Here is a 451,750-nt window from a genome sequence, read left to right on the forward strand (position 1 = left end):
CGGCGCGCCCAGTTCGCGCTCCAGCGCCCGGACCGTGCTGGAGACCGCGGACTGCACCACATGCAGCCGCCGGGTCGCCGCGCTGAACCCGCCCTCCTCGGCCACCGCGACGACGACCTCCATCTGACGCAGGTCCATGGCGTCCTCCTCGGCTGTCCCGTCCCGGCCATCTCGTACGCAGATGACCACCAGCTTGAACCATCTGCACCGGAAGCGAACCCGCCACGCCCACCGCTGTGTGCGTGCAACGCCAGGGTCCGCGTGGCACAGTCCTGACCGTTGTCCGGCGCGACACTTAACTTGCACGATTCGTTTTCTTGAATCATTAGTGTTTGTGCCGGTAGGTTGGCGTCATGACCGCATCCCAGCCTCCGACCACCGCAGACGAGCTGCGCGGTGCCGGCCTGCGGGTGACGGCCGCTCGCGTCGCGCTGCTCGAGACCGTCCGGGGCGGTGATCACCTCGGGGTCGAGGCGATCGCGTCCGGGGTGCGCGAGCGCGTGGGCCACATTTCCGTACAAGCCGTGTACGACGCACTTCACGCGCTCACCTCGGCGGGACTCATACGCCGTATCGAACCCGCCGGCAGCCCGGCCCGGTTCGAGGGGCGCGTGGGAGACAACCACCACCACCTTCTGTGCCGGTCGTGCGGCGCCGTCGCCGATGTCGACTGTGCCGTCGGCGACGCCCCCTGCCTGACCGCGTCCGACGACCACGGCTTCTCGATCGACGAGGCCGAGGTCATCTACTGGGGTCTGTGCCCCGCCTGTATCAACGCCCCCAGCTCCTGAGCAACGCGATTCACCCAGTTCGGAAGGATTCCCATGTCTGAGAACCACGACGCAATCGTCACGGACGCGAAGTCGGAGGACGCCGGGGGCTGCCCCGTCGCGCACGGGCGCGCCCCGCACCCGACCCAGGGCGGCGGTAACCGTCAGTGGTGGCCGGAGCGCCTCAACCTGAAGATCCTCGCCAAGGACCCGGTGGTCGCCAACCCGCTCGGTGCGGACTTCGACTACGCCGAGGCGTTCGCCGGCCTCGACCTCGCGGCCGTCAAACAGGACATCGCCGAGGTGCTGACCACCTCGCAGGACTGGTGGCCGGCGGACTTCGGCAACTACGGCCCGCTGATGATCCGGATGGCCTGGCACAGCGCCGGCACCTACCGCATCAGCGACGGCCGCGGCGGTGGCGGCCGCGGCCAGCAGCGCTTCGCGCCGCTGAACAGCTGGCCGGACAACGGCAACCTCGACAAGGCCCGCCGTCTGCTGTGGCCGGTCAAGAAGAAGTACGGCCAGTCCATCTCCTGGGCCGACCTGCTGATCCTCACGGGCAACGTGGCGCTGGAGACGATGGGCTTCGAGACCTTCGGCTTCGGCGGCGGCCGCGCCGACGTCTGGGAGGCCGACGAGGACGTGTACTGGGGTCCCGAGACCACCTGGCTCGACGACCAGCGCTACACCGGCGACCGCGAGCTGGAGAACCCGCTCGGCGCCGTCCAGATGGGCCTCATCTACGTCAACCCCGAGGGCCCCAACGGCAACCCGGACCCGCTGGCCGCGGCCCGCGACATCCGTGAGACCTTCCGCCGCATGGCGATGAACGACGAGGAGACCGTCGCCCTCATCGCCGGTGGCCACACCTTCGGCAAGACCCACGGCGCCGGTCCGGCCGACGCGGTCGGCGACGACCCCGAGGCCGCGTCCATCGAGCAGCAGGGCCTGGGCTGGAAGTCCTCCTACGGCACCGGCAAGGGCGGCGACGCGATCACCTCCGGCCTCGAGGTCACCTGGACCACCAAGCCCACCCAGTGGAGCAACGACTTCTTCGACATCCTCTTCGGCTACGAGTGGGAGCTGACCCAGAGCCCCGCCGGCGCCAACCAGTGGGTGGCCAAGGACGCGCAGCCGATCATCCCGGACGCCCACAGCGACGCCAAGAAGCTGCCCACGATGCTCACCACCGACCTCGCGCTGCGTTTCGACCCGATCTACGGTGAGATCTCGAAGCGTTTCCACGAGAACCCGGCCGAGTTCGCGGACGCCTTCGCCCGCGCCTGGTACAAGCTGACCCACCGTGACCTGGGCCCGAAGTCCCTGTACCTCGGCCCGGAGGTCCCCGCCGAGACCATGCTGTGGCAGGACCCGCTGCCGCAGGCCGAGGGTGAGGCGATCGACGCCGCCGACGTCACGGCCCTGAAGGCGAAGATCCTCGCCTCCGGCCTGACCGTCCCGCAGCTCGTGTCCGTCGCCTGGGCGTCCGCCTCGACCTTCCGCGGCAGCGACAAGCGTGGCGGCGCCAACGGTGCCCGCATCCGTCTGGAGCCGCAGCGCGGCTGGGAGGCCAACGACCCCGACCAGCTCGCTCAGGTGCTGCGGGTCCTCGAAGGCATCCAGCAGGAGTTCAACTCCGGTGCCAAGAAGGTCTCCCTGGCCGACCTGATCGTCCTCGGCGGTGCCGCCGCGGTCGAGAAGGCCGCCAAGGACGGCGGCGTCGACGTGGAGGTCCCCTTCACGCCGGGCCGTGTCGACGCGACCGAGGAGCACACGGACGTCGAGTCGTTCGCCGCGCTGGAGCCCACCTCCGACGGCTTCCGCAACTACCTCGGCAAGGGCAACCGCCTCCCCGCCGAGTACCTGCTGCTGGACCGGGCGAACCTGCTCACGCTGACCGCCCCGGAGCTGACCGTCCTTGTCGGCGGCCTGCGCGTCCTGGGCGCCAACCAGGGTCAGTCCACGCACGGTGTCCTCACCGACAGGGTCGGCACGCTGACGAACGACTTCTTCGTCAACCTGCTCGACCTGGGCACCACGTGGTCGTCGACCTCCTCGGACCAGCAGACCTTCGAGGGCCGCGACGCCTCCGGTGCCGTCAAGTGGACCGGCACCCGTGCCGACCTGGTCTTCGGCTCGAACTCCGAGCTGCGCGCGCTCGCCGAGGTCTACGCGAGCGACGACGCGAAGGAGAAGTTCGTGAAGGACTTCGTCGCCGCCTGGACCAAGGTCTCCGACCTGGACCGGTTCGACCTCGTCTGAGACCCCGTCCGACCGCTGCGGCGGTCATGACAGCCTGATGTCCGGGCCGGCCCACGGGGGCCGGCCCGGACGTTCGCGTTGCGGCGGTTGCGAGGGGGGTGCGGGGGGCCTACGGAGAGATTCCTGCGCCGTCAGCGGTCCAGGACCGACTTCAGTGCCCGCGTCAACTCCGCGCCCGCGTCGGCCGCGTCCGCCGGCGGGGACGTACGCCGCCACGCGATGTACCCGTCAGGGCGCACCAGCAGAGCGCCGTCCTCCTCCATCTCGCTGAGCCGGTACCAGTCGCCGTACGCGTCCCTGGCGCCCTCGGCGCCGATGCGGACCAGGCGCAGGGGCACGCCCAGTTCGGCCACGGCCTTTCGTACGGCGTCCGCCCAGATTCCGCCGGACACTCCGGTGACAAGAGAGAAGGCGCCCTTGCCGATGAGGTCGAGGGTGGAGACGCGGTGGCCGGAGGAGTCGATCAGCCAGCTGTGCGGGATCTTCGCCCCGGGGCGGGTGGTGGGCCGGTGGTACAACTCCCGGTCGTCCGGCCAGACTTCGTCCGGTCCCCCGTCGTCCAGGACGGCGGAGGAGGAGTAGCGCTGATTGAGCTCGACGCCGTGCGCGTTGAACTCGTAGTTCTTGAGCTCCACCGCCCGCTCCAGTTCGCGCCGGCGTTTGGCGCCCGCCGCGTCCTGGGTGCGGCAGGCCTCCAGCGCGCGCTCGATGCCGTCGGCGTCGCTGCCGCCGCCGATGCCCAGCGCCTCGAAGATCGGCCCGAACTGGTCGCGGCTGAGGTTGGCGCGGTCCACGATCTGCTTGCCGATCGGGGCCCGTTCCGCGCTGTAGGTGGCCAGCAGGCCGGGTCCTGCCTCGCCGCGGATCACCATGGCGAGCTTCCAGGCCAGGTTGAAGGAGTCCTGGATCGAGGTGTTGGAGCCGAGGCCGTTGGACGGCGGGTGGCGGTGCACGGCGTCGCCCGCGCAGAAGACGCGGCCGGCCGAATAGGCGGTGGCGTAGCTGTGGTTGACCGTCCACAGGGAGGTCGAGGTGATCTCCACGTCCAGTGCGGGGTCGCCCACGAGGTCGCGCACGATCCGGCGGGCCTCGGCCTCGTCGACCTCCGGCGGCGGCCGTTCGATGTCGTACCCCCACACCAGCAGCCACTCGTCCCAGGGGCGGACCATGCGCACCAGGCCCATGCCGATGCCGCCGGTCTCGGCGCCGGGCTGCATCACCCAGTACAGGACGCTGGGGCGGTGTGCCACATGGGCGGACAGATCGGCCCGGAACACGATGTTCATGCTGCCGGCCTTGCCCTCCTGACCGGCGATCGGCAGCCCGATCTGCTCGGCGACCAGGCTGCGGCCGCCGTCCGCGCCGATCAGATAGCGGGCCCGCAGGGTGAACTCGTCGCCGCGCACCCGGTCGCGCAGATACGCGGTGACGCCGTCCTCGTCCTGCTCCAGGCGCAGGAACTCGGTGTCGAAGCGGGCCTTGGCGCCGCGCGCCGCCGCGTTCGAGACCAGGAGCGGCTCCATGTAGGTCTGGGGCAGGTCGATCATGGGGGACGGGCTGGCGGCCGTGTACTCGCTGAGCCGGTCGTCGCCGGTGCCCCAGGTACGGATCCGGGCGATCTCCTCGCCCGCGATCGACGTGCAGAAGACCGTGTCGCCCATGAGGTGCTGAGGAGTTCCGGCGGCGAGCGCCTCCTCCTCGACGCCCAGGTCGCGCAGGACTTCCAGGGTGCGCTGGTTGGTGATGTGGGCGCGGGGGGTGTTGGCCACCCACCCGTACTTGTTGATCATCGTGACCCGTATGCCGTAACTGGCGAGCAGCAGCGCGGCCGTCCCGCCGGCCGGGCCGCTGCCGACGACCAGGACGTCGGTGTCGTAGGTGGTTGCGCGGCTCATGGTGTCTGTCGTCTCCTGCGAGGTCGAGTCCTGCGGGGTCGATACGGAGGCTTACGCGCCCGGGGCCAGGCGGAAGGTGTAGGTGAGGCGGTGCCAGGGGCCGTCGACGGCACGGCCGTCGGGGGTCGGGCCCTTCTGCTCGGGGTAGTCCACGACGAGCGCGTCCTTCACGCCGAAGACCGTGTCGTCGTCGATGTACTGACCGCCCGCGACGAAGAGTTGGGTGATCAGGGTCTTGCGGCCGGGTGCGCCGATCATGAAGTGGACGTGCGGTGCGCGGAAGGGGTGCCGGGCGGTGGCGTCCAGGAGCCGACCCACCGGACCGTCGGCCGGGATGGGGTACGGAACCGGTACGAGCGACCAGAAGACGAGCCCGCCGTCGGCGTCGGTGTGGAACCGCGCGCGCAGCACCGGCCCGTCCTGGTCCGGGAGTTGGACGTCGTAGAAGCCGTCGGCGTTGGCCTGCCAGACGTCCACCACCGCGTCGGCGATCGGCGCGCCCTCGATGTCCGTGACCCGCACGTCCACGTACAGCGGCGCTCCGTCGAGGCCGGCGGCGATGTCGTCCCCGTGCGCCCGCGGTGGCGGGCCCTCGACGTAGAAGGGGCCGAGCACGGCGGACGGAGTGGCTTCGGCGGTACGGGAGTTGGTGAGCACGTCCACCGCGCTGGACACGCCGAGGGTGTCGGAGAGGAGGATGAACTCCTGCCGGGTGGGGCCGCTCAAGTGGCCGGTGCGGGTGAGGAATTCGATCGCCAGGTTCCACTCGGCCTGGGTCAGGTCGTTGTCGGCGGCGAAGCCGTGCAGATGGCGGACCAGGTCGGTGAGCAGCTGCCGGGTGCGCGGGTCGGGCGCGCGGTCGAAGCTGGACGTGACCTCGCCGAGCAGGGTGTGCAGTTGGGCGGCGAGGGGGTCGCCGGGCGGCGGCCGGTGACCGGACCAGGCGTCCTGGAGCAGGGCGGCGATCCCGTCCGCCGTCACCGGGCGTGGGTTGGGGTACGGGGTGGCGGTGGCGAGTTCGACCGCGCGGGGGAGGTCCTCGGCCGTCATGCCGAGGTCGCGCAGGGAGCGGGGGCCGTCCAGCGCGGTGATCAGGTCGTACACGGCGGTGGGCGCGTCCGGGGCGGGTCCTGAGCCCGGCCCGGACAGTGCGCGGGCGATCCTGCGCATCGCGTCCTCGGCGGCGGGCGCGTTGTAGGCCATCGCGTGCGGCAGCACCACGGTGTGCGTGTCGGCGTGCGGCAGGCCGAAGGAGCCGCCGAGGGTGTGGCACAGCTTGTGGTGTAGGCCCATGCCGACGGTGCCCAGGCAGGTGCCGGCCAGCCAGGCCGCCTCCAGCGCGTCGGCGCGCGCCTCGCCGTCGCCGGGATCGGCGGCGATTCGGGGCAGCGCCGAGGCGAGCAGCCGGATCGCGCGCAGCGCCAGCTCGTCCGTGATCGGGTCCGGCTGCGGGGCGTACAGCGCCTCCACGGCGTGCGCCATGGCGTTGACGCCGCTGGTGACCGAGGTGCGGACGGGCAGATTGAGGGTGAGGGAGACGTCGTAGAGGATCGTTCGGGGGCGGATCTCGGGGGCGGAGCGGGTGGTCTTCACGCCGTCGCGTGTCTCGCCGAGGACGGGAGTGGCCTCCGAGCCCGCGTACGTGGTCGGTACGACCACCTGGGGGAGTCCCGTGCGCACGGCGAGGGCCTTGGAGAGGCCGACGGCCGAGCCGCCGCCGAGGGCGACCAGGCAGTCGGCGCCCGTCTCCCGTACGGCCTCAAGGGCGCGCTCGGTGACGTCCACCGGCGTGTGCATCCTGGCCCCGGTGAACTCTCCGGCGGTCAGCGCTCCGAGGGCTTCCCTCGCCTGCTCGACCAGGGCCGTCCGTGTCGGTGTGGTCAGGATCAAGGCGCGGGTGCGGCCCAGGGCCTCGGCCTCCTCGCGCAGACGTCCCAGGGTCCCCGTCCCGAAGACGGTCCTCACCAAATGACCGGAGTGGACGAACTCCCGCATGCGGCTCTCCGATGTGCGTGACTCCGGGGTACGGCGCTGCACCCCTGTCGAGGAGTATCGCCACCCTCGGCCGGGCGCGCCTGCACGAAACGTGCCGGGCGCTGCACGAAAGACGCGCCGGACGGGCAGTCGTCGCGGCGCGGGGTCGGCCGGTCAGCCTTCCCGGCGCAGGGCCGCCGGAGTCGTGCCCAGCTGTGCGCGCAGCACCCGGGTGAGGTGCTCCTGGTGGGAGAAGCCGCAGACGGCCGCGATCTCGGCGATGGGCTGGGTCCCGGTGCGCAGCAGCCGGGCGGCCCGCTCGACGCGCAGCCGCATCAGATAGCGGTGCGGCGGGCGTCCCGCCCGGTCCTTGAAGGCACGCGCGAACCGGCTGACGCCGAGACCCGCCGCCGCGGCGAGCTCCGTGAGCGGCAGCGGCTCCGCGAGCCGCGCCTCCATCAGGTCGCGTACAGCCATGAACTGACGATCCGTCAATCCAGTTGCCCTCGGCCGCTGTTCGCCGTTGACACGGCCTACGTTGCTGTGCCGCCACGCCAGTTGACCGGCGAGTGTGAGCACCAGTTGGTCCGCGTACGTGCGGCCGGCCGGGGCGCCCTCGCGGACCACGCCGTCCAGGGCCAGGACCAGTTGCTCCAACAGCGGGTCGGTGACGCCGAGTTCCTCGTTGAGGCGCACCGGCCCGTGGTCCTCGCCGACCGCCGCGCGCAGGATGTCGTCGGCGACGTACACGTGCACGGTCTTGAGCGGGCCGCCGAGTTCGACGTCCAGAGTCGTCTCGGCGGGGTGGAGGAACAGGCCGCCCGGTGGGACGCGGCTGACCTCGGTGAGGCCGCGGCGCCCGCGGCGGACTGTGACGGGGCCGTCCAGGTGCAGGATCAGCAGATGGCTGGGCGCCCCGTCGAAGGCCTTGCGGTACGGGAGCTCGTCCTGGGTGGAGAGATACAGCCCCTGCCAGCCGAGCCCCGCGCTGGTCCGCCGCGGACGCACCCACGGCAGTCCGAGGATGCCCAGGGTGTCGTCCACGCCCAGTTCGCGCATCGGCATCGAGCCCGCTCCCACCTGCCCCTCGGATCCGCCGCCTGGAGCGGACCGGTACGTCAATGGTCGCGCAGGTGGGCGGCCGGAGAAAGCGCGAGGAGGGAGGCGATCACTTCAGGCCGACGAGGACGGCCGTTGTGTGGGCGTCGTACCGCTGCGGCACCCGCAGGGACCCCGTGCGGCCGCCGCAGGGGAGGGGACGGTCCCGGCGCTGTAGCCGTCAGGGCTCGCGGTGTTCGTGCGCGGACCGCTCCAGTTCCGCGGCCTCCGCCTCGGCCAGCCGGGTCTCGGCGTCCACGTCGATCGACCGGGTCAGGAACCAGTAGAGGATCGCGGAGACGGGCAGTCCGACGAACAGGGAGATGTCGGCGCCGTCGAGCGCGTCGGCGATCGGCCCGGTGTAGAGCGTGCCCACGGAGAAGAACGGGATCATGACCACGAAGCCCACCAGGTACGAGATGATCCCGTGCCAGCCCCAACGCCCGTAGATTCCATGGGGGTTGAAGATCTCGGCGATGGCGTAGTGGCCGCGGCGCACGATGTAGTAGTCCATGAGGTTCACCGCGGTCCAGGGGATGAAGAGGTAGAGGACCAGCAGCAGGAAGTTGTTGAAGTTCGTGAGGAAGTCGGAGGTCGCGGCCATCGCGCCGGCCAGCGAGAGGGCCGCGGTGAGGCCGATGGTGAGCAGGCGGACGCCGACCGTCGGGCGCACCTTCTTGAAGGAGTCGATGGCGCTGATCAGGGTCAGCGAACCGCCGTACATGTTGAGGGCGGTGACGGAGATCAGGCCGAGCGCCGCGAACAGCAGCACGATCGCGCCGAAGCCGCTGAACACCTTGTCGCCGGCCGCGTTGATCGAGGCGACCGTGTCGAAGTCCTTGCCCGCCCAGGCCGCGAGCAGCGTGCCCAGGACCATCAGCCAGATGCCGCCGAGGGCCGAGCCGAAGTAGGTCCAGTAGAAGGTCTTGCGGACCGTCACGCCCGGCGGGAGGTAGCGCGAGTAGTCGGAGACGTAGATCGCCCAGCTGATCTGGTAGCCGGCGACCACACCGAACTGGGCCAGGAACGGCGTCCACTTGAAGGCGCCGAGGTCGAAGGAGCCCGCCGGGTAGTGCAGGGTGACCAGGACGCCGACGGTGAAGATGCCGAAGACGACCAGGAAGGTGTATGTCAGGAACTGCTCGGCCTTGTGGATGACGTCGTAGCCGACCAGCGCGATGACGAGGGCGACCACGGTCACCGCGGCCACCCACGGCTTCACGCCGCCGTGCACCGTGGTGTGCAGGGCCTCGCCCGCCAGGATGGTGTTGAAGACGTTGAAGCCCGCGTACTGGACGTACGCGAAGAGCCACACCAGCAGGGCGCCGACATAGCCGAACTGGGGTCGCGACTGGATCATCTGCGGCAGGCCCAGCTGGGGGCCCTGGGCCGAGTGGAAGGCCATGAAGAAGGTGCCGATGACGGTGCCCGCGACGATCGCGATGAGCGACCAGATGAGGTTGCCGCCCTCGGTGATGCTGATCAGGCCGACGGCGAGGGTGGCGATCTGCGCGTTCGACATGAACCACAGGGGGCCCAGGTGCCACAGCTTGCCGTGGCGTTCGTCGAGCGGGACGTAGTCGATGGAGCGGGTCTCAAGACCCGACACCCTGGGCTCTGCTGATGTGGTCATGACGCCTCCAGAGTGTGGATCCGCCTCTGAGGCCACATTCATGCCCCGCGCATGTCCGGTCAAGCGGTCATTACCGACCCTTGACCGGACGGGTGCGAGGTCAGACGCCGAGGTCAGACCGCCGGGCTCGGGAACGTCGGGTACTCGACGCCGGAGACGTGCTGGACCACCCGGACGACCTGGCAGGAGTAACCGAACTCGTTGTCGTACCAGAGGTAGAGGATCGCGTTGTCGCCCTCGACCTTGGTGGCGCCCGCGTCGACGATCGAGGCGTGGCGCGAGCCGATGAAGTCGCTGGAGACCGCGTCGGGGGCCGTGGTGAAGTCGATCTGGCGCTTGAGCGGGCTGGTCAGCGAGACCTCGCGGAGGTGGTCGAGGACCTCCTCGCGGGACGTCTCGCGGGAGAGCTGAAGGTTGAGGATCGCGATCGAGACGTCCGGCACCGGGACCCGGATCGAGCTGCCCGTGATCCGCGCCTTGAGGTCGGGCAGCGCCTTGCTGACGGCGGAGGCGGCGCCGGTCTCGGTGATGACCATGTTGAGCGGCGCGGAGCGGCCCCGGCGGTCGGCCTTGTGGTAGTTGTCCAGCAGGTTCTGGTCGTTGGTGAAGGAGTGCACGGTCTCCACATGGCCGCGCTCCACCCCGAACTCCTCGTCCATCGCCTTCAGCGGCGGCACGATCGCGTTGGTGGTGCAGGACGCGCAGGACAGGATCCGCTCGTCCGGCTTGACGGTGTCGTGGTTGACGCCGTGCACGACGTTCGGGACGTCGCCCTTGCCCGGCGCGGTCAGCACGACCTTGTCGATGCCGGGGCGCAGATGCTGCGCAAGGCCTTCGCGGTCACGCCACTTGCCGGTGTTGTCGATGAGGATGGCGTCCTTGATGCCGTACGCCGTGTAGTCGACCTCGGACGGGTCGTCGGCGTGGATCACCTTGATCGCGTTGCCGTTGGCGAAGATCGTGCCGCTCGCCTCGTCGACCGTGATCGTGCCCTGGAACTGGCCGTGGATCGAGTCCCGGCGCAGCAGCGAGGCCCGCTTGACGAGATCCTCGGAGGCGCGTCCGCCACTGCCGCGCACCACGATGGCGCGCAGCCGCAGACCGTTGCCCGAGCCGGCCTTCTCGATCAGCAGCCGGGCGACCAGGCGCCCGATGCGGCCGAAGCCGTAGAGGACGACGTCACGCCCCTCGCCGCGCTCGATCTTGTTGGCGCCCGTGGCACCCGCGACGGCCTCGGCGGTGAACTCCTCGACGGTCAGGCCGCGTTCGTCACCGCGGTAGGTCGCGGCGAGCATGCCGATGTCGATCTGCGAGGGACCGAGGTCGAGCGTGGTCAGGGCGCGCAGGAAGGGCAGCGTCTCGGTGACCGAGAGTTCCGCGCCGGCGATCTGCCGGGCGAAGCGGTGGGTCTTGAGGATGCTCACCACCGACTTGTTCACCAGGGAACGGCTGTGCAGCAGCACGGTGACGTCCCGCTCGCGGTGCAGCTTCCCGATGATCGGGATCATCGACTCCGCGGTCTCCTCGCGGGTCTTCCAGTTGGTGAACGAGTCGTCGTTGACAGTCACAGGATTCTCTTTCGAGCTAGGTGGCGCTCATATGCTAAACCCCTGCTCGTCCGGTCCTTCAGGCGGGGGTTCCGGTCGGAATCGAGACGATCCGGCCGCCGCTGCGTACCTGCGGGGGACGGGGCCCCCGCCCCGAGACCGTCACCGGACCGATCCAAGGGACAGAGCATGAACGCAAGCGCAGCCATCGGCGTGACCGGCCTCGGTGTGATGGGCCGCAATCTGGCCCGGAACTTCGCCCGCAACGGCTACACCGTCGCCGTCCACAACCGCTCCGCGGGCCGCACGCACGCGCTCATGGAGGAGTTCGGTCACGAGGGCGCGTTCGTCCCCGCCGAGACGGCCGCGGAGTTCGTGGCCGCGCTGGAGCGCCCCCGGCGGCTGATGGTCATGGTGCAGGCGGGATCCGCGACCGACGCGGTCATCGACGAGTTCGCCCCGCTGCTGGAGTCCGGCGACATGATCATCGACGCCGGCAACGCCCACTACGCCGACACCCGCCGCCGCGAGGCCGCCCTGCGCGACCGGGGCCTGCACTTCGTCGGCACCGGCGTCTCCGGCGGCGAGGAGGGCGCGCTGCACGGACCGTCGATCATGGTCGGCGGCTCGGCGGAGTCGTACGCCGTCCTCGGGCCGATGTTCGAGAAGATCAGCGCGTACGTCGACGGCGAGCCGTGTGCCGCCTACATCGGCAGCGATGGCGCCGGGCACTTCGTGAAGATGGTCCACAACGGCATCGAGTACGCCGACATGCAGCTCATCGCCGAGGCCTACGATCTACTGCGCCAGGTCGCCGGGTACGCCCCGGCCGAGATCGCGGACATCTTCCGGCGCTGGAACGAGGGCCGGCTCGGCTCGTACCTGGTCGAGATCACCGCCGAAGTGCTCGCGCACGTGGACGCGGAGACCGGCGCCCCCTTCGTCGACGTGGTCGCCGACGCCGCCGGGCAGAAGGGCACCGGCCGCTGGACCGTGCAGACCGCCCTCGACCTGGCCTCACCGGTCACCGCCATCGCCCAGGCCACCTTCGCGCGCGCCGCCTCCGGGCAGAGCGAACTGCGCGCCGCCTACGCGGGCCTGCCGGGCGGCACCCGGCCCAAGCTCAGCCGCACCGAGGCCGAGCGCTTCGCCTCCCAGGTCGAGCACGCCCTGTACGCGTCGAAGGTCATCGCCTACGACCAGGGCTGGAAGATGATCCAGGACGCCGCCGCCGAGTACGGCTGGAAGATCGATCTCGGCACGGTCGCCCGGATCTGGCGCGGCGGCTGCATCATCCGCGCCTCCTTCCTCGACCGCATCCGCGCCGCCTACGCGGCCGACCGGGACCTGGTCAGCCTGCTCGGCGAGATGGAGTTCGCGATGGAGATCACCGACGCGCAGGTGCCCTGGCGGGAGACCGTCGCCTCGGCCGCCCGGCGCGGCGTCCCGGTCCCGGCCTTCTCCGCCGCGCTCGCCCACTACGACACCCTGCGCGCCGACCGCCTGCCCGCCGCCCTGCTTCAGGGCCAGCGCGACTACTTCGGGGCCCACACGTACGGCCGTACCGACCGTCCCGGCGCCTTCCACACCCAGTGGGCCGTGCCGGGCCGCCCCGAGACCACGGCCTGAGCGACCGGACCCGACCGATCCGACCTGACTCCATCTGATCCGACCTGCCCGTCGTCCCGGTTCCGGGCGTGACCATCGCCCGGAACCGGTCGTTCTCGCTTGCATGATCCACTTCAAGCGCGGACTCGTCACCGCCGCCCTCGCGCTCGCCGGCCTCGCGGTCCTGACCGCCCCCGCCGCCCACGCCACCGACAACGTCCCCTGTCACAGCCCCACCAAGCGCAACCTCACCGACCCCGGTACCGGCCGCAGTTGGCCGAACACCGAGGTCCGCTACTGCAACCTCACCCGGGGCCACGTGCCCGTCTACGCGACGCGCTCGCCGGGCGCACCCGTCGTCGGCTACCTCGAACAGGGCGGCGCGGCCAACTGGTTCGTCACCGAGATGAAGGGCCAGACCTTCCGGGACGGGTCCGCCGAGAACTACTGGTGGGGCAGCACCATGGCGGACAACGGCCGTTGGGGCTGGGTCCCCGAGGTCTACTTCGCGGGCGGCGACAACAACGAGGACGACGCCGGGCTGCTCATGCCCGGCTCCTACACCTGCGCCAACGTGTGCCCGCCGCTGCCCTTCTGGGCGCGCTGAGGTCCTGCGGCGACCGTTCCTGTCTTGACGCCCCCATCCGCCCGACCTAGCCTCGACTCAACACGTCTAGACAGGTAGGTCGACGATGGCCGATTCGCTGGACTCCACCGACAACAGATCCTCCGGCCGACAGCTCCAGGTGGAAACCCACGGGCTCGACGTGATCGGGGACGACGAGCGCAAAGGCACCCCGAAGACGCTGTTCTGGCCCTGGTTCGGTGCCAACGTCTCCATTCTGGGCCTGAGTTACGGCGCCTTCGCGCTCGGCTTCGGGATCTCCTTCTGGCAGGCGCTGATCGCCGGCGTCATCGGCATCGTCTTCTCCTTCCTGCTCTGCGGATTCATCGCCGTCGCGGGCAAGCGCGGCTCGGCGCCGACCATGGTGCTCAGCCGCGCCGCCTACGGCGTGCGGGGCAACCGGCTGCCGTCGGCGCTCTCCTGGGTGCTCACCGTCGGCTGGGAGACCGTCCTGTGCTCGCTGGCCACCATGGCCACCGCCACCGTCTTCGGACGGCTCGGCTGGGGCGGCGGCACCGAGACCAAGGTCGTCGCCCTGATCGTGGTCGGCGCGCTCACCGTCATCGGCGGTGTGATGGGCTTCGACCTCATCATGCGGCTGCAGACCGTGATCACCGTCGTCACGGGGGTGCTCACCGTCGTCTACATCGCGCTGGTCGCCGACCACATCCACTGGCACACCGTGAGCGCCCTCCCGGCGGGCTCCGCCCAGGAGTTCATCGGCGCGCTCGTCTTCATGATGACCGGCTTCGGGCTCGGCTGGGTCAACGCCGCCGCCGACTACTCCCGCTATCTGCCGAGGAGTTCGTCGAGCCGGGGCGTCATCGGCTGGACCACCTTCGGCGCCTCGGTGGCCCCCCTGTTCCTGCTGGTCTTCGGCCTGCTGCTGGCCGGCTCCTCGACCAAGCTCAACGCGGCCGTCGCCGCCGACCCGATCGGCGCCCTCACCACCATCCTGCCCACCTGGTTCCTGGTCCCCTTCGCCGTGGTCGCCGTGCTGGGCCTGGTCGGCGGCGCCGTCCTCGACATCTACTCCTCCGGTCTCGCCCTGCTCTCCGCGGGCCTGCGCATTCCCCGCTACCTGGCCGCGCTGGTCGACGGCGTCCTGATGATCGCGGGCTCGATCTACATCGTCTTCGTCGCCGACGACTTCCTCGGCCAGTTCATGGGCTTCCTGACCACGCTGGGCGTCCCCATCGCCGCCTGGTGCGGCATCATGCTCGCCGACCTGCTCCTGCGCCGCCGGGACTACGACGAGGGCGACCTCTACCGCCCGGCCGGCCGCTACGGCGACGTGTCCCTCACCCCGCTGCTCCTCACCCTGGTCGCCACGGCGCTGGGCTGGGGCCTGGTCACCAACGCCGCCGCGAGCTGGCTGGACTGGCAGGGCTACCTGCTCGACCCGTTCGGCCTCGGCGGCAAGTCCGGCGCCTGGGCGTACGCCAACCTCGGCGTCCTCGTCGCCCTCGCCGTCGGCTTCCTCGGCACCCTGGCCCTGGGCCGCGCCCGCGTCCACGCACAGGAGGCGCTGGCACCGAGCCCGGCGGCCGGGGAGGGGGTGCCGATCGCATGACCGATCGCCCTGTCGGCCGAGTTGCCGCGGACACCGGCCTGCTCACCGTCATCGACATGCAGCGCGTCTTCGGCGAACCCGACAGCCCGTGGGCGACCCCGCGGTACGCCGAGGCCGCGGCGGGCGTACGACGTCTGCTGCCGGCGTTCGGCGACCGGGTGGCCTTCACCCGCTTCGTCGCCCCCACGAAACCCGAGGGCGCCTGGCGCGCGTACTACGAGCAGTGGCCCTTCGCGCTCCGACCGCCGGACGATCCCCTGTGGGATCTGACCGACGACTTCGCCGGTCACCCGGGCCACGTCGTCACCGCCACGACCTTCGGCAAGTGGGGCCCCGAACTCGCCCGGCACGCACAACGGGACGGCCGGCTGGTCCTGGCCGGCGTCAGCACCGACTGCTGCGTCCTGTCCACGGCCCTCGCCGCCGCCGACGCCGGCATCGAGGTACTGGTCGCCGCCGACGCCTGCGCGGGTGTGGACGACGACTCGCACGCCAAGGCCCTGCACGTGATGGACCTCTACCGCCCCCTGATCCGGGTGACGACCGTCGCCGAACTGCTTGAGGCGGCGGCCCGATGAGCGAAGTCCGCCTCAAGCACCAGCGGATCACCGAGGTCCTGGCCAAGGAGATCCGCAGCGGTCGCCGCCCGCCGGGAGAACAACTTCCCGGCGAACACGCCCTGGCCCAGCGGTTCGGAGTCAGTCGTACGACGGTCCGCGCGGCCCTCGCCGAACTCAGCGAGGCCGGACTGATCGCCACCCGTACCGGCAAGGGCTCCTACGTCCTCTTCGACGGCCGCCCGCTGGACGACCGACTCGGTTGGGCGCGCGCCCTCGCCACCCAGGGCATCGACACGCGGGTGCGCACGGTGGCGGTGCGGGGCGTGCGCGAGGAGCCGCTCGCCGCCGAACTCGGCCTGCCCGAGCCGGAGTTCGTGTGCGTGGAACGGACCCGTGAGCTGGTCGCCGACGACGTGGTGGTGTCGTACGAACGCAGCTTTCTGCCGCCCGTGCCGGGGATCAGGGAGTTGCCGGAGCGCGGTCTGGAGGCGGATTCGCTCACCGACGTGATGGGGAGGGCCGGGCTGCGTCCCGACCACGGCGAACAGCGGCTGGGCGGGCGGCGGATAGACGCGCGCGAGGCTGAGCTGCTGCGGCGGTCGCCGGGGGACTGGTTCCTCGACGCGCGCCGCACCAGCCGGGCGGCGGACGACTCCTTCGTGGAACATGTGGTCAGCCTGCTGGATCCCGAACACTTCAGGCTGACCGTCGAGTTCGGCTGAGCACCGCACGGTGGTGCCCGGCATCTCTTCCGCTCAGGAGGCGCTTCCGTGGCGACCGTTGTCCCGCACCGCATCGCCCTGCTCGGCGGGGGCTTCACGCTCGACGAGGACGGACTGCTGGACGACTGGCTGCTCGGGCATGCCCGCGCTCCGCACCCCAAAGTGTGCTTCCTGCCCACCGCGAGCGGAGACTCCCCCGGCTACTCGGAGCGCTTCCTCCACGTCTTCCGGACCCGCCACGACTGCGAACCGTCGGTACTGCCTTTGTTCGCGAGGAAGTTGGACGACGAGGCGCTGCGCACCTTCGTGCTCTCCCAGGACGTCGTGTACGTGGGCGGTGGCAACACGGCGAACATGCTCGCGGTGTGGCGTGTGCACGGCGTGGACCGGCTGCTGCGCGAGGCCTACGACCGAGGCACCCTGCTGTGCGGAATGAGTGCCGGTGCCAACTGCTGGGCCGAGGCCTCCCACACCGACTCCTTCGGTCCCCTCGCCCCGCTGACGGACGGGCTCGGCCTGCTCCAGGGCTCGCTCTGCCCCCACTACGACAGCGAACCGGGCCGTCGCCCCTCGTACCGAGCGGCCGTCGCCGACCAGGTGCTGCCCGCCGGGTGGGCCCTCGATGACGGGACGGGCGCCCTGTTCACGGACGGTCGTCCCACGGAGACGGTGACCCGGGTGGGAAGCGCGCGTCTGTATCGGGTGGAGCCGGACGGGCGGGGAGGCGTGCGGGAGGGCGCGTTGGAGTGTCGTCCGCTCGACCGAGGGGCCTGGGGGGATTGAGCCGGTTGCGGTCGGGTACGCGTCCAGGACCGTGCCCCGGGCGATCTTGTCCCGGGCAGGCCGTTCGAACGCCCGCTATCAGGGGATCTGCCATGGAGACACCCGCACACGACCACGCCGAGACACCCGCCCGCAGGGCGCTGGACGCGCTGTCCGTCAACACCGAGGACACGGCGGCGCTGGCCGCGCTCGCGAGCAGTGAGGTGCTCGTGCCGGTGCCCGACGACGCGCAGCAGGAGGAGGCCGCCGATCCGGCGGCCGTGGCGCTGCCCGTGCTGGAGCAGCCCGACGGAGCTCCGGTGGTGCCGGTGTTCACCTCGGAAGGGGAGCTGGCCGAGCTGCTGCCGTTCGTCTCGCGCTACCGACTGGTACCGCTGGCCGCACTCGCCTCGCAGTGGCCCGCCGAGGAACTCGCGCTCAGCATCGACGCCGGCTCCGCGCACCCGCTGACGCTCACCTCCGAGGGCGTACGGACCCTGCTGGCCCGGCCCTAGGGACTGCCGTTCGGGCCCGGCCACCGATTCGGAGGGGGAGCGGCCGGGCCCTTGGGACGGACGCGGGCAGTCTCCCGCCCCCGCGCCCCGGCTCTCGCGCACAGCGGGGATGAACCGCGCCGACACCGTTCATCCAGCCTCCGCCACGGTCGCCGTACGGACAATATGCGGCCGCTGCGGCGCGGTCGCTCCGGAAAACGCGGGGCTTGTCCGTCCTGCGCGGGTTTCGTGTCCTCGTACGCGCAGGACAGCCTCAGACGGTCCACGGCGGGCGCGGGGCGGCCGCCCTCACATGGTCCGCAGGGTCTGCGACGGCGGTTCCCCGAAGCGGCGCCGGTAGCGCTGGGCGAAGCGGCCCAGGTGGGTGAACCCCCACCGATAGGCGACCTCCGCGACGGTGGCCGTACCCGGCGCGGAGACCCGTAACTGGTCGTGCACGCGCTGCAGGCGCACCTCCGTGACGTAGGCCATGGGGGACATGCCCACGTGTTTGCGGAAGGCGTCCTGGAGGGTCCGCAGGCCGACCTGGGCGATCGCCGCGAGCCCGGCCGCGTCGTAGGGCTCGGCGGGCAGTTCCTGTACGACGTCCATCACCCGTCTGACCGACGCGGGCCGCATCGGCGGCGGGTACGCGAGGTGATCGCGGTGGTCGTGGTCCGCGGCCAGCAACAGGCCTTCCAGCAGCGTCTGTTCGAAGCGGCCCCGGATCAGCGGGTTGGACAACAGGCCCTGGGCGACGTCCGCTTCGAGCAGGGTCCATCGGGCTAGCGCTGCCCAACTGCGGGCGGGCCCCCGCGTGACGTCGAGGGCGGGCGCGAACTTCGGCGGGCGCCGCAGCGAAGTGCCCAGCAGGGTCTCCAGAGTGCTGTGCAGGGCGAGTTTGTCGACCTTCACGGTGAGCGCGTCGCAGTCGTTCGACCAGGTGTCCATCCGTATGTGGTGCTCCGGGTCGAAGAAGAGGGCGCGTCGGGATGTGGCGTACCCGAAGTCCTCGCTGCCCTGCCGCACGCTGCACACGCCTTCCAGCGGCACGATCACGTGGTAGCAGCCCGGTTCGCCGAAGCCGAACCGCATCTCCGTGCCGAAGGTGATCCGGCCTACGGTGAGCGCGCCGAGGTCGGCCACCTCGAAGCGGTTGGAGAAATCGGCGCGTTCGCCCATCACCACGAGCCGCGCGTCGTAGTAGTGGGTCGCGATGGAGTCGTGCGTCTCCTCCACGGAGCGCGTCTCGTACCTGCTGAACTCCGCCGCCCGGTGCGCTGTCTCGGTCAACCTGCACTCTCCCCGGTGCCCTCCGACACGTCTCCGATGAGCATGGCACCAAGGGCGGCCGGATATGCCTCACAGGCTCTTGCCGGGGTTGAGGATCCCGCGCGGATCGAACACCTCCTTCAGCCGTCGCTGCAACGCGTGGGCGGCGGGCCCGAGTTCGTCGGCGACCCACTGCCGCTTCAGTACGCCCACCCCGTGCTCGCCGGTGAGCGTGCCGCCGAGTCGCAGGGCCAGCGCGAAGATCTCGCCCGCCGCCTCCCAGGCGGCGTCGGGCAGCCGGTCGAGAGACGGGTCGACCACGATGATCGGGTGCAGGTTGCCGTCCGCCGCGTGCGCGATGGTGAAGACGGGCACGCCGTGCCGGGCGGAGATGTCCCGGATCTCCCGGGCCGCCTCGGCGAGCCGGGACCGTGGCACCGCGATGTCCTCGATCAGCGGCCGGCCCAGCCGCTCAAGCGCGGGCAGCGCGAGCCGCCGGGCGGCCAGCAGCCGCTCGGCCTCGACCGGATCCTCCGTCGCCTCGACCGTCGAGGCCAGCGGTGCCAGGACCCGCTCGACGACCGCCGCCTCGATGGCTGCCCCGGCCCCGTCGCACTGCACCAGCAGAAGTGCCGCGCCCCGCGCCCGCAACGCCGGGTCGATCGCCTCCAGGACCGGCCCGTCGACCAGTTCGGCCAGCGCGGGCACCACCCCGGCCCGCGCGATCGCGTACGAGGCCTCGGCCGCCGCCTCGAAGGAGTCGAACCAGGCGGCGAGCGTCGCCGTCGCCACCGGCACCGGACGCAGCCGCAGGGTCGCCGAGGTGATCACGGCGAGGGTGCCCTCCGAGCCGGTGAGCAGCGCGGTGAGGTCGTAGCCGGTGACGCCCTTGACCGTACGGCGGCCGGTCGTGATCACCGTGCCGTCGGCGAGGACCGCCTCCAGACCCAGCACGCTGTCCCGGGTCACCCCGTACTTCGCGCAGCGCAGCCCGCCCGCGTTGGTGGCGATGTTCCCGCCGATCGTGGAGATCGCCGCGCTCGCCGGGTCCGGCGCGTACCGCAGCCCGTGCGTGCCCGCCGCCCGGTCCAACTCGGCCGTGATCACGCCCGGTTCGACGACGGCGAGCTGGTCGTCGGCCGACAGCTCGCGGATCCGGTTCATCCGGGACAGGTCCAGGACGAGCGCGCCCTCGCCGGCCGTCGCGCCGCCCGACAGCCCTGTACCCGCGCCGCGCGGCACCACCGGAACGCCGAGCGCGTGCGCGTGCCGCAGGGTGACGGTGACGTCCTCGGTCCGCTCCGCGTGCACCACGGCGAGCGGTTCGCCGTGCGGCCGGGTGCCGGAGCGGTCGGTGGCGTGCGCGGCCAGCACGACCGGGTCGGTGGTCAGCCGGTCGGGCGGCAGATCGCGGGCGAGCAGGCCCAGGAACTGCGCGGACACGGTCGTTTCCGGTGCTGCTGTCACGGGTTGAGTGCCTTCGTTCCGATCGCGAGCAGGGAGATGTCCTCCTGGGGCGCGTGCACGGGCGCGCACTGGATGTCACGGAAGTGCCGCTCCAGGGGGTTGCCGCGGGCAAGGCCCGGATTGCCGAGCAGCCGCACGGCCAGTTCCACGGCCCGCACTCCGTGCCGGTCGGCCAACACGCGTGCGCCGAGTGCCTGTTCAGGGGTGTACGAGGTGTCCTCGGCGTCGAGCCTCGCGGCCCCGCCGAACACCAACTGCTCGGCGCCGGCCAGCAGCACCTCGATCTCACCGGCGGTCCGGCGGAAGCGTTCCGTACGGGCCACCGGATGACCGAGGTTGGCGGGCACGCGCTCGTGGGCGAAGGTGTGGAAGAACGCCTGCGCGGCCCGGGCGACGCCCAAGTAGAGCGCCGCGAGCGGGAGATGGAGAGCCGCGCCCGCGCGGTTGTCCTGCTCGGCGGCCGGTCCGTGCGGGCCGATCCCGATCACGTGCTCGTAGGGGACCCGCACCTCCCGGAACGTCACGTCATGGCTGCCGCTGGCCCGCAACCCCAACTGGTCCCAGCGGCCGGTGACCTCGATGCCGGGAGAGCCGCCGGGCACCAGGAAGGTGCCCACGCGCGGCTCCGACTCGTCGGTGGTCGCCCACACCAGGAACCAGTCCAGACCCTCGGCGCCGGTCACGAAGCGTTTCGTCCCGCTCAGCGACCAGCCGTCGGGGGTGCGCCGAGCAAGGGTCGCGGGGAGTCCGCCGCGCGCGGGGGAGCCCAACTCGGGCTCCACGCGTGCGTGATTGATGAGGACGGGCCGCTCGAAGGACTCCTTGACCAGGCGCGCGTACACCTCGTCCGGCCAGTGCGGCTGCACGGCCTGCCGGGCATGCGTGTTGAGGGTCATCGCCGCGATCAGGGCGACGGACGGGTCGCCCCGGCCGAGCGTGTGCAGGATGCGCGCGCTCTCCTCGACCCGGGCGCCCTTCCCGCCGTACCGCTCCCCTATGGTCGCGGTCAGCAGCCCCGCCTCGTGGGCGATCCGGAGCGACTGGGCGGGGAACGCGCCCGACCGGTCGTGTCCGGCGGCCAGTTCGGCGATGCGGTCGATCGTGGTCCGGTCGCTCACAGGGCCTTCTTCAGGTCGGTGTTGAGCTGCGTGGTCCAGAACGACTTCACGTCCAGGTGCTCCTTGAGCGCGCCGAGTTCGGTGAAGGCGTCGGCCACCTTCTGCTGGGAGGCGATCGTGTCGTCGCCGACCGTCCGGGCCTGGGTCGGACGCTGCCTCTGCGCGGCGAGCAGATCCGACTTGGCCTGGGTCAGGGGCTGGTGGGTGGCCTCGGCGGTGACCTTCGCGAAGCCGTCCTCGTGGCCGTCGCGGACGTAGGCGTACGCCTTGGTGACCCGGGCGATGAGATCGGCCGCGGCGGCCCGCTGTGCCGGGCTCTTCAGGACGTTGTCGCGGGCCGACCAGAGGAAGTTGCCGGACAGGATGTCCGCGCCGGAACCGATCGTGCGGGCGCCCTGCTGGTGGGCCGTGATGATCGACGTGCCGTACGAGGCGAAGGCGTCGATGCTGCCGCCGTTCAGGGCCGCGAGGCCGTCGTTGGGGAGCAGCGGCTTGGCGTCGATGTCGGACCACTTCAGGCCGGCCTGCTTGAGCAGCTCGTACAGGAAGTAGTGGGCGGTGGTGTTCTGGACGTAGCCGACCTTCTTGCCCTTCAGGCCGGCGATGTCGGTCACCTTCGAGCCCTTGGGGACGACGACCTCCTGGTTGAGGGTGGCACCGCGCTGGACGGCGACGACCTTGAAGTTGGGCCTGCCGTCGGCGGCCGAGAAGATCGGCGGGATCTCGCTGGAGGAGGCGAGGTCCAGGGCTCCGGCGCGCATCGCCTGGAGCTGCTGGTCGCCGCCCTGGAACAGGCTCCACTTGACCTTGTACGGGGTGTCGTCGAGATGGGCGTACTTGAGGATCGCCTCGTCGACCTTCCAGCCGGTGTCGCCGACCTTGAGGGTGACGGAGGAGATGTCGGACGAGGACTTGGCCTCGGCGGCGCCGCCGCAGGCGGCCGCGAAGGGCACCAGCAGGGCGAGCGCGGCGGCGGACGTGCGCAGGGAACGGCGGAACAACACGGAGTCTCCATGAGGGTGTCCTGGAACGGGAGTTGGGGTGGGTGGTTCAGGCGGCCCGGGACGCGGCGGCGCGGTGGGCGAGCTCCTGCCGGACCAGCGGCAGGACGTGCCGGCCGTAGTCGATCGCGTCGTTGAGCGGGTCGTAGCCGCGGATCGACAGCAGGTCGCAGCCGATGTCGACGTAGTCGAGCAGCGCCTGGGCGACGGTCTCGGGGGTGCCGACCAGCGCGGTCGAGGCGCCGGCGGCGTTGGTGGCGACCGCCGGGGCGGTCCACAGGCAGCGGTCGTGCACTTCGCCGCGCTCGGCGATGTCGAGCAGCCGCTGGGAGCCGACGTTGGCCGGGCGGCCGGTCGTGCGGTAGTGACGCAGCAACTCGGTGTTCCTCGCCTGGTCCTTGAGCACACCGAGCGTGCGGTGCGCCTTCTCCCAGGCCAGTTCCTCGGTGGGCGCGATGATCGGCCGGAACGACACCCAGATGCGGGGGTGCGGGCGCCCGGCGGCCTCCGCGACCGCGTTGACGGAGGCGATCTGCTCCGCCGTCTCCTTGAGCGGCTCGCCCCACAGCCCGAAGATGTCGCCCTGCTGACCGCCCACCCGGTAGGCGTCCTGGGAGGAGCCGCCGACCGAGATCGGGACCAGCCCGTTCACCGGCTTCACGTCCGAGTAGTAGCCCTCGAACTTGAAGTACCTGCCCTCGTGCGAGACGGGTCCCTCGGCCTGCCACACCTTCCGCAGGATCTGGATGTACTCGTCCGAACGCTCGTACCGCTCCGCCTTGTTGAGATAGTCGCCCTCCCGGTGCTGCTCCTCGTCGCTGCCGCCGGAGATGATGTGCAGCGTCAGCCGGCCGTCGCTGATCTGGTCCAGCGTGGCCAAAGCGCGGGCCGCGTGCGTCGGGAAGATCACGCCGGGGCGGTGGGCGAGAATCGGGCGGACGCGCTCGGTGTGAGTGGCGACGTACTGGGCGACCTGGAAGGCGTCCGGCGAGGCCGAGTGGTAGGCGACAAGAGTGTGGTCGAAGCCGCCGTCGTCCAGGGCGCGGGCGTACTTGCGCAGGTGGTCGCGGTCGAAGCCGGTCCGGCTGGAGGCCGCCGGGCCCGAGGCTCCGGAGTCGGTGTGGACGGCGCTGATGAACTCGACAGGCATGAACGAACTCCTAACGCGTGAAGGTCACTTGAGCAGGGAGGTGTCGGCCGACTTCGCCACGTCGACGTTCGGGTCCAGGACGCCGATGCCGTTCATGAGGTCGGCCACGCCCTGCACGGTCGTGTCGATGTCCGGGGTGATCGGCAGGACCTGGCTGTACGCGGCCGAGGCGAGGGTCTTCGCCACGGAGGCGTCGGCGCCGTTGCGTTCCTCGATGGCCTTGGCGTAGGCGTCCTGGTGGGTGCTGGTCCACTTCAGGGCCGTGCCGAGCCGCCCCAGGAAGTCGCCGAGTGCGGCCTTCTTCTTCGCGTCGCCGAGGGCCTTCTCGGAGGCGTTGATGAAGCCGATGCCGCTGACCCTGCCGTCCGCGCCGTCGATGAGCAGCTTGCCGCCCTGCTCCAGACCGACGGCCTGGTAGACGCCGAAGGTCGCCCAGATCTTGACCTTCCCGGAGGCGAACGCGGCCTGCGCGTCGGTCGGCAGCAGGTACTGCACCTTGACGTCCTTGTAGCTCAGGCCGTTCTGCTTGAGCACGTTGGCCAGCAGATACTCGGAGATGCTGCCCTTGGCCGAGGACACCACGACCTTCTGGCCCTTGAGGTCCTTGACGCTGTCGATGCCGGAGTCCTTGCGGACGACGATGCCGACGTGCGTGCCGTCGTTCTTGAGGGCGGCGACGTTCTTGACCTTCACCCCGCCGCTCAGCGCCTGGAGCGCCGGCAGGTCCGCGGAGTACCCGGTGTCGGCGGCGCCCGCCTGCACGGCCTGGTAGAGCGGGGCCGCGCCCTCGAACTCGGCCCACTTCACCTTGTATCCGGCGCCCTTGAGGGCGTCCGAGGCGGCGACGATCGTCTGCAGGGTCTTGGCCTGGTCGCCGATGGTCAGGGTGACCTGCTTGGAGGAGGCGTCCGCCGAGGAGTCCGCGCCGCAGGCGGTCAGCGCCAGCAGGGCGGTGAAGCTCGTCGCGGCGATGGCGAGTCTGCGTGTCACGAGGGGGTTCCTTCCAGGGTGTGGGTCACGCCGAGCCAGTTCAGGAGGCGGGCGCGCAGGGTCACGAACTCGGGGGCGGTCAGATCGCGCGGGCGGGGCAGATCGACGGTCACCTCGTGGGCGATCCGGCCCTCGTCCATCACCAGCACGCGGTCGGCGAGCAGCAGCGCCTCCTCCACGTCATGGGTGACCAGGAGGATCGCGCAGCCGTGCAACCGCCACAGCTCGGCGACCAGTTGCTGCACCTTGCCGCGCGTCAGGGCGTCCAGGGCACCGAACGGCTCGTCCAGGAGCAGCAGTTCCGGCTCGCGCACCAAGGCCCGGGCGAGCGAGACTCGCTGCGCCTGACCGCCGGAGAGGGTCTTGGGCCACACGGTGGCGCGCTCCGCGATGCCGACCTCGTCGAGGGCCTTGAGCGCGAGGTCCCGGTCGGGCCGCCCCGGCAGCCCGAGGACGACGTTGCGCCACACCTTCAACCAGGGCAGCAGGCGCGGCGACTGGAAGGCGGCGCTGCGGCGGGCCGGCACGGTCACCTCGCCGCCGATCTCGTCGTCGAGCCCGGCGAGGATCCGCAGCAGCGTCGACTTGCCGCAGCCGCTGTGCCCGAGCAGGGCCACGAACTCGCCCTCACGGATGTCCAGATCGAGCTCGTGCAGGACGGTGTTGCCGTCGAAGGCTCGCGAAAGCCCACGTATTTCGACGGAGTTGGCCATGTCTACGCCTCACCCTCGAAGTTGGCCCGCCAGGTCAGCAGACGCCGCGACAGGATCCGGACGGCGAAGTCGCACGCGAGGCCGAGCAGCGCGTACACGACCAGGCACAGCACGATGACGTCCGTGCGGAAGTACTGCTGGGCGTTGCTCATCAGATAGCCGAGTCCCGCGTCCGCGTTGATCTGCTCGGCGAAGACCAGCGCCAGCCAGGCGGTGGACAGGGCGTACCGCAGGCCCACCAGGGCACCGGGCAGCGCGCTCGGCAGGATGACGTACTTGATCAGTCCGAGCCGGCCCAGGCCCATCATCCGTGCCGCCTCGACGAGTTGGGAGTCGGTGGAGCGGATGCCGCCGTAGATGTTGAAGTACAGCGGGTACGTCACACCGAGGGCGACCAGCGCGATCTTCGGCGTCTCCTCGATGCCGAACCAGACGATGAACAGCGGGATCAGACCCACCCAGGGGATCGCCCGGAACATGCCCATCGATGAGTCGATGACGTCCTCGCCGAGCCGGAACAGCCCGGCCAGCAGGGACAGGCCGAGCGCCACGGTCGCGCCGATCAGGAAGCCGATGGCGGCCCGGCGGCCCGACGCGGCGATGGCGCTGGGCAGTTCGCCGTTCTTCGTCAGCTCGACGGCCTGGCGTACGACGTCGACGGGTGAGGCCAGGACGGACTCGGGGAGCACTCCGGTGGCCGAGGTCAGGAACCACAGGAGGATCAGGCCCACGGGTCCCGCGGCCCGGCGCACCGAGCGGGGAACGCTGAAGCGGCGGCTGGTCTTGGTGGTGCCTCGGATGGTGACGCGGGTGGCGGGCGAGGGGGCTTCCGGGCGGTCCTGGTCGGGCAGGACTCCCACGTCCAGCGGTTTCGTCGTCATGGCGGGGTTTCTCCTCAGTCCGGCAGCGGGCCGGTGGCGGCCGGGCGGGCGGGATCGGTGGACCAGGCTGACCAGGAGCCGGGGAAGAGGACCGCCTCGAAGCCGGCGATCTCCAGTGCGGCGATCTGATGGGCGGCGGTCACGCCGGAGCCGCAGTAGACGCCGATCCGGTCGGCCGTCCCGGCACCCCGCTTCTCGAACCGCTCGCGCAGTGCCTCGGCCGGCAGGAAGGTCCCGTCGGCCGCCAGGTTCTCGCCCGTGGGAGCCGAGACGGCGCCCGGGATGTGGCCCGCGCGCGGATCCACCGGCTCCACCTCGCCGCGGTACCGCTCGGCGGCCCGCGCGTCCAACAGCAGCCCGGTCGCGGCGAGTTCGGCGGCACCGTCGGCGTCGGTGGTCGGCAGGCCGCCCGCCCGCAGGACGACGTTCCCGGGTGCCGGATCGGTGGGGATCCCCGACTCCAGCGGCAGCCCGGCAGAGCGCCAGGCGCCCAATGCCCCGTCAAGAAGTGTGACGTCCCCGACGCCCGCGTACCGCAGCAGCCACCAGGCGCGCGCCGCGGCCGTGTTGCCCAGGTCGTCGTGCACGACGACGGATTGCCCCTGCCGCAGACCCCAACGCCGGGCCGCCGCCTGCAGCTCCGCGAGGTCCGGCAACGGATGCCGACCGCCCTCCGGGGTGGCAGGCGCGGCCAGTTCGCGGTCGAGGTCGACGTAGACCGCGCCCGGGATGTGGGCGTCGGCGTAGTGGTCGCGGCCGTGCGGATCGCCCAGCGCCCAGCGGACGTCGAGCACGACCGGCGGAGTGTCGGAGGCCAGCAGGTCGCGGAGTTCGGTGACGGTGGTCGTGACGCTCATGCCTGGTCCTCCGCGATCGCGGGCAGTTCGGGGGAGAGCCGCAGTCGCTCAAGGAAGAGCACGACGGTGGCGGCCGAGGTGCGGTGCAGGGCGTCGTTGAGGACGTCGTGCCGACCGTTGTTGAAGGTCACCGCGTGGATGCCGGGGTGACCCGCGTACGCGTTCAGCGCCTCCTCGACCGGGCTCACCTCGTCGTCCTTGCCGTGCAGGGCGAGGACCGGGACCCGCACGAGGTCCAGCCGGAGCTCGGGCAGGTCCGGGGTCACGGCCAGGGCTCCGCGCCGGAAGTCCGGGTCGTTGGTGAGTCGGCCCTGATGCGTGGGGCAGGCGGTCCGGGCGGCCACCTCCTCCTCCCAACTCCCCTTATTCCAGGGCGTGGTGGGCAGGCCGACCAGGATCAGCGCGTCCAGGCCCGGGACGCGCTCGGCGGCGAGGTGGGCCGCGTGGCGGGCGCCGGTGTCCGAACCGACGAGCACCTTGGGGCCCGGCAGCGACTCGTCGGCCAGCAGCTTCGCGGCCTCGTCGAGCACGGACGGATCGTCGGTCGGGTCGCCGAGGGCGCGTACCCGGTAGGCGTCGAAGGCGAGCCGACGCCCGAACCGCTCGCACACACCGCCGTGTTCACCCCGACCCGCGAGCACGATCAACGTGCCGCGCGCGGCGAGGCCTTCGGGTTCGTCCCAGGAGAAGGATGCGGACATGAGGGGGCAACTCCCGTTGCATTCGGGGGCAGAGGGGCGTGGGCGGAGCAGCGGGCCGGCGGACAGGGAGTGAAGAGGGCACGCGGAAGCGGCTGTCACGTGTCAGCGAGGGCGGACGCCCGTGTACGCGGAAGTGATCAGCTCGAACGGTGGCGGGCCACCGAAGGGAAGGTCAGCGACAGAGCGCGCTGCACGCCACGCCGAAGTCAATGACTCGGCGCTGCGTCAGAAGGGCAGCGGAAGCGGTCGCGGTCAACATGTGCTCATCATGACCGGACATGACCGATCGCGTCCAACGATGATTCCGCATCGAAACCGATCAGGAATCGCGATCGATCACCGAGAGCGGTTACTGTCGCGGCATGTCCCCACCTGTCCTCGACATCGTGGCCCTGCGCAGCCTGACCGCGATCGCCGACTGCGGCGGCTTCCACCGGGCCGCCCGGACGCTCGCCCTCAGCCAGTCCGCGGTCAGTCAGCACGTGCGCAGACTGGAGAAGGCGCTGGGCAGCCCGGTCGTCGAGCGCGACGGCCGCGGCACCCGGTTCACGCCCGAGGGGCGACGGCTGCTGGAACAGGCCCGGCGGATCCTCGCGGTGCACGACGAAGCCGTACGCACCCTGCTCGGTTCGGAGGGGGACACGGTCACCGTCGGAACCACCGAGCACGCGGCCGACCAGTTCCTGCCCCGGCTGACCGCCGCCGTCCAGGAGGTGCGGCCCGGCTGCCGGGTGCGGTTCCGCATCGACCGGTCCGCCCGGCTGGTGGAGGCCGTGGAGCGGGGGAGCGTGGATGTCGCGGTGTACGTCACCGAGGCCGCCGCGACCGAGGGCACCCGGGTCGGCGGGCTGCCGCTCGGCTGGCACGCCGTCCCCGGCTGGGCGCCGCCGCCGACGCCCGCGCCCGTGCCGCTGGTCGCCATCGAGGACCCGTGCGCGATCCGCCGCCGGGCCATCGCCACCCTCGCCGCACACGGTGTGCCCGCTACGGTCGTCGGCGACGCGGGATATCTCGCGGGCGTCCTCGACATCGCCCGCACTGGTGAGGGCGTGGCGCTGCTGGCCGCCGTGGGGCCCGCCCCCGACGGACTCACCCTGTACGAGGGCCTCCCGGCCGTCACACCCATTCCGATGAGCGCCCTGGCCCGCCCCGGTGCGGACCCGGCGACGACGGAGGCGGCCTTCGCGGCCGTACGGGATCTGCTGCGTCCGGAGTGACGTCCGCGGTGACCGGGATCTGCTGAACCGCCCGTTCACGGAGGAGGATCGTCCTCGGGACCCTGCACATCATGCGAAGGGGAGACCGATGACGGACCGTACGTATCTCAAGCCGCCCTGGATGCAGCGGCACGTGGGCAACCGGCTGGCGCCGCTGTTCGGGCGCTCGATGGTGTCCAAGCTGTCGGTGCGCGGGCGCAGGAGCGGGCGCCGGCTGACGGTGCCGGTCGCCGTGCTGGAGCACGAGGGGGAGCGCTACCTCGTGTCGTACCGGGGCCTCAGCGACTGGGCACTGAATCTGCGGGCCGCGCCCGAGTGCCGGGTGACCTCCCGGGGTCGTACCGAGGAGTTTGTCGCCGAGGAGGTGCCGGAGGCGGAGCGGCCGCCGCTGCTGGTGGCCTACCGGGAGACGTACGGCAGCATGCCGACCGTCTCCCAGGTCCTCACGGCGCTGCCCGACCCGGCGGACCATCCGGTGTTCCGGCTGCGGGCGCGGACCTGACCGCCGTCACGCGGTGGCGGCCGCGGCGGGCTGGGGGAACGTGACGCCGGTCAGTTCCTCGGAGGCCGTCCACAGGCGTCGGGCCGAGGCCGGGTCGCTGGCCGCGGAGGAGCGGCCGACCAGGGTCGGGGCGCCGCGCATCTCGGCGAGACCGTCGGGGCCCAGGTAGCTCGCGCCGGGCAGGTCCTGCGTGGCGGCGTACAGGGTCGGCAGCGCGCCGGCCTTGTTGTCCTGCGCCACGAAACGGTTTCCGAGCCGCATGAAGGCGCGGCGCAGGGCGCTGCCGTCATGGCTCTGCAGATTGGTGGCGGCCCAGCCGGGGTGCGCGGCCAGGGCGCGCACAGGTGAGCCCGACTCGCTGAGGCGGCGCTGGAGTTCGAGGGTGAACAGCAGGTTGGCCAGCTTGGACTGGCTGTATGCCGTCATCGGGGCGTACTCGCCGGTGAGGTCGAGGTTGTCGAAGTGGATGTACGGGCTGCCCGGCATCTTGTGCGCGCCGGACGCCACCGTCACCACACGGTCGGTGATGTGCGGCAGCAGCAGGTTTGTCAGAGCGAAGTGGCCCAGGTGATTGGTGCCGAACTGCGTCTCGAAGCCGTCCTTGGTGCGGGACTCCGGGATGTTCATGACGCCGGCGTTGTTGATGAGCAGGTCCAGGTCGCCCTGCCAGTCGGCGGCGAACTCGCGCACGGAGGAGAGGTCGGCCAGGTCCAGCCGGCGCACCTCCACGCTGCCGTGCACGCCCGCGGCGGCGGCCTCGCCGCGCTTCGGGTCCCGTACCGCGAGCACCACGTGGGCGCCCGCGGCGGCCAGCGCTGCGACGGTGGCGATGCCGAGACCGCTGTTGGCGCCGGTGACGACGGCCGTGCGGCCGGTCTGGTCGGGGATGTCGGTGGCGTTCCACTTGCTGGGGGAAGTAGTCATGTCAGCCAATGTAGGCGCCGACAACAATGCTGTCAACGACAACAATGGTGACGTCGCCAACAATGATGGCACCGGCAACAATGTAGGCAGTGCGTACGTGGTCGATACACTGGCGCGTATGCAGACCAGTCCTCGTCCTTACCATCACGGAGACCTGCGCGCCGCTTTGCTGGCGCGCGCCGAAGAGACCCTCCGGGAGAAGGGGGCCGCCGCGCTGTCGCTGCGCGAGCTGGCCCGGGATGTGGGTGTCAGCCATGCCGCGCCGAGCCGTCATTTCAAGGACAAGCAGGCGCTCCTGGACGCGCTCGCGCTGGTCGGCTTCGAGCGGATGACCTCGGCGATCGAGGAGTCACAGGCCGACGCCGGGGAGACCTTCCCGAAGCGGCTGGACGCGGTGGTCCGCACATACGTGGGCTTCTGCCTGGAGAACGCCGTGCTGCTGGACCTGATGTATTCGATCAAGCACGACCCGGCGGCGTCCGCCGCCCTGCGGGAGGCCACCCGGAAATGGTCCGAGATCATCGAGCGGCTGGTGGTCGACGGGCAGCGCGAGGGTGAGGTGCGGGAGGGTTCCGTCGAGCGCGTCGGCATCCCGATCTTCGCGACGCTGCACGGCTACGCCGACCTGGCGGCGAACGGCATGCTCGCCCCGGAGATCACGGAGCACGGGTTGGACGAGGTGATCGCGTTCATGCTGCGGGGCGGCGCACCGGACGGGCGCGCTTGAACGGACGTCGCCCGTGAGGGGATTCAGTCCCGCGCCGCGGATCACTCGTCCAACATGCGGGCCAGCGCGGCCCGTTGGATCGGCAGCACCTGTGCGTGCAGATCGCGGCCCTTGCCGGTCAGGGTGACGAACACCCCGCGCCGGTCCTCCGCGCAGACGGAACGCTCCAGCAGGCCGTCCTTCTCCAGCCGGCCGATGAGCCGTGACAACGCGCTCTGGCTGAGATGGACGCGGCCGACGAGGCTCTGCACCCGGCACTGGTCGCCCTCGCGGGGCGCCTGGGACGCGAGGACGTCGAGCACCTCGAAGTCGCTCGCGCCCAGGCCGTGCGGGTGCAGGACCCGGTCGATCTCGCACATCGTGCGGGCGTGCACGGACAGGATGTCCCGCCATCTCTCTTCGAGCCGGGCGTCGACGGTGTTCGCTGCCATACCCGCACGGTAACACCGAATCGGCCATTCGTTGAGTGTGCAACTAGTGCGGGTGCATGCAGTGCGGGCCCGGCCTCGGAGTTCAGGCGACCGGGTCCTGGAGCAGTCCGACGAGATTGCCGTCCGTGTCCTTGACGAAGGCGATCAGCCGGCCGTTGCCCACGTCCTGGGCGTCCTGCAGTACTTCCGCGCCCGCCTCCACGAGCGCCGCGAGCCGCCCCCGGATGTCGTCGACGTGCCAGTACGGCACCGGCCCGGTCATGCCCTTGGCGTGCCCGTTGGGGTCGAGCCCGATGTCCTGCCCCGCTGCCTTGAAGCCGACGTAGTAAGGCTCGTCGGCGTAGGGCTCCACTTCGAGCAGGGCGCTGAACAGGGCCTTCGCCCGGGCGATGTCCTTGACGGGGTAGATGATCGTCTGCACACCGGCAGTCATGGCGAACTCCTCCGCGTGGATGGTCCGACGGTTTTCGTCGGTGGTTTCACGCTAGGGCGGGGGAGGGGCCGCCGGCTTCTCGGAAACTGACCGGTTGCCGCGGGGCGCCGACGCGCTGCTGCCCGTATGACCACGTCCTGCACCCTGTACGACCACGTCCTGTCCCCCCGCAGGACCACGACCGCGGTGCGTCCGTCAGGTCGACTCGCGCCGGATCAGCTCCGTCGGCAGGATCACCGCCGCCGGGTCCTCGCCGCCGATCTGGGCGAGGAGCACCCGGACCATCTCGGCGCTGATGCGGTCCCAGGGCTGGCGGATGGTGGTGAGTTCGGGCCGGGCGGACACCGCGGCGGGGGAGTCGTCGAAGCCGCCGACCGCGACGTCCTGCGGGACCCGCCGCCCGGCGCGCTCCAGCGCCGTGAGGACACCCTGGGCCATGAGGTCCGAGGCGACGAAGACCGCGTCCAGGTCCGGCACTTGGGCGAGCAGCCGCTCGGCACCGGCCTCGCCGCTGGCGCGGCTGTAGTCACCGGACACGACGAGCCGTTCGTCGATCTCGATGCCCGCCTCGGCGAGCACCTCCTTGTAGCCGGCGAGGCGCTCCACACCGCCGGGTGTGTCGAGCGGACCGGTGACCACGCCCACCCGGCGCCGGCCCAGGGAGAGCAGGTGGCGGACCATGTCCCGCGCGCCGTCCCGGTCGTCGGCGGCCACGTAACTCACCTTCGAACCGCCCCCGATCGGCTTCCCGCAGGCGACCAGCGGCACGCCCGCCTCGCGCAGCTCCTCGGCGACCGGGTCCCCGAAGTGGCTGGAGACCAGCAGCACCCCGTCGACGTGGCCCGCCGTGATGTACCGCGTGATGCGCCGCCGCTCGTCCTCGGTGCCCGCGAGCATCAGCAGCAGCGGGATGTCGTGCGCGGCCAGCGCCTGGGTGCAGCCGCGCAGCAGGACGTTGAAGTTCGGGTCCTCGAAGAACCGCTCCTGAGGCTCCGTCAGCAGAAAGCCCACCGAGTCCGAACGGCCGGTGATCAGCGAACGCGCGTGCCGGTTCACGACGTACCCGGTCCTGCGGATCGCGGCGTTGACCGCCTCCTGGGCGGCCGGGCTGACGTAGTGCCCGCCGTTGAGCACCCGTGAAACGGTCCCGCGCGAGACTCCCGCCTCACGGGCCACGTCATGGATCGTCGGCGGTCTGCGTCGGCCCCCCGTGTTGCTCATGGTCATGACTTTACGGCCCCGGAGGGCGGATCGAGATGCCGGAACCGCTGGATCGGGTGAGGGTCTGTCCTGGGGCTGGGAACGTGCACAGTATGCAACGGATATGAACCCTTGTCAGTGGCCGAGGTGGTGCGGTTATTGTGTGGACGCACCGCTACCCCTCTGTGTGTACGTTCCCAAATTCTTGACCCATCGGGAGAGCCCCATGCCGGAGACCACCCCCAAGGGCCTCGCCAGATTGGCCTTCGGCGGGGACTACAACCCCGAGCAGTGGCCGGAGCGCCTCTGGCCCGAGGACGTCCGGCTGATGCGGGAGGCCGGCGTGACGATGGTGAGCGTCGGGATCTTCTCGTGGGCGCTCCTCGAACCCGCGCCGGGGGGGGGTACGACTTCGGCTGGCTGGACCGCCTGCTCGACCTGCTGCACGACAACGGCATACGCGTCGACCTCGGCACCCCGACCGTCGCCCCGCCCGCCTGGTTCTACCGCGTCCACCCCGAAGCGCTGCCGGTCACCCCCGAGGGCGTGCGCCTGGAGTTCGGCTCGCGCGGGGCCATCTGCCACAGCAACGCCGACTACCGCGCCGCCGCCGCGACCATCACCACCCGCCTCGCCGAGCGCTACGCCGCCCACCCGGCCCTCGCGCTGTGGCACGTCCACAACGAGTACGGCGTCCCTGTCTCGGCCTGCTACTGCGACTCCTGCGCGGCCCACTTCCGCCGCCGGCTGAGGACGACGTACGGAACCGTCGAGGCCCTCAACGAGGCCTGGGGCACGGCCTTCTGGGGCCAGTGCTACGCCGGCTTCGAGCAGATCAACCCGCCCCGCGCCACTCCGACCGTCGGCAACCCCGGCCAGGCCCTGGACTACAAGCGCTTCGCCGACGCCACCATGCGCGAGAACTTCGTCATGGAGCGGGACATCCTGCACCGCCTCGCGCCGGGCATCCCGGTGACGACCAACTTCATGGCCGCCCTCAGCCAGTGCGACTCCGTCGACTACTGGGCCTGGGGCCGCGAGGTCGACCTCGTCACCAACGACCACTACCTGATCACCGACGGCCGCCGCACCCACGTGAACCTCGCGATGGCGGCCGACCTCACCCGCTCGGTCGCCGGCGGCGCTCCCTGGCTCCTGCTGGAACACTCCACCTCGGGCGTGAACTGGCAGCCGCGCAACCCCGCCAAGGCCCCGGGTCAGATGGCCCGCAACTCCCTCGCCCACGTGGCCCGCGGCTCCGACGGCGCCATGTTCTTCCAGTGGCGCCAGTCCCGGCGCGGCGCCGAGAAGTTCCACTCGGCGATGCTCCCGCACGGCGGCACCGAGACCCGCGTCTGGCGCGAGGTCGTCGAACTCGGCGCCGCCATCGACTCGTTGACCCCGGTCCGCGGCACCCGCACCGAGGCGGACGTGGCCGTCCTGTGGGACTGGCACTCCTGGTGGGCGCAGAAACTCCAGTGGCGGCCGAGCGAGGACCACGACGCACGCGAGCGTGCCGACGCCTTCTACGCGGCCCTCTACGACCGGCACCTGACCGTCGACTTCGCCCACCCGGAAGCCGACTTGTCGAGGTATCCCCTTATCGTCGTGCCCGCGCTCTACCTGATGACGGAAGTGGCCGGGAACAACCTCAAGGAGTACGTCGAGAACGGCGGCACCCTGGTCGTCTCGTACTTCTCCGGCATCGTCGACGAGCACGACGCCGTCCACGAGGGCCCGGTCCCCGGCGCACTGAGGGACGTACTCGGCCTCACGGTCGAGGAGTTCGCGCCCCTGCTGGAGGGCGAGACGACGCGGATCACCGGCCCTGACGGCTCCGAACTCAGCGGTGACGTGTGGACCGAGTTCGTCGTCCCGGGCGGAGCCGAGACCGTGTGGACCTACGCCGACGGCCCGGCCGCGGACCACCCGGCCGTCACCCGCCACCGGCTCGGCGAGGGCGCCGCGTGGTACGTCTCCACCCGGCTCGGCGCCGAGGGTCTGGACGCGCTGCTCGGCTGGGCGAGCGAGGACGCGCGCCTCGCCCCGCGCGCCGACCTGCCCCCGGACGTCGAAGTGGTGCGCCGCACGGGCGAGTCGGGCCGCTTCCTGTTCGCGATCAACCACACCGCGTCGGACGTCAAGGTGCCGTTGGACGCGCCCGGCACCGAGTTGCTGACCGGTGAACGCGCCGCGGGTCGCCTCGCGGTCCCCGCGGGAGCCGTCCGGGTCCTGCGACTCGACGGCTGAGCCGACTCCCTCCGCCCGCGCGAGCCGAGTGCCGCGGGCGGAGGGGACCCCGTACACCGGCTCCTCCCCGAACCCGGGCCGGGCGTGCGGGCACCCCCATCCCCATGCATGTCGAAGGGACGACGGACGACGATGTTCCATCCCAGACGCACCCTCAGGGTCCTGCTGCTGCCGCTCGTGGCCGGGCTCGCCCTCACCGCCCTGCCCGCCCAGACCGCGACGGCGGCGAGCACTCTGACCAACGGCGGGTTCGAGTCCGACGGAGCGGCCACCGCCGTGCCAACCGGCTGGTCCGAGTACGGCGACACGGGCGCCTCCTACACCGAGTCCGGTGGCCACGGCGGGAGTTACCGCCTGTCCCAGTACTCGGCCGCTGCCTACAAGGTGGAGACCTACCAATACCTCTCGGGCCTGACCAACGGCACCTACACGCTCACCGCCTGGGTCCGCTCCGGCGGCGGGCAGAACTCCGCCTACATCGCCCTGAAGAACTGCGGGAGTTCGGACCAGCGCACCGATCTGCCGGTCTCCACCAGCAGTTGGGTCCGCATTGTCACGTCGATCAACGTGACCAACAACCAGTGCACCATCAGCGTCAACAGTGACGCGAACGCAGGCAACTGGATCAACATTGACGACCTGACCTTCACGTCCGGTTCGACCGGACTGTCGATCAAGGGTTCCGACATCTCCTCCCTCGCCAAGAGCGAGGCCAAGGGCGGTGTCTACAGGACCAGCTCCGGCACCACCGGCGACGCGGTCACCCTCCTCAAGAACGCCGGCATGAACTACGCGCGCCTCAAGGTGTGGGTGAACCCGGCCGACGGCTACAACGACAAGGCGCACGTGCTCGCCGTCGCCAAGCGCGTCAAGGCGGCCGGCATGAAACTGCTGGTCGACTTCCACTACTCGGACACCTGGGCCGACCCGGGCAAGCAGACCAAACCGGCCGCCTGGGCCACGCACTCGTACAGCCAGCTGAAGACGGACGTCTACAACCACACCTACGACGTGCTCAACGCCCTCAAGGCGCAGGGCACCACGGCCGACATGGCGCAGGTCGGCAACGAGATCAACGGCGGCATGCTGTGGTCCGACGGGTCCACCAGCAACTGGTCGCAGCTCGCCGGGCTGATCAACTCCGGTTACAGCGCGGTCAAGGCGGTCTCGTCGAGCACGCAGGTGGCACTGCATCTCGCCAACGCCGGCGACGACGCCACCGTGCGCTGGTGGTTCGACAACGCCAGGACGTACGGCATCACCTACGACGTGATCGGGCTGTCGTACTACGGGTACTGGCACGGCTCGCTCGCCGCCGCGCAGACCACCCTCGACGACGTGGCCGCCCGCTACGCCAAGCCCGTGTTCATCGCCGAGACGGCCTACCCCTTCCGGCTCGACAGCGAGGACTCCCTCGCCAACCAGATCGACACCACCGGCGAACTGGTCACCGGCTACCCGGCCACCACGGCAGGGCAGTTGGCGTGGATGAACGCGGTGGCCGACATCGTGGAGGCGGTCCCGAACGGCCGTGGCCTCGGCGTCTTCTACTGGGAGGCGACCTGGACCGCGGTCACCGGCAACGGCTGGGACCCGGCCGACTCCACCTCAGGCAACGGCTGGGAGAACCAGGCCCTGTTCGGCTACGACGACAGGGCGCTCCCGGCGATGGCGTGGTTCAGCCACCGCTGAACCACGAGGAGGGGGTCCGGTCGCAGGGGAGCGGCCGGGCCCCCGCCCGTATGTCCGGCACCGGGAGCCCCCGGCCGCGGGCGGTCCGGGCCGCCCGGTCCCGGACAAGGCTCGCCGAGTCCCGGACACGGCGGCCTCGACTGCGGGAGAGTGGGAAGACGCGCGATATGCGGCGGTCCGTCCGGGAGGAGGACGAGATGTTGAGGACTCCGGTCAGTGAGCTGCGTCTGGGCATCCTGGAGTGGCTGAAGGACCCGGTCGCGAACTTCCCGCCGCAACCGCACGGCGACCGCGCCGAGGACGGCGTCACCGCACAGGCCGTCGCGGCGAAACTCGGTGTGCCCCGCAAGGTCGCCGACACCCACCTCGGCCTGCTCGCGGCGCTCGGTCTGGTGCGCACCCGCAGGATCCGCCGGCGCACCTACTACCGGCGCGACGAGATGCGGATCGCCGAGGTCGCGCGCATGTTTGAGAAGGGCTGGTAGCGGCGGGTTGACGAAGGCCGTTGGCGAGCCCGCCGGTGAACTCTCCGAAGGGCAGGCGCACATGAACCGTCCCACGCCACTCGTCCCGCTCCGCTATCTCGACATCGGCGGCCGGGGCCCCGAGGACGTGGTCGCCGACTCCCGCGGCCGTGTCATCACGGGCGTCGAGGACGGCCGCATCCTGCGCGTCGACGGCCTGGCGGACTCCGCCGAGGCGCGCGTCGAGGTCCTCGCCGAGACCGGCGGCCGGCCGCTCGGCCTCGAACTCCTGCCGGACGGCGCGCTGTTGGTATGCGATGCCGAACTCGGCCTGCTGCGCGTCGACCTGACGGACGGGGTCGTGCGCATCCTCGCCGACTCGGTGCTGGGGGAGCCCCTGCGGTTCTGCAGCAACGTCGTCGCGCTGGCCGACGGGAGCGTCTGCTTCACCGTCTCCAGCCGCCGCTACGGCTTGGACCAGTGGATCGGCGATCTCGTCGAACACACCGGCACGGGCCGACTGTTGCGCCTCGCGCCGGGCACGGAGAGACCCGAAGTGCTGCTGGAGGGGCTGCAGTTCGCCAACGGCCTCGCACCGAGCGCCGACGAGTCCTTCCTGGTCGTCGCCGAGACCGGCGCCTGCCGCCTGACCCGCTACTGGCTCACCGGCGCGAAGGCGGGTCACGCCGAACCGTTCGCCGAGAACCTCCCGGGCATGCCCGACAACCTCTGGCGCGGCGGCCCTGACGACCCGATCTGGGTGTCCCTGGCCGGCCCCCGCATCCCGCCCCTCGACCTGCTGCACCGCGCGGCCCCCGCCGTCCGCGCCAGAGCCGCCCGCATCGCCGTCCGGGCCCCCTTCCGCCCCACCGGCACCATCGGCGCCCTCGCGATCGACGACTCCGGCACCACCGTCCATCACCTGGCCCGCCGCCACTCGGGGTTCCGCATGGTCACCAGCGTCTGCGAGGCCGCGGGACACCTGGTGCTGGGCAGCATCTGGGAGCGCGGCATCGCGGTGTGCGAGCCGCCGGTCCCGAAATGACCCCGGTCCCGAAATGACCCCGGTCCCGAAATGACCCCGGTCCCGCCCGGGCGCTAACCTGATGCCCGGTCGCGGGCACGTCCCGCGGCGCGGCGGTGGGGCCCGCCGTACCCGAACCGCGGCAGCGTTGCCGCCAACGGTCCCTACTTGCGAACGAGCGGTGCCCGTATGCCCGGGCCCAGGCGAGTAGGAGACGCACGACCATGACAGCCCCGGAAGCCGAGAGCCTCCGCACCCGCCCCGAGACCCGCCGCCGGGCCGACTGGCGGGGCCAGGCCCCGATCGTCGCGATGGTCGCCCTCGGCGGCGCGATCGGTGCCACGGGCCGCTACGCACTGGCCCTGTGGTGGCCCGCCCAGCCCGGCGGATTCCCCTGGGCGACCTTCTGGACGAACGTCGTCGGCTGCGCCGTCATAGGTGTCTTCATGGTGCTCGTCACCGAGGTGTGGACCACCCGGCGCCTGCTCCGCCCGTTCCTCGGGACCGGCGTGCTCGGCGGCTTCACCACCTTCTCGACCTACGCCGTCGACATCCAGAAACTCGTCGACGCCGGCCACCCCCGCACGGGTCTGGCCTACCTCGCCGCGACCCTGCTCGCGGCGCTCACGGCGGTGTGGCTGGCCGCGACGGTGGCCCGCCGCGCCCTGAAGTGGCGGCGCAAGCCCACCACATCGGACACGAAGGGTAAGAAGTCGTTGTGAACTGGCTGCTCGTCGTCCTGGGAGCCGTGGTCGGCGCGCCGCTGCGCTACCTCACCGACCGCGCGGTGCAGTCCCGGCACGACTCGCTCTTCCCCTGGGGCACCTTCGCGGTGAACGTGTGCGGCTGCCTGATCCTCGGCACGCTCACCGGCGCCGTGACCGCCGGGGCCGCGGGCTCTAATCTGCAACTGCTCCTGGGCACAGGCCTGTGCGGGGCCCTGACGACGTACTCGACCTTCTCGTACGAGACCCTGAGGCTCACCGAGACCGGCGCGGGGCTCTACGCTGCCGCCAACGTCGTAGGCAGTGTGATGGCAGGGCTCGGCGCGGCATTTGTCGGGGTTTCGGTCGCCCAGGCTCTCTGGGGTTAGGTCAGCGACCCCACTCGGGCGTAGTAAGACTGTCTACAGCACTGTCGACCAACTCCTCAGAACTGGATTCCATGAGCGTCATCAATGTCGGTCAGGCCGTCGTCCTCGGAGTGGTCGAGGGGGTGACCGAGTTCCTCCCCGTCTCCTCGACCGGGCATCTGAAGATCACCGAGGGGCTGATGAACATCCCCGTGGACGACGACGCCGTCGTCGGCTTCTCGGCCGTCATCCAGGTCGGCGCGATCGCCGCCGTGCTCGTGTACTTCTTCAAGGACATCGTGCGGATCATGTCCGCGTGGGGGCGTGGGCTGGTCAACAAGGAGGAGCGGTATCACCACGACTACAAGTTCGCGTGGTGGGTGATCGCCGCGACGATCCCGATCGTGATCGTGGGCCTCGCCGCGAAGCCGCTGATCGAGGGGCCGCTCGCCTCCCTGTGGGTGGTCGCGGGCTCGCTGATCGTCGGCAGTGGCGTGATGTGGGCGGCGGACCAGATGGGTCGGCACAAGCGCGGTGAGGACGACACCACGTTCAAGGACGCGATGCTGGTGGGCGGTTCGCAGATCCTCGCCCTGCTCTTCCCCGGCTTCTCCCGCTCCGGCGCCACCATGTCCACGGCCCTGATCCTCGACCTGGACCGCGTCGCCGCCACCCGGCTGTCCTTCTTCCTCGGCATCCCCGCCCTGACCGGCGCCGGCATCTACGAGCTCAAGGACGCCCTGGGCACGGGGGTGGGCGCCGCGCCGCTGATCGTCGGCACGGTCGTCTCCTTCGTCGTCGCCTACGGGTCCATCGCCTGGCTGCTGAAGTTCGTCGCCAAGCACTCCTTCAACGCCTTCGTGATCTACCGGATCATCGTCGGCGTACTGCTGCTGGGGCTGTTGAGCGCGGGCGCGATCAACAGTTGACCGCCACCGGGGCGTGGCGCCGTTCTCCGGCGTCGCGCCCCGCGCATGTCACCGCTCGCTTCCCTTGACAGCTCCCACCCGCCACCCGCAGGATCACTCCCGTGAACCTGTCAGACAGCCAGACAGCCAGTCAGGGCGGCCCCCGGCGCATCAGCGCCATGGAGGCGGTGCTCGGACACCTGCGTGCCGCCATCGAGCGCGGCGAGTACGGGGTGGGGGACAAGCTGCCCTCCGAGGCGGAGCTGTGCCGCACCCTGGAGGTCAGCCGGCCCGTGCTGCGCGAGGCCCTGCGGGCCCTGCAGACGATGGGCCTGACCGTCTCCAAGACGGGCAAGGGCACCTTCGTCGTCGCCACCACGGTCGAGGACCCCACCTTCGGCGACTACGCGGCCAGCGACCTGCTGGAGGTGCGCCGGCACGTCGAGATCCCGGTCGCGGGCTACGCGGCCAGGCGCCGCACCCACGAGGATCTCGACCATCTCACGCACCTGCTGGACCGGATGGAGCGGGAGACCGACACCACCTCGTGGGTCGCCCTCGACACGCTCTTCCACCTCGCCGTCGCCCAGGCCGCCCAGAACCCGGTCTTCCGCCGGGTGATCGAGGAGATCCGGGACGCTCTGGCCCGTCAGTCGGCCTTCCTGAACGAACTGGGCGGGCGCCGCGAGCAGTCCAACCGTGAGCACCGGGCCATCGTCGAGGCGCTGGTCGACGGTTCCGAACCCGACGCCGTGGAGGCCATGGCCCACCACCTCGACCGCGTCGAGACGACCCTCACCGACATCGTGCGCGCCACGCGCGCGGACACCCCCACGGAAGGCGGACCCGAGGCGTGAGCGAGCAGTCCTTGAGCGAGCAGTCCCTGTACGACGGCGTGCAGAAACGTTCCGGCCATGTCGACGCCGGAGACGAGGGCTACAGCAAGACCCTCAAGTCCCGGCACATCAACATGATCGCCATCGGCGGCGCGATCGGCACCGGCCTCTTCCTCGGCGCCGGCGGACGCCTCGCCGACGCGGGCCCCTCCCTGTTCGTCGCCTACGCGGTCTGCGGCCTCTTCGCCTTCCTGGTCGTACGCGCGCTGGGCGAACTCGTCCTGTACCGCCCCTCGTCCGGCGCCTTCGTGTCGTACGCCCGCGAGTTCCTCGGTGAGAAGGGCGCCTACGTCGCCGGCTGGATGTACTTCCTGAACTGGGCCACCACCGGCATCGCCGACATCACCGCGGTCGCCGTCTACACCCACTACTGGGGCATGTTCTCCGACATCCCGCAGTGGGTGATCGCCCTGATCGCGCTCGCCGTCGTCCTCACCGTGAACCTCGTCTCGGTGCGCATGTTCGGCGAGATGGAGTTCTGGTTCGCCATCGTCAAGGTGGGCGCGCTCGTGGCGTTCATGTTGATCGGCATCTTCCTGCTGGTCACCCAGCACCAGGTCGACGGCCACAACCCGGGCCCGGCGCTGATCGCCGACAACGGCGGTATCTTCCCGAGCGGCGTCCTGCCGATGCTCCTGGTCATCCAGGGCGTCGTCTTCGCCTACGCCTCCGTGGAACTGGTCGGCGTCGCCGCGGGCGAGACCGAGAACCCCGAGCAGATCATGCCGAAGGCGATCAACTCGATCATGTGGCGCGTAGGCCTCTTCTACGTCGGCTCGGTCGTCCTGCTCTCGATGCTGCTGCCCTGGAACAAGTACAGCGCCGGCCAGAGCCCCTTCGTGACCGTGCTGTCCAACATCGGCGTCCCCGCGGCCGGCGGTGTGATGAACCTCGTCGTCCTCACCGCGGCCATGTCCTCGCTCAACTCCGGCCTGTACTCCACGGGCCGCATCCTGCGCTCCATGGCGGTCAACGGCTCCGCGCCGAAGTTCACCGCCCGCATGAGCCGAACGCAGGTCCCGTACGGCGGGATTCTCCTGACCAGCGGTATGTGTGTCCTCGGCGTGGCCCTCAACTTCGTCGTCCCCGCTGACGCGTTCGAGATCGTGCTCAACTTCGCCGCGATCGGCATCCTCTCCACCTGGGGCATGATCATGCTCTGTCACCTGCTCTTCTGGCAGAAGACCCAGAAGGGCGAACTGTCCCGCCCCGACTACCGACTTCCGGGCTCCCCCTGGACCGAACTGGTGACGCTGGCCTTCCTCGCCTCCGTCCTGGTCCTCATGTACGCCGACGGAGGCGTGGGCCGCACCACCGTGCTGTGCCTGCCGTTGATCGTCGGAGCGCTGGTCGGCGGATGGTTCGGCATCCGCGGCCGGATCGCGGGCGCGGCCTCCACCGGGGCCGACGCGTGACCCTCGCCCCCCTTCCCTCAGACAAGCAGGCAGTGATGCACAGCAGTTCCGTCGCGGACCCACCCCTGATCCGCGAGCCCCTCCACGCCCCCGTCGCCCACCTCATACGTGGCGGGATCGTGGAGGGCATCCACTACGGTTCCGTCCTCGTCCTCGGCACCGACGGCAAGGTGCAGTTCCAACTCGGCGACATCGAGGCCGCGTTCTACCCCCGCTCGGCGCTCAAGCCCGTCCAGGCGGTCGCCCTGGTCCGGGTCGGGCTCCCCCTCGACGGCGATCTCCTCTCGCTCACCGCGGCGAGCCACTCGGGTGAGGAACGGCACCTCGACGGTGCCCGGCGGATCCTCGAACTCGCCGGGCTCACCGAGCACGATCTGCGCAACGTGCCCGACCTGCCCTACGACCCGGCGGTCCGGGACGAGTGGGTGCGCGCGGGGCGGCCGGCCTCCCGGCTCGCCCAGAACTGCTCCGGCAAGCACGCGGCCATGCTCTACGCCTGCCGGCTCAACGGCTGGTCCCTGGACGACTGTCTCGATCCCGGGCATCCGCTGCAGCAGGCGATCGCGGAGATCGTCGAGGATCTCAGCGGGCAGCGGATCGCTCGGGTGACGGTGGACGGGTGCGGGGCGCCGCTGTTCTCCGTCTCGCTGTACGGGCTTGCTCGCGCGGTGGCTCGTATCGCCACGGCGGTGCCGGGTACGCCCGAGGCGCGGGTCGCCGACGCGATGCGCCTGCATCCCGAGATGGTGTCCGGTGCGGGGCGGGACGTGGCGCGGTTGATGCGGGCCGTGCCGGGGCTTCTCGCCAAGGACGGGTTCGAGGGTGTTCAGGTCGCTGCCTTGCCTGATGGGCGGGCCGTTGCCGTGAAGATTGCCGATGGGGCGAATCGGGCGCGGGTTCCGGTTGCGGCGGCGGCGCTTGCCCGTGCCGGGGTTGATCCGGGGCTGCTCACGGAGTTTGCGGGGGAGGCGTTGCTCGGGGGCGGCGAACCGGTGGGTTGTGTGCGGGTCGCGCGTTCGTTGGACCCGGTGTCGCCGTTGTCCGCGTGTGCCTAGATCGGCTGGGGGGATCTGCGGGTCCGATGTGGCTGGTCGCGCGGTTCCCCGCGCCCCTGACGGGGCGCTGCACTTGACCCCCTTTGAAAGAGGACCAATACCCTCATGAACCTCGTCAGCCGTCGCGAACACGATCTGCTCGGAGACCGGGACGTTCCCGTCGATGCCTACTGGGGTGTTCACACCCTGCGGGCGACGGAGAACTTCCCCATCACCGGTACGCCGATCTCCGCCTACCCCCATCTGATCGACGCCCTCGCCGCCGTCAAGGAGGCCGCCGCTCTCGCCAATGAGGAGCTCGGGTTGCTGGCGCCCGAGAAGGCCGCCGCGATCGTCGCCGCCAGTCGGGAGATTCGGGACGGCGAGCTGCATGAGCAGTTCGTCGTGGATGTCGTGCAGGGCGGGGCGGGGACCTCGACCAACATGAACGCCAACGAGGTTGTCGCCAACCGGGCGCTGGAGTTTCTGGGGTACGCCAAGGGCGAGTATCAGCACCTGCACCCCAATGAGGACGTCAACCTCGGTCAGTCGACCAATGACGTGTATCCGACCGCGGTCAAGATAGCGACGGTCTTCGCTGTGCATGGACTGCTCGAGTCGATGTCCGTACTGCAGGACTCGTTCGCCCGGAAGGCCGTCGAGTTCCGTGATGTGCTCAAGATGGGCCGTACACAGTTGCAGGACGCGGTGCCCATGACGCTCGGTCAAGAGTTCTCGGCGTATGCCGTCATGATTGACGAGGATCGTCAACGTCTTGATGAGGCCGTCCAGTTGATCCATGAGATCAACCTGGGTGCCACGGCCATCGGGACAGGGCTCAACGCTCCCGCCGGATATGCCGAGGCCGCGCGTCGGCATCTGGCCGAGATCACCGGGCTGCCGCTCGTCACCGCGGCCAACCTGGTCGAGGCCACGCAGGACTGCGGTGCGTTCGTGCAGATGTCGGGTGTGCTCAAGCGGGTCGCCGTGAAGCTGTCCAAGAGCTGCAACGACCTGCGGCTGCTGTCGTCGGGGCCGCGCGCCGGGCTCGGGGAGATCAACCTGCCGCCTGTTCAGGCCGGTTCGAGCATCATGCCCGGCAAGGTCAATCCGGTGATCCCCGAGGTCGTCAACCAGGTCGCCTTCGAGGTGATCGGCAACGACGTCACCATCACCATGGCCGCCGAGGCCGGACAGCTTCAGCTCAACGCCTTCGAGCCGATCATCCTGCACTCCCTGTCGGAGAGCATCACGCATCTACGGGCCGCCTGTCTGACACTGGCCGAGCGGTGCGTGGACGGGATCACGGCGAACACCGAGGCGCTGCGGGCGAGTGTGGAGAACTCGATCGGGCTGGTGACCGCTCTCAACCCGTACATCGGGTACACGGCCGCCACCGACATCGCCAAGGAGGCCCTGGTCACCGGCCGGGGAGTCGCCGAACTGGTCCTGGAGAAGGGCCTGTTGCCCGCCCAGACCCTCGCCGACCTGCTGCGGCCCGAGGTCGTCGCGGGCAGCGGCAGCGGTTCCTCTCCTGCCTGACCTGCGGATGCGCGCCCCGACCGGCACGAAGGCACAATAGTGATCATGACGTCGTCGCTGACCTTCGCGCCGGTCCTGGAGCGCATCGCCGAGGAGATGGAGCGGACACCCGGCCGCGGCCGGCCCGCCGACTACATCCCGGCGCTCGCGGCCTGCGACCCGCGCCGCTTCGGCATGGCGGTCGCGGAGCTGGACGGCACGGTGTACGGCGTGGGGGACTGGCGCGAGCCGTTCTCCACGCAGTCCATCACCAAGGTTTTCACTCTCGCCCTCGACCTGGCCCGCGAGGGCGACGAACTCTGGGAGCACGTGGGCCGCGAGCCCTCCGGCAACCCCTTCAACTCCCTGGTCCAGCTGGAGTACGAGAACGGCATCCCGCGCAACCCGTTCATCAACGCGGGCGCGCTCGTCGTCACCGACCGCCTCCAGACCCGTACCGGAGACGCGTCGGGCGAACTGCTCACCTTTCTGCGCACCGAGAGCGGGAACCCGAACCTCGACTTCGACCTGGAAGTCGCCGCCTCCGAGTCGGCGAACGGGGACCGCAATGCCGCACTCGCCCACTTCATGGCCTCGTACGGCAACATCGACAACCCGGTGCCGGTCCTGCTGGAGGAGTACTTCCGGCAGTGCTCGGTGCGGGCCTCCTGCGCCGACCTCGCCCTCGCCGCCGGCTTCCTGGCCCGGCACGGCAGCCGCGCCGACGGCACCCGGCTGCTCACCCTCACGCAGGCCAAGCAGGTGAACGCGGTGATGCTGACCTGCGGGACGTACGACGCGGCGGGCGAGTTCGCCTACCGGGTCGGGCTGCCCGGCAAGAGCGGTGTCGGCGGCGGCATCATCGCGATCGTGCCCGGCCGGTGCACGTTGTGCGTGTGGAGCCCGGGGCTCGACGAACGCGGCAACTCCGTGGCGGGCGTGGCGGCCCTGGACCGCTTCACGACGTTGACCGGGGTCTCGGTGTTCTGACGGTTCGGGGCCGCCGCTGAGGGCCGCCTTCGTTCTACTCGGCGTCCGCGTCCAGGAACGCGCCCAGCATCGGCAGCAGCAGGGTCGCCTGGCGCATCAGGCTCATGTGCGTGGTGGCGGGGAGGACGGCCAGTTCCGCCCGCGGGATGAGCCGCTGCATCTCCGCCGCGTGCTCGACGCGCACGAAGTCGGTGTCGCCGATGACGAGCAGCGTCGGCGCGGCCACTGTGCGCAGATCGTCGGCGGTCCAGGGCAGCGGAGCGTGCGCCGCGGTCGAGGTCTTGGCGATGAAGTCCTGGAAGTGCTCGGGGTGCGGCGCGACAGCGGCGTACGCGTCGGCCATCTCCTGGAAGTCCGCCTCGCTGGGCAGCCGCGGTGAGCTGTAGTCGGGGATGCGGACGTCCTCGTAGTAGCCGTCCTGCGCGAAGTGGGTGGCGGCCAGGACGAGCCGTCCGACGCGCTCGGGGTGGTCGAGTGCGAGTTGCAGCGCGGTCAGGCCGCCGAGGCTGAAGCCCACGAAGTCCGCCTGCCCGATGCCGAGTTCGTCGAGAAGGGCCACGACGTCGGAGGCCAGGTTCGGCAGCGTGATCGGCCGGTCGGTGTCCGCCGTGTGGCCGTGTCCCTGGAGTTCGGGGGCCACGATCCGGCGCCCCTGAGCGAGTGTGGGCAGCAGCGCCCCGAAGGACAGGTCGACGGTGAGGACGCCGCCGTGCAGCAGCACCAGCGGGCGGCGCGTGCCGTCGTCCTCGCCGTGGGTCTCGTAGTACATCTCCAGGCCGTTGACCTTGGCGTAAGCGGAACTGCTGGGCATCGTCATCACGTCCGTTCTGCAGGTGTCGGATACAAGGAGGACCGGTCGGGTCCAGGAAAGTCATCGGTTCGACGGTGGCATCACACGCCGGTCACACACAGGCCCCCGCCAGGAGAGCGGCATGTCGCCTTCCGGCCATGCGGCGTTGACACGCTTTCCGAGTGTTGGCCATGGCTTTCCCCGTCGATCTCCGCCGCTGTCAGGTCCTCGGCCTGGCCGGGACCGCCTTCCTCGCGTTGGGAGGCGAGACGGCCGGTGCTCTGCCGGTCCAGGATCTGCTCACCCCCGCCAACGTCCGCGTCGCCGTGGGCCTGGTCGGCGTCTACTTCGGCGTCGTCCTGCTGATAGCCGCCTGGGTGCTGCTGGGGCGGCTGGTCCGCGGTACCGAACCGCCCTCCCCACGCGCCCTGTTGCTCGTCCTCGCGGTCTGGGCGGCCCCGCTGCTGCTCGCGCCGCCGCTGTTCAGCCGGGACGTGTACAGCTACCTCGCCCAGGGCGCCATGGTCGACGCCCACATGGACGTGTACGCGCACGGACCCGCCCAGCTCGGCGGTCCGCTCGCCGACGAGGTCGCCCCGCTGTGGCAGCAGACCGGTGCCCCCTACGGTCCGGTCTTCCTCGGCCTCGCCTCCGTGCTGTCCGGACTCACCCGCGGCGAGATACCCGCCGGCCTCTTCGGGATGCGGCTCGTGGCCCTGCTCGGCGTGGCCCTGATGGCCGCCGCGCTGCCCCGCCTCGCCCGGCACAGCGGCGCCGACCCGTCCGCCGCCCTCTGGCTCGGCTGCCTCAACCCGCTCGTGCTGCTGCACCTGATCGCGGGCGCCCACAACGACGCCATCATGCTCGGCCTCCTCGGCATCGGTCTGGTCGCCGCGCTCGGCCGCCGGCCGGTGCTGGGCGCCGTGTTCGTGACGCTCGCCGCGCTGGTGAAGGCGCCCGCCGCGCTCGGGCTCGCCGCGGTCGTCCTGCTCCAGATACGGGCCGGACACAGCCCCGCGAAAGCCACTCTGACGACGGTCCTGGCCGCCGGAGCCACCACTGTCGCCATGACGGCCGCGGCCGGCACCGGATACGGCTGGATAGGCGCCCTCGACACACCGGTCTCCTCGCACAACTGGGCCCTCACCAGCCTTCTGGGCCGCGCCACCCGCGTCCTCCTGGAACACGCCGGCAGCGACCTGGCGCCGCTCGCCGTGCCCGCCTGGCATCTGCTCGGCCTCGCGATCACCGGGGTCCTGATCGCGGCCATATGGTGGCGACTGCGCCCGCGCCCGGTGTACGCGCTCGGCCTCAGCCTCGCCACGGTCGCGGCCTTCGGCCCCGCGATACGCCCCTGGTATGCGCTCTGGGGCCTCTTCCTGATAGCCGCCGCCGCGCCCCCCACCTCCGTACGGCAGCGGGTGGCCGCCGGCACGGGCGTGCTCGCGCTCGCCACCCTGCCGAGTGGAAGCGCCGCCGACACCGGACAGCTGGTCCTCGCGGTCTCCGGCGGTGTGCTGGCCGTCGTCGTCCTGTGGCAGGCCCATCAGGCGGCACAGGCCCCGACCCTGGGACGTACGGCATGAGACAGCCGCGCACCGACCGCGGCAGGGTGCTGCTGGTCCTCGTCCTCGCCGCCGCCGTCGCGGTCTTCACCGCGACCGTCCCGCTGCTGCGCGACTGGTTCGACCTGCGCGTCTACTACGGCGCCGTCAACGGCTGGGTCCACCACGGCGGACGCATCTATGACTACCGCGTGCCCGGCACGGACTACGGCTTCACCTACCCGCCGTTCGCCGCCGTCGGCATGCTTCCCATGGCCCTCGTCGGCCTGCGCACCGCGATCGTGCTGTCGTTCCTGCTCAACCTGGCGGCCCTGGCACTGGTCGTGCACATCGTGACCGAGGGCGCGTGGCGACGCTACGGGTGGTACGGCTGTGCCCTGGGCGCCTGTCTGCTGGCGCTGTTCGAGCCGATCCGGGACACCTTCAGCTTCGGGCAGGTCAACCTGTTGCTCCTGGGGCTCGTCCTCTGGGACGCGTGGCTGCTGCGCACCGGGCGGGGCAACCGGGCCGGCGTCGGCATCGGCCTCGCCGCCGCGATCAAGCTGACGCCCGGGCTCTTCATCGGCCTGCTCCTGCTCGCCCGCCGCCGGCGCGCCGCCGCAATCGCCACGGCGGCCGCGGCCGCGGCCACCGCGCTCGCCGCCTGGGTGGATCCGGGCGCCTCCCGGTTCTACTGGACCGTGGCGCTGTGGGACACCAGCCGGGTGGGCCGCCTCGACTACGTCTCCAACCAGTCGCTGCAGGGCATCCTCGCCCGTCTCGGCATCGAGGGCCGTCCGGTCTGGGGGCTGGCGGTCCTGCTGGTCCTGGGCGTCTGGGCGGTGCGCACCCGGCGGGCGGTCGCCGCCGGCGACTGGACGGCCGCGTTCGCGCTGACCGGGCTGGCCGCGTGCCTGGTCAGCCCGATCACCTGGGTGCACCACCTGGTGTGGCTGCTGCCGGCCTTCGCCGTGCTCATCCGTACAGGGCACCCGCGGATCGCGGGTGCCCTGTACGCGGTGCTGTGCACGAGTGTGGTGTGGCTGTGGTTCCACGACGCGTCCGGCATCGACGGATTCCTCGGCAGCAACACCTACACCTGGATCACGCTCGGCCTGCTCCTGTGGCTGCCGGCCGGTCAGCTCCGCCCCGACCGGACGCCTTTGACGCGACCGCCCCTGAACTGGCCGCCCCTCGCGCGCAGCACCAGCGCCACACCGACCGCGCCCACGGCGGCGGCCCCGGCGACGGCCCAGGTCTCGGCCCAGCCAGGACCGTCGTCCGGCGCGACCGCGACCGCCACCGGCTGGACCTCGGGCCCCGGCCTCGGCCTGACGCGCAGCGCGTCCAGTGAACCCACCGGATCGACCCGCCCGGCCGCGGCGAACCCCCAGTCGAGCAGCTCGCGGGCCTCTTCGTAGACCGCGAATCCACCGCCCGACTGGGGGTTCATCACCGTGGCGACCAGCGTGCGCTCGCGGTGCCTGGCCGCCGCGACGAGCGTGTTGCCCGCGTTGCTGGTGTAGCCGTTCTTGACGCCGATCAGCCCGGGATACGCCTCCACTCCGTCCGCGCCGGTCAGCAGCCGGTTGGTGTTCTGGATCCCGTACGACCAGCCGCCCCCGCCAGGGAAGCGCGCCTCGGCCGTGCCGCAGTACCGCGCGAAGTCCGCGTTGCGCAGTCCTGCCCGCCCGAAGACGGCCAGGTCGTACGCCGACGACACCTGTCCGGGGGTGTCGTAGCCGTCGGGCGAGCGGACGTGGGTGTCGCGGGCGCCGAGAGCGCGGGCCTTGGCCTGCATGCGCACGGCCGTCGTACGCCAGCCGCCGTTGAGGGAGGCGAGGACGTGCACGGCGTCGTTGCCGGAGTTGAGGAAGACCCCGCGCCACAGGTCGGCGATCCGGTACGTGCGGCCCTCGGCGACGCCTACCAGACTGCTGCCCGCGCCGATGCCCGCCAGCTCCTCCTCCTTGACCTTGTGCCGGATGCCGCCGGGCAGGGCGGGCAGCACGGTGAGGGCGAAGAGGGTCTTGAGGGTGCTGGCGGGCGGCAGCCTGCGGTGCGCGTCGTGCGCGGCGAGCACCTCGCCGGTGCGGGCGTCGGCCACCAGCCAGGAGAGCGCGGAGAGGTCCGGGGGGCCGGGGGTTCCACGGTGGGGCCGGGCCTGGGTGCCGGAGCGGTAGAGCAGGGAGGGCTGTACGGCCGCTGCCCCGGGGCCGCCGGGTGGCGCGGGTTCCGCGGTGACGGCTGACGCGAGGGGCGCGAACGCCAGGACGCCCGCCACACAGAGCGCGCAGGTCGTGACCCCGGCCCGGGAAGAGAATCCGATAGTCATACCGGACACCGTAGGAACGCACCTTCTGTCCACCGTGGTGCCTCGGCCGATGGCCACCTGGGAGCAACCCGGATGCCGCATGTCATGGTTTGTGACGCCGAGCTGATCCGGTCGACAGCCGGGGTCAGCCGGTGGGCAGCGTCGGCTGGATGCGACGCAGGAAGGTCGCGTTGTCGGGCGTGTCCCGCATCCGCTCCAGCAGGGTCTCCAGGCCGCCCTGGCCGTCTCGTGTCTGCAGCGCGCGGCGCAGTCCGTGCATGGTGTTCAACTCGGCCGGGGACAGCAGGAGTTCCTCGCGGCGGGTGCCGGACGGGGTGATGTCGACGGCCGGGAAGACGCGCCGGGAGGCGAGCTCGCGGCTCAGCCGCAGCTCCATGTTGCCGGTGCTCTTGAGCTCCTCGAAGAAGTAGTCGTCGGCGCGGGAGCCGGTCTCCACCAGTGCGGTGGCGAGGATCGTGAGCGAACCGCCCTCCTCGGCGAGCCGGGCGGCACCGAAGAACCGCTTGGGGCCGAGCAGCGCGGTCGCGTCGACACCGCCGCTGAGGGTACGGCCACCGGAGGCGGCCGCGTTGTTGTGCGCCCGGCACAGCCGGGTCAGGGAGTCGAGCAGGATGACGACGTCCTCACCGGCCTCGACCAGGCGCTTGGCCCGCTCGATCACCAGCTCGGCGAGTGCGATGTGCTGCTTGGCGGGCCGGTCGAAGGTCGAGGCGTACACCTCGCCGCGCACCGAGCGGCGCATGTCGGTGACCTCCTCGGGACGCTCGTCGAGCAGCACCACCATCAGCCGGGCCTCGGGGTGGTTGCCGGCGACGGCGGCCGCGATCTGCTGGAGCAGCACGGTCTTGCCCGTCTTGGGCGGGGCCACGATCAGCCCGCGCTGGCCCTTGCCGACGGGGGCGATCAGATCGGCGACGCGGCCGGTGAGACCGGACGCGGGGTGTTCGAGCCGCAGCCGCTCCTGCGGGTGCAGCGGGGTGAGATCACGGAAGCTCCGGCGACCGCGCAGTTCGGTGGGTGTGTGCCCGTCGATCCGTACGACCTCGGTCAGGGCGCGTCGGTTGTCGCGCAGGCCTTCGACGAGGTCGCCCTTGCGCAGGCCGTGACGGCGGATCAGGGCGGGGGAGACCGTGGGGTCGGACGGGGAGGGCTGCAGGCTCTCGGCGCGCAGGTGCCCCTTCCCGTTCGTGTCGATGTCCAGGACGCCGAGGGCGACCTGGGTCGTGGGTTCTTGTTTGACCGGGGGGTGTTCGAGTGTGGTGGTCATGATGGTGTGTCCTTTCGAGGACGGCTGGCATGTGGCATGCGAAGGAAGGGGATGCCGCGAAAGGGAAGGCGGACGTGCGCCTTCGGCGGCGAGAGAAACAGCACCTCGGGTACGGCACAGAAATGCCGCTCACGAAGTGGTGCTGGAAAGCCGGTGCGCCGGCCTGGAAACGGCGGGCGGTTCGGCGAACTGAAGGGGAACTGGCACCGGCGCCCGGAAAGGGGCGTACACAAGTGCTAGGAGGACCGTAGCACACGGTCCTCGCGATGTGAGCTGTCAGCGGGTGGCAAGGAGGCCGTACAGGAGCGGAATCCTGGGCTCCGGCAGGCGCCACCAGCCGGAGGCGGTGCGGACCATGTGGGGCCAGCGCGGCCACGGCAGCTCGTCGCTCTCCGTAAGGCGCTGGATCTTCAGTCCTGCCCCCGTCAACGCGTTGATGACCTCGCTTATTCCGTGCATCCACTCATAGCTGTCGGTGGCCCCTTCGAGGGCCGGTCCGTCGGTGTACGTGTGCGTGCCGTCGCGGTGCACGGCGCCGGCGCCGCCGAGGTAGTCGTGGCGCAGCAGCAGCTCGGGGCCCTCGCCCGGGCCCGGCTTCGGGCCGAGCGAGTTGAGCAGCGGGTGGAACTCGCAGATGTACAACCGCCCGCCTGGGCGCAGGAGTTGAGCCATCACATCGGCCCAACGTGTCAGGTCGGGCAAGTAGCACAGCGCGCCCTTGCCGGTGTACACGACGTCGAACTGCCGCCCGTCCAGGGCCTCCACGGCGTCGTACACGTTCGCCCGCACGTATTCGACGTCCAGCCCGGCCTTCGCCGCGATGTCGCGGGCGGCGGCCACCGACGCGGCCGAGAAGTCGAGCCCGGTCGCGCGGGCGCCGCGCTGGGCGAAGGCGATCGTCTCCGTGCCGAGGTGGCACTGGAGATGGAGCACGTCCTGTCCGGCGAGCTCGCCGAGGTCCGCCCACTCGAAGTCGCCGAACCACCGGGCCGGGTCGAGGTCCTGGTCGAGGCCGTAGAAGCGGCTGGCGAGGTGGACGGGTGTACGGGCGTCCCAGTTCGCCTGGTTGGCCCGCATGAACCGGGCCTGCTCGTCGGTGGTCATGACGACCATCCAACCGCAGGTGTCCGGCGGCGCGCCGCATACCAGCCATACGGACCGTGCGATGCCTCTACGCCGCGGAGGGACCGGGGTATTCAACCCCGGCCCCTCCGCATGCCCTTCCGAGGCACGCCTGCCTCAGCTCACGGCTGCCTCACGCGTACGCGTCGAACGGGATCCCTGACGGCTTCGCGTAGTTGAGGTTGTACTGGAAGTCGCCGTCGTCGATCTTGAGCGTCGCAGAGCCGAAGTCGGCGCTCATGAGCTTGTCGCGGAACCCGGCCGGGTAGCCGTTCCAGCCGACCAGGCGCGGGTAGAACCAGTTGCCCGTGGCGTTCTCCGCCGGCTCGTCGTTGCTGTTCGCGAAGCGGAAGCAGTGCGTCGAGACGCCGTCCTTGTGGTACACGATCTTCGGGTGGGTCCCGTCGAACCGGATCGAGGAGGCGGCGGCCGTCGCGTAGCTGCTGTGCTGCGACGCCGACACGTACTTGACCTGGTTGTCGTTGATCCACACGATGACGTGTTCCCAGTCGTGCGTGTGCCCGATCGCGGCCGGACCGAGGGTGGCCTGGTCCTTCTCGAAGTAACTGGCGTACATGACCGCGCACCAGTCGTTGTTGCACTTCTCGCGCGAGTACGTGTTGGCGTTGGCCAGTTGGGCGTAGTCGTGGCAGTGCCCGTTGACGTCGCCGCCGAGCTTCAGGCCGGGGTTGAGCGTGCCGTCGGCGCCGATGGCCGCGGTGGCGTAGCAGCCGTCACCGTCGTAGTCGTAGGCAGGGGAGTAGGTCTGCTCCAGGCCGTCGGCGTTCTGGGGGAGCAGGGTCAGGACGCTTGCGTGGGCACTGGCCGGGATCGCCACGACGAGTGTCATGGCGCCGACCGTGCCGAGGAGGACCTTGGCGAGAGATCTCAACGTGTTCATCTTGCTTCCTTGTCGCGCGTGCGAACGTCAGCAGTAGAGGTTGCTGCCGGGGGTGACTCCGAGGATGGAGGTGATGCGGTTGTAGGCGTCGACGCGGCTTTGGACCTGGGCGGGGTTGCGGCCGTCGCATTCGAGGGAGCCGTTGATGGAGCGGATGGTCTGGCCGAAGCCGGCGCCGTTGATCATGGCGTTGTGGGGGGTCATGGTGCCGGGGCCGGTCTGGGTGTTCCAGTACCACAGGCCGGTCTTCCAGGCGACGGCGGAGTCGTTCTGGACCAGCCAGGGGTTGTTGAGGAGGTCGATGCCCAGGGCGTCGCCGGCGGCTTTGTAGTTGAAGTTCCAGGAGAGCTGGATGGGGCCGCGGCCGTAGTAGGCGGCTTGTCCGGCGGGGCAGCCGTAGGGCTGGCCGGCGTCGCAGTAGTGGGGGTAGTTGGCGGTGTTCTGCTCGACGACGTAGACGAGGCCGCCGGTTTCGTGGCTGACGTTGGCGAGGAAGGCGGCGGCTTCTTGCTTCTTGGTGGTGTCGGAGCCGGTGTTGGCGAAGCCGGGGTAGGCGGAGAGGGCGGCGGTGAGGCCGCTGTAGCTGTAGAAGGAGTTGCGGCTGGGGAAGATCTGGTTGAACTGTGCTTCGCTCACCACGAAGCCGGAGGGGTTGGTGCCGCCGCCTCCGCCGGCGGGGGCGGTCCATTTCTGGTTCGCGGCGCCGGTGCAGGTCCAGATCTGCAGGCGGGTGGTGTTGGCGCTGTTGTTGCCGGTGACGTCGAGGCACTTGTTGGCTTGGGGGTTGACGATGTCGTTGGCGGAGCTGATGGCCCATTGCTGGGCGGCGGTGCCGTTGCAGTCGTAGAGCTGGACGGTGGTGCCGTCCGCGGTGCCGGCGGCGGTGACGTCGAGGCATTTGCCGAGGGCGCGGAGGGTGCCGTCGCCGGGGTTGGACCAGGTTTGTGCGGTGGTGCCGTTGCAGTCGTAGAGCTGGATGGCGGTGCCGTTGGCGGTGTTGGCGCCGGCGACGTCGACGCACTTGCCGGCCAGGCCGGTGATCCGGCCGTCCGCGGCATGGGCCGGCGTGACGCTGAACAACGTTGTCATCGCGGCGACCAGCAGGGCGACGAGAGCGACGACGAGCGCGAGACGGTCGAGGGCGACACGTCTGAAGCGGAACAGGCCGAGGCCGGAGGTGGGCATCACGGATGTCGCTCCTTGGCGGTGAGGGGGGTGGGGGAGAGTCCAAAGGGCACCACTGATGCAACTGGTCCAGACCTTGGCAGGTCCATTCAAGTGCGTCAACACTTAAGGAAAGAAGTGAAGTTGACGAATGGATATCTTGACGGAATGCGTCGAACATCCTGGCGAGGAGGCCGACCGGCATGAAATGGACGGGCGCGCGCTACACCGACAAACCCACCGTCGAGGTGCGAACGTGGATCGACGCCCCGCCCGAACGGGTGTGGGCGCTGGTGTCGGACGTCGGGCTGATGCCGGACCTGAGCGACGAACTCCAGTCGGTGGAATGGCTCGACGGCGCCACCGGAGCGGTGCTCGGTGGGCGGTTCCTCGGCCGCAGCAGGCATGAGGCGCTCGGCGAATGGGCCACCACCTCGTACGTCATCGAGTACGAACCGGGCCGCGTCTTCGCCTGGGCGGTGGAGGATCCCGAGGACCCGTCCGCCGTCTGGCGCTTCCGCCTCCACGCGGGTGACGGCGGCACCGAGCTGTCGGAATGGGTGCAGATGGGTCCCGGCCGTTCCGGACTGTCCGTGGCCATCGCCCGGATGCCGGAGAAGGAGGAGAAGATCGTGTTCGTACGGCTGCGGGAATTCGAGCGGAACATGACGGCCACCCTGGAGCGGATCAAGCGGCTGGCGGAGGCCGGCTGATGCGCGCCGCGACCACCGTCGAGGCCTCCGGCGGCCATGACTGGTCCGAGCCGACCGACTTCGTCGTGGAGGCCGAGAAACTCGGACTCGACGTCTGCTGGGTGGCCGAGGCCTGGGGCTCCGACGCACCCTCCGCCCTCGGCTACTACGCGGCCCGCACCGACCGGATGCTGCTGGGCTCCGGCGTCATCCAGATCGGCACCCGTACCCCGGTGGCCGTCGCGCAGACCGCGATCACGCTGTCCAACCTGTCCGGCGGACGCTTCCTGTTGGGGCTCGGGGCCTCCGGCCCACAGGTCATCGAGGGACTGCACGGCGTCCCGTTCGCCCGGCCGCTGGCCCGGATGCGGGAGACCGTGGAGATCGTGCGTCGCGTCCTCGACGGCGGCAAACTCTCCTACGCCGGCACGGAGTTCCGTATCCCGCTGCCCGACGGCGACGCCGTCCCGATGCGCCTGTCGACACGGGCCGAGCACGCCGTCCCCGTCTACCTCGCGGCTCTGTCACCGGCCATGCTCCGGCTGACCGGTGAGGTCGCCGACGGCTGGCTCGGCACCAGCTTCGTGCCCGAGGGCGCCGCGGACGCCTACTTCGCCCCGCTCGACGAGGGGCTCGCCCGCGGCGGGCGCGAGCGGGCCGACCTGGACGTCTGCCAGGGCGCCGAGGTCGCCTTCGCCCCCGACGAGGACGCCCTCGGCGCGATGGTCACCGGCCGCAAGAAGGAACTCGCGTTCAGTCTCGGCGGTATGGGCTCGGCCTCCACCAACTTCTACAACCGGGCCTACAGCCGCCAGGGTTGGGCCGAGGTGGCCGCCGAGGTGCGCGAGCGCTGGCAGTCCGGCGACCGGGACGGCGCGGCGGCTCTCGTCACCGACGAGATGGTCCTGGGGACCACGCTGATCGGCACCGAGGCGATGGTGCGAGCTCGGCTGCGGGTGTGGCGGGACGCCGGGGTGGACACCGTTCGGTTGTATCCGGCCGGGGAGACCTTGGACGCACGGCTCGCCACGCTGGGGCGGGCGATCGAGTTGGTGCGGGAGGTCGGCGACGGGGCGTGATCCGGCCGGCGTGCCGACCGGAGTGTCCAGGGGGTCACTTCCCGATCGAGTCCGGCCTCCCCATCGCGCCGGGTTTCCCGATCACCTACCGATCGCGTCCAACTCCGCGATCGCGTCCGCCGGGAGCGTCAGTTCGGCCGCCGCAACGTTCTCGCGCAGGTGGGCGACCGAGGACGTACCCGGAATGAGGACGATGGTGGGCGAGTGCTGCAACAGCCAGGCCAGCGCGACCTGTTGGGGCGAGGCGTCGAGGCGGGCGGCGACCGTGGTGAGGGCGTCGTGTTGCAGCGGGGAGAAACCGCCGAGGGGGAAGAAGGGGGCGTAGGCGATGTTCTCGGCCGCGCAGCGGTCGACGAGATCGTCGTCCTTCCGGTTGGCCAGGTTGTAGAGGTTCTGCACGGTCACGACCGGGGCGATGGTCCGGGCCTCGGTGAGCTGGGCGGCGGAGACACCGCTCAGGCCCAAGTGCCGGATGAGCCCGTCCTGTTGGAGCTCCGCGAGAGCGCCGAACCTCTCGGCGATCGACTCGTCCCCGGAGCCTTCCACCGAGCCGAGCCGCAGATTGACGGCGTCGAGGGCGTCGACGCCCAGCCGCCGCAGGTTCTCGTGCACCTGCGCCTTGAGCTGGTGTGGTTCCTGGGCCGGCAGCCACGCGCCCGTGCCGTCGCGGCGCGCGCCCACCTTGGTGACGATCCGCAGGTCCGCCGGGTACGGGTGCAGCGCCTCCTTGATCAGCTCGTTGACGACGTAGGGGCCGTAGAAGTCGCTGGTGTCGATGTGCGTGATGCCCAGCTCGACCGCCTCCCGCAGCACCGCCAGCGCCTGGTCGCGGTCCTTGGGCGGACCGAACACACCCGGGCCCGCCAGCTGCATGGCTCCGTACCCCATACGGCTGAGGATGAGGTCCGGAGCGAGGGTGATCGTTCCGCCGGGAGCTGAGGTGGCCATGGTGGCGCCCTTCGTGTGGTCGTCCGATGCGATCACCACTCTTCTACTCTCGCGGCCGGGCAGGCAGTACCTCCCACTTCCTGGGACCGGCGGTACCAGGAAGCGGTGGCAGGAGGCGGTGGCAGGAACCGGCACCGGTACCGGGGACGCGGCCGCGGAAATTTCTTCAGGATTTTCTTCCGGCACGGTGTCGATTCGCGCCAGTGCCGTTCGTCGGCGGGGTGTAGGAAGCAAGAGATGACCGGGAGGACCCCATGAAGTACATGCTGCTCGTCTGTGGCGACGACACCGCCGACACCTCGGCAGTGGCGCCCGTCGAACCCTGGGTGGAGGAGCTCGGCGACAGCCGCGTACGGCTGCACGGCCACCGCCTCGCGAAGCCCTCCGAGGCCGTCACCGTGCGCGTCCGCGGTGGTGAAGTGCTGCGCACCGACGGGCCGTTCGCGGAGACCAAGGAGTACGTCGCCGGATTCGACGTGCTGGAGTGCGACAGCCTGGAGGAGGCGGTGCGGGCGGCCGCCCGGCACCCCGTGGCGAGCATCGGGGCGATGGAGGTACGTCCCTTCTGGCCGATGGAGGGCGAGGAGGACGGCGAGACGCAGATCCGTCGCCTCGACGCCGAGCTGACCGAGGCGGCCCGTGAACGGGACGTCGAGCGGATGCTGGCCTGCTACGCACCGGACGTCACCGCCTTCCACCTCGCCGACGGCCGGGAACTGCAGGGCCTGGACAGCTTCCGCAAGGTCGTGGAGGACTTCTTCGCGAGCGTGACCGGTCCGGTGACCCGCGAGGTGCTGGACCTGCGCGTCCACGGGGACGAGAGCGTCGCCTTCGCCCACTCCCTCGTACGGATCCGGGCCACGCGCACGGACGGCGAGCCCCAGGACGACGTCCTCCGCGTGACCACCGGCTACCGTGACACCGGCCTGCGCTGGCTGATCACGCACGAGCACGTGTCGCTCCAGGCCGGGTGACGACCGTGAAGTACGTCCTGTTCGTCTGCGCACCGGCGGACGACGAGGAGCCCGTCCGGACGCCGCTCACCGCCCTCCTGCGCCCGCCCTCCGACGCCACGACCGTGCGTGCCCGGGGTGACGAAGTCCTGCTGGACGACGGGCCGTTCGCCCGCACCGAGCAGTACGTCGCGGGTGTCGACCTGATCGAGGCGGCCGACCTCGACGAGGCGATCGCGCTCGCCGCGAAGCACTCCGCGGCCGGCGGGGGCGGGCCGGTCGAGGTGCGGCCGATGCGGGGGTGAGGGACGGTGTCCGACGAGGAGGTGCCTGAAGTGGGGGCGCCCGATGCGGGGGTGCCTGACGTGAAGGCGCCCGACACGCAGGCGACCGACATCGAGGAGGCCGTCGCCGTCGCCTTTCGCGCCGAGTGGGGCCAGGTCGTCGCCACCCTGATCCGGGTGACCGGCGACTGGGACCTCGCCGAGGAGTGCGCGCAGGACGCCTTCGCCCAGGCCCTCGACCGGTGGCGGCGCGACGGAGTGCCGCGCCGCCCCGGCGCCTGGCTGACCACGACCGCCCGCAACCGCGCTCTCGACGTACTGCGGCGGGAGGCGGTCGGGGCGACCAAACTGCGGGAGGTGGCGGTGCTGGCCGGCGACGAACCGTACGACGACAGAACCGGATCGCCGTACGAGGACGACGAGGTGAGCGGTGTCCAGGACGACCGGCTGCGGCTGATCTTCACCTGCTGTCACCCCGCGCTGCCCATCGAGGCGCGGGTCGCCCTGACCCTGCGCACCCTCGCGGGCCTGACCACCCACGAGATCGCCCGCGCCTTCCTCGTGCCGGAGGCGACCATGGCGCAGCGCCTGGTTCGGGCCAAACGCAAGATCCGCAACGCCGGCATCCCCTACCGTGTACCGCCCGCGCATCTGCTGCCCGAGCGCACGGCCGGCGTCCTCGGTGTGCTGTACCTCCTCTTCAACGAGGGCTACACGGCCTCGTCCGGCGCGGAGCTGGTCCGGCGGAACCTGTGCGCCGAGGCCATCCGGCTCGCCCGGGTCCTGGCCCGGCTCATGCCGGACGAGCCGGAGGTGCTCGGCCTGCTCGCGCTCCTGCTGCTGCACGATTCCCGTCGGCACGCGCGCGTGGACGGCGCGGGTGAGCTGATGACCCTGGAGGACCAGGACCGCGGTGCCTGGGACCGTGCCGAGATCGACGAGGGCGCCGCCTTGGTGGAGAGGGCACTGCGCCGGGGCAGTCCTGGGCCGTACCAGATCCAGGCCGCCATCGCCGCCTGCCACACCACCGCCGGTACGGCCGAGGAGACCGACTGGGCCGATATCGCCGCGCTCTACGGCGAGTTGGCCCGCTTCGTGCCCTCCGCCGTGGTCCGCCTCAACCGCGCGGTGGCCGTCGGCATGGCCGAGGGCCCGGAGGCGGGCCTCACCCTGGTCGCGGAACTTGAGCAGGAGGGCGAACTGGCCGACTACCACCTGCTCCCCGCCACCCGCGCCGATCTGCTGCGCCGCGACGGGCGTGTGAAGGAGGCGGCCGAGGCGTACCGGCAGGCGCTGGAGCTGGTGGAGAACGAGGCCGAGCGGCGGTTTCTGGAGAGGCGGCTCGTGGAGTGCGGGGCGTAGGAGGGGTTCGCGGCTCGTAAGGCCTGATCGGTCAGGAACCGTCGAGCGTGTGCGTGATCGGCTGCACCCTGCCGTCAGACGGACCGTGCCTCCGCCTCCTTGGCGATCTCCTCGAACTGGGCACCCATGGCGGCGGCGAGGGCCTGCGCGCCCGACAACGGCCGCACCATGACGGTGAGTTCGTCGATCAGGCCGTTCTCGTCGACGTGGATGAAGTCGCAGCCGGTCAGCTCCCGGTCGCCGACCCGGGCCGCGAAGACCAGGGCGTGGTCGCGGCCGTCGGCCCCGGCGAGCTCGCTCTCGTAGCGGAAGTCCTCGAAGACGCGGCTGACCGCGCGCAGGATCGCCGCGGTGATCGCCCTGCCCGGGTACGGCTTGAAGACGACCGGGCTGGTGAAGACGACGTCCTCGGCCAGCAGCGCCTCGACGGCGTCGAGGTCGCCCGCCTCGACTGCCTCGCGGAACGCGCGCATCGGATCACCCCATAGTCAATTTGTTGAGTAGATGTGGATGAGAGTAGTGAGCCGCCGTCGCGGTGTCCACCGGCACGGTGTGTTCACCTACGCTGATCGGCATGTTCAGCCCTGAGGGACCCAGCCTCCGCGAACTCGCCGTCCAGGCACTGTCCTCCGTCGAACGCGGATACGACCTGCTCGCCCCGAAGTTCGACCACACGCCGTTCCGGACGCCGGACTCCGTGCTGGACGCGGTGGCGGCGGCGCTGAAGCGGACCGGCCCCTACGACACCGGGCTCGATCTGTGTTGCGGCACGGGGGCGGGGATGGAGGTGCTGGCGTCGGTGTGCCGGCAGGGCATCACCGGGGTCGACTTCAGCGGCGGGATGCTGGACGTGGCGCGGCGGGACCTGCGCGGTATCGACGTCCCGGAGGTGAACTGGGTGCGCGCGGACGCCCGTGCGCTGCCCTTCCGGCCCGGCTCCTTCGGTGTGGTGGTGAGCTTCGGGGCGTTCGGGCACTTCCTGCCCTCGGAACTGCCGGGTCTGTTCGTGCAGGTCCACTCCGTGCTGCGGCCGGGCGGCTGCTTCGCGTTCCCGGTCCTGGCCCCGCCCCGGCCCACCTCCCCGGTGTTCTGGATGCTGCTCGGGTTCGACGGGGTGATGCGGGTGCGCAACGCCGTCTGGCGCCCGCCGTTCGTCATGTACTACCGCGCCTTCCGGCTCGGCGAGGTGCGGCGGGAGTTGGAGCACGCCGGATTCACCGTGGACCTGCACGCGCTCCCGGAGTTCGGCGAGCGGAGCGACGGCAGCCCGCGCGTACGGATGGTGGAGGCGCGGAAGCTGCCGTAGGGCGGTCAGCTCGCCGGAGTCCGGGCGGAGCGCAGGTCCGGGGCGCGGGGCTGCATAGGGTCTCGCTCGCCGGAGTCCAGGCGGAGCGCCGGTCGGAGGTCAGGTCCGAGGCTGGTCAGTGCCCCGATCCGTGACCGCTAGCGGATCTAGTTCGACCGGTACCCCGCCCAACGCCGGCGCGACCCTCGCCTCCGGCGTCAACTCCCCGCCCCGCCGCACCGCGGGCTCCGGTGGCGGTCCTACTTCCGCCACCGGAGCCCGGTCAGCCCGCTGCCGGAAGGGTGAACTCGTAGACCAGGGCGTCCTGTTGGGCGTCCACGAGCAGGTCGGTGATCTCCAGCGGCCGGGCGTACTGGTCGTGCACGCGCCGGGTGACGTGCACCGAGGGCGTGTCCGCGAGCCGGGTGATGCAGTCCCGGTGGTGCAGGGTCAGGCCCGCCTTGCGCATCCAGTCGTAGGTGCGCCGGAGTTGGGCCGCCGCGGTGCCGTCGGCGCGGTCGCGGTAGCGGCCCAGCTCCTCGACCTCCGAGAGCGCGACGGCGGAGAACGAGGTCACCGCCGTACGCCGGCCGCGACCGTCCGCGTCCGCGGACTCGTAGCGGTGCACCAGGGTGGGCCGGTGCGGGTCGAGCCCCAACGCCTCGGCGTGCGCGGGCGGGGGAGTCTCCCAGGTGACCGAGGTCCGGTCGGCGCCCGGCTCCGCGGCCCGGGCGCCCACCGGGAACGTCAGCGCGGCCGGCGTCTCCACCGGCAGCCCCGGCAGCGTGGTGTGGCTGCCGCGCCGGTCGGTGGCGACCAGCCCGTCCCTGCGCAGTACTTCGAGCGCCTGCCGCACGGTCTCTCTGCTGACGCCGAAGCGCTCGGCCAACCGCCGTTCGCTGGGCAGCCGCCCGCCGGGTGGTCCGTTGCGCAGCTCGTCGAGGAGTTCCGTCGCGACGCGCCAGTACAGCGGCTGTGTTTCGGAGACCGGGTGATCGGTGCGGGCCATGCCGCGCCTCCTGTTGGTGACGTTCCGTAGCCGTGCGGGCTCATTGCGCCACAAGGTCTAGCATTGGTCTAAACCAGCAGGGAAGGGCGGTCGGTCGGTTCGGCCGAAACAAGCCCGCGCCGATCACCGTTCAGAGGGCGCTGTACAGGGCGTCCACCAGTGCCGTCTTCCGCGGGTCATCGGCGATATGAGGCCCCATGCGGTTCATGACGTAGCCGAGGGACACCCCGGCGTCGGGGTCGGCAAGTCCGCAGGAGCCACCGAAGCCGTCGTGTCCGAAAGCGCGCGGGTTGGGTCCGTAGGAGCCGTTCGGGCCGCTCAGCCACAGCCCGAGCGCGACCTCCGTCTCGTGCTCGAACCCCGCGCCCAGCACGAGATCACGGCAACTGCCCTGCCCCTCCCGGACCCGCTCGGCCGCCTCGGCGGACAGCACCCGGTGGCCGCCGTACGACCCCCGGCCCGCGAAGATCCCGTAGAGCGCGGCGACGGCCCGGGCCGTGCCGTGTCCGTTGGCGGCCGGGATCTCGGCGGCCCGCCACTCGGCCGTGTTGGCCTCGGTCGCACCCGCCAGAGGGTTGGTCAGCGCCGCGATCGCCACGGGCGCCAACTGGCTGAAGATCGCGGCCTGTTCGCTCGCCGATGCGGCCGGCGGATGCACCAGCTCGGCGGCCCTCCCGGCCTCCTTCTCCGCCAGTCCGATCGTGAAGTCGACACCGAGCGGGCCGGTCACCTCCCGCTCCAGGAAGGCTCCCGGCAGCAGCCCGGAGACCCGGCGCACCACTTCACCGACCAGGAAGCCGTACGTCAGCGCGTGGTACCCGGACACCGTGCCCGGCTCCCACCAGGGCTCCGTCGCCGCGAGCCGCCGCGTGGTGAACTCCCAGTCGTAGAGCTGCTCCAGGGAGTGCGGCTCACGCAGCCCGGAAAGTCCGGCGCGGTGGGACAGCAGATGACGTACGAGCACGTTCTCCTTGTCCGCCGCGGCGAACTCGGGCCAGTACGCGGCCACCGGGGCGTCGAGGTCGAGCAGGCCCCGGTCGGCGAGGATGTGCGCGCACAGGGCGACCGGGCCCTTCGACGTCGACCACACGTTGACGAGGGTGTCCCGCTCCCAGGGCCGCGTGCGCGCCCCGTCGGCCCAGCCGCCCCACAGGTCCACCACGACCTCGCCGGCGACGGTGACCGTGACGGCGGCGCCGAGTTCGTCCCGGTCGCGGAAGTTCTCCTCGAAGGCCGTCCGCACCGCCGCGAACCGCTCCTCGCAGTCGCCGTGCACCGTGGGTTCGCGCTCCGCCATGAGGACCTCCGTCGTCCGCGCAGGCCCGGGCCGCGACGCTGCGACCCGGGCGAATCCGAACGTACCGACTGGTCGGACTGGACGGAAGAGCGGCGCGACGACAACCTCTCGGCGTGGAGAAGGCCGCCGCTCAGCCGAACGACCGCAGCCAGCGCAGCTTCGTCGCCTCCTGGTAGGGACCGCCGCCCTCGTGGTCGTTGAAGTCGTACACCTCGATCGCCTTGTCCTCGTGCGCCCAGGCGTTGAAGGCCGCGAACACGGTGGAGGGCGGGCAGGTCTGGTCCTCGAGGGCGGTCGAGAACAGGGCCGGCGCGCTGCCGCGGGTGGCGAAGTGGACTCCGTCGAAGTAGGCGAGCGTGCGCAGGGCTTCCTCGCCCCGGCCGCGGTGGGTCTTGAGGAACAGGCCGATCTCGCGGTAGGGGTGACGGTCCGTCAGCGTCGCGGCGCGCGGGTAGTCGCACAGGAACGGCACGTCCGGTGCGATCGCGACCAGGTCCGGGACGAGGCCGCCGATGGCGAGGGTGATCCCGCCGCCCTGGCTCGCGCCGAGGACCGTGGTGCGGGAGGCGTCGGTCAGCGGGTGCGAGCGGGCGGCCTCCACGGCACGCACGGCGTCGGTGAACACCCGGCGGTAATAGTAGTTCTCGGGCGCGTCGATGCCCCGGGTCATGAAGCCGGGGTACGCGGGCGCGCCGCCCACCGGGTCCGGGGTACCGCCCCCGCCGCCCCAGGAGCTGCCCTGGCCGCGGGTGTCCATCACGAAGTGCGCCCGGCCCGTCGACGCCCACAGCAGGTTCTCGTGCGGCAGCCCGCGCCCGCCTCCGTACCCGATGAACTCCACGATCAGCGGCAGCGGTTCGGTCGCCCCGGCGGGCAGTCGCAGCCAGCCCTTCACCGGGTGCCCGCCGAAGCCGGCGAACGTCACGTCGTACACCTGCACCGTGGACAGTCCGGTGTCGATCGGCTCGAACCGGGCATCCAGATCGTGCTCCCGGGCCTCCTGCAAGGTCGTGGACCAGAATGCGTCGAAGTCGTCGGGCTCGGTGGACGCGCTGCGGTACTCGCGGAGCTCGTCGAGGGGGAGGTCGAACAGGGCCATGTAGGAACGCCTTTGTGAAGGGGCAGCGTGGATGATCACACCGTACGTGTGACGTCGGAGGACTCGCCAGGCCCGCGCCGTACCCCCCATCTACGATGGCGCCATGACGTCAGCCGTGGAACTGCTGGTCAAGGACGCCGGACTGCTGGTCGTGGACGGGGAGCGGGAGATCCCCGGCGGCTGGGTCGCCGTCACGGGAGGTCGGGTCACCGCCGTGGGCGCCGCGGGCAGCGAACCCGAGGCGCGTACGACCGTCTCCGCCGCCGGCCGGTTGGTCACGCCGGGGCTGGTCAACACCCATCACCACATCTACCAGAACCTCACCCGCTCCTACGCCCCCGCCGTGAACGGCACCCTCTTCGACTGGCTGACCACCCTCTACCCCCTGTGGGCGGCCCTCGACGAGGAGGCCGCCTACGTGTCCGCGTACGTCGGCATGGCCGAACTGCTGATGGGCGGCTGCACCACGTCCTCCGACCACCTGTACGTGCATCCGCGCCCCCACCTCGTCGACGCCGAGATCCGCGCCGCCCGGGACATCGGCTTCCGCTTCCACGCCACGCGCGGTTCGATGACCCGCTCCGTCGAGGACGGGGGACTGCCGCCGAGGAGCGTCACGCAGACCACCGACGAGGTGCTCGCCGACAGCGAGCGGCTGATCAAGGCCCATCACGACCCGGAACCGGGTGCGTTGATCCGGGTCGCCCTCGCGCCCTGCTCGCCGTTCTCGGTGACCAAGGAGGTGATGACGGCGACCGCCGAACTCGCCGAGCGGTACGACGTACGCCTGCACACGCACCTCGCCGAGGACCGCGACGAGGACACCTACTGCCAGGAGACCTACGGCTGTCGTCCCGTCGAGTACTTCGAGGACACCGGCTGGATGAGCGACCGCACCTGGGTCGCGCACTGCATCTACCCGAACGACGACGAGCTGCGCCGGCTCGGCGCCGCGGGCGTCGGTGTGGCGCACTGCCCGAGCTCCAACATGCTGATCGGCGGCGGCACCGCGCGGGTGAAGGAGATGCGGGAACTCGGCCTGCCGGTCGGCATCGGCTGCGACGGCTCCGCCTCCACCGACCATGCCTCGCTCTGGATGGAGACCCGCAACGCCCTGCTCCTGGGCCGCTATCGGGGCGGTCCCGGCGCCATGGCCGCGCGGGACGCCCTCGACATCGCGACCCGCGGCTCGGCTCAATGCCTGGGCCGCGCGGACGAGTTGGGGCATCTGCGGCCGGGCGCCTGTGCCGACCTGGTCGTCTGGGACCTGCACGAGGTCGCCCTGGCAGGTGCGTTGAGCGATCCCGTCGAGGCCTGGCTGCGCTGCGGACCCGCACGCGCGTGGACGACGATGGTCGGCGGCCGGGTCCTCGTCGACCGGGGCGAACCGGTGCTGCCGGGGCTGGCGGACGCCCTGCGGGACCACGGGCGGATCGCGCGGCGGATGCAGGGAGTTGGACCGGCCCTCGGCTGACGGCGTGGCTCGGGCGCCAGGAGCGTCTACACCCCGCGCCGCGTCCACTCCGGCTCGGTGCGTGCCCACTCGCGTTCCCACTCCAGCAGGCGGTTGCGCTGGGCCGTATGGCGTACCAAGGTGCCGCCGAGCAGCGCCAGGGCCAGCGTGCCGCCCGCCGCGCAGATGCCGAGGCTCACGGTGTGCTGCCAGATCTCGCTCACGCCCGGCGGCGGGGCGACGGCCCGGCCCTCGGAGTCGAACCAGACATCGACCGTGTCCCCGTGCCGGGTACCCGACGGGACCCGGGCCGTGTCCGTGTGGACTCCGGTGAGCGGATCGCTCCAGCGCACCTCGACGCGGTACGGGTGCTCCCGACCGTTCTGTGCCGTGGGCAGTGTGGCCGGCGTCTTCCCCACGACCTCGGCCCGCACCTGTGTGCGCTCGGCGCGCTGCGCCGCCGCGACCGACCGTGCCTCGTCATGCGCCCACCAGCCCACGAGCGCTCCGGCGAGCGGGGCGCCCACGAACAGCAGGACCGCGACCGCCAGCGCCGTCCACGCCTCCACGACGTCCGACCGGCGGCGCAGCGAATTGCGCCGCCACCGCCAGCCGCGCACCCGGGTTCGCATGCCGACCTCCTCGACGTGACCAGAGCCGGAGGAGCCGTACCGTGTCCGGTCCGTATTGTCCCTCGGCAGCGCCTGTGCGTACGCGTGCGTACACGCATGCTGTTACCCCGAAGTCGGCACAAAGTTCAGTGCCGGACCGGCCGGAAATCGCCAAGTAGATGCTGGCTGAAGGGAAATCGGCCGAGAAGTGTCAGCCGAAGCGTTCGATACGGATCCGGTCCACCGGCTGCCCGGCCTCGACCAGCAGCCGCGAGGCATGCTCGGCGAACGCGTTCGAGCCGCACACGTAGGCCTCCCAGCCGCCAGGCGGCAACTCGGCCAGCAGCGGCGCCACATGGGCGGCGGACAGCCGTCCCACCGGCACACCGCGCGGCGCGCCCCGCGTGAACACGGGCGTCGTCTCGGCGCCGAACTCCCGCGCGTAGACGAGCTGTTCGGGATCGCGCGCCGACACCAGCAGTCGCAACGGTACCGACAGGTCCCGCGCCCGGTGGTGCCGGACCATCGACATCAGCGGTACGACCCCGGAGCCGGCGCCGATCAGCAGTGCGGGCCGGTCGCCGGGCCAGGCGAAGAAGCCGCTGACCGGGCCGCGCACCTCGACCCGGTCGCCCATCCTGGCCTCGGTGTGGAACCAGCCCGAGACCTCGCCGCCCTCGACGTGGTCCAGGGTCAGCTCGATGTGCCCGGAGTCGTCGGGAGCGGACGCGATCGAGTAGTGGCGCTGGGCCGTGTAACCGTCCTCGGCCGTCAGCCGCAGCATGAGGTGCTGGCCGGGCAGATGACCCGTCCAGCCGGGCACCGCGAACCGGAAAGTGGCGGCCCGCGGAGTCTCGCGGCGAATCGCGGTCAGCGTGGCGGTCCGCCAGTCGGCGGCGGCCTGCTCGCTCACCGCGATCCGGCCGGGTACGGCGAACCGCGTCGCGGGCGTGAAGGTCGTACGAAGCGTCGAAGGCGCGGAGGTCTCAGTCACCGGAGTACCGCTGCTCCGCCCAGGGGTTGCCGCGCGCGTGGTAGCCGTTCCGTTCCCAGAACCCCGGCTCGTCGTGGTCGAGGAGCCGGATGCCGGCGATCCACTTGGCGCTCTTCCAGAAGTACAGGTGCGGTACCAACAGCCGTGCAGGGCCGCCGTGTTCGGGGGCGAGCGGCTCACCCTCGTACGCGAAGGCGATCCAGGCCCGCCCGCCGGTCAGGTCCGCGAGCGGGAGGTTGGCGGTGTAGCCGGTGTGCGAGTAGGCGACGGCGTGGGTGGCGGAGGCGTGCGGGCGGACCGCGTCGAGGAAGGCGTCCAGGGACACGCCCCCGAACCGCACCCCGAACTTCGACCAGCTCGTCACGCAGTGGATGTCACCCGCGTACGCCGACGCGGGCAGCGCGTGCGCCTGCTCCCAGTCCCAGGTGTGCGGCCGCTCGACCAGACCGTCGACGCGGAACGTCCAGTCGGCGGGCGCCAGCTCGGGCGTGACCTCGGCGGACAGGACGGGCCAGTCGTCGCCCGCGTCGTACTGGCCCGGTGGCAGGCCCGGATTGTGGACGCGGGGGCGCCCGGTGAAGCCTCGGGTGACGTTCATGCGGATCCAGCGGTACGGGTGCGGAGTGCTTGCGTGTTCAACCGTACGTCCCTCTCAGGTGTGGCCCGAACCCGGGCGTCCCGCGATCATTAAGGCTGTGTGAAGTGTCCCGGCCTCCGGGAATAGCCGTCCGGCGATCTTCCTTGGACGAGACGTGCCGGTTCCGGTGGCCCGGACGACCGCCGGTCCGGCAACCGCGAAGGGAGAGTGGGAGCAATGCCCAAGGCGTACGTGTACACGCGCCACGGCGGCCCGGAGACCGAGGCGCTCGTCGACGTCGAGCGGCCCCGCCCGGCAGCCGGCCAGATCCTGGTGGCGGTGCGCGCCGCCGGAGTGAACCCCGTCGACTGGAAGCTGCGCGGGGGCTACCGCCGCCCCGGCGAGAGCGAGAAGACGGCCTTCCCCGTCGTGCTCGGCGGCGAGGTCTCCGGCGTCGTCGAGGAGACCGGTGAGGGCGTGACCGGCTTCGCCGTCGGCGACGAGGTCTTCGGCAACACCGTGGCCGGCGGATACGCCGAGTACGCCCTGTTGCCCGCCGCGGTCACCGCGCACAAGCCGGCCGACCTGACCTTCACCGACGCGGCCACGCTGCCGATCGCCGCGGCCACCGCGTACGACGGCGTCCGCCAGCTCGACCTGCCCGCGGGCGCGACCCTCCTGGTCACCGGCGCGGGCGGCGGCGTGGGTGCAGCCGCCCTGCAGATCGCCCGGGCCTTCGGCCTGCGCACCGTGGGGGTGGCGAGCGACGGCAAGAAGGACTTCGTCGAGTCGCTCGGCGCTGTTCATGTGCCCTCCGGTCCCGGCTTCGCCGAGCGGGTGCGCGCCGCCGCACCGGACGGCGTGGACGGCGTGTACGACCTCGTCGGCGACCCGGTGCTGACCGAGGCGGCCACCCTGCTCACCGACCGGTCCAAGCTGATCACCGCCGGCGCCCCACCCCAGACCGTGGCGGACCTGGGCGGCGCCCGCGTCGAACGCGCCCGCACCGCCGCCGTCCTGGACGACATCGCGCGGCTCGTCCTGGCCGGGGAGCTGGACCCGCACGTCACCCAGACCTTTCCGCTGGAGCGGGCCGGCGAGGCGCTGCGCACCGTCGAGGACGGCCACGCCCGGGGCAAGATCGTGATCGAGGTCGCCGGATGAGCGACGCGAACGGTGCGGACGTGAGCGGCCCGATCGGTCAGGCCCTCGGTGCCCCGAGGACCGCGGCAGACGCCTCCCTCGTCCTCGACAACCCCGCGCTCGGCGCCCTGACCGGCCCGCACGCGCACTTCGCCGAGCGGCAGGGGCGGGTGCTGCGCTACCCGGTCGACGTGTCGCCGTGGCTGGCGCTGCCCGACCGTCCCGACGCCGAGGACTGGGCGGACGTGGCGGCACTCGCGGGTCCCGGCACCGAGATCGCGCTGCCGGGCTTCGGGGGCGAGATCCCGGACGGCTGGGAGGTGACCTTCCGGATCGACGGTGTGCAGTTCGTCGACGACGGCCTGGCCGCGGCGCCGGAACCGGAGGCCGTCCTTCTCGGCCCCGCCGATGTGCCCGAGATGCTCGATCTGGTCGAACGGACCAGACCCGGCCCCTTCCTGCCCCGGACCGTGGAGATGGGCACCTACCTCGGCATCCGCCGTGACGGCGCGCTGATCGCCATGGCGGGGGAGCGGCTGCACCCGCCCGGCTGGACCGAGATCAGCGCCGTCTGCACCGACCCCGCCTTCCGCGGCGAGGGCCTGGCGACCCGGCTGATCCTGGCCGTCGCCCATGGCATCAGGGAGCGCGGCGAGACGCCCTTCCTGCACACCGGCGCACAGAACACCACCGCCATCCGGCTGTACGAGGCCCTCGGTTTCCGACTGCGCCGCAGGATCACCTTCCTCGGGGTCCGGGTGCCGCAGACGCTGGGTCAGTCCGCGGCGGTACCCGCGTTGTAGCGCTCCAGATAGGCGGCGAACCGCGTCAGGTCCTCCTCCGGCCAGCCCGCCAGCCGCTCCCGGAAGGCGGCCCGGCGGCTGCGGGTGACCTGGGCGAGGATCTCCCGACCCGCGTCGGTGAGGTGCAGCGTCTGGACCCGGTGGTCGTCCGGGTCCGGGTGCCGCCCGATCAGCCCGGCCCGCTCCAGCGCGGACACCTGGCGGCTGACCGTGGACTTGTCCAGCGCGTAGTGCGCGGCCAGGTCGGTGGCCCGGCAGCCGCCGCTCTCCTCCAGATGCCCGAGCAGCGTGTACGAGACGAGGGACAGCTCGGGGTGCATCCGGCCGGCGGAGGCCCGGGCCCGGCGGGCGAACGCCGTCATCTCGTGCTGGATGACCTCCACGGCCTCGGCAGCGTCCACGGGACCTCCCTCACTCAGCTGGTTGCACAGTACAACTCGGCGTGTGGCCGGCGCCTGTCGGGCGGCGGTGCCTGGGGTAGGGTGTGCGGGTCCGGCCGGGGTCCGTCCCAGCCGCCCGTTCCTTGGAGGTGAGACCCATTACCGCTGTTCAGGTCGGGTGCTCTCGCCTCGTAGCGACGACACGGATCACCGCTCGCCGGTGACCGCGGGAGCGCCCTTCGGCTCACCGAAAGGCTCTCGGCTTCCATGCCCCCTCACGCTTCTCCCGCTCTGCTGTCCACAGTCGTCACCGCCCTGCGCTCCGCCGGCTGTGTCTTCGCCGAGGACGAGGCGGAGCTGATACTCGCCGGCGCCCGCACCCCGGACGAGGTCACCGCCCTGACGGACCGCCGGGTCGCCGGGGAACCCCTCGAACAGGTCCTCGGCTGGGCCGGCTTCCACGGACTGCGCGTCACCGTCGAACCAGGCGTCTTCGTGCCCCGCCGCCGCACCGAGTTCCTCGTCGACCAGGCCCTGGCCCAGCACCCCCACGCCGCCGTGGTCGTCGACCTGTGCTGCGGTTCCGGCGCGGTCGGCGCCGCCCTGGCCGCCGCGCTCGGCGCCGTGGAACTGCACGCCGCCGACATCGACCCGGCGGCCGTGCGCTGCGCCCGCCGCAACATCGCCGCGTACGGCGGCCACGTGCACACCGGCGATCTCTACGAGGCCCTGCCCGCCGCCCTGCGCGGACGGGTCGACATCCTCGCCGCCAACGTGCCCTACGTACCCACCGCCGAGATCGCCCTGCTGCCCGCCGAGGCCCGCGACCACGAACCGCGCACCGCGCTGGACGGCGGCTGCGACGGACTCGACCTGCTGCGCCGGGTCGCCGCCGGGGCGTCCGAGTGGCTCGCCCCCGGCGGCTGCCTGCTGGTCGAGACCGGCGAGCACCAGGCCGACGCGGCACTCGCCGCCTTCGGCGAGGCGGGCCTGACCTCCCGCCTCGCCACGGACGACGAGCTGTACGCCAACGTCGTGGTCGGCGTCAGGGGCTGACGGGGCGGGTCACGTCGTAGCGCCGCTGTCGGACGGGGAAGGCGGCGCGGAGGGGGAGGGCGGCTGCCAGTTGTGGGGGCCGCCGCGGTCCGGGCCCCCGTGCCAGTCGCCGCCCGGACCCTTGCCTTCCCAGGTGCCCATGAGGGCGTTGGTCGCGGTCCTGGTGCCGTCGTCGGCGCGCGTGCCGGCCAGGAAGGCGGTCTCGCCCTTCTTGAGGTCGTCCGCGCCGGAGCCCTTGGTGCCGTCGTGGAAGACCGTGGCGTCCGAGGGCACCGTCCAGACCCACTCCGCGCCGTCGCCGCTCTTCACGGTGACCTGGTCGCCGTCGACCTTCTCGACCGTGCCGCGCTGCCAGACCCGTACGACCCACTTGCCGGTGTCCTGGTCCTTGACGGTCGCCTCGCCGTGCGCGCCCATGCCGCCGAGCCCGAACCACCGGCCGCCGCCGTGCCGTTCGCCGGGCCCGTCCGGCGACGGGGGCGCGGAAGCCGACGCCGCCGACGGCGAGGCGCTCTCGCCCGAGCCGCCGGACGTGGCCCCGAAGGCGACCGTGCCGCCGACGGCCAGGACCGCGACCGTCGTCGCCGCGATCACCGCCCGCGCCCGGCCGGACCGGTGCCGCCAGACCCGGTCCCAGGCGGGACCCGGTGAGCGCTCTCCGCCGCCCGGGCCCGTCATCACTTCCCAGTCGGATGTCTCACCGAAGGGCCGCTCGGGCGGCTCGCCCCCGGCGGTGGGCTGCTGGTCCGGTTCGTGCGTCACGGCAAGCTCCCATCGGCCCGGCACCCCTGTGCCAGGCCCAGCTGTGATTGTGGAATGCGCCCGATAAGGAGCAGGTAATCAATCGCTGTGAAAACGGCTCGTCCGTCACTCGCATCCGTCCTGTTTCTGCACGCGCGCGATGAGCAGTGCCACGTCGTCGGAGTTGTCGGGCTGGTGGAGCGTGCGCAGCAGGAGGTCGCAGACCTCCTCCAACGGGCGGTCGGGGCCCTCCAGCAGGGCAAGCAGCGCGTCCAGGCGCTCGTCGAGGGGATGTTGGCGGGTCTCCACGAGTCCGTCGGTGTAGAACACGAGCCGGTCGCCGGGTTCGAGGTCGATCTCGGTGGTGGAGAAGGCGACCCCGCCCACGCCGAGCGGCGCGCCGGTGGGCAGGTCGAGCAGTTCAGGCGGCCGTCCCTCGCGCAGCCGGACCGGTGGCAGATGCCCGGCGTTGGCGATCCGGCACTGCCTCAGCTCGGGGTCGTGGACGGCGTAGACGCAGGTCGCGATGGAGTGGTCCAGGTCCTGCGTGATGCGGTCGAGGTGCTCCAGGAGCCGGGCCGGATCCAGGTCGAGGGAGGCCAGCGTGGTCGTCGCGGTGCGCAGCCGGCCCATGGTCGCGGCGGCGTTGATGCCGCTGCCCATCACGTCGCCCACCACCAGCGCGGTCTTGCGGCCCTCCAGCGGGATCACGTCGAACCAGTCGCCGCCGACCTCGGTGGTGGCTCCCGCGGGCTGGTAGCGGGAGGCGACCTCCAGGCCGCCGATCACCGGCGGGTGGCTGGGCAGCAGGCTGCGCTGGAGCGTGAGGGCGGTGTCGCGGGCGTTCTGGTACCAGCGGGCGTTGTCGATCTGCACCGCCGCCCGCGCCGCCAGCTCCCGCGCGAGCAGCAGGTCGTCGTCGCTGAACGGCAGCGGATTGCGGGTGCGCTTGAGGTCGAGGGCGCCGAGCACCTCGCCCCGCGCGATCAGTGGCACGGCCAGATAGGAGTGCACGCCCGCCCGGGACAGCAGCTCGGCGGCCTCGGGCGAGCGGGCGATGCGCGGCAGGTCGTCCGCCCCGACCTGCGCCACCAGTACCGGGGCGCCGGTCCGTACGCACTCGGTGACCAGGCGGTCGGCGCCGTACCGGGCCACCTGCCCCGGCGGGTCGGCCGCCCGCAGCGCCTCGGGCGCGTCCTGCGCCCGCACGGCCAGCGCCCGGATCACCGCGGGCTCGGCGGGACCCAGGCTGCTGCGCCGGCCGTCGACCACGGCTTCCAGCAGGTCGACGGCCGCGATGTCGGCGAGTTCGGGCACGGCCACGTCGGCGAGTTCGCGGGCGGTGCGGTCCAGTTCGAGGGTGGTGCCGATGCGGGCGGAGGCGTCCGCGATGAGGGCCAGCCGGCGCCGGGCGGCCTCCGTCTCGACGCTCGCCCGGTGCTGCTCGGTGACGTCCACGACCGACCCGGCGACGCCGAGGACCGTGCCGACCGCGTCCTCCAGGCGGTAGAGCGAGATCGTCCATACGTGCTCGTCGTCCGGATCCGCCGGTGTACGGCCGACGGTCCGCTGGTCGACGAGCGGGCAGCCGGTCTCCAGCACCCGCCGGGCCGCCGACTCGATCGCCTCGACATCGAAATGCGGCAGGACCTCACGGAAGGTGCGTCCGATGTGCTCCGCGGCCGGAATGCCGTTGATCCGCTCAAGGGCGGGGTTGACCGAGACGTACCGCAGATCGGTGTCCAGGACGGCGAGCCCGACCGGCGACTGCGCGACCAGCCGGGTGGACAGTGCCACGTCCCGCTCCAGCCGCCGTACGGTCGACTGGTCGGCGCACAGGCCCAGCGCGTAGATGTCGCCCTGGTCGTCCAGGAGCCGCATGTTGCGGAACTCCACGAGCCTGGTGCTGCCGTCCTTGCGTCGGATGGGGAAGGCGCCGGCCCAGCTCTGCCCGGTGAGCATCACATCGGCGAACAGCTTGACGACCAGGTCGAGATGCTGCTCGTCGACCATGATCCGGGCCGCGTACCGCCCGAGCGCCTCCTCGGCGGAGTAGCCGAACAGCTCCTCCGCCTGGGGGCTCCACAGCACGATGTGGCCCTTGGTGTCCAGCACGACCGAGGCCACGCCCAGGACGTCGAGCAGCCCCGTCGGCCCGACCGACCCGTCACCCTTGGCCGGTGGAATCCCAGGTGCTCTCATTCCACGCACCGTCTCAGCCCCTTCGACGCGGCACGCCGTCCCCCGTGCCGACTCCCCTGTTCTACCGCGCTCAGCCGTCTCTGTGACGCTTTGCCCGCTCTCCTCCACCATCTCTCAACACGGCCACGGGCGTCCGGTGAAGCCGTGACGACAGTACCCGCGAGGGGTGGTCGCCGACTGGACGGCCTCCGTTCTCCTATTGGTCTGTACATGCCTACGTCGGCCCGACAGACTGTCCGGCGATCTATTCCACCCCCCCCACGGAGGAGCACTCCCTATGCCCCTGCGCGCCCGGAGACGTTGCCACGCGACGCTCACCGCTCTGCTCGCCCTGGCCACCGCGGCCGTCCTGTCGGCCGCGCCGCCCGCGTCGGCCGCCGACACCTGGACCGAGGTGGGCTCCGACCGGGCCGACCCGCTGACCGAGAGCCAGGGCCTGACCTCCGTGGAGGTCCCGGCGAACAGCGCCAACCGCTACACGGGCATCGGCACCATCCCGGTCGGCGTCAGCGTCCGCGGCTGGAACCACGTCGGCGACCCCGACGCCTCCTACAACGGCTACTACGTCGAGCCGTACCAGGCCGACTCGGGCACCGCGAAGATGTACCGCGTGCAGGCGCCTGGTGGCGCCTGGTCGGAGTACGTGCACACGCTCAGCCCGGGCGAGGCGCTGAACAACTCCTGGGTCGCGATCTCGCCCGACGGCCAGTGGATGCTGTCCGGCGAGTACGGCACCATGAGCCGCTTCCTGGTCTTCCCGACGCCCGGCGTCAACGCGAGCACCTCGCCCTCGGCGAACCTCCCGCAGGTCTCAGTCGTCAACCTCGACCACCCCGTGCGGGACGTGCAGGGCTGCGACTTCTCCGGCGCGACCACGCTCCTGTGCTCCTCCGACGACCCGGCGGGCACGCTGTTCGGCATCACCAAGCCGCTGCTCCAGGTCGACCTCTCCGCCCAGCCGGGCGGCAGCGGTGACGTCTTCGGCCACGTCACGGCCCTGCGCCAGCTCCCGCTGCGCAGCGGCTGCTCGGGCACCTTCGAGGCCGAGGGCATCGACTACGACCGCCGCACGGGCACCCTGCGTGTGATCGTCGTGTCGCCGGGCTTCTGCGTGCTGACGGACAGCAAGACGTACCGCTTCACCAGGAGCTGAGCGGCTGGCTCTCGACGAGAGCGAGCCGCTCGCTGGTCCGGTCCGGACGGGAGTGCTTGTCTTGTGGTGTGGCGCGGTTCGCTGGGAACCCGGCGGTACCGCGCCACATTCACGAGAGGAGCGATCACATGGACCGGGAGCGACAGCACGAGGAACCCGTCTCCCTCGAGATCAGCGGCTGCAGCAAGGAGGACGCCCGGATCGTGTTCGACACGCTCGCCACGTGCTTCGAGTCCGACCGTGGCGCCGACGAGGCCCCGCAGCAGCTCCACGAGACCCGGCCGATGGTGTGGCTCGGCACGTTCGAGGTCACCGACAAGCACACCTGCCCACCGCCCGCCCGGCTCTCGTCCTCCGTCGAGGCGGACGCCCAGGGCGGCTACTGGGCGATCGAACGCCTGCGCTCCACCCTCGACTCCCTCTTCACGGTCCGCGACCTCGCCTCGGCCTCCGGGGACCAGGAGCGCGAACTGCACGTACGGCTGGAGAGCCGCTGACCAGGCGGGGATCCGCTATCCCTTGAGCAGATCGAGCACTGCACGCCGGTAGACGGCATGCACGACGGGCAGGTCCGCGAGGCGGGCCCGCTCGTCGACGCCGTGCAGCCCCTCGTACCGCACCCCGAAACCGGCCGTCGCCGGGATGCCCTCGCTCGCCAGCAGATTGCCGATGTTCGAAGGCCCGGCCGTCCTGGCCCGGACCGCGAGCCCTTCCCGCGCCGCCGCGTCGAGCAGCGCGGCGGCGGGCTGCTCGTCCGCGCCCAGCCGGTACGAGGGCCAGGCGGCCACCGGCGTGATCGCGGTCGGCCGCGGCGCCGGCACCGACGCGTCCAACTCGGCCACCGCGCGCCGGACCAGCGCCTCGGCCGCGCCGGCGTCGAACCCCGGCGTGGTGCGCACGTCGACGCCCAGCTCGCACGAGCCCGGCACCACCGAGAAGCCCTCGCCCCCGTGGCAGAAGGTCACCGTCAGCTTCGGCGGAAGCGGGAACCCGCCCTCGGCGCCCGGCAGTTCGGCCTCCTCCAGCAGCCGCACCAACCGCGCCGCCCGGGAGACGGCACCCGGCGTCGTACGCCTCGACCCGGAGTGCCCGGTGTCCGCGTGCACCGCGATCGTGGCCCGCCACAGCCCCCGCCCGCCGACCACCACCTCCTCCGGTCCCGGATAGCCGATCAGCACCCCGGCCGGGCGCTGTGCCGCCGGATCCGCGAGGTAGGCGCGGGCGCCGCCGAAGCGGCCGGTGTGCTCGTCGGCGTCGAGCAGGACGGCGAGCCCGCCACGCAGGCCGTCGGCTCGTTCGCGTACTTCGGCGGCGATACGGCAGAACAAGGCGGCCGCGAGTTTGGAGTCCGCCGCGCCCCGGCCCCGTAGCCAGCCGTCCACCACGTCCCCGCGGTCCGGCGGGAAGGACCAGGCGCTCTCGTCGCCGTAGGGGGCGGTGTCCACGCAGGCGTCCAACGTCCACCAGGGCCCCGGTCGGCCGCCGGCGACCTCCACCAGCACGGCGACCGGCCGCCCGTCGTCGTGCAGTCGGCGGAACGGCAGGTCGTGGGCGCGGAGCCAGTCCTCCAGGACCCCGAGGACAGGGCCGTAGTCGTCGATGCCGCCCCGGCTCGGGCGGCGGATCAGCTCCTGGGCGAGGTCGACCACCTCGGCGTCCGCGGTCCTCATGAGGCCACTGTGCCCCCGGGTGTCCCGTGTCACCCGCCCTCGTTTATGCAACTAGTTGCAAAACAGGCGGCGGGCCTCTACAAAAGAAGGCACCACACCCCGCACGGAGGGCCCGACGATGAGCCGCTACCCGCACCTGCTGAGCCCGCTCGACCTGGGCTTCACCACGCTGCCCAACCGCGTCCTGATGGGCTCGATGCATGTCGGCCTGGAGGAGGCCGAGCGCGGCTTCGAGCGCATGGCGGAGTTCTACGCCGAGCGGGCGCGCGGGGGAGTCGGGCTCATCGTCACCGGCGGCATCGCGCCCAACGACGCGGGACGGCCCTACGAGGGCGGCGCGAAGCTCACCACCGACGCCGAGGCCGAGCAGCACATGGTGGTCACCGAGGCCGTGCACCGCGCGGGCGGCCGGATCGCGCTGCAGATCCTGCACTTCGGGCGGTACGCCTACCACCGGGACCTGGTCGCGCCGAGCCCGCTCCAGGCGCCCATCAGCCCTTTCCCGCCGCGTGAGTTGACCGACGCGGAGGTCGAGGAGACGATCGACGACTACGTCCGCACCGCCCGCCTCGCCCGCCGGGCCGGGTACGACGGCGTCGAGATCATGGGCTCCGAGGGCTACCTCATCAACGAGTTCATCGCGGCGCAGACCAACCACCGCACCGACCGCTGGGGCGGCTCCTACGAGAATCGCATGCGCTTCCCGGTCGAGATCGTGCGCCGGGTGCGTGAGGCCGTCGGCGACGACTTCATCCTCGTCTACCGCCTGTCCATGCTGGACCTGGTCCCCGGCGGCTCCACGCTCGACGAGGTGATCACCCTCGCCAAGGCCGTCGAGGCGGCCGGGGCGACGATCATCAACACCGGCATCGGCTGGCACGAGGCCCGCATCCCCACCATCGCCACCTCGGTCCCGCGCGGCGCCTACACCTGGGTCACCAAGCGGCTGATGGGCGAGGTGTCGGTCCCGCTCGTCACCACCAACCGCATCAACACCCCTGAACTGGCAGAGGAGTTGCTCGCCGACGGCTGCGCGGACATGGTCTCGATGGCCCGCCCGATGCTCGCCGATCCCGCCTTCGTCAACAAGGCGGCGGCGGGTACGCCCGAGGCGATCAACACCTGCATCGGCTGCAACCAGGCCTGCCTCGACCACACCTTCAGCGGGAAGATCACGTCCTGTCTGGTCAACCCGCGCGCCTGCCACGAGACCGAACTGGTCCTCGCCCCGACGCGGTTGCGCAAACGTGTCGCCGTCGTCGGCGCGGGTCCGGCCGGACTCGCGTGCGCGGTCAGCGCGGCCGAACGCGGCCACCAGGTCACATTGTTCGACGCGGCGAGCGAGATCGGCGGACAGCTCAACGTCGCCCGACAGGTCCCGGGCAAGCAGGAGTTCGACGAGACACTGCGCTACTTCCGCACCCGGCTCGCCGAGCACGACGTGGACGTACGCCTCGACACACCGGTCGAGGCGGGGGACTTGAACGACTTCGACGAGGTGGTCGTCGCCACCGGCGTCACCCCGCGCACCCCCGACATCCCCGGCGTCGACCACCCGAGCGTCGTCGGCTACCTCGACGTCCTGCGCGGCAAGGCCACCGTCGGCGACCGCGTCGCGATCCTCGGCGCCGGCGGCATCGGCTTCGACGTCGCCGAGTACCTCACCGACGGCGGCGACAAGGCGAGCGAGGACCCGGCGACGTACTTCCGGCAGTGGGGCGTGGACATGGACTACCGCGCGCCCGGCGGCCTGGCCGCCCCCGAGCGGACCGCCCCGCCCCGCACGGTCCACCTGCTCCAGCGCAAGACCACCAAGGTCGGCGCGGGCCTGGGCAAGACCACCGGCTGGATCCACCGCGCGGAACTCAAGCACCGGGGCGTCACCATGGTCCCGGGCGTCCGCTACGACCGCATCGACGACGCCGGACTGCACGTCACCGTCGGCGAGGAGAGCACGGTCCTGCCCGTCGACACGATCGTGCTGTGCACCGGGCAGGAACCGCGCCGGGGCCTGTACGAGGAACTGGTCGCCGCGGGCCGCGCCGCGCACCTGATCGGCGGCGCCGACGTGGCGGCCGAACTGGACGCCAAGCGGGCGATCAAACAGGGCACCGAGGTCGCGGCGGCGCTCTAGCCGCTGTGCTCCGGTGCCGTCCCTAGGATGACCGCATGTCACTCCCGCACGCGATCCTCACCGCCCTGCTGGAAAAGCCGTCCTCGGGGCTGGAGCTGACCCGCAGGTTCGACCGGTCGATCGGCTACTTCTGGTCGGCCACGCACCAGCAGATCTATCGCGAGCTGGGAAAACTGGAGGCCGAGGGGCAGATCAGGGAGCTGCCCGCCGAGCAGCCGGCCCGCGGTCAGAAGAAGAGCTACGAGGTGCTGCCCGCCGGCCGCGCCGAACTGGCCCGCTGGACGTCCGCCGCCCACGACCCCAAGCCGCTGCGGGACACGATGCTGCTGAGGCTGCGCGCTGCGGCCGTGGTCGGCACGGCGGGCGTGGAGGCCGATCTGCGGCGCCATCTTGACCTGCACCAGCGGCAGTTGGCGGAGTACGAGGAGATCGAGCGGCGCGACTTCCCGCCCGGCAAGGACGGTCCCCAGGACCGGCTGCGCCACCTCGTGCTGCGGGCGGGCATCGACCTGGAGACCTTCTGGACGCAGTGGCTCGCGCATGCCGTGGCGGAGTTCGCCGAGCTGCCCGAGGTCGAACCGGCCGGTGCACAACCGCCGTCGGTCGACGTACCGGGTGCCGGGCGGGCCTGAGCCCGCCCGGTCTCAGAGCCGGTAGGGCTTGGCGCGGCGGCGCAGCACCCAGGCCGTGGCGATGACACCCGCCCCCACCAGGGCGCTGCCCGCGGTCAGGGTGAGCGGCCCGTAGTCCTTGACCGCGCCGCCGATCCCGCCCATGACACCGCGCGAGGGCGAAGCGGAGGCCGTGGCGGAGATGGTGGGCGTGGAGGCGGCCGACACGATCACGGACTGGGTGCCCGCGGTGCTCCTGGCGCCGCTCGCGCAGATGACCACGACGGTGTACGTGCCGGGGTTCACGGTCTGCCAGGCGGCCGACTGGAGGCCGGTGGTCCCCGAGAGGGCCACCTGCCGGCCCTGGGCGAAGTTCGCCTGGCTGCTGTTGAGCAGCGAGGCCGTGCCCCAGCTGCCGCTGGCGTTGGTCCGTGAGCAGGTGGTGGTCGTCACCGACACCGTGGACCCGCTCGTGCTCACGGAGATCCCCGAGCCCGCGGCCGCGGCCGGAGTGGCGGCCAGGGCCAGGGGGAGCGCGACGGCGGCCGCCGCGGTGCGGAGGGGTGGACGAGTCATGCGCATGGGAGCCTCCGACGGCACGGTTGGCGGGACATCCCTAGCGCCGCCGAGGGTTGGGGAACGCCCGTGCTGCCTCAGGGGCAGCCAATGTGCTCCCGGCCCGTCCCGCATGCGGAGCGCCACCGGGCAGGTGACGGATTCCTTCGTCCGGCCCATGCGCGCTCTGCTGTCAGGGGGCCGTCGTGCAGGTGAGCTCCGGTGAGTAGCCGCCCCAGGTGCCGTCGGGCAGCTTGGCCCGGATCCGCACCCGATGACTGACGCCGGCGTCCCTGCCGACGTAGAAGGAGTAGCTCGCCTTGTCGCGCGGTGGGTTCCCGCCGTACACGAGCGAGGTGGCGGTCTGCCCGTCGAGCCGGATCTCGTATTCGGTGATCACGCCGTCCGTGCGGGGCGGGACCCAGGCGAGGTCGATGTAGTACGCCCCGTCCGCGCGGTGGGTGCTCGCGCGGAAGGCGGTGGGCGCGGTGTTCCTGCCGTCGTCGGAGCCCGGCGTGGTGAGGCGGACGGTGGCGCCGGGCGGAGAGAGGTTGTCGGCCGCGTCCCGGGCGCGGACGCTGAAGGCGTACCGTGTGCCCGGCCGCAGTCCCGTCACCACGGTCGCCGTCTGGTTGCCGCCGACGCTGTGGATCTTCGTGGCGCCCTGGTAGACGTCGTACGACAGCACCGCCCGGTCGTCCTTCGACGCGGACCAGGAGAGCTGGACGGCTCTGCTGCCGACCGTCCTGCCCTGGGTGGCGCCCGGGCGGGTGGGGGGCTTGGCGTCCGCCGCCACGGCCGCGGGGGTCGTGGCCCGCGCCTCCCTGCTGCGCGGGCCGAGCAGGTCCTCGCCGCTGCGGGCCCGTACGGAGAAGACGTACGCGGTGGCCGGCTCGAGCCGGATGACGTCCACCATGCGTTCGGACGCCGGTACCTCCTGGACCTTGGTGGTGCCCCGGTACACCTCGTAGGAGGTGACGGGCGGGTCCGCGGTGACCGCGTTCCACATCACGTGCACGCTGGTGGCGCTGCCCGCCGCCGCGGTGACGCCGACCGGCGCCCCCGGCAGCCGGCCGCCGTCCTCGGTGTCCGAGCCGCCCCAGGCGCAGGACGCGAGCACGGTCACGGCCGCGCAGGTCGTGACGGCGGTGCGCAGGAGCAGGACGACGCGACGCACGAATCTGCCTCCCCGGTCGGCGCGACGGCAATGGTCCGGACCAATATGACCCCGCTGACGTGGTCGCATCAAGAGGGCGTGCGGTGGGTGGACCGCGGGCGGGCGCTGCGCCGGCGCCGGGTGGACCTGTTGGTGAGCGCCCGCGAAGGTTACGTATGCTGAGGCCCTGACGGCCGAACCCCCTTTGAGAACTGGGGAGTTCGGGCCGGCGGCGCGGGCCGCTGTCGTCGCTGATCCCGCGCCTGGCGTGGGCGGCCGGGCGGCCGGAGCCGATACGGGCTCAGGCGCCCGGCCCCTGCCGGAAGTTCGGGGACGGGGGCCCGCCGACCGGGTCGTGCACCGTACGGCCCCCCAACGGTGGCCGCGTGATCACATCGGCACCAGGGTGGGCTGAGTGTCCGTCAGTGTCCCCCAGGAGAGGCTCCCTTATCGTGCGTGTCCAGTCGCTGACACTGGCCGCGGCAAGCGCCGCCCTGCTCACCCCCACGACCCTCCCCGCCGCCGCGCACCACATCGAGCAGGAGCCGGTGGTGTGGCGCGAGGGCGCCGTGACCGCCGCGGACCTGCTGGCCAGGGCGCGTGACTGCACCCAGGTCTCCCGCGGCCGCTACCGCAGTGACGACGGCAAACCGGCCGACATCCCGGTCTGCGGCACCCGGGACGCCGTCTTCTGGAAGGCCGACATGGACATCGACTGCGACGGGCGTCCCACCGCCCGCTGCAACCGCCGTACCGACCCGCTCTTCTCCGAGATGACCGCCTACCAGCAGGCCGACGGCCGCCACCTGAGCGCCGAGCAGCTGCCGTACATCGTGGTGCCCATGGCGAGCCGGATCTGGAACCACCGCGACCACGGGGTGCGCGGGGGTTCGGTCGCGGCCGTGGTCTACCGGGACCGCGTGCAGTACGCCGTGGTCGGGGACGTGGGCCCGCACGACATCATCGGCGAGGCGTCCTACGCCACCGCCCGCGGCCTCGGCATCGAGCCGGACCCGCGCGGCGGCGGGACGGCCTCCGGCGTCACCTACATCGTCTTCAAGGACTCCCAGGTCAAGCCGATCGAGGACCATGCGGCGGCGGTCGCCACGGGGGAGCGGCTGGCGAAGATGTTCGTGAAGGGCAAGTGAGCCGAGGCCTCTCGCGCTGAGATGGTGTGAGCCGAGGTCTTCCGAGCCGAGGTCCTTGCCGAGGGCGCCGGCGGCCTCCTCAGAGTCCGCCGGCGCCGCCCGTTCACGCCTTGCGGTAGGTGTACGCCTCCCCGGCCGCCGCCTCCACCGCGGCCAGGTCGGCGCCCGCCGACGCCGTGACGACCGCGGCCACCGCGCCCTCGACGAACGGGGCGTCCACCAGGTGGGTGTCGGGCGGGAGTTCGTCGCCCTCGGCGAGCAGGGCCTTCACCGTGAGGACCGCGCTGCCGAGGTCGGTGAGGATCGCGACCCCGGCCCCCCGGTCCACGGACGCGGCAGCGGCGGCGATCAGCTCCGAGCTGGTGCCGAGTCCGCCGCCCACGGTGCCTCCCGCCGCGGCGACCGGCACGTCGGTGCCACCGCCCGCCAGGCCCTTCGCCAGCTCGGCCACCGACGCGGCGACCTCCGCGCTGTGCGACACCAGCACGATCCCGACCAGCTTGCCGTCACTCACCGTCCGCCTCCACCAGGGCCGCGATCAGCAGGGACGCCGAGGTGGCGCCGGGATCCTGGTGACCGATGCTGCGCTCGCCGAGATAGCTCGCCCGGCCCTTGTGCGCCTGCAAGGGCGTGGTCGCCAGCGCGCCCTCCTCGGCGGCCGACCGGGCCGCGCCGAAACCGTCCGGGAGCGCGTCCACGGCCGGCACCAGGGCGTCGATCATCGTCTTGTCGCCCGGCGCGGCACCGCCCAGGGCGGCGACCGCGTCCACCCCGGCCCGCAGCGCCTGCGCGAAGTCCGCCTCGCTGACCTCGGTGGCGTCCCCGAGCGCCTTGCCCGTGCGGCGCAGCAGTGTCCCGTACAGGGGTCCCGAAGCGCCGCCGACCGTCGAGATCAGCGTCCGGCCGGCGAGGGTGAGGGCCGCCCCGGGCGTGTCAGGCGCCTCCTTCTCCAGCGTCGCGGCCACGGCCCGGAAACCGCGCTGCAGATTGCTGCCGTGGTCCGCGTCCCCGATGGGGGAGTCCAGGGCGGTGAGCCGTTCCGCCTCGCGGTCGACGGAAGCGGCGGTCGCCGTCATCCAACGGCGGAAGAAGTCGGCGTCGAGCACGGGATCTCCTTGCGTGGTAGGTGAGTTGCGGTCGCCGGTCCCCCTGTCACACGCCCCAGCGCAGCCCCGGCGTCTTCACCGGCGCGTCCCACAGCCGCAGCGTCTCCTCGTCGATCTGGCACAGGGTGACCGACGCGCCGGCCATGTCCAGCGAGGTGACGTAGTTGCCGACGAGTGTGCGGGCGACGGCGACACCACGGGCCGCGAGCACCCGCTGCACCTCGGCGTTGAAGCCGTACAGCTCAAGGAGCGGGGTCGCGCCCATGCCGTTGACCAGGACGAGGACCGGGTTGCGCGGGGGCAGGTCCTCCAGGATCGCGTTGACCGCGAAGTCGGCGATCTCCCCCGAGGTCATCATCGGCCGCCGCTCCCGGCCGGGCTCGCCGTGGATGCCGACCCCCAACTCCAGCTCGCCGGCGGGGAGATCGAAGGTGGGCGTGCCCTTGGCCGGTGTGGTGCCGGCGGTGAGCGCGACGCCGAAGCTGCGGGAGTTCTCGTTGACCTGCCGGGCGATGGACGCCACCCGCTCCAGCGGCTGCCCCTCGTCGGCGGCGGCGCCCGCGATCTTCTCCACGAACAGCGTCGCGCCGGTACCGCGCCGGCCGGCCGTGTACAGGCTGTCGGTCACGGCCACGTCGTCGTTGACCAGCACCTTGGCGACCTGGATGCCCTCGTCCTCGGCCAGCTCCGCCGCCATGTCGAAGTTGAGCACGTCACCCGTGTAGTTCTTCACGATGAACAGCACGCCGGCCCCACTGTCCACGGCCGCCGCGGCACGCACCATCTGGTCCGGCACCGGCGAGGTGAATACCTCGCCCGGACAGGCCGCCGAGAGCATGCCGGGACCCACGAATCCGCCGTGCAGCGGTTCGTGCCCCGAGCCGCCGCCGGATATCAGGGCGACCTTTCCGGCCACGGGGGCGTCCCGCCGTACGATCACGCGGTTCTCCACGTCGACGGTGAGCTCGGGGTGGGCTGCCGCCATGCCCCGCAACGCGTCCGCCACCACGGTTTCCGGGACGTTGATCAACATCTTCATCGGTACCTCCTGGTGTGCACGGCAGACGGGTGTCCGGCCTGTTCCTCACTGGTCAGAGTAGGCGAGATCGGGTGTCGGGCCAGGGGGCGGGCAGCGGTCGGAAGTAGGTCACCTGGCCGATGCACGATCATGCCCGGGCGGCAGAGGGTTGATCGGGCACCCGGGGGCGCCCCTGACCGTCGCGCGTCAACAGGTGAGCGGAGAGTCCTCACGATGATCAACCGTCGCAACGTTCTCACGTCGTCCGGCGCCCTGGCGGCCGGCGGCTTCGTGCCCGTGGCCGCGCGGGCCAAGCCCCGTCCGGGTGACGGATCCGGTCTCCGGCCAGGTGAGCGGTACGTCGAGGTCCCCGGCGGCCGGGTCTGGGTGAACGTCGTCGGCACTGGCCGGCGGCCGGCGTTGCTGGTGCTGCACGGCGGACCGGGCGCGGGCCACGACTACCTGGAGTCCCTCGGGGACCTCGCCGCGGACCGGCCGGTCGTCTTCTACGACCAGCTCGGCTGCGGTCGCTCCGACAAGCCCGACAACCCCGCGCTGTGGCGGATCGACCGGTTCGTCACCGAACTGGAGGCGGTCAGGCGCGCGTTGGGCCTGCGCCACTTCCACCTGTACGGGCACTCGTGGGGCGGCTGGCTCGCCATCGAGTACCTGCTCCGCCGGCCCCGGGAGGTGGGCGCCGTCGTCCTGGCCAGCACCTCCTCCAGCGCGCCCCAGTTCGTCGCGGGCACCCGCCGGCTGCGCACGCTCCTGCCCGCCGACGTGCGGAGGATCCTCGACGAATACGAGGCGAGGGGCGACTACACCGCGCCCGAATACCTCGACGCGGTCAACGTCTTCTACGCCCATTTCTTCTGCCGCCTCGACCCGTATCCCGAGGCCCTGCTGCGCAGCGCCGCGAATGTCGACGGCAATCAGGTGTACGCCACCATGAACGGCCCGAACGAGTTCGTGATGACCGGAAACCTCTCCTCCTGGGACCGCACCTCCCAGCTGCGCCGGATCAGATATCCCGTCCTGCTCACGCGGGGGCGCTACGACGAGTTCGCGGTGGACTCCACGGACACGCTGGAACAGCGTCTCCCCGCCACCGAGAGGGTCGAGTTCCCGAACAGCGCCCACATGGCGATGTGGGAGGACCGGGAGGCGTACATGCGCACGCTTTCGTCATTCCTGTCGACATGGGACCGGGTCCGCTGATCCGCTGATCCGCGTGAAGCCCTGAGTGCGGGGCACACGGAAGAAGCCGGTCATCGAGACCGCATTTTCCGGAGGAGTTGTTGTCACGTGAATGAAAATGTTTGGGATTACCAGTCGACCGCCGACCGTCTGGCGAGCGTCGACCTCACTGGTTACAAGGTGGAGGCCACGGACGGCAGTATTGGCAAGGTCGACAAGCATTCCGACGAGGTCGGCGCCGCCTACCTGGTGGTGGACACCGGTGTCTGGATCTTCGGCAAGGAGGTCCTGCTCCCGGCGAGCACCGTCATCAGGATCGACTCGGACGAGGAGAAGGTCTTCGTCGACCGGACCAAGCAACAGATCAAGGACGCCCCCGAGTTCGACCGCGAGAAGCACCTCGGAGACCCGGGCTACCACGATGAGCTGGGCGCCTACTACGGCACGAACACCCCGCGCGGCGGCCCCGACCTGGGCGCCCCGGGCAGGCCCATGGCCTGATCCGTCGCACAGCAGGCCCCGGGACTTCCGAGAAGTCCTGGGGCTTCCGTGTGCCCGCGGCCCCGTGCGGGCTCAGGCGCCGCTCGGGGGCAGCCGTACGACCTGGACGAAGAAGTCGTCGATCTGGCGGACGGCGGCGATGAACTGGTCCAGGTCGACGGGCTTGGTGACATAGGCGTTGGCGTGCAGCTTGTAGCTGCGCAGGATGTCCTCCTCGGCCGCCGAGGTGGTGAGGACGACCACGGGGATGTGGGCGAGGTCGGGGTCCGACTTGATCTTCTCCAGGACCTGCCGGCCGTCGTACTTGGGCAGGTTGAGGTCGAGCAGAATGAGGCCGGGGCGCGGCGCGGTCGTGTGATCGCCGCGCTGGTAGAGAAAGTCGAGGGCCTCCTCGCCGTCCCGTACCACGTGCAGCGTGTTGCCGATCTTGTTGTCCTCGAACGCCTCACGGGTCATCAACTCGTCGCCGGGGTCGTCCTCCACGAGGAGGACGTCGATGGTGCTGGGCGAAGTGGTCATGTCAGGGCCTTCTTCTCGGTGCGGGGGTCGGCGGCGGTCGCCTCGACGGCGGCGAACGGGAGGGTGAAGCAGAAACGGGTGCCCTCGGTGCGGCCGGAGTCGAGCCAGATCGTGCCGCCGTGATACTCCACGATCTTCTTGCACAGGGCCAGCCCGATGCCGGTGCCGCCGTAGGCGTCGCGGCTGTGCAGTCGTTGGAAGATGACGAAGACCTTGTCGGCGAACTCCGCGGGGATGCCGATGCCGTTGTCCGTGACGTACACGAGCCAGGTGTCCGGCCGGTCGGGGTCCACGGCACAGGTGATGGTCACGTGCGGTGGACGGTCCGGATGACGGAACTTCAGGGCGTTGCCGACCAGGTTCTGCCACAGCATGGTCAGCAGGGTGGGGTCCCCGACGATCTCGGGCAGGGCGTCGGGGCGGTCGACACGGGCGCCGGACTCCTCGACGGACACCGTCAGGTTCGACAGCGCCTTGTCGAGGGTCTGGCCGAGTTCGACGGGCACCTGGGTGTCGTTGACGCGGCCGACCCGGGAGAAGGTGAGCAGGTCGTTGATGAGGACCTGCATGCGCTTGGCGCCGTCGACCGCGAAGTCGATGTACTGCGTGCCCCGTTCGTCCAGTTGGTCGCCGTACCGCTTCTCCAGCAGCTGGCAGAAAGAGGCGACCTTGCGCAGCGGTTCCTGGAGGTCGTGCGAGGCGACGTAGGCGAACTGCTCCAACTCGGCGTTGGAGCGGCGCAGTTCGACGGCCTGGGCGTCCAGGTCGTCAGCCTGCCGGGTCAGGACGTCCCGTTGGCTGCGGGAGGCCGCCAGTTCGGCGACGATCTGTTGGCGCATGCCCTCGACATCCGTGGCCAGCGCGGCCAGGTCCGCCGGTCCGCCGCCTCTGATGACATGGTCGAAGTCCCCGTCGGCGACCTGCCGGGAGGCCTCGCGCAGCGCCTCCAGCGGGCGGGTGACGAGCAGCCGGACGAGGAACGCGAGCGTGAGCCCGGTCAGTACGAAGATGATCACCATGCCGATGAGGACGGCGTTGCGCACAGTGCGCTCGTGCGCGAGCTTCTGCCGGCCGTCGTGGACCGCCTGCGCCAGGTCCCGGTCCTGTTTCGTCCACAGGGCGCGCAGATCGTCGAACTTCTCCTTGCCGCGGTCGGCGGTGCGCTGGTCGATGGTCCGCGGCCGGCCCGGGGTGACGGTGGAGGCGAGCGGTTCGGCATAGGTGTCACGCCAGTCCGCGGCGCCCCGCTGGACCGCGTCGAGGTCGGCGAGGAGCCGGGGCCGGTCGGCGATCAGGGAGCGCAGCCGGGCGGCCACCCGGGCCTCGTCCCGCTTGCCCTGGGTGTAGGGCTCCAGGAACTGCCGGTCGGCCGCGATCGCGTACCCCCGGATGCCGGTCTCCTGGTTCACCAGGGTCGCCTGCAGCCGGTACGCCTCCGTCTGGGCCGGCTGGACCTGCTCCAGCAACTGGTCGGTCACCCGCGCCGTCCGGTCCAGCAGACTCGCGCCCACCGCGGTGCCGATCACGACCACCAGCATCATGAGCGCCAGAACCAGGTAGAACCAGCTCTGCACGGTGAGCCGGCGTCCGATCCAGGCCCTGCTCGCCCCGTCCGTCGTGCTTCGGTCCCTCACTGCTCGCCCCACTCGCTCAGTTCCAGCACAGGTGCACCAGGGCCACGTCGTCGGCCAGGCCGCCCTGTGACTCCGCCAGGCCGCCGACCCGCTCGATCAGCCGGTCGGCGAACGGCTCCGGCGCCAGCGCGGCCTCCTCTTGGGCGAGCGCCAGCAGTCCGGCCTCGCCCAGCCGCTCGGTGCCACGGCCGATGTGCCCCTCGAACAGGCCGTCGGTGAACAGCACGACCCCCGCGCCCGACGGCACCTCCACCTCCGTCATCGGCCACGACGCACCTCCGGGTACCACACCCAGCGCCGGACCGCCGGGTGGCTCCACCCACTCCACACCATGATCGGTGCGCAGCAACAATCCGTGGTGGCCGGCCCGTACCATCCGGGCCCGCCCCTGGCCCGGTACGGCGGAGAGGCTGACGAGCGTGGCGAAGACCTCCTCCCGGGCGCGCTCAGCGAGCAGGATCTCCTCCAGCCGACCGATCTGCTCGGGTCCGGTGACCCCGCACAGCACCAGGGTGCGCCAGGCGATCCGCAGGGCGACACCCAGCGCCGCCTCGTCCGGCCCGTGCCCGGAGACGTCTCCGACCACCGCGTGCACCGTGCCGTCGGCGGTCTGCACTATGTCGTAGAAGTCGCCGCCGAGGAGCGCCTGGGCCCGCCCGGGGAGGTAGCGGGCCACGACGTCGACGTCGTCGCGGTGCAGCAACGGGCGGGGCAGCAATCCCCGTTCGAGACGGGCGTTCTCCTGTGCCTGCATCCGACTGGCCTGCAGCGCCGCCGCGGACTGCTCGGCCTGCTTGCGCTGGATCGCGTAGCGCACCGCCCGCCCGAACAGCTCGGGTTCGACGCGTCCCTTGACCAGGTAGTCCTGTGCGCCGCCGGCGACCGCGGCGAGGCCGGTCAGTTCCTCGGCGAGCCCGGTGAGCACCACGATGGCGACCTGGTCGGCGTACGCCTTGACGCGGGAGACCGCCTCCAGGCCCTGGGCGTCGGGCAGATGCAGATCCAGCAGTACGCAGTCGGGCACCCCGGCGGCCAGGACATCGGCGGCCTCCGCCATCGACCGCACCCACTGCAGCCGCATCTTCAGCGCGCTGTCGGCGACGAGTTCCTCCACCAGCAGGGCGTCGCCGGGGTCGTCCTCGATCAGCAGGACGGACGGCTCCGGCCATTCCCACTCCGCGGTGCCGCCCTCCCGTGCACGCGAAGGTGGTTCGGCGTCCCCAGCGGACGTCGACATCATGGTTGTGACCTTCCTGCCCTCACACGTCGCACATCTGCGTGCCGTCGCCGGACGACGACAGCCGAGAGAATAACCGCACCGAGCGGCCGACCCTTCCGGTTCCTTCACCGGATGTACAACTTCACGCCGATCCAAACCTGACCGGGCACTTTCCGCGCGACCACTCAGCTGAACAGGGCCGCGATCAAGGCGATGTCGTCGTCCTTGTTGTGGCCGAAACGTGCCAGGAGGAGATCGCACAACTCCTCCAGATCGGGCGGCCCCTCGGCCACCGCCTCGCGGAACTCGGCGAGCGTGGTGTCGAGGTGGGCGGTGCGCACCTCCACGAGGCCGTCGGTCACCATGAGCAGGCGGGTGCCGGGCGGGGCGTCCACAACGGTGGGCGGCGGATGCGTGAGGCCCAGGCCGAGAAGGGGGCCGTGCGCGTGGTGGAACCGTGGTCCGTGCCGCGGGTCGATCACCAGCGGGGGGATGTGGCCGGCGTTGGCGATGTGCAGTCGGCGGTCCTCCGGGGTGACGAGGACCAGGCAGAGGGTGACCGTGACGCCGGGCTGGGACTGGCCCAGCAGGGTTTCCAGGCGTTGCAGTACGTGGTGGGGAGGATGGCCCTCGATGGCGTACGCGCGCAGTGCGTGGCGCACCTCGCCCATCACGGTCGCGGCGGTCACCGAGTGCCCGACGACGTCTCCGATGGCCAGCAGCAGCCCGTTGACCGTCCGTACCGCCTCGTAGAAGTCCCCGCCGATCTCGGCGTGTTCGGAGGCGGGCACGTAGCGGAAGGCGAGGTCGACGCCGGGGACCGTGGGCAGTTCCTTGGGCAGGAAGGAGCGCTGCAGGGCGAGACCCAGGGCGTGCTCCTCGTTGTAGGTCCGCAGTGCCTCCAGCGCCAGAGCGCTCGCGTTGGCGACCTGCTGGAAGAGCTGCTCGTCGTCGGCGCCGGCCAGGGCGCTCGCGGGGACGGCGAGGCAGACGGGCGGGCGGCCCCGCTTGGTGCGGGCGACCGCGAGAGCGATCTCTCCCGTAAGGTGGTCGGCCGGCAGCAGGCCCCGCCACTGGCCGTGCGGGACCCGGACGACCTTGACCCCGGTGCCCTGGTTCAGCCCGAGCCCCGCCAACCGGGCCAGCAGGCCCGGCTGGGCGGGCTGGATACGGACGGGGGTGAGCGGGTCGTCGATCATGCTGTGCACGGCCTGGGCCTGCGGCGAGAGGAACACCGCGCTGGCCGGACTGTCCAGGACACCGGCCGCGCCACCGGTGGCCGCCGACGCGAAGGAGTGGAAGCCGACGGCGCTGTAGACGTCCAGCGTCGCCGTGTTGAGCGCGAAGAGGCGCTGTGCCAGCTGCTCGGCGCGCTGGCGGGCCCGGGCGTAGCGCAGGGTGGCGGTGACGGTGGCGAGCAGCTCGCCGGGGTCGACGGGCTGGTCGAGGTAGGCGTCGGCGCCCCTGCGCAGCCCCTCCGCGTGATCGTCCGGACTGACGGCCGCGGCGGAGATCTGGATGACCGGGAGATGGGCTGTGCGCGGGTTGTCCTTGAGGCGTTCGCTGACCTCGAAGCCGCTCATGTCGGGCAGCAGGACGTCGATGATCGCGATGTCCACCGGCGCGTCCTGGGCGGAGTCGAGATGCGCGAGTCCCTGCTCGCCGGTGGCGGCGCCGATCACGGTGTGCCCCGCGCGCCGCAGCCAGCTGGTGAGGACGTAGCGGTTCGTCTCGTTGTCGTCGATGACCAGGACGGTGGCGGGCGAAGGATCCTGGACTCTATCGGTCATGACCCGACCCTTCGGTTTCCGGTTCTTCGGCGAGTACGTGGCCGAGGTCCGGCAGGCGCAGCCGCGCCCGGGTGCCGACACCCACGGTGCTGGTGAGAGTGAGGGAGCCGCCGAGAAGTCTGGTGAGGGTGCGGGCGTAGGACAGGCCGAGTCCCGTGCCGGGCCGCCCGCGCTGGTGCGGGCCGGGGACCTGGTAGAACACCTCGAAGACCCGGTCGAGTTCGGCGGCGGGGATACCGACGCCGGTGTCCGTGACGGTGAACAGGACGGCGCGCGGCTCGGGTTCGGGGTCGACGGCGACGTCCAGGCGCACCTCGCCGCGCTCGGTGAACTTCAGGGCGTTGGACAGGAGGTTGCGCAGAATCCGGACCAGCAGCGTCTCATCGGTCACCAGGGGCGGCTGCTCGTCCAGGCCGGGGGTGACCAGGGCGACCCGGTCCTGGTCGTGACCGCTGCGCAGGAGGCCGGCGAGGTGGGCCAGGAGCAGCCGCAGATCCACCGGCTGCGGATGGATGTCGAGGTGACCTGCCTCGGCCTTGGCGACGTCCAGCAGGTCGTTGACGAGCGCCAGCAGCGTGTGGCCGCTGTCGGCGATGAGGTCGACCTGTTCCCGCTGTTCGTCCGTGAGGGGCGGTGAACTGGGCGCCCGCAGGAGGGTGGAGAGCGCGACCACCGAGTTGACGGGGGTACGGAGTTCATGGCTGATGTTGGTCCAGAAGCGGGTCTTGGCCTCGCTCGCCTCCAGCAACTGCTGCCGTTTGTCCTCCAGTTCCGAGTGCAGGGCCAGCACACCGCTGTTGGTGGTCTCCAGTTCCTCGGTCAACTCCGAGTACAGGGCCAGCACTCCGCGGTTGGTCTCCTCCAACTCCTCGTTCATCCGCCGGAGTTCCTCGCCCTGGGCGCGGGTCTCCTCCAGCGTGGCGACCAGATCGCGGGTCTGGGCGCGCAGATCTTCCGCCTCGGTGGACCGCCCGCCGCCCGTGAGCACCTTCGCCAGGCGTGTGTGCACTTCAGCCGCCGAAGTCCAGTCCGCCGGCAGCGGCTGGGTGATGAGGACACGGCTGAGGGCCGGGCCGGGCCGGTGGGCGACGCGGACGAGTTTTGCCACCAGGTCGAGCGTGTCCCGCGTCGGCGGCGGCCCACCGCTCCAGACGAAGGTGATGACCAGGGCCATCGGCTGCGCCGTCGTGTCCAGGCCGAAGTCGACCTCGAGACCGCGGCAGCCGAGGCGGTCGCGGCCCAGTTCGCTCAGCGCGGTGGCCAGCCGTACCTGGTCCTGGCGCTCCAACGCCACGGCCGCCGCGGCCTGTTGAGCGCTGCGCCGGAGTCCGAACACGTCCTGGGGCGTGGACAGGCCGAAGGACGCCACCCGCTCGACCGGCGCCGACGCCGACGAGCGGTCGTGGCGAGGCGCGCCGGCGGACGGGGCCGGGTCAAACGCGTCGGTCGGCACGTCCATCCCTGTCCTTTCCCGTCCCGTTCATCGCGTCGCTCACCAAGCGCCGTTGATCACGACGACCGAGGCGTCGTCCCGTCGCCCGCCCGCCTCGCGCAGCAGCTGTCCGGCCGTGACGAGCGGCGAGTGACCCAGCAGACCCGGCAGCGCCGCCGGGTCCCAGCGTTCGGTCAGCCCGTCGGAGTGCATGACCAGGGCACCGTGCTCGGGGAGCGGTTCCTCGAACGTCCGCAACCGGCGCATGTGCATGCCGACGATGCCGGGGAGCGACAACAGAGCGCGGCGCGCGCCGTCGGCGACGAGGAAGCCGCTGACGTTGCCGACGCCGCAGTACAGCAGCCGTCCCGCGGCCGGCTCGATGCGGGCCACCGCCACGGCCCCGCCGCGCAACCCCCGCAACGCGAGGTGCACGGCGTCGAGGGCGCCCGCCGGACTGAGATCGTGGGCGCCGTGGAAGGCCTTGACCGCCGCCTGACTCGCGCGCGCCGCGAGCGGGCCGTGGCCCAGTCCGTCGCACAGCATGATCAGGAGAGGCGGCGGAGCGCCGTCGCCCTCACCCGGCACCCTGCGGACGGCCCACGCGTCCCCGCACACGCTCTCCCCGCTGATGGGCCTGGTCACCCCGTCGGCCGGTGACTCGCCCGGGGTGACGACAGCGCGGCCGTCGGCGGTACGCGGCCAGAACCGGGCCGTCATGACCGTGCCGCGGCCGGGCAGGGAGTGCAGGTCGAAGTGGTCCGCGAGGCGGGAGACCGCGCCCAGTCCGATGCCCAGCGTGCCCGCGGTGGACGCTCCGTCGGCGAGGGCGGCGGCGACGTCCGTCATCCCGGGCCCGGAGTCGACGGTGAGGAACTCCACCCCCGCCTCGTCCCCGGAGCGCACCGTGCGCAGCAGGAGGGCACCGTCCACGGCATGCCGATGGACATTCGTGGCGGCCTCGGTGACGGCGAGGGCGACCTCGGCGACCCGGTGGGCGCTGAACCCGACGCGCCGGGCCAGCGTGGCGGCCGCGCCCCGAGCGGTCACCGACAGGGACGGTCCGTCCCGGAACCACGCCAGGTCCTCGCGTTCGAGGAAGGCCGCGGTGTTCATCTCGCCCACTTGATGATGGTCACGGTCGTACCCTCGCCGGGCGCGGTGTGCAGGCGGAAGTCGTCGACGAGCCGTCGGGCGCCGCTCAGGCCGAGACCCAGCCCCCCGCCCGAGGTCCAGCCGTCCGTCATCGCCTGCTCGACATCGGCGATGCCCGGACCCGAGTCCTCGAAGACGGCGGCCACACCGCGTCTGCCCTCCGCGCTGACCAGGCCGGCGCTGACGGTGCCGCCACCGCCGTAGGTGAGCGTGTTGCGGGCGAGTTCACTGGCCGCGGTGATCATCTTCGTCTGGTCGACCAGGGACAGACCGCACCGCTGGGCCAGCGCCCGGACGGCCTGGCGGACGTGGACGAGATCACTGCTGCGTGCGACGGGATGGACCAGCGGCTCCTCGTCGCGGGTCCAGGGCGCGATCACTGCAAGTCCGAACTGGTGGACTTGCTCAGCTTCGCCAGCCCCTTCTCCAGGTCCAGGGCGGTGCTGACGCCGCCGAGCGAAAGACCCAGCTCCACCAGGGTGATCGCCACCGCGGGTCGCATGCCTACGACCACGGTCCTGGCGTCGAGCACGCGCGACACGGCGGCCACCGTCGCCAGCATGCGCCCCACGAAGGAGTCGACGATCTCCAGCGCGCTGATGTCGATGATGACGCCCCGGGCCGACTTGGCCACGATCTGCTCGGCCAGATCCTCCTGGAGGTACAGGACCGTCTGGTCCTCCAGATCGAACTGGATGGACACCAGCAGGGTGTCCCCGATCCGCAGGATCGGAATGCGCTCGCTCATCGCTGTGCGCCGGTGTGCGCCACCAGGTCCACGCCGGACCGGCGCAGGGCGAGCTTGAGGGCGTCCGCCAGGCTGGCCTTCGTCACGATGCCGTCGAACTCGATGCCCAGCGCGACGATGGTCTGGGCGATCTGCGGACTGATGCCGGACACGGTGCACTCGGCGCCCATCAGCTTGGCGGCGACGATGGTCTTCAGCAGATGCTGGGCGACCTGGGTGTCCACCGCGGGAACGCCCGTGATGTCGATGATCGCCTGCTCGGAACCGGTGTCCACCAGGGCCTGCAGCAGCTTCTCCATCACCACCTGGGTCCGCGCCGAGTCCAGCGTGCCCACCAGCGGCACGGCGATGACCCCGTCCCACAGCCGCACGACCGGCGTGGACAGCTCAAGGAGCTGCTCCGCCTGGGCGGTGATGAGCTCGTCCCGCGTCTGGGTGTACGTCTCGATCGTGAACAGCCCCAGACCGTCCAGAATCCTGCCCAGCCGCAGGTAGGCGCCGATCTCCTCGGCGGAGCCGTTGTCCAGCACCGGTTCGAGGACCCGCTTCAGTGCGAAGAGACTGACGGCCGTCTCACTCGGCGAGAATCCCTGCCGCGCCCGGTTCCTCGACAGCTCGGTCAGAAGGGCGCGCACTTCGGACATCTGCTCCGAATGGACATCCGCGGCGCCCTGTCGCAACGCCTCCACCAGGGCGTCGTAGAGCTCTCGCAGCTCGCGCGTGAGCTCCGCCGTGCTCACGCGACCGCCCAGCGACCCCGAGACCTCTGCGACCCATGAGGCAGCCAGGTCCTGTCCCTCGACCGACAGGAGCCCCACCAGATCCACAGCGCTGTCTCGCTTCACCATTCAGGCGCTCCCTCGATATTCGAATGTGTGTGTCAAAGGTGACGGGTGCAGACTACGGCACCCGAGCGGAGGTCAGTCCTCCAGTGCCTCACGCACCGTGGGGTGGCACGGAATGAGGGTGTCGATGCCGACGAGCTGCATCACGCGCAGCACGGGTGCCTGCGTACCGGCCACGCGCAGCCAGCCGTCAGCCTCCACGGCCGCACGGTGGGCGGCGATCAGCAGGTTGATTCCGCTGGAGTCCATGAAGGTCAGGCCGGAGAGATCGGCGACCGTCCGCGGCGACGCGTCGCCGCCCGGCGGTTTCAGCGCCTCTCCGACACAGTCGTGCGTGCCCTGGTCCAGTTCGCCGTGCAGGGCGACGACCCGGACTCCGTCGACGGTGGAGTGGACGACCGTCAAATGACCAGGATGGATGGGGTGTTCGTCTGTCACGATGTCCGTCTCACCAACAGGATGGGATGCATGGTTGGGCCTCCGGCCCGCCGAGTCCCCACAAGGAACCGAACTAGGCCTACTTGCTCCAGGTCCGTGTGTCACGCGGCGGGAGGTAGGGCTCCTTCCCCTTCGGCAGTCCGCCGGTGAACACCACGATCAGCGCGCTGATCGTGGTCAGCATTAGCAGCACCACCGTGATGCCCACCCGGATCGGCAGTTCGGCGGCCGATCCGGCGCGCGGTCCTGCACATCGTCGTCCGGTCCCGTTGTCCGTGGCGTAGCACTGGGGTGTCCCCGTCCGTCCCGGCCATGCGTCGACGGGACGGAGTGCGTGACCAGACTTCCCGCCCGCGCCCATCCGGTGAGACCGTTTATATGTATCCGTCCTCATTGCGCCCGTGAGGGGGTGAGACCGATGGGGAAGGCCGGACACGTCAAGGTCGTGGCCTGGCGCTGGCGGAGGAATCCGCTGCGCAGGCGCAGCGACGTGGTGGAGGCGTGGATCCTGCTCGCCGCGTGCGTGGTCGCGACGGTCGGCGCCGTGCTGGCGGGAGTCGTCGGGACGCAGTTCGCGGAGCGGGCACTGGCCCGGGACCGGGCGGGGCGCACACCCGTCGCCGCCGTGCTGGTCAAGATCGTCCCGGGCGGCACGCGGGATGTGGTCACCGGTATCCGGCACGACCGTGCGGTGGGCTCGGTGCGCTGGACCGACACCGGAGGGACGGTCCGTACGGGACTGACGGCGGTGCGGCCCGACACCGAGCCCGGCAGCCCGGTCCCGGCCTGGACCGACGGACGCGGCCGCCTGGTTTCCGCACCCGTGAACGCCGCCGAGGCCTCGGCCCGCGCGGCCCTGTCAGGAGCCTGCGCCGCACTGGTCACCGGGTCCGCCGTCCTCGTCGGCGGCCATCTGATCCGGCTGCGGGTGCAGCGGCGTGCCACCGAGCGGTGGGGCGTGGAGTGGGAGCGGGTCGGACGGCATTGGGGGCACACGACGGGCTGACGTGCGGCGGCGATGGGGGCACACGACGGGCTGACATGCGGCGGTGCCCCCGCTCGCCGCCCACCCCCGGACCGTCGGCGGGATCCTGACCGCCGCCGACGGTCCGTGCGTCGGCCTAACTCCAGCGTCGCCGCTTCTGCGCCGGGTCGGTCGGAGTGGAGGAACCGGTCATCTCGTGCGGGGTCCGCCGGCGTCCGTCCTGGGGCACCTCGTCGGACTCTCGGTGTTCCCGCTCCTCGCGGACCGGGCCGCCCTGCGGCACCTGCGGCTGCTCTTCGGGGCGCGGCGGGGGCGGCTGCCGGCGCCGGGCACGGGAACCCATCCAGAAGGCGCCGAGCAGCACGGCCACGATGACCACTCCGACCGCGACCAGACCGATGCCGAGGGCCTTGCCCGCGGCGATGTCCATCCATGCGTTGTCCATGGCACGCGAGTACCCGTGGCCCCCGTCATGAACCCGATCAGGGTTTGACACGCTCGGTACCGGCAACTCGCGCTGTGTGACTACGACGACATCCCAGAGGGAGCTCATCCGGTTCCTGGAGGACCGCTTCTCGTGCGCGCTGGCATGCACCGAGTGCGCCAGGGCGTGTGCCCTGCGCGCGAGCATGGTGGATCCGGACGGGACCGAGGAGCAGGAACTCGTCCGGCGTAAAGGCGTCATGTGCGCGGAGGTGTGCGACGCCACGTGCCGGGTGCTGTCCGAGCAGAACCGTCTCGACGAGGCCGGCATCCGCGTCCAGGTCGAGTGGTGCCGCAGCGTGTGCCTGGAGACCGCGAACGTCTTCGACCGGTACCCGGGCGCCCAGGACTCCGCGAAGATGTGCCGGGAGTGCGCGGACGCGTGCACGGACTTCATGGCGCTGCTGGACTGACCTGTCCTTTTCCACGCTCTTGCGCCGCGCCGCCGTTCTTCTTTTCGCGGCGCCGCCATTCCCAATTTCTGGAACACGTTCTACCGTGTGCGCCGTCAGGACCGGTACCGGGAGCCTGGAGGCGCCGTGCATCTCGACCAAACCCCCGAGCAGCTGCGGCTGCGCACCGAACTGCGCGCCTACTTCGCGGAGTTGGTGCCGGACAACGCCTACGCCCGGTACGGCGACCCGGCCACCCAGAAGCGCTTCTACCGCGAGACCATCCGACGGCTCGGCACGGACGGCTGGCTGGGCGTGGGCTGGCCCAAGGAGTACGGCGGGCGCGGGCTCACGGCGATGGAGCAGTTCATCTTCTTCGACGAGGCCGCCCAGGCCGGCGTACCGCTGCCGCTGATGGCGCTCAACACGGTCGGACCGACCATCATGCAGTTCGGCACCGAGGAGCAGAAGGCGTACTTCCTGCCCAAGGTCCTGGCCGGTGAGATCGACTTCGCCATCGGCTACAGCGAGCCCGACGCGGGCACCGACCTCGCGGCCCTGAAGACCCGGGCTGTGCGCGAGGGCGACGAGTACGTCGTCAACGGTCAGAAGATCTGGACCACCAACGGCGACACCGCCGACTGGGTGTGGCTGGCCACCCGCACCGATCCCGAGGCCCCGCCGCACAAGGGCATCACCATGCTCCTGGTGCCGACCACCGACCCCGGCTACTCCTGCACCCTCATCACCACCCTCGCCTCGCACGACACCACGGCCAGTTACTACGAGAACGTCCGCGTCCCCGTCTCCCGCCGCGTCGGCGCCGAGAACCAGGGCTGGCGGCTGATCACCAACCAGCTCAACCACGAGCGCGTCACCCTCGCCGCCCACGGCACCATGGCCATCCGCGCCCTGCACGACGTGCAGCGCTGGGCGACCGAGACCAAGCTCGCCGACGGCCGCCGCGTCGTCGACCTGCCCTGGGTGCGCCGCCTGCTCGCCCGTACGCACATCAGGCTCGACGCGATGAAACTCCTCAACTGGCAGATGGTGAGCGCCGTCCAGCACGGCACACTCACCCCGCAGGACGCCTCCGCGGTCAAGGTCTACGGCTCCGAGGCCCGCCGGGACGCGTACGCCTGGTTGATGGAAATCGTGGGCGCGGCGGGGGAGTTGAAGGAGGGGTCGGCGGGTGCCGTGCTCCACGGCGAGCTGGAACGCGGCTACCGCTCGGCCGTCATCTTCACCTTCGGCGGCGGCAACAACGAGATCCAGCGCGAGATCATCTCGTGGATCGGGCTGGGGATGCCGCGAGTTCGGCGCTGACCGTCGGCACCCCCACGTACGCGGAGTGCTAGGGCACCGGTGCCCACGCCGCGACGAGTTCCGGGACGTAGACCGTCGCCCGCACCTCCTGGCAGGCGCGCGCCATGCGCTCCCGGAGGGTGTCGATGTTCACCTCCTCGGCCGTGGCGATGCCACCGCGCTCCATCACGGGCAGCAGGCTGCGTGCCGACTCGGCGATCAGCGTCACCGCCGCCGAGTCGGGTCCGCCGGCGGGCGCGGCGGCCGCCACACTCGGATCGGGGAGCCCCGACAGCCGCAGTACTTCGGCCAGTTGCTCACCCATCTCGGGGTTGCGGCCCCCTTCTCGCAGCGCCGCGCTGATCCACTCCACGGTCTCCGTCACGAGCGGCACGGCCGGGACAGCCCGAGTCCTCGAAATGTTGAAGTCCTGGAACGTGACGACCCCGCCACGACGAACGAACCGGGTCAGGTCCTTCACCGTCGACACCGGATCGTCGAGGTGGATCAGGATGAGCCGTCCCACGAGGGCGTCGAAGGATCCGCCGACTTCGAGATCGGGAAGCACGCCCTGTTCGAAGGTGACATTCGTGAACGAACCCGCGGCGGCATTCGCGCGCGCCCGCCGCAGAACCCCCGGGTCCATGTCCACGCCGAGAACCCGCCCACTCGAACCGACCACGCGCGCGGCGGCGAGTGACACCTCACCCGTACCGCAGCCGACGTCGAGGACACGCATGCCCTCCCGCAGACCGGCCGCCCTCAGGAGATGTTCGGTGTGCCCGTCGTACAGCGAAGCCTGTACACCGAGCCGGTCCGACTCCTCGGGAGAACTTCCCATCACGTAGGACGTCGTGTCCGTGTCTGCCATTTCTGATCCTCCGCTGCGCGTCGTCAGTCACGGAGTGTAGGAACCGGCGGGGTCGGCGGTCTTCGGCACGAACATGGAGTACGAGGACGGATTCCTGTGCTTTCCACAGTCGCCGTCAACCGGTGATACCGACGACCGAGCGGACCAGGCCGGTGAAGGTGCGCGGGTCGCTTCCGGTGAGCCTGTGCCACTGGCCGAGCCGGTAGGCCACCGTGTTGGGATGGATCATGAGCGCCTCGGCGGCGTGTGACAGGGACAGCCCGGCGTCCGCGAAGGCGAGGACGGTCTGTGCCAACTGGGGCTGCTCGCCCGCCGTTCGGCGGACAGCGGCGAACAGCGGCTCCAGCCGGTCCCTGCTGTCGATCAGGCTGGCCCGCAGCCAGACGTCCTCGAACGAGGTGGCGTGGCCGCCGCGTTCGGAGACGACGAGGGCGCGTTCGGCGTCGGCGATGCTCATCTCCGCACCGGCCAGCCCGGTGCGGTCGAGGCCGACGCCCACCCGCGCCTCGTCACCGGCCAGTCCGATCACGCGGGTGACCAGGTCGCCCGGGTCTACCCCCTGGGTCACGGCGACCATCAACTGCCCGCTCAGACCGCAGGAGACCCGGCCGGCGAGCCGGCGCGCCGCACGTTGGAGCAGGACGAGGTGTCCCTCGGCGGCCCACGGAGCGGCCGGCGTGCACAGCGCCCGGAAGTCGCCGTCCGGGTCGAATCCCAGCTCACGGGCGATCTCGGCGGTGTGCTCGCGGGGCGCGCCGCCGGTTCGGAGCAGTTCGAGGAAGCGCTGCCGCAGACCGGCCTCGCGCCCGTAGCGCGTTCCGGCCTCGTCCGCGTAGGCGTCCGCGACGACACCGCTCGCCGACTGGACCCACAGCCACAGGGGCGCGACCAGCTCGATCGCGGTGTCCTCGGCCGCCGTTCCCCGTGCCGTGGCCCGCAGTTCGTCCCACAGGCGGCGGGCGCCGACGTGAAAGGTCGCGAGCGCGTCCTGGACGGGCAGACCGTAGTACGCCCTCCTGAGCGACTCGGCCCGGATCTCCAGGAGTTGCTCGGCCGTCGGTTCCACATCGAGGGCGAGACCCCGCAGCAGGGCCCGGAGCCGGCTGCGTACGGTATCGAGCTGCTCGGCCAGTGGCATCGCCGCGTACGACGGGATCTCGCGCCTGATGTCGTCGGTGACCGTGACGCTGAGCTCCTCGAGCCGCGACAGCAGGGATTCGCACAGCTCGCGAAGGGGATGTCCGGCGGATCGGGCCGCAGAGGTTGTCACGCCCGCCACTGTCGAATCGACAATGAGCGAGTGTCAAGCGCGCTCACCCGGAGTGACAGGGGCGGGCCGGTGCAGGTCGGCAGCGCAGTGCCCCCGCGATCCCGCGCGTGCCCGCCCGTCCCTCCCGACCGACAACAATCTCCGCGTTGTGTCACGGCTGCGCCCTCGCTCCCGCACGGCGCCGTACAAACTCGGACGACACCTCGCCATACTGGACGAGCCAGGGGAGGGCGGGGCGAACCAGTTACGGGGGCGATCGCGGGAGATGGGGGACAGCAGGCTGATCCAGGGCCGGTACCGGCTGCTCGATCTGATCGGGCGCGGCGGCATGGGAGAGGTGTGGCGTGCCCGGGACGAGTCGCTGGGGCGGCAGGTCGCCGTGAAGTGCCTCAAGCCGCTCGGCCCGCACCACGACCAGGCGTTCACCAGGGTTCTGCGCGAGCGCTTCCGGCGTGAGGCCCGGGTGGCCGCGGCCCTGCAGCACCGCGGAGTGACCGTCGTGCACGACTTCGGCGAATCCGACGGCGTCCTGTATCTGGTCATGGAGCTGCTGGACGGCCGCAACCTCAGTCAGCTCCTGGAGGACAACAAGAACCATCCCCTGGCGGTCGGTGACGTCGTGGAGATCGCCGACCAGCTCTCCGCCGCCCTCGCGTACACCCACCAACAGGGCATCGTGCACCGCGACTTGAAGCCTGCGAACATCATGCGGCTGACCGACGGCACGGTGAAGATCTGCGACTTCGGCATCGCCCGCCTGGGTCACGACATCGGCTTCACCTCCCGGCTGACCGGCACCGGCATCGCGATGGGCACCCCGCACTACATGTCACCGGAGCAGATCAGCGGCTCCGAGGTCGACCAGCGCAGCGACCTGTACTCCCTGGGGTGCGTGCTGTACGAGATCACCACCGGGGCACCGCCGTTCGACCTGGACGACGCCTGGGCGATCCTCATCGGTCACCGCGACACCGCCCCCCAACCACCGCGCGGCCGGCGGGCCGAGCTGCCCGAGTACTTCGAGAAGATCATCCTGGACCTGCTGGCCAAGCGGCCCGAGCAACGCCCGCACGACGCGAGGGAGTTGGTCCGCAGGATCAGCGCGGGCCGGACCACACCGACGTACGTGCCGACCGTGGTGACCCCCCAACCGGTGTTCCCGTCGCCCGAGCAGGCCGGGTCCGGCGCGGTCCGCCTGGCGGAACCCTCCCGCGAGGCGCGGCTGCCGGAGGCGTCCCGCGAGGCGCGGCTGCCGTCCTGGACCCGGGGCATGACCACCGGGCACAAAGCGACCGGCGCCGGACTGCGGGCCACCCCGCCGGACGCCGGTGCGGGCCTGACCGGCGAGTGGATCCCGCGTCCGGCGGGCGGCCGGCCCGAGGAGCCCGTGCCGGACCGGCCGCGGGCCCCGTCCCAGGAGGCGATCACCGCGCTGGCCGGCAGGCACAACGCCGGGCTCAGCCTGGGCCGGCTCGGGCGCTGGACGGAGGCGGGCGAGGTGCACCGCGCGGTCGCCGCCGAGCGCGCGCACCTCCTGGGTCCCGAGCACCCCGACACCCTCGCCAGCCGCTACGAGGTCGCCTTCACCCTCAGCCGTACCGGCCGGGCCGCCGACGCGTTGCAGGAGTACAAGACCGTGACCGCCGCACGGACGCGGGCACTGGGTCCCGACCACCCCGACACGCTCGCGGCGCGGCAGGAAATGGCGTACGTGCTGGGCCAGTTGGGCCGTCACTTCGACGCGCACCAGGTGTACACGTCGGTACTCGCGGCCCGGGAGCGCGCGATGGGTCCCGACCACCCCGACACCCTGCGCTGTCGCCACAACCTCGCCTTCAACCTCAGCAGGCTGGGCCGTCTGGAGGACTCGTACCGGATGGCGGTCGAGGTGGCGGCGGCCCGGGCCCGTGTGCTGGGGCCGGACCATCCTGACACCCTCGTCACCCGCTACGAAGTCGCCTACGCGCTCGGGCAGTTGGGTCGCTGGCCGGAGGCCCTGCAGACCTACCACGAGGTCGCCGAGGCCCGCGCCCAGGCCCTTGGCCCGGATCACCCCGACACCCTCGCCGCCCGCTACGAGGTCGGCATCAGCCTGGGCCGGCTCGGCCGCAGCGCGGACGCCCTCACGCTCTACCGCGACCTGATCGACGACCGCACCCGCGTCCAGGGCCCCACCCACCCCGAGACCCTGCGCGCCCGCCACGGCCTCGGCGTCAACCTCGGGCGCCTGGGCCGCTGGGAGGAGGCCCTCGCCGAGTCGCGCGACGTCTGCGCGATCCGCGACCGCGTCCTGGGCCCCGAGCACCCCGACACCCTGGTCAGCCGCCGCGAAGTCGCCGTCAGCCTCGGCTGGTTGGGCCGCTGGACGGACGCGCTCACCGAATACCGCCGAGTCGCCACCGCCCGCGAACGCGTCCTGGGCCCCGACCACCCCGACACCCTCGCCAGCCGCAATGACGAGGCCCACTGCCTCGAACAACTCGGCCGGGGCGCGGAGGCGGTGGAGCTGTACCGAAGAGTGGCGGTGTTGCGGCAGCAGCGGGCGACGGGTGGACGCCGGCGGTAACTCGGCGGGCGGCTGCTGAGGGCGCCCTCAGCGGGCCGGCGGCCGGTCTGCCTCGTGCCGGCGGTCTGCTTCCGCCGGTCGGTCCTCGGACGGTCCGTCTTCGGCGGGTGGCGCATGGGGCGGTTGGCTTGTGACGGTGGCTCGTCGGCGATCCGCCTGAAGCGGCCGGTCGGAGGCTGTGCGACACCTACCCGTCCGCACCTGGTCGTGACGCCGCTGCCGGTCCCATGGGCGGCCGCCTGCCTGTTCCGGCCCGGCGCCCCGCCACGCGTCTCCTGCCGGGCCGACCGTCGGCCGCGCGTCTGCCACCGATCCGCACGCGCGTCGCCACCCCCACCCCTGCTCGCGCGAGCGTGTCCACCCGTCTGCCCCTCGGCGCGCCCGTCTCCCGCCGGTTCCGCTCTGGCAGGGCCGGATCATCGCGTGTTACGAAGAACCATGACCGCACTCGAGGGACACCGCACGTACGACGCCGTCATCGTCGGAGGAGGGCACAACGGGCTGGTCGCCGCCGCCTACCTGGCTCGGGCCGGGCGGTCGGTGCTGGTGTTGGAGCGGCTCGACCGCACGGGGGGCGCCGCCGTCTCGACGCGGCCGTTCGCCGGGGTCGACGCGCGGCTGTCGCGGTACTCGTATCTCGTCAGCCTGCTGCCGAAGAAGATCGTGCGTGATCTGGGCCTCGACTTCCGGGTCCGCACCCGCACCGTCTCCTCGTACACCCCCGTGGAGCGCGACGGTCGGCCCACCGGACTCCTCGTCGGCGGTGGCGAACGCCGCACCCGGGAGGCGTTCGCCCGGCTCACCGGATCCGCGGGGGAGTACGAGGCGTGGCAGCGGTTCTACGGGATGACCGGACGCGTCGCCGAGCGGGTCTTCCCGACCCTCACCGAACCCCTGCCCTCGCGGGACGAGCTGCGCCGACGCGTCGATGACGACGAGGCCTGGCAGGTGCTGTTCGAGGAGCCCATCGGCGTCGCCATCGAGGACCGCTTCCGGGACGACCTCGTGCGCGGCGTGGTCCTCACCGACGCCCTCATCGGTACCTTCGCCGACGCCCACGAACCCTCACTCGCTCAGAACCGCTGCTTCCTCTACCACGTCATCGGCGGCGGCACCGGCGCCTGGGACGTCCCCGTCGGCGGCATGGGCGCGCTGACCGACGCGCTGGCCGCGGCCGCGCGCCACGCGGGTGCCGTCGTCGCCACCGGCCACGAGGCGGTTCGCATCGACACGGACGGCCGAACCGCCGAGGTCGCGTACCGCACCCCCGACGGCGAGGGCACCGTCACCGCACGGCACGTGCTGGTCAACGCCTCGCCGCAGGCCCTGGCGGAGCTGACCGACGACGTCCCGCCCGCCCCCGCCGAGGGCGCCCAGCTCAAGGTGAACATGCTGCTCAAACGGCTGCCGAGGCTGAAGGACCGGTCCGTCGACCCGCGCGAGGCGTTCGCCGGCACCTTCCACATCGGCGAGGGGTACGCCGATCTCGCCACCGCCCACGCCCAGGCCGCCGCCGGTGAGCTGCCCAGTGCCCCGCCGTCCGAGATCTACTGCCACTCGCTCACCGACCCGACGATCCTCGGCCCCGACCTGGTCCAGCAGGGCTACCAGACCCTCACCCTGTTCGGCCTGCACACGCCCGCCCGGCTCTTCGACCGGGACAACGACGCCGTACGCGAGGAACTCCTCAAGTCGACCCTCGCCCAACTCGACACCCACCTCGCCGAACCGCTCGCCGACTGCCTCGCCACCGACGCCGACGGCCGCCCCTGCATCGAGGCGAAGACCCCCCTCGACCTGGAACGCGACCTGCGCCTGCCCGGCGGCAACATCTTCCACCGCGAACTGTCCTGGCCCTACACCCAGGAGGACACCGGCCGTTGGGGCGTCGAGACCCGACACCCGAACGTTCTGCTGTGCGGGGCGGGCGCCGTCCGCGGGGGAGGGGTGAGCGGCGTGCCGGGGCACAACGCGGCGATGGCGGTGCTGGAGGGTGAGGGCGCGTGAGCAGCAGTGGCTCGCAGGCGGAGAGCGGGGGCACGGGGTGCGCGCTCTGACGGCGGATCCGGTGAGCTAGTCGGCTGCCGCCAGTCGGTTGAGGACCTCCGCCGGGGTGAAGCTCCAGCCGACGAGACGCGGCCCGCTCCAGTTGATGCCGATCATGAGCCCTTCCCGGGCCAGATCGGGCAGTTCGCGGCTACGCCAGTCTTCGAGAGACATGGATGCGACCCGCAGCCCGTTCCCCCAGATCTTCGCCGCCCTCCGGGCGCGGGCCGAGGTCGACCAGAAGGGAAGGCTTCGCGTGCCGTCCGCGGAGAGAGAAGTCGGGCTTCCGGTGTCGTCCCGGACAAGCCAGACCACTCGGCTCTGGCGGAGGTCTCGGAAGAACGCCGCCGCTTGCGAACCACTTTGACTCATGGCCGTCGAGCCTAACCGCACCAGGTTGGCCCCGGTACGCCCCCGACGGACGCCCCCCTCACGCCCGCAACCCCCCATCCACCGCCAGAATCACCCCGGTCACGTACGACGCCCGGTCGCTCAGCAGCCAGGCCGCCGCCTGTGCGATCTCCTCCGGGGCGGCGGGGCGGCCCAGGGGGTTGAGGGTCGAGATGCGGTCGATGACGCCGGGGGCATTCCGCTCCCACTCGTCGACCATCTCGGTCAGGGTCAGCCCGGGGGCGATCGCGTTGACGCGGATGCCCTCGCGGCCGTACGTGGCGGCGGCCGACGCGGTGAGGCTGTTGACGGCGCGTTTGGCCGCGCCGTACACCGGCAGTTCGGGGTTGGCGGCGAGGCTGCCGACGCTGGAGTTGTTGACGATGGCGCCGCGTCCGGCGGTGGCGCGGATGGCGGCGATCTCGGCCTTCATGGCCAGCCACGGGCCCTTGAGGTTGACCGCGCTGACCCGGTCGAAGTCGGCTTCCGACAGCTCGTCCATCGGGCCGGGCAACTGGATGGTGGCGCCGTTGTTGAAGGCGATGTCCAGCCGGCCGTACAGCTCCACGGTCCGCTCGACGGCGGCCCGGACACTGTCCCCTTCGGCCAGGTCGCACAGCACGTACTCGGCCGTGCCGCCCGCCGCCCTGATCTCCTCGGTGACCGCCTTGAGCTGCGCCTCGGTACGCGCCGCGAGGACCACTCGGGCGCCCTCGCGGGCGAAGAGCCGGGCCGACGCGGCGCCGATACCGCGGCCGGCCCCGGTGATGAACGCGACCTTGTCGGTGAGCAGGCCGGCGGAGGTGCGGGGTGTCGTGTGAGGTGTGTTGTTCATGCCGTCGAGCCTGCGACCGGCCGCGATCCCCATCCAGGCACCGGCTGTACCTGGCTCGCCGCCTCGGCGCACGCGCACACTGGAGAGGTGAACCGACGAGGTCTGGCGGATTTCCTGCGCAGCAGGCGCGAGCGCATCACCCCCGCCGACGTGGGCCTGCCCAGCGGCCCGCGCCGCCGTACGCCGGGGCTGCGTCGCGAGGAGGTGGCGCAGCTGGCGTACATCTCGACGGAGTACTACGCGCGCCTCGAACAGGCCCGCGGTCCTCATCCGTCCCGTGAGGTACTGGCCCAGCTCGCCCGTGCCCTGCGGCTGTCGGACGCGGAGCGTGACCACCTGCACCACCTCGCCGGGGCACCGCCCGCGCCCGCACCCGGTCCCTCGCGCGAGGTCCGCCAGAGCATCCTCGACCTGCTGGACCGGCTGCCCCTCGCCGCCGCCTTCGTCACCTCGGCGACGCTGGAGATCATCGCCTGGAACGACCTCGCGGTGGCCCTGATGGAGGACTTCTCCGCCCTGCCGCGCCGCGACCGCAATCTGGTCCGCCGGGTCTTCCTGGGACCGCACCCGAACGGCCGCCGCCTGTACGGCGTTTCGGACTCCGACGCGTTCGCCCGCAGCTCGGTCCCGCAACTGCGCGCCGCCGCGGCCCGCTACCCGGACGACCCGGAGGTGACGGAACTCGTGGACGAACTCCTCGCCGGGAGCACGGAGTTCGCCCGGTTGTGGGCCGACCACGAGGTGGCCGCCGGCGGGCCGACCCTCCGCAAGTCCTTCGAACACCCCCTCGTCGGCCCGGTCACCGTCAACTGTGACGCCCTGGACATCGCCGACCGCGACCAGCGGGTCGTCATCTACACCGCCACCCCCGGCTCGCCGTCCGACGAGGCGCTGCGGCTCCTGTCGGTCATCGGCACCCAGAGCATGGGCGTATCCGGCTGACGCCACAGAGAGCCCTGTGGCAAGAAATCTGACGGAGCATCAGAAAAGGCCTTCCGTCGTCCGGAGGACTGCGGCATTCTGCGCCCATGCAGACCGAGTTGAGCAACAGACTGGGAATCGAGCACGCCGTCTTCGGCTTCACGCCCTTCCCCGCCGTTGCCGCGGCCATCAGCCGGGCGGGCGGATTCGGTGTGCTCGGAGCGGTCCGCTACACCGCTCCCGACGAGCTCAAGCGGGACCTCGACTGGATCGAGGCGCACGTCGACGGGATGCCGTACGGCCTGGATGTCGTCATGCCCGCCAAGAAGGTGGAGGGCGTCACGGAGGCCGACGTCGAGGCGATGATCCCGGAAGGGCACCGGCAGTTCGTCACCGACACCCTCGCCAAGTACGGCGTGCCCGAACTCGCCGAGGGCGAGGCGTCCGGCTGGCGCATCACCGGGTGGATGGAGCAGGTCGCCCGCAACCAGCTCGACGTCGCCTTCGACTACCCGATCCGCCTGCTCGCCAACGCCCTCGGCTCCCCGCCCGCCGACGTGGTCACCCGCGCCCACCAGCACGACGTGCTGGTCGCCGCACTCGCGGGCAGCGCCCGACACGCGGTCAAGCACAAGGACGCCGGCCTCGACATCGTCGTCGCGCAGGGCTACGAGGCCGGCGGTCACACCGGCGAGATCGCCTCGATGGTGCTCACGCCGGACGTCGTGGACGCCGTCGATCCACTGCCCGTGCTGGCCGCCGGCGGCATCGGCAGCGGCCGGCAGGTGGCCGCCGCGCTCGCCCTGGGCGCCCAGGGGGTGTGGCTGGGGTCCGTCTGGCTGACCGTCACCGAGGCCGAACTCCCCTCGCCCAAACTGATCGAGAAGCTCCTCGCCGCCGACGCGGGCGCCACCGTCCGCTCCCGCGCGCTGACCGGCAAACCCGCACGTCAGCTCCGTACCGAATGGACCGACGCCTGGGACGACCCGGCGGGACCCGGCACCCTGCCCATGCCCCTGCAAGGGCTGTTGGTCGCCGACGCCGTCTCGCGGATCCAGAAGTACGAGGTCGATCCGCTGCTCGGCACGCCCGTCGGCCAGATCGTCGGCCGGATGAACAGCGAATGCAGCGTCCAGGCCGTCTTCGACGACCTCACCCGCGGCTTCGAGCAGGCCGTGGACCGCATCAACCGCATCGCCGGAAGGAGCGGCCAGTGAGCACACCCCCCGCCGGTTTCTGGGCCCAGGCCACCGAGGCCCCCGACCGCACGGTCCTCGTCGCGCCCGACGGCGAGGAGTGGACCGCCGGACGGCTGCACGCCGCCGCCAACCGCCTCGTCCACGGCCTGCGCGCAGCGGGACTTGGGCGCGGGGACGCCTTCGCGGTCGTGCTGCCCAACGGCGTCGAGTTCTTCACCGCGTATCTGGCCGCCAGCCAGGCCGGGTTCTATCTCGTCCCGATCAACCATCACTTCGTCGGCCCGGAGATCGCCTGGATCGTCGCCGACTCCGGCGCCAAGGTGCTGATCGCCCACGAGCGGTTCGCCGAACCGGCCCGCCACGCGGCCGAGGAGGCCGGACTCCCGGCGAGCCACCGGTACGCCCTCGGCACGGTCGAGGGCTTCCGGCCGTACGCCGAACTCCTCGACGGACAGCCCGAGTCGGCGCCCGAGGACCGCGAACTGGGCTGGGTCATGAACTACACGTCGGGTACGACCGGACGCCCACGCGGCATCCGCCGCCCGCTGCCCGGCAAGCGCCCCGAGGAGGCCTACCTCGGCGGCTTCCTCGGCATCTTCGGCATCAAGCCGTTCGGCGACAACGTCCACCTCGTCTGCTCGCCGCTCTACCACACCGCGGTGCTCCAATTCGCGGGCGCGTCCCTGCACATCGGCCACCGGCTGGTGCTGATGGACAAGTGGACGCCCCAGGAGATGCTCCGCGTCATCGACGCCCACCGGTGCACGCACACCCACATGGTCCCGACCCAGTTCCACCGGCTGCTCGCGCTGCCGGAGGAGGTCCGGCGGACGTACGACGTCTCGTCGATGCGGCACGCCATCCACGGGGCCGCGCCCTGCCCCGACCATGTGAAACGGGCCATGATCGACTGGTGGGGCGACTGCGTGGAGGAGTACTACGCGGCCAGCGAGGGAGGAGGGGCGTTCGCCACGGCCGAGGACTGGCTGAAGAAGCCCGGGACCGTCGGCAAGGCCTGGCCCATCAGCGAACTCGCCGTCTTCGACGACGACGGCAACCGGCTTCCGCCCGGTGAACTCGGCACCGTCTACATGAAGATGAACACCGGTGGCTTCGCCTACCACAAGGACGAGGCCAAGACGAAGAAGAACCGCATCGGCGACTTCTTCACCGTCGGCGACCTCGGCTACCTCGACGAGGACGGCTATCTCTACCTCCGCGACCGCAAAATCGACATGATCATCTCGGGTGGCGTCAACATCTACCCGGCCGAGATCGAGTCCGCGCTGCTGGCCCACCCCGCCGTCGCCGACGCGGCCGTCTTCGGCATCCCGCACGACGACTGGGGCGAGGAGGTCAAGGCCGTCGTCGAACCCGCCCCGGGCCACGAACCGGGTCCCGCCCTCGCCGCCGCGATCCTCGACCACTGTGCCGAGCAACTCGCGGGCTACAAACGCCCCAAGACCGTCGACTTCATCGCGGAGATGCCCCGCGACCCCAACGGCAAGCTCTACAAGCGGCGGTTGCGGGACCCGTACTGGGAGGGGCGTACACGTCCCGTGTGAGGCGCGAGCGGCACGTGCGCGTCCCCTGTGGTCCCGCCCCCACCAGGGGACGGGACCACCTCCGTCAGCCTTCGCGCACGTGCACGGTCCGCAGCGCGGGCGAGGACCGGATGTCCTTCTCGCAGAAGCGGGCGGTCACCCACTTCTCCTGGGAGAACAGCCTGGTCTGGTCGCTGTGGTGCGGCGACTTCGGGTTCGAGGACTGGGAGTACGTCAGCAGTGTGCGCGCCACCGGGCAGCCGCTGTCGTTCCAGCCCACCGCCTGGATGTGGCTGGAACCGCTGGTCACCTCCGTGTACCCGCCGTGCTCCGGGTCCCACACCGGCTCGATCTTGTTCCACACCCCGAGATCCTCCGTGGCACCGGGGACGGGGATGCGTGTGCCGTTCCGCACGACGAACTGGTGCTCCCCGAGCGTCGAGTTCAGCGGGATGCCGGCCGCTCGCAGTTCGGTCACCGCGTCCGCGAGGGCCGTGGCGAAGCCGGGGGCGTCTGTGTCGAGCGTGTTCGGCGTGTGCACCGGGTCGGCCGCCGAGAACGGCACCTTCCACTGCTGGTCGTCCGGCAAGAGTTCCAGCAGCCGCTGCCAGAAACGGTCGAAGAGCAGGGCTCCCCGGCTGTCGGTGTTCGCGGTGCGGTCCCACGACTTGAGCACCGCGCAGGCCGCGGAGACGTCGACCTCCTTGCCGTCCTTGTCCTTGGCGACGCCGCCGGGCAGTGCGGCACACGCGCGTGCCGTGTCCCCGGCCGCGAGGTCGCCGATGGTGACCTGGTTCGCGAACTGCTGCCGCTGGAGGTCCCGCACGGTCAGATCACCGCGCGCGGCCATCGCCGACACGGCGTCGATCGCGCCCCGGGTGCGCGGCGAACGCGTGGTGCCGATGCTGCCGAAGATCCGCTCGTAGCCGGTGAGCGGCCGGTCGGCGTTGGTCAGCCAGGCGCTGTCGTTGGAGTTCTCCGCGTACGGCGCGTCCTTCAGCGTCGGCATGCGGGAGGGGCCGAAGATCCCCGCCTGCACGGCGTCGGCGTCGTCGCCGAGCACACAGTCACCGCGCGAGCCGTCCAGGACCGCGATGCCGGCCACCGGATAGACGGCCTTGCCGAGCGGTGTGGAGCACCGGGCCGCCAGTTCGTTCGTGATCCGGGGCAGCACCTGCGACTGGCTGAAGAGCGAGTGCCCCGAGGAGTCAGCGGCGATGGTGTTCACCCACGGCAGCCCCTGGTGCTCACCCAGCGACTTGAGGACGCCCGCCGTGTCGTGCGCCTTGCCGAAACCCAGCGAGGTGTCGGCGAACCGCAGGTTCGAGGCGTTGGGGTCGTTCATCGCGAACGCCGAGGTGGTGGTCCACGGCAGCGGGAGTTCGCCGTCGGGGGAGTTGACGACGGGACCGTAGCGGGTCCACCACTGGGTGCGGGTGACCGGCGTACCGCCCTTGACCGCGACGGTCACGGTCCGCTTCGTCATCCGCTCCGGCTTGCCGTCCACCAGGTACACGGTGGGGTCAGCCGGGTCGAGGGTCAGCTGTGTCAGGTTGAAGGGGACACCGGTGGAGACCGTGTGGCTCCACGCCACCTTGGAGTTGTAGCCGATGGCGACGGTCGGCAGGCCGAGCAGCGAGCCGCCGGCCACGTCCAGCTCGCCCGGAATGGTCTGCTGCACCTGCCAGAACCGACGTCCGCCGTGCCAGGGGTAGTGCGGGTTGCCCAGCAGCAGACCGCGGCCGTTCGCCGTGGTGTCCCCGTTGAAGGCGACCGCGTTCGAGCCCATGTCGGCGTTCGCGGTCCGCTCGCGTACGGCCCTGATCAGGGCCTGCGCGTCCGGAGCGGTCGGGGCGCCGCGGTCGGCTGCGGTGGGCGGCTGGGCGCCCGTGATGGCGTCCACGGCACTGCCCTGGCCGCCGAGTACGGAGAGCGCGTAGAAGCGCGTGGCCACGTCCTCGGTGGTGATGGGCCGCAGCCAGGCGGCACCCTCGCAGTTCGGGTCGGTGGTCCGGTTCTGCTTCAGCCAGGCGTTGTACCCGGCGGCGAAGCCTCGCATCAGGTCCTTGGCCTGACGGCTCGGGCCCAGCGGGGCCGGCTGCGTGAGGAGCCGCCGGACCGTGCCGGCCTGTCGGACGCCCCGGAAGTAGAGGTCGCTGGAGAGGTTGTTCCCGGCCGTGCCCAGCGATTGGTCGGTCGTCGCCTCCGCGCCGAAGAAGCGGGAGCGATCGCCGCGCACCGTCACGAAGCCGTCGGCGAGGGTGCAGACCTGGTCGGTGGCCTGTGCCCAGCCGGTGCCGAAGCCGAGGTCGGCGTAGTTCTCGGCGAGGATGTGCGGGATGCCGTACTCGGTGTAGCGGATTTCGGCGGACAGACCGCCGTTCGAGGGGCGTTCCTGGTGTGTGTGCCCCTCGGCCGCGGCCGCCGGCAGCGCGGTCGAGGCGGTGAGCAGAGCGACGGCCGCGACGGCGAGTCGTCTCGTGCGGGTGCGCACGTCGTGCCTCCCAACGTCTGTGGGGGAAGGAGTGGTTGAGCGAAAGGACGGGTGAATGGTCCGGGCCCCCTCGGTGCTTGACCTGCCTCGGCGACGGGCCGAGGATCATGAGTCATGACGCAGGGACAGGGCAGCACGGTTGACGGGGTGCTGCGACGCAGCGCCCGGCGCACCCCCGCGCGGGTCGCGATCGAGTACGGCGACCGCACATGGACGTACGAGGAACTCGACGACGCGGTCTCCCGCGCGGCGAGCGTCCTGCTCGGCGAGGGCCTGACGCCCGGCGACCGGGTCGGCGCGTACGGCCACAACTCGGACGCCTACGCGATCGCCTTCCTGGCCTGCGCCCGCGCGGGGCTCGTGCACGTGCCGGTCAACCAGAACCTGACCGGCGACGACCTCGCCTACCTCGTCGGGCAGTCCGGCAGCGCGCTCGTCCTCGCCGACCCCGACCTGGCGGGCCGGCTCCCCGACGACGTCCGCACGCTGCCCCTCCGAGACGCCGAGGACTCGCTGTTGGCGCGGCTGGCGAACGCCCCCGCCTACGACGGCCCCGAGCCGCGCACCGAGGACCTGGTGCAGCTGCTCTACACCTCGGGGACCACGGCCCTGCCCAAGGGCGCGATGATGACGCACCGCTCCCTGGTCCACGAGTACCTCAGCGCGATCACCGCCCTCGACCTCAGCGCCGGAGACCGCCCCGCGCACTCCCTGCCGCTCTATCACTCGGCGCAGATGCACGTCTTCCTGCTGCCCTACCTCGCGGTCGGCGCCACCAACGTCATCCTCGACGCCCCCGACGGCGACCGGCTCTTCGACCTGATCGAGGCCGGCCGCGTGGACAGCCTGTTCGCCCCGCCGACCGTCTGGATCGGGCTGGCCAACCGTCCGGACTTCGAGAGCCGGGACCTGTCGGGACTGCGCAAGGCCTACTACGGCGCGTCGATCATGCCGGTGCCGGTCCTGGAGCGGCTGCGCGAACGGCTCCCGAAGCTCGGCTTCTACAACTGCTTCGGCCAGAGCGAGATCGGCCCCCTGTCCATGGTCCTGGCGCCCGGCGAGCACAAGGGCCGCATGGACTCCTGCGGCCGGCCCGTCCTGTTCGTCGACGCGCGCGTGGTCGACGAGGACGGCAAGGACGTCCCCGACGGCACTTCCGGCGAGATCGTCTACCGCTCCCCGCAGCTGTGCGACGGCTACTGGGACAAGCCCGAGGAGACGGCCGCCGCCTTCCGCGACGGCTGGTTCCACTCCGGCGACCTCGCGGTGCGGGACGCGCACGGCTACTACACGATCGTCGACCGCGTGAAGGACGTGATCAACTCCGGTGGCGTGCTGGTCGCCTCACGCCAGGTCGAGGACGCCCTCTACACGCACGACTCCGTCGCCGAGGTCGCCGTGATCGGTCTGCCCGACGAACGGTGGATCGAGGCCGTCACGGCCGTCGTCGTCCCGCGCGGCGAGGTCTCCGAGGCCGAACTGATCGAGCACGCGCGCGTGAAGCTTCCGCACTTCAAGGCGCCGAAGCGGGTGGTGTTCGTGACCGAACTCCCACGCAACGCCAGCGGCAAGATCCTCAAGCGTGAGCTGCGGGACCGATTCACCGACCAGCCCTGATGCCACAAAGTGCCGTATGTCATACCTGGCATCGCCGCCCATACCACGGCGTTCGTTCACCGCATGCGGGCACACTGAGGTATGCGCTGCTGTCTCCCCGTCCCCCTCGCCGCTCTCCCCGGTCCCTGTGAAGTCTTCCGCTCCGGCTCCCTGATCGCCCCCGCCCTGCTCAAGGCGATCGCGGCAGCCGTGCACATCCCCCGCCCCCGCCGCTCGCACCACATCGCCGCGATCCACCTCGAACTCGTCACCCTGGCCGAGGACCACGCCGTCATCACCTGGCACACCGGTGTCCCCGACGGCCGTGGCCGGCTGCTCCCCGTCGCCACCGAGGGCGAGGTCGTCTACGGCACCCGCCCGGGCCGCCTGACCCGTGTCGCGGGCTCGGACCGGCCCACGGCCCACCACCACATCGAGCTGACCGGCCTGGAGCCGGGGCAGACGTACTACTACCAGGCCCGCTCCCGTGGCGTGACCGCCACACCCACCCCCCTGCACCTGGTCCGCGGCAACGCCGTCGGCACCTCGCTGCACGGCGTCGGCTCGCACGGCGGCCCGTACTCCTTCACCACCCCGCAGCCCCCGGCCGGCCGGCACGTGATGTCGATCGCCCTCTGCAACGACCTGCACGTCGGCGAGACCACCGCCGGCCTGGTCGCGGGGATGCCCCTGATCCGCGGGATCAGCCAGCCGCTCGGCAGCACGCCCTACCCGGAGGTCATGAGCCACGCCCTGGTCGACGAGGCCCGCGGACGCGGCGCCGATCTGCTGTTGGCCGCAGGTGACATCTCGGCCGGAGGCGCGGCGCACGACCTCGCGGCGGCCGGCCGGATCCTGGACCGCTTCGGCGAGCACGGCCGGGACTACTTCGTCGTACGGGGCAACCACGACCGCCACGGGCGCCTGGAAGCCGCCTTCCGGCGCGGGGCCGGCATGGAGGCGGGGCCCGGGTACTTCTCCCACGAGGTCGGCGGCCTGCGGATCGTCGGCCTCGACACCTACGAGAAGCAGGGCAACGGAGGCGATTCGGGCGGCCTCGGCGCCGAGCAACTCGCCTGGCTGCGGCGCCGGCTGCGGGAGAACGGGGACCAGCCCACGGTGGTCTTCGGCCACCACCCGCTGACCGTACGGGACTCCGTCTTCCCGGTGACCGGCGGCCAGCGCATGAACCGCCGGCAGGCCCGCGCGATCGTCGAGGCCTACGCCACCGCTCCCGGCGTCTTCCTCCACCACGCGGGCCACACCCACCGCAACAAGCGGACCGTGCTGACGTCCGCCCCGCACGTGACCCAGCAGGAGGTCAGCGCCGTCAAGGAGTACCCGGGCGGCTTCTGCCTGCTACGCATCCACACCGGCGGCTACGCCCTGAACTTCTACAAGGCACGCGCCGCCGAGGCCCTGGAATGGGGCGAGTTGAGCCGCCGTCTGGCCGGCGGACTGTGGCCGCACCACGCGCTGGGCCGCGCGGTCGCCGACCGCAACAGCGTGACCGCCCACGACCTCTCCGGTCTTCGCTCCCTCGTCCCCTGCTGACTCGACTAACTCGACGGCTGGTGGCGCAGATCCACGATCCGGCGGATCTTGCCCACCGACCGCTCCAGCGACTCCGGTTCGACGATCTCCACCGCGACCGACACCCCGATGCCGTCCTTCACGGCCGTCGTGATCGCGCGCACGGCCGCGTCCCGGATCTCGGGGCCCGCGCCGGGACGGGCCTCCGCGCGCACGGTGAGGGCGTCGAGCCGTCCCTCGCGGGTGAGTTGGAGCTGGAAGTGCGGTGCCACGCCAGGCGTTCGCAGCACGATCTCCTCGATCTGCGTGGGGAAGAGATTCACCCCGCGCAGAATCACCATGTCGTCGCTGCGCCCGGTGACCTTCTCCATCCGGCGGAACACCCGGGCCGTGCCCGGCAGCAGGCGCGTCAGATCCCGGGTCCGGTAACGGATCACCGGCATCGCCTCCTTGGTGAGCGAGGTGAAGACCAACTCGCCCTCCTCACCGTCCGGTTGGACCTCGCCGGTGATCGGATCGACGATCTCCGGATAGAAGTGGTCCTCCCACACGTGCAGCCCGTCCTTGGTCTCCACACACTCCTGCGCCACCCCCGGGCCGATCACCTCGGACAGCCCGTAGATGTCGACGGCGTCGATAGCGAACCGCTCCTCGATCTCCAGCCGCATCTGCTCGGTCCACGGCTCCGCGCCGAAGATGCCGACCCGCAGCGAGGTGCTCCGCGGATCGACGCCCTGCCGCTCGAACTCGTCGAGGAGCGTGAGCATGTACGACGGTGTCACCATGATGATCTGCGGCCGGAGGTCCTGGATCAGCTGGACCTGACGGGCCGTCATACCGCCGGACGCGGGGATGACCGTACAGCCGAGCCGTTCGGCTCCGTAGTGCGCGCCGAGCCCGCCGGTGAACAGGCCGTATCCGTACGCCACATGGACCTTGTCTCCCGGCCGTCCGCCCGCCGCGCGGATCGAGCGGGCCACGACGTCGGCCCACAGGGAGAGGTCGTTCTCGGTGTAACCGACCACCGTGGGATGGCCGGTGGTGCCGCTGGACGCGTGGATGCGGCGAATGCGGTCCTCGGGCACGGCGAACATCCCGTACGGGTAGTTGGCGCGCAGGTCCGCCTTGGCGGTGAACGGGAAGCGGGAGAGATCGGCGAGCGTACGGCAGTCGTCGGGGCGCACGCCCGCCTGGTCGAAGGATGTCCGATAGAAGGGCACGTTCTCGTAGGCGTGCCGCAGGGAGGCCCGCAGACGTTCCAGCTGTAGCGCGCGCAGGGCCTCCGGGTCGAGCCGTTCCCCCGCGTCCAGCAGCTCCGTCGCATCCGCCATGGGGCTTCTCCCTCGTCCGTCACACCGATGAATCACATCATCACGGACAACCGATCATTCGGTCGCGCTGTCGGGGATCAGTAACCCAGTACGGTCCGGCGCGGGCAAGAGGTCCGGCGGCAGAAATCCGTTGCCGTCCCCGGCGGGAGAAATCCATTGCGGTACGACGGCACCGGCCACCACGATCGGCGGCATGCCGACCTTCACCGCCCCCGACGGGACCGAGCTCGCCCACCACCTGCGCGGCGAGGGCGAGCCGCTGCTCGTCCTGCCCGGCGGTCCCATGCGCGCCTCCGCCTACCTCGGCGACCTGGGCGGGCTCGCAGCGCACCGCCGGCTCGTACTCCTTGACCTGCGCGGCACCGGCGACTCGGCGACGCCGGCCGACCCGACGACGTACCGCTGCGACCGGCTCGTGGCCGATGTGGAGGCGCTCCGCCGTCACCTGGGCCTGGAGCGGGTGGACCTGCTCGCGCACTCGGCGGGCGGCAGTCTGGCGATGCGGTACGCCGAGCGGTACCCGGAGCGGATCGCGCGACTGGTGCTGGTCACGGCGACGCCGTGGGCGCTGGGGATGCCGGCCACCGCCGAGCATCGGCTTGCCGCCGCGCAGCTGCGGAGGGGTGAGCCGTGGTTCACGGAGGCGTTCCCGGCGTTCCGGGCCTGGCTGGCGGGGACGGGCGACTTCGATCCCGCCTTCTCGGGCTTCTTCCACGGGCGCTGGGACGAGGCGGCTCAGCGCCACGAGGCAGGCGCCGACAAGGAGTTCAACGACGACGCAGGCGAGGTGTTCGGCGCCGAGGGAGCCTACGACCCGCCCGCGACCCGCGCCGCCCTCGCCCGGCTGGCCGCACCGGTCCTCGTGCTCGCCGGTGAACTGGACGGCGGCCCCACCCCCGAACTGGCGCGCAGGGCCGCCGATGTCTTCCCGAACGCGGAACTCGCCGTCCAGCCGGGCGCCGGCCACTACCCGTGGCTGGACGATCCCGAGTGGTTCACGCGCCGCGTGTGCGCGTTTCTGGCGCGGTGAGGGTCACTTCGTGGGGGTGCTGCCGAAGGCCGTCATGAAACGGTCGCGGAACTTGTCCATGCCCACCACCGGGCCGTTGTCGGCGGGCTTGAGTCCGTCCGCCCAGCCCCAACTGGCGATCTTGTCCAGCACCTTCGGGTCGTGGGCGACGATGGTGATCGGCACGTCCTTGTTGGCGGTGCCGCCGGTGACCGTCGGGACGGGCTGGTGGTCGCCGAGGAAGACGAGGACGGTGTTCTTGTTGCCGTAGCGCTGCATCCACTGGGTGAGGCTGTCCACGGAGTACTGGATGGCCTTGCGGTACTCGGTCCGCACGCGCTTGGCGCTCTTCCAGACCTGCGTCGGGTTCGTGCCTTCCTTCTTGATCTGGTTGAAGATCGAGCCGTCCCCGAGGTCTTCCCACGGGATGGTGTGGGCGATGGGGGACCAGGGATTGTGGCTGGAGGCCAGGATGATCTCCGCCATGATCGGGTCGCGGTTCTTCTTGCCGTACTCGAGCTTCTGGAAGGACTCCAGGCTGAACTGGTCCGGGACCGGCGTCCAGCTGAAGTACGGACCGTTGTAGCCGAGGTGCGTGGAGTCGTAGATGTTGTCGAGGCCGAAGTACTTGCCCTCGGGCCAGGCCTTGCGCACGCCGGGGACGATGCCGACCGTGCGCCAGTCGCCGGTCTTCTGGAAGTAGCTGGTGAGGGTCGCGCGGTCCCCGGTGGTCAGGGTCCGGTACCGCTGCTGGTTCTTGATCCACAGGCCGGACAGGAACGTCGAGTGGGCGAGCCAGCTGCCGGCGCCCGTCACGGGCGACCTGAGCCAGGCGCTGCGCGAGGCGAAGCCGGCCGACTTGAGCCTGGCGTCGCCCGCCTTCAGTGTCGCGTCCATCTCCGGCGCCATCGTCGGATCGGTGAGCGCCACCCGGCCGTAGCTCTCGATGAAGGTGAACAGCACGTCCTTGCCGCGCAGCCCGGTGAGCAGCTGGTCGGGCGGGGTCTTGGCGAAGGCGTCGACGGGGATCTGCTTCTTGAAGACGTCGGCGTCACCGAGGCCGTCGCGGACGTACTGCACCCGGTTTCCGAGGTACTGCGTGTAGCCCCTGGTGGCCATCACGACACCGCCGACCTGCACGCTGGTGGTGAAGCAGATGATCCACGCGACGCCGAGGACCAGCGTGCCGCGGACGGCCACGGTGCGGTGCCGGGCCAGTACGTCCGCCACGCGCGCCAGGGCGAGCGCGCTCACGGCCAGCACGGCGATGAACAGGACGATCACCCCGATCACCGCCAGCACCTCGCCCGAGCGGCCGAAGGAGTCCTTCACGAAGTCCGCCGCGTCGTTCAGCAGAATCCAGTCGAAGACCAGGTCGAAGGGCCGCGCCAGGGTCTGGTAGAAGCCCATGTCGAGGCACTTCAGGACGGTGGAGAGACCGAGGAACGCCCCCAGGACGACGGCCGTGATCCGCCGTGCCGTCGACGGCAGGACGAGCAGGACGGCCGCGACGATGATCAGCTCGACGGGGAGACGGAAGAACGCTTCAAGGGGCATCCGGTCCAAGCGGTTGGGCATCACGAGAGCTTCGAGCACCAGCGCGGCGGCCAGCACGCTGGTGCCCACACGTACGACCCGTGCGGTACGGGGGAAACGGCGGCGCCAGCCGAACCAGCCGGGGCGGACGGCGCCCTTCGCGTCGGGTTCGTCGGCGGCTGTGGAGGACGCGTCGCTGGGTGGGGCCTGGTGCGGGACCAGGGGCTCGGCAGCCGGCCTGCCCTTCTCCGCCGACTCCGCGTCCTCCACGCCGGTCGCCTCCTCGCCCGTGGGCCCCGCGTCCGTCGAGGCGCCCGGCCCGGTGTCGCCGGCCGCAGGTGTGGGCGATGCCTCCCCCGCCGGGTCGGTCGCCGACGCGTCCGCGTGCGGCAGTGGGCTGGGGGGCGTGAGGTGCGACACCCGAAGGTCCTTCCGTGCAAGGTGCGGTGAGGGCACGGCGACCGGAATCCGCAGACCAGGGCCGCCAACCTCGCGTACGGCCCTGGGTAACCCCGCGTTCACTCTCCCGAGTCAACCGCGCGCAAAAGAGTACGCCCGTCCGACCCGGCGCCGGTGCCTCGCCCGACCGCCGCCCTACGGAACCGCCGCCACCGCGACTTCCTTGGCCCACCGATAGTCCGCCTTGCCGCTCGGCGACCGCCGTATCGAGTCGGTGAGCACCAGCTGGCGAGGGATCTTGTAACCGGCGAGATGGGTGCGGCAGTACGCCTGGATGTCCTCCAGGGACGGCCGCGGCGCGCCCTCGCGCAACTGGACCACGGCCGCCACATGGTTGCCCCACCGCACGTCCGGCACCCCGGCCACCAGGGCGTCGTACACGTCGGGATGGGACTTGAGGGCCTGCTCGACCTCCTCCGGGTACACCTTCTCGCCCCCGGTGTTGATGCACTGCGAGCCGCGGCCGAGAACGGTGACCACGCCCTCCTCGTCGACGGTGGCCATGTCGCCGAGCAGCACCCAGCGCTCGCCGTCCTTCTCGAAGAAGGTCTGGGCGGTTTTCTCCGGGTCGTTGTAGTAGCCGAGCGGCACATGGCCACACTGCGCCACGCGGCCCACCTCGCCAGGGGCGGCCGGCTCGTAGGTGGCCGGATCGACCACCTGGGTCCGGGAGTTGACCTTGATGCGGAAGCTCTGTCCGGCGCCCGAGTCGGCCGTCGCTGTACCGTTGAATCCGGACTCGGAGGAGCCGTAGTTGTTCAACAGCATGGTGTTCGGCAGCAGTTCCTGGAACTGCCGGCGCACGGTCTCCGACATGATCGCGCCCGACGAGGAGACGCTGAACATGGCCGAGCAGTCGGTGCCCTTCATGGGCCCCGCCAGCGCGTCGATCAGAGGTCGCAGCATCGCGTCGCCCACCAGGGACATGCTGGTGACCTTCTCCTTCTCGATCGTCCGCAGCACCTCCTCGGGCACGAACTTGCGGTGGATCACGACCCGTTGGCCGAAGTTGAAGCCGATGAACGTGGTGAGGGTGGAGGTGCCGTGCATCAGCGGGGGAGCGGGGAAGAAGGTGATCCCCGAGCCGCCGACCGCGACCCGTTCGGCCAGCTCCTCCGGCGTCTTGACCGGCTCACCCGTCGGCGCGCCCCCGCCCAGCCCGGAGAAGAACAGGTCCTCCTGGCGCCACATCACGCCCTTGGGCATCCCGGTGGTGCCGCCGGTGTAGATGATGAACTGGTCGTCGCCCGACCGGGCCGGGAAGCCCCGCTCGGGCGACCCTTCCGCCTCGGCCTCGGCGAAGGAGGCCACCCCGGGCACCTCGTCGCCCTCGCTGCCCACCCGCACGAGATGCCGCAGCTTCGGGCACTGCGGCAGGGCGGTGGCCACCCGGTCGGTGAACTCCGCGTCGAAGACCAGCGCCACCAGGTCGGCGTCCCGGTAGAGGTACACCAACTCCTCTTCGACATAGCGGTAGTTGACATTGACGGGAACGATCCGTGCCTTGAGGCAGCCCAGCACGGTCTGCAGGTACTCGACTCCGTTGTAGAGATGCAGCCCGAGGTGCTCTCCGGGACGCAGCCCGCTGTCGATCAGATGGTGGCCGATCCGGTTCGCCGCCGCGTCCAACTCGGCGTACGTCAAACGGCGTTCGGCTCCTGTGCCCGGGTGGTCGATGTAGACGAGGGCCTCGCGGTCCGGCACCGCGTCGACGACCGACTCGAACAGGTCCGCAAGGTTGTACTCCACCGCTCCTCCTGACCACGGGCGTGCCCTGACAGCTGTCGGTTCGCCGGTCATCAGAGCAAAGGGCAGGGCAACTGTGAAGGGTTCGCGCGAAGAAATCTGACTGACTGTCAGAAAACCCTTGAAGTGCCTCCCTGCCTACTGCAACCTGTTCTCGTTCCTGGAGAGGGGAGACGGCAATGGGTGGGACGGAACACCTCACCGTGCGGCGCGAAGGCGCCACGCTGGTGCTCACGCTCAACAGGCCCGAAGCCAAGAACGCGCTCTCGCTGTCCATGCTCGTCGGGCTGTACGACGGCTGGCTGGAAGCCGACGCGGACGACTCGGTCCGTTCGATCGTGCTGACGGGCGCGGGCGGCGCGTTCTGTGCCGGCATGGACCTCAAGGCGCTGGCCGGCAAGGGGATGGCGGGTGAGGAGTATCGGGACCGCCTCAAAGCCGACCCGGACCTGCACTGGAAGGCGATGCTGCGGCATCACCGGCCGCGTAAGCCTGTGATCGCGGCGGTCGAGGGGTACTGCGTGGCGGGGGGTACCGAGATTCTTCAGGGCACCGACATCCGGGTCGCGGGGGAGTCGGCGACGTTCGGGCTCTTCGAGGTGAAGCGCGGGCTGTTTCCGATCGGTGGGTCGACTGTCCGTCTGCAGCGGCAGATTCCGCGGACGCATGCGTTGGAGATGCTGCTCACCGGGCGGGCATATTCCGCGCGGGAGGCTGCCGCCGTGGGGCTGGTGGGGCATGTCGTGGCCGACGGGGCTGCTCTTGAACGGGCGTTGGAGATCGCTGAACAGGTCAACTCGTGCGCGCCACTTGCCGTGGAAGCCGTGAAGGCGTCGGTGTACGCGACGGCTGAGATGACCGAGTCCGATGGGCTCGCCGATGAACTCAAGCGTGGGTGGCCTGTGTTCGACACCGCCGACGCGAAGGAAGGTGCCCGGGCTTTCGCGGAGAAGCGGGCGCCGGTCTACAAGCGTGAGTAGGAGATGCGCTGGGTCCAGCCGGTTGGAAGCTGCAGGCCGTCCGTGGCTGGTCGCGCAGTTCCCCGCACCCCTGGGTCCTGCACACTCACCGCCCGTTCCCAGTACGCCTACCTTCTGAGGAGGCACGCCCCCGATGCCCGAACTTCTCAAAGCTCCCCTCGCCGTCGAGTTTCCCTTCACCCGTTCCGTCGGGCCTGTCCAGAGCGCCTTCCTGACCGGTCTGCGCGAACGCGTCCTGCTCGGAGTGAAGACCGTCGACGGGCGCGTCCTCGTCCCGCCCGTCGAGTACGACCCCGTCACCGCCGACGAGATCCGGGACCTCGTCGAAGTGGGATCCACCGGCACGGTCACCACCTGGGCCTGGAATCACGAACCCCGGCGCGGGCAGCCCCTCGACACGCCGTTCGCGTGGGTCCTGGTCCGGCTCGACGGTGCCGACACCGCTCTGCTGCACGCCCTGGACGCCCCCGATGCCGACGCCGTGCACACCGGAATGCGGGTCCGGGTCCGCTGGGCCGAGGAACGCACCGGTGCCATCACCGACATCGCCTGCTTCGAGCCGTACGACGGAGAAGCGGAGCAACCGGCGGGCCACAGTGGTGAGTTCGAGGACGCGATCACCGGGATCATCGCCGCCGCTCGGCTCGACTACACCTACTCGCCCGGCCGCGCCCAGTCCGCGTACATCCACGCGCTGTCCGACCGGCGCATGGTCGGCGAGCGCTGCCCGTCCTGCCGGAAGGTGTACATCCCGCCGAGGGGCGCGTGCCCCACCTGCGGGGTCGCCACCTCGGAGCAGGTGGAAGTGGGGCCCCGCGGCACGGTCACCACCTTCTGCATCGTCAACATCAAGGCGAAGAACCTGGACATCGAAGTCCCTTACGTCTACGCCCACATCGCCCTCGACGGCGCCGACCTCGCGCTGCACGCCCGGATCGGTGGCATCGGGTACGACCAGGTGCGGATGGGGCTGCGCGTCGAGCCGGTGTGGACCGACGGCTCCCGTTTCCCCGACCACTACCGGCCCACCGGCGAGCCCGACGCGGAGTACGACACCTACAAGGAGCTGCTGTGACGCGTGACATCGCGGTCGTCGCCTTCGCCCAGACCGACCACCGGCGCACCAGCGACGAGGTCTCCGAGGTGGAGATGCTCATGCCGGTGCTGCACGCCGTACTCGACCAGACCCGCCTCAAGACCGCCGACATCGGCTTCACCTGCTCCGGCTCCAGCGACTACCTGGCCGGCCGCGCCTTCTCCTTCACCCTCGCCCTCGACGGCGTCGGCGCCTGGCCCCCGATCTCCGAGTCGCACGTCGAGATGGACGGCGCGTGGGCCCTGTACGAGGCCTGGACCAAGCTCCTCACCGGGGACGCCGACACCGCGCTCGTCTACTCCTACGGCAAGTCCTCGCCGGGATCGGTGCGCGATGTCCTGACCCGGCAGCTGGACCCGTACTACGTCGCCCCCTTGTGGCCCGACTCCGTGGCCCTCGCCGCCCTCCAGGCGCAGGCACTCATCGACGCGGGGGACACCGACGAACCCGCCCTCGCCGCCGTCGCCGCCCGCAGCCGCGCAGACGCGACCGCCAACTCCCATGCACAGCTGAAGGGTTCGGTCCCGCAGGGCGACTATCTCGTACGCCCGCTCCGTACCGGCGACTGCCCGCCCATCGGTGACGGAGCCGCCGCCGTGATCCTCGCGGCGGGGGAGCGGGCCAGGGAACTGTGCGAGCGGCCCGCCTGGATCCGCGGAATCGATCATCGCATCGAGGCGCACGGTCTCGGTGTGCGCGACCTGACCGACTCGCCCTCCACCCGGCTCGCGGCCGAACGGGCCGGTGTCTTCGAACGGCCCGTCGACACCGCTGAGTTGCACGCGCCGTTCACTTCGCAGGAGGTCGTCCTGCGCAAGGCGCTGCGGCTCGACGACGGCGTGCGGGTCAATCCGTCCGGCGGGGCGCTCGCCGCCAACCCGATCATGGCCGCCGGTCTGCTGCGGATCGGCGAGGCCGCGGCCGGCATCCACCGGGGTGAGTCCGACCGGGCGCTCGCCCACGCCACCTCCGGGCCCTGTCTGCAACAGAACCTGGTCGCCGTACTCGAAGGGGATCCCCGATGAGCAAGGAGCCCGTGGCCGTCGTAGGCGTCGGCCAGACCAAGCACGTGGCGGCCCGACGGGATGTGTCGATCGCCGGACTCGTCCGGGAGGCGGCCAAACGCGCCCTGGACGACGCCGAGTTGACCTGGGCCGACATCGACGCCGTCGTCATCGGCAAGGCGCCCGACTTCTTCGAGGGCGTCATGATGCCGGAGCTGTACCTCGCCGACGCGCTGGGAGCCGTGGGCAAGCCCATGCTGCGGGTGCACACCGCCGGATCGGTGGGCGGGTCGACGGCCCTGGTCGCCGCGAACCTCGTCGCGGCCCGCGTGCACGGCACGGTGCTCACGCTCGCCTTCGAGAAGCAGTCCGAGTCCAACGCCATGTGGGGCCTGTCCCTGCCCATCCCCTTCCAGCAGCCCCTGCTCGCCGGAGCCGGCGGCTTCTTCGCGCCGCACGTGCGCGCGTACATGCGACGCACCGGCGCGCCCGACACGGTCGGCTCGCTGGTGGCGTACAAGGACCGGCGCAACGCGCTGAAGAACCCGTACGCGCATCTCCACGAGCACGACATCACCCTGGAGAAGGTCCAGGCCTCGCCGATGCTGTGGGACCCGATCCGCTACTCCGAGACCTGCCCGTCCTCCGACGGCGCCTGTGCCATGGTCCTCACCGACCGGGCGGGGGCGGCTCGGGCGCCCAGGCCGGCCGCCTGGATGCTCGGCGGGGCCATGCGCAGCGAGCCCACCCTGTTCGCGGGCAAGGACGCCGTGTCGCCGCAGGCCGGCAAGGACTGTGCCGCGGACGTGTACCGGCAGGCCGGGATATCCGATCCGCGCCGGGACATCGACGCCGTGGAGATGTACGTGCCGTTCTCCTGGTACGAGCCGATGTGGCTGGAGAACCTCGGCTTCGCCGACGAGGGCGAGGGCTGGAAGCTGACCGAGGCAGGGGTGACCGAGCTTGACGGCGATCTGCCCGTCAACATGTCGGGCGGAGTCCTGTCGACCAATCCCATCGGCGCCTCCGGCATGATCCGCTTCGCGGAGGCGGCTCTCCAGGTGCGCGGCCTTGCCGGAGAACACCAGGTGGAGGGCGCCAGGCGGGCGCTGGGGCACGCATATGGCGGCGGATCGCAGTTCTTCGCGATGTGGCTCGTGGGCTCGCAGCCGCCCACCTCCTGAAGGCCTCCCAAAAGGTCCCCCTCACGTGGCCTGTCGGCAGTCGTGACCGATCGCTAGGCTGGCCGCGGACGACGCAATCGGGAGGAGCACGGACGTGGCCGAGAGCACCATCCAGCAGCACCCACTCGTGGGCTGGGACAAGCCGGAGCTGGACCTCAGTGAGGCCGATTGGCACTCGAGCAGCCGTGGCCTGGGGGATGTCCAGATCGCCTTTGTCGAGGGATTCATCGCGATGCGCAACAGCGGCCGCCCGGAGAGCCCTTCCTTGATCTTCACCCCCGCGGAATGGGGCGCCTTCGTGTCCGGCGCGAGGGAAGGTGAATTCGACCTCACCTGAGCCGGCGGATTCTCCCCGAGCGGGCAGGTCCGCACGCACGGACGACTCCGGTCCGGCCTCCACCCACAGGGGTGGCGGCCGGACCGCGGGTGATCATGCCCGGGCGAGCAGCGGGTCGTACAGGGTCGACCGCTGTCGGCCGGACATGAAGGACAGGAAGTCCTTGACGAACGCGCTGCGGGTGCAGGCGCCGCCGGTGCCGGTGGTGTCGCGGTGGAACGCGGTCCGGAACAGGGCCCGGTACTCGTCCGCGTCGATCCGCTGACTGCCGTCCTTGTCGGTGACGTCGAAGAGAACCTCCGCCACTCTGATCAGCGCGGGTCCGGCCGGGGACGGAGCGGTCGAGGCGTACTCCTGGGCGCTGATGCGGCGTCCGCCGCCTCCGGGTGGTCGCCGCCTGTGCCTGCGGGGGCGGAGGAGGAGTGAGGGGGCGGGGTGGCGAAGAGGTGGCTGCCATCTGCGCCAACTCGCTGACCGGCACACGTACTTGGCCCTCTCCGGTAGACCTGCGGGCGCACGTCCCGTCGCCACGAACGGCACCTGGGAACCAGCCGCAACGTCTTCCGTGAAGATCGGCCGCACACATCCCGCGAGGCGTACTCTGAGCTGCCTGTAGGTCACGGTGCGCGCTCGCTCCCCGCGTGGGTGTACCGCCGTGGCAGGGGGTGCGACCATGGCGCAGCGCAGCGCACGGAGCGGCAGGACTCTGTTCGAACGCGAGAGTGAACTCGCGGCGGTCGACGAGGCGTTGGGCACGCTCACCGGCCTGCGCACGGACGGGGCAGAGCCGGCCGACCGCCCGCGCGGCGCTCTTCTCGCCGTCGCCGGACGGGCCGGCATCGGCAAGACCACCCTGCTCGCCGAGGTCCGCCGCCGGGCCGCCGCCCGCGGCTGCACCGTCCTGTCCGCCCGCGGCGGCGACCAGGAGCAGCGCGTCGCCTTCCACGTCGCCCGCCAACTGCTGCAGCCCCAGTTCGCCGGCTCGGCGGAGGCCGATCTCCGCGCTTCGATGGGCAGTTGGTACGACATCGTCGGCCCCGCCCTCGGTCTGTGCGCGCCCGCCCACGGTGCCCCGCCCGACCCGCAGGGCCTGAGCGACGGCCTGGACTGGGTGCTCACCCACCTCGCCGTGCAGCGTGCCCCGATGGCCCTCGTCCTCGACGACGCCCACTGGGCCGACCCCGAATCGCTGCGCTGGCTCGCCTCGTTCGCGCCCCGGGCCGAGCAACTCCCGCTGCTGATCGTCGTCGCCTACCGGCCCGACGAACTCCCCGACCACGCCGAGTCGTTCAGGGGACTGCCCGGACGCGCGGGCGGACGCCCGCTCGACCTGGAGCCGCTCAGCGCCTCCGCCGTCGCCCGCCTGGTCCGCGAGGCACTCGGCACGGACGCCGACGACGCCTTCTGCCGCGAGTGCTGGGCCGTCACCGCGGGCAACCCCTTCGAGACCGTCGAACTCCTCGCCAAGGTCCGCGACCGCGACCTGACCCCCACCGGCACCGGCGCCCACCTGCTGCGCGACCTCGCCGACGCCGTCAAGGGCAGCGGCCTGATCGCCCGCGTCGAGCGCCTGGGCACCTCCACCGTCCGCTTCGCCTGGGCCTGCGCCGTCCTCGGCACCGAGATCCATCCCGCCCTCGCCGCGGCCGTCGCCGGGCTCGGCCACGAGGAGGCCGCCGACGCCGCCGACGCCCTGCGCGACGCCCGCGTCCTCGCCGGCACCGCCACCCTGGAGTTCGTCCACCCGCTGATCGCCACCGCCGTCTACCGGGCCATCCCGCCGGGAGTCCGCGTCGCCCTGCACGGCCAGGCCGCCTGGTGCGTGGTCAACGACGGCCTCGGCCCCTCGGCCGCGGCCCGCCACCTCCTGGAGACCCACCCCGACGGCGATACCTGGGTCGTGCACCAACTGCGCGCCGCCGCCGAGGAGACCCTCCGGGCCGGCGCCCCCGACGCGGCCCGCCGCTACCTGGCCCGCGCCCTGCGCGAACCCCCGCCCTTCGAGGACCGGGCCGCCGTCCTGTACGAACTGGGCTCCGCCTCCCTGCTCACCGAACCGGCCACCACGGTCAACCACCTGCGCGCCGCCCTGGAGGAGCCGATCGGCGACCCCGACCTGCGGCACAACATCGTCTACCGGCTCTCCCAGGTCCTCGCCCACAGCGACCGCCTCGCCGAGTCCTCCGACACCCTCGCCCGCGAGATCCGCGTCACCGGTGACGCCCGCGTACGGCTGCGCATGCTCGCCGAGCAGTTCATGTGGGACGCCTTCCGCGCCGACGAACCCGACCACCCCTCCCGCTCCCGCCGCCTGACCAAGCTCGCCGACCGGCTCAAGGGACAGGACCTCACCGAGCGGTACATCATCGGGCTGCGGACCTGGGACGCCATCCTGCGCGGCGAACCCGCCCACGTCGCCCTCCACCACGCCGAACGCGCCCTGGCCGGCGGACTGCGCTGGGCGGAACCGGACCGCGGCTTCGAGGTGCCCGTCCTGGTCGCCCTCGCCTTCATGTACGCCGACCGCCCCGGCCGCACCGAGGAACTCTTCGCCGCGGGCATCGCCGAGTACGAACAGCAGGGCTGGCGCGGCGCCCACCTCTCCTTCGCCTACACGCTCCTCGCCTACCTCCGCTACCGCCGCGGACGGCTCGCCGAGGCCGAGGACTTCGTCCGCGCCGGGCTCAGGATCGCCGAGCGCGTCGGCCCCGGCACCCCGGCCCACTGGTACGCCGTCGGCATCCTCATCGAGGTCCTCCTCGCCCGCGGCCAGGTCGCCGAGGCCACCAGCACCGCCGAGCACTACTCCTTCGGACCGCCCTTCCCGGCCGCCGTCGTCTTCCCCGACTCCCAGACCGTGTACGGCGAACTCCTGCTCGCCCGCGGCCTGCACAAGGACGCGGCAGCCGAACTGGCCGCCGCCGGGCGCCGCTTGGACCCCCGAGGCATCCGCAACCCCTCCTGGTGCCCCTGGCAGCTCCACCTCGCCCGCGCCGAGAGCCCGGACGCCCCCGAACGCGCCGTCGCCACCGCCCTCGAAGCGGTCCTGCGCGCCCGCCAGTTCGGCGCCCCGTCCGCCATCGGCCAGGCCCTGCGCGCCGCCGCCGAGGTCTGCTCAGGATCGGCCCGCGTGAAGCACCTGGAAGAGGCCGTCACCCACCTGGAGCGCTCCCCGGCCGCCTACGAACTCGCCTGCGCCCTGGTCGACCTCGGCACCGAACTGCGCCGCACCGGCCGCCCCACCGAGGCCGCGGAACACCTCTACCGAGGCCTCGACGCGGCCGTCCAGTGCGGCGCCGACGGCCTGGTCGACGCGGCCCGCGCCGAACTCGTCGCCGCCGGACTGCGCCCCCGCCGCCTGCACAGCACCGAGACCGACACCCTCACCGCCCGCGAACGAGCCGCGGCCCAGCTGGCCGCCCAGGGCCGCACCGACGCCGACATCGCGAAGGATCTGCGCGTGGACGAACCGACGGCGGTACGCCTGCTGTCCGCGGTCTACCGAAAGATGGGTACGGAAGGCACCGGTCTCGCGGCGGCGCTGAGGCCGACCTGAGCCGCGCGACCCCCTCCCGGCCCCTTACCATGGGCGCATGTCGTTCCTCCGCCGCCGCAGCGCCACTCCCGCCGGGCCCGAATTCGACGTACTCGCCATGGACCCGGGCGACTGGCCCGGCAATCTGGGCGCCGGTCTGCTGCCCGCGCCCGACGGCAGCTGCCAGGGCGTCTTCCTGCGCTACGACCTGTTCGGCGGCCGCGGCCCCGCGATGATCATCGGCAACCTGCCCGAGGGATCCCCGGCCCGTGACGTCGCCGAGGGCGAGGTCCCCTTCGAGGTGGCCCAGCTGCTGGTCGCGCTGGAGAACGAGGAGGAGGTCACCGTCACGGGAGCCGAGGACATGCCCGTGATGCAGGGCGACAACCTGCTGATCGTGCGCCGGCTCAAGCTCTCCGAGAGCCGGATCTCCTGTGTGCAGTTCGACCGCAGCGACAACGTCCTGGTGACCATCGCCGCCTGGGACCGTCCCATCACGGACGACCTGTACGCCCTGCTGAAACCGCTCCCGGCGGAGCTGTTCCAGCAGGGCTGAGCGGCTACTTCCGCACCGGCACCACGTTCACGTCGGCCGCCCGCACGAACTCGACCCGGTGGCCGTACTGGATCTCGTAGTAGAGGTCCTTTCCGACCACGACCTTGTGCGAGTCGGTCGTGAAGGTGACCGCGTAGTAGTACTCGCCCGGCAGCTTGTCGCCGACGACGTACTTCTGGCCCGCCGGGATCGTGTACGGGAGCGGCGAGACCGCCTGTGCGGGGACGCCCGTCGGGTAGGCGGAGGACTCGGGGTAGGCGCGGCCGTAGACCGGGATGCTCGCGAGGCCGGGCTTCGGGGTCACCACCAGACCGCGCGCGCCGACCGCGACCGGGTCCTTCTTCGGGTTCTTGAACCAGGCCTTCTGACCCAGGTACCAGATCGCCGTCCAGTCCCCGTCCCGGTCAGCGACCGCGTACTGCTGGCCGGTGGAGACCCGGGACGACAGGTCGTTCACGTCGATGGTGGGTGTCGTGCCCAGGCCGATGTCCTTGATCAACGGGTAGGTCTCGCCGGGACCCGAGTACAGGCGGACCTCACCCGATCCGTGGGAGGCGCAGGGCTGGCCCTTGGTGACGCACCCCGTGTACGCGGGCTGGTTGGTGGCGTAGTCGGGGCGGATGGTGACCAGACCGGCCTTCTTGCCCGCGGTGGCCTTGAACGGGTGGCCCAGCAGGTCGAAGTAGTGGCGCCAGTCCCAGTAGGGGCCGGGGTCCGTGTGCATGCCGGGGACGGTCGACGTGGTCGGGCCCGGCACGTTGTCGTGGCCGAGGATGTGCTGCCGGTCCAGCGGGACGCGGTACTTCGCGGAGAGGTACTTCACCAGGCGGGCCGAGGAGCGGTACATCGCCTCCGTGTACCAGGCGTCCGGCGCGGCCAGGAAGCCCTCGTGCTCCAGACCGATCGACTTGGCGTTGATGTACCAGTTGCCCGCGTGCCAGGCCACGTCCTTGGCCTTCACGTGCTGGGCGATCAGACCGTCCGTGGAGCGCAGCGTGTAGTTCCAGGAGACGTAGGTCGGGTCCTGGACCAGATTCAGTACGCCGTCCCAGGCGCCCTCGGTGTCGTGGATGACGATGTACTTGATGCTCTGCGACGCGGGGCGGTTGCCCAGGTCGTGGTTGCCGTAGTCGTTGTCCCCGAACTCCTCGTACGGCGCCGGGATCCACTCGCAGGACACCGACTTCGGGCACTCGGTGCCGGCCGCGGAGAGGGTGCGCAGGCCGGTCCGCCGCAACTGGGCGGTGTCGGGGGCGAGATCCGGCTGGGCGGCCAGCGCGATCTGCTGGCCCGCGTCGGTGGTGCGCTCCTCGCCGGTGCGGAGCACGTCGTAGACGTCGTTCGCGTACGCGGCTGCCGTGGCGGTGTCGTCCGCGCCGGAGAAGCGGGCCACCGCTCCGTACCAGTCGGCCGGGTCGGCGCTGAGGGGTTCGCCCAGCTTCCGCTGCGCGTCGGCCAGGAGCGCGGCGCCGCCTGCCACGTTGGCCGCGGGGTCCATGCGCAGCTCGGCCTGGCTCAGTCCGCTCAGGTCGGCGGCCTTGGTCAAGGTCTTGAGGCGGGCCGGGAGTTCGGAGTTCGCCGGCACCTTCGTCTCGGGGTGCAGGGCGGCGCGTGCGCTGTCGCCGCGGGCGTCCTCCGCGCCCTCGCTGTGGTGCGAGGCCGTGGCGAGCGCGGTGCGGGCGTCGGTGAGATGCATCGGGCCGTAGCCGCCGGAGACGCTCGGCGCCCCGGCGTGCGCGTCCCAACGGGACTGGAGATAGGAGACGCCGAGCAGCACGCTCTGCGGCACGTGGTACTCGGCGGCGGCCGAGGCGAACGCAAGCTGCAGCCGGTCCGCGGAGGACCCGGCGCCGGCCGCGGGGGCCGCGCCGATCAGGGGCAGCAGCAGGGCCGCCGAGGCGAGGGCGCCCGCGGTCCTGCGGGCGCGTCTGTTGCCGGGCGTGGACGTGGAGTCGGGGGCGGAACGCAAGGCAGCCTCCTGGGACGAACGAGCGTGGCGGGGCGTGCAGGGCCGGGCGGTGGCTCAGTGGTATCGGCTCTCAGACGATCCGTCAATCATGCCCAGGGCAACCAGATTTCCCACGTCAACACGAGGGCAAAGGAGTTTCTCGGTGGCGACTCGCGGGCCTGCGACGCGTCAGTGGCGTATACCAATGGGCGCGGGAGCGGAGAGGGCGAATCGCTCGGGGCATACGAAAATCCGCGGTGCGCCGCCGCTGTGGGCGCACCGCGGAGCTTCGTCCCCGTCAGCGAGTGCCGACCGCCGCGCGCACGGCCCGGCGGGCCAGCTGGCAGTCGTCGTGCAGCCGCCTCAGCAGCAGCCGCTGTTCCTCGCCGGACGGCGCAGCGCCCGGGTGGGCCGCTCCCGGTGCCGCCGGGGTCGAGTCGTGCATCGAACGCTGCACGGCCGTCTCGTAGGTCCGGATCTCACGGGTCAGGACGAGCATCAGGTTCACCAGGAACGCGTCCCGGGAGGCGGGGCCCGCCGACTGCGCGAGCTGACTGATCTGCCGGCGGGCCACCGGTGCGTCGCCGAGGACCGACCAGAGTGTCGCCAGGTCGTATCCGGGCAGGTACCAGCCCGCGTGCTCCCAGTCCACCAGCACTGGACCGGCCGGGGACAGGAGAATGTTCGACAGCAAAGCGTCGCCGTGGCAGAACTGGCCCATGCCCTGGCGGCCCGCCGAGTGCGCGATGCCGTGCAGCAGCTTCTGCAGATCGCCCATGTCCCGGTCGGTGAGCAGGCCCAGCTCGTGGTAGCGGGAGATACGGGCCGCGTAGTCCAGCGGGGCGTCGAACGTGCCGGCCGGTGGCCGCCAGGCGTTCAGCCGGCAGATCGCGCCGAAGGCCGCCCGGATGTCCGCGCGGGGCGGGGCCTCGGCGGGGTGGCGCTGGAGTGCCGCCACCCGTCCCGGCATCCGCTCGATCACCAGCGTGCAGTTGTCCGGGTCCGCCGCGATCAGACGGGGGACGCGCACGGGTGGGCGGTGCCGGACGAACGAGCGGTAGGCGGCTATTTCATGACGGATCCGCTCCGCCCAGGCGGGGGAGTGGTCCAGTAAACACTTGGCGACGGCCGTGCTGCGCCCGGTCGTGCCGACCAGGAGCACCGAGCGTCCGCTGCGGCGCAGCACCTGGACCGGAGCGAACTCCGGGCAGATCCGGTGCACCGACGCGAGCGCCGTGCGCAGCTGGGCGCCCTGGGGGCCGGACAAGTCGAGTCTCCCGCTGAGCGGTTGGGTGCCGAGCCCCGGAACACGCCGCGTCCGGCCCGCGCCGAGTGCGGGGGCCGCGGGACGCGCGGCGGGGTCGAGGTAGGGGCCACTGCCCGCCGGGCGGGGGTGCAGCGACCGGGGTGGGGCGGACACGGAGGACGATGCTGCGTACATGGGCGAAACAGATCCCTTCGTGTGCCTGCGACGACGATGCGCAGCCCGGCCCGGTCCCTCGGATGCACCCTGGGGAATGTCCCTCGGTGACCGGGTCGGGGTGGCGCGTTCCTACCTGACACCAGATGTGCAGTGGCACACCATCTGGCGCACCCTGGCGAACCCTGGCGAATAGTCGCCCGGCAACGTGCACCGGGCTATGTTCAAGTCAGCCGAGAACCTGGGGGCTTACGTGAGCGGACAACCCAACTCCCGCTTGTCGGACCTGTTCGGCCTGGCCGGCTGGTCCAAGGGTGAGCTCGCGAGACTGGTCAACCGGCAGGCGGCGGCCATGGGCCACCCCCAGCTGTCGACCGACACTTCGCGAGTGCGGCGGTGGATCGACACGGGCGAGATCCCGCGCGATCCGGTGCCGCGGGTGTTGGCGGCTCTGTTCACCGAGCGTCTCGGCCGTGTCGTGACCATCGAGGACCTCGGTCTGGTCCGGCACGGGCGTGCGGGGAGACGGCAGGACGGCGGGAGCGCTGAACATCCCGACGGTGTGCCGTGGGCGCCCGAGCGAACCGCCGCGGTCCTCACCGAATTCACGGGAATGGACCTCATGCTCAACCGACGCGGCTTGGTGGGCGCGGGTGCCGCGCTCGCCGCGGGATCCGCACTCACCAGTGCCATGTACGACTGGCTGCACTCCGATCCGGCCCTCGCGGCCGACGCCCCCCGTTTCGACGATCCCCTGCACGCCGACCCCGCTGGGTTCGACCGCTATGAGGCCGCCCCCATCGGGTCGCAGGAGATCGAGGAACTGGAGCGCTCGGTAGAGGTGTTCCGGGCCTGGGACGCGGCCCGCGGGGGCGGGCTGCAACGCAAGGCGGTGGTAGGCCAGCTCAACGAGGTGGGCGGCATGCTCGCCTACCGTCACCCCGACCATCTCCAGCGGCGCCTGTGGGGCGTCGCTGCCAATCTCGCCGTCCTCGCGGGCTGGATGTCGCACGACGTCGGCCTCGAACCCACGGCCCAGAGGTACTTCGTCATCGCCGCCCACGCGGCGCGCGAAGGCGGTGACCGGCCCCGCGCCGGCGAGGCGCTCTCCCGAGCGGCCCGCCAGATGGTGCACCTCGGCCGGCCCGACGACGCGCTGGACCTGATGAACCTCGCCAAGTCCGGCTCCGGGGAAGAAGTGCTGCCCCGCACCAGGGCGATGCTCTACACCATCGAGGCCTGGGCACAGGCCTCGATGGGCAAGGGCCAGGCGATGCGACGCACCCTCGGCCAGGCCGAGGACCTCTTCGTCTCCGACGGGGCGGACGTGCCGCCGCCCAGCTGGATGCAGATGTTCAAGGAGGAGGACCTGTACGGCATGCAGGCGCTGGCCTACCGCACCCTGGCCGAGCACGATCCGAGCGCCGCCGCGCATGCCCAGCACTACGCGGAGAAGGCCCTGGCCCTGCGGGTCGACGGGCGGCAGCGCTCGAAGATCTTCGACTTCCTGTCGATGGCCTCCGCCTGCTTCATCGCCGACGACCCGGAACAGGCCGACCGCTACGCACGCCTGGCCCTGATGTCGATGGGATCCAACTCCTCCCACCGCACCTGGGACCGGCTGCGCCAGATGTACCGGCTCACCGCCGAGTACTCGAGCTACCCGAAGATCAGCGAGCTGCGGGAGGAGATCAAACTGGCGCTGCCGAAGCGGGTGAGCGGAGGCAACAGCGCACGGGCATAGGGGGTTTGTGCGCTGAAGCTGAACAAGTGACCAAGCCGGCCATGCGCCTACGACGTCCGGTACGTCGCCTTGCCTACGACGTCACCTTGGCGACGAGCAGGCACGCGTCGTCCTCGCGCCCGGATCCGCCGAACTCCTCCACGACCATCCGCACGCAGTCCTGTGCGGTGTGCGCCGCGTCGAAGCGCGGGGCCAGGTCGAGGAGTTGTTCCGCGGTCTCCGTGCGGCTGCGTCCGGGCACCAGCCCGTCGGTGTGCAGCAGGAGCAGGTCACCGACGGCGAGGGTCTCTTCCGCCTGCGTGTAGTGGGCGCCGGAGGTCGCGCCGAGCAGGACGCCGTCCGCTGCGTGCAGTGTGCGCCCCGTCCCGTTGCGGAACAGCAGCGGGGCGGGGTGTCCTGCCCGGGCCCAGGTGAGGGTGCGGGTCTCCGGGCGGTAGCGGCAGCAGACCGCGCTGCCCAGGGCCGGCTGGACGGTGGCGTCGAGTAACTGGTTGAGCAGGGACAGCAGTTGGCCCGGTTCGGTGCCCGACATGGCCATGCCCCGTACGGCGCCCAGCAGCATCGCCATGCCCGAGGCGACGGCGACGCCGTGTCCGGTGAGGTCGCCGACGCTCAACAGCGTCTGTCCGTCCGACAGTTGGAGCGCGTCGTACCAGTCGCCGCCGATCAGCGCGCTCGTCGAGGACGGCAGCTGGTGCGCCGCCAGGTCGAGGGTCCCTGGGCCCTGCTGGACCAGGCGCGGGGAGCCGCGCCACGGCGGGAGCACGGCCTCCTGCAGTTCGACCGCGAGCCGTTGCTCGGTCCGGGCACGCCGTTCCTGGTCCGTGAGCGAGTCACGGGTCTCGCTCACCGCCCGCTGGCTGCGCCGCAGTTCGCTGACGTCCCGCAGGACGGCCCACATCGAGACCGTGCTGCCGTCGGCGTCGAGCACGGGCTCGCCCATCATGTGCACGGTCCGCACCTCGCCGTCCGGGTGGACGACACGGAACTCCCCGTCTATGGGTTTGGCGTCGACCAGACAGCTCGTGACCATCGCCGTCAGCCCGGCCCGATCCTCGTCGAGCACCACGGAGGGCAGTTCGTCGAGGGTCAGCGGCGGGGCCTCGGGGTCGCGGCCGAGGATCTGGTAGAGCTCGCCGGACCAACTCGCCTCGTCCGTCAGCAGGTTCCACTCGGCGCTGCCCACCCGGCTGAGGAGCGAGCCGCGCCGGGGAGCGGGCGGCACGGCCCGTATCTGGGAGCCCGCCTCGGCGGTGTGCGGTGCCTGCGGAAGGCCGTCCCGCAGTTGCGCCAAGTGCGCGTCGAGGTCGTTGAGTTGGTGCAACGCCAGGTCGTAGACCGCGCGCTCCCAGCGCTCCCTGGGCTCCGCTGCGTCGCCGCGCGCGTCCCGTCGTACGGCGTCCACCTCGCCCTTGAGCCGTCGCGTCTGCGATATCAGCGCGTCGACCGAACCGCTTTCCGGCGGCTGGGCGGCTGGGTGATCCGCAGAGAGAGGGGACGACATGACGCACTCCGATGCGGGGACGGTACGGCCGGGGCTGACGGAGGGACGGTTACGACTGTCGCACAGCCCGCGACGCGCTGTAAGGGATTTGGCAACACACGATGCGGTGGTGCTTCTGGCATATGCCAGCGTCTTCACGGATGGGTCGTGCCGCGCGGCTGCGGTACGCCGTTGGACGGTCAAGTCGTAGGCGGCGTACGCGACTTGAGGGGCCGCCGTGGATGTCGGGTGGACATTCAGGCGTGCGTTCGATGGTCTCTTGTTCTGGAGGATCTGACCAGAGGATCCGGTGCGCCTGAGTCCGTTTGGGTCGTGTGATGCAGGTCACAGAAATTAGGAAGCGCTTCGACGTAATGCAAACGGCACCTTCGGGGTCGTAACAGCATGGACATCACTCTTGAGCAGCCCGCCCGCGGTCGACTGATCACTGCTGAGGAACAGGAGCTGCCCGTTCCCGCCACCTTCCGCTACAGCTCCACGGACCCCCTCGCCGTACATGTCGAGTTCCCACCGGACGTCTCACTGGACGGCACCGGGGTCACCTGGACCTTCGGACGCTCCCTCCTGGAGGAGGGGCTGCGCGGTCCGGCAGGCGGTGGTGACGTGCACATCTGGCCCTGCGGCCGGGCCCGTACGGTCCTGGAGTTCCACTCGCCCTTCGGTCTCGCTCTGCTCCAGTTCGACACCGACGCACTGCGGCGCTTCCTGCTGCGGACGTACGCCGTGGTGGCGGCCGGCGAGGAGGACCTCGACGCGGCCGTGGACCGCGGGATCAGTGCCCTGTTCGGCAATGTCTGATCCGGTGGCGCCAGGCGCCGCCTGAGCCGCTTTGACTTTTGTTCATCTCCGGCTCATCGCGCGGGTCTGGACCCTGACGATCACCCCGTGCACCCTTGCGCGCGGTGTGCCGCAGGGGCATGCCGGTGACGAGGGCGGGGCGAATGACACCGATCAGCCGAAGAGGCTTCGTGGGGCTCGGCGCCACCGTGGCGGCGGGCATGGCAGTGGGCGCCACGACCCGTACGGCGACCGCGGCCCGGAGCGCGGCGACCGGCACGATCTCGGACGTCAAGCACGTGGTGATCCTCATGCAGGAGAACCGCAGCTTCGACCACTACTTCGGACGTCTCAAGGGTGTCCGCGGCTTCGCCGACCGCAGCGGCATCACGCTCGGCGGCGGGTACCCGGTCTTCGACCAGCCCAGCGGCGCCGGCCGCCAGTACCCCTGGAAGCTCAGCGCCACCCCGGCCGCGGGCGGCGCGGACGGCGAGACCCTCGCCCAGTGCAACGGCGATCTGCCGCACTCCTGGTCCTCGCAGCACTCCGCCTGGAACAAGGGCCGGCTCGACAACTGGGTCTCCGGAGTGGGGAACGTACGCTCCCTCGGCTACCTGGACCGCTCCGACATCCCCTTCCACTACGCGCTCGCCGACACCTACACGATCTGCGACGCCTACTTCTGCTCCACGCTCAGCGCGACCGGCCCCAACCGCACCTATCTGTGGAGCGGCAAGGTCGACTCCGCCAGCTACGACGGCGGCGACGAGTCCGGCCTCACCTGGCAGAACTACGCCGAGGCGCTGCAGAGCGCGGGGGTGAGCTGGAAGGTCTACCAGAACGCGCAGGACAACTACGGCGACAACGCCTGCGCCTACTTCAAGAAGTTCGCCTCCGCCAAGGCGGGTGACCCCCTCTACGACCGCGGCATGTCCTCCGTCCCCAAGGTGACGGGCTCGACCCCCGACGACATCGCCGCCGCGATCAAGGCGGACGTCGTCGCCGGCACCCTCCCGCAGGTCTCCTGGGTGGTCCCCAACCAGGCCTTCTCCGAGCACCCCTACGCCCCGCCCGGCGACGGCGCCCACTTCGTGAACCTCGTCTACCAGGCCCTCGCCGCCGACCAGGACGTCTTCGACTCCACCGTCCTGTTCCTCAACTACGACGAGAACGACGGCTACTTCGACCACGTCCCGCCCCCGGCCCCGCCCGCCGGCACCGCGGGGGAGTTCCTGGGCGGCGTGCCGTACGGATTCGGCTTCCGCGTCCCGATGATCGTCATCTCGCCCTGGACACGCGGCGGTTGGGTCTCCTCGGAGGTCTTCGAGCACACCTCGGTGCTGCGCTTCCTGGAGACCTGGACGACCGCGCTGGGCAATCCGGCTCCCTGCCCCAACATCAGCGCCTGGCGCCGCAAGGTGAGCGGCGACCTGACCGGAGTCTTCGACTTCGCCCACCCGGTGTACGGCTCCGTGGCGCTCCCCGCGACAAGCGTCATCGGCTACGCCACCTGCGGCCCGCTGCCCAACCCGGTGCCCACGACCAACGCCCTGCCCGCCCAGGAGTCCGGCACCCGGCCCGCCCGCGCCCTGCCGTACCAGCCCAACGGTTACCTGGACCGGCTGGAGTTCGGCACCGGCGGCAAGATCCTCGCCTGGTTCGCGATGGCCAACCAAGGAGGTGCGGCGAGGAGCGCCGCCCACCTCTCGATCCACCCCAACGCCTACCGCGACACCACGCCGTGGCAGTACACGGTCGACCCCGGCGGCACGGCCTCCGACTACTTCAACATCGGCTCGGGGTACGGCGACGGGAAGTACGACCTCACGATGGTCGGCCCCAACCGCTTCCTGCGCCGCTTCGAGGGCGACGCCACGAAGGCGGGCAAGTCGGTGGAGGTGGGCGCCCGTTACGCCGTCGAATCAGGCACCGGCAAGCTCGCCCTCTGGCTCCGGATGGCCAACTCGGGTACCGCGCCGGTGAAGTTCACGATCACGGCGAACCAGCACCGCACGGACGGGCCGTGGACGTACACCGTTCCCGCGGGCGGAGCGACGGAGGACTACTTCAACGCCGTCGCCCACCAGAACGGTTGGTACGACGTCACGGTCACCGTCGACTCCGACACCACCTGGTCGCGCCGGTTCACCGGACATCTGGAGTCGGGCGCGACGAGCGTCAGCGGCTGAACCCGGCGTAGAGATCCGGGCGTTGGGCCAGGTCGACGGCCGTGCGGTCGCCGGTCTCCAGCGCCCGGACCCCGGCCTCGGCGACCACGGAGGCCGCGTAGCCGTCCCACGCGCTCGGACCGGTGACCTGTCCGCGCCGGGTGGCGTCCACCCAGGACTGGACCTCGCGGTCGTAGGCGTCGGCGAAGCGCACGAGGTAGTCCTGGGGGACCTCCTCGCCGGCGGTCCCCCCGGCGGTGACCAGCATCGCGCGCTCCTCGCCGATCCGCGCGCTGCCCGCCTCGCAGACGGCCTCGCAGCGGACCTGGTAGCCGAAGCCGCAGTTGACGAACACCTCGACGTCGACCAGGGCGCCCCCCTCGGTCTCGAAGAGCACGAACTGCGGATCCAGCAGGCCCTCGGGCGCTCCGGCGGCGGAGCGGGGGCGCAGCACGGTCACGGCGGTGAGCTCCTGGCCGAGCAGCCAGCGGGCCGCGTCGATCTCGTGCGAGACGGAACTGTTGATCAGCATCGCCGAGGTGAAGCCCGGCGGGGAGGAGACGTTGCGGTGGGTGCAGTGCAGCATGAGCGGACGCCCCAACCTGCCGTCGTCCAGCAGGGACTTGAGGCGCCGGTACTCGGCGTCGTAGCGCCGCATGAACCCGATCTGGGCGAGCCGTCGGCCCAGGCGCGCCTCGGCCTCCACCACGCGCAGCGCACCGACGGAGTCCGGGACCATGGGCTTCTCGCACAGCACCGGCAACCCTCGGGCGAAGGCCGCGAGCAGCGCCTCCTCGTGCGCCGGGCCAGGGGAGGCGATCAGGACGGCCTCCACGCCGGGTGCGTCCAGCGCGGCCTCCGGGTCCGGGTGGACGGAGACACCTTCGAGGCCGGCCACCGCCGCCTTCGCGGACGTGAGGTCGGGATCGGCCACGGCGGCGACCCTGGCCCCGCTCACCACGCGGTCGAGGCGTCGGATGTGGTCGGCCCCCATGTGCCCAGCGCCCAGTACCGCGATGCCCAACAGGTCACCCACGTGCGCACTTCCTCTCCGTCGACGGTCCCGGCGTAGCGTACGCCGGGACCGTGGCGTTGTGAGAGGCGCTGTCAGTAGCGCAGGACGCCCGCGATCCCGTCCACCTCGCCCAGGGTGCCGTCCGGGACGAAGCGGACGTCCGCGCCGGTCTCCAGGCACTGCTCGACGATCTCGTCCACGATGTCCTCGCGGGAGTCGAGGTCGTCGCTCTCGGCCGGGACCAGATGGCCGTCGACGACGTCCCGGACCGTCACCCGGTAGTTCTCCTCGACGGCGAGCAGCCGTACCCGGCCCTCCTGGGCGCTCTGCCAGATCTCGTCGACGCCGGCCGCGAAGGCCTTGTGACCGCGGGCGGAGTCGAGTGCGCGGGTCACGGCGTCGGTGCCGCGGCGGGCCTCGTCGGCGACCAGGGGTCGCACCGCCTGCCACACGGCGTCGGGCGTGCCGTGCGCGAGCCCGCCGTGCGCCAGGTGCACGGCATCCCTGGTGACACCGCCGACCTCGTCGAGGAGCGAGAGCGCCGCCTGTTCGCCCGTCACGTACAGCGGGCGGGGCTGCCGGCGCAGGACCAGGCCCATGACACCGTCGGCCTCGCGCAGGAAGTGCCGGGTGTCCTCGTCGCGGAAGGTGCTCGGCATGTCGCCGATCCGCTGCTGGCGTTCGGCGTCGAAGTTCTCCGGGTTCCTGGTGAGCGGGAACCCGCCGGAGGTGTCCTCCGTGACGCGGTCGGTGCCGCCGCTCCAGAGGGTGACCCGGTCGGAGGAGACCGACAGCACCCAGAACGGGCGCTCCGCGGCTCGCGCGGAGACGAGGTTGCGGGTCAGGAAGGTGTCCGACAGCACCACGCGTTCCGGTACGGTCCGCGCGAGCGACCACACCTGGTGCTCACCCGGAGCGGCGAAGATCACCAGACCGTCCTCCGCGTGGGCCAGATCCACCTCCGCCAGGGCCTGGTCGAGCTGGTGGACCACATCGGTGCGCCGCTCCCGGGACACCGCGGGATCGGCCTCCAGCTGCTTCTTGGCCTCGGCCACCACATTGCGCAGCCGGACCGGATCCTGGGCGTTCTCGGGTTCCCGGCGATGGGTCGGTGTCAGCACGGACACGGCCGGATAGGGCCGCGGGCGCCGCAGCTCGGACAGGGCTGTGGGACTCAGGTCGTGCTCCATACGAGCACCATAGGACCGTTTCGCCGATAGGGCATTAGGGGCAGGCGCGACCGGCGAAAGAGACAAATCGCTGCTAGCATCCCGCGACCCCGCACCCCGCACCCCGCACCCCGGGCCCTTGCGCCGTCGGGCTCAGGCGTCGTCGTCCTCGGGGCCGCACGAACTGCCGGTCGGCGGCAGGGAACCGTACAGCAGGAAGCGGTCCACCTTGTTGTGCACGCACTTCGAGGAGGCGTAACCGGTGTGCCCCTCGCCCTTGTTGTCGAGCACGACCGCCGAGGAGCCGAGCCGCTTCGCCGTCTCCGTGGTCCAGCGGTACGGCGTCGCCGGGTCGCCGCGGGTGCCGACGAGGAGCATCTTCGGGCCGTGCACGTCGCGCACCTTGTCGCGGATGAAGTCGGTGCCCTTGGGGCGGCCGTAGCACATCAGCACCTCGGTGAGCCGGTAGCGGCCGAACACCGGGGAGGCCTGCTCGTACTGCTCGCGCAGCCGGCCGAGGTCCTTGGTGATCCGGTCGGCGCCGGGGCGATCGGGATCGTCCGCGCAGTTGATCGCCATCAGCGCCGCCGGGAGGTTGTCGAGCGGTACGTCGTCCGCGTCGACCAGGCCGTCGCCGGTGTTCGCCCGGTGGGGGAAGGCGACTCCGCCGGTCGCGAAGGCCATCACCCCGCGGGTGTCGCCGTCCTCGACCAGCGAGGCGAGGGCACGTTCCAGGGACGGCCACATGTCCTCGCTGTAGAGGGCCTGGCCGATGGCGCCCACGAGGTCCTGGCCGGTGAACCCGTCGCCGAAGTCGGTCGGCACGGGGTCCTGGTCCAGCGACTCGATGAGTTGGACGACCTGTTCGCGGGCGTCGCGCGCGTCCTGGCCGAAGGGGCAGGCGATGTCCTTGACGCACCAGTTGACGAAGTCCTCCAGAGCCGTCTGCTGGCCCTCGGCGCCCGCGATGCCCTGTTCGGCCATCGATTCGGTCAGTGTGTCGACCCCGTCGAGGACCAACCGGCCGACCTTCTTGGGGAATTGGGCCGCGTACACCGCGCCGAGCCGGGTTCCGTAGGAGAAACCCAGGTAGTTGAGCTTCTTGTCGCCGACCGCCTGGCGCATGACGTCCAGATCGCGCGAGGCGTCGACCGTGCCGATGTGGCGGAGGACGGGCCCCGAGTTCTCTGCGCACTGGGCGGCCGCGGTGCGCAACTGCCGGAGCAGGGCCTGCGGATCGCTCATCCCGTTGTCCTCGTCCTCGGTCTCCGCGGGCTCGTCGGAACCGTCGCCGCAGCTGACCGGCGAGGACCTGCCCACCCCGCGCGGGTCGAAGCTCACCACGTCGTAGCCGTTGGTCAGACTCATGAACTCATCGCCGCCGGCGGCGAGTTCGCTCACCCCCGCACCACCGGGACCGCCGAAGTTCAACAGCACCGAGCCCCGCTTCTTGCCCGTCGCCCGGTAGCGGGCCAGCGCGAGATCGATCGTGCCGGCGGCAGGCTCGGAGTAGTCGAGCGGGACGGTGACCTTGCCGCACTGCAGATCCTTGGGCGCGTCCATGTCGCACTTCTTCCACGCGACCTTCTGCCGGTAGAAGCGTGATAGGTCGGGCCGCGCGCCGTCGGCTGCCGCCGCGGGCAGGCCGGCGGCCAGCAGGGCCAGGCCGACGACTCCGGTGAACGCGCAGCGCCGGACCACGGGCCGCGTGGACAGCTTGGCCAGCATCGATGCCTCCTGGGACGCCCACTGCGGACCGGGTGGAACGGCGTCCTCGATCACGATAGGCGGCCACCACAGCCGCCGCCTCCGGGCGAGCGGGGCGGTGCGAACTGCCCTACCCTGTGCGGCCTCGACCCACATGAAACCGTTTTACGGCTAGTTCGATAACCGTGCCGCTCGATGGGGTGAAAGGCCGATTAGCCATAACTCTGATGGTTCGCCCGCGTTTTATCCGGTGCGGGCAGCCGCCCGCCTCTCCGGCGCGGGACAGGTGCCCGCGCCCTTGTCTGGAAGGCAGGGACCCTATGCGAAGGGTTACCCGAAACGGTGTGATCGCCGTCGCCGCCGCCTCCGGCGCGATGGTCGTGACGGTTCCGGCGCACGCCGACTCGGCGGCCGGCGGTGCCGCGACCGGCTCACCCGGGCCGATCTCCGGCAACACCATCCAGCTCCCGGTGCACGTCCCGGTGAACGTGTGCGGGAACACCGTGAACGTGATCGGACTCCTCGATCCGGCCGCGGGGAACACCTGCGCCAACGAGGGCGCGGGCAAGGCCGCGGCGGGACCTCGCTCCGGCGCGGACCGCTCCCGCGCGCACGGGCCCACCGCGCCCGTGTCCAGCGCCTCAGGCGGCAGCGCGGCGCGAGGAGGCGGAAAGGATTCACCAGGCCTCCTCTCCGGCAACGGCCTCCAGCTCCCGATCGACCTCCCGGTGAACGTCAGCGGCAACTCGGTGAGCGTGGTCGGCGCCGGGAACGGGTCCGTGGGCAACGAGTCCGTGAACACCTCCGGCGACCGTCCCCACCACCCGACGCGCCCCACGCCCGGGCCGTCCGCCCCGCCCAAGGCGCACCCGGGTCCGCAGGGCGCACGGCACACCCCGGAGCGGGCGGCGTCCACGCTCGCCCACACGGGTGCGGACCGGACCCTCCCCGCCGCCGCGGCGAGCGCCGCGCTGGTCGTCGGCGGTGCCGCCCTGTACCGCCGCTTCCGACCGAGCGCGACGCGCTGACCGCGCCGAGGCGGACGGCGGACGGAAGGCCCCACCGGCATCCTCCCCTTCCGGTGGGGCCTCCGTTCATGAGGTCGCCGGTCGCCTCGAACTCGGCACTCCTGTAAGGGAGTCGGTGTCCCGCATCACGAGCCGGACGGCAGCCGCCGCCGTACGGACGGAAAGGCGTATCCGCGACCCAGGACCACCGTCGTCAGGGCGGCCGCGACGAGCGGGAGGGACGTCCAGGGAAGCGCTCCGGGTCCCAAGGTGTCCAAGGCCAGGCCTCCGGTGAGGGACCCCGCCGCGATGCCCGCGTTGTAGACGGTCGCCTGCAGTGAGGTCGCCACGTCCGCGACCCGCGGACCGGAGGCGTCGACCAGTGCGGTCTGAATGAGCGTGGGCGCCCCGCCGAACGCGACGCCCCACAGTGCGACCGAGCCGAACAGCACCGCGTGCGTCCCGGCGAACAGACCGAGGCAGAGCATGGCGCCCGCGCACACCGCGAGTGCGGTCAGCAGGGCGGCGCGCAGGTGCCGGTCGACGACGAGGCCGGTGACCCAGATGCCGGCGACCGTGGCCGCGCCGAACACCAGCAGCACCGCATCCGGACGACCGAGACCGGCGTGCGCCGCGAACGGGGCGACGTAGGTGTACATCACCTGGTGCCCCAGCAGCAGGAACAGCGTCACCGACAGGACGGCCGGCAGTCCTGGCAGCACGGCCACGCGTGCGAGCGGTACGCGTGCCTCGGGCGGCTCGCCCGGGAAGCCGGGCACCCGCCACCGCACCCAGCCGATCAGCACCAGCGCGAGCAGGGCCAGCATTCCGAAGACCGTCCGCCAGCCCAGGGCTTCGGCCAGCGCGGCCCCGGCGGGCACCCCGAGGGACAGAGCCGACGTGATCCCGGCGAGCACGATCGCGATCGCCCGCCCGCGCCGCTCGGCCGGCACCATCCGGGCCGCGTACCCCACGAGCATCGCCCACAGCAGACCGCCCACCGCCCCGGCGAGCAGCCGGGACGCGAAGGTGAGGGCGTACGAGGACGACAGCGCGACCACCGCGTTGCTCACCGCGAATCCCGCCAGGGCGCCGACCAGTACGCGCCGGCGCGGCAGTCCGCGCAGCAGTGCCGTGAGCGGGATCGCGGCCGCGAAGGAGGCCGCCGCGTATCCGGTGACCAGGAATCCGACACGGGCCTCGGGGACACCGAGCGCGGGTGCCATCCGGGGGAGCAGTCCGGCGGGGAGCAGTTCGGTCATGACGGCGGTGAAGGCGGCCGTGGACAGGGCGAGCAGCCCCGGCCACGGCAGCGGGACGGGCACGGCGGTGCCGGTGCCCTTGGCCATGGATGCGGTGGACATGGGACCATGGTCGAACCCTCACATCAGTGTGAAGGCAAGGGCGACTTCTGGGAGGCGGCCATGAGGATCGGCGGACTGTGATGGGGGAGCGGTCGTGAAGATCGGCGAACTGTCCCGCCGCACCGGCGTCCCCACCCGGCTCCTGCGCTACTACGAGGAGCAGGACCTGCTCAGCCCGGACCGCACCGAGAACGGCTACCGCGACTACGGCGAGCCCGCGGTGCGGGATGTCCAGCAGATCCGCGGGCTGCTGGACTCGGGTCTGACCACGGAGATGATCCGGGCGATCCTGCCGTACCTGTCGGGACCGGACGAGATCCTCCTGCCCGCGGACCGGCTGACCCCCGAGACCGCGGCCCTGCTGCAGGACCACGTCGACCGCATCCAGGCCCGCATCGAGTGCCTGGCCCGCAACCGGGACCGGCTGCGGTCCTACCTCGCCGCGGTGCGGCCGGACCGGGACCAGAACTCCGTATCTGTGCAATCTTCGTAAAACTGTTGCCCCTTTTGCCGCCGGGTGTTGGAGTGAGCCCATGGATCATGTAGGTGTACTCGCCCTTTTCGACCGCAACATGCGCGAAGGCGCCCAGCCGGACGGGCCCGACGCACGGGTCGAGCGGGTCGGCCGGGTGGTACGGCAGGTCGCCTCGGCGCGCGGGTGGAACGGCGTGGTCTGGTCAGACCTGGACGAGACGACGGCGGACGAGGCGATCGCCGAGCAGGTCGCGTTCTTCACCGAGCTAGGGCACGAGTTCGAGTGGAAGCTGTACGGGCACGACCTGCCGGTGGACCTCGGACAGCGGCTCGCCGCCGCCGGGTTCACGGCCGAGCCCGAGGAGACGCTCATGATCGCCGAGGTCAACGACCTCGACCTCGACGCCGAACTGCCCGAGGGCATCCGCCTGCTTCCGGTCACCGACGCCGCGGGCGTCGAACTCGTCGGGGACGTGCACGAGAAGGCCTTCGGCACCGACGGCACCCGCATGCGCCGTCAGCTGCTCGCCCGGCTCACCTCCGAGCCGGACACGGTGACCGCCGTCGTCGCCCTCGCCGGGGACGAGCCGGTCAGCGCGGCGCGCATGGAGCTGGTGCCCGGCACCCGGTTCGCGGGCCTGTGGGGCGGCGGCACCGTCGAGGCCTGGCGCGGTCGCGGGGTCTACCGCGCCCTGGTCGCCCACCGCGCCCGCTCCGCCGTGGAGCGCGGTTACCGCTATCTCCAGGTCGACGCCTCCCACCAGAGCCGCCCGATCCTGGAGCGCCTCGGCTTCGAGCCGTTGACCACGACGACGCCGTACGTGTACACGCCGTAGGGATGTCACATCGGCGGTCGCTCGATCCGTCGTACGGTCATGACGACCGAACAGAAGAAGACGACCGACCGCAAGAACCAGAGCATCCTCCTCGCCGGCGCGAGCGGGGTGTTCGGCGGACATGTCACCCGGGCCCTCACCGAGGCCGGCCACAAGGTCACCGGCCTCGGCCGGGGGCAGGTGAACGGGGTCAGGGCCGACCTCATGGACCGGGAAGGGCTGCTGCGGGCCGTCGACGGGCAGCACTTCGACACCGTGATCCACGCGGCGACCGCCCTGCGCAAGGCGCCCATGCGCCACCGCGACATGTACGCCACCGACGCCCTGCGCGTCGAGGGCACCGCGCACCTCGTCGAGGCCGCGCGAGCCGTCGGCGCCACCCGCTTCGTCTCCGAGTCCATCGCCCTCGGCTACGGCTACGGGGACTTCGGCGACCACGTGCTCACCGAGGACGACGATCCGTTCGGCCCGAACGGCACCTCTCCGGAGCTGGAGAAGCACCTCAGGGGCATGCGAGTCAAGGAACAACTCACCTTCGAGACGCCGGGGTTGGCCGGCATCGCGCTGCGCTTCGGACTGTTCTACGGGCCCGGCGGCACCGACGCGCTCCTGCCGATGCTGCGTAAACGGCAGGTGCCCGCTCCCGCCGACCGCGGCCGCGTCCTGCCCTGGGTCGAACTCACCGACGCGGCACGGGCGGTGGTCGCCGCGGTGGAACGCGGGCGCGCGGGTCGGGCGTACAACGTCGCGGACCGCACACCGCTCGGGTTCCGTGCCCATCTCCTGTGCGTGGCCGAGGAGTTCGGCCTGCCGAAGCCGATGACCGTGCCGCTGTGGGTGACCGCGCCGATGTCGTACGCGCACACGATGTTCGAGGCGAGCATGCGCGTCTCCACGGCCAGGGCGGAGCGGGAACTGGGCTGGACCCCTGTGTACCCGGGGGCCCGCGAGGGGCTCGCCGCGCTCGCCGGCGCGAGGTGAGAGCGCATGCGAAACAGGCGGGGCGTTCGTTCGAACGCCCCGCCCGGGTCCGTACGGGTCCTGCGGGTCGGTGGCCGGTCGCTGCCGGCCAGGTGGGTCAGCGGCGCACCCGGGTCCGGTCCAGCGCGGCGATGCCGACCGCGGCGAGGCCGATCTGGATGAGCCACTCGATCCAGTCCACGCCCTTGGTGTCGGCCACGCCGAACGCCGAGGCGAGTGCCGCACCGATCAGCGCGGCCACGATGCCGACGACGATCGTCAGCAGGATGCCGATGCGCTGCCGGCCCGGTACCACCAGCCGCCCCAGCACACCGATGATGATGCCGATCACGATGGCACTGATGATGCCCGAAATCTCCATCTCCGCCCCTCTTCGTCAAGTACCTCTGCATGAAGCGGATGCCCGTTGGGGGGTGGGACAGTCCGTTCCGTTTCTCAATCGACGGTCAACGTCCGGTCAACGTCGGGCCGGGTGTGCCGGATGACGCCTGTTCACCCCCACTCCTGCCATGTACCGTTCAAGCGGCCGGTCGCGCAGGTGTCCTCCGGCCGCATTTCTACGCGCGCAGATGTGCTGTGTCTACGCGCGTAGTCACGGTCCCGCATCGCTCTCCCCCCATCACCCCCAACTCCGCACGGAGGTAAGCAGGATGCTCGGACTCCCCAGGCCACGCCAGAGACTCACCGCCGCTCTCGCGACGCTCGGTCTGCTCACCACGGGCGCCGCGATCCAGGCCACCGTCACCGCCGCCCCCGCTCACGCGGCGACCACGCACCGCATCCTCTTCGACGACGGCCATGCCGAAGAGGCCGGCAACGCCGACTGGATCATCTCCACCAGCAAGCCAGACCCGCTCTCCCAGGACTCCACCCCGTCCGCCGAGACGGACTGGACCGGCGCCCTGTCCTCGTGGGGTGTCGCCCTGCAGAAGACCGGCAGTTACAGCCTCAAGACCGCCACCGGCGCGCTGACGTACGGCGGTTCGTCGACGACCGACCTGTCGAACTTCGACACGCTGGTCCTGCCCGAGCCCAACACGCTGTTCACGACCGCCGAGAAGACGGCGATCATGAACTTCGTGAAGGCCGGCGGCGGGCTGTTCATGATCTCCGACCACACCGGCGCCGACCGCAACAACGACGGCGAGGACGCGGTCGAGATCTTCAACGACCTGATGACCAACAACAGCGTCGACTCGACCGACCCGTTCGGCTTCTCCGTCGACACCCTCGACGTCAGCTCCGGCTACCCGGCCGCCATCAGCGACAGCACGAATCCCGTGCTGCACGGTTCCTTCGGCACGGTCACCAAGAGCCTGATCGCCGACGGCACCACGGCCACGCTCAAGCCGGCCGACAACTCCTCGGTCAAGGGCCTGCTCTACCGCTCCGGTTACTCCGGCAACACCGGCGCCTTCTTCGCGACCAGCACCTTCGGCAGCGGTCGCGTCGCCTTCTGGGGCGACACCTCACCGGTCGACGACGGCACCGGCCAGTCCGGCAACACCCTCTACGACGGCTGGAACGACTCCGGCGCCACCAACGCGCCGCTCGCCCTCAACGCCACCGCCTGGCTCGCCGGTGAGGGCGACAGCGGTGGCGGCGACGACGGTGGCGGCGGCACCTGCACCGCGGCCCAGCTCCTGGGCAACCAGGGCTTCGAGTCCGGGGCCACCACCTGGACCGCCAGTAGCGGTGTCATCACCAATGACAGCGGCGAGGCCGCCCGTACCGGCTCCTACAAGGCCTGGCTCGACGGCTACGGATCGGCCCACACCGACACCCTGTCCCAGTCGGTGACCATCCCGTCCGGCTGCTCCGCCACCCTGAGCTTCTATCTGCACGTGGACACCGCGGAGACCACCACCAGTACCGCCTACGACAAGCTGACGGTCACCGCCGGATCCACCACCCTGGCCACGTACTCCAACCTCAACGCGGCCTCCGGATACGTCCTGAAGAGCTTCGACGTGTCCTCCCTGGCCGGCACCACCGCCACCATCAAGTTCAGCGGCGTCGAGGGATCCACCCTCCAGACGTCCTTCGTCGTCGACGACACCGCGCTCAACGTGAGCTGAGGCGACCGGACGGTTCCGGCGCGCCCGCCGGGACCGTCCGCTCCGCCGTGTTCCAGCCGGAGACCCGCACGGTCGGCGCCGATCCGCGCAGATCCGCCGTCCGGTAGGTGGCGGTCAACGTCGTCGACTCGCCCGGCCACAGGCTCACTTGGTCGTCGGACCACCGCACCGGCAGCACCGGCCTGCCCTGGGCGTCGACCAGATGGACGTCCGTGAGCAGCGAAGGCGTCCTCCCCGTGCCCGTGTTGCGGATCGTGACGGTCGTGGTCGACGTGCCGTCGGCCGACACCGTGGATCCCTGGGCCGACACAGGCGCCTGCGCCATCGAACTGAGCCCCTTGAGATCGGCGTAGCTCGTCGTCGGCGTGTAGTACCAGTCGGTGTTGGCCCAGTCGAGTGTGTCGGGCTTGGTGGAGAGCCAGTACACGTTCCGGCTCACCTCCTTGCCGGACGCGTCGGTCAGCGTCAGCCGCACCAGGTACGTCGTCGACAGTCCGCTCACCGAGGCGGGCAGGGTGAGCGGGGTGCTGTGCGCGCCGTCCCCGGCGACCGTCACCCCGGTCACGCTCTTGTCGTACTTCTGGGTGCCGTCGGTGTTGAACAGGGTGGCCCGTGCGGTGAGTTGGCCCGCCGAGGCGTGCCGGTTGTTCACCACGGTGACCGAGCGGTCGTCGTAGGAGTACTGGATGTGCAGCGGCTCGCCGGCCTTCTTCGCGCCGAAGTAGGCGCCGCCCTGGTCGAGGTAACGGTCCATCAACTGCCAGTGCAGGGAGGTCCAGCCGCTGTTGAACATCCAGTACACGACACCGGTCGAGGGCTTGGAGGCGTCGGTGGCGTTGCGGCCGTACGCCTCGAACTGGGCGCGGACGTTCTCGTACTGGGCGAGCTGGGCCTTGCGGACGTAGTCGGCCAGGCCGGTCGGGGCGCCGTAGCGGCCGGTGAGGGCGTTGTCGTAGAGCTTGAGGGTGGCGAAGGTCGAGGACGGTGAGCGGTGGTACTGCTTGGCGTCCGGGTTCTTCCAGAGGGTGTCGAGTTCGGCCGGGGTCATCATGCGGCGCAGGGTGTCCAGGGTGGGGATGTCGGGGCCCGCGCTGGTCTCGGAGTTGAAGCCGGTGGCGCCGCCCTCACGCTTGGCGTACCAGTAGTTCGGCGGGACCCAGTCGTAGGGGCCGGTCATCTTCATGCCCGAACTGCCGCTCACCGGCGAGGACTTGGCGGAGGCCGCGGCGACGACCGGAGTCTTCCAGTCGGCGGCCCTGAGTGCGTCGAGGTACGTCTTCTCGATGGTCGCGTCGGGGGCGAAGTCGCTGCCGATGAGGAACGAGATGACGCTCGGGTGGTCGCGTAGCCGGGCGGCCTCGGCGGCCATCGACGCCCCCGCGACCGGATAGTCGGCGGCGGTCCACTTCTCGCCCCGCTCGTCGCCGTTGACCTGCCCCTCCCACTTGTCGCAGCACTCCCAGCCGGGGAGGGTGAGGATGCCGTAGCGGTCCGCCATGTCGAAGAACTCGTCCGGTTCGATGTGCCCTTCGAGACGGATGGTGTTCAGGCCCAGGTCGAGGGCGTACTTGAGGCGGTCCTCGACATAGGTCCGGTCCCAGCGCAGGAACTCGTCCGGTGACCAACCGCCGCCCTTGATCAGCAGCTTGCGGCCGTTGATCCGGTACTGGCGGGCGCCGTCGGAGTCGAGCGGCGCCTGCACGTCACGGATGCCGAAGGTCTGGTGCGCGGTGTCGGAGGCGGTGCCGGCCACGGTGGCGGTGAGGTCGAGGTCGTAGAGCGGCTGGTCGCCCATGCCTGCGGGCCACCACACCTTCGGGGAGGTCAGATGGAGCCCCGGGATCTCGGAGGGCGTGAAGCTGACGGTCTTCGTCTCGTGCGCGGCCAGCGCCACGGGCTTCTCGAAGGAGGTGGTGCCGATGCTGCCCGAGACCTTCGCCGTGACGGGCCCGTCCGAGTCGTTGCGGGCCTGCACCTTGACCGTCAGGTCGGCGCCGGCCAGCGACGGGACGGCCAGGGTGGTCACCACGTGGGCGTCGCGCAGCGCGACCGGTCCGCCGCGGCGCACGACGACGTCGCGGACGATGCCCATGTTCTCGTCGGGCGGCGGCTGGAGCCAGTCGATCCAGCCCATGGTGAGGTTCTTGTTCGGGTCGTTGGGCTGGATGCGGAAGGCGACCGTGTTGGTGCCGGAGCGGACGAGCGAGGTCACGTCCAGCTCGTGCCGGGTGTAGGCGCCCGTGACGTCCTTCGTCGTGGCGACCTGCTTGCCGTTGACGTACACGTCGGCCGCCGAGATCACCCCGCTGAAATCGAGGTACGTGCGCTCCGAGGTGTCGGCGACGGTGAAGTCGGAGCGGTACCACCAGGGGACCTGGAAGTCGGCCTTCGGGATCTTCTGCTGGTTGGTCGAGTGGAAGGGGTCGGCGTACAGGCCGTCGGCCAGCAGGGCGGCGAGGACGGTGGAGCGCGGACCCGCGGCGTGCCAGCCGGTCGTGGGGTAGCCCGGGGAGGAGACTGCGGCCGCCGGGTCGCTCACCTTGGCGGTCGACTGGATCGCGTAGCCCGAGAGCGGGGTGGCGCCGCCGGCTCCGGCGGAGACGTGGGTGGGGCGGACGTGCGGGGCGCTCTCGTGCGGCTCGGTCCACGCACTCGTCGTGAGGGTGCCGAGCAGGGCGAGGGTGAGGGCGGTCGTGGCGAGCGGGCGGCGTCCGGCGGTGGGGCGACGGAACACAGGGGTCTCCAAGCCGTCATCGAGGTCTCGGGGGAGCGGGACCTCATCAGGTTCAGGGCCGTCATCAGGTTCAGGGTCGACCAGTGGCAGGTCGACCAGTGGCGAGGTCGACATCAAGTTAGGAAACTTTACTAACGCGGCTCAAGGTAGGGCGGCGCATGAGCCCTGTCAATCACCGGAGCCGTCGCAGGAGTTGGTCAGGACGCGGCCGACCGGCGCTCGAAGACGACGTCCCGAGCGGTCCCCAGAGCTGTCGCCACCGCACCCAGCAGCACCGCGTCCTCGCCCAGCCGACTGGGCGCCACCTTGGGCCGCAGCGGCGTGAGCGCCCGCAGCCGCTCGCGCACGGGGCGCAGCAGCAGGTCGACGCTGTGACCCACCCCGCCGCCCAGCACCACGAGATCCGGGTCGAGCACCGCGGCCGCCGCCGCGACCGTGTGCGCGATCCGCTCGCCCTCCAGCTGAACGGCCTGCACCGCGGCCGGGTTGCCGTGCCGGGCCGCGTCGAACACGGCCTTGGCCGTCAGCTGGCCGCTCATCCCGAAGGCGCGCGCCGCCTCGACGACGGCCACGCCCGACACCGCGTCCTCCAGTGTCTCGGGCTTCTGCTGACCAGGCCACGGCAGGAACCCGATCTCGCCGGCCAGCCCGTGCGCGCCGGTGAACAGCTTGCCCTCGGCCACGACGCCCATGCCGAGACCGGTGCCGATCAGGATGTACGCGAACAGCCGGCTGCCCGCGCCGACGCCGTAGGTGTACTCGCCGAGCGCGGCCAGGTTGGCGTCGTTGTGCACCTCCAGCGGGATGCCCAGCTCCTCGCCCATCCGGTCGATCAGGCCCGCGCGACCCCACCCCGGCAGATGCATCGCGTACCGCACCCGCCGCCGCTTCTCGTCGTACACGCCGGGCGTGCCCACCACCCCGTGCACCACCTCGACCGGGTCCACGCCGGAACTCGCGACGACCTCACGGGCCGCGCCGACCACGAGGTCGGCCATGGCGGCGGAGCCGCGGGCGCGGTTGCGGACATCCGCGCGGGCGACCACCGCGCCGTCCAGGTCGGCCACGGCCACGCGCAGCCAGCTGCGGCCGACGTCGACCCCGAGCGCGTATCCGGCGGCCGGGTCGGGGGCGTACAGCACGGCCGTACGACCCCGCTCGGGAGCGTGCGTGCCGACCTCGTGCACCAGGCCCGCCGCCGCCAGCGAGGCCAGCGCGCTGGAGACGGTCGGCTTGGACAGGCCCGTCTCGCGGGCGAGTTGGGCGCGGGACGCCGCTCCGGCGGAGCGCAGCCGGTCGAGGAGCAGTCGCTCGTTGGTGCTGCGCAGGCGCTGCCGGTTCCACGGCTGTCCCTGCTGCTCTACGACGTCACTGGCGGGCATCGCACCATTCTCACGCATAGGGGGCTACCTCTTGACGCATCAAGTAAGGCTCCTTAACTTTATCGCCCAGTCGGCCCCGCCGGGCGGCTCGCGCCCACCTCCAGGAGTCCCCATGTCCGGTAGCCCGCCACCTTCTGGTGGCTTCGTCCGGCGTGTCGGCCTGTTCCAGGCCACCGCCATCAACATGAGCCAGATGTGCGGCATCGGGCCGTTCGTGACGATCCCGCTGATGGTCGCCGCGTTCGGCGGCCCGCAGGCGGTGATCGGCTTCGTCGCCGGTGCCGTCCTCGCGCTCGCCGACGGCCTCGTCTGGGCCGAGCTGGGCGCCTCGATGCCCGGCTCGGGCGGCAGTTATGTCTATCTCCGCCAGGCCTTCCAGTACCGCACGGGCCGGCTGATGCCGTTCCTGTTCGTGTGGACGGCGATGCTCTTCATCCCGCTGATCATGTCCACGGGCGTGGTCGGCTTCGTCCAGTACCTCGGCTACCTCGCACCGGATCTGGGCCGGACCGGCGGCGACCTCATCGGCCTCGGCGTCATCGCCCTGGTCGTGCTCCTGCTGTGGCGCGGCATCGAGCACATCGCGCGGATCACGGCCGTGATGTGGGCGGTGATGATCGCGTCGGTGCTCCTTGTCATCGTCGCGGCGGCCTCGGACTTCAGCCCCGACCTCGCCTTCACCTACCCGGCGCACGCCTTCGACCTGATGAGCGACCACTTCTGGCTGGGCTTCGCCGCGGGTCTGACGATCGGCATCTACGACTACCTGGGCTACAACACGACTGCCTACATGGGCGCGGAGATCAAGGACCCCGGCCGCAACCTGCCCCGCTCGATCCTCTTCTCGATCGTCGGCATCATGGCGATCTACCTGCTCCTCCAGATCGGCACGCTGGGTGTCATCGACTGGCACCGCATGACGAACCCTGACGACATCGCGTCCACCTCCGTCGCCTCGGCCGTCCTTGAGGAGACCTGGGGCAAAGGCGCCGCCGACACCGTGACGGTACTGATCCTCATCACGGCGTTCGCCTCGGTCTTCGCCGGCCTGCTCGGCGGCTCGCGGGTGCCCTACGACGCGGCTCGCGACCGGGTCTTCTTCCGCCCCTACGCGAAACTGCACCCCAAGCACCGCTTCCCGATGCTGGGCCTGGCCACCATGGGCGTGATCACCGCGATCGGCTTCCTGATCGGCCGTCACACGGACCTCGCGACCCTGATCCAACTCCTCACCACGGTCATGGTGATCGTCCAGGCGCTGGCCCAGATCATCGCGCTCACGGTGCTCCGCCGACGCCAGCCGACCCTGCGGCGCCCCTACCGCATGTGGCTCTACCCGGTGCCGAGCATCGTCGCGTTCATCGGCTGGTGCGTGATCTACGGCTACGCCGACCGCAACTCCCCGGGCCGCCACCCCATCGAATGGTCCCTGGCCTGGCTCGCCCTCGGCTGCGCCGCGTTCTTCCTGTGGGCGCGGTACGAGAAGGTCTGGCCGTTCGGCCCGAAGGAGATCACCGAGGAGTACGTCACCGAGGCGACCCCGGACGCGGAACCCGCGGGTACCTGACGGCACCCGAAGGCCCCTGCCGGCACTGTCGGCACGCTAAAATCCCTGCCACCTCAGAAAGCCTCCCCGGCACCGTCCGCCGGGGAGGCTTTCTGCGTGCCCGCCGCCCGCCTCCTCGGCCACCACCCCTCTGCTGCAAGGGAGTTCCATGCCAGCCGTATCCGTGCGCGCCGCCACCTCCGACGACCGAGCCGTCATCGAACGCCTCTGGCTGATGTTCCGGCACGACCTGTCCGGGATGCGCGGCGTCCTGCCCAACCCCGACGGCACCTTCCGCGCCGAACGCCTCAACTCGGCGCTCACCGACCCGGGTTGGGCGCCCTACCTTCTCCTGCTCGACGACCGCCCCGTCGGCTTCGCGTTCGTGCGCGGCCTGGACAGCAGTACACGCGTACTGAACAGCTTCTTCGTGGTGCGCGGCGCACGCCGTTCGGGCATCGGACTGCGCGCCGTCCTGGAGATCGTCGCCCGGCATCCGGGCGCGTGGGAGATCGCCTTCCAGCACGACAACCCACCCGCGGCCCGCTTCTGGCGCCGGGTCGCCACGGAGGTCGCGGGCGACGCCTGGCACGAGGAGCCCCGTCCGGTACCGGACCGGCCGGACCTGCCGCCGGACCTGTGGATCTCGTTCCGCACGGAGGAAGAGACAGCCGGGGAAGAGGCGGTGCTCAGCGGTGGCGCTGTGAACCGGGTTGTCAGGGTCGGGGCCACGGTGCGCCGTACACCTTCCGACAGATCCGCCTACGTCCGTGACGTACTCGCCCTGTTTGAGCGGCATGGCTGGCAGGGCGCGCCCCGACACCTCGGTACGGACGCTCAGGGCCGGGAGATCCTCGACCACATCGAGGGACGGGCGGCGGTGACTCCGCGGGAGCGGGAGGACGCCCGCAGCGATGCCGGACTGGCCCGAGTCGCGCGACTCGTAAGGGAGTTCCACGACCTCACAGCCGGTACGGGGTCCGCGGCGGGCGGCGAGGTCGTGTGCCACAACGACCTCGCGCCCAAGAACACGGTCTACGCCGTGGACGGCGACCGATGGCGCCCGCTCGCCTTCATCGACTGGGACCTCGCGGCCCCCGGTGAACGCATCCACGACGTCGCCCACCTCTGCTGGCAGTACCTGGATCTCGGTCCGGCAGTGACGGACGTGCCCGAGGCGGCACGCCGGATCGGGCTGATCTGCGACGCGTACGGCCTCGCCGGCCGCGACCGGCTGCTCGACACCGTTCTGTGGTGGCAGGACCGTTGCCGGCGGGGGATCGAGGCCGGGGCCGACCGCGGGGAGCCGGCCATGGTGGGACTGCGCGCGCAAGGGGCCGTGGCGGAAGTGAAGCGTGCTCAGGAGTGGGTGGCGGCACATCGGCGGGAGCTGGCGGCGCTTGCGGACAAGGCGCGCTGACCTGCGTAGATCCCCTTCCGCATTGACATGCAGGTAATTGCCTGCATAACGTTGAGTGTGCGATCGGAGAATGACTCAGGGATGGACAAGGTCTTCAAGGCGCTGGCCGACGAGACGCGCCGCCGGCTGCTCGACCGGCTGCACGAGCAGAACGGTCAGACGCTGGGTGAGCTGTGCGAGCACATCGAGATGACACGTCAGTCGGTCACCCAGCACCTGGCAGTGCTGGAGGCCGCCAACCTGGTCAGCGTGGTGCGGCGGGGGCGGGAGAAGCTGCACTACCTCAATCCGGTCCCGCTCCACGAGATCCAGGAGCGCTGGATCGACAAGTTCGAGCGCCCGCGCCTGAGCGTGCTGAGCGCCGTGAAACGACGAGCCGAGGAAGCCATGACCGACAAGCCCACATTCGTGTACGTCACCTACATCAGCAGCACGCCCGAGAAGGTCTGGGACGCGCTCACCGACGCGGACCTGACCGCCGTCTACTGGGGTCACCGCAATGTCTCGGACTGGCGCCCGGGTTCACGCTGGGAGCATGTCCGTCTCGACGGCTCCGGCATCGCCGACGTGGTCGGCTCGGTCGTGGAGAGCGAGCGGCCGACCCGTCTGGTCACCACCTGGGGCGCGCCGGAGAACGAGGGGCGGGAGGACCTGTTCTCCCGGGTGACCTTCGACATTCAGCCGCACGAGGACATCGTCCGGCTCACCGTGACCCACGAGGACCTCAACGACCAGGGCGAACTCGCCGACGTGTCGGGCGGCTGGCCGGCGGTGCTGTCCAACCTCAAGTCGCTCCTGGAGACCGGCAGCCCGCTCTCGACGGAGCCGTGGATGGTCCCGAGGCACTGAGAGAGGCACTCGGGACAGGCGCGGGCGTGGGGGCGGCCGGCCCGCGATGACTGCGGACCGGCCACCTTCTCGTCCCGTCCTTTCGAACTACGCCTTGGGCGCGCTCCTCGCCGCCGCGACGGCGCACAGCAGGCCCAGGATCACGGCCAGCGCGCCGACGATGATGTTGTTCAGCACGACACCGGTGTCCGGGCTGTCGCCGACGATCCACGGCGAGACGATCATCCATACGCCCAGTGCGGACATGGCCCAGCTCAGGCCGTACATCCGCGCGGGGGCGGCGGTGAACCCGAGCCCCAGCAGGCCGATCGCGATGCCCACGATCAGGTTGTGGGTCACGAGGGCGGGCTGGCTCGTCGTGTAGTGGAGTATCCAGGGGGACACGGCGCAGTAGAGGCCGAGCAGGAACACCGGGCCGTCCATGAGCACCACATCGCGACCGCCGAGCATACGGGCGTACCGTGCCCGCATTTCGGAAACATCAGGGTGGCCGGTGATGTCACCTCTGGTGTGCGAGACGTTGGCCATGAGTCGTCTCCTTTGACTTGCAGGCCTGACCGCGTCTGATGCGGTCTGCGGACAAGTGCCGCGTACAGCCATTGTGCCCTTATTTAGCCTTTATGTGTAGTTATCGCCCGTGCGGGCTTCATGGCTCCGTTTCCTCAGTCGAGGCCGCGGGCCTGCTTGAAGCGGGCGAGGCCTTCCGAAAGCTCGACGACCGGGTCCGGGTAGTCGCCGATCGCGGCACGGTCGAACCCCTTCTGCTTCCACGGCTCGTGCACCGAGCCGCCTTCGAGCGCGGCGAGTTCGGGCACCCAGCGCCTGACGTACGCGCCGTCGGGGTCGTAGCGCTTCGCCTGGGTCACCGGATTGAGGACCCGGTTGGGGCGGGAGTCCGTGCCGGTGCCCGCCATCCACTGCCAGTTGAGCTGGTTGTTGGCCACATCGCCGTCCACCAGCAGATCGAGGAAGTGGCGGGCGCCGACCCGCCAGTCGACGTACAGCGTCTTGGTGAGGAAGCTTCCGGTCAGCAGCCGGCCGCGGTTGTGCATCCAGCCCTCGTGGCGCAGTTGGCGCATCGCCGCGTCGACCACCGGGTAGCCGGTACGGCCCTCTTTCCACGCCTCGACGTCCTCGCGGGCATCGTCCTCCGTACGCCACCGGTCCCGCTTGGTGCGGTAGTCGACGAGGGCGGCAGCCGGGCGGGCGGCCAGGACCTGGCGGTGGAAGTCCCGCCACGCGAGCTGCCGTACGAAGGCATCCGCTCCCGGTCCGCCGACCTGCCTGGCCCGGTGGAGGAGCTCCACGGGGGAGACCGTGCCGAAATGCAGATGCGGTGAGAGCCGGGAGGTGACGTCGCCCGCCAGGTCGTCGTGACCGTCCTCGTACGTCGTGATGCCCGCGCGCAGCCAGGCCGCGACCCGTTTGCGTCCCTCCACCTCCCCGCCCGCGGCGAGCGCGGGTGACAGGCCCGACAGACCGGCGCGGGAGGGCAGCGGCTCGGAGCCGACGCCGTCCGGGACGCGCACCTCGCGGAGCGCGGCGAGGGAAGCACGCGTCGGCTGTCCCGACCAGTGACGGAGGTACGGCGTGAACACCGCGAAGTGGTCCGAGCCGGCCGGGGTCACAGCGCCCGGCGCGACGACCGTCGTCACCGTGTCGTGCACGCGCAGCCGCCGTCCCACCGCCTCCAGGGCCCGCCGCAGCCGTCCCTCGCGCGCCTGTGCGTAGGCGCTGCCGTCGGCCGCCATGTGCACCTCGTCGGCGTCCGTCTCGGCGGCCACCTTGCACACCTCGTCGACGACGTCGCCGGAGCGGATCACCAGCCGGCCGCCGCGCTCCCGCAGACCGGCGTCGAGATCGCGCAGACAGTCGGCGAGGAACGCCAGCCGGTTCGGCGCGGCGAATCCGGCGGCGGTCACCGCCCGGTCGCGCACGAACAGGGGCACCACCTGACGGTCATCGCCCGCGGCCCGCAGGGGTGGGTGATCGTGCAGGCGCAGATCGGAGGTGAACAGGACGACCGAGACGTTCATGGTGCGGACTCCGGAGGAGGGGGACGGCGGGCGGTCTGTTGCTTCGGTCCGGGACAGGCGCGGGAAACAGCCGTCTACCCGCAACAGCCCGTTTCCCTCGGGAGGGCGATGGACGCGGGAGGACTCCGTGCACCGGCCCAACATGTTCGGACACATCGGGGGCAGGCGAACCCTACGACGGTGGTCGTGAGGATTCGAGGAACCGACGACGGAGGTGTCTTCCGCTATGAGCGCGAAGGTGTTGGAGCGGTTTTCCGCAGGGGGTCCGCGGGGGTCGTGGCCGGCGGAGGAGTACGCGGCCCAGCGCCGTGCCGCGGGGATACCCGCGACGGTCGTGATGGACCTCAAGTCGGACGCGTTCCTCGTGGTGGTTCCGGTCGGCGACGACGACTGACCGCACTGCCCGCGGGGACGGACCGGAGTCCGTCCCGCTCAGTCACCGCGCGCCGACGGCGTCCAGCGACTCTCCCGTGGCCAGCCGCGCCCGCACATCGACCCGGGGCTTGCCGGGCGCGGGCAGCGCGAGTGTCCGCCCCTCCTTCGAGGCCGACACCGCACCCGTCACGGTCAATCCGGTCACGGCACGACTGCCCGCCGCCACCACGAACCAGTGCCCGCGCGGCGACCGCCAGCCCGTGGCGGCCACGACATGCTGGCCGAACCGGCTGCAGGCCGCGGTGGAGCGGGCCCCGGCGACCCGACGGGCCGGTGCGGTCAGGGAGTCCCGGCTGGTGCGGAGCGTCACCGTCACATCGCCGGGTCCGCGCCAGGAGTCCGCGCGGGCGCAGGTCCACACGGCGTGACCGCCCCCGTCGGGCAACTCCTGCTCGGCGAAGTCCCAGACGTTGACGGCCCGGACGCCGGTACCGCGCAACGAGGCGAGCCCGCACGCCTGATGAGCCCACGCAAGCAGCGCCGCGGGACCGGTCGCCTCCCGGGGCTGCCGGGCGGGCGGAGTGCCGTGCCCGGGCAACGGGGTGTAGGTGAGGTGGACCGGCGACAGGTCGCCCACTCCGGCGAGCAGGAACGCGTGATGCTCGGCGACGCGGTCGGAGGACCGCAGTTGCAGCACCGGCCGACTCAGACAGCCATCCCCCGCGGGCACGGTCGGAACCGGGCCGGTGACCCCTTCCTTGCCCACGGCCAGCGGTCGGGCCAGGACGTCGGGCCGCAGCAGGTCACGGGTCTGCGCCTCGGCGACCCAGGGCGCCAGCAGATAGCGGACGGTGCCCTTGCCCTGCTTGCTCGGACCGAGGTCCACGGCCGCCGCCGTGGTGACGTCCGCGTCGTCGGCACGGGCGACGCTCAGCTCCGCGCCCTTTCCGGATGAACTCAACTCGTCGTATCGGGCTAGGCGTTGACCGTCGTACAGCAGGACGACTGCACGGTCGTCGACGTCCCCCGCGTACAGGAGCTGGGGCGTCGACGCGGGCGCGGTGGCCGTCGTGCCGGGGGCGAGGGTGACATGGGTCCGCCGTGCGGGACGGGTCCACGCGGACAGGGCGCGCCCGAGCAGGTCGTCGTCGTGCACGCGGCTTCCGCGCGCGGGCCAGGCGGTGAAGTCCATGCGCGAGGTGTTGTCCCACACCCCCGCCGGAGTGCGCACCAGGCCCGCCGGACCGAAGGCGCTGCCCGCGACGGAGGCCGGCGCCCCCGCCTCGGACGTCGTGCCCCCGGACGTGGTCGCCACCAGCGTCACCCCCGTCACCGCGAGGAGCGCCAGCGCGGCCAGACCCAGCCGGGTCCGGCGCCTGCGACGCAGCAGGTCGGTGGGGCTCGCCTGCAGGGCGCAGGCGTCGAACTCCAGCGAGGTCAGCAGCGCGGCGGCCCGCGGACCCACGCTCTCGTCCAGGGCGTCCGCGGTCCGCAGGGCGGCCTCCGGGTCCCGCGCGTCGGCGTCCGACAGCAGCTGGTGCACGGCCTCGTCGCCCATGCCGTGCACCGAGCGCAGCAGGAACGCGGCGCGCGCCGCCGCCGGGACGCCGGACAGCCGCTGCGCCAGGGCGAGTTCGTCCACGCCGCCCGACTGCGGGAACAACCGCAGGCCCACCACCAGCGGGAGCCCGGGCAGCAGTGTCCCCGGGGATGCGAACCGCGCGGGCCACAGCCGCGGACCCCGGCCGTACGACAGCGCGCCGCGCACCACCTCCACCAGCAACGAGCGCTCCACGGCGTCCCCTTCGCGCTTCTGCGCACGCTGGTGCGGAACGGTGGGCCCCGGCAGCGCGCGTACGCCCGGCAGTGCCCGCTGCACCAAGGAGTGCGCCACGAGCACCCGGCGGTGCCGGCCGAGCGTCGGGGGCAGGACGAGATGCGCCAGGCGGACCAGCTCCCCGTACTGCTCGACGAGGAGGGACTCGACCTCCAGGAACGGTGGCCTGGTGCCTGCCGAGGGGCGCCGGCGCGAGCGAAGGTGCATGGGCGGGACGCTTTCGGAGAGGGGACGCGATGCTGTACCGCGGGGACACGTTGCTGTTCCGCTCCGACAAACGAGTGAATCCGCGACCGGTCACCGGCAGGCCGTGTCCTCTCGCGTCCGGAACCGTTCCGTCCGCGCCCGAGCCCGTCAGACGCGGGCCTCGGCCAGCTCCCGCGACCGTCGTACGAACGCCTCGTGCAGATCCCCGGCCGCCTGCGGCACCGACTCCGCGCGGCGGCGGCGCAGCATCAGCAGGACCCGGGCCGTGGCGCCGGCGATGGGCCGGTAGGTGATCGTGCCGAGCCGCTCCAGCGGATCCCCCACCACGCTGAAGTCGGGCAGGACCGTCGCCCCCAGTCCCTCCGCGACCATGAGCTTGCCCATCTCGGCGCCGTCGGTCGAATACGCGAAGGCCGGGTCCCGTCCGCCGAGCAGCCGGTGGACGTAGCGGTGCATGACATAGCCGGACCGCATGCCGATCAGCGGTTCGGTGAGCAGCTCCTCCACCGTGACGCTCGACCGGGACGCCAACGGGCTGTCCGGACGCAGGCACACCACCGGCAGCCCGGACAGCAGCTCGGTGGACTCGAAGTCGGTGGGCATGTCGTCGCCGTCCAGGTGATTGACCAGACCGAGATCGAACCCGCCCTCCGACAGCGCCCGGTGGATGTCCGTCTGCTGCGCGCCGACCACCTCGACCTGGGTGAGCGGATGCGAGGCACGGAAGTCACGGACGACGGGCAGCAGCAGCGGCACGGTCGCCGCGTTGACCGTGCCCACCCGCACCATGCGGCTGATCCGGTGCTGCTCGCCGGCCGCCACCCGCAGCCGGTCCACGGCGTCCAGCACGTCGACGATCTTCGGCAGCAGCTCCCGGCCCTCCGCGCTCATCGTCGCCCCGGACCGCTTGCGCTCCAGGAGATCGACGCCGAGTTCGCGTTCGAGATTCCGTACCGTCTCGCTCAACGCGGGCTGCGACAGGCGCAGTTCCTCCGCGGCCCGGCGCAGTGAACCGAGCCGGGTCACGGCAGCTATGTATTCCAGTTGTTCGGTCCGCATGCCCGCAGAATGCGGCCGATTTCCCGGCGCATTCAAGGGTTTCCCTGTCACACGTTCGTGAAATTCAATGGTCCGCGATACGAGACCGGTCGGGTTTTCCTTGACGCCCGTCGCGGCCTGCTGCCACGATCGACGGCATGATGATGCGACTGGACCTCACGCGGCGACGCCATGTCGACCTCGCGCGCGTCTCCAGCGCCTCCTGTTGTACCGCGGCCTGATCCCCCTCACCCCCGTCCCGTGATCCGCCGCTCTTCTTTCGTTCGCGCCTGACATTCCCCGGAGTTCGCCCCGGCCGAATTCGGCGTGCCCGAAAACATTCCGCAACAGGAGTTCCGCATGCCCACCGCGCCCGTGAAATTCGCCTACTGGGTCCCCAACGTCAGTGGGGGACTGGTCACCAGCAAGATCGAACAGCGCACCGACTGGGGATACGAGTACAACCGCGAACTCGCCGTCCTCGCCGAGAACAACGGTTTCGAGTACGCGCTCAGCCAGGTCCGCTACATGGCCAGCTACGGCGCCGAGTTCCAGCACGAGTCGACCAGCTTCAGCCTCGCCCTGCTGCTCGCCACCCAGCGTCTGAAGGTCATCGCCGCCGTCCACCCCGGGCTGTGGCACCCCGGCGTCCTCGCCAAACTCGGCGCCACCGCCGACCACTTGTCCCATGGGCGCTTCGCCGTCAACGTCGTCTCCGGCTGGTTCAAGGGCGAGTTCACCGCCCTGGGCGAGCCCTGGCTGGAGCACGACGAGCGCTACCGCCGCGCCGAGGAGTTCATCACCGCGCTGCGCCGGATCTGGACCGAGGACCACACCGAACTCGCCGGGGACTTCTACCGGTTGCGCGACTTCTCCCTCAAGCCCAAGCCCCTCAACACCGCCGAACGTCCGCACCCCGAGATCTTCCAGGGTGGCAACTCCACCGCCGCCCGCGCGATGGCCGGCCGCGTCTCCGACTGGTACTTCTCCAACGGCAAGGACTTCGACGGGGTCAGCGAGCAGATCGCCGACGTGGCCGCCGCGGCGGCCCAAGCCGGGCGCACCGCACCGAAGTTCGGTCTCAACGGCTTCCTCATCGCCCGCGACACCGAGGCCGAGGCCCGTGACACGCTCCGCGAGATCATCGCCAAGGCCGACACCGAGGCCGTCGAGGGCTTCGGCGCGGCGGTCAAGCAGGCGGGACAGTCCACGGCCGACAAGAAGGGCATGTGGCAGGACTCCGCCTTCGAGGACCTGATCCAGTACAACGACGGCTTCCGTACGGGGCTCATCGGCACCCCCGAGCAGATCGCCGAACGGATCGTCGCCTACAAGAAGCTCGGCGTCGACCTGCTCCTCCTCGGCTTCCTCCACTACCACGAGGAGGTCGAGTACTTCGGCAAGCGAGTGCTGCCGCTCGTGCGCGAACTGGAGGCCCAACTCCCGGACACGGAGCCGCAGTCCGTCCCCGCGCACGCCTGACCGCATCCCTCCGGGCAGCCCGCAGACGCGCGAGCGCCCCGCCGCCCCGAAAGAGGACCCATGGCCACCGTCCTGTCCGTATCCGGCAGCCCCTCCGCCTCCTCCCGCACCAACCGGCTCCTGCGCCACCTCGACCAGCGCCTGATCGCCCAGGGCCACGAGGTGATCCCGCTCGACGTGCGCACCATCCCCGCCGAGGCCCTGCTCGGCGCTGACTTCCGGCACCCCGCCATCGTCGAGGCCACCGAGCTCTTCGCGCGCGCCGACGGCGTCGTCGTCGGTACCCCCGTGTACAAGGCTTCCTACTCCGGTGTCCTCAAGGCGCTCCTGGATCTGCTCCCGCAGTACGCGCTGGCCGGCAAGACCGTGCTGCCGCTGGCCACTGGCGGCTCCACCGCCCACGTCCTGGCCATCGACTACGCCCTGCGCCCGGTGCTCAGCTCCATGGGCGCGGCCCACATCGTGCAGGGCTGGTTCACCCTCGACAAGGACATCACCGTGCGCGAGGACGGCGCCCTGACCGTCGCGCCGACCGCCACCGAAGCCCTCGTCCAGGTCGTCGACCAGTTCTCGACGGCGCTGGGCCGCACCCCCCTCCTCGCGGCGGCGAGCTGAGCGCCATGTCCGCCCATGTCATCGCCGACGACGCGGAGGCCCTCGCCGTCGCGGGCGCACTCGCCGAGGAGTTCCGCGCCGGAGCCTGTGCACGGGACACCGAACGCAGGCTGCCACGCGCGGAGTTGGACCGGCTCTCCGCGTCCGGACTGCTCGCCGTCACCGTCCCCGCCGAGCACGGCGGGGCCGACGTCAGCGCCCTCACCCTCGCGGAGATCTTCCGCCTGCTCGGCGCGGCAGACGGCAGCCTCGCCCAGATCCCGCAGAGCCACTTCGCCTACGTCAATGTGATCCGCCGTCAGGGCACCCCGCAGCAGCAGAAGTTCTTCTTCGCGGAGCTGCTCGCGGGACGCCGCTTCGGCAACGCGCAGTCGGAGGCCGGCACCAAGCACGTCCAGGACATCCGGACCCGGCTCACCGCGCGACCGGACGGCTCGTACGTCCTGACCGGCGTCAAGCACTACTCGACCGGCGCCCTCTTCGCCGACTGGATCCCGGTACTGGCCCGCGCGGAGGCCGACCACCTGCATGTGGCCTACGTGCCCAGGGACGCCCCCGGCGTCACGGTCGTCGACGACTGGGACGGCATGGGCCAGCGCACGACCGCCAGCGGCACCGTCCGGCTGGCCGACGTCCCGGTGCCCGCCGACCGGGTCCTGCCCCACCACCTCACCTTCGAAGGGCCGCAACTCCATGGCGCGGTCGCCCAGTTGCTGCACGCCGCCATCGACGCGGGGATCGCCGGGGGAGCGCTGGCGGAGGCGGCGGAGTTCGTCCGCACGAAGAGCAGGCCGTGGTTCGAGAGCGGCCTGGACAGCGCCGCCGAGGACCCGCTGCTGATCCAGCGGTTCGGTGAACTCGCCCTCCAGGTGCGGTCGGCGGAGGCCCTGCTGCGCGAGGCCGCCCGAGCGGTCGACGCGGCGCGCGCCGACCTGACCGACGACACGGCGGCCGAGGCGTCCATCGCGGTCGCCGCGGCCAAGGTCCGGGCGGCGCAAGCGGCGGTCGAGGTCGCCGGCGCTCTCTTCGAAGTGGCGGGCACCCGCTCCGCGCTCAATTCCCTGAACCTGCACCGCCATTGGCGCGACGCCCGCACCCACACCCTGCACGACCCGACCCGCTGGAAGATCCAGCACATCGGCCGGTACGTGCTCAACGGCACGCGGCCACCCCGCCACGGCCTCCTCTAGGGCCCTTTGCAAGAGCCCTGGCCCGACCCACCGAACGGAGACCCCGTGTCCCTCACCTTCCACTGGTTCCTGCCCACCAACGGCGACAGCCGGCACGTCGTCGGCGGCGGCCACGGCACCCCGGCCACCGTCTCGGGCCGGGACCGGCCGCCGACGGTCGCCTACCTGAGCCAGATCGCCCGCGCCGCCGAGGACCTGGGCTTCGTGGGCGCGCTGACCCCGACCGGCGCCTGGTGCGAGGACGCGTGGCTGACCACCGCCATGGTCAGCCAGAACACCGAACGCCTGAAGTTCCTGGTCGCCTTCCGCCCCGGCTTCGTCTCACCGACGCTGGCGGCGCAGATGGCGTCCACCTTCCAGCGGCAGAGCGGCGGACGGCTGCTCCTGAACGTCGTCACCGGCGGCGAGAGCCACGAGCAGCGGGCCTACGGCGACTTCCTGGACAAGGACGCCCGTTACCGCCGTACCGGCGAATTCCTGGAGATCGTGCGGCAGTTGTGGGAAGGCAAGACCGTCGACCTGCGCGGCGAGCACCTCCAGGTCGAGGACGCCAAGTTGGCCCGCGTGCCCGACCCGGTGCCCGAGGTGTACTTCGGGGGATCGTCACCGATCGCCGGCGAGGTGGCCGCCAAGTACGTGGACGTCTACCTCACCTGGGGCGAGCCGCCCGCGCAGGTCGCCGAGAAGATCGCCTGGATCCGGGGGCTCGCCGCCAAGCAGGGGCGCACGCTGCGCTTCGGGATCCGGCTGCACGTCATCACCCGCGACACCTCCGAGGAGGCCTGGGCCGAGGCGGACCGGCTCCTCGCGGGCTTCGACCCCGAGACGGTGAAGTCCGTACAGGCCGGGCTCGCGCGCAGCGAGTCCGAGGGGCAGCAGCGGATGCTCGCCCTGCACGGCGGCGGCAACCGGGACGGGCTGGAGATCCACCCCAACCTGTGGGCGGGCATCGGGCTGGTCCGCGGCGGCGCCGGCACCGCCCTGGTCGGCAGCCACGACGAGGTCGCCGAGCGGATCAAGGAGTACCACGCCCTCGGCATCGACGAGTTCGTGCTCTCCGGCTATCCGCACCTGGAGGAGGCGTACTGGTTCGGCGAGGGCGTCCTGCCGCGCCTGGCCGAACAGGGGCTGTGGCAGCACCCGTTCGGCAAGCAGTCCACGCCGTCGGCGCAGGTGCCCTTCGCGAGCTGAGGCGCGGGCTAGATGTCCGCCAGCGCGTCGAGGTGCGCCCGTCGCACCTCGGCCGTCTGCCCCTGCACCAGCAGGAACATCCCTTCCCGGGCGAGCCGTTGGGCGGGTTCGCGCAGGTCCATCGCCCGGCCGCCGCGGGCCACGACCGCCGCCGTCGTGGCCGCGCGCATGAGGTCGTACGAGCGTGTCTTGAGCGCCAGCCGTTCCGCGACGCGCTCGTGCGGGACGGGGTGCTCGGCCAACTCGTGGACCTGGCGCCGCACTTCGTCGAGCCGCCCGCGCAGCGCACCCGCGGTCTCCTCCTCGCCGGCGCCGGCGAGCAGACCGAGCGCGGCGTACGCCACGCCGAAGACGGCGGGGGAGGCGTTGGTGTTGCGGGGCAGGTCGACCAGCGCGAACTTCTCCTGCGGGGTGCGCAGCACCACGGCATCGTCGGGCAGCCACAGCCCGTCCAGTTCCAGGGAGACCGTGACGGAGGCGGTGAGTGCGGCGAGGCGCATCGGGGCGGAGGGCGTGAGACCGGGCTGTCGGCGCGCCCCGGTGAAGGCGAACACCACTTCGTCCGTGTCCGTCACACCCGCGAGCAGCATCACGTCGTTCAGACCCCAGCCCGTGTACCAGGGCACCGTCCCGTCGAAGCGCCAGCCCCCGCGCTCCGGCGTGACCCGCACCGGGACCTTCGGGAAGGCGCGGACGTGCGCGAACGCGATGCCGGCAAGCAGTTCGCCGGTCGCCAGCGGGCGCAGCAGCCGTTCCCGGACCGGGAGGCCGGACTTCGCGAGCATCCGTACCGGCGTGTGGTGCTGGGTCTGCACGAACCAGGTGGAGCAGCACGCCCCGGACAGGATCTCCGCGACCTCCCGTGCCACGGTGTCCGGAGCGCCCGCACCGCCGTACTCCTTCGGCGCGCTCACCCCGAGCAGCCCCGACCGCCTGATGGCCTCGATGTGACTCGCGGGCACGGTCCCCTGGTCGACCTGTGCCGCGTGCGGGGCGAGGAGGTCGTCCGCGAGAGACCTGGCCACGGAGATGAGCGGATGGGATTCGACGGTCATGGAAAAGATTCTCCCGATCTCGTCGCGCGAGGTGTCGATCCGGTGCTGTGTCGTTCGTGTAGGAGGTGGGAGAAGGACCCGGCACCACGAAACGACACGCCACCACGGAGGACGTCATGCCGCACTACCTGCTCAGCGTGATCACACCGACCGAGGGAACGCCGCCCGGTCCCGAGGCCATGGCGGAGATCGTCCGCAACCTCGACACCTTCCACGCGGAACTGCGCGAGGCCGGCGCCTGGGTCTTCGCCGGTGGCCTGCACGGCCCCGAGACGGCCACCGTGCTGCGGCCCAAGGACGGCGACGTCCTGATCACCGACGGGCCGTACGCCGAGGGCAAGGAGTACCTGGGAGGCATCTGCCTGATCAAGGCGCCCGACCTGGACGCGGCCCTGGAATGGGGCCGCAAGGCGACGTGGGCCACCACCCTGCCCATCGAGGTCCGCCCGTTCATGCACCAGGCCGAGGACTGATGCCCCAGCCCGTCGACGTCGCGGCCGTCTTCCGTGCGGAGTACGGCCGTGCCGTCGCCGTCCTCGTCCGCTTCCTCGGCGACATCGACCTCGCCGAGGAGGCGGTCCAGGAGGCCTTCACGACGGCCGTCCAGCGCTGGCCGGAGACGGGCGTGCCGCCCAGCCCGGCGGGCTGGATCATCACCACCGCGCGCAACCGCGCTGTCGACCGGCTGCGCCGCGAGTCCTCCCGCGAGGCCCGCCACGCCGAGGCCGCACTGCTGAACGCCGCCGACGCACCGGCCGAGGAGGGCCCCGTGCGAGACGACCGGCTCCGCCTGATCTTCACCTGCTGCCACCCCGCGCTCGCCCCGCGGGCCCAGGTCGCCCTGACCCTCCGCCTGCTCGGCGGACTCACCACGCCTCAGATCGCCCGCGCCTTCCTGGTGCCCGAGCCGACCATGGCCCAGCGCCTGGTCCGCGCCAAGGCGAAGATCCGCGACGCCCGGATCCCGTACCGCGTGCCCCGCGACGCCGACCTCCCGGACCGGCTCAAGGGCGTCCTGGCCGTCGTCTACCTGATCTTCAACGAGGGGTACGCCGGCGACCCCGGACTGTGCGCGGAGGCCGTACGCCTCGGCCGTCTCCTCGCCGAACTCATGCCGGACGAGCCCGAGGTCACCGGCCTGCTCGCGCTGATGCTTCTGGTCGAGTCCCGCAGGAGCGAACGCCAGGGTGAGCACGGCGAACTCGTCCCCCTGCCCGAGCAGGACCGCGCCCGCTGGAACCACGAGCTGATCGACGAGGGGCAGTCCCTCGTCCGCCGTTGTCTGCGCCGCAACCAGCCCGGCCCGTACCAGATCCAGGCCGCCGTCCAGGCCGTCCACAGCGACGCGAAGACCGCCGAAGCCACCGACTGGGGTCAGATCCTGCGGCTGTACGACCAGCTCATGGCTCTCGCCCCCAGCCCGGTGGTGGCCCTCAACCGGGCGGTCGCCGTGGCCGAGACCGCGGGCCCGGCCCCGGCGCTCGACCTGGTCGACGCCCTCGACCTGACCGGCTACCACGTCTTCCACGCGGTCCGCGCCGACCTGCTGCGCCGCCTGGGCCGTACATGGGAGGCGGCACGGGCCTACGAGACGGCCGCCGAGCTGACCGGGAGCGCGGCGGAGCGGGCGCATCTGGAGGCCGTGCGACGGGAACTCGACGTCGGCTGAGAGACCACGGTCACGGACGTACGACGCCCAGCTGCGTGAGCACGTCGAAGTCCACCCCGTCCGCCCGCGCCAGATAGATCCGCTGCCGGACATGACTGCCGCGCAGGCGCAGTAAGCCGCGCGGTCCCTCGTAGGACACCGAGTCGGCCGTCGCGCCGATGGCCGTGACGTCCAGGGTCCTGGCCCGGGTGATGAGCGCGGCGAGCAACAGGACGCCCTCGTAGCACGATTCGCCCAGGCTGCCGGGGGCCGGAGCGTCGACGCCGAACCGGCCGGCGTACTGGCCGTGGAAGTCGAGGGTGTCCTGGTTGGCGAGCGAGGCGAAGAACCCGGCGGTGCTGTAGAGATCGGCGGTGGCCGTGGGACCGCTGGCCATCAGCATGTTCTCGTCCATGAGAGTGCTCAGCCGCAGACAGCGCGCGTCGAGCCCGGCCGCGGCGAACGCGCGGTTGAAGCGCACCGCGTCACTGCCGACCAGAAGCATCAGCACCGCGTCGGCCTCGGAGTGCTCGATGCGGCGCAGCACGTCGTCGAAGTCATGGGTGCCGAGCGGCAGATAGGCGCGCCCGCAGATCCGGCCGCCCGACTCGTGGGCGTAGCGCCGCGCGGCCTGCGCGGTACGGCGCGGCCAGACGTAGTCGTTGCCGACCACGAACCAACGGCGCACCTTGCGCTCCCGCGCCAACAATCGTATGGCGGGCCGGAGTTGGGCGTCTGGCGTCTCGCTGGTGAGGAAGACGCCGTTGGTGTGCTCCCCGCCCTCGTACAGCGCCGTGTACACATACGGCACCCGGTGCGCGATGCGCGGCGCGAGGGCCTGGCGCACCGAGGAGATGTGCCAGCCGGTGACGCCCTGGACGACCCCCAGGTCCACCAACGCCGCTACCCGGTCGGCGATTTCGGCGGGCTCGGCACCGCCGTCCACCGGCAGCAGCCGCAGTTCCCTGCCGAGGATCCCGCCCGCGTGGTTGATCTCCTCGGCGGCGAGGCGCGCACACAACTCGCAGGTGGGCCCGAAGATTCCCGCGGCACCCTGGAGGGGGAACACCAGGGCCACGCTGATCACGGTGTCGTCGACGGTGAACCAGTCGAGCGGGTGGGGGTCGAGCTGGAACATGCGGTCATGATTCCGGGTCCGCCCGGTGAACTCCACCCCGTCTCGGTGTGCGGTCGGCGCGGGGGCGGTATCTGTGGCCTGCGGGACGGCACTTGTACGATGGACGCACCCGGGACCGAGGAGAACGATGCCTGCCTCATCTGCGCGTCAACCCCAGGACCTGCTGCAGTTGTTGACGCGGGCGGAGCGCGTGGCCGCGCGGCGGCTGCGGTCCGTGCTCGACGAGGAAGGCTGCTCGCTGGACGAGTGGCGGGTGCTCACCCTGCTCTCCGACGGGAAGGGGCACTCCATGACGGCGGTCGCCGAAGCCGCCTTCCTGCCCGCGCCGACACTCACCAAGCTGGTCGACCACCTCGTCGACCAGAACCTGGTCTACCGCCGCGTCGACCCCCTGGACCGGCGCCGCATCCTCGCTCACCTCACCCCGCGCGGTCAGACGTACTGGCGCCGGCTCAGCCGTGAGGTCCGTTCGCAATGGCCGGTGCTCAACGAGGGCGACGACGAATTGCTGCGGGCGCTGCTGGGTCGGCTGGTGGAGACGCTCGACGAGACGCCGACGGTGGACTCGCCCTGACGTCACCTTGAGTGACCGAGTGATCGGGGAACGTGTTCTTCGGCGATGCGGAATGACTTCTGCACCTTAATGGTTGCTAAATACATCGAGTAGTACCGACCGCACCCGTCCCGGCCCGCGAAGGGCCCGCGCACCACCAGCGAGGCACCGTGAACCAGTCCGCACCCGAGCAGCCCGCCGACATCGTGGCCCGGCTGCGCGCCACCTTCCGCACCGGCCGCACCAAGCCCCTGGAGTGGCGCACCGCTCAGCTGCAGCGCCTGCGCGACCTGCTGACGGAGCACGGAGAGGACCTGGAAGCGGCTCTCCACGCCGACCTCGGCAAGAGCGCCGCCGAGGCCCAGCGCACCGAGATCGGGTTCACGGTCCGCGAGATCGACCACACCCTCGATCACCTGGCCGACTGGCTGCGCCCCGAGCCGGCCCCGGTCCCGGAGCGGCTCGGCGCCGACACCACGGCGTGGACGCAGTACGACCCGCTCGGCGTCGTCCTCGTGATCGCCCCCTGGAACTACCCGCTCCAGCTTCTGCTCACCCCGGTCGTCGGCGCGCTGGCCGCCGGCAACGCGGTGGTCGTCAAGCCCAGCGAACTGGCGCCCGCCACCTCCGCCGCGCTGGCCCGCCTGATGCCCGAGTACCTGGACACGGACGCGGTCGCCGTCGTCGAGGGCGCGATCCCCGAGACCACGGCCCTGCTGGCCGAGCGTTTCGACCACATCTTCTACACCGGCAACGGCGCGGTGGGCCGGGTCGTCATGCGCGCCGCCGCCGAGCACCTCACCCCGGTCACCCTCGAACTGGGCGGCAAGTCCCCGGCGTTCGTAGACCGCGACACCGATCTCGACGTCGTCGCCGACCGGTTGGTGCGCGGCAAGTTCCTCAACGCCGGCCAGACCTGCGTCGCCCCCGACTACGTCCTGACCGACCCGGAGACGGCCACTGCCCTGGAGTCGGCACTGGTCAAGGCCGTCGACGGATTCTTCGGCGGCGATCCGAAGGAATCCGGCGCGTACAGCCGGATCATCAACGAGCGCCACTTCGACCGGCTCTCCGGCCTGCTCGACTCGGGCCGCGTGGTGCTGGGCGGCGACAACGACCGCTCCGTGAAGTACATCGCGCCGACCGTGCTCGCCGACGTCGACCCCGACTCGCCGGTCATGCGGGAGGAGATCTTCGGCCCGATCCTGCCCATGGTCACGGTGTCCGGCCTGGACGAGGCGATCGACTTCATCAACGACCGCGACAAGCCTCTCGCCCTCTACGTGTTCTCCGAGTCCGACGAGACCAAGTCCCGGATCGCCGACGAGACGTCCTCCGGCGCCGTCGGCCACGGTCTGCCGCTGGCCCATCTCACCGTCTCCGACCTGCCGTTCGGCGGGGTGGGGGAGAGCGGCATGGGCAACTACCACGGCCGCTACTCCATCGAGACGTTCAGTCACCGCAAGGCGGTCCTGCAGAAGCCGCTGAGCTGACCGAGGCGTTCGACAGCATCCGAGTGGGGCCCTTCGGGGCCCCATTTTTCGTCTGCGCCAAGGCGGTTGACTGGTCTACACCCTTGACTGGTACAGACCAAAGGGGTTGAGTGTGGCACCACAACCCCCCACCGCGGCCGCACCCCTCGCCGGGTGCGGCCGTGCTCCGTAAAGGAGTTGATCCTTGTTCAGGCAACGCATCGCCGCGCTCCTGGCCGCACTCGCCCTCGGGAGCACCGCACTCGTCCTCCAGTCGGCCCCCACCGCTTCCGCCGCGAGCTTCGTGGTGACTGAGGCGCAGTTCAACCAGATCTTCCCCGGCCGGAACTCCTTCTACAGCTACAGCGGTCTGACCGCCGCGCTGTCGGCCTACCCCGGCTTCGCGAACACCGGCTCCACCACGGTCAAGAAGCAGGAGGCCGCGGCCTTCCTGGCCAACGTCAGCCATGAGACCGGCGGGCTGGTCTACGTCGTCGAGCAGAACACCGCCAACTACCCCCACTACTGCGACTGGAGCCAGTCGTACGGCTGTCCCGCCGGACAGGCCGCCTACTACGGCCGCGGTCCCATTCAGCTGTCCTGGAACTTCAACTACAAGGCAGCCGGGGACGCCCTGGGCATCAACCTGCTGAACAACCCCTGGCTGGTGCAGAACGACTCGGCCGTGGCCTGGAAGACCGGCCTGTGGTACTGGAACACCCAGCGCGGTCCCGGCACCATGACGCCCCACAACGCGATGGTCAACAGCGCGGGCTTCGGCCAGACCATCCGCTCCATCAACGGCTCCCTGGAGTGCGACGGCCGCAACCCCGCGCAGGTCCAGAGCCGCGTCAACGCGTACAACCGGATCACGTCCATCCTCGGCGTCAGCCCCGGCGCCAACCTCTACTGCTGACGGCGGTCCGCAGCGTCACGACCGCGGCGGGTGCCCTCGGGCGCCCGCCGCGGTACGACGGTTCGGCGTAACATCCGGGCAGGAGTCGGGGCCGGGCGTTGCCCGCGGCAATGGATGCAATGTATACGTTGTGCATGCCTTCTGCCGGTGACCGTTCCGAAGAACGTCCAGGGATGCACAACCAGGCCGAGATCGCCTATCGGCGGCTGCGCGAGCGGCTGCTGGACGGGCACTACGCCCCGGGCGACCGGCTCACCGAGCTGGGCATCTGCGACGACCTCGGCATGAGCCGGACCCCGGTCCGTGAGGCGTTGCGCCGACTGCAGAGCGACGGTCTCGTCAGCTCGACCGGCAGGGGAGTGGTCGTCAGCTCGCTCTCCCCCCAGGAGATGCTGCACGCCACGCAGTTGCACGGTGCGCTGGACGCGCTCGCCGCCAAACTCGCCGCCACGGCGCAGCGCGAGGGGCAGTTGTCCCCGGCGCAGCTCAGCGGGTTGAAGGAGGCGTCCCGCCGGGTGGAGGAGCAGGGCGAGGCCGGCGATCCGGCGGCCACCTGGCGCGCGAATCTCGACTTCCACATGACGCTGGCCCGCCTCTCGGGCAACCCGCTGCTGGTGGACACGCTCGACCGCATCTGGACGCGGTTCGCCATCGTGAGCCTGAGCAACATCAACCGGCGCAGAGACCTCACGCCCCGCCAGCACGACGCGATCGTGAGCGCCATCGTCGACGGCGACCCCGAGCGGGCGGAGGCCGCGGCGGCCGAGCACGTCAGGGAAGCGGCGGCGATGTACGAGGAAGGCCCCCGCTGACCGAGGGGTGAGCTCGTCCGGCCCGCAGCGCGAGTACGCCCTCTCGCGCCCGGGCGCAGGCGCTTCCGTCTCCCACCCTATGCCCCGGGGCGGCTCCCACCCCCTGCCCCGGGGGGGCTCCCGCCCCAGGGCCGGGCGCCTCCCGTCCCGGGCCTTGGCGCCTCCGGGCCGCCCCGTCGCGGGCGCCTCCCGCACCCCACCCGCAAGATCGGCGAAGCCTTTTGCGGCAACCCTTGTCCGAGCCCTTGTCGAGTCTTCGCGTGCAATGTATACATTGCACATCAGCGGCAAGGGCGCCCGCGGCGGCCCTGGTCGAAGAACTCATCACCGGGCGTGTCCGCACGTCCGGGGAGACGCTCAACGCGCACGGGACAAGCGCCAACGGTCGCCTCCGGAACCGAATCTGACGAGCCGTCACCGCTTCCGGTCGCCGCCTTCCGTCTCGCCATCACGATCACCAATTCGAGGTGAATGTCATGCCAGGATTCGGCCGAAGCGGACGACCCACCGCCCTGCTCAGCGCGACCGCGGCGGTGCTGCTGCTCGCCACGGCGTGCGGCTCGGGGACGGGATCGAGCAGCGGTGCCATCAAGATCGGCGCCTCGCTGCCGCTGTCGGGCCCGGTCGCCGACGCCTCCAAGCCGGCGTACGAGGGCTACAAGGTGTGGCTCGACCAACTCAACGAGAAGGGCGGCCTGTTGGGCCGCAAGGTCGAGCTGAAAGTGCTGGACGACGGCTTCGACCAGAACACCGTCGTCACCAACTACAACCGCCTCATCAGCCAGGAGCGCTCCGACCTGCTGCTTGGCACCTTCTCCTCCAAGCTCAACCTGCCGGCCTCGGCGGTGGCAGAGCGCAACAAGATGCTCTACGTCGAGCCCTCCGGTGGCGCCGAGGAGATCTTCACCCGCGGCTACGACTACCTGTTCTTCGCCCAGCCCAGCACCTCGCTGGACCTGCCGGACCAGTTCGTCCAGTACATCAAGTCGCTGCCGGCCGACCAGCGGCCCAAGACCGCCGCCTATCCGACCCAGGACGACCCCAACACCGACGTCACCATCGAGCAGTTCCGCAAGGAGCTGACCGCGCTCGGGGTGAAGACGGTCTACAGCGAGAAGTACGCGCCCGAGACCGTCAACTTCGACCCCATCGCGAGCGCCGTCGCCCGCAAGAAGCCCGACCTGATCATCCATGGCGCGGTCACGGCGGGCGACGGCGCGGGCCTGGTCAAGGCGCTGCAGAAGCAGCAGTTCAGCCCCAAGATGATGTTCCAGACCAACGCCCCGAGCCTCATCGGCTCCTACCCCAAGGCGATCGGCGAGAAGAACACCGAGGGCATCTTCACCTCCGCGGCCTGGAGCCCGAAGGCCGACTACAAGGGCAACGCCGAGTTCGTCGCCGCGTACACGAAGGCCTACGGCGCGGCCCCCGGCGACGACGCGGCGAATGCGTACACGGCGGGCCAGGTGCTGGAGGCCGCGGTCGAGGCCGTCGGCAGCCTCGACCAGGGCAAGCTCGCCGACTGGCTGCACTCGCACACCGTGCAGACCATCGTGGGTCCGCTGAAGTGGGACGAGCGCGGTGTGCCCGACGGCAACATGCTGCTGGCCCAGTGGCAGGGCGGGAAGTTCGAGTTCGTCGCCCCGGCCAGCCAGAAGACCGTCGACACGGTGGTCAACCCCAAGCCCGGGTGGTCCTCGTGAGCGAACTGCTCCAGACGCTGATCCTGGGACTCCTGATCGGGGGCGTGTACTCCCTCGCGGCCTCCGGCATGACCCTGATCTTCGGCGTGATGAAGGTCGTCAACCTCGCCCAGGGCGGCATGCTCATCCTCAGCGCGTACCTCACGTACACCCTGTGGGAGGCCACCGGCATCGACCCGCTGCTCCTGGTGTTCATCACGACGCCCTGTCTGCTGGTCGTCGGCTGGGTCACGTACTACGTCTTCATCGAGCGGTCGCGGACTACCGATCCCTCGATGGCCCTGGTCACCACCTTCGGTCTCACCCTCGTCATCAAGGGCGTCATCGCGCTGATCTGGGGAAACGAACCGAAGTCGGTCACCCCCGGCTACGCGAACCGGTCCTTCTCGGTGCTCGGGCTGCGGTTCCCGCAGGCCCAGGTGTACGCCTGTCTGGTCGCGGCCCTGGTGCTCACCGGGCTGTATCTGCTGCTGCGGCGCACCTGGCTCGGGCGGTCCATCCAGGCCACCGCGTCCAGCGCGGAGGGCGCCCGGCTGATCGGCATCGAGGTCCGTACCGTATGGGCCGCCGCCTACGCGCTGGGCGTGGCGGCGGCGGGGGCGGGCGGCACGCTGCTGAGCGTGCTGTACCCGTTCATGCCCAGCTCGGCCGACCACTGGATCGGCCTCGGGCTGTCGATCATCGTGCTCGGCGGCATGGGCAGTCTCGCCGGCAGCGTCCTCGGTGCGCTCGCCATCGCGCTCGCCGAGTCGCTGACCTCCACCTACATCGCCCCCGACTGGGCCGCGGGAGTCCCGTACCTGGCCATCATCGTGGTGCTCGTGGTCCGCCCGCAGGGCCTGCTGGGTGCCCGGCTGCGAGAGGACATGAGCCGCGCATGACCATCAACCGCCTGCGCATCTACGGAATCGGCCTGGCCGCCGTCGGCCTCGCCGTCCTCCCGCTCGTCAACGACAACGCCTATGTGCAGAACATGGCGATCATGGCGTTCCTGCTGGCCGTCATGGCGTCCGGCTGGAACATCATCTCCGGCTACGCCGGCTACATCTCGCTGGGTCAGAGCGCCTTCCTCGGCGTCGGCGCCTACACCACCGCCCTGCTGTCCATCCACACCGGCGTCTCCCCGCTGCTCGCGGCCCCCGTGGGCGGCGCCGTCGCGGCGGCCTCCGCGCTCGTGCTCGGCCTGGTCGGCCGACGCACCCGGGGCATCGCCTTCGTCATCATCAGCTTCGCCTTCCTGGAGTTCATGTCCCTCGTGGTCTCCAACTGGGGCTCGCTGACCAACGGCAACCACGGCCTCGCGCTGCCGCTGCCGAGTTGGGACCGCGCCTATCTCAACTGGCCCTTCTACTACTACCTGTTGGCCCTGCTCGCGCTGACCGTGTGGGGTTCGTGGGCGATCCGCCGCTCCAAGTTCGGCATCGGCCTGATGGCGCTGCGCGACGACGAGTCGAAGGCCGACGGCATCGGACTGCGCACCGACCGCTACAAGATGTTCGCTTTCGCCGCCAGCGCCTTCCCGATCGGCGTGGCCGGCGGGATCTACGGCTACTACATCGCCTTCCTCGAACCGGCGGCGATGTTCGACATCATCATCGCGATGCAGATCGTGCTCGCCGCGCACCTCGGCGGTGTCGGCACACTGTGGGGGCCGGTGCTCGGCGCCTTCATGCTGGAGCCGCTGAACCAGTTCACCAACCAGACCCTCAGCGGTCCTGACGCCGGTTCCTGGCGGCTGATCATCTACGGGGCCCTGCTCGCGGCCATCGTCCTGTTCTTCCCCAAGGGCGTCCTTACCGAGGGAGCCAACTGGCTGGCCCGCCGGCGCCGCACCGGACCGCAGGCGAAGGCCGGCACCCGGCTGACGCCCGTGCCCGCCCATCTGCCGGCCGCCGTCCTGGTGAGGGACCGCGCCCCCGCGCCGGCCGAAGTGCCGCTGCTGCGGGTGACGGACCTGAGCAAGTCCTTCGGTGGCGTACGAGCCGTCGACGGCTGCTCGTTCACCGTCGAGCGCGGCTCGATCACCGGCCTGATCGGGCCCAACGGGTCGGGAAAGACCACGGTGTTCAACCTCCTCGACGGCTCCCTCACCGCCGACCACGGCACCATCCACCTGGGCGAGCGGCGCATCGACCGGTTGCCGCGCTGGCAGCGGGCGCACGCGGGACTCGCCCGCACCTTCCAGGCGACCAGGGTCTTCCCGCAGCTCACCGCGCTGGAGAACCTTGCCGTGCCCAGCCGCTCCTTCTCCACGACCGGTCTCGCCGCCTCGGCGATCAGCGGCAAAGAGGCCGAACGGGCCCGCGAATGGCTCGACTTCGTCGGGATGGCGGCCTACGCCGAACACCGCGCGGGCGACCTGTCGTACGGGCAGCAGAAGCTCGTCGAACTCGCCCAATCGCTGATGCTGGAGCCGGAGTTGCTCCTGCTCGACGAACCGGCCGCGGGCATCAACCCGGCCCTCGTGGAACGGCTCGGCGACATCATCCGCAAACTCGACGAGGCCGGCACGACCGTGCTGATCGTCGAGCACAACATGCCGCTGGTGCTGTCGCTGTGCGACCACATCCACGTCCTGGCGCAGGGGCACGTCATCGCGAGCGGGCCGCCCGGACGGATCGAGCAGGACCCCGCCGTGCTGGACGCCTACCTCGGCGACCACTCGCCCGGACCGGGCACCAACCCGGCGACCTCGGGAGCCACCGCATGATCACCTTCAAGGACCTGGTGGTCGGCTACGGACGCGCCGGTGACATCCTGCGCGGCGTCGACTTCACCGCCGCCGAATCCGCCATCACCTGCATCGTCGGACCCAACGGCGCGGGCAAGTCCACCGTCCTCAAGGCGTGCAGCGGACTGCTGCGCCCGCGCGCGGGCCGGGTGCTGCTCGGCGACGAGGAGATCGGCGGCCGCCCACCCGCGGAGATCCTGCGCCGCGGAGTGGTCCAAGTGCCCCAGCACCACGGGCTGTTCCCGTCCCTGAGCGTGCGCGAGAACGTGATGCTCGGCGCGTACGTCAACCGCAAGGAGCGTGCGCGCAACCGGCAACGGTACGAGGAGATCGCCGAGTTGTACCCGCTCGTCGCCGAACGCGCGGACGACAAGGCCGCGTCCCTGTCCGGCGGCCAGCGCCGCACCGTCGAGTTCGCGCGCGCCCTCATGCTGCGCCCCAAGGTCGTCCTCCTCGACGAGCCGACCCTCGGCCTCGACCCCAAGGCGAGCAGACAACTCGCCGACTCCGTCACCACGTTGAACAAGGCGGGCGTCACCGTCCTGATGGTCGAGCAGAACGTGCGCTTCGGCCTCACCCTCGCCGACCACGCCGTCGTCATGGAGGGCGGCCGCGTCCTGCACACCGGCGCCGCCGACGCCCTGCTCGCCGACCCGCACATGGCCCAACTGTTCTTCGGAGCCCCACCCCGGCAGGAAGCGTCATGACCAGCACCCACCTGAACCTGATCCAGACCATCCCGGCCTCCGGCGCCCGCGCTGCCCAACCCTTCACCGTCGGAGGCCTGGAACTTCTCGCGATCCCCCAACTCGCCTACGACATCCCCGGCACCCCCGCCCACATGAACGGCGGCGACAGCGAGACCGAGACGCTCCTGCTGCGCCGGGACGGCGACCGGTTCGAACCCTGGGGCAGCCTCCCGGACCCCGGCGGCGAGGACGCCGAGTTCTTCACGATCGGGGACCGTTCCTTCCTCGCGGTGGCGAGCATCCGCAACGGCGCCGGGCCGTACGAGTACGCCATCAACTCCATGCTCCACGAATGGGACGGCATCCGGTTCGTGCCCTTCCAGGCCTTCGACGGGTTCGCCGCGAAACAGTGGAAGCACTTCACCGTCGGGGGCCGGCACTTCCTCGCCCTCGCGCAGGGAGTCGCGCTCCCGCACCTCGCCGAGCAGAACCGGCCCTCCGTCATCCACGAATGGGACGGCACCCGCTTCACCCACTTCCAGGACATCCCCTCACGCTGGGGCTACAACTGGCACGCGTTCACGGTCGGCGGCCACGTCATGCTCGCCCACGCCGACCATGTGGACCCCAGCGTCCTGTACCGCTGGGACGGTTCACGGTTCGTGCCGCACCAGACGCTCGCCGACGCGGCCGGCCGGGCCTTCGCCACCTTCGACGACCCCGGCGGCAACGGGACGTACCTCGTGGTGGCCCGTATCGACGACGGCTCGCAGGTCCTGCGCTGGGACCCCGCGGCAGACCGGTTCGTGGAGCACCAGAAACTCACCGGCGCGGGCGCCCGCGAACTCGCCCTGCTGCGCACCGACCGCGCGCTCTACCTGATCCGGGTCAACTTCATCCACGGCACACCGGCCGACCCCACCTCCGCGCTGATGTCACAGCTCTACCGCTGGGACGGTGACCGACTGGACGTCGTCGAGGAGTTCCCCACGACCGGCGGCACCGACATCGCCGTACTCCCGGGCGCGACGGGCCCGTTGATCGTGCAGACCAACGCGCTGACGGCCGATCTGCGCTTCGCCGCCGAGAGCCGTGTCTACCGCTTCGCCGACTGAAGCCGCCGCCCTGCTGGAAGCCCACCGCTTCGCCGACCCAAGCCGCCGCCCCGCCGACGGTCCACCGCCGCGCGGACCGAAGCGCCCGCCCCGCGAAGGAGAGATCGACTTGTCCGAACACGAGAGTCGCGAACTCATCGACCTGTTCACCGCGTACACCGCCGGCCCCCACTCCATCGGAGCGCACCTGCGCGCGGCGGCGGCCGAGGCGCACGCCCGCGATCCCCTGCTGGTGGTCACCGGCGCCGACATGGCCCTGTACCCGGGCGACGGACGGCCGCCGACGGTCCTGCCCTACCGGCTCAGCAACCGCGGCTTCAAGGAACTGGCCGCCGTCTCCCACCTGGGCACGGCCCTGGCCTCGCTCGTCGAACTGCACCGCCACGACCCCCGAGGCGTGTGGCGGGCCGACGCCGAGAACCTGCTTCATCAGGTACGACGCTCCCGCGCCGCCAACAGCACCGCACTGTGGCGTGACCGCATCGCGGCCGTCACCCACCGGGGCCGCGAGGAGTCCATCGCCACGATGGTCGACTACGCCTGCGCCGTGACCGAGCGATACCTCGTCCGCGCGCTGACCGACCCGTCCTGCCTCGACCACCGGACGCTGCGCGAGGAGTACCTGGAGGACGGGCACCCCGACCTCCCGGTGTCCTTCAACCGGATCATGGTCGCCACGTTCTTCCTGGTCGGGATGGACAACGCGCACCGGCTCATCGCCTGGTGCGACGACCAGGACATCGACTGGGCCCGCACCATGGTGGTCGTCGTCGGCCAGATCGGACGCCCCACCGCCGGTGTCACCTGGCGCACCAACGGCGTCGCCGGCACCGTCCTGGCCGCCTCCCGGCACACCCTCCCGCTGGACCGTCTCTACATCGCCCCGCACGCCCGCGGGTTCGCGACACCCACCGGGGGCGACCTCAGCGAAGTGCGGGCCCTGGAGCCGGTGTTGCGGCAACTGTGGGCCGGTACCAGGGTGACGGTCGAGCTGGGCGGGTCGATGTTCGAGGGCTACCCGGCGTTCTCGCCCGGCGACGACCGACCCGGACTCCTGGGCGAGCGGACGGTCTCACGGGCCGACGAGGTCATCACCGAACAGCCCCGCATCCGCTCGCCCAAGGACTGGTTCACCCTCGTCACCCGGCTCCGCCTGGTCATGGAGGACCCTCGCCAACTGCTGTCCGGCGCGGTCACCGACTACGCCGCCCAGCAGCTCATCGAGCACGGCAACGACCCGCGCGCGCTCACCGTCCCCGGCCTCGACGACGAGCCCTACCCCGCCTACGGCTCCGTCTCCGCGGCGGCCTGACCCGAAAGCGACCGAACCCATGCCTCAACTCCCTTCCTCCGAAGGGTTCCTGGAGCGCCTGCACGCCGGCGAACCCACCCTCATGCTCACCGTCCGCACCGGCCGGACCCTGGAGGTCGTCCACATCGCCCGCTCCAGCGGTCACCACAGCATCCTCGTCGACCTCGAACACTCCACCATGTCGACCGACACCGCCGCCCAGTTGTGCACGGCCGCCGACGGCCTCGGACTCACGGCGCTGGTCCGGGTCCCCGAGCGCGAGTACGGAATGATCGGCCGCCTTCTGGACGGCGGCGCCCACGGGATCGTCGCGCCACGCATCGAGACCGTCGACGAGGCACGTGACGTAGCCCGCGCCTGCCGCTTCGCACCCCGCGGTCAGCGCTCCCAGACGAACATGGTCCCCCAACTGGGCATGCGCCCCACACCCGCACGGGACCTCAACCCCGCGCTCGACGACACCACCATCGTGCAGATCCTCCTGGAGACACCGGCCGGCATCGCCAACGCGGACGAGATCGCCGCCCTCGACGGCGTCGACATGCTCGCCCTCGGCGCCAACGACTACACCGCCGAACTGGGCGTGCCGGGACAGTACGACGACCCGCGCGTCCGCGACGCCGTGGAGACGCTGGCGAACGCCTGCCTCAAGCACGGCAAGCTCATGGTGCTCGGCGGCATCGGCGACCCGGCGCTCCTCGGCAGCCTCGTCCCCCTGGGCGTGAGCCCGCTGCGCATCACCGGCACCGACAGCGCCTTCCTCTTCGAGGCCGCCCACGCGCACGCCCAGCGGGCGCTCTCCACCTTCCGTCCCCAGTAGCCCTCGCGCCTCCCCGGTTCCCCCGACAGTCAGGACCGACGATGACCGCAGACCTTCCCCAGCCGACCCCCATGCGCGCCGCGGAGAGCAACACCAAGCCCAAGTTCGAGGTGCCACCGAACAGTTGCGACACCCACTTCCACGTCTTCGAGCCCGGATTCCCCACGGTCCCCGACCCCCTGTACGGATTCCCCGACGGGACGCTCGAGCAGTACCTGCGGATGACCGAATGGCTCGGCATCGAGCGCATGGTCCTCGTACAGCCCACGTACTACGGCACCGACAACAGCCTGCTCGTCGACGTCCTGAAGAAGGTCGGTCCGCGCTGCCGCGGTGTCGTACGCATCGAAGAGGACGCCACCGACAGGGAGTTGGACGAGTACCACGAGCTGGGGGTGCGGGCGATCCGGCTCGACCTGTTCGCGCGGGCGTCCTGGCCGACCGATGATCTCATCGCCTACGTCCGCAGGATGGCCGACCGGGCGCGTCCGCGCGGCTGGCACCTGCAGTTCTACACACCGGGGACGGTCGTCCGGGATCTGCTGCCGTTCTTCGCCGATCTGGAGGACACCTTCGTCATCGACCACATGGGATACATGAAGGAGTCGGACGGGCTGACCCGGGCGGACTTCGACCGGCTGGTGCGGGTCCTGGACGGGGGCAGCTGCTACATCAAGCTCTCCGGGGCGTACCGCATCGCCAAGGACCAGCCGCTGTCCACCGTCGAGCCGCTGGGCCGGGCGCTGGTGGCGGCCCGACCCGACCGCCTCGTGTGGGGATCGGACTGGCCGCACCTGACCGACGGGCAGCGGGACACCGGCGAACTGTTCAACCTCCTCGCCGACTGGGCACCCGAGGAGGCCGACCGCCGGCAGATCCTGGTCGACTCTCCCGCCAGGCTGTTCTACGCCGACTGACCTGCCCTTCTCCCAGGCTGCCCCGCAGGTCGGACGACCCGCGGGGCATACACTTGTCGTGCGCGGCGTTTTACGTATAACCTCACCCGTCAATCGCCTGCGCCCGTACCTGTACCGAGAGGCCCCGATGAGACGCATCGCCCTGGTCACCCTCGTCGTCGACGACTACGACGAGGCGATCCGCTTCTACACCGAGGCCCTCGGATTCCGGCTGGCCGAGGACGAGGCGCGGCCGGACGGTTCCCGCTGGGTCGTCGTCGAGCCCGGGACGGACGGCACCGGCACGGGGCTTCTGCTGGCCCGCGCCAAGGACGAGGCGCAGGGCGCCAGGGTCGGGGACCAGACCGGCGGACGCGTCGGGTTCTTCCTGCACACCGACGACTTCGCCCGCGACCACGGCCGGATGCTCGCCGCCGGAGTGACCTTCCTGGAGGAACGCCGGCACGAGAGCTACGGCTCGGTCGCCGTCTTCCAGGACCTGTACGGAAACCGCTGGGACCTGCTCCAGCCTGCAGCCTGACCCGCCCCCGCTCACCGAACGACCGAGGAACCACCCCACATGTCTTCTACGCGCATAGACGCCGACGTCATCCGCCGCTTGCCCAAGGCCGTCCTGCACGACCACCTCGACGGCGGCCTGCGCCCCGCCACCGTGGTCGAACTCGCGGCGGAGATCGGTCACACCCTGCCCACCACCGACCCCGACGAGCTGGCCGCCTGGTACTTCGAGGCCGCGAACTCCGGTGACCTGGTGCGCTACATCGCCACCTTCGAGCACACCCTCGCCGTGATGCAGACCCGCGAGGGCCTGCTGCGCACGGCCGAGGAGTACGTCCTCGACCTGGCGGCGGACGGCGTGGTCTATGCCGAGGTGCGCTACGCCCCCGAGCTGAACACCAAGGGCGGGCTCACCCTCGCCGAGGTCGTCGAGACCGTCCAGGAGGGGCTCGCGGCGGGCATGGCCAAGGCGGCGGCCGCGGGCACGCCGGTGCGGGTCGGCACGCTGCTGTGCGGGATGCGGATGTTCGACCGGGTCGGTGAGGCGGCCGACCTGGCGGTGGCGTTCCGGGACGCGGGTGTCGTCGGCTTCGACATCGCCGGGGCCGAGGACGGCTTCCCGCCCGCCGACCACCTCGACGCCTTCGAGCGGCTGCGTCGCGAGAGCGTGCCCTTCACCATCCACGCCGGTGAGGCGCACGGACTGCCCAGCATCCACCAGGCGCTCCAGGTCTGCGGCGCCCAGCGCATCGGGCACGGCGTCCGGATCACCGAGGACATCGTCGACGGCAAGCTCGGCCGGCTCGCCGGCTGGGTGCGCGACCGCCGGATCGCCCTGGAGATGTGCCCGACGTCCAACCTCCAGACCGGCGCCGCGACCTCCATCGCCGAGCACCCGATCACCGCCCTGAAGGACCTCGGGTTCCGGGTCACCCTCAACACCGACAACCGGCTGGTGTCCGGTACGACGATGACCCGGGAGATGTCGCTGCTGGTCGATGAGGCCGGCTGGGCAGTCGAGGACCTGCGCACGGTCACGGTGAACGCGGTCAAGAGCGCGTTCATCCCGTTCGACGAGCGCAGGTCCCTGATCGAGGACGTTGTCCTGCCGGGTTACTCGGCCTCGCTCTGAAGCAGCCCCCGCAGATAGGCCGCCTGTCCGACGTGCTGGAGATCGTCGGACAGGACGCTGACCAGCCGTACGCCGAGGGTGACCGGCGGGTCCCAGCGTTCGTCCACGACGCGTTCGAGGTCCGTGGCGGCCAGATCCCGCAGCACGGTCAGGGTCTGCGCGTGGACGGCGTCGTAGTAGCCGGTCAGCAGTTCGCCGTCGTCGACCCGCACCTTGGCGACCTTCGCGGCGCTGTGGCCGTATCCGATGTCGTCGCGGGGCAGGTCGAGCGCGAACCGCTTCTCCCAGTCCTGGGTGAGCCAGACCTGGTCCAGCCCGAAGGCGTCGGCGACGTGGTCGTCCTGGACGCGGGCGAGATGCCAGATCAGCCAGGAGATGGAGTTGGCGTCGGGCGAGGGACGGGTGTTGAGGAGGTCGGGGGCCAGCCCTTCGACCGTGTTGTGGACTTCTTCCTGGATGCGGCCGTAGGAGTCGATGAGGATGTCCTTTGCATGCATGCCCCCACCCTCGCGCATCCCGATCGCTCACGCGTCCGGAATCCAGCTCCCGTGGAAACCCAGTGGCACCCGCCCCGGCAGATGGATCCGCGCCAACGGCTCGCCCGTGAAGTCCTGCGCCGCGAGGATCACCAGGTCGGCCGCCCCGCGGTCCGGATTGTGCGCGTACGCGATCGCGTAGCCGTCGTCCTCGGCCTTGGCGCCCCGGCGCGGCACGAACACGGCCTCGCCCGCCGCCGCGCCACGCGGCAACCGGTGGATCTGGGTCGATCCGCGCAACAGGTCGTGCTTGATCAGGGCGTTGCTGAAGGCGCTGTCCGGCGGCGGGTTGCCGTCGACGGCCAGGTAGGCCGCCGTCATCTCGGCGGACGCCGCCGTGTACGCGTACCGGTGCCGGCGCGACACCAACTCCTCGCGGACGCGCGGGAACTCCTGCGGCCGGTCGTCGATCGTGCGGGTCCGCACCCGGCCGCCCGGCACGTCGATCGTCCAGCGCTCCAGTGAGGCGGTGCCCGCGCCGTAGGGGCCGTCGGCGCCGCGTCCCGCGACGTGGAAGGGCGCCGGGTAGGTCGTCATGTCGACGACCACGGACGAGCCCTCGTCGTAGGCGTTGAGGGTGTGCGAGTAGTACACCGGATCCACTTCGAACCAGCGGACGGCGCCGCCCTTGCGCGGCAACAGGCCGACGCGCATGGGATGTTCGTCGTTCCAGATGTACGGCACGAGGTCGCCGCGCTCGGCCGCCGCCATGTCGAAGGTGATGGGCACGTCGAAGATCACGACGTACTTCTCGGTGAGCGCGAAGTCGTGCATCATCGGGGCGTCCGCCACCGGGATCCGGGTGGTGCGTACGACTCGTCCGGTGTGGTCGATGACCTGGTGCCGGACGTGGTCCCAGGTCGGGTAGTAGGCGATCGCGTGCAGCTCGCCGGCCACCGCGTCGAACTTGGTGTGCGCGGTGAAGGCGCCCTCCAGCGTGCCCCGGAAGTCGTACGTGCCCACGGTGTTGAGCTCGTGGTCCAGTTCGTACGGCAGCGGGCCGCTCTCCTGCAGCGCCAGGATCCGGCCCCGGTAGGGGATGACATGGGTGTTGGAGGGGAAGTCGTCCGGCGGCACCGGGCGCGGGTAGGGCTCACCCAGCTTCTTCGCGACCTGCGAGGAGCGCACCCACCGGTTGCGGTACCACTCGGCACGTCCGTCGCGCAGCCGCACGCCGTGCACCATGCCGTCGCCGAGCATCCAGTGGTGGGCCCGCGGATCCTCCAGGCCCAGCACGTTGGGGCCGTTGCGCAGGTAGCGGCCGTCGAGGTCGCGCGGGATGCGCCCGGTGACCGGCAGGTCGAAGGCGGTCAGCTCTTCGGTGACCGGCTTGAACGCGCCTTCCAGGAAAGGGAAGTGACGTGTCGTCATCTCCGGCTGCGGCTGCCGGGAAGCGGCCGACGCCTGGAGGCCTCCCGTGCCGATGAGCCCGCCGGCCGCCGTGATCGCCGCCGCGCCGCGCAACACGTTCCGTCGTGTGTGGTCGCTCATGTCCGGTACTCCTGATCGCAGTTGTCGTGAGGAACAGTCACGAGTCTGCGATCCGGAACGGGCCCGGTCAGGAGGGGTGAACACCCTCCGGGGGTGGTGCTAGGCCCCCTCTTCCGGTCCCCCTCTTCCCAGCCTGTCCGTCTCCAGCAGGGTCATCAGCGCCCTGGCCGCCGGACTGGTCGCCTGGGGCGGGGGCAGCAGGGCAACGGTCTCGTAGACCGTCTCGCCGGTGCCCTTCACGGGCAGCGCGGTGAGCCGGTCCCGCTTGTGCCGGAAGTGCCGGGGCACGACGGCCACACCGAGGTTCTCGTCCACCAGGTCCAGCAGGCTGTGCACGTCGTTCACCTCCAGCGCGACCGTGCGCCGGACGCCGGCGGCGGCGAAGGCGGTGTCGGTGGTGCGGCGCGGGCCCCAGTCCGGGTGGAAGTCGACGAACACCTCGCCGCCGAGGTCCTCCGGGGTGACGGCAGCGCCGTCCCGTGCCAGCCGGTGGCTCGGATGGCACAGCACCGTCATCGGCTCGGCGGTCAGCGCCACCGAGCGCAGCTGGTCGGTGTCGGCCTGCGTGCGGTAGGCGAAGGCGAGGTCAAGACGCCCGGCCGCGACCTCCTCGGCCAGCTCGCCCGAGCCCGCCTGCCGCAGCCTGATCTCGACGTCCGGGTGCCGGTGCCGGAACGCGGCGAGCAGCTCCGCCACATGCACGCCCGCGATGCACTGCTCGGTGCCCAGCGCGAGCGTGCCCCGCAGCACCCCCTGCACGGCGGCGACCGCCTCGTGCGCCGACCGCACCTGGGCGAGGATCCGCTCGGCCTCGCCCAGCAGGGCGCGCCCCGCCTCGGTCAGCGTCACCCGGCGGGTGGTCCGCACGAACAGAGGCGTCTGCAACTCCCGTTCCAGGGCCCGGATCGAGGCGGACAGTCCCGACTGGGACACCAGAAGGCGTTCGGCGGCCCGGGTGAAGTGCTGGTCCTCGGCGACCGCGACGAAATGCTGGAGATGGCGCAGTTCCATGATTGAGAAGCCTAGCCGCTGAGTTTCATCGGATTCTCCTGTTGGACCACTGCCCGCAGGTCGCGCGAGAGTGGGTACCCGGTTCCCTGGAACCGTCTTCTCGTGTGCCAACCCCTCTGGAGTCGCGTTGTACACCGCACACCCCGACCGTTACGCGGACATGCCCTACCGGCGCACCGGACGCAGCGGCCTGAAGCTCCCCGCGATCTCGCTCGGCCTGTGGCACAACTTCGGGCCCGACCGTCCCGTCGAGACCCAGCGGGCCATCCTGCGCCGCGCCTTCGACCTCGGCGTCACGCACTTCGACCTGGCCAACAACTACGGCCCGCCGCCCGGCGCCGCCGAGTCCGCGCTGGGCGAGGCGCTGAAGGCGGACTTCGGCGGTCTCCGGGACGAGCTGGTGATCTCCACCAAGGCGGGCTACCTGATGTGGCCAGGACCGTACGGCGAGTGGGGCTCCCGCAAGTACGTGCTGTCCTCGCTGGACCAGAGCCTGAGCCGCATGGGCCTGGACCACGTCGACATCTTCTACTCGCACCGCCCCGACCCGGAGACTCCCCTGGAGGAGACGATGGGCGCCCTGCACACGGCGGTCCAGCAGGGCAAGGCGCTGTACGTCGGCCTCTCCAACTACTCGGCGGAGCAGACTCGCGAGGCCGCCCGCATTCTCGGCGAGCTGGGCACCCCGCTGCTGATCCACCAGCCGCGCTACTCGATGCTCGACCGCCGCCCCGAGGACGAGGGCCTGCTCGACGCCCTCGACGAGCTGAAGGTCGGCTCGATCGTCTTCTCCCCGCTGGAGCAGGGCCTGCTCTCCTCCCGCTACCTCGACGGCATCCCGGAGGGCTCCCGGGCGGCGAGCGACAGCCCGTTCCTGAACTCGGACGCGGTCACCGAGGACCTGGTGGGCCGGCTGCGCGCGCTCAACGACATCGCCAAGGGACGCGGCCAGACCCTCGCACAGCTGGCCCTGGCCTGGGTGCTGCGCGGCGGCCGGGTGACCTCCGCGCTGGTCGGCGCTAGCAGCCCGCAGCAGATCGAGGACAGCGTCGCGACCACCCGCAACCTGGACTTCGACGCCGACGAACTGGCCCGCATCGACGCCGTCATCAAGCAGTAAGACGCTCGCTGACCTCCCAGAGGCGGGCCGCCGCCTCTGGGTCCACGGCATACCCGAGGACGCCGGGCGTCTCCGCACCGGCCCGCCAGGTGTCCTCGTCCGCCGCGGCCACCAGCGGGCTGATGTCACAGTTCTCGCAGTAGTCCCCGCCCCGCCCGTCGAGCCGGGGGCTGGTCGCGCACCACACGCTGGTGGCCGCGCCCTGCGGGACCGTCTTCAGCTGCCGGTCGGGATCGCGGACCGGACGGCCCTGCGCGTCCACGGCACCGGCCGCACGGATGACGTCGTCGGAGAGGTGCTTGGCGAGCCCGGTGTCGATGATCGTGCCCGGGTGCACGGAGAAGGCCCGTACGCGCTCGGCCCGCCCGCGCCGGTCCAGCTCCACGGCGAAGAGCGCGTTGGCCGTCTTCGACTGGCCGTAGGCCACGAACGGCTCGTAGGGCCGGTGCTCGAAGTTCAGGTCGTCGAAGTCGACGCCGGCGAAGCGGAAGCCCCGTGAGGAGACCGACACGACCCGTGCGCCATGGGCCGCCACAAGGGCGGGCCACAGCCGTTCCACGAGCTGGAAGTGCCCCAGGTGGTTCGTCGCGAACTGCACTTCGTACCCCCGCGCGTCCCGCGTCAGCGGGGTCGCCATGATCCCGGCGCTGTTCACCAGGATGTGCAGCGGCCGTCCGGACGCCAGGAACTTCTCCGCGAAGGCGTCGACCGACGCCGGATCCAGCAGGTCCAGGTGCTCGACCTCCACTCCGGGCACGTCCTTGAGCGCGGCGGCGGCCCGCTCCGGATCCCGGGCGGGTACGACGACCTCGGCGCCGGCGCCCCGCAGGACGCGGGCCGTCTCCAGGCCGATGCCGGAGTAGCCGCCGGTGACGATGGCGACCTTGCCGGTCAGGTCGATCCCCTCGATCACGTCCTCGGCGGTGGACGCGGCGCCGAAGCCGGAACCCACGGGCTGCTGTGCGGTGGTCATGTCTGATCTCTCCTCGATGTGAACCGTCCGGACCACCGTAGGACGCCGGATCCGCACGATGAATGCTTGAGGATCCGCATTACTTGCGTGATAGTTCGAGCATGTCCGCAGACCCGCTGTCCGACGCCCTCGCCGTCGCCGATGCCCGCAGCGTGCTCTCCGGCGGCTTCACGGCGGGCGGGGACTGGGCGATCAACCTGCGCGGCCGCGACCGCCTGAAGGTGAACGCCCTCGTGCGGGGCGAGTGCCTGCTGCTGCGCGAGGCGGGCGGCGAACCGGTGCGGCTGGCCGAGGGGGACATCGTGGTCTCCGACGGCGCGAAGCCGTACGTCCTGTGCAGCCGGCCCGGTATCCGGCCGCTGGACTCCGCCGACGTCACCGTCGACCCGGTCACCCGCATGGCCCGGCTCGGCGACGGCGAGGCGGACGTGGTCTGCGTCTCCGGGCACATCGACCTGAGCCGAGACCGCGGAGATCTGCTGCGCCGGGCCCTGCCGGAACTCGTCCATGTACGGGCGGACGCGGCCGAGGCCGGGGCGCTGCGCTGGCTCATCGGTCAGCTGACGGCGGAGATGACCACGCGCCGGGCCGGGGTCGAGTTCGCCTCGGACCACCTCTCGCAGCTGATGTTCGTCCAGGTGATGCGGGTCTGCCTGACCGACGCGGAAGGGCTGCCGCCGGGCTGGCTGCGGGCCCTCGCCGACGAACGGCTCGCCCCGGCGCTGCGTCTGATGCACGAACACCCGGCCCACCCCTGGCAGTTGGAGGAGCTGGCCCGGGCGGCGGCGATGTCCCGCACCACGTTCGCCGTACGGTTCAAGGAGGCGGCCGGGGTCCCGCCGTTGACGTACCTGCTCAACTGGCGCATGAGCCTGGCCGCCCGGTCGCTGAGGCAGGACACCGCCCCCGTGGCGGAACTCGCCCGCTCCGTCGGCTACACCTCCGAGAGTGCTTTCAGCAACGCCTTCAAGCGGACGGTCGGTGTGGCGCCGCGACGGTACCGGGAGGAGGCAACGGCTAGGAGATGAGCCGCTCTTCGAGGCGTACGGTCACCTGGTCGCCCTCCGCCTTGCCGATGGCCTTGCGCAGGTCGGCCTTCACGGGCAGTTTGTGCGTGCCGTCGCCCAGCGCCATGAACGAGCTGCGGAACGGGTGCCCGTCGATCGTGCCGCGGACCTTGACCAGCCCGCGGGTGCCGAAGAACTCCACCGACCTCGGCCAGACCAGATAGTTCCACCCACCCTCGTTCGGGCTCTTGCGCAGGACCGCCGTGAATTCCTCGGCCAGCTTCTCGGTCGTCGCCATGATCGTCTCCTCGCTCCCGGTGCGCATGTACTCAAGAGACCGCCGGGAGCGGGGAAACTCATCGCGGACGCCCGGCCCTCAGGCCCCGGCAGGCAGCCGGTCCAGGAAACCGAGCACGGAACGGATCCGCCCGTCCGCGTCCAGTGTGATCACGTCGAAGCCCGCCACCGGCGCCGAACCGTCGGCCTCGCTCACCAACTCCCAGGAGAACCGAGCGGTTTCATGGTGACCGTCCACCGCGCCGGCGAGCTTGAAGGAGAAGCCGGGGAACTGCTCGTGCGCCCCCGCGATCACGGCCGCGATCTGTTCGTGCCCGCTGACGTCGGCCAGAGGGTCGGTGTAGCCTCCGTCCGCGGCCCACGCGGCGGCGACCGCCGTGGCCAACTCCTCGGGCTCGCCCGCGTTCCAGGCCTCGAAGTAACGGGCGGCGGCAATCTCGTAACGGTCGGTGTTCGCGGACATGGCGATCAGCCTCCATCGAGGTGGTCGTTGCTGGTCAGGACCCGTGGCCGCGCTCTCGGCGACCCGGTACGACCACCCTGCCCGGCCGCGTGCCGGACGTCGATTACCTCTCGGGTAATGACGGGACCCATCACCTTTCAGCCAACTCGACCTGTGAATATGCCAGGAGAGTGGCCGGAAATCCATGGTGACAGTGTTTCGCAAGTGAACATACTCAACTGTAAGGAACTTCACATCGGGCGAAGAACCGATCACGCACAGCAGTTGGGTAAACCCAGAGCGACACCGCAGCACAGCACATGAGCCGCACCGAAAGCGAGGCCTGCCGACAGGCGTAGGAAGCGACGGGGGAGCGAACGTGCATGACGAGTTCTTATGCCACGTGACGGCGTACGGCACCTGCGCGGGCGAGCGCATCGGCGTACCCCTGGGCACCTACCGTGCCCCCACCCTGGCTCTCGCCCTGTGGTGGCTGCGGGACCGCGCGAACTGGATCGCCGACCGGCTGGACCCCCTGCCCGAGGCCGAGCACTTCCCGCCCAGCTCCCTCGTCCCCGTCGCCGCCACCGTGCTCGACGTGCCCGCCGTACTGCGCGCCTGGTGCGGTGATGTCACCCAACAGGAGCTGGTGGCCGACGAGTTGGCCGCCGGACGGCTGGTGCGGATCGCCCTCTACGACGACACCACCGAGTACGAGCTGATGGCCGAGTCGATCGACGCCCTGCGGATGCAGCGGATGAGCCCCGGCCTGTACGTGTCCGTCGGCTGACCGGCGGCCCACTCGCCGCGCCGGGCGCAGATGGGCACGAATCGGTAGAATTTCCCGCATGGCAGACCGGGTGATCGCGCCGAGCGCGCCCGAACTCGTCCTGGAGACCGACACGGGCTCCACGGTGATGAGTCCGAGCCACGACTACCACGTCGGTCGAGACCCGATGTGCGAGATCGTCATCGACGACGCCCGGGTCTCGTGGCACCACGCGGTGCTGCGACCCGAGGCCGACCACTGGACCCTCGCGGACGAGAACAGCACGAACGGCACCTACGCCGACGGCCGCCGCGTCCAGGAGTGGGGCGTCGGCGCCGGCAGCGTGATCCGTTTCGGCAACCCGTCCGACGGCCCCCGCGCCGTCCTGGTCGACCGCCCCGCACCGGCTCCCGAGCGCCCCTCGGCGGTCTCCATGCCGGGCCTCACCAGTACCTTCCGCCAGCCCACCACCGTACGGCCGCTGCCCACCCGCACCGTCCGCATCGGCCGCGGCCCCGACAACGACCTGATCGTCGACGACCTCGTCGCCTCCCGCCGGCACGCCGAACTGCGCGCGCTGCCCGACGGCACCTACGAGATCGTCGACCTGGGCAGCCACAACGGCACCTTCCTGAACGGCTCGCCCGTCACCCGCGCCCCGCTGGGCCCCGGCGACATCGTCGGCATCGGCCACTCCGCGTTCTGCCTCGTGGGCGACGAGCTCCAGCAGTACGTCGACACCGGCGAGGTCTCCCTGGATGTCCAGGACCTGACGGTCGCCGTCGACCGGGGCCGCAAGACCCTCCTCGACCACGTGGCGTTCCCGGTCGGGGAGAAGTGTCTGCTCGCGGTCGTCGGTCCGAGCGGTGCCGGCAAGTCCACACTCCTGGGCGCCCTCACCGGACAGCGCCCCGCCGACCACGGCACCGTCCTCTACGACGGCCGCGACCTCTACCGCGACTACGCCGAACTGCGTCAACGCATCGGCCTCGTCCCGCAGGACGACATCCTGCACGCCCAGCTCACCGTCCGCGGCGCCCTGTCCTACGCCGCCGAACTGCGCTTCCCGCAGGACACCGCGAAGGCCGAGCGGCGGGCGAGGGTCGACGAGGTGATCCGCGAACTGGGCCTTGAGGAGCGGGCCGGACAGCACGTGCACAGCCTCTCCGGCGGGCAGCGCAAGCGGGTCAGCGTGGCCCTGGAGCTGCTGACCAAGCCGTCCCTGCTCTTCCTGGACGAGCCGACCTCGGGCCTGGACCCCGGCATGGACCGCTCGGTGATGCACATGCTGCGCGGCCTCGCCGACGACGGCCGCACGGTCATCGTCGTCACCCACAGCGTCCTGAGCCTGGACGTCTGCGACCGGCTCCTCGTCCTCGCCCCGGGCGGCAAGGTCGCCTACTACGGGCCGCCCGAGGACGCCCTCGCCTTCTTCGGGTTCGAGCAGTGGCCGGAGGCCTTCGAGGCCTTCGAACGGGACCGCGACCGCGACTGGGCGGGCGACTTCCGCGTCTCGCCCTTCCACCGGCAGTACGTCGCCGACTCCTCCGCGCAGCCCCGCGTGGACCGGTCGGAGCCGGTCGTGTTCACCCCGCCGCCCCGCCCGCGCAGCCGGAGCGCACAGCTCGGCACCCTGATCCGCCGCTACACCGCCGCCCTCGCCGCCGACCGCACCTTCCTCGCCATCATGATCGCGCTGCCGTTCGTGATGGGCGCCATGGCCCGCGCCCTGGCCGGGAGCAAGCTGACCCAGGAGACCGCGATGAACGCGCTGCTCATCCTGTGCGTCGGCGGCGTCCTCACCGGCGCGGCCAACGCCGTGCGCGAGCTGGTCAAGGAACGCACCATCTACCAGCGCGAGCGAGCCGTGGGCCTGTCCAGATCGGCGTACCTGCTGTCGAAGGTCGTCGTCCTCGGCACGATCACCGTGCTCCAGGCCGTCGTGCTGACCCTGGTCGCGCTGCTCGGCGTCGACCTCAACGCGCCCGGCGGCGAGGGCGTGTTGATGCCGCCCCTTGTCGAGATCACCGTGGCGGTGGCCCTGTTGGCGTTCACCGCGATGATGCTCGGTCTGCTGGTCTCGGCCCTGGTGCGCAAGGAGGAGGTGACGATGCCGCTGCTCGTGCTGCTCGCCATCGTCCAAGTCGTCTTCTGCGGTGCCCTGTTGAAGCTGCACGGCGTGCCGGGCCTGGAACAGCTGTCCTGGCTGGTGCCCTCCCGCTGGGCGCTCGGCGCGATGGCCGGGACCGTCGGACTGTCCCGGATCGTGCCGGGCGAACTGACCGGCGACCCGCTGTTCCGGCACTCGGCCGGGGTCTGGCTGCTCAACATCGGCATGCTGGTCGTGCTGTCGGCGCTCTTCGGCTGGGCGGTCTCCCGGCTGCTGCGCCGGCACGAGCCCGCCGTGATGCGGAAGTAGGGGTGGCCGCCCGATGACGACCCCCGGCTTCCGGCCCACCCACGTCGTCCCCCAGCACGGCATGCCCGCCTGGGAGGCCCCCGACCCGGCCCGCCCCACCATGCCCCTCGATCCGCTGCTGCCGGTCCAGCTCGTCGAACGGCGCGGCGACTGGGGCCACGTGCAGTGCGCCAACGGGTGGTCGGCCTGGGTCGACGGCCGCCACCTGGTCGCCGTACCCCAGGACCCGCCCACCACCGGAGACCCCGAGGCCCGCACGGCCGATCCGCGCCCGCTCATCGCCCGCGCCGAACAGACGCTGGCCCACTACCGGGGCGCGGTGGAGGAGCTGGCCGGCGGCGCCCTCGACGGCGAGTCCTTCCGTGTCCGCACGCGGGGACTGCGCATCGGGATCGTCGTCGACGGAGAGTCGGTGTGGCTCTACGACACCGACCACGGCCGCTGGGTCTACGGCGACGGAACCCGCCTGAGCACCTACGCGACGGACGACGGACCCCGCACCGCGGCACCGGACCCCGGCCACGCCCCCACCCAGGTCGTGAGCCCCGATGGCCCGTGACACCGGCCTCTTCTCGGGCCGCCCCTCCGAGCTGATCGGCCGGCAGGTCGCCGGCTACCGCATCGAGCGCGAGATCGGCCGGGGCGGCATGGCCGTCGTCTACCGCGCTCACGACCTGCGCCTGGACCGCGCGGTCGCGCTCAAGCTGCTCGCTCCGGAGCTCGCCCGCAACGACACCTTCCGGCTCCGCTTCACCCACGAGTCCCGGGCCGCCGCGGCCATCGACCACCCGCACATCGTGCCCGTCTTCGAGGCGGGCGAGACGGACGGCGTCCTCTACATCGCCATGCGCTACGTCGAAGGCAGCGACCTGCGTCATCTCCTCGACCGCCAGGGCCCGTTGGCGCCCCCCGCCGCCCTGCGCATCGCCGCGCAGGTGGCCTCCGCGCTGGACGCGGCGCACGATCACGGCCTGGTCCACCGGGACGTGAAGCCCGGCAACATCCTGGTCGCCCGCGGCACCGACAGCGACCACCCCGAGCACGTCTACCTCACCGACTTCGGCCTGACCAAGAAGTCCCTGTCCCTGACCGGCTTCACCTCGGTCGGCCAGTTCGTCGGCACCCTCGACTACGTGGCCCCCGAGCAGATCTCCGGCCGCCCCGTCGACGGCCGCTGCGACGTCTACGGCCTGGCCTGCGTCGTCTACGAGTCCCTGGCGGGCCGCCCGCCCTTCCGCCGCGACGACGACATGGCCCTCCTCTGGGCCCACCAGTACGACGAACCACCGCCGTTGACCGACTCCCGCCCCGACCTCCCCACCCCGGTCGACGCGGTGTTCGCCAAGGCCCTCGCCAAGTCCCCCGACGACCGCCACGACTCCTGCCTCGCCTTCATCACCGCCCTGCGCTCCGCCACGAACGGTGGCCCGCCGGACACCCATCCGCCGACCGAGGTCGACCTCCGCGTGGTGGCCCCGGGGGAGGACCGCCCCGCACCACCGCCACGCTGGGCGGCGCCGGTATTCGGAGGCCGCCGCTAGCCTTCGCGGCGGCCGGCCTTCGGACCCCGCCGTCGTACGGGCCTCGCCAGCAACCCGCCCAGAAAACCCGTCACCAGCCCCCACGCGAGGGCGAAGCCCAGCGCCGTCCACACCTTGGGCTTCAGGAACAGGTCCCCGGACAGACCGCCGCCCAGGTCGCCGATGCCGAGGACCGAGAGCCCGTAGTGGGCGGAGATCCGGCCGAGCAGGCAGATCATCAGGACCGTCAGCGCCAGCGCGACGGCCATGTGCAGGGCGTGCTGCCAGACGCGGACCCGCGCCGGGGAACGGGCGGCCATCACGAACGCCGCGGCCAGGAGCAGGACCGCGTCGACGGCCACCAGCCACCACACATTGCCGTCGTGCTGGGCGAGAGTGCGCACGTTGAGCGTGGAGACGTCCGGCGTGCGCAGCACCTCGTCGAGGACGTGGGGCATGGGCAGGCCGAACGGGCCCTCCACCCGGCCGCTCCAGGTGACACCGAGGCCGAGCGTGAAGGCGAGCCAGACCAGGTTGGGCAGACCGAGCAGGAGCACGGCGAGCGTCTCGGAGGCATGGCCCTTCGTCGCCGCGGTGACCAGCGCGACGAGGGCACCCAGTGCCACGTAGGTGAGAAGCAGTACGACCATCGCGTACGCGGCCGGGCGTACCGACTCCTGGAAGCGCAGCAGGCGTCCCGGCAGCGGCGCCCCGCGCGAGACCAGCAGGGCCAGCACCAGCACGCCCGCCAGCCACAGCAGGCCGAAGAGCAGGGTCTGCGGCACGTCCGTCGTGAAGCCCACCTCGGGTGAGGCGTCCAAGAGGTCGTCCAGATCGCCCAGAGTGCTGTCGCCCAGGGAGAGAGCGAAGGTCTGGCGGGCGCCGAGGGCCAGGCCCAGCAGGGTGAGCAGCCACAGCACCGCGATCCTCACGGCCCAGCCGACCAGCTCCGGTGCCCCGGCGACCGCCCGGTGCCGCAGTGGCCGTAGAAAGCCCGCGGCGAGGACGAGAGCGCCGGCGAGGGTGACGGAGAGCGGGATGACCGTCAGGCCCGCCTTGGTGTCGGCGAGGTCGCCGGCGTTCCCGGAGAGCTCGATCGTGCCGCCGACCGCCGTGACCACCGTCGCCGCGACGACCCGCAGGAAGGCGCCGTCCGGGAGATCCGCCGCTCCGGCCGCCCACAGCCCCAGTGCCGCGACGACCCCCATCACAAGGATCGGGGCCAGTACCGCGGCCAGCGCCTGGAGCCAGCCGTGGCGGGCGAATGCCTGGTGGGAGGGGGTTCGGAGGCTCACTCTCGCCACGCTAGACAGCCTCCGCGCGGCCCGCCCGCCGGGAGGGCCGTCCGCGTCGGCTTGCGAGCGACACGGGACCGGAGCACACAATGGGCACAAGGCATGACATTGCGGCCAACTCGGGGCGAGCCGCAGGAACCGCGTCGGGAAGAAGACCTCGTGAGCGTCGAACCGCCGTCATCCGGCCGCCCCACGGGCCCGCCCTCAGGACCCCTGTCGGGCCCCTCCCAGCCGCCCTCGGGCCCACCCTCCCAGCCACCGGGCAGCAGCGGCGGCACGCCCTCGCCCGAACCGCACCGCCCCTGGTGGAGGTCCGCGCCCCGGGTCGCGATCATCGCCACCGTCGCGGTGGCCGCCGTGGTGCTGGGCCTGGTGTTCAGCCGCTCCGACGGCAGTTCGAACAGCGCCTCGGGCAGCGGGGGCGAGGTCTTCCTGCAGTCCGCGGCCAAGACGGGCCCCGATCCGTTCACGGAGTCGACGGCCAAGGAGAGCTCGGCCGCCCCCGTCTCCGCGAGCCCCGCGGCCGAATCGGCGCCCGCGAACGCGGTGCGCGGGGTCGACGGTGGCGCCGCCGGCCTCTACGGCGGCAGCCTCAACGTCTCCGCCTGCGACGTGGAGAAGCAGATCAAGTCCCTTCAGGCGAACCCGTCGAAGAACCGCGCCTTCGCCTCGGTCGAAGGCATCCCGCCGGACCAGGTCCCCACCTACCTGCGCTCCCTCACGCCCGTGCAACTGCGCATGGACACCCGCGTCACCAACCACGGCTACCGCAACGGCGCCGCCACGAGCTACCAGGCCGTCCTCCAGACCGGCACCGCCGTCCTCGTCGACGGCCACGGCGTGCCCCGGGTCCGCTGCGCCTGCGGCAACCCGCTCACCCCGCCCGTCGCCCAACGGACAGCGCCTAAGCCGACGGGCGACTCCTGGGCGTCGTACCGCTCCTCGAACGTCGTCGTGGTCACCCCCGCACCGCAGATCATCAACATCTTCGTGATCTACGACCCCCACCACGACCAGTGGATCGCCCGGCACCGCGGCGACACGGGCCACAAGGACGAGCACACCAAGCCGCCGGTGGACCACCCCTCCCCGTCGGTCAGCGTGTCCACGCCGACCACCCCTTCGTCGCCGTCGACCCCGTCGTCCCAGTCCCCGTCGCCGTCCCCGTGCGTCTCCGCGCCCACCGCGAGCCCCGGCACCCCGACCCCGTCGGGCAGCCCGTGCCCGCCCACGTCGACGGCTCCCTCCTCGAAGACGCCGTCCTCCGAGCCACCCACCAGTGAGCCGGAGTCGTCGGGTTCATCGGGATCCTCGGCCTCCGGGAATCCGTTCGCCCCGGACACGACGGACACGGCGACGGCAGCGAACTCCTCCGCGCCGGGGCGCTCGTCGACGTACAGTGCTCCGGGGTCGTCCGCCACCACACCGGCGTTCTGAGGCGAACGGGACACACCGGGACTGTGCGGCGCGGCTCGGGGTACGAGCACTGGTGCAAGAGCGTCCGGCCAGTCCGGCTTCGAGAGAGATACGCATGACCGAGCACGTGGGCGGGGCAGTGGTACCGACGGGGTTCGACGTGCCCGTGGAAGCGCTGCGGCGCGCCGCGCACTACACGGGTGAACCGGGATGCATCGCCGAGGCGCGCTCCTTCGCCGCGCTGTTCGTCGAGCAACTGCGGACCGAGTGGTGCGCCATGATCGACGACCGTGTCCGCGACGAGCTGCTGCTCGTCGTGAGCGAGCTGGTCACCAACGCCGACCGGCACAGCAACGGGCCGTACATTCTGGAGCTGGAGGGCACCGACACGGCGGTGACCGTGTGCGTCTGCGACAGCAGCGCCGCGCTCCCGCACCGGTTCCCGCGGGACCCGCAGCGCATCGGCCGGCACGGCCTGGAGATAGTCCATGCGCTGGCGGCGCGGATCAGCGTCGAGCGGGTGCCGGTCGGCAAGCGCGTGAGCGCGGTGCTGTCGTTGAACGGCGAGTGAGGGGCTGCCGCCCCCGCCGCCTCGCCCATCCGCCGTGCAGCCCCACCCAGAGAAGTGCGTGCAGCCTCACACAGAAAAGTGACCGTCCCCGTCGCCTGGTCGGCAACGGGGACGGTCACTTGTGCTGTGCGTGTGGTGTCCGTCAGGCGTAGTCGAGTTCGCCCAGCATGCCCTCGCGCAGTCGCGCGATGATCCGCTTGATCAGGCGGGACACATGCATCTGCGAGCAGCCGAGCCGTTCGCCGATCTCCGCCTGGGTGGCTTCCTCCACGAACCGCATGTGGATGATCTGCCGGTCGCGCTCGCCGAGTTCGGCCATCAGCGGAGCGAGCGACTGGCAGTCCTCGACAAGGCGCAGCCCGTCCTCCTCCACGCCGATGAAGTCGGCCAGGACGGACTCGCCGCCCTCCGCTCCGTCGCCGGTGAGCGCGGCGTCCAGGGACGAGGAGTTGTAGCCGTTCGAGGCGATCTGGCCCTCGATGACCTGACTCTCGGAGATGTTCATGAGCGTGGCCAGTTCGGCGACCGACGGCTCCCGGTCCAGTCGGCTGGCGAGTTCCTCGCGGGCCTTGGCCAGCTCGACGCGCAACTCCTGCAGCCGGCGCGGTACGTGCACCGCCCAGGTCGTGTCACGGAAGAAACGCTTGATCTCACCGACGATGTAGGGGAGCGCGAACGAGGTGAACTCGACCTCCCTGGACAGCTCGAACCGGTCGATCGCCTTGATCAGGCCGATCATCCCGGTCTGGACGATGTCCTCCATGTCGTCACCGCGCCCCCGGAACCGCCCGGCGGCGAATCGGACCAACGACATGTTCATCTCGATCAGCGTGTTGCGCGCGTACTGGAACTCCTGCGTGCCCTCTTCCAGTTCGCTGAGCCGCTGGAAGAACTGGCGGGACAGCTCGCGCGCGTCGCGCGGGGCGACGGCCCGCGGCTCGGCGATTCCCGGCAGCGGTGCGCCACTCGTGCTGGTCCCGGCGGTCCTCTCCCTGACCTGCGCCTTTGACCGGTTCACGGCGGTGTCCATTCCCTCTCCCACGAAAGTCTCGGCCCGGCGGCGGTCCGCCGGCCTCGGTTCCTTCGCCGAGCGGGTACCCCGGGTCCGGTGTTCCATGCCCAACAACCTTCGGGAAAAAGGAAAATGAGCGAAGTCGCGCCCGCGCTCGCCACCATGGCGGCCTCGACGGTCGGATTCTCCCAGAGCAGAACGCCACCCTCTTCCCCTGGAGTCGAAGATATTTAGGCTGAAGAGGGTGAGCAACCAAGCGCCGAACGAAGCCCGAATCATCCCCCTGCGCCCGGCGCGGCCGGCCGACTCCCCGGCACCGGCGCGGGCCCCCGAGGCGCCGGTGACTCCGGTCGCCCCCGTGCCGCGGGAGCCGCTGTGGCGGGACCTGGTCGGTGACGTCCTGCGGCGCGAGCGCCTGGCCCAGGAGCGCACACTCAAGGACGTGGCCGACGCGGCCCGGATCTCCATGCCCTACCTGTCCGAGGTGGAGCGCGGCCGCAAGGAGGCCTCCTCCGAGGTCCTCGCGGCCGCCGCGCGAGCCCTGGGCCTGGGCCTGGGCGACCTGTTGTCGCTGGCGCACGGCGAGCTCACACGGATCGAGAGCCGCCGGCAGCGCAGGAGCCGCGGCGCGGCCGGCTCGTCGTACGACGGGCTGTGCCTGGTCGCCTGAGACCGGCCCCGAGCCGGCGCCTCAGACCCGGGCCAGGCGCCGGCTGACCACCTCGTCCGCCAGCCCGTACGCCACCGCCTCCTGCGCGGTGAACACCTTGTCGCGGTCCATGTCCGCGCGCAGGGTCGCGATGTCGTGGTGGGTGTGCCGGGACAGCACCTCCTCGACCTGCGAGCGGATCCGTACCATCTCCTTGGCCTGCAGGGCCAGATCGGAGACCGTGCCCTGCCGGCCGCCGCTGGCGGGCTGCCCGAGCAGCACGCGCGCGTGCTCCAGCACGAACCGCCGCCCCGGGTCCCCGCCGGCCAGCAGGACGGCGGCCGTGGACGCGGCCTGCCCGACGCAGAACGTGGAGATCGGCACCTGTACGTAGGTCATCGTGTCGTAGATCGCCATCAGCGAAGTGAACGAGCCGCCGGGGGAGTTGAGGTAGATCGCGATCTCGTTGTCCGGGGCCGCCGACTCCAGATGGAGGAGCTGCGCGATCACGACGTTGGCGACGCCGTCGTCGATCTCGGTGCCGAGGAAGATGATCCGCTCGGACAGCAGCTTGCTGAACACGTCGTAGGACCGCTCGCCCTGCGGGGTCCGCTCGACGACGTTCGGAATCGTGTAGGTCCCCATGTCACAGCCCCATCCGTCGTCGTGCGGCGGCCGGGCGGATGTCGGCGAGCGACTCCAGGACCCGGTCCACCATGCCGTACTCCTTGGCCTCCTCGGCCGTGAACCAGCGGTCGCGGTCGCCGTCGCGGGAGATCGTCTCCGGGCTCTGGCCGGTGTGCTCCGCGGTGATCCGCTCGATGGTCCGCTTGGTGAAGTCCAGGTTGTCCGCCTGGATCTCGATGTCCGCGGTGGTGCCGCCGATGCCGGCCGACGGCTGGTGCATCATGATCCGCGCGTGCGGCAGGGAGTAGCGCTTGCCGGCCGTGCCGACGCTGAGCAGGAACTGGCCCATGCTCGCCGCGAATCCCATCGCGAGCGTGGACACGTCGTTCGGGATCAGCCGCATGGTGTCGTAGATGGCGAGCCCCGCGTGCACGGATCCGCCCGGGCTGTTGATGAACAGCCCGATGTCGGTCCGCGGGTCCTCCGCCGACAGCAGGAGCAGCTGCGCGCAGATCCGGTTGGCGGAGGTCTCGTTGACCTCGGTGCCGAGGAACACGATCCGCTGACCGAGGAGCTGGGAGGCGAGGTGGTCGTCGAAGCGGGTGGGCGGGGAGTCGCCCTCCTCGGCCCGGGGCGCGGTGAGTGGAGTCATCGGTTCTCCTGGGTTCTTCCGTCGAGGCGGTGTTGCCGTCGACTCCACTCTTGGCCCAGGTCCGCGCCTCGATGCGATTTCTCTGCCCGCGGCAGATTCGCCACGGGCAGAGCGCGTCCTCAGTCCTTCTCGCGCAGCTGCCGGAAGAACTCCCGCACATCCGTGACCAGCAGGTCGGGCTCCTCCATCGCCGGGAAGTGGCCGCCCCGGTCGAACTCCGTCCACCGGACCAGGTTCTCGGTCCGCTCCGCCTTGTGGCGCAGCGGGAGTTGGGGCTCGGCGGGGAAGACGGCGAGGGCGGTCGGGGCGGTGGACGGCTCGGTGGGGAGGGCGGCGCGGCCGGTGGCGTGGGCCCGCTCGTAGTAGATGCGGGCCGCCGAACCGGCCGTGCCGGTCAGCCAGTACAGCATCACGTTGGTGAGCATCCGGTCCCGGTCGACGGCCTCTTCGGGGAAGAGGTCGGAGTCCGTCCACTCCTGGAACTTCTCGACGATCCAGGCGAGTTGGCCGACCGGCGAGTCGGTGAGCGCGTACGCGAGGGTCTGCGGCCGGGTGGAGTGCAGGACGGCGTATCCGGTCCCTTCGCGCGACCACTCGCTCCACCTGCGCCACGACAGCAGCGCCCGCTCCTGCTCCTCCGAGTCGAGGGCGTCCAGCTCGTCGGTGGTCGGCTCGGTGGTCTGCTGTCCGCCAGGCAGCAGATTCAGGTGGACGCCGATCACGCGGTCGGAGTGGGCCCGGCCCAGTTCGCGGGAGATCGCGGCGCCCCAGTCGCCGCCCTGCGCCCCGAACCGCTCGTAGCCGAGGCGCCGCATCAGCTCGGCCCACGTGTCGGCGATCCGGCCCGCCTCCCAGCCGAGGTCGGCCGGGGGCCCGGACAGCCCGAAGCCGGGGATGCTCGGCACCACGACGTGGAAGGCGTCGGCCGGGTCGCCGCCGTGCGCGACCGGGTCGGTGAGCGGTCCGACGACGTCCAGGAACTCGACGATCGAGCCGGGCCAGCCGTGGGTGATGATCAGCGGGGTGGCGTCCGGCTCGGGCGAGCGGACGTGCGCGAAGTGGACGTTCGAGCCGTCGATCGTGGTCGTGAACTGCGGCCACTCGTTGAGCAGCGCCTCCGCCGCCCGCCAGTCGTAGGTGTGCCGCCAGTGCCGGGCGAGGTCGCGCAGGTAGTCCGCCGGCACGCCGTACACCCAGCCGGTGCCGGGCAGCTCGTCCGGCCAGCGGGTGCGGTCGAGACGGTCGTGGAGATCATCGAGGCCGCTCTGCGGGATGTCGATGCGGAAGGGACGGATGCTCTCGGCAGGCGAAGACGTCATGGTGAGGAGCCTAGTTCGGGGCGCTGGTGCGGCCGGCCGGATTAAATCCCGTTCGACCGATGAGTTCGAGGGCGCGGACCGGTCGATAGAGATGACTGCGTTCCCCACAGGTGACCGCGTTCCATCGACCTCGCTCCACTGCCCGGGAGGTACCCATGACCACCGACGGATTCACCACGTGTCTCTGGTTCGACGGCCAGGCCGAGGAGGCCGCGCACTACTACGTGTCGGTCTTCAAGAACTCCAGCGTCGGCAAGGTGGCCCGCTACACCGAGGGCGCCATGCAGCCGGCCGGCACGGTCCTGACCGTGGAGTTCACGGCCAACGGCCACACGTTCCTCGCGCTCAACGGCGGCCCCCAGTTCAAGTTCAACGAGTCCGTCTCCTTCATGATCGACTGCGCGGACCAGGAGGAGGTCGACTACTACTGGACCAAGCTCACCGAAGGCGGCGGCGAGCCCGGCCCCTGCGGCTGGCTCAAGGACCGCTACGGACTGTCCTGGCAGGTCGTGCCGGACCGCCTGGAAGAGATGATCAGCGACCCGGACACGACGAAGTCGTCCCGCGCGATGGCGGCGATGATGAAGATGGGCAAGCTCGACATCGCGGCCCTGGAGAAGGCGTACGCGGGCGAGTAGCCCTACCCCTCGGTGGCCTCCGGCGGCCGGCCCGACCCCTCCGTGTCCGCGGCGAGGGCGGCCCGGCCGCCGGCCGCCAGCAGCGCGAGCACGGCGAGGACCGCCAGCAGGACCAGGGCGAGGAGCATGACGGTCAGGACCGTCGGGTCGTTCCACAGAGCGAAGACCAGGGCCACCACGAGCAGCGCGCCCAGCGTGATCCAGCGGCGGTGCGCCTGGGCCAGGGTTCCGGCGCGTCCGGCATGGATCTGGTGACCGTACGCCCAGATCGCCGCCCTGTCCGCGGTGCGGTCGGACGTTCCGCGAACCGCGACCGGCAGCCGGCCGGGGCCGATCAGATAGGCGCCCAGCGCGATCACCACGCCCAGGACGACGGCCGTGCGCAGGCTGACCCGCAGGAAGCGGAGCAGGGTGTCGAAGATCGCTGCCGCCGCGGCCCGTGACTGGATCTGCGCCGGAAGATGGTCGAGGTAGTACCGGCGGGCCACGACGAGGGCGATCCCCACGAGCAGCGCCGCGAAGGCCGCGCCCAGCGCGGTACGGGCCAGCGCGCGCCGACGTCCGCGCGCGAGCAGCACCCCCGCCGCGCCGAGTACCACCAGCAGGACGGGCAGCCAGTTGCCGACCACGTCCAACAGCCGGGCGCCACCGCGGATGCGATCCAACTGGTCGGACCGCAGGAGCACCAACTCCTTCTCCACCTGCGGGATCCTGCCGGCCGGCGTCAGTCCCTCGGCCACCAGCTCCTTCTTCACCTGGTCGACGGCGGCTCCGACGTCCAGCGTGACCGTGTCCTGGTCGACGCCCACCGGGCCCCGGCCCTCGCCGGTCAGGGCGTGCACCACGGCGGCGTGGGCGGTCCGGTTGGCGGATGTCCACACCTTCGCGAAGGCGTCGCTGCGCACGACCCGGGTGACCACCTTCTTCACCGCCTCGTGCACGGCGTCGTCCACCTGGGGACCCAGCATCCGCACGGCGGCCGCGGCCCGGGGCGGCAGCCCCTGCGACTCCAGCCAGGTGGAGATGTCCCCGACGGCCTGAGTGCCGTCGATGCGCACGGCCACGGCGTCGGTGATCCGACGGACGGCCGCGTCCCGCACGCCGGGGCGGGTCGCCAGCGGGGACACGGTCGCCACGTATCGGTCGGTGTCGAGGGCGATGTCGTGCATCCAGGTGGCGAGCAGGGCGACCGGGACCAGGAGGCAGGTCAGCACCAGGAGGACCGCGGAGGCGGTGGCGCGGGCGATCCGACCGGGTCGGGCCGGACGGGATCCACGCGAACCGGGATCCTGCGGGACGCTCATGGGGCCTCCCGGTTCCGTCCGGCCGTCCGCTGCCCCCATTCCCGCCGGAGCTCAGAGCGTCGGCACGCCGGGAGGGGCTGTACGGGCGAAGCACCGCAGGCCGCCGCACCCCTCCGCCGGCACCTCGGCGATCACATGCCGGGAGTTCGGCGCTACGACACGTCCTCGCCGATCACCCGCGTGATCTCGCGGCCGATCCGCAGGATGCCGGGGGAGCGGACCGGGCACGGCTTCGGTGTGGACGTGGTCGGGGCCAGACAGAAGTGCAGGTAGTCCTTGCCGAGGTGCAGGGCCGTCCGGTCGTTGCCGGGATCGGTGCAGTAGGAGGGGTGTTCGTGCTCGTAGGCCGTGCACGGCAGGTTCTGGGACCAGGTGTAGCGGGCCCCGGCCGGACTCACCGCGGCGCCCGCGTCGGCGACGAGGTCGCCCGAGGCGCCGGCCTGCTTCTCGTAGAGGGCGTTCACCCGCCGGACGCGGTCCGGCGTGATGGGGTCGGGGCCCTGGAGCACCCAGACGATCTTCGGGCGCCGGGCCCCGCCCGCGTCGGCGATCTGCTGGGTGAGCCTGCGCATGTCGGCCTCGTAGCGCGCGAAGTACGTCTTCGGGGAGGCGTCGTAGGTGATCCCGTCCATGCACCAGGTGTAGGCCCACGCGTTGCCCCAGAACTGCAGCACCACGTAGTCCGGATGCCGCTCGCGGACCAGCGCCGCCGCCTTGGCGGAGTCGGGGACGAGCGACTTCTCGCCGGTGCCCTCCAGGTAGTCGCACGGTGTGGTGCCCGAGTACGGGGCGCTGGTGTACGTAGCTCCCAGATCCCGGCGGAGTTCCTGGCCGAGTACGTTCTGGGCCTCCATGGCGAGGGAGTCGCCGAGGTAGAGGACCCGGGGTGCCACGGCGGGACGGGCGCGTGGCGAGGCGGACGCGGGCGCCTGCTGGGGCCGGTGCGTGGTCGCGGCCTCCGTACCCGGGAGGGTCGGGGTCGGCGGCGCCTCCTCCGGTCCGGACGAGGGGTCCCCGCACGCGCCGAGCAGCAGCACTGCGGACAGCAGTGCTCCCACGATCCACGGCTTCCGCATGCAGCAACTCCCGCCCCGGAGCCCGAAAACGGCTCACCAGGCAAGCACAGCGGAGCACCAAGGGGAAGACGTACAGCGGGGGTTGAGGCCTTGCCGAGATCCTCGGGTCAGGTCTCGCCGAGGTGCTCCAGGAGGCCGAGCAGGTCCGTCAGGGGCAGCGGCTTGGTCAGGTGGGCGTCGAAGCCCGCCGCCCGTGACAGCGCGCGGTCGGTGCCCTGGCCGAAGCCGGACACCGCGATCAGACGGGGGCCGGCGCCGTCCGGCCGGGACCGCAGGGCGCGGGCGATCGCGTAACCGTCCGTGTCCGGCAGCCCCAGGTCGCACAGGACCACGTCGAAGTGACGTGACTCGGTGGCGGACAGGGCGTCGGCGCCCGTGTGCACCGCGGTGACCCGGTGGCCCTGGCGTTCCAGCAGGGTGCGGTAGGTGGCGGCCAGGTCGGTGTTGTCTTCGACGATCAGGATCGACAGGGCGCGCGCGGCGGTGCGCGGGGGCGCGGGGCGGGGCTGCTGCGGAGCCGTGGAGTCGATGGTCGGCAGGCTCGCGGTGAAGGTGGCGCCCTTGCCCGGTCCCTCGCTGTGCGCGGTGATCCCGCCGCCGTGCAGCTCCATCACCGTCCGCACGACCGCGAGCCCGAGTCCCAGGCCCTCCGGAGTGTCCGGACCGGCCGGGACCGCCCGCATGAACACCCCGAACAGCTCCTCCGCCTGGGCGGGTTCGAATCCGATGCCGTCGTCGTGCACGGTCAGGCGGGCCCGGCCGTCCCGGGCGGTCAGACCCACCTCCGTGTGACCGCCGGGGCGGGTGTACTTGAGCGCGTTCGCCAGCAGGTTCGTCAGGACCTGGGCCAGCCGCAGCCGATCGCCGTCCACGACCACCGGGCCGGGCGGCAGGACGATGCCGAGTGTGCGGCCCTCGTGCTCGAACAGGCCGTGGATGTCGGCGCACGCCCCGTCGACGACCGACCGCAGGTCGACCGGCTCGCGCACCAGCTCAAGGCGCCCGGTCACCGCCCGCGTGCCGTCCAGCAGGTCGTTGCTCATCCGGGCCAACGTGCCCAGCTGCCGTTCCAGGACGGACAGCGCCGGGTGGCCGTCCGGGAGGTCGAGGGCCAGCAGCTCGGTCGCTGCGGACGCGGCCGCCAGGGGGTTGCGCAGCTCGTGCGAGAGCGTGGCGATGAACCGATCCTTGGCCCGCTGCTCCTCCCTCAACCGCCGCCCCGCCGCGTCCAGTTCGGCATTGGCCCGGCTCAACTGCTCGTTCACCTCACGGATCTCCCGCGCCCGCACGAACAGGTCGATCTCCATGCCCTCCGCCCGCATCTGCGCGTCCGCGACCGCCCGCCGCTGCTCGCGCCCCACCTGGCGCAGATGCACGAACTCCGTGACGTCCTCGACCCGATGGATGATGAAGAGGACCCGCCCCTCGGCGTCGACGACCGGGGAATTGACGGGACTCCAGTACCGCTCGGCGAAGACTCCCTCCTCACTCGTCGGGATGTCGTAGCGCTGCAGTGCCATCGTGTCCGTACGTCCGCTCGCCCGGACCGTCTCCAGCGACCGCCGCAGATTGGCGACCCCGTCCGCCGACGGGTCCTCCGGGTTGTCGGGGAACACGTCGAAGATCAGCCTGCCGACGATGCTCCGCTCGGTCCGGGTGGCGCTCAGATAGGCACGGTTCACCTCGACGATGGTGAAGTCGGGGTCCAGGATGAGCAGCGGGGACAGGGTCGCGTCGAACAGGAGCCGGAAGTCCGGGACATCGGGCACGTCGGACCTCCGGGGGCCAGTGCGCGGACTCAAGGGTCGAGGCGGTAGCCGTAACCGCGGACGGTGGTGATGCGCGGGGCCGGCGGAGGCAGGTCCGCGAGCTTTCCGCGCAGCCGGTACACGTGCTCGACCACCGTCGCCGGCTGCTGCCAGGACGAACCCCAGATCCGCTCCAGCACCTGCGCGGCCGAGAACACCCGGCCGGGCGCCGCCGCCAGCATCTCCAGCAGCGCGTACTCCTTGGGGCGCAGGACCAGGTGCACCTCCCCGGCGGACGCCAGCCGGGCCGCGATGTCGACGCGCAGCGAGCCGACCTGGAGCACCGTCGCGGTGTCCGGCGGCTGCGAGCGGCGCAGCACGGCGTGGATACGGGCCACCAACTCCCGCTGGGAGAACGGCTTGACCAGGTAGTCGTCCGCGCCGATCTCCAGGCCCGCCACCCGGTCGGCCTCCGCCGCGCGCCCCGAGACGACGATGACCGGCAGCCGGCTCGTGGACCGCAGCGCGCGCAGCAGTTCGAGCCCGCTGCCGTCCGGCAGGCCCAGGTCGAGGACGGCCAGATCGACACCGCCCTCGTACAGCACGGACTTTCCGGCGCGGGCGTCCATGGCCCAGGTGACGATGAATCCGGCGCGTTCCAGATAGGAACGGCACATCAGTGCGAAGTCGGGCTCGTCCTCGATCAGGGCGAGGTGCGGACGCATTCCGCATCACCCGGCCCATCTGCCGCCCGCTCGTTGTGTCGCTGATGAGCGGCCGTTGATGCCCCGACCATGTGGCGAAGGTAGAACAGAAATCGCCCACGGTTCAAGGGGGAGCCGACCGGGGGGAGTCCCGGCGCGGGCCGGTGCGGGGCGGGGATGGAGCAACCCCCGCACCGGCCCGTGTCGGGGCACGCGGGATACGCAGGGAACGGGGACCGGGACACGTGCACGAGAACACTCCGGAACCCGTGAGCAGGGCCTGCCGGCCACCACCCGCCGACGAAGGCCCGCTGCCCACTGCCGGCGGACTGCTCCTCGCCGAACTGCACGGCGACATCGACCTCGCCGACACCATGGAGCCGCGCGGCCGGCTGGACTCCGTGGTGGCGCTGCGCGCAGCGGCGTACATCGTGGACCTGCGGCCCGTGACCTTCGTGGCTCACTGAAGCTGTTCGATCCGGCGACCACCTACCCGCAAGCGGTGTCCAGGGTCACCGGAACGAGTGGACGCCACGGAGACTGACCGGAGTTCAGACCCGGTCGGCCGCGATCAGCAGATACTGGAAGCTGCCGTTCTCGTACGCGCTCAGGAACGTGTCCTCGATGCCCGTGACCAGATGGCCGGCCTCCTTGCGCAACTCCCAATAGGGGATGGTGTCCGCGGTGAGGTCCTGCACATGGACCGGGACGAGACGGTTGCGGGCCATCGCCCGGAAGTACTCCGAGCGCGGGTGGATGTCGCAGATGTAGTGCGCGTTGATGAGGGACACCTCGCGCGAGGCCCGTCCGTAGGTGTCGTTGTAGCAGCCGGTGACGACGACGTACCGGCCACCGCGGCGCAGCAGCCGGGCGTGCTCGGCGAACAGCAGCTCCAACTCCACGTACATCGTCGACTCGTTGTTCCACGACGCCGCGTACGCGCCGGTCGGGAAGCCGGTGTCGAGCATGTTGCGGTGGTGGTAGCGGACCTTGTCGTCGATGTTCCGCCGCTGAGCCTGCTCGTTGGCGAACGCGGCCTGCTTCGCGGAGATCGTCACGCCGTCGGCGTGGCAGCCGTAGCGCAGGTTCGCCACGACGCTGCCGCCGCCGCGCCCGCAGCCGGCGTCGAAGACACGGTCCGAGGGGGTGAGCGGGCCCAGGTGGGAGGCGAGCAGTTCGGCCTGTGCGTGCTCGAGTCGGTGCAGTTCGGCGGTGATCCGCTCCCGCCGCAGCGCCTCGTCGGGCTCTTCGAGCACCGACCGGTCGGCGGGTCCGACGCCGTAGTGGTGGTGGTAGAGGTCGTCGATCCTGCCGAGTTCCAGGTTGACCGGGTTCTCCTCGGCGTTCCAGTAGTCCGCGACACGGGTCTGGTACGTGGACTGGGTCGGCACCGGAGCGTTCCGGGTACCGGCGGCGGCGATGGTCAACGGTGACTCCTCTTTGTCCTGCTGATGGTTCATCGGCGCTGCGCCTACCAGTAGTTGGGGAGGTGGTAGCGGTGGGTGTTGGTGGCGTGCCACTCGTGGTTGCCGGCCACCCAGTCGGACAGGCCCTGGGCGTAGCGCTCCACGAGCGGGGAGACGGCGGCCAGGACCGCGGACTCCTCCTCGAACGCGGCCATGATCTCGTTGTGGATCTCGACGGCCTTGAGATAGGCCGCCTTCAGCCCGCACCGCTCGTTGGCGGCGATGACCTGCGGGAGGTTGAGGTGGGTGGGATCGCCGGCCAGTTCCTTGGTGAAGGAGTACAGGTCGTTGACGATCGTCGTGGCGTTGCACGCGAGCGCCGTGATCCGCTGGATCTCGGGACGGGCGTGGACCGGCTCGGGCAGTTCGTAGCCGTCTACCGCGTCGATGATCGACAGACAGGGCCGGAAGTTGTTGAACTGCCGCATCACCAGGTACTCCCACACCTGGGGCACGAACCGGGTCTCCGCCCAGGCGGCCTCGGCGAGGTAGCCCAGGTGCAGGCGGGCGATGTCGTGGACGAAGCGGTCGGTCTGGCTGGGCGTGGCGAAGCCGGCGTAGTCCTTGACCGCCCAGTGGTACGAGCGCAGCGGTCCGTCGGCCTGCATGCCCTCGCGCCACTGGGCCTCCAGCGCGGGTGTGCCGTGGTACGGGTCGATCGCCGACTGGGCCAGGATCAGCGGCCCCCCGAGCCCGCGGCGCGAGGCTCCGCGGCCTTCGTCCTCCTCGCAGTAACAGCTGTCGACGAGGTTCTCGGCGAGCAGCAACTCCCCGGCCACGGTGAGCCGTTCGAGATCGAGCGCCCCCGGATGCTGAAGCACCACGGCCCGGCCGAACTGGAACCCCGAGAAGTCCCCCTTCCACGCGGCCGGGAACAGGTCGAGGCCGCGGGCCCAGGCCTCGAGCCGGCGGTCGACCTCGGCGACCTTCTCCGGATCGGCGGGGACGGCGGGCCGGTACCTGAGCCCCGGAACCGCCCCGGTGCGCCGGGAGTTGACGCTCCGGGCGAGATTCGGCGGGCCGGGCAGGGACGGTGCGGACGTGCGCGTGCTCATTGCGTACTCCACCGGGTCAGTCGGCCGTCCGGCCGATCTGGACGTTCTCCAGGATCCCGGCCGCGTCGGGCACGAGGATGGCCATCGAGTAGTAGGCGGTGACCAGGTAGCTGATGATCGCGGCGGTGTCGATGCCCATGAACCGCACGTTCAGGCCGGGTTGGAACTCCTCGGGAATGCCGGTCTGGTACAGCCCGACCACTCCCTGGTCGGCCTCGCCGGTGCGCAGCGCGATGATGCTGCTGGTGTGCTGCCGGCTGACCGGGATCTTGTTGCACGGGAAGATCGGCACACCGCGCCAGGCGGGGACCTCGTGCCCGTCGACGCTTGCCGTGCCCGGCACCAGACCGCGCCGGTTGCACTGCCGGAAGAAGGCCGAGATCGCCTTCGGATGCGCCAGGAACACCTTGGTCTTACGGCGCATGGCGAGCAGTTCGTCCATGTCGTCCGGCGTCGGCGGACCGGTGAAGGTGCTCACGCGCTGGCCGTAGTCGACGTTGTGCAGCAGCCCGAACTCCCGGTTGTTGACCAGCTCCCACTCCTGGCGCTCGCGGATCTCCTCCACGGTCAGGCGCAGTTGCTGCTCGGTCTGGTTCATCGGGTCGTTGTAGAGGTCGGCCACGCGCGTGTGGACCCGCAACACGGTCTGGGTGAGCGAGAGTTCGTACTCGCGCGGCGCGAGGTCGTAGTTGACGAAGCCGCCGGTGATCGTCGGCTCGCCCACATGGCCTGCCTGCACCGGCACATCGGCCTCGCCCTTGCGGTTCATCGGCAGCCGCTGCGACTCGGCGTACGCCTCCAGGTGCTCGGCGAGCGACGCCACGCGGTCGGTGAACTCCCGGACCACGTCCCAGGGGAGGACGAGCAGCACGCCCGAGGTCTCCGCCCGTACCGAACTCAGCCACAGCGGATCGGACTGCCCGATGGCCTCGTCGCCCATCTGGTCGCCGTCGGCGACCACCCCGAGGATCTCCTCCTCGCCGTACTTGCCCGCCGTGTAGCGGGTGAAGCGGCCGTGGACGATCAGATAGGTCTCCGTGACCGGCTGCCCGGCCTCGAACACGACCTGCCCGGCCCGCACTTCGCGCACCCGGAACCGGGTGGAGATCTCCCTGAGGACATCGATGTCCTGGTACCCGCGCAGCACGGGCAGTTCGGTGAGCGTCTCGGGGATGACCTTGATGTCGTCGGCGCCGTTCTGCTCGAAGTGCACCCGGCCGCGTCCGATCCGCAGCTGGCGGCGCCGGTTGACCCGGTAGGTGCCGCCCTTGATGTCCACCCACGGCAGGGACTTGAGCAGCCATCGCGAACTGATGGCCTGCATCTGCGGTTCGGACTTGGTGGTCGTGGCGAGCTGGCGCGCCGCCTGCGTGCTGAGACTGGTGGGTTCGGCCGCCGCGTCTGCGGGAGCGGGTTGGTCGGAGACGGGGTCGGTGACGCTTTCGGGGGCGGACACATTCCCTCCCTGAGGGTGTACAGGGGTGAGCGGAGTGGTCGGAGGTGAAGGCGACGAGACGGTGGCTGACAGGTACGCACCGCCTGTACAAGGCAACAGGGGCGGTGATGGGCCCGGTACAGCGCGAAGGGGGCGGCTTCGCGTCCCCGAGGCGCAAACTCCCGGATTGGGGCAGGCAGTTGGAGGCACCGCGCTCGCGCGCCGGTGCGTGCCACCCGTGGCGCTCAGAACAGGTCGTTCACCAGTACGGCGGCACCGTCGAAACGGCCCGCTTTGAGGTCGTTCAGCGCCTCGTCGGCCCGGGAGAGGGGATACGTGTGCGTGGTGGCGCGTACGCAGTGCCGGGCCGCGAACTCCAGGAACTCCCTCGCGTCCGCACGGGTGTTGGCGGTGACGCTGCGCACCTGCTTCTCGTAGAACAGCTCGGTCTCGTAGTGCAGCGGTGGTGTGTCGCTGAGGTGGATGCCGGCGACGGCCAGGATCCCGCCGCGGTCCAGGGCGCGCAGGGCGACCGGGACCAGGTCGCCGACCGGGGCGAACAGGATCGCGCTGTCCAGCGGCTCCGGCGGGCTCGCGTACGCGTCCTGCGCGGAGGCGGCGCCCAGGTCGAGCGCCAGTTGCCGGGCGGCCGTACCGCGGGTCATGACGTGCACGCGGGCGCCCTCGGCAAGTGCCACCTGCGCGCACAGGTGGGCGCTGCCGCCGAAGCCGTACAGGCCCAGGCGGCCGCCCGGCGGCAGGGCCGCCCGCCGCAGCGCGCGGTAGCCGATGATGCCGGCGCACAGGAGTGGGGCGAGGGCCACGTCGTCGACCCCGTCGGGGAGCCGGTGGGCGAAGGCGGCGGGCACGGTCGTGTACTGCGCGTAACCGCCGTCCGCATCCCAGCCGGTGTACCGCGACGCCGGGCACAGGTTCTCGGCCCCGTGCGCGCAGTACCCGCAGGTCCCGTCGGTGTGGCGCAGCCAGGCGACGCCCACCCTGTCGCCCACGGCGAAACCCTCGACCCCGGCCCCGGACCCGGCGACCACGCCGACCACCTCGTGCCCGGGTGTCACCCCCGGCCGGTGCACCGGCAGATCGCCCTCGGTGACGTGCAGATCGGTCCGGCACACCCCGCACGCGCGCACGTGCACCAGCAACTCGTCTGCACCGGGCACCGGGACCGCCTTCTCGACGAGCCGGAGCGCCCCTTCCCCGACCGGCCCCGGCTCGACCACCGACCACGCGCGCATCGTCCCGTCCGCCATTCCGCACCCCGTCCACCGCGTCGAAGGGCCTTGTGTCCAGTCTGGGACGGACCGCCCGGTTCGGCGCGCGCCCGGCCGGACGGATGACTAGCGTGAGGAAACGGACCAGCCACCGATTCGGGAGAGGGCCGCGATCATGGCCGTACAACCTGAGGGAACCCCCTGTTGGGCCGATGCGATGTTCGGTGACGTCGAGGGCGCCAAGAGCTTCTACGGCGATGTCCTCGGCTGGACCTTCGGCGAGTCCTCGTCGGAGTACGGCAACTACACGCAGGCCTACGCGAACGGAAAGGCCGTTGCCGCGGTCGTCCCGCCGATGCCCGGCCAGGAGGGCCAGTCGCAGTGGTGCCTCTACCTCGCCTCCCCGGACGCGTCCGCGACCGCCGGCCGGATCCGGGAGAACGGCGGCGAGGTCCTGATGGAGCCCATGCAGGTCGGTGAGTTCGGCAGCATGTGCCTGGCGCGCGACCCGAGCGGTGTCGTCTTCGGCATCTGGCAGGCCGGCATCCACGAGGGCTTCGAGGCGACGCCCGACCAGGCCGGGGCGTACTGCTGGGCCGAGGTCTTCACCCGCGAACCCGAGAAGTCCGACGCGTTCTTCCCCGCCGTCTTCGGTTACACCGCCAAGCAGGTGCAGGACGACAACGTCGACTTCCGCATGTACGACCTCGGTGAGACCACGGTCCTCGGCCGGATGCGGATGACCGACGAATTCCCGCCGGAGGTACCGCCGTACATCAACGTCTACTTCACCGTCGACAACTGCGACGACGCGGTCGCCAAGGCCACCAAGCAGGGCGGCGTTCTCCGATTCGGGCCGATGGACAGCCCGTTCGGCCGCTTCGCCTCGCTCAGCGACCCGCAGGGCGCGAACTTCTCGGTGATCGACATCACGACCACGGCGGGGGAGATGCCGCAGAGCGTGGACGTCTCGTAGGGGCTGTCGTTTGGATCAGGTCGGCTGTGAGGTGCGGTGTCTCTTGGCCGAGTCGAGCGGGGTCTGGTGCGTGCAGCTGCAAGGCGGAGGAGGGAGTCGACGCGATGGGGGTCCCCCCGGCCGAGCGAAGCCGAGGCTGGGGGAGTCGGCGACTGACGACAACGCGGCTGGGGGTCCCCCCACGCCTTTAAGGCAGTGGGGGAGTGCGTGCCAGGGCCCGCGACGCCGGGCTGATCCAAACGACAGCCCCTGGGCCCGGCCGGACGCGCGGCGCGGCCATGGCATGATCGGGCGCATGGGTGAACGTGTGGTGGCCGCGTGCGACGGCGCTTCGAAGGGAAATCCGGGTCCCGCGGCCTGGGCCTGGGTCGTCGCGGACGAGACGGAGACCGTGACCCGCTGGGAGGCGGGACCGCTCGGCAGGGCCACCAACAACGTCGCCGAACTCACCGCGCTGGAACGCCTGTTGACGTCGACCGACCCGGACGTGCCCCTTGAGGTGCGGATGGACTCGCAGTACGCCATGAAGGCGGTCACCACCTGGCTGCCCGGCTGGAAGCGCAACGGCTGGAAGACCTCGGGCGGCAAGCCCGTCGCCAACCAGGAACTGGTCGTCCGCATCGACGAACTGCTCGCCGGCCGCACGGTCGACTTCCGTTACGTCCCCGCCCACCAGGTCGACGGCGACCCGCTCAACGACTTCGCCGACCGCGCCGCCAGCCAGGCCGCCGTCATCCAGGAACCCGCGAGCAGCGACCTCGGCTCGCCCGTACCGCCGCCCTCCCCGGACACCCCCAAGTCGAAGGGCGCCCCGCGCCGCAAGACTGCCGCTGCCAAGCCACGCGGCGGCGCCGCGCGCACCATCAAGGCCAAGTTCCCCGGCCGCTGCGCCTGCGGCCGCGCCTACGCCGCAGGGGAGCCCATCAGCAAGAACGGACAGAGCTGGGGCCACCCGGAGTGCGCCACGGCCGAGGCCTGACGGGTCAACGTCCGAGCCGTATCACCCCGACGGGCTGACGCGTCCCCGAGCGGCCCTGACCCGTACCCGCCTCCTGCTACTCTGCGTTGCCAATTGACCGCATTGGGTAGCTCATAGGGGTGCGTGTGAAGGTCGCCTGCGTCGGCGGCGGGCCCGCCGGCCTGTATCTCTCGATCCTGCTGAAGAGGCAGGACCCGTCCCACGACATCACCGTGTACGAGCGCGATCCGGAGGGCTCGACCTACGGCTGGGGCGTGACCTACTGGCGCGGACTGTTCGACAAACTGCACGCGCTCGACCCCGAGTCGGCACGCGCCCTGTCCGAGCACTCCGTCACCTGGAACGAGGGCACCGCCCGCGTCCGCGACCTGACCACCCGGCAGCCCGGCGACGACGGCTTCGGCATCGGCCGGCACCGGCTCCTGGAGATCCTCGCCGCCCGGGCCCGATCGCTCGGCGTACGGCTCGAGTTCGAGCACGAGATCACCGAAGGGAACCTGCCCGACGCCGACCTGGTCGTCGCGGGCGACGGCGTGGGCAGCGCGCTGCGCACCCGGCACGCCGACCACTTCGGCACCGAGCTGAAGCCCGGCCGCAACCACTACATCTGGCTCGGCACCAGCAAGGTCTTCGACTCCTTCACCTTCGCCTTCGTGGAGACCGACCACGGCTGGATCTGGTGCTACGGCTATGCCTTCAGCCCCGAACGCAGCACGTGTGTCATCGAGTGCGCCCCCGAGACCTGGACCGGCCTCGGCCTGGACACCGCGAACGAGGCCGACGGCCTTGCCCTCCTGGAGAAACTCTTCGTCGACGTCCTGGACGGCCACGCCCTGATCGGCCGCTCCACCGGCGACGGCAGCGCCCAGTGGCTCAACTTCCGCACCCTCACCAACCGCACCTGGCACCGCGACAACCTCGTCCTCGTCGGCGACGCCGCCCACACCACGCACTACTCGATCGGAGCCGGCACCACGCTCGCCCTGGAGGACGCCATCGCACTGGCGGCCGCGCTGCGCGAGCACCCCGAACTGCCCGACGCCCTCGCCCACTACGAGCGGGAACGCAAGGCGGCCCTCCTGTCCATCCAGAGCGCGGCCCGCTACAGCGCCCAGTGGTACGAGAACCTGCCCCGCTACATGCATCTGCCGCCGGAGCGGATGTTCGCCCTGCTCGGCCAGCGCCACTCGCCGTTGCTGCCCTATGTCCCGCCCCAGCTCTACTACCGGATCGACCGGGCCGCCGGTCGGCTGGAGGCGCTGCGCAGGTTCAAGCGCTGGCTCGGACCGAAGGTCGCCCGCACGGTCCACGCGCGGGCTCTCGCCTCCCGAAAGTAGGCCGGGCGGCGGAAAATCTTTGGGTGAATGGCAATTCACCGGTTATGGTGAATTGCCATTCACCCTTTCTTGTGCCTGTGGAGTGCCGATGGACCAGCCCGGACCGATAGCCGAGCCCTCCGCCCGGAGGGCCCCGCGGGACCGGCTCGCGATCCCGGTGCTGGCGTTCGGCGGCATCCTCATGGCCGTCATGCAGACAGTGGTCGTCCCCCTGCTGCCCGACCTGCCCCGCCTGACCAACTCCTCGGCGGGCGCTGTCTCCTGGCTGGTCACGGCGACCCTGCTGTCCGGCGCCGTCCTCACCCCTGTCCTCGGCCGGGCCGGCGACATGTACGGCAAACGCCGGGTGCTGACCGGCGCCCTCGCCCTGATGACCGTCGGCTCGGTGATGTGCGCCCTGTCGTCCGACATCGTCGTGCTGATCGCGGCCCGCGCTCTGCAGGGTGCCGCCGCCTCCGTGGTCCCGCTGTCGATCAGCATCCTGCGCGACGAACTGCCGCCCGAGCGGCGAGGCTCCGCGGTGGCCCTGATGAGCTCGACCGTCGGCATCGGCGCCGCCCTCGGCCTGCCGCTGGCCGCGCTCGTCGTGCAGTACGCCGACTGGCACACCATGTTCTGGCTGACCAGTGCCCTGGGCGCGCTCGGTGTGGCGGGCGTGTGGTGGGCGGTCAAGGAGTCGCCCGTACGGCAACCGGGCCGCTTCGACACACTGGGCGCCCTCGGGCTCGCCGCCGGACTGGTGTGCCTCCTGCTCGGGGTGTCCCAGGGCGGCCAGTGGGGATGGGGGAGTCCTTCGGTGCTGGGCCTCTTCCTCGCCGCCGTGACCGTCCTCGGCCTGTGGTGGTGGCAGCAGCTGCGCACCGAACTCCCGCTGGTGGACCTGAGGTTGGTCTCCCGGCCGCGCGTGGGTCTGTCGCATGTGGCGGCCCTGCTCACCGGGTTCGCCTTCTACGCCAACTCCCTGGTGACCGCCCAGCTGGTGCAGGCGCCGAAGGCCACCGGATACGGGCTCGGGCTGTCGATCGTGGCCACCGGCCTGTGCCTGCTGCCCGGCGGCATCACCATGCTGCTGTTCTCGCCCGTCTCGGCCCGCATCTCCGCGTCCCGCGGTCCACGGATCACGCTCGCCCTCGGGGCCGCCGTCATCGCCTGCGGCTACGCGGTACGCATCGCCGACAGCCGTGACCTGTGGATGATCATCCTGGGCGCGACGGTCGTCGCCACCGGCACCACCCTCGCCTACTCGGCGCTGCCCACCCTGATCCTGCGCGCGGTCCCGGCCGAGCAGACCGCTTCCGCCAACGGCGTCAACGTCCTGATGCGCACCATCGGCCAGGCCGTCTCCAGCGCGGCCGTCGCCGCCGTACTGGTCCACCACACCAGCCTCGTCGGCGGCGCCCCCGTACCCACCCTGCACGGCTATCTGCTCGCCTTCGGAATGGCCGGCGCCATCGCGCTGGCCGCCAGTGCCGCGGCCCTGACCATCCCCGGTGACGACCCGGCGTCCGACGGGACGAAACAGACCCAGGACCGCACCCGGAGCAGCCGGGACGAGGCGTTGGAGGGAGCATGAGTGCCGTGAGCACTCCTCCCACCGCGTCCGCTCGCCGGGACGCCGAGGCGACCAAGGCGGCCATTCTCAAGGCCGCCCGGTATCTGCTGGCCCGGCACGCCCACGGCGACATCACGCTCAAGGCGGTCGCCGAGCGGGCCGGCGTCAGCGCGCCGCTGATCCTCAAGTACTTCGGCAACAAGGACGCCCTCTTCGCCCGCGTCATGTCCTTCGAGGCCGACGCGGACGTGCTGCTGGACGCCCCCCTCGACGAACTCGGCCGGCACATGGTCCGCCACGTGCTGTTCAGCCAGTCCCGGCAGGGCGCCGACCCTTTGCTGCGGATCGTGTTCGCGCCTCTGCACGGCGAACAGGGCGACATCCTGCGCGCCAACTTCCGCACCCAGGTGACCCAACGCCTCACCGCCCGCCTCGACGGCCCGGACGCCGGCCTACGCGCCGAACTGGCCGTCGCCGCCCTGCTCGGACTCGGAGTGATCTACGGCATCGCCCGCGGCACCGAACTGCGCCGGGCGACCCTGGAGGACGTCGTGGACCGCTACGCGCCCGCGGTGCAGACGCACCTCACGCCGGGCCCAGGAACCCGGCAGTCGTAGCCACGAACCGGTCGGGATCGTCGAGCCATGGGAAGTGACCGGCGCCCGCCTGCACCACGACCTCGGCCTTCGGCAAGAGCCCGGCGAGTTCCCGCACCACGGGCGGCGGCGAGTTGAGATCGACCTCGCCCGCGAGCAGCAGAACGGGCGCGTCGAGGCGGCCGAGCGCGGCCCTGGTGGCTTCCGGATCGAAGGCCCCCTCAGCGCCGTAGGCCGCCGCCGCCTCCTGGTTCCTCTGGTCCTCTCCGGCGGCCTGATGCGCCTGCGCGGCCGTGTCCCAACGCCCGTGGAAGAACGGCGATACGGCCGCCCAGTGCTCGGCCGCGGCCCGGCCCGCGCCGATCTCCCCCAGCGCCTCGAAGGCCGTCGCGAACCACGGCTCGTCCCGGCGCAGCAGGGCGGTCTCCCGCCGGAGCTCACCGGAGACCGGGATCCCGACGGCGTACACACTCGGCGTGATCAGCGTCAGACTGCGCACGCGCTCCGGACTGCGGGCGGCGTACAGCAGCGCCAGGTTCGTGCCGGCGGAGTGCCCGAACAGGTCGAGACGGTCGAGGCCGAGGTGCTCGCGCAGCGCCTCCACGTCGTCGACCTGACGGTCGCAGCGGTACGAGGACGCGTCGTCCGGCGTCGCGGACTCGCCGGTCCCGCGGAGGTCGAGCAGGACGAGCTGCCGGTGTGCCGACAGGCCGCCGAGGTCGCCCAGGTAGGCGGAGGCCTGCATGGGGCCGCCGGGGACGCAGACCAGGGGCGGGCCCTCGCCGGTCACGTGGTAGGCCAGGCGGGTTCCGTCGGGCGCGGAGAAGGCAGGCATGATCACGACCTTCTCAGCGCCCGCCGGACGACCGCAAATGCTTATCTCGGTGGCAACGGCCCGGCGCGACGGCCGATCAGCGCAGCAACCGGTCGAGAAACGCGTTCCCGAAGACGCCGTGCGGGTCCAGCCGGTCCAGCATCCCGGCCGCCTGCCCCCACGTGCTCTCGCCGAACGAGGCCGGCACCACCGTGCTCAGCACCTCGTCGTCGCTCCAGACCGCCTCGTCCGTATAGGCCCAGCCCTTCGACCACTCGACCCGGGTGAGCGCGTGCTGGCCGTCGTGGGCGGTGAGGAGGAACTGTTCCAACTCCCGCAGGAAAGCCTCCGCATGGGGTGTGCCGGGCAGCGTGAGGACGTCGAACCAGACGGCCGTGTCCCACTCGGGGTGCGCGTCACTCCGGCGGAGCGCCGAGAGCAACGGCGCCCGGGCGCCGTCCAGTTCGACGTCGTCCGGGTCGTCGAGGCCGGTCACGCGGATCTCCACCGAGCCGTTGACCGGGAAGCGCCCCTGAGCCGCGTACGCGGTGAGGCGCTCCCGGTAGAAGGACGTGAACTCCGCGACCACGCGCTGCACTTGGGCCCGGCTGGTGAGCACCGCGTATCCGTTCGCGGTGACCCTCAGGGTGGTCGGTCTGATGTAGAGCAGCGTGTTCTTCGACGGCCCCCAGATGTCGGCGGACAGCGTCGTCACCAGGCCGAGCGCGGCCACGTCGAACTGCGCGTTGCCGAGGACCGGCGCCAGATACCAGGCCGCGCCCGAGACCATCCGCCCGACCAGGTCCGCCACCAGGGTCGGGACGTTGTCGGAGAAGGGGTAGTTGTACGGCGAGGTCACGCGCCGTGAGGTCAGCGGCCGGGTGGGCGACACGCTCCACACCTTCAGCCAAGGGACTTCGGTGAAGGCGAACCAGATCGCCTCCACGCGCCCCGACTCGTCGAGGAAGCTCGCGAGGGTGCGCCCGCCGGAGCCCGGCGCGGCGAAGAGTTCGGCGGCCGGGATGTCCGTGCGGCTCACGCACCGCAGTTGCGCGTTCGCGCCGACGCGCAGCACGACCTCGGTCACCAGTGAGCGGCCGAGGTGGGTGAGCAGCGCGGCACAGTCCGCCTCGTCGCGGCGGTACGTCCGAAGCACGTACGCGCGCGTGTCCTCGTCCCACACCACGGCGGTCAGCGACAGCACGAGGTTGCTGAGCGAGCCGTAGGTGTGTCCTGGCGTCCGCCGCTCGCCCCGCGCCGGTACGGCGGTGCCGTGCGCGTCGATCGCCAGGGCGCCACCGAGGGTGAGGTCACCGGGGGCGGGCGCGGCGGTGACCCCGAGCCCGTGCCCCTCCAAGTAGGTGAGCAGGGCCTCCAGGGTGACGCCGGTGCCGGCGCGGACAGCGGTCCGCGAGTCGAGGGCGAGGCCGGTGAGGTGCGGTGAGGTGTCGACGAGGAGCACGGGCGCGCCCGACGGCGTGCCCTCGCTGATCGTCAGGGGCGACCAGCCGTGCGCGGCTCCACGCGCGCGTACCGTCCAGCCGTGCCGCCAGGCCCAGTTGACGACGTCGACCACCTGGTCGGGCTCCCTCGGGGCGCAGGCCCAGAGTCCGTCGGCGGTGATCTCGCCGGCCCAGTTGCGGTACGCCGAGCGGTACAGGTCGACGTCGGCGGGGAAGTCCGGCAGCTCCTGTGCCGCCGTCGCCGGATCCGCCGCGATCAGGACGGGCACGGTGGCCAGCGCGGCGGCACCGAGCAGGACGTCTCGGCGGCTCCAGGAGGGGTCTGCGGTCGGGGCACCGGACACAGCGCCGGACGGAGCACGGGACGGGTCGCCCGAAGGGGTGCCGGGCGCTAAGTTGCTCATTGAACGGTCAGTCACGGCCACACGCTAGGGCGCCGTTGACACGTGCCGTCCATTCGTCGAATCCCATCACCCGTGTGAGTGACAGATTCCTGGGCGTGACACCGGAGCGAGCGGATCCGCGCACCGGAGCAACCGGTTCCGCGGATGTCGGTGACGGATGACAGACTGACGCCATGGACGAGCGCACTTTCGGTAGGTCGGGTCAGCAGGCATCCGTCGTCGGTCTCGGCACGTGGCAGCTGGGTGCCGACTGGGGAGACGTCGACGACAAGGAAGCCCTCGCGGTGCTGGAGGCCGCGGCCGAGTCGGGGGTGACCTTCTTCGACACGGCCGACGTGTACGGCGACGGACGCAGCGAGGAGACCATCGCCGGCTTCCTGCGCGGCCGACCGGACCTGCACGTCCTGGTGGCCACCAAGATGGGCCGCCGGGTCGACCAGCTCCCGGAGAACTATGTTCTCGACAACTTCCGCGCGTGGAACGACCGTTCGCGGCGCAACCTCGGTGTGGACCGCATCGACCTGGTCCAGCTGCACTGCCCGCCGACCGCCGTCTACTCCTCGGACGAGGTGTTCGACGCCCTGGACACCCTGGTCGCGGAGGAGCGCATCGCCCAGTACGGCGTCAGTGTGGAGACCTGCGCCGAGGCGCTGACCGCGATCGCGAGGCCCGGCGTGGCCAGCGTGCAGATCATCCTGAACCCCTTCCGCATGAAGCCCCTGCGCGAGGTGCTCCCCGCGGCCCGCGAGTCCGGCGTCGGTATCGTCGCGCGCGTGCCGCTCGCCTCCGGGCTGCTGTCGGGCAAATACACCAAGGACACCGTCTTCGCGGAGAACGACCACCGCACCTACAACCGGCACGGCGAGTCCTTCGACGTCGGCGAGACCTTCTCCGGCGTCGACTACACGACCGGGGTCGAGGCCGCCGCCGAGTTCGCCGCCCTGGCCCCCGAGGGATACACGCCCGCCCAGCTCGCCCTGCGCTGGATCATCCAGCAGCCGGGCGTGACATCGGTGATCCCCGGCGCCCGCACCCCCGAGCAGGCCCGCGCCAACGCCTCCGCCGCCGGGCTCCCGGAGCTGACCGACGAGACGCTCGCGGCGATCGCCGACCTCTACGACCGGCGGATCAAGGAGCAGGTCGAGAGCCGCTGGTAGCCGGACCTGGGAAGGTCACCGTTCTCGGGGTACTCGGGTGAGGAGAAGAGCAGGCCGACGCCAACCGGGAGGACAAGTGACCGATCCGCAGGCCGACCACGAACGGGCCGATGGACGCGACGAGACCGAGGCGGAGCGCGCCGACCGGATGTGGGGCGAGCTGATCCAAGAGATCCGCGTCGCCCAGACCGGCGTGCAGATCCTCTTCGGCTTCCTGCTCACCGTCGTGTTCACGCCGCGCTTCGTGGACCTGAGCCAGGCGAACGAGACGATCTACATCGTGACCGTCGTCCTGGGCGCCTGCGCCACGGGCGCCCTGATAGGACCGGTCTCCCTGCACCGATTGGTCTCCGGTCGACGGGTCAAGACGCAGGCGGTGCGGTGGGCGTCCCGGCTGACGCTCGTCGGGCTGTCCCTGCTGTTCGCCACCATGATCGCCGCTCTTCTCCTGGTCCTGCGCGTGGCGACGCACGACCACTACGTGCCCTATCTGGTAGCGGGTGTGGCGGCCTGGTACGTGCTGTGCTGGCTGGTCCTGCCCCTGTGGACCCGGCACCGCTACACGGTCGAGTGACCGTCCGCCAGAGCCGGTCGACCGCCCGCTGCCCGCTACTGGACCTGCCGGCCGTCCCCGTCCAGGGCGGCCAGCTGCCGGTCGTGCACCCGGCTCAGCACCAGTACCGACACCGTGGCGCCGATCAGCGCGCAGAACATGTCCCACTGCGTGTCCCACACATCGCCCTGCGTGGCCAGGAAGGCGTCCGCCGCCTGCCCGCCCACCACGGCCGACAGCCACTCCAGCATCTCGAAGACGGCACTGAAGGCGAGGCACGCGCACACGGTCAGCGGAGCGAGCCAGCGGCTGCCCCGCAGCGGTGACGTGCGGCTGAGCAACTCCCGTACCAACACGGCCGGTACGAAGCCCTGCATGAGGTGCCCGAAGCGGTCGTACGGATTGCGGTCGAGGCCGAAGGTGTCCCGTACCCAGTCGCCCAGCGGCACTTCCGCGTACGTGTAGTGACCGCCCACGGCCAGGACGAGCGCGTGCGCGGCGAGCAGGCAGCACAGCAGGTTCGTCAGCGGGAAACGGCGCCGGGTGAGCACGACGATCGGCAGCCCCACCAGCACCCACACCGTCTCCAGGAACCACGTCGTGGGGTCCTTCGCGCCCCAGGCCGACACGGCGAGGCCCACGGCCACGACGCTGGCGAGCACGGCGGGCAGGTGCTGTCGGGGGACGGTGGGGTGCGCGAGCGTGGTCATGGGGGCTCCTCCTGGTGGGAGCCCCCATCGTGGCGGGACGGCCGGGCGGTGACATGAGTACGGCTACTCAGCCCCGCCCGGGTACCAGCACCTCAGTTCCGCGCCTCGCGCAGGGCGGTGATGGCCGTGGCGATGGCCTGCTGGAGTTCCTCCAGGCGCTGGACCATGTCGTCCTCGACGAACTCCTGCACATCGTCGAAGGTCAGCTCCTCGAAGACCTTCGTGGCCTTCTGCAGGCTGCTGTAGAACTTTGTCCGCCGCTCCTGGACGCGCAGTTCGGGATCGGTCTCCACAGCCTCGACGACGAGTGACTTCATGGTGTCGTAGGCCTCGGTGGCCCACTCGCCGGTGTCCTCGTCCTCCTCCAGCTCGTCGAGCAGGGACAGGTGGCGCTCTGCTTCCTGGCGCAGGTCGACGGGCGCGTCGACGGTCTGCCCCGCGGGCGTCTTGATCTGGCCCGACTCGGCGATCTGGCGCACGTATCCGATCCGGTCGGCCGACCGGGACTCGGTGGCGACGGCCTTCTTGAGGTCGTCGGTGCGCACCACGTCACGGGCCAGCTCCGCCTGGAGCTCCGGGTCCTCGCGCACACGGTCGAGCAGGGCCTGGCGGGCGGCGCGGGCCGTGGAGGGGTCGGCGAGGATCGCGGCGCGCAGTGCGGTCGGGTTCTCGGCGACCTCCAGCGCCTTCGTCGGGCGGATGCCCTCGGCCTCGGCGGCCTCGGTGATGGCGGTGCCCCGCTCGGAGGTGGCGCTGTTGCGGGAGGCGTAGTAGGTGAGCCACAGGTCGGCGTCGGGCAACTCGACGTCCTGGCCCGGCGCGAGGGCCTCGAACTGCGGGACGACACCGTCGTCGGCGGCCCGGTCCCAGGCCTTGTAGTAGCGCATGACGCGGTCGGCGGAGCAGCCGGCCAGCTCGGCGAACTCCTTCGCGGACACCTTCGGCGTCTCCTCCGCGCCCTGGCCGCCCGGCCGCACGCTGCGCGCCACCATCAGGCCGAAGGCCCAGCCGCCGGTCCTGGCGTAGACGCCGAACTCGCGCGCGTCCCGCGCCACGAGGTCGGACAGGGGCGCGGCGGACGTCTCGGTCGGGTCGATCGCTAGGGTCACGGATGACTCTCCTGTGCACGGCGGATGGGGAGGGAAGCTGCAGTCCGGAAGCCTAGCCGCACGCTCGGCGATGGCTCGGCAGGCCTGTGCCTCGGCGTGCTCCTCGGAGTGGGGCCGGGCCTGTGCCTCCGCGTGCTCCTCGGAGTGGGGTCGGGCCTGTGCCTCGGCGTGCTCCTCAGGGAGGATGCCGTCATGAGTGATCGCCCGCTGCCCACCGCCGCCCCCGCCGCCCAGGGCGTCGACGCCACCGGCGTCCACGCCTTCCTCGACGCCCTCGAAGCCGACCCCGCCATCGAGCCGCACAGCCTGATGATCATGCGGCACGACCGGCTGGTGGCGTCCGGTTGGTGGGCGCCGTACACGCCCCAACGCCCGCATCTCCTCTACTCGTTGAGCAAGAGCTTCACCTCGACGGCCGCCGGGCTGGCCGCCGGCGAAGGGCTGCTCGACTTCGACGATCCGGTGATCTCGTACTTCCCGGAGTTCGAGGCCGACATCACCGACCCGCGCAGCCGCGCGATGCTCGTGCGGCACGTGGCGTCCATGGCCAGCGGACACGAGGCCGAGACCCTGGACCGGGCGATCGCGAACGACCGCGACGAACTGGTGCGCGGCTTCCTGCTGGTGCCGCCCGAGCGTGAGCCGGGCAGCGTCTTCGCCTACAACCAGCCCGCCACGTACACGCTCGCCGCGATCGTCCAGCGCGTGACCGGCCAGTCGCTGACGGAGTACCTGCGCCCCCGGTTGCTCGACCCGATCGGCATCGGCGAGGTGGCGTGGCTGCGCGACCGGGCCGGCCGCGAACAGGGCTTCAGCGGACTGCACGCCACGACCGACGCGATCGCCCGGCTCGGCCAGTTGTACCTGCGGGACGGCGTTTGGGAAGGCGAGCGACTACTGCCCGAGGGGTGGGTCGCCGAGGCCACGCGCGTGCACGTCGACAACGGTTCCGGTACGCCCGAGGCGGCGCTGTCGGACTGGCAGCAGGGCTACGGCTACCAGTTCTGGAGGGCGCGGCACGGATACCGGGGTGATGGGGCGTACGGGCAGTTCTGTCTGGTGCTGCCCGAGCACGACGCGGTGATCGCGACGACCGCCGCCACCGAGGCCATGCAGCGGGTGCTCGACCTGGCCTGGGAGCACCTGCTGCCGGCCTTCGGCCCTGAGCCGCTGTCCGGCCGGGAGGAGGCGGACACGGCCCTGGGGGAGCGGCTGGCGCGGCTCGCGCTGCCGCCGGCCGCGGGCAAGTCGTCGCCGTCGGCGGGGGACCGGGACTGGTCCGGCGCCGAGTTCACGCCCGAGGGCGGTGTCTGCGTCGACCAGCCGAAGGTGACCGGGGTCGAGGTGACGGCCGACGCGGACGGCTGGACGCTGGGCCTCACGGAGGACGGGCACCGGCTGGATCTGCGCGTCGGGGACGCCGGTTGGGCCGTCACCGAGGAGACGCCGCCCACCGCCGTGAGCGGAGGATGGACCGACGCCGACACCCTCGCGGTCGACGTGCTGTTCCTGGAGACACCTCACCGGCTGGCGGTGACGTGCTCGCTGCCGGATCGGACGTTCACGGCGAAGTGGCGTACGACTCCGCTGCAGAGGCTTCCGCTGCGCGCGATGCGGGCGCCCCGGCCGTAAGCCCGAAGGGGGCGCCCCGGTGGTCAGTCCGACGTCACCCGGAAGGTCTTGAGGAAGGTGTCCAGGGACTGCCGGTTGGCGCCGTCGTCCCAATCGGCCGCCGGCGTCGTCCAGCGCAGCGAGAAGCCGCGGCCACCGCCGAGCAGGAAGCCGCGGCCGAAGGTCTGCACCTGTGTGCCGTCGACATCGGAGAGCCACTCCATGTCGGCGGCCTTGTGCCCCTGGTACGTCGTCGCCTCGATGTCGCCGATCCGCCGGAACCCGGCGGTCTGCTGCTTCAGCACCGGCTCCACGTCGTCCCGCCACACGGCGACGGGATCAGGACCGACCACTTCGCTGTAGGTCACGGCGAGCGTGCGCGGATCGTCGTCGGCGCCGAAGGTCACGCGGACCGAGTCGCCGCCGCCGTTCTGGGTCTCCAGCCGTTTCCAGCCGGCGGGGAGGGCGACGGAGAAGCCTTCCGGCGCGGTGTAGCGGCGGAAGCCGGCCGGCAGACCCGTGGCCGAGGCGGAGACCGTGGGGGAGGGAGAGGCCGAGGGTGATGCCGAGGGGGAGGCCGGCGGCGAGGTCTTCGGTGGTACGGACGCGGGTGGCGCCGAGGCTCTGCCGTCGGTGCGCTCACCGGCCGCGGAGACGTCGGCCGAGGCGGACGGCCGGGCCGCCGAACCGGCCTGAGAGTCGTTGATGCCGGGCAGTTGATGGGTCGCGGCGAGTACGGCGACGGCGACCGTGCCCACGGCCAGGGCGGTGCCGACGGCGATGGAGGGCCGGCGCCAACTCGGCACGGCGTGCACCGCGGCGACGTAGACATCCCGCAGTCCGTGTCCCGAGCCGCCGCGCACGGTCGCTTCCGGCTCCTCGGTGAGGACGCGGCTGAGGGCTTCGCGCACCACCGGCCGGGTCAGCCGTTCCCTGGAGTTCTTGCGGAGCAGTCCCTGCACGGTCTGGGTGAGGGGGCCCGCGCGCACGGGGGAGCGCAGCGGCAGCTTGTCCACGCCCTTGAGCGTGGCCTCGGGCCGGTCCCGGTCGCGGAACGGCGGGCGCCCCTCGATCATCGTGTAGAGCATCGCGCCGAGAGCCCACAGGTCGGCGGCAGGGCCGATCCGCTGGTCTCGGGCCTGCTCGGGCGAGGCGTACGAGGGTGCGGTGAGCCGGGGCGCGAGGGTGGCCCCCGCGAGGCCGAAGCCGGTGATCACGATCGGCCCCTGGTCCTGGACGTACACCTGGCCCGGGCTCAGCTCGCCGTGCGTGATGCCCTCGGCGTGCGCGACCTCCAGCACGTCGAGCAGCTCCAGCGCGATGCGCGCGGCCCGTACATAGTCGAACGGGCCCTGCTGTTCGAGGAGTTCGCCCAGCGGGGTGCCGTCGATCCATTCGCTGACGGTCCACAGGGCGCCGTTCTCCTCGACGGCGTCGACGACCGTGGCGACGCGGCCCGGGCACAGGTGTCCCATCGTCTCCGACATCCGGATGATGCGGGCGGCGCGGGGAACGGCCTCGGGGTCCGGATCGTCCGGGAGTCCGATCTGCGTGAGGAGATAGGGGCGTTGGGCCTCGACATCGTTGCCGTACCAGCAGAGGCGATTCGTCTCGCGCTGGACGACATCGACGAGCCGGTACCTTCCGGCGACCAGCTCGTGCGTGAAGACGTGCGCCTTGACCATGGTCATCCCTCGCTGAACCCGGGTGTTCCCCTTTCCCAGAAGTACGGCGAGTGGGCCTCGGTATGTTCAAACATTCCGCGACCAAAGGGCGGCGGCTGCCTTTTGTTCATGCGGAGTCAGGTATTTCCATAGAGCCGGATTGACCTGACGGATATTCAACCCGGCTTCAACTGGTCGATGGGTAAAGGGAATTCAGCGCAGCCCGAAGCGGTCCGCCCATGCCACCACGTCACCCGCCGTCGCGTTGCCCCCGCACACGACCAGTCCGATCCGCGCGTTGTCGCCGACCCGTTCGACGACCTGCCGGGCCGCCGGCAGCAGACATCCGGCGGCCGGTTCGGTCCACACCTTGGCGTGCTCGGCGAGATCCAGGACGCCCCGCACGGCCTCCCGGTCGGGCACCACGAACACCTCCTCGACCAGCGCGGAGACATGGTCGTACGTCAGTTGGGACACGGTCGGCGCGCAGAGCGTCGTCACGATCGAGGACGGGTCCACCGGCACCGGGCCGCCCGCCGCCAGCGCCCGCGACATGGCCTCCGCGCCCTCGGTCTCCACGCCCCAGACCCGCACACCCGGCCGTAGCGCCCGGAAAGCCGCCGCCACACCGGCGATCAGCCCGCCGCCCCCGATGCTGACGACGACGTCCGTGAGGTCACCTGCGTCGGCGGCGAACTCCAGCCCGACCGTGCCCTGCGCGGCGATGACGACGGCGTCGTCGAAGGGGTGCACCGGCGTGAGGCCCTCCGCCGGCAGCCGCGCCATGAGCGCGAACGCCTCGGCCATGCCCTCCGTCAGCCGCACCGACGCCCCGGCGGCCTCCGCGATCTCGATCGAACGCGCGGGAGCCGTGCGCGGCATGATCACGGTGGCCTTCACGTCGAGCGCCGCGGCCATCACCGCCAGGGCGATACCGTGGTTGCCGCCGCTGACCGCCACGACCCCGGCCGCCCGCTCCGCCTCGCTCAGCGAGAGCAGCTTCGCCGTGGCACCGCGCGCCTTGAAGGACCCCGTGCGCTGCAGCAGTTCGAGCTTGGCGGTGACCGGAACGCCGAGCAGGTCGGACAGGCCCGGGCTCGCCACCGTGGGCGTCCGTACGACATGCCCGGCGATCCGCTCGCCCGCGGCTTCGATGTCCGAGATCCCGATCACGACACTCACCCTCCCGGCACGGGGTGAAGGTCCGCGCCGCTTGCACCCTGACCCGACGAGCGGCCGCAGGTCAACACGGATTTTCCTACGGTGGGGAGGGCGGCCCGGCTGTGCTCGTACCGAATCTTGTGCCGAGGAGCCTCAAAGGTCGCGCCGCACCAGGAAGTCCAGCAGCGACCGCAGCTCTTGCCCGGCCCGATCCGTCAGCGGGAGCCCGGCCAGCACCCTCTCCACGGCGGCGATGTGCCGGCGCGCCTCCGTCAGCGCTGCCGACCGTCCGCCCCCGGCTTCGATCAGTGCGGCCGCCTCCTCGGGTGCGTCGCCGCGATCCAGCAGTGCGGCGAGCCGACGGGAACCGGCATCCGGAGAGTCGAGCGCGGCCAGTATCGGGAGCGTCTTCTTGCGTTCTCGGAGATCGCCGTGGACGGGCTTGCCGGTGACCGTGGGATCGCCCCAGATGCCCAGGACGTCGTCCACGATCTGGAAGGCGATGCCGAGATGGCGGCCGGCCCCGTCGAGGGCGGCGGCGACCGGAGGCGGTGCGCCGCCGAGCAGGGCGCCGAGCGCTGCCGCGCAGCCCAGCAGGGCGCCCGTCTTGTGCTCGGCCATCGTGCGGTACTCGTCGGGCCGCACCCGCCCAGGACCCGTCCACGGGCGGTCGGTGAACAGCAGGTCGTCCGCCTGCCCGCGCACCAGGTCGCCCAGCGCGGCGGACAGTAAGCGCAGTGCCCGCGGTCCGGCGGGAGCGGCGGCGAGCGTCTCGACGGCGAGCGCGAAGAGCGCGTCCCCTGCGAGGACCGCGGGACCGGTGCCGTACGCCTTCCACACGGTGGGGCGGCGGCGCCGGGACTGGTCGCCGTCCATGATGTCGTCGTGCAACAGGGAGAAGGCGTGCACCAGTTCCACCGCGACCGCCGCCGGCACCCCGTCCGCCCCGGGCGCGCCCGCGCCCTCGGCCGCCAGCACGGCGAGGGCCTGCCGCACCCCCTTGCCGCCGGAGGCGTCGGCCGGCGCTCCGCCCACCTCGCACCAGCCGAAGGAGTACGCGGCCATCTCACCCACCCAGGGATGCATGCGCCCGACGGCCTCCGCGAGGGCGGGTCGCACCAGGGTCCGGCAACGGTCGAGGACCTGACGGGCATCCGCCGGAGCCTCCAGCGTGGTCACCGCTGCCTCCAGTGTGGTCGGCGGCGCCTGCAGCATGGTCGTCGGACGACCCTGCGCGCTCATCGGACGGCCTCGGCCCGCAGACCGAGCTCCACCTCGGCCCGCGCCACCATCTCCCTGGCGTGTCGCAGCCCGATCCGGTCCAACTCGCCGGCGAGTTCCGTCAGTTCGGCCGCCGTCTCCGCGCCGTCGCGGCCCAGTCGGGCCAGCGACTTGGCGAGCCCGAGCCGCGCCAGCGCCGTACCGCGCGGCTCGCTCATCGCCCGGAACTCCGCGAGCGCGACCTCGTACAGGTCGCGGGCCTCGGCGTAACGCCCCGCCCGGTACAGGACGTTGCCGCGCATCTTGTGGTTGTAGGCGAGCGCGCTGGACAGTTTCATCGCCCGGCACGCCGTCTCCGCCTCCGACAGCAGCGCGAGCGCCCGCTCGGTGTCCCCGTCGCGCACGGAGACGATGTCGGCGAGCCCCCGCAGCGCCCATGCGTGCCCGCGCCGGTCCTCCGCCCCCGCGGCGATCTCGGCGGCCTCCTCGAACAGGGCGTACGCGGTGTCGTAGGAACCGGTGTTGCGGTGGATCTGTGCGATGCCCTCCAGGGCCCACACCGTGTGCCGTGCCTCGCCGCGCCGTCGGGCTTCGGCCAGGAGTTGCTCGTGCAACCGGGCGACCGCCTCGTAGTCGCCCTGGATGCGGCCGGTCTCGGCGAGCCCCGCGAGGGAGTAGCCGCGCACGACGACATCGCCGCCCGACTTGCCCATGTCGGCCGCGAGTTGCAGCAGTCGACGAGCCAGCGGGAAGGACCCACGCTGTCGGGCGAGGGTGCCGCCGCTCCACAGCGCCCAGGCCATCGCCGCCATGTCCCCGGCCGCCCGGGCCGCGCGGTAGCTGGCCTTCCATGCGCGGTCGGCGTCCCCGACCTGCCCCAGCCGGCGGTGCGCCTCGGCGACCGCGAGCCCGGAACGCGCGGCCTCCCCGTGCTGACCTGCTTTTTCCGCCTCTCTCAACTCCCGGGTGCCGGCGGCCAGTACGTCGGTGAGCGAGGAGTTCACGGACAGGGTGGTGAGGGCGCCTTGGTACTCCGGGGCGTGTGCCTTGCCGTACATGGATCCCTTTCGGTCCATATACACGATGTGTATACATCAAGCGTATACATGCCTGCTCTACGCCGTGTGTATACATAGTGTGTATAGTGCGTCGACATTGAGCCCTGGCCGGGAAGGCCAGGGCTTCACTTGTTGTCGATCAAGACGCCGCTTCCGCCGCCCGGGTTGCTTGTGCGACGCAGATCACTCGACGCGGATCACTTGACGCGGATCACTTGACGCACGCGAGACGCGCTCAGTGCTGCTGGGCCTTCTGCGGGGTGGCCTCGCTGGGCCGCACGACGACGTATCCCTCGCCCTGGAGCATCAGCTGCACGGCCTCGCCGGAGCCGCCGCGCAGCATCGAGCCGATGGACTGCGAGCGGTGCAGCGAGGTCCCGAGGCCCGCCGTCCAGCCGACGACCGCGTCCGTGTCGACGTACACCGGGTACTGCGGCGAGACCGGGATGACCAGCGGATTGCCCTCGCACACCAGGCCCAGCCTGCCCTGCCCGGTGAAGACGCTGTTGAACAGGCCGCCGCCGGCGATGCCCGCGCCCTTCACGGTGGCGATCCGGTACGACAACGAGGAGTCGAAACACAGGACGTTGCGGCCGTTGACCGTGAACTCGTCGCCCGGATCGATGTCGACGACGAAACAGTTCTGCGCCTCGTGCGCGAACCACGCCTCGCCCTGTCCGCGCACCGCCATCAGCGGCAGGCCCTCACCGGTGACCGCGCGCTTGAGCATGCCGCCCACGCCCTGGCCCTTGCGTTCGAACTGCAGATTGCCGCGGTAGGCGATCATCGCGCCCTGGCGGGCGTGCATCTCGCCGTTCACCGCGTACTTGATGCACTTGGCGTTCTCGACGGTCATTCCCGGCTCGACGGCCGGCTGGACCATGCGCTCACTGGAAAACAGGTCACCCTTCATGCGGGCATCCTGGCCCGGACGGATTGATTCCGCCAAGATCGTCGATGAGAACATGACAGAACCGGGACGCTTCCGGGTTCAGGCGCCGAAGAGCTGGGTCCAGTACGTGCCCGACGGGCCGCCGCCCGCGAAGCCGATCCCGATGTGCGTGAAGTCGGGCTTGAGGATGTTGGCGCGGTGGCCGGGACTGTTCATCCAGCCCTCCACGACCTCGGCGGCGGAGCGCTGCCCGCAGGCGATGTTCTCGCCGATCGTGCGGCGTCGGGAGCCCGCCCGGGCGGCCCGGTCCCATGGCTGGCCGCCCTCCGGGTCCGTGTGCGAGTAGAAGGCGCGGGCCACCATGTCCGCGCTGTGCGCCTGGGCGGCCCGCGTGAGCAGGGCGTCGACGGCCAGCGGGGGCAGACCCGCCCTGGCGCGCTCCCTGTTGGTGAGGTCGACGACCTCGGCGGCCGTCCGGTTCAGGTCGCCGGGGGTGAGGGGCCGCGCCCACAGGGCCGTCCAGAAGGTGTCGCCGGAGCGGCCGTCGGCGACGTACGCCAGTCCCGCGTGCGTGAAGGCCGGGTCGGACAGGGTGCGCCGGGTCTGCTCCCCGCGCAGGCAGTAGTCGACGAACTCCGCGGGCGTGCGCGGACCGGAGACCAGGTGCTCGCCGATCGTCAGATACGTGTATCCCGTGGCGGTCACGCGCTGGTACACGGAGACGCCGTCCCGGCCCTCCACACCGAGTTGCCCTGCTGCCGCCATCGCGGAGGCGTGGGCGCGTGCGGCGGACGTCAGGCGGGAGTCCAGGGTGACGGGTGGTGAACCGGCCCTGGCGCGGGCGGGGTTGACCAGGCGGAGGAAGCCGTCGGGGTCGGCGGCGGGGGAGGGGTGTCCGGAGGAGGCGGGGGGCGTGGATCGGCTTTCGGGTGCCGGTGGTGCGGAGCGGCCGTGGGAGACGGGCGAAGGGGACCGGCCACGGGAGAGGTTCGGCAGGGACCAGCGGCGACCCGTCGACGGCGCGGGGGCCGCCGGCTGCGCCGGGTCGTCGGTGACGTCCACGCCGAAGTCCCGGGCGATGCCCGCCAGTCCGTCGGCGTACCCCTGGCCCAGGGCACGCAGCTTCCAGGCGCCGCCCCGCCGGTAGATCTCGGCGAGCAGCAGCACGGTCTCCTGCTGCGGGCGCGGCGGGGCGAAGCGGGCGAGTCGGCGGCCACCGGAGGCGGTGAGGTGGAGGGCCGGGGCCGGCAGTCGTCCCAGGGGCGTACCGGCGTCGGCGGGGCTGACGACGACCGTGACCCGCGTCGCTCCCGGGCGCAGTTTCGGCGGGTCGACGGTCAGGGTGTCGCCGTCGAGGCGGGCGCCCGGGGCGGACGGCTGGTTGTAGAACACGAAGTCGCCGTCGCCCCGGACCTTGCCGCCGTCGTCCGTGATGAGCGCGGAGACGTCGAAGGGGCCCGGCACCCGGACGGTCACGGCGCCGGCCGGGAGGGGCATGTTGCCGCCGGGGACCAACTCGGTCATCGCACCGCCCAGATGTGTCGTCGTCCGTGCCCCGGGGGTGCCGGATCCCCGGTGGGCTTGCCCGATCAACGTCCGTCAGGGCGGGTGAGGTTCCCGCGGCGATCAGTTCCTGACCACTCCGGGCGCGACGTCCTCGTACCGCTCGACGGTCGTGACCGCGCGTGGCGACGTCGCCCGCTTCCCGCAGAACGCGGACTCCAGGGTGCCCAGCATCGTGTTGAGCACCTCGCCGTTGTTGGAGGTGGTGGCGAGCGCCGCGAGGCTGCGCCGGCCGTCCTTGGAGGCGAAGGCGTACGTGTAGTAGCCCTGGACGGCGCCGGTGTGACCGTAGACCGAGATTCCGCACGACAGATCGCGGCGGCGCAGGCCGAGCCCGTACGCCTGGGTGCTGTTGACCGGGATCATGCGCTCCATCTGCCGCAGCTTGGCGGCCGAGGTGAGCCGGCCGCCGAGCAGGGCGGACAGGAAGGTGTCGAGATCCCGGGTGCTGGAGATGATCGCGCCCGCGCTCTGCGCCCAGGAGACGGTCTGTTCGGTCGAGTCGACCAGCTTGGCGCCGGCCTGGTCGGGGGTGAGATAGCCCCTGGTGTGGCGGCCGGGGATCTTCGTGCCGGGGTGGAGGTAGAAGGTGTCACGCAGCTTGAGGGGCTTGAAAATGCGGTTCTCGTACGCCTTCTGCACCGAGTGACCGGTCAGCTTCTCGATGAGCAGGCCCGCGACGACGAAGTTGGTGTTGGAGTACGAGTAGGCGGCGCCGGGCTTGTCGGTGCGCGCGTGTCGCAGGGAGCGGTCCACCAACTGGCGATAGGTGAAGACCTTGGTGCGGACCGCCTCGAAGCCGGGGACCGTCTTCGCGAACATGTCGTTCGTGTAGTCGTACAGACCGCTGCGGTGGCCCAGCACGTGGCGGACCGTGATGTGCCGGTCCGGGAGCAGACCGGGCAGGTAGTGGTCGACGGAGGCGTCGAGGTCGAGCTTCTTCTCGTCGGCGAGTTGGAGCAGCACCACGGCCGAGAAGGTCTTCGTGACGCTGCCGATGCGGAACCGGTCGACGGTGGAGAGATCCCGGCCGGTCGTGCGGTCGGCGACGCCCACGGCCGCCGTGCGCACCTTGCCGTGGTCGGCGATGCGGGCCATGGCGCCGGGCGCGCCCTGCTGAACGGCCGTACGCAGGACGCCTCTGAGGGCGGTGACGTCGGGTTTGGGGAGGGAGTCCGCCGGTGCGGCTTGCGCCGGGACCGCGAGGAGGGACAGGGTGAGCGTCCCGAGGACCGCACCCTTGGCCAGGGGTGCGATATCTGTCACATTCACGCCGTGCAACCTTCTTCCGTCGAGTCACATCTCCACAGGGGACGCACAGTTGGTGACTCGCTGGTCACCGAGCGATGTGGATTTGCAAAGTATTGCCATGGATCACGCTGAAAGCGATGATTTGGGCTTTACATGTCCATGACTTGTCCATAAGGGTTTCGCCTCAGGGCCCGACCAGCCCTCGCGGCGCTCAACGGCGCCACGCCTCAGGGCGGTTGGGTTCCCGGCCGCTCTGCCAGGAAGGAAACCCTCACCAGTGCGTAGACCGCACATACGCAGCGTGGCGATCGCCGTCGCCGTGACGACGGCCGCCACGGGCCTCGCGGGTACCGCCTTCGCCGACCCCGCCGCGGGGGCGGGGTCCGTGAAGGCCGCCGCCGAAAGCTCGACCGCGTCCGTGGTGGCCGCCGCCCGCGCCGCCGCGTTCGCCCACTCCTCGGCGACCGGTGTCCTGACCGGCGACGAACTTCAGGCCACGGACGTCCTGATCGACCCGGAGGGCGCGCGGCACGTCCGCTTCGCCCGGGCCCACCAGGGCATGCAGGTCCTCGGGGGCGACCTCGTCGTCCACCTCACCCGGCAGCTGAAGTACGCGGGCGTGACCCGCGCCGCCGACCACACGGTCAAGCCGGCCACCACCGACGCCAAGCTCACCACCGCGCAGGCCGAGCAGAAGGCCGCGTCGGCGGCCAAGGGCGACGCCGGTCCGGCCGTGCTCGTGGTCGACGCCCGCGACGGCGCCTCCGCCCTCGCCTACCAGGTGCGGGTCAGCGACAGCGGCACCACCGAGAGCGGCGGTTCCAGCACCGTCGTCATCGACGCCGTGACCGGCAAGGTGCGCAGCAACACGCCGGACAGCGACGAGTTCCTCTCGCCGGAACTGCTCGAGACGCTGCGCGAGCGGGGCGAGAAGCTCGACCCGCAGACCGGCATCGGCTCGCAGGCCGCGGGCCTCACTGCCGCGTCGTCGGGCGCGGCCGCCGTGCACTACCCCCAGACGGTCACGGGCACCGGCAAGTCGCTCTTCGTCGGCAAGGTCTCGCTGACCGTCACCCGGACCGCCGCCAGGAAGTACCAGCTCAAGGACCCGAAGCGGTACAACACCGAGACGCGGGACGCCAAGGGCTCGTTCACGGAGAACTTCGCCCGCGGCAAGGCGATCGTCAACTCCACGTCCACCTTCGGCAACGGCGCCGTCTCCAGCCGCAACAGCGCGGCCGTCGACGCCCAGTACGGCATCACCAAGACCCTGGACTTCTACAAGAAGACCTTCGCCCGCAAGGGCATCGCCAACAACAGCAAGGCCGCCAAGGCGATGGTCCACTGGGGCACCGAGGTGGCCAACGCCTTCTGGGACCCCACCTGCGGCTGCATGCTCTACGGCGACGGTGACGGCGTCATGTTCAAGAAGCCGCTCGTCGTCCTCGACGTCAGCGGCCACGAGCTGACCCACGGCGTGGTCGACGCCACCGCCAAGTTGGAGCCCACCCGGGTCGACAGCGACGGCAACCAGTACGGCGAGCCGGGCTCACTGAACGAGTCCCTCGCGGACATCTTCGGCTCGAACGTCGAGTTCTTCACCAACAACGCGAAGGACAAGCCCGACTACCTCATCGGCGAGAAGCTCGGCCTCGACCAGAAGTTCCTGCGCCGCCTGGACAAGCCGTCCCTCGACGTGCTCGAAGGCGCGATCGACTACTGGTCGCCCGAGGTCTACGACACCGAGGTGCACGCCGGTTCCGGTGTCTCCTCGCACGCGTACTACCTGCTCGCCGAGGGCAGCGGCCGCAAGACGATCAACGGGGTCGCCTACGACTCGCCGACCTACGACGGCTCCACGGTCAAGGGCATCGGCCGCACCAAGGCCACGGCGATCTTCTACCGCGCCCTGACCCGCTACATGGTCTCCACGACCGACTTCCACGACGCCCGCTCGGCGACGCTGAAGGCGGCGAAGGACCTGTACGGCCTGAACAGCACCGAGTACAAGACGGTCGACAAGGCCTGGGCCGGGGTCAACGTCACCCTGGCCAACACGCCGGCGGGCAACCGCTGACGACGGAACGGGAACGGTGGGCCGGGCACTCCGATCGGTGGAGTGCCCGGCCCGACCTCTGTCTCTTCGGCAGCCGACAGTGGCGTGCCACCCGTCATTTGAAGGCCACTTGAGCCTCACAGTCAACCTTCAGGTGATTCCTGTTTCTTTTATTGACAGCGGAAATTAAGAGCCTTAGGTTCCGGCCATGCGCTCCGCTCCAGCGGCCGAAACGTTTCCGGCCCACACGCCGGCCGCGGCACAGATCTTCACCACGGTCCTGTCCCACGGCCCCCTGACCCGGCTCGACGCCGCGCGCCGGGCGGGACTGTCGGCGGCGGCCGTGACCAAGGCGGTCCGTCCGTTGCTGGAGGCCGGGTACCTGGTGGAGACCCCGGACCAGGAGGCGCGGGCGGCGCTCGGGCGGCCCGCGAGTCTGGTGCGGGTCGACGGCGGACGGGCCCTGTTCATCGGGGTCAAGGTCACCGCGGGTGAGCTGATCGGTGTGCTGACCGACCTGCGCTGCCGCATCCGTGTCGCCCGGCACGTCCCGGTCCCGGACCGGGCGACCGAGGCCGTACTCACCTCGCTGGCCGAACTGACGCGCGAACTGCAGGTCGAGGCCGAGGAGTTGGGCGCCCCCGTCCTCGGCCTCGGCGTCGCGATCTCCGGCGACGTGGACCGCGCCGAAGGTGTCGTGCGCTACTCGCCCTTCCTCGACTGGCGGGACGTCCACCTCGCCGAACTGGCCGCCCTCACCACCGGACTGCCGGTAACCGTGGACAACGATGTCCGTGCTTTGACCGTGGCCGAGCAGTGGTTCGGCGCGGGCGCCGGGCTGTCCGACTTCGCCCTCGTGACCGTGGGCGCGGGCATCGGCTGCGGGATCGTGGTGCACGGCCGGGTGATCTCCGGCGCGCACGGCGTGGCCGGCGAGATCGGCCATGTGACCGTCGACCCGGCCGGACCGCCCTGCCACTGCGGCAACCGCGGCTGCGTCGAGGCGATCGCGGGGGACGCCGCGATCGTCCGGCGGATCCGCGAGACCACCGGCCTCGAAGTCGCCGACTCCGCCGCGGCCGCGGCACTTGCCCACCAGGGCGACGAGGGGGCCCGCGAGGCGTTCGCCAGAGCGGGGGAGGCGATCGGCCGCGGCATCGCCACCGTGGCCAACCTGCTCGGCCCCGAACGCGTGATCATCTCCGGCGAGGGACTCGCCGCCTACGACCTGTTCGCCGCGCAGATCCGCGAGGCATTCACCGCCGCAGCGTTCGGCTCCGCCGCACAGTGCGACGTACAGACCCGCCCGCTCCCGTTCGAGGAGTGGGCACGAGGGGCAGCCGCCACCGCGATCCAGTCCTTCATCACCCCGCACGACCCACGACAGAGCCGCTGATCCACCATCACCCTGGAGGTACGACCCATGCGGTCATCCTCGTACTCCTTCCTGCCCGCACGCGTCCTGAGAGCCGCGGTGGTCCTGGCCGTGGCCGCAGGAGCCGTCTCCGCCGCGCCCTCGGTCAGTGCCGAGACCACCGCGCCCGCGGCTCCGGCCGCTGCCACCGCGACGTCACTCGCCGCCAAGCCCTACATGGGCTGGACGAGTTGGAGCATGCAGTCGTCGAAGTACCCGGGCCTCAACCCGGACGGCGACTACAGCTACCTCACCGAGGCGAACGTCACCAAGCAGACCGACGCCATGGCGAGCAAGCTGAAGAAGTTCGGCTACGAGTACGTCAACATCGACGCCGGCTGGTGGATGGACAAGACCTGGAAGTCCGGATACGACCAGTACGGACGCCAGAAGGCCGACCCCGTCCGCTTCCCCAGCGGCATGAAGGCCGTCGCCGACCGCATCCACTCCAAGGGCCTCAAGGCCGGCATCTACCTGCCCGCAGGCCTGGAGAAGGGGGCCTACGGCGACGGAAAGACGCCGATCTGGAACGCCGCCGACTGCACCACCGGCGACATCGTCTACAGCGACCTGCGCACCACCAACGGCTGGGACAGCGCGTACAAGATCGACTTCTCCAAGCCCTGTGCCCAGAAGTACATCGACTCCCAGGCGCAGTTGATCGCCGGCTGGGGCTACGACTTCCTCAAGCTCGACGGCGTCGGCCCCGGCTCCGGCAAGAGCGGTGACCAGTACAACAACGTCGCCGACGTGGCCGCCTGGAACAAGGCGATCGCCGACACCGGCCGTCCCATCCACCTCGAACTGTCCTGGTCCCTGGACATCGGGCACGCGGCCGACTGGAAGAAGAACTCCCAGGGCTGGCGCATCGACACGGACGTCGAGTGCTACTGCAACACCCTCGTCACCTGGGAGAACTCAGTCGACGACCGCTGGGACGACGCTCCCGGCTGGACCGACAAGGCGGGCCCCGGCGGCTGGAACGACCTCGACTCCCTGGACGTCGGCAACGGCGAGATGGACGGCCTGACCAAGGCCGAGCGACAGAGCTACGCCACCCTGTGGACCATCGCCAAGTCCCCGATCTACACCGGCGACGACCTCACCAAGCTCGACTCCTACGGTCTGTCCCTGCTGACCAACAAGGAAGTCATCGCCCTCAACCAGGGCAGCACCCCGCCGGCCCGCCCGATCACCCCGTCCGACCCGCAGCAGGTGTGGGCCGCGAAGAACGCCGACGGCAGCTACACCGTCGCGCTGTTCAACCTCGCCGACAAGCCCGCGTCCGTCTCCGCGAACTGGGCCTCCCTCGGCTTCACCGGCAAGGCCGCCGTGCGTGACCTGTGGAACCACGAGAACCTCGGCACCTACAAGGACAAGGTCACCCAGGCCCTGCCCGCCCACGGCTCCCGCCTGTTCACCGTCACCCCGCACGGCAGCACGCTCGCCTTCACCGGCTACGAGGCCGAGGCCGCAGCGAACACCCTGTCCGGCAACGCCGGCCTCGCCGACTGCTCCGCCTGCTCCGGCGGCAAGAAGGTCGGCAACCTCTACCTGGGCGGCAAGCTCTCGGTCAACAACGTCGTCGTCGCCAAGGCCGGCACCTACCAGGTGAAGGTCGCCTACGTCAGCGGCGACGCCCGCTCCGTCAAGGTCTCCGCCAACGCCGGCGGCGCCGTCAGCCACAAGTTCCCCTCGACCGGGGACTGGGGAACCGTCGGGACGGTCAGCGTGCCGGTGACCCTCAAGGCCGGCTCCAACACGATCATCTTCGACAGCGGCGACAGCTACGCGCCGGACATCGACCGCATCGACGTCCCCAAGTCGTCCTGACCGAGCCACCAGGAGCCGCACATGAACCCCGAACCGTCCCACCCACTGCCCAGACGCAACCTGCTCGCCATCGCCGCCGCGACCGGCGCCCTGGCCGCCCTCCCCACCTTCACCGCCTCGGCCGCCCCGCAGCGGCCCGAGGCCTCGGCCGACGACAACTCGGCCCACGGCGCGAGCGGTTCGCTCAACACGCTGTGGTGGCAGGCCCCCGCCGGCGACACCTCGATGATCGAGCAGGGTCTGCCGGTCGGCAACGGCCGCCTCGGCGCCCTCGCGAGCAACGACCCGGGCCGTGAACTCCTCCTCGTCACCGACGCCACGATGTGGACCGGCGGCCTGAACGACACCCTCGACTCCGACGGTCAGTTCCCCTACGGCCGTGCGGACTTCGGGTCCCTGACCCTGCTCGCCCGGCTCACCGTCGACATCCCCGACCACGACCTGGGCGCCGTCTCCGGCTATCGCCGCACCCTCGACCTCGACCGGGGCGTGGTGGCCGCCTCCTACGTCCGCTCGGGCGTGACGTACAAGCGGGAGATCTTCTCCAGCCGTCCCGACGACGCGATCGTCCTCCACTTCAGCCAGAACGGCGGCGGGCGCTACACCGGCACGATCACGCTGGAGGGGACGCACGGCGAGGCCGCGGCGACCTCCTTCGGCGGCAAGTTCGCCAACGGCCTCAAGTACGGCGCCGCCGTCACCGCCCACGGCAGCGGCGGCCGGGTCTCCGTGACCGGGTCGCACATCGAGTTCTCCGGGTGCAAGGACCTGACCGTCGTGGTCAGCGGTGGCAGCAACTACGCGCCGGACTCCGCGCACGGGTACCGCGACCCCAAGGTCGACCCGCAGAAGCTCGCCCGCACCAAGGTCAACGCCGCCGCCAAGCACTCGGCCGACACCCTGCTGCGCACCCATGTCGCCGACTACCGCGCGGTGTTCGGGAAGTTCGCCATCTCGCTGGGCACCTCGACCGCCGACCAGCGCGCGCTCGACACCTGGGAGCGGATCCAGCGGCGCTTCACGAGCGACGAGCCCGACCCCGAACTCGAAGCCGCCTACGTGCAGTTCGGCCGCTACCTGATGGTGGCCGGTTCGCGCGACAGTCTGCCGATGGGCCTGCAGGGCCTGTGGCTGGACGGCAACGACCCGGACTGGATGGGCGACTACCACACCGACATCAACATCCAGATGAACTACTGGATGGCCGACCGGGTGGGCCTGTCCTCGTGCTTCGACGCGTTCACCGACTACTGCGTCGCCCAGCTGCCCGACTGGACCGACCTGACCCGCCGGCTCTTCAACGACCCGCGCAACCGCTACCGCAACTCCTCCGGCAAGAACGCCGGCTGGACCGTGGCCATCTCCACCAACCCCTACGGCGGCGGTGGTTGGTGGTGGCACCCGGCGGGCAACGCCTGGCTGTGCAACTCCCTCTTCGAGCACTACGAGTTCACCGGCTCGCGCTCCCACCTGGAGAAGATCTACCCCCTGCTCAAGGGCGCCGTCGAGTTCTGGGAGGCGCGGCTGCTGACCACGACCCTGCCGGGCAGCTCGAAGGAGGTGCTGATCGCAGACAGCGACTGGTCCCCCGAGCAGGGTCCGCTCGACGCCAAGGGGATCACCTACGCCCAGGAACTGGTGTGGGCACTGTTCGGCAACTACGCCGCCGCGTCGGCGGAGTTGAAGCGGGACAGCGGCTACGCGGGTAAGATCTCGGGCCTGCGCAGGAAGCTGTACCTGCCCGTGGTGAGCCCGAAGACGGGCTGGCTGGAGGAGTGGATGTCCCCGGACAACCTCGGTGAGACCACCCACCGCCACCTCTCCCCGCTCGTCGGCCTCTTCCCCGGCGACCGCATCCGCCCCGACGGCTCCACCCCGAAGGACATCGTCGACGGCGCCACCGCCCTGCTCACCGCACGCGGCATGAACAGCTTCGGCTGGGCCAACGCCTGGCGCAGCCTGTGCTGGGCGCGCCTGAAGAACGCCGACAAGGCCTACCAGTTGGTTGTCAACAACCTCCGCCCGTCGGAGAACGGCACCAACGGCACCGCGTTCAACCTCTTCGACATCTACGAGGTGGAGCAGGGCCGCGGCATCTTCCAGATCGAGGCCAACTTCGGCACCCCGTCGGCCGTGACCGAGATGCTCCTGTACTCGCGGCCGGGCCATCTGGAACTGCTGCCGGCCCTGCCGGACGCGTGGGCCGAGTCCGGTTCGATCACCGGAGCCGGTGCCCGCGGCGGCTTCGTCGTCGACCTGCGGTGGAAGAACGGCAAGCCCACCGAGGCGAAGATCCGCAGCGTGGGCGGCCGCACGACGACCGTCGCCTACGGCGGCAAGACCCGTACGGTGACCGTCAAGCCGGGAGGATCCGTGACACTGAAGGACTTCGCGCGGTGATCGCCCGCACCGCGAGAGCCGGCCGGCTCGCCGCACTCCTGCTGCTGGCCGGCGCCGTCCAGGCGGTCCCGGTCCAGCAGGCGTCGGCCGATCAGCCCACGTACTCCGCCGTGGGCGCGCCGGCCGACCGGCGGGACGTCGTCACCTGGGGTGCGAGCGCGGACCGGCTGGGCGACGGCGTCGCCGACCGGGCCTACCGGCTCATCGTGCACACCAGCGTCGGCGGCACCGGCCTGCGGATCCGGCTCTCCAACGCCTTCGGGGACCGGCCGATCACCTTCGACAACGTCTACGCCGGCACCCAGAAGAGCGGCGCCGAACTGGTCGCCGGCAGCAACAGGCCGGTGACCTTCCAGGGCGCCCGCTCGGTGACGGTCCCGGCCGGGGCCGTCGTCCTCAGCGACCCGCTGTCCGGCCGTCTGCCCGCCGCGACGAACCTCGTCGTCAGCATCCACAGCCCGGACGCGGCGGGACCCGCGACCGGACACGGGATGGCCATGCAGAACTCCTACGTCACCACCGGCGACCACACGGCGGAGGCGGGCGCCGCCAACTGGACCGTGACGACCGGGTCCTGGTACTACCTCGACTCCGTCTCCGTACGACCGTCCAAGGGCACGTCGGCCGTCGTCACGCTCGGCGACTCCATCACCGACGGCTGGCAGTCCACCACCGACCTCAACCGCCGGTGGCCGGACTACCTGGCCCGGCGCCTGCAGAAGGCGGGCTCCGGGATCCAGGGTGTCGCCAACGAGGGCATCTCCGGCAACAAGGTGCTCGCGGACGGCGCCGGGCAGAGCGCCCTGAACCGGCTGGAGCGCGATGTCCTGTCCCAGCCGGGAGTCCGTACGGTGTTCCTCTTCGAGGGCGTCAACGACATCAAGGCCCATTCGGGCGTCACCGCCAAGGACATGATCGCCGGTTACCAGGAGATCGCGCGGCGGGCGCACGCCGCCGGGAAGTGCGTCATCGGCGCGACGGTCGCCCCCTTCAAGGGCTGGCCGGAATGGGACACGGCGGCGGAGGAGGTCCGTCAGGAGGTCAACGCCTACATCCGCGACAACTCCGACTTCGACGGCTACACCGACTTCGACCGCATCCTGCGCAGCCCCTACGACCAGGAACGGATGCTGCCGTTCCTCGACGGCGGGGACCACATCCACCCCAACGACAAGGGGATGGCGGCGATGGCCGACGCCGTCGATCTCAAGAAGCTGGGCTGCTGATGAGCCCTTCGCGATAGGCGATCGCCACCGCCTCCGTGCGGCTCGCGGCGCTCAGTTTGGCGAGGATGTTGGACACGTGGACGCTGGCGGTCTTGCCGGTGATGAACAACTCCTCGCCGATCTGGCGGTTGCTGCGGCCGCGGGCGAGGAGCCGCAGGACGTCCTGCTCGCGGGCGGTCAGCGGTGAGGTGCGGCCGCGGTCGGCCGGGGAGTCCCCGAGCCGGCCGCGCCGGACCAGGGCGTCGATCCGCTCCAGCAGGGGCCGCGCGCCCAGCCGTTGCGCCACCTCTCGCGCCTCGCGGGCCTGGACGGCGGCCTCGTCCCGCCGGTCGGCCACGAGCAGGGCCTCGGCGAACCGCGCCTGACAGCGCGCCCGTTCGTACACGTCGCCGAAGTCGAACGCGGTGACCGCCTTCTCCCACGCGGCCGCGTCGGGCCCGGACACCGCCCGCGTCCACTCCGCCTCGGCACGGGCCAGCCACGCCAGCCCCTCGGGGCCCTGCGGGGAACCGTCCTCACTGCGCAGGGCCATCGTGCGGGCCAGCTCGACGAGTTCGTCCGCGGTCTCCTTCCACCGGTGCGAGGCACCCCCCGACGACCGCAGCTCCACCGCCGCGTCGGCGACGGCGGTCAGCGCGAGGGTGGCGAGCCGGACCGTGGCGTCGGGCCGGTTGCCCGCGTCGTCGCTGAGCGCGGCGACCGTCCCCCGCATCCGCTCCACCGCCGCCTCCGGATCACCGCGCAGCACGGCGTCCTCGATCAGCGCGACGCCCGCCACCAGCGTGGCCATCCAGTCGAAGTGCCCCTCCAACAACGCCCGGGCACGGTCGGCGGCGCTCAGGTCGCCCCGGGCCAGCGCCACGTACAGCGCGGGTCCGCCCGCGTACCCGCCCGCCGCAGGCAGTACCTCCGCGTCGGCCTTCGCGGCCCGGATGCACTCGTCCCAGTGCCCCAGTGTGTACAGCACGAGCAGATGCAGGTAGCGCATCTCCAGCGGGTACGGCGACGACAGGAGGCCGGCGCGGCGGGCCCGGTCCAATCCCTCGGTCACCCAGGGCAGCGAGCCCTCCAGGTCACCGGACTCGAAGGAGCCCACGGCGAGATTGAACAGGGCGCGCATCTCCACCGGCATGTTCCCCGCGCGCCTCGCCAGCTCCCGGGCCTCCTTGAGCCGCTCCCGGCCCTCCGGGGTGCGGCGGCCACCGCCCTCCAGGGCGGCCAGCGAGACGAGGAGGTCGGCCTGCGCGTCGGTCACCTGCAACTGCTCGGCCACGCCCAGGGCCTGGCGGGCCACCTTCAGCGCCGTCTCGTTCTCCCCGACCTGCCGGGCCGCCATCACATGCGTGGCCGCCGCCCAGACCCAGGTCCGGGTCGGCGGGTCGGCGGGGATCAGGGCGAGCGCCTCGCTGCTGTAGCCGAACGCGGCGGTCAGGCTGTCGACGCCCAGCAGGTTGCCGGCCAGCGTGTACCGCACCCGGGCGGCGAGTTCGGCTTCCGCGTCCTGGCCGATGCCCGCGAGCGCGGACCGGGTGAGGGACACCGCGCGGTGCGCCTGCCCGGCGTGCGCGGCCGCCGCCGAGGCACGCAGCGTGAGCGTGACCCGGTCGACGCCGTCGCCCGCGGGCCGGGCCGTGGGATCCACCACCGCCCACAGGTCGAGGGCGGTTTCGAGGTGCCGCAGCACCTCCGCGGGCGCGCCGATCCGCTGGGCGTGGTCGGCGGCCTCCAGCGAGGCGGCCAGTGCCTCCGCCAGATCGTGGCTCTCGCGGTAGTGGTGGGCGCGTTCCGCCGCGCTCTCGGCGGGGTGGCCCCGGCCGGCGAGCAGCCGGGCGAACGCGCCGTGCAGTCGTGACCGTTCGCCCGGCAGCAGGTCGGCGTAGACCGCCTCCCGGGCGAGCGCGTGCCGGAAGGCATACGTGTCCTCGGCGCCGGACACCAGGAGTTGACGGCTGATCGCCTCGCGCAGCGCGGACTCCAGCTCGTCCTCCGGGAGGCCGACCGCGTCGCGCAGCAGGTCGTGCTCGACGCGCCGTCCGGCGACGGCGGCGGTGCGCAGGACCTGTTGGGCGGTGTCGGAGAGCTGCTCGAAGCGGATGAGGAGGACGTCGGCCAGGCCGCTGGGCACCCCGTCGGCCTCCGTGTCGGTGGCCGCGACCAGCTCCTCCGCGTAGAAGGCGTTGCCCTCGGCGCGCTCGACGATCCCGCGGACCGTGGCCTCCGGCAGCGGACGGTCCTCCAGGGCGTGCACCAGGCGCGCCACCTCGGCGTCGGCCATGGGCCGCAGTTCGAGGCGCTCGACCGCGGGCAGCCGCACGAGCTCGGCCAGGAGCGGGCGCAGGGGGTGGCGGCGGTGCAGGTCGTCCGCGCGGTACGACGCGAACACGGCGAGCCGGTGGGTCGGTGTGCCGCCCGCCGGGCGCTGCAGGATTCCGCGGCTGAGCAGGAATCGCAGCAGGTCCCGGGAGGACTGGTCGGCCCAGTGCAGGTCCTCCAGGACCAGCAGCAGGGGAGCGACCTCCGACAGGTCGGCGAGGAGCCCCGCCAGGCCCTCGAAGAGTTGGAGCCGGCTTCCCCCACTGCTCGAACGGGTGGGGGGACCCCCATCGTCCCGTGCCGCGTCCGTCCCCGCGCCCAGCAGCCGGTCGACCACCGGATGCGCGGTCAGGACGCCCGCGAACCGCTCGTCGGCCGCGAGCACCCCGAGCACCTCGGTGAACGGCAGGTAGGGCAGACCGACGTCACCGAGGTCGACGCAGTGACCTGTCAGCACCGTCATCCCGGCCTCGGCGGCCCGTACGGCGAGCTCGTCCAGCACGCGGGTCTTGCCCACGCCCGCGTCCCCGGCGAGCAGCACGGCCTGGGCCTGGCCGCCGCGGGCTCGCTCGAGTACGCCGGCGAGTCGGGCGACCTCGTCGTCCCGGCCGATCAGCGGTGTGGTGAATACGGTCTGCGGCACGGGTCCATCCTGGCACGCGCCAGTGACAACGCGGCCGGTGAGCAGGGACGTAGGGCTCTCGCGACAGGGACGAAGAAGCCTCGCGACCGGACGAGGGGACCTCGTACCCCGACGCTCAACGGAGCGTCTGCGCCCAGTTCTCCGGCACCCGGCCCGCCGGACCCGGCGTCGGCTGGTCGATCGGATGGCTGACCGGGGGAGCCAGTTCGGGCCCGGACTCGTACAGCTGCGAGGACTCGAAGTCCCAGAACCAGGACTCGCCCGGCTCGAAGCTGCGGATCACCGGATGGCCGGTCTCCCGGTAGTGCGCGGTGGCGTGCTTGGCGGGGGAGTCGTCGCAACAGCCGATGTGGCCGCACTGCGCGCAGCGCCGCAGATGGAACCACCAGCCGCCGGCCGCGTCGCACTCGACGCAGCCGTTGCCGCTCGGCGCGACGCTGGGATCGATTCGGTTGTCGCTGCTCATGCGGGCTCCTCGGGCGTCTCGTCGTCCGCCGCGGTGAGCGGCAGGAGGACCTGGAAGCGGGTGTCGCCTGGTTCGGACTCGACCTGCAGGGTGCCGTGGTGCTTGTTCACGACGATCCGCCAGGAGATGTCCAGGCCGAGCCCCGTGCCCTCGCCCACCGGCTTGGTGGTGAAGAACGGGTCGAAGATACGGCCCTTGATCTCCTGCGGCACACCGGGCCCCGTGTCGCGGAACTCCACCAGCACCCGGTCGTTCACCAGCGCCGTGCGCACCGTCAGTGTGCCTTCCCCGCCCGCGCCGTTGATGGCCTGGACCGCGTTGTCGATCAGGTTGGTCCACACCTGGTTGAGCTCCGCCGGGTACGACGGGATCTTCGGCAGCGAACGGTCGTAGTCCTTGACGACCTTGATCTGCGGGCCGATCTTGCCGGACAGCATCAGCAGCGTGCTGTCCAGGAGTTCGTGCACGTCCGCGTCCTGGTAGGGGGCGCGGTCGAGTTGCGAGTACTGCTTGGCCGCGTTCACCAGGTTGGAGACGCGGGTCGTGGAGTCCTCGATCTCGTCCATCAACAGCTCGGTCTCGACCGTGTAGTTGAGCCACCCGATCGCCGCGGGCAGGATCTGCTCGTCCACCTCGGAGGCGACCTGGTCCAGCCAGTCGACGTCCAGGCCGGCCTGCACGAAGGTCGGCGCGAGCCGCCAGCCGTCCGGGATGCCGTGGTCGTCGAGCCAGTCGCTGACGGTGTCCTCGCGGTCCGAGGCCTCCAGCGGGCTGAGCGTGGGTGCCTTGGCGACCAACTCGGCGGTGCGCTCCTGGACTTCGATGAGCCCGGCCAGGTCCTCGCGCGGATACGGGCCCGACGAGATGACGCCGAGCTTGTGCCGCATCTTGGCGACCCGCTCCCGCAGGGTCGCGGTGGCGCGGACGGCCGCCGCGGCGGGGTTGTTCAGCTCGTGCGTGAGCCCCGCCGACAACGAGCCCAGCGCCAGCAGCCGTTCGCGCTGCCCGATGGCGCGCTGCGCGCTCTTCGAACCGAAGAACAGCCCCTCCAGCAGATGCACCGCCATCGGGAACCATTCCTGCATGATGTTCGAGAACGTCTCCGCGGGCAGCACGAAGAACCGGGTCGGTTCCGTGACATGCATCGAGTTCTGGTAGACGTGCTGCACCCGGTCGCCGAGGTAGGCCTGCATCGCGCCGGCATAGACCCCGCGCTGCGACGTGCGGCTGACCTCCACGTCGTCGCCGCCGACCCGGCTGTAGAGCACCACCGTGCCCTCGACCATCACGTAGAAGCAGGTGGCCGGGTCGCCCTGGGTGTACACGGGCCCCGGCTCGAACAGCTCCACCTGCCCCTCGCTGCACAGCCGTCCGAGCTGTTCCGGGCTGAGCTTCTCGAACAGGAACAGGGTCCCTATCTCCTGCGGGCTGCAAGGCAGCAGTTTGCCGCTCACGACTGCTCCAGATACCGGTGGACGAGCATGACTGCCATGGCTCCCTCTCCGACGGCGGACGCGACCCGCTTCGCCGACTCCGCGCGGGCGTCGCCCGCCACGAACACGCCGGGAATGTTGGTCTCCAGGTGGTACGGCGGCCGGTCCAGCTCCCACTCCGCGGGCGGCCTGCCGTCGGCGGTGAGATCAGGCCCGGCCAGGATGAAGCCGTGTTCGTCGCGCAGCACCGTGCCGTCCAGCCAGTCGGTCAGCGGGGCCGCGCCGATGAACACGAACATCCACTGCGCGTCGACGAGTTCGGTCTGTCCCGTGTCCACGTCGCGCAGCGTGAGCTGCTCCAGGTGGTCGGTGCCGTGCGCCGACTCGACGACGGTACGCGCGCGTACCGAGATGTTCGGTGCCTCGTTGATCTGCTGGATCAGGTAGTACGACATCGACGCGGACAGGTCCTGCCCGCGCACCAGCAGGGTGACCGACTTGGCGCCCTTGGCCAGGTACATCGCCGCCTGCCCGGCCGAGTTGGCGCCGCCGACGATGTACACGTCGTGGCCCTGGCAGGAGGACGCCTCGGTCAGTGCCGAGCCATAGAACACCCCGCACCCGGTCAGGTCGTTGCAGCCCGGCGCCTCCAACTGCCGGTACGACACGCCGGTCGCCAGGATCACGCTGTGCGCGGCGACCGCCGAGCCGTCCGAGAACCGCACGGTCCGTGCCGCGCCGTTGGCCTCCAGGCCCGAGACCTCGCGCGCGGTGAGGATCTCCGCGCCGAACTTCCCCGCCTGCCGACGGGCCCGGTCGGTGAGCTGCGCCCCCGACACGCCGTCCGGGAAGCCCAGATAGTTCTCGATCCGGGAGCTCTGCCCGGCCTGTCCGCCGGTCGCCGACCGCTCCACGAGGACGGTCCGCAGCCCTTCCGAGGCCCCGTACACGGCCGCGCCGAGCCCGGCGGGCCCGCCGCCGATGACGACGAGGTCGTAGAAGTCCGCCGCCGGAGTCGTCGCCAGACCCACCTGCGCGGCCAGCTCGGGCGCCTCCGGCTCGATCAGGGGCGTCCCGTCCGGGGTGATCACCAGCGGCAGCCGCTGCCCGTCCTGCCCGGCCGCCTTGAGCAGCCGCTGGCCCTCGGGCTCGTCGGCGGAGTACCAGCGGTAGGGCACCTGGTTGCGGGCCAGGAACTCCCGCACGTCCGAGGAGCGCGCCGACCAGCGGTGGCCGACCACCTTGGTGCTGGGCACCGGACGGAAGTCGCTGCACCGCCAGGACTCCAGCAGGTCGTCCAGGACCGGATAGAGCTTCTCCTCGGGCGGGTCCCAGGGCTTGAGGAGGTAGTGGTCCAGGTCGACGACGTTGATCGCGTCGATCGCCGCGTTCGTGTCCGCGTACGCGGTCAGCAGTACCCGGCGCGCTCCCGGGTACACGTCCAGGGCCTGTTCCAGGAACTCGATGCCGTTCATCTGCGGCATGCGGTAGTCGGCCAGGATCACGGCCACGAGATCCCCGCGCAGCTTCAGCTCACGCAGGGCCTCCAGCGCGGACTCGCCGGACTCCGCGCGCACGATCCGGTACGACTCGCCGTAGCGCCGCCGCAGATCCCTGGCGACGGCCCGGGAGACCCCGGGGTCGTCGTCCACGGTCATGATGACGGTCCGCGCTGCGTCGGACGCCTGTGCCATACGTCTCCACCCCGAGTGGTCGGATCTGCGGCACGGCGAGCCCCGTCGTAGGAACAGTCACCGCACCGGCTCCCGCCCATCGTAAGTTCGATCGTCCCGCTTCGCTCCGGTATACCGACAGGCGGGACGTACTCAGCCCTTCCGCGAGGAGAGCACGCAGAACTCGTTTCCCTCCGGATCCGCCAGCACCACCCACGACTCCTCGCCGCTCTGGCCCACGTCCGCGTGCCGTGCGCCGAGCGCCAGGAGACGGGCCACCTCAGCCTCCTGGTCGTCGGGGCGGAAGTCCAGGTGGAGCCGGTTCTTGATCGTCTTGCTTTCGGGCACGGTGCCGAAGAGCAGCCCGGGCAGCCGGTCCTTCTCGGGCCGGATCTCGTACTCGCCGGGCTCCTCGCCCACCACGACCCAGCCCAGCGCCTCGGCCCACCAGCGGCCCAGGGCCACGGGGTCGACCGAGTCCACGATCACTTGTTCCCATTCCAGAGCCATGTGGCCAGCGTAGTGAAGACTGGCTCCGACCGACTTGGCCACGACACAGGAGGCACCCCCATGACGCGCCCGATCACCGCAGGCGTCGACGGAACCGAGGAGAGCCTCGCGGCGCTGGCCTGGGCGGCCCGGGAGGCGGTCCGCCGGGGGCTGCCGCTGCGGGTGGTGCAGGCCTGGCGGTTCGAGCCGTACGAGGCAATCGACGCGGCCGACCGGGACACACAGGCCGGGTGGGTGCGGGACGGGCTGGCCGAGGCCACGCGGACCGTCACCTCGCGGCACACCGATCTTGAGGTGAGCACCGACGTCCTGGAGGGGGACCCCGTCGACACGCTGGTCGCCGCGGCGGCGGAGGCCGAGCTGCTCGTGCTGGGCTCACGCGGACACGGCCCTGTCGTCGGCTTCCTGCTCGGCTCGGTCGGCCAGCAGGTGATCGCCGAGACCACCCGGCCTGTCGTCCTGGTGCGGGCCGGGGACGAGGCGGCCGTCGAAGCCGCGGGGCGCGAGATCGTCGTCGGCCAGCAGGGCGACCCGGAGGACAGCGCCGCGACCCTGGAGTTCGCGTTCGAGACCGCTGCCGCGCGCGGGGCCGCGGTACGCGCCGTACGGGCCTGGACGCTGCCGCCGGTGTTCGCCTACAGCCCCGGCTCGATGAAGCTCCTCGACGAGGCCGGCGGCCTGGAGCCGTACGAGAAGAAGGCCCTGGCGGCGGCGCTGCAGCCCTGGCGGGAGCGGTTCCCGGACGTGCCCGTCGTCGAGCACATCGAGATGGGCAGCGCCGGGCAGGTGCTGCTGTCGGTGGCGGCGCGGGCCCAGCTGATGGTGGTGGGCCGCCGAGCCCGCCGTACGGCCGTCGGCGCGCGCATCGGCTCGGTCGCGCACGGCGTCCTGCACCACGCGGACTGCCCCGTGGCCGTCGTCCCGCACGTCTGAGTCACTCCGGGGTGACCGGCACCAGGGTCTCGCGGGCCTTGGGCAGCACGTTCTTGATGTAGTCCTCGACCGCCGTGTCCAGCCCTATGTCGTGCTGCGCCCGTTCGGACAGGTACCAGCGGTGTTCGAGCAGCTCGTGGTAGATCTCCGCCGCGTCCATGGAGCCGCGCAGCTCCGGCGGCACCTCCCGCACGGTGGGCCGGAACACGTCCCGGACCCACCGGTGGGCGAGGACCTCGGGGCGGGCGGCGAGGGGGTCGCCCGGGTCGAAGTCGTCCTGGGTGGCCATCCAGCTCTCCAGGTCGTTCAGCAGCCGGCGGGCCTGGTTCTCCTCGGTGTCCAGGCCGGTCAGCCGCAGCAGCTGCCGCTGGTGGTGGCCGGCGTCGACGACCTTGGGCACGAAGGTGACGGTGTCGCCGTTCGAGGAGTGCTGGATCTGCATCTCGGCCACGTCGAAACCCAGCTCGTTGAGCCGGCGTATCCGGCGCTCGATGAAGTGGTACTTGCCCGCCGGATAGACGGAGGTGCGGGTCAGCTCCTCCCACAGCCCCTGGTAGCGGGCGCAGATCTCCGTGCCGAACTCGATCGGGTCGACGGAGGGGTGCAGCGCCCCGGAGGCCTCCAGGTCGAGCAGCTCGCCGCTGATGTTCACGCGCGCGAGATCGAGGTCGTACTCCCGCTGCCCGGAGCTCAGTTGGGCGTGCAGGTCGCCGGTCTCGGCGTCCACGAGATAGGCGGCGTAGGCGCCCGCGTCGCGCCGGAAGAGCGTGTTGGACAGCGAGCAGTCGCCCCAGGCGAACCCGGCGAGGTGCAGGCGCACCAGCAGCACGGCGAGCGCGTCCATGAGGCGGTGCATGGTGGCCGGGCGCATGGTCGTCTCGAACATCGAGCGGTACGGCTGGGAGCCGCGCAGATGGCGGGTGACCAGCACCGACTCCAGCGGGGCGCCCTCGCCGTCGATGCGTCCGGTGACCACGGCCAGCGGGTCGACGGCGGGGATGGCGAGCCGGTCCAGGTCGCGCAGCAGCTCGTACTCGCGCAGGGCCGGCCGCTCGGCGAGTTCCTTGACGGCTACGACCTCGTCGCCCGCGCGCGCGTAGCGCACGACGTGGCGGGAGATGCCGCGGGGGAGCGGGACCAGGTACTCGTCGGGCCACTGCTCCAGGGGCAGGTGCCACGGCAGGGCCAGCAGGAGCGCGGGGTGCTCCGGGTTGGTCGCGCTGATCTGCAGTGCCATGGCGCGTGTGTCCTTGCCTCGCGGGTGATCGTCACCTCACCTTAGAGCGCGCGCTCCCTGGCCTGAAGTGCCGTTTCGCCCACCGGTCCGCGGTGCTCGGGACCGTGCCCGGGCAGCAGGAGGTCACCGTCGAGGCCGGCCAGGACGTCCAGCGAGGCGACGGCCCGGGCGCGCTCGTGGTGGAACATGTCGGGCAGCAGCTGCGGGCCCTGGACGCGCGAGGTGGGGTGGCCGGTGACCAGGGCGTCGCCGGAGATCACCACCCCGGCCTGCGGGAGGTGGAAGGCCGAGTGCCCGTCGGTGTGGCCGGGCGTGTACACCGGCACCGGTCGGCCCGGCAGGTCCAGGGGGCCCGCGGTGGGGAACGGCTCCGGTTCGGTCACGGGGACGTGGGCCGTGCCGCCGGACCGCATGGCGTGCAGCGCCCACGGTACGACTCCGGGCCGCCAGCTGTTCCTCAGCACCTGTCCGACGCCCACCTGGTGCAGGAACTCCCGCCGGGCGTGCGGGACTTCGGCCTCGTGCAGGTACACCGGGATGTCGTAGGCGGCGCGCAGGTACTCGGCGGACCCGATGTGGTCGTTGTGCGCGTGCGTGATCAGCACCGCCGTGACCGCTTCCGGCGCGGCGCCGACCGCCGTGAGGGAGGCGAGAAGCTGCTCGCGGTCCCCGGGATAGCCGGTGTCGACGAGGGTGACCTGGTCCCCCTCGGTGAGGATCACCCAGTTCGTGTTGGAGCCGTGCACGAGATGTACGCCCTCGGCCACTTGCCGCACGTCCGCCTGCATGATCGCTCCGCGTTCCGATAGCCGTTTCTGCCGGTCACCACCAGCAAAGCAGACCGGCGCGGTTGCGGAACCGTCGGGTCCACGCCATCCCGCGCGCGGGAGTGCGAGCTGCCTCCGGCACCGTCCGCCGGAGGCAGCCCCGGCCGTGCGTCCGAAGCGGCCGCCTCTCCGCCTCAGCGCACGCCGTGCGGGCGGAACTGCACGCTGATGCGCGGTCCCGCGGCCCGGGTGCTCTTCGGTACGCAGTGCTCCCACGTGCGCTGACAGGACCCGCCCATCACGATCAGGTCCCCGTGCCCCAGCGGCCGGCGCACCGACTGGCCGCCGCGCACCGGACGCAGCAACAGGTCGCGGGGCGCGCCCACGGAGAGGATCGCGACCATGGTGTCCTCGCGCGCACCCCGCCCGATCCGGTCCCCGTGCCAGGCCACGCTGTCCCGCCCGTCGCGGTAGTGGCACAGCCCGGCCGAGGTGAACGGCTCCCTCAACTCCTCGGCGTAGTGCGCGCTCAGCGCGTCGCGCGCCTCGTCGAGGACGGGGTGCGGGAGGGCGTCGTCGCGCCCGTAGAACGCCAGCAGCCTCGGTACGTCCACGACCTGGTCGTACATGGTGCGGCGCTCGGCGCGCCAGGGCACCTCGGCGGCCAGCCGCTCGAACAGTGTGTCCGAGCCGCTCAGCCAGCCGGGCAGCACGTCGATCCAGGCGCCGAGACCGAGCGGCGTCCGACGGATCCCGTCGAGGGAGCCGAGCCGCATCCGGTCCGTCTGGTCGAAGAGGGAGCCCTGGAGGTGCGTGGTCATGGATCCAGCGTACCTCTTAATCGAAAATCTGTTCCCATCTCTTTTCGTGTGTTCGCCCGCGCCTGTTCCCGATACGGGTCGTCTGCCGTCCAGGCCTTTCGATGCATTTGTGTATCGGATACATTCGCGTATCGAACGGAGGTCCGGACATGACAACGGAGGACACGGCCCCGCGCGTCACCAGACGCCGGATCCGTACGCGTGCCAATCTCCTCGACGCCGCGTTCGCCGTCTTCGCCGCCAAGGGTTTCGGACGCGTCTCCATCGAGGAGGTCTGCGAGGCCGCGGGCTACAGCAGAGGCGCCTTCTACTCGAACTTCGCCACCCTGGACGAGCTGTTCTTCGCCCTCTACCAGGAGCGCGCCGACCTCATCGCGGACCAGGTGGCCGGGGCGCTCGCCCTGGACGGGCCCGATCTCGACGTGCCGGCCGCCGTCGACCGGGTCACCGGGGTGCTGCTGCTCGACCGCGACTGGCTGCTGGTCAAGACGGACTTCCTGGTGCACGCCGCCCGCGACCCGGCCGTGGCCCGGACCCTGCTCGAACACCGTGCGCGACTGCGCGGGGCGATCCGCGACCGGCTCGCCCGCGCCCGCGGTCACGCCCGACTGCCCGCCGTGCTCGGTGACCTGGACGGTGCCGCGCACGCGGTGGTCGCCGCGTACGACGGGGTCACCACCCAACTGCTGCTGGACAAGGACATCGAGCGTGCGCGCGCGTGGCTCGGCCAACTGCTCACCGCGCTGCTGAGCGACAGCGGCGACACCACCGTATGACCCGGCTGTAGACATCACCGCCGCAGACATCAATGCCGTACAGATCACCCCCGGCCACAACACCGCAAGAAGAAGGGACGGTCGCCATGGATGCCGACGTCATCGTCGTCGGAGCGGGCCTCGCGGGCCTGGTCGCCGCGCACGAACTCACCAGCCGGGGACGGCGGGTGGCGCTGGTCGACCAGGAGAACGCCGCCAACCTCGGCGGCCAGGCCTTCTGGTCGTTCGGCGGACTCTTCCTCGTCGACTCCCCGCAGCAGCGCCGGCTCGGCATCAAGGACTCCTTCGAACTGGCCTGGAACGACTGGCAGGGCAGCGCCGGGTTCGACCGGCAGGACGACGAGGACTCCTGGGCGGTGCGCTGGGCCCGCGCGTACGTCGAGTTCGCGGCGGGAGAGAAGCGGACCTGGCTGGAGGGGCACGGCATCAAGCTGCTGCCGACCGTCGGCTGGGCCGAGCGCGGCGACCTGCGCGCCGACGGACACGGCAACTCCGTACCCCGCTTCCACATCGCCTGGGGCACCGGCACGGGCGTGGTGGAGCCGTTCGTCGAGTACGCCAAGCATGCCCAGCGCGACGGCCTGCTGACCTTCTACCACCGCCACCGGGTCGACGCCCTGGTCGTCGAGGAGGGCACCGCACGCGGCGTGCGCGGCACGGTCCTCGCCGACGACCCCTCACCGCGCGGTGTCCCCTCCAACCGTGACCGCGTCGGCGACTTCGAACTCACCGCCCAGGCCGTCGTCGTCACCTCCGGCGGCATCGGCGCCGACCACGACATCGTCCGCCGCTACTGGCCCGAGCGCCTGGGCACCCCGCCCGCCGAGATGGTCACCGGCGTGCCCGCCTACGTCGACGGCCGCATGCTCGACATCAGCGCCGAGGCGGGCGTACGCCTGGTCAACCGCGACCGCATGTGGCACTACACCGAGGGCATCCAGAACTGGGACCCGATCTGGCCGGGCCACGGCATCCGCATCCTGCCGGGTCCGTCGTCGATGTGGTTCGACGCCCTCGGACGCCGGCTGCCCGACCCCTGCCTGCCCGGCTACGACACCCTCAACACGCTCAAGTACCTGCGCGCCACCGAGGACATCGCGGGCTACGACCACTCCTGGTTCGTCCTCACCCAGAAGATCATCGAGAAGGAGTTCGCGCTCTCCGGCTCCGAGCAGAACCCCGACATCACCGCCAAGGACAAGGGCGCCGTCCTGCGCGACCGGCTCCTCGGCAAGGGCGCCCCCGGTCCCGTGGACGCGTTCCTGCGCAAGGGCGCCGACTTCGTGACCGCCCCGACCCTGGAGCAGTTGGTCGGGAAGATGAACGACCTCACCGACAAGCCGCTGCTCGACGCGGACCTGCTGCGCCGCCAGATCGAGGCCCGCGACCTGCAGCTGGCCAACCCGTACAGCAAGGACTCCCAGGTCCAGGGCATCCGCAACGCCCGTCGCTACATCGGCGACCGGCTAGGCCGCGTCGCCACCCCGCACCGCATCCTCGACCCCGCGGCCGGCCCGCTCATCGGCGTCAAGCTGCACGTCCTGACCCGCAAGACCCTCGGTGGCATCCAGACCGACCTCGACTCCCGCGCCCTGGGCGCCGACGGCACACCGATCGAGGGCCTGTACGCGGCCGGCGAGGTCGCCGGTTTCGGCGGTGGCGGCGTCCACGGCTACAACGCCCTTGAGGGCACATTCCTCGGCGGCTGCCTCTTCTCGGGGCGCGCGGCGGGGCGTGCCGCGGCACAGCAGACCGGCTGACCCGGGCGTCCGGCCCGTCCTCTCCGATCAGGCGGCTCAGTCCTGGAGGAGACGGGCCAGCACGGCCGCGTGGCTCTGCTCGGGTGCCTTCGCCGAGGTGAGCAGCGTGACGGGCCCCTTGGCCGCCGACTCCCGTACGCGGTCGAGGAGTTCGGCCGCATCGGGGGCCGCCAGTTCCGCCTCGTACCGGCGGGCGAACTCCTCGTAGGATCCCTCGCCCGCGTGGTACCAGCGGCGCAGTTCGGTGGACGGGGTGAGGACCTTGGGCCACTCGTCGACGGCCGCCGCCTCCTTGGAGAGGCCGCGCGGCCACAGCCGGTCGACCAGGACGCGGACGCCGTCCTGCGGCTCGGGCGATTCGTAGACGCGACGCACACGAACGGTCACGGCCGGGCCTCTCTCCGGGGACGGGATGCCGTCCACGGTAGTTCGGGGAGGCCGGGTGACGCTTCGTGACTTGACCTGAAGGAGGGGGAAACCGTACGTGGTGCCCCTCTAGCCTGGGGCCGTTTGATCATCAGCCACCCCCTTGAAGGAGCGCATGTGGAATCCCGCCGGCAAGGCACCAGACGTACCGCCGTCCTCCGCCGTGAGGCCGTCGTCGTGACCGTCCCCGTGGCGGTGGCGGCCCTGCTCGCCGCCGCCGGACCCGCGGCGGCCGGCACCACCGGGGGCTCCGGTGTCGGCGACCCGTACTTCCCGCTCGCCGGGAACGGCGGCTACCACGTCGAGCACTACGGACTGACTCTCGGTTACGACACCACGAGCCGGCACCTGACCGGCACCGCGGTCCTCACCGTCCGGGCCACCCAGAAGCTCACCCGCTTCGACCTCGACTTCACGGGACTGAAGATCACCGCCCTCAGCGTCGACCACGTCAAGGCCGACTTCCGGCGCAGCGGGCAGGAACTCGTCGTCACCCCGCGCCACGCCCTGCACAAGGGCCAGAAGTTCCGCGTCACCGTCGCCTACAAGGGCACCCCGAAGCCGGTCACCGACCCCGACGGCTCGCCCGACGGCTGGATCCCCACCAACGACGGCGCCTTCGTCGCGGGTGAACCCCAGGGTGCGATGACCTGGTTCCCGGCGAACAACCACCCCAAGGACAAGTCCTCGTACGACATCACGATCACGGTCCCCAAGGGGCGCACCGCGGTCTCCAACGGTGTGCTCCTCGGACAGGGCACCGCGCACGGGAAGACCACCTTCCGCTGGCGTCAGCGCGAGCCCATGGCCGCCTATCTCGCCACGGCCACGGTCGGGAAGTTCCAGGTCGAGCAGTACCGGACCCGGGACGGCATCCAGGTCTACAACGCGGTCGACGCGCGCGAGGCCGGCGCCGCGGCGCCCGTGCTCAAGAAGCTGCCGTCCGTGCTGGAGTGGGAGAGCAAGCTGTTCGGGCCCTACCCGTACCGCGCGGCCGGATCGATCGTCGACCACGCGCCCGACGTCGGGTACGCCCTGGAGACGCAGACGCGTCCCGTGTACGACTCGGCGCCCGACCTGAGCACCCTCGTCCACGAGAACGCCCACCAGTGGTTCGGCGACTCCGTCTCGCTGACCTCCTGGAAGGACATCTGGCTCAACGAGGGCTTCGCGACCTACGCGGAGTGGCTCTACAGCGAACAGCACGGCGGCGACAGCGCCCAGAAGTCCTTCGACAAGCTCTACGCCCGCCCGGCGAGCGACGGTCTGTGGGAGTTCCCGCCCGGCGACCCGGGCAGCGGTGCCAACATCTTCGGCACTCCCGTCTACGCCCGCGGGGCGATGACCCTGCACGAACTGCGCACGGCCGTCGGTGACCCCGCGTTCTTCCGGATCCTGCGGACCTGGGCGGCCGAGCACCACGACGGGAACGGTACGACCGCGCAGTTCGTTCGACTCGCGGAGAGGGTGTCCGGAAAGGACCTGAACGGGCTGTTCCACACCTGGCTCTACACGGCGGGCAAGCCGAACACACCCTAGAACCTGACGAGTTCCTGATAACTCTGGGTCAAGGTCGAGTCATGATCACGCGCAGACCTCACGTCGCCCTGCTGGCCGCGTCCCTGCTCCTGACGGGATGCGGCAGCGGTGCCGTGGCGTCGCCGGGCGGGCCGGCCGGCGCCACGGCGGAGGGTGGAGCGCCCGCCTCCACGACGACGACCCCCTCCTCGCCCTCGCCGGCCATGTCCGCCGAGGCCGCCCGGCTGGAACTGCCGGGCCTCGGGCCCAAGACGCTGGCCCAGGTCCCCTCCGACGCACGGCAGGCCGTCGTGGTCACCGGCCGGGGCAAGAACTCGCCGCGGTCCGAGGTCGTCCTGTACGAGCGCACGGCCACCGGCTGGCAGCCGGGCGAGAGCTGGCCCGCGCACAACGCGCTCAAGGGCTGGAGCGACCACCACATGGGCGGCGACCTGCGCTCGCCGATCGGTGTGTTCGGACTCACGGACGCCGGCGGCCTGCTGCGCGACCCCGGCACCAAGCTGACGTACGACCAGGGCTACGGCTTCCAGTCGCCCGGCACGGGCTTCGAGGGCGAGCCGCTGCAGGGCTCCTTCGACTACGTCATCGCCATCAACTACAACCGGCAGCCCGGTACTTCGCCCCTGGACTGGACCCGTCCCCTCGGGGCGAACCGGGGCGGCGGGATATGGCTCCACGTCGATCACGGGGGGCCGACCCACGGGTGCGTGAGCATCGCCGAGAAGCACATGGAGCAGCTGCTCCGCACGCTCGACCCGCGCCTGCATCCCGTCGTCGTCATGGGGGACGCCGCGTCCCTCGCCCGCTGAAGCGCTTAGGATCCGCCGGGTGTGCGCACATGTGCTGGTCGCGGAGGACGACGAGATGCAGGCCGAGCTGATTCGCCGCTCCCTGCTGGCGGAGGGCCACACCGCCACCGTCGTGCACGACGGCGCGGCGGCGCTGGACGCCGCCCGCAGGCTCAAGCCCGATCTGGTCGTCCTGGACCTGATGCTCCCGGTGATCGACGGCTTCGGCGTGTGCCGGGTGCTGCGGGGCGGCGACGCCGAGATACCGGTCCTGATGCTCACGGCGCGCTCGGAGGAGGACGACGTCCTGCTCGGCCTGGAGCTGGGCGCCGACGACTACATGACCAAGCCGTACAGCCCGCGCGAGCTGATGGCCCGGATCCGTACGGTGCTGCGGCGCAGCGGGCGCGCAGACGGCGTACGGGAGGAGCCCGTCGTACGCGCCGCCGGGCTGTCCGTGGATCCGGTGCGGCACGAGGTGCGCTGTGACGGGGTGCCGGTGGAGTGCACGCCGGCCGAGTTCCAGGTGCTGCTGGCCATGGCGGGGGAGCCGGACCGGGTCTTCTCCCGGCGGCAGCTGCTCCAGGTCACCCGCGGGCTCGACCGGGCGTCCACGGAACGGGCCGTCGACGTCCACATCATGAACCTGCGCAAGAAGATCGAGGCCGATCCGCGACGGCCCGTACGGCTGCTGACGGTGTTCGGGGTGGGCTACAAGCTCAGTGGCGGCCGGGCGTGAAGCGCCGGATACCGCTGCGCAAGCGGCTGCTGGTACGACTGTTGCTCACCTCGGCACTGATCGCCGTGTGCTCGGTGGCCGCGACCGCCTGGCTCGCGGTGACGACCACCACCAGCGCGCTCAAGGAGGAGCAGGGCCAGGACCTCGCCGCCGACACCAAGATCCTCGCGCAGCTCAGCGGCTATGCCGCGACCCACCGCGACTGGTCCGCGGTCCAGAAGACCGTCAGCGCCCTGGCCGCCAGGACCGGCCGGCGCATCGCGGTGACCACCGCGGACCGCACGCTCGTCGCCGACTCCGCTCCCCGCCGCACCTCCCTGCCGCCCCGGCCCGCCGCCACCATCGACCCCCTGCACACCGACACCTACAGCGAGTCCGGGGCCCAGCTCAGCGGGATCGATCCGCGCGCGGTGGGCCCATACCGGCTGACGGCGGGCGAGCGCAAGCAGGTGGACCTGGTGATGCAGAAACTGCGGGGCTGCTACGAGCGGTTCGGCCTCGGCCAGGTGAAGATCGTGCGGGCCCCGAGCGGACGTTCCGTCCTAGTCAACGAGGACGGATCGAGTGCCGAGGACCCCTATCGGACGGACTGCGGCTACGGGTACGACGCGCCGACCAGGACGGAGAGCAGGGCCCTGTCCGCGCTCCAGAAGAAGGCCTGGTCCTGTGTGAAGGACAAGGGGGTCGCCGGCGTCGAACCGCTGTTTCTCGCCCTGGATCCCACCCGCGACACCGTCCCGGGTCACTTCGTCACTTCCAAGTACTCCCGGCCCGCCGGCGCCGGCGCGGAGACCGACCGGATCGTGCAGAACTGCATCGACAGCGCGCGGCGCGCCCAGCTGGACCCCTATGTCGCCCCCGTGGCCGACCTGTTTCTCGGCATCGGGGACCAGACCGTGCCCCGCTTCGACATGTCCCCGGCCAACAAGGCGAAGATCGTCGGCGTGGCCGGCCTCGTCCTCGCCGTCACCGTCGCCATGACGGCGCTGGTCGCCACCCGGCTGGTCCGCCCCCTCCGCGCGCTCACGTCAGCGGCCCAGCAGCCACCGGAACAGCATGTCCGCGTCCCCGTGACCACCCGGGACGAGACCGGCATCCTGGCCGAGGCGTTCAACGACCTGACCGAACGCCGCGAGCGCATCGAGGTGCAGCGCAAGGCGATGGTCAGCGACATCGCCCACGAGCTGCGCAGCCCGCTCACCAACATCCGCGGCTGGCTGGAGGTGACCCGCGACGGCGTCGTCGCCCCGGACCCCGCCCTGCTCTCCTCCCTGCACGACGAGGCGATGGTCCTGCAGCGGATCATCGACGACCTCCAGGACCTGGCGGCCGCCGACGCCGGCACGCTGCGGCTGCACCGCGAACCGGTCCGCGCGGACGAACTGCTCGACCAGGTCGCCGCCGCGCACCGCGTCGGAGCCGACGCGGCCAAGGTCACCCTGCGCACCGAGACCGACGGGGAGCCCTGGCTCGACGCCGACCCGGTGCGGATGCGCCAGGCACTCGGCAACCTGGTCTCCAACGCCGTACGGCACACCCCGCCGGACGGCACCGTCACGCTGGCCGCCCGACGCGCGGGCGACCAGGTCGTGTTCACCGTCCGGGACACCGGCTCGGGCATCGCGCCGGACGATCTCCCGCACGTCTTCGACCGGTTCTGGCGTGCCGAGAAGTCCCGCAGCCGCCGTACCGGCGGCAGCGGTCTGGGCCTCGCCATCGTCCGTGACCTGGTCGCCGCGCACGACGGTACGGTCGAGGCGGCGAGCGAACCCGGCGCGGGCGCGGAGTTCACCCTGCGGGTGCCGGTGGCTTCCGCGCCCTCGCCGGAGAACTGAGCCGCGGGCTACCCGCGCTTCAGCCGCGCCTCTTCACGCCGTCGGCGCAGTTGCAGTGCTCGCCGTTCCGTCTCGTCGGTGCCGCCCCAGATGCCGAGGCACTCCTTGGTTTCCAGAGCCCAGCGCAGGCACTGCTCCCGCACCGGACAACGTCCGCAGACCTCCTTCGCCTGTTCCGTCTGCAACAGAGCCGGGCCGGAGGTGCCGATCGGGAAGAAGAGGTCGGGATCCTCGTATCGGCATGCGGCCTGGTCTCGCCAGTCGTCCGTCAAGTCCATCAAAGTCACCTGCGATCGAAGTCGTCCGTGCCCTCGCGGATGGCTTACTCGCTTCCGGGTGACCTGTCGATGCGCAAGTGAAACCAATGACTTCGGGGTGACGCGGATCACTGCTCGCGGATACCCCACGGGGAGCCGTACGCGGTCAGCAGATCCAGGTACGGGCGAGCCGGGAACGCCTCCGGTCCGAGCACGCCGGCTCCGGACCAGGCGCCGGTGGCGAGGAGTTCGAGCGCGACCACCGGATTGACGGCGGTCTGCCACACCACGGCCTGGCTGCCGTACTCCGCCATGGACCACTCGTTGTCGACCACGTGGTACAGGTACACCTCCCGCGGCTCGCCGTTCTTCGTGCCGCGCACCCAGGTGCCCGCGCACGTCTTGCCGCGCATACGGTCGCCCAGCGTCGCGGGATCGGGCAGGCAGGCGGCGACGACGTCCCGGGGCGACACGGCGACCGGCCCGGCGGCACTGGGCACGGTGACCGGGTCGGTGCGGTCAAGGCCCAGCAGGTGCAGCGTCTTGAGCGTCTCGATGAACTCCCGGCCCAGGCCGTACTTGAACGTGACGCGGCGCGCGTCGACCCAGCGGGGCACGAGCAGCACCTCTTCGTGCTCCACGTTCACGCACTCGACGGGTCCGATGCCCTCGGGGAAGTCGAAGACCTCGGGCTCGCTGAACGGCTCCGTGGTGAACCAGCCCCGGTCGGACTCGTAGACCACGGGCGGGTTGAGGCACTCCTCGATCGTCGTCCAGATGCTGAAGGACGGGGCGAAGTCGTAGCCGTCGACGGTGAGGTTCGCGCCGTCGCGGACGCCGATCTCCTCGATCCCGTCGAAGAGTTCGTCGGCTGCGTAGCGGGCGAAGACGTCCGACAGGCCCGGCTCCACCCCCATGCCGACCAGCGCCAGGGCACCCGCCTTCTCCCACTCCTCGGCCTGCGCGAACTGGGCGTCGCCGAGCTTCTCCCCACACTCCTCGTAGGGGTGCTCGGGGTGCGGGTGGGACAGGGACATCGCCATGTCGAGGTAGGTGGCGTCGGCCGCGCGGGCGGCCCGGAACAGGGGCAGTACGAAGCGCGGGTCGGTCGCGTTGAGGAGCACGTCGCACGCGTGCCGGCGCAGCAGCTCCGTGACCGCGGCCTCGTCGCCGGCGTCGACGCGCTCGGCTAGGAACCGCGTCTCGTCCTCGCCGAGGGCCGCGACAGCCGCCTCCGCCCGGCCCAGGTCGTAGTCGGCGACCACCATCGCCTCGAAGAACGGACGCCGGGTCGCGATCCGGGTGACGGCGGTGCCGACGCCTCCGGCGCCGACGAGCAGTACACGCATGACGAACACTCCCTCTTCGGGTCGAGCTTTCGGGTCGAGGAACGCGGATGTGCGAGGTCCTGGGCGGAACTGCGCGGGCCCTTGGCTGGGGATACAACGCCGTGCCGTCCCGTAAGGTCAATGCCGTTGGCATAAGGATGGAGATTCCTGGCGGAGGTCGTGCGGTGCCCAAGCCCGTGGTTTCAGAGGAGCGGCGGCGCAGACGCCGGCCCACCAGGAGCGGCACCGTGCTGTCGGAGGCGCTGATCGTGGAGACGGCGCTGCGGATGCTGCGCGAACACGGCAGCGCGGGTCTGACCGCCCGCCGTCTCGGCCTCGCCCTCGACGCCGACCCGAGCACGCTCTACCGGTACTTCCGGGGCATGGACGACCTGACCCTGGCCATCGGCGACGCGCTGATCGGGCAGGCGCTCGACGGCTGGCGCCCGACGGGGGAGTGGCGGGCGGACCTGCGCACCGTGGGCCTGCGCATCCACGCCGCCTACGTGGCCCATCCCCAGGCGGCCCTGCTCACCACGAACCGCGTCACCGGCCGGGCCAACGAACTCGCCGCCGACGAGGCGGTCCTGGACGTCCTGCGCACCGCGGGCTTCCCGCTCCTCGACACCGTGCGCATCTACCACGCCTTCATCGACCAGACCCTGGCCTTCGCCGCCCTCGACGCGGCCTCCCTCACCCTGCCCAGCGCCGCCCTCCACGCCGACGAGGACATGTGGCGCTCCACCTACGCCCACCTGCCCCGCACCACCCACCCCCGCATCGCCGAGGCAGCACCCCTGCTGGCCGGGCGGATGGTGACCAGCGCGTATCCGACAGCACTGGAGATGCTGCTGGACAGTGCGGCGGTGCGGCTGGCGTCGCTGCGCTGACGCCCGGCTCCGGATCCCGAATTCCGCGATGCGGGACCGCCCGTTCCGGACCTCGTCCCGGGCTGCGATAGTGATCCCCGGCCCCGAAAGATGTATCGAGCAACCAGGAACTCCGTGGACACCAGCGAGAGCAGCACCGAGCCGCAGCCATCCGCTCAGCCGCAGCCATCCGTGCCAGTCGAGGCGAGCCCGCCGCGGCGGGGCTGGCGGCGCTGGGCGATGGACACCAGGCCGCTGCGCATTCCGGCCTACCGTCGGCTGTGGTCCTCGACGATCGTCACGGCGGTCGGCAGCCAGCTCACCGCCGTGGCGGTGCCCAAGCAGGTCTACGACATCACCGGCTCCTCGGCGTGGGTCGGCGCCGCGAGCATGGCCGGGCTGCTGCCGCTGATCGTGTTCGCGCTGTGGGGCGGCGCGGTGGCCGACACCATGGATCGCCGCAAGCTGCTCCTGATCACCAACATCGGCATCGCCGTGACCTCGCTGCTGTTCTGGGTCCAGGCCGTCGTCGGGCTCGACTCCGTGGTCGTCCTGATGCTTCTGCTCGCCCTGCAGCAGGCGTTCTGGGGCCTGAACGCCCCGGCACGCAACGCGTCCATCGCCCGGCTCGTCCCCGAGGAACAGCTCCCCGCCGCCAACGCCCTGGGCTCGACCGTCATGCAGACCGGCCAGGTGGTCGGCCCGTTGCTCGCAGGCGTCCTGATCCCCGTCATCGGTCTGGCCGAGCTGTATCTGATCGACGCGCTCGCGCTGTGCGTGACGGTGTGGGCGGTCTACCAACTGCCCAAGCTGCCGCCGCTGGTGGGCGCGCAGACGCGGCGGGCCGGAGTGCGCGAGATCGTGGCGGGCTTCCGCTACCTGTCCCTGCACAAGGTGCTGCTGCTGTCCTTCCTGGCCGACATCATCGCCATGGTCTTCGGCATGCCCCGCGCCCTGTTCCCCCAACTCGCCGCCCAGACCTACGGCTCCTACGGCGAAGGGTTCGCACTCGGTCTGCTGTTCGCGGCGATCCCCATCGGCGCGGTGCTCGGCGGTCTGTTCTCGGGCACGTTCTCGCGGGTCCGCCGGCACGGCTGGATGGTGATCGGCGCGGTCGTCGCGTGGGGTGCCGCGATCGCCGGCTTCGGGCTCAGCGCCAACCTGTGGGTCGCGGCCGCCTTCCTGGCCGTGGCCGGGCTGGCCGACATGGTCTCGATGGTCTTCCGCGGGGCGATCCTGCTGTCGGCGGCCACCGACGAGATGCGCGGCCGGATGCAGGGCGTCTTCACGGTCGTCGTCGCGGGCGGCCCCCGCCTCGCCGACGTCCTGCACGGCACCGCGGGCTCGGCCTTCGGCCCCCGCACGGCGGTCGTGGGCGGCGGCGTCCTGGTCGTCGTGGTCATGCTGGGCCTGGCCGCGGCGGTGCCCGCCCTGCGCCGCTACCGGATCTGAGCGAGGTGGCGAGGTCCCTACAGGGCTCGCCGATGCCTCGCGTACTCCATCAGCTTCCCCCGCGTCGTCTCCAGCCGGTGCGCGAGGATCTCGGCGACCCCGCGCACCAGCACCATGCCGAGCTCGGGATCCTCGGCGCACAGCCGCAGCACCGCGTCCGCGTCGAACTCGTGGGCGCGTACGGGACTGAACGCCGCCGCGCCGAAGTCCCACTCGTGGGGTGGGAAGAGCCAGGACCAGCCGAGCAGATCGCCGGCGCCGAGGCTGGCCACGGTGACCCGTTGCAGCGAGTTGACCCGCTGGTCGAGCGAGACCGCGCCGGAGCGGATCACCCAGAAGCGGTCGGCCCGGCCGCCCGCCTCGAAGATGCGCCGGTCCTCCGGGAAGGAGACCTCCCGCGCGAGCGTCATGAGGCGATGGCGCTGGGGCGGGGGAAGGGCGGTCAGCAGTTTCGTCGCTTTGGTCATGACGCGGGGCTCCTCGCCGGGCATCGGTTCCGGTGCGTTCCCTCATCCCATTTGAGCCGCTGCGGCCGTCCAGGGCACCTCGGCGGACGGGAGTTCCGTCGACGAGTCCGCGCGAGGGCATGAAAAAGCCCTGGCTGGACGGGGGAGGCCAGCCAGGGCCGTCAAGCCGTGGTGTCGGAGGACGGTACGGTCCAACCCCGTCACCACGTATGTATGAACGGTAAACCATATGCGAGGCTTTCGCGTAGCGAAAACCCGGTCACGTGACCGGTTTCACTCTGCCACACCGACCTCGGCTTGTCGCCCCGGAGTCACCACCTCGTCCAGCACGCGCAGCACCGCCTCGAAAGCCACCGTCCGTACGGCCGCCTCGCGCGCCGCGTCCGGATCGGTCGCCCGCAGCTCCTCGCTCCGCGCCCACCACGTCGACCGCTCCTGTTCCGCACAGGCCCGAGCCCGCTGCAGTCGTCGCAACAGCTCGCCCGAATCCACGACATCAGTCATGGGGTGCGCTTACCCCGCTTTCGTGACGCCATGACGGGAACTCGCGCATTCCGCAGAGAGGTTTGTCGCCCCCCTTACAGGTCAGCCGCATAGATGAGTGCCTGCGGTGCCCGAGCGGCGAGCACCACGGGCGCGGCAGGTCCGGCCTCGTTGCCGATGGACCGAGAGGCCGGTTCTTCACCGATCAGGGAGCCAGGCGATGTGCGAGGAGCACAGCATCGAATTCCCCCCGTTCGCCGATGAGCGGCGGCAGTTGGAGCCGTGGCAGAGTTCCGCGGCAAGTCGGCGTGCGGCCGCCGTGCCCGCGGGCCGAGTCGTCGACCCGGAGCCGGCTGTGTCGTGGATGCCGGTCGACCCGGTGGTCCGGCCCGCCCAGGCCCGCAGGGCGGTCGAGCGGGCGGTCGCGGCGCGGTGCCGGGCGACCCGGACGCGCTGCGACAAGGACGCCCTGGGCGACGCCCTGCTCGTGGTCTCGGAGTTGACGACCAACGCGATCCGGCACGGCGGCGGGGTCACGGGATTCCGCGTCGACATCGTCGAACCGGGCGTACGCGTCTCGGTGTGCGACCGCAGTGACCAACTGCCCGTCGCCTGCGACCCGTTCGACCCGGCCGGACGCCGGCGGGTCGGCGGCCGCGGCTGGCCGATCGTCTGCCGGCTCGCCCGCGACGTGCGAGTCTCCGAACTGCCCGCGGGCGGCAAGTGCATCAGCGCGGTGGTGGCTCTCACCTGAGCGAGTCCGCCCGCCCTGTGTACGCCCGTTCGAATGGGGAAGACGCTGGCAAGCGGCAGGTGCCCGTATGCGGTCCGAACACGCACACGGGCACCTGTGTTGTCGGGGCGACGGGAGGCGAGGGAGTTCATGGCGGAGGCGGCGCGCCGGGGGGCGGACGAGGAGCGGGACCGTGCGGAGTTGGAACGGCTGCGGGCGGAGACGCGTGACCTGAGGGCCCGGGCCCGCGCGCACCCGTTGATATCCCAGGCACAGGGCGTCCTGCGGGAGCGCTACCGACTGCCCGACGGCGACAGCGCGTTCGGGCTCCTGCAGCGGTCCTCCCAGCGGTTCAACGTCAAACTGCGGTCGCTGGCCGACGCCGTGCTCACCACCCCGCGGCCGGAGGAACCGGACGCCCTGTGGTTCCCGCGGCGGGTCCGGTCACCGGAGCCCGCCCTGGACTTCCCCGCGCCCCACCGTCCGGAGCGCGGCAACCGCGGAGCCGTCCTGAGCGCCGTGCTGAGCCAGACGCTCGCCGTGGTCGACACCTCCATGGGCAACGTCCAGGTCACCGACCGGGTCAGGGGCGGACTGCGGCTGGAAAAGCACACCGGACTCAGCGACGACTTCGTCGACTTCTTCGCGTACGTCGGCGACGAGGGCACGGCCTGTGCGGCCGCCGCCCGCGACCTCGCCCAGGTCACCGTCCATGACGTGTCGACGGACCCCGTGTTCACCGAGGCCGCCCGGGAGCAGATCCTCGCGGCCGGCAGTCTGGGCTGCCACAGCGTGCCGCTGACGACCGTCTCCGGCCTGTGCCTGGGCATGGTCTCCGCCCATACCGATCACACCCTGCGTCGGCTCAGCGACACTCAACTCCGGACGCTGGACATGATGGGCGCCCAGGCCGGGCGCTGGCTGTCCTGGCACGACCGCACGGTGGTCATGGACGCCCTGGAGTATCTGCACGCCCTCGGCCGCCGGGGGCGCGGCGCCCGGATCCGGCGGTCGTAAAACGGGCAGGACGCTACGCATGACACCCGGGGGACCGGGCACCCGTGCGGCATGAGCGAATCCGAGTTTCCGCCGGAAGACCGGGCCGTCGACATGTACCTCGGCATTCTGCGCACCCGGATGGACACGGATGACTACCGGCAGCTGCTGGATGTGGTCGAACCGGTCCTGAGGGCGCTCGACGAGCAGCGCCTGCCCGCCCTCGACTTCGCGATCGGCGAGGACGGCGGACAGGGCATGTCCCAGGAGATCCGCGACGAGGCGGCCCTGGTCGTCGCCGCCGCGGTCACCGGCAGGCTGGACAACGAGGTCGTCGAACTCGACCTCGACGGGACCGGCCCGATCCGGGTGGTCACCGACGCGGGCACGGCCGCCGATCCGATACGGCTGGGCGAGATCGCCGACTACATCCGGGACCGGCACCGCGAGAACGAGGAACTGCGGGGCATCGCCGAGGTGAGCGGCATGTCCACCGATTTCTGAGCTCCCCACCTCCGGGACATCGCCTCACTTCACGGCTTTCTTCCCCTGGGCCGCCACCGGCACCTTCAGCGGCCGGGCTAGTCCCGTCACGGCCTCGTCGAGGCGTTGCAGATGCCTCAGCACCCGGTCGGTGACCCGCCCGTAGCGTGAGGTGCCCGGGCGGTCGGTCTCCAGCAGCGCCGCGATGCTCGGGCCGGTCTCGACCTCGACGTCGGCCCGCTCGTCCGCCACGTGCGCGGCGATCGCCGCGATGTTGCGCAGGATGCGCTCACCGGCCCGCCGCAGCCGGGGATCCGCGGCGATCGACGGGTTGCCGGGGAGGAGCTCGGCCGTCGCGGCCAGCGAACGCGCGTGGTACGCGCAGGTCTCCAGGAGCGCGACGACATAGCGCACGGTGTCGCGCCGGGCGCGCATCGGTGTCACCGGGTGGGTGAGGGGCTGGGTCGCGGCCCGCAGATCGGCCAGCGCCTGGTCCAGCTCGCGGGCCCTGTCGAGCAGGTCCACCGCGGGCCCGCCGCTGAGCTGGTCGACGGCGGCCTCGGTGACATCGGAGAGCCGGTCCAGGACCGTACCGAGCAGGTCGTTGGTACGGCGGTCGGTGTGCACCGGCAGGACGAACGCGGCCGCGATGATCCCGCAGGCCGCGCCCAGCGCCGTCTCCTCCACCCGCAGGATCAGGACCGACAGGCTGTAGGTGTGCAACAGGGTGTACAGCAGCCCCAGGGCCGCGGTGACGAAGAACGACATCAGCGTGTACGACAGCGGCGCGGTGTAGAACATCGCGAACACGAACAGCAGCACCAGCGCGAACGCCGTCCAGGTGTGATGGCCGACGAGGCCCGCGAGCAGCAGTCCCGCCACCACGCCGAGCACGGTGCCCAGCAGCCGCCGGTAGCCCTTGACCAGGATCTCGCCGGTGGACGCGGTGTTGATGAACACGATCCAGCAGGTCAGCACCGCCCAGTACCAGCGCTGGCTGGAGAGGAACTCACCGCCCACGATCGCCAGCGACGATCCGACCGCCACCTGCACGGCCGCCCGCGTGGTGGGCCGCCGAAGCCCGGTGGGCTCCTCCTCGGGCTCTTCCTCGCCCGCGTCGATCGCCACGTCCTCGGCGTCCAGCTCCTCGCGCGAACGCGTCGTCGACGGGGTGTCGTCCGACTCGTCCTGCGGCCCGTCCAGCGCCATCCGCAGCCCCAGCACCGCGCGCGCGGCCTCGCCGATGCCCCGGAACACGTCCTGGACGGCGGGCGGCGCCTTGGGCAGGTTCTCCTCGTCGCGGTAGCCCAGCAGGCGGTTGCGCACATGCGCCAGGCCCGTCCCCGAGCCTCCGGACACCGGCCGCAGGACCAGCAGGCGCAGCGCCTCCAGATCCCGGCGCAGGATGGCGGTCGCCTCGTCGCCCACCGGCAGCCGGCCGCCCGGCGGCGGGACCGGGGCGCCCGGCAGATGCAGGGTCAGTGTGTCCGCGCGCTCGGCACTGCGCGCGGTCAGCAGCAGCAGCCCCAGGCGCTCGGCGGCGATCTCCGCGTCCGCGATACGCCGCTGCACGAGCCGCGCGACGGCCTCGTCGGCCGTGCCCTGCTCCAGCCGGCCCTGGATCATCATGGCCGTCTCGTGCAGCCGCGCGGTGCCCTCACGCAGGTGCTCCAGAGCCGTCTCGGCGTCGTCAGGACCGGCGTCGAGCAGTTCCAGCTGTGCGGACACGAGCTGGGCCAGCCGGGCGCGGAAGGCGTCCCGCAGCCGCCCCAGGATGCCCTCGGGCGTCTCCGGCACGAGCACGAAACGCACCAGTGCGCTGGCGGCGAAGGCGATCGCGACCACCCCGTACAGCTGGGGCAGGGTCGAGAGGGTGGCGCCGACGAACAGGGACAGGAAGTAGGTCTGGAAGCCGATCAGGCCCAGCGCGGTGCCCCGGTCCCCGTACCGGCGGCCGTAGACGGCGCAGAAGATGAGCACCACGAAGAAGACGTCACCGCCGACGACACGCGAGTGCAGCAGTGAGGCCAGGGTCAGGGAGGCGAACGCCACCGGCAGACCGAGGGCGAGGGTCACCGCCTGCTGGGCGCGCTCCTTCTCGCGGATGGCGAAGGTGGCGACCATCGCCGCGATGGCGCCGGCCACCAGATGCGACACGTCGGCCCGCAGCAGCCCCAGCACGGCCAGGGTGAGGGCGATGGCAGCCACGGTCCGCAGACCCGCGGTCAGTCGCAGCAGCCCTGGATCGGATGCCGCGACGAGATCGCGCGACCGCGCCCGGAGCGTTGCTGCCACTGCCCTCACGCCGCCGTACTCACTCCCGTCCCCGTCTCACGTCAAGATCCCGTCCCAGCATGGCATGCGGGGACGGGAGGGCGCGCACCGCGTCAGGCCTTCCCGGGGGCAGTCCCCTCGACCTGCTCCCGCACCTGCTCGGGGCTCAGGTAGGCGTTGGTGTACTCGAAGTCCTTGAGCGTGGCGGGCTTGCGGGACTGGAAGCCGGTGCGGACGAAATCGTCGCCGGCGACCGCGTTGAGGACCCAGTTCGTCATGACCCGGGTCTTGGCGACGCCCGTGCGCAGCGCCGACCAGTGGTAGCCGCGGGCCACGGCCTGGGCGGGCAGACCGCGCAGTTCGATGCCGAGCGGCTTGGAGACGGCGTCCTTGCCGCCGAGGTCGACGACCAGGCCGAGGTCCTTGTGGACGTACGGGGTCAGCGGCTTGTTGCGCAGGGTCGCCATGACGTTGTCGGCGACGTGCCGGCCCTGGCGCATGGCGTGCTGGGCGGTGGGCGGGCAGATCGCGCTGTCGTCGTCCTTGGCCTTGTCGGGCACCGCGGCGGAGTCGCCGAGCGCGAACACTCCGTCGTGGCCCGGCAGGTTCATCTCCGCGGAGACCGCGAGGCGGCCGCGGACCGTCTCGGCGCCGAGGGTGGCGATGAGCGGGCTCGCGACGACGCCGGCGGTCCAGATCAGGGTGCGGGTGGGCACCACCCGGCCGTCGGTGAAGGTGACCTCCTCGGGGCCCGCCTTCGCGATGGAGACACCCAGCGAGATGTCGATACCGCGCTTGCGCAGGATCGTCTGGGCGCTGGTGCCGAGCTTGTCGCCCAGTTCGGGCATCAGCTTCGGGGCGATGTCGATCAGGTGCCATTTGATGAGCGCCGGATCGATGCGCGGGTAGCGCTTGACCGCCGCGTGGGTGAGCTTCTGCAGACAGGCCGCCGTCTCCGTGCCGGCGTATCCGCCGCCCACGACCACGAACTGCAGTCGCGAGGCGCGCTCGGCCGGGTCGTCGCTCGCGTCGGCCAGGTCGAGCTGGGAGATGACGTGGTCGCGCACGTAGGCGGCTTCCGCGAGGGTCTTCATCCCGTAGGCGTGCTCGGTGAGGCCGGGGATGTCGAAGGTGCGGGTGATGCTGCCGGGCGTCAACACGATGTAGTCGTAGGGCTCGTTGACGATCTCGTCGGTGATGGTGCGGATGACGCAGACCTTGGACTTGAGGTCCACGCCGATCGCTCCGCCCGGAATGATCCGGGTGCGGTACTTCTTGCTGCGCCGCAGCGAGACGGCGATCGACTGGGGCGTCAGCACCCCGGAGGCGACCTGGGGCAGCAGGGGCAGGTAGAGCTGGTAGGAGAACGGCGTCACCAGGGTGACGTCGGCCTCGTCGGGCGCGAGCTTGCGCTCCAGTCGGCGTACGCACTCCACGCCGGCGAAGCCTGCGCCGACCACCAGGATCCTGGGTCGTGTCACGGTGTTCATCCCTCTCTGCGGCTCCAGGCGGTCTGCATCGGACGCCCTTCGCATGCCCATGGATCGCTGCTTCGCACCACATCGATCCCACCGTGTTCCCAGCCGTTCCGCCAGTTGGGCCCGCCAGGCAGACGAACGCGTCGAGCACAACCATGCCCGCCCGACGGCCGAAACGCACTGGATGGGAGGGGAAAGATCAGGGACGCGCGATCTCTTGACGGTCTGTTGGTCTGGTCCTACCGTCCCCCTCACTTGTTCAAATCAGGGACCAAAGTTCATGTGTATGAACAATGCGTGAATGGCGGTCACCCCCCACACTCCTCGGGAGGCAGGATGCTCACACGCCTGCGCGCACTCGTCGTGACCACGACCGTGGGCGCCACGTCACTGCTCGCCGCCCCACACGCCCTGGCCGAAGTGGAGCCCGGCGGCTGGGTGTCGGTCTCGCCCGGCTACACCGAGCAGGAACGCGGCTGTGGACAGATCAGCGGGCTGACGTTCCAGCTCACCTGCTCCACGGCCAGCGGTGACCAGCGGGCTGAACGCCGCTACGACACGTACACGGGAGGCACGCGCCAGTTCGAGGGCTCGTTCCGCATCTCCAGCCTCAGCGGCACCCGGATCAGCCTCAAGCAGACCTTCAACGAATCCGCCGCCGGCCCCTACTTCATGCTCGCCGTCGAACGCGGCGGCCGGCTCTACGCGGTGCACGGCGGCACCACGCTCTCCAACGCCGGCACCGTCGGCGCGACCGTCCGCGTCAACACCGTCCACCAGGTCGGAAGCCAGCACCGCACCTACATCAACGGCTCGCTCAAGCACACCTACGCCAGCCCCGGCGGCAGTTTCTACGACAAGTTCGGCGCCTACCGCACCGACAGCGGCAACGGACCGGCCACCGTGGTGTGGAGCAACGTCCACTTCTGGCGGAAGTAGCCGACGCCGTATGCGTGTCCCCACACGCGTCGCAGTGCCGACAGTGCTGCTCCTGGCACTGTCGGCCTGCTCGGCGCACCGACCGGCGCAAGCGGAGCGGCCGCTGCGGGCGGCCCTGACCACCCCCACCGACGTCGACCTCAAGTGGCGGGACGACCGGGCCGCGGTCGCGGGCCATGTGCTGGAGTTCGCCACCGCCGCGCAGGGCCCCTACACCGTTCTCCAGTACCTGGACCGAGGGGTGACGGCCTATCGCCACCCCGACCTGATGCCCGACACGACCTTCTACTACCGACTGCGCACCTACCGTGGCCCCGCGTCCCGTCCGGTCCACGTCGACCTCCCCGCCGGCGGCTGGACGGCCGAGGAGGAGAACGCCGACCACGACTGGCTGCCGGCCCGCACCCGGCCCGGACACCAGGGCGCACAGCGCGCCCTGCCCGCCGGGGCGCCGACGGGTCTGCGTGCCGTCGTCAAGGACGCCAACGGCATCCTGTTCACCTGGACCGACAACTCCGCCGACGAGGACGGCTTCCTGCTGGAGATCCGCAGACAGGGCAGCACGGCCTACGCACCCGTCGCCGTGCTCGACCCCGACATCAACTCCACCGGCCTGGTCACCCTGCCCGAGGAGAAGCACGCTTCCTACCGGATCCGCGCCTTCGCGTTCGGCGAGCGGTCCAACGTCGTCCACCTGACCACGGGGGAGTAGCGCCTCCCCGACCGGTGGTCAGCGGAAAACGTTGTCCGCGTCGTCCCAGCCCGAGAGCTCGTCCGGCACGTTCTGCCGCGGGGCACGCGAGCGTGCCTGGTACATGGCGTCGATCTCGAACGCGTACCGCTCCACGATCGCGTCCCTGCGCAGCTTCATCGACGGCGTCAGCAACCCGTTGGCGTGGTCGAACTGCACCGGCAGCACCCGGAAGACCCGGATCGACTCCGAGCGCGACACGCTGCTGTTGGCGGCGGCCACAGCACGTCCGATCTCCTCCCGCAGCGCGTTCTCCTCCCGTGCCTCCCGGCTCGGCGTGTCGCTCTGCAACGACAGCGAACCGCGCCAGTACGCCAGGAACTCCGGGTCCAGGGTGATCAGGGCGCCGACGCACGGCCGGTTGTCGCCGACGACCACCGCCTGATGGACCAGCGGATGCACCCTCAGCCGCTGTTCGAGGGCCGCCGGAGCGACACTCTTGCCGCTGCTGGTGATGATGATGTCCTTCTTGCGGCCGGTGATCGTCAGATAGCCGTCGTTGTCCAGCCAGCCGAGGTCCCCGGTGGCCAGCCAGCCGCCCCGCAGCGAGGCCCGCGTCGTGGCCTCGTCGTTGATGTAGCCCTGGAACACCGACGGACCGCGCACCAGGATCTCGCCGTCCTCGGCCAGCATGACGTCCATGCCCGGCAGCGCCTGCCCCACCGTCCCGGACTTCTCCCGGCCCAGTGGCTGCATGGACACCGCACCGCTGGTCTCGGTCAGTCCGTACCCGTCGTGCACATAGATGCCGATGCCCTCGTAGAACAGGGAGAGTTCGCGGTTCAAGGGCGAACCGCCGGACGTCGCACGCACCACTCTGCCGCCCAGCACGGCCCGGAGTCTGCGGTACACCGTCCGCTCGTACAACGCGTGCTGCAGCCGCAGGTCGAGACCGGGACCCGAACCGCCGCCGAGCCGCTGGCGCTCAAGAGCGGCGGCGAAATCACGCGCCGTATCCGCCGCCCGCTCGAACAGGACACCGCGGCCCGCCTGTTGGGACGTACGCAGGAAGTTCTTGTAGATCTTCTCGAAGACCGACGGCACGGCGTAGAAGTACGTCGGCCGGAACGAGCGCAGTGCCGACACCAGGGCCTCGCCGCTCAGTTCGGGCTCGTGGCCCATGAGCAGGCCGCCGCGGATGCAGATGCTCTGGATCATGAGGCCGTACACGTGGGAGAACGGCAGGAAGGCCAGCACGGAGCCCTGCTCGCCGGGCGCCGCCGCCGTGTGGCCCCAGCCGGCCAGCAGCGTGTCGCACGGGCTCGCCAGATTGCGGTGACTGAGCGCGCAGCCCATGGGGTGCCCGCTGGTGCCCGAGGTGTAGGCGACGACCGCGGTGGAGTCAGGCAGCACGATGCGGCGCAGCGAGTCGACCGTGGCGATCGGGATGAACTCGCCCCGCTGCACCAGGTCCTCCAGCGCCCCCGCGTCCAACTGCCAGACGTGGCGCAGCTGTCCGAGCGACCCGCACACCGAGCCGACCGTCATCACCGCCTGCTCGTCCTCGACGACCACGGCCACACAGCCGGCGTCCCGCAGGATCCACTCCACCTGGTCGCGCGAGGACGTCGGGTAGATCGGGACGACCTCGGCACCGACGGCCCACAGCGCGTAGCTGAGGACCGTCCACTCGTACCGGGTGCGCGCCATGATCGCCACGCGGTGGCCGGGCGAGATGCCGGACGCGATGAGACCCTTCGCCAAGTCCACCACCTCGTCCCGCACTTCCACGGCTGTCACCTCCTCCCAGACGGTCGAGGAGGGGCTGGAGCGACGTGCGAGCAGGGGCAGCGTGGGGTTGTGGACCGCCGTGTCGAAGATGCTGTCGGCGAGCCCGCCGCTGTGGGACGAGACGGTGGAGGGAGCGAGGGCGAAGTCGCGCATTGCGCTGCTCCTGACGTGTACGGGCTGTAACTGCGCCGAGTATGAACTGTGTCGGCGGTGCTCGAATCTAGCCCAGGTCGGAGCGATCGGCGCCGGGAACGGCCAAGTAGACGCGTTCGTGATCTCAGACGCCCGGAACCGGCCTCAATGTCCCTGTGTAACGCGCACGCACTCGGCGACCACCTCCCGCAGACTGCCGGTCCGAGCCATGACCTCGCGCTGCACCCGGGCGCCGTTTCCCCGCTCCAGCGACTCCGCGACGCCGGCCCGGGCGCGGTCGAGGTCGCCGGTGTCGGAGAGCGCGTCGGAGACATGGTCCAGCAGGGCTTCCAGCACGGTCCGCGCGGGCAGCCGCCGCATGGTCTCCGGGTGCAGCAACTCACCCTCAAGACCCGCCCGCGCGGCCTGCCAGACGGCCAGCCGGAGCAGGCTCACACTCTGTACGAGCGGCTCGCCCCCCGCCCGCCACTCGCGCGCCGCCGTCTCCACCAGACCGCGGATGAGCGTGGCGATGAGGACGGCCGTGTCGGCGTGCAGGCACACGTCCGAGACCCGGACCTCGACGGTCGGGTAGGTCGCGGACAGCCGGGCGTCGAAGTAGATCATCCCGGCGTCCAGGATCACGCCCGTGGAGACCATGTCGGCGACCCGCCGGTGATAGCGCTCGGCCGAACCGAAGACCTCGGTGGGACCGGCGGACGGCCACCGCTGCCACACCCGGCTGCGATAGCTGCTGTAGCTCGTGTCCTTGCCCTGCCAGAACGGTGAGTTGGCGCTCAGCGCGGACAGCACCGACAGCCAGGGACGGATCCGGTCCAGGACCGCCACGCCCTCCTCGTCGGACTCCACGGACACATGCACATGGCAGCCGCACACGAGTTGCTCCTGGGTGGCGATGCCGTACTGCTCTTCCATCCACTGGTAGCGGCGGCCGACGGCGACCGAAGGACTCACGGTCAGCGGCGAGGTGGCCAGCGCGGCGACCGCGCAGCCGATCTCCCCGGCGTGCTGCGCCGCGTCCTTGCGGCAGCGGACGATCTCCGCACCGAGTTCCGCCATGTCCGCCCGGGGCTGCGTGGCGAACTCGACCATCTGGCTGTGCAGCTCTTGCTCGAACACCTCGCTGTCGAGGTCGGCGCGCGCAAGCACCGCGGCTGCCAAGGCCTTCGGTTCACCCGTTTCCGGGTCGACCAGGAGGATTTCCTCCTCCACTCCGACTGTGCGCACGTGGGTGCCCGCCCTTCTGTGGTGTACGACCCGACTTCCCCGAAAGGACGTTTGGACACCCGGGCGGGCGCTTCACATGGGCAGGGGCGTCAGCCAGACCGTGGCCAGCGGGGGCAGAGTGAGCAGGAGGCATCCGTCGTCCGGTTTCACCGGATCGGGGTTGCCGACGTCGCTGCCGCCGTACCGGGCCAGGTCGGTGTTGAGGATCTCCTGCCAGCCGAGGGCCTCGTCGGGGACGGCGAGGCGGTAGTCGTGGCGGACCACGGGGGAGAGGTTGGAGACGGCGAGGAGGGGAGCGCCCTCGGCGTCGTAGCGCAGGAACGCGAAGACGTTGTCCTCGGCCGCGTCCCCCGCGACCCACCGGAAGCCCTCGGGATCGGTGTCGCGCTGCCACAGAGCGGACGTGTCGCGATACCGGGTGTTGAGATCACGGACCAGATCCCTGACCCCGGCATGATCGGCCACCGCCCCGTACGCCGGGTCCAGCAGCCACCAGTCGGGGCCGTGGGCCTCGGACCACTCGGCTCCCTGGGCGAACTCCTGGCCCATGAAGAGGAGTTGCTTGCCGGGGTGGGCCCACATGAAGGCGAGGTAGGCGCGGAGGTTGGCGCGCTGCTGCCACCAGTCGCCGGGCATCTTGGAGACCAACGAGCCCTTGCCGTGCACGACTTCGTCGTGGGAGATGGGCAGGACGTAGTTCTCGCTGTAGGCGTACACCATCGAGAACGTCATCTCGTTGTGGTGGAACTTGCGGTGCACCGGCTCATGGGCGATGTAGTCGAGCGAGTCGTGCATCCAGCCCATGTTCCACTTCAGCCCGAAGCCCAGACCGCCGGTGTCGGTCGGCCGGGTCACCCCGCCCCACGCGGTCGACTCCTCGGCGATGGTGACCACGCCCGGCGCCCGCCGGTAGACGGTCGCGTTCATCTCCTGCAGGAACGCCATCGCGTCCAAGTCCTCGCGGCCACCGTGCACGTTGGGCTCCCACTGCCCCGAGTCGCGCGAGTAGTCGAGGTAGAGCATCGAGGCGACCGCGTCGACCCGCAGCCCGTCGATGTGGAACTCCTGGCACCAGTACACGGCGTTCGCCACCAGGAAGTTGCGCACCTCGACGCGCCCGAAGTCGAACTCGTACGTCCCCCAGTCCGGATGCTCCGCCCGCCGCCAGTCTCCCGGCTCGTACAGCGGCTCCCCGTCGAAGCGCGCCAACGCCCAGTCGTCCTTGGGGAAATGGGCCGGCACCCAGTCCATGATCACGCCGATGCCGGCCCGGTGCAGGGAGTCGATCAGATGCCGCAGGTCGTCGGGGGTGCCAAGGCGTGAGGTCGGCGCGTAGAAGCCGGTGACCTGGTAGCCCCAGGAGGGACCGTAGGGGTGCTCGGCGAGGGGCATCAGCTCGACGTGCGTGAAACCGAGGTCCTTGACGTACGCGGGGAGCTGCTCGGCGAGTTGACGGTAGGTCAGTCCGGGCCGCCAGGACGGCAGATGGACCTCGTAGACCGAGAACGGCGCCTCGTGCACGGGGACGTCGGCACGGTGTGCCATCCAGTCCGCGTCACCCCACTCGTGGTGCGAGGCCGTGACGACGGATGCCGTCGCGGGCGGCACCTCTGCGGCCCGTGCCATCGGGTCGGCCTTGAGGAACCGGCCGCCGTGCCGGGAGGTGATCTCGAACTTGTAGCGGGCACCCTCGCCGATTCCGGGCACGAACAGCTCCCACACCCCGGACGATCCGAGCGACCGCATCGGCAGCGCGGTCCCGTCCCAGAAGGTGAAGTCCCCCGCGACCCGCACCCCTTGGGCGTTCGGCGCCCACACCGTGAACCGGGTGCCGGTCACCCCGGCATGGGTCATCGGCTCGGCGCCGAGCGCCTTCCACAGCTCCTCGTGCCGGCCCTCGGCGATCAGATGCAGGTCCAACTCGCCCAGCGCGGGCAGGAAACGGTACGGATCCTCCGTCTCGTGCTCGCCCTCCGCGTATGTCACCACCAGGGTGTACGCGGGGATCGCGTCGAGCGGCAGTACGCCGGAGAAGAGGCCGTCGCCCTCCGAGGCCAGCCTCGTGCGCACCCCGTCGACGACGACACTCACGGCACGGGCATAGGGACGCAGCGCCCGGAAGGCGACGCCGCCCGGCACCGGGTGCGCGCCGAGCACGCCGTGCGGGTCGTGGTGGGTGCCGGCGAGCAGGCGGTCGCGCTCACCGGAGACCGGTGGCGGTGCGGGCGTCGGCGTGAGCGGGCCGGACGGCTCGGGGAGTGACGTGTCACGCAGGGCCACGGCTTCAGCCTCCTCTTACGGCGAGACGCTCGATCGCCGCCATGGGTACGGGGAGCCAGTCCGGGCGATGCCTGGCCTCGTACAGGACTTCGTACACGGCTCGGTCGGTCTCGTAGGCGCGCAGGAGACCGTGTTTCTTGCGCGGGTCCCAGCCCGCCCGGGCCGCATAGCCCGCGCAGAAGGCCTCCCGGCAGCGCCGCGCCCACTCCGGGCGCCAGGGGCGGCGCTGGCGGGCCGCGTAGTCGAAGGAGCGCAGCATGCCGGCGATGTCCCGCACGGGGGAGTGGGCACTGCGCCGTTCGGCGAGCGGACGGGACGGCTCGCCCTCGAAGTCGATGACGAACCAGTCCCGGCCGGCCCGCAACACCTGGCCCAGGTGCAGGTCGCCGTGGATGCGTTGGGGCGGCGGCCCGGGATCGCAGGCGACGAGCGCGCCGAAGGCGGTCCGCAGCCCGGGTACATAGGGGCGCAGCGCCGGCACGCTGTGCGCGGCCGAGTCCAGGCGCTCGGTCATCGCGGCCGCCGTCCGCTCGGCCTCCCCGTGCTCGCCGGGCGGGAACGCCGACGCGAGCGCGAGATGAACGTCGGCCGTGGCCTGCCCCAACTCGTGCGCCTGGGCGGTGAAGTCGTCGTCCGAGGCGAGGGCCTGGAGCGCGAGCGTCCAGCCGTCGGACGCGTCCCGCAGAAACGGCTGGAGCACCCCGAGTGTCGCCTCGCGCGGATGCGTCGTCCGGATCCACGCCACCGGTGCCGGCACCCGCTTGCAGCCCTGCGCGGCCAGCGCGCCGGGCACCTCAAGGTCGGGATTGACTCCCGGCTGGATCCGCCGGAACACCTTCAGGATGAAGGAATCGCCGTACACCAGCGAGGAGTTGGACTGCTCGGCCTCCAGCACGCGCGGCACCAGTCCGGCCGGCACCCGCACCGACGGGTCGGCCTCGAACCGCAGCGGGCCCGCCGCGCCGGGGTGCCGCAGCCGCTCCAGGAGCAGTTGCGCCGAGCGCGGGTCCTGGAGGGCGTCGTACACCGTCAGACCGGCCAGCGGACCCACCTCGGCACGGCCGATCAGGGCACGGCCGAGGCGCGGCGAGAGATGTTCCCGTACGCCGAGCAGGAGTTGGTAGCAGTCACCGCCCGCCGTGCCACCGGCGGGCGCCGGCACGCCCGAGTGGCCGGCATGGATCAGCAGATGCAGACACCCCGGGAACAACTCGGTCATGGACAGCAGGGCGAGGTCCGTGACGGGCCTGTCCTTGCCCGCGAACCAGCGCTGCCTGGGCAGCCATTCCCGCAGCAGCCCGGCGAGCGAGGCCATGGTCCCGGTGACGACGGTGCGTCTCGGGCGTGGAGTTGCGGTCTTCTGCATGGTGACGCGTCCTTCCTTCGGCACAGGGATCCTCGGCGCAGGGGGCGGGGTTCAGGGGCGCCGGCTGACGCGCGATGCCGCTCGGGAGAGCCGGAACCAGTAGAAGCCGTGCCCGCCGAGCGTCAGCAGGTACGGCAGCTCACCGATCGCCGGGAACCGCACCCCGCCGATCAGTTCGACGGGGTGGCGTCCGTCGTACATGCGCAGGTCGAGTTCGGTGGGCTGGGCGAACCGGGAGAAGTTGTTGACGCACAGGACCAGGTCGTCCCCGTACTCGCGCAGGAAGGCCAGGACGGCGGGGTTGGAGGACTGCAGCTCGGTGAACGTCCCCAGGCCGAAGGCGGGGTTCTGCTTGCGGATCTCGATCATGCGTCGGGTCCAGTGCAGCAGCGAGGAGGGCGACGACATCGACGCCTCGACGTTGGTGACCTGGTAGCCGTAGACGGGATCCATGATCGTCGGCAGCGACAGCCGGCCGGGGTCGCAGGACGAGAAGCCCGCGTTGCGGTCGGGTGTCCACTGCATCGGCGTGCGGACGGCGTCGCGGTCGCCGAGCCAGATGTTGTCGCCCATGCCGATCTCGTCGCCGTAGTAGAGGATCGGCGAGCCGGGCAGGGACAGCAGGAGAGCCGTGAACAGCTCGATCTGGTTGCGGTCGTTGTCGAGCAGGGGCGCGAGCCGGCGGCGGATGCCGATGTTGGCGCGCATACGCGGGTCCTTCGCGTACTCCGCCCACATGTAGTCGCGCTCCTCGTCGGTGACCATCTCCAGGGTCAGCTCGTCGTGGTTGCGCAGGAAGATGCCCCACTGGCAGTTCTTGGGGATGGCAGGGGTCTTCGCGAGGATCTCCGAGACGGGGTAGCGCGACTCCCTGCGCACCGCCATGAAGATGCGGGGCATGACGGGGAAGTGGAAGGCCATGTGGCACTCGTCGCCGCCGGCGGCGTAGTCGCCGAAGTAGTCGACGACGTCCTCGGGCCACTGGTTCGCCTCGGCCAGCAGGACCGTGTCCGGGTACATCAGGTCGATCTCGCGGCGGACGCGCTTGAGGAATCCGTGCGAGGCGGGCAGGTTCTCGCAGTTGGTGCCCTCCGCGGCGTAGAGATACGGGACGGCGTCGAGGCGGAAGCCGTCGATACCGAGGTCCAGCCAGAAACGGAGGGCTGCCAGGATCTCTTCCTGCACGGCCGGGTTCTCGTAGTTGAGGTCCGGCTGGTGGGAGAAGAAGCGGTGGAAGAAGTACTGCTTGCGGACCGGGTCGAAGGTCCAGTTGGACGCCTCGGTGTCGACGAAGATGATCCGCGCGTCGGCGTACTGCTTGTCGTCGTCGGCCCACATGTAGTAATCGCCGTAGGGACCTTCGGGGTTGGCGCGCGACTCCTGGAACCACGGGTGCTGGTCGCTGGTGTGGTTCATGACGAAGTCGATGATGACGCGCATCCCGCGCTGGTGGGAGGCGTCGACGAACTCGACGAAGTCGGCGAGGTCACCGAACTCCGGCAGCACGGCCGTGTAGTCCGAGACGTCGTAACCGCCGTCCCGCAGCGGGGACTTGAAGAAGGGGGGCAGCCAGATGCAGTCGATGCCCAGCCACTGGAGGTAGTCCAGTTTGGCGGTGAGTCCCTTGAGGTCGCCGACTCCGTCGCCGTTGCTGTCCTGGAAGGAGCGCACCAGGACCTCGTAGAAGACCGCGCGCTTGAACCAATCCGGGTCCCGGTCCTTGGCGGGCGTGTCCTCAAAGGTATCCGGAACAGGCTGGTTGACAGTCATGACGCTCTGACCCTCCGATCGATGGCTCATGTGGACGACGACTGGACGTGGAGGACGTGCGCCGGGGCCCTTCCGGGTTCGAGGCGCACATAGTTTGTCCTGCCCCAGTGATAGGTCTCACCCGTCAGTTCGTCGTGCACGGACATGAATGCGTTCCAGTCCAGGCCGAGTTGTGGCATGTCCAACGAGACCGTGGCCTCCTGGGTGTGGTGGGGGTCCAGGTTGACGATCACCACAACCGTGTCCCCGTCGGTGGTCTTGCTGTACGCGATGATCGCGTCGTTGTCCGTGGGATGGAAGCGAAGATTCCTGATCTGCCGCAGGGCTCCGTGACGCCGCCTGATCGTGTTGAGCTGCGTGATCAGAGGGGCGATGCTGCGGCCCTGGTTTTCCGCGGTGTGCCAGTCGCGGGGTTTGAGCTGGTACTTCTCCGAGTCGAGGTACTCCTCACTGCCGGCCCGCAACGGCACCCGCTCGCACAGCTCGTACCCGCTGTACACACCCCACGCAGGGGAGAGCGTCGCGGCCAGGACCGCCCGCAACTCGAACGCGGGACGCCCGCCCTCCTGCAGGAACTCGTGCAGGATGTCCGGGGTGTTGACGAAGAAATTCGGCCGCATGTAAGCCGCCGTCTCCGTCGACAGCTCGGTCAGATACTCCGTCAGTTCCTGCTTGGTGTTGCGCCAGGTGAAATACGTGTACGACTGCTGGAAACCGATCTGCGCCAGTGTCCGCATCATCGCCGGCCGGGTGAACGCCTCCGCCAGGAAGATCACATCCGGATCCGAGGCGTTGATCTCACCGATCACCCGCTCCCAGAACATCACCGGCTTGGTGTGCGGATTGTCCACCCGGAAGATCCGCACCCCATACCCCATCCACAACCGCAGCACCCGCAGGGTCTCCGCGACCAGACCCTCGAAGTCCGCGTCGAAGGCGATCGGATAGATGTCCTGGTACTTCTTGGGCGGATTCTCCGCGTACGCGATCGTCCCGTCCGGACGGTGATGGAACCACTCCGGATGCTTCTGCACCCACGGATGGTCGGGCGAGCACTGCAGGGCGAAGTCCAGGGCGATCTCCAGGCCCAGGCGATCGGCCTCGCCCACGAACCAGGCGAAGTCCTCGACCGTGCCCAGCTGCGGGTGCACCGCGTCGTGCCCGCCCTCCGGCGAACCGATCGCCCACGGCACCCCCACATCCTCCGGACCGGCGGACAGCGTGTTGTTGCGGCCCTTGCGGAACGTCGTCCCGATCGGATGGATCGGCGGCAGGTACAGCACGTCGAAACCCATCGCCGCGATCGCCGGCAGGCGGCGGGCGGCGGTGCGGAAGGTGCCGTGCGGCTGCTCGGGCGTGCCGCCCTCGGAGCGCGGGAAGAACTCGTACCAGGCGCCGTACAGGGCCCGCTCCCGCTCCACCAGCAACGGCAGCGGGTCGGAGGCGGTCACGAACTCCCGCAGCGGATGCCCGGCCAGGACCGCGTCCACCTCCGGCGTCAGACCCGCCGCCAGACGCGCCGCGACCGGGAGTGAGTCGTCGAGCAGGGTCTTCGCCGCCGCCAGCAGCGTCGTCCGCGCCGCTGCCTCGGGCATTCCGGTGGCCGCCCGCTCGAAGAGGGTGGCGCCTTCCTCCAGGACCAGGCCGGTGTCGATGCCCGCCGGGATCTTGATGCGGGCACGGTGTCGCCAGGTCGCGACCGGGTCGCTCCACGCCTCGACCTGATAGGTCCAGCGGCCGGCGGCCGCAGGTCTCACCTCGGCGGCCCAGCGGTCCGAGCCCGGGGCCAGTTCACGCATCGGCGTCCACGGGCCCGGGCGGCCCTCGGGATCGGTGAGCACGACATTGGCGGCCACGGCGTCGTGGCCCTCGCGGAACACGGTCGCCGAGACCTGGAACGACTCGCCGGCCACCGCCTTCGCCGGGCGTCTGCCGTAGTCGACGATCGGTCGGACGTCGCGTACCGGGATGCGGCCGATGGCCGGGATCGGGCTCATGGGGTGTCACCTCCGCCGTGCTCGGGCCGGGCCCGAGGCCCGGCGGGGATGAGGGAAAGTTGCGCCGGTGGGCGGTTACCGCCCCGCGGGGGACGGCAGGTCCGCCGCGGGCGGGCCGTGTCGGGCGGTCATGCTCACGCGCAGATCCTGGTCCCGCAGATAGGCCACCAGTGTCGTGCGCAGATAGCGCTCGGCGGCCTCCGCCGCCTCGCGGGCACAGCGTTTGCCCAGCAGGACGCACAAGGTGTAGCCCGCGTCCTCGAAAGTGGCCCGTACGGTGTGGTCGGCGGGCGACGCGAGCATCGCGCGCTCCCAGATCCGGTACCGCCTCAGTTGGCGGGCGACTTCCGCTTTGGCAGGTAGCAGCATGGCGCCGTTCACCTTCCGGGCTCGATCGCGCGTTCCCGACCTTCGGGCGGCGGCCGCACGCGGACACGCGCGGGCCCGTAGCGGGCATCGATGTCTTCACACATGGTGCACGGACGGCGACTCTGCGTCTTGTTGGATCTTCAACTAACGGAGAAGTGGCTCGTATGTGGCCATGTGCGCGCTCAGGAGTTCGCTCGTGTTGCACGAATGGCGTAGCTCTCCCACTCTTGAGGTGACTCAGGAGCGACCAGTGCTCACGCTTCGTGTTCGGGGCCCGTCCCGCAGGGGCGGTGCGTTGCCGGAGCTTCGCCGGTGAGGAGCGAACGACGATGAAGACAGCAGTCCCCTGCTACTACCACCTCGATGTGGAAGTCGGCCCGGAGCGGGTCGGACAGGTTCGGCGCATTCTGGCCGCGCATCTGCGGCTCTGGGATCTGGAGACGTTGGTGGAGCCCGTCTGCCGTGGTGCCGAGCTGCTGCTGAAGGCCATTGACGAGCACGCGAGCGACAAGAACACCTCGATCGAGATGTGGTGGAACGGCCAGCATCTGATCACGGCCATCGGCGACCAGGACCAGGAGCCGCGCCCGGACCAGGAACTGCGGTCCTGTCTGCGCCGCATCGCCGCGATGAGCGACGGGTGGGGCTGCTGCGCCACGGACACCGGCAGCAGAGTCATCTGGTTCTCGCAGCGGGCCCGCGCCGGCGGGCGCGTCCCCCTGGTGCCGACGGCTCCGTCGCCGAGCCTGCGCGCGGTGCGGCAAGTGCCGCGCGAGGTGCCCGCCGAGGCCCTGGCCCCGCCGGCGAACGGCCCTCTGGAAGCCGCCCGGTGACCCGGAGAAACCGTCGCACGACAGGGGTGCCCGTCTGGAGCGGGCGCCCCTGTCCGTTGGGCGCCGAGTTCGACGGGAAGGGCACCAACTTCGCGCTGTTCAGCGAGGTCGCCGAGCGTGTCGAGCTGGTCCTCGTGGACGACGACGGCATCGAGCGGCGGGTTCCGGTCACCGAGGCCGACGGCTTCGTCTGGCACTGCTATCTGCCCGGTGTCGGCCCGGGCCAGCGCTACGGCTACCGGGTGCACGGCCCCTGGCATCCGGAGTCGGGTCACCGCTGCAATCCGGCGAAGCTCCTCCTGGACCCGTACACGCGAGCGGTGGACGGCCAGATGGACAGCCACGCCTCGCTCTTCGAACGCACGGCGGACGGCCCCTCCCAGGCCGACAGCGCCGGGCACACCATGCTCGGCGTGGTCACCGATCCGGCCTTCGACTGGGGCGACGACCGGCCGCCGAGCCGTCCCTACGCCGAGACGGTGATCTACGAGGCCCACGTCCGCGGCCTCACCCGCACCCACCCGGAGGTCCCCGCCGAACTGCGCGGCACCTACGCCGGTCTGGCGCACCCCGCGGTCGTCGAGCACCTCACCTCGCTCGGCGTGACCGCCGTGGAGCTGATGCCGGTCCACCAGTACGTGCAGGACGGCGTCCTCAAGGACCGCGGTCTGTCCAACTACTGGGGCTACAACACCATCGGCTTCTTCGCCCCGCACAACTCCTATGCCGCCCAGGGCGGTCGGGGCGGTCAGGTCACCGAGTTCAAGTCGATGGTGAAGGCATTGCACGCGGCCGGGCTCGAAGTGATCCTCGACGTCGTCTACAACCACACCGCCGAGGGCAACGAGAAGGGCCCCACGCTCTCCTTCCGCGGCATCGACAACGCCTCGTACTACCGCCTGGTGGACGGCGATTGGGGCCACTACTACGACACCACCGGGACCGGCAACAGCCTGCTGATGCGGCACCCTTACGTGCTCCAGCTGATCATGGACTCGCTGCGGTACTGGGTCACCGAGATGCACGTCGACGGCTTCCGTTTCGACCTCGCGGCCACGCTGGCCCGGCAGTTCCACGAGGTGGACCGGCTCTCCGCGTTCTTCGACCTCATCCAGCAGGACCCGGTCATCAGCCGCGTCAAGCTGATCGCCGAGCCCTGGGACGTGGGCGAGGGCGGCTACCAGGTGGGCAACTTCCCGCAGCTGTGGTCGGAGTGGAACGGCAAGTACCGGGACTCGGTGCGGGACTTCTGGCGCGCCGAACCGCACACGCTCGGCGAGTTCGCCTCCCGGCTCACCGGCTCCTCCGATCTGTACCAGCACAGCCGGCGCCGCCCGCGTGCCAGCGTCAACTTCGTCACCGCGCACGACGGTTTCACCCTGCGCGACCTCGTCTCGTACAACGACAAGCACAACGAGGCCAACGGCGAGGGCAATCAGGACGGTGAGAGCGACAACCGGTCCTGGAACTGCGGCGTCGAGGGCGAGACCGACGACCCGGGCGTCCTCGACCTGCGCGCCCGCCAGCAGCGCAACCTGCTGGCCACCCTGCTCCTCTCACAGGGCATCCCCATGCTCTGCCACGGCGACGAACTGGGCCGCACCCAGCGCGGCAACAACAACGCCTACTGCCAGGACAACGAAGTCTCCTGGCTCGACTGGCGGTTGACCGACGAGCAGCGCGACCTCGCCGACTTCACGCGGTACGTCATCGGCCTGCGCGCCGCCCACCCGGTACTGCGCCGGCGCCGGTTCTTCCGCGGCGAGACCGCCACGCACCCCGATCAGCCACTGCCCGACCTGGTGTGGCTGGCGCCGGACGGGCGCGAGATGACCGAGGAGGACTGGCAGCGGCCCGACGCGCACTCCGTCGGCGTCTTCCTCAACGGCGACGCCATCGCCGAACCGGACCCGACCGGGCGGCCGGTCGTCGACGACTCGTTCCTGCTGCTGCTCAACAGCCATTGGGAGCCGGTCGAGTTCCTGCTGCCCGATGTGAGCTACGGCGAACGCTGGACGACCCTCGTCGACACCGCCGAGGCTCAGGGCGAGCCCGACGAGGCGGAGCACAAGGCGGGAGCGGAGATGACCGTCGAGGCGCGCAGCCTGGTGCTGCTGACCCGGCCCTCCCGCACGGCCGGCTGACGGTCAGCGCTCGCGGCGCGAGGTCACCGTGAACAGCGCGCCGTCGGGGTCGCGCAGCAGGGCCTCGTCGCTCCCCTTGGACAGGACGCTGCCGCCGTGGAGCTCGGCGGCCCGGACGCACGCCCCGACATCCGCGACCACGAAGTGGACCCGCCAGTGGGGCCGGATCGTCGGATCGGGAGCGGACCCCAGGGCACCGGAGTCGATGCGCGCCACGATCGTGTCCTCGCTGCGCAGTACGACCTCGCCGCCCTCGTACTCGACCTCGACGCCGCCGGGCCGCCCGGACGCCCAGTCGAAGACCTCGCCGTAGAAGATGGCCGCGGCGAAGGCATCGCGCGTGTGCAGCCGGATGAAGGTCGGGGCCGCCCGGCGCCACCTCTCCCAGTGCGCGACGAGCTGGCCCTCCCAGACGCCGAAGGTCGCGCCGTCCCGGTCGGCCAGCAGCGCCGCCCGGCCGGTCGTGAAGGAGATCGGTCCGACCGCGGCCGTCCCGCCGCGCTCCTTCACTCTCGCCACCGCCTCGTCCGCGTCCCGCGCGGCGAAGTACGGCGTCCACGCCACCGCCATCTGCCACATGGTCGCGACGGCGGCGACCCCGGCGACGGGCGTGCCGTCCGCCAGCGCGATCCGGAAGCGGTCGCCGAGGCTCGCGGTCCGCCATCGCCAGCCCAGGACGGCTCCGTAGAACCTCTCGGTGGCGTCCAGATCGAAGCTGGTCAGGCTCACCCAGCAGGGGGCGCCGAACACGGAACCGGTGGAGGTGGTCCTCGCTTCGGCGTCGGGGCAGGTCGTGTCGTGGTTCATGGCACTCGCGTCCTGATCTTGTCGACCGGCGGTCACCGGTCCGCTAACAGTGTCCGGCCCAAACAGGTCCGGGCGCCTGCCGAGTACCCCGGCCGAGGGCGTCGAGCCGTGCGCCCGCCGGGTGGCACGCCGCCGGGGGAGTGACGACGATGGGGGAGCGGAACAGTGCCCGAGGCGACCAGGTGGAGGCGACGATGTCCACGGACGGGGATCCGGAGCGCGTCGTCGCGCTGCAGGAGGAGGTCCAGCAGCTCAAGGAGGCCGTCTCCTCGCACGCCGTCGTCGACCAGGCGATCGGGATGATCGTCGCCCTCGGCCGGATCGCACCGGACGAGGGCTGGGAGGTCCTCAAGGAGGTCTCCCAGCACACCAACATCAAGTTGCGCAACGTGGCCGAGCTGATCCTCGTCTGGGGCCGCAGCGGAGCCATGCCCCAGGAGATCCGCGCCGAGCTGGAGGACGCCCTGGACCGGTACGGGCCGGCCCAGATCCCCGGCGCCCCGACCGAGCGGTGAGGTGCCGGGGCGAAGGTCCGGTTCAGCCGGCCTGGGCGAGCACCTCCTCGCGCACCTGCTCGCAGCAGCCGGTCAGCAGGCGCGAGACGTGCATCTGGGAGATGCCCAGTTGCTGGGCGATGCGCTTTTGCGTCATGCCCCGGAAGAAGCGCAGATAGAGGATGGTCCGCTCGCGCTCGGGCAGCGCCCGCAGACACGGCCCCACGGCCACGCGGTCCACGACGATGTCGTAGGCGGGGTCGGGTCCGCCGATCGCGTCGCCCAGGGTGAAGCTGTCGCCGCCGGGTCGCTCCGCGTCCAGCGACAGCGCGGAGTAGCAGTCGATGGCCTCAAGCCCGGTGCGCACCTCGGCCTCGGTCAGTTGTGCCCGCTCGGCGATCTCGGCGACGGACGGGGACCGGCCCGGGATGGTCTGCGTCAGCTCCTTCGCGGCCTTGCGCACCCGATTGCGCAGGTCCTGGACCCGGCGCGGCACGTGCAGCGTCCAGGTGTGGTCGCGGAAGTGGCGCTTGACCTCGCCGGTGATCGTCGGCACCGCGTACGCCTCGAAGACGTGGCCGCGGGCCGGGTCGTAGTGGTCGACGGCCTTGACCAGGCCCAGCGCGGCTACCTGGTAGAGGTCCTCCAGGGACTCGCCGCGGCCCCTGAAGCGGACGGCGATCCGCTCGGCCATGGGCAGCCAGGCCCGGACCAGCTCGTCCCGCAGTGCGCTGCGGTCGGGCCCCTCGGGCAGCCGGGTGAGCCGTGCGAAGGCAGCGGCGGTGTCCGGGGCGTCGTCGTGCGGGTGGGATTTCGTTCTGCTGGTGGTGACACGCATGGCGCGCACTCCCTCAGCCGGTGTGCCGGATGGACGGACACCGTGGGAGGCGCGCACTCGGAGCACCAGGAGGACACCCGGAGCCCTGTCGGGGCTCCCACGGACGTGCCTCCTGTCCGAAGCACTGGAATACGGATTCCCGTATTCCGGGCGTTCGAAACAATTAGGACATTGCGCCGGTGTTCTGGGTACTTGACCGTCCCATGGGTTCATTACCTCTGCTACAGAGGTAATCTTCGGACGTGGAACCAGAAACGGAACCGGAATCCTTCCCGGACGAGTTGATGGACGCCCTCATCGGTGTCCAGCGGCTCCTGCGTCGACGTCTGCGCTCACAGATCGCACCGCAGTTGCGCGGCGCCGAAGTGGAGCTGCTGCGCCTGGTCGTGAACCGGCCCGGCATCGGCATCTCCGACGCGGCCAAGGACCTGCACCTTGCGAGCAACTCGGTGTCGACGCTGGTCAACCAGCTGTCCCGGCAGGGCTATCTGGTCCGCGAGACCGACCCCGCCGACCGGCGAGCCGCCCGCCTGCTGCCGACCCCGGCCGCCCATGCCCGGCTCGACGAGTGGCGCAAACGGCGCGCCGAACTCGTACGCGGCGGGCTGGCCGGCCTCGGCGAGGCGCACCGGGAGGCCCTGCAGGCGGCGATTCCCGCCCTGCGCGCACTGGCCGACAACCTGCACGAGGAGGCCGAGGAGTCATGACACCTGACGCTGCCGACACGCGGCACGACGCCGTGACCTGCACCGCACTGACCTACACCTTCGGCGAGACCAAGGCCGTGGCCGGGCTCGACCTGTCGGTGGGGGAGGGCGAGGTCTTCGGACTGCTCGGCCCCAACGGCGCCGGGAAGACCACAGCGATCAGATGCATCACCACCCTGCTCCCGGTCCCCGCCGGCATGGTCCACGTGTTCGGCAACGACGCGGCCGGGGACCGCATGGCCGTACGCCGGCTGCTGGGATACGTACCGCAGCAGCTGTCCGCCGACGCCGGACTCACCGGCCGCGAGAACGTCGCCCTGTTCGCCCGCGTCTTCGACGTGCCCCGCCGGGAACGCGCCGCGCGCGTCGAACAGGCCCTGACCGCCGTCGACCTCACCGAGGCCGCGGGCCGGCTCGCCAGTACCTACTCCGGCGGCATGGTGCGCCGGCTCGAACTCGCCCAGGCCCTGGTCAGCGCGCCCCGGCTGCTGATCCTCGACGAGCCCACCATCGGCCTCGACCCGATCGCCCGCACCGGAGTGTGGGAGCACATCAACGCCGTACGCGCCGCCACCGGCATGACCGTGCTGGTGACCACCCACTACATGGACGAGGCCGACCAGTACTGCGACCGGGTCGGCCTCATGCACCGCGGCCGGATCCGGGCCCTCGGCACGCCCATCCAGCTCAGGGAGGGACTGGGCGAGCGCCGACATGCCGAGGGCGCGCCCGCCGACGCCCCACTGCCCACCCTGGAGGACGTCTTCCGCGAGGTCGCGGGCAGCGGACTCGACGACCAGTCAGGAGGTTTCCGCGATGTCCGAAGCACCCGCCGCACCGCCAACCGTGTCGGCTGACCGCCTCGACCCCAAGGGCATCAACCTGCTGCTGACCCCGCCCGCGCCGCGCGCCGGCTGGCGGCTGCTGCCCGCCCGGGTCGTGGCGATGTGCGCCGTGGAACTGCAGAAGCTCAGCCACGACCGCACCGAGCTCTACACCCGCGCGGTCCAGCCCGCCCTGTGGCTGCTGATCTTCGGTCAGACCTTCACCCGCATCAAGGCGATCCCCACCCCCGGCATCCCCTACATCGACTACCTGGCACCGGGCATCATCGCCCAGTCCGCGATGTTCATCGCCATCTTCTACGGCATCCAGATCATCTGGGAGCGGGACGCGGGCATCCTCAACAAGCTGCTCGTGACCCCGACTCCGCGCTCGGCACTGATCACCGGCAAGGCCTTCGCGGCCGGCGTGAAATCGCTGATCCAGGCCGTCGTCGTCATCGTCATCGCCGCGATCCTCGGGGTGTCGCTCACCTGGAACCCGCTCAAACTGCTCGGCGTCGGGGCCGTCGTGATCCTCGGATCCGCCTTCTTCTCCTGCCTGTCGATGACCATCGCTGGCATCGTGCTCAGTCGCGACCGCCTGATGGGCTTCGGGCAGGCCATCACCATGCCGCTGTTCTTCGGCTCCAACGCCCTCTACCCCGTATCGGTGATGCCCGGCTGGCTCCAAGTGGTCAGCAAGATCAACCCGTTGAGCTACGAAGTCGACGCCCTGCGCGGGCTGCTGCTCGGCACACCGGCCCATCTCGCCCTCGACTTCGGCGTGCTCGCCGTGGCCGCCGCGCTGGGCATCGCCGCCGCCTCCTCACTGCTCGGCCGACTGGCCCGCTGATCATGGCCGAAGACGTGATGTGCGGCACGCGCCTTCATGCGTGCGCCGGGGCGTGTGTGCCGATTCCTGCTGCGCACGGCTTGATCGCCGATCAAAGGGGGTGAATGGGCTGGCCACAGCGCATTCCGCTCATTTGACAGTGCGCTGAGCACACAGATAGGAAGCAGCTCTCTGAAGTGGAGAGGTGGACCGTGCACGAGCCGAACGTGGTCGGTGACTGGCAGGAGTACGACGAGCACGCCGGTCTGCGTGTCCGCGTCCACCGTCTGGAAGCGGCCGAACCGCCGCGCGGCCGGGACGACGCCGCCGCCGGGCTGACGTACTTCAGCGTCCGCGTGACCGTCGAGAACCGCGGCGACCGGCACTTCGGCATCCACCTGGAGGACGGCCAGATCGACGTGCGCATCGGGCCCGACGGCGAGGCCGCGTTCATCGACTGGCGCAACTCGCAGTTCATCGAGGGCTTCGACGTCTACCCGCTGCGCCGGGCCACCGCCGTGCTCTACGCGGCCGGCCCCGAGGCCTCCCTCAGCCAGGTGGACGTGCAGATCCAGCTGCGGGTCGACGAGGAGTGGGCCGACCGGCGGCTGTGGGCGGGCGCCATCGGCCTGACCGAAGGCTCCGCATGCGCGCACGCGGGCGCCGGACGCGAGGGCCTGGCACACCAGGTGAGCAACTTCCTGCGCGGGCAGGCCGAGGAGGGCACCGCCTGACGCGACGGCCGGAGGCCGGGTCAGGGCAGCAGCACGATCTTGCCGCGACCGCCGCCCTGCTCGCTGAGCCGGTGCGCGGTGGGGGCCTCCGCCAGCGGGAGTGTGGTGCGGACCGGGGCCGACAGGGTGCCCGCCGCGTGCAGCGCGAGTGCCCGGGCCAGACCCGCCACGGCGGTGTCGGTGCTGCCGCCGCTGGTGAAGGTGACTCCGAGCGGGCCCGACTCCTGGGCGGCGGCGATGGTGACCACGCGTTCCGGGCCGCCCACCAGCGCGACCGAGTCCGCCAGGAGGCCGTCGCCGCTGGTGTGCAGCACCGCGGCCACCGGCTCGCCGGCCGCGGCCTCGCGGGCCCGGTCGAAGACGCCGTCCCCGTAACGCACCGGGATCGCGCCCAGCTCCCGTAGCGCCTCCTGGTCCCGTTCCCCCGCCGTGCCGATCACCCGGACGCCGTCCTCGACCGCGAACTGGACGGCCAGCGTGCCGACCGCACCGGCGGCGCCGTGGATCAGCAGGGTCTCGCCCGGCTTCAGGTCCAACAGCCCCAGTCCCCGCACCGCGGTCTCGGCGGCGACCGGCAGTCCCGCCGCCGTCTCCACCGGGAGGTCGGCGGGCCGGGCGGCCAGTGTGGCGGCCTCCGCGACGGCGTACTCGGCGTAGGCCGCGGACGTCAGCCCGACGACTTCGTCGCCGAGCTGCCAGGACTCGACGTCGGGGCCCTTGGCGACGACCGTTCCGGCCGCCTCGAAGCCCGGAACGTACGGGAAGGTCACCGGGAACACACCCTGGAGCATGCCGCTCCGCAGCTTCCAGTCGAGGGCGTTGACGCCCGCGCCGGCGACCCGCAGCAGGACCTGCCCGGGGCCGGGCCGCGGGACGGCCAGGTCGGTGAACCGCAGTTCCTCGGGATCGCCGTACGCGGCGAAGGAGACGGCCTTGGCTTCGGAGGGCACGGTGGGATCGGACATCGTGATCGCCTTCGTCCGGGGAGGGTGAAGTGGCACGCGGGGCGGGGGCTCCGCTCCGAGGACGAGAATTCCACGACACCTTCGCCGGCGACAGTCGAAAGGCTTCCCACGGGACCCCCCCCGGGGTCGCGCCGATCCGGCGCCGGCCCCCGGGGCTAGTGCGGGATGCCGTCGATGATCTCGCGGGCGCCCTGACGCAGCAGGGCCACGGCCACCGACGTGCCCAGGGTCGCCGGGTCGAGGCGGCCCGCCCACTCGTGGGCGTTGAGGCGGGTCTTGCCGTCCGGGGTGAACACGCAGGCCCGCAGGGACAGTTCGCCGCCGTGGTCCACGCGCGCGTAGCCGGCGATGGGGCTGTTGCAGTGTCCCTGGAGGACGTGCAGGAACATCCGCTCCGCCGTGGCCTCCCGGTGCGTGTCCGGGTCGCCCAGTCCGCTGACGGCGTCGATGAGTTCGCTGTCGCCCTCGCGGCACTGCAGCGCCAGGATGCCGGCGCCGATCGGAGGCATCATCGTCTCGGTCGAGAGCACCTCGGTGATCACGTCCTCGCGGCCGATGCGTTCCAGGCCGGCCATCGCGAGGATCGCCGCGTCCGCCTCGCCGTCCGCCAGCTTCGTCAGGCGTCGGTTGGCGTTGCCGCGGAAGGGCACGCACTCCAGATGCGGGTGGGTGGCCAGGAGTTGGGCGACCCGGCGCACCGAGGAGGTGCCGATCCGCGTCCCCTCCGGAAGCTCGTCGAGGGTGAGTCCGCCCGGGTGGATCAAGGCGTCGCGGATGTCGTCGCGCTTCAGGAACGCCGCGAACGTCGTCCCCGCGGGCAACGGTCGGTCCGCGGGCACGTCCTTGACGCAGTGCACCGCGAGATCGGCCTCGCCGGCCAGCAGCGCTGCGTCGACCTCCTTGGTGAACGCCCCCTTGCCCTCCACCTGGGAGAGATCGCCCATCCACTTGTCACCGGTCGTCTTCACCGGCACGACCTCGGTGCGCACACCGGGGTGCAGAGCCGTCAACTCGGCGCGGACACGCTCCACTTGGGCGAGCGCCATGGGCGAGTCGCGGGAGACGATACGGATCAGTTCGGGCACGGACATGCGGCCACGATAGACCTTCGCGCAGGGGCGTCCGCACGGGACGGGACGATTCTCACTCTCCTGCCACCGAGGCGGCGAAGGCCGTCTACTGTGGCTGAGGTTCCGCGGCCGTGGACGCCGCCTCGGACCGCGGCCAGGTCAGGATCGCGAGCGCGCCCACCGTGAGCAGCCCTCCGACCAGGACGGTTCCGCGCACCTCGACCAGCGGGAGCAAGGCGCCGCCGAGGAGGGCGCCCGCGGCCACACCCACGTTGAAAGCGGCCGAGTTGGCCGCCAGCGCGGTCTCCGTGCGGCCCGGCGCGGTGTGGAGCACCTGACTCTGCGTCGCCATGAACACCGGCCCGACCGAGGCGCCGAGCAGCATCAGCAGCATCACGGTCGCCACCTGGCTGCTCCCGCCCGCGTACAGGCCGAGCAGCGCGACCGCCTGCGTCGTCACCGGGACGGTGAGCGTGGCCCGCGGATAGCGGTCGAGCAGCGGCCCGGTCACGGCGACCCCGGCCAGCCCCGCCGCGCCGAACGCGAACAGCACGGCGCTCACCGCGTTCTCGCCGAACCCGCTGACGTCGTCCAGGAAGGCGGCGATGTACGTGAACCCGGCGAAGACTCCGGTGACCGACAGGGCGGTGGTGGCGAGGACGCCGAGGAACCGGCGCCGGTCCGGAGCGGCGCCGTACGCCGCGTGGCTCTCCTGCGGACGGGAGGTCGGCAGCAGGACGGCGACGGCGATCAGCGAGACGAGAGCGAGCGCGCCGAGCACCGCGAACGGCGTCTGCCAGCCGGTCCGTCCGCCCAGCCAGGTCCCGGCCGGCACGCCCAGCACCGTGGCCAGCGACCCGCCGACCGACAGCAACCCGATGACACGGCCGCGCCGTTCGGGCGGGAACAGCCCCACCGCGACCGGGCCCATGATCGCCCAGAACGCGGCCTGGGCCAGCGCCGTCGCCACCCGCGCCGCCAGCAGCACCCCGTACGGGACCGAGCCCAGCGCCGTGCCCCAACTGGCCACCGCCAGCAGCCCCAGCAGTGCGGTCAGGAGGTACCGGCGCGGCACGGACCGGGTGGCGTGGGCGATCGGCAGCGACATCACGGCCACGGTCAGCCCGTACCCGGTGACCAGCGTGCCCACGGCCGTGAGCGACACCTTGAGGTCGTCGGCCATGAGCGAGAGCAGGCCGACGGGAATGTTCTCGGTGGTGTTGAAGGTGAACGCCGCCAGCATCAGGGCCGCGACGAGGGCGCCCCTGCGCCACGCGGCCGGACCTACGCTGCCCATCCAGGTGTCCTCCGGAGTATCCATGGATCGGCACGGTGCCGTAACCAGGGGGCCAGCGTGCTGGGACCCGCGACGGGCTTCTACTGTTTCGATCCGGGCCGAATCGCTCACGGAGGCCGCCTTGCCGCTGACCCTGCACCTGGGTACCGAGGACCTGACGCGGTGCCGGTTCGCGATCTCGCCGCTGTGCCAGACGCACGAGGCGCTGCGCCTGCTGCGTCGCCCGGCCCGGCACGGCTACCACCACGCCTGGCTGCGCCGGGTACGCCGGACACTGGCCGGCCTGGACCTGACGCCGCTGTGGCTGTTCATGCCGCCCGCCGGCGGCTACACCCCGGACTGTCTGGGGCCGCCTCCGGAGGAGCCGTATCCCTCCGTCGAGGACGAGTTGGCCCGGATGCGGGCCAACGATCCCGACCTGGCCCGCTCCGAGATGGCCCGCTCCCTCGCCTGCACGCCGGGTCTCGCCGAGTCACCCCGTGGCCGCGCCGCACTCGACGATCCGGCCGGCACCCTGCGCCGCCTCGCCGACCTCACCGAACTGGCCTGGCACGTCCTGCTCGCCCCCGACTGGCCGCGCCACCGCGCCGTCCTGGAGGCCGACATCGCCCACCGCTCACGCCAGGCCGCCGACGGCGGCCTCGACGCGGTGCTGGCCGGACTGCACTCGGGCATCGAGTGGGCCGACCACACCCTCACCCTGCGCATGACCGGCGACCACGACGAAGCCCAACGGGCCGACGGACGGGGCGTGTTGCTCATGCCGAGCGTGTTCGTCTGGCCGGACGTGGTCAGCGGGTTCGCCCGCCCGTGGCAGCCGACGGTCCTCTACCCAGCCCTCGGCATGGGCCGCCTCCACCAACTCCCGCCGTCCCGCCCGCCCGAGGCACTCGCCCGCCTCCTGGGCCACCAGCGCGCCGCCGTCCTCACCGGCCTCACCACGCCCGCCTCGACCACCGAACTCGCCGACCGGCACGGCCTGGCACCCTCCACGGTCTCGGCCCACCTCACGACCCTGCGCGAGGCGGGCCTGCTCGACTCCCGCCGCCAGGGCTACTACGTCCTGTACGCCCGAACCGCCCTCGGAGACGCTCTGGTCGAGGGGAAGTAACCCCGGCAGAGCCGAGGGGGTCCCCGCGTCAGCTGTTCTGGGCCCGGTCGTACACCTTCTTGGCGAGAGACCCGAAGACCTCACCCTGCATCTCGGTCGGAGTAAGCGAGTCCAGGCCGCTGTTGACCGAGACGAGGATGCCCTTGCCGGTGGTGGCGTCGAAGCCGGCCAGCCACGGGCCGCCGCTGGAACCGCCGGTCAGGTCGCAGGGGATGGCCTGGATGCCGAGCTTCTTCTTCGGCTTGCCGACGCAGTGCAGGAGTTCCTCGCCGAGCTGCGGGTGGGTGGCGGAGTAGCCGAAAGCGGAGATCGGGGCGCCGACGGGCCGGTTGAAGGCGATGGCCTGGCTGCCCACGACGTCGGTCAGCTTGCGTCCGCTCTTGTCGGTGTCGACGACCAGCGTGGCCAGATCGTCGGTGGAGTCCTTCTCCCAGGTGCGCGGGGTCGCGGCGCTGCGGACCGCGAACGTGCCGTACGGCTTCTTGCCCTTGCTGTAGCCCGGGACGAACACCATGGCGGTGTTGGTGTTCATCGGGGAGGAGCCCAGGCGCACGCAGTGGGCCGCGGTCATGACGGTGGAGCGGTTGGCGCTCTTCACCGCCGTGGCCGTGCACCAGGTGTCGTAGCCCCGCGCGTTGACGAAGAAGAGCCGCCCCACGGTCTTGAGCGCGGTGCCCGTCCACGGCTTGGCCTTCGGCCCGGTTGGTCCGAGGTCCACGGACTTCCCGACCGCCTTCATCCGGGCGGGCGTCCAGTAGGCGAGGGCGTCCTTGCGTTCCTTGACGGTGAACTTCAGGACGGAGACGGGGTCGGCAGCGGCCTGGACCGGCACGGCCGTCGCCGGCATCGGTGCGGCGAGGGCGAGGGCCGTACCGGCCACTGCGAGTCCCGTGGCGCGGCCACGAAGACGCCGGACGACGGAAGGGGAGGGCTCGGACATGGCGGGTGTCTCCTCGGTCGGTGCGGGCTGTCGGTTCGCCCTGCTGGTTCGACCTGCCAGAGAGGGGGATCCGGTCGTCCGGTTGGCGCTGTCGATGTTCTGTGACACAGGCGTGTCCCCCACGCGCAGAAAAACCGACGCGCGCCCCGTGGGTCATGGTCACTACGATGTGGGACCAAGACAAACCAGTCGACCGGCCGACGGGAGGAGTGCCCTGAGGGCCGGTCGGGGTCGCCGATGCCAGGGACCGCTCCCCGGGCTGCGGTGATCTTCCTTCCCCGGAGGACCCCCCGCATGTTCCGAAGTATTGGCACCGCTGTCGTGCGTCATCCCGTCTGGACGATCGTGGCGTGGCTGATAGCGGCGGTGGCCATTGTCGCCACCGCCCCCAGCCTGCCCTCGAACAGCGACGAGAGCAGTTTCCTGCCCAAGAGTTACGAGTCCATCAAAGCGGCGGATCTCCAGGAGAAGGCGTTCCCCAGCGCCTTCACCCCGTCCGCGATCGCGCTGTTCCAGCGCACCGACGGCGCCGAGCTGACCGCCGACGACAAGAAGGATGTCGCCCGCATCACCACGGAGTTGGGCGAGAAGAAGATCGACCAGGTGCAGAAGGTGGTCCCCGGCCAGCCGTCCGATGACGGCAGGTACACCATGACCCTGGTCCAGATGGACAGCAGGAACGCCGGCCAGCCCAAACAGGCCGACGCGGCCAAGGTGTTGCGCGACGACGTCAAGCAGCTGACCAAGGGCACGGACCTCGACGTCAAGCTCGGCGGTTCCGCGGCGCAGGCCCTGGACCAGCAGGACTCGTCCAAGCGCGGTGAAGCGCTGATCGGCATCGGCACGTTCGTCATCATCCTGGTGACCCTGCTGATCATCTTCCGTGCGCCGATCCTCGCCTTCCTGCCCCTGATCACCATCGGGTTGGTGGCCGCGATCGCCAACGGGCTGATCGCCTACGCCACCAAGCTCTTCGACCTTCAGGCCAACAGTTCGATCTCGTCGATCCTGATCGTCGTGCTGTTCGGCGTGGGCACGGACTACTTCCTGTTCCTGATGTTCCGTTACCGAGAACGGCTGCGGGCAGGTGACCAGCCCAAGGAGGCCATGGTCAACGCGGTCGCCCGGGTCGGCGAGGCCATCGCCTCGGCCGCGGGCGCGGTCATCATCGCCTTCCTCGCGCTGATCCTGTCGACGCTTGGCTTCCTCAAGCAGATGGGCCCGGCGTTGGCCATCGCGGTCACCGTCACCCTGATCGCGGGCCTGACCCTGATCCCGGCCGTGGTGTCGCTGATCGGGCCGAAGATCTTCTGGCCCTCCAAGACCTGGCAACGGGAGCCGCAGAACGCCCGGTTCGCCGCGCTCGGGCGCGGTGTGCAGCGCCGCCCGGCCCTGACCGCCGCGGTCTCCGGACTCATCCTCCTCGCGCTGTCGCTCGGCACGCTCGGCTACAAGGCCACCTTCGACCTGGCCTCGGGTTCCATGCCCAAGACCAAGGAGTCGATGGTCGTCCAGGACGAGATGCAGAAGGCGTACTCGGCGGGCGCAGCCGCTCCGACCGACGTGTATCTGTCCAGCATCGACGGCAAGGCGCTAGACCGGAGCACGTTCGACGCGTACGCCCAGAAGCTCGGGGCCGTCGACGGGGTGGCGAGCGCCAAGATGAGCCAGGTCAACAAGGGCGGCACGACGGCGGACTTCACCGTCACGCTCAAGTACGAGGCGTCGACGGACAAGGCGATCGACGCCGTCGGCCGGGTACGGGACGTCGCGCACGCCGACGCCCCCGACGGTACGAAAGCCCTGGTCGGCGGTATGTCCTCGATCTACAAGGACATCGACACGGCGGTCAATCACGACTACCGGACGGTCTTCCCCGTCGCCGCCCTCCTGATCATGCTGATCCTGGGGCTGTTGCTGCGCAGTGTGGTCGCGCCGTTCTACCTGATCGCTTCGGTGGGCCTCGGCTTCGGCGCCACGCTGGGTGCCACGGTCTGGATCTTCCAGGACGCCCAGGGACACTCGGGGCTGATGTTCATGCTCCCGGTGATCATGTATCTCTTCGTGGTCGCCATCGGCACCGACTACAACATCCTGATGATCGCCCGGCTCCGGGAGGAGGCCCGGGAGGGCCGGGATCCGCGCGAGGCGGCCAGCATGGCGCTGCGGCACGCCGGGCCGACCGTGGCCGCGGCGGGCTTCATCCTCGCGGCGACCTTCGCCACGATGATGCTGGCCGGCAACGCGCTGCTCACGGAGATGGGTTTCGCGGTGTCCTTCGGCATCGCGGTCGCCGCCTTCGTGATGGCGATGTTCTTCACCCCGAGCCTCACCGCGCTGATCGGCCACGCGGCGTGGTGGCCCGGCCATGCGGACCGTCCGGTGGACACGGCGGGCGGCTCGGGCGGCGGGTCGTCCGGCAGCGGGCCGGCCTCCGGCGCCGACCGGGACACCGTCGCCCCGGATCCGGCGGGGCGTCCCGGCTGACGCCTCGATGACGCACGACGGCCCGCCCGAGAAGCCTCGGGCGGGCCGTCGCGGTGAGCGGGTCAGGCGTTGGGGTCGAACGCGATGCCGGAGGGCTTCGCGGACGAGAGGTGCGAGGCGAAACTGGCGTCCTTCAGGCCGAAGTTGGCGCTCCCGAAGTCGTACGAGGTGAGCTTGTCGCGCAGACCTGCCGGGTAGCCGTTCCAGCCGACGAGCGGCGGGTACTGCCAGGTGCCCTTGTGGTTCTCCGGCGGCTCGTCGTTGGAGTTGGCCAGCCGGAAGCAGTGGGTGCTGATGCCGTCCTTGTGGTAGACGATCTTCGCGTGGCTGCCGTCGAAGCGGACCGTGGAGGCGGCGTGCACGGTGAACGAGCCGTGGTTGGACGTCGAGACGTACTGGATCGCGCCGTTCTGCACCCAGACCACGACGTGCTCCCAGTCGTGCCGGTGCCCGCCGATGCTGGTGCCCGCGAGGGCCTGGTCCTTCTCGAAGTACAGGCCGTACAGGTACGCGCACCAGCCGTTGTTGCACTTGTAGCGCGAGTAGGTGTTGGTGTCGTCGAGGTCGGAGGCGTCCCGGCAGTTCCCGTTGAGGGCACCGGTCGGGTTGAGGCCCCCGTTGATCGAGCCGTCGGGGCCGATGGCGGCGGTGGAGTAGCAGCCGTCGGTGTCGTAGTCGAAGGCCGGCTGGTACGTGAACTCGGCGGCCTCGGCGTTCGCCGGCAGCGGCGGCGGGGGAGCGGCGAAGGCGACGGCGGGGAAGGCGATCACGAGCGCGGCGGCACCGGCGAATCCGGTGAGCCATCTCCTGCGGTGCGTCTTGAAGGTCGATGACGACACTGCGTCCTCCTGGGAGTGTGCGGGCGCAGCCCAACGGCTGTGGGGGGAAAGGGAGTTCAGGATCCCCGGTTTTCCCTGCCGCGCCAAGAGGTCGCAGGCGTCCCAGTGGTGAAGCGCAGCCCAATAGTTGGCGAGTGACGGTGAATGACCGATTGGTGACACGACCTCAGGTGAGGTCGTCCGGAAGGTCGGCAGCCGACTCCTCGGGCGCCAGGTCGGGCCGCAGCCGCAACCAGGACGGCTGACGCAGCAGCCCGGCCCGGGTACGGGTGCTGTAGCGGACCTCACCGACCAGCCGGGGCACGACCCAGCGCGCGCCCGGCACCTGCGGCACCGGGTCGAAGGGGCACACGTCGGTCCCGGCGGCACTCAACAGCGCGGCGAGCTGCGCGCGTTCGGCCTCGTTCCAGCCGGTGCCGACACCGCCGACGTACCGCAGCCGCCCCGCCGCCCGCTGGCCGACCAGGACCGCACCGGGCAGTCCCGTGAGCCGTCCCTTGCCCGGCAGCCAGCCGCCCACCACGACGTCCTCGGTGCGCATGTTGCGGATCTTGACCCAGGACCGGGAGCGGACACCGGGCTCGTACACCGAGTCCAGCCGCTTGCGGACGAGCCCCTCCAGACCGTGCTCGCGGGTGGCGCGCAGGGCCTGTTCGCCGTGCCCGACGAGTGCCGCGGGGGTGGACCAGTGCGGGCCGGCGAGGCCGAGGCCCGCCAGCCGCTCGCGGCGCTCCGCGTAGGGGACCCTGAGGAGGGAGCGGCCCGCGAGGTGCATCAGGTCGAACAGCACGAGATGCGCGGGCGCCTGGGCCGCCCGGCGCGCCGCCCGCCCCGGCGCGTGCGCGAGCCCCATGCGGGGCTGCAGCAACTGGAAGTCGGCGCGCCCCTGTTCGTCCAGCGCCAGCACCTCGCCGTCCAGGACGGCGGGCGTCGCGCCCAGCACCGTGCCCAGCGGCCGGAGTTCCGGATAGGCGGCGGTGATGTCCTCCCCGGACCGGGCCCGCAGCAGCACACTGCCGTCGCCTTCGAGGTAGGCCACCACCCGCTGGCCGTCCTGCTTGGTCTCGTAGGCCCAGCGGGCGTCCTGCGAGGCCGGCGGGAGGCTGCCGGGTGTGGCGAGCATGGGCGGGATCAGGGGGAGGGTCACGGCTCAGTTGTCGACGCGGGGGAGCGTCGGCACGCGCGCGGCGGGCGGGTTTCCCCTGAACGGCGCTCTGGTGGCGCAGGGCCGCCGCGAGCGGAGGCGAGCCTTCCGCGTGCCTGTGGAAGGCGGTCCGGCGGCCGCGGACCGCCACCGTCCGCGGCCGTCAGGAGGGATGGGTCAGCTCACCGACGATGTGCTGGCCGACGGCTCGGGGGCCGCGGGCTTCGCCGGGGCCGGGGCGACCGGGCGGCGGGGCGGGATGAACGAGGCCACGGCGAAGGCCAGCAGGGCCGCGCCCGCGCCGATGGCCATGACCGTCTTGAAGCCCTTCTCGGACGGTACGGCGATGCCGCCCAGACTGATCGTCATCTGGGACAGGACGACACCGGCGATGGCGCTCGCGGTCGACGTACCGATCGAGCGCATCAGGGTGTTGAGACTGTTGGCGGCGGCGGTCTCCGACGGGTCCACGGCACCCATGATCAGGGCGGGCATGGAGCCGTAGGTGAAGCCGATGCCCGCGCCGATGACACAGGACACCAGCACCAGGTGCCAGACCTCGGACATCAGCACGATGTTGAGGCCGTAGCCGGCGGCCACGATCAGCGCGCCGATCATCAGCGTCACCTTGGGGCCCTTGGCCTTGGAGACGGCCGCGGAGACCGGCGCGAAGGCCATCATGACCAGGCCGGACGGAGCCATCACCAGACCGGCGGTCAGCAGCGACCTGCCCAGGCCGTAACCGGTCTGCTCAGGCAACTGCAGGAGCTGCGGCAGCACCAGGGACATCGCGAACATCGAGAAGCCGATGGCTATCGAGGCCAGGTTGGTCACCAGCACCTGACGCTTGGCAGTGGTGCGCAGGTCCACCAGCGGCGCGGTGGTGCGCAGTTCGTAGAAGCCCCACGCGAGCAGCACGACCACGGAGCCGACGAAGAGGCCGAGCGTGGTGCCGCTGGTCCAGCCCCAGTCGGCGCCCTTGGAGATCGCCAGCAGCAGGGACACCAGGCCGGCCGCCATGCCGATACCGCCGACCACGTCGAAGCGGCCGCCCGAGCGCACCGCGGACTCCGGCACGAACAGCACGACCAGGACGAGGGCAACCGCGCCCATGCCGGCCGAGCTCCAGAAGAGCACGTGCCAGTCGAAGTGGTCCGCGATCAGCGCGGCCGTCGGCAGCCCGAGCGCGCCGCCCACCCCGAGCGAGGCGCTCATCAGCGCCGTCGCCCCGGCCAGCCGCTCGGTCGGCAGCTCGTCCCGCATGATGCTGATGCCCAGCGGAATCACGGCGGACGAAAGACCCTGGACGGCGCGTCCGATGATCATCGGCACCAGCGACTCGCTGAGCGCGCAGATGAGCGAGCCGACGATCAGTACGACGACGCTGACCAGCAGCATGCGGCGCTTGCCGAACATGTCGCCGAGCCGGCCCACCACCGGCGTCGCCACGGCGGCGGCCAGCAGCGTGGCGGTCACGGCCCAGGCGGTGTCCGAGGCGGGCGCGTCCAGCAGCTTGGGCAGTTCCGGGACGATCGGGATGACCAGGGTCTGCATCAGCGCGACGACGATCCCGGCGAAGGCCAGCACCGCCACCACGGCGTTCGGCCGGGGCGCGGCAGAACCCTCCGGGACCGCGGGTCTGGCGAGGGCGTCGGACATGGGGGTGCCTCCGAAGGGGTGGTGACGGGGGGCGCGAGGAGTGCGGGAGATCGTGTGGCGCCCGGGCGGAGCCAGAGTTTAAGTCAGGTGCTTGACTTACCCTAACGGCTCCGGTTGCCTGATCGTGCGGCGGCCGCCGGATCGAGGGAGAGCGCATGCACCGAGCCGAGGACCGGCAGGCCCTGCGGTATCCGATGCGCGGCAGCGCGGCACTGGAGCCGCTTGCCGAGTGGGCCGCGCCGCACGAGGGCTGCCCCGTCGCCCGCGTGACCCTGCCGGGCGGGGACCCCGCGGCCCTGCCGACCCGCTCCGAGGGCGTCCGCCGGACGCTCTCCGACGACCGCTTCGGCAGCATGCCGGCCGCGGCCCGCGTCGCCGACGACGAGACGGACGGGGTGTCGGCCTTCGGCGCCGGATCCCGCTCCGGTCTCGGGCAGTCGCTGGCCCGCACGGAGCCGCGCACCGCCGTCGACGTGCTGTTGCGTAGGCTTCCGTCGCTGGAACTCGCCGCGCCGGCGGCGGACCCGCGACGGCTCGAGGGACTGGCCGTCGGCGGGCTGAGCGAAGTCCCGGTGCGGTGGTGAGCTGAGCATGGCCGGCAGGACGGTACGGGCGGAGCAGGTCAGCGCGACCCGCGAGCTGATCCTCACCGCCGCCGAGCGGCTGTTCGCCGAGCGCGGCGTGAACGCGGTGTCCAACCGCCAGGTCAGCGAGGCCGCCGGACAGGGCAACAACACCGCCGTCGGCTACCACTTCGGCACCAAGGAGGACCTGGTCCGCGCCATCGTCCGCAAGCACGCGGCGCGGATCGAGGAGATCAGGTCCCGCCTGCTGGCCGGGATCGGCGACGACCCGGGTGTGCGGGACTGGGCGGACTGCCTGGTGCGCCCCATCCCCGAACACCTCGCCGACCTCGGCGGCACGACCTGGTACGCGAGGTTCTGCGCCCAGGTCATGACCGATCCGGCGCTCCATCAGATCCTGGTGGAGGAGTCCCTCTCCTCCCCGACCCTGCGCCAGATCATCGACGGCCTGAGCGCCTGTCTGCCCGAGCTGCCCCCCGAAGTGCGGGCCGAGCGTGCCGAGATGGCCCGCCACCTGATCATGCACATCCCCGCCGAACGCGAACGAGCTGTCGCGGAGCACGCCCCCACCCCCCGGGCCAACTGGCACGACGCGGCCACGGGCCTGGTCGACGCACTCGTCGGCATGTGGACGGCGCCGGTGGGGCCGGCGCGTTGATGGCGGACGGCTGTCGGCGGACGGGCAACGATGGGCGGTTGGCGGCCGAGGCCTGGTGCGGCACGCCTCAGTCCGCGGCCCCGACCGCCTTCAGGACCGCCTCCGCCATGCCCTGCTCGCCACGTTCGTTGGGACGCACCGGCGCGGCGGAGGCCTGCGGCATCAGCGGTTCGATCCGGCGGGCGTCCCGCGCCGCGCAGGCGTCGCGGCCCACGGGCGCGGTGTACGTGTCGACGTAGTGCGCGTCCGCCGCCTCGGCCCGCTCGCGGAGCATCGCGTTGAGCTCCCGCTCCTTCTCGTGCAGGTAGGTCACATCCCCTGGCGCGAGGCCCATCTGGCGGGCGCAGCCGGAGGCCCTGGCCGGCACGATCGCCGGATAGCCGGGCGAGGGCGCACACGTGCTGCGCACCCTGGACGACGCCCTGACCCTGCGGGACCAACTCCGCCCCGGAGTACGGCTGGTGATCGTCGGCGCAGGCTTCCTCGGGGCGGAGGCCGCCGCCGGGGCCCGGCCGATCGGCGCCCAGGTGACCCTCCTCGAACCGGCCGCGGTGCCGCTGGCGCACGCCGTCGGCACACGGGTCGGTGAACTGCTCGCCCGCGCCCACCTCGGCCGGGGCGTGGACCTGCAGTGCGGGGTGAGCGTGACCGAGGTGACCGCACCAACGCCGCCGAACAGGGCATGGCCGCTGCCCGCAACCTGCTCCGCCGGGACGCCCGCAAGGCCTTCGCCCCGGTGCCGTACTTCTGGTCCGACCAGGACGACATGAAGATCCGGGCCTACGGATATCCGCGCGGCCACGACGAAGTCGCCGTGGTGGAGGGCGACTTGGCCGAGCGCCGGTTCGTCGCCGCGTACCGCACGGGCGACCGGGTGGCGGGCGCGCTCTCGGTCGGTATGCCGCCCAAGGTGATCCGGCAGTGGCGGGAGGTGGTCGCGGCGGGGACGGCTTGGGAGGAGGCGGTGCGGGTGGCGGCGGCGTGGGCGAGGGCTGAGTCGAAGGGGAGCGGAGGGTGCCTGGTTCGCGGGTGCCTCGTCCGCCGGTCGTCCTCGTGCGGCAGTACTCAGGTTGAACGCCCGCAGGAGATTACTTGAGTTACGCAACAAGATGGTAAAGTGGGTCGCATGCCCACACCCCCGCTCCCCGAAGTCCCCGACACGCCCGCGTCGGAGGAAGTGGTCGAGATCGAGCGCGCGCTCACCCGCATCACGTACCTGAGCACCCGGTCCCGGCAGCACGAGCGCCTGATGGCCCTGGCCGGTGTCCCGCTGGACCGTGCCGCCGTGGCACTCCTGCGGCAGATCGCCGACTCGGAGCCGCTGCGGCCCGGGGAGCTGGCCAACCGGCTGGGGGTGGAGGCATCCCATGTCACCCGCACCGTGCAGCAGCTGCAGAAGTCCGGCTACGTCACCCGGGTCCCCGACCCGGTGGATCGCCGCGCCCAGCGCATCGAGCTCACCGAGAAGGGGCAGCAGGCCATAGACCGCGTCCGGGACGCCGGTTCGCGCGGTATGCAACTGGCCCTGGCCGAGTGGTCGCCCGAGGAGTTGCGCCAGCTGGCCACGCTCTTCCACCGCATGGTCGACGACTTCCTCGCCCACGCGGTCGACGAGGACACGGCCCAGCCCGCCGTCGCCCGGGCCTGACCCTCACACCTGCGTCGCGGGCCGGCGCGGAGCGACCGGCGCCTGCGTCGGCGCAGCCGGCTCGCGCAGTCCGGACAGCAGCAGCCGGCCCAGCGCCGGCAGCGCGATCAGGGGGAGCAGCGCTGTCTGCAGCGACGTGGCGTCGGCGAGCGCCCCGATGCCCGGCGTGGCGAGGCCCCCGACGCTCACGGTGAGACCCAGCGTCACCCCGCTCGCGGTGCCCACGCGCCGGGGCAGATAGTCCTGGCCGAGCGTGACGTGGAGCGCGAAGGGGACGTACAGGCCCGCCGAGGCGAGCGCGACGAACAGGAAGACCGACGGGCCCGGCACCAGGACCACGCCGGCGACGGCGAGGACGGTCACCACGTACGACCGCCGCACCACCGCGACCCGCCCGTACCGGTCGGCGAGCCGGCCCCCGACGACGGTTCCCAGCGCACCGCCCCCGTACAGCACGAACAGCGCCGCCGTGCCGGCCGCCTCGCCACCGCCGGTCCGCTGACGCACGTAGAGCGAGATGAACGCGCTCAGTCCGACGAAGACGATCGAGCGGCAGACGATCGCTCCCGTCAGCCGCAGGAACGACGGCCAGTCGTCGGTGCCGGAGGACTTCGCCTTACGGGCGGTTCCGGCGCCGTCGCGCGACGAGCGCACCGCCGCCGCGCACAGGGCCGCGCCCACGAGCGCCGGGACGACCAACAGGGGAGAGGCGCGCAGGCCACCGGTGGCCACGACGGCCGCCACGAGCAGCGGCGCCGCCGCGAAGCCGACGTTGCCGCCCAGCGAGAACCAGCCCATCCCCGTGTTGCCGCTCCCGGAGGCCGCGCGGGCCGCCCGGGCCGCCTCCGGGTGATAGGCGGCGACACCGATCCCGGACACCGCGACCGCCGCCAGGGTGAGGGCGTAGGAGCCGCCGACCCCGCACAGGGCGACTCCGGCGCCGCCGGTCAGGGCACTGAGCGGGAGCAGCCACGGCATCGGCCAGCGGTCGGTGAGCGCGCCGAACAGCGGCTGGACCACCGACGACAGGAGGGACGCGGCCAGGACGATCCCCGAGGCGGCGGCATAGGTGTAGGCGCGCTCCGACACGAAGAACGGCACGAGCGCGGCGACGGCCCCCTGGTAGACGTCGACGCAGGCGTGACCGAGGGACAGGAGGGTGAGCGGGCGGTTTCGATTCGTGGACACCCTGCGATCGTCTCGACGTCGGCGGGTGGCCCGCTTCCGATAAACTGCCTGATTGTGTCGAAGACCCGCCAGGATCCGCATCGGGGCGTCCGTCAGGATCCGCCGCTCCCCGTCCGACACACGCCGAGGGCGCCCACCGACGCCCGCAGCCTGGCCGCCGGCGAGATCATCGACGCGCATCGGCACGACGAGCACCAGATCGTCTACGCCGGCTCGGGCGTCCTGGCTGTCACCACCGACGCCGGAACCTGGTTCGCCCCGGGTACCCGCGCCCTGTGGGTCCCGGCCGGCACCGTGCACGCGCACCGCGCCCACGGACACCTCGACCTGCACCTGGTCGGCCTGCCCGCCGACGACAACCCGCTCGGTCTCGATGCCCCGACCGTGCTCGCCGTCAACCCGCTGCTGCGCGAGCTGATCCTCGCCTACACGGGCGACCCCGACGCCGACACCCCGGAACGTCGTCGTCTGCTCGCCGTCCTGCGCGACCAGCTCCGCGCCTCACCGCAGCAGCCGATGCGCCTGCCCACGCCGAGCGATCCGCGGCTGGCCGTCGTGTGCGAGATCGTCCACGCGAACCCGGCCGACCCGCGCACCCTCGCCGCGCTCGGCGCCGCCACCGGGGCCGGCGAACGCACCCTCAGTCGGTTGTTCCGCCGTGAGTTCGGCATGACCTTTCCGCAGTGGCGCACCCAGTCCCGGCTCTACCACGCCCTGCGCATGCTGGCCGACGACACCCCCGTCACCACCGTCGCCCACCGCTGCGGCTGGTCCTCCACGAGCGCCTTCATCGACGTCTTCCACCGCTCCTTCGGCTACACCCCGGGCACCCACAACCGCCGCAGCTAGGCACCGCCGACACCCCTCGCCGTACCCTCCGGTAACATCGCGCGGCAGGACTCCAGAGGAGGAACCGTGCCCCGGTCCCCACGCTCGCCCCTGCTGCTCGCCGGCCTCATGGCCGCCGCGGGCGTCACCCACTTCGCCGCGCCACGCCCCTACGACATGATCGTCCCGAAGTCCTTGCCGGGTGCGCCCAGGACCTGGACCTACGCCAGCGGTGCGGTCGAACTCGCCCTCGCCGCAGGCCTGTTGGCGCCACGCACCCGCAAGGCCGCGGCGCGCGCCACCGCCGCGCTCTTCGTCGGCGTGTTTCCCGCGAACGTGAAGATGGCCGTGGACTGGCGCCGCCGCCCCGCCCCGCTCAAGGCGGCGGCGATCGGCCGGCTGCCGCTCCAAGTGCCTCTCGTACTATGGGCGCGCAGTGTGGCCAAGAACGCGGAGGGACAATCGTGAGCGACCGTCTGAACGTCGGTGACAAGATCGAGGACTTCGAACTGCCGGACGAGACGGGCACGCCACGGACCCTGTCCGACCTGCTCGCCGACGGACCGATCGTGCTCTTCTTCTACCCGGCCGCCCTGTCCGCGGGCTGCACCGCCGAAGCCTGTCACTTCCGCGATCTGGCAGCCGAGTTCGCGGCCGTCGGCGCCCGGCCCGTGGGGATCAGCGGGGACTCCGTCGAACGGCAGCAGGAGTTCGCCGGCAAGCACACCCTCGGCATGCCGTTGCTGTCCGACGTGGACGGCACGATCCGGGAGCTGTTCGGCGTGAAGCGCGGCTTCACCATGGCGCCGACCAAGCGGGCCACTTTCGTCATCGCCCAGGACCGTACCGTCCTGGAGATCGTGCGCAGCGAACTGCGGATGAACACCCACGCTGACCGGGCCCTCGCCGCCCTGCGCGAGCACCGGGCGTGACAGCGCCGAAACGGAGGGCCTCGCCGGTCCTCCGTTTCGGTTGTACCGGTGGGACAAAGCAACCATCCTGAGGGATATGGAGCACGCGTCCGCGGCTGCGGCGATCGTCGATGCCCGGGGCATCGTCACGGGGTGGAGCGAGGGTGCCCGGCTGCTGACGGGATACCCCGCCGAGGAAGCCGTGGGACGGCCGGCGCGCGACCTGCTCGCCGAGGAACCGCCGCCCGAGGCCCTGGCCGCGTCGAACGGGACGGTCGTGCTGCGGCATCGCGACGGTTCGCCGGTGCGGGTCGCGCTCAGGGCCTGTGCCGTGATCGGCGAGGGCGGCGCACCGGGCGGTCACGTGATCACGGCCGAGCCACCGGCGCCCGCGACACTGGCCGACCGGGCCTTCGAGCAGGCGTCCATGTCGATGTCCGTCTTCGACACCCGCCAGCGGTATCTGCGGCTCAACGGCATCGCCTGCCAGGCCATGGGCGTACCGGAGGAGGCCCTGCTCGGCCGGCCCTTCCCCGAGACCGTCGAGGACGCCCGGCACAGCCGGGGATTCGCGAGCCATCTGCGCGAGGTGGCCGAGACCGGCAGACCGGTCCGCTACGAGAGCTACACCGGCGAGCCGTCCGGCAACCGCGAGCACTCCTGGAACATCGAGATGTGGCCCGTACGCGACGCGTCGGGAGAGCTGACGGCGGTCGCCCTCGCGGCCTTCGACAGCAGCGAGCAGTACCGGGCCCGGCAGCGGCTGGCCCTGCTGAACGAGGCGGCGACCTCCATCGGCACCACCCTGGACGTGGTCCGCACCGCAGAGGAACTGGTGGAACTCCTCGTGCCCCGGTACGCCGACTTCGCCAGCGTCGATCTGCTCGACTGGGTCCTCGGAGCGGACGAACCCCCCGAGGTGCCCGAGGGCGAGGTCCTACTGCGGCGGGTCGCCCACGGCTCGGTCACCGAGGGCACCCCCGAAGCCGTCGTGCACCTGGGCGATGCGGACGTCCATCCCGCCGCCTCACCACCCGTGCGGGCGCTGCGGGAGGGACGGGCGGTGATCAGCCAGGCGGGCGAGCCGGAGTTCGTGCGCTGGGTCGCCCAGCGCAACGCGCAGGAACCCACCGGACGGCGCTACCGCGAAGGCGTCCACTCCATGCTCGCGGTGCCCCTGCGCGCCCGCGGCACCACGCTGGGTGTCGCCGTCGGCGTCCGCATCGGCCATCCCGACGACTACGTGGCCGACGACGGCGTCCTGGCCGAGGAACTCGCCAGCCGCGCCGCCGTCTGCGTCGACAACGCCCGCCGCTTCGCCCGCGAGCGCACCATCGCACTGGCCCTCCAGCACAGCCTGCTGCCCCGCGGCCTGCCCGGACAGGCGGCCGTCGAGGTGGCCCACCGCTATCTGCCCTCCGGATCCCTGGCCGGCATCGGCGGCGACTGGTTCGACGTGATCCCGCTGTCCGGCAGCCGGGTCGCCCTGGTCGTCGGTGACGTGGTCGGCCACGGCATCGCCTCCTCCGCCACCATGGGCCGCCTCTGTACGGCCGTGCGCACGCTCGCCGACGTGGACCTCCCGCCGGACGAACTGCTGACCCACCTCGACGACCTGGTCACCCACCTCGGCTCGGACGACGCGGGCGAGGAGGTCGCCGAGCTCGGCGCCACCTGTCTCTACGCCGTCTACGACCCCGTGTCGCGCTGCCTCACCCTCGCCGCCGCCGGCCATCCGCCGCCCGCGGTCCTGCTGCCCGACGGCACCGCGCACCTCGTGGAGATGACCGCGGGACCGCCGCTCGGTGTCGGCGGGCTGCCCTTCGAGGCGGTCGAGCTGGAACTGCCCGAGGGCTCCGTCGTCGCCCTCTACACGGACGGTCTGATCGAGGGCCGCGACCGCGACGTCGACCACGCCACCGACGAACTGTGCCGCGCGCTCAGCGCCCGCACCGACACCCTCGACACCCTCTGCGACACGGTCCTGAAGGCCGTCCTGCCGGAGGAGCCCGGTGACGACGTGGCCCTCCTCGTCGCGCGCACCCGCGCACTGGGCGCGGACCGGATCGCCACCTGGGACATCGAGCCGGACCCCGTCCAGGTCGCCGCCGCGCGCCAGGCCGCCACCGAACAGCTGACGGCCTGGGGCCTGGACGAGGCGGCCTTCGTCACCGAACTCGTCGTCAGCGAACTGGTCACCAACGCCATCCGCTACGGCGCACCGCCCGTCCAACTCCGCCTGATCCGCGACCGCACCCTCATCTGCGAGGTCTCCGACGCCAGTTCCACCTCACCGCACCTGCGCCGGGCCCACGCCTTCGACGAGGGCGGCCGCGGACTGCTGCTGGTCGCCCAGCTCACCCAGCGCTGGGGCAGCCGGCAGACCGGCAGCGGCAAGACGATCTGGGCCGAACAGCCGCTGCCCGACTGATCATTGACCGACGGGCCATTGGCCCACCGAGCCATTGGCCCACCAGGTCATCGGCCAGCCAGGTGTCATCGACCGACCTGATCATTCGAACGAGCAGCCCGGGTTCGGCACGTCCTCCGAGAACGGTGCGCCGTGCGGCAGTACGTAGAGCACGTCCAGAACCAGCGGCACGGAGCCCTCGTTGCGGCCGATGTGCACATCGCTCGGGCCACCGGCCTCACGGACGGTGGTGCCCCGCCGATACAGGCCGTCCTGGGCGCAGTCCGAGTGGTAGTGGGTGAGCGTGCCCTGCTGTACGAAGCCGTAGACCGGGCCGTCGTGGTAGTGCCAGCCGGTGCCCTGGCCCGGCGGAACGGTGATCTCCCGCAGGACGTAGTCGGTGTCCCCGATGGTGGTCTGGCTGATCAGCCGCGCGGTCACGCCCGGCCCCGGAGGGGTGGCGCCGGCGGAGCCGCAGGTCAGGACAGTGCCGGAGACGACTGCCCCGACGACGGCGGTACGGAGCGCGTTGCGCATGCGAGGGCCTTCCAGGACGAGGGACGAAGATCGGGTACCGCCGTGAACATAGAGGCCCGGAAAGGGAGTTGGGGCCCGAATGATCGAAGTCGGCGTGGAATCGGCGGTACCGCCCTCGCGGCTCAGAACTCCTCGTGCACCTCGGGGTCCCCGCCGATACGCCGATGGGCGCGGTCGGCGATGGCGCGCATCTGCTCCTCACCCAGGGTGAACCCGAAGATGTCGAGGTTCTCGCGCTGCCGCTCGGGGTTCGACGACTTCGGGATGGGGACCGCGCCCAACTGCGTGTGCCAGCGCAGGACCACCTGGCCGGGCGTCACCCCGAAGGCCTCGGCGACCGTGCCGACCACCGGGTCCTCCAGCAGGCTCGAACCGCGCCCGAGCGGGCTCCAGCTCTCGGTGACGATGCCCTTGGCGGTGCCGAAGGCGCGCAGCTCCTCCTGCGGGAAGAACGGGTGCAGCTCGATCTGGTTGACGGAGGGCAGGACCCCGGTCTCCTTCTCCAGCCGCTCGATGTGCTCCACCGTGAAGTTGGAGACGCCGATCGAGCGGACCAGCCCGTCCTCGCGGAGCTTGATCATGGCGCGCCAGGAGTCGACGTACTTGTCGACGCGGGGCAGCGGCCAGTGGATCAGGTACAGGTCGACGTACTCCAGGCCGAGGCGTCGCCGGGACTCCTCGAAGGACGTGAGCGTCTCCTCGTAGCCGTGATGGCGGCCAGGCAGCTTCGTCGTCACCACCACCTCCTCGCGCGGGACCCCGCTGCGGGAGACACCGAGGCCCACTCCGGACTCGTTGCGGTAGTTGGTGGCCGTGTCGACCAGGCGGTAGCCCAGGCCGAGGGCCTCGGAGACGGCGCGTTCCGCCTCGGCGTCGCTCATCGGCCAGGTACCCAGGCCGACGGCGGGGAGCGTGGTGCCGTCGTTGAGCGTGTGCGTCGGGATGCTGATCACCGTGGGGCCTTTCCTCGACTGTGTCGTCCCTCCAGCCTTACGGGTGCCCCGAGCGGCCATCAACCGGACAGCACCGTCGCCACACACGGCAAAGGCTGACACGATCTTCCTGAAGCTCCTCCCGGGAGCCGACGGACGACCATCGGAGCACGTATGACATCAGGGCGGGACATGGCGGGACAGGCCGCGAAGATAGGGGCCGCGCGGGCCGGGGCCCCGGGGATCGAAGCCGCCGAGGCCAGAGCCGCGCAGAGCAGGGCCTCAAGGGCCGGAGCCGCCGATGCCGAGGCTGCCGGGATCGAGGTGCGACCGGTCGCCGGACACATCGGTGCCGAGATCAGCGGCGTCGACCTGGCCGGCGATCTGGACGACGCGGTGGTCGCCGCGATCCGGGCGGCGGTGCTGCGCTGGAAGGTGGTGTTCTTCCGGGGGCAGCGGCTGGACCATGCGGGGCATGTCGCCTTCGCGCGGCGGTTCGGACAGCCCGTGGTGCTGGGCAGGCGCGGGAGCGCCTCGCCGCCGGACTTTCCCGAGGTGGAGACCACCGCCGACCGGCTGGAGCTGGGCGGGAAGTTCGGGATGGAGCACGACGAGTGGCTCCAGCGCCGACGGCACACCCTGCTGCGCGGCTGGCACTGCGACCACGGCGCCCGCGTCGACCCGCCTGCGGCGACGATCCTGCGCGCCGAGACCGTGCCGCCCTACGGGGGCGACACGACCTGGTCGAACCTGGCCGCCGCGTACGCCGGACTCTCCGGCCCCGTGCAGGAGTTCGTGTCCGGACTGCGGGCCGACCACCGGCTGGGCGTCGGGTACCAGCCGAGGCCGGGTGACGACTCGTACGTGCGTCATCTGCTGGACCACCAGGTCGCCTCCGTGCACCCGCTGGTGCGCGTCCACCCGGAGACGGGGGAGCGGGTGCTCTTCGTCAACGGCTACTACCTGGAGCAGATCGCGGACGTCTCCCGGCCGGAGAGCGCCGCGATCCTCGACATGCTGCTGGAGCAGGCGACCCGGCCGGAGTACACGGTCCGGTTCCGCTGGGAGCCGGGCAGCGTGGCCTTCTGGGACAACCGGGCCACCATCCACCTCGCCCCCGGCGACAACGCCCACCTCGGCCACCCGCGGATCATGCACCGGGTGATGCTCACCGGTGACGTGCCCGTCGGCGTGGACGGCAGACCGTCCCAGCCGGTGGTGGGCACCGAGCCCGGCCGCTGGTGAGGCGCTGGCGGCCGGGACGGGTCGCCGGCCGATCGGCTAGGCGGCGGGCCGCCAGCCCAGCGCCGGGCCCAGCTTCGTCGCCATGTCGGTCAGGATCTGCACGTAGTCCTCGTGCTCGAAGGTGAACGGCAGCGCGAAGGCGACCTCGTCGATCTCGCGGAACGCGGCGTGCGCGTGGAGCTGTTCGGCGATCTCCTCGGAGGTGCCGACGATGTCCGGGGCGAACAGCAGCCGCGCCGGGCCCTGCGGGGACGTGGTCCGCGGAGTGCGCTTGGCCACGAACTCCGCGTACTTCGCGCGCTGTTCCGGCGAGGCGGAGTCGGTGGGGATGACGACGAGACCGTGCGAGACGCGGGCCGCGTCGCCCTCCGGGTGGTGGGCGCGGAAGGCGCGGATGAGGGAGAGCTGGATCTCGGCGAAGTCCCAGGGCCCCTCCGGTGCCTCTGCCTTGACGACGCTGCTCGTCAGGAAGTTCATCCCGTTCTCGCCGGCCCACCGTGCCGAGCCCAGGCTGCCGCCGCCGTACCAGAGACGCCGGCCGAGGCCGGGGGAGTGCGGCTGGACCCGGTCCGAGAACACCTCGAAGCCCTCGACACCGCCGGAGTCGGTGGCCGGCTTCCCGCGGACGAAGTCCACGAACCTGCGCACCCGCTCGTAGCTGAAGTCCTCGACGTCGGCCGTGTCCGGATAGAGCGCTTCCTTGACCCGGTCGAAGTGCATGGGCGGTCCGACGCTGACGCCGGGGTTCACGCGCCCGCCGGACAGGATGTCGACCGTCGCCAGATCCTCCGCGAGGCGCAGCGGGTTCTCCCAGCCGAGCGGGGTGACCGCCGTGCCCAGCTCGATCCGGCTGGTGCGCTGCGAGGCGGCCGCCATGATCGCGACAGGGGAGGAGATGCCGTACTGCAGATGACGGTGGCGCAGCCACGCGCTGTCGAAGCCGAGCCGTTCGCCCAGTTCGATGATCTCCAGCGTGGACTCGTGGCCCTTGCGCGGATCGGCCTCGTCGAACAGGCCGATGGTCAGGAAGCCCAGCTTGCGCAAGGGGCGTGAGGTCGGCGGCACGGGCTCCTCCGTGGTTCTTCGATCATCTCCGGACGGCAGTGCCAACCGGATCACCGTACGAAGTGTTCCCGCTGTTCCCGCCCGTCACCACGCGAGCCGTGCCTGAAAGGATCACGTCGAGCACCCCTCTCCGAAAGGGCACGCATGCCGGCCGACTTCATCGACCTCGTCACCGACGCCGTCCTCCCGGATGACCGGGTGCTCCTGGGCATCCGCCACTTCGACGAGCCGTTCCTGCTCACCGTCTCCCTCTCCCAGGGGCTCGGCTCCAGCGAGCTGTGGCTGGACCGGGGCCGCGCGGGCAAGGCGAGACTCGCGGTGTTCCGGCGGACCGGCGACCGGGTCCTGTTCGTCGTCCGCAACAAACATTTCCTGACCTCCGGCGACGAGGCCGCCGTGCGCGCCGGTCAGGAGTCCTTCGCCATGTCCGTGGTGTGGAGCGGCCTGGTGCTGCGCGAGGAGAACGGCGCGGCCCTCGTGGACGCGACCGACCTCGTCCTCGCCGACCACGACCGGGTCGCCGAGCACCTGCACGAGAAGGAACAGGGGGAGTACGCCGTCGACGCGGCCCTCAGTCTCCCGCTCGTCGCCGACAGCCGTACCGGCCCCACCGGCATCCGCCTGCCTGCCCTCCTCACCTTCCGGGGTCCCGGCCGCGGCGCCGCGATCCGGGCGGTCGCCGCCGACCCGCGCGCCGTGACGGTCGTCCAGCAGCTCAACCTGATCCGGCTGCCCGCCGACCCGATGCCGGTACGCCGCTTCCACCCCGCCTCCGGCGGCTACGGCGTCGGATACGCCGACCACGGCCGCGTCGGACTGGCCGACACGCAGGTCAAGGTCCAGCCCCGCTTCCGCGTCGGCCCGGGCACGGCCCCCATCGTGTTCCAGGTCGACCCGGCCGTCCCCGAACCCTTCCGCTCGGCCGTGATCGAGGGCGGCAACTGGTGGCGGGACGCGTTCGCGGCGATCGGCCTGCCCGACGCCTATCGCGTCGAGGCGGGCGGCGACGGCTTCGACCCGTACGAGCCGGGGGTCAACGGCGTGGTGTGGGTGCACCGGGCAGGCCGCGGCTGGTCCCTCGGCCAGGGGCTGACCGACCCGCGCACCGGCGAGATCCTGCACGCCCGGGTACGCCTCGGTTCCCAGCGCGTCGAGCAGGTCCGTGCGCTGGGCGAGGCTCTGCTGGCCCCCTACGGACGCCCCGACGAGGCCGAACGCCTAGCCGCCGTCGAGGAGTTGGTCCTCGCCCGACTGCGCCACCTCGCAGCGCACGAGATCGGCCACGCCCTCGGCTTCATGCACAACTTCGCGAGTACGACCCACCCGAAGCCGTCGGTCATGGACTACCCGCACGCGGGTGTCCGCGTCGGCGACGACGGCCGCATCGATCTGTCCGCCGCCTACTCGACGGGGCTGGGCCCGTGGGACCACTTCCTCGTCGCCCACGCCTACGGTCGGTTCGCGGACGAGACGGCCGAACTCGCCCGACTGCGGCGGGAGTCCGCCGAGTTGGCCTACGTCTCCGACGACGATGGCCAGGGACCGGACGTCGCCCATGCCGACGGCGTGCCCTGGGTGACGGCCGCACACCCGTTCCAGGCCCTGGAGACGATGACACGCGTTCGCCGGGTCGCGCTCGACGGGTTCTCACGCGGGGTGCTGCCGCCCGAGCGGCAGACCGGTGAACTGGAGGAGCGGTTCGCGCTGTTGTACCTCCTGCACCGGCACGAGGTGGCCGCGGTGGCGCGGCTGGTCGGGGGAGTGCGGTACGCGTACGGCCTCGCGGGAGACGGACTCGGTAGGGTCCGGGGTACGGACGTAGTCGACGCCGCCACTCAGCAGCGGGCGCTCGCCCGGCTGGCCTCGCTCCTGTACGCCGACCAACTCGCCCTGCCCGGCGCCGTGTTGGACACCCTAACCCCGCCGGCCATCCGCTACGGACGCACCGAGCAGTACCTCGACACGGGCGCGGGCCGGATCTTCGACCCCCTCGTGGCGGTCGGAGCCGCCGTCACCCTGGTCACCGAACAGCTCCTGGAACCGGCCCGGTTGAACCGCCTCGCCTGGCAGCACGCCACCGACCCCGGCGTGCCGGGTGTCACCGACGTGGTCGACGCGCTCCTCGCCGCCACCTGGCGCCGCGGCGATCCGGTCCCGGCGGAGACGCGTGGCGGTGAGGCGGTGCGGCACACGGCCGAGTGGACGCTCCTCAACCACCTGCTGACCGTGGCCGAGGACGGCACCCTGCACGCCGTCGCGCGCACGGAACTGCGCGCCGCGCTGCGCCGGTTCGCCGAGGAGGCCGGCCACCGGGACGACGACGGCGGTCGTGAGGCCGCCGGCCTGATCGGCCGTTTCCTGTCCGACCCCGGCTCGGTCCTGCTCGACCCGCTGCCACGGGTGCCGCCCGGTGCGCCGAACTGACGTGCTCGGGTGGCTGGGTGATCGGGGCGCCGATGGCCGTTGGGTCGGGCGGGCCACTATCTCGTGGACGCAGGGCGGGGCCGGGTGGGGTGCCGGCCGACGTGCGGTGTGGCCGCGGGTCTGGGGCGGAGGCGGTTCGCAGCGGTTGCGGGAGCGGTCCCGCGCCGGCGCCGGACATCGCCGGGTGGTCAGGACGTCGGCGGGCGGGCCGACGGGTCGCGGGTCAGGCCGGCTACCACTCCTGGGCGCGCGGTGGGGCCGGGCGAGGTGCCTGCTGCGGGGGACCGTAGTGTCCCTGTGCCGGGCCGGTGGTTGGTGGTGCCTGCCGACGCGCGGTTGTGGGCGTGGGTTTGGGCGCGGACGTGGTCCGGAGCGGTTGCGGGGGTAGTCCACCGCCGGTGCCGGTGGAACGTCCGGAGCCGGACTCCGTGGAATGTCCCGAGCCGGACTCCGTGGGACGTCCGGGGCCGGCCCCGGTGGGTTCCTGGGGACGACCGGGCGCGGACCGGGACGGATTCCGGCGCCGTCCTCCGGAGGCGGTGGCTTGGGAGATGTCCCGAGACTGCCGGGACGTGGCTGCGGGCCCGTCCGGGTGTGGCCGTGCCGCGGTGGCGGACCGGTCGAGGAAGCTGCCCCGGGAACGCGCGCCGGATCCGGCGGCCGGGTCTCCCGCGTCGGACGTCTTCGTGGCCGCGCCCCGGGGCGAGCCGGACGAGGTGCGGTTCCATTCGCCGTCGCCGAGCACCAGCAGCGGGTCGAACATGACCACCACGCCGGCCAGCAGCAGGAAGACCGCCGGTCCCAGCAGCATCGGCAGCAGCAGTGAGGTGGGCGAGTCGCCCGAGTAGGCGCCGTTGCCGTTGTTGTGCACATGGACGGCCACGGCGGCCATGCCCGTGTAGTGCATGCCGGACACCGCGATACCCATGACGAGGCTGGCCCCGAGGCTCGTCAGGAATCCCCGGATGGAGACGGCGGCCCAGAGCGCGGCGGTAGCGGCGACGATCGCGATCAGGACGGACAGGCCGACGGTGACCACGTTGTACTCGATGTCCCCGTTGAGCTGCATGGCCGCCATGCCGAGGTAGTGCATCGCGGCGACACCGAGCCCGGTGATGACACCGGCGACCGCCAGTGTCGTCCGGCCGGCGCCCAGATAGCCGACGATGAACACACCGATGGCGACCACGAGGATCGCGACAACCAGGCTGAGTACGGTCAGAGCCACGTTGTAGCGGATCCCGGTCTCCTCGACCTGGAAGCCGAGCATCGCGATGAAGTGCATGGTCCAGATGCCGCAGCCGATGGACGCGGCGCCGAGCGCCAGCCAACCGGGCTTCCAGGACTCCTCGTTGAGCAGGGAGCGGACGATGCACCGCAGCCCCAGCGCCCCTCCCAGGCAGGCCATCAAATAGGCCGCCACCGGGGTCACCGCACCATAGCGGAACCCGTCGATCGTGCCGTTCATGCGCCAACTCCCCCCAGAGCAAAGGCACCTTGTGGGTGAAGATTACGGTCACGGCGCGTGAAAGCAAGCCCTTCCTCGCAGTTCGCTGTGAACTCTGTGCCATCAGCAGCTCACTCAGGCCGCACGGTGGGCCTACAGCGCGACCAGCCGGGCACTGCCGCCCCGCAGACGCACCGAGGCCAGGGCGCCGCAGATCAACGCCGTGCCGAGGAGCGTGCCGCAGGCCGCCGCGACGCTGTGCGTGCCGCCGGTGAGCGCGGCGTGCAGACCTCGGGTCGCCCAGTAGCCGGGCGAGGCCGGAGCCACGTCCGACACCCAGGCCGGCAGGACGCTGAGCGGGACGAGCGCGCCACCGACACTGCTGAGCAGCATGCCGCCGACGTCATAGGCGGCGGACAGCTCGCCCATGCTGCGCACCACGACCCCGAGCAGCGCGCCGAGACCGAGCAGGGTGCAGCTCCAGCACAGCAGGACGCTCAGCAGCAGGAACGGGTGCGGCACGGCCAGCCCGAAGACCCCCACGCCGAAGCCGACGATCAGCAACTGCTGGGCGAACAGCGCCGCGAAGACGGGGACGGCCTTGCCGGCGAGCAACTCCGCGGGGTGGAGCGGTGTGCCGCGCAGCCGGTCCCATGTGTGGGCGAGCCGTTCGGTGAGGATCGCGCTGCCGGAGATGCTCAGCGCGAGCAGCGAGAAGGTGACCAGGGTGCCGACGACGGCCTGCTCGGTACCGGCCGTCCGGCCCTGCGCGGCGAGGTAGAGCGGACGCAGCAGGGTGATGAAGACCAACGGCAGGATCATCCGGCTCAGCAGCGGGCCCGGTTCGCGCAGCATCAGCAGCGCGTTGTGGCGTATCAGGACACTCACGCGGGCGGCGGACTCACGCGGCCGCATCGTGCGGCTCCGGGTCGGTCGGGGCATTCTGCGGCTCCGTGGTTTCGAGGGACCGGTAGAGGTCGTCCAGGCTCGGGCGGCGGATGTCGACGCCGGAGGGCGTGCGGCCGGCGGCGAGCAGGGCGGCGAGATCGGCGCCGGGGTCCGTGGTCGACATCCGTAGCTCGGCGTCGGCCGGATCGGCGAACGAGACCCTGAGTTCGCCGGGGAGGTGGCGGGTGAGTTCTTCCTGGGTGCCGCGCGCGATGACCCGCCCGGCTCGTGCGAGCGCCAACGTGGCGTCGAGGTCGACGAGTTCGGGCAGGTAGTGCGTCGTGTAGACCACGGCGGCACCGGCCTCGGCGCGGGACCTGACGGCGGTCAGCAGGGCCGCTCGCGTCTGCGGATCGGCCCCGGCCGTCGGCTCGTCGAGCAGCAGCAGGGGCGGGGAACCGACCATGGCGGTGGCTGCCTGGACGCGGCGGCGCTGCCCGCCGGAGAGTACGCCCACGGGCCGGTCCGCGAGAGCCGTCAGGTGCAACTCCTCCAGGACACGGGCGATCTCGGCGGCCCGGCGCCGTCCGCGCAGCCCCGCCAGTCCGGCGTACAGCCGCAGGTTCTCCCGCACGCTGACACCGCCGTACAGGGCCAACTCCTGCGGAGCCACGCCGAGCAGCCGTCGCGCGGCCCGGCCGGCGCGTAGCGCGTCGAGCGCCCCGACCTGGAGTCGGCCCGCGTCGGGACGCACGAGACCGGTGACGATCTCGACGAAGGTGGTCTTGCCGGCGCCGTTGTGCCCGATCAGGCCGACGATCTCGCCGGGCGCGACCGACAGGTCGAAGCCGTCGAGCGCACGCCGCCTGCCGTAGCGCTTCACCAGTCCGTCCGCGACGAGCATCTGCCCTCCAGGTACCAGCGATGGATCCGGGAATCGGCGTGCGTATACGCCGTATACGTCTACACTGTAGACCCATGAGCGGCAGACGTGAAGAGATCCTGGACGCGGCGCTGGCCATCGCCGACGAGCACGGCCTCGACGCGGTCTCCATGCGCGCACTGGCGGAGCGCGTCGGCGTGACGCCGATGGCGTTGTACCGGCACGTCAAGGACAAGGCCGAGCTCCTCGACGGCATGGTCGGACGCCTGCTCGCCGCGCTGCTGCGGTCGGGCGTGGTCGAGGACCTGGCCTGGGACGAGCGGCTCAACGCCCTCGCGTACGCCGTCCGGGAGGTGACCGGGCAGCACCCCTGGGCCGCGCAACTCCTCTTCTCCCGTCCCGCCGTCACGCCGGACGCCGTGCGAGCGGTCGACTTCATCTACGTCGCCCTCATCGAAGCGGGAGTCCCGGAATCCGAGGTGCCCCGACTGGAACGCCTGGTCAGCACCTTCGTGATCGGCTTCGCCGCCTCCGAGGCCTCGGGCCGCTTCTCGCCGGGAGCCCTGGACCCGCGCGGCCGACGCGGTCAACTCCCGGACGGCGAGCTCCCGGGCCACACCAGACTCGGACCGTGGCTGGACCTGCCCGTGGACCTCACCGCCGAGTTCGAGGCCGACCTGGACGACATCCGGCGACTGGTCGTGGCGGCCGCTCAGCCCAGGGGTTCCGCCCCGTCTTCATCCAGGGCCGACATGCCGAGGACGAAGCGGTAGCGGACGTCGTTGCAGGTCGGTGGTCTCCACGGTGACCGGTCCGGGGTGGCCGAGTTGGCTGAGTGTGCCGTCCATCGCGACCAGGCGCGGCCGGAGGCTCACAGCAGCGTCGGCGCGTGGAACTCGCCGAGGCCCGAGGTCAGGTCGCGGTCCAGCCAGTAGCGGCGCGGCTCGGTGAGCATGACGTCGACGCTGACGGCGAGGAGGCCGGGGATCCTGGCCAGCTCGTGGTCGACGAAGAGCGCCAGGGCGGAGCGGTCGGCGACCAGGCCGGTGGCGAGCACGGACATGTCGCTCGCGACGTGGGCGACGAGCCGGGTCTGGGGGAGGTGGTCGATGCGGCGCATCACGTCGGGGGTCTCACCCGGAGCCACCCGCAGGCGGAGGATGAAGGACGTCTCAAAGCCCAGCCATTCCGACACGACCTCCAGACGCGGTTTCACCCACTCCTCGTCCAGGACCCGACGGACGACGCGGTGCGCGGTGGAGGTGGCCAGGCCGGCGGCTCGGGCGATGCTCGCGGCGGATGCCCGGCTGTCCCGGAGCAGTTGGGCGACGGCCGTGCGCTCCGCCTCGCTGAGCGGTTTCGCCGGGGGCGTGGCGGTCGCGGTGCCCTCGGGGCGGGCGCCGGTGAGCTTCAGCAGGTCGGCGCGTTCCGTCTCCGTGAGGAACTGCGGGTCCCAGGTTCTGCCCCGGCGCAGGGTGCTGAGCGCCGGCAACGCCTTGACGCGGCGGACACCGGGGACGGAGAACATCCGGTCGATCGCCTCGCTGGTGGCCGCCTCGGACGGGGCGTGCACGACGGCGTAGAGCGGGTGGTCGCCCGAGATCTGTGCCAGCAGCTGGAGATGGGGCAGGCCGCGGAGCCGGTGGAGGACGGCGAGCGGGGTCTCGCCGGTGATGTCGAGGAAGACATGGACCGGCATGGCCGTGGAGTGCATGCCCCAGTCGGCCTGTCCGATCACGCGGACCATCCGTGCCTCGTGCAACCGGTCGTAACGGCGTTTGAGCGTGCTGGCGTCGGCGGCGAGGATCTCGCCGATGTCGTCCCAGGTGGCCCGGGGTGCCAGGTGGAGCGCGCCGATGAGGCGCCGGTCGAGCTCGTCGAGGAGAGGACGGGTCATGGTGCTCCCTTTAGGGTGCCGATTCATCCCACTCTTACATCGGAGATATAGAGAATCTCTCATCAGGATGCCATCGTTCGCAGGAACGTCCCCCCACTGCACGAAGAGGTATCCATGAGTGTCACCTCCGCTCAGCCTCAGTCCCCGCCCCCGTCCCAGCCGACCGAGCCACAGTCGAGAGCTCTTCGCATCGCGTTCCGGAGCTTCGCGGCGATCGAGAAGGTCGGCAACAGACTCCCCAACCCCTTCTGGCTGTTCTGGATCCTCGCGGGGGTCGTGGTCGTCCTCAGCGCGGTACTGGCGGCGGCCGGTGCCGGCACCGTCCACCCGGGGACGCACGAGGCCATCAAGGTGCAGAGCCTGCTCAGCAAGGCCGGCCTGACGACGATGATCGAGGGGGCCGTCGACAACTTCGCGACCTTCCCGCCGCTGGCCACCATCCTGATCGTGGGCTTCGGCATCGCCGTCGCCGAGGCCAGCGGGCTGTTCACGACCATGCTGCGCGGCATGGTGGCGCGCGTGCCGGGCAGGTACCTCACCTTCGCGCTGTCGATGACGGCGATGGTCGCCCATGTCGCGGGCGACGCCGCGTACGTCACCCTCATCCCGCTCGGCGCCCTCGTCTACCGCGCCGCCGGCCGCAGTCCGGTGCTCGGCTGCATCGTCGCCTACGTCTCGATCTCCGCCGGTTACGACGCCTCCCCGGCGATCACCACGACCGACGTACTGCTGTCCTCGATCTCCACCGCCGCGGCCCACACCATCGACGCGGACCACGTCGTCACCCCGGTGGCCAACTACTTCTTCGCGCTCGCCTCGTCGGTCCTCGTCGCCCTGGTGATCACACTCGTCGTCGACAAGGTCATCGCCAAGCGCTCGGACCTCGACCCCGACGAGCCGATCGCCGCGCTGACCGCCGACGAACTGAAGACCATCGAGGTCACCGAGGAGCAGCGCCGGGCATTGCGGACGACCGGCCTGGTCGCGCTCGGCTTCGTCGCCCTCCTGGCGGCGGCCCTCCTCCCGGCCTCCTCACCACTGCGCGGCCCGGGCGGCTCCATCGTCGAGTCCCCGCTGATCACGGGCATGTCGCTGGTCCTCTTCCTGTTCTTCACCCTGCTCGGCTGGGTCTACGGCCGGATGACCGGCACCTTCCAAGCCCCGCGCGACATCGTCGACGGGCTGGTCGAGGGCACGCGCACCTACGCCCCGATCCTCGTCCTCTTCTTCGCGATCTCGCAGTTCCTCGCCTACTTCAAGTGGACGAACATCGGCAACGTCATCGCCATCGAGGGCGCGCAGACGCTCAAGGACATGCACCTGGGCGGCTGGACCGTGCTGGTCGGCATCGCCGTACTGATCACCTTCATGAACCTCGTCATCACCAGCGGCTCCGCCCTGTGGGCGCTGGCCGCGCCGATCCTCGTCCCCATGCTGATGCTCATCGGCATCGAACCCGAGACCACCCAGGCCGTCTACCGCGTCGCCGACTCGGTCACCAACTGCGTCACCCCGATGAGCCCGTACTTCGCGATGGCGCTGGGCTTCATCCAGCAGCACAAGAAGTCCGCCGGCATCGGCACCCTGGCCTCCTTCACGATCCCGATCGCCGCCGTCGTCTGGATCGTCTGGGTCGCGTTCTTCGTGGCCTGGTACCTGCTCGGCATCCCCTTCGGCGTCGGCTGATCCCGCGACACCGCCATGCCCGCATGCCTCCGTACGAGAAAGCAGATGATGACCGCCTCACCCGCAGCCGCCCCCCTCACCGCCCGCGCCCAGGACGTCTCGTCGAAAATCGTCGACGACATCCTGACCCTCGTCCGCCAGGAGACCGGCAGTTACGACCTTCCCGGCCTCGCCGGCGGCCTGGACCTCCTGCGTGAGCTGACCGTCCGGCGACTCGGCCGGCCTGACCACGAACAGCGCCACCCCGGTGGCGCGTGCGGCGACACCCTCACCCTGAGCTACGCCGGTACCGGCGCCGGGCATGTCGCGCTCGTGGGCCACTACGACACCGTATGGCCGACCGGGACCCTGGCCGGGTGGCAGCAGCCGGGGCCGTCCGACGACGGGCGGGACAGGCTCGGCGGGCCGGGCATCTTCGACATGAAGGCCGGTCTGGCGCAGGGCATTTGGGCCCTGAAACTGGCCCGGGAGAGTGGTGTGCCGCTGCCCACCGTCACCTTCCTCTTCAACGGTGACGAGGAGATCGGGTCCCTGTCCTCGCGGCCGGTGATCGAGGAGGTCGCGCAGCAGGCCGACGTCACGCTGGTACTGGAGCCGAGTGCCCACGGCGCGGTCAAGACCGCCCGCAAGGGCACCGGGATCTTCCAGGTCACCGTCACCGGAGTGGAGGCGCACGCCGGGCTCGCGCCGCAGGACGGGGCGAGTGCGATCACCGCGCTGTCCGAGTTCGTAGTGGCCGCCGCGATGGTCGCCGCGCCCGAAAAGGGCACCACGATCAACACCGGCCTCTTCAAGGGCGGTTCGGCCATCAACGTCGTCGCCGGACAGGCCACCGCCGGTGTCGACATCCGGGTCAGCAGTCAGGCCGAACAGGACCGTGTCGACGCGGAGTTGGACGCCATCGAGGTCAGCGACCCGCGCGTCCGGATCGATATCGACCACGCCTGGAACCGGCCGCCGATGACCCTCAACGCCGCCTCCGTCCCCCTGCTCGACCTAGCCCGCGCGGTCGCCCGCGAACAGGGCCGCGACGCCCTGCGCGACACCGCGGTCGGCGGCGCCAGTGACGCCAACTTCGTCGCCGCGCTCGGTCTGCCCGTGCTGTGCGGCATGGGCGCCGTCGGCGACGGAGCCCATGCCCAGGGGGAGTTCATCTACCCGGACACCGTGCCCGCCCAGACCGCCCTGGTCGCAGGCCTGCTCGAACGACTGGCGCAGCCGCTGCGAGGCTGAGCCCGGGAGACCTCCCCCAGCAGTACACCTTCCTGGCCCTGCGCGGCAGCACTACTCGGGCGGCAGGTGCGCCAACGCGTCACGCAGGGCGGCGCGTGAGGCCACGCCCAGCTTCGGGAAGAGCTGGCGCAGGTGGGCGGCGACGGTGCGGGGGGAGAGGAAGAGGCGTTCGGCGATCTGCTTGTTGGTGAGGCCGGCCGCCGCGAGCATGGCGATCTCCCGTTGCTGCGGGGTCAGCGACGCCGGCCCGGAGGTCCCGGCGGCTCCCAGGGACAGACCGGTCGCCCGCAGTTCGTTGCCCGCGCGTGCCGCCCAGGGTCGTGCGCCGAGTCGTTCGAAAGCGTCGATGGCATCGCCGAGTTGGGTGCGCGCCTCAGAGGTGGCCTTGGCGCGGCGGAGGCGTTCGGCGTAGGCGAGTCGGACCCTGGCCAGCTCGAAGGGCCAGCGGTCGGTGCCGGGTACGGCGAGCGCCTCCTCGAACAGCGCGGTCGCGTCGTGGTCGACGGCCGCGATCGCCGCCGACGCCTTGACGAGCAGCGCGAGGCGGGGCGAGATCGCGTCGATGCCGGCCTCGCGCGCCACCGCGGCATGAGCGGCCGCCTCCTTGATCCGGCCCGTCCTGACCGCGGCCTCGACGAGGTCCATGACGACGAAGAGGGCCGGAGGGACGTGCGAGGCGAGTTCCCCCGGGCGGCTGATGGCGGACGCGTGCCGGTAGGCGTCCTCGAACCGGCCGCGGCCGATCGCGGCGAGCGCCCGCGCGTGCGAGGCGCAGGACAGATAGGAACCCACCCCGCGCGGTGTCGCCCACAGAGTCATCTCGTCCGTCAGCGCTCGCGTGGTGGCCTCGTCACCGCGCGCCGCGGCGACCAGCGCCCGCTGGTACAGGAACTCCGTCGACAGCAGCTGATAACTGTGGGCTTCCCCCAGATCCCGTCCCTGTGTGGCCTGTGCTTCGAGCTCGTCCCACTCGCCCGCCGCGAAGTGGTCCCTGCCCAGGTAGACCAACCCCTGGATCTCCACGGCGAGCGAGCTGTTGTCCCGCCCTTCGCGCAGGACGCGCCGCAACGCCGTCCTGCACCCGGGCAACCGGTCCACGTAGAGAGAGGTCATGGCGATCCGGATGACGCGGACGGGGTCGACCTCGCGGTCGAGCGAGGTGATCGCCTCGTCGAGCTTCGCGAGCGCGGGCGGTGCGGTCCGCGCCGGATCGGCCATCGTGCTGAGGGCCAGGGCGAGTTGGTCCGGAATCCCCGGCTTCACGAGGCTCAGTGCCGTGTGCAGCGGTTGCCACAGCTCCGCGCGCTGACTGCTCTGGCACAGCCAGGCGAGTGTGTACAGCGCGTTGATCATGGTCGGGTCGGTCGCGTCGTACGGCTGGTGCTGCATCCGGATGGCGCCGACGAGCAGCCGGTGGGCGGTGTCGAGGTCGCCCTCGCCGCTGAGCAGGATGTGGTGGGCCGCCGCCACCGCGGCGACCAGCGGCCCGGCCCGTCCGCCGTCGGCCAGGCGGGCCTCCTCCAGCAGTCTCGGCACATCCCGCAGATCACCGGTCAGGTCCGCGCCGAGATAGGCCGCCTCGGCGATCCGGCGACTGCGCTCGTAGCCGCGCGGACTCAGCTCCGCGGCGCGCAGCAGCGCATTGATGGCGCCGCCCGCGTCACCCCGCCGCACGTTCGCGCGCGCCACCTGCTCCAGCAGTACCGCGACGTCCTCGTCGGGTTCGACCGCGGCGTGGGCCAGGTGCCAGGCGCGCCGGTCGGGCCGGTCGGTCCGGTAGGCGGCGAGGGCGCGATGCACCTCGCGCCGCTGATCGCTGGTCGAGAGCTCCACGACGGCGGAGCGCGTGAGCGGATGCCGGAACGCCAGGCGTCCGGTGCTCTCGTCCACGTACACGAGTCCCGCCCGCTCCGCATCGCTCAGGTCTTCCATACGGGTCGCCTCGGAACCGGCCGACGCGAGGACGCGCAGGTCACCGGTGCCGTCCAGGACCGCGTACAGGAGGAGCAGGCGGGTCGAGGCGGGCAGTGCCTCCACGCGGGAGGCGAACACCGCCTGGAGCCGGCGGCTCAACGGCAGCAGTTCGGGCATCCCGGCGCCGGAGCGTTGCGTGCTGCTGAGGGCGGTGGGCAGTTCAAGGAGGGCCAGCGGGTTGCCCTGCGCCTCGGTCAGCAGGCGCTCCCGCACGCGGGGGGCCAGGGAGGGGGAGCGCGACTCGATCAACGCCGCCGCCGCGGCCCTGCCGAGCGGCTGCACGTGGTGCCGGGGGACTCCGCCGTGCTCGAAAAAACTTCCCTCTCCCGACCGGTACGCGCCGAGGACGCCGACCCTGCTGCCGCCCAGGCGGCGCGCGACGAAGCCCAGCACCGTGGCGCTGGCGCGGTCCAGCCACGGAAGATCGTCGACGACGACCAGCAGCGGGCGCTCCGCGGCTCCCTGCGCGAACAGGGTCAACACCGCGTTCGCGACGAGGAGTTGATCGGAGGGTGCCCCCTGGTCCAGCCCCAACGCGGCACCGAGGGCGTTGCGATACGGATCGCTCAACCCCTCGATCCCCGCGAACAACGGCTGCAGAACCTGATGGAGCCCCGAGAAGCTGATGGTGCTCTCGAACTCCACGCCGGCCGCACGCACCACCCGCGCACCCGCGCCGTGCGCCCGCTCGGCCGCCGCGTCCAGCAGCACCGTCTTGCCGACACCGGCATCCCCGGACAACAGCAGCGCCCCGCCGCAGAGCAGGGCCTCGTCGACGAACTCCCGCATCAGTACGAGGTCGTGATCGCGCCCGACCAGCTGTCCCGTCGGACCCGGCAGCGGAGACCCATCCCGGTGCATGCACATCTCCCTTCCGACCTCGGCACTTTACCTGTGGCCCGGACGGGCACCGGCCACCCGTCACGCCAGGCGCAGCAGCTCCGCGAGGTTCCCGCCCAGCACCCGTTCCCGGATCTCGCCGGGCCGAGTGACCCGTTCCACCGTGGTGCGCGCGACGACGGGGTCGCCGTAGGGGGCGTCCGAGCCGAAGAGGGTGCGGGTGGGGAGTTCGCGGATCGCGAGCCGGACCGCGAAGATCAGGGCGGCCGTGGAGAGTTCCAGGTAGACGTTGGGCGCGGTCCGGGCCAGTTCGACCGCTTCCATCCAGTTGGTCCCGGCCAGTTGGCTGATCACCAGGGGGACTCGCGGGTAGCGGGCCGCCAGGGCGACGAGCGTGCGCACGTCCGCCGCGGTGGTGGGGGCGAAGCCGTGGACGACCACCGGCAGCCCGGCATGGTCGTGCGCCGCCCGGAGGACCGGCTCGACCAGGTCCGCCCGGTCGGGCGGGGGAGTGAGCTCACCTACGCCGTGCAGTCCGCGAGCGACCACGTCCCGGTCCACGGCGGCCGCGATCTCGGTGGCGGAGCGGTCCAATCGGACGGAACCGAAGCCGAGGAACCGGTCCGGGTGGGTCGCAAGGGCCTCGTCCAACTCCCGCCATGCCACAGCGAATCCGTCGTCTGCGCGCGGGACGTCCGTACTCCCGCCGCCGCCCAGAGCACGGTCCAGCACGCTCATCTCGCGGCGCAGGGAGGCCAGATCAGTCGCCCGCTCCGGGTGCGGTCGGGTGGGAAAGAGGACGGCGCGATCCACACCCGCGTCGTCCAGCGCGGACAGATGCACGTGGAGCGGGTCGTGGACGTGGCTGTGGGCATCGATGATCATGTCTGCCTTCCGGACTGATACGGACTCCGACGCGGCGGGAACCCGGCGGAGCGGTACGGCCCCCGACGGAATGCCGGTGGCCGTCAGCAGTGTTGATCCCTGACACCGTTGGAAGGTCAAGCGAGAGGAGCGGGCCGATGCTGATCGGGGAGCTGGCCGAGCGGACCGGAACCAGCGAACGGCTGCTGCGCTACTACGAGCGAGTGGGGCTGCTACGGCCCGAGCGGCTGCCCAACGGCTATCGCCGGTACGGCGATTCCGACACCGCCGCCGTGCTGCGCATCCGCTCCCTGCTCGCCGCCGGGCTGCCCACCCGGGTCATCCGCCAGGTCCTGCCCTGCACATCCGGCACGGCCGCCGTGCGCGCCTGCCCGGGCGTGCTCGACGCCCTTCGGGACGAGCTCAGTGCGCTCGACCGACGGGCCGCCGAACTGGACGCGGCGCGCGAAGTGTTGCGGGACACGATCGCGAAAGCCGCGACCGAACGGGTCTAGCCGCGTCGGCACAGGCAAGCAGATTCGAACATACGTTTAATTACGGCGCGCGGTGGAAGGTGCCGTACGTGCCGATCCCACCTCTCCCCGAACAACTCGTCCGCACCGCACGCTTCACCCACGGCGTCCCCGCCCACCTCGCCATCACTTCCGACGGCAGGACCGTCCTCTTTCTGCGCTCCCGCGCCGGAGACGATCCGCTCACCTGTCTCGGGGCCCTGGACCTCGACTCCGGCACGGAGCGCCTGCTGGCGGACCCGGTGACGTTGAGGCGGCAGAGGTCGACCGGCGTCGGGGCGTACGCCATGAGCCGACGTGGTGACCTGGTCGCCTTCGTCCTGGCGGGGGAGTTGTGGGCGGTGCGCGTCACCGGCGGACCGCCGTGGCGGCTGCCGACGCCCGGCCCGGTGTCCGACCCGCGCCCCGACCCCACGGGACACCGGATCGCCTACGTCAATGGCGGCGCCCTGCGCCTGATGAGCGCCGACGGCATGGCGGATCGAGCCATCGCCGAACCCGACGCCCCCGACGTCGAATTCGGGACCGCTGTACACACCGCGGCCACCGCACCGAACGGCCCCCTCGGCCACTGGTGGTCCCCGGGCGGCACCCAACTCCTCATCGCCCGTACGGACTCCAGTCGCGTCCGCCCCTGGCCCGCACTCGACTCCGAGGCACCCGGACGGCGTTTCGCGGCCGTCGGTACCCCCAATGCCGACGTCACACTCTGGATCGCCGGAGACAACGGCCTGGTGGCACAGGCACGTTGGGACCGAGAGGGGTTCGAGTACGTCGTCGGGGCCGGCTGGGACGAGCACGGGCCCTACGTCGTCGTGCAGTCCCGCGACCAGCGCACGGTCCGATTGCTCTCGATCGACCCCGGCGACGGGCGGACGACAGTCCTGCACGAACAGCGCGACGACCGTTGGGTGCACCTCGTCCCGGGGATCCCCGTCCGTACCGGCTCCGGCGCTCTCCTTGCCCATGCCGATCTGCACGGCACCCGCCGGCTCACCGTCGACGGCGTCCCCGTCACGCCGACCGGGCTCCAACTCCGTTCCGTGCTCGGTGTGGACGGTGACGAGGTGCTGTTCGCCGCGTCCGAGTCCGCCGAGCCCACCGAGGCGCACGTCTACAGCTATGGGCGCACGGCAGGCGTCCTCAGGTTGAGTTCGGGTCCCGCCGTCCACTCCGGCCTGTGCCGCGCCGGCACTCTCGTCGAGGTCGAGCGCGGCGCGGACCGGCCCGATGGGCGGATCCGGGTGCGGCGCAGCGGGAGGCCGACCGTCACGATTTCCTCGTACGCCGAGCAGCCTGTACTCGACGTGCATCCCCTCGGTCTCGTCCTGGGCCCGCGTGAGCTGCGCGCCCGGCTCCATCTGCCCTCCTGGTTTCGGGCGGGGAGCGGTCAACTGCCCGTGCTGGCGGATCCGTACGGGGGTGCGGCCGTACAGCGGGTCACCGCGGAGCTGGACTGGCGGGTGCTGGTGTCGCAGTGGTTCGCCGAGCACGGGTTCGCTGTGCTCGGCGCGGACGGGCGGGGCACTCCCGGGCGTGGGCCGGAGTGGGAGCGTGAGGTCCACGGTGATCTGTTCGGGGCGGCGGTCGAGGACCAGGTCACCGCGGTACGGGAGGCGGGCCGGCTGCATCCGGAGCTCGATCTGGGGCGGGTCGGTGTCCGGGGGTGGTCCTTCGGTGGTTCTCTCGCGGTCGCCGCGGTGCTGCGTCGCCCGGACGTCTTCCACGCCGCCGTCGCCGGGGCGGGCGTCACCGACCAGCGGTTGTACAACGCCCATTGGCGTGAGCGGAGTCTCGGTCATCCCGACCGGTTTCCGGAGCGGTACGAGGCCTGCTCGCTCGTGCGGGACGCGCCTCGTCTCCTACGGCCGTTGCTGCTGATGCACGGCCTCGACGATCGCAACGTTCCGCCGCTCAACACGGTGCGTCTGTCCGACGCGCTTCGGGAGGCCGGGCGTCCGCATGAGGTGTTTCTGATGCCGGGCGTCGGTCATCAGCCGATCGGAAGTCCGGTTACGGGTCGGCTGATGAGCCGTCAGATTCGTTTCCTGCAACGGCACTTGGGTGGACAAGGGGTCGTCCCTCTGTCTCCGCGCGGCGCAGAGGGATAACCCTCGATTGTCCCCGACCGTGCTGACATGCCTCGGTCAAGCCTGCCATCCTCCCCCCAACTGCGGCACGTACCCCCCACGTTCTCTCCACGCAGTCTCGGTCCCGCACAGCTCGGCTCGTCCCGGTCAGCACACCCGGCTGCCCGGTCTGTCCGGCCGCCCCACGCGGCCACCGCAGTAGGAGAACGAGTGAGACGCATCGCCCGCAAGCGGATGGCGGTAGGAGCCCTGGTCTCCACCGCAGCCTTCCTCGCCGTCGGCATCCAGTCGGTTCCGGCGAACGCGAAGCCCGCTGCCCCCCACCCCAGCCCTCTGCGCACCGGTGGTCTGGAGGCCAAGCTCACCCCGGCCCAGCACACCGCGCTGATCAGGAGCGCGGCACAGAAGACCACCGCGACGGCCCGCACGATCGGCCTCGGCGCCCAGGAGAAACTGGTCGTCAAGGACGTCGTCAAGGACAACGACGGCACCCTCCACACCCGCTACGAGCGGACCTTCGCCGGCCTGCCCGTCCTGGGCGGCGACCTCGTGGTGCACACCCCGCCCGCCGCCGAGGCCACCGGCACCGTGAGCACGACGTTCAACAGCAAGCGCAGCGTGAAGGTCGCCTCCACGACGGCGACCGTCACCAAGGCGTCCGCCGAGACCAAGGCCCTGAAGGCGGCCAAGTCCCTCGCCGCCGACAAGCCCACCACCGACAGCGCGCGCAAGGTCGTCTGGGCGGGCAGCGGCACCCCGAAGCTCGCCTGGGAGACGGTGGTCGGCGGTCTGCAGGACGACGGCACGCCCAGCCAGCTGCACGTCATCACCGACGCCACCAGCGGTGCGGAGCTCTACCGCTACCAGGGCATCAAGACCGGCACCGGCAACACGCAGTACAGCGGCACGGTCACGCTGAACACCACGCTGTCGGGTTCGACGTACCAGCTGTACGACACCACGCGCGGCGGCCACAAGACGTACAGCCTCAACAACGGCACCTCGGGGACCGGAACCCTGATGACGGACGCCGACGACGTCTGGGGTACCGGGGCAGGCTCCAACACCCAGACCGCCGGTGCGGACGCGGCCTACGGCGCCCAGACCACGTGGGACTTCTACAAGAACACCTTCGGTCGCAGCGGCATCAAGAACGACGGCGTGGCCGCCTACTCGCGCGTCCACTACAGCACGGCCTACGTCAACGCCTTCTGGGACGACAGCTGCTTCTGCATGACGTACGGCGACGGCACGAGCAGCACGCACGCGCTCACCTCGCTGGACGTGGCCGGGCACGAGATGAGCCACGGCGTCACCTCCAACACCGCCGGGCTCAACTACACCGGTGAGTCGGGCGGGTTGAACGAGGCGACCTCCGACATCTTCGGCACCGGCGTCGAGTTCTACGCGAACAACTCCTCGGACGTCGGTGACTACCTCATCGGCGAGAAGATCAACATCAACGGCGACGGCACGCCGCTGCGTTACATGGACGAGCCCGACAAGGACGGCGGCTCCGCCGACAGTTGGTACTCCGGCGTCGGCAACCTCGACGTGCACTACTCGTCCGGTCCCGCGAACCACATGTTCTACCTGCTCTCCGAGGGCAGTGGCACCAAGACGATCAACGGCGTCACCTACAACAGCCCGACCTCCGACGGCGTCGCCGTCGCCGGCATCGGCCGGGCCGCGGCCCTGCAGATCTGGTACAAGGCGCTGACGACGTACATGACGTCCAGCACCACCTACGCCCAGGCCCGCACCGCCGCGCTGAACGCCGCCGGGGCGCTGTACGGCACCAGCTCCGCCCAGTACGCCGGAGTCGGAAACGCCTTCGCCGGCATCAACGTCGGCAGCCACATCACCGTGCCGACCACCGGCGTCACGGTCACCAACCCGGGCAGCCAGTCCTCCACCGTCGGTACCGCGGTGAGCCTGCAGATCTCGGCCAGCAGCACCAACAGCGGCACCCTGACCTACGCCGCGACCGGCCTGCCCACCGGCCTGTCGATCAGCTCGACGGGCGCCATCACCGGCACCCCGACCGCGGCCGGCACCTACAGCACCACCGTCACGGTGACCGACAGCACCGGAGCCACCGGGACCGCCGCCTTCACCTGGACCGTGAGCTCCAGCGGTGGCGGAAGCTGCACCTCGACCCAGCTCCTGGGCAACCAGGGCTTCGAGTCCGGCAACACCACCTGGACCGCCACCAGCGGGGTCGTCACCAATGACAGCGGCGAGGCCGCCCGCACCGGCTCCTACAAGGCCTGGCTGGACGGCTACGGATCCACCCACACCGACACACTCTCCCAGTCGGTGACCATCCCCAGCGGCTGCACGGGGACCACGTTCACCTTCTACCTCCACATCGACACGGCCGAGACCACCACCAGCACTCAGTACGACAAGCTGACGGTCACCGCCGGGTCCACCACCCTGGCCACCTACTCCAACCTCAACGCGGCCTCCGGCTACGTCCAGAAGTCCTTCAGCCTGTCGGGCTTCGCGGGCACCACGGTCGCCCTGAAGTTCTCCGGCGTCGAGGACTCCTCGCTCCAGACCAGCTTCGTCATCGACGACACCGCGGTGACCACCAGCTGACCGGCACCGGCACGGTTCGAGGCCTCACCCCGCGCAGTGCGGGGTGAGGCCTCGGCCGTCGGTCACAACTCTCGTTCGGAACCGTCTAGTTGAAGGGGTCCAGCGTCAGGTTCGCCTGCTGCGGGTTCCCGTCGTGGACCAGGGACTCCTGGTTGCCCACGTCGTCGAAGGCGAACGCGTAGGCCTTGCCGTCCGCCATCTGCGCGTGGATCTTGCGCGCGTAGTGGTTGGTCACCGAGTCCAGGTAGAAGTTCGCCGTGCTCGTGTCCGGCTGGTTGGGATTGACCAGGAGCGTGGAGCGGTTGAAGCCCGCGCACAGCGTGCGGGAAATCGGGCCGCGCACCAGGTCGTTGGGCGCGTCGAGGTACTTGTAGCAGCCGAAGATGCTGGCCGCGTCCGGTTTCTGGAAGCTGGTGACGACCGCGCCCGAACTGTTGGTGAAGTTCATGACGTTGCCCGACACCCGGCCGAAGTACTTCGTGTTCGGCTGGTCGGCGAACGGGGTGACCGTGAGGTTCGTCGTCGCGTACTTCGTCCATACGCGGTTGATGTAGTCGTTCATCACGGTGGCGGGCAGGGCGCCCGTCTCCAGCCCGTACGTGGGTGACAGTGCCCGCAGCACGGTGCCGTCGGACCGGGTCTGGATCAGGTTCGCCCAACCGCCCGGCTGACCGCGCAGGGCGGTGAAGAACCCGTTGTAGCCACCCGACTTGAGGTGACCGGTGGTCAAGGTGCTCCCGTCGGCGCGCTGCACACCTACCGCGTAGGGCGCGGAGAACATGTCCACCTGGGTGCTGTTGATCCACAGGCCGGAGTCGTTGAGCGTGTACTCGGACCAGTTGAAGAGGATGTTGCGGTTCGGGTCGGTCGGGTTCTGCACCGCGGGCTGTACCAGTCCGCCCGTGGTCAGCTTGAAGACGAGCTTCTGTCCGTAGGAGAAGTAGATCCGGCCGGAGAACTTCGGGATCCGGATGGTCTTCGTCTGCCCGTTGGCGGGACCCGCGATGGAGGCGTCGGGAGCCGGTGTCGGCGGATTGCCGCCGGCCGGCCAGGCGTGGAAGGTGCCGTTCGCGTCCGCCCAGCCCTGCTGCCCCGTACTCAGCAGGGTGCCCAGGGTGTAGACGTAGACCGCGTCACCGCGGCCGGAGTTGTTGGTGAGCTTCAAAGGGATCGTGGCGGGCACCGCCGCGTCCGCGGACGACGGCGTGATGACGGTGAGGACCGCGCCGAGCAGCGCGGCCGCCACGGCCGGCGCCATGATCCGGCGAGTGAGCTTTCTGAGCACGCTCCACCTCCGTGTGGGGGTCACTGGGGGAGATTGGTCCGTACCTGTTTCTGAGAGCGCTCTCAAAGTGACACCGCGATTGCGTGCATGTCAACGGCCGGAACATTCAAATACGCGTCGGCGCCCGCGGATTGCGTTCCGCGGGCGCCGACGGGTGGCGGAGAAGCGCGTCAGAAGGTGCGGTCGAGGAGGTCGAGCAGTGCCGCCCAGTGCCGCTCGTCGCCCTCCTTGTTGTAGGAGGAGGTGTCCGCCTGGGTGTAGCCGTGGTGCGCGCCGGGGTAGACCTCGCAGGTGTGCCGTACGCCCGCCGCGGTGAGCGCGTCCTCAAGCCGCTGCTGCTGCTCGGGCGGGAGCGACTGGTCCTCGTCGGCGTGGCCGAAGTACAGCTCGGCGGTGACGTGTTCGGCCACCAGGTGCGGGCTGTCGGGCGTGTCCGTCGCCAGGCGTCCGCCGTGGAAACCGGCCGCCGCCGCGACCCGGTCCGGGTAGGTGCCGGCGGTGAACAGGGCCAGCCGGGCGCCCATGCAGTAGCCGGTCAGGGCGACCGGGCCGTCGGTGACGAGCGGGGAGTCGGCCAGCCAGCGCAGGTAGGCGTCCGCGTCCCGCATGGCCAGTTCGGGCGTCAGGGCCTGCATCGCCGGCATGATCTGCTCGAAGATCTCCGGCCGCGCCGACGGGTCGATGAACTCCGGCAGGTCGAAGACCGGCGTACGGCCGCTCCGGTAGAACACGTTCGGGACGAGCACCGTGTAGCCGGCCGCGGCGAGCCGGTCGGCCATCGACTTCAGGTGCGGGCGGATGCCGAAGGCGTCCTGGTACAGCAGGACGCCCGGGTGGGGGCTGCCGTCGTCGGGGTGGGCCAGATAGGCGTCGGCGACGCCGTCCGCGGTGGTGATGTCCACGTCTGATCCCTGTACGGAGGTCATGGGGGCTGCCTCTCTGCGCGGTGGTCGCAAGTGACCGGGCGGCCTGACGGGCCGGTTCATGGTCATCGTTGCACGCACCATCCACCCGCCCGAGGCGACCCCCGCCGTCGGCGCGAGCGGCCTCACTCGAAGCGTGAGGTGTCCCCGGCCCCCTTGCGGATGATCTCCGCCTCGCCACCGGAGAAGTCGATGACGGTCGTCGGTTCGGTGCCGCAGTCCCCGGAGTCGACGACCGCGTCCAGCACGTGGTCGAGGCGGTCCTTGATCTCCCAGCCCTGCGTCATCGGTTCCTCCTCGTCGGGCATCAGGAGGGTGCTGGACAGCAGCGGCTCGCCGAGTTCGGCGAGCAGGGCCTGGGTGACGACGTGGTCGGGGATGCGCACGCCGACCGTCTTCTTCTTGGGGTGCTGCAGCATGCGCGGCACCTCCTTCGTCGCCGGCAGGATGAAGGTGTAACTGCCCGGCGTGGACGCCTTGATGGCGCGGAACACGTCGTTGTCGATCCGTACGAACTGACCCAGCTGCGCGAAGTCCTGGCACACGAGGGTGAAGTGGTGCCGGTCGTCCAGGTGCCGGATGGTCCGGATCCGGTCGATGCCGTCACGGCTGCCGAGCCGGCAGCCGAGCGCGTAACAGGAGTCGGTCGGGTAGGCGACCAGCCCGTCGGAGCGGATGATGTCGGCGACCTGCGAGATGGTGCGCGGCTGCGGGTTGTCGGGGTGCACGTCGAAGTACTTGGCCATTCGTCGAGCTTAGGGCGTGCCCCGGCGGCCGGCTGCCGGGGACATCCCGTCGGTCGCAGACCGCGACCGGCACAGAACGGTGAGGTAACGTCCCCGACCGAAACGCCGGGGCCGATCCGGTGGACCTGAAGGACGAGACGAACCGGGAGAAGGCCGGGATGGCAGGCCGAGAGGACGGGGGCCGTCCCGCGGACGGGACGGACGTCGACGGTGCGGCATGGGCGCGGGAGCTGCTCGACCATCTGCGGCCGGGCGGAGGGGACCTGAGCAGGGTCGTCGCGTGGCTCGCGGACGCCGTACGGGGGACGGCCTGCCTGGAGGACGGCGCGGGCAACCTGCTCGCGGGCACCCGGATCCCGCTGAACCGGCAGCTCGTCGCGGACCTCGTCACCGGCCGGCTCGCCTCCGCGGCCTGGGAGGACGCCGGCCGCCACCAGCGTCTTGTCCGTGTCGCGTCCACGGACCCCGGCACGGCGGCCGTGCTCGCCGTCTGCCGCACGGCACCCTTCGACCGGCGGACCTCCGACATCGTCGGCCGCACCGCCCAGGTGGTCGAACTGCTGCTCAGGGCGCGTGAGACGACAGCGGCCGACCGGCGGCTGGCCCGTGCCACCTCCGACCTGCGCCTGGCCATACTGCAACTGCTGATGGTGGAGGACACCGTCTCCGCCCGCCGGGTGGCCTCGGGCCTGTGGCCCGGGCTGCTCGACACCGACTCCGCGTGCGTGTACGTCCTGGAGGGGCCGGCGGAGGAGCGCGACCGGATCGCCGAGGAGTGTCTGGACGCGACGGCCGAGCACGCGCTCGTCGTGCGCTGCCCCGCGACGGACGAGCACGTCATCGTCGTCACCCCGCGCGACGCCGCCCGCCGGGAGCTGCGGTCCGTGACCGACCGGCGGTCGACCACGTTCCTCGGCGGCAGCGTCCCGCACAGCCTCGCCCGTACGGCGACCGCGTACGGCCAGGCCGTCAGCGCCCTCGCCGTCGCCCGCTTCCGCCCGGACAAGCAGGCCGTGTACGCCGAACGCACCCACCCCGAGCGGCTGATGGACCCGGACACGCTGCACGGCTGGACGGCCGCAGTGCTGCGCCCGCTCGACGCGCTGGCCCACCACACCCACGCCGAACTCCTCGCCACCACCCGGCTCGGCCTGGAGTTCACCGCCGTCAGCGCCGCGAAGATCCTCGGTGTCAGCCGCAACACCGTCCGCGCCCGGATGGAGCGCGTGGAGGCGCTGCTGCACGCGGACTTCAGCGATCTCACCGTCCGCGCCGTCGTCCATCTCGCCCTCAACTCCCAGGTGGGCCTTGCCGACGAGCCACGGCCGTCGCCCTCCACGGCGGGCGGCGACCGACTCGGCGACCTGCTCGCCGGACCGGCTCTGCGCGCGTGGGCGCACGACCTGCTCGGCCGCCTGGATCCGGACGCCCGCGGCCTGCGCCGCACCCTGTGCGCCTGGATCGACGCCGGCGGCAACGCCGAGCGGGCCGCCCACGCGCTGGGCATGCACCCGCAGACGGTCCGCGATCACGTACGCAGCGCCGAACCCGTTCTGGAACGCCAGTTGCTGGCCGGTGGCAGCGATCTCTACGAGGTCGTTCTCGCCCATCTGGCCCTCGGTGAGCTCGAACCGCCCGCCCTGCACCGGACAGAACCGGACCATCCGGGCTCACCTGTGCACAGGTGAGCCCCGCGCGCGCCGCAGAGGGCATGGGCACGATTCACACCGTATGGGTACCGCGCGTAAGTTCGACGCACCGCGGGAGGCACGACCGGAACGGGGGACCGGTCGGGCCGCCCGCGTCCCGGTTCCCGGTCCTTGCTCAGGGCCGCAGCCGCACCGGTACTTCCTGCCAGCCGAACGCGATGAACGACGGCACCTGCCGCAACTCGTCGGCGTCCACGGCGAGGCGCACATCCGGGAAGCGGTCGAAGAACGCGGGCAGGGCGGTGAGGGCTTCCACCCGGGCGAGCGGTGCGCCGACGCACCGGTGCACGCCGATCCCGAACGCCATGTGGTCGTCCGCCCCGCGTGCCGCGTCGAAGACGGCCGCGTCCGGCCCGTAGTGCGCCGGGTCGAGACCGGCGGCGGCGTACGTCGTGATGATGGCGTCACCGGCGGGGATCGTCACGCCGTCGACCGTGATGTCCTCGACGGCGTAGCGCAGCGGCAGCGAGGCGATGGACGGATGCACGCGCAGTGTCTCCTCGACGACCGCGTCCCAGCCGACCTTCCCGGACCGCACCGCGGCCAACTGCTCCGGCTGCCGGAGCAGCGCGACCACGGCGTTGCAGATCAGGTTGACGGTGGTCTCGAAGCCGGCGCCGATGACCAGCAGCAGCGTGTACAGCAGCTCCTCGTCGTCGAGCCGGTCGCCGTCCTCGTCGCGCACCCGGATCAGCTCGGTGGTCAGGTCGTCCCCGGGATGTTCGGTGCGGTGCGCGATCAGCGCGGGCAGCACCGTGCCGATCTGCCGCTGCACGGACTGCGCGTGCGCCGGGGTCGGGTCGGAGGTGTCCATGATGGCGGCGATCATCCGCCCGGTGTCGGCCGTCAACTCATCGGGCACGCCGAACAGTTCGCAGATCATCCGCATCGGCAGCGGGTACCCCAGCAGGGCGCGTACGTCGACCGGCTCGCCGTCCGCGCCGGCCTCCGCCAGCGTGTCGAGAAGTTCGGCGGTGATCGCCTCCACCCGGGGCCGCATCGCCTCGGTGCGCCGTTGCGTGAAGCTCGGTGCCACCAGTTTGCGCAGCCGGGCGTGGTCGACGCCGTAGGTGTTGAGCATGTTGATCACGCCGACCCAGACCAGGATCCAGCCCCAGGAGGGGTGTTCGTCGATCTCGGGCCACAACTTCCAGTGCAGCCGGGGGTCCTTGCTGACCCGTGGGTCGAGGATCAGTTCCTTGAGGGTGTCGTAACCGGTCGGCGCCCAGGCCGGGATGGAGCCCGGCAGCTCGACGGGCACGATCGGGCCGATCGAGCGCAGCCGCTCGATCTCACCGGGGATGTCGGTGCCTAACGGGTCGAGGGCGATGCGGTCGGTCACGGTCATGTCGGATCTCCAGGCTGGTCGGGGGAGCGGGGAGTGAACCGGACGGGCAACGCGGTGAGCGAGCGGTGGAACGGGCCCGGCCGCCAGCTGAGTCGCTCGCGCGGCAGGACCGGATCCAGGTCGGGCAGCCACTGGGTGAGCCTTTCGATCGCCTCCGTGGCGATGAGCAGCGTGTGCTGCTTGACCGGACAGGCGTGCGGGCCCGCCGACCAGGACAGATGGGAGGCGTCCTTCGGGTGCCGGCCGGTGGCGACCTCCTGTTCGGCGAAGTGCGCGAGCGCCCCGTACGAGATGACCACGGGTACGGCCGCGCGGATCCAGGCCCCGTGGAAGGTCAGGGGCTCACGGGCGAAGTGGACGCCGTAGTTGGCGAGCGGTGTCTCGTGGTGCAGCACTTCCACCACCGCGTCCATCACGGGGCGGGCGCCGCCGGTGAGGGTGGAGTAGTACAGCGAGTGGCCCAGGATGCGGGAGAGCGCGTTGGACACCAGGTTCGCGGTCGGCTCGTGCCCGGCGCCGAGGGTGAGGAACACCTGCCAGGCGACCTCCTCAGGGGTCAGCCCGGCCGGATGGTCAAGGAGCCAGCTCGGCAGATCGTCGCCGCGCAGTGCGGCCTTGGTCTCGATGAGTTCCAGTACGTAGCCGCCGAACTCGGCCTCGCCCGCGGCCGCTTGGTCGCCGCCCTCCATCATCTTGCCCAACGCGGCGTTGAGCCGGTCGCTCTGGCTGTCCGGCAGCCCGAAGAGGCTGTTGAAGACCAGTGCCATCAGCGGCCGGGCGAACTCGCCCACCAGATCGGCCTCACCGCGCGGCCCGATCCGGTTCACCAGCAGCCGTACCGCCCGGTGCACCAGTGCCCGCAGATCGTGCGGCTCGATCCGGTCGAAGGTGTCGATCAGCGAGGACCGGTAGCGGACGTGCGCCGCGCCGTCGGCGAACAGCGAGTTGGGCCGCCAGCGCATCATGCCGAGCACCGGCGAGTCGTCCGCGACCGTCGTCTCCCACGCCCGCGGGTCGTGTGAGAACGTCTCCTCGTCGTGCAGCAGGTCCAGCGCGGCCCGCCGCTCCGTCACGACGTACGCGGGCACGCCCGGCGCCAACTCTGCCCAGCCGACCGGGCCTTGTGCGCGCAGGGTGTCGTAGTAGCGGTACGGGTCCAGGGCGAAGCCGTCCTCCCACAGGCGCACCGGCGCCGAGAGGTCGAAGTCCTGCTGGTCGGGGGGATAGGTGGTCACCGGTGCTCCGATGGGTCGCGGTCGATGAGGTGGTGGACCAGGGCGAGCAGCGCGTCGAGGGAGGAGCCGGCGTCACGCGCGTCGCACGTCACCATCGGCGTCGTCGGATCCAGGTCGAGCGCGGCCCGCAACTGTGCGTCGGTGTGGTGGCGGGGCGAGTCGGGAAAGGCGTTGAAGGCGACCGCGTACGGCAGTCCGGACTCCTCCATCAGCCCCAGCACGTCGAACGACGCGTCGATCCGCCGGCTGTCGACCAGCACGAGCGCCCCCAGCGCCCCGTACGCGATGTCGTCCCACAAGGCCCGGAACCGCTCCTGCCCGGGCGTGCCGAACAGATACAGCACGACCCCGTCCGGCAGGCTGATCCGCCCGAAGTCGACGGCCACCGTGGTCGTCGACTTCTCCCGCACCCCGTCCAGGTCGTCCACCTGAGCGGACGCCTCGGTCAGTTGCTCCTCGGTGTGCAGCGGCCGGATCTCGGACACCGAGTCGATGAGGGTCGTCTTGCCCACCCCGAACGGACCCGCGACCAGGATCTTCACCAAGTCGCGTGCACTGTCGGGGAGATGGACGGCGCCAGGGCCTGCCCGGCGGATCATGCCGGCGTCGCGGGGTCTGGCACGCACATCTGCGGCGTTGTCGTCACTCGCCATGGCTCCGTCATGACTCCCTCCTCCGCCTTGCGGCTGCACGCACCAGACCCCGCTCGGGTCGGCCAAGGCGCACCGCACCGCACAGCCGGCCTGATCCGCCGGACAGGCCCTAGTGCTTGAGGGCGCGGAGGCCATCGGCCACTCTCTTCAGCAGGTCGGGGTCGAAGCGGTCGGCCGCCGGGATCGGCGCGCGGGACAACAGCAGGCCGCGGTCGATCAGGTCCGCGGCCAGCACCCGCACGGCGGAGACCGGCAGCCGCAGCAGGGCGGCGGTCTCCACCACGGTCAGCGAGCCGCCGGCCAGGACGTCCAGCAGGGCGAACCCGGCCGCGGGCAGTTCGGCCGGGGCGGGCGGGCCCGCGGCGGTGAGGACCGACAACCGCTCCAGATGCGAGCGACTGGGCCGGGCCACACCGCCGGTCGACAGATACGCGGGTACCAGGGGACGGCCGCCACGGCGGCCTGTCATGCCGGCGCGCCGCCGTCGGCTCCTCGGGGCCCTGCGGACATCGCCTTCTCGCCCAGCTTCGCCACCTGGGAGTGCACCCGGTGCGCCAGCAGGTCCAGGCGCACCTCGCCGTCCCCGTAGGCGGCCACACATGTGCCGTGGTCCGTGGGCACGATGAGCACGTATCCGAGGTCCGTCTCGATCACCACCTGCCGCACCTCGGCCTGATCCCGGTCGGCGAAGGCGGCCGCCGCGGTACGGGCCGCCCCCTGTACGGTGCCGGTGATGGCCGCCACCCGCTCGGCCGACGCCTGCGACAGCGCGTCGGTGTAGCCGGACACCAGCCCGTCCCGGGTCAGCAGCACGGCGGCCACCACATGCGGCACCTCCAGGATCGGATCGAGCACCCACGCGTGCTCGCCTGTCTCGCGGCTGGTCATTGAGCCGCTCCCCCTTCGAAGTCGGTCTGATCGATGTCGTCCCCGGTCCGTGCCGCCGCGGTACCGGTCTGCAGCGCGCCCAGCGCCGCGGCCGAGTCCGCCGGGCGCCGCACCGCCCGCTTCTTCGCAGCCGCCCCCTCGCCGGACGCCCGCACACGGCGGCGGCGCTGCGGCAACTCGCCCGCTTCACGCGGGCCTTGATGCCCTGATACGGCGGGGGAGGCGCCGTCTTCGTCCTCGGCGCCGAACCCGTGCGCGGCGTCGGACACCGTCGGCCCGCCGCCGGCCGGCTTCCGCGTCGAGCGCGACGCACTGGCCGCAGGCGGCCGCTCGACCGGGTCGACACGGCTCAGCAGATGGCTCTCGACCCGCAGGACCGCGCGCACACCCCCGTACGCGGAGGGCGAGGACACGTCGACGCCCAGGTCGAACTGCCGGGTCAGCTGGCCGATCGCGGCGAATCCCATGCGCGGCGGATCGCCGAGGTCGGTGAGCAGCACGGGCTCGGAGCCGGCCACCAGCCGCTGGGCGCGGGCGCGTTCGTCCTGCGTCATGCCGACGCCCGCGTCGTCGACCGTGACGCACACGCCGTGATGCACGTGCTCCAGGTTGACCACGACGTCGGTGTCCGGCGCGGAGTGCCTGAGCGCGTTGTCCAACAGCTCGGCGACGATGATCGCGACCGGTTCCACCGCGTGCGACACCAACGCGGTGCCCGCCTCCAGATGGTTGTTGACGCGCACCCGGTGGTAGCCCGAGAGCCGGGCCTGGCCGCCGGTCACCGCGTCCACCAGGTGCGACTCCTCGCGGGCCAGCCCCACCCACGCTCCGCACACCACCGCGGCCACCTGAGCGCGCCGCAGCGACTGCTCGTTCTCGTGGTCGAGTTGGAAGAGGGTCTGCGCCAACTCCGGGTCGTCGTAGTCCTGTTGCAGTTTCCGCAGGGCGTCCTGCAGCCGGTACAGGGCCGCCTGGATCTCCCGGGTGGCGCCCCGCATGCCGGCCTGTGCCGCCGCGTCGATCCGGGTGCGCTGCGCGACGAGCTCGGCGCGCAGCGACCGCAGGACGCCCTCCAGACCGATGCCGAGCGGCGACGAGCTGGTCCGCGGCTGCAGCGGCCCGGGAACCAGCACGTTCGGATGCGTCAGCTGCCGGGCGGCGGCGGGCACGCGCTGCGCCGCGAGGTGCTCGACCTCGGAGGTGAACGTCTGCAGCACGCCGTCGAGTTGGCCGCGCAACCGGGCGGTCTCCGCGCGCTGCTCGGCCAGTCGGCGTCGTGCGCGCAGCAGTCCACCGCCGAGGGCGAGCGCGGACAGCGTGCCGAGGGCGAGACCGCCTGCGGCCAGGTCCGGTAATTCGATCATCGAATCGGTTCCAGGGGGAAGTCGGGCAGGGGTGAGTCCGCGTCCCCTCGGGGAGGCATGCGCAGCACAGTACACACAGTCATCGATCGATCTCGCACGGTTGAACGAGACTTCGCTTCGAAACTTCCCGCACCCGTTCGCTTCTGTGTGAAGTGTCTGAATTGCCGTGCGGGTTACGTCAGTTGCGGCCCCCGGGCCCCTCCATGACCTCCACGAGTCGCCCGAGCGCCTTGAGGACCCACTCCCGGTCCTCGCCGAGCCCCTTCAGGAGGGCGACCTCGGCCGCGAGTTGGCGGGGAAAGAACTCATCGACGGCCTTCGCGCCGGCCGGGGTGATGGTGACCAGCGCCGCGCGCCGGTCGGCGGGATTGGGGGTGCGGGCGATGAAGCCGCGCTTCTCCAGCTTCGCGAGGGTCTTGCTGACGCCGGCGCGCGAGAGGCCGAGACCGTCGGCCAGACCGCGGGCGATCATCGGGTCCTTCGCGTGCCGGAGGGGGATGAGCATGTCGACCTCCGGCGCGGTGAGCGGGGCGCCCGCGTAGAGGGGTTCGACGGCGTGGGCGAGCAGGCCGGTGACGTGTTTCAGGAGACCCACCAGCTCCATGGGGGAGGTGTCGAGTTCGGGGTGGTGCTCGGTCCACTGTGCGCGGATCTCGGCGGGGGTGGAGGGCATGCGGCTCGTGTTCTCGCTTCCGGGGTGTCGCCACTATTTGTTAACCGGTGAATCATCGGTTACCTTTTCTCCATGGTATCGCCGTCCCCCTCCTCTGGCGCATCCTCACGCGCCCCCGTCGCAGTCACTTCCTCGCCGGGATCCGATCCGTCCCGGCGATCCGCGATCGCGCTGATCGCGGTCCTGAGCGCCCTGACCGCGGTGGCCCCGCTCGCCATCGACATGTACGTCCCCGGCTTCCCCGAGCTGGGGGACTCGCTCGGAGCGGGCAGTTCCGCCGTGCAGCTGACCATGACCGCCTTCCTCGCGGGACTCGTCGTGGGCCAACTCCTGATCGGCCCGATCAGTGACGGACTGGGCCGACGCAGGCTCCTGACCGGCGGCGCGATCGCCTTCATAGTCTTCTCCCTCGCCTGTGCCGCCGCACCGAACATCGCCGTCCTGACCGGCGCCCGCTTCCTTCAAGGCCTGGCCGGAGCGGCGGGCATGGTGCTGGCCCGAGCCGTCCTCACCGACCGCTTCCACGGGCCCGAACTGCCGCGCTACTTCGCTGTGTTGTCCCAGATCATGGGCGTCGCGCCGATCGCCGCACCCGTGATCGGCGGAGCACTCCTGGCCGTGTCCACCTGGCGCGCGGTGTTCGTCGCCCTCGCGGTACTGGGCGCCCTGCTGGTCCTCGGCGTGGTGCGCGGTGTCCCGGAGTCCCTGCCGCCAGAGCGGCGGCACGGCGGCGGTGTGCCGAGCACCTTCCGCGCGATGGGGAGCCTGCTGGCCGACCGCACCTTCATGGGCTACGTCCTCGTCCTGGCGATGGTCTCGGCGGCGCTGTTCGCCTACGTCAGCGGCTCCAGCTTCGTCTTCGAGAACCTGCACGGCGTCTCCTCGACGACGTACTCCCTCATCTTCGCGAGCAACGCCGTCGGCATGCTGATCTCCGGCGCCGCCTTCTCCCAACTGGCCTCGCGCGTCGGCCTGAACGCGCTGCTCACCGCGGGTGTCGTCATCACGGCGCTCGGCGCCGTGGCCCAGGTGCTGCTGGTGTCGACCGCGGGTGAGACCCTGGCGGGCACCTGGGCGACGCTGTTCGTCACCGTCCTCGGCATCGGCCTGGTCATTCCCTCGACGATGGCCATCGGCCAGACCCTCGGCCGCGGCGCCCACGGTGCCGCCTCCGCACTCCTGGGCGGCTTCCAGTTCTTCTTCGGCGCCCTGGCTTCACCCCTGGTCGGTCTCTTCGGAGAGGACAGTTCCCTGCCCATGGCCGTCATCATGCTGATCGCCGCCGGCGCGGCGGGGGTCGCGCTGGTCCTGCTCGCCCGGCCGTGGCTGGGGAACGGCGAGCCGACGGCGGTCGAGCCGGGCAGAGCCGACCGCTCTTCGTAGGGAGGTGGTGGTCAGGGGCGAGGCGGAGTCGGCCGGGCGGCGCGATGACACCTCGAACGAGCCAAGGGCGGGAGACCTGTAGAGGCCCCCGCCCGTTGCGGTTCCCGCCGGCTCACGCGGCCGGCGTGTCCAACGGTCGCAGCTCGTCCGCGTACGAGACGGAGATGCGGCGCATCAGACCGTCCTCGGTGATGTCGTACTGGCCAAGACGCCACAGCGGCGGCGAGTACGCGTGGATGGAGACCGCGTCGTCGGTCGCCCCGGTGAGGCGGTGGATGTGTTCGGGGCCGAAGCAGAAGGACTGGCCCGCGGGGACGGTGACGGACAGATGCGTGCCGCCGATGCGCGGGTTGGACTCGTTGAGCGCGCCCTGGACGACACCGACGGCTCCGGAGGAGATGTCGTGGTCGTGCCACCCGGTGTCGTTGCGCCGGGTCCAGCACAGCAGCCAGACGTCGACGTACTCGTCGCGGTACAGGGAGGCGTAGTGCCGCTGTTCGTCGGAGAACGCGACCTGCTCGCGCCACAGGTCCGGCCGCGCGGCGAGTTCGTCCACGAGGGCCTGGAGTTCGCGCTTGTCGAGTGAGCGGTCGGGCAGGGCGTCGTACGTCATCGGGTGGCTCCCTTCAGGAGGCGGGCGGGATTGACGGTGCGCACGGCGTGGGCGGCGGCGTCCGCACCCAGGTCGGCGGGGATGGCGTACGGGCGGTCGCTGCCGGCGACGAGCACATCGATGCCGACGGCGCGCACGAGCGCGTCCACCGCGCGCGTGCCGTACGACGAGGTCTCGTAGAACGCGTCGAAGTCCACCTCGCCGCGCCCGCCCCCACGGGCCGCGAACCGTTCGCCGTGCAGCGGTGCCAGACCGGCGAGCGCGGCGAAACAGACACGCAGGCGCGGGTGACGTGCGCGGCCGAAAGCCCGGAAGGCGAACCAGGACGCGTGCAACTGCTGGAGATAGGGGACGAGCGCGGCCCACCACGGGGGAGCGCCGGGCGTCGGCGGGGCGACTCCGGGGTGCACGAAGAGGGGCTTGTCGTGCCGGGTGAGGACATCCAGCAGGGGCGCGCAACGCTGCCAGCCGGCCTCGTCCAACAGCGCGGTGGCGGGGAGTTGGAGTCCCACGCAGCCGCGCCGGAGTTCACGCTCGACCGACTCCGGCTCAGGCGCGGTGAGGCAGACCGAGGCCCAGGCGCCGAACGGTGGCGGGAGCGCGAGCACGCCGTCGTGGAAGGCCGTGAGCAGGGGCCCGGCCTCGGCGGGCGGCAGGTGTTCGATGCCGAGCGGGCAGGAGAGCGACACCAGGGCCAGGTCGAGGCCGTCGGCGGTGGCGAGACGGGTGCGGGCCGCGAGGTCGTGGTCGGCGGGATCGACTTCGTAGGGCGGCTCGCCCGCCAGGTGCAGGGTCCAGGCGTCGAGGTACGGCGGTGTCGAGCGGGCGCGCAGCAGCTCGGTGAACTCGGGGGGCCAGAAGTGCTGGTGGACGTCGGTGGGCACGGGGCGGTCCTTGTGAGCGCGGCGTGGGCGGGGCTCGGTCGATGGGTAGTTAAGCGCTTCACTGATGCGGTTAAGTTAAGCGATTAACAAGAGTGCGTGTCAAGGGCACGAGTGGGCGCCCGAGCGCGGCTGCGGGTCCCGGCGGACCGGCCCCGGTAGGCTTCCGTGCATGGCCAGGCCCGCAAAGCGCACCACCCTCCGGGAGGTGGCCGAGGCCACCGGTCTCTCCACCGCCGCCGTCTCCTATGCCCTGCGCGGCAAACAGGTCTCCAAGGAGACGGAGGAACGAGTCCGCAGGGCGGCCGCCGAACTCGGCTACGAGGCCGACCCCATCGCCCGCGCCCTGGCGAGCGGTCGCACCAGCATGGTCGGCGTGCTCGCGGGCGACCTCAGCGACCTGTGGCAGCAGCAACTGATGGCCGCCATCGGCCGGGAGCTGCTGGCCTGCGACCGCTACGCGCTGACCGTCGACGCGGGCGGCGACCCCCACCGCGAACTGGCGCTCGCCAAGCAACTGCGCGACCAGCGGGTCGACGCGCTGGTCGTGTCGCCCGTCGACCCCTCGGCCGAGGAATGGGGCGCGCTCGCCGAAGCCCTGCCCGTCGTGGCCGTCGGCGACTCCCTGCAGAAGGCCCGCACGGCCGGACAGGTCATCTTCGACAACCGCGCCGGCATCGACGCCGTCCTGGAGTACCTGCACGGCCTTGGCCACCGCCGGGTCACCGTACTGACCCCGACCCGCCCCAGCACTCCCGACCGCCCCGCCGACGTCTACGTCTCCGAGGCGGCCGAGCGCCTCGGCCTGCGCACCGAACTCGTCCCGTGCCCGCAGGAGTTGGGCGAGGCGACAGCGGTGGCACGCCGGGTGCTGGAGGGGCCGAGGCCCGCGACCGCGGTCTTCTGTTTCTCCGACTCCCTGGCCTACGGGGTCTACGCGGCCGCGGCCGAGGTCTCACTGGAGGTCGGGCGGGACATCTCGGTCGTCGGCTTCGACGACCACCCGGTGTCGCGGGTGCTCACCCCGCCGTTGACCACGGTCGGCTGGGGACAGGCCGGAATCGCCGCGGAGGCGGCCCGGCTGACCGTCGCGGCGATCGAGGGGAAGCGGGTGCGGAAGAAGCGGATCCTGTGCGCACCGCGGATGAGTGAGCGGGGGTCGGCGGTGCGGATTTAGGGGGCTGGTTGGTTTGCCCACCGTGGAACAGGTGCCCCGGTGGACTCGCCCACAGGTACGCACGGTTGGATGGCGCGCGTAACGGAATCCGCGGCTCACTTCTTGTGGAAGCCACGGGTCAGTTCTTGTGGAAGCCGCGGGTCAGTTCCTGTCGAGCCGCGAGTGACCCCACCGCTCCGCACCTCCAGCGCTCCGCCCCTCCACCGACCCCTCCGCATCGCACCGCATCCGGGAGACACGCATGCCGCAGCTCGAAGTCGACGGCGCAGCACTGACGTACGACGACGAAGGTCCCCGCGAGGGCGACGGTGTGCCCTTGGTGTTCGTGCACGGCTGGACGGCCGACCGGCATCGCTGGGACCACCAGTTCACGCATTTCGCGGGACGGCGACGGGTCGTCCGGCTGGACCTGCGTGGCCACGGCGAGAGCACGGGCGCGGGAGTGAAGACGGTGGGGGAGGTGGCGCGGGACGTCCTCGCGCTTCTCGACCACCTGGAGATCGACCGGTGTGTTCTGATCGGACACTCCATGGGCGGGATGATCGCCCAGACCATCGCCCTCGACCACCCCGAACGGGTCGAGCGTCTGGTGCTGGTCGACTCGATCAGCCGGATGACATACAGCCGAGGCCGGGGCCTGCTGATGGGTGCGTCGACGCTCCTGCCGTTCAAGGTGTTCGTCGCCGTGAACATCCAGCGGGCCTTCGCCCCGGGCTACCCGCGTGAGGAGATCCGCACGTACATCGCTGCCTCCGAGGCCACGCCGAAGGAGGTGGTGATGACGCTGTACGGCGCCATGCGGGCCTTCGACGTCCTCGACCGGCTCGGTGAGATCCAGGCGCCCACCCTCATCGTGCACGGCTTCCACGACATCCAACTGCCGTTGCAGCAGATGCTCCGGACGGCCAAGGGCATCCCGGACGCGCTCGTCCGCATCATCGACGCCGGCCACGAACTGCCGGTGGAGAAGCCCGCGGAACTGACCGCCGCCCTCGACGCCTTCCTCGTCGACCGGGTCTGAGACGCCGACCGGCCGATCACGCCCACCGCACCACGGACGGGTCATTACCGCTCGATCGGATGGGCTGGTGTTGGGATGGTCACGGTGAAAGGGGATGGTGTTGGACGGTGACCGGATGGCCGGGCCCGCGGCGGGCGAGGCGGATCGATTCGCCCTCGCCCAGCGGGCCGTCGGCGTGATCGGAACGACGCTCGACGAGCGCAGGACGGCGGCGGAGTGCGCCGGGTTCCTCGTCGAGGAACTGTGCGACGCCGCGGCCGTGGACCTCTTCCCGGTCGAGTTCGGGGAACCGTTCGCGGACAAGCCGGCGCGGGACGAGTACCGGTGGGCCGACCGTGGCGCGCTGCGTGCCGTCGCCTCCGCGGGCCGCCGCGCTCTCCTGGACAACCTCCAGCATGTGCCGCGCGGCGACATCCTGGTCCGGGCGCTGGACGCGGGCCGCCCCATCACGGCCTCCTTCACCCCCGACGACCAGGAACCCGTGGCCGCCCTGTCCGTCCCGCTCCTGGCCTGGGAACGGGCCTACGGCGTGCTCCTCGCGGTCCGCACCGGCACGGCCTTCGACGACGACGAGGCCGCCGCGATCCACTACACGGCCCGGCTGACCGCCGCCCACCTGCACCACGCGGCGGAGAACCGCCGCCTGCGGGACACGGCGTTCAACCTCCAGGAGGTCCTGCTCGCCGAACCCAGCCGCCCTCACCCCAACCTCGACATGGCCACCCGCTACCTGCCGACCGGCAGCAACGCCGTGGTCGGCGGCGACTGGTTCGAGACCGTGCGCCTGCACTACGGCCGCACGCTCCTGGTGATCGGCGACGTCATGGGGCACGGCCTGGACGCGGCGGTCGACATGAACGCCTACCGCTCGATGCTGCGCTACGTCGCCTCCACCGACCTGCCCCCGCACCGCATCCTGCGCCAGATGGACGCGGCGATGTCCAAGGACGGCAACCGCCGCCCCGCGACCTGTCTGCTCGCCCTGGTGGACCCCGCGCGCGGTACGGCGGCGTTCGCCACGGCGGGCCATCTGCCGCCCGCCGTCTTCCACCGCGACGGCACCGGCGAACTCATCACCCTGCCCGTCGGGCCGCCGCTCGGCACGGGCTTCGCCGACTACGAGACCAAGAGCCTTGCCCTCGCCCACGACGACACCTTGGTGATGTTCACCGACGGACTCGTCGAACGCCGCGGCGAGGACATCGACGCCTCCTTGTCCCGCCTCGCCCACCTGCGTCTGTGCCCCGACCAGGACGTGAACGCCGTCCTCGACGAGATCCTCACCCACCTCGACGCGGAGCGGGCGGACGACGACGTCGCCGTCATCACGGCCCGGCTGCACCCACGCCCGAGCTGAGCGCACCGCGGAGCGACTGTCGGACCCCGGCGCTACCGTCGGACACATGAGAGCCACCGGAACCTTCACCGTCAAAGCGTTCACCCCGACCGAACTGAAGCCGGAACCGGACATCACCACCGGACTCCCGGTGGGCGTCGCCACCCTGGAGAAGGACTACGAGGGTGACATCACCGGCCGCTCGGCGACCTTGTTCACCGCCGCCTTCGACCAGGGCACGGGCGTCGGCACCTATGTGGCGATGGAGTCCTTCGAGGGCACGGTCCACGGCAGGGACGGCACCTTCAACTTCGTTCACTCGGCGACCACTTCGGGCACCGACCGCACCGCGGAGTTCTTCATGATCGTGCCGTCGAGCGGCACGGGAGAGCTGACCGGGATCACCGGCGGGGGCGGCATGGCCGTCGACGCCGACGGAACGCATCGGATCTGGTTCGACTACGAGGTGGGCTGAGCCAGGGCGGTCGCGGACGGCCGGGCGAGTCACTCAGCGCCGGCCCCGTCCCCACCGCTTCCGCCGCATCACCGCAGACACGCGCTCGCGCTCGTATCCCGTATGGGTGAGGAACGCCTCGATCACCTCCGCCGCGTCCCGATGGGGCACCGCCGCCCGCAGCTCCGCGTCGTACCCGTCCGGCAACGGCGGTGCCACCAGAGCGACTTCGTCCCCGGACCGCAGCCGCAGCACCACCGCCCGCAGCCCCTCCGGATCACCCGGCACGGTACGCAGACGCGCGTGCAGCCGGTCCTGCGAAGGGGCGTACAGCCGCACCCGCGCCAGCAGCGGACCGGACTCGAACTCCGCCCAGCGATCGAGTCCGAGGGCGCGGAACGGTGGCTCCTGCCAAGGCCGTTGCGCGTCCAGGTGCGCCAGCAGCCGCACCAGGAAGTCCCGGACCGAGGGTTCGTCGTGCGGCTGCCAGGACAGGTCGTCCACCCAGGAGGCCGCCGCCACAGCCTCCTCGATGTCCGCGTACTGCTCCTCGGCGGTGAGGTCGTAGAAGGGTCGTTCCAGCATCATGCGCGCGATCCGCTCGACCTCGGCGTCGCTCAACTCCCGACTGAACTGCACGCAGTAGAGGACCGCGACGACCACCCCGAGACGCATGCGCACAGTATGACCACGCCGGGGCCGCCGGTCAGGAGGTGAGGGCGTCGAGGAGTTCCGCGCGTGAGGGGCCCGGCGGCATGAGGCCCTTCGACTCGGACACCAGGCGGGCGACGGCGTCGGTGATCGAGGGGGCGCGCAGTTCCTCGTGCGCACCGGGCAGCAGGTGCGCCGCGGCCCGCTCCGCGCGCAGGGCATCCGGGTCGCGCTGGGCGAGCCGCCCAAGTGCCCGGGCGCGGAGCCAGTCGGGGTGTTCGTAGGGGAGACCGGCCTCGTGAGCGTCCATCTCCGCCAGCCGGTGCCGGGTGTAGGAGACGGTCTGCCGGTACGCCCGTCCCAGCCCGTCGTCGGTCGCCCTGCCGAACGCTGCCGCGAACTCCGGCGGGTCGTCCGTGCCCGCCCGCTCGCGCAGCAGATCGCGCAGGATGACGCTGTGGTGCAGGCTCATCGCCAGACCCCGCCCGACCGTCGGCACGGTGAGGGCCCAGGCGTCCCCGATCGCCACCAGCCCGGTCACGAGGGGCTGTTCGACGTCGTACAGCGTCCTCCTGCGATGGGTGAGACGGGCCATCGTCTGCACTCCGTCGGTGATGGGTCGTCCCGTCAGCCACACGCCCGCGCCCGGGAACAGGCGTACCGCCGCCGTCCAGGCATCCTCGTCGCGCAGGAGATCGCGCAGTTCGTGGTCGTCGGTGCGGCTGATGAGGCCGAGCGAGTACGTGCCGTGGTCGGCCGGGATGCGCAGGAGACCGAGCGAGCCGTGCTCGACGACCAGCGGGAACGTGTCGGCGGGCAGGGTGCCGTCGGGGGAGCGGAAGTAGCGGCTGTGGTACGTGAATCCGCGCTCGCCTGACTCCTCCAACGTCCCCGGCACGCCGATCTCCCGCAGTCGCGCGGGGAGCCGGGATCTGCGCCCGGTGCAGTCGACGACCAGATCCGCCGACATTCCGCCCGCGCTCGTCTCCACCCCGGTCACGTGCGGTACCCGGCCGCCCTCGGCGGCGCGCAGCCCGAGCCAGCTGACACCCCACCGGATCCGGATGCCGGCCGCCTCGGCCGCGTGGAGAGCGGCGGATTCCAGGAGCGGACGCCGGGCGGCCAGGGTGTCGAACCGGGCGTCGTCCGGGTGCAGCCTGCCGCCCAGACCGGGCTCGGGTGCCACCACGTTCATGCGCACCGCTCCGGCCGCCGTCATCATCTCCACGAGGCCCGGCAGATGAGCCTCGGCCCGCTGAAGCCAACTGGCGAGCGGGAGATGGACGAGGCGCAGTTGAGGGATGCCGGGGCGCTCCCACTGCGACCATCCCGCCTCCGGGTCCGTCGGTGGCGGCTGCGGGTCGCGTTCGAGGACGGTCACGTCATGGCCGTCCTGGGCGAGGAGCAGGGCTGTCTGCAGGCCGCCGAGGGCGGCGCCGAGTACGACGATCATCGACACGAGGACATCTCTTCCCGCGCGGGCACGACCTGGTGCATGGTCGGACGCCGTGCCCCTCTGAGGGGTTGCTCCCGGACTCCGGTCGGTCCTCTGGCCGGCACGTCTCGAACAGGTTGGCGGCCGGTCGGCTCGACCACCGGTCGTTCCCGCCCGCTACGCCCCGGCGCCCTCCCGGCCGACCGTCGCACGCCACAACTCCAGCGCCTCCTCGGCCGCTCCCGGCGCGACCAACAGCAACGGCTCGTCGTAGTTCGGGAGTTGGGGCATCGCCACCGCGCCCGCCTCGGTGGCGATGAGGAGGGCGGGCAGGCCGTCCACCGGGTGGAACTCGCCGATCGCGGCGGCCGTCGCCCGGCCCGCCGCGACCTGGGCGAGGGAGAGGGCGGTCGAGCCCATGACGCGGGCCGTGCAGTGACGGGCCGAGAGCTGGGCGAGCAGGGTGTCGAGTCCGGCCCAGTGCGCGTGTGCCGCCCACTCCGTCATGAAGACATGGCCGGTCAGCGTCGTGTGGTCCGCCGCATGGATCGGGACGCCGTTGAGGTGGGCGCCGCCGCCCCGGACCGCTGTGAAGACCTCGCGCCGCCATGGGTCCGCCACCACGCCCAGCAGCGGCGAGCCGTCCGGCTCCGCGAGGCCCAGCGAGAAGGAGCACCAGCCGATGCCGTGGGCGTAGTTGGTCGTGCCGTCCACGGGGTCGATCACCCAGTGCGGTGCGCCGGACGCGCCCTGCTGGGCGCCGTACTCCTCGCCGTCGATGCCCCATTCCGGGTACTGCCGCCGCAGCACCGACCGGACGTGCGTCTCCACGGCCTCGTCCGTGTCCGTGACGATGTCCGCCGGGCTCGCCTTCTGCCGGACCGGGCCGTCGGCACCGCCGTTCCCGCCGCGGATCGTCTCCGACGCCCATTCGGCCAACTCCACGGCCACCCGTAGGGCGCCCTCCAGGTCATGCCCGGTCACAGCTGTCCACCACCTTGATCATGTCGTCGCGGCTGTCCCGGCCGGTGCGGCCAGGGACATGGGACACGTGTCGGGTCCCATGTCCGTCGTCCCCACGGCATACATGACCGGAACGATGGGTCAACAACCAGGGCCGAGCGCGCGCCGCACTGAGAAGATCTGACCATGACGCGATCCGTTCGATCCCAGACATCCTGCGGCCGCCCCGGTTCCGGCTCCCGGCTCTCCCTCTGTTCGAAGAACTCGGTGCTGTCCATCGGCTCGGTGGACTCGTTCATGTGCATCGGCTCCGCCTCGTCGGTGCTGTCGATCGGCTCGGCCGCCTCCGCGTTGTCGGTCGGTTCCGCCGCCTCGCTGCTGTCGCTGGGCTCCGCGACCAGCGTGCTGTCCATCGGGTCCGCGTTGTCGGCCGGTTCGGTGCTGTCGTTCGCCTCCGTGGGCTCCCGGCTCAGCTTCGGGACGGTCTTCGCCGAGCGCCCCTCCCGGGCCCTGGCGACCGGCGCGCTCGCCCTGGGCGTCGTCCTGGCCCTCTCGACCACGCAGGTCGCGCGCCGCCGCCGTCTCCGCCCCTAGGCCGGCCGAACCGCGCGAAATTGCCGCCCGGCCGCCGTGGGTTCCGTCCTAATGTGGCGCGGTGACGACTCAGGTGATCGTGTTGAACGGTGGTTCCAGCTCGGGCAAGTCCGGGATCCTACGGTGCCTTCAGGCGGTGCTGCCCGATCCGTGGCTGGCGTTCGCGGTGGACACGCTCGTCGACTCGATGCCCGCGTCCCTGACCACCTCGGCCGCGGGCATCGAGTTCGCGCCGGACGGCGGAGTGAGCGTGGGTCCGGAGTTCCGGACGCTGCAGGCCGCCTGGCGGGAGGGCGTCGCCGCGACCGTGCGCGCGGGCGCCCGGATCGTCGTGGACGACGTGTTTCTCGGCGGGGCGGCCTCCCAGCAGGAGTGGCGCAAGGTCCTTGAGGGGCTGGACGTGTTGTGGGTCGGCGTCAGATGCGACGCCGAGATCGCCGCGGGCCGCGAGATCGCGCGCGGGGACCGGGTGCGGGGGATGGCCGCCGCACAGGCGGAGCTGGTCCACCGGGGCATGGACTACGACCTGGAGGTGGACACCTCGCACACCGAGTCCTTGGAGTGCGCGCGGATCATCGCCGCCCAGGTCAGGTGAGCGCCGGGGCGTCGTCAACGCCGTGCGTCCCGGCGCAATTCCGGTGAGCGGGGCGGCCGCCTCTTGTTAGGTTCACCAAAGGCCCGCCCCGCAGGCCGCCCAGAACTCCGCTCGCCCTCCGGAAAGAGCACCATGCCGACGACCGCAGACCCCGCCGCCCTCGCCGCACACCTCGACCAGGCACGCCGTGACTACGCCGACCTGCGCGACCGCAAGCTGTCCCTGGACCTGAGCCGGGGCAAGCCCTCGCCCGAGCAACTCGACCTGGCCGCCGACCTGCTCTCGCTCCCCGGCGACCGGTACACGGCCGCCGACGGCACCGACTGCCGCAACTACGGTGCCCCGCTGGGCCTGCGTGAACTGCGGGAGATCTTCAGCCCGTTGCTCGACGTGCCGACGGACCAGCTGCTCGCGGTCGGCAACTCCAGCCTGGAACTCATGCACGACTGCGTCGTCCACGCCCTCCTGGGCACCACCCTGCCGGGTGCGCGAGGGCGGTGGGTCGACGAGGGACGGATCGCGTTCCTGTGTCCCGTGCCCGGCTACGACCGCCACTTCGACCTGTGCGAGCGGTTCGGCATCGACATGATCCCCGTACCGCTCACGGAGACGGGCCCGGACATGGACGTGGTCGAGGACCTCGTCCGCACCGATCCGCGGATCAAGGGCATCTGGTGCGTGCCCAAGTACAGCAACCCCTCCGGCATCACCTACAGCGACGACACCGCCCGCCGACTCGCCGCCATGCCCACGGCCGCCGCCGACTTCCGCATCTTCTGGGACAACGCGTACGCCGTGCACCACCTCACCGACGAGGAGACGCCGGTCGCCGACATCCTCACCGCGTGCGCCGATGCCGGTCATCCGGATCGCGCGTTCGTCTTCGGTTCCACCTCGAAGGTCACCTTCGGCGGTGCCGGGGTCGCCTTCTTCGGCTCCTCACCGGCCAACGTCGACTGGCTGCGCCGGTACAGCGCAAAGCGGTCCATCGGACCGGACAAGGTCAACCAGCTCCGCCACGTGCTGTTCCTGAAGGACACCGACGGGGTGCGCCGGCACATGGTCAAGCACCGGGAGATCCTGCGGCCGAAGTTCGACACCGTGGACCGCGTCTTCACCGAGCAGCTCGGGGGCACCGGCCTCGCCGAGTGGGCGCGGCCCAAGGGCGGTTACTTCATCACGCTCGATGTCCTGGCCGGTTGCGCCCGGGAGGTCGTGCGGCTGGCGAGCGAGGCCGGCATCGCGCTGACGCCCGCCGGCGCCACTCACCCCTATCGCGAGGACCCCCAGGACAGCGTGATCCGGATCGCGCCGACCTTCCCGACGGCGGACGAGGTCGGGCAGGTCGCCTTCGCCGTGACGGTGTGTGTGCGGCTGGCGGGCTACGAGAAGCTGGTGGGCGGGTCCGAGGAGGGGCGGACCAGCCCGCATTGACGGGCGGTGGCCTCGACGTCAGGAAGAGACGTCCTTGTCGAGGTGCCGGCGCAGCTCCGCCGTGACGGCCGGGATCTCGCGGCGGAAGGCCGCCTGGTCCAGGCCCTCGTCCGTCACGACCGCGAGCAGCGCCCGGTCGCCGACGGCCGTCACGATGACATGGCCGGTGCTGCAGCGCGCACTGATCTCGCGGAGCTGTCCGGTGTCTCCCTGGTCGGCGAGTCGGTGGCCGAGGGAGAGCGTCGCCGCCGCCACCGCGGCCATGGACTCGGGGTGGGTCTTGTTGACGTCACTGGCGACGACGAGCCCGTCGACGGTGGCCAGGGTGCTTTCGGTGACGCCCATGACGTTCTCCCGCAGGGCGGTGAGAAGGTCGATCACGGGGTCGCTCATGGCGTCTTCTTCCTGTTGCGGGCGGACAGTTCAGTCCTGAGGCCGGTGCGCCGGTGAAGAGGTGCGGCCGGGGCGGCGACGCGGGAGCGATACGGGGCCGGGTGCGGTGCGCGTCGTCGCGATGGGTGCGCTGCGTACCGCCGTACTCGGTCTGGCGTCGGCCGAGGGCGTGCGCGGTCGGACGAGTCCGCGGTCCAGCAGGTGCCGTAGGTCCATCATCACGGCGAACAGACCCCGGCCCAGCGCGAAGGCGATGTCCCTCGCCGTCTTGCGTCCGTCCGCGTGGGCCAGGACGTCCTGGTGCCGAGCGGGGAGCGTGCCGACCGCTCCGGGGAGGTCGGCGGTGGACGCCGGCTCCATGCGCGTGCGGGCGAGAGCGGCCACCGAACCGGGTTGTCCGGCAAGGAGATCGACACGGCGGGACACCTCGTCGAGGAGCCGCTCGGGGGTGACCCCGGCATTGCGATACAGCGTCGGTACGGGATCGGTGACCTCCCAACTGTCGGGTGTGGCGAGGGAGAGCGCGAAGGCGGCGTCGAACAGCGCGCTCAGGCTGATGACTTCGAGTTCTCCGGCGCCGACGAGCCCCCGGTGCACCAGCTCGTCGGCCAGATGTTCGTGTGTGGTGTCGGCCGCGCGGACCGACGACCACGTCTCCTCGCTGATCCGGCCCGACCTGAGGAGCAGGCCCTCGGCGCTCGGGGCGCCAGGGGTCTCCATGGCGACCACGAGGCCGTCGCGCACGTGGATCGAGCCGCCCGGGGTGCCGGCGACGAGGACGGTGCAGGACCGCCCCTGACCCCGTAGCGCCGACAGCAGCGCGGGGATGTTGCGGGCGTCGGTGAGCGGCTGCGAGGGAGCCTCGGTCATGCGAGCAACTCGTCGGCGTACCGGGTCAGTTCGCGCAGCGCCCAGGTGAGGTTGGTGCGTTCACGGTCCACGGTCGCGCACAGCAGCAAGGGGTCGCCCTGCCGGGGGAGTTGGATCGTCACGATGTGCTGGGTGGAGGTCGTCACGATGACGTTCTCCAGGTCGCCGGACGCGCCCGCCCGCGTGAGACGGGTACGGGCGAGTTCCGCTATGTCGCAGGAATCCCTCCCGGCGCTCACCTCGCCCCACTCCGCGAAGGAGAGGCCGGTGACGGCGTCGAGCAGTGCGGCTCCGCTGATGCCGGGCGTGTTCATGGCACGGCTGAGCGCGGCGTCGAGCGATGACAAAGGGCCCCCCTTCAGTCACTCCGGCGAGCAGACTACTTTATTTGCCAACTATCGCAACACTGGCCAAAGAATGGTGTTGTCTGATCCCGCACGGCTCGCATTGAGACCGTTTTCGGGGCGAGATCCTCCGTCTCGCCCGGTCGTGAAGGAAACGAGGCACCACGTGAACATTGAGGCGACGCTCAAGGAAGCGATGACTATCGACGGGGCCCTGGGGGTGTCCCTGGTCGACTATGAGAGCGGCATGACGCTCGGCGTGCTGGGCGGTGGGCCGAATCTCGACCTGGAGGTCGCGGGGGCGGGCAACACCGAGGTCGTGCGCGCGAAGCAGCGGACGCTGAAGTCCATCAATCTGGACGACGAGATCGAGGACATCCTCATCACCCTCGGTCGGCAGTACCACCTGATCAGGCCGCTCACGCAGACGAGCGGCTCCCTGTTCCTGTACCTGGCGTTGGACCGGGGGCGCAGCAACCTCGCACTGGCGCGGCACCACCTCAAGCGCCTTGAGGCCGGCCTGGAGATATAGGCCCCTTCCGGCATATGACAATTGGGTAGTCGCGAGGCCGGCCGGCCTCGGCGCGTGAATTGGCGCCGGGGTCGACCGGCTCTCGGAATGCCTTATTCCGGGATGACGTACGCCGATTCAAGCGGCCTCAATTGTCTAGGCCAGAAATGTCTAGTCCATTTTCCTCATCTCTGTCATTCGGCCGGTCCGGTCGCAAAGGCCAGTGGCGGCGCAATTGCCTGGACGTCCGCCCCCTCGCCCACCCACAGAGCGATGAATAGGGCCGCGGTCGCCTCCAGGAGCCCCGCCCTTTCGAGTCCGCCGCCGGCTACCGGCGAGCAGCCGACGTCCCGTACCAACTCGTGCACCCGCGCGATGGCCACCTCGTCGTCCCCGCAGACAGGCACGGCCAGAGGGCGGCCGTCGAAGACGGGCGGGCGCATCCGCCACACGTCCTCGTGACAGAGGTTGAACGCCTTGACCACATGGGCTCCCGGCGCCGCCGCGGCCAACCGCCGCGCGGCCGAAGGGCCAGCATCCGTCAGGAGCCGGAACCCCGGCCCGACCGGATTGACGCAGTCGACCAGCACCTTGCCCTCAAGAACCGCTCGCAGCTCACGCACCACATCGGCCGCCGCACCGAACGGCAGGGCGACCAGCACCACTTGACCGAACCCGGCCGCCGCCCGCAGGTCGGCAGCCCTCGCGCCGTACCCGATACGCGCCGCCAGCCGCTCCGCCCTGCCCGCGTCCCGTCCGCCGACCGTCACCTGGTGACCCGCCCGCGCCCAGTGGGTGGCGAGGGCGTCCGCCATATTGCCCGTCCCCAGCACGCCGATTCTCATCACGCGATCCCTCCCCGTGCCCGCTTCGACCGTTGAGGACGACGCTAGGAGGCCCGTCAGGCACCATTCGGTACGTGACGACCGATGCCTTCCTCGCCGACTGCCGCGCCCGACTCGCCTTCGACCTGCTCTCGAACACCTGGAACGCCGTGGTGATCTGGGCGCTGCGCGACGGCCCCAGGAGACCGGGCGAACTGCGGGAGCGGATCGGGGGCATCAGCTCCAAGGTCCTCACCGAGACACTGCGGCGACTGCAGTTCAACGGCCTGGTGACACGGCACGCGCACCCCGGGGCACCGCCGCGGGTCGAGTACGAACTCAGCGCTCTGGGGCGGACGTTGCTGGCGCCCATCGACGCAGTCGGAGCATGGGCGTTCGAACACGGCGACGAGGTCATGGCCGCGCAGGAAGCCGCGTGCGGCGCCGCCACCGAGCAGTGGCCTCCTCGTACGGGTTGACCGGATCAAGGGGGTGGCTGCACCAACTGTCGTTTCTCTAGGATGGTGGATCCGGCGGTAGGTCCGCCGGTGCGCGGAACTGGGGGAGACGATGGAGTCCGAGAAGCGGTTGTCCACCAAGATCGATGCCACGGTACCGACGGCCGCGCGGATGTACGACCACTACCTCGGCGGCAAGGACAACTACGCCGTGGACCGGGCAGCCTGCGAGGAACTGGACAAGGTGGTGCCCAGCACCCGCGCGCTGGCACTGAACAACCGGCGCTTCCTCCAACGGGTGGTCAGGACGCTGGCGGGGGAGCACGGCATCCGGCAGTTCCTCGACCACGGCTCAGGCCTGCCGACCCAGGACAACGTGCACCAGGTGGCGCAGGGGATCGATCCGGCCTCGCGCGTGGTGTACGTCGACAACGACCCGATGGTCCTGGTCCACGGCCGCGCCCTGCTGGAGCAGAACGAACGCACCGCCGTCATCCAGGCCGACCTGCGCGAGACCGACCAGATCTTCTCCCACCCCGACACCCAGCGGCTGATCGACTTCTCGCAGCCGGTCGCGGTGCTGTTCAACTCCGTCTTCCACTGCATCCCCGACAGCGACACCGAAGGACCGCTCTCGGTGATCGCCCGGGTCGTCGAACAGCTCGTGCCCGGCAGCTTTCTGGTCATGTGTCAGCTGGTCAGCGAGGACCCCGAGGTCCGGAAGTTCGTCACCGACTTCATGGACCAGGCGACCCAGGGGCACTGGGGCCGGGTGCGCGAGCAGAAGGACGTCGCGGAGTGGTTCGCGGGGATGGAGATCCTCGACCCGGGACTGGTGGAGGTCTCCACCTGGCGCCCCGACAGTGAGGTGGCGCCACGTCAACTCACCCAGGAATGGATCGAGTTCGGCGGAGTGGGCCGACTCCTCTAGGGAGCGGCTCCCGCGGTCACGCCCCGTCCTCGGCCATCTCGCTCACGCCTCCGGGTACCGGCTTGCCACGGTCTCCCGGAGGCGGGCCAGCGACTCGCGCGGGTTCAGGGCCTCGTCCGCGAGCCGGTCCAGCACCACTCGGTACTCCTCCGTCTCGTCGCGGTCCTCCAGGAACGTGGCGCTTCTGATCTGTTCCAGATAGACGACGTCGGGCAGGTCCAGGCCGCCGAAGCGCAGATAGGTGACGGGGATGTTCGGCGCGGAGGCGTTCGTGACGTCCAGCGGCACGATCTGCACGGTCACATGAGGCAGTTGGGCCATCGTCACCAGGTGCTCCAGCTGCTCGCGCATCACCTCGGGGCCGCCCAGCACGCGCAACAGCACCGACTCGTCGACGACCGCCCAGAGCTGCGGCGCGTTCCCGCGCTCCAGCAACTCACGGCGTCGCATGCGCAGTTCGACCCGGCGCTCGATCTCGCGGGCCGGCGCCGAAGGCAGCCCGCGCTCCACCACGGCGCGGGTGTAGGCCGGGGTCTGCAGCAGTCCCGGAACGTACTGGATCTCGAACGTACGGATGGCGGCGGCCGCCTCCTGGAGTCCCACGAGCCGGTCGAACCACTCCGGCATCAGCCGCTTGTCGAACCGCTGCCACCAACCGGGTTCACCGGCCCGCCGCAACAGCTGCAGCAGGACCGACGTCTCGTAGTCCTCCGTCTTGTACAGCTCCAGGAGCGCGCGGACATCACCCTCGGTGGGCGGCTTGCGCCCCTTGCCGGCCTCGATGCGGGACAGCTTCGCCGGACTGAACCCCACCATGCGGGCGGCCTGTTCCTGCGCGTACCCCGCGTCCTCGCGGATGCCCGCCAGCTGGACCCCGACCAGCATCTTCAGCAAGGTCGGGGCGGGCTCGGTGCGATTCAGATACGGTTCGAGGCGGGAGACGCGCGGTGACTCGGAGGGCATCCTGGCTCCCGGTGGGCAGGGGACGACAGCTCGCATTATCGCATTCCGGCCGCCGTCGGCGCATCCGTCGGGCGAAGCGGAACGCGGTTGTCCGACTTGGTTGTTGAGCGGCCTCGCCCCGGGCTGACTCACAGCAGGTGGTCGAACTCGCCGTCCTTCGCGCCGGCCAGGAAAGCGGCCAGCTCGGCCGGTGTGTAGACCAGCGCCGGGCCGTGCGGGTCACGGGAGTTGCGCAGCGCGACACCTCCCTCGGCCAGGGCGGCGACCTCCACACAGTTGCCCTCGGCATTGCTGTGGCGGCTCTTGATCCAGTGGACGCCCAGTGAACTCGCTCGCACTCCGTTGGGAACTGCTGCCACAGCACTCTCCTTGCACGTGTTCCGCCACGGTGACCACCCGCCGACCACAGGTCAGACAGGTCTCGCGTGACGCCGACTCCCTTGACTCGTGCGCAATTTCTCGTGAAATTGCACAGAGTCGCTCTCGTCGTGGATAATAACCAAGGCGTCAACCTCCGTGTCGGCGCCCGGTCCTGACATCACCTCAGGGAGGCGCCGTGCCCTTGCCCGCACACGCAGCACCCTCGCTGGGCCCGTCCGCGTCACCCGCGGAGCGGACCGCACCTGCCGGTGTCCCTCCGCGCAACGCACCGAAGACCGCCACGATCCGCCTCACCGGCACCGACCGAGGGTGTCTCCAGGCAAGCGAGTTCGTCGAACGCACCCTTGGCGACTGGCAGTTGGACCGGTGCCGTGCGGACGCGCTGACCATCGTCACCGAACTGGCCGCCGGAGCCGTGCGGGACACCCTCGCCGACAACCCGGGCGAGGAGACGGCCCCCGAGGTGTGGCTGAAGCTCACTCTCCGCCCCACGCACCTGGTGTGCGCCGTGACCGACAGGAGCCGCAGCCTGCCCCGATATCCGCTGGCCACCGGCCCGCTCAAGGAGCACGGCCGCGGCCTGCACCTCGTCGAGGCCCTGTCCGAGCACTGGGGCTGGACCCGGTACGCCCCCATGGGCAAGACCGTCTGGGCCATGCTGCCCACCCGGCCCCGCACCTGAGATGACGGAACGGCGAACACCCGCAGCGATGACCGCACCTGTGAAGAGAGGGAACCCCTCGGCGACACTCGGGGACGTCGGGCACGTCCCCTGGCGTGACATCAAGGACTCCACCGGCTCCGCCGCGGCCATCCCGTTCCTGCTCGCCGCCATCGCCTCGGGCGACCCGGCCGCCGCCACCACCGGCCTCGAACGGCTGCAGAACCGCATCTGTCAGTACGGCTTCGTCGTCGGCCAGGCCACGGCCGTCACAGTCCCCTTCCTCTGGGACCTCGCCCAACGCCCCCAGGTCACCTGCCGGGTGCAGATCCTCCACCTGCTGCGGAACATCGCCGGCGCCCGCCAATGGGGCACCACGGCCGCCGCCTACCCCAAACTCCGTCGCCACCAGGATGATTACGTCGGATGGGAGTCCGCGGCCCGTCGTGCCGTGCGCGCCGACGGGGGCGCCATCCCGCGCCTGCTCAGCGAACGGGACACCGCACTCGTCCACGCCACCGAGGAACTCGCCGGCGCCCTGGCGGAATGAGACCGGCCGTACGCCGAGCCTCTTCTTCCTGCGCGAACTCGGGTCGCCTTATGCGCGCTTGGGCAGAGCCGCGTCGATCAGGACCGATGCCGCCGCCCGGGCGGTCGCGCCCGCCGAGGGGTCGCGGTCCATCCGGGCGGACAGTCCGCCGCCGTCGTACAACAGGTGCAACTGGCGGGCCAGCGCCTCCGGTTCCGCGGCGCCGGCGTCCCGGGCGAGGTCGGTGAACAGGGCCCGGATGGCGGCGCGGTAGGTGTCGGTGGTCTCCTCGATGGCGCTGCCGTGCTTCGCCTCCGCGCTGGCGGACACGAACGCGCAGCCGTGATAGGTGGGTTGGGCGAACAGCTCGCTCTGCGCCTCGAAGACCGCCAGAAGTTTCTCGCGCGGATCGTCGACGCGGTCGATGGCGCGCAGCAGCCGGCCGGTCACCGAGGCGTGCCGTGACTCGAGATACGCCTGGATCAGCTGTTCCTTGCCGCCGAAGGTGTTGTAGAGGGAGGCCTTGGCCACTCCGGCGTGCTCGATGATCCGGTCGATCCCGACCGTCTGCACACCCTCGGCGTAGAACAGTTCACCCGCGGCCGAGAGCAGTCGCTCCCGTGCCGTCGGAGTCTGCGCGGTCCGCGTCTTCGCCATGCCGCTCACCTTCTCGACAGATGATGCAAGTCTAACTCGTGACCAGACAGGTCTACTCAATCGCCGCCAGCGCCGCCCGGGCCCGCGCCGCGCGCACGGCCGCGGACAGGGAGGCGACGTCGTACGCGCCGTAGTGCCGTCGGCCGTTGACGAAGAACGTCGGTGTACCCGAGACGCTGCTCAGATCCGCGGACTCGACGTCGTCGGCCACCCGTTCCGCGCCCGCGCGGGCCCGCAGATCGCGGCGGAAGGCGTCGGTGTCGAGGCCGATCTGCTCGGCGTAGGCCAGCAGATCCTTCAATCGCAGGTCTCCCTGATGGGCCATGAGGATGTCGTGCATCTCCCAGTAGCGACCCTGCAGGGCCGACGCCTCGGCTGCTTCGGCGGCGATCTGCGCGTTGGGGTGGACGTCGGTGAGGGGCAGGTGCCGCCAGACGTAGCGCAGGTCGTCCCCGAACTCGGCGAGCAGCTCGCGGACCACCGTTTCCGCCAGGCCGCAGTACGGGCACTCGTAGTCCCCGTACTCGACGACGGTCACGGGTGCGTCCAGAGGTCCGCGCACGTGGTCGCGCGCGATGTCGACCGGCTCGCTGAGGTCGACGATGGGCTGGCCCTGGCCGAGCAGGGCGCGGGTGCGGGCCGGCCCGGGCAACAGCGCGATGATCCGCGTCACCGCCCAGGTGATCAGGAAGGAGGCGAGCACGGCCGCCAGAATGCCGATCTTCGCCTGTTCGAGCTGCGCTCCGTCGAATGCGAGGGTGGCGATCAGCAGCGACACCGTGAAGCCGACCCCGGCGAGGGTCCCGCCCGCGGTGACCGCGCCCCAGCCGACCGCGGGACGCAGCCGCCCCCGGCCGAGGCGGGCGGCGATCCAGGTGGCGCCGAGGATGCCCACCGGCTTGCCCACGACGTAGCCGAGCAGGATGCCGAGCGTGATGGGCGAGGTGAACGCGTCCTTGAGCGCGTCGGCGCTGATCGTGATGCCCGAGTTGGCCAGGGCGAACAGCGGCACGATGACGTAGCTCGTCCAGGGGTGGAACATCCGCTGGAGCCGCTCGTTGGGCGACAGCGCGGTGGCCAGTCCGCGGCGCAGGGTGCGTTCCAGCTCGGGCGTCGGCTGTTCCCGGAAGCCCAGGAAGAGCCGGCTGACCCGCTCCAGCGCGCTCCGCTCGGCGGGATGGGCGTACGTGAGCAGACCCATGGCCAGGCCGCTGACGACGGGATCGACCCCCGACCGCAGCAGCGCGCCCCACAGCGCGATGCCCAGCACCGCGTAGACCGCGCCATTGCGGACACCGGCGCTGCGCACCACGAGCAGGACGGCGAAGATGCCGACCGCGGTCAACAGGGCGGGCAGGTAGACCGAGCCGCTGTAGGCGAACGCGATGACGGCCAGCGCCAGGAAGTCGTCGGCGACCGCCACGGTGAGCAGGAAGACCCGCAACCCGCTCGGCAGCCGCGAGCCGAAGACGGCCAGCATGCCGAGGGCGAAGGCCGTGTCGGTGGACATGGCCGCGCCCCAGCCGTGCGCCGAGGGCTCGCCGGCGTTGATGGCGAGATAGATCGCGACGGGTACGAGCATCCCGCTGACGCCCGCGACCCCCGAGAGCATGACGCGCCGGCGTTCCCGCAGTTCACCGAGGTCGAACTCGCGGCGGGCCTCCAGCCCGACGATGAAGAAGAACAGCGCCATCAACCCGCTGTTGACCCACTCGCGCAGATCCAGGGACACGCCGACCGAACCGATACGGAACGACATCACGGTCCGCCACACCGACTCGTACGAGTCGGGGGCGGCGTTGGCCCAGACGAGCGCGGCGACCACCGCACTCAGCAGGACCGCGGCGCTGCCGGTCTCGGTCTCCAGGAAGGCGCGCAGGGGGCCGTGCGCTCCCTTCGGGCACTCGGTCTGCCCGGTCATGGAGTCGTTCGTGGAACCGTTCGCGGAGCCATTGACGGACGACGCGGTCGTCCTTGGCGCTTCGTCGTGCACGCGCATCCCGATCACTTGTCGTGTGTCCGTCAGTGTAGTGAGCAACCGATCAGGACACGCGTTCCGCGCTCTCCGCCTCGACCGGCCGACGCCCGGCGACCGCGGGTCCGGAGGCCACGGTCAGCCCGTGGACGGGCTGCGGCCTGCCGCGCAGCAGCAGGGCGACCAGGGCCAGCAGCGCGAGGACGATGACCAGCGCCCCGTACTCCTCGGAGGTCTGTATCAGGCCTCCGCCGTGGACCACGAGAATGCCCGCGACGACGGAGGGGATGCCCATGCCGAGGTAGGAGGTGACGAAGAGCAGGGACAGGACGCCGGAGCTCTCGTGGGGGCGGGTCAGCGGCAGCACCGTGCGGATGCCGCCCTGGAAGCCGCTGCCGAAGCCGAGGCCGGCCACGGCCGTGCCGACGAAGAACAGAGCGGGCGAGCTCCAGTGGATGGCCAGCAGCGTGAGCGCGACTCCGGCGACGAGTGCGGCGATGCCGGTGTACATCACCGTGGTGGTCTGTGCCTTGCGCAGGGCGAGGACGGACATGGCCGCGACGATCGCGAGGACGAAGAGGCCGAGGCCGCCGTAGACGGCGGAGGTGGAGCCGACCAGGGTGCGGATCAGGGCGGGGCCGAGGGAGCCGTAGAACCCGGCGAGTGCCCAGACGGCGAAGATGACGGGGGCGGCCGCCAGGACCGCGCCGCGGACCGTGCGCGGGAGCTTGATCTCGGGCACCAGGCTGGCCAGGGCTCCACGCTCACGGGCGACGGTCTCGTCGATGAGGGAGACGGCGATCGCCTGGAGGACGAACACCACGAGCAGCCCGAGGTAGATCGCGTGGGTCGGAGCGGGCAGGTACTGCACGACGAAACCGCTGACCAGGGCGCCTGTGGCGGTGCCCAGGCCGGGCACGAAGGCGTTCGCCATGGTGCCGCGCGGGCGGTCGATGTCCATCATCGCGGCTCCGACCGCGCCCAGTGCGGCGCCGGTCGACAGGCCCTGGATGATGCGGGCGAGGAGGAGCTCGTCGACCCCGCCGGCGGTGGAGAAGACCACCATCGCCACGGCCTGCGCCGCGATCGCGGCGATCAGGACGGGACGGCGTCCGACATGGTCGGAGAGTTTTCCGAAGACCAGCAGGCTCGACAGCACGGCGATCGCGTAGATACCGAACACGACCGTGGTGGTGATGGGCGTGAAGCCCCATTCGGCCTGGTAGGCGGCGTAGAGCGGGGTGGGTGCGCTGGAGGCGGCGAGAAGGGAGATCACGATGGAGGCGAGGACGTAGAACGCGGCCCGTGGCGGGATGGGGCGGCTCGACGTCATGGTGCGGTCGGATGATTCGACGGGGTTCATCGGAGGCCCTTCGCGAGGACGAAGACGTGGATCATCGGAGTCCTGGGCTGTCTGCGCGACGTTGAGTAGACAGGTCTGTCTGTGATGTGTGGGGCAACAAGGTAGACAGCTCTGTCTATTCCCGTCAACGTCCGTGAGTGCGACGCCGGTGTGCCCCCGGCTTCGTTCCGCGGCTTCGGTTTCAGCGGGCGGCCATGGCTGAGAACACTCTGAAACCGCGCTGAATCCGGGATCGGTCACGCTCTGCCGCATGAAGACGACGCCCCCGCCGGGGGCATCGGTCGGGGAGGGGGCCACCATGAACAGCCTGAGACTCATCCGTCGGCACGCGGCGGCCTTCGGGCGTTTCGCCGGGCTGGGGTGCGGGGTCACGCTGGCGGCCTCCGCGGCCCTGGTCCTGCTCGCGCAGTGGATCCCGTGGATGGCGGCGAACGCGCTGACCACCGTCGCCTCCACCGTGGTCGCCACCGAGCTGCACGCTCGCGTCTCGTTCGGCCACGGCCGGCCCGGGCTGTCCGGACACCTGAAGAGCGCGGCCACCATGATCGCCGGTTGGCTGGTCACGTCCGCCGCGGTCGGCGCGCTGGACGCGTTGCGTCCCGGCAGCGGGCTGGTGCTGCAGCAGGCGGTGTACTTGTCGGCCACCGCGCTCGTCGGGGTCGGTCGGTATCTCGTGCTGCGGCTGGTCGTGTTCGCGGACCGCGCGCCGAGGACGCGGGCCGGGGGGAGCGTTCGGCTGCGGGTCGCGTACGACGCGGCGGCGTGAAGGTCGGCGGCGAGGACAACTTGCCTGCCTCGCACCCTACTTGAGGCCGTGTGCGGCCGTCGGGAATCCCGTCGGCCACCTCCTGCATGTTCATGACGCACGACTCTGGTGACGCCGAGATCTCCTGGGCTACCGTCGGTAACACCTGGCTGCCGCAGCAGGCACCCGCGCATCTCCCACCCCCTCACCTCCCCTGGAGGCAGTCCATGGAGAATTCGTCAGCCCCTGCGGCGTTCACCCGTCGGCACGCTCTGACCGTGACGGGCGGCGTGCTCGCCGGGGCCGCCCTCGCCGCGAACGCCGTCCCGGCCTTCGGTGCCGAGTCGCAGGACGCCGACGCGATCGTCGTCGGCCACGGACTCGCCGGACTCGTCGCGACCTCCGAGCTCGTCGCCGCCGGCCGAAAAGTGCTGCTGCTCGACCAGGAACCCGAGGCGAGCCTCGGCGGCCAGGCCTTCTGGTCCTTCGGCGGACTGTTCTTCGTCAACTCCGACGAACAGAGACTCATGGGCGTCCAGGACACCTACGACCTGGCCTGGCAGGACTGGCAGGGCGCGGCCGGCTTCGACCGCGGCGTCGACGACCCCAACGGCCAGGACTACTGGGCCGCCAAGTGGGCCAAGGCCTATGTGGAGTTCGCCTCCGGCGAGAAGCGGTCCTGGCTGTCCGGGCTCGGCGTGCAGTGGTTCCCCATCGTCGGCTGGGCCGAGCGCGGCGGCGGCCTCGCGACCGGCCACGGCAACTCCGTACCCCGCTTCCACGTCACCTGGGGCACCGGCCCGGCGGTGGTCGAGCCGTTCGAGAAGAAGGTGCGCGCCGGCGTCGACGCGGGCAAGGTCACCTTCAAGTTCCGCCACCGCGTGGACGAGTTGGTCACCACCGGCGGAGTCGTCACCGGCGTCCGCGGCGCGCTCCTGGAGCCCTCCACCGCGGCCCGCGGCACCTCCAGCTCCCGCACGGTCGTCGGCGACTTCGAACTGCGCGCCCCGGTCGTCGTCGTCACCTCCGGCGGCATCGGCGCCAACCACGACCTCGTCCGCCACAACTGGCCCGCCCGGATGGGCACTCCGCCGACGTTCATGGTCACCGGCGTTCCCGCCCACGTCGACGGGCGGATGCTCGGCATCACCCAGAAAGCGGGCGGCCGGATCGTCAACCCGGACCGCATGTGGCACTACACCGAGGGCCTCAGGAACTACGACCCGATCTGGCCCAACCACGGCATCCGCATCCTCCCCGGCCCGTCGTCGATGTGGTTCGACGCCACCGGCAAGCGGTTCGACTCGCCCGACATCCCGGGCTACGACACCCTGCACACCCTGAGATCGATCACCGCGTCCGGTTACGACTACTCCTGGTTCGTCACCACCCAGAAGATCATCGCCAAGGAGTTCGCGCTCTCCGGCTCCGAACAGAACCCGGATCTCACCAACAAGAACATCTGGCAGCTGCTGTCCCGGATCTGGCAGACCCCGGAGCCGATCGAGAAGTTCAAGAACAAGGGCGCGGACTTCGTCGTCGCCACCACGCTCACCGACCTCGTCACCGGCATGAACAAGCTCACCGGCGACAACCTCATCGTCCTCGACGACCTCAAGCGCCAGATCGAGGCCCGCGACCGGGAGATCACCAACTCGTACACCAAGGACGTCCAGGTCATGGGCATCCGCAACGCCCTGAGCTACACGGGCGACTCCCTCAGCCGTACCGCGGCCATCCACCGGCTCCTCGACTCCAGCGCCGGACCGCTGATCGCCGTGCGCCTCAACGTCCTCACCCGCAAGACCCTCGGCGGCCTCCAGACCGACCTCTCGGGCCGCGTCCTGAACGCCGCGGGCAACCCGATTCCCGGTCTGTACGCGGCCGGTGAGGTCGCGGGCTTCGGCGGCGGCGGTGTCCACGGCTACCGCTCGCTGGAGGGCACCTTCCTCGGCGGCTGCCTCTTCTCCGGCCGGCAGGCGGGACGAGCCGCGGCGGCGGCGACCGCGACCTGACCGGCGGACCGCTCGTCGAGCGCGCCCACGTGGCCCACCCGGCCCGCTGCACTAGACGCGCTCGACGAGCAACTCCGCGAGGCTGTCCGCGAATTCGGTGAGCAGGTCCAGCAGCGGGCCGCCGCGGGCTCGTCGGAATCCGTGGCGCCGGCCCCAGAACGCGGCCTGGACGGCATGGAACTGGGCCCACCGCCGGACGCGCTCACGGTCGACCTCCGCCGCCTCGGCGAAGACGTCCAGGACGCGATGGACCGCCTTGCGCGGGTCGTCCGCCGCCAGGATGGCGAGCGCGCGGGACTTGAGCAGAGTGCCGCCGTCGTAGGCGGGGTCTCCCACATAGCCCTTGGGATCGACGGCCAGCCAGGGGTCACGCTCGGCACGCAGGATGTTCCCGCCGTGCAGATCGCCGTGGACGAGGAGATCGGGCTGCTCGCGGCCCACCTCACGGACGGTCGCCACGGCGGCGTCCACCGCCCGACGCGACAGCGCGTCGCTGAACTCTCCGGCGTCCGTGCACAGTTGCTCCTCCCAGGCGCCGGTCTGCTCCCGCAGCCGGGGCAGGTCGTGCGGCGCGGGAACGGCCAGACGCCGATTGAGTCGGCCGGCGACCGACACCACCTCGTCGCCGTCCTCGACCTCCGCGAGCGTGGACGTGTGCACCCGCTCCAGCAGCATGGCGAACCGTTCGTCGTCACGCGCGTACAGGAGGACGGCTCCGCGCCCGTGCCACGCCTCGAAGGCGTCCGGCTCGCGGACGTTGCCGGGGTGGGGGAACGACACCTTCATCACAGCCGGCGACCGGTCCGGCCGCCGCACCGGGACGATGACCCCGACACCGCCGTGCACGACCTCGCCGTCCCGCGTACATGCCCATCGACGCATCAACTCGTCGACAATGGCGGGCACTTCGGTGAGCCAAGCCGCTCCCGTGGCGCCCTCGCGCTCGATCGTGCTCCGCGCGAACGTCTCCGGTACCTCGATCATCCGGGAACCCTACGCGCGGTCGTCCGCCCCCGTCTCCTGGGCCGAGCGGTGACGCCCGGCCAGGAGACAGACGGAGTGATCAGGCCTGCGCCGCTTCCTCCGGCGCCAGCAGGATCGCGGCGTGGCTGGTGTGCGCGACGGCGTCGCTGACCCGCGGGTCGAAGAGCGCCTCCAGGGATCCCCGGTGGTGCGGGGTCAGGACGATGAGGTCGGCGCCGAACTCGTCGGCCGCCTCGGAGATGGCGGCGGCGACCTGGGTGGTCAGACCCCTGGCCAGAGCCGGCTCGGCCTTGATCCCCTTGTCCCGCAGGGTGGCCACGGCCTCGTCGAGGATGGCCTTCGCCTCGGAGTCGTCCTCCAGCGGAACGACCGCGGCGAGGTTGGCGGCGGAGGCGACGACGTGCAGGACCCGGACGTCGGCGTCCGTCAACTGGGCCAGCTCACTCGTCAGCCGGAGGGCGGACTGCCGGGAGGGGCTGGGATCGACGGCGACGAGAATGCGCTTGAACATGGCTGTTTGTTCCCCTTCTAAGAAGGCCCGGAGGCCTTCGGTGTGATCAGGGACGCCGAAAACCGGTGTCATACACAGCAACATCCGAGGCGCCGCCAGGCTTCCCGAAATCCCCCACGTGATCGTTTTGTCCGGTGATCACCGGATCGGAATCGAGGTCCGACGAGGTCTACGGTGCTGTCATGCACGCTGAGGCCCCGCACCGCGAACTGATCCGACGTCTGCACAGCGACCTCCCCGAGGGACGCGTCGTCACCGATCCCGGCGTGATGGCGGGGTACGCGCACGACGAGGCCGAGTGGGCGCCGTACGGCAGCCCGGCGGCCGTGGTGCGGCCGCGGACCGCCGAGGAGGTGCAACGGGTCGTGCGTGCCTGCCTCGATCACGGGGCCCCGGTGGTCACCCGCGGTGCCGGGACCGGGCTGTCGGGCGGGGCGAACGCCGTGGACGGAGCTGTGGTGCTGTCCACCGAGGCCATGACGGCCATCAAGGAGATCGACCCGCTGGAGCGCCTCGCGGTCGTGGAACCCGGCGTCGTCAACGACGACCTCCGCGCTGCCTGCGCGAAGCAGGACCTGTGGTACCCGCCGGACCCGGCCAGCGCCCCCTGGTCCACGATCGGCGGGAACGTCGCCACGAACGCGGGCGGGCTGTGCTGCGTGAAGTACGGCGTCACCCGCGACTACGTCCTGGGGCTCCAGTTCGTCACCGGGACCGGCGAACTGGTCCGCGTGGGCCGTCGTACGGCCAAGGGCGTGGCGGGTTACGACCTGACTGGTCTGCTCGTCGGATCCGAGGGAACGCTCGGTGTCATCACCGAGGTGACGGTCCGCCTGCGTCCCAGCCGCGCCCCGGAACACACGGTGGCCGGCTACTTCTCGTCCCTCGTGGACGCAGGGCACGCCGTCGCCGCCGTGGCCGCCGCCGGCGTGGTCCCGTCGGCGCTCGAACTCATCGACCGGTACTGCCTCGAAGCCGTCGACGCCTGGAAGCACATGGGCCTGTCGACGGAGGCGGACGTCGTCGTGCTGGGGCGGACCGACGCGCCGGGGAAGGCGGGGGAGGAGGAGGCGGAGACCATCCGGCGCTGCTTCGAGGGCGCCGGCGCCACCTGGGCGGTCCGGTCCACCGACCAGCAGGAGGCGGACGCCCTGTTCGCGGCCCGGCGCCTGGCCTATCCGGCGCTGGAACGGCTCGGCCCGGTCCTCACCGAGGACATCTGCGTGCCGAAGTCCGCCGTGCCGGAGATGCTCGGCCGCATCCACGCCATCGCCGAGCGCCACGAGACGCTCATCGCGAACATCGCGCACGCGGGTGACGGCAACCTCCACCCGCTGCTGATCACACCGCCCGACGACGAGCTCGCGCGGGCCAGGGCTCAGGCCGCGTTCCACGACATCATCACCGAGGCTCTCGCTCTGGGCGGCACGGTCACGGGCGAACACGGTGTGGGTCTGCTCAAGCGCGAGGGTCTGCTTGCCGAGGTCGGTCCCGAGGTGATGGCGCTGAACCGGGCGGTCAAGGACGCCCTCGACCCGCGGGGACTGTTCAACCCGGGCAAGGTGCTGGGCAGTTGAGATACGGGGACTCGACGCAGTGCCTCGTGTCAGAGGCAGGCACCGGCTCCGCCAAGGGGGACATCCGCTGTCTCTCGGGCGGGCCGCATTAGTGTCGTAGTCATGACCGACAACTCTCTGCGCACTGTCACCGTCGAGCGGACCGCCCCCGGACGATTCGTGGCGACCAACGCCCGCGGCGGCACGCTCGCCTTCGGTACCGGCTCCGATGCCGACGACACCGCGTTCACCCCCGTCGAACTGCTGCTTGCCGCGCTCGGCGGCTGCACCGCCGTGGACGTCGACGTCGCGACCAGCCGGCACGCGGAGCCCACGACGTTCACCGTCACGGTCAGTGGCAACAAGGTCAGCGACGAGCTCGGCAACCGCATGACCGACCTCGCGGTCGCCTTCTCCGTCGCCTTCCCGGACGGCGAGGGCGCCGACCGCGCCCGCGCGATCCTGCCCCGCGCGGTGAAGACCTCCCACGACCGGCTCTGCACGGTCAGTCGCACGGTCGAGATCGGTACGCCGGTCACGTCGACCGTCGAGGACGTGTGACAGGGGGCCGCTGATCCGGGCCGGCGTCAGGCCGCCTGGTGCTCCTCGTGTCGCCAGAACCCGGAGAAGGTGATGCGTTCCTTCGGCAGGCCCGCTCTCCGCAGGTGGCGTCGTCCCTCGGTGGCCAGCGTGGACTCGCCGACGACGAAGGCGTAGCCGGTCTCGTCGGCGGGGGCGTGCCGCAGGAGTTCGCCGAGGGCGGCGCTGCCGGGTACGGCGGTGGGGTCCTCGCGGACGACCCAGGTGACGCAGACGCCGGCCGGGGCATCGAGGTCACGGCGGTCGTCCGCGGTGGGTACTTCCTGGATGATCCGGCCCACCGTCTCGCGGGGCAGGGACCGCACGATGCCGGTGGTTGCGGGCAGCCCGGTCTCGTCGGCGACGACCAGGACCTCGGAGGCGTCCGGCGGGCAGTCGAACAGGAGACCCTGGTCGAGGACGGCGAGGGCGTCGCCGGGGCGGGCACCGCAGGCCCAGATCGCTGCCCGTCCGGCGAGTTCGCCGGTGGGACCGTGGTGCACGACGAAGTCGATGTCCATCTCGGCCGCTTCGGGACGGAAGTCCGCCACGGTGTAGTTGGCGCAGTGCGGCCGCACCTCCTCCGGCATGGCGAGGTAGGGCGGCCACCAGCGCGATCCGGTGAACTCCGGTAGGTGGAGCCGCTGTTGGTGGGGGAGTGGGAAGAAGAGACGGAACCAGTGGTCGTAGCCCTGCCAGGAGAACTCGGAGAGGTCCGGCCCCGTGACCGTCACGCGGTGGACGGAGGGGGTGACACGCTCGGTGCGCGCGACTTCGGCGCGGAACATCCCGGGCTGCTGCGGGGCCAGTCTACGGATCTTCGCCATGTAGAAGGTTAGCCTAACCTTAGGTTAGCCTTCGCTCGTGAGTTCTGGTGAAGAGACGAGCGAGCCCTCCCGCCCGCGTGGACACGAGCTGACCGCGCGGGGCGTGACCGTGGCGTACGACGGAACGGATGTCGTGCACGAGGCGGCGATCACGCTTCGCCCCGGACATGTGACCGCGCTCGTCGGCCCCAACGGCAGTGGCAAGTCGACACTGTTGCGCACACTGGCCCGACTGCAGCGCGCCCGCACCGGCACGCTCGCGCTGGGCGCCGAGAACGGCGGCACCGCCGACGGACTCGCCCTGACCGCCCGTGAGTTCTCCCGACGGGTCGCACTGCTGACCCAGGGCCGTACCGCCCCGAGCGGTCTGACCGTGCGGGACATCGTGGAGTTCGGCCGCTACCCCTACCGAGGACGCTGGGGCAGGGCGGACCCGGACGGAGCGGCGGCCGTGCGACGGGCGCTCGCCCTGACCGACGTGGAGAGCCTCGCCGACCGCGGCGCCGAACACCTCTCGGGCGGTCAGCTCCAGCGCGTCTGGCTCGCGAGCTGCCTCGCGCAGGACACCGGAGTCCTCCTCCTCGACGAACCCACGACCTACCTCGACCTCCGCTACCAGGTCGAACTGCTCGATCTCGTACGGGACTTGGCGGACGACCACGGCATCGCCGTCGGTGTCGTCCTGCACGACCTCGACCAGGCGGCGGCCGTCGCCGACCGGATCGCCCTGCTGGATGCGGGACGCATCGTCGCCGACGGCGCACCCGAGGACGTATTCACCGCCGAGCGCCTCACCGAGACGTACGGCATCCGCATCGAGGTCGACACCGACCCCCTGACGGGCCGACTGCGCACCCGCGCGATCGGCCGCCATCACGCACGGACCGAAAGGCTCAGCACCACCTCATGAGACGTTCCCTCACAGCTCTCGCCGCCGTGTCCGCCGCTGTCGTGCTGGCCGGGTGCGGGACGACCGAACCTGCCGCCACCAGCGCCGAGAAGAGTGCGAAGAGCATCACCCTCACCGATGCGAGCGGCGCGAAGGTCACGCTCGACGGGCCCGCCGAGAAGGTCGTCGGCACCGAGTGGAACGTCGTGGAGAGCCTCGTCACGCTCGGCGTCGACCCCGTCGGTGTCGCCGACGTCAAGGGCTACAGGACGTGGGACACCGCGGCCCCGCTGAAGAACACGCCCAAGGACATCGGCACCCGCGGCGAGCCCAGCATGGACACCATCGCAGCGCTCTCGCCCGACCTCATCGTCGCCACCACCGACCTGTCGGCCGCGGCTGTCAAGCAACTGCGGAAGATCGCGCCGGTGTTGGAGGTGCGCTCCGCGAAGTCCGCCGACCAGATCGGGCAGATGGAGGAGAACCTCGACCTCATCGCCGAGGCGACCGGCACCACGGCCAAGGCCGACGCGGCGAAGAAGGCCTTCGACACCAAGGTCGCCGAGGGGAAGAAGGCGCTCGCCGATGCCGGCCTGGCCGGCCGGAGGATCGCGTTCGCGGACGGTTGGGTCGCCTCCAACCAGGTGTCGGTCCGCCCCTACACCGGCGGTTCGCTCCTGGGCGCCGTGAATGAGGCGATAGGCCTCAAGAACGCCTGGACGCTCAAGGGTGACGCCGCCTACGGTCTCGCCGCCACCGATGTCGAGGGCCTGACGAGCCTCGGCGACGTCGAGTTCGCCTACATGGGCAGCAAGGCCGAGAAGGCCAGCGACCCCTTCTCCAACGACCTCGCGAAGAACGCCGTTTGGAAGTCGCTGCCGTTCGTGAAGAAGGGCAACGTGCACCGACTGCCCGACGGCATCTGGATGTTCGGCGGCCCGCAGTCCATGCAGGCGTACGTCGACGCGGTCGTCAACGCCCTCACGAAGTAGCGCCATGACCGTCACCGCACCCGCTCCCACCACCGGCGCGCCCGCCGTCAGCTCCAGGACGGGCGCTACCGCGGTGACGGCCGCGCTCGTCCTGCTCGTCGCGGCCCTCGCGGTCGTCGACATCACCCAGGGCACGGCGGCCGTCGGCCCCGCCGAGGTGTGGAAGGCGCTCACCGGCCACGCCGACTCGGCCGACGCGTCCGTCGTGATCTCCTCGCGGCTGCCCCGCATGACCGCGGGGCTGCTGGTCGGTGCCGCGCTGGGCATCGCGGGCGCGGCACTGCAGTCCGTCACCCGCAATGTGCTCGCCGCGCCCGACACCCTTGCCGTGAACGCCGGCTCCTACCTGGCCCTGGGCCTGCTCAGCGTCACCGGCGCCACGCTGCCGCTGCTCGCGTCCTCCGGCGTGGCGTTCCTCGGCGGGCTCGGCGCGGCGGCCGTCGTCCTGTCCCTGTCCGGCCTCGGCACGGGCACCGTCCGGCTTGTGCTGGCCGGCAGCGCCCTGACGCTCGGACTGTCGGCGGTCACGGAGGGACTGCTTCTCCTCTTCCCCGAGCGGACCCAGGGCCTCTACCAATGGAATCAGGGCAGCATCGGCCAGAACGGTTTCGACGGCGTGGCGCAGATGGCGCCCGTCGTCCTGGCCGGTCTTGTCGGACTGCTGCTGGTGGCCCGCCGCGTGGACGCCCTGGCCCTGGGTGACGAAGCCGCGCGCGGCCTCGGAGTCCCGGTCCGGGCCACCAGGGTCACGGTCGTGGTGCTCGCGTCGCTGCTCTCGGCGGCGGCCGTCACCCTCGCCGGACCCATCGGCTTCGTCGGCCTGTGCGCACCCGCCCTGACACGACCGCTGGCCCGGTACATCCGTCCCTTCGTCCGCACCCGGGCGAGCCTGCCGATCGCCGGCCTGGCCGGTGCCGGACTGGTACTCGGTGCGGACGTCCTGCTGCGCGCCCTCGTCCCGGCCGAGACCGCGGTCGCCGTACCCACCGGAGTCGTCACCGGCATCCTCGGCGCGGTGTTCCTGATCGCGATGGCCCTGCGGGTACGCGACACCACCACCGCGACCGGGCCGGAACGGCTGCGCATCCCCAGCAGGGCCGTGTTCTTGACGACGGTGACGGCACTCGTCGCCGTCCTGATCGCGGTGACCGTCGCCGGAGTCCTGTTGGGCGACACGAAACTCCTGCTGGGCGATGTGGCGAACTGGGCCCAGGGCAGGGCCGCGCAGTCCGTCTCCTTCGTTCTCGACACCCGGGTCCCGCGCGTCCTGGCGGCGCTCCTCGCGGGCGCGGCCCTGGCCCTGTCCGGCACCCTGGTCCAGGCCGTCACCCGCAACCCGCTCGCCGAACCCGGCACCCTCGGCGTCCTGGGCGGTGCCGCACTCGGCGCGGTCCTGCTGGTCACCACGGCATCGTCCGCCGGATCCTGGGGCGTGGCGGGCGCGGCTTTCGCGGGCGCGGCCCTGACCGCCGCCCTCGTCTTCGGACTCGCGGCGCGCGGCGGATTCGGCCACCACCGACTGGTCCTCGTCGGCATCGGAGTGTCCGCCGCCACGACCGCTCTGATCAGCCTGTTGATCGTCCTCACGGACCCGTTCAACGCCACGAAGGCGCTCACCTGGCTGTCCGGATCCACCTACGGCCGCACTCTCCCCGACACCCTCCCCGTCGCCGGCGCCCTCGTGCTGGGCCTCGCGGTGGCCGTGGCGCGACGCACCGAGCTCGACCTCGTGTCCCTCGACGACGACACGCCCGCCCTGCTCGGCCTGCGCCTCGCACCCGCACGGCTCGGATTCCTGGTCGTCAGCGTCCTGTTGAGCGCCACCGCGGTCGCCGCCGCGGGCACGATCGCCTTCGTCGGCCTGGTCGCACCGCACGCGGCCCGCACCCTCGTCGGCCGCCGCCATGTCCGAGTCGTACCGGTGGCGGTCCTCCTGGGTGCGGTCCTCGTCGGCACGGCGGATCTCCTGGGCCGTACGGTGATCGCGCCGGCGCAGCTGGGTGCGGGCCTGATGACGGCCGTCATCGGCACGCCGTACTTCCTGTATCTGCTGGTCCGGACCCGGCGCTAGGTCGCGAGGGGCAACCCCCAACGCGGTGCGTCCTCGTTCGGCCGTACGGGGGTGAGGGTCAGGTCGGGCCGGTCGCCCCTCGCGGTGATCAGCGCCAACTCGCCCTTGCGCAGGGCGATGTGGATCGCGCCGTCGCCCGCATCGGAGTGGGGGAGGGTACGGCCGTGCCCGTCCCGTACGTCGATCGGTCCCGGCAGCCCGTGCCGTACGACGCAGGGGGCGCCGGCCTCGCTGACCAGCCGGACCCAGCGGGTGGTACCGCCCTGTCGACGGGCGCTGAGCAGAAAGGCGCCCTGTGTACGGAAGTCGTGCACGGCCAGGTCCGCCCAGCCGGCGGGGAGGGCGGGGAAGACCCGGATGACCCCGCCCCACGACTGGCACACCATGTCGTGCAGGGACTGGGCGGCCGACAGAGGTGTCTCGATGACCGGCCCCGACTCCTTGTACATGGTGTTGGGCTGGATGAAGCGGGTCATCAGTTCACCGAGGTACTTCAGCGCGTCCTCGCCCTTGCCGAGCAGCGCCGATATCGAGGCGGCGCCCGTGAAGGTGTAGCCCTGGAGGGCGCCCTCGAAGCCGACCCAGTGTGCCAACGAGCGCTCGATCAGGGCGCGTTCGTCGGGGGTGCGGCCGGTGACCTCGTACAGCGGGTAGACCGCGAGGAGATGCGAGTAGTGGCGGTGCGACTTCGCGAAGGGGATGTCCGCGCCGATCATGAAGCCGTTCGCGTCCGTCGGATACGAGACTCGCTTCGCCAGCACTTCCCGCCACCGTGGCGCCAACGGGTCGTGAACGCCCAGGAGTTCGGCGGATTCGAGAAGGGTGCGGCAGCCCCAGGTCAGGACCATCAGGTCGTAGTTGCAGTCGCGTGAGTTGCCGCCGTACTCCGGGGAGAACGTCGCGGGCAGGTGCAGCTTGCCGTCCGGGCCGGGTTCGAGGAAGTGCAGGTAGTAGTTGATCGCCTTGCGCAGGAGCGGGAAGAGGACGTCCCGGAGGATCGACTTGTCCATCGTGTGCCGGTAGCTGAGCCAGACGTTGTGCAACGCCCAGGTCAGGTCGCCGACTTCGGGGGTGGGTGGGTCCTGGCCGGGGATGCCGACGCCGTAGCCGGTGAGGGTGCCTGCGGCGCCGTTGACGAGGTGGGGGTCGGTGGTGCGCGGGATGCCCAGGGAGTCGCCCCGGTAGGGCTGGGCCACCTCCTTGGCGAGGTTGTCCCGGAACTCGCTCAACGCCCGTGTGATCGCGTCGAGTTCGAGGTGGTTGGAGCCGTGGATGAGCCAGTACTCCAACTGGGCGTTGAGGTTCCACCAGGTGTTGGGCCACGGGGTGGGCTCCAGCCAGGGGCCGCTCGTCGCCATCACCGGTGCGTCGCGGCGGGCGGCGGAGGCGGCTTTGTAGAGCTGGATCCAGTAGAAGCGCTGGATGCGGGCGTCGGGGAGGGACAGGAAGCTCTTTCGGTAGTAGGCGTGCCACCAGGCTCGGTGGTCCGACGCCAGGTCGGGGTAGGGGAGTCGGGCCGAGGTGCGGACGGTCTTGAGAGCCCTGTCCAGGGCGGTGCTGCGTGGGTAGGAGTGCGCGACATGCGCGTACAGCGTGCGTGTCCGGCCCCTGGACCGGTCCTGCCAGGCGGTCACGTGCTGGCCGCCCGAAAGGAGGGGTTGTACGGCGGCGGTCACTCCGTCGTGGTCGGCCACGTCGGCGGGCGGGTTGCCCTGGTAACCGTCCGGCAGCGGCTTGAAGGCGGCGCGCGGACTGATCGCGTCGGCCGGGTGGAACACCCAGCGGAAGTCGCGCTCGCCCGCGCTCGGCGTCACCTCCACGGCGAGGACCGAGCGGTCGTTGTGGACCAGGGCCCGCAGGGTCAGGCTGCCCTTCTCGGTGGTGAGCGTGCCGGTCAACTCGGCGTCGTGCAGCGACAGTCGCCAGTCGAGACCGGTGATCGCCCCGACTGGTTCGAGCGTGAAGTACCCGATGGGCAGCCGTGCCAGGCCGAACAGCGACCCGAACTCGGGGCGGTGGTCCTGCACTTCGGAGTGCTGAATGTTGAAGCGCACGGCGGTCGAGGGGGCGCCGGGCTCGGCGTAGATCCCGGAGCCGAGGAAGCCGTTGCCGAGGAAGGGGCCTTCGTACCAGGTGGTCGGCGCGCGCTGCCAGACCGGATCGGCGTCGTCCAGAACGGTGCGCCAGGGGTCGGCGGGCTGTCCGGCCAGGTGCGCGGCGGGGTGTCCGGCAGCGGCTTCGGCGCGATCGGCCGCGTTCGCCTGTGTGGTCGTCAGGCCCGTGGTGAGGAGGGTGCCGCCGAGGGCGGATCCGGTAGCGAGGACGGTACGTCTGGACGGGGCGTGCTCGGAGGGATGGGGCATGATGCCTCCAGGCGGCTCGGATGATTCATCGGATCTATCCCGTGACGCAACATAGAGATGGGGGTGACGCGAGTCAATGCGGAGTGATTGATCCGATGTGTTGATTGGCGGGGAGTCAACGGGCCGCCCCGTCAGGCGGGTTGAGGAGGCTCAGTCCGACTCGGCCGCCGCCTGGTCCGTCAGCATCCAGGTCCGCGTCCCGAACGAGCCGGACGCCCGCGAGGCCACCACGGCCGCGTCCCGGAGTGCTTGAGTGAAGCCCTCCGGCGTCAGGCTCAGGCGCCCGCCCTCGGCCCGGGACTGAGCCGCGAGGTGGTAGGCAAGCGCTCCGTGCAGCACGTCCCCCGCGCCCAACGTGTCCGCCACCCGGACGGCGGGCACGTCCACCGTTCCACCGCTCGCGGGCCCCGCCCACAGGATCGGGCGCCCGCCCCGGCTGACCGCCGACCACGCGACCCCGTGCTCGCCCAGGAACCTCAGCGTGTCCGCCGGGGTGCTCGCGCCGGGCGGGTGGAAGTCGGCCGAACAGACGGCGACGTCGATCCACTGCAGCAGGTCCGGCGTGCCGTCCTTCCAACTGCCGCCATCGAGAAGGGTCGTACACCCGGCGCCACGCGCCGCACGCGCCACGGCCACCGCGAGTTCCATGTGGTGGCCGTCGAACTCGACGACATCCCGCCTCGCCACCAACGTGTCGACATCGTCCGGCGGGGCCAGCCAGTGACCCGTGGCGTTGGCCGACGCGACGGCGCGGTCCCCGCTGGACTCGGTCACCAGGATGGAGGACACCGCTGGCGGGTCGACCGCGCCCGATGCGAGGTCCGAGACGACGACACCCAGCCGGTGCAGGTCGGCCGTGACCCCGAGGCTCAGGGGATGGGAGCCGATCGCGGTCAACAGTTCGGCCGTGCCGCCGAGGTGACTGAAGGTCACGGCCGCGTTCGCCGCCGGACCTCCCGCGGCGAAGGTCTGCTCACGGGCCGTCAGTTTCTCGTCGGAGGACGGCACATGGTCCACGAGCTGGATGACATCCAGCGTGCACAGCCCCACGAACAGCCCGTCCGGGCGCCCTCGATCCGTCGTCCTCACCTGCCGACACCTTTTCCTGGCCAGAGACCCGATTCCCCGCAGCCGCCTCAGTATCAACCAGCGGTCCCCTTCTCCTCATCGTCCACCGCCGCTTCACCAGCGTTCACCTACGCGGCCCACCCTTTGCCATGGGCATGCCGTGCAGCGGTTTCGTCGGCATGCCTTTCACCTTGCCACTCACCTTGCAGCGATCAGGAAGGGCGACCTGATGAGGCCAACTCAGCGGCGAAGACGGCCGGACGGCGGACACGGGCCGCGTGCCACGCGCGGATCGGACGGCACGCGCCGCCTCGTGGGAGTGGTCCTCACCGCCCTGCTGCTGGTGAGCGGCAACCTCACGACGGCCTACGCCGACACGGATCCGGAGGAACGCGGCTCGGACCGGGACCGGTCGGCGGGGGCCACGAGCCTGCCCACCCTCACCCCCGGCGAGGGAACGTACCTGGAGGGCACCCAGAAGGTCGACGCCGTGCCGACCCTGGCCGGTGACTCGGTGACGAAGCTCGCCGTCGACGGCAAGGCGATCGACGCCGAGCGGACGGTCGGTGTGTCCCGGCTGAGCTTCGACGTCGGCTCGAACTCGACCGAGGCCCGCTACCACAACTACGTCCTCGTCAACGGTGACTACCGGGTCGACATCGGTGATCTCCTCAACGAGCGCGGCACGCTGGAGATCCCGAACCAGGAGCTGGTCAAGGGCGAGAACCGGATCGAGATCTTCGCCGGAACCGTCGACAGCTCCTGCGGCACCAACTACGACGACTTCGTGCTCTCCGACATCAGCCTGGACCTGCTCGGCGAGGTCGCGGACGGTGAGGAGAACGAGTACACCTACTCCTTCGGCGACGGCAGCTGCGGCTCCAACACCTCGCTGCTGACGAAGGCGACACTCAGCTTCTTCGTGCTGGGCGACCCGCAGGGCACCACCGGACTCACCGCCGACCTCGACTCCACGAAGCTCGCAGGCGGACCGCACACCCTGTCCGCTACGACCACCTCGGGCAAGTCCGTCAAGAACAAGGTGACGGTCAACAACGCCCCCGCGGGCGCCCCGCGGTTGCTGCCCAAGGACGGCACGCTCGTGGCGGGCCGTCAGCCGGTGTTCGCGAACTTCCCGGCCGGCACCGACGGTTCCGTCGGCTCACTGACCGTGGACGGCAAAGCCCCGGCCACCGACCCGCACCTCGGCAACGGCGCGGCCACCTTCTCCTTCGACGTCGGCTCCAACTCCATCGACGACCGGTACGACAACTACCTGCTCGTCAACGGCAAACGCATCGACCTCGGCGGCACCTGGGTCAGCCAGCGCGTCGACATCGCGATCCCGGCACGCTTCCTGGTGCCCGGTGACAACGTCATCAAGGTCGTCACCGGCCCCTACAAGGAGAGCTGCGGCAACAACCGCGACGACTTCGACCTCGCCCATCCGGCCCTCGCCCTGGACGCTGCCACTGTCACCGGCCACGACATCGCCGACACGTACGCCATGGGCGACGGCACCTGCGGCAGCACGGACACGCGGCTGCGCGAGGCGGAGTTGCGCTACACGATCGACGCCCCGGCCGTGCCCGTCACCGAGACGCTCGGCTCCGGCAACGCGACGCTCGGCTTCACCGTCGGCAGCAACTCGATCGAGGCCCGCTACCAGAACTACCTCCTGATCAACGGTCAGAAGCACGTCCTGGACGGCGACTTCGTGAGCCGGCATGTCGATCTGGCGCTGCCGAACGAGTGGCTCGTCCCCGGCTGGAACACCGTCGACTTCGTCACCGGGACCTACGCGACCTCGTGCGGCGACAACCGCGACGACTTCGCCCTCTCCGACATCACCCTCACCCCGGCGAGCGGCACCGCCGAGGGCCGGATGCTGAAGGGGTCGTACAGCTTCGGCGACGGCAACTGCGGTGACAACGTCAATCCGTTGACGGAGATCGACCTGGAGTTCTTCGTCGACGGCCCGGCCCAGGGGCTGCGCGCCGACCTCGACACCAAGAAGATCGACGACGGCACGCACACGCTGGCCGCGACGTCGAAGAGCGGCAAGACGGCGACCCGCGTACTGGCGACCGACAACTCGGCCCCCCGGGTGACCTCCAGCACCCCGGCCGCCGGGCAGAAGATCACCGCCTCGGTCGTCCTCGACGTGCGGATCGACGACCTCTCCGGTGTGGTGAGCGGGCCCGACGTCAAGCTCGACGGCCGCCCGATCCAACCCGGCGCCTCCGTCGGCCCGGGCCTCTCCGCCGGCGAGCACACCCTGTCCGTGTCCGGCACGGACAGTCTCGGCAACTCCGGTACCAGGGAAGTGAGGTTCACCTCCGCCGGGATCCCCGACGCCCCCGCCGGCCTCACCCCGAAGTCCGGCACGACCGACGCCGGCAGGAACGTCACCCTCTCCGCCGAGGTCGCGGAACCGGACGGCGGCAAGGTCGACGCCACCTTCTCCGAGGCCGAGATCCTGACCCCCGGCCGGGTGTACCAGGGCACCGCACCGACCGTCCCCACGACCCTCAAGGTCAAGGGCGAGCGCAGAGTGAAGGCCTCCGGCCTCGAACCCGCCGACGGAAAGACGCTCGACGCGCCGGCCGCCGAGGACGTCACCTTCCAGCGCTTCGACGTCGAGGTGAACGGCCACGTGGACGCGCCGGTCCTGCGCTGGGAAGGCGTCATCGACCCCGAGCGGCTCGCCGCCCTGCGCGTGTGGAACACCGCGGCCAAACGGTGGGACGTCCTGACGAGCACCCGCGGCGCGGCAGAGGGCGACACCGTCCTGACCACCGTCGTCGACCGCCGGTACATCGACCGGAAGCAGATCCACGTCATGGTCACCGGCGAGGACCCGTTCGCCGACGACATCGACGCCGGCGACCCCAACTCCTTCGCCGACCCGGACTCGTACGACTTCTCGATCGTCCACTACACCGACACGCAGTACCTCTCCGAGGGCGCGGTCGAGCAGGAGACGTCCGAGGAACGCGCCGTGTGGGAGAAGGCGTACGGCGATGTCTCGCGGTGGATCGTGGCCAACAAGGACCAGAGGATGATCGCGTACGTCGCCCACACCGGCGACATCATCGAGAACAACATCCGCAAGCCCGCCGACGAGGCCACCCAGAAGCAGGTGGTGGGCGAGATGGAGGTGTCGTCCGAGCAGCAGAAGATCTTGGACGACGCGGGTGTGCCCAACGGTGTGATCGCGGGCAATCACGACAACCAGTCGGGCACCGAGAACGGCCCGGACGCGATCTACAACCACTACTACGGCCCCCAGCGCTACGAGGCGCTGTCGAAGGGTTGGGAGCACGCCGAGTACGGCGGTCCGTGGCGGGCGGGCGACAACCAGAACCACTACGACCTGTTCTCGGCCGGCGGCCTGGACTTCGTCGTGGTGGGCCTGTCGTACGGGGTGACACGCGAGGAAGCCGAATGGGCCGACTCGATCTTCAAGCGCTACCCCGACCGCAACGGCATCCTGCTCTCGCACGACTACCTCGCCCCCAGCAACAACCCCGACGGACGCGGCGCCGCGTTCTCCCCGCCGGACGGCTCGATGCTCTACAAGACGGTCGTGCAGAACAACCCGAACGTGTTCCTGATCCTCGCCGGTCACGAGCACGGCGTGGGCACCAACGTGAAGCCGCGGGTCGGCGAGGTCGCCCACGACGTCGTCGAACTGCTCGCGGACTACCAGTTCTACACGGTCTCCGCGGACCGGCTCGGGCTCACCGAGATCGGCGGCTACCAGCCCGACACTCAACTCCAGTTCGGCGCCAGCTTCTTCAGGATGCTCCAATTCAACGTCAAACGCGCCGAGTTGACCGTGGACACCTACTCCCCGCTGCTCGACGAGTTCGGCTCCACCGAGTACGACACCCTCCACCGGTACGACGGCACCGAGGACAACATGGTGCTCCCCGTCGACCTGAGCAGCCGCAAGACGACCTTCCGGACCGACTCGCTCGCGCTCTACAACCCCGTGAGCGTCATCGGCAGGGCCAAGGCCGACTCCGGCAAGGTCGCCTCGGTGACCTGGAAGGGGCTTCGGCCCGGCTCGACCCACGCCTGGTTCGTCACGGCACGCTCCACCGGCGGCGGCGTGACCGCCTCCGAGCCGAGCGTCTTCGTCACCCAGGACGCCCACGGCCGTCCCGGCACGTGGGGTCCGGACGTACCCGGCTACCAGTGGTTCACGTCGTCCGGGGGCCAGTCGTGACGGCACCCTCGACGCCGGCGCGCCCGCTCGCCCCGCGGGCGCGCCATGCCCTCCTCGCCGTCGTGGGCGCCCTGTTGGCCTTGCTCACCGCGGGCTTCGCCAACCCGGCACCGGCCGCCGCGCACGACCTCACCTCGACCGCGTACGCGGAGGTGACGGGCAGTGGAGCCTATGTGGAGGCGGACCTCGAACTCGAATACGACCTGCTGATGAAGTCGGCCTGGCTGTACGCCGAGGCGTACGACGCGAAGGGCTCGACCGCACAGCGGCACCAACTCAAGCAGAACGCCGACGCGGTGACGGATTACGTCACGGCACGGTTCGCCCTCACCCACGACGACAAGCCCTGCGCGCCCCGGTTGGCTCACGACGCTGATGTCCGCACCCGCGGCACCAAGTCGTTCGCCGTCCTGACCCTGGCGTACAACTGCCCGGGCACCGGCGGAACGTACGCGATCTCCAGCGCCCTGTTCCCCGACGCCGAGACCTTCGTCCACAGCGCCCGAACGATCGTCCACTACGACCTCGACGGCCGACGCGGCTCCCAGGTCCTGACGGCCGGCGAGCCGACCGTGGGGACCGGAGGGCACCACGAGTCCCACCAGATCGCGGAGTTCTTCCTGCTCGGCACCGAACACCTGCTGTTCGGCCTGGATCACATCCTCTTCCTGCTGTCCCTGCTCATCGGCGCCCGGACCCTGCGCGAGGTACTTCTGACGGCGACCGCCTTCACCGCCGCGCACAGCGTCACGTTCCTGCTGGCGGCGACCGGCGTGGTGCACGTGCCCGCGGCGGTCGTGGAACCCGTCATCGCCGCGTCCATCGCGGTCGTGGCCCTGGCCGGCATCCTCCTGCGCGACCGGGAGGGAAGCGGACGCTGGCGGCTGCCGACGGTCTTCCTCTTCGGCCTCGTGCACGGCCTCGGCTTCGCCGGGGCGCTCGGCATCGACGAACGCTGCTCCTGGGAGCTGCTGTTGTCGCTGCTGAGCTTCAACGTCGGTATCGAAGCGGTGCAGTTGGGGATCATCGCCGTGGTCTTCCCGCTGCTGCTGCTCCTGCGCCGCACCACCGTCCACCGGTGGGTGCTGCCCGCGCTGACCGTACCCATCGTGGTGGTGAGCCTGTACTGGTTCTGGGACCGGGTGTCGTTCGGGGGCGTGCCTTTCGCCTCTTAAGCTGTCCTCAATTTCCCCTCCTAGTGTTTTCCGTGTCGCAGCCGAACGGCTTCGGCAAAGGGAACCACGCAGCAATCGAGCTGCACTCATGGAGGAACCGTGGCTTTCACGAAGGTCGTTCCGGTCAAGTCCACCAAGCCCGCGAAGCCGGCGAAGGGAAAGCCGGCCAAGCCGGCGAAGCCGCGTAAGACCCGCCCGGTCAAGTAACGCAAGCTGGTGAAGCGGGCCCGCGCCATTCAGTCGCGGGCCCGCTTTCGCATACCCGCACTTCTCTTGATCCCCCCTCGTCTCTTAATCCCCCATCAAGAAAGTCCTCTTCGGTGAACTCGTACGACGACCGGCAGACGATGCGGCTGCGGTTGCGGCCGGGGCCGCACCTCTCCGGCCGCCACCGTAGGACGACGACACCACCGGCGACCGGCTTGACGGATCGTCAGGCATTCGCCCGCTTCTGGCCTTTGACCAAGGGCGACCGCCACTGGCTGGCACTGATCTGTGTCTGCGTCACGGTCTCCGCCCTGTGCGAGACCGCCGCCATCCTGCTCTTCGGTGAACTCACCGACCACGCCCTGCGGAAGGGTTCGCCGGGCGCTTTCTGGGGGCCGGCGGGAAAGTGGCTGGGCGTGGCGGTGGTCGGGGCCGCGGTCGGATACCTCGGCAACTCCCTTGCCGTATGGACTGCTGAGCGATTCGTCATGCGGCTGCGCGCCCATGTCTTCGGACATGTCCAGAGTCTGCCGCCCGATTTCTTCCAACGGCATCGCCAGGGCGATCTGGTCGAGCGGCTGACGGGTGACGTGGAGGCCATTGAGGAAATGGTCGTCTCGGGGGTGGTCGGCACCATTTCGTCCGCCTGCAATGTCCTGCTGTTCTCGGCCGCCGCTCTCTGGCTGCGCTGGGACCTCGCGCTCGCCACTTTTGTCCTCGTACCCGTGCTGTGGCTGACCGTGAGGAGATTCTCCGGGCCGCTCAAGTCCGTCGCCCGCGACGAGCGCGTCGCCGACGGGGCGATCACGTCCGTCGTCGAGGAGGCCCTCGGGAACATCGTCCTGACGCAGGCCTACAACAGGACGGCGGCCGAGGAGAACCGGCTGCGCCGGGAGGCCCGGGCGTGGATGCGGGCGTCCGTGAGCGGCGCGCGCATGAGCGAGTTCTACGAGCAGTTGGTGGAGGTGATCGAGACGCTGTGCGTCCTCGGCGTCATCGGGCTGGGCGCGTGGGAGATCTCCCAGGGCCGTATGACGCTCGGTCAACTCCTGTCCTTCTCGGCGTTCTTGGGCTACCTCTATCCACCGCTCCGCGGTCTCGGCCAGCTCGGACTGACCGTCACCGCCGCCACCGCGGGCGCCGAACGACTCCTGGAGATCCTCGACGCCGAGCCCGCCGTCACCGATCCGCCACCGCACCGGGCCGTCCCCGAGTGGCGGGTCCACGGCACGCTGCGACTCGACCGGGTGGGCTTCCGCTATCCCGGACAGGACGCGGCCACCCTCAGCGAGGTGTCCCTGAGCGCCCGGCCCGGTGAGTTCGTCGTGGTCACCGGCCCCAGCGGCGCCGGCAAGTCGACGATCGCCAAGCTGCTCCTGCGCTTCTACGACCCGACCCAGGGACGCGTCCTCCTCGACGGCGTCCGCTTGGACGAGGTGGCGGTGCCCTTCCTGCGCGAGCAGGTCACGCTGTTGCCGCAGCAGACCCTGATCCTGCACGACACGATCCGCGAGAACATCGCCTGCGGCCGTCCCGGATCCACCGGTCAGGACATCGAACGGGCGGCGCGGGCCGCGGCCGCCCACGAGTTCATCACCGCCCTTCCGGAGAGCTACGAAACGCGGATCGACCCGCACACCGCCCAGCTGTCGGGCGGGCAGCTCCAACGCATCGCGATCGCCCGTGCCATGCTGCGCGACGCCCCGGTCCTGATCCTCGACGAGCCCACCAGCGGCCTTGACGCCCTGGCCGCGCGCCGGATCATCGGCCCGCTGCGCCGGCTGATGTCGGGCCGGACCACCCTGATGATCACCCACGATCTGCGACTCGCCCCGGAGGCGGACCGCATCGTCGTGCTCGACCGGGGAAGGGTCGTGGAATCCGGGACCCATCACGAACTCCTGGCCCTGCGCGGGGCCTACACGCAACTGCTCGGCGCGCCGCGGGGAGTCCGGTTCGGGAGGACCGAGCCGGGTCACTGACGCGGGGGCCGGGATCCCGCGCCCCCGACGAGCTGCACCCCGAGCAGGTGACCACCTGCTCGGGGTGCAGCTCGCAGGCGTCGGGAACGTAGCCGTCGTAGCCGACCACCTGAAGCCGCGGCGGAGACGTGAGTACCTCACCGACCTCCGCGCATCTGCGCCAGTGCAGGTGGAGCACGATCTCGAAGCTGCCCGCGCCGTTTACGTCGAAGGGACACCAGAAGACCTGGAGCAGATCACAGCCGTCCGGGCCCGGCGACCCTAAGTTCCCGGCGGTGTCGGGCTTCCGGCATCCCCTCGGTCGCGCTGATCCGCCGACGAGCGACTTCGCGACAGACTCCGCTACGAGTCCTTCGCCGCCCGTGCCCGATACGCCGCGACCGTCGTCCGGCTCGCGCAGGCGTTGGAGCAGAACCGGCGTGTCCGGTTCCGTGACTGGTCCACGAAGTAGTTCCCGCACCCGGCTGCCGCGCAGCGTCCGAGCGTCACCGTCGGATCTCCCGCCGCGACCAGGGCGAGCTGGGCGGCGATCAACTGGCCGGCCCAGCGCTCGGCCGGGGTGCCGTTGCGGCTGAAGTGGATGTGCCAGCCACCGAGGCCGTCGTGGTCGGAGAGGTGCATCTCCGGCGGATAGTCGCGCAGCAGGCGGTGCACGGCCTCGGGGGCGTCGCCGTCGACCGCTTGTGCCAGGGCCGAACGCACGAGGTCCGGCAGTTCGCCGTAGTCGCCGTCCGGCGGCGGAGCGACCTCGTGCTCCGCGAAGAACGTGGCGGCCAGTTCCCCGTGTTGGTCGAGGGTTCCCGTATTGGCCAGCTCGACAGCCAACCGCACCACGTTGCCGACGTAGTCACCGTATTGCACTTGACCGCCTACATCGCCGCTTCCTAGTGTAGGTGCCATGGTAGCTGATGGCGCCTACGTGGCCCGCCGTCTGTACGTGCTCGGGGAATGGGACGCCGCGCTCGCCGCATTGGGCCCGGACGCCGAGCCCGAACTGCGCGCGGAGATCGCCGTCGACCGATGGTTCTTCCGGATCGAGGGCCACGAGGAGGCCGCGAAGGCGGTCGAGGCACTTGATCCCGCGTCTCCGACCCGGTACCTGCTCACCGGGCGACTGGCCTACAGCCGCCTGCTGTTCCGGCGCGACCCCCGCCCCGACGACCGAGCCGTGGCCGAGGCCGGCTACCGCGCGGCGGTCGAGAGCGGCGACGAGAAGACACGCGCCTGGGCCCAGTTCCACTGGGCCGTCCTGCTGGACAACATCGACGAGGACCAGGACGGCGCCCTCCCGCTCTACGAGACGTCTCTCGAAGTGGCGACGAAGACCGGTGACGGCTACCTCGAGTCCTACATCATCCGGCACCTCGCCGTGCACAAGGAGCCCGCCGAGCGGACGGCGATGCTGCGCCGCTCACTTCACCTGCGCGCAGCGCCCGGCGCCCGGCCCCAGACACTCGCCGCGCAGGCCCTCCTCGCCCACAACCTCCCCGAGAACGACCCCGAACGCGCCGAGCTCCTGCGGGTGTTCCGGCCGGGTGCGGAGGAACTGCGGATCGGCTGGCTTCTGCGCGAGGCCTGATCCGCCGAACGCCGTTTCTCCTAGGGCTCCGTCCGCCCGCTCTGCACCGAAAGCGTCGCCATCAGTCCGCCGCCGGGCGCGTCACTGAACGCGAGTGCGCCGCCGTGGAGTTCGGCCTGCTGCTGCACCAGGGCCAGGCCCAGCCCTGAGCCGTGACTGTGGGGTTGGGGTCCGCGGGCGAAGCGCGCCTTGACGGCTTCGCGTTGCTCGGCGGGGATGCCGGGGCCGTTGTCGGAGACGGTGACGTGCGCGCAGCCGGCGTCCCAGCTGAGGGAGACGTGGACCTGGCCGTGGGGTCGACGGCCGTGCAGGGCGGCATTGTCGAGGAGGTTGTCCACGGCCAACCGCAGTCCGGCGGGCCAGCCCTCCACAGGGGGAGCCGGTTCCGCGGCGGCGAGGTGGAGGGCGTAGGCCGTGCCCGGGTGGCGGTTGCGGGCGTGCCGTACCGCCTCGTCCAGCAGCGCGGGCAGATCCACCGCAGCCCGCGGTGGCAGCGCGTGGGCGTCGCCGCGGGCGAGGATCTGCAGGCCCTCCAGCAGGGCCGTGATCCGGCGATGCTCGACGGCCATGGCGTCCAGGGCCTCCTGGCGCTGGGCGGTGGGGAGTTGGGGGTTGCGCTGGAGTGTCTCCAGGTTCATGCCGAGCGTGGTCAGGGGGGTGCGCAGCTCGTGGCCCGCGTCCGCGGTGAAGCGACGGGTGGCCCGCATGCTGGTCTGGAGCTGGCCCAGCATGCTGTTGAGGGAGGCTGACAGGTCGGCGACCTCCTGCGGACGCGTGACCTGAGGGAGCAGCCGGGAGGTGTCGGCGGGGCGGATGCGCTGGGCGCCGGTGCGCAGCCGCTGGAGCGGTTGCAGGATCACCCGGGTGATCAGCCAGACGCCACCGCCCGCGACGAGGGTGGCAAGGGCGGCCACCCCGGCGACGATGCGCGTGTTGTCGGCGAGCCGCTGCTCGATCGGGTCGAGATCCTGCAGTACCTGGATGTGTGCGTCGTCGGTGCCGTCGCCGGTCGTGTCGACGGGCTCCACCAGGGAGCGCCAGGACTGGCCGCCGACCTGGACGGTGCTCAGGCCGTCGGCGGTGGGGACGGGGATGTCCACTCCAGGCTGGTCGCCTCGCGAGTCGATGATCCTGCCGCCGGAGATCAGGCGGACCAGCGACTGGCTGCCGGCCAGCAGCCCCCCGTAGTCGTCGCCCCCGTTGCCGCCCGCGCCGTCCCCTTCGGAGAGCAGCTTGTAGGCGTCTCCCTGGGCCTTGTTGGCGCGTACGGCCAACTGCCGGTCGGCGTCCGTGCGATCGCGGTGGTCGATCCGGTCCACGATGATCAGCCCGGCCAGGGCGACCACCACCACGACCAGGACCGCGACGCTCGCGGTGATCTGTGAGCGCAGGCTGCGCGGGAGGGGGAGTCTCACGGCCGCAGCGCGAATCCGACGCCGCGCACCGTCCGCAGGATCCGCTGCTCGCCGCCGGCCTCCAGCTTCTTGCGCAGATAGCCGACGAACACGTCGACCACGTTGGTGTCCACGTCCCAGGTGTATCCCCACACCTGCTCCAGCAGCTGGGTCCGGCTCAACACCTGCCCGGGCCGCTGGGCCAGCGCCATCAGGAGGTCGAACTCCCGTGTCGTCAGGCCCAGTTCGCGCCCGGCACGGGTGGCCTCGCGGCGGACGGGCTCGATGGCGAGGTCACCCAGGACGAGAGGGCGTTCGTGGCTGGTCTCGTGGAGACGGACCAGGGCGTGCAACCGGGCGGCGAGCTCCACCACCGAGAACGGCTTGACCACGTAGTCGTCGGCGCCGGCCGCGAGACCCGCGACCCGGTCGTCGACCTCGTCGCGGGCCGAGAGCATGCACACCGGGATGGTGCGCCCCTGCTGCCGCAGCCGGCGTACGGCCTCGACCCCGCCCAGACCGGGCATGACCATGTCGAGCAGGACCACCGAGGGCAGCCGCGCGGCGACCTCCTCCAGCGCGGACTCGCCCGTGCCGGCCTCCCGGATGTCGAAGCCCTCGACGGACAGCCCGAGCCGCAAAGCCTGACGGACGCCCTGGTCGTCGTCCACGACGAGGACCTCCGGCTTGCGCCGCGCCATCGACATCACGCTCACTTCCGTGCCGGGGCGAGGGACGGGCCGCCACCTGAGTCCAGTATGTCCGGACGATTCACAAGACAGATTAAGAGCGGAACCCGCAGGTCACCGGCTTCTCCTGCCTGGCGCGGCGGCTGTGTGGGGCAGGGCGCTCAGACAGGGCGGTGTACGGACACCGGAAGGTGTGGCGCCCCGAGCCGTTCGCGAGCGGGGCGCTGCCGTCGGGTTGTCGGGCCGGTCGGACAGTGGTGGGATGGATGCGCTCGCGCGTCGCAACGCGCGCGACAGGGAGGTGACCCGCAGGCGACACATGCCGGGCACGATGTCACGCTCCGTGGGTTTCTGTCGTGCCGGGCGTGCTCTCCGGCGAGGCCCGCCCCCTCACCCCTCCTGCTCGACTTCTGTTCGACGCGCACGATCGGCCCCGGCTGATCCACTGGTGCGGGGGCGGTCGTACGCGACTTCCGGGGAGACCTATGAGTACCTATCGAGTGGCACAGGTGGCCGCCGCAGGCGGGACCTTCGAGATCATCGAGCGTGACGTACCGAGGCCGGGCCCCCGACATGTGCGGGTGGCCGTCGAGGCCTGCGGGATCTGCCACAGCGACACCCTGTTCGTGAACGGCGCCGTACCGGGCCTGACGTTTCCGGTGGTGGCCGGGCACGAGATCGCAGGCCGCGTCGACGAGCTGGGCGAAGGAGCGGACGAGTACGGCTGGCAGGTGGGCGACCGCGTCACGGTCGGCTGGTTCGGCGGCAGCTGCGGCCACTGCAAGCAGTGCAGGCAGGGCGACTTCATCGTCTGCCAGAACCTCAAGGTCCCGGGCTGGGCGTACGACGGCGGCTTCGGCGAGATGATGATCGCGCCGGTCGACGCCCTGGCCCGGATCCCCGAGGCGCTGTCGGCGGCCGACGCGGGCCCCATGGCCTGCGCGGGCGTGACCACGTACAACGGACTGCGGCGCAGCTCCGCGCGGGCCGGCGATCTGGTCGCCGTGCTGGGCATCGGCGGCCTCGGTCACCTGGGGGTGCGGTTCGCGACGGCCATGGGCTTCGAGACCGTGGCGATCGCCAGGGGAGCCGACAAGGCCGACTTCGCCAAGCAGCTCGGCGCCCACCACTACGTCGACAGCACGGCGGACACCTCCGTCGCCGAGGCTCTGCAGTCCCTCGGCGGGGCCAGGGCCGTACTGGCCACCGCCAGCAACTCCGCCGCCATCAGTTCGACCGTGGACGGGCTGGCGTCGCGCGGTGAACTGATCGTCATCGGAGGGGCGCCCGAGTCGCTGGACATCAATCCGACCCAGCTGCTCATGAGCGCCAAGATCGTGCGCGGCCACCCCTCCGGCACGGCCCAGGACGTCCAGGACACCCTGGAGTTCAGCGCCCTGCACGGCATCCGGCCGATGACCGAGACCGTGCCGCTGGACCAGGTCGACGAGGCGTACCGGCGGATGCTCTCGGGAGCCGCCCGCTTCCGGATGGTGCTCACCACCGGGTGAGGTCACCCGGCGGCTCGTTACGGCGGCGAAACAACGCCGGGCCGGCAGACGAAACAAAACGGAAGAAGTAATGGTCAAGACTTGTAAATGAACACTTGTGCGCTTTTGTGCGGGGCCCGATCATTGGCCGAATCCCACCCGTGGCACGAGCACGCAGGAGCTCCCGGTGACCGCTGGCCAGACAGTTTTCGACGCCGTCGGCACGCCGGCAGCGGCCCAGACGGAGCGGCAGAAGCTGCGCAAGCACTTCGGCCGCTTCGACATCCTCTTCTTCCTCCTCTGCACGATCGTCGGCGTGGACACCATCGGCACGGTGGCCTCGTCGGGCGCGGAGGCGTTCACCTGGCTCATCGTGCTGGCCGTGGTGTTCTTCGTGCCCTCCGCGCTGCTCATCGCCGAACTGGGGGCCGCCTTCCCGGACGAGGGCGGCCCCTACATCTGGACCAGCCGCGCCTTCGGCCGGCTCGCGGGCGCCGTCAACAACTTCCTGTACTGGATCACCAACCCGGTCTGGCTCGGCGGCACCCTCGCCGTCTCCGCCGTCACCGCGTACACGACCTTCTTCAACGACGGCAAGGACCTGAGCACCCCCGCCTTCTACGTCTTCACCCTTGTCTTCATCTGGGTCGGCGTCCTCGCCGCGATCCTCTCCTTCGACGTCGGCAAGTGGATCCCCACCATCGGCGCCTGGAGCCGCTTCGTCCTGCTCGGTCTGTTCACCGTGACGGTCGTCGTCTACGGGATCAAGCACGGCCTGCACGGATTCGGGTTCGGTGACTTCTCCCCGACGTACGCGGGCTTCGTCGGCCTGGTCCCCGTCCTGATGTTCAACTACGTCGGTTTCGAGCTGCCCAACACGGCGGGCGACGAGATGACCGACGCGCAGAAGGACGTGCCCTTCGCGATCTTCCGCAGTGCCGCTCTGTCCGTCCTGCTCTACGCCCTGCCGATCCTCGGCATCCTGCTGGTTCTCCCGGTCAAGGCCATTTCCGGCCTCGGCGGCTTCATCGACGCGATCCGCCAGGTCTTCACCGTCTACGGCGGTCACGTCGGCGGCGACGGCACGGTCACCCTCAGCGGCGCGGGCAGCGTGCTCGGGGATCTCGCCGCGATCATGTTCATCCTCACGGTGCTGTCCTCCGGCGTCACCTGGGTCATGGGTTCCGACCGCGCGCTCGCGGTCTCCGGCTACGACGGCGCCGCGCCCCGTTTCCTGGGCGTCATCTCCAGCCGGTTCGGCACGCCGGTACGGGTCAACATCCTCAGCGGCCTGGTCTCCACCCTCGTCCTGGTCCTGGCCCACGAACTCACCAACGGCAGCGCGGCCAAGCTCTTCGGCGCGGTGCTCGGCCTCGCCATCTCGACCACCCTCATCAGCTACCTGGGCATCTTCCCCGCCCTCGCGGTACTGCGCCGCAAGGCTCCACACGTGCCGCGCCCGTACAAGGCACCCTTCCCGCGCACCATCAGCGTGGTCCTCACCCTGCTCATCCTGTTCGCGAGCGTGCAGTTGGTCGCTCCGGGACTCGGCGACCACTGGTTCGGCGCCGACTATGTGCCGGACGGCTGGAGTTACGACGAGCGCTGGAAGTACCTCCTGACGGAGGCCGTCCCGCTCGCCGGGTTCATGCTGCTCGGCGTCCTCTTCTGGGTACTGGGCAGGCCGACCCGCAGGGCGGCGGCAGTGAAGGAGTGACCGAGGCTCAAGCCGAAGCCCAACATGCGCCGCCGCACCAGCTGTTCACGTGGATGAACTCCGCACACGTGGGTGTACACCGCTGAGACTGCTGTGCAAAGCTCGGTCAACTGCGTTCTCCCGTTGACCAGTTGGAGGTGCGAGCATGACTGTTTCCCGACGTACGGTCCTGGCCACGGCGGCGGGTGCCGCAGCCGTCTACGCGTCCGCGTCACCGGCCGCGGGTGCGGTCGGTGGCCGGTTACCGGTATCGACCCTGAGCACGCTGAGCGCGGCGGCCGACTACGCGGTGGCGAAGGTCCGCGCGGTCGCTCCGAGTGCGACCGGCTTCCCGGTGGGGACGAAGTTCGAGAAATGGACGTACTCCCAGAACGGCGACTGGGTCGGCGGCTTCTGGCCCGGCACGCTGTGGATGGCCTGGCTGCACAGCGGGGACGCCGCCTTCCGCACCTGGGCACTCGCGTCAGCCGCCAAACTCGCGCCCCGGCAGACCGACACCGGAACCCACGACCTCGGCTTCCTGTTCTACCCCTCGTGGGTCACCGCCTGGCGCCTCACGGGTGACGCCAGTTGGCGCACCGGCGCCGTGCGGGCGGCCGACTCCCTGATCCAGCGCTACAACGCGCGAGGCCACTTCATCCGCGCCTGGGGCGCACTGAGCGACACGGCCAACGCGGGCCGGGTCATCATCGACACGATGATGAACCTCGACCTGCTGGCCTTCGCGAGCAAGCAGACAGGCGACCCGAAGTACCTCAACATCGCCGTGGAGCACGCGAAGACGGTGCAGCGCGTCTTCCCTCGTGCCGACGGATCGATCCCGCACGTGTACGACTTCGACCCGACCACCGGCGCGGCCATCGGGCCCAACACCGTGCAGGGCTACAGCCCCACGTCCGCCTGGTCGCGCGGCCAGGCATGGGGCATCTACGGCTTCACCACGATGTACCGGCGGACCGGCAACACCGAGTTCCTGACCACCGCGCGCAGACTCGCGGACTACGCCGTCGCGGCCCTGACCCCCGACAACGTCCCGGTGTGGGACTACCGCGCACCGCAGGCGCCCAACGACATCAAGGACGCGTCGGCCGGCGCCATCACGGCGTGCGGACTGATCGACCTGGCCGCCGCGTCCGGCCGCCCCGCCTACCGCGATGTCGCCCTGCGCCTGCTCACCGCGCTGTCGGAGACCTGCCTGACGAGGAACTCGACCCGCGCTGACGCGGTCGTCGCCCGCTGCACCCGCAACCGTCCCGCCGAGGACGGCATCGAGGTCTCGCTGCCGTACGCCGACTACTACCTCCTGGAAGGCATCCTGCGGGTACTGCGCCCGGCCGACGTCGACCGGGCGATCGACCTGTCCACCGTGGCCTGACCCGCCCTGGCCCTGACCTGGCCCCGCCCCCCCCGTCTTCCCATGTAGACGGCATCCGTACCCTGGGACGTGCATCACCCGGGCCCGCTCTGACAGCAGGCCGAGTCGCAACGGCGCGGCGTGGGACCGCTCGACCCAGGGAGCAACCGCGTGGACGCCGGCTCCGTACTGCTGCTCGCGCTCGCCGGCGTGGCCTCCGGTCTTGCCGGATCGATCGCCGGGCTCGCCTCGCTGTTCAGCTATCCGGCGCTGCTGGCGGCTGGACTGCCGCCGGTGGCCGCCAACGTGACCAACACCGTCGCGCTGTTCACCAACACCCTTGGCACGGCGGCCGGTTCCCGCGAGGAACTGCGCGGCCAGGGGCGCCGCCTGCTGCGCCTCTCGCTCCTCGCGGCCACCGGGGGAGCGGTGGGGGCGGCGCTGCTCCTGGGCACTCCGTCCTCGGCGTTCGAGCAGGTCGTGCCGTGGCTGATCGCCCTGGGATCGGTACTGATCCTCGTCCGCGAACCACTGCGACGGCTGGCCGCCAGGCGCGAGGGGAAGGCCGACGGCGCACGCCGACAACTGCCGCTGGTCTGCGCGGTGTTGCTGGTCGGCCTGTACGGCGGCTACTTCGGCGCCGCGGCCGGCGTGCTGATGCTGGCCGTGCTGTCCCTGTCGGCGAATGAACCTCTGCCCGTGACCAACGCCGTGAAGAACATCGTCACCGGCGCCGCCAACGTCACCGCGGCCGTCGCCTACGCCTTCCTCGCCCCCGTCGACTGGACGGCCGCCGTCGCCCTCGGCGTCGGGTGCCTGGTCGGCAGCCGGGTGGGGCCGGTGGTCGTACGGAGGCTTCCCGAGAAGCCGCTGCGCCTCGCCATCGCGCTGGCGGGCCTGGGACTCGCCCTCTCGCTGTGGCTGCGGGCATAAGGTGCCCGCATGGAACGGATCTTGGTGGTGGGTGTCACCGGTGCGGGAAAGTCGACCCTCGCCAGGGCAGTGGGCGAGCGGCTGGGCATTCCCTACCACGAGATGGACGCGCTCTACTTCGCGGGCCCGGGCTGGGCCGTGAACGAGAAGCTGACCGAGGAGATGACCCGGATCGCCGCCGAACCCCGGTGGATCATCGACTCGATCGGCTCTCCCGAAGTCCGTGACCTGCTCTGGGACCATGCCGACACCGTCCTGTGGCTGGACTATCCCAGGCACGTGATCATGCCGCGTATCGTGCGCCGCTCCCTTCGGCGCACGATCACGCGCGAGCTTGTCTTCGGTGGCAACAGGGAGACCTGGTCGGACTGGCTGAGCAAGGAGCACCCGGTGTGGTGGTCCTGGTCCCAACACCCCCGCCGGCACCGGGAGATCGCCGACCGTACGAGCGACCCGCGCTTCGCCCCGCTCAGCACCGTCCGCTTCAACCGCCCGGCCGAGACGGTGACTTGGCTGGCCTCTCTTCGATCTCCGAGGTAAGTGTGGGCTCGGGACGGTGGCCGCCCCGCAGAGCCGAGGCCACGGCGGAGACCAGGGCCATGCCGGCGGCGACGCTGAACACGATCGCCAGACCGTGGTGGAACGGACCGGAGACAAGGCGCGGGAAGAACGTGTGGCCGGTCAGCACCGCCCGCTGGGCCGCCGACACATGGTCGAGGGCGCCGTCGGCGGACAGCAGGTGCTGGATCGGGTTGTTGCCCAGGAAGGTCGCGAACAGCGTGCTCACCGGCGGCAGCGAAGCCGCATGCTCGGCCGCTCCCGCCGGTACGCCGTTGGCCTGAAGCCCGCTGCTCAGCGTCGCCGGCAGCCTGGACGCGAGCCCCGAGACCATCAGCGAGAAGAACACACCGATGGACAGGGCCGTACCGGAGTTCTGGAACGTGGAGCGCATGCCCGAGGCCACGCCCCGGAACTCGGCCGGCACGCTGCCCATGATCGAGGAGGTGTTCGGCGCGGAGAACAGGCCCTGGCCGAGGCCGTTGAGCAGCAGGAGCGCGGCGAAGAGCCCGTAGTCGAAGTCGACGGGAAGCGCGAGCAGCCCGAGGAAGGAGAGCGCGACGACGATCAGCCCCGCCGTGGAGAACAGACGGGCGCCGAACCGGTCGGACAGATAGCCGGAGACGGGACCCGCGACGAGGAAGCCGATCGTGAGCGGCAGCATGAAGATGCCGGCCCAGAGCGGAGTGTCCTCGAAGTCGTAGCCGTGCAGCGGCAGCCAGATGCCCTGCAGCCAGATGATCAGCATGAACTGCAGGCCGCCCCGCGCGATCGAGGTCAGCAGCGCGGCCACGTTGCCCGCGGTGAACGCCCTTATCCTGAACAGGGCGAGGTTGAACATGGGTTCGGCGACGTGCGTCTCGATGTAGCAGAAGATCAGCAGCAGGGCGACGCCGCCGAACAGGCCGGTGAGCACCCAGGGGTTGCCCCAGCCGGTGGCGCTGCCGCCGTAGGGCTGGATGCCGTAGGTGATGCCGGCCAGCAGGATTCCGGCGCCCGACGCGAAGGTGAGGTTGCCCAGCCAGTCGACGCGGCCGGGGCGGCCGGCCGAGGTCTCCCGGAGGCTGAGGTAGGACCAGATGGTGCCGGTGATGCTGATCGGCACGCTCACCCAGAACACGGCACGCCAGTCGACGACGGCGAGCAGGCCGCCCGCGAGCAGGCCGAGGAACTGGCCCGCGAGGGCGGTGATCTGGTTGATGCCCAGGGCCATGCCGCGCTGCCGGGCCGGGAAGGCGTCGGTGAGGATGGCGGCCGAGTTGGCGGTGAGCATGGACCCGCCGAAGGCCTGCACGACCCGCCACAGGATCAGCCACATCGCGCCCGCTCCCGCCCGGAACGGGTCCAACGAGAGCGCCACGGAGGCACACGCGAAGATCAGGAAGCCGAGGTTGTAGATCCGCACCCGGCCGAACATGTCGCCGAGCCGGCCCAGTACGACGACCAACACGGCCGAGACCAGCAGATAGCCCAGGATCATCCACAGCAGATAGCCGATGTTGCCCGGCGCGAGCGGATCGAGGCCGATACCGCGGAAGATCGCCGGCAGCGAGATGATCACGATGGAGGCGTCCATCGTGGCTATCAGCACACCGAGCGTGGTGTTGGACAGCGCGACCCACTTGTAGCCCGGGCCCACGGGAGTGGTCTTGTGGCGGGCGGATCGCAAGGAGCCCGGCCTGGACACGCCGCTCACAGTCGCTCCGCCAGGAGGTCGAGCAGCGGCAGGGCCGACGCGAGCGTGGCCCGCTCCTGGTCACTGAACTCGTCGAGGACGGTGCTGAGCCGGTGGATCGACTCGGAGCGCCGCTCGTCCAGCATCGCGCGACCCTCTTCGGTGACGGCCACGATGCTGCGGCGCCCGTCGGCGGGGTCGGGGGTGCGGTGGACGAGCCCGCGCTGTTCGAGGAGGGCGAGCGTGCTCGCCATGGCCTGCGGGCGCACGCGCTCCGCCTCCGCGAGCGATGTCGGCGAGTCCGGACCGTCCGACGCGAGCCGGGCGAGCACCGAGATACCGGAGAGGGACACGTCCCCCACGGCGTGCGCCTGTCGCAGCCGCCTTCTGACGCGGCCCACCGCGAGCCGGAGATCGGCCGCGAGCCGCGCGGTGTCGTTCGGGTCGAGGGTGTCGCCGCTGTCTGCTTCTGTCTCTACCTGCACATTTACTAACAGTAGGCTTAACAGCTTGGACTGCTCAATCAATTGTTAGTAAATCCGTGGCGGCCGCCGACGGTGCGGGCGTGATCCCACCGCTACGGCTGTCGCAGCCCCGCGATGAGCAGCTCGACCAGTCGGCGTGCGTCGTAATCGGGATCGCTCTCCGCGCCGATGCAGAGGTTCCCGACGCCTCGCATCAGCTCGTAGGGCTTGAGGCCGGAGCGGATCTCGCCGGCGTCGGACGCGGCTTCGAGGAGCCGGCCGCACACGGGTACGAGGCGGTCGAGGAAGTAGGCGTGCAGCGTGTCGAAGCCGGCGTTGTCGGACTGCAGCACGGCGGCGAGACCGTGCTTGGTGACCAGGAAGTCGACGAAGAGGTTGATCCACTGCCCGAGAGCGGCATGCGGCGACGGGCTGCTCGCCAGCAGGGCCGGGCCCGCCTCGGCGCAGGCGTCGACCTGGTGCCGGTAGACGGCGACGATCAGGTCCGCGCGGGTGGGGAAGTGGCGATAGATCGTGCCGAGCCCGACGCCGGCCTTCGCCGCGATGTCGCGTACCGGCGCCTCCACTCCCGAGGTGACGAAGACCGACGTCGCCGCGTCGAGCAGCGTCTCCTTGTTGCGCCGGGCGTCCTTCCGCTTGGGCTGGGCGGCCTGCCCCCGGCCCTCGTCGTCGTTCCCCACCGCGTCGCTCCTTTCGCCACCGCGCTTGCCAAAGCGGAACACGGTTCCGTATTGTCGTTTCCGGAACGGTGTTCCGTTTGCTCATGATGCCAGAGCAGGTACCCCGGCAACCACTCCGCGCACTCTCCCCGCGCTTCACCCGCCATGGAGGAACACGTCATGCAGTACCGCACCTTGGGCCGCACCGGCATACAGGTCAGCACACTCGCGCTCGGCGCGATGAACTTCGGCCGGATCGGGCGCACCACCCAGGACGAGGCCACCGGCATCGTCGACGCCGCCCTGGAGGCGGGGATCAACCTCATCGACACCGCTGACATGTACGGCCGGGGCGAGTCGGAGGAGATGGTCGGCAAGGCCGTCGCCGGCCGCCGCGACGACATCGTGCTCGCGACGAAGGCGGGCATGCCGATGGGGGAGGAGCGCAACCAACAGGGCAGCTCCCGCCGCTGGTTGGTCACCGCACTGGACAACAGCCTGCGCCGCCTGGGCGTCGACCACGTCGACCTCTACCAGATCCACCGTTGGGACCCGAAGACCAGCGACGAGGAGACCCTGTCGACTCTGACCGACCTCCAACGCGCCGGAAAGATCCGTTACTTCGGCTCCTCGACCTTCCCCGCCCACCGCATCGTGCAGGCCCAATGGGCCGCCCGCGACGGCCACTTGAGCCGCTACGTCACCGAACAGCCCGGCTACTCGATCCTCCAGCGCGCTGCCGAGACCCACGTCCTGCCGGTGACCGAGGAGTACGGGCTCGGCGTACTGGTGTGGAGCCCGCTGGCCTCGGGCTGGCTGTCCGGCGCCATCCGCGAGGGCCAGGAGGTCACGACCAGCCGCTCGACCTTCATGCCGCAACGCTTCGACACCACCGTCCCCGCCAACCGGGCCAAGCTCGACGCCGTCGAGCGACTCGCCAAGGTCGCCGACGAGGCCGGCCTGACGATGATCCAGCTCGCCCTCGGTCTCGTCACCGCCCACCCGGCCGTCACCAGCGCCCTCATCGGCCCCCGCACCCTCGACCACCTGCACGCGCAGCTCGCCGCCGCCGACACCGTGCTCACCGCTGACGTCCTCGACGCGATCGACTCGATCGTCGCCCCCGGTCTCGACCTGGCCCCGCACGAGAAGTCCGACACCCCGCCCGCGCTGCTGGACCCGTCGCTGCGGCGCCGCTGACCGCCCGAGAGGACCGACAACCTCATGACACCCACACCCACACCCACACCCCGCCCCCGCTACGGCATCATGACCGCCCCCCAACAAGTGGACTACCACGACGTCTTGAGGGTCTGGCGCGAGGCGGACGCGATCCCCGAGATCGAGCACGCCTGGCTGTTCGACCACCTGATGCCGATCGGCGGCGACCCGGACGGACCGGCTCTCGAGGGCTGGACCCTGCTCTCCGCCCTGTCCGCCCAGACCCGACGACTGCGGCTCGGCGTGATGGTCACCAGCAACCGATTCCGGCCGCCCGCGATGCTGGCCAAGATCGCCACCACCGTCGACATCGTCTCCGAAGGCCGCCTCGATTTCGGCATCGGAGTCGGCTCACGGCCCGATCACCCACTGGCGCGACGCGAATACGAGGCACACGGACTGCCCTTCCACGACTCCGCGCACGCCGTGGGCAGCCTCGCCGAAGCCTGCACACTGATCCGGCGCCTGTGGACCGAGGACAAGCCCTTCGACTTCCACGGCACGTACCACCACCTCACCGGCGCCTTCGGCAGCCCCAAACCCGTCCAGCGTCCCCACCCGCCGATCCTCATCGGCGGCCGCTCCTCCGCGACCCTGCGCGTGGTCGCCGAACACGCCGACCTGTGGAACATCCCGGGCGGCGACATCAAGGACGTGATCAGCCGCACCGCACTGCTGGACCGCTACTGCGCCGAGATCGGCCGCGACCCCGCCGAGATCACCCGCTCGATCCACCTGCCGGTCTCCTACGATCACCCGGGCGTCACCCGCGCCGCGATCGGCCTGGCGATCGACGCCGGCTTCCACCACATCGTTCTCGGCCTGCCGACGCCGTACCCCGCGCAGGTCGCTCGATGGGTCGCCGACGAACTCATTCGCTAGGCGGATGCGCGACCCGCTCCCAGCCCTCGCCGACCGGGTGCCGTATCGGTCCGGGGTCCGGCCGGTGAACTGCTCGGTGGCTTCTCGGGGGACCCGCTGGACGCCGCGCTCCATGAGCCGGCGGGGGAGTGCCGGCCGACGGCTGCCCTCAAGTGGCGTGGTTCGACACCGAGTCGGCGGATCCGTTCGAACCGGATCTGCCGTCCAAAGGAAGCGTCGAGGTTCTCGTACGCCGGGTCGATCCCGCCACGGACGAGGCCTTCGCGCTGATCCTGGCGTCGCTCGCGCGCGGGATCGCCGTCCCGCTCGCCCTCACCGTAGAGTGCGCCCACCCCGAGCGCATGGGCAGTTGCCTCTACTCGCCGTCCGGAAGCGGCTCTCGCAGCAGGCGTTGACCCTCGCGTGCCCACTCCGCCCGGGTGCGGGCGACGGCGGCCACGCCCGCGAAGACGTGCGCTTTGAGCCGGACGATGGGCTCGTGGTCGTCGGGGTCGCGCCTTTTGAGCCGCTCCACGAGCAGCGGGGTGTCCCGGTTCAGCAGGCGCTGCCGGTGTGCCTCCGCCTCTTCGGCGGCCTTTTCCTGCTCGGTGATGAACTGTTCCAGCACGGCGTGCGCGGTGTCGGCGTCGATCATGTCGAAGTTGAGTGCCTGCAGGAGCATGTGATCGCGGACCGGGCTCGGCTTCGCCGGGATGCCCAGCCAAGTCTTCAGCTCCGCAAGGCCCTTGGGCGTGATGGAGTACACGGTCCGGGTCAGCCGGGGCCCGCGGGCCTCGTCGTCGCCCTGGATGAGTCCGATGTCCTCCATCCGCCGCAGGGTGGGATAGATCTGGCTCTGGGGAGCGGCCCAGATCCAGCCGGAGGAAGAGCTGAAGAACCGGACAAGGTCGTATCCGCTCATCGGGCGTGCCTCCAGCACCCCCAGGAGCGCATGCTTAAGTGACATCGTCGATTCCTAACTCTCCGATCCGCCGGCGGGAGCCGCGGTCATGCGTCGATCCGCATCGTCACGGACTTCGGCTCGGTGAAGAACTCGCGACTGAACGTACCTCCCTCGCGGCCGATGCCGGAATCGCCCACACCGCCGAAGGGCGCTCTGAGGTCCCGGACGAAGAAGCAGTTGATCCATACGTTCCCGCTGCGCAGTCCGGCGGCCACCCGGTGCGCGCGGTGCAGGTTCTCGGTGAAGGCCATCGCGGAGAGGCCGTAGGGAGTGGCGTTGGCCAGGTCCACGCCCTCCTGTTCGGTGGCGAAGGGGGTCACGGTCACTACGGGGCCGAACACCTCGTCACGCTGGATCGGCGCGTGCGCTGGGACGTCGGTGACCACGGTCGGGCGCACGAACCAGTCATGGGCGAGTCCGCCGGTGACGATGCGGCCTCCCCCCAGGGCACGCGCGTCCAGGTAGCCGCTGACCTTGCCGAAGTGCTGTGCGCTCGCCAGCGGACCGATCTCGGTGCCCGGGTCGGAGGGGTCGCCCATGCGCAGAGCCTCGGCCGCCCGGGTGAATCGGTCCAGGAACTCCTCGTGGACCGACTGCTGCACGAAGAGTCTCGACCCGGCCAGGCACACCTGCCCGGTGTTGCCGAACGCTGCCTTGATCGTCCACTCGACCGCGCTGTCGAGGTCGGCGTCGGCGAAGACCAGGGCGGCACCCTTGCCGCCGAGTTCGAGGCTGACGGGGGTGAGCCGTTCGGCCGCGACGGCACCGATGGCCCGGCCGGTGGCGGAGGAACCGGTGAAGGTGATGCGGTCCACGTCCGGATGGCGGGTCAGTGCCGCGCCGGCGTCGCCGTAACCGAGCACGACGTTCAGAACGCCGTCGGGAATGCCCGCCTCCAGCGCGAGGCGCCCCAGCAGGGCGGCTGAGTGCGGAGTGTCCTCGGCCGGCTTCAGAACGACGGTGTTGCCCCAGGCCAGTGCGGGCGCGATCTTCCAAGTGGCCAGCATGAGAGGGAAGTTCCACGGGGCGATCGCCGCCACGACACCGGCGGATTCGTAGCGGACATAGACATGGTGTCCGGCGTCCGACGGGAGAGCCTCGGCCGCGCTGAGGCGGGCGTGGTCGGCGAAGAAGCGGAGGTTCGCCGCGGCACGTGGCACGTCATGGCCGGCCACCGCGGCCCGGGGCTTGCCCATGTCACGGGTCTCGGCATCGGCGAGGTCCTCGGCGTTCCGCTCGATCAGTTCAGCGAAGCGGTGCAGCAGACGGCCCCGTTCGGCGAAGCCCATACGACTCCACGGACCCGTGTCGAAAGCGTGCCGCGCGGCACGCACGGCGAGGTTGACGTCGGCCTCGGTGCCGCGTGCGGCCGTGGCGTACCCCGCGCGCGTGTAGGGGTCGATGTCCTCGTAGGTGGCGCCGTCGAGGGAGTCGGTCTCCTGGCCGTCGATGACGTGGCGGATCTTCACGGTGTGTGCTCCCTGGGAGTGGGCGAATCGGCTGGAGAGGTGGGTGTGGTGTCCGGCGTGCTTGCCAGGTAGGCCCAGATACGGCCGAGCAGTTCCGTACCTGCGTCCTGCCACGCGCGCTGTTCGGCCTCGGACAGGGGCCTGGCCGTGCCGGCGGCGGAGGAGATGACGGCGAGTCGCGCCGATTCCTCCAGCACCCACATGCGGGCCACGGCCTCGCCCACGGTGTGCCCCACGGTGACCGCTCCGTTTCCCCGCATGACCAGGCCGAACGCGTCGCCCAAGGTTTCCGCGAGAGTCGCGGCCCGGTCCGGGGCACGGACCAGCCGGGCGTCGTCGAGCACCGGAGTCCGGCCGCCGAGCAGTGCCCCCTGGCCGTGCAGGGGACGGATGGCGACACCCAGGGCGGTGGCCGCGTTGGCGTGGAAGGGCTGGGCGCGGCAGACGGCGCCCACGTCGGGACGGGCGGCGGCGACCGCACGGTGGATCCATGCCTCGGCCGGGACCCCGGCCGGCAGCTTCTCCCCGGTCACCGGAAGGGCTAGGAGCGCCGATTCGGTGACCGTGCCCAACGGCCGCGGCGGCGTGATGAGCAGCATGCCGTCGCCCACCCGGGCGCTGACGTGGCCGAACGCACTGACCAGCCCTGTCGCGGAAAGGACCCGACCAGCGCGTACCAGGTCGGAGCGGATCTCTGTAACACTCACGAGTTCACGATTACAGGTATAGAGATACCTGTCAATCAAAACTATTGACAGGTATCTCTATACCTGTGAGTCTCAAAATGCTTTTCGCATCGCATCGCAGTGGGAGGAATCCGATGAGGAGCCGACACGGCACCAGGGTGAGGTCATGATCGAACTCAAGGACATCGCCTACGTCCGCTCCGGCAGCGCCGACCTGGCCGCGGCCGTGGCCTTCGCGGTGGACGTGGTCGGCCTGGAACTGGTGGCGAACGCCGACGGCGTCGCCTGGCTCCGGGCTGATCAGCGCCACCACTGCCTGGCGTTCGTCGAAGGCGACAGCGGTGTGCTCTCGTCCGGGTTCGCCCTGCGGGACGAAGCGGCGCTGGCCGCGGCCGAGACGGAGCTGGAGGGCGCCGGGGTCAAGGTCGTGCGAGGTACGGCGGCGGGCGCACGCGGTCGACAGGTGCGCGACTACCTCACCTTCGAGGACCCGTTCGGCAACCTGGTGGACCTGGTGGTCGACCAAGTGGTGCTGCCCGGCCCGGTGGACTTCGGTCGCACGGCGGGGATCACCGAGTTCGGGCACCTCTGCCTGGACGCGCCGGATGTACGGGAGGCGTACCGGTTCTGGTCCACGCTGTTCAACGTCCGTGTCTCCGACTGGATCGGGGACCAGGCCTGCCTGATGCGCTTCGACCCCGTCCACCACAAACTCGCCGTGTTCAAGGGCGACCGGCCCGGGCTGTGCCACATGAACTTCCAGGTCGAGTCCATCGACGACGTCATGCGCAGCTGGCACTTCCTGCGCGAACGCGGTGTGGAGATCGAGCTGGGCCCAGGACGCCACCCTCAGTCCACAGCGATCTTCCTTTACTTCAAGGGCCCTGAGGGGCTGACGTACGAGTACTCCTACGGCGTGCGCCGCATCACGGACGAACAGGCATGGCGACCGCGCTACTTCGATCCGGACCAGCCCGATGCCATCGACCTGTGGCGCGGACCCACCCGGCGTCCCGGCACGCAATTCCAGATACCGAGGAGACCGCGATGACCCGACGGACCCCTGCCATCGCGCGCGGCGGAGACCGCCGTACGAACTCAGACGACATGCCACGACCGCACCCGGAGACCACCTCATGAGCTGGACCGTTCAGAAGGCCGCCCGCGAACTGCTCGCCCGGGAGGACGAGTGCAGAGACGGCGCACCGCTCACCGAGCAGTGGACCGATCTCGACCTGCCGACCGCCTACGCGATCCAGGACGAGACCCTCCGGCTGCGGCTCGCGCGCGGCGAGACCCTCGTCGGCGTGAAACTCGGACTCACCTCCCGCGCCAAGCAGCGCCGGATGAACGTCGACGCGCCGCTGACGGCCTGGCTGACCGACGCGATGATCCTCCCCGCAGGCGAGCGCGTGCCCCGTGACCGGCTCATCCACCCCCGCGCGGAACCCGAGATCGTGCTCGTGCTCGGCCGCGATCTCAAAGGCCCAGGTATGACTGCGGCGACCGCACTGTCCGCCGTGGCGCACGTCTGCGCCGGCATCGAACTCATCGACAGCCGCTACGAGGAATTCCGCTTCACCCTGCCCGACGTCGTCGCCGACAACGCCTCGTCCGGCTTCTTCGTCACCGGCCCGGTCGTCCGGACGCCCGAGGGAATCGACCTGTCACTGGAACCTTGCGTGCTGCGGTCGAACGGCTCCGTCCATGACACCGCGACCGGGGCCGCAGTCCAGGGTCATCCCGCCGAGGCGCTGGCTCTTGCCGCCAACGACCTCGGCCGCCGCGGGCACGTCCTCCGCCGCGGCTGGCTGGTCCTGACCGGCGGCATGACCGACGCCGTCCCCGTCGGGCCCGACACCACGGTCAGCGCGGACTTCGGCACACTCGGCCACATCGCGGTGGGAGGGTGACATGCCGATCGTGACCGTGTCCCTGGCCCAGGGCCGGACTCCGCAACAGCTCCGCGCCTGCCTGGCAGCCGTCCACCAGGCGGTCACCGAAAGCCTCGACGTCCCTGACGCCTCCGTGCGCGTCCTGCTGACAGAGGTCCCTCCCACGCTGTGGAGCAGCGGTGGAGTGACGCTGGAGGAACGCGGGCGCGGCGGAGCCGAGCCGGGCGGCGCCGCAGGAGCCTGAGCCGCCCGGCAGCCTGCCGACGGCTCCCCACCACCACCGCTCCCCGGCCTGCGGGGGCGGACCCCGAATCCGTCCGTACGAAAGGCAGTACCTCCCGTGACTCTCTCCACCAGCACAGACGTGATCACACCCGCCCCGGACCGACTCGGCCTCGACGAGGTCTACGGAGCCCTCGTGGGCGGCCAGTTCCGGCCCGCCGGACCCGACACCTTCGACGCCGTCGCCCCGGCGACCGGTGCCCACCTGGCGAAGATCTCCCGCGGCACCGCCGAGGACATCGACGCCGCGGTGGCCGCGGCGCGCGCCGCGTTCCCGGACTGGAAGGCCCTGTCCTACGAGGAACGGTCGGCGCTGCTCGTCCGCTTCGCCGACGCGCTCACCGAGGACGCCGAGCGGCTCGCCGCCATCGACGCGCTGGACATCGGCCGACGCCTGTTCGAGACACGGCTGGACTACCGGCTGGCGGCCTCCCAGTACCGCTACTTCGCCGGTGCCGTGCTCACCCACGAGGGCATGGGCCGGCCCATGCCGGGTGGCTACCTGGTCGCCAAGCGAGAACCCCACGGAGTGTGCGGACAGATCATCCCGTGGAACGTGCCCGCCATCATGACGTCGTTCAAGCTCGCCCCCGCCCTCGCGGCGGGCAACACGGTCGTGCTCAAGCCGGACGAGAACGCCTCGCTGTCCACGCTGGAGGTCGCCAAGATCGCCGCCGGTATCTTCCCGCCCGGGGTCGTCAACATCGTGCCCGGCACCGGAGAGGAAGCGGGTGCCGCGCTGACCGCTCATCCCGGCGTCGACAAGCTCGCCTTCACCGGCAGCACCGAGGTCGGTCGCCTCGTCGGCAGGGCGGCGGCCGAGCGACTGGTGCCCGCCACGCTGGAACTGGGCGGCAAGAGCCCCAACATCGTCTTCCCCGACATCGACGACATCGACGCGGTGGTCGACAACGTCCTGTTCGGCGCGCTGTGGCACAACGGCCAGGCATGCTTCGGCGGGACCCGGCTCTTCGTGCACGACACGGTGTACGACCGCCTGGTGCCACGTCTGGTCGAACAGGCCGAGTCCCTCACCATCGGTGGGCCGTTCGACGAGACCGCCCGGCTGACCTGCCTGGTCTCCGAGAAGCAGGGGCGGCGTGTGCTGGAGTACATCGAGATCGGCAAGACCGAGGGGGCCAAGCTGCTCTCCGGCGGCGAACGGGTCACCGTGGCGGGCAACGAGCACGGCTGGTTCATCGAGCCCACCCTCTTCGAGGCCACCAACGACATGCGCATCGCCCAGGAGGAGATCTTCGGTCCGGTCCTGTGCGTCATCCGCTGGAGCGACATCGACGAGGTGGTTCGGCAGGCCAACGACACCGAGTACGGACTCGCCGCCGGCCTCTACACCCGGGACCTCAAGAACGCCCTGGAGACCGCCGACCGCCTCGACGCGGGGTCCGTCTGGATCAACTCCTACGCCAACCTCGTACCCGGCATGCCCTTCGGCGGGTACAAGAACAGCGGCATCGGCCGCGAGTACTCGCACGAAGCCCTCAACATGTACAGCCAGTTGAAGGCCATCACGGTCCAGTACGAGGTGGGGGAGCCCTGGTTCGCCGGAGCGTAGGCCTCGGCGGCGGGTGGTAGGGACGACTGGGCCTGTCGGATCCGCGATGGAGATATGTGCGGTCAGGCCATGGGTCCATGGAAGTTTGTCCCGGAAGTCGCTGGTCGGGTTGGTGTTCCTCCTGGCCGGTCGGCAAGGTGGTCGGCAGGCGGAGCCCCGATGGGACGACTCGCGGCACAGCGAACGTCCCCGAACGTCCGAGGGCTTGGTGCAATCGAATGCAGCCTATGCGGCTTCCTTCACCAGCGCCTTAGCATGTCGAACGCGTTCACGTCGTGCGTACTTCTTGCAATCGAATACAGCCAGGTCCATCATCGTGGACAACTCCACCGCCCCGTCGGAGAGGCTTCCCATGACCGACCCAGACTTCCCGCCGCGAGGCATTGTCGAGGCGATCGGCGCGAGCACCGCCGAATACACGGAGGAGGAGCGGCGCAACCTGGCGTCGTTCCACGCCCAACGCCGAGCGTTGATGGCCGACCGAAAGAACTATGAGGCGGAGGGCTTCGTCCACCACCAACGCGGGATCGTGCACATCCCGGCGCTGGATCCCGCGGCACCGAAGGGGATGACTCCGGCCTCGATCCCGGACCGTACGGACGAGATCGTCGACGTCATCGCGAAAGGGGATCGCGTCTGGGCGCTGTGGTACGTCACCGGAACCCATGACGGCGACATCTACGGCATCCCGGCCACCGGACAACCCATCCGGATGCTCGAACTCGGGCTGTGGCGCTTCGTCGACGGCAAGGCCGTCGAAGCCTGGTTCTGGGCGGACGAGATGGCGCTGCTGAGGCAGATCGGCAAGATCACAGAGCCCGTCTGGTGAAGCCCGGCGTCCGGACACCCGAACTCCCGCCGTATCAACGACGCACCGACCGCAGAACACAGGAGCCTGTCGTATGTCGATATTCGCCGAAGCCAAGTCCTCCGCGACCGGCGGTGAGACCGCCGTCTGGGGTGCCTTCATCGACGGGCGTTTCGTCGTGCCCCCGCGAGCCAAGACCTTCGAGGTGCGCGAGCCGGCCACCGACGAAGTCATCGCCTCCGTCGTCGAGGCGGACGACGATCTGGTGGAGCAGGCGGTGGCGAGCGCCCGCAGGGCCTATGAAGATGTCTGGAGGCATCTCAGCCCGCGAGAGCGAACCGGCTATCTCCGCGCCGTCGCCGACGCGATTCGCGACCACGCCGACGAACTGAGTGAACTGGAGAGCCGGGAAGTCGGCAAACCCCGACGTGATGCCCTTCGCTTCGACATCTCGTTCTGCAGCTCAGGCTTCGACTATTTCGCCGGACTGACCGAGACCCTGCACGGTGAGTTGCTCGACCAGGGGCCCATCGAGACACGGGTCCTGTACGAGCCCTACGGCGTGGTCGCCGCGATCCTTCCCTTCAACTGGCCGCCGATCCACTTCACCAAGAAGCTGGCGCCTCTCCTCGCGGCGGGCAACACCGGGGTGGTGAAGCCGGGGGAGCAGGCACCACTGACCGTCCTTCGTCTCACGGAGATCGTGAACCAGGTCCTGCCGGAGGGCGTCGTCAACGCTGTTGCCGGCCGCCCCGCCGGCGCCGCCCTGGCAGGACATCCGACAGTGGAACGGATCACCTTCACCGGTGCCACCGCGACCGGCAGGGCCGTCCTGAAGTCGGCGGCCGAGAACGTCACTTACGCCACCATGGAACTGGGCGGCAAGAACGCGCTGATCGTGCTCGACGACGCCGACATGGACGTCGCCGTGGCCGTGGCCACCGAGGGCATGTTCTACAACCAGGGCGAGGCATGCACCTCGACAGCGCGCATTCTCGTCCACCGGTCCCGTGCCGACGAGTTCGTCGAGCGGTTCTCCGATGCCACCCGATCTCTGAAGGTCGGTGACGGGCTGGATCCCGAGACGGACATCGGCCCCATGGTGGACCGGACACAGCAGGAAAAGGTGCTGGCCCACCTCCAGTCCGCGTTGGACGAAGGAGCGACAGTCCAGGCGCAGGGTGCCATCCCCACGGACTCCCGGCTCGCCAAGGGCTACTGGGTGGCGCCGACGCTGCTGACCGGAGTCACCCCCGAGATGCGCGTCGCGCGCGAAGAGATCTTCGGACCGATCGCCTGCGTGATGACCTACGACGACATCGACACCGCGATCGACATCGCGAACTCGACTCCGTACGGCCTGACCGCGGCACTGATCACGCCGGATCACTTCAAGGCGGCCCAGCTCGCCGGCCGGCTCGACGCGGGCATGATCTTCGTGAACAACTACATGCGCCGTGCCTTCCTCGGCTCGCCGTTCGGAGGTATCAAGGGCAGCGGTTTCGGACGTGAGAACTGGGCCGAGACGCTGAAGGAGTTCGTCCGCGCCAAGACCGTCAGGTTCCCCTCGGGCCGCGGCGAGATCCCGGGCTGGCCGCCGCCGAAGGACTGAGCCCGCCAAGACTCATCCGCACGTCGGGGCGGGCCGCACTCGGACCGACAGGCGGCCGCGCCCTGACCTGTGCCCGAACGCGACGCTACGCGCGCGGTGGTGCCGTCGAGCCGCCAGGGCCGAGCGACACGGGCAGGACGATCGCTCGGGCCAACAGATCCGGGTTCGCGATCTTGTCGAGCAGGAGCGTGGCGGCTTCCGCCCCGATCCGGTGGTGCGGTACGACCACTGAAGTCAGGGGAGGAGCCAGCTTGTTGAGGAAGGGCATCCCGTTGAACCCGACGACGCTGATGTCGTCCGGGCAGGAGATGCCGCGCTCGCCGAAGACGTCGTAGCAGCCGAGGGCGAGAAGGTCGTTGCCGGCCACGACGGCGGTGAACTCGGTGCCGGAATCCAGCAGTTCCCGCAGAGCCTCGGCGCCGGCGTCCTCGTACCAGGCACGGCAGTGGCGGACCAGGGCCGGATCGTCGCTGAGCCCCCTCTCCCGGACGGCGCCCGCGAAGGAACGAGCCCTGACCAGTCCGGTGGACGTCGTGGACGGGCCCGCGAGATGAGCGATGCGGGTATGACCGAGCTCGGCGAGATGCCGCACGGCCATGTCGATGCCCGCCGCGTCGTCGGGGACCACCGTCGGGACGTCCAGACCCTCGGTCCGGCGGTTCACCATGACCATCCGCGCGCCGCTCAGGGCGAGTTCGCTCATCAGGGGATGATCCAGCAACGCCGTGGCGATGATGAGCCCTTCCACCTGCCGGGACTGCAACGACTCGACCAGTGACCGTTCCCGATGGGAGTCATTGTCGGTGTTGACCAAGAACCCGCTGAACCCCGCGGGCTCGAGCACCTCTTCAATACCCCGCACGATGGGCGGAAAAAGCGGGTTGGTCAGATCGGGAATGACGATTCCGACGGTCCCCGTCTTCGACGTCTTCAAAGAACGCGCTATCGGGTTCATCCGGTAGCCGAGGGACTCCGCCGCGCGCAGGACACGACGGGCTGTCGTCTTGTTGACCAAATCCCGTGTCTCGGGATTGAGGGCTCGCGAAACCGTCGCCGGATGGACGCCGGCGGCGTCTGCGACCTGTCGCATTGTGGGTCCACCCATGGTGGGCGATCCTAGCCTAGGTCGCGAGACGTCGCGAAGGTGCTCGCCGGCGCCGGACCCGGCACGTCAGGCCACAAGACCGGAGCTCGATGCGAGTGCGTCGCTGGCGTCCTGGACGGAAGACGGCAGATAGCGCTTCCGCAGTTGAATGAGGGTATTCAGGGATCGGGCATCCAGCACGCCGCCGCCGACAAGTCCTTCGGACGGATTCCTCAGTCTGTCCACGTAGCGCGCGGGCAGGTCGCCGGTCAGTCCGAGGACTCGCGACGCCGAGTCCGCCGCCTCCGTGCTGAGTTCGCCGGCCAGCACGTCGTCGATCGTCGCGACGAGCACGCGGGACAGGTCTCGTACACGCGGGAGTCTGCTCTCGCCCTCGACGGCGAGCACAGTGCCCAGGTAGGGCGACAGCCGCTCCGACACCCGGGCGACGCACCGGCATCCGGCCGCCTCCGCCTTGAGTTCGTTGCCTGCGTTGAGCATCGTCGCCCGGCACTCCGCGTTCAGCAGGGCCCCCAGCCGCTTCGGTGTCGACCCCAGGGCCACCACGTCCATGTCCTCACGCCGGACGCCGAACTCCTCGGCCAACGCGTACAGCGCCAGTGCGAAACCCGAGTCCGGCACATCGACACCGACGCGACCGGTACGCAGAACATCGGCCGTGCAATCCGGTGCGACGTACAGACCGAGCCCCAGACCCCGGTCGATGGCCGACACGATCCGCGCGTCCACGAGCCTGCCCAGTCGGTTGCCGGGGTCGAACCGGTACGCCAGGACGTTGTCGGGGCTCGTCAGCACAGCGTCCAGGTCGCGCTCGACGAGCGACTTGAACTGCTTGGCAGACGAGGCCACCGGTACCTCGGTGACGTCCAGGTCCGCGTCCGCGAGCCGGCCGGTGGCGCGGGCGATGTCGAGCAGAACCGAGGGGGTGAACGTGCCGAGGACCAGATGCTCCACGCGCTTGTCTCCTTACATGGGGGTGGGTCGTGAGCCAGAGCGGAGGTTCACCACACCAGAGCGGCGCGTCCGATCAACGAACCCTCGCGCACCTGGGCAAGAGTCTGTGCGACGTCGTCGACGGAGACAGTGCGGCTGACCACGGGGCGTACGCGTCCGGACCTGACGAGTTCCGCGGCCAACCCCTGCTCGAAGCGGGAGTTGTACCGGGAACCCAGGATCGCGAGCTGGCGTTGGACCAGCTCTCTGGAGGTGACGTCGAACTGCTGGTCGCGGAAGGTCGTGAGACAGACCAGAGACCCGCAGGCGGACAGATGCTCGATCGCCCAGCGCTGCGCCGGCCGGCGGCCGTAGAGATCGACGATGACGTCCGCCTGGCCACCCCACGACCTGGGCAGCTCCAAGCTCCCGAAGTCCGAGGAGTCCATCGAGATGATCTCGAACTCCCGCTCCAGGTACTCCAATTTGGCAGGCACCACGTCCAGGCCGACCACATCCGCGCCGAAGGACTGTGCGACCTGCACCATGTGGACGCCCACGCCGCCGCCGGCGGCGAGCACCACCACCCGTGACCCCGGCCCCATCCCTGACCGTCTGGCGACATGCACCGGGGTCGCGATCGCGTCGGGAATGGTGGTGGCGAGTGCCGGCTCCACCTCGTCCGGCACGGCGATGGCGTTGAGCGCGGGGAGAACGGCCCATTCGGCGAAGCCGCCGTCGATGGCGACCCCGACGTTGCCGCGGAACCGAAGACACAGCGAGTCCCGCTCCCGGAGGCAGTTCGAGCACTCGCCGCAGATGAGATAGAAGTACGCGCCGATGCGCTCCCCGATCCGTCCGGCGTCCACTCCCGTGCCGACGTCCTCGATGACGCCGACGAACTCGTGCCCGGGGGTCAGCGGCAAGTAGGAGGCATCGTCCCCGAGTTGCCCCTGCATGCAGTTGAGGACCGTGAGGCCGATACCGCATGCTTCGACCCGCACCAGCACCTGGCCCTCGGCGGGTTTCGGTCTGGGTACGTCGGTCAGTCGCAGGGCCCCGCCCCACGAAGCGATCTGCAGTGCTTTCATCTACGGCCCTTCCTCATGGCCGGGGCCTTTGGGCCGCGACCGACCCGGCGGTCTCTGTCGGAGCGTGGGAGCCGCGGTCGCGGCTGGCGACGATCCCCAGCCCGGAGACGATGCCCAGGCCGACGGCTCCGGCGCCGAGCCAGTCGGGACCCCCGACCGCCCACGCGTGGTCGAGGCTCCAACGGCCCGCGCCGACGAGCCCGATGGCGACCACACCGGCCAGCAGCGCGAGTTCGAACTCGAAGCCGTGCTTGCGATGGTCGAGCCCGTTGCGGACGTGCACGGCCACGATGTTCGTCAGCACACCGCCGAGCATGGTGACACCGAGCGGAGTCAGCAGCCCCGACGCCAGCGACAACGACCCGCCGATCTCGGTCAGACCGGCGACGACGGCCATGGCGCGCGGCGGACGGAATCCCTGGCTCGCGAAGAAGCGGGTGGCGCCGTCGAGCCCTTGGCCGTCCCACCACCCGAACAGCTTCTGCGTCCCGTGAAAGAACATGATCAGCGCGACCGCCAACCGCAGGACGAGCATGCCCGCGTCTGCCGAGGTTGTCATCGTGGGGCCGACCCGTTGGCCTGGAACTGCGGCAGGACCTCGGTCAGGAACCGGTCCAGCGTCTCCCCGGACTCCTCGGGCGTCTGGTATCCGAAGTCCGACAGGACCGACAGGTGACGGAGCCCGACAGCCTCGTACTCGGCCATCTGCCGTGCGACGGTCTCGGCCGTGCCGACCAGCATGGCCCGCTTGAGGAACTCGTCCGGATGCTGGGGCGACACCGTGACGACCGTCTTCATGTACTGGCCGGCCTCGGGGTTCGGGATCTTGTTGAAGTTGCGGCGCTGCCGCTCGCCCATCTCCACCATCAGATGCCTCGCGAAGTCCTCGGCCTCCTTGTCGGTGTCGCGGATGATGATCTGCTTCTGGCACAAACTCCAGTCGAGCCGGTGCTGGATGTAGGGATCGTCGTAACCCGCGTCGACGAGCGCCTGCGTGTAGAGCTTCAGCCGCTGCTGGATCTCCGCAACCTCGTCCCGTGCGGTGAACAGGAACCAGCCCTTGCTGCCGGCCCAGACGGCGCTGGAGTCGGTGCTGGTGGCCCGCGCGAACTGGACACCACCGGACCGGTACGGCGCGGGCATGATCCGGGTGAGCAGTGTTCCGCTCTCGCGGGCACCGTGCCATTCGTAGGCGTGGCCGTCGTCGGACTTGGCGAGTGCCGTCTCCAGGACGTCGAGGTTGGTCATCATCTCCTCGACGCGCCCGGCGGGGTCGACCCCGAGTCCGGCGTACTCCACGGGGGAGCCGCCCGGCCCGAAGCCGATGACGCAGTTGCCCTTGGTGAGGTTGTCCAGCAGCGTGCAGGACTGGGCGAGGCGCAGCGGGTTGTGCAGCGGCGGCACCGCGACGCCGATGAAGAACATCGTCCCGGGCGGCGTGAGAGCGGCCAGATGGGAACTCATCATGAAGTTGTTGCCGTAGGTGTTGTAACCCGAGAAGTGGTGCTCGGTCAGGAGCAGTCCCTGCACTCCCGCCCGCGTCGCCTTGATCGCCTGCTCGATCGTCCTGTCGATGATCGCGGCGTCCTCGTCGGCTCCGCGCGTCTGCGGGTTGAGATAGATCGAAAAGCGCATGCGGTGCACAGCCCTTCCTGCGATGGGGCGCCGGGCCGGCGTCTCACCGACCTGGTCGCACAACCTTCGCAATGGATTGCAGTCCCAACGTGGGGCTTTTTTACCCTCCGGTCAACCCCCCGGTCAAGGTTGCGGCAGAGGTCGGCTGCGGGTGACCGCATACCGGGCATGCGGTGGAAAGCGGCATTTGGCGGAGGTCCGAGGCTTCTTCTCAGGAAGTCGACAGCGCTGGCGTCACCGGAAAACTTCGGTCGGACCCGTCCGTTCCCTTGACAGGGGCGGGGGCGATGAGGAGATGCTCTGACTGCAATCGGTTGCCGTCGCGGGAGCTGACTCGACCGGGTCTCAACGACCAGCACCACGCGGTGCGAGGGACTTGCCACGACCGGTAGGTGACCACATCGAGGAGGAACACCTCACATGACATCGAGCCGCGCTCTGCCCATCCTGGCCGTGTCCCTGGCGCTGTCCTCGTCGGTTCTCGCGGCCTGCGCACCGGCCTCGTCCGACAACTCGTCGGCGCAGGCGTCCGGTCGGTCCGCGGGCGGGGGACAGGGCGGAATCAGGATCGGGTTCTCACCCCTGACACTCGACTTCACGTCGTTGCAGGACTACGCGAACGGACTCAAGGCGGTCGCCGCGAAGGCGGGGGACACCGTCACGGTCGCCGACCCCAAACTCAACGTGCAGACCCAGGTCACCCAGCTGCAGCAGTGGATCAGTCTCAAGCAGGTCGACACGATCATCGTGATTCCCGCGTCACCGGAGTCAGTGGCGGCGCTGATCCCGCAGGCACAGCGCGCCGGCATCGGACTGATCATCAAGGCGTCGCCGCAGGACGTCGGTGTCCCGGGCCCCCTGCCCGGTGTGTCCTTCGACGTCACCGACAACGGGAAGTACGGCGCCGCCATCGGTGACCTGCTCAAGCAGTGCATCGACAGCCGGCTCGGCGGCGCCGCGGGCCAGGTCGTCTATCTCAAGGACCCCCGTGGGCAGACCTCCGACGTCCGCACGGACAAGGCCGTTCAGGCGACGGTCGCGACGGCCCACGGCCACATCGTCCAGACGCTCGCACCACCGAGCCAGATCGAGGCTCAGCGGTCGGTCGCCAGCGCCTTGCAGAGGTCACCCGGCGCCAACGCGGTGGTCGCGACCAATGACTACAACTCGCTCGGAGCCGCGGCGGCGTTCCAGGCCGCGGGCAAGAACCCCGCGAAGGCCTGCATCGTCGGAGGCGCGAGCGGCGCGGATGCCCTGGCAGCCATCAAGGCCGGCACGGTGTACGGCGGCGTGGCCTTCGACTACTCGAAGAACATCGACGACCTCGTACCCGCACTCGAGCGGATGGCCGCGAATCCCAAGGCCAACGGCGTGCGGACGAGCATGCCGCTGAAGGTCTACACGGGGGCGACACTGTGACCGCGGCTCCCGAGTCGCCTACGTCGGACTCGGACACGTCCCCTGACTCCGAGACGCCTCCGGACGACCGGCGGGGACCGCGGATCGACGGTCGGCAACTCGCTCTGGGGATGCGCTCACGCGGCGTCGTGATCATGTGGCTGTTCCTCGTCCTGTTCTTCTGGGCGTGGGCGGGCTCGGTGTTCTTCTCGCTGGAGAACGCCAGACTGGTCGCCAACGCGGCCGCGACCACTGCCCTGTTCGGCGGCGCGGTGGCCGTCTGCCTGCTGGCCGGCCACCTCGACCTCTCGGTGCCGGGCACGGCCACCCTCGGGGGCATGACGGCCGCACTGCTCATCCGCGACGGCACACCGGTCGCCCTGGCGCTGGCGGCGGCGGTCCTGATCGGCGCGCTCACCGGTGTGGTAAACGCGGGACTGGTGGAGGCCGGCCTGAACCCGCTCGCGGTGACCGTCGGCATGCTGGCCGTGCTGGCGGGCATCGCGAGCATCATCTCGGACAGCCAGTCGGTCCCGCTCGGGACTCCCTCACAGTTGGCCTGGCTGGGCCTGGACCGGTACGGGAGCATTCCTGCTCCGGTCCTGGTGGTCGTGGCGGTCTTCGTCATCTACTGGTTCGTTCTGTCCAAGACCTACATCGGTGCCCGCCTCTACGCGGTCGGCGGCAATCCCGACGGCGCTCGACGCGCCGGCCTCCGCGCTCCGATGTACCGCCTCCTGGGCTTCGTCCTGTCAGGCATGCTGTCGGCCGTCGGCGGGGTGACGGTGGTCGCGACCATCAACCAGGCGAACCCGACTCCGGACACCGGTCAGTTGTTCCAGGCCATGACGGCGGTGGCCCTCGCGGGAATCTCGTTCGGCGGTGGTCGCGGGCAGTTCCTTCGCGTCGCGGTGGGGGCGCTCATCATCGCCACGGTCAGCAGCGGACTGATCATCCGCGGCGTCGCTCCGGCCTGGGCCACCTTCGCCACGGGCGCCCTGCTGATCGCCGGCCTGGCTTTCGACAAAGGCACCGCCCGGTTGGTCACGACGTTGACCTCGGCGTCCGAGGCGGCAAAGAGCCGTCGGCTCCGAAGGAAGGAGGTGGGCTGATGTTCGAACTCCGAGACATCGACATGAATTTCGGCGCCGTCCACGCACTTCGATCCGTGAGCCTCACGGTCCGGCCCGGCGAGGTCGTGGGACTGCTGGGAGACAACGGTGCGGGGAAGTCGACCCTGTTGGCCATCATGGCCGGAGCGCTCAGGCCGACCGGCGGTGCCATCTCCGTGGACGGACACCGCGTCGAGTTCCACGGGCCCAGGGGAGCCGAACAGGCGGGAGTGCAGATCGCCTACCAGGACCTGGCGCTGTTCGACGTGGCGGACATCGCCACGAACATCCTCATCGGCCGAGAGCCGCGCAGGTCGGGCCCGGCCGGCTGGTTGGGCATGCTCGACCGCAAGAAGATGCGGCGCATGGCGCAGGAGCAGATCGCCGCGCTGGAGGTCTCCAACCTCCACACCGTGACCAAGCCGGTCGAAGCGCTCTCCGGCGGGCAACGGCAGGCCGTGGCCCTTGCGCGGGTGGCGGTCCGGCTCAAGACCGACGACGCGCGAGTCCTCCTGCTGGACGAACCCACCGCGGCGCTCGGCTATCAACAGTCGCGGCAGGTCGAGCGATTCATCGAGCGGGTCGCCGCCGACGGTGTCGCCGTCGTCCTCGTCACCCATGACCTGCCGCTCTGCTTCGAGGTCGCGCATCGCATGATCGTCCTCAACCGAGGAAGCAAGGTCGCGGACGTGCCGCGCGACCAGGTCGACCGCGACGGAGTCGTCGGGTGGATCACCGGTTCCCGCCCGCCACAGCACACCCCGGCGCCCTAGCGATCGTCATGGAATCTCCCAGTACGAGGAGTCAGATGTGACTTCCGCCTTCGACCCGATCGAGCTGTTCGGACGTACGTTGCCGAACCGGATCGTCATGGCGCCCATGAGCCGGGCCCGCGCCGACGCGGTCACAGGCCGAGTCGGCGCCTCGACCGCCCTTTACTATCGACAGCGGGCATCCGCCGGGTTCATCGTCAGCGAGGCGATCTTCCCGTCCGAGGCGGCACGGGGCCAGCCGTCGGCCCCTGGCCTGTACGACGACGACCAGATCGGCCCCTGGCGGGCCGTCACCGAAGCCGCTCACCACGAAGATGGCGTGATCGTCGGCCAGTTGATGCACACCGGGCGCATCGGCCACCCCGCCAACCTGGCCGACGGCCTGCCGCCGCAGGCGCCCTCCCGGGTGCGGGCCGATCACCAAGTGGTCACCCCGCAGGGGCTGCAGGCGTGCGTCGAGCCCCGTGCGATGACCGGCCGAGAGATCGAGCACACGATCGACGCGTACGCGAAGGCTGCCCGGCGCATGGTGGAAGCCGGCTTCGACGGACTCGAGATCCACGCCGCCAACGGGTACTTGGCGCATCAGTTCCTCTCGTCGCACACGAACCACCGTGAGGACAGATGGGGCGGCACGGTATCGAATCGCATTCGCTTCGTGACGGAACTGGTCGAGGCCGTCAGTGAAGTCTTCGGAGCACGTCGAGTCGGCGTGCAGATCTCGCCCGGCAACGACTTCAACGACATGCGTGACCCGGAGGCCGACCTCGTCTACCCGGCGCTGGTGACGGAACTGAACAGGGCGGACATCGCCTACCTCGCCGTTTCGGAAGCCCCTGACAACACGCTGGTCGCGGAATTGCGTCGGCAATGGGCGGGCCCGTTTCTGCTGAACCCCCGCACGGGTCCGCGGTGTACGAGCGAGGAGGATCTCGCGATCGTCGAGCGCGGCGAGGCTGATCTGATTTCCATCGGGCGAATGTTCATCGCGAATCCCGACCTGCCTCGCAGGCTCGCACAGGGCGGCCCCTTCAACGCTCTTCGCCCCGAGGGCTTCTACGGCGGTACGGACGAGGGGTACGTGGACTATCCAGCGCTGCCTTTGCAGCCCAGTTCATCGGGCAGCGTTGAGCAGTCCGCCGCGCAGGCAAGAAGTATTGACCTCAGGTGAAGCAGCGACCACGAGAGGGGCCGAACATGTCGGACCAGGAACACCTCGGCGAAGCCAACTACATCTATATCAATGGCTTCGAAGTACCGGTGGGCAGGGATGAGCAGTTCTTCGCCGCCTGGAAAAAGATCGACGACTATATGGTCGTCAAGCCTGGATACCGCTGGAACCGTCTCCACAAGTCGCTCGACGACAAAGCGGCTCTGCGGTACATCAACGTCGTGGGCTGGGACTCCGTCGAGGAGTTCGAGGCGGCGCACGATGCCGGCTTCCATGAGCTGCGCAGGTCGCTCCAGGAAGGAGCGTTCCACTCGACTCCCGCCCTGTACCGGGTCGACAGGGCGTCGGACGCCGAGCCGGACGCGAACTGAAGCAGGCCCGGGAGACGGAGTGTCGAGCGGCGCGCACTCCGCCGGTGGGCCGGGCGGAGACCTGCTCGACGAATGCGCCACGAAAAGACTCGGCGGCGAAGCCGGAAAGCCATCCATGTGACCGACCCCCGCATCCACCAGCTCCACAGAACGAGGAGAGCAACCATGGAACTCGCCAATTTCGTCTTCATCAACTGCTTCGAGGTCCCTGTGGGGCGAGAAGACGCCTTCTACGAACTCTGGGACGAGATCGACGAGTTCATGATCAAGCAGCCCGGATTCAAGTACAAGAGGCTGCACAAGTCGATCGACGACAACGCCACACTGCGCTTCGTGAACATCGTCGGCTGGGACTCGATCGAGCAGTTCGACGCCGCCCATGTCGACGAGTTCCGGGCCATGTGGTCACGGCCCGGTTGGAGCGAGTTCGCCGCTCGCCCCTCGCTCTACACCATCGTCCAGGCCAACGAAGGAAATGCCGGCGAGTGACGGACAGACTCAGTACACGGTGACGGGGAGGGCGTGCCAGAACATCGAATCGCCGAACAGATCACGGTAGTTGGCGAACCGGGAGACGCTCGGCGCCGATACGGCGGTCAGCCGCCCACGTGCAGACCGAAACCACTACGGCCCGCCGGCTCCAGCCCCTCCCGCAGACTCAGTGAGGGGATCTCGTAGTCACCGAAGTTCTGTCGGCGGAACGCGATCGGCTCTGTCGACTCCAGTGTGAGCAGGCGCTGTTCCCACTCCTTGGCGACGGCCGCGTAGTCCTCGCCGGTCATCCGGTCGGTGCCGTACAGCACGAACGGCGGCAGGACCTCGATGCCCGGGTAGTACAGGATGCCGTGCTGGATCGGGAACAGCAGATCGTCGATCGGGCCGTTGATACCGCGCGCGGAGTAGTGCGACTCGGGCCCACCGGCGGTCACCGACAGCAGTGCCCTCCTGCCCGCGAGAGTGCCCTCACCGAAGCGCTCCCCGTACTTGGTGTCGCTGTGCTCGCCGACGCCGTACGCGAAGTGGTAGGTGAACACCCGGTCCACCCAGCCCTTGAGGATCGCGGGCATCGTGTACCACCACAGGGGGAACTGGAAGATGATCGTGTCGGCCCACAGCAGCTTCTCCTGCTCGGCGCGGACGTCGGCGGTGAGCGTTCCGGCGTCGAAGGCCCGGCCCGAGTCCAGCGCGACCTTCAGCGGTTGGGAAGCCGCGGGGCCGTAGTCGGCCGCGTCGACGACGGCCTTCCAGTCCATCGCGTACAGATCGCTCACGCGCACCTCGTGCCCGGCGGACTCCAGTGTGGACACCGCGAGATCCTTCAGTGAGCCGTTGAGCGACCTCGGCTCCGGGTGGGCGTGGACGATCAGTGTCTTCATGGCAACTCCCAAGGAATCATCGGCGATCCGGTTGGACCGGTGCCTCCGATCCTGGGCGCCGCGGTGCCCCGCGTTCAGGGGCGCCGCTTCCGTCGGACCGGACTTCCTGGTAACGGCAGGACCACCTTCGCGGGGCACCGCGCGGCCATACTGGACGTATGGACGATCTCGCGGGCTTCCTGCGGACCCGGCGCTCCCGGGTCGACCCGGCGACTGTCGGCGTTCCCACCGACAGCCGGCGCAGAGTTCAGGGGCTCCGCCGTGAGGAGGTCGCGCACCTGTCCGGAGTCAGCGTCGACTACTACGTGCGACTGGAGCAGGGCCGTGCGACCCAGCCTTCGGAGCAGGTCCTCGACGCGCTCGCCGGGGTTCTCGGCCTCGACGCGACGGAACGGGGGCATCTGTACCGGCTCGCGCGGCAACGTCGCCGCCGCGCGAACGTGCCGGGCGGACGGGTCAGGCCGGAGCTCCTGCGCGTCCTCGAACTCGTCGGCGACGCACCCGCCCTGATCATGGATCACCGCCTGGACGTGCTCGCAGGCAACCGGCTGGCCAAGCTCCTCTACGGGCGTCCGGTCCCGGGCCTGAACACCGCGCGGCACATCTTTCTCGCGGAGGCCGAGCGAGGGCTCTACGCGGACTGGGAGTCGTGCACCCTCGACGTGGTCGGGCACCTGCGCCTGGCGGCAGGCAAGTACCCGGACGACCCTCGACTGGCCTCGCTCGTCGGGGAGTTGGCGATGGGCAGCGAGCGTTTCCGCCGACTTTGGGCCCGTGCGGACGTGCGGGCCCGTACGCACGGACGCAAGGCGTATCGGCATCCGTTGGTCGGGCTGCTGGAACTGCACCAGGAGAACTTCTCACTGCCTGATGAATCGGGCATGGAGCTGCTGGTGCTGTCCGCCGCTGACGGCAGTCCGTCCGCGGACGGACTGCGGCTGCTCGCGGGTCTGGACACGGACAGTCATGCCCCGCACTTGCCGGCGGGCTCTCTCGGCGTCACCGCCTCGGACTGAGGACGGCCGCGCCCGGTCGGATCGGCGTTGAGCGTTCTTGCGTGCATTCGTTTGCATCCGAGTCCGGAACTGATGACCTCGGCCGGTAGGTGAGCGGTGAGCGCGGGCTCTTCTGTGTGCTGCGGCAGCGAATTTCGTCCTGGTTCTTGACGGAGTGAGCCCTTGTTCATGACACTGCGCGGAACCGCAATCGATTGCGGCCGGTAAGGAGGCACCATGCCAACCAGCCCACAGCGTCGTCGGCTCACAGCCGTGACCGCTGCCAGCATCCTGCTTCTCACCGCCGCCGGGTGCGGCAGCGGAAGCGGCAACTCGACGAGCGGGCCCGTCAAGATCGGCGCATCCCTGCCGCTGACCGGCGAGTTCTCGCAGCCCGGCCAAGCCGCGAGGCGCGGCTACGAGGTCTGGGCCAAGGCGATCAACGCGAAGGGCGGCCTGCTGGGTCGCCGGGTTCAACTGGTCATCAAGGACGACGCGTCCAACCAGAACTCCATCGTCGCCGACTACAACGCCCTCATCAGCCAGGACCGGGTGGATCTGCTGCTGGGCACGTTCTCCTCCCTGCTGAACCTGCCGGCCTCCGCCGTCGCGGAGCGCAATCGCATGCTCTACGTCGAGCCGGCCGGCGGCTCGCCCGAGATGTTCAGCCGGGGATTCAAGTACCTGTTCTTCAGCCAGCAGACCACCGCCGACAAGCAGGGCGCCGCATTCGCCGACTGGATCGCGAAACTGCCCGCGGCACAACGGCCGAGGACGGCCGCCTACCCGAGCATCGACGACCCCTTCGCCGTACCGACCGTCCAGGGTGTGCGGAAGATCCTGGAGAAGGCCGGCATCAGGACCGTCTACCGGCAGACCTACGCCATCGACACCAAGAACTTCGACACCATCGTCAGCAGGATGAAGGCGGCCGCTCCCGACCTCGTCGTCAGCGGAGCCCAGTTCGAGGACGGCGTGGGACTGACACGCTCGATGGAGAAGGCGGACTTCACTCCCAAGTGGCTGTTCCAGACCAATGCGCCCACCTTGGGCAGTCAATACGCGAAGGCCGTGGGCACCGGCACCACTGAGGGCGTCCTGTTCCCCGTGAGCCACGCGGCGCAGGCCAGGACTCCGGGCAACCAGTCGTTCGTCGACGCGTACCGCACTCAGTACAAGGACAGCCCGCCCGAGGACGCGGCCGACGCCTACGCCGCGGCCCAGACACTGCAGTCCGCGGTGGAAGCCGTCGGCACCGTCTCCGACCAGACCAAGATGGCCGACTGGCTGCGCGCGAACAAGGTGCAGACCGTCCTGGGCCCGCTCGGCTGGAAGGCCGACGGCAGCCCGACGGGCTCCTTCATGACCGGGCAGTGGCAGAACGGGCAGGTACAGATCGTCCTCCCGGCCGGCGTCGCCACCACCCGGACCATCGTCCAGGGCTGGAAGCCCGGAGGCACAGGATGACCGACCTCCTCCAGAACCTGATCCTCGGTCTTCTCCTCAGCGGCGTCTACGCTCTGGCGGCGGCCGGCCTCACCCTGATCTTCGGCGTCATGCGGGTCATCAACATCGCGCACGGCGCCTTCCTGATCCTCTCGGCGTACATCACCTACACCCTCTGGGACTCGCTGGGGATCGACCCTCTGCTGTCGATCCTCATCACCACACCGGTCGTCTTCGCCCTGGGCTGGCTCGTCCACCGCACCGTCGTGTCCCCGCTGCGGGACGCGCCGATGTCCTCCACGGTCCTGCTCACCTTCGGTCTCGCGCTGGTGCTCGAAGCGGCCATGGGAGCGCTGTGGGGCAACGACTCCACCGCCATCCGCCCCGCCTACGCCGACCAGTCGTTCTTCCTCTCGGGCGTCTTCATCCCCAAGGCCCAGCTGTACGGCGGCATCGTGGCCGTCCTCGTTCTCGCCTCGCTGTGGTTGGTGCTGACCAGGACATGGTTGGGCCGGTCCATTCGCGCGGCGGCCGTCAATCCCTCCGGCGCGCAGCTGGTCGGCATCAAGGTCGCGACGGTCGGGTCCCTCGTCTTCGCTCTCGGGATCTCTGCAGCGGCGGCGGGCGGCGCCCTGGTGGGAATCATGTACCCGTTCGTGCCGGGCGCTCATTACCAGTGGATCGCCAGGCTGCTGGCGGTCGTCGTCCTGGGCGGCTTGGGCAGTATGGGCGGTGCGATTCTCGGCGCCCTGGCCTTCGGCGTGGCCGAGACGTTCACCTCGGCCTACATCTCGCCCTCCTGGGCGACGGCCGTGCCCTATCTCATCGTCTTCGCCGTACTGCTGCTGCGGCCCCAGGGCCTGCTCGGCTCCCGACTGCGTGAGGATGCGGTGGCGGCATGAACCTCGTTCTTCGACGTCTGTCGACACCCGAAGGGCTCGGACGCCTTCTCGCGGTCGCCGCCGGAGCGGCCCTGCTGGTCTATCCCCTGGTCTCGCAGGACGCCTACTACCAGAACATGATCATCCTGTCCCTGGTCTTCGCCGTCGGCGCCGGGGGACTCAACATCATCACCGGCCTGGCCGGCTATGTCTCCCTGGGGCAGGGCGCGTTCGTCGGTATCGGCGGATACACCATCGGTATCCTCTCCGCCCACGTGGACGGCGTCTCGGCCTGGTGGTGGATCCCCGCCGCCGGAGTGGTCACCGCACTGGTCGCCGTACTGCTCGGGCTGGTCTCGCTGCGCTCCAGCGGCCCCTCCTTCGTCATCATCACGGTCGCCTTTCTCTTCCTCACCCAGGTCATCGCGATCAACTGGACGGGACTCACCAACGGCACGGCCGGACTCACCCTCCCGCTGCCGTCATGGAGTCGCGACATCATCAACCTGCCCTTCTACTACGCGCTGCTGGGCATCCTCGGACTTCAGCTCGTCATGACCTGGTGGGTGCGGCGGACCAAGTTCGGCATGGGGCTCGTCGCCGTCCGCGAGGACGAGACCAAGGCCGCCACCATCGGCATCGCACTGCCTGCCCACAAGATGCTCGCCTTCGTCGCCAGCAGCGTCTTCGTCGGTATGGCGGGTGCCGTGTACGGCTACTACCTCACCTTCATCGACCCGCGGGGCATGTTCAGCATCCTCATCAGCGTGCAGATCGTGCTCTCTCTGCTCATCGGCGGCAAGGCCACGCTGTGGGGGCCTGTCATCGGCGCCTTCCTGATCGAACCGCTCAACGAGTACGCGAACAACAGCCTGGGCGGCGGCAACACCAGGCTCTTCCTCTTCGGCGGTCTGCTGATGGCCGTCGTCATCCTGCTGCCCAACGGTGTGGTTCCCGCGGTGGAAGGCCTGCTGCGCCGGCGTCGGGCCAGCGGCGCGCCCGCTCCGGTCGGCAGCCGGATCAGCCCGGGATCCTCCCTTGCCGCACTGGCCTCGTACACGGATCGCCCGACCGTCCCGAAACCGGGCGCCGACGAGGCGACGCCCCTGCTCGTGGTGAGTGGCCTGCGGAAGAACTTCGGGGGTGTCGCCGCGGTCGACGACTGCTCGTTCAGCGTGCCCGAAGGCTCGATCACCGGACTGATCGGCCCGAACGGCTCCGGCAAGACGACCGTGTTCAATCTGATCGACGACACGATCTCGGCCGACGCGGGAACGATCACCTTCGCCGGCCGGCGGATCGAGACGCTCCCCTCCTGGGATCGCGCTCACCTGGGCCTGGGCCGGACGTTCCAGATCACCCGCCTCTTCGGCGAGATGACGGTCCTGGAGAACGTGGTCGCCGCGCAACGGGACTTCTCGTGGCGGCACTTGGGGCGCATCGCCGTCAGCGGACCGGAGGCCGCGGCGGCGGACGAACTGCTCGAGTTCGTGGGAATGCGCGGCTACCGCGACCGGAAGGCCGCCGAACTGTCCTACGGGCAGCGGAAGATGGTCGAGTTGGCCCAGATCCTGATGCTCGACCCGAAACTCGTTCTTCTCGACGAGCCGGCGGGCGGGATCAACCCCGTCCTCATCGAACGAATGGGCCAGATGATCCGGGACCTCAACTCGTACGGCAAGACCTTTCTCATAGTCGAGCACAACATGCCCTTCATGCTCGACCTCTGCGATCCGATCCACGTGCTCGCCGGCGGTTCGGTGATGGCCAGCGGTGTACCGGCGGCCATCAAGGCAGACCCCAAGGTCATCGACGCCTACCTCGGTGACGACTTCCAAGTGGATCAGGAGGTGGTCCGGTAATGCTCGAGATCAGCAATTTGATCGCCGGGTACGGGGGAGGCGACGTTCTCCAGGGCGTGCACCTCTCCGTGGAGAAGGGAGCGATCGCCTGCATCGTCGGCCCGAACGGCGCGGGCAAATCCACCGTGCTCAAGGCCGTCAGCGGACTGCTCACCCCACGCGTCGGCGAGATCCGCCTCGACGGAGAGCGCATCGAACGGTGCGACCCGGCGGACATCCTCCGCCGCGGCGTGTCCCAGGTGCCCCAGACGAACGCGCTCTTCCCCAATCTCACGGTCCGGGAGAACGTGCTGCTCGGTGCTTACACGATCCGCCGCGACCGCAGGCTGGTCCGCACGAGGTACGAGCGCGCGTGCGAGATATTCCCGCTGGTGACCGAGCGCGCCGAGGACAAGGCCGGGAACCTCTCGGGCGGCCAGCGCAGAGCCGTGGAGTTCGCCCGGTCCCTCATGCTGGATCCCGCCTTGCTGCTCCTGGACGAGCCATCGGTGGGACTCGACCCGAAGTCGCTGCAGACCCTTTTCCGATCAGTCCTGCTCCTGCGGGAACTGGGCAAGACGATCCTCGTCGTCGAACAGAACGTCCGGTTCGGAATGCGGATGGCCACCGACGGAATCGTGATGGAGAGCGGGAAAGTCGTCATCCAGCGGCCCGCGCAGGCGCTCATCGACGACCCCGACATCGCGGAGATGTATTTCGGTGGGGCCGTGACTCAGCCCCCGGCCGGAGCTCGCGTGGAGTCCCGCACGACGAGTGAGGTCGGCAGGAGGACCGAACGGGACGGCCGATGAGGATCGTCGATCGCCTCCAGAAGCATCCGAGCGGCTTCCGCGCCGATCCGGTGGTGGGGAATGGCGATCGTGGTCAGGGGCGGACCGAGCTTGTCGAGGAAGGGCATGCCGTTGAACCCGATGACGCTGACGTCGTCGGGGCACGACAGGCCCCGCCCTCTGAGGGCGTCATATGTGCCCAGCGCGAGCAGGTCGTTGCCCGCCACCACCGCGGTGAACTCCGTACCGGAACTCCAGGCGGCGCGGACCGCCCGGGCGCCGTCCTCCTCGGACCAGAAGGCGCAGGGCGCGACGAGCGCGGGGTCCTCGTCGAGTTCGAGTTCGCGGACGGTGTCGCGAAAGGCGCGCACGCGGGTGATGCCGGTGGAGGTGGTGGCCGGTCCGGCGACATGGAGGATGCGTCGGTGACCGAGCCGGGCGAGGTGGCCGACAGCGGTTCGGATGCCGGCGGCGTCGTCCGGTGTGACGGCCGAAACGTCGAGGTGCTCCGTCCTGCGGTTGACGAGCACGATCTTGACCCCCTGAGCGTGCAGTTCGGTGAGCAGAGGGTGATCGAGTCTCGCGGTGGCGATGATGAGGCCGTCGACCTGGCGGGAGAGAAGGGAGTCGATCTGCGCCTTCTCCCGCTGCGGGTCGTTGTCCGTGTTGACGATCAGGCCGCTGTACCCGGCGGGCGTCAGGGTGTCCTCGATGCCGCGCACGATCGGCGGGAACAGCGGGTTGGTCAGGTCGGGCAGTACCACTCCGATCGTGAGCGACCTGGCGGTCTTGAGGCTGCGGGCGATCGGGTTGGGTGTGTAGCCGAGAGACTTGGCCGCACGGCTCACCCGGCGTGCAGTGTTGGCGTTGACCATCGACCTCGTCTTGGGATTGAGCGCTCTGGAGGCCGTGGCGGTATGGACGCCGGCGGCCTGGGCCACGTCCCGAAGTGTCGGTTTCTGCACGGTGCAATCGTAGAACCGTCGTCCGGGCTTCCAGGATGGACGTGTGCGTCGAGTCGTCCTCCGGACGCATGCAGTCGATTGCAGGAGATCAAACGTTCTCGCGGCAAGGTGTGTCGTTCGCACGATGAAGCCCCGTGGTCCTGGGCTTGTGTCATGGGGCTTGACGACTCGATGTGACCTGGAAGATGCTTGCATTCGTTTGCAGTGACTGGTCGGTCTCTGTAAACGGCACTTTGATTGCAATCGATTGTGATGGAGGTTCCATGAGCAACGTATCGACTCCACTGCCGAACCTGCGGCTCGGGTGGATCGGGGCCGGCCGGATGGGAGCCGCCATGGCGGCGCGGCTCGGGGACGCCGGTGCCTCGGTGGCGGTGTGGAACCGCACTCGGCACAAGGCCGAGGCCATCTCCGCCCGCGGGTGCACGGTCGCGGACACGATCGCCGAACTGCGCGGCCTGGACGTCGTGTTCACCATGGTGTCCACCCCCGCGGACCTGGAAGAGGTCCTGCTGGGCGACGGCGGCCTGCTGGCGGATCCGGCCAGTGTGCCGGGGGCGGTGGTGGACTGCTCGACCGTCTCGACGGCTTCGTCGCAGGAGATGCGCGCCGCCTGCGAGGAGCGCGGCGTCTCCTTTCTCGCGGCGCCGGTGAGCGGCAACGCCAAGGTGGTCCGCGCGGGAGAACTGAGCCTGGTGGCATCGGGCCCACGCGAGCTCTACGAGCGGGTGGAGCCGTTTCTCGGGCGCATCGGCCGATCGGTGACGTACGCGGGCGAAGGTGATGTGGCCCGGCTGGTGAAGATCTGCCACAACCTCTTCCTCGGCGTGGTCACCCAGTCCCTCGCCGAGATCACCGTCCTGGCGGAGAAGGGAGGCGTCACCCGCGCGGCCTTCCTCGACTTCCTCAACAACAGCGTCCTGGGATCGCCGTTCACCCGCTACAAGGCACCCGCCTTCGTGAACCTCGACTACACGCCGACCTTCACCCCCGTCCTCCTGCGCAAGGACTTCGACCTCGGCCTCGCCGCCGCCAGGGAACTCGACGTGCCCATGCCCCTGGCCGCCGCGACCGCCCAGCTCGTCCAGGCCAGTGTCAGCAGCGGCCGGGTGGAGGAGGACTTCGCCATCCTCCTTGACCTCCAGGCCCACAACTCCGCGCTCAAGCTCAGCCCCGAGAACGCGACACTCGACGACGGCCTCGGGGCCGCTGACCAGGGCGCGCAGTGACCGCGCTCGGCGCCGTGACCGCGGGGACGCCCATGGCGGCTCCCGGCCACATGGCAGTGGACTACGAACAGCGGGTCGACTTCGACCGGCTGCGGACCTATCGGCTGGCTCGGGCCAAGGCCTCCCTCGACGCGAGCGACTGCGGGGCCTTCCTGCTCTTCGACTTCTACAACATCCGGTACGTGACCCAGACCTGGATCGGCGGCGCGCTCGGGGACAAGATGACCCGCTACGCGTTGCTGACCCGTGAGGGCGAGCCGAAGCTGTGGGACTTCGGGTCGGCGGCCAGGCATCACCGCCTGTACGCGCCATGGCTGGCCCCCGAGGACTGCCGTGCGGGCATGCTGGGTCTGCGGGGTGCCATCGCCCCCACCGCCGGGCTGATGGAGTCGGCCGTCCGTGAGCTCAAAGGGCTGCTCCAGGAAGCCGGTGTCGCCGACGCCCCGATCGGGGTCGACATCGTGGAGCCCCCGTTCCTCTTCGAGATGCAGCGGCAGGGCCTGCGGGTCGTGGACGCCCAGCAATTGATGCTCGACGCGCGACAGATCAAGTCCCGGGACGAAATAACCCTGTTGACCCAGGCGGCGGCGATGGTGGACGGCGTCTACCAGGACATCGTCGACGTACTGAAGCCCGGAATCCGTGAGAACGAGATCGTGGCGCTGGCGAACAAGCGGCTCTACGAGATGGGTTCCGACCAGGTCGAGGCCGTCAACGCGGTCTCCGGCGAGCGCTGCAACCCGCATCCCCACAACTTCTCCGACCGGCTGATACGGCCGGGGGACCAGGCCTTCTTCGACATCATCCACTCCTACAACGGCTACCGGACCTGCTACTACCGCACGTTCGGTGTCGGCAGCGCGACCCCTGCCCAGCGCGACGCCTACGCCAAGGCCCGGCAGTGGATGGACGCCGCCATCGCCGCGGTCAAACCGGGGGCCGGCACCGACGAGGTCGCGGCTGTCTGGCCCAGGGCCGAGGAGTTCGGGTTCGAGAGCGAAATGGCCGCCTTCGGCCTCCAGTTCGGCCACGGCCTCGGGCTCGGTCTGCACGAACGACCCATCATCTCCCGCCTGAACAGCATGCGTGAGCCGGTCGAGCTGCAGGTGGGCATGGTCTTCGCCCTGGAGACCTACTGCCCGGCGAGCGACGGATTCTCGGCGGCACGGATCGAGGAGGAGGTCGTGGTCACCGAGGACGGGCCGCGCGTCCTCACCCTCTTTCCCGCTCAGGACCTCGTCGTCGCCAACGCGTACTGACACCCCTCGCGAAAGGTGACACCCGATGGTTGGCACATCACACACCGCCTACGCCACCGACCTCTATATCGAGGGGAGTTGGCGTCCGGCCCTGAACGGCGGCCGGTTCGACGTGGCCGACCCCGCATCGGGACGGGTCTTCGGTTCCGTGGCCGACGGGACGGTGACCGACGCCCTGGCCGCGGTCGACGCGGCGGACCGGGCCGCACGGGACTGGGCGGCCACGAGCCCGCGCGAACGCTCCGAGATCCTGCGCCGCAGCTGGGAGTTGATGACCGCCAGGTCCGAGGAACTCGCCCACCTGGTGACCCTGGAGAACGGCAAGGCGCTGCCGGACGCGCGCGCCGAGATCAGTTACGCGGCGGAGTTCTTCCGCTGGTACGCGGAGGAAGCGGTACGGGTCTACGGCACCGTGCTGACCGCGCCCTCGGGCTCCCACCGCATCCTGGTGGTCCCGCAGCCCGTGGGCATCGCCCTTCTCGTCACACCGTGGAACTTCCCCGCGGCCATGGCCACCCGCAAGATCGGTCCGGCGCTCGCGGCGGGCTGCACCGTGGTCCTCAAGCCGGCCAGTGACACGCCGATCACCGCGTTGGTGCTGGCCGGCATCCTCGAAGAGGCGGGCGTTCCGGCGGGAGTGGTGAATGTCGTACCCTCACGCCGTTCGGCCGATGTGGTCTCCGCCGTGCTCCATGATCCACGGGTGCGCAAGCTGTCCTTCACCGGGAGCACCGAAGTGGGCAGGCTGCTGCTCGCGGAGGCCGCCGACCAAGTGGTGAACTGTTCCATGGAGTTGGGCGGCAACGCGCCCTTCGTGGTGTTCGCCGACGCCGACCTCGACGCGGCCGTCGACGGGGCCATGGTGGCGAAGATGCGCAACGGCGGCGAGGCCTGCACGGCGGCCAACCGGTTCTTTGTCGAAGCCTCCGTGGCCGAGGAGTTCGGCAAGCGGCTCGCGGCGCGCTTCGACGCGCTGACGGTCGGTCCAGGACTGGACCCCGAGACCCAGGTGGGGCCCCTGGTGAACGAGGACACCGTCGCAAAGGTCGACGAACTGGTCCGTACGGCGGTGGCGGCCGGAGCACGGACCCTGGCCGGCGGCCGGCGGCCGGAGCGGGAGGGCTTCTACTACGAGCCGACGGTCCTGCTCGACGTTCCGCAGGGCGCGACGATCCTGCGCGAGGAGATATTCGGCCCGGTCGCCCCGCTGGTCACGTTCCAGGACGAGGACGAGGCCGTCCGCCTGGCCAACGACACCGAGTTCGGCCTCGTCTCCTACGTGTACACCGGCGACCTCGCGCGCGGCCTGCGCGTGTCCGAGGCCATGGAATCCGGCATGGTGGGCCTCAATCGCCCGCTGGTGAGCGACCCCGCGGCCCCCTTCGGTGGGACGAAGCAGAGCGGCATCGGCCGCGAAGGCGGTCACGAGGGGGTGCTGGACTACACGGAGCAGAAGTACATCGCGGTCGGCTGGTGACCACTCCCGCTCCGGCACCGGTCGCGCGGGATCACGGCGACGGGGTCCGGAAGATCTCGGGATGGTTGCCGAGGTCGATCCGGGTCCGCCGGATGTGGCTGCTGAGGAAGCGTTCGGCGGCGACCTCGTCGCCGCGTTCGACCGCGTCCAGGATCAGCCGGTGTTCCGCGTTGATGACCCACATGCGGCCGGGCCCGTTGAGCGACACGAACGCCCGGCGGTAGTGCTGGGTGGAGTTCCACAGTCGGGTGACGGCGGTCGTCAGCTGCGGGACCGTGCAGCCGGCGTACGAGCCCAGATGGAACTCCCGGTCCAGGTCGAGGAACTCGTCGACGTCGACCGTGTTCTCGATAAGGCTCTGGACGGCTGCCAGACGCTCGATCTCGGCCTCGCCCAGCCGCGGGATGCTCTGTGCGAGGACGAGCGGTTCGAGCCGCTCGCGCATCTGGTAGACCACATCGACCTCGTGGGCGGTCAGCCGGACGACGCGAGCCCCTCGATTGGCTTCGTGCTCGGTCAGGCCCTCTGCCTCAAGGATGCGCAGTGCCTCACGGACCGGCAGTCTGCTCGCGCCCAGGCGCGCGGCCACCTCTTCCTGGCGGATCCGCTCGCCGGGCGCGATGGCGCCACTGAGGATGGCTTTCCTGAGATGGGCGGCCACTTGGATGCCGGCACCGGCCGTCGGTGCCGCCGTGGAGTCGTCGGGTGACGCGCTCGGCTTCATGTGCCGCTCGGCCTTTCGTCGTATGCGGCGGCCCGGTCGAAGGCTTTGCCGCCGGGGTAGGAGACCAGCTCGAACTGCATGCCCCAGGGGGCGAGGAAGTAGATCCAGCGGTTTCCCTCGGCGGGTCCCCTGCTGGCGGTGGGGCCGGCGAGCACATGGACCCCGTGCTCGCGCAGGTAGGCGACGGCCTCGTCCAGGTCGTCCACGTACAGCGCGATGTGGTGACCGCCGATGTCGCTGTTCTTCGGCTGGTCCGTCACCTGCCGAGGGGCGGTGTAGTCGAAGACCTCGAACACGGCCTGGCCGCCGCAGCGGAAGAAGCGGTTCTCCCGCATCTCCGCCCGCGGATCGACGTTGAGATGGTCGCGCATCCAGTCGTCCTCGGCGGCGAACGGGCCCAGCGAGTAGAGGTACTCGCACCCGAGCACGTCGACGAGGAAGCGCGTGGCCTCCTCGAGGTCCGGCACCGTGAACCCGATGTGGTCCAGCCGCCTCATCCCCGGTATGCCCATATTGGATCCCATCCTTGGGAGACCGAAGCTTGGTCTCGGCCGAATGTCAGTAAATCAGTGAATGGCTCTCATGTGACCCCTAGCCATTGGATCCAATCATGTGGCAGCCTGCCACTGCAATCGATTGAGGAGGTGGGCTCTGTGACGGAGCACCGCACACTTGAGGCCGCGTCGCCCTGGGTCGAGATCATCACCACGGAGGACGACTGGGACGCGGCACCGCCGGCGCTGCTGCGGACGATGCTCGGCCAGCTGACGCTCATCCGCGCCTTCGAGGAGTACGTCCTCGAACTGGCCGGTGCGGGACTGGTCCATGGCCCGGCACACTCCAGCATCGGCCAGGAGGGCGGGGCGGTCGGATCGGTGCTGGCTCTCACCTCCGCCGATTCCGTCAACGGTTCGCACCGCGGCCACCACCAGTTCCTCGCGAAGGCCCTCCATCACGCGACGCCCAAAGGGCTGGATCCGCAGGAGGCGTACTCCCCGGAGGTCCGGGACATCGTGCTGCGTACGCTGGCGGAGATCTGTGGCCTCGACCGGGGCTGGAGCCACGGGCGGGGCGGCTCCATGCACCTGCAGTGGCACGAGGCCGGAGCGGTGGGAACGAACGCCATCGTCGGTGGTGGGGTTCCGCTGGCCGCCGGCTATGCCTGGGCGGCACGGCAGGCCGGCACCGACGACGTGGCGGTGACCTACTTCGGCGACGGTGCGATCAACATCGGCTCCACCCTGGAGACGTTCAACCTCGCCTCGGCCTGGCGGCTCCCGCTCTGCTTCTTCATCGAGAACAACCTGTACGCGGTCTCCACGAACGTCGCCGAGGCCACCGGCGAGCCGAGGCTCTCGGCCCGCGGGCTCGGATTCGCCATCCCCAGCTGGAAGGTCGACGGGATGAATCCGCTCGCCGTCCATCTGGCCATGCGCGAGGCCGTCGCCCACATGAGGGCCGGGAGAGGGCCGACGATGATCGAGGCCGACACCTACCGCTACTTCCACCAGAACGGCGGCTTCCCCGGCTCGGCCTTCGGCTACCGCTCGAAGGAGGAGGAGCGGCAGTGGCGCGCCCGCGACCCTCTGGAACAGGTCGCCGGTCACCTCGTCCGACGCGGCATCATGCCGCCGCAGGACATCGCCGCAGTCACCGAGCGGGCGGCCCGTCTGATGGCGGAGACCGGGGACGCCCTTCTGGAGCCCCTTCCCGGCGGCAAACAGGGGCAGCGCCGGATCCGCCCTGCCGAATGGCCCGACACGGCGTTCGCGGACGTCGGGGTCCGGGGCGACCTGAGCGAGTTCGAGGGTGCCCGTTTCGCGGAACCCGACTCCTACGAGGGTGAACTGGGCGAGCAGCGGCTCGTCGAGGCCGTGGCCGCCGTCCTCGGACGCCGGATGGAGACCGACCCGTCCGTGGTGGTCCTGGGCGAGGACGTCCACCGGCTCAACGGCGGAACCAACGGCGCCACCCGAGGGCTCAAGGAACGCTTCCCGGACCGCGTCCTCGGGACGCCCATCAGCGAGAACGCCTTCACGGGACTGGGCGGCGGCATCGCGTTGGACGGCCGGTACCGGCCAATCGTCGAGTTCATGTACGCGGACTTCATGTGGGTCGCGGCCGACCAGCTGTTCAACCAGATCGGCAAGGCCCGCCACATGTTCGGCGGCGGCGGGGACGTCCCGTTCGTCCTGCGCAGCAAGGTGGCGATGGGCACCGGATACGGCTCGCAGCACTCCATGGACCCGGCGGGAGTGTTCGCCACCGCTCCGGGCTGGCGGATCGTCGCGCCGACCACACCCTTCGACTACGTGGGGCTGATGAACAGCGCCCTGCGCTGCAAGGACCCCGTGGTCGTCCTGGAGCACGTCGACCTCTACAACGCCTCGGGACCCGGACCCGTCGACGACCTCGACTACTGTCTGCCGGTCGGCAAGGCAGCGCTGCGGCGCACCGGCGCCGACGTCACGGTGATCTCGTATCTGGCGATGGTCGGTTACGTGCTCGAAGCGGTGGACCGCCTGCCTTCGGTGGACGCCGAGGTCATCGATCTGCGCTGGCTCGACCGAGCCAGCATCGACTGGGACACCATCGGCGCCAGCGTGCGGAAGACGGGCCGGGTGCTGATCGCGGAGCAGGGCCCGCCCGGCACCTCGTACGGCTCCTGGCTCGCCGACGAGATACAGCGCAGGTACTTCGACTGGCTGGACCACCCGGTGGAACGGGTGACCGGGGGAGAGGCCTCTCCCAGCATCAGCAAGGTGCTGGAACGAGCCGCGATCGCCCAGGCGGACGAGGTCGTCGCCAAGCTGCGTGAGATGACGGAGTTCTGACATGGCCCATCTGCTGCGGATGCCCGAAGTCGCCGCGAACGTCACCGTGGCCGTTCTGCACGAGTGGTTCGTCGCCGAAGGGGACAGCTTCGCGGCCTTCGATCCGATCGTCTCGGTCGAGACCGACAAGGCACTCGTCGACGTCGAGGCCGAAACCCCGGGCGTCGTCCTGCGCTTGGTCGTGCCGGCCGGATCCCAGGTCGACGTGGGCGCCCCCATCGCCCTGATGGGCAGCGCCGACGAACAGGCGGGCGACATCGACGCGTTGCTCGCGGAGTTGGGCGCGGGTACGACATCCGCCTCCCCGGCGTCGGAGCGCCGGACCGTTGCGGAGCCGGCTGCCACGATTCTGCCGGCGGCCGCCACGAGTCCGCTCTCGCCCGCAGCGGACCAGCCCGCGTCCTCAACGGCTGTGCACGGTGAACGGATCTTCTCCAGCCCACTGGCCCGGCGGGTCGCCCGGGAGGCGGGCCTCGCACTCGACCGGATCAACGGAACGGGACCGCACGGCCGTATCACCCGCCGTGATGTCGACGCCGCCCTGGCCGACGAGCGGGCGCGGAACGAAGACGCGCCGGACGGTGAAAGCGAGGACCCCGCACCGACTCCGATGGACCTACGTTCCCAGCCGCGCGTGGCCGCCGGCCACACCGATGCCCCACACGACCGGATGCGGCGGGCGATCGCCTCCCGCCTCACCCGGAGCAAGCAGGAGGTACCGCATTTCTACCTCCGGGCCACCGTGCGGGTCGACCGGCTGCTGGCACTGCGACAGAAGCTCAACGCGTCGGGCGACCTGAGGATCTCCGTCAACGACATGGTGGTCAAGGCGGTGGCCTGCGCCCACAGCCAGGTACCCGCGATGAACGTGGTGTGGCTGCCGGATGCCCTGCGGCGGTTCGACCAGGTCGACGTGTCCGTCGCCGTCACCACCGAGCGGGGCCTGGTCACCCCGGTACTGCGCGGGGTCGACGGCATGACGGTCTCCACAGTGGCCAAGACCGTCCGTGACTACGTGGAACGGGCCCGAGCGGGCCGGCTGCGCCAGGACGAACTCGAAGGAGGATCCGTGACGGTCTCCAATCTCGGCATGTACGGCACGGAGGACTTCACCGCGATCATCAACCCTCCGCAGGCAGCCATCCTCGCTGTCGGTGCGGCGCGCGAGGAGCCGGTCGCACACAAGGGCAAGGTCGCGGTGCGCAACACGATGCGCGTGACCCTGTCGGTGGATCACCGGGCGGTGGACGGCGCGTTGGCGGCCGAGTGGTTGCGCGCGTTCGTGGGGGTCGTGGAGGACCCGATCCGTCTGCTCGCTTGAGGGTCCTCGACGGTGCATCGGTCCGTCCCTTCCATGACGGAAGTGTGGGAGTGCTCTGCCGAGCGATATGGAACTTCGGCCGCGGTACGGGGGTCTGGCTAGGAGCGCAGGGCTGGGCTGCACCACAGTGGTGCCTCGTCTCGCCGCCGCGGTTCCGCCCGAGTCGTGGCGGCGATCGACCCTTTGTTCGCGTAAGGAACGCTCCTGATGACCAACCCCCTGCCCGGCGGCGAGCTGCGGCTGTCCGATGATCTGTCGGTGACGCGAGTCGGCTTCGGCGCGCTCCAGTTGGCCGGGCCCATGGCCTTCGGGCCGGGGGACGACCGTGAGGAAGCGTTCGCGGTGCTGCGCGCGGTGGTCGAGGCGGGAATCACCCACCTGGATGCCAGTGACCACTACGGACCCTTGGTCAACCCTCATCTGGTCAACAACCTGATCCGTGAGGCACTGCACCCCTGTCCCGGGCACCTGCACATCGCCACCAAGGTCGGTGACCTCCGCACCCCGGACTCCAGTTGGCCCACCGCGCTGTCACGAGAGGAACTGGTGCAGGCGGTTCACGACAACCTGTACTACCTCGGCCTTCAGACGCTGGACCTGGTGTACCTGCGCATGACCCACTCCCTGGAGGCCGCCGACGTCATCGAGCCGTTCACCGTGCTGTCCGAGCTGCGCGACCAGGGTCTGATCCGCAACCTGGGGCTGAGCAACGCCGGCGCCGACCAGGTCAGGACCGCCCAGCACATCGCACCGGTGGCAGCGGTCCAGAACCACTACAACATCGCCTTCCGCCAGGACGATTCGCTGGTCGACTGGTGCGCCGAGCAGGGCATCGCGTTCGTCCCGTTTCAGGCCGCTGGGCGGCTTCCGCCCGTTGCGGTCCAAGGTCCTGGAGCAGGTCGCCGCCGACCTGGGAGCCACCGTCCGCACGACAGCCCTGGCCTGGCTGCTGCATCGCTCCCCGACGATGCTGCTGATCCCCGGCACGTCCTCGCGTGCCCATCTCGCCGAGAACATCGCCGCGGCGGATCTGCGTCTGCCCGAGGAGGTGCTCGGAGCGCTGGACGCGGTCGCGGACACCGCTCACATGTCTCCTTCGTCCAGCTCGTTCACCGGCTGGTAGGGAGCGGCCTGCGCGGTGTGCGGGCCGTGGCATCGGCCACGGCCCGCAGGTCGGTCAGCCGGTGGGGCTCGGAAGGGGTGAGGCCGCGCACTCCAGGTCGGCGTGCCGGCCGGGCGTGCGTGCGGGCAGGGCGCCGGTGGTGAGGTACGCGGTGATCGCCGCGTCCACACAGGAGTTGGTGCCGGGTGTCCCGCCGTTGGTGGTGCCGCCCGGGACACTGACGAGCGCCGAGTGCGGGAAGCGTGCGCGTACTTCGAGGCTGCCCTCGAACGGTGTGGCCGCGTCAAGGGTCTCCCCGACCAGCAGTGCGCTGCCGACCGCCTTACCGGTGACAC

The 451,750-nt window shown here is 70.9% G+C and carries 406 protein-coding genes and 7 pseudogenes (2 of these 413 cut by a window edge); 214 read left to right on the plus strand and 199 right to left on the minus strand.

Annotation, left to right across the window (positions count from 1 at the left end; genetic code table 11):
• Positions 1-138, minus strand: partial view of a LysR family transcriptional regulator gene (locus tag ACIQI8_RS24575; RefSeq protein WP_402354519.1) — the 5' end (the start) only. It extends 729 nt beyond the left edge of the window; only the first 138 of its 867 coding nucleotides appear in the window; it begins with the start codon at positions 136-138; its stop codon lies off the left edge, out of view.
• A gap of 215 nt (positions 139-353) precedes the next feature.
• Between ACIQI8_RS24575 and ACIQI8_RS24580 the strand changes: the two genes are divergently transcribed.
• Both ACIQI8_RS24580 and katG read left to right on the plus strand, forming a co-directional pair.
• Positions 354-791: a Fur family transcriptional regulator gene (locus ACIQI8_RS24580; RefSeq protein ID WP_402354521.1), complete on the plus strand. Its 438-nt coding sequence runs from the start codon at positions 354-356 to the stop codon at positions 789-791.
• A 33-nt stretch (positions 792-824) separates the two neighbouring features.
• Positions 825-3,035, plus strand: coding sequence for a catalase/peroxidase HPI (katG, locus tag ACIQI8_RS24585; protein ID WP_402354523.1), 2,211 nt, complete (start codon positions 825-827; stop codon positions 3,033-3,035).
• Between the two features lie 131 nt (positions 3,036-3,166).
• On the opposite strand, the gene ACIQI8_RS24590 is transcribed toward katG, so the two are convergent.
• From ACIQI8_RS24590 to ACIQI8_RS24610, 5 genes are all read right to left on the minus strand, one after another.
• Entirely contained in the window at positions 3,167-4,930 is a 1,764-nt protein-coding gene (locus ACIQI8_RS24590; RefSeq protein ID WP_402354525.1) for an FAD-dependent oxidoreductase, read from the minus strand.
• 51 nt (positions 4,931-4,981) lie between these two features.
• The gene (locus ACIQI8_RS24595; protein WP_402354527.1) at positions 4,982-6,925 is read right to left on the minus strand and encodes a maleylacetate reductase and hydroxyquinol 1,2-dioxygenase domain-containing protein; all 1,944 of its coding nucleotides are present in this window, start codon (positions 6,923-6,925) and stop codon (positions 4,982-4,984) included.
• A 153-nt stretch (positions 6,926-7,078) separates the two neighbouring features.
• Positions 7,079-7,969, minus strand: coding sequence for a helix-turn-helix domain-containing protein (locus tag ACIQI8_RS24600; RefSeq protein ID WP_402354529.1), 891 nt, complete (start codon positions 7,967-7,969; stop codon positions 7,079-7,081).
• A gap of 214 nt (positions 7,970-8,183) precedes the next feature.
• Positions 8,184-9,635 carry a purine-cytosine permease family protein gene (locus tag ACIQI8_RS24605; RefSeq protein WP_402354531.1) on the minus strand — a complete coding sequence of 484 codons (1,452 nt, stop codon included), beginning with the start codon at positions 9,633-9,635 and terminating at the stop codon, positions 8,184-8,186.
• A 113-nt stretch (positions 9,636-9,748) separates the two neighbouring features.
• Positions 9,749-11,203 (minus strand): glyceraldehyde-3-phosphate dehydrogenase, encoded by a 1,455-nt coding sequence (locus ACIQI8_RS24610; protein WP_402354533.1) that lies wholly within the window; start codon positions 11,201-11,203, stop codon positions 9,749-9,751.
• Between the two features lie 168 nt (positions 11,204-11,371).
• Here ACIQI8_RS24610 and gndA point away from each other — a divergent pair, with 168 nt between their 5' ends.
• The 7 genes from gndA to ACIQI8_RS24645 all read left to right on the plus strand — a co-directional run bounded on the left by gndA (position 11,372) and on the right by ACIQI8_RS24645 (position 17,547).
• Complete coding sequence (gndA, locus tag ACIQI8_RS24615) at positions 11,372-12,811, plus strand: NADP-dependent phosphogluconate dehydrogenase (protein ID WP_402354535.1); 1,440 nt, start codon at positions 11,372-11,374, stop codon at positions 12,809-12,811.
• Between the two features lie 103 nt (positions 12,812-12,914).
• Entirely contained in the window at positions 12,915-13,397 is a 483-nt protein-coding gene (locus ACIQI8_RS24620; protein ID WP_402354537.1) for a hypothetical protein, read from the plus strand.
• Between the two features lie 85 nt (positions 13,398-13,482).
• Positions 13,483-14,988, plus strand: a complete 1,506-nt coding sequence (locus ACIQI8_RS24625) for a purine-cytosine permease family protein (RefSeq protein ID WP_402354539.1) — start codon at positions 13,483-13,485, stop codon at positions 14,986-14,988.
• A complete protein-coding gene (locus ACIQI8_RS24630) occupies positions 14,985-15,566 on the plus strand; it encodes a cysteine hydrolase family protein (RefSeq protein ID WP_402354541.1) in 582 nt (193 codons plus the stop codon). Before ACIQI8_RS24625 ends, ACIQI8_RS24630 begins: the two co-directional genes overlap by 4 nt.
• Positions 15,563-16,270 (plus strand): GntR family transcriptional regulator, encoded by a 708-nt coding sequence (locus ACIQI8_RS24635; RefSeq protein ID WP_402354543.1) that lies wholly within the window; start codon positions 15,563-15,565, stop codon positions 16,268-16,270. The genes ACIQI8_RS24630 and ACIQI8_RS24635 overlap by 4 nt, the downstream gene beginning before the upstream one ends.
• 48 nt (positions 16,271-16,318) lie before the next feature.
• Positions 16,319-17,053, plus strand: coding sequence for a Type 1 glutamine amidotransferase-like domain-containing protein (locus ACIQI8_RS24640; RefSeq protein WP_402354545.1), 735 nt, complete (start codon positions 16,319-16,321; stop codon positions 17,051-17,053).
• 92 nt (positions 17,054-17,145) lie between these two features.
• Positions 17,146-17,547 carry an SseB family protein gene (locus tag ACIQI8_RS24645; RefSeq protein ID WP_402354547.1) on the plus strand — a complete coding sequence of 134 codons (402 nt, stop codon included), beginning with the start codon at positions 17,146-17,148 and terminating at the stop codon, positions 17,545-17,547.
• Between the two features lie 288 nt (positions 17,548-17,835).
• Here the strand turns inward: ACIQI8_RS24645 and ACIQI8_RS24650 are convergent, their stop codons facing one another.
• The 10 genes from ACIQI8_RS24650 to ACIQI8_RS24695 all read right to left on the minus strand — a co-directional run bounded on the left by ACIQI8_RS24650 (position 17,836) and on the right by ACIQI8_RS24695 (position 27,676).
• Positions 17,836-18,819, minus strand: a complete 984-nt coding sequence (locus ACIQI8_RS24650; protein WP_402354549.1) for an AraC family transcriptional regulator — start codon at positions 18,817-18,819, stop codon at positions 17,836-17,838.
• A 69-nt stretch (positions 18,820-18,888) separates the two neighbouring features.
• Entirely contained in the window at positions 18,889-20,265 is a 1,377-nt protein-coding gene (locus ACIQI8_RS24655; protein ID WP_402354551.1) for an FAD-binding oxidoreductase, read from the minus strand.
• On the minus strand, positions 20,262-21,383 hold the full coding sequence (locus ACIQI8_RS24660; protein ID WP_402354553.1) for an acyl-CoA dehydrogenase family protein: 1,122 nt from the start codon (positions 21,381-21,383) through the stop codon (positions 20,262-20,264). Before ACIQI8_RS24660 ends, ACIQI8_RS24655 begins: the two co-directional genes overlap by 4 nt.
• Positions 21,380-22,387, minus strand: coding sequence for an ABC transporter substrate-binding protein (locus ACIQI8_RS24665; RefSeq protein ID WP_402354555.1), 1,008 nt, complete (start codon positions 22,385-22,387; stop codon positions 21,380-21,382). The genes ACIQI8_RS24660 and ACIQI8_RS24665 overlap by 4 nt, the downstream gene beginning before the upstream one ends.
• A gap of 46 nt (positions 22,388-22,433) precedes the next feature.
• Positions 22,434-23,534: an LLM class flavin-dependent oxidoreductase gene (locus ACIQI8_RS24670; RefSeq protein ID WP_402354557.1), complete on the minus strand. Its 1,101-nt coding sequence runs from the start codon at positions 23,532-23,534 to the stop codon at positions 22,434-22,436.
• Positions 23,535-23,558: 24 nt separating this feature from the next.
• Positions 23,559-24,524 (minus strand): ABC transporter substrate-binding protein, encoded by a 966-nt coding sequence (locus tag ACIQI8_RS24675; protein WP_402354559.1) that lies wholly within the window; start codon positions 24,522-24,524, stop codon positions 23,559-23,561.
• A complete protein-coding gene (locus ACIQI8_RS24680; RefSeq protein WP_402354561.1) occupies positions 24,521-25,237 on the minus strand; it encodes an ABC transporter ATP-binding protein in 717 nt (238 codons plus the stop codon). Before ACIQI8_RS24680 ends, ACIQI8_RS24675 begins: the two co-directional genes overlap by 4 nt.
• 2 nt (positions 25,238-25,239) lie before the next feature.
• On the minus strand, positions 25,240-26,118 hold the full coding sequence (locus tag ACIQI8_RS24685; RefSeq protein WP_402354563.1) for an ABC transporter permease: 879 nt from the start codon (positions 26,116-26,118) through the stop codon (positions 25,240-25,242).
• Between the two features lie 14 nt (positions 26,119-26,132).
• Positions 26,133-26,975: a sulfurtransferase gene (locus ACIQI8_RS24690; RefSeq protein WP_402354565.1), complete on the minus strand. Its 843-nt coding sequence runs from the start codon at positions 26,973-26,975 to the stop codon at positions 26,133-26,135.
• Positions 26,972-27,676, minus strand: coding sequence for an alpha/beta hydrolase (locus ACIQI8_RS24695; RefSeq protein ID WP_402354567.1), 705 nt, complete (start codon positions 27,674-27,676; stop codon positions 26,972-26,974). The genes ACIQI8_RS24690 and ACIQI8_RS24695 overlap by 4 nt, the downstream gene beginning before the upstream one ends.
• Before the next feature lie 362 nt (positions 27,677-28,038).
• Here ACIQI8_RS24695 and ACIQI8_RS24700 point away from each other — a divergent pair, with 362 nt between their 5' ends.
• Both ACIQI8_RS24700 and ACIQI8_RS24705 read left to right on the plus strand, forming a co-directional pair.
• A complete protein-coding gene (locus ACIQI8_RS24700) occupies positions 28,039-28,893 on the plus strand; it encodes a LysR family transcriptional regulator (protein WP_402354569.1) in 855 nt (284 codons plus the stop codon).
• An 88-nt stretch (positions 28,894-28,981) separates the two neighbouring features.
• Complete coding sequence (locus ACIQI8_RS24705; RefSeq protein WP_402354571.1) at positions 28,982-29,395, plus strand: nitroreductase family deazaflavin-dependent oxidoreductase; 414 nt, start codon at positions 28,982-28,984, stop codon at positions 29,393-29,395.
• 6 nt (positions 29,396-29,401) lie between these two features.
• Here ACIQI8_RS24705 and ACIQI8_RS24710 read toward each other — a convergent pair whose 3' ends face one another.
• Positions 29,402-30,319, minus strand: a complete 918-nt coding sequence (locus ACIQI8_RS24710; protein ID WP_402354573.1) for an oxidoreductase — start codon at positions 30,317-30,319, stop codon at positions 29,402-29,404.
• 118 nt (positions 30,320-30,437) lie between these two features.
• Between ACIQI8_RS24710 and ACIQI8_RS24715 the strand changes: the two genes are divergently transcribed.
• Entirely contained in the window at positions 30,438-31,046 is a 609-nt protein-coding gene (locus ACIQI8_RS24715) for a TetR/AcrR family transcriptional regulator (RefSeq protein ID WP_402355962.1), read from the plus strand.
• Positions 31,047-31,087: 41 nt separating this feature from the next.
• Here ACIQI8_RS24715 and ACIQI8_RS24720 read toward each other — a convergent pair whose 3' ends face one another.
• The 3 genes from ACIQI8_RS24720 to ACIQI8_RS24730 all read right to left on the minus strand — a co-directional run bounded on the left by ACIQI8_RS24720 (position 31,088) and on the right by ACIQI8_RS24730 (position 33,137).
• Positions 31,088-31,477 carry a MarR family winged helix-turn-helix transcriptional regulator gene (locus ACIQI8_RS24720; RefSeq protein ID WP_402354575.1) on the minus strand — a complete coding sequence of 130 codons (390 nt, stop codon included), beginning with the start codon at positions 31,475-31,477 and terminating at the stop codon, positions 31,088-31,090.
• Between the two features lie 82 nt (positions 31,478-31,559).
• On the minus strand, positions 31,560-31,910 hold the full coding sequence (locus tag ACIQI8_RS24725; RefSeq protein WP_402354577.1) for a VOC family protein: 351 nt from the start codon (positions 31,908-31,910) through the stop codon (positions 31,560-31,562).
• Positions 31,911-32,105: 195 nt separating this feature from the next.
• Positions 32,106-33,137 (minus strand): LacI family DNA-binding transcriptional regulator, encoded by a 1,032-nt coding sequence (locus ACIQI8_RS24730; RefSeq protein WP_402354579.1) that lies wholly within the window; start codon positions 33,135-33,137, stop codon positions 32,106-32,108.
• A gap of 199 nt (positions 33,138-33,336) precedes the next feature.
• Here ACIQI8_RS24730 and ACIQI8_RS24735 point away from each other — a divergent pair.
• The 12 genes and pseudogenes from ACIQI8_RS24735 (at position 33,337) to ACIQI8_RS24790 (ending at position 46,376) form a co-directional block, all read left to right on the plus strand.
• Positions 33,337-35,360, plus strand: a pseudogene (locus tag ACIQI8_RS24735) (beta-galactosidase).
• A gap of 132 nt (positions 35,361-35,492) precedes the next feature.
• Positions 35,493-37,052, plus strand: a complete 1,560-nt coding sequence (locus ACIQI8_RS24740; protein ID WP_402354581.1) for a glycosyl hydrolase 53 family protein — start codon at positions 35,493-35,495, stop codon at positions 37,050-37,052.
• A 197-nt stretch (positions 37,053-37,249) separates the two neighbouring features.
• A complete protein-coding gene (locus tag ACIQI8_RS24745) occupies positions 37,250-37,537 on the plus strand; it encodes an ArsR family transcriptional regulator (RefSeq protein WP_402354583.1) in 288 nt (95 codons plus the stop codon).
• A 61-nt stretch (positions 37,538-37,598) separates the two neighbouring features.
• Entirely contained in the window at positions 37,599-38,561 is a 963-nt protein-coding gene (locus tag ACIQI8_RS24750; RefSeq protein WP_402354585.1) for an SMP-30/gluconolactonase/LRE family protein, read from the plus strand.
• A 203-nt stretch (positions 38,562-38,764) separates the two neighbouring features.
• Positions 38,765-39,262, plus strand: coding sequence for a fluoride efflux transporter CrcB (gene crcB / locus ACIQI8_RS24755; RefSeq protein ID WP_402354587.1), 498 nt, complete (start codon positions 38,765-38,767; stop codon positions 39,260-39,262).
• Positions 39,259-39,633 (plus strand): fluoride efflux transporter CrcB, encoded by a 375-nt coding sequence (gene crcB / locus ACIQI8_RS24760; RefSeq protein ID WP_402354589.1) that lies wholly within the window; start codon positions 39,259-39,261, stop codon positions 39,631-39,633. The genes crcB (ACIQI8_RS24755) and crcB (ACIQI8_RS24760) overlap by 4 nt, the downstream gene beginning before the upstream one ends.
• 71 nt (positions 39,634-39,704) lie before the next feature.
• On the plus strand, positions 39,705-40,541 hold the full coding sequence (locus tag ACIQI8_RS24765; protein ID WP_402354591.1) for an undecaprenyl-diphosphate phosphatase: 837 nt from the start codon (positions 39,705-39,707) through the stop codon (positions 40,539-40,541).
• Positions 40,542-40,699: 158 nt separating this feature from the next.
• Complete coding sequence (locus tag ACIQI8_RS24770; RefSeq protein WP_402355965.1) at positions 40,700-41,377, plus strand: FadR/GntR family transcriptional regulator; 678 nt, start codon at positions 40,700-40,702, stop codon at positions 41,375-41,377.
• 11 nt (positions 41,378-41,388) lie between these two features.
• Positions 41,389-42,831 carry an amino acid permease gene (locus tag ACIQI8_RS24775; protein ID WP_402355968.1) on the plus strand — a complete coding sequence of 481 codons (1,443 nt, stop codon included), beginning with the start codon at positions 41,389-41,391 and terminating at the stop codon, positions 42,829-42,831.
• 35 nt (positions 42,832-42,866) lie between these two features.
• Positions 42,867-43,886: an asparaginase gene (locus tag ACIQI8_RS24780; protein ID WP_402354593.1), complete on the plus strand. Its 1,020-nt coding sequence runs from the start codon at positions 42,867-42,869 to the stop codon at positions 43,884-43,886.
• A 105-nt stretch (positions 43,887-43,991) separates the two neighbouring features.
• The gene (aspA, locus tag ACIQI8_RS24785; RefSeq protein ID WP_402354595.1) at positions 43,992-45,407 is read left to right on the plus strand and encodes an aspartate ammonia-lyase; all 1,416 of its coding nucleotides are present in this window, start codon (positions 43,992-43,994) and stop codon (positions 45,405-45,407) included.
• A 36-nt stretch (positions 45,408-45,443) separates the two neighbouring features.
• Positions 45,444-46,376, plus strand: coding sequence for a glutaminase (locus ACIQI8_RS24790; protein ID WP_402355971.1), 933 nt, complete (start codon positions 45,444-45,446; stop codon positions 46,374-46,376).
• Positions 46,377-46,410: 34 nt separating this feature from the next.
• On the opposite strand, the gene ACIQI8_RS24795 is transcribed toward ACIQI8_RS24790, so the two are convergent.
• Positions 46,411-47,187 carry an alpha/beta fold hydrolase gene (locus ACIQI8_RS24795; protein ID WP_402354597.1) on the minus strand — a complete coding sequence of 259 codons (777 nt, stop codon included), beginning with the start codon at positions 47,185-47,187 and terminating at the stop codon, positions 46,411-46,413.
• Between the two features lie 170 nt (positions 47,188-47,357).
• Here ACIQI8_RS24795 and mptB point away from each other — a divergent pair, with 170 nt between their 5' ends.
• Both mptB and ACIQI8_RS24805 read left to right on the plus strand, forming a co-directional pair.
• Positions 47,358-48,752: a polyprenol phosphomannose-dependent alpha 1,6 mannosyltransferase MptB gene (gene mptB / locus ACIQI8_RS24800; RefSeq protein ID WP_402354599.1), complete on the plus strand. Its 1,395-nt coding sequence runs from the start codon at positions 47,358-47,360 to the stop codon at positions 48,750-48,752.
• The gene (locus tag ACIQI8_RS24805; protein ID WP_402354601.1) at positions 48,749-50,131 is read left to right on the plus strand and encodes a glycosyltransferase 87 family protein; all 1,383 of its coding nucleotides are present in this window, start codon (positions 48,749-48,751) and stop codon (positions 50,129-50,131) included. The genes mptB and ACIQI8_RS24805 overlap by 4 nt, the downstream gene beginning before the upstream one ends.
• A gap of 83 nt (positions 50,132-50,214) precedes the next feature.
• Here the strand turns inward: ACIQI8_RS24805 and ACIQI8_RS24810 are convergent.
• From ACIQI8_RS24810 to ACIQI8_RS24830, 5 genes and pseudogenes are all read right to left on the minus strand, one after another.
• Positions 50,215-51,126 (minus strand): annotated as a pseudogene (locus ACIQI8_RS24810) (D-alanyl-D-alanine carboxypeptidase family protein); the annotation flags it as partial.
• Between the two features lie 43 nt (positions 51,127-51,169).
• On the minus strand, positions 51,170-52,312 hold the full coding sequence (gene rho, locus ACIQI8_RS24815) for a transcription termination factor Rho (protein WP_402354602.1): 1,143 nt from the start codon (positions 52,310-52,312) through the stop codon (positions 51,170-51,172).
• 276 nt (positions 52,313-52,588) lie between these two features.
• Positions 52,589-53,416 carry a class I SAM-dependent methyltransferase gene (locus ACIQI8_RS24820; RefSeq protein WP_402354604.1) on the minus strand — a complete coding sequence of 276 codons (828 nt, stop codon included), beginning with the start codon at positions 53,414-53,416 and terminating at the stop codon, positions 52,589-52,591.
• Positions 53,417-53,567: 151 nt separating this feature from the next.
• A complete protein-coding gene (locus ACIQI8_RS24825; RefSeq protein WP_402354606.1) occupies positions 53,568-54,335 on the minus strand; it encodes an NPP1 family protein in 768 nt (255 codons plus the stop codon).
• A gap of 27 nt (positions 54,336-54,362) precedes the next feature.
• Complete coding sequence (locus tag ACIQI8_RS24830) at positions 54,363-55,424, minus strand: glycoside hydrolase family 19 protein (protein ID WP_402355974.1); 1,062 nt, start codon at positions 55,422-55,424, stop codon at positions 54,363-54,365.
• Positions 55,425-55,702: 278 nt separating this feature from the next.
• On the opposite strand from ACIQI8_RS24830, the gene ACIQI8_RS24835 reads away from it, so the two are divergent.
• The gene (locus tag ACIQI8_RS24835) at positions 55,703-56,212 is read left to right on the plus strand and encodes an SRPBCC family protein (protein WP_402354608.1); all 510 of its coding nucleotides are present in this window, start codon (positions 55,703-55,705) and stop codon (positions 56,210-56,212) included.
• On the plus strand, positions 56,212-57,270 hold the full coding sequence (locus ACIQI8_RS24840; RefSeq protein ID WP_402354610.1) for an LLM class flavin-dependent oxidoreductase: 1,059 nt from the start codon (positions 56,212-56,214) through the stop codon (positions 57,268-57,270). The genes ACIQI8_RS24835 and ACIQI8_RS24840 overlap by 1 nt, the downstream gene beginning before the upstream one ends.
• 81 nt (positions 57,271-57,351) lie before the next feature.
• On the opposite strand, the gene ACIQI8_RS24845 is transcribed toward ACIQI8_RS24840, so the two are convergent.
• Positions 57,352-58,218 (minus strand): oxidoreductase, encoded by an 867-nt coding sequence (locus tag ACIQI8_RS24845; RefSeq protein WP_402355977.1) that lies wholly within the window; start codon positions 58,216-58,218, stop codon positions 57,352-57,354.
• 254 nt (positions 58,219-58,472) lie between these two features.
• Here ACIQI8_RS24845 and ACIQI8_RS24850 point away from each other — a divergent pair, with 254 nt between their 5' ends.
• Genes ACIQI8_RS24850 through ACIQI8_RS24860 form a run of 3 tightly spaced genes read left to right on the plus strand, consistent with a single transcriptional unit; the run spans position 58,473 to position 60,817 of the window.
• Positions 58,473-59,192, plus strand: a complete 720-nt coding sequence (locus tag ACIQI8_RS24850; protein WP_402354612.1) for an SgcJ/EcaC family oxidoreductase — start codon at positions 58,473-58,475, stop codon at positions 59,190-59,192.
• Positions 59,193-59,197: 5 nt separating this feature from the next.
• Positions 59,198-59,476: a YciI family protein gene (locus ACIQI8_RS24855; RefSeq protein WP_402354615.1), complete on the plus strand. Its 279-nt coding sequence runs from the start codon at positions 59,198-59,200 to the stop codon at positions 59,474-59,476.
• Between the two features lie 60 nt (positions 59,477-59,536).
• Complete coding sequence (locus tag ACIQI8_RS24860) at positions 59,537-60,817, plus strand: RNA polymerase sigma factor (protein WP_402354617.1); 1,281 nt, start codon at positions 59,537-59,539, stop codon at positions 60,815-60,817.
• A 74-nt stretch (positions 60,818-60,891) separates the two neighbouring features.
• On the opposite strand, the gene ACIQI8_RS24865 is transcribed toward ACIQI8_RS24860, so the two are convergent.
• On the minus strand, positions 60,892-61,290 hold the full coding sequence (locus tag ACIQI8_RS24865) for a nuclear transport factor 2 family protein (protein WP_402354619.1): 399 nt from the start codon (positions 61,288-61,290) through the stop codon (positions 60,892-60,894).
• A 101-nt stretch (positions 61,291-61,391) separates the two neighbouring features.
• On the opposite strand from ACIQI8_RS24865, the gene ACIQI8_RS24870 reads away from it, so the two are divergent.
• Complete coding sequence (locus tag ACIQI8_RS24870; RefSeq protein WP_402354621.1) at positions 61,392-62,123, plus strand: methyltransferase domain-containing protein; 732 nt, start codon at positions 61,392-61,394, stop codon at positions 62,121-62,123.
• 262 nt (positions 62,124-62,385) lie between these two features.
• Here the strand turns inward: ACIQI8_RS24870 and ACIQI8_RS24875 are convergent, their stop codons facing one another.
• The 3 genes from ACIQI8_RS24875 to ACIQI8_RS24885 all read right to left on the minus strand — a co-directional run bounded on the left by ACIQI8_RS24875 (position 62,386) and on the right by ACIQI8_RS24885 (position 65,507).
• Positions 62,386-63,111 (minus strand): GntR family transcriptional regulator, encoded by a 726-nt coding sequence (locus ACIQI8_RS24875; protein ID WP_402354623.1) that lies wholly within the window; start codon positions 63,109-63,111, stop codon positions 62,386-62,388.
• A gap of 130 nt (positions 63,112-63,241) precedes the next feature.
• On the minus strand, positions 63,242-64,408 hold the full coding sequence (locus ACIQI8_RS24880; protein WP_402354625.1) for a serine hydrolase domain-containing protein: 1,167 nt from the start codon (positions 64,406-64,408) through the stop codon (positions 63,242-63,244).
• 130 nt (positions 64,409-64,538) lie between these two features.
• On the minus strand, positions 64,539-65,507 hold the full coding sequence (locus tag ACIQI8_RS24885) for an acetylxylan esterase (protein ID WP_402354627.1): 969 nt from the start codon (positions 65,505-65,507) through the stop codon (positions 64,539-64,541).
• A gap of 103 nt (positions 65,508-65,610) precedes the next feature.
• On the opposite strand from ACIQI8_RS24885, the gene ACIQI8_RS24890 reads away from it, so the two are divergent.
• A complete protein-coding gene (locus tag ACIQI8_RS24890; RefSeq protein ID WP_402354629.1) occupies positions 65,611-66,981 on the plus strand; it encodes an 8-oxoguanine deaminase in 1,371 nt (456 codons plus the stop codon).
• A gap of 26 nt (positions 66,982-67,007) precedes the next feature.
• Here ACIQI8_RS24890 and ACIQI8_RS24895 read toward each other — a convergent pair whose 3' ends face one another.
• The 3 genes from ACIQI8_RS24895 to ACIQI8_RS24905 form a co-directional block, all read right to left on the minus strand.
• On the minus strand, positions 67,008-67,592 hold the full coding sequence (locus ACIQI8_RS24895; RefSeq protein ID WP_402354631.1) for a hypothetical protein: 585 nt from the start codon (positions 67,590-67,592) through the stop codon (positions 67,008-67,010).
• Between the two features lie 190 nt (positions 67,593-67,782).
• Positions 67,783-68,565 (minus strand): ferredoxin reductase, encoded by a 783-nt coding sequence (locus ACIQI8_RS24900; RefSeq protein WP_402354633.1) that lies wholly within the window; start codon positions 68,563-68,565, stop codon positions 67,783-67,785.
• Positions 68,558-69,163 carry a sulfite oxidase-like oxidoreductase gene (locus ACIQI8_RS24905; RefSeq protein WP_402354635.1) on the minus strand — a complete coding sequence of 202 codons (606 nt, stop codon included), beginning with the start codon at positions 69,161-69,163 and terminating at the stop codon, positions 68,558-68,560. Before ACIQI8_RS24905 ends, ACIQI8_RS24900 begins: the two co-directional genes overlap by 8 nt.
• Positions 69,164-69,379: 216 nt before the next feature.
• Between ACIQI8_RS24905 and ACIQI8_RS24910 the strand changes: the two genes are divergently transcribed.
• A complete protein-coding gene (locus tag ACIQI8_RS24910; RefSeq protein ID WP_402354637.1) occupies positions 69,380-70,306 on the plus strand; it encodes a zinc-binding alcohol dehydrogenase family protein in 927 nt (308 codons plus the stop codon).
• Positions 70,303-71,088: a GNAT family N-acetyltransferase gene (locus tag ACIQI8_RS24915; protein WP_402354639.1), complete on the plus strand. Its 786-nt coding sequence runs from the start codon at positions 70,303-70,305 to the stop codon at positions 71,086-71,088. Before ACIQI8_RS24910 ends, ACIQI8_RS24915 begins: the two co-directional genes overlap by 4 nt.
• Here the strand turns inward: ACIQI8_RS24915 and ACIQI8_RS24920 are convergent.
• On the minus strand, positions 71,061-71,489 hold the full coding sequence (locus ACIQI8_RS24920; protein ID WP_402354641.1) for a MarR family winged helix-turn-helix transcriptional regulator: 429 nt from the start codon (positions 71,487-71,489) through the stop codon (positions 71,061-71,063). The two genes, ACIQI8_RS24915 and ACIQI8_RS24920, sit on opposite strands and share 28 nt — an antisense overlap.
• A 246-nt stretch (positions 71,490-71,735) precedes the next feature.
• Here ACIQI8_RS24920 and ACIQI8_RS24925 point away from each other — a divergent pair, with 246 nt between their 5' ends.
• Positions 71,736-72,524 carry a putative protein N(5)-glutamine methyltransferase gene (locus ACIQI8_RS24925; RefSeq protein ID WP_402354643.1) on the plus strand — a complete coding sequence of 263 codons (789 nt, stop codon included), beginning with the start codon at positions 71,736-71,738 and terminating at the stop codon, positions 72,522-72,524.
• A 9-nt stretch (positions 72,525-72,533) separates the two neighbouring features.
• On the opposite strand, the gene ACIQI8_RS24930 is transcribed toward ACIQI8_RS24925, so the two are convergent.
• Both ACIQI8_RS24930 and ACIQI8_RS24935 read right to left on the minus strand, forming a co-directional pair.
• Positions 72,534-73,286: a hypothetical protein gene (locus ACIQI8_RS24930; protein ID WP_402354645.1), complete on the minus strand. Its 753-nt coding sequence runs from the start codon at positions 73,284-73,286 to the stop codon at positions 72,534-72,536.
• A 105-nt stretch (positions 73,287-73,391) separates the two neighbouring features.
• Positions 73,392-75,467 (minus strand): SpoIIE family protein phosphatase, encoded by a 2,076-nt coding sequence (locus ACIQI8_RS24935; protein ID WP_402354647.1) that lies wholly within the window; start codon positions 75,465-75,467, stop codon positions 73,392-73,394.
• Positions 75,468-75,744: 277 nt separating this feature from the next.
• Here ACIQI8_RS24935 and ACIQI8_RS24940 point away from each other — a divergent pair, with 277 nt between their 5' ends.
• Entirely contained in the window at positions 75,745-76,620 is an 876-nt protein-coding gene (locus ACIQI8_RS24940) for a hypothetical protein (RefSeq protein WP_402354649.1), read from the plus strand.
• A 128-nt stretch (positions 76,621-76,748) separates the two neighbouring features.
• On the plus strand, positions 76,749-77,117 hold the full coding sequence (locus tag ACIQI8_RS24945) for a hypothetical protein (protein WP_124001233.1): 369 nt from the start codon (positions 76,749-76,751) through the stop codon (positions 77,115-77,117).
• Positions 77,118-77,132: 15 nt separating this feature from the next.
• Here the strand turns inward: ACIQI8_RS24945 and ACIQI8_RS24950 are convergent, their stop codons facing one another.
• The gene (locus ACIQI8_RS24950; protein WP_402354652.1) at positions 77,133-78,290 is read right to left on the minus strand and encodes a M20 family metallopeptidase; all 1,158 of its coding nucleotides are present in this window, start codon (positions 78,288-78,290) and stop codon (positions 77,133-77,135) included.
• Positions 78,291-78,408: 118 nt separating this feature from the next.
• On the opposite strand from ACIQI8_RS24950, the gene ACIQI8_RS24955 reads away from it, so the two are divergent.
• On the plus strand, positions 78,409-80,424 hold the full coding sequence (locus ACIQI8_RS24955; RefSeq protein ID WP_402354654.1) for an FAD-dependent oxidoreductase: 2,016 nt from the start codon (positions 78,409-78,411) through the stop codon (positions 80,422-80,424).
• 35 nt (positions 80,425-80,459) lie between these two features.
• Positions 80,460-81,056, plus strand: coding sequence for a PadR family transcriptional regulator (locus ACIQI8_RS24960; RefSeq protein WP_402354656.1), 597 nt, complete (start codon positions 80,460-80,462; stop codon positions 81,054-81,056).
• 12 nt (positions 81,057-81,068) lie between these two features.
• Here ACIQI8_RS24960 and ACIQI8_RS24965 read toward each other — a convergent pair whose 3' ends face one another.
• Together ACIQI8_RS24965 and ACIQI8_RS24970 are read right to left on the minus strand one after the other, a co-directional pair.
• Positions 81,069-81,617 carry a hypothetical protein gene (locus tag ACIQI8_RS24965; protein WP_402354658.1) on the minus strand — a complete coding sequence of 183 codons (549 nt, stop codon included), beginning with the start codon at positions 81,615-81,617 and terminating at the stop codon, positions 81,069-81,071.
• 166 nt (positions 81,618-81,783) lie between these two features.
• Entirely contained in the window at positions 81,784-82,767 is a 984-nt protein-coding gene (locus ACIQI8_RS24970; protein WP_402354660.1) for a fibronectin type III domain-containing protein, read from the minus strand.
• A gap of 431 nt (positions 82,768-83,198) precedes the next feature.
• Here ACIQI8_RS24970 and ACIQI8_RS24975 point away from each other — a divergent pair, with 431 nt between their 5' ends.
• Complete coding sequence (locus tag ACIQI8_RS24975) at positions 83,199-83,894, plus strand: glycoside hydrolase family 75 protein (RefSeq protein ID WP_402354662.1); 696 nt, start codon at positions 83,199-83,201, stop codon at positions 83,892-83,894.
• A gap of 103 nt (positions 83,895-83,997) precedes the next feature.
• Here ACIQI8_RS24975 and ACIQI8_RS24980 read toward each other — a convergent pair whose 3' ends face one another.
• From ACIQI8_RS24980 to dhaK, 3 genes are read right to left on the minus strand one after another with little or no spacing between them, the layout of a single operon-like run.
• A complete protein-coding gene (locus ACIQI8_RS24980; RefSeq protein ID WP_402354664.1) occupies positions 83,998-84,408 on the minus strand; it encodes a PTS-dependent dihydroxyacetone kinase phosphotransferase subunit DhaM in 411 nt (136 codons plus the stop codon).
• A complete protein-coding gene (dhaL, locus tag ACIQI8_RS24985; RefSeq protein ID WP_402354666.1) occupies positions 84,401-85,000 on the minus strand; it encodes a dihydroxyacetone kinase subunit DhaL in 600 nt (199 codons plus the stop codon). The genes ACIQI8_RS24980 and dhaL overlap by 8 nt, the downstream gene beginning before the upstream one ends.
• A 46-nt stretch (positions 85,001-85,046) precedes the next feature.
• Complete coding sequence (gene dhaK, locus ACIQI8_RS24990) at positions 85,047-86,039, minus strand: dihydroxyacetone kinase subunit DhaK (RefSeq protein WP_402354668.1); 993 nt, start codon at positions 86,037-86,039, stop codon at positions 85,047-85,049.
• Positions 86,040-86,252: 213 nt separating this feature from the next.
• Here dhaK and ACIQI8_RS24995 point away from each other — a divergent pair, with 213 nt between their 5' ends.
• Together ACIQI8_RS24995 and ACIQI8_RS25000 are read left to right on the plus strand one after the other, a co-directional pair.
• Entirely contained in the window at positions 86,253-87,236 is a 984-nt protein-coding gene (locus ACIQI8_RS24995; RefSeq protein WP_402354670.1) for a proline iminopeptidase-family hydrolase, read from the plus strand.
• Between the two features lie 87 nt (positions 87,237-87,323).
• Positions 87,324-87,716, plus strand: coding sequence for a PRC-barrel domain containing protein (locus ACIQI8_RS25000; RefSeq protein ID WP_402354672.1), 393 nt, complete (start codon positions 87,324-87,326; stop codon positions 87,714-87,716).
• Between the two features lie 72 nt (positions 87,717-87,788).
• Here ACIQI8_RS25000 and ACIQI8_RS25005 read toward each other — a convergent pair whose 3' ends face one another.
• The 10 genes from ACIQI8_RS25005 to ACIQI8_RS25050 all read right to left on the minus strand — a co-directional run bounded on the left by ACIQI8_RS25005 (position 87,789) and on the right by ACIQI8_RS25050 (position 97,463).
• Positions 87,789-88,235, minus strand: a complete 447-nt coding sequence (locus tag ACIQI8_RS25005) for a response regulator (RefSeq protein WP_402354674.1) — start codon at positions 88,233-88,235, stop codon at positions 87,789-87,791.
• Entirely contained in the window at positions 88,232-89,776 is a 1,545-nt protein-coding gene (locus ACIQI8_RS25010; RefSeq protein ID WP_402355980.1) for an ATP-binding protein, read from the minus strand. Before ACIQI8_RS25010 ends, ACIQI8_RS25005 begins: the two co-directional genes overlap by 4 nt.
• Before the next feature lie 109 nt (positions 89,777-89,885).
• Entirely contained in the window at positions 89,886-91,106 is a 1,221-nt protein-coding gene (locus ACIQI8_RS25015; RefSeq protein WP_402355983.1) for a PP2C family protein-serine/threonine phosphatase, read from the minus strand.
• A 167-nt stretch (positions 91,107-91,273) separates the two neighbouring features.
• On the minus strand, positions 91,274-92,878 hold the full coding sequence (locus ACIQI8_RS25020) for a SpoIIE family protein phosphatase (RefSeq protein WP_402354676.1): 1,605 nt from the start codon (positions 92,876-92,878) through the stop codon (positions 91,274-91,276).
• A complete protein-coding gene (locus tag ACIQI8_RS25025; RefSeq protein ID WP_402354678.1) occupies positions 92,868-94,337 on the minus strand; it encodes a sensor histidine kinase in 1,470 nt (489 codons plus the stop codon). The genes ACIQI8_RS25020 and ACIQI8_RS25025 overlap by 11 nt, the downstream gene beginning before the upstream one ends.
• Positions 94,338-94,370: 33 nt before the next feature.
• Positions 94,371-95,435 carry an ATP-binding SpoIIE family protein phosphatase gene (locus tag ACIQI8_RS25030; protein WP_402354680.1) on the minus strand — a complete coding sequence of 355 codons (1,065 nt, stop codon included), beginning with the start codon at positions 95,433-95,435 and terminating at the stop codon, positions 94,371-94,373.
• Positions 95,423-95,812 carry an anti-sigma regulatory factor gene (locus ACIQI8_RS25035; protein WP_402355986.1) on the minus strand — a complete coding sequence of 130 codons (390 nt, stop codon included), beginning with the start codon at positions 95,810-95,812 and terminating at the stop codon, positions 95,423-95,425. Before ACIQI8_RS25035 ends, ACIQI8_RS25030 begins: the two co-directional genes overlap by 13 nt.
• A 29-nt stretch (positions 95,813-95,841) precedes the next feature.
• Complete coding sequence (locus tag ACIQI8_RS25040) at positions 95,842-96,213, minus strand: STAS domain-containing protein (RefSeq protein WP_402354682.1); 372 nt, start codon at positions 96,211-96,213, stop codon at positions 95,842-95,844.
• Positions 96,210-97,061 carry an STAS domain-containing protein gene (locus ACIQI8_RS25045; protein ID WP_402354684.1) on the minus strand — a complete coding sequence of 284 codons (852 nt, stop codon included), beginning with the start codon at positions 97,059-97,061 and terminating at the stop codon, positions 96,210-96,212. Before ACIQI8_RS25045 ends, ACIQI8_RS25040 begins: the two co-directional genes overlap by 4 nt.
• A 72-nt stretch (positions 97,062-97,133) precedes the next feature.
• Positions 97,134-97,463, minus strand: coding sequence for an STAS domain-containing protein (locus tag ACIQI8_RS25050; protein ID WP_402354686.1), 330 nt, complete (start codon positions 97,461-97,463; stop codon positions 97,134-97,136).
• A 451-nt stretch (positions 97,464-97,914) separates the two neighbouring features.
• Between ACIQI8_RS25050 and ACIQI8_RS25055 the strand changes: the two genes are divergently transcribed.
• Positions 97,915-98,502, plus strand: coding sequence for a hypothetical protein (locus ACIQI8_RS25055; protein WP_402354688.1), 588 nt, complete (start codon positions 97,915-97,917; stop codon positions 98,500-98,502).
• 115 nt (positions 98,503-98,617) lie between these two features.
• Here ACIQI8_RS25055 and ACIQI8_RS25060 read toward each other — a convergent pair whose 3' ends face one another.
• Entirely contained in the window at positions 98,618-98,926 is a 309-nt protein-coding gene (locus ACIQI8_RS25060) for a DUF6479 family protein (RefSeq protein ID WP_402354690.1), read from the minus strand.
• 76 nt (positions 98,927-99,002) lie between these two features.
• Here ACIQI8_RS25060 and ACIQI8_RS25065 point away from each other — a divergent pair, with 76 nt between their 5' ends.
• The gene (locus tag ACIQI8_RS25065; protein WP_402354692.1) at positions 99,003-99,377 is read left to right on the plus strand and encodes a four-helix bundle copper-binding protein; all 375 of its coding nucleotides are present in this window, start codon (positions 99,003-99,005) and stop codon (positions 99,375-99,377) included.
• Positions 99,378-99,503: 126 nt separating this feature from the next.
• Entirely contained in the window at positions 99,504-100,682 is a 1,179-nt protein-coding gene (locus ACIQI8_RS25070; protein ID WP_402354694.1) for an acyl-CoA dehydrogenase family protein, read from the plus strand.
• A gap of 28 nt (positions 100,683-100,710) precedes the next feature.
• Here the strand turns inward: ACIQI8_RS25070 and ACIQI8_RS25075 are convergent, their stop codons facing one another.
• Both ACIQI8_RS25075 and ACIQI8_RS25080 read right to left on the minus strand, forming a co-directional pair.
• Positions 100,711-101,532 carry a class I SAM-dependent methyltransferase gene (locus ACIQI8_RS25075; protein ID WP_402354696.1) on the minus strand — a complete coding sequence of 274 codons (822 nt, stop codon included), beginning with the start codon at positions 101,530-101,532 and terminating at the stop codon, positions 100,711-100,713.
• A 115-nt stretch (positions 101,533-101,647) separates the two neighbouring features.
• Entirely contained in the window at positions 101,648-102,802 is a 1,155-nt protein-coding gene (locus ACIQI8_RS25080; protein WP_402354698.1) for a PucR family transcriptional regulator, read from the minus strand.
• Positions 102,803-103,067: 265 nt separating this feature from the next.
• On the opposite strand from ACIQI8_RS25080, the gene ACIQI8_RS25085 reads away from it, so the two are divergent.
• Both ACIQI8_RS25085 and ACIQI8_RS25090 read left to right on the plus strand, forming a co-directional pair.
• The gene (locus tag ACIQI8_RS25085) at positions 103,068-105,368 is read left to right on the plus strand and encodes a tetratricopeptide repeat protein (RefSeq protein WP_402354700.1); all 2,301 of its coding nucleotides are present in this window, start codon (positions 103,068-103,070) and stop codon (positions 105,366-105,368) included.
• Positions 105,369-105,806: 438 nt separating this feature from the next.
• The gene (locus ACIQI8_RS25090; protein WP_402354702.1) at positions 105,807-107,375 is read left to right on the plus strand and encodes a phytoene desaturase family protein; all 1,569 of its coding nucleotides are present in this window, start codon (positions 105,807-105,809) and stop codon (positions 107,373-107,375) included.
• A 66-nt stretch (positions 107,376-107,441) separates the two neighbouring features.
• On the opposite strand, the gene ACIQI8_RS25095 is transcribed toward ACIQI8_RS25090, so the two are convergent.
• Both ACIQI8_RS25095 and ACIQI8_RS25100 read right to left on the minus strand, forming a co-directional pair.
• The gene (locus tag ACIQI8_RS25095; RefSeq protein WP_402354704.1) at positions 107,442-107,864 is read right to left on the minus strand and encodes a DUF2750 domain-containing protein; all 423 of its coding nucleotides are present in this window, start codon (positions 107,862-107,864) and stop codon (positions 107,442-107,444) included.
• Positions 107,845-108,639 carry an SDR family NAD(P)-dependent oxidoreductase gene (locus tag ACIQI8_RS25100; RefSeq protein WP_402354706.1) on the minus strand — a complete coding sequence of 265 codons (795 nt, stop codon included), beginning with the start codon at positions 108,637-108,639 and terminating at the stop codon, positions 107,845-107,847. Before ACIQI8_RS25100 ends, ACIQI8_RS25095 begins: the two co-directional genes overlap by 20 nt.
• Before the next feature lie 87 nt (positions 108,640-108,726).
• Between ACIQI8_RS25100 and ACIQI8_RS25105 the strand changes: the two genes are divergently transcribed.
• The 3 genes from ACIQI8_RS25105 to ACIQI8_RS25115 all read left to right on the plus strand — a co-directional run bounded on the left by ACIQI8_RS25105 (position 108,727) and on the right by ACIQI8_RS25115 (position 112,324).
• Complete coding sequence (locus ACIQI8_RS25105) at positions 108,727-109,581, plus strand: helix-turn-helix transcriptional regulator (protein ID WP_402354708.1); 855 nt, start codon at positions 108,727-108,729, stop codon at positions 109,579-109,581.
• A gap of 86 nt (positions 109,582-109,667) precedes the next feature.
• A complete protein-coding gene (locus tag ACIQI8_RS25110; protein WP_402354710.1) occupies positions 109,668-110,777 on the plus strand; it encodes an NAD(P)H-dependent flavin oxidoreductase in 1,110 nt (369 codons plus the stop codon).
• Positions 110,774-112,324, plus strand: coding sequence for an acyl-CoA synthetase (locus ACIQI8_RS25115; protein WP_402354712.1), 1,551 nt, complete (start codon positions 110,774-110,776; stop codon positions 112,322-112,324). Before ACIQI8_RS25110 ends, ACIQI8_RS25115 begins: the two co-directional genes overlap by 4 nt.
• Positions 112,325-112,388: 64 nt before the next feature.
• On the opposite strand, the gene ACIQI8_RS25120 is transcribed toward ACIQI8_RS25115, so the two are convergent.
• Positions 112,389-114,797 carry a penicillin acylase family protein gene (locus ACIQI8_RS25120; protein WP_402354714.1) on the minus strand — a complete coding sequence of 803 codons (2,409 nt, stop codon included), beginning with the start codon at positions 114,795-114,797 and terminating at the stop codon, positions 112,389-112,391.
• Between the two features lie 114 nt (positions 114,798-114,911).
• Here ACIQI8_RS25120 and ACIQI8_RS25125 point away from each other — a divergent pair, with 114 nt between their 5' ends.
• Both ACIQI8_RS25125 and ACIQI8_RS25130 read left to right on the plus strand, forming a co-directional pair.
• Positions 114,912-116,414, plus strand: a complete 1,503-nt coding sequence (locus ACIQI8_RS25125; RefSeq protein ID WP_402354716.1) for an acyl-CoA synthetase — start codon at positions 114,912-114,914, stop codon at positions 116,412-116,414.
• An 81-nt stretch (positions 116,415-116,495) separates the two neighbouring features.
• Positions 116,496-117,947 (plus strand): metallophosphoesterase, encoded by a 1,452-nt coding sequence (locus ACIQI8_RS25130; RefSeq protein WP_402354718.1) that lies wholly within the window; start codon positions 116,496-116,498, stop codon positions 117,945-117,947.
• Between the two features lie 5 nt (positions 117,948-117,952).
• Here ACIQI8_RS25130 and paaK read toward each other — a convergent pair whose 3' ends face one another.
• A complete protein-coding gene (gene paaK / locus ACIQI8_RS25135) occupies positions 117,953-119,257 on the minus strand; it encodes a phenylacetate--CoA ligase PaaK (protein WP_402354720.1) in 1,305 nt (434 codons plus the stop codon).
• Between the two features lie 193 nt (positions 119,258-119,450).
• On the opposite strand from paaK, the gene ACIQI8_RS25140 reads away from it, so the two are divergent.
• Positions 119,451-120,287, plus strand: a complete 837-nt coding sequence (locus tag ACIQI8_RS25140) for an alpha/beta fold hydrolase (RefSeq protein WP_402354722.1) — start codon at positions 119,451-119,453, stop codon at positions 120,285-120,287.
• A gap of 3 nt (positions 120,288-120,290) precedes the next feature.
• On the opposite strand, the gene ACIQI8_RS25145 is transcribed toward ACIQI8_RS25140, so the two are convergent.
• Together ACIQI8_RS25145 and ACIQI8_RS25150 are read right to left on the minus strand one after the other, a co-directional pair.
• Positions 120,291-122,222: a sulfatase gene (locus ACIQI8_RS25145; protein WP_402354724.1), complete on the minus strand. Its 1,932-nt coding sequence runs from the start codon at positions 122,220-122,222 to the stop codon at positions 120,291-120,293.
• A gap of 174 nt (positions 122,223-122,396) precedes the next feature.
• Entirely contained in the window at positions 122,397-124,010 is a 1,614-nt protein-coding gene (locus ACIQI8_RS25150; protein ID WP_402354726.1) for an acyl-CoA synthetase, read from the minus strand.
• Between the two features lie 176 nt (positions 124,011-124,186).
• On the opposite strand from ACIQI8_RS25150, the gene ACIQI8_RS25155 reads away from it, so the two are divergent.
• The 5 genes from ACIQI8_RS25155 (at position 124,187) to ACIQI8_RS25175 (ending at position 128,608) form a co-directional block, all read left to right on the plus strand.
• Positions 124,187-124,987, plus strand: a complete 801-nt coding sequence (locus ACIQI8_RS25155; protein WP_402354728.1) for a crotonase/enoyl-CoA hydratase family protein — start codon at positions 124,187-124,189, stop codon at positions 124,985-124,987.
• A gap of 133 nt (positions 124,988-125,120) precedes the next feature.
• Positions 125,121-126,062 (plus strand): Zn-ribbon domain-containing OB-fold protein, encoded by a 942-nt coding sequence (locus tag ACIQI8_RS25160; RefSeq protein WP_402354730.1) that lies wholly within the window; start codon positions 125,121-125,123, stop codon positions 126,060-126,062.
• Positions 126,059-127,108, plus strand: a complete 1,050-nt coding sequence (locus tag ACIQI8_RS25165; RefSeq protein WP_402354732.1) for a thiolase domain-containing protein — start codon at positions 126,059-126,061, stop codon at positions 127,106-127,108. The genes ACIQI8_RS25160 and ACIQI8_RS25165 overlap by 4 nt, the downstream gene beginning before the upstream one ends.
• Positions 127,105-128,271 carry a thiolase domain-containing protein gene (locus ACIQI8_RS25170; protein ID WP_402354734.1) on the plus strand — a complete coding sequence of 389 codons (1,167 nt, stop codon included), beginning with the start codon at positions 127,105-127,107 and terminating at the stop codon, positions 128,269-128,271. The genes ACIQI8_RS25165 and ACIQI8_RS25170 overlap by 4 nt, the downstream gene beginning before the upstream one ends.
• A gap of 94 nt (positions 128,272-128,365) precedes the next feature.
• Positions 128,366-128,608 carry a DUF397 domain-containing protein gene (locus ACIQI8_RS25175; protein WP_124001278.1) on the plus strand — a complete coding sequence of 81 codons (243 nt, stop codon included), beginning with the start codon at positions 128,366-128,368 and terminating at the stop codon, positions 128,606-128,608.
• A 93-nt stretch (positions 128,609-128,701) separates the two neighbouring features.
• Here the strand turns inward: ACIQI8_RS25175 and ACIQI8_RS25180 are convergent.
• Positions 128,702-128,986 (minus strand): annotated as a pseudogene (locus ACIQI8_RS25180) (calcium-binding protein); the annotation flags it as partial.
• A gap of 295 nt (positions 128,987-129,281) precedes the next feature.
• On the opposite strand from ACIQI8_RS25180, the gene ACIQI8_RS25185 reads away from it, so the two are divergent.
• Together ACIQI8_RS25185 and ACIQI8_RS25190 are read left to right on the plus strand one after the other, a co-directional pair.
• The gene (locus tag ACIQI8_RS25185; protein WP_402354737.1) at positions 129,282-132,164 is read left to right on the plus strand and encodes an ATP-binding protein; all 2,883 of its coding nucleotides are present in this window, start codon (positions 129,282-129,284) and stop codon (positions 132,162-132,164) included.
• A gap of 37 nt (positions 132,165-132,201) precedes the next feature.
• Entirely contained in the window at positions 132,202-132,699 is a 498-nt protein-coding gene (locus ACIQI8_RS25190) for a hypothetical protein (protein ID WP_124001281.1), read from the plus strand.
• Positions 132,700-132,703: 4 nt separating this feature from the next.
• On the opposite strand, the gene ACIQI8_RS25195 is transcribed toward ACIQI8_RS25190, so the two are convergent.
• Positions 132,704-134,668 (minus strand): N-acetylmuramoyl-L-alanine amidase, encoded by a 1,965-nt coding sequence (locus ACIQI8_RS25195; protein WP_402354739.1) that lies wholly within the window; start codon positions 134,666-134,668, stop codon positions 132,704-132,706.
• A gap of 277 nt (positions 134,669-134,945) precedes the next feature.
• Positions 134,946-136,088: an aminoglycoside phosphotransferase family protein gene (locus tag ACIQI8_RS25200; protein WP_402354741.1), complete on the minus strand. Its 1,143-nt coding sequence runs from the start codon at positions 136,086-136,088 to the stop codon at positions 134,946-134,948.
• Positions 136,089-136,320: 232 nt separating this feature from the next.
• Between ACIQI8_RS25200 and ACIQI8_RS25205 the strand changes: the two genes are divergently transcribed.
• Complete coding sequence (locus tag ACIQI8_RS25205; protein ID WP_402354743.1) at positions 136,321-137,811, plus strand: hypothetical protein; 1,491 nt, start codon at positions 136,321-136,323, stop codon at positions 137,809-137,811.
• 73 nt (positions 137,812-137,884) lie between these two features.
• Here the strand turns inward: ACIQI8_RS25205 and ACIQI8_RS25210 are convergent, their stop codons facing one another.
• On the minus strand, positions 137,885-139,315 hold the full coding sequence (locus tag ACIQI8_RS25210) for a PP2C family protein-serine/threonine phosphatase (protein ID WP_402354744.1): 1,431 nt from the start codon (positions 139,313-139,315) through the stop codon (positions 137,885-137,887).
• A gap of 384 nt (positions 139,316-139,699) precedes the next feature.
• Here ACIQI8_RS25210 and ACIQI8_RS25215 point away from each other — a divergent pair, with 384 nt between their 5' ends.
• A complete protein-coding gene (locus ACIQI8_RS25215) occupies positions 139,700-140,113 on the plus strand; it encodes an SsgA family sporulation/cell division regulator (RefSeq protein WP_402354746.1) in 414 nt (137 codons plus the stop codon).
• Between the two features lie 143 nt (positions 140,114-140,256).
• Positions 140,257-142,281, plus strand: a complete 2,025-nt coding sequence (locus ACIQI8_RS25220; RefSeq protein WP_402354748.1) for a phosphocholine-specific phospholipase C — start codon at positions 140,257-140,259, stop codon at positions 142,279-142,281.
• Here the strand turns inward: ACIQI8_RS25220 and ACIQI8_RS25225 are convergent.
• The 3 genes from ACIQI8_RS25225 to ACIQI8_RS25235 all read right to left on the minus strand — a co-directional run bounded on the left by ACIQI8_RS25225 (position 142,271) and on the right by ACIQI8_RS25235 (position 146,172).
• Complete coding sequence (locus ACIQI8_RS25225; RefSeq protein WP_402354750.1) at positions 142,271-143,296, minus strand: Gfo/Idh/MocA family protein; 1,026 nt, start codon at positions 143,294-143,296, stop codon at positions 142,271-142,273. The two genes, ACIQI8_RS25220 and ACIQI8_RS25225, sit on opposite strands and share 11 nt — an antisense overlap.
• A gap of 71 nt (positions 143,297-143,367) precedes the next feature.
• Positions 143,368-144,465, minus strand: coding sequence for a chemotaxis protein (locus ACIQI8_RS25230; RefSeq protein ID WP_402354752.1), 1,098 nt, complete (start codon positions 144,463-144,465; stop codon positions 143,368-143,370).
• A gap of 132 nt (positions 144,466-144,597) precedes the next feature.
• Positions 144,598-146,172 carry an alpha/beta hydrolase gene (locus ACIQI8_RS25235; protein ID WP_402354753.1) on the minus strand — a complete coding sequence of 525 codons (1,575 nt, stop codon included), beginning with the start codon at positions 146,170-146,172 and terminating at the stop codon, positions 144,598-144,600.
• Between the two features lie 299 nt (positions 146,173-146,471).
• Here ACIQI8_RS25235 and ACIQI8_RS25240 point away from each other — a divergent pair, with 299 nt between their 5' ends.
• Complete coding sequence (locus ACIQI8_RS25240; RefSeq protein ID WP_402354755.1) at positions 146,472-147,179, plus strand: chaplin; 708 nt, start codon at positions 146,472-146,474, stop codon at positions 147,177-147,179.
• 125 nt (positions 147,180-147,304) lie between these two features.
• Here the strand turns inward: ACIQI8_RS25240 and ACIQI8_RS25245 are convergent, their stop codons facing one another.
• Positions 147,305-148,522 carry an MFS transporter gene (locus tag ACIQI8_RS25245; RefSeq protein ID WP_402354757.1) on the minus strand — a complete coding sequence of 406 codons (1,218 nt, stop codon included), beginning with the start codon at positions 148,520-148,522 and terminating at the stop codon, positions 147,305-147,307.
• Between the two features lie 94 nt (positions 148,523-148,616).
• On the opposite strand from ACIQI8_RS25245, the gene ACIQI8_RS25250 reads away from it, so the two are divergent.
• The 3 genes from ACIQI8_RS25250 to ACIQI8_RS25260 are packed head-to-tail and all read left to right on the plus strand — an operon-like array spanning position 148,617 to position 150,813.
• Positions 148,617-149,015, plus strand: coding sequence for a MerR family transcriptional regulator (locus ACIQI8_RS25250; RefSeq protein ID WP_402354759.1), 399 nt, complete (start codon positions 148,617-148,619; stop codon positions 149,013-149,015).
• Positions 149,016-149,055: 40 nt separating this feature from the next.
• Positions 149,056-149,832, plus strand: a complete 777-nt coding sequence (locus ACIQI8_RS25255; protein ID WP_402354761.1) for a GNAT family N-acetyltransferase — start codon at positions 149,056-149,058, stop codon at positions 149,830-149,832.
• A gap of 39 nt (positions 149,833-149,871) precedes the next feature.
• On the plus strand, positions 149,872-150,813 hold the full coding sequence (locus ACIQI8_RS25260; protein ID WP_402354763.1) for an NAD-dependent epimerase/dehydratase family protein: 942 nt from the start codon (positions 149,872-149,874) through the stop codon (positions 150,811-150,813).
• Positions 150,814-150,910: 97 nt separating this feature from the next.
• On the opposite strand, the gene ACIQI8_RS25265 is transcribed toward ACIQI8_RS25260, so the two are convergent.
• A complete protein-coding gene (locus ACIQI8_RS25265) occupies positions 150,911-151,174 on the minus strand; it encodes a GlsB/YeaQ/YmgE family stress response membrane protein (RefSeq protein WP_280881617.1) in 264 nt (87 codons plus the stop codon).
• Between the two features lie 289 nt (positions 151,175-151,463).
• Here ACIQI8_RS25265 and ACIQI8_RS25270 point away from each other — a divergent pair, with 289 nt between their 5' ends.
• Positions 151,464-152,891 carry a hydrolase gene (locus tag ACIQI8_RS25270; RefSeq protein ID WP_402354765.1) on the plus strand — a complete coding sequence of 476 codons (1,428 nt, stop codon included), beginning with the start codon at positions 151,464-151,466 and terminating at the stop codon, positions 152,889-152,891.
• Here ACIQI8_RS25270 and ACIQI8_RS25275 read toward each other — a convergent pair.
• Together ACIQI8_RS25275 and ACIQI8_RS25280 are read right to left on the minus strand one after the other, a co-directional pair.
• Positions 152,878-155,625, minus strand: a complete 2,748-nt coding sequence (locus ACIQI8_RS25275; protein ID WP_402354767.1) for a glycosyl hydrolase 2 galactose-binding domain-containing protein — start codon at positions 155,623-155,625, stop codon at positions 152,878-152,880. The genes ACIQI8_RS25270 and ACIQI8_RS25275 overlap by 14 nt on opposite strands.
• 197 nt (positions 155,626-155,822) lie before the next feature.
• Positions 155,823-157,007 (minus strand): ROK family protein, encoded by a 1,185-nt coding sequence (locus tag ACIQI8_RS25280; RefSeq protein ID WP_402354769.1) that lies wholly within the window; start codon positions 157,005-157,007, stop codon positions 155,823-155,825.
• Between the two features lie 112 nt (positions 157,008-157,119).
• On the opposite strand from ACIQI8_RS25280, the gene ACIQI8_RS25285 reads away from it, so the two are divergent.
• The 4 genes and pseudogenes from ACIQI8_RS25285 to ACIQI8_RS25300 all read left to right on the plus strand — a co-directional run bounded on the left by ACIQI8_RS25285 (position 157,120) and on the right by ACIQI8_RS25300 (position 160,822).
• Entirely contained in the window at positions 157,120-158,574 is a 1,455-nt protein-coding gene (locus ACIQI8_RS25285; RefSeq protein WP_402354771.1) for an APC family permease, read from the plus strand.
• A 148-nt stretch (positions 158,575-158,722) separates the two neighbouring features.
• Positions 158,723-159,211 (plus strand): annotated as a pseudogene (locus tag ACIQI8_RS25290) (GNAT family N-acetyltransferase); the annotation flags it as partial.
• 222 nt (positions 159,212-159,433) lie between these two features.
• Positions 159,434-159,973: a phosphotransferase gene (locus tag ACIQI8_RS25295; protein WP_402355989.1), complete on the plus strand. Its 540-nt coding sequence runs from the start codon at positions 159,434-159,436 to the stop codon at positions 159,971-159,973.
• 81 nt (positions 159,974-160,054) lie between these two features.
• Positions 160,055-160,822: an ArsR/SmtB family transcription factor gene (locus tag ACIQI8_RS25300; protein WP_402354773.1), complete on the plus strand. Its 768-nt coding sequence runs from the start codon at positions 160,055-160,057 to the stop codon at positions 160,820-160,822.
• Positions 160,823-160,909: 87 nt separating this feature from the next.
• Here ACIQI8_RS25300 and ACIQI8_RS25305 read toward each other — a convergent pair whose 3' ends face one another.
• Positions 160,910-161,350, minus strand: a complete 441-nt coding sequence (locus ACIQI8_RS25305; protein WP_402354775.1) for an SPW repeat protein — start codon at positions 161,348-161,350, stop codon at positions 160,910-160,912.
• A 134-nt stretch (positions 161,351-161,484) separates the two neighbouring features.
• Positions 161,485-162,858, minus strand: coding sequence for a cryptochrome/photolyase family protein (locus ACIQI8_RS25310; RefSeq protein WP_402354777.1), 1,374 nt, complete (start codon positions 162,856-162,858; stop codon positions 161,485-161,487).
• 226 nt (positions 162,859-163,084) lie between these two features.
• Between ACIQI8_RS25310 and ACIQI8_RS25315 the strand changes: the two genes are divergently transcribed.
• On the plus strand, positions 163,085-163,252 hold the full coding sequence (locus ACIQI8_RS25315; RefSeq protein WP_402354779.1) for a hypothetical protein: 168 nt from the start codon (positions 163,085-163,087) through the stop codon (positions 163,250-163,252).
• 42 nt (positions 163,253-163,294) lie between these two features.
• On the opposite strand, the gene ACIQI8_RS25320 is transcribed toward ACIQI8_RS25315, so the two are convergent.
• Complete coding sequence (locus ACIQI8_RS25320) at positions 163,295-165,277, minus strand: hypothetical protein (protein ID WP_402354781.1); 1,983 nt, start codon at positions 165,275-165,277, stop codon at positions 163,295-163,297.
• 147 nt (positions 165,278-165,424) lie between these two features.
• Positions 165,425-166,336, minus strand: coding sequence for a LysR family transcriptional regulator (locus ACIQI8_RS25325; RefSeq protein WP_402354783.1), 912 nt, complete (start codon positions 166,334-166,336; stop codon positions 165,425-165,427).
• A 143-nt stretch (positions 166,337-166,479) separates the two neighbouring features.
• Here ACIQI8_RS25325 and ACIQI8_RS25330 point away from each other — a divergent pair, with 143 nt between their 5' ends.
• The 5 genes from ACIQI8_RS25330 to ACIQI8_RS25350 all read left to right on the plus strand — a co-directional run bounded on the left by ACIQI8_RS25330 (position 166,480) and on the right by ACIQI8_RS25350 (position 170,793).
• Positions 166,480-166,557, plus strand: a complete 78-nt coding sequence (locus ACIQI8_RS25330) for a putative leader peptide (RefSeq protein WP_351520955.1) — start codon at positions 166,480-166,482, stop codon at positions 166,555-166,557.
• Positions 166,558-166,675: 118 nt separating this feature from the next.
• Complete coding sequence (gene sfnG, locus ACIQI8_RS25335; protein ID WP_402354785.1) at positions 166,676-167,797, plus strand: dimethylsulfone monooxygenase SfnG; 1,122 nt, start codon at positions 166,676-166,678, stop codon at positions 167,795-167,797.
• 60 nt (positions 167,798-167,857) lie between these two features.
• A complete protein-coding gene (gene ssuE / locus ACIQI8_RS25340) occupies positions 167,858-168,412 on the plus strand; it encodes an NADPH-dependent FMN reductase (RefSeq protein ID WP_402354787.1) in 555 nt (184 codons plus the stop codon).
• A gap of 5 nt (positions 168,413-168,417) precedes the next feature.
• Complete coding sequence (locus tag ACIQI8_RS25345) at positions 168,418-169,602, plus strand: SfnB family sulfur acquisition oxidoreductase (protein WP_402354789.1); 1,185 nt, start codon at positions 168,418-168,420, stop codon at positions 169,600-169,602.
• A 45-nt stretch (positions 169,603-169,647) separates the two neighbouring features.
• Positions 169,648-170,793: an LLM class flavin-dependent oxidoreductase gene (locus tag ACIQI8_RS25350; protein ID WP_402354790.1), complete on the plus strand. Its 1,146-nt coding sequence runs from the start codon at positions 169,648-169,650 to the stop codon at positions 170,791-170,793.
• 8 nt (positions 170,794-170,801) lie between these two features.
• Here ACIQI8_RS25350 and ACIQI8_RS25355 read toward each other — a convergent pair whose 3' ends face one another.
• Positions 170,802-171,848, minus strand: a complete 1,047-nt coding sequence (locus ACIQI8_RS25355) for an acyl-CoA dehydrogenase family protein (RefSeq protein WP_402354792.1) — start codon at positions 171,846-171,848, stop codon at positions 170,802-170,804.
• A 116-nt stretch (positions 171,849-171,964) separates the two neighbouring features.
• On the opposite strand from ACIQI8_RS25355, the gene ACIQI8_RS25360 reads away from it, so the two are divergent.
• A complete protein-coding gene (locus tag ACIQI8_RS25360) occupies positions 171,965-172,321 on the plus strand; it encodes a YciI family protein (RefSeq protein WP_402354794.1) in 357 nt (118 codons plus the stop codon).
• Complete coding sequence (locus ACIQI8_RS25365; protein ID WP_402354796.1) at positions 172,321-173,517, plus strand: RNA polymerase sigma factor; 1,197 nt, start codon at positions 172,321-172,323, stop codon at positions 173,515-173,517. The genes ACIQI8_RS25360 and ACIQI8_RS25365 overlap by 1 nt, the downstream gene beginning before the upstream one ends.
• Before the next feature lie 10 nt (positions 173,518-173,527).
• Here the strand turns inward: ACIQI8_RS25365 and ACIQI8_RS25370 are convergent, their stop codons facing one another.
• Positions 173,528-174,634 carry a substrate-binding domain-containing protein gene (locus tag ACIQI8_RS25370; protein WP_402354798.1) on the minus strand — a complete coding sequence of 369 codons (1,107 nt, stop codon included), beginning with the start codon at positions 174,632-174,634 and terminating at the stop codon, positions 173,528-173,530.
• Between the two features lie 127 nt (positions 174,635-174,761).
• Between ACIQI8_RS25370 and ACIQI8_RS25375 the strand changes: the two genes are divergently transcribed.
• The 14 genes from ACIQI8_RS25375 to ACIQI8_RS25440 all read left to right on the plus strand — a co-directional run bounded on the left by ACIQI8_RS25375 (position 174,762) and on the right by ACIQI8_RS25440 (position 189,304).
• Positions 174,762-175,208 carry a MarR family winged helix-turn-helix transcriptional regulator gene (locus ACIQI8_RS25375; RefSeq protein WP_402354800.1) on the plus strand — a complete coding sequence of 149 codons (447 nt, stop codon included), beginning with the start codon at positions 174,762-174,764 and terminating at the stop codon, positions 175,206-175,208.
• Positions 175,209-175,357: 149 nt separating this feature from the next.
• Positions 175,358-176,680, plus strand: a complete 1,323-nt coding sequence (locus tag ACIQI8_RS25380; RefSeq protein ID WP_402354802.1) for an aldehyde dehydrogenase family protein — start codon at positions 175,358-175,360, stop codon at positions 176,678-176,680.
• 184 nt (positions 176,681-176,864) lie between these two features.
• Entirely contained in the window at positions 176,865-177,575 is a 711-nt protein-coding gene (locus ACIQI8_RS25385; RefSeq protein ID WP_402354804.1) for a chitinase, read from the plus strand.
• A 173-nt stretch (positions 177,576-177,748) separates the two neighbouring features.
• On the plus strand, positions 177,749-178,387 hold the full coding sequence (locus ACIQI8_RS25390) for a GntR family transcriptional regulator (protein ID WP_402354806.1): 639 nt from the start codon (positions 177,749-177,751) through the stop codon (positions 178,385-178,387).
• A gap of 476 nt (positions 178,388-178,863) precedes the next feature.
• A complete protein-coding gene (locus ACIQI8_RS25395) occupies positions 178,864-180,090 on the plus strand; it encodes an amino acid ABC transporter substrate-binding protein (RefSeq protein WP_402354808.1) in 1,227 nt (408 codons plus the stop codon).
• A complete protein-coding gene (locus ACIQI8_RS25400) occupies positions 180,087-180,971 on the plus strand; it encodes a branched-chain amino acid ABC transporter permease (protein WP_124001317.1) in 885 nt (294 codons plus the stop codon). Before ACIQI8_RS25395 ends, ACIQI8_RS25400 begins: the two co-directional genes overlap by 4 nt.
• Entirely contained in the window at positions 180,968-182,800 is a 1,833-nt protein-coding gene (locus ACIQI8_RS25405; RefSeq protein WP_402354810.1) for an ATP-binding cassette domain-containing protein, read from the plus strand. The genes ACIQI8_RS25400 and ACIQI8_RS25405 overlap by 4 nt, the downstream gene beginning before the upstream one ends.
• Positions 182,797-183,528 (plus strand): ABC transporter ATP-binding protein, encoded by a 732-nt coding sequence (locus tag ACIQI8_RS25410; RefSeq protein ID WP_124001319.1) that lies wholly within the window; start codon positions 182,797-182,799, stop codon positions 183,526-183,528. The genes ACIQI8_RS25405 and ACIQI8_RS25410 overlap by 4 nt, the downstream gene beginning before the upstream one ends.
• Entirely contained in the window at positions 183,525-184,625 is a 1,101-nt protein-coding gene (locus ACIQI8_RS25415; protein ID WP_402354812.1) for a hypothetical protein, read from the plus strand. The genes ACIQI8_RS25410 and ACIQI8_RS25415 overlap by 4 nt, the downstream gene beginning before the upstream one ends.
• A gap of 109 nt (positions 184,626-184,734) precedes the next feature.
• On the plus strand, positions 184,735-185,937 hold the full coding sequence (locus ACIQI8_RS25420; RefSeq protein ID WP_402354814.1) for a DUF5624 domain-containing protein: 1,203 nt from the start codon (positions 184,735-184,737) through the stop codon (positions 185,935-185,937).
• A 19-nt stretch (positions 185,938-185,956) separates the two neighbouring features.
• Complete coding sequence (locus ACIQI8_RS25425) at positions 185,957-186,757, plus strand: HpcH/HpaI aldolase/citrate lyase family protein (protein ID WP_402354816.1); 801 nt, start codon at positions 185,957-185,959, stop codon at positions 186,755-186,757.
• A 41-nt stretch (positions 186,758-186,798) separates the two neighbouring features.
• On the plus strand, positions 186,799-187,674 hold the full coding sequence (locus ACIQI8_RS25430) for an amidohydrolase family protein (protein WP_402354818.1): 876 nt from the start codon (positions 186,799-186,801) through the stop codon (positions 187,672-187,674).
• A gap of 127 nt (positions 187,675-187,801) precedes the next feature.
• A complete protein-coding gene (locus ACIQI8_RS25435; protein ID WP_402354820.1) occupies positions 187,802-188,194 on the plus strand; it encodes a VOC family protein in 393 nt (130 codons plus the stop codon).
• 39 nt (positions 188,195-188,233) lie between these two features.
• Positions 188,234-189,304, plus strand: a complete 1,071-nt coding sequence (locus tag ACIQI8_RS25440) for an adenosine deaminase (RefSeq protein ID WP_402354822.1) — start codon at positions 188,234-188,236, stop codon at positions 189,302-189,304.
• Here the strand turns inward: ACIQI8_RS25440 and ACIQI8_RS25445 are convergent.
• The 3 genes from ACIQI8_RS25445 to ACIQI8_RS25455 form a co-directional block, all read right to left on the minus strand.
• Complete coding sequence (locus ACIQI8_RS25445; RefSeq protein ID WP_402354824.1) at positions 189,286-189,801, minus strand: DinB family protein; 516 nt, start codon at positions 189,799-189,801, stop codon at positions 189,286-189,288. The two genes, ACIQI8_RS25440 and ACIQI8_RS25445, sit on opposite strands and share 19 nt — an antisense overlap.
• A gap of 27 nt (positions 189,802-189,828) precedes the next feature.
• The gene (locus ACIQI8_RS25450; RefSeq protein ID WP_402354826.1) at positions 189,829-191,331 is read right to left on the minus strand and encodes a carotenoid oxygenase family protein; all 1,503 of its coding nucleotides are present in this window, start codon (positions 191,329-191,331) and stop codon (positions 189,829-189,831) included.
• A 99-nt stretch (positions 191,332-191,430) separates the two neighbouring features.
• Positions 191,431-192,342 (minus strand): LysR substrate-binding domain-containing protein, encoded by a 912-nt coding sequence (locus ACIQI8_RS25455; RefSeq protein ID WP_402354828.1) that lies wholly within the window; start codon positions 192,340-192,342, stop codon positions 191,431-191,433.
• 127 nt (positions 192,343-192,469) lie between these two features.
• Here ACIQI8_RS25455 and ACIQI8_RS25460 point away from each other — a divergent pair, with 127 nt between their 5' ends.
• Positions 192,470-193,462 carry an aldo/keto reductase gene (locus ACIQI8_RS25460; protein ID WP_402354830.1) on the plus strand — a complete coding sequence of 331 codons (993 nt, stop codon included), beginning with the start codon at positions 192,470-192,472 and terminating at the stop codon, positions 193,460-193,462.
• Here ACIQI8_RS25460 and ACIQI8_RS25465 read toward each other — a convergent pair.
• On the minus strand, positions 193,452-194,435 hold the full coding sequence (locus ACIQI8_RS25465) for an oxidoreductase (protein WP_402354832.1): 984 nt from the start codon (positions 194,433-194,435) through the stop codon (positions 193,452-193,454). The genes ACIQI8_RS25460 and ACIQI8_RS25465 overlap by 11 nt on opposite strands.
• 101 nt (positions 194,436-194,536) lie before the next feature.
• Here ACIQI8_RS25465 and ACIQI8_RS25470 point away from each other — a divergent pair, with 101 nt between their 5' ends.
• On the plus strand, positions 194,537-195,463 hold the full coding sequence (locus ACIQI8_RS25470) for a cupin domain-containing protein (protein WP_402354834.1): 927 nt from the start codon (positions 194,537-194,539) through the stop codon (positions 195,461-195,463).
• On the opposite strand, the gene ACIQI8_RS25475 is transcribed toward ACIQI8_RS25470, so the two are convergent.
• A complete protein-coding gene (locus ACIQI8_RS25475; RefSeq protein ID WP_402354836.1) occupies positions 195,453-195,740 on the minus strand; it encodes a DUF1905 domain-containing protein in 288 nt (95 codons plus the stop codon). The genes ACIQI8_RS25470 and ACIQI8_RS25475 overlap by 11 nt on opposite strands.
• Positions 195,741-195,818: 78 nt before the next feature.
• Positions 195,819-196,202 (minus strand): nuclear transport factor 2 family protein, encoded by a 384-nt coding sequence (locus tag ACIQI8_RS25480; RefSeq protein ID WP_402354838.1) that lies wholly within the window; start codon positions 196,200-196,202, stop codon positions 195,819-195,821.
• Between the two features lie 358 nt (positions 196,203-196,560).
• Between ACIQI8_RS25480 and ACIQI8_RS25485 the strand changes: the two genes are divergently transcribed.
• Genes ACIQI8_RS25485 through ACIQI8_RS25500 form a run of 4 tightly spaced genes read left to right on the plus strand, consistent with a single transcriptional unit; the run spans position 196,561 to position 200,910 of the window.
• Entirely contained in the window at positions 196,561-196,971 is a 411-nt protein-coding gene (locus ACIQI8_RS25485) for a hypothetical protein (RefSeq protein WP_402354840.1), read from the plus strand.
• A gap of 58 nt (positions 196,972-197,029) precedes the next feature.
• Positions 197,030-199,369, plus strand: a complete 2,340-nt coding sequence (locus ACIQI8_RS25490) for an FHA domain-containing protein (protein WP_402354842.1) — start codon at positions 197,030-197,032, stop codon at positions 199,367-199,369.
• 13 nt (positions 199,370-199,382) lie between these two features.
• The gene (locus ACIQI8_RS25495) at positions 199,383-199,928 is read left to right on the plus strand and encodes a hypothetical protein (protein ID WP_402354844.1); all 546 of its coding nucleotides are present in this window, start codon (positions 199,383-199,385) and stop codon (positions 199,926-199,928) included.
• Positions 199,918-200,910 (plus strand): serine/threonine-protein kinase, encoded by a 993-nt coding sequence (locus ACIQI8_RS25500; protein WP_402354846.1) that lies wholly within the window; start codon positions 199,918-199,920, stop codon positions 200,908-200,910. The genes ACIQI8_RS25495 and ACIQI8_RS25500 overlap by 11 nt, the downstream gene beginning before the upstream one ends.
• Here ACIQI8_RS25500 and ACIQI8_RS25505 read toward each other — a convergent pair.
• Positions 200,907-202,184 (minus strand): streptophobe family protein, encoded by a 1,278-nt coding sequence (locus tag ACIQI8_RS25505; protein WP_402354848.1) that lies wholly within the window; start codon positions 202,182-202,184, stop codon positions 200,907-200,909. The genes ACIQI8_RS25500 and ACIQI8_RS25505 overlap by 4 nt on opposite strands.
• Positions 202,185-202,343: 159 nt before the next feature.
• On the opposite strand from ACIQI8_RS25505, the gene ACIQI8_RS25510 reads away from it, so the two are divergent.
• Together ACIQI8_RS25510 and ACIQI8_RS25515 are read left to right on the plus strand one after the other, a co-directional pair.
• A complete protein-coding gene (locus ACIQI8_RS25510) occupies positions 202,344-203,621 on the plus strand; it encodes a DUF6777 domain-containing protein (RefSeq protein ID WP_402354850.1) in 1,278 nt (425 codons plus the stop codon).
• Positions 203,622-203,715: 94 nt separating this feature from the next.
• Positions 203,716-204,171 carry an ATP-binding protein gene (locus ACIQI8_RS25515; protein ID WP_402354852.1) on the plus strand — a complete coding sequence of 152 codons (456 nt, stop codon included), beginning with the start codon at positions 203,716-203,718 and terminating at the stop codon, positions 204,169-204,171.
• 142 nt (positions 204,172-204,313) lie between these two features.
• Here ACIQI8_RS25515 and ACIQI8_RS25520 read toward each other — a convergent pair whose 3' ends face one another.
• Complete coding sequence (locus ACIQI8_RS25520; protein ID WP_402354854.1) at positions 204,314-205,201, minus strand: RNA polymerase sigma factor SigF; 888 nt, start codon at positions 205,199-205,201, stop codon at positions 204,314-204,316.
• Between the two features lie 226 nt (positions 205,202-205,427).
• Here ACIQI8_RS25520 and ACIQI8_RS25525 point away from each other — a divergent pair, with 226 nt between their 5' ends.
• The gene (locus ACIQI8_RS25525; RefSeq protein ID WP_402354856.1) at positions 205,428-205,853 is read left to right on the plus strand and encodes a helix-turn-helix domain-containing protein; all 426 of its coding nucleotides are present in this window, start codon (positions 205,428-205,430) and stop codon (positions 205,851-205,853) included.
• 21 nt (positions 205,854-205,874) lie between these two features.
• Here the strand turns inward: ACIQI8_RS25525 and ACIQI8_RS25530 are convergent, their stop codons facing one another.
• The 3 genes from ACIQI8_RS25530 to ACIQI8_RS25540 form a co-directional block, all read right to left on the minus strand.
• The gene (locus ACIQI8_RS25530) at positions 205,875-206,477 is read right to left on the minus strand and encodes a ClpP family protease (RefSeq protein ID WP_124001343.1); all 603 of its coding nucleotides are present in this window, start codon (positions 206,475-206,477) and stop codon (positions 205,875-205,877) included.
• Position 206,478: 1 nt separating this feature from the next.
• Positions 206,479-207,111: a ClpP family protease gene (locus ACIQI8_RS25535; RefSeq protein WP_402354859.1), complete on the minus strand. Its 633-nt coding sequence runs from the start codon at positions 207,109-207,111 to the stop codon at positions 206,479-206,481.
• Between the two features lie 119 nt (positions 207,112-207,230).
• On the minus strand, positions 207,231-208,430 hold the full coding sequence (locus ACIQI8_RS25540) for an epoxide hydrolase family protein (protein ID WP_402354861.1): 1,200 nt from the start codon (positions 208,428-208,430) through the stop codon (positions 207,231-207,233).
• A gap of 155 nt (positions 208,431-208,585) precedes the next feature.
• On the opposite strand from ACIQI8_RS25540, the gene ACIQI8_RS25545 reads away from it, so the two are divergent.
• Positions 208,586-209,068 carry a VOC family protein gene (locus ACIQI8_RS25545; protein WP_402354863.1) on the plus strand — a complete coding sequence of 161 codons (483 nt, stop codon included), beginning with the start codon at positions 208,586-208,588 and terminating at the stop codon, positions 209,066-209,068.
• A 2-nt stretch (positions 209,069-209,070) separates the two neighbouring features.
• Here the strand turns inward: ACIQI8_RS25545 and ACIQI8_RS25550 are convergent, their stop codons facing one another.
• From ACIQI8_RS25550 to ACIQI8_RS25565, 4 genes are all read right to left on the minus strand, one after another.
• Positions 209,071-210,372 (minus strand): hypothetical protein, encoded by a 1,302-nt coding sequence (locus ACIQI8_RS25550; RefSeq protein WP_402354865.1) that lies wholly within the window; start codon positions 210,370-210,372, stop codon positions 209,071-209,073.
• Positions 210,373-210,524: 152 nt separating this feature from the next.
• Entirely contained in the window at positions 210,525-211,448 is a 924-nt protein-coding gene (locus ACIQI8_RS25555) for an SGNH/GDSL hydrolase family protein (protein ID WP_402354867.1), read from the minus strand.
• A 107-nt stretch (positions 211,449-211,555) separates the two neighbouring features.
• Positions 211,556-213,217 carry an ATP-binding protein gene (locus tag ACIQI8_RS25560; protein WP_402354869.1) on the minus strand — a complete coding sequence of 554 codons (1,662 nt, stop codon included), beginning with the start codon at positions 213,215-213,217 and terminating at the stop codon, positions 211,556-211,558.
• A 29-nt stretch (positions 213,218-213,246) separates the two neighbouring features.
• The gene (locus tag ACIQI8_RS25565) at positions 213,247-213,921 is read right to left on the minus strand and encodes a response regulator transcription factor (RefSeq protein WP_402354871.1); all 675 of its coding nucleotides are present in this window, start codon (positions 213,919-213,921) and stop codon (positions 213,247-213,249) included.
• A 248-nt stretch (positions 213,922-214,169) separates the two neighbouring features.
• Between ACIQI8_RS25565 and ACIQI8_RS25570 the strand changes: the two genes are divergently transcribed.
• Positions 214,170-214,367: a hypothetical protein gene (locus tag ACIQI8_RS25570; protein ID WP_402354873.1), complete on the plus strand. Its 198-nt coding sequence runs from the start codon at positions 214,170-214,172 to the stop codon at positions 214,365-214,367.
• Positions 214,368-214,451: 84 nt separating this feature from the next.
• On the opposite strand, the gene ACIQI8_RS25575 is transcribed toward ACIQI8_RS25570, so the two are convergent.
• The 4 genes from ACIQI8_RS25575 to ACIQI8_RS25590 all read right to left on the minus strand — a co-directional run bounded on the left by ACIQI8_RS25575 (position 214,452) and on the right by ACIQI8_RS25590 (position 219,109).
• The gene (locus ACIQI8_RS25575; protein ID WP_402354875.1) at positions 214,452-215,327 is read right to left on the minus strand and encodes a geranyl diphosphate 2-C-methyltransferase; all 876 of its coding nucleotides are present in this window, start codon (positions 215,325-215,327) and stop codon (positions 214,452-214,454) included.
• Between the two features lie 44 nt (positions 215,328-215,371).
• Complete coding sequence (locus ACIQI8_RS25580) at positions 215,372-216,421, minus strand: family 2 encapsulin nanocompartment cargo protein terpene cyclase (protein WP_402354877.1); 1,050 nt, start codon at positions 216,419-216,421, stop codon at positions 215,372-215,374.
• Positions 216,422-216,437: 16 nt separating this feature from the next.
• The gene (locus tag ACIQI8_RS25585) at positions 216,438-217,877 is read right to left on the minus strand and encodes a family 2B encapsulin nanocompartment shell protein (protein WP_402354879.1); all 1,440 of its coding nucleotides are present in this window, start codon (positions 217,875-217,877) and stop codon (positions 216,438-216,440) included.
• 224 nt (positions 217,878-218,101) lie between these two features.
• Entirely contained in the window at positions 218,102-219,109 is a 1,008-nt protein-coding gene (locus ACIQI8_RS25590; protein ID WP_402355992.1) for a zinc-binding alcohol dehydrogenase family protein, read from the minus strand.
• A 151-nt stretch (positions 219,110-219,260) separates the two neighbouring features.
• Here ACIQI8_RS25590 and ACIQI8_RS25595 point away from each other — a divergent pair, with 151 nt between their 5' ends.
• The 5 genes from ACIQI8_RS25595 (at position 219,261) to ACIQI8_RS25615 (ending at position 224,546) form a co-directional block, all read left to right on the plus strand.
• Positions 219,261-220,061 carry a VOC family protein gene (locus tag ACIQI8_RS25595; RefSeq protein ID WP_402354881.1) on the plus strand — a complete coding sequence of 267 codons (801 nt, stop codon included), beginning with the start codon at positions 219,261-219,263 and terminating at the stop codon, positions 220,059-220,061.
• 283 nt (positions 220,062-220,344) lie between these two features.
• A complete protein-coding gene (locus ACIQI8_RS25600; RefSeq protein WP_402354883.1) occupies positions 220,345-221,040 on the plus strand; it encodes a ribonuclease H in 696 nt (231 codons plus the stop codon).
• Between the two features lie 119 nt (positions 221,041-221,159).
• Positions 221,160-222,377, plus strand: a complete 1,218-nt coding sequence (locus tag ACIQI8_RS25605) for an FAD-dependent monooxygenase (RefSeq protein WP_402354885.1) — start codon at positions 221,160-221,162, stop codon at positions 222,375-222,377.
• 88 nt (positions 222,378-222,465) lie between these two features.
• The gene (locus tag ACIQI8_RS25610) at positions 222,466-223,950 is read left to right on the plus strand and encodes an MFS transporter (RefSeq protein WP_402354887.1); all 1,485 of its coding nucleotides are present in this window, start codon (positions 222,466-222,468) and stop codon (positions 223,948-223,950) included.
• Positions 223,947-224,546: a TetR family transcriptional regulator gene (locus ACIQI8_RS25615; protein ID WP_402354889.1), complete on the plus strand. Its 600-nt coding sequence runs from the start codon at positions 223,947-223,949 to the stop codon at positions 224,544-224,546. The genes ACIQI8_RS25610 and ACIQI8_RS25615 overlap by 4 nt, the downstream gene beginning before the upstream one ends.
• Here ACIQI8_RS25615 and ACIQI8_RS25620 read toward each other — a convergent pair.
• Together ACIQI8_RS25620 and ACIQI8_RS25625 are read right to left on the minus strand one after the other, a co-directional pair.
• On the minus strand, positions 224,515-225,360 hold the full coding sequence (locus ACIQI8_RS25620) for an alpha/beta fold hydrolase (RefSeq protein ID WP_402354891.1): 846 nt from the start codon (positions 225,358-225,360) through the stop codon (positions 224,515-224,517). The two genes, ACIQI8_RS25615 and ACIQI8_RS25620, sit on opposite strands and share 32 nt — an antisense overlap.
• 76 nt (positions 225,361-225,436) lie before the next feature.
• Positions 225,437-227,206 carry a cholesterol oxidase substrate-binding domain-containing protein gene (locus ACIQI8_RS25625; protein ID WP_402354893.1) on the minus strand — a complete coding sequence of 590 codons (1,770 nt, stop codon included), beginning with the start codon at positions 227,204-227,206 and terminating at the stop codon, positions 225,437-225,439.
• A 173-nt stretch (positions 227,207-227,379) separates the two neighbouring features.
• Between ACIQI8_RS25625 and ACIQI8_RS25630 the strand changes: the two genes are divergently transcribed.
• Positions 227,380-228,363: an aldo/keto reductase gene (locus ACIQI8_RS25630; protein WP_402354895.1), complete on the plus strand. Its 984-nt coding sequence runs from the start codon at positions 227,380-227,382 to the stop codon at positions 228,361-228,363.
• Positions 228,364-228,511: 148 nt separating this feature from the next.
• Positions 228,512-228,937 carry a DUF6328 family protein gene (locus ACIQI8_RS25635; RefSeq protein ID WP_402355995.1) on the plus strand — a complete coding sequence of 142 codons (426 nt, stop codon included), beginning with the start codon at positions 228,512-228,514 and terminating at the stop codon, positions 228,935-228,937.
• 35 nt (positions 228,938-228,972) lie between these two features.
• On the opposite strand, the gene ACIQI8_RS25640 is transcribed toward ACIQI8_RS25635, so the two are convergent.
• Together ACIQI8_RS25640 and ACIQI8_RS25645 are read right to left on the minus strand one after the other, a co-directional pair.
• Positions 228,973-229,626 (minus strand): DUF2238 domain-containing protein, encoded by a 654-nt coding sequence (locus ACIQI8_RS25640; protein WP_402354897.1) that lies wholly within the window; start codon positions 229,624-229,626, stop codon positions 228,973-228,975.
• A gap of 92 nt (positions 229,627-229,718) precedes the next feature.
• Entirely contained in the window at positions 229,719-230,735 is a 1,017-nt protein-coding gene (locus ACIQI8_RS25645; RefSeq protein ID WP_402354899.1) for a hypothetical protein, read from the minus strand.
• A gap of 192 nt (positions 230,736-230,927) precedes the next feature.
• Between ACIQI8_RS25645 and ACIQI8_RS25650 the strand changes: the two genes are divergently transcribed.
• Entirely contained in the window at positions 230,928-232,367 is a 1,440-nt protein-coding gene (locus ACIQI8_RS25650) for a serine hydrolase domain-containing protein (RefSeq protein ID WP_402354901.1), read from the plus strand.
• A gap of 23 nt (positions 232,368-232,390) precedes the next feature.
• On the opposite strand, the gene ACIQI8_RS25655 is transcribed toward ACIQI8_RS25650, so the two are convergent.
• The 7 genes from ACIQI8_RS25655 to ACIQI8_RS25685 all read right to left on the minus strand — a co-directional run bounded on the left by ACIQI8_RS25655 (position 232,391) and on the right by ACIQI8_RS25685 (position 241,153).
• Positions 232,391-234,037 (minus strand): serine/threonine protein kinase, encoded by a 1,647-nt coding sequence (locus ACIQI8_RS25655; protein WP_402354903.1) that lies wholly within the window; start codon positions 234,035-234,037, stop codon positions 232,391-232,393.
• Between the two features lie 186 nt (positions 234,038-234,223).
• Positions 234,224-235,183: a threonine/serine dehydratase gene (locus ACIQI8_RS25660; protein WP_402354905.1), complete on the minus strand. Its 960-nt coding sequence runs from the start codon at positions 235,181-235,183 to the stop codon at positions 234,224-234,226.
• 141 nt (positions 235,184-235,324) lie between these two features.
• Positions 235,325-236,386 (minus strand): polyprenyl synthetase family protein, encoded by a 1,062-nt coding sequence (locus ACIQI8_RS25665; RefSeq protein WP_402355998.1) that lies wholly within the window; start codon positions 236,384-236,386, stop codon positions 235,325-235,327.
• Between the two features lie 23 nt (positions 236,387-236,409).
• Positions 236,410-237,450, minus strand: coding sequence for a tetratricopeptide repeat protein (locus ACIQI8_RS25670; protein ID WP_402356001.1), 1,041 nt, complete (start codon positions 237,448-237,450; stop codon positions 236,410-236,412).
• 235 nt (positions 237,451-237,685) lie between these two features.
• Positions 237,686-238,363, minus strand: a complete 678-nt coding sequence (locus tag ACIQI8_RS25675; RefSeq protein ID WP_402354907.1) for an AIM24 family protein — start codon at positions 238,361-238,363, stop codon at positions 237,686-237,688.
• Between the two features lie 78 nt (positions 238,364-238,441).
• The gene (locus tag ACIQI8_RS25680) at positions 238,442-239,866 is read right to left on the minus strand and encodes a CAP domain-containing protein (RefSeq protein WP_402354909.1); all 1,425 of its coding nucleotides are present in this window, start codon (positions 239,864-239,866) and stop codon (positions 238,442-238,444) included.
• Between the two features lie 102 nt (positions 239,867-239,968).
• Positions 239,969-241,153 carry a serine hydrolase domain-containing protein gene (locus tag ACIQI8_RS25685; protein WP_402356004.1) on the minus strand — a complete coding sequence of 395 codons (1,185 nt, stop codon included), beginning with the start codon at positions 241,151-241,153 and terminating at the stop codon, positions 239,969-239,971.
• A 280-nt stretch (positions 241,154-241,433) separates the two neighbouring features.
• Here ACIQI8_RS25685 and ACIQI8_RS25690 point away from each other — a divergent pair, with 280 nt between their 5' ends.
• The 5 genes from ACIQI8_RS25690 to ACIQI8_RS25710 all read left to right on the plus strand — a co-directional run bounded on the left by ACIQI8_RS25690 (position 241,434) and on the right by ACIQI8_RS25710 (position 250,085).
• Positions 241,434-243,233, plus strand: a complete 1,800-nt coding sequence (locus tag ACIQI8_RS25690) for a M4 family metallopeptidase (RefSeq protein ID WP_402354911.1) — start codon at positions 241,434-241,436, stop codon at positions 243,231-243,233.
• A gap of 187 nt (positions 243,234-243,420) precedes the next feature.
• Positions 243,421-244,608 carry an ROK family protein gene (locus ACIQI8_RS25695; protein WP_402354913.1) on the plus strand — a complete coding sequence of 396 codons (1,188 nt, stop codon included), beginning with the start codon at positions 243,421-243,423 and terminating at the stop codon, positions 244,606-244,608.
• Between the two features lie 27 nt (positions 244,609-244,635).
• On the plus strand, positions 244,636-246,459 hold the full coding sequence (locus tag ACIQI8_RS25700) for an alpha-galactosidase D (protein ID WP_402354914.1): 1,824 nt from the start codon (positions 244,636-244,638) through the stop codon (positions 246,457-246,459).
• A 21-nt stretch (positions 246,460-246,480) separates the two neighbouring features.
• Positions 246,481-248,859, plus strand: a complete 2,379-nt coding sequence (locus ACIQI8_RS25705) for a glycosyl hydrolase family 95 catalytic domain-containing protein (RefSeq protein WP_402354916.1) — start codon at positions 246,481-246,483, stop codon at positions 248,857-248,859.
• A complete protein-coding gene (locus tag ACIQI8_RS25710; protein WP_402354918.1) occupies positions 248,856-250,085 on the plus strand; it encodes an SGNH/GDSL hydrolase family protein in 1,230 nt (409 codons plus the stop codon). Before ACIQI8_RS25705 ends, ACIQI8_RS25710 begins: the two co-directional genes overlap by 4 nt.
• Here the strand turns inward: ACIQI8_RS25710 and ACIQI8_RS25715 are convergent.
• The 5 genes from ACIQI8_RS25715 to ACIQI8_RS25735 form a co-directional block, all read right to left on the minus strand.
• Positions 250,066-253,041, minus strand: coding sequence for an AAA family ATPase (locus ACIQI8_RS25715; protein WP_402354920.1), 2,976 nt, complete (start codon positions 253,039-253,041; stop codon positions 250,066-250,068). The genes ACIQI8_RS25710 and ACIQI8_RS25715 overlap by 20 nt on opposite strands.
• A gap of 115 nt (positions 253,042-253,156) precedes the next feature.
• Positions 253,157-253,507, minus strand: coding sequence for a UBP-type zinc finger domain-containing protein (locus ACIQI8_RS25720; RefSeq protein WP_402354922.1), 351 nt, complete (start codon positions 253,505-253,507; stop codon positions 253,157-253,159).
• Entirely contained in the window at positions 253,504-254,961 is a 1,458-nt protein-coding gene (locus ACIQI8_RS25725) for an ATP-binding protein (RefSeq protein WP_402354924.1), read from the minus strand. Before ACIQI8_RS25725 ends, ACIQI8_RS25720 begins: the two co-directional genes overlap by 4 nt.
• On the minus strand, positions 254,958-256,634 hold the full coding sequence (locus ACIQI8_RS25730) for an FAD-dependent oxidoreductase (protein WP_402354926.1): 1,677 nt from the start codon (positions 256,632-256,634) through the stop codon (positions 254,958-254,960). Before ACIQI8_RS25730 ends, ACIQI8_RS25725 begins: the two co-directional genes overlap by 4 nt.
• 132 nt (positions 256,635-256,766) lie before the next feature.
• A complete protein-coding gene (locus tag ACIQI8_RS25735; RefSeq protein WP_402354928.1) occupies positions 256,767-257,123 on the minus strand; it encodes a VOC family protein in 357 nt (118 codons plus the stop codon).
• A 60-nt stretch (positions 257,124-257,183) separates the two neighbouring features.
• Between ACIQI8_RS25735 and ACIQI8_RS25740 the strand changes: the two genes are divergently transcribed.
• Complete coding sequence (locus ACIQI8_RS25740; RefSeq protein WP_402354930.1) at positions 257,184-258,056, plus strand: universal stress protein; 873 nt, start codon at positions 257,184-257,186, stop codon at positions 258,054-258,056.
• Between the two features lies 1 nt (position 258,057).
• Here the strand turns inward: ACIQI8_RS25740 and ACIQI8_RS25745 are convergent, their stop codons facing one another.
• The 3 genes from ACIQI8_RS25745 to ACIQI8_RS25755 form a co-directional block, all read right to left on the minus strand.
• Entirely contained in the window at positions 258,058-259,293 is a 1,236-nt protein-coding gene (locus tag ACIQI8_RS25745; protein WP_402354933.1) for a DUF4032 domain-containing protein, read from the minus strand.
• A gap of 41 nt (positions 259,294-259,334) precedes the next feature.
• Entirely contained in the window at positions 259,335-260,081 is a 747-nt protein-coding gene (locus tag ACIQI8_RS25750) for an MBL fold metallo-hydrolase (RefSeq protein WP_402354935.1), read from the minus strand.
• A gap of 173 nt (positions 260,082-260,254) precedes the next feature.
• A complete protein-coding gene (locus tag ACIQI8_RS25755) occupies positions 260,255-260,881 on the minus strand; it encodes an alpha-ketoglutarate-dependent dioxygenase AlkB (RefSeq protein WP_402354937.1) in 627 nt (208 codons plus the stop codon).
• A 149-nt stretch (positions 260,882-261,030) separates the two neighbouring features.
• Here ACIQI8_RS25755 and ACIQI8_RS25760 point away from each other — a divergent pair, with 149 nt between their 5' ends.
• Positions 261,031-261,657: a TetR/AcrR family transcriptional regulator gene (locus ACIQI8_RS25760; protein ID WP_402354939.1), complete on the plus strand. Its 627-nt coding sequence runs from the start codon at positions 261,031-261,033 to the stop codon at positions 261,655-261,657.
• An 86-nt stretch (positions 261,658-261,743) separates the two neighbouring features.
• Complete coding sequence (locus tag ACIQI8_RS25765; protein WP_402354941.1) at positions 261,744-263,417, plus strand: FAD-binding dehydrogenase; 1,674 nt, start codon at positions 261,744-261,746, stop codon at positions 263,415-263,417.
• Positions 263,418-263,453: 36 nt separating this feature from the next.
• Here the strand turns inward: ACIQI8_RS25765 and ACIQI8_RS25770 are convergent, their stop codons facing one another.
• Complete coding sequence (locus tag ACIQI8_RS25770; protein ID WP_402354943.1) at positions 263,454-263,804, minus strand: DUF488 domain-containing protein; 351 nt, start codon at positions 263,802-263,804, stop codon at positions 263,454-263,456.
• A gap of 156 nt (positions 263,805-263,960) precedes the next feature.
• On the opposite strand from ACIQI8_RS25770, the gene ACIQI8_RS25775 reads away from it, so the two are divergent.
• From ACIQI8_RS25775 to ACIQI8_RS25790, 4 genes are read left to right on the plus strand one after another with little or no spacing between them, the layout of a single operon-like run.
• Entirely contained in the window at positions 263,961-265,382 is a 1,422-nt protein-coding gene (locus ACIQI8_RS25775) for a M1 family metallopeptidase (protein WP_402354945.1), read from the plus strand.
• 41 nt (positions 265,383-265,423) lie between these two features.
• Positions 265,424-266,191: a L,D-transpeptidase family protein gene (locus tag ACIQI8_RS25780; protein ID WP_402354947.1), complete on the plus strand. Its 768-nt coding sequence runs from the start codon at positions 265,424-265,426 to the stop codon at positions 266,189-266,191.
• A gap of 19 nt (positions 266,192-266,210) precedes the next feature.
• Positions 266,211-266,909, plus strand: coding sequence for a response regulator transcription factor (locus tag ACIQI8_RS25785; protein ID WP_402354949.1), 699 nt, complete (start codon positions 266,211-266,213; stop codon positions 266,907-266,909).
• Entirely contained in the window at positions 266,906-268,744 is a 1,839-nt protein-coding gene (locus tag ACIQI8_RS25790; protein WP_402354951.1) for a sensor histidine kinase, read from the plus strand. The genes ACIQI8_RS25785 and ACIQI8_RS25790 overlap by 4 nt, the downstream gene beginning before the upstream one ends.
• An 8-nt stretch (positions 268,745-268,752) precedes the next feature.
• Here ACIQI8_RS25790 and ACIQI8_RS25795 read toward each other — a convergent pair whose 3' ends face one another.
• Together ACIQI8_RS25795 and ACIQI8_RS25800 are read right to left on the minus strand one after the other, a co-directional pair.
• Complete coding sequence (locus ACIQI8_RS25795) at positions 268,753-269,022, minus strand: WhiB family transcriptional regulator (RefSeq protein ID WP_402354953.1); 270 nt, start codon at positions 269,020-269,022, stop codon at positions 268,753-268,755.
• A gap of 107 nt (positions 269,023-269,129) precedes the next feature.
• Positions 269,130-270,350 (minus strand): saccharopine dehydrogenase family protein, encoded by a 1,221-nt coding sequence (locus ACIQI8_RS25800; protein ID WP_402354956.1) that lies wholly within the window; start codon positions 270,348-270,350, stop codon positions 269,130-269,132.
• 164 nt (positions 270,351-270,514) lie between these two features.
• On the opposite strand from ACIQI8_RS25800, the gene ACIQI8_RS25805 reads away from it, so the two are divergent.
• Both ACIQI8_RS25805 and ACIQI8_RS25810 read left to right on the plus strand, forming a co-directional pair.
• Positions 270,515-271,219, plus strand: a complete 705-nt coding sequence (locus ACIQI8_RS25805; protein ID WP_402354958.1) for a TetR/AcrR family transcriptional regulator — start codon at positions 270,515-270,517, stop codon at positions 271,217-271,219.
• Positions 271,220-271,333: 114 nt separating this feature from the next.
• On the plus strand, positions 271,334-272,650 hold the full coding sequence (locus tag ACIQI8_RS25810; RefSeq protein ID WP_402354960.1) for an MFS transporter: 1,317 nt from the start codon (positions 271,334-271,336) through the stop codon (positions 272,648-272,650).
• Positions 272,651-272,667: 17 nt separating this feature from the next.
• On the opposite strand, the gene ACIQI8_RS25815 is transcribed toward ACIQI8_RS25810, so the two are convergent.
• Both ACIQI8_RS25815 and ACIQI8_RS25820 read right to left on the minus strand, forming a co-directional pair.
• Positions 272,668-273,117 (minus strand): cyclic nucleotide-binding domain-containing protein, encoded by a 450-nt coding sequence (locus ACIQI8_RS25815; RefSeq protein ID WP_402354962.1) that lies wholly within the window; start codon positions 273,115-273,117, stop codon positions 272,668-272,670.
• A 273-nt stretch (positions 273,118-273,390) separates the two neighbouring features.
• Positions 273,391-273,621, minus strand: coding sequence for a hypothetical protein (locus tag ACIQI8_RS25820; RefSeq protein WP_402354964.1), 231 nt, complete (start codon positions 273,619-273,621; stop codon positions 273,391-273,393).
• Between the two features lie 343 nt (positions 273,622-273,964).
• Here ACIQI8_RS25820 and ACIQI8_RS25825 point away from each other — a divergent pair, with 343 nt between their 5' ends.
• The 3 genes from ACIQI8_RS25825 to ACIQI8_RS25835 all read left to right on the plus strand — a co-directional run bounded on the left by ACIQI8_RS25825 (position 273,965) and on the right by ACIQI8_RS25835 (position 275,833).
• A complete protein-coding gene (locus tag ACIQI8_RS25825; RefSeq protein ID WP_402356007.1) occupies positions 273,965-274,354 on the plus strand; it encodes an ATP-binding protein in 390 nt (129 codons plus the stop codon).
• Positions 274,355-274,483: 129 nt separating this feature from the next.
• Positions 274,484-275,350 carry an ANTAR domain-containing protein gene (locus ACIQI8_RS25830; RefSeq protein ID WP_402354966.1) on the plus strand — a complete coding sequence of 289 codons (867 nt, stop codon included), beginning with the start codon at positions 274,484-274,486 and terminating at the stop codon, positions 275,348-275,350.
• Between the two features lie 51 nt (positions 275,351-275,401).
• Positions 275,402-275,833: a hypothetical protein gene (locus tag ACIQI8_RS25835; RefSeq protein WP_402354968.1), complete on the plus strand. Its 432-nt coding sequence runs from the start codon at positions 275,402-275,404 to the stop codon at positions 275,831-275,833.
• Between the two features lie 24 nt (positions 275,834-275,857).
• Here the strand turns inward: ACIQI8_RS25835 and ACIQI8_RS25840 are convergent, their stop codons facing one another.
• Together ACIQI8_RS25840 and ACIQI8_RS25845 are read right to left on the minus strand one after the other, a co-directional pair.
• Positions 275,858-278,107: an FUSC family protein gene (locus ACIQI8_RS25840; protein ID WP_402354970.1), complete on the minus strand. Its 2,250-nt coding sequence runs from the start codon at positions 278,105-278,107 to the stop codon at positions 275,858-275,860.
• A 92-nt stretch (positions 278,108-278,199) separates the two neighbouring features.
• The gene (locus ACIQI8_RS25845) at positions 278,200-279,576 is read right to left on the minus strand and encodes an NAD(P)/FAD-dependent oxidoreductase (RefSeq protein WP_402354972.1); all 1,377 of its coding nucleotides are present in this window, start codon (positions 279,574-279,576) and stop codon (positions 278,200-278,202) included.
• Positions 279,577-279,900: 324 nt separating this feature from the next.
• Here ACIQI8_RS25845 and ACIQI8_RS25850 point away from each other — a divergent pair, with 324 nt between their 5' ends.
• The gene (locus tag ACIQI8_RS25850; RefSeq protein ID WP_402354974.1) at positions 279,901-280,503 is read left to right on the plus strand and encodes a hypothetical protein; all 603 of its coding nucleotides are present in this window, start codon (positions 279,901-279,903) and stop codon (positions 280,501-280,503) included.
• 10 nt (positions 280,504-280,513) lie between these two features.
• A complete protein-coding gene (locus ACIQI8_RS25855; protein WP_402354976.1) occupies positions 280,514-281,215 on the plus strand; it encodes a fibronectin type III domain-containing protein in 702 nt (233 codons plus the stop codon).
• Between the two features lie 18 nt (positions 281,216-281,233).
• On the opposite strand, the gene ACIQI8_RS25860 is transcribed toward ACIQI8_RS25855, so the two are convergent.
• The 7 genes from ACIQI8_RS25860 to ACIQI8_RS25890 all read right to left on the minus strand — a co-directional run bounded on the left by ACIQI8_RS25860 (position 281,234) and on the right by ACIQI8_RS25890 (position 292,147).
• Positions 281,234-283,138: an AMP-dependent synthetase/ligase gene (locus tag ACIQI8_RS25860; RefSeq protein WP_402354978.1), complete on the minus strand. Its 1,905-nt coding sequence runs from the start codon at positions 283,136-283,138 to the stop codon at positions 281,234-281,236.
• A gap of 144 nt (positions 283,139-283,282) precedes the next feature.
• Positions 283,283-284,365 (minus strand): glutamate--cysteine ligase, encoded by a 1,083-nt coding sequence (locus ACIQI8_RS25865; protein ID WP_402354980.1) that lies wholly within the window; start codon positions 284,363-284,365, stop codon positions 283,283-283,285.
• Positions 284,366-284,437: 72 nt separating this feature from the next.
• Entirely contained in the window at positions 284,438-286,645 is a 2,208-nt protein-coding gene (glgB, locus tag ACIQI8_RS25870) for a 1,4-alpha-glucan branching enzyme (RefSeq protein ID WP_402354982.1), read from the minus strand.
• A 4-nt stretch (positions 286,646-286,649) separates the two neighbouring features.
• Entirely contained in the window at positions 286,650-288,011 is a 1,362-nt protein-coding gene (locus ACIQI8_RS25875; protein ID WP_402354984.1) for a maltokinase, read from the minus strand.
• Positions 288,012-288,062: 51 nt separating this feature from the next.
• Positions 288,063-289,781, minus strand: a complete 1,719-nt coding sequence (treS, locus tag ACIQI8_RS25880; RefSeq protein WP_402354985.1) for a maltose alpha-D-glucosyltransferase — start codon at positions 289,779-289,781, stop codon at positions 288,063-288,065.
• Positions 289,782-289,807: 26 nt separating this feature from the next.
• The gene (locus tag ACIQI8_RS25885; protein WP_402354987.1) at positions 289,808-291,778 is read right to left on the minus strand and encodes an alpha-1,4-glucan--maltose-1-phosphate maltosyltransferase; all 1,971 of its coding nucleotides are present in this window, start codon (positions 291,776-291,778) and stop codon (positions 289,808-289,810) included.
• Positions 291,779-291,853: 75 nt separating this feature from the next.
• A complete protein-coding gene (locus ACIQI8_RS25890; RefSeq protein WP_402354989.1) occupies positions 291,854-292,147 on the minus strand; it encodes a DUF5133 domain-containing protein in 294 nt (97 codons plus the stop codon).
• Positions 292,148-292,476: 329 nt separating this feature from the next.
• Between ACIQI8_RS25890 and ACIQI8_RS25895 the strand changes: the two genes are divergently transcribed.
• Positions 292,477-292,980, plus strand: a complete 504-nt coding sequence (locus ACIQI8_RS25895) for a pep a2 (RefSeq protein ID WP_402354991.1) — start codon at positions 292,477-292,479, stop codon at positions 292,978-292,980.
• A 26-nt stretch (positions 292,981-293,006) separates the two neighbouring features.
• The gene (glgX, locus tag ACIQI8_RS25900) at positions 293,007-295,124 is read left to right on the plus strand and encodes a glycogen debranching protein GlgX (protein ID WP_402354993.1); all 2,118 of its coding nucleotides are present in this window, start codon (positions 293,007-293,009) and stop codon (positions 295,122-295,124) included.
• Between the two features lie 3 nt (positions 295,125-295,127).
• Here glgX and ACIQI8_RS25905 read toward each other — a convergent pair whose 3' ends face one another.
• Complete coding sequence (locus ACIQI8_RS25905) at positions 295,128-295,931, minus strand: VOC family protein (protein ID WP_402354995.1); 804 nt, start codon at positions 295,929-295,931, stop codon at positions 295,128-295,130.
• 194 nt (positions 295,932-296,125) lie between these two features.
• Between ACIQI8_RS25905 and ACIQI8_RS25910 the strand changes: the two genes are divergently transcribed.
• Entirely contained in the window at positions 296,126-296,446 is a 321-nt protein-coding gene (locus tag ACIQI8_RS25910; RefSeq protein ID WP_402356009.1) for an ANTAR domain-containing protein, read from the plus strand.
• Positions 296,447-296,468: 22 nt separating this feature from the next.
• Here the strand turns inward: ACIQI8_RS25910 and ACIQI8_RS25915 are convergent, their stop codons facing one another.
• Positions 296,469-297,263 (minus strand): RNA polymerase sigma factor SigF, encoded by a 795-nt coding sequence (locus ACIQI8_RS25915; protein ID WP_402354997.1) that lies wholly within the window; start codon positions 297,261-297,263, stop codon positions 296,469-296,471.
• A 284-nt stretch (positions 297,264-297,547) separates the two neighbouring features.
• On the opposite strand from ACIQI8_RS25915, the gene ACIQI8_RS25920 reads away from it, so the two are divergent.
• From ACIQI8_RS25920 to ACIQI8_RS25935, 4 genes are all read left to right on the plus strand, one after another.
• Positions 297,548-297,970 (plus strand): MarR family winged helix-turn-helix transcriptional regulator, encoded by a 423-nt coding sequence (locus ACIQI8_RS25920; RefSeq protein WP_402356012.1) that lies wholly within the window; start codon positions 297,548-297,550, stop codon positions 297,968-297,970.
• A complete protein-coding gene (locus tag ACIQI8_RS25925; RefSeq protein ID WP_402354999.1) occupies positions 297,967-298,827 on the plus strand; it encodes an ABC transporter ATP-binding protein in 861 nt (286 codons plus the stop codon). Before ACIQI8_RS25920 ends, ACIQI8_RS25925 begins: the two co-directional genes overlap by 4 nt.
• A complete protein-coding gene (locus ACIQI8_RS25930) occupies positions 298,787-299,647 on the plus strand; it encodes an ABC transporter permease (protein ID WP_402355000.1) in 861 nt (286 codons plus the stop codon). Before ACIQI8_RS25925 ends, ACIQI8_RS25930 begins: the two co-directional genes overlap by 41 nt.
• Positions 299,648-299,838: 191 nt before the next feature.
• Positions 299,839-300,360 carry a hypothetical protein gene (locus ACIQI8_RS25935; protein WP_402355002.1) on the plus strand — a complete coding sequence of 174 codons (522 nt, stop codon included), beginning with the start codon at positions 299,839-299,841 and terminating at the stop codon, positions 300,358-300,360.
• A 20-nt stretch (positions 300,361-300,380) separates the two neighbouring features.
• On the opposite strand, the gene ACIQI8_RS25940 is transcribed toward ACIQI8_RS25935, so the two are convergent.
• From ACIQI8_RS25940 to ACIQI8_RS25950, 3 genes are all read right to left on the minus strand, one after another.
• Positions 300,381-301,325 carry an NADP-dependent oxidoreductase gene (locus tag ACIQI8_RS25940; protein ID WP_402355004.1) on the minus strand — a complete coding sequence of 315 codons (945 nt, stop codon included), beginning with the start codon at positions 301,323-301,325 and terminating at the stop codon, positions 300,381-300,383.
• Between the two features lie 155 nt (positions 301,326-301,480).
• Positions 301,481-302,416 (minus strand): hydroxymethylbilane synthase, encoded by a 936-nt coding sequence (gene hemC, locus ACIQI8_RS25945; protein WP_402355006.1) that lies wholly within the window; start codon positions 302,414-302,416, stop codon positions 301,481-301,483.
• Between the two features lie 85 nt (positions 302,417-302,501).
• A complete protein-coding gene (locus ACIQI8_RS25950) occupies positions 302,502-303,692 on the minus strand; it encodes an MFS transporter (RefSeq protein WP_402356015.1) in 1,191 nt (396 codons plus the stop codon).
• Positions 303,693-303,813: 121 nt separating this feature from the next.
• On the opposite strand from ACIQI8_RS25950, the gene ACIQI8_RS25955 reads away from it, so the two are divergent.
• The gene (locus ACIQI8_RS25955) at positions 303,814-304,803 is read left to right on the plus strand and encodes a DUF5937 family protein (protein ID WP_402355008.1); all 990 of its coding nucleotides are present in this window, start codon (positions 303,814-303,816) and stop codon (positions 304,801-304,803) included.
• 28 nt (positions 304,804-304,831) lie between these two features.
• On the opposite strand, the gene ACIQI8_RS25960 is transcribed toward ACIQI8_RS25955, so the two are convergent.
• Entirely contained in the window at positions 304,832-305,743 is a 912-nt protein-coding gene (locus ACIQI8_RS25960) for a trypsin-like serine peptidase (RefSeq protein WP_402355010.1), read from the minus strand.
• A gap of 294 nt (positions 305,744-306,037) precedes the next feature.
• On the opposite strand from ACIQI8_RS25960, the gene ACIQI8_RS25965 reads away from it, so the two are divergent.
• The gene (locus tag ACIQI8_RS25965; RefSeq protein WP_402355012.1) at positions 306,038-308,230 is read left to right on the plus strand and encodes an MMPL family transporter; all 2,193 of its coding nucleotides are present in this window, start codon (positions 306,038-306,040) and stop codon (positions 308,228-308,230) included.
• A gap of 62 nt (positions 308,231-308,292) precedes the next feature.
• On the opposite strand, the gene ACIQI8_RS25970 is transcribed toward ACIQI8_RS25965, so the two are convergent.
• The 3 genes from ACIQI8_RS25970 to ACIQI8_RS25980 form a co-directional block, all read right to left on the minus strand.
• Positions 308,293-309,069 (minus strand): NPP1 family protein, encoded by a 777-nt coding sequence (locus tag ACIQI8_RS25970; protein WP_402355014.1) that lies wholly within the window; start codon positions 309,067-309,069, stop codon positions 308,293-308,295.
• Positions 309,070-309,235: 166 nt separating this feature from the next.
• Entirely contained in the window at positions 309,236-310,216 is a 981-nt protein-coding gene (gene ligD, locus ACIQI8_RS25975; RefSeq protein WP_402355016.1) for a non-homologous end-joining DNA ligase, read from the minus strand.
• A gap of 174 nt (positions 310,217-310,390) precedes the next feature.
• Entirely contained in the window at positions 310,391-311,872 is a 1,482-nt protein-coding gene (locus tag ACIQI8_RS25980) for an MFS transporter (protein ID WP_402355018.1), read from the minus strand.
• Between the two features lie 155 nt (positions 311,873-312,027).
• Between ACIQI8_RS25980 and ACIQI8_RS25985 the strand changes: the two genes are divergently transcribed.
• Positions 312,028-312,456, plus strand: a complete 429-nt coding sequence (locus tag ACIQI8_RS25985) for a hypothetical protein (protein ID WP_402355020.1) — start codon at positions 312,028-312,030, stop codon at positions 312,454-312,456.
• 7 nt (positions 312,457-312,463) lie between these two features.
• The gene (locus ACIQI8_RS25990) at positions 312,464-313,114 is read left to right on the plus strand and encodes a TetR/AcrR family transcriptional regulator (protein ID WP_402355022.1); all 651 of its coding nucleotides are present in this window, start codon (positions 312,464-312,466) and stop codon (positions 313,112-313,114) included.
• Between the two features lie 67 nt (positions 313,115-313,181).
• Here the strand turns inward: ACIQI8_RS25990 and ACIQI8_RS25995 are convergent, their stop codons facing one another.
• Entirely contained in the window at positions 313,182-313,523 is a 342-nt protein-coding gene (locus ACIQI8_RS25995; RefSeq protein ID WP_402355024.1) for a hypothetical protein, read from the minus strand.
• Between ACIQI8_RS25995 and ACIQI8_RS26000 the strand changes: the two are divergent.
• Both ACIQI8_RS26000 and ACIQI8_RS26005 read left to right on the plus strand, forming a co-directional pair.
• Positions 313,495-314,081: pseudogene (locus ACIQI8_RS26000) on the plus strand (FAD-dependent oxidoreductase); the annotation flags it as partial. The gene ACIQI8_RS25995 and the pseudogene ACIQI8_RS26000 sit on opposite strands and share 29 nt — an antisense overlap.
• Positions 314,082-314,240: 159 nt before the next feature.
• Entirely contained in the window at positions 314,241-314,762 is a 522-nt protein-coding gene (locus ACIQI8_RS26005) for a MarR family winged helix-turn-helix transcriptional regulator (protein WP_402355026.1), read from the plus strand.
• Positions 314,763-314,765: 3 nt separating this feature from the next.
• Here ACIQI8_RS26005 and ACIQI8_RS26010 read toward each other — a convergent pair whose 3' ends face one another.
• Positions 314,766-315,950, minus strand: coding sequence for an MFS transporter (locus ACIQI8_RS26010; protein ID WP_402355027.1), 1,185 nt, complete (start codon positions 315,948-315,950; stop codon positions 314,766-314,768).
• Positions 315,951-316,004: 54 nt separating this feature from the next.
• On the opposite strand from ACIQI8_RS26010, the gene ACIQI8_RS26015 reads away from it, so the two are divergent.
• The 4 genes from ACIQI8_RS26015 to ACIQI8_RS26030 all read left to right on the plus strand — a co-directional run bounded on the left by ACIQI8_RS26015 (position 316,005) and on the right by ACIQI8_RS26030 (position 320,120).
• Positions 316,005-316,799 (plus strand): AraC family transcriptional regulator, encoded by a 795-nt coding sequence (locus tag ACIQI8_RS26015; protein ID WP_402355029.1) that lies wholly within the window; start codon positions 316,005-316,007, stop codon positions 316,797-316,799.
• Positions 316,800-316,865: 66 nt separating this feature from the next.
• Entirely contained in the window at positions 316,866-317,246 is a 381-nt protein-coding gene (locus tag ACIQI8_RS26020) for a DoxX family protein (protein WP_402355031.1), read from the plus strand.
• Positions 317,243-317,710: a peroxiredoxin gene (locus ACIQI8_RS26025; protein ID WP_402355033.1), complete on the plus strand. Its 468-nt coding sequence runs from the start codon at positions 317,243-317,245 to the stop codon at positions 317,708-317,710. The genes ACIQI8_RS26020 and ACIQI8_RS26025 overlap by 4 nt, the downstream gene beginning before the upstream one ends.
• Positions 317,711-317,786: 76 nt before the next feature.
• A complete protein-coding gene (locus tag ACIQI8_RS26030) occupies positions 317,787-320,120 on the plus strand; it encodes a SpoIIE family protein phosphatase (RefSeq protein WP_402355035.1) in 2,334 nt (777 codons plus the stop codon).
• Positions 320,121-320,201: 81 nt separating this feature from the next.
• Here the strand turns inward: ACIQI8_RS26030 and ACIQI8_RS26035 are convergent, their stop codons facing one another.
• Positions 320,202-320,636, minus strand: a complete 435-nt coding sequence (locus tag ACIQI8_RS26035; protein ID WP_402355037.1) for a cupin domain-containing protein — start codon at positions 320,634-320,636, stop codon at positions 320,202-320,204.
• A gap of 122 nt (positions 320,637-320,758) precedes the next feature.
• Positions 320,759-321,589: an aldo/keto reductase gene (locus ACIQI8_RS26040; protein ID WP_402355039.1), complete on the minus strand. Its 831-nt coding sequence runs from the start codon at positions 321,587-321,589 to the stop codon at positions 320,759-320,761.
• 153 nt (positions 321,590-321,742) lie between these two features.
• Between ACIQI8_RS26040 and ACIQI8_RS26045 the strand changes: the two genes are divergently transcribed.
• Complete coding sequence (locus tag ACIQI8_RS26045) at positions 321,743-322,813, plus strand: TauD/TfdA dioxygenase family protein (protein WP_402355041.1); 1,071 nt, start codon at positions 321,743-321,745, stop codon at positions 322,811-322,813.
• 36 nt (positions 322,814-322,849) lie between these two features.
• On the opposite strand, the gene ACIQI8_RS26050 is transcribed toward ACIQI8_RS26045, so the two are convergent.
• Positions 322,850-323,878 (minus strand): LLM class flavin-dependent oxidoreductase, encoded by a 1,029-nt coding sequence (locus ACIQI8_RS26050; protein WP_402355043.1) that lies wholly within the window; start codon positions 323,876-323,878, stop codon positions 322,850-322,852.
• Positions 323,879-324,022: 144 nt separating this feature from the next.
• Here ACIQI8_RS26050 and ACIQI8_RS26055 point away from each other — a divergent pair, with 144 nt between their 5' ends.
• Positions 324,023-326,302 carry a zinc-dependent metalloprotease gene (locus ACIQI8_RS26055; protein WP_402355045.1) on the plus strand — a complete coding sequence of 760 codons (2,280 nt, stop codon included), beginning with the start codon at positions 324,023-324,025 and terminating at the stop codon, positions 326,300-326,302.
• Positions 326,303-327,005: 703 nt separating this feature from the next.
• On the opposite strand, the pseudogene ACIQI8_RS26060 reads toward ACIQI8_RS26055, so the two are convergent.
• From ACIQI8_RS26060 to ACIQI8_RS26070, 3 genes and pseudogenes are all read right to left on the minus strand, one after another.
• Positions 327,006-327,770, minus strand: a pseudogene (locus ACIQI8_RS26060) (MHYT domain-containing protein); the annotation flags it as partial.
• 132 nt (positions 327,771-327,902) lie between these two features.
• Positions 327,903-328,691, minus strand: a complete 789-nt coding sequence (locus ACIQI8_RS26065; RefSeq protein WP_402355047.1) for an ABC transporter permease — start codon at positions 328,689-328,691, stop codon at positions 327,903-327,905.
• Complete coding sequence (locus tag ACIQI8_RS26070; protein WP_402355049.1) at positions 328,651-329,541, minus strand: ABC transporter ATP-binding protein; 891 nt, start codon at positions 329,539-329,541, stop codon at positions 328,651-328,653. Before ACIQI8_RS26070 ends, ACIQI8_RS26065 begins: the two co-directional genes overlap by 41 nt.
• Positions 329,542-329,615: 74 nt before the next feature.
• Between ACIQI8_RS26070 and ACIQI8_RS26075 the strand changes: the two genes are divergently transcribed.
• Entirely contained in the window at positions 329,616-330,293 is a 678-nt protein-coding gene (locus ACIQI8_RS26075; protein ID WP_402355052.1) for a TetR/AcrR family transcriptional regulator, read from the plus strand.
• Between the two features lie 98 nt (positions 330,294-330,391).
• Here ACIQI8_RS26075 and ACIQI8_RS26080 read toward each other — a convergent pair whose 3' ends face one another.
• On the minus strand, positions 330,392-331,417 hold the full coding sequence (locus ACIQI8_RS26080) for an AsnC family transcriptional regulator (RefSeq protein ID WP_402355054.1): 1,026 nt from the start codon (positions 331,415-331,417) through the stop codon (positions 330,392-330,394).
• Positions 331,418-331,531: 114 nt separating this feature from the next.
• Between ACIQI8_RS26080 and ACIQI8_RS26085 the strand changes: the two genes are divergently transcribed.
• Both ACIQI8_RS26085 and ACIQI8_RS26090 read left to right on the plus strand, forming a co-directional pair.
• Entirely contained in the window at positions 331,532-333,103 is a 1,572-nt protein-coding gene (locus tag ACIQI8_RS26085; RefSeq protein WP_402355056.1) for an AbgT family transporter, read from the plus strand.
• Between the two features lie 48 nt (positions 333,104-333,151).
• Complete coding sequence (locus ACIQI8_RS26090; RefSeq protein WP_402356018.1) at positions 333,152-334,336, plus strand: M20 family metallopeptidase; 1,185 nt, start codon at positions 333,152-333,154, stop codon at positions 334,334-334,336.
• Positions 334,337-334,387: 51 nt separating this feature from the next.
• On the opposite strand, the gene ACIQI8_RS26095 is transcribed toward ACIQI8_RS26090, so the two are convergent.
• The gene (locus ACIQI8_RS26095) at positions 334,388-337,171 is read right to left on the minus strand and encodes an ATP-binding protein (protein ID WP_402355058.1); all 2,784 of its coding nucleotides are present in this window, start codon (positions 337,169-337,171) and stop codon (positions 334,388-334,390) included.
• A gap of 60 nt (positions 337,172-337,231) precedes the next feature.
• Positions 337,232-338,035, minus strand: coding sequence for an amidohydrolase family protein (locus tag ACIQI8_RS26100; RefSeq protein WP_402355060.1), 804 nt, complete (start codon positions 338,033-338,035; stop codon positions 337,232-337,234).
• Positions 338,036-338,172: 137 nt separating this feature from the next.
• On the opposite strand from ACIQI8_RS26100, the gene ACIQI8_RS26105 reads away from it, so the two are divergent.
• The 3 genes from ACIQI8_RS26105 (at position 338,173) to ACIQI8_RS26115 (ending at position 343,241) form a co-directional block, all read left to right on the plus strand.
• On the plus strand, positions 338,173-338,529 hold the full coding sequence (locus ACIQI8_RS26105; RefSeq protein ID WP_402355062.1) for a MerR family transcriptional regulator: 357 nt from the start codon (positions 338,173-338,175) through the stop codon (positions 338,527-338,529).
• A gap of 68 nt (positions 338,530-338,597) precedes the next feature.
• Positions 338,598-340,658: a prolyl oligopeptidase family serine peptidase gene (locus tag ACIQI8_RS26110; RefSeq protein WP_402355064.1), complete on the plus strand. Its 2,061-nt coding sequence runs from the start codon at positions 338,598-338,600 to the stop codon at positions 340,656-340,658.
• Between the two features lie 213 nt (positions 340,659-340,871).
• On the plus strand, positions 340,872-343,241 hold the full coding sequence (locus tag ACIQI8_RS26115) for a M4 family metallopeptidase (RefSeq protein ID WP_402356021.1): 2,370 nt from the start codon (positions 340,872-340,874) through the stop codon (positions 343,239-343,241).
• 85 nt (positions 343,242-343,326) lie between these two features.
• Here the strand turns inward: ACIQI8_RS26115 and ACIQI8_RS26120 are convergent, their stop codons facing one another.
• The 3 genes from ACIQI8_RS26120 to ACIQI8_RS26130 form a co-directional block, all read right to left on the minus strand.
• Positions 343,327-344,499 carry a glycoside hydrolase family 64 protein gene (locus tag ACIQI8_RS26120; RefSeq protein WP_402356024.1) on the minus strand — a complete coding sequence of 391 codons (1,173 nt, stop codon included), beginning with the start codon at positions 344,497-344,499 and terminating at the stop codon, positions 343,327-343,329.
• A gap of 197 nt (positions 344,500-344,696) precedes the next feature.
• Positions 344,697-345,452: a dienelactone hydrolase family protein gene (locus ACIQI8_RS26125; RefSeq protein WP_402355066.1), complete on the minus strand. Its 756-nt coding sequence runs from the start codon at positions 345,450-345,452 to the stop codon at positions 344,697-344,699.
• 122 nt (positions 345,453-345,574) lie between these two features.
• Entirely contained in the window at positions 345,575-346,195 is a 621-nt protein-coding gene (locus tag ACIQI8_RS26130; RefSeq protein WP_185146275.1) for an L-threonylcarbamoyladenylate synthase, read from the minus strand.
• Positions 346,196-346,353: 158 nt separating this feature from the next.
• Between ACIQI8_RS26130 and ACIQI8_RS26135 the strand changes: the two genes are divergently transcribed.
• Positions 346,354-347,883, plus strand: coding sequence for a helix-turn-helix domain-containing protein (locus ACIQI8_RS26135; protein WP_402355069.1), 1,530 nt, complete (start codon positions 346,354-346,356; stop codon positions 347,881-347,883).
• A gap of 136 nt (positions 347,884-348,019) precedes the next feature.
• Here the strand turns inward: ACIQI8_RS26135 and ACIQI8_RS26140 are convergent, their stop codons facing one another.
• The 7 genes from ACIQI8_RS26140 to ACIQI8_RS26170 all read right to left on the minus strand — a co-directional run bounded on the left by ACIQI8_RS26140 (position 348,020) and on the right by ACIQI8_RS26170 (position 354,065).
• Positions 348,020-349,252, minus strand: a complete 1,233-nt coding sequence (locus ACIQI8_RS26140) for a cytochrome P450 (protein WP_402355071.1) — start codon at positions 349,250-349,252, stop codon at positions 348,020-348,022.
• The gene (locus ACIQI8_RS26145) at positions 349,249-350,487 is read right to left on the minus strand and encodes a cytochrome P450 (protein ID WP_402355073.1); all 1,239 of its coding nucleotides are present in this window, start codon (positions 350,485-350,487) and stop codon (positions 349,249-349,251) included. The genes ACIQI8_RS26140 and ACIQI8_RS26145 overlap by 4 nt, the downstream gene beginning before the upstream one ends.
• The gene (locus ACIQI8_RS26150; RefSeq protein WP_402356027.1) at positions 350,484-351,086 is read right to left on the minus strand and encodes a GTP-binding protein; all 603 of its coding nucleotides are present in this window, start codon (positions 351,084-351,086) and stop codon (positions 350,484-350,486) included. The genes ACIQI8_RS26145 and ACIQI8_RS26150 overlap by 4 nt, the downstream gene beginning before the upstream one ends.
• 163 nt (positions 351,087-351,249) lie before the next feature.
• Positions 351,250-351,609: a DUF742 domain-containing protein gene (locus tag ACIQI8_RS26155; RefSeq protein ID WP_402355075.1), complete on the minus strand. Its 360-nt coding sequence runs from the start codon at positions 351,607-351,609 to the stop codon at positions 351,250-351,252.
• Positions 351,606-352,028 (minus strand): roadblock/LC7 domain-containing protein, encoded by a 423-nt coding sequence (locus ACIQI8_RS26160; protein WP_402355077.1) that lies wholly within the window; start codon positions 352,026-352,028, stop codon positions 351,606-351,608. Before ACIQI8_RS26160 ends, ACIQI8_RS26155 begins: the two co-directional genes overlap by 4 nt.
• Positions 352,025-353,392: an ATP-binding protein gene (locus tag ACIQI8_RS26165; protein WP_402355079.1), complete on the minus strand. Its 1,368-nt coding sequence runs from the start codon at positions 353,390-353,392 to the stop codon at positions 352,025-352,027. The genes ACIQI8_RS26160 and ACIQI8_RS26165 overlap by 4 nt, the downstream gene beginning before the upstream one ends.
• 178 nt (positions 353,393-353,570) lie before the next feature.
• Positions 353,571-354,065 (minus strand): MarR family winged helix-turn-helix transcriptional regulator, encoded by a 495-nt coding sequence (locus tag ACIQI8_RS26170; protein WP_402355081.1) that lies wholly within the window; start codon positions 354,063-354,065, stop codon positions 353,571-353,573.
• A gap of 72 nt (positions 354,066-354,137) precedes the next feature.
• Between ACIQI8_RS26170 and ACIQI8_RS26175 the strand changes: the two genes are divergently transcribed.
• Entirely contained in the window at positions 354,138-355,448 is a 1,311-nt protein-coding gene (locus ACIQI8_RS26175) for a multidrug effflux MFS transporter (RefSeq protein WP_402355083.1), read from the plus strand.
• A gap of 112 nt (positions 355,449-355,560) precedes the next feature.
• On the opposite strand, the gene ACIQI8_RS26180 is transcribed toward ACIQI8_RS26175, so the two are convergent.
• Positions 355,561-356,061 carry a cysteine dioxygenase gene (locus tag ACIQI8_RS26180; protein ID WP_402355085.1) on the minus strand — a complete coding sequence of 167 codons (501 nt, stop codon included), beginning with the start codon at positions 356,059-356,061 and terminating at the stop codon, positions 355,561-355,563.
• Entirely contained in the window at positions 356,058-356,945 is an 888-nt protein-coding gene (locus tag ACIQI8_RS26185; protein WP_402355087.1) for an amidohydrolase, read from the minus strand. The genes ACIQI8_RS26180 and ACIQI8_RS26185 overlap by 4 nt, the downstream gene beginning before the upstream one ends.
• A 169-nt stretch (positions 356,946-357,114) precedes the next feature.
• Between ACIQI8_RS26185 and ACIQI8_RS26190 the strand changes: the two genes are divergently transcribed.
• The 4 genes from ACIQI8_RS26190 to ACIQI8_RS26205 all read left to right on the plus strand — a co-directional run bounded on the left by ACIQI8_RS26190 (position 357,115) and on the right by ACIQI8_RS26205 (position 360,951).
• Positions 357,115-358,119: a LacI family DNA-binding transcriptional regulator gene (locus ACIQI8_RS26190; RefSeq protein WP_402355089.1), complete on the plus strand. Its 1,005-nt coding sequence runs from the start codon at positions 357,115-357,117 to the stop codon at positions 358,117-358,119.
• 241 nt (positions 358,120-358,360) lie between these two features.
• Positions 358,361-359,140, plus strand: coding sequence for an alpha/beta hydrolase (locus ACIQI8_RS26195; RefSeq protein ID WP_402355091.1), 780 nt, complete (start codon positions 358,361-358,363; stop codon positions 359,138-359,140).
• A gap of 94 nt (positions 359,141-359,234) precedes the next feature.
• Positions 359,235-360,497: a PP2C family protein-serine/threonine phosphatase gene (locus ACIQI8_RS26200; protein ID WP_402355093.1), complete on the plus strand. Its 1,263-nt coding sequence runs from the start codon at positions 359,235-359,237 to the stop codon at positions 360,495-360,497.
• Between the two features lie 46 nt (positions 360,498-360,543).
• A complete protein-coding gene (locus tag ACIQI8_RS26205) occupies positions 360,544-360,951 on the plus strand; it encodes a DUF3224 domain-containing protein (protein ID WP_402355095.1) in 408 nt (135 codons plus the stop codon).
• 33 nt (positions 360,952-360,984) lie between these two features.
• Here the strand turns inward: ACIQI8_RS26205 and ACIQI8_RS26210 are convergent, their stop codons facing one another.
• From ACIQI8_RS26210 to ACIQI8_RS26220, 3 genes are all read right to left on the minus strand, one after another.
• Positions 360,985-361,605, minus strand: coding sequence for a hypothetical protein (locus tag ACIQI8_RS26210; RefSeq protein WP_402355097.1), 621 nt, complete (start codon positions 361,603-361,605; stop codon positions 360,985-360,987).
• A 31-nt stretch (positions 361,606-361,636) separates the two neighbouring features.
• Positions 361,637-363,034 (minus strand): FAD-dependent oxidoreductase, encoded by a 1,398-nt coding sequence (locus ACIQI8_RS26215; protein ID WP_402355099.1) that lies wholly within the window; start codon positions 363,032-363,034, stop codon positions 361,637-361,639.
• A gap of 159 nt (positions 363,035-363,193) precedes the next feature.
• Positions 363,194-364,000 (minus strand): inositol monophosphatase family protein, encoded by an 807-nt coding sequence (locus ACIQI8_RS26220; RefSeq protein WP_402355101.1) that lies wholly within the window; start codon positions 363,998-364,000, stop codon positions 363,194-363,196.
• A gap of 165 nt (positions 364,001-364,165) precedes the next feature.
• Between ACIQI8_RS26220 and ACIQI8_RS26225 the strand changes: the two genes are divergently transcribed.
• The 3 genes from ACIQI8_RS26225 to ACIQI8_RS26235 all read left to right on the plus strand — a co-directional run bounded on the left by ACIQI8_RS26225 (position 364,166) and on the right by ACIQI8_RS26235 (position 366,602).
• Complete coding sequence (locus ACIQI8_RS26225; RefSeq protein ID WP_402355103.1) at positions 364,166-364,573, plus strand: hypothetical protein; 408 nt, start codon at positions 364,166-364,168, stop codon at positions 364,571-364,573.
• 61 nt (positions 364,574-364,634) lie between these two features.
• A complete protein-coding gene (gene cpt, locus ACIQI8_RS26230; protein WP_402355105.1) occupies positions 364,635-365,168 on the plus strand; it encodes a chloramphenicol phosphotransferase CPT in 534 nt (177 codons plus the stop codon).
• A gap of 132 nt (positions 365,169-365,300) precedes the next feature.
• A complete protein-coding gene (locus ACIQI8_RS26235) occupies positions 365,301-366,602 on the plus strand; it encodes an aminotransferase (protein WP_402355107.1) in 1,302 nt (433 codons plus the stop codon).
• Between the two features lie 18 nt (positions 366,603-366,620).
• Here ACIQI8_RS26235 and ACIQI8_RS26240 read toward each other — a convergent pair whose 3' ends face one another.
• Genes ACIQI8_RS26240 through ACIQI8_RS26250 form a run of 3 tightly spaced genes read right to left on the minus strand, consistent with a single transcriptional unit; the run spans position 366,621 to position 368,212 of the window.
• Positions 366,621-366,995, minus strand: a complete 375-nt coding sequence (locus ACIQI8_RS26240; protein WP_402355109.1) for a roadblock/LC7 domain-containing protein — start codon at positions 366,993-366,995, stop codon at positions 366,621-366,623.
• Between the two features lie 30 nt (positions 366,996-367,025).
• Positions 367,026-367,865, minus strand: a complete 840-nt coding sequence (locus tag ACIQI8_RS26245; protein WP_402355111.1) for a hypothetical protein — start codon at positions 367,863-367,865, stop codon at positions 367,026-367,028.
• Entirely contained in the window at positions 367,862-368,212 is a 351-nt protein-coding gene (locus ACIQI8_RS26250; RefSeq protein WP_402355113.1) for a hypothetical protein, read from the minus strand. The genes ACIQI8_RS26245 and ACIQI8_RS26250 overlap by 4 nt, the downstream gene beginning before the upstream one ends.
• A gap of 163 nt (positions 368,213-368,375) precedes the next feature.
• Between ACIQI8_RS26250 and ACIQI8_RS26255 the strand changes: the two genes are divergently transcribed.
• Entirely contained in the window at positions 368,376-368,741 is a 366-nt protein-coding gene (locus ACIQI8_RS26255) for a hypothetical protein (RefSeq protein WP_402355115.1), read from the plus strand.
• Positions 368,742-368,914: 173 nt separating this feature from the next.
• On the opposite strand, the gene ACIQI8_RS26260 is transcribed toward ACIQI8_RS26255, so the two are convergent.
• Complete coding sequence (locus tag ACIQI8_RS26260) at positions 368,915-369,565, minus strand: NADPH-dependent F420 reductase (RefSeq protein ID WP_402355117.1); 651 nt, start codon at positions 369,563-369,565, stop codon at positions 368,915-368,917.
• A gap of 74 nt (positions 369,566-369,639) precedes the next feature.
• Between ACIQI8_RS26260 and ACIQI8_RS26265 the strand changes: the two genes are divergently transcribed.
• Both ACIQI8_RS26265 and ACIQI8_RS26270 read left to right on the plus strand, forming a co-directional pair.
• A complete protein-coding gene (locus ACIQI8_RS26265; protein WP_402355119.1) occupies positions 369,640-370,023 on the plus strand; it encodes a winged helix-turn-helix transcriptional regulator in 384 nt (127 codons plus the stop codon).
• Positions 370,024-370,114: 91 nt separating this feature from the next.
• Positions 370,115-370,933, plus strand: coding sequence for an SAM-dependent methyltransferase (locus ACIQI8_RS26270; protein WP_402355121.1), 819 nt, complete (start codon positions 370,115-370,117; stop codon positions 370,931-370,933).
• A gap of 42 nt (positions 370,934-370,975) precedes the next feature.
• Here the strand turns inward: ACIQI8_RS26270 and ACIQI8_RS26275 are convergent, their stop codons facing one another.
• The gene (locus ACIQI8_RS26275) at positions 370,976-371,896 is read right to left on the minus strand and encodes a helix-turn-helix domain-containing protein (protein WP_402355123.1); all 921 of its coding nucleotides are present in this window, start codon (positions 371,894-371,896) and stop codon (positions 370,976-370,978) included.
• 128 nt (positions 371,897-372,024) lie between these two features.
• The gene (locus ACIQI8_RS26280) at positions 372,025-372,255 is read right to left on the minus strand and encodes a DUF397 domain-containing protein (RefSeq protein ID WP_280881144.1); all 231 of its coding nucleotides are present in this window, start codon (positions 372,253-372,255) and stop codon (positions 372,025-372,027) included.
• Positions 372,256-372,458: 203 nt separating this feature from the next.
• Between ACIQI8_RS26280 and ACIQI8_RS26285 the strand changes: the two genes are divergently transcribed.
• Together ACIQI8_RS26285 and ACIQI8_RS26290 are read left to right on the plus strand one after the other, a co-directional pair.
• Positions 372,459-372,959 carry an ATP-binding protein gene (locus ACIQI8_RS26285; protein WP_402355126.1) on the plus strand — a complete coding sequence of 167 codons (501 nt, stop codon included), beginning with the start codon at positions 372,459-372,461 and terminating at the stop codon, positions 372,957-372,959.
• Positions 372,960-372,987: 28 nt separating this feature from the next.
• Complete coding sequence (locus ACIQI8_RS26290; RefSeq protein ID WP_402355128.1) at positions 372,988-373,488, plus strand: hypothetical protein; 501 nt, start codon at positions 372,988-372,990, stop codon at positions 373,486-373,488.
• A 48-nt stretch (positions 373,489-373,536) separates the two neighbouring features.
• On the opposite strand, the gene ACIQI8_RS26295 is transcribed toward ACIQI8_RS26290, so the two are convergent.
• The 3 genes from ACIQI8_RS26295 to ACIQI8_RS26305 form a co-directional block, all read right to left on the minus strand.
• Positions 373,537-374,124, minus strand: a complete 588-nt coding sequence (locus tag ACIQI8_RS26295; RefSeq protein WP_402355130.1) for a TetR/AcrR family transcriptional regulator — start codon at positions 374,122-374,124, stop codon at positions 373,537-373,539.
• 52 nt (positions 374,125-374,176) lie between these two features.
• On the minus strand, positions 374,177-376,045 hold the full coding sequence (gene nhaA / locus ACIQI8_RS26300) for a Na+/H+ antiporter NhaA (RefSeq protein WP_402355132.1): 1,869 nt from the start codon (positions 376,043-376,045) through the stop codon (positions 374,177-374,179).
• Between the two features lie 121 nt (positions 376,046-376,166).
• Positions 376,167-377,462: an MFS transporter gene (locus ACIQI8_RS26305; protein ID WP_402355134.1), complete on the minus strand. Its 1,296-nt coding sequence runs from the start codon at positions 377,460-377,462 to the stop codon at positions 376,167-376,169.
• Positions 377,463-377,760: 298 nt separating this feature from the next.
• Here ACIQI8_RS26305 and ACIQI8_RS26310 point away from each other — a divergent pair, with 298 nt between their 5' ends.
• The gene (locus ACIQI8_RS26310; RefSeq protein WP_402355136.1) at positions 377,761-378,228 is read left to right on the plus strand and encodes a GtrA family protein; all 468 of its coding nucleotides are present in this window, start codon (positions 377,761-377,763) and stop codon (positions 378,226-378,228) included.
• 206 nt (positions 378,229-378,434) lie between these two features.
• The gene (locus tag ACIQI8_RS26315; protein ID WP_402355138.1) at positions 378,435-380,222 is read left to right on the plus strand and encodes an FAD-binding dehydrogenase; all 1,788 of its coding nucleotides are present in this window, start codon (positions 378,435-378,437) and stop codon (positions 380,220-380,222) included.
• A gap of 51 nt (positions 380,223-380,273) precedes the next feature.
• On the opposite strand, the gene ACIQI8_RS26320 is transcribed toward ACIQI8_RS26315, so the two are convergent.
• Together ACIQI8_RS26320 and ACIQI8_RS26325 are read right to left on the minus strand one after the other, a co-directional pair.
• Positions 380,274-381,206: an aminoglycoside phosphotransferase family protein gene (locus tag ACIQI8_RS26320; protein ID WP_402355140.1), complete on the minus strand. Its 933-nt coding sequence runs from the start codon at positions 381,204-381,206 to the stop codon at positions 380,274-380,276.
• A gap of 79 nt (positions 381,207-381,285) precedes the next feature.
• Positions 381,286-381,717: a universal stress protein gene (locus ACIQI8_RS26325; RefSeq protein ID WP_402355142.1), complete on the minus strand. Its 432-nt coding sequence runs from the start codon at positions 381,715-381,717 to the stop codon at positions 381,286-381,288.
• A 269-nt stretch (positions 381,718-381,986) separates the two neighbouring features.
• Between ACIQI8_RS26325 and ACIQI8_RS26330 the strand changes: the two genes are divergently transcribed.
• Together ACIQI8_RS26330 and ACIQI8_RS26335 are read left to right on the plus strand one after the other, a co-directional pair.
• Complete coding sequence (locus tag ACIQI8_RS26330) at positions 381,987-383,294, plus strand: FAD-binding oxidoreductase (RefSeq protein ID WP_402356030.1); 1,308 nt, start codon at positions 381,987-381,989, stop codon at positions 383,292-383,294.
• Between the two features lie 102 nt (positions 383,295-383,396).
• Positions 383,397-383,834: an OsmC family protein gene (locus tag ACIQI8_RS26335; RefSeq protein WP_402355144.1), complete on the plus strand. Its 438-nt coding sequence runs from the start codon at positions 383,397-383,399 to the stop codon at positions 383,832-383,834.
• A 26-nt stretch (positions 383,835-383,860) separates the two neighbouring features.
• Here ACIQI8_RS26335 and ACIQI8_RS26340 read toward each other — a convergent pair whose 3' ends face one another.
• Positions 383,861-384,679, minus strand: coding sequence for a siderophore-interacting protein (locus ACIQI8_RS26340; RefSeq protein WP_402355146.1), 819 nt, complete (start codon positions 384,677-384,679; stop codon positions 383,861-383,863).
• A 37-nt stretch (positions 384,680-384,716) separates the two neighbouring features.
• On the opposite strand from ACIQI8_RS26340, the gene ACIQI8_RS26345 reads away from it, so the two are divergent.
• From ACIQI8_RS26345 to ACIQI8_RS26355, 3 genes are read left to right on the plus strand one after another with little or no spacing between them, the layout of a single operon-like run.
• On the plus strand, positions 384,717-385,589 hold the full coding sequence (locus ACIQI8_RS26345) for an ABC transporter ATP-binding protein (RefSeq protein ID WP_402355148.1): 873 nt from the start codon (positions 384,717-384,719) through the stop codon (positions 385,587-385,589).
• Positions 385,586-386,560, plus strand: coding sequence for an ABC transporter substrate-binding protein (locus tag ACIQI8_RS26350; protein WP_402355150.1), 975 nt, complete (start codon positions 385,586-385,588; stop codon positions 386,558-386,560). The genes ACIQI8_RS26345 and ACIQI8_RS26350 overlap by 4 nt, the downstream gene beginning before the upstream one ends.
• 4 nt (positions 386,561-386,564) lie before the next feature.
• Positions 386,565-388,631 (plus strand): iron ABC transporter permease, encoded by a 2,067-nt coding sequence (locus tag ACIQI8_RS26355; protein WP_402355152.1) that lies wholly within the window; start codon positions 386,565-386,567, stop codon positions 388,629-388,631.
• On the opposite strand, the gene ACIQI8_RS26360 is transcribed toward ACIQI8_RS26355, so the two are convergent.
• On the minus strand, positions 388,628-390,994 hold the full coding sequence (locus tag ACIQI8_RS26360) for a glycosyl hydrolase family 95 catalytic domain-containing protein (RefSeq protein ID WP_402355154.1): 2,367 nt from the start codon (positions 390,992-390,994) through the stop codon (positions 388,628-388,630). The two genes, ACIQI8_RS26355 and ACIQI8_RS26360, sit on opposite strands and share 4 nt — an antisense overlap.
• Before the next feature lie 150 nt (positions 390,995-391,144).
• Positions 391,145-392,083: a PfkB family carbohydrate kinase gene (locus tag ACIQI8_RS26365; RefSeq protein ID WP_402355156.1), complete on the minus strand. Its 939-nt coding sequence runs from the start codon at positions 392,081-392,083 to the stop codon at positions 391,145-391,147.
• A gap of 208 nt (positions 392,084-392,291) precedes the next feature.
• Between ACIQI8_RS26365 and ACIQI8_RS26370 the strand changes: the two genes are divergently transcribed.
• The 3 genes from ACIQI8_RS26370 (at position 392,292) to ACIQI8_RS26380 (ending at position 399,660) form a co-directional block, all read left to right on the plus strand.
• Positions 392,292-396,296: a metallophosphoesterase gene (locus ACIQI8_RS26370; RefSeq protein ID WP_402355158.1), complete on the plus strand. Its 4,005-nt coding sequence runs from the start codon at positions 392,292-392,294 to the stop codon at positions 396,294-396,296.
• Complete coding sequence (locus tag ACIQI8_RS26375; RefSeq protein ID WP_402355160.1) at positions 396,293-397,471, plus strand: HupE/UreJ family protein; 1,179 nt, start codon at positions 396,293-396,295, stop codon at positions 397,469-397,471. The genes ACIQI8_RS26370 and ACIQI8_RS26375 overlap by 4 nt, the downstream gene beginning before the upstream one ends.
• Before the next feature lie 347 nt (positions 397,472-397,818).
• Complete coding sequence (locus ACIQI8_RS26380; RefSeq protein ID WP_402356033.1) at positions 397,819-399,660, plus strand: ABC transporter ATP-binding protein; 1,842 nt, start codon at positions 397,819-397,821, stop codon at positions 399,658-399,660.
• 342 nt (positions 399,661-400,002) lie between these two features.
• Here the strand turns inward: ACIQI8_RS26380 and ACIQI8_RS26385 are convergent, their stop codons facing one another.
• Positions 400,003-400,521 carry a CGNR zinc finger domain-containing protein gene (locus ACIQI8_RS26385; RefSeq protein WP_402355162.1) on the minus strand — a complete coding sequence of 173 codons (519 nt, stop codon included), beginning with the start codon at positions 400,519-400,521 and terminating at the stop codon, positions 400,003-400,005.
• Between the two features lie 37 nt (positions 400,522-400,558).
• On the opposite strand from ACIQI8_RS26385, the gene ACIQI8_RS26390 reads away from it, so the two are divergent.
• Positions 400,559-401,239, plus strand: coding sequence for a hypothetical protein (locus tag ACIQI8_RS26390; RefSeq protein ID WP_402355164.1), 681 nt, complete (start codon positions 400,559-400,561; stop codon positions 401,237-401,239).
• Positions 401,240-401,259: 20 nt separating this feature from the next.
• Here the strand turns inward: ACIQI8_RS26390 and ACIQI8_RS26395 are convergent, their stop codons facing one another.
• Positions 401,260-402,654, minus strand: coding sequence for an ATP-binding protein (locus ACIQI8_RS26395; RefSeq protein ID WP_402355167.1), 1,395 nt, complete (start codon positions 402,652-402,654; stop codon positions 401,260-401,262).
• A complete protein-coding gene (locus tag ACIQI8_RS26400) occupies positions 402,651-403,340 on the minus strand; it encodes a response regulator transcription factor (RefSeq protein WP_402355169.1) in 690 nt (229 codons plus the stop codon). The genes ACIQI8_RS26395 and ACIQI8_RS26400 overlap by 4 nt, the downstream gene beginning before the upstream one ends.
• Positions 403,341-403,807: 467 nt before the next feature.
• Here ACIQI8_RS26400 and ACIQI8_RS26405 point away from each other — a divergent pair, with 467 nt between their 5' ends.
• The 5 genes from ACIQI8_RS26405 (at position 403,808) to ACIQI8_RS26425 (ending at position 409,356) form a co-directional block, all read left to right on the plus strand.
• Positions 403,808-404,833, plus strand: coding sequence for an alcohol dehydrogenase (locus tag ACIQI8_RS26405; RefSeq protein WP_402355171.1), 1,026 nt, complete (start codon positions 403,808-403,810; stop codon positions 404,831-404,833).
• Positions 404,834-404,999: 166 nt separating this feature from the next.
• Complete coding sequence (locus tag ACIQI8_RS26410; protein ID WP_402355173.1) at positions 405,000-406,529, plus strand: APC family permease; 1,530 nt, start codon at positions 405,000-405,002, stop codon at positions 406,527-406,529.
• 145 nt (positions 406,530-406,674) lie between these two features.
• Positions 406,675-407,904, plus strand: a complete 1,230-nt coding sequence (locus ACIQI8_RS26415) for a glycoside hydrolase family 88 protein (RefSeq protein WP_402355175.1) — start codon at positions 406,675-406,677, stop codon at positions 407,902-407,904.
• Positions 407,905-408,054: 150 nt separating this feature from the next.
• Positions 408,055-408,816: a sulfite exporter TauE/SafE family protein gene (locus ACIQI8_RS26420; RefSeq protein WP_402355177.1), complete on the plus strand. Its 762-nt coding sequence runs from the start codon at positions 408,055-408,057 to the stop codon at positions 408,814-408,816.
• 9 nt (positions 408,817-408,825) lie between these two features.
• Positions 408,826-409,356 (plus strand): AAA family ATPase, encoded by a 531-nt coding sequence (locus ACIQI8_RS26425; protein WP_402355179.1) that lies wholly within the window; start codon positions 408,826-408,828, stop codon positions 409,354-409,356.
• Here the strand turns inward: ACIQI8_RS26425 and ACIQI8_RS26430 are convergent.
• The 3 genes from ACIQI8_RS26430 to ACIQI8_RS26440 form a co-directional block, all read right to left on the minus strand.
• Positions 409,301-410,950 (minus strand): MFS transporter, encoded by a 1,650-nt coding sequence (locus ACIQI8_RS26430; RefSeq protein WP_402356036.1) that lies wholly within the window; start codon positions 410,948-410,950, stop codon positions 409,301-409,303. The genes ACIQI8_RS26425 and ACIQI8_RS26430 overlap by 56 nt on opposite strands.
• A 116-nt stretch (positions 410,951-411,066) precedes the next feature.
• Positions 411,067-411,534: a MarR family winged helix-turn-helix transcriptional regulator gene (locus ACIQI8_RS26435; RefSeq protein WP_402355181.1), complete on the minus strand. Its 468-nt coding sequence runs from the start codon at positions 411,532-411,534 to the stop codon at positions 411,067-411,069.
• 92 nt (positions 411,535-411,626) lie between these two features.
• On the minus strand, positions 411,627-412,214 hold the full coding sequence (locus tag ACIQI8_RS26440; protein WP_402355183.1) for a TetR/AcrR family transcriptional regulator: 588 nt from the start codon (positions 412,212-412,214) through the stop codon (positions 411,627-411,629).
• 159 nt (positions 412,215-412,373) lie between these two features.
• Between ACIQI8_RS26440 and ACIQI8_RS26445 the strand changes: the two genes are divergently transcribed.
• Both ACIQI8_RS26445 and ACIQI8_RS26450 read left to right on the plus strand, forming a co-directional pair.
• On the plus strand, positions 412,374-413,393 hold the full coding sequence (locus ACIQI8_RS26445) for an aldo/keto reductase (protein WP_402355185.1): 1,020 nt from the start codon (positions 412,374-412,376) through the stop codon (positions 413,391-413,393).
• Between the two features lie 24 nt (positions 413,394-413,417).
• Complete coding sequence (locus tag ACIQI8_RS26450) at positions 413,418-414,296, plus strand: LLM class flavin-dependent oxidoreductase (RefSeq protein WP_402355187.1); 879 nt, start codon at positions 413,418-413,420, stop codon at positions 414,294-414,296.
• Positions 414,297-414,651: 355 nt separating this feature from the next.
• Here ACIQI8_RS26450 and ACIQI8_RS26455 read toward each other — a convergent pair whose 3' ends face one another.
• Genes ACIQI8_RS26455 through ACIQI8_RS26465 form a run of 3 tightly spaced genes read right to left on the minus strand, consistent with a single transcriptional unit; the run spans position 414,652 to position 417,415 of the window.
• On the minus strand, positions 414,652-415,242 hold the full coding sequence (locus ACIQI8_RS26455) for a PadR family transcriptional regulator (protein ID WP_402355189.1): 591 nt from the start codon (positions 415,240-415,242) through the stop codon (positions 414,652-414,654).
• Positions 415,243-415,283: 41 nt separating this feature from the next.
• On the minus strand, positions 415,284-416,708 hold the full coding sequence (locus ACIQI8_RS26460; RefSeq protein WP_402355191.1) for an aldehyde dehydrogenase: 1,425 nt from the start codon (positions 416,706-416,708) through the stop codon (positions 415,284-415,286).
• Entirely contained in the window at positions 416,705-417,415 is a 711-nt protein-coding gene (locus ACIQI8_RS26465; protein ID WP_402355193.1) for a class II aldolase/adducin family protein, read from the minus strand. Before ACIQI8_RS26465 ends, ACIQI8_RS26460 begins: the two co-directional genes overlap by 4 nt.
• Positions 417,416-417,560: 145 nt before the next feature.
• Between ACIQI8_RS26465 and ACIQI8_RS26470 the strand changes: the two genes are divergently transcribed.
• The 6 genes from ACIQI8_RS26470 to ACIQI8_RS26495 all read left to right on the plus strand — a co-directional run bounded on the left by ACIQI8_RS26470 (position 417,561) and on the right by ACIQI8_RS26495 (position 423,564).
• Positions 417,561-418,445: a VOC family protein gene (locus ACIQI8_RS26470; RefSeq protein WP_402355195.1), complete on the plus strand. Its 885-nt coding sequence runs from the start codon at positions 417,561-417,563 to the stop codon at positions 418,443-418,445.
• 85 nt (positions 418,446-418,530) lie between these two features.
• Complete coding sequence (locus ACIQI8_RS26475) at positions 418,531-419,307, plus strand: 2-keto-4-pentenoate hydratase (RefSeq protein WP_402355197.1); 777 nt, start codon at positions 418,531-418,533, stop codon at positions 419,305-419,307.
• Position 419,308: 1 nt separating this feature from the next.
• Positions 419,309-419,533, plus strand: a complete 225-nt coding sequence (locus ACIQI8_RS26480; RefSeq protein WP_402355199.1) for a 4-oxalocrotonate tautomerase family protein — start codon at positions 419,309-419,311, stop codon at positions 419,531-419,533.
• Positions 419,534-419,653: 120 nt separating this feature from the next.
• Positions 419,654-421,144: an aldehyde dehydrogenase family protein gene (locus tag ACIQI8_RS26485; RefSeq protein WP_402355201.1), complete on the plus strand. Its 1,491-nt coding sequence runs from the start codon at positions 419,654-419,656 to the stop codon at positions 421,142-421,144.
• A 352-nt stretch (positions 421,145-421,496) separates the two neighbouring features.
• Positions 421,497-421,973 (plus strand): ester cyclase, encoded by a 477-nt coding sequence (locus ACIQI8_RS26490; protein ID WP_402355203.1) that lies wholly within the window; start codon positions 421,497-421,499, stop codon positions 421,971-421,973.
• A 73-nt stretch (positions 421,974-422,046) separates the two neighbouring features.
• Positions 422,047-423,564: an aldehyde dehydrogenase family protein gene (locus tag ACIQI8_RS26495; RefSeq protein WP_402355205.1), complete on the plus strand. Its 1,518-nt coding sequence runs from the start codon at positions 422,047-422,049 to the stop codon at positions 423,562-423,564.
• Between the two features lie 85 nt (positions 423,565-423,649).
• On the opposite strand, the gene ACIQI8_RS26500 is transcribed toward ACIQI8_RS26495, so the two are convergent.
• The 5 genes from ACIQI8_RS26500 to ACIQI8_RS26520 form a co-directional block, all read right to left on the minus strand.
• Positions 423,650-424,654 carry a LacI family DNA-binding transcriptional regulator gene (locus tag ACIQI8_RS26500; protein WP_402355207.1) on the minus strand — a complete coding sequence of 335 codons (1,005 nt, stop codon included), beginning with the start codon at positions 424,652-424,654 and terminating at the stop codon, positions 423,650-423,652.
• 81 nt (positions 424,655-424,735) lie between these two features.
• Positions 424,736-425,623: a hypothetical protein gene (locus ACIQI8_RS26505; RefSeq protein WP_402355209.1), complete on the minus strand. Its 888-nt coding sequence runs from the start codon at positions 425,621-425,623 to the stop codon at positions 424,736-424,738.
• 47 nt (positions 425,624-425,670) lie between these two features.
• Positions 425,671-426,693: an alcohol dehydrogenase catalytic domain-containing protein gene (locus ACIQI8_RS26510; protein WP_402355211.1), complete on the minus strand. Its 1,023-nt coding sequence runs from the start codon at positions 426,691-426,693 to the stop codon at positions 425,671-425,673.
• A gap of 13 nt (positions 426,694-426,706) precedes the next feature.
• Entirely contained in the window at positions 426,707-427,252 is a 546-nt protein-coding gene (locus ACIQI8_RS26515; protein WP_402355213.1) for a DoxX family protein, read from the minus strand.
• Positions 427,249-428,328, minus strand: coding sequence for an LLM class flavin-dependent oxidoreductase (locus ACIQI8_RS26520; RefSeq protein WP_402355215.1), 1,080 nt, complete (start codon positions 428,326-428,328; stop codon positions 427,249-427,251). Before ACIQI8_RS26520 ends, ACIQI8_RS26515 begins: the two co-directional genes overlap by 4 nt.
• 420 nt (positions 428,329-428,748) lie before the next feature.
• Between ACIQI8_RS26520 and ACIQI8_RS26525 the strand changes: the two genes are divergently transcribed.
• The 6 genes from ACIQI8_RS26525 to ACIQI8_RS26550 all read left to right on the plus strand — a co-directional run bounded on the left by ACIQI8_RS26525 (position 428,749) and on the right by ACIQI8_RS26550 (position 433,642).
• Positions 428,749-429,747, plus strand: a complete 999-nt coding sequence (locus ACIQI8_RS26525; RefSeq protein ID WP_402355217.1) for a sugar ABC transporter substrate-binding protein — start codon at positions 428,749-428,751, stop codon at positions 429,745-429,747.
• Between the two features lie 110 nt (positions 429,748-429,857).
• A complete protein-coding gene (locus ACIQI8_RS26530) occupies positions 429,858-430,838 on the plus strand; it encodes an ABC transporter permease (RefSeq protein ID WP_402355220.1) in 981 nt (326 codons plus the stop codon).
• Positions 430,838-431,611: an ATP-binding cassette domain-containing protein gene (locus ACIQI8_RS26535; protein ID WP_402355222.1), complete on the plus strand. Its 774-nt coding sequence runs from the start codon at positions 430,838-430,840 to the stop codon at positions 431,609-431,611. The genes ACIQI8_RS26530 and ACIQI8_RS26535 overlap by 1 nt, the downstream gene beginning before the upstream one ends.
• Before the next feature lie 37 nt (positions 431,612-431,648).
• Positions 431,649-432,782 (plus strand): alkene reductase, encoded by a 1,134-nt coding sequence (locus tag ACIQI8_RS26540; protein WP_402355224.1) that lies wholly within the window; start codon positions 431,649-431,651, stop codon positions 432,780-432,782.
• Between the two features lie 26 nt (positions 432,783-432,808).
• A complete protein-coding gene (locus ACIQI8_RS26545; protein WP_402355226.1) occupies positions 432,809-433,153 on the plus strand; it encodes an antibiotic biosynthesis monooxygenase family protein in 345 nt (114 codons plus the stop codon).
• A gap of 165 nt (positions 433,154-433,318) precedes the next feature.
• Positions 433,319-433,642: an antibiotic biosynthesis monooxygenase family protein gene (locus ACIQI8_RS26550; RefSeq protein ID WP_402355228.1), complete on the plus strand. Its 324-nt coding sequence runs from the start codon at positions 433,319-433,321 to the stop codon at positions 433,640-433,642.
• 107 nt (positions 433,643-433,749) lie between these two features.
• Here the strand turns inward: ACIQI8_RS26550 and ACIQI8_RS26555 are convergent, their stop codons facing one another.
• Positions 433,750-434,529, minus strand: a complete 780-nt coding sequence (locus ACIQI8_RS26555) for an NAD(P)H-dependent oxidoreductase (protein WP_402355230.1) — start codon at positions 434,527-434,529, stop codon at positions 433,750-433,752.
• 158 nt (positions 434,530-434,687) lie between these two features.
• Here ACIQI8_RS26555 and ACIQI8_RS26560 point away from each other — a divergent pair, with 158 nt between their 5' ends.
• The 5 genes from ACIQI8_RS26560 to ACIQI8_RS26580 all read left to right on the plus strand — a co-directional run bounded on the left by ACIQI8_RS26560 (position 434,688) and on the right by ACIQI8_RS26580 (position 440,504).
• Positions 434,688-435,545, plus strand: a complete 858-nt coding sequence (locus ACIQI8_RS26560; protein ID WP_402355232.1) for a helix-turn-helix domain-containing protein — start codon at positions 434,688-434,690, stop codon at positions 435,543-435,545.
• Positions 435,546-435,761: 216 nt separating this feature from the next.
• Positions 435,762-436,991, plus strand: a complete 1,230-nt coding sequence (locus tag ACIQI8_RS26565) for an amino acid ABC transporter substrate-binding protein (protein ID WP_402355234.1) — start codon at positions 435,762-435,764, stop codon at positions 436,989-436,991.
• Positions 436,988-437,872 carry a branched-chain amino acid ABC transporter permease gene (locus tag ACIQI8_RS26570; RefSeq protein WP_402355236.1) on the plus strand — a complete coding sequence of 295 codons (885 nt, stop codon included), beginning with the start codon at positions 436,988-436,990 and terminating at the stop codon, positions 437,870-437,872. Before ACIQI8_RS26565 ends, ACIQI8_RS26570 begins: the two co-directional genes overlap by 4 nt.
• Positions 437,869-439,713: an ATP-binding cassette domain-containing protein gene (locus tag ACIQI8_RS26575; RefSeq protein WP_402355238.1), complete on the plus strand. Its 1,845-nt coding sequence runs from the start codon at positions 437,869-437,871 to the stop codon at positions 439,711-439,713. The genes ACIQI8_RS26570 and ACIQI8_RS26575 overlap by 4 nt, the downstream gene beginning before the upstream one ends.
• Positions 439,713-440,504 (plus strand): ABC transporter ATP-binding protein, encoded by a 792-nt coding sequence (locus tag ACIQI8_RS26580; RefSeq protein WP_402355240.1) that lies wholly within the window; start codon positions 439,713-439,715, stop codon positions 440,502-440,504. The genes ACIQI8_RS26575 and ACIQI8_RS26580 overlap by 1 nt, the downstream gene beginning before the upstream one ends.
• Here the strand turns inward: ACIQI8_RS26580 and ACIQI8_RS26585 are convergent.
• A complete protein-coding gene (locus ACIQI8_RS26585) occupies positions 440,426-441,448 on the minus strand; it encodes a LacI family DNA-binding transcriptional regulator (protein WP_402355242.1) in 1,023 nt (340 codons plus the stop codon). The two genes, ACIQI8_RS26580 and ACIQI8_RS26585, sit on opposite strands and share 79 nt — an antisense overlap.
• Positions 441,449-441,711: 263 nt before the next feature.
• Between ACIQI8_RS26585 and ACIQI8_RS26590 the strand changes: the two genes are divergently transcribed.
• From ACIQI8_RS26590 to ACIQI8_RS26600, 3 genes are read left to right on the plus strand one after another with little or no spacing between them, the layout of a single operon-like run.
• The gene (locus ACIQI8_RS26590; RefSeq protein ID WP_402355244.1) at positions 441,712-442,677 is read left to right on the plus strand and encodes an NAD(P)-dependent oxidoreductase; all 966 of its coding nucleotides are present in this window, start codon (positions 441,712-441,714) and stop codon (positions 442,675-442,677) included.
• Entirely contained in the window at positions 442,674-443,936 is a 1,263-nt protein-coding gene (locus ACIQI8_RS26595; protein WP_402355246.1) for a M24 family metallopeptidase, read from the plus strand. Before ACIQI8_RS26590 ends, ACIQI8_RS26595 begins: the two co-directional genes overlap by 4 nt.
• 25 nt (positions 443,937-443,961) lie before the next feature.
• A complete protein-coding gene (locus tag ACIQI8_RS26600) occupies positions 443,962-445,413 on the plus strand; it encodes an NAD-dependent succinate-semialdehyde dehydrogenase (RefSeq protein ID WP_402355248.1) in 1,452 nt (483 codons plus the stop codon).
• A 31-nt stretch (positions 445,414-445,444) separates the two neighbouring features.
• On the opposite strand, the gene ACIQI8_RS26605 is transcribed toward ACIQI8_RS26600, so the two are convergent.
• Together ACIQI8_RS26605 and ACIQI8_RS26610 are read right to left on the minus strand one after the other, a co-directional pair.
• Positions 445,445-446,137 (minus strand): GntR family transcriptional regulator, encoded by a 693-nt coding sequence (locus ACIQI8_RS26605; RefSeq protein ID WP_402355250.1) that lies wholly within the window; start codon positions 446,135-446,137, stop codon positions 445,445-445,447.
• Entirely contained in the window at positions 446,134-446,649 is a 516-nt protein-coding gene (locus ACIQI8_RS26610) for a VOC family protein (protein ID WP_402355252.1), read from the minus strand. The genes ACIQI8_RS26605 and ACIQI8_RS26610 overlap by 4 nt, the downstream gene beginning before the upstream one ends.
• A gap of 141 nt (positions 446,650-446,790) precedes the next feature.
• Between ACIQI8_RS26610 and ACIQI8_RS26615 the strand changes: the two genes are divergently transcribed.
• From ACIQI8_RS26615 to ACIQI8_RS26630, 4 genes and pseudogenes are all read left to right on the plus strand, one after another.
• Positions 446,791-448,971 carry a thiamine pyrophosphate-dependent enzyme gene (locus tag ACIQI8_RS26615; protein ID WP_402355254.1) on the plus strand — a complete coding sequence of 727 codons (2,181 nt, stop codon included), beginning with the start codon at positions 446,791-446,793 and terminating at the stop codon, positions 448,969-448,971.
• 1 nt (position 448,972) lies between these two features.
• Complete coding sequence (locus ACIQI8_RS26620; protein ID WP_402355256.1) at positions 448,973-450,292, plus strand: dihydrolipoamide acetyltransferase family protein; 1,320 nt, start codon at positions 448,973-448,975, stop codon at positions 450,290-450,292.
• 300 nt (positions 450,293-450,592) lie between these two features.
• Positions 450,593-451,090, plus strand: a pseudogene (locus ACIQI8_RS26625) (aldo/keto reductase); the annotation flags it as partial.
• A gap of 76 nt (positions 451,091-451,166) precedes the next feature.
• Positions 451,167-451,415: an aldo/keto reductase gene (locus tag ACIQI8_RS26630; RefSeq protein WP_402355258.1), complete on the plus strand. Its 249-nt coding sequence runs from the start codon at positions 451,167-451,169 to the stop codon at positions 451,413-451,415.
• A gap of 54 nt (positions 451,416-451,469) precedes the next feature.
• On the opposite strand, the gene ACIQI8_RS26635 is transcribed toward ACIQI8_RS26630, so the two are convergent.
• Positions 451,470-451,750, minus strand: partial view of an alpha/beta fold hydrolase gene (locus ACIQI8_RS26635; RefSeq protein ID WP_402355259.1) — the end only. 1,234 nt of this gene lie beyond the right edge of the window; only the last 281 of its 1,515 coding nucleotides appear in the window; the start codon falls outside the window, past its right edge — the gene reads right to left on this strand; its stop codon occupies positions 451,470-451,472.

This window comes from Streptomyces sp. NPDC092369, assembly GCF_044755245.1.
In the GTDB taxonomy this organism is placed as follows: domain Bacteria; phylum Actinomycetota; class Actinomycetes; order Streptomycetales; family Streptomycetaceae; genus Streptomyces.

What these genes read in the sequence shown, in the direction of transcription:
- ACIQI8_RS24580 (WP_402354521.1), top strand. Translation starts at nt 354, where the DNA reads ATGACCGCATCCCAGCCTCCGACCACCGCAGACGAGCTGCGCGGTGCC.
- katG (WP_402354523.1), top strand. Translation starts at nt 825, where the DNA reads ATGTCTGAGAACCACGACGCAATCGTCACGGACGCGAAGTCGGAGGAC.
- ACIQI8_RS24590 (WP_402354525.1), bottom strand. Translation starts at nt 4,930, where the DNA reads ATGAGCCGCGCAACCACCTACGACACCGACGTCCTGGTCGTCGGCAGC.
- ACIQI8_RS24595 (WP_402354527.1), bottom strand. Translation starts at nt 6,925, where the DNA reads ATGCGGGAGTTCGTCCACTCCGGTCATTTGGTGAGGACCGTCTTCGGG.
- ACIQI8_RS24600 (WP_402354529.1), bottom strand. Translation starts at nt 7,969, where the DNA reads ATGCCGATGCGCGAACTGGGCGTGGACGACACCCTGGGCATCCTCGGA.
- ACIQI8_RS24605 (WP_402354531.1), bottom strand. Translation starts at nt 9,635, where the DNA reads ATGACCACATCAGCAGAGCCCAGGGTGTCGGGTCTTGAGACCCGCTCC.
- gndA (WP_402354535.1), top strand. Translation starts at nt 11,372, where the DNA reads ATGAACGCAAGCGCAGCCATCGGCGTGACCGGCCTCGGTGTGATGGGC.
- ACIQI8_RS24620 (WP_402354537.1), top strand. Translation starts at nt 12,915, where the DNA reads ATGATCCACTTCAAGCGCGGACTCGTCACCGCCGCCCTCGCGCTCGCC.
- ACIQI8_RS24625 (WP_402354539.1), top strand. Translation starts at nt 13,483, where the DNA reads ATGGCCGATTCGCTGGACTCCACCGACAACAGATCCTCCGGCCGACAG.
- ACIQI8_RS24630 (WP_402354541.1), top strand. Translation starts at nt 14,985, where the DNA reads ATGACCGATCGCCCTGTCGGCCGAGTTGCCGCGGACACCGGCCTGCTC.
- ACIQI8_RS24635 (WP_402354543.1), top strand. Translation starts at nt 15,563, where the DNA reads ATGAGCGAAGTCCGCCTCAAGCACCAGCGGATCACCGAGGTCCTGGCC.
- ACIQI8_RS24645 (WP_402354547.1), top strand. Translation starts at nt 17,146, where the DNA reads ATGGAGACACCCGCACACGACCACGCCGAGACACCCGCCCGCAGGGCG.
- ACIQI8_RS24670 (WP_402354557.1), bottom strand. Translation starts at nt 23,534, where the DNA reads ATGCCTGTCGAGTTCATCAGCGCCGTCCACACCGACTCCGGAGCCTCG.
- ACIQI8_RS24680 (WP_402354561.1), bottom strand. Translation starts at nt 25,237, where the DNA reads ATGGCCAACTCCGTCGAAATACGTGGGCTTTCGCGAGCCTTCGACGGC.
- ACIQI8_RS24685 (WP_402354563.1), bottom strand. Translation starts at nt 26,118, where the DNA reads ATGACGACGAAACCGCTGGACGTGGGAGTCCTGCCCGACCAGGACCGC.
- ACIQI8_RS24690 (WP_402354565.1), bottom strand. Translation starts at nt 26,975, where the DNA reads ATGAGCGTCACGACCACCGTCACCGAACTCCGCGACCTGCTGGCCTCC.
- ACIQI8_RS24695 (WP_402354567.1), bottom strand. Translation starts at nt 27,676, where the DNA reads ATGTCCGCATCCTTCTCCTGGGACGAACCCGAAGGCCTCGCCGCGCGC.
- ACIQI8_RS24700 (WP_402354569.1), top strand. Translation starts at nt 28,039, where the DNA reads ATGTCCCCACCTGTCCTCGACATCGTGGCCCTGCGCAGCCTGACCGCG.
- ACIQI8_RS24705 (WP_402354571.1), top strand. Translation starts at nt 28,982, where the DNA reads ATGACGGACCGTACGTATCTCAAGCCGCCCTGGATGCAGCGGCACGTG.
- ACIQI8_RS24710 (WP_402354573.1), bottom strand. Translation starts at nt 30,319, where the DNA reads ATGACTACTTCCCCCAGCAAGTGGAACGCCACCGACATCCCCGACCAG.
- ACIQI8_RS24715 (WP_402355962.1), top strand. Translation starts at nt 30,438, where the DNA reads ATGCAGACCAGTCCTCGTCCTTACCATCACGGAGACCTGCGCGCCGCT.
- ACIQI8_RS24720 (WP_402354575.1), bottom strand. Translation starts at nt 31,477, where the DNA reads ATGGCAGCGAACACCGTCGACGCCCGGCTCGAAGAGAGATGGCGGGAC.
- ACIQI8_RS24725 (WP_402354577.1), bottom strand. Translation starts at nt 31,910, where the DNA reads ATGACTGCCGGTGTGCAGACGATCATCTACCCCGTCAAGGACATCGCC.
- ACIQI8_RS24730 (WP_402354579.1), bottom strand. Translation starts at nt 33,137, where the DNA reads ATGACCATGAGCAACACGGGGGGCCGACGCAGACCGCCGACGATCCAT.
- ACIQI8_RS24740 (WP_402354581.1), top strand. Translation starts at nt 35,493, where the DNA reads ATGTTCCATCCCAGACGCACCCTCAGGGTCCTGCTGCTGCCGCTCGTG.
- ACIQI8_RS24745 (WP_402354583.1), top strand. Translation starts at nt 37,250, where the DNA reads ATGTTGAGGACTCCGGTCAGTGAGCTGCGTCTGGGCATCCTGGAGTGG.
- ACIQI8_RS24750 (WP_402354585.1), top strand. Translation starts at nt 37,599, where the DNA reads ATGAACCGTCCCACGCCACTCGTCCCGCTCCGCTATCTCGACATCGGC.
- crcB (WP_402354587.1), top strand. Translation starts at nt 38,765, where the DNA reads ATGACAGCCCCGGAAGCCGAGAGCCTCCGCACCCGCCCCGAGACCCGC.
- ACIQI8_RS24765 (WP_402354591.1), top strand. Translation starts at nt 39,705, where the DNA reads ATGAGCGTCATCAATGTCGGTCAGGCCGTCGTCCTCGGAGTGGTCGAG.
- ACIQI8_RS24770 (WP_402355965.1), top strand. Translation starts at nt 40,700, where the DNA reads ATGGAGGCGGTGCTCGGACACCTGCGTGCCGCCATCGAGCGCGGCGAG.
- ACIQI8_RS24780 (WP_402354593.1), top strand. Translation starts at nt 42,867, where the DNA reads ATGCACAGCAGTTCCGTCGCGGACCCACCCCTGATCCGCGAGCCCCTC.
- aspA (WP_402354595.1), top strand. Translation starts at nt 43,992, where the DNA reads ATGAACCTCGTCAGCCGTCGCGAACACGATCTGCTCGGAGACCGGGAC.
- ACIQI8_RS24795 (WP_402354597.1), bottom strand. Translation starts at nt 47,187, where the DNA reads ATGCCCAGCAGTTCCGCTTACGCCAAGGTCAACGGCCTGGAGATGTAC.
- mptB (WP_402354599.1), top strand. Translation starts at nt 47,358, where the DNA reads ATGGCTTTCCCCGTCGATCTCCGCCGCTGTCAGGTCCTCGGCCTGGCC.
- ACIQI8_RS24805 (WP_402354601.1), top strand. Translation starts at nt 48,749, where the DNA reads ATGAGACAGCCGCGCACCGACCGCGGCAGGGTGCTGCTGGTCCTCGTC.
- rho (WP_402354602.1), bottom strand. Translation starts at nt 52,312, where the DNA reads ATGACCACCACACTCGAACACCCCCCGGTCAAACAAGAACCCACGACC.
- ACIQI8_RS24820 (WP_402354604.1), bottom strand. Translation starts at nt 53,416, where the DNA reads ATGACCACCGACGAGCAGGCCCGGTTCATGCGGGCCAACCAGGCGAAC.
- ACIQI8_RS24825 (WP_402354606.1), bottom strand. Translation starts at nt 54,335, where the DNA reads ATGAACACGTTGAGATCTCTCGCCAAGGTCCTCCTCGGCACGGTCGGC.
- ACIQI8_RS24830 (WP_402355974.1), bottom strand. Translation starts at nt 55,424, where the DNA reads ATGACAACGTTGTTCAGCGTCACGCCGGCCCATGCCGCGGACGGCCGG.
- ACIQI8_RS24835 (WP_402354608.1), top strand. Translation starts at nt 55,703, where the DNA reads ATGAAATGGACGGGCGCGCGCTACACCGACAAACCCACCGTCGAGGTG.
- ACIQI8_RS24840 (WP_402354610.1), top strand. Translation starts at nt 56,212, where the DNA reads ATGCGCGCCGCGACCACCGTCGAGGCCTCCGGCGGCCATGACTGGTCC.
- ACIQI8_RS24845 (WP_402355977.1), bottom strand. Translation starts at nt 58,218, where the DNA reads ATGGCCACCTCAGCTCCCGGCGGAACGATCACCCTCGCTCCGGACCTC.
- ACIQI8_RS24850 (WP_402354612.1), top strand. Translation starts at nt 58,473, where the DNA reads ATGAAGTACATGCTGCTCGTCTGTGGCGACGACACCGCCGACACCTCG.
- ACIQI8_RS24865 (WP_402354619.1), bottom strand. Translation starts at nt 61,290, where the DNA reads ATGCGCGCGTTCCGCGAGGCAGTCGAGGCGGGCGACCTCGACGCCGTC.
- ACIQI8_RS24870 (WP_402354621.1), top strand. Translation starts at nt 61,392, where the DNA reads ATGTTCAGCCCTGAGGGACCCAGCCTCCGCGAACTCGCCGTCCAGGCA.
- ACIQI8_RS24875 (WP_402354623.1), bottom strand. Translation starts at nt 63,111, where the DNA reads ATGGCCCGCACCGATCACCCGGTCTCCGAAACACAGCCGCTGTACTGG.
- ACIQI8_RS24880 (WP_402354625.1), bottom strand. Translation starts at nt 64,408, where the DNA reads ATGGCGGAGCGCGAACCCACGGTGCACGGCGACTGCGAGGAGCGGTTC.
- ACIQI8_RS24885 (WP_402354627.1), bottom strand. Translation starts at nt 65,507, where the DNA reads ATGGCCCTGTTCGACCTCCCCCTCGACGAGCTCCGCGAGTACCGCAGC.
- ACIQI8_RS24890 (WP_402354629.1), top strand. Translation starts at nt 65,611, where the DNA reads ATGACGTCAGCCGTGGAACTGCTGGTCAAGGACGCCGGACTGCTGGTC.
- ACIQI8_RS24895 (WP_402354631.1), bottom strand. Translation starts at nt 67,592, where the DNA reads ATGCGAACCCGGGTGCGCGGCTGGCGGTGGCGGCGCAATTCGCTGCGC.
- ACIQI8_RS24905 (WP_402354635.1), bottom strand. Translation starts at nt 69,163, where the DNA reads ATGAACGTCACCCGAGGCTTCACCGGGCGCCCCCGCGTCCACAATCCG.
- ACIQI8_RS24910 (WP_402354637.1), top strand. Translation starts at nt 69,380, where the DNA reads ATGCCCAAGGCGTACGTGTACACGCGCCACGGCGGCCCGGAGACCGAG.
- ACIQI8_RS24915 (WP_402354639.1), top strand. Translation starts at nt 70,303, where the DNA reads ATGAGCGACGCGAACGGTGCGGACGTGAGCGGCCCGATCGGTCAGGCC.
- ACIQI8_RS24925 (WP_402354643.1), top strand. Translation starts at nt 71,736, where the DNA reads ATGCCCCCTCACGCTTCTCCCGCTCTGCTGTCCACAGTCGTCACCGCC.
- ACIQI8_RS24935 (WP_402354647.1), bottom strand. Translation starts at nt 75,467, where the DNA reads ATGAGAGCACCTGGGATTCCACCGGCCAAGGGTGACGGGTCGGTCGGG.
- ACIQI8_RS24940 (WP_402354649.1), top strand. Translation starts at nt 75,745, where the DNA reads ATGCCCCTGCGCGCCCGGAGACGTTGCCACGCGACGCTCACCGCTCTG.
- ACIQI8_RS24945 (WP_124001233.1), top strand. Translation starts at nt 76,749, where the DNA reads ATGGACCGGGAGCGACAGCACGAGGAACCCGTCTCCCTCGAGATCAGC.
- ACIQI8_RS24950 (WP_402354652.1), bottom strand. Translation starts at nt 78,290, where the DNA reads ATGAGGACCGCGGACGCCGAGGTGGTCGACCTCGCCCAGGAGCTGATC.
- ACIQI8_RS24955 (WP_402354654.1), top strand. Translation starts at nt 78,409, where the DNA reads ATGAGCCGCTACCCGCACCTGCTGAGCCCGCTCGACCTGGGCTTCACC.
- ACIQI8_RS24960 (WP_402354656.1), top strand. Translation starts at nt 80,460, where the DNA reads ATGTCACTCCCGCACGCGATCCTCACCGCCCTGCTGGAAAAGCCGTCC.
- ACIQI8_RS24965 (WP_402354658.1), bottom strand. Translation starts at nt 81,617, where the DNA reads ATGCGCATGACTCGTCCACCCCTCCGCACCGCGGCGGCCGCCGTCGCG.
- dhaK (WP_402354668.1), bottom strand. Translation starts at nt 86,039, where the DNA reads ATGAAGATGTTGATCAACGTCCCGGAAACCGTGGTGGCGGACGCGTTG.
- ACIQI8_RS24995 (WP_402354670.1), top strand. Translation starts at nt 86,253, where the DNA reads ATGATCAACCGTCGCAACGTTCTCACGTCGTCCGGCGCCCTGGCGGCC.
- ACIQI8_RS25005 (WP_402354674.1), bottom strand. Translation starts at nt 88,235, where the DNA reads ATGACCACTTCGCCCAGCACCATCGACGTCCTCCTCGTGGAGGACGAC.
- ACIQI8_RS25010 (WP_402355980.1), bottom strand. Translation starts at nt 89,776, where the DNA reads ATGATGCTGGTGGTCGTGATCGGCACCGCGGTGGGCGCGAGTCTGCTG.
- ACIQI8_RS25015 (WP_402355983.1), bottom strand. Translation starts at nt 91,106, where the DNA reads ATGTCGACGTCCGCTGGGGACGCCGAACCACCTTCGCGTGCACGGGAG.
- ACIQI8_RS25020 (WP_402354676.1), bottom strand. Translation starts at nt 92,878, where the DNA reads ATGACCGATAGAGTCCAGGATCCTTCGCCCGCCACCGTCCTGGTCATC.
- ACIQI8_RS25025 (WP_402354678.1), bottom strand. Translation starts at nt 94,337, where the DNA reads ATGGACGTGCCGACCGACGCGTTTGACCCGGCCCCGTCCGCCGGCGCG.
- ACIQI8_RS25040 (WP_402354682.1), bottom strand. Translation starts at nt 96,213, where the DNA reads ATGAGCGAGCGCATTCCGATCCTGCGGATCGGGGACACCCTGCTGGTG.
- ACIQI8_RS25045 (WP_402354684.1), bottom strand. Translation starts at nt 97,061, where the DNA reads ATGGTGAAGCGAGACAGCGCTGTGGATCTGGTGGGGCTCCTGTCGGTC.
- ACIQI8_RS25055 (WP_402354688.1), top strand. Translation starts at nt 97,915, where the DNA reads ATGGGGAAGGCCGGACACGTCAAGGTCGTGGCCTGGCGCTGGCGGAGG.
- ACIQI8_RS25060 (WP_402354690.1), bottom strand. Translation starts at nt 98,926, where the DNA reads ATGGACAACGCATGGATGGACATCGCCGCGGGCAAGGCCCTCGGCATC.
- ACIQI8_RS25075 (WP_402354696.1), bottom strand. Translation starts at nt 101,532, where the DNA reads ATGGCAGACACGGACACGACGTCCTACGTGATGGGAAGTTCTCCCGAG.
- ACIQI8_RS25085 (WP_402354700.1), top strand. Translation starts at nt 103,068, where the DNA reads ATGGGGGACAGCAGGCTGATCCAGGGCCGGTACCGGCTGCTCGATCTG.
- ACIQI8_RS25090 (WP_402354702.1), top strand. Translation starts at nt 105,807, where the DNA reads ATGACCGCACTCGAGGGACACCGCACGTACGACGCCGTCATCGTCGGA.
- ACIQI8_RS25095 (WP_402354704.1), bottom strand. Translation starts at nt 107,864, where the DNA reads ATGGGGGGTTGCGGGCGTGAGGGGGGCGTCCGTCGGGGGCGTACCGGG.
- ACIQI8_RS25100 (WP_402354706.1), bottom strand. Translation starts at nt 108,639, where the DNA reads ATGAACAACACACCTCACACGACACCCCGCACCTCCGCCGGCCTGCTC.
- ACIQI8_RS25110 (WP_402354710.1), top strand. Translation starts at nt 109,668, where the DNA reads ATGCAGACCGAGTTGAGCAACAGACTGGGAATCGAGCACGCCGTCTTC.
- ACIQI8_RS25125 (WP_402354716.1), top strand. Translation starts at nt 114,912, where the DNA reads ATGACGCAGGGACAGGGCAGCACGGTTGACGGGGTGCTGCGACGCAGC.
- ACIQI8_RS25130 (WP_402354718.1), top strand. Translation starts at nt 116,496, where the DNA reads ATGCGCTGCTGTCTCCCCGTCCCCCTCGCCGCTCTCCCCGGTCCCTGT.
- paaK (WP_402354720.1), bottom strand. Translation starts at nt 119,257, where the DNA reads ATGGCGGATGCGACGGAGCTGCTGGACGCGGGGGAACGGCTCGACCCG.
- ACIQI8_RS25140 (WP_402354722.1), top strand. Translation starts at nt 119,451, where the DNA reads ATGCCGACCTTCACCGCCCCCGACGGGACCGAGCTCGCCCACCACCTG.
- ACIQI8_RS25155 (WP_402354728.1), top strand. Translation starts at nt 124,187, where the DNA reads ATGGGTGGGACGGAACACCTCACCGTGCGGCGCGAAGGCGCCACGCTG.
- ACIQI8_RS25160 (WP_402354730.1), top strand. Translation starts at nt 125,121, where the DNA reads ATGCCCGAACTTCTCAAAGCTCCCCTCGCCGTCGAGTTTCCCTTCACC.
- ACIQI8_RS25170 (WP_402354734.1), top strand. Translation starts at nt 127,105, where the DNA reads ATGAGCAAGGAGCCCGTGGCCGTCGTAGGCGTCGGCCAGACCAAGCAC.
- ACIQI8_RS25185 (WP_402354737.1), top strand. Translation starts at nt 129,282, where the DNA reads ATGGCGCAGCGCAGCGCACGGAGCGGCAGGACTCTGTTCGAACGCGAG.
- ACIQI8_RS25190 (WP_124001281.1), top strand. Translation starts at nt 132,202, where the DNA reads ATGTCGTTCCTCCGCCGCCGCAGCGCCACTCCCGCCGGGCCCGAATTC.
- ACIQI8_RS25200 (WP_402354741.1), bottom strand. Translation starts at nt 136,088, where the DNA reads ATGTACGCAGCATCGTCCTCCGTGTCCGCCCCACCCCGGTCGCTGCAC.
- ACIQI8_RS25210 (WP_402354744.1), bottom strand. Translation starts at nt 139,315, where the DNA reads ATGTCGTCCCCTCTCTCTGCGGATCACCCAGCCGCCCAGCCGCCGGAA.
- ACIQI8_RS25215 (WP_402354746.1), top strand. Translation starts at nt 139,700, where the DNA reads ATGGACATCACTCTTGAGCAGCCCGCCCGCGGTCGACTGATCACTGCT.
- ACIQI8_RS25220 (WP_402354748.1), top strand. Translation starts at nt 140,257, where the DNA reads ATGACACCGATCAGCCGAAGAGGCTTCGTGGGGCTCGGCGCCACCGTG.
- ACIQI8_RS25230 (WP_402354752.1), bottom strand. Translation starts at nt 144,465, where the DNA reads ATGGAGCACGACCTGAGTCCCACAGCCCTGTCCGAGCTGCGGCGCCCG.
- ACIQI8_RS25235 (WP_402354753.1), bottom strand. Translation starts at nt 146,172, where the DNA reads ATGCTGGCCAAGCTGTCCACGCGGCCCGTGGTCCGGCGCTGCGCGTTC.
- ACIQI8_RS25240 (WP_402354755.1), top strand. Translation starts at nt 146,472, where the DNA reads ATGCGAAGGGTTACCCGAAACGGTGTGATCGCCGTCGCCGCCGCCTCC.
- ACIQI8_RS25245 (WP_402354757.1), bottom strand. Translation starts at nt 148,522, where the DNA reads ATGTCCACCGCATCCATGGCCAAGGGCACCGGCACCGCCGTGCCCGTC.
- ACIQI8_RS25255 (WP_402354761.1), top strand. Translation starts at nt 149,056, where the DNA reads ATGGATCATGTAGGTGTACTCGCCCTTTTCGACCGCAACATGCGCGAA.
- ACIQI8_RS25260 (WP_402354763.1), top strand. Translation starts at nt 149,872, where the DNA reads ATGACGACCGAACAGAAGAAGACGACCGACCGCAAGAACCAGAGCATC.
- ACIQI8_RS25265 (WP_280881617.1), bottom strand. Translation starts at nt 151,174, where the DNA reads ATGGAGATTTCGGGCATCATCAGTGCCATCGTGATCGGCATCATCATC.
- ACIQI8_RS25270 (WP_402354765.1), top strand. Translation starts at nt 151,464, where the DNA reads ATGCTCGGACTCCCCAGGCCACGCCAGAGACTCACCGCCGCTCTCGCG.
- ACIQI8_RS25280 (WP_402354769.1), bottom strand. Translation starts at nt 157,007, where the DNA reads ATGCCCGCCAGTGACGTCGTAGAGCAGCAGGGACAGCCGTGGAACCGG.
- ACIQI8_RS25285 (WP_402354771.1), top strand. Translation starts at nt 157,120, where the DNA reads ATGTCCGGTAGCCCGCCACCTTCTGGTGGCTTCGTCCGGCGTGTCGGC.
- ACIQI8_RS25300 (WP_402354773.1), top strand. Translation starts at nt 160,055, where the DNA reads ATGGACAAGGTCTTCAAGGCGCTGGCCGACGAGACGCGCCGCCGGCTG.
- ACIQI8_RS25305 (WP_402354775.1), bottom strand. Translation starts at nt 161,350, where the DNA reads ATGGCCAACGTCTCGCACACCAGAGGTGACATCACCGGCCACCCTGAT.
- ACIQI8_RS25310 (WP_402354777.1), bottom strand. Translation starts at nt 162,858, where the DNA reads ATGAACGTCTCGGTCGTCCTGTTCACCTCCGATCTGCGCCTGCACGAT.
- ACIQI8_RS25315 (WP_402354779.1), top strand. Translation starts at nt 163,085, where the DNA reads ATGAGCGCGAAGGTGTTGGAGCGGTTTTCCGCAGGGGGTCCGCGGGGG.
- ACIQI8_RS25320 (WP_402354781.1), bottom strand. Translation starts at nt 165,277, where the DNA reads ATGCACCTTCGCTCGCGCCGGCGCCCCTCGGCAGGCACCAGGCCACCG.
- ACIQI8_RS25325 (WP_402354783.1), bottom strand. Translation starts at nt 166,336, where the DNA reads ATGCGGACCGAACAACTGGAATACATAGCTGCCGTGACCCGGCTCGGT.
- ACIQI8_RS25330 (WP_351520955.1), top strand. Translation starts at nt 166,480, where the DNA reads ATGCGACTGGACCTCACGCGGCGACGCCATGTCGACCTCGCGCGCGTC.
- sfnG (WP_402354785.1), top strand. Translation starts at nt 166,676, where the DNA reads ATGCCCACCGCGCCCGTGAAATTCGCCTACTGGGTCCCCAACGTCAGT.
- ssuE (WP_402354787.1), top strand. Translation starts at nt 167,858, where the DNA reads ATGGCCACCGTCCTGTCCGTATCCGGCAGCCCCTCCGCCTCCTCCCGC.
- ACIQI8_RS25345 (WP_402354789.1), top strand. Translation starts at nt 168,418, where the DNA reads ATGTCCGCCCATGTCATCGCCGACGACGCGGAGGCCCTCGCCGTCGCG.
- ACIQI8_RS25355 (WP_402354792.1), bottom strand. Translation starts at nt 171,848, where the DNA reads ATGACCGTCGAATCCCATCCGCTCATCTCCGTGGCCAGGTCTCTCGCG.
- ACIQI8_RS25360 (WP_402354794.1), top strand. Translation starts at nt 171,965, where the DNA reads ATGCCGCACTACCTGCTCAGCGTGATCACACCGACCGAGGGAACGCCG.
- ACIQI8_RS25365 (WP_402354796.1), top strand. Translation starts at nt 172,321, where the DNA reads ATGCCCCAGCCCGTCGACGTCGCGGCCGTCTTCCGTGCGGAGTACGGC.
- ACIQI8_RS25370 (WP_402354798.1), bottom strand. Translation starts at nt 174,634, where the DNA reads ATGTTCCAGCTCGACCCCCACCCGCTCGACTGGTTCACCGTCGACGAC.
- ACIQI8_RS25375 (WP_402354800.1), top strand. Translation starts at nt 174,762, where the DNA reads ATGCCTGCCTCATCTGCGCGTCAACCCCAGGACCTGCTGCAGTTGTTG.
- ACIQI8_RS25390 (WP_402354806.1), top strand. Translation starts at nt 177,749, where the DNA reads ATGCACAACCAGGCCGAGATCGCCTATCGGCGGCTGCGCGAGCGGCTG.
- ACIQI8_RS25395 (WP_402354808.1), top strand. Translation starts at nt 178,864, where the DNA reads ATGCCAGGATTCGGCCGAAGCGGACGACCCACCGCCCTGCTCAGCGCG.
- ACIQI8_RS25405 (WP_402354810.1), top strand. Translation starts at nt 180,968, where the DNA reads ATGACCATCAACCGCCTGCGCATCTACGGAATCGGCCTGGCCGCCGTC.
- ACIQI8_RS25410 (WP_124001319.1), top strand. Translation starts at nt 182,797, where the DNA reads ATGATCACCTTCAAGGACCTGGTGGTCGGCTACGGACGCGCCGGTGAC.
- ACIQI8_RS25415 (WP_402354812.1), top strand. Translation starts at nt 183,525, where the DNA reads ATGACCAGCACCCACCTGAACCTGATCCAGACCATCCCGGCCTCCGGC.
- ACIQI8_RS25425 (WP_402354816.1), top strand. Translation starts at nt 185,957, where the DNA reads ATGCCTCAACTCCCTTCCTCCGAAGGGTTCCTGGAGCGCCTGCACGCC.
- ACIQI8_RS25430 (WP_402354818.1), top strand. Translation starts at nt 186,799, where the DNA reads ATGACCGCAGACCTTCCCCAGCCGACCCCCATGCGCGCCGCGGAGAGC.
- ACIQI8_RS25435 (WP_402354820.1), top strand. Translation starts at nt 187,802, where the DNA reads ATGAGACGCATCGCCCTGGTCACCCTCGTCGTCGACGACTACGACGAG.
- ACIQI8_RS25440 (WP_402354822.1), top strand. Translation starts at nt 188,234, where the DNA reads ATGTCTTCTACGCGCATAGACGCCGACGTCATCCGCCGCTTGCCCAAG.
- ACIQI8_RS25445 (WP_402354824.1), bottom strand. Translation starts at nt 189,801, where the DNA reads ATGCATGCAAAGGACATCCTCATCGACTCCTACGGCCGCATCCAGGAA.
- ACIQI8_RS25450 (WP_402354826.1), bottom strand. Translation starts at nt 191,331, where the DNA reads ATGAGCGACCACACACGACGGAACGTGTTGCGCGGCGCGGCGGCGATC.
- ACIQI8_RS25455 (WP_402354828.1), bottom strand. Translation starts at nt 192,342, where the DNA reads ATGGAACTGCGCCATCTCCAGCATTTCGTCGCGGTCGCCGAGGACCAG.
- ACIQI8_RS25465 (WP_402354832.1), bottom strand. Translation starts at nt 194,435, where the DNA reads ATGACCACCGCACAGCAGCCCGTGGGTTCCGGCTTCGGCGCCGCGTCC.
- ACIQI8_RS25470 (WP_402354834.1), top strand. Translation starts at nt 194,537, where the DNA reads ATGTCCGCAGACCCGCTGTCCGACGCCCTCGCCGTCGCCGATGCCCGC.
- ACIQI8_RS25475 (WP_402354836.1), bottom strand. Translation starts at nt 195,740, where the DNA reads ATGGCGACGACCGAGAAGCTGGCCGAGGAATTCACGGCGGTCCTGCGC.
- ACIQI8_RS25480 (WP_402354838.1), bottom strand. Translation starts at nt 196,202, where the DNA reads ATGTCCGCGAACACCGACCGTTACGAGATTGCCGCCGCCCGTTACTTC.
- ACIQI8_RS25490 (WP_402354842.1), top strand. Translation starts at nt 197,030, where the DNA reads ATGGCAGACCGGGTGATCGCGCCGAGCGCGCCCGAACTCGTCCTGGAG.
- ACIQI8_RS25495 (WP_402354844.1), top strand. Translation starts at nt 199,383, where the DNA reads ATGACGACCCCCGGCTTCCGGCCCACCCACGTCGTCCCCCAGCACGGC.
- ACIQI8_RS25500 (WP_402354846.1), top strand. Translation starts at nt 199,918, where the DNA reads ATGGCCCGTGACACCGGCCTCTTCTCGGGCCGCCCCTCCGAGCTGATC.
- ACIQI8_RS25515 (WP_402354852.1), top strand. Translation starts at nt 203,716, where the DNA reads ATGACCGAGCACGTGGGCGGGGCAGTGGTACCGACGGGGTTCGACGTG.
- ACIQI8_RS25520 (WP_402354854.1), bottom strand. Translation starts at nt 205,201, where the DNA reads ATGGACACCGCCGTGAACCGGTCAAAGGCGCAGGTCAGGGAGAGGACC.
- ACIQI8_RS25530 (WP_124001343.1), bottom strand. Translation starts at nt 206,477, where the DNA reads ATGGGGACCTACACGATTCCGAACGTCGTCGAGCGGACCCCGCAGGGC.
- ACIQI8_RS25535 (WP_402354859.1), bottom strand. Translation starts at nt 207,111, where the DNA reads ATGACTCCACTCACCGCGCCCCGGGCCGAGGAGGGCGACTCCCCGCCC.
- ACIQI8_RS25540 (WP_402354861.1), bottom strand. Translation starts at nt 208,430, where the DNA reads ATGACGTCTTCGCCTGCCGAGAGCATCCGTCCCTTCCGCATCGACATC.
- ACIQI8_RS25545 (WP_402354863.1), top strand. Translation starts at nt 208,586, where the DNA reads ATGACCACCGACGGATTCACCACGTGTCTCTGGTTCGACGGCCAGGCC.
- ACIQI8_RS25550 (WP_402354865.1), bottom strand. Translation starts at nt 210,372, where the DNA reads ATGAGCGTCCCGCAGGATCCCGGTTCGCGTGGATCCCGTCCGGCCCGA.
- ACIQI8_RS25555 (WP_402354867.1), bottom strand. Translation starts at nt 211,448, where the DNA reads ATGCGGAAGCCGTGGATCGTGGGAGCACTGCTGTCCGCAGTGCTGCTG.
- ACIQI8_RS25565 (WP_402354871.1), bottom strand. Translation starts at nt 213,921, where the DNA reads ATGCGTCCGCACCTCGCCCTGATCGAGGACGAGCCCGACTTCGCACTG.
- ACIQI8_RS25580 (WP_402354877.1), bottom strand. Translation starts at nt 216,421, where the DNA reads ATGAGCACGCGCACGTCCGCACCGTCCCTGCCCGGCCCGCCGAATCTC.
- ACIQI8_RS25590 (WP_402355992.1), bottom strand. Translation starts at nt 219,109, where the DNA reads ATGCGCGCGTGGTCGGTGGTCGAGCCGGGGCCGGTCGGGGAAGGGGCG.
- ACIQI8_RS25595 (WP_402354881.1), top strand. Translation starts at nt 219,261, where the DNA reads ATGGCCGTACAACCTGAGGGAACCCCCTGTTGGGCCGATGCGATGTTC.
- ACIQI8_RS25600 (WP_402354883.1), top strand. Translation starts at nt 220,345, where the DNA reads ATGATCGGGCGCATGGGTGAACGTGTGGTGGCCGCGTGCGACGGCGCT.
- ACIQI8_RS25610 (WP_402354887.1), top strand. Translation starts at nt 222,466, where the DNA reads ATGGACCAGCCCGGACCGATAGCCGAGCCCTCCGCCCGGAGGGCCCCG.
- ACIQI8_RS25615 (WP_402354889.1), top strand. Translation starts at nt 223,947, where the DNA reads ATGAGTGCCGTGAGCACTCCTCCCACCGCGTCCGCTCGCCGGGACGCC.
- ACIQI8_RS25620 (WP_402354891.1), bottom strand. Translation starts at nt 225,360, where the DNA reads ATGCCTGCCTTCTCCGCGCCCGACGGAACCCGCCTGGCCTACCACGTG.
- ACIQI8_RS25625 (WP_402354893.1), bottom strand. Translation starts at nt 227,206, where the DNA reads ATGAGCAACTTAGCGCCCGGCACCCCTTCGGGCGACCCGTCCCGTGCT.
- ACIQI8_RS25630 (WP_402354895.1), top strand. Translation starts at nt 227,380, where the DNA reads ATGGACGAGCGCACTTTCGGTAGGTCGGGTCAGCAGGCATCCGTCGTC.
- ACIQI8_RS25635 (WP_402355995.1), top strand. Translation starts at nt 228,512, where the DNA reads ATGTGGGGCGAGCTGATCCAAGAGATCCGCGTCGCCCAGACCGGCGTG.
- ACIQI8_RS25640 (WP_402354897.1), bottom strand. Translation starts at nt 229,626, where the DNA reads ATGACCACGCTCGCGCACCCCACCGTCCCCCGACAGCACCTGCCCGCC.
- ACIQI8_RS25650 (WP_402354901.1), top strand. Translation starts at nt 230,928, where the DNA reads ATGAGTGATCGCCCGCTGCCCACCGCCGCCCCCGCCGCCCAGGGCGTC.
- ACIQI8_RS25655 (WP_402354903.1), bottom strand. Translation starts at nt 234,037, where the DNA reads ATGACCATGGTCAAGGCGCACGTCTTCACGCACGAGCTGGTCGCCGGA.
- ACIQI8_RS25665 (WP_402355998.1), bottom strand. Translation starts at nt 236,386, where the DNA reads ATGCTGCAGGCGCCGCCGACCACACTGGAGGCAGCGGTGACCACGCTG.
- ACIQI8_RS25670 (WP_402356001.1), bottom strand. Translation starts at nt 237,450, where the DNA reads ATGTACGGCAAGGCACACGCCCCGGAGTACCAAGGCGCCCTCACCACC.
- ACIQI8_RS25675 (WP_402354907.1), bottom strand. Translation starts at nt 238,363, where the DNA reads ATGAAGGGTGACCTGTTTTCCAGTGAGCGCATGGTCCAGCCGGCCGTC.
- ACIQI8_RS25680 (WP_402354909.1), bottom strand. Translation starts at nt 239,866, where the DNA reads ATGACCGAGTTGGTCCCCGGCGGCAACATGCCCCTCCCGGCCGGCGCC.
- ACIQI8_RS25695 (WP_402354913.1), top strand. Translation starts at nt 243,421, where the DNA reads ATGCGCTCCGCTCCAGCGGCCGAAACGTTTCCGGCCCACACGCCGGCC.
- ACIQI8_RS25700 (WP_402354914.1), top strand. Translation starts at nt 244,636, where the DNA reads ATGCGGTCATCCTCGTACTCCTTCCTGCCCGCACGCGTCCTGAGAGCC.
- ACIQI8_RS25705 (WP_402354916.1), top strand. Translation starts at nt 246,481, where the DNA reads ATGAACCCCGAACCGTCCCACCCACTGCCCAGACGCAACCTGCTCGCC.
- ACIQI8_RS25720 (WP_402354922.1), bottom strand. Translation starts at nt 253,507, where the DNA reads ATGAGCAGCGACAACCGAATCGATCCCAGCGTCGCGCCGAGCGGCAAC.
- ACIQI8_RS25730 (WP_402354926.1), bottom strand. Translation starts at nt 256,634, where the DNA reads ATGGCACAGGCGTCCGACGCAGCGCGGACCGTCATCATGACCGTGGAC.
- ACIQI8_RS25735 (WP_402354928.1), bottom strand. Translation starts at nt 257,123, where the DNA reads ATGGCTCTGGAATGGGAACAAGTGATCGTGGACTCGGTCGACCCCGTG.
- ACIQI8_RS25740 (WP_402354930.1), top strand. Translation starts at nt 257,184, where the DNA reads ATGACGCGCCCGATCACCGCAGGCGTCGACGGAACCGAGGAGAGCCTC.
- ACIQI8_RS25745 (WP_402354933.1), bottom strand. Translation starts at nt 259,293, where the DNA reads ATGGCACTGCAGATCAGCGCGACCAACCCGGAGCACCCCGCGCTCCTG.
- ACIQI8_RS25750 (WP_402354935.1), bottom strand. Translation starts at nt 260,081, where the DNA reads ATGCAGGCGGACGTGCGGCAAGTGGCCGAGGGCGTACATCTCGTGCAC.
- ACIQI8_RS25755 (WP_402354937.1), bottom strand. Translation starts at nt 260,881, where the DNA reads ATGACCACGCACCTCCAGGGCTCCCTCTTCGACCAGACGGACCGGATG.
- ACIQI8_RS25760 (WP_402354939.1), top strand. Translation starts at nt 261,031, where the DNA reads ATGACAACGGAGGACACGGCCCCGCGCGTCACCAGACGCCGGATCCGT.
- ACIQI8_RS25765 (WP_402354941.1), top strand. Translation starts at nt 261,744, where the DNA reads ATGGATGCCGACGTCATCGTCGTCGGAGCGGGCCTCGCGGGCCTGGTC.
- ACIQI8_RS25780 (WP_402354947.1), top strand. Translation starts at nt 265,424, where the DNA reads ATGATCACGCGCAGACCTCACGTCGCCCTGCTGGCCGCGTCCCTGCTC.
- ACIQI8_RS25795 (WP_402354953.1), bottom strand. Translation starts at nt 269,022, where the DNA reads ATGGACTTGACGGACGACTGGCGAGACCAGGCCGCATGCCGATACGAG.
- ACIQI8_RS25800 (WP_402354956.1), bottom strand. Translation starts at nt 270,350, where the DNA reads ATGCGTGTACTGCTCGTCGGCGCCGGAGGCGTCGGCACCGCCGTCACC.
- ACIQI8_RS25815 (WP_402354962.1), bottom strand. Translation starts at nt 273,117, where the DNA reads ATGACCAAAGCGACGAAACTGCTGACCGCCCTTCCCCCGCCCCAGCGC.
- ACIQI8_RS25820 (WP_402354964.1), bottom strand. Translation starts at nt 273,621, where the DNA reads ATGACTGATGTCGTGGATTCGGGCGAGCTGTTGCGACGACTGCAGCGG.
- ACIQI8_RS25825 (WP_402356007.1), top strand. Translation starts at nt 273,965, where the DNA reads ATGCCGGTCGACCCGGTGGTCCGGCCCGCCCAGGCCCGCAGGGCGGTC.
- ACIQI8_RS25830 (WP_402354966.1), top strand. Translation starts at nt 274,484, where the DNA reads ATGGCGGAGGCGGCGCGCCGGGGGGCGGACGAGGAGCGGGACCGTGCG.
- ACIQI8_RS25835 (WP_402354968.1), top strand. Translation starts at nt 275,402, where the DNA reads ATGAGCGAATCCGAGTTTCCGCCGGAAGACCGGGCCGTCGACATGTAC.
- ACIQI8_RS25845 (WP_402354972.1), bottom strand. Translation starts at nt 279,576, where the DNA reads ATGAACACCGTGACACGACCCAGGATCCTGGTGGTCGGCGCAGGCTTC.
- ACIQI8_RS25850 (WP_402354974.1), top strand. Translation starts at nt 279,901, where the DNA reads ATGCTCACACGCCTGCGCGCACTCGTCGTGACCACGACCGTGGGCGCC.
- ACIQI8_RS25855 (WP_402354976.1), top strand. Translation starts at nt 280,514, where the DNA reads ATGCGTGTCCCCACACGCGTCGCAGTGCCGACAGTGCTGCTCCTGGCA.
- ACIQI8_RS25860 (WP_402354978.1), bottom strand. Translation starts at nt 283,138, where the DNA reads ATGCGCGACTTCGCCCTCGCTCCCTCCACCGTCTCGTCCCACAGCGGC.
- ACIQI8_RS25875 (WP_402354984.1), bottom strand. Translation starts at nt 288,011, where the DNA reads ATGCAGAAGACCGCAACTCCACGCCCGAGACGCACCGTCGTCACCGGG.
- treS (WP_402354985.1), bottom strand. Translation starts at nt 289,781, where the DNA reads ATGACTGTCAACCAGCCTGTTCCGGATACCTTTGAGGACACGCCCGCC.
- ACIQI8_RS25885 (WP_402354987.1), bottom strand. Translation starts at nt 291,778, where the DNA reads ATGAGCCCGATCCCGGCCATCGGCCGCATCCCGGTACGCGACGTCCGA.
- ACIQI8_RS25890 (WP_402354989.1), bottom strand. Translation starts at nt 292,147, where the DNA reads ATGCTGCTACCTGCCAAAGCGGAAGTCGCCCGCCAACTGAGGCGGTAC.
- ACIQI8_RS25895 (WP_402354991.1), top strand. Translation starts at nt 292,477, where the DNA reads ATGAAGACAGCAGTCCCCTGCTACTACCACCTCGATGTGGAAGTCGGC.
- ACIQI8_RS25905 (WP_402354995.1), bottom strand. Translation starts at nt 295,931, where the DNA reads ATGAACCACGACACGACCTGCCCCGACGCCGAAGCGAGGACCACCTCC.
- ACIQI8_RS25910 (WP_402356009.1), top strand. Translation starts at nt 296,126, where the DNA reads ATGTCCACGGACGGGGATCCGGAGCGCGTCGTCGCGCTGCAGGAGGAG.
- ACIQI8_RS25915 (WP_402354997.1), bottom strand. Translation starts at nt 297,263, where the DNA reads ATGCGTGTCACCACCAGCAGAACGAAATCCCACCCGCACGACGACGCC.
- ACIQI8_RS25920 (WP_402356012.1), top strand. Translation starts at nt 297,548, where the DNA reads ATGGACGCCCTCATCGGTGTCCAGCGGCTCCTGCGTCGACGTCTGCGC.
- ACIQI8_RS25925 (WP_402354999.1), top strand. Translation starts at nt 297,967, where the DNA reads ATGACACCTGACGCTGCCGACACGCGGCACGACGCCGTGACCTGCACC.
- ACIQI8_RS25930 (WP_402355000.1), top strand. Translation starts at nt 298,787, where the DNA reads ATGTCCGAAGCACCCGCCGCACCGCCAACCGTGTCGGCTGACCGCCTC.
- ACIQI8_RS25940 (WP_402355004.1), bottom strand. Translation starts at nt 301,325, where the DNA reads ATGTCCGATCCCACCGTGCCCTCCGAAGCCAAGGCCGTCTCCTTCGCC.
- hemC (WP_402355006.1), bottom strand. Translation starts at nt 302,416, where the DNA reads ATGTCCGTGCCCGAACTGATCCGTATCGTCTCCCGCGACTCGCCCATG.
- ACIQI8_RS25950 (WP_402356015.1), bottom strand. Translation starts at nt 303,692, where the DNA reads ATGGGCAGCGTAGGTCCGGCCGCGTGGCGCAGGGGCGCCCTCGTCGCG.
- ACIQI8_RS25960 (WP_402355010.1), bottom strand. Translation starts at nt 305,743, where the DNA reads ATGTCCGAGCCCTCCCCTTCCGTCGTCCGGCGTCTTCGTGGCCGCGCC.
- ACIQI8_RS25965 (WP_402355012.1), top strand. Translation starts at nt 306,038, where the DNA reads ATGTTCCGAAGTATTGGCACCGCTGTCGTGCGTCATCCCGTCTGGACG.
- ACIQI8_RS25980 (WP_402355018.1), bottom strand. Translation starts at nt 311,872, where the DNA reads ATGTCCGACGCCCTCGCCAGACCCGCGGTCCCGGAGGGTTCTGCCGCG.
- ACIQI8_RS25985 (WP_402355020.1), top strand. Translation starts at nt 312,028, where the DNA reads ATGCACCGAGCCGAGGACCGGCAGGCCCTGCGGTATCCGATGCGCGGC.
- ACIQI8_RS25990 (WP_402355022.1), top strand. Translation starts at nt 312,464, where the DNA reads ATGGCCGGCAGGACGGTACGGGCGGAGCAGGTCAGCGCGACCCGCGAG.
- ACIQI8_RS26005 (WP_402355026.1), top strand. Translation starts at nt 314,241, where the DNA reads ATGCCCACACCCCCGCTCCCCGAAGTCCCCGACACGCCCGCGTCGGAG.
- ACIQI8_RS26030 (WP_402355035.1), top strand. Translation starts at nt 317,787, where the DNA reads ATGGAGCACGCGTCCGCGGCTGCGGCGATCGTCGATGCCCGGGGCATC.
- ACIQI8_RS26035 (WP_402355037.1), bottom strand. Translation starts at nt 320,636, where the DNA reads ATGCGCAACGCGCTCCGTACCGCCGTCGTCGGGGCAGTCGTCTCCGGC.
- ACIQI8_RS26045 (WP_402355041.1), top strand. Translation starts at nt 321,743, where the DNA reads ATGACATCAGGGCGGGACATGGCGGGACAGGCCGCGAAGATAGGGGCC.
- ACIQI8_RS26055 (WP_402355045.1), top strand. Translation starts at nt 324,023, where the DNA reads ATGCCGGCCGACTTCATCGACCTCGTCACCGACGCCGTCCTCCCGGAT.
- ACIQI8_RS26065 (WP_402355047.1), bottom strand. Translation starts at nt 328,691, where the DNA reads ATGCCCCGACCGACCCGGAGCCGCACGATGCGGCCGCGTGAGTCCGCC.
- ACIQI8_RS26070 (WP_402355049.1), bottom strand. Translation starts at nt 329,541, where the DNA reads ATGCTCGTCGCGGACGGACTGGTGAAGCGCTACGGCAGGCGGCGTGCG.
- ACIQI8_RS26075 (WP_402355052.1), top strand. Translation starts at nt 329,616, where the DNA reads ATGAGCGGCAGACGTGAAGAGATCCTGGACGCGGCGCTGGCCATCGCC.
- ACIQI8_RS26080 (WP_402355054.1), bottom strand. Translation starts at nt 331,417, where the DNA reads ATGACCCGTCCTCTCCTCGACGAGCTCGACCGGCGCCTCATCGGCGCG.
- ACIQI8_RS26085 (WP_402355056.1), top strand. Translation starts at nt 331,532, where the DNA reads ATGAGTGTCACCTCCGCTCAGCCTCAGTCCCCGCCCCCGTCCCAGCCG.
- ACIQI8_RS26090 (WP_402356018.1), top strand. Translation starts at nt 333,152, where the DNA reads ATGACCGCCTCACCCGCAGCCGCCCCCCTCACCGCCCGCGCCCAGGAC.
- ACIQI8_RS26095 (WP_402355058.1), bottom strand. Translation starts at nt 337,171, where the DNA reads ATGCACCGGGATGGGTCTCCGCTGCCGGGTCCGACGGGACAGCTGGTC.
- ACIQI8_RS26100 (WP_402355060.1), bottom strand. Translation starts at nt 338,035, where the DNA reads ATGATCATCGATGCCCACAGCCACGTCCACGACCCGCTCCACGTGCAT.
- ACIQI8_RS26105 (WP_402355062.1), top strand. Translation starts at nt 338,173, where the DNA reads ATGCTGATCGGGGAGCTGGCCGAGCGGACCGGAACCAGCGAACGGCTG.
- ACIQI8_RS26115 (WP_402356021.1), top strand. Translation starts at nt 340,872, where the DNA reads ATGGCGGTAGGAGCCCTGGTCTCCACCGCAGCCTTCCTCGCCGTCGGC.
- ACIQI8_RS26120 (WP_402356024.1), bottom strand. Translation starts at nt 344,499, where the DNA reads ATGGCGCCGGCCGTGGCGGCCGCGCTGCTCGGCGCGGTCCTCACCGTC.
- ACIQI8_RS26125 (WP_402355066.1), bottom strand. Translation starts at nt 345,452, where the DNA reads ATGACCTCCGTACAGGGATCAGACGTGGACATCACCACCGCGGACGGC.
- ACIQI8_RS26130 (WP_185146275.1), bottom strand. Translation starts at nt 346,195, where the DNA reads ATGGCCAAGTACTTCGACGTGCACCCCGACAACCCGCAGCCGCGCACC.
- ACIQI8_RS26135 (WP_402355069.1), top strand. Translation starts at nt 346,354, where the DNA reads ATGGCAGGCCGAGAGGACGGGGGCCGTCCCGCGGACGGGACGGACGTC.
- ACIQI8_RS26140 (WP_402355071.1), bottom strand. Translation starts at nt 349,252, where the DNA reads ATGACCGTGACCGACCGCATCGCCCTCGACCCGTTAGGCACCGACATC.
- ACIQI8_RS26150 (WP_402356027.1), bottom strand. Translation starts at nt 351,086, where the DNA reads ATGATCCGCCGGGCAGGCCCTGGCGCCGTCCATCTCCCCGACAGTGCA.
- ACIQI8_RS26155 (WP_402355075.1), bottom strand. Translation starts at nt 351,609, where the DNA reads ATGACAGGCCGCCGTGGCGGCCGTCCCCTGGTACCCGCGTATCTGTCG.
- ACIQI8_RS26160 (WP_402355077.1), bottom strand. Translation starts at nt 352,028, where the DNA reads ATGACCAGCCGCGAGACAGGCGAGCACGCGTGGGTGCTCGATCCGATC.
- ACIQI8_RS26165 (WP_402355079.1), bottom strand. Translation starts at nt 353,392, where the DNA reads ATGATCGAATTACCGGACCTGGCCGCAGGCGGTCTCGCCCTCGGCACG.
- ACIQI8_RS26170 (WP_402355081.1), bottom strand. Translation starts at nt 354,065, where the DNA reads ATGCCCTCCACCCCCGCCGAGATCCGCGCACAGTGGACCGAGCACCAC.
- ACIQI8_RS26175 (WP_402355083.1), top strand. Translation starts at nt 354,138, where the DNA reads ATGGTATCGCCGTCCCCCTCCTCTGGCGCATCCTCACGCGCCCCCGTC.
- ACIQI8_RS26180 (WP_402355085.1), bottom strand. Translation starts at nt 356,061, where the DNA reads ATGACGTACGACGCCCTGCCCGACCGCTCACTCGACAAGCGCGAACTC.
- ACIQI8_RS26190 (WP_402355089.1), top strand. Translation starts at nt 357,115, where the DNA reads ATGGCCAGGCCCGCAAAGCGCACCACCCTCCGGGAGGTGGCCGAGGCC.
- ACIQI8_RS26195 (WP_402355091.1), top strand. Translation starts at nt 358,361, where the DNA reads ATGCCGCAGCTCGAAGTCGACGGCGCAGCACTGACGTACGACGACGAA.
- ACIQI8_RS26200 (WP_402355093.1), top strand. Translation starts at nt 359,235, where the DNA reads ATGGTGTTGGACGGTGACCGGATGGCCGGGCCCGCGGCGGGCGAGGCG.
- ACIQI8_RS26205 (WP_402355095.1), top strand. Translation starts at nt 360,544, where the DNA reads ATGAGAGCCACCGGAACCTTCACCGTCAAAGCGTTCACCCCGACCGAA.
- ACIQI8_RS26210 (WP_402355097.1), bottom strand. Translation starts at nt 361,605, where the DNA reads ATGCGTCTCGGGGTGGTCGTCGCGGTCCTCTACTGCGTGCAGTTCAGT.
- ACIQI8_RS26215 (WP_402355099.1), bottom strand. Translation starts at nt 363,034, where the DNA reads ATGATCGTCGTACTCGGCGCCGCCCTCGGCGGCCTGCAGACAGCCCTG.
- ACIQI8_RS26225 (WP_402355103.1), top strand. Translation starts at nt 364,166, where the DNA reads ATGACGCGATCCGTTCGATCCCAGACATCCTGCGGCCGCCCCGGTTCC.
- ACIQI8_RS26235 (WP_402355107.1), top strand. Translation starts at nt 365,301, where the DNA reads ATGCCGACGACCGCAGACCCCGCCGCCCTCGCCGCACACCTCGACCAG.
- ACIQI8_RS26240 (WP_402355109.1), bottom strand. Translation starts at nt 366,995, where the DNA reads ATGAGCGACCCCGTGATCGACCTTCTCACCGCCCTGCGGGAGAACGTC.
- ACIQI8_RS26245 (WP_402355111.1), bottom strand. Translation starts at nt 367,865, where the DNA reads ATGACCGAGGCTCCCTCGCAGCCGCTCACCGACGCCCGCAACATCCCC.
- ACIQI8_RS26260 (WP_402355117.1), bottom strand. Translation starts at nt 369,565, where the DNA reads ATGAGAATCGGCGTGCTGGGGACGGGCAATATGGCGGACGCCCTCGCC.
- ACIQI8_RS26270 (WP_402355121.1), top strand. Translation starts at nt 370,115, where the DNA reads ATGGAGTCCGAGAAGCGGTTGTCCACCAAGATCGATGCCACGGTACCG.
- ACIQI8_RS26275 (WP_402355123.1), bottom strand. Translation starts at nt 371,896, where the DNA reads ATGCCCTCCGAGTCACCGCGCGTCTCCCGCCTCGAACCGTATCTGAAT.
- ACIQI8_RS26290 (WP_402355128.1), top strand. Translation starts at nt 372,988, where the DNA reads ATGACCGCACCTGTGAAGAGAGGGAACCCCTCGGCGACACTCGGGGAC.
- ACIQI8_RS26295 (WP_402355130.1), bottom strand. Translation starts at nt 374,124, where the DNA reads ATGGCGAAGACGCGGACCGCGCAGACTCCGACGGCACGGGAGCGACTG.
- nhaA (WP_402355132.1), bottom strand. Translation starts at nt 376,045, where the DNA reads ATGACCGGGCAGACCGAGTGCCCGAAGGGAGCGCACGGCCCCCTGCGC.
- ACIQI8_RS26305 (WP_402355134.1), bottom strand. Translation starts at nt 377,462, where the DNA reads ATGAACCCCGTCGAATCATCCGACCGCACCATGACGTCGAGCCGCCCC.
- ACIQI8_RS26310 (WP_402355136.1), top strand. Translation starts at nt 377,761, where the DNA reads ATGAACAGCCTGAGACTCATCCGTCGGCACGCGGCGGCCTTCGGGCGT.
- ACIQI8_RS26315 (WP_402355138.1), top strand. Translation starts at nt 378,435, where the DNA reads ATGGAGAATTCGTCAGCCCCTGCGGCGTTCACCCGTCGGCACGCTCTG.
- ACIQI8_RS26320 (WP_402355140.1), bottom strand. Translation starts at nt 381,206, where the DNA reads ATGATCGAGGTACCGGAGACGTTCGCGCGGAGCACGATCGAGCGCGAG.
- ACIQI8_RS26325 (WP_402355142.1), bottom strand. Translation starts at nt 381,717, where the DNA reads ATGTTCAAGCGCATTCTCGTCGCCGTCGATCCCAGCCCCTCCCGGCAG.
- ACIQI8_RS26330 (WP_402356030.1), top strand. Translation starts at nt 381,987, where the DNA reads ATGGCGGGGTACGCGCACGACGAGGCCGAGTGGGCGCCGTACGGCAGC.
- ACIQI8_RS26335 (WP_402355144.1), top strand. Translation starts at nt 383,397, where the DNA reads ATGACCGACAACTCTCTGCGCACTGTCACCGTCGAGCGGACCGCCCCC.
- ACIQI8_RS26340 (WP_402355146.1), bottom strand. Translation starts at nt 384,679, where the DNA reads ATGGCGAAGATCCGTAGACTGGCCCCGCAGCAGCCCGGGATGTTCCGC.
- ACIQI8_RS26350 (WP_402355150.1), top strand. Translation starts at nt 385,586, where the DNA reads ATGAGACGTTCCCTCACAGCTCTCGCCGCCGTGTCCGCCGCTGTCGTG.
- ACIQI8_RS26355 (WP_402355152.1), top strand. Translation starts at nt 386,565, where the DNA reads ATGACCGTCACCGCACCCGCTCCCACCACCGGCGCGCCCGCCGTCAGC.
- ACIQI8_RS26360 (WP_402355154.1), bottom strand. Translation starts at nt 390,994, where the DNA reads ATGCCCCATCCCTCCGAGCACGCCCCGTCCAGACGTACCGTCCTCGCT.
- ACIQI8_RS26370 (WP_402355158.1), top strand. Translation starts at nt 392,292, where the DNA reads ATGAGGCCAACTCAGCGGCGAAGACGGCCGGACGGCGGACACGGGCCG.
- ACIQI8_RS26380 (WP_402356033.1), top strand. Translation starts at nt 397,819, where the DNA reads ATGCGGCTGCGGTTGCGGCCGGGGCCGCACCTCTCCGGCCGCCACCGT.
- ACIQI8_RS26390 (WP_402355164.1), top strand. Translation starts at nt 400,559, where the DNA reads ATGGTAGCTGATGGCGCCTACGTGGCCCGCCGTCTGTACGTGCTCGGG.
- ACIQI8_RS26400 (WP_402355169.1), bottom strand. Translation starts at nt 403,340, where the DNA reads ATGTCGATGGCGCGGCGCAAGCCGGAGGTCCTCGTCGTGGACGACGAC.
- ACIQI8_RS26405 (WP_402355171.1), top strand. Translation starts at nt 403,808, where the DNA reads ATGAGTACCTATCGAGTGGCACAGGTGGCCGCCGCAGGCGGGACCTTC.
- ACIQI8_RS26415 (WP_402355175.1), top strand. Translation starts at nt 406,675, where the DNA reads ATGACTGTTTCCCGACGTACGGTCCTGGCCACGGCGGCGGGTGCCGCA.
- ACIQI8_RS26425 (WP_402355179.1), top strand. Translation starts at nt 408,826, where the DNA reads ATGGAACGGATCTTGGTGGTGGGTGTCACCGGTGCGGGAAAGTCGACC.
- ACIQI8_RS26430 (WP_402356036.1), bottom strand. Translation starts at nt 410,950, where the DNA reads ATGGACGCCTCCATCGTGATCATCTCGCTGCCGGCGATCTTCCGCGGT.
- ACIQI8_RS26445 (WP_402355185.1), top strand. Translation starts at nt 412,374, where the DNA reads ATGCAGTACCGCACCTTGGGCCGCACCGGCATACAGGTCAGCACACTC.
- ACIQI8_RS26450 (WP_402355187.1), top strand. Translation starts at nt 413,418, where the DNA reads ATGACACCCACACCCACACCCACACCCCGCCCCCGCTACGGCATCATG.
- ACIQI8_RS26455 (WP_402355189.1), bottom strand. Translation starts at nt 415,242, where the DNA reads ATGTCACTTAAGCATGCGCTCCTGGGGGTGCTGGAGGCACGCCCGATG.
- ACIQI8_RS26470 (WP_402355195.1), top strand. Translation starts at nt 417,561, where the DNA reads ATGATCGAACTCAAGGACATCGCCTACGTCCGCTCCGGCAGCGCCGAC.
- ACIQI8_RS26475 (WP_402355197.1), top strand. Translation starts at nt 418,531, where the DNA reads ATGAGCTGGACCGTTCAGAAGGCCGCCCGCGAACTGCTCGCCCGGGAG.
- ACIQI8_RS26480 (WP_402355199.1), top strand. Translation starts at nt 419,309, where the DNA reads ATGCCGATCGTGACCGTGTCCCTGGCCCAGGGCCGGACTCCGCAACAG.
- ACIQI8_RS26490 (WP_402355203.1), top strand. Translation starts at nt 421,497, where the DNA reads ATGACCGACCCAGACTTCCCGCCGCGAGGCATTGTCGAGGCGATCGGC.
- ACIQI8_RS26495 (WP_402355205.1), top strand. Translation starts at nt 422,047, where the DNA reads ATGTCGATATTCGCCGAAGCCAAGTCCTCCGCGACCGGCGGTGAGACC.
- ACIQI8_RS26500 (WP_402355207.1), bottom strand. Translation starts at nt 424,654, where the DNA reads ATGCGACAGGTCGCAGACGCCGCCGGCGTCCATCCGGCGACGGTTTCG.
- ACIQI8_RS26510 (WP_402355211.1), bottom strand. Translation starts at nt 426,693, where the DNA reads ATGAAAGCACTGCAGATCGCTTCGTGGGGCGGGGCCCTGCGACTGACC.
- ACIQI8_RS26515 (WP_402355213.1), bottom strand. Translation starts at nt 427,252, where the DNA reads ATGACAACCTCGGCAGACGCGGGCATGCTCGTCCTGCGGTTGGCGGTC.
- ACIQI8_RS26520 (WP_402355215.1), bottom strand. Translation starts at nt 428,328, where the DNA reads ATGCGCTTTTCGATCTATCTCAACCCGCAGACGCGCGGAGCCGACGAG.
- ACIQI8_RS26525 (WP_402355217.1), top strand. Translation starts at nt 428,749, where the DNA reads ATGACATCGAGCCGCGCTCTGCCCATCCTGGCCGTGTCCCTGGCGCTG.
- ACIQI8_RS26530 (WP_402355220.1), top strand. Translation starts at nt 429,858, where the DNA reads ATGCGCTCACGCGGCGTCGTGATCATGTGGCTGTTCCTCGTCCTGTTC.
- ACIQI8_RS26535 (WP_402355222.1), top strand. Translation starts at nt 430,838, where the DNA reads ATGTTCGAACTCCGAGACATCGACATGAATTTCGGCGCCGTCCACGCA.
- ACIQI8_RS26545 (WP_402355226.1), top strand. Translation starts at nt 432,809, where the DNA reads ATGTCGGACCAGGAACACCTCGGCGAAGCCAACTACATCTATATCAAT.
- ACIQI8_RS26550 (WP_402355228.1), top strand. Translation starts at nt 433,319, where the DNA reads ATGGAACTCGCCAATTTCGTCTTCATCAACTGCTTCGAGGTCCCTGTG.
- ACIQI8_RS26555 (WP_402355230.1), bottom strand. Translation starts at nt 434,529, where the DNA reads ATGAAGACACTGATCGTCCACGCCCACCCGGAGCCGAGGTCGCTCAAC.
- ACIQI8_RS26560 (WP_402355232.1), top strand. Translation starts at nt 434,688, where the DNA reads ATGGACGATCTCGCGGGCTTCCTGCGGACCCGGCGCTCCCGGGTCGAC.
- ACIQI8_RS26565 (WP_402355234.1), top strand. Translation starts at nt 435,762, where the DNA reads ATGCCAACCAGCCCACAGCGTCGTCGGCTCACAGCCGTGACCGCTGCC.
- ACIQI8_RS26570 (WP_402355236.1), top strand. Translation starts at nt 436,988, where the DNA reads ATGACCGACCTCCTCCAGAACCTGATCCTCGGTCTTCTCCTCAGCGGC.
- ACIQI8_RS26575 (WP_402355238.1), top strand. Translation starts at nt 437,869, where the DNA reads ATGAACCTCGTTCTTCGACGTCTGTCGACACCCGAAGGGCTCGGACGC.
- ACIQI8_RS26580 (WP_402355240.1), top strand. Translation starts at nt 439,713, where the DNA reads ATGCTCGAGATCAGCAATTTGATCGCCGGGTACGGGGGAGGCGACGTT.
- ACIQI8_RS26590 (WP_402355244.1), top strand. Translation starts at nt 441,712, where the DNA reads ATGAGCAACGTATCGACTCCACTGCCGAACCTGCGGCTCGGGTGGATC.
- ACIQI8_RS26600 (WP_402355248.1), top strand. Translation starts at nt 443,962, where the DNA reads ATGGTTGGCACATCACACACCGCCTACGCCACCGACCTCTATATCGAG.
- ACIQI8_RS26605 (WP_402355250.1), bottom strand. Translation starts at nt 446,137, where the DNA reads ATGAAGCCGAGCGCGTCACCCGACGACTCCACGGCGGCACCGACGGCC.
- ACIQI8_RS26610 (WP_402355252.1), bottom strand. Translation starts at nt 446,649, where the DNA reads ATGGGCATACCGGGGATGAGGCGGCTGGACCACATCGGGTTCACGGTG.
- ACIQI8_RS26620 (WP_402355256.1), top strand. Translation starts at nt 448,973, where the DNA reads ATGGCCCATCTGCTGCGGATGCCCGAAGTCGCCGCGAACGTCACCGTG.